This window comes from Burkholderia cepacia complex sp. TUM26381 (assembly GCF_057439935.1).
Genome location: NZ_CM172007.1, coordinates 2,564,896 through 3,012,001, shown reverse-complemented (window position 1 = coordinate 3,012,001; position 447,106 = coordinate 2,564,896). Strand labels below are relative to the sequence as shown.

Annotated in this window: 416 protein-coding genes, 1 tRNA gene, 4 pseudogenes and 2 riboswitches (1 of these 423 cut by a window edge); of the genes and pseudogenes, 251 read left to right on the top strand and 170 right to left on the bottom strand. The window is 67.1% G+C overall.

Annotation, left to right across the window (positions count from 1 at the left end; translation table 11 throughout):
* Nucleotides 1–113 precede the first annotated feature (113 nt).
* The 6 genes from ACWMMN_RS30265 (at nucleotide 114) to ACWMMN_RS30240 (ending at nucleotide 7,703) form a co-directional block, all read left to right on the top strand.
* Nucleotides 114–746 (top strand): glutathione S-transferase C-terminal domain-containing protein, encoded by a 633-nt coding sequence (locus ACWMMN_RS30265; protein ID WP_174993322.1) that lies wholly within the window; start codon nucleotides 114–116, stop codon nucleotides 744–746.
* Nucleotides 747–832: 86 nt separating this feature from the next.
* A complete protein-coding gene (locus ACWMMN_RS30260) occupies nucleotides 833–1,219 on the top strand; it encodes a hypothetical protein (protein ID WP_059237771.1) in 387 nt (128 codons plus the stop codon).
* Between the two features lie 91 nt (nucleotides 1,220–1,310).
* A complete protein-coding gene (locus ACWMMN_RS30255) occupies nucleotides 1,311–2,603 on the top strand; it encodes a TolC family protein (protein WP_486423559.1) in 1,293 nt (430 codons plus the stop codon).
* 11 nt (nucleotides 2,604–2,614) lie between these two features.
* Nucleotides 2,615–4,129, top strand: a complete 1,515-nt coding sequence (locus ACWMMN_RS30250) for an efflux RND transporter periplasmic adaptor subunit (RefSeq protein ID WP_486423558.1) — start codon at nucleotides 2,615–2,617, stop codon at nucleotides 4,127–4,129.
* Nucleotides 4,126–7,332, top strand: coding sequence for an efflux RND transporter permease subunit (locus ACWMMN_RS30245; protein ID WP_486423557.1), 3,207 nt, complete (start codon nucleotides 4,126–4,128; stop codon nucleotides 7,330–7,332). The genes ACWMMN_RS30250 and ACWMMN_RS30245 overlap by 4 nt, the downstream gene beginning before the upstream one ends.
* Nucleotides 7,329–7,703: a copper-binding protein gene (locus ACWMMN_RS30240; protein WP_486423556.1), complete on the top strand. Its 375-nt coding sequence runs from the start codon at nucleotides 7,329–7,331 to the stop codon at nucleotides 7,701–7,703. The genes ACWMMN_RS30245 and ACWMMN_RS30240 overlap by 4 nt, the downstream gene beginning before the upstream one ends.
* Before the next feature lie 106 nt (nucleotides 7,704–7,809).
* Here the strand turns inward: ACWMMN_RS30240 and ACWMMN_RS30235 are convergent, their stop codons facing one another.
* From ACWMMN_RS30235 to ACWMMN_RS30220, 4 genes are all read right to left on the bottom strand, one after another.
* Nucleotides 7,810–8,820 (bottom strand): sodium:calcium antiporter, encoded by a 1,011-nt coding sequence (locus tag ACWMMN_RS30235; protein WP_486423555.1) that lies wholly within the window; start codon nucleotides 8,818–8,820, stop codon nucleotides 7,810–7,812.
* 73 nt (nucleotides 8,821–8,893) lie between these two features.
* Nucleotides 8,894–9,070: riboswitch (yybP-ykoY riboswitch) on the bottom strand.
* A 150-nt stretch (nucleotides 9,071–9,220) separates the two neighbouring features.
* Nucleotides 9,221–10,639, bottom strand: coding sequence for a heavy metal sensor histidine kinase (locus ACWMMN_RS30230; RefSeq protein WP_486423554.1), 1,419 nt, complete (start codon nucleotides 10,637–10,639; stop codon nucleotides 9,221–9,223).
* The gene (locus ACWMMN_RS30225; RefSeq protein ID WP_486423553.1) at nucleotides 10,636–11,307 is read right to left on the bottom strand and encodes a heavy metal response regulator transcription factor; all 672 of its coding nucleotides are present in this window, start codon (nucleotides 11,305–11,307) and stop codon (nucleotides 10,636–10,638) included. Before ACWMMN_RS30225 ends, ACWMMN_RS30230 begins: the two co-directional genes overlap by 4 nt.
* 97 nt (nucleotides 11,308–11,404) lie before the next feature.
* Nucleotides 11,405–11,791 carry a hypothetical protein gene (locus tag ACWMMN_RS30220; protein WP_486423552.1) on the bottom strand — a complete coding sequence of 129 codons (387 nt, stop codon included), beginning with the start codon at nucleotides 11,789–11,791 and terminating at the stop codon, nucleotides 11,405–11,407.
* Nucleotides 11,792–12,066: 275 nt separating this feature from the next.
* Here ACWMMN_RS30220 and ACWMMN_RS30215 point away from each other — a divergent pair, with 275 nt between their 5' ends.
* From ACWMMN_RS30215 to ACWMMN_RS30175, 9 genes are all read left to right on the top strand, one after another.
* Nucleotides 12,067–12,339, top strand: a complete 273-nt coding sequence (locus ACWMMN_RS30215) for a hypothetical protein (RefSeq protein ID WP_342705673.1) — start codon at nucleotides 12,067–12,069, stop codon at nucleotides 12,337–12,339.
* Entirely contained in the window at nucleotides 12,336–13,838 is a 1,503-nt protein-coding gene (locus tag ACWMMN_RS30210; RefSeq protein WP_486423551.1) for a TolC family protein, read from the top strand. Before ACWMMN_RS30215 ends, ACWMMN_RS30210 begins: the two co-directional genes overlap by 4 nt.
* A 1-nt stretch (nucleotide 13,839) precedes the next feature.
* The gene (locus ACWMMN_RS30205; RefSeq protein ID WP_340625387.1) at nucleotides 13,840–15,135 is read left to right on the top strand and encodes a multicopper oxidase family protein; all 1,296 of its coding nucleotides are present in this window, start codon (nucleotides 13,840–13,842) and stop codon (nucleotides 15,133–15,135) included.
* Nucleotides 15,136–15,203: 68 nt separating this feature from the next.
* On the top strand, nucleotides 15,204–15,551 hold the full coding sequence (locus ACWMMN_RS30200) for a copper-binding protein (RefSeq protein ID WP_340625386.1): 348 nt from the start codon (nucleotides 15,204–15,206) through the stop codon (nucleotides 15,549–15,551).
* A 14-nt stretch (nucleotides 15,552–15,565) separates the two neighbouring features.
* Nucleotides 15,566–15,946, top strand: a complete 381-nt coding sequence (copC, locus tag ACWMMN_RS30195) for a copper homeostasis periplasmic binding protein CopC (protein ID WP_256086836.1) — start codon at nucleotides 15,566–15,568, stop codon at nucleotides 15,944–15,946.
* Entirely contained in the window at nucleotides 15,943–16,884 is a 942-nt protein-coding gene (locus ACWMMN_RS30190) for a copper resistance D family protein (protein WP_340625385.1), read from the top strand. The genes copC and ACWMMN_RS30190 overlap by 4 nt, the downstream gene beginning before the upstream one ends.
* 215 nt (nucleotides 16,885–17,099) lie before the next feature.
* The gene (locus tag ACWMMN_RS30185; protein WP_486423550.1) at nucleotides 17,100–18,914 is read left to right on the top strand and encodes an ExeM/NucH family extracellular endonuclease; all 1,815 of its coding nucleotides are present in this window, start codon (nucleotides 17,100–17,102) and stop codon (nucleotides 18,912–18,914) included.
* A 711-nt stretch (nucleotides 18,915–19,625) separates the two neighbouring features.
* The gene (locus ACWMMN_RS30180; RefSeq protein WP_174993335.1) at nucleotides 19,626–21,473 is read left to right on the top strand and encodes a S10 family serine carboxypeptidase-like protein; all 1,848 of its coding nucleotides are present in this window, start codon (nucleotides 19,626–19,628) and stop codon (nucleotides 21,471–21,473) included.
* A 43-nt stretch (nucleotides 21,474–21,516) separates the two neighbouring features.
* On the top strand, nucleotides 21,517–21,948 hold the full coding sequence (locus ACWMMN_RS30175; RefSeq protein ID WP_059237757.1) for a hypothetical protein: 432 nt from the start codon (nucleotides 21,517–21,519) through the stop codon (nucleotides 21,946–21,948).
* Nucleotides 21,949–22,013: 65 nt separating this feature from the next.
* Here the strand turns inward: ACWMMN_RS30175 and ACWMMN_RS30170 are convergent, their stop codons facing one another.
* Nucleotides 22,014–23,021, bottom strand: a complete 1,008-nt coding sequence (locus ACWMMN_RS30170; RefSeq protein WP_059237756.1) for a helix-turn-helix domain-containing protein — start codon at nucleotides 23,019–23,021, stop codon at nucleotides 22,014–22,016.
* A gap of 170 nt (nucleotides 23,022–23,191) precedes the next feature.
* Between ACWMMN_RS30170 and ACWMMN_RS30165 the strand changes: the two genes are divergently transcribed.
* From ACWMMN_RS30165 to glyA, 3 genes are all read left to right on the top strand, one after another.
* A complete protein-coding gene (locus tag ACWMMN_RS30165) occupies nucleotides 23,192–24,439 on the top strand; it encodes a D-arabinono-1,4-lactone oxidase (RefSeq protein ID WP_174993336.1) in 1,248 nt (415 codons plus the stop codon).
* 33 nt (nucleotides 24,440–24,472) lie between these two features.
* The gene (locus tag ACWMMN_RS30160; RefSeq protein ID WP_059237754.1) at nucleotides 24,473–25,252 is read left to right on the top strand and encodes an SDR family NAD(P)-dependent oxidoreductase; all 780 of its coding nucleotides are present in this window, start codon (nucleotides 24,473–24,475) and stop codon (nucleotides 25,250–25,252) included.
* Nucleotides 25,253–25,497: 245 nt separating this feature from the next.
* Nucleotides 25,498–26,745: a serine hydroxymethyltransferase gene (glyA, locus tag ACWMMN_RS30155; protein WP_486423549.1), complete on the top strand. Its 1,248-nt coding sequence runs from the start codon at nucleotides 25,498–25,500 to the stop codon at nucleotides 26,743–26,745.
* A gap of 118 nt (nucleotides 26,746–26,863) precedes the next feature.
* On the opposite strand, the gene ACWMMN_RS30150 is transcribed toward glyA, so the two are convergent.
* Nucleotides 26,864–28,396, bottom strand: coding sequence for an amino acid permease (locus tag ACWMMN_RS30150; protein ID WP_486423548.1), 1,533 nt, complete (start codon nucleotides 28,394–28,396; stop codon nucleotides 26,864–26,866).
* 264 nt (nucleotides 28,397–28,660) lie between these two features.
* The gene (locus ACWMMN_RS30145; RefSeq protein ID WP_059237751.1) at nucleotides 28,661–29,671 is read right to left on the bottom strand and encodes a GlxA family transcriptional regulator; all 1,011 of its coding nucleotides are present in this window, start codon (nucleotides 29,669–29,671) and stop codon (nucleotides 28,661–28,663) included.
* Between the two features lie 88 nt (nucleotides 29,672–29,759).
* Between ACWMMN_RS30145 and ACWMMN_RS30140 the strand changes: the two genes are divergently transcribed.
* The gene (locus ACWMMN_RS30140) at nucleotides 29,760–30,860 is read left to right on the top strand and encodes a DJ-1/PfpI family protein (protein WP_340625382.1); all 1,101 of its coding nucleotides are present in this window, start codon (nucleotides 29,760–29,762) and stop codon (nucleotides 30,858–30,860) included.
* Nucleotides 30,861–30,899: 39 nt separating this feature from the next.
* On the opposite strand, the gene ACWMMN_RS30135 is transcribed toward ACWMMN_RS30140, so the two are convergent.
* The 7 genes from ACWMMN_RS30135 to metC all read right to left on the bottom strand — a co-directional run bounded on the left by ACWMMN_RS30135 (nucleotide 30,900) and on the right by metC (nucleotide 37,833).
* Nucleotides 30,900–31,319: a hypothetical protein gene (locus ACWMMN_RS30135; protein WP_342705680.1), complete on the bottom strand. Its 420-nt coding sequence runs from the start codon at nucleotides 31,317–31,319 to the stop codon at nucleotides 30,900–30,902.
* A gap of 109 nt (nucleotides 31,320–31,428) precedes the next feature.
* Nucleotides 31,429–32,919 carry an aminotransferase class V-fold PLP-dependent enzyme gene (locus ACWMMN_RS30130; RefSeq protein WP_486423547.1) on the bottom strand — a complete coding sequence of 497 codons (1,491 nt, stop codon included), beginning with the start codon at nucleotides 32,917–32,919 and terminating at the stop codon, nucleotides 31,429–31,431.
* A 199-nt stretch (nucleotides 32,920–33,118) separates the two neighbouring features.
* Nucleotides 33,119–34,282, bottom strand: a complete 1,164-nt coding sequence (locus ACWMMN_RS30125; protein ID WP_174993342.1) for an NAD(P)/FAD-dependent oxidoreductase — start codon at nucleotides 34,280–34,282, stop codon at nucleotides 33,119–33,121.
* Between the two features lie 84 nt (nucleotides 34,283–34,366).
* On the bottom strand, nucleotides 34,367–35,125 hold the full coding sequence (locus tag ACWMMN_RS30120; RefSeq protein ID WP_059240829.1) for an amino acid ABC transporter ATP-binding protein: 759 nt from the start codon (nucleotides 35,123–35,125) through the stop codon (nucleotides 34,367–34,369).
* A gap of 8 nt (nucleotides 35,126–35,133) precedes the next feature.
* Nucleotides 35,134–35,784 carry an amino acid ABC transporter permease gene (locus tag ACWMMN_RS30115; protein WP_059237746.1) on the bottom strand — a complete coding sequence of 217 codons (651 nt, stop codon included), beginning with the start codon at nucleotides 35,782–35,784 and terminating at the stop codon, nucleotides 35,134–35,136.
* Nucleotides 35,785–35,787: 3 nt separating this feature from the next.
* Nucleotides 35,788–36,627 (bottom strand): ABC transporter substrate-binding protein, encoded by an 840-nt coding sequence (locus tag ACWMMN_RS30110; protein ID WP_059237745.1) that lies wholly within the window; start codon nucleotides 36,625–36,627, stop codon nucleotides 35,788–35,790.
* A gap of 42 nt (nucleotides 36,628–36,669) precedes the next feature.
* Entirely contained in the window at nucleotides 36,670–37,833 is a 1,164-nt protein-coding gene (gene metC, locus ACWMMN_RS30105) for a cystathionine beta-lyase (protein WP_059237744.1), read from the bottom strand.
* A 108-nt stretch (nucleotides 37,834–37,941) separates the two neighbouring features.
* Between metC and ACWMMN_RS30100 the strand changes: the two genes are divergently transcribed.
* Complete coding sequence (locus ACWMMN_RS30100) at nucleotides 37,942–38,901, top strand: LysR substrate-binding domain-containing protein (RefSeq protein WP_059237743.1); 960 nt, start codon at nucleotides 37,942–37,944, stop codon at nucleotides 38,899–38,901.
* A 108-nt stretch (nucleotides 38,902–39,009) separates the two neighbouring features.
* Here the strand turns inward: ACWMMN_RS30100 and ACWMMN_RS30095 are convergent, their stop codons facing one another.
* Nucleotides 39,010–39,993 carry an NADPH:quinone reductase gene (locus ACWMMN_RS30095; protein ID WP_486423546.1) on the bottom strand — a complete coding sequence of 328 codons (984 nt, stop codon included), beginning with the start codon at nucleotides 39,991–39,993 and terminating at the stop codon, nucleotides 39,010–39,012.
* Nucleotides 39,994–40,136: 143 nt separating this feature from the next.
* On the opposite strand from ACWMMN_RS30095, the gene ACWMMN_RS30090 reads away from it, so the two are divergent.
* On the top strand, nucleotides 40,137–40,472 hold the full coding sequence (locus ACWMMN_RS30090; RefSeq protein WP_486423545.1) for a winged helix-turn-helix transcriptional regulator: 336 nt from the start codon (nucleotides 40,137–40,139) through the stop codon (nucleotides 40,470–40,472).
* 76 nt (nucleotides 40,473–40,548) lie between these two features.
* Here ACWMMN_RS30090 and ACWMMN_RS30085 read toward each other — a convergent pair whose 3' ends face one another.
* Nucleotides 40,549–41,787: an MFS transporter gene (locus ACWMMN_RS30085; RefSeq protein WP_059237740.1), complete on the bottom strand. Its 1,239-nt coding sequence runs from the start codon at nucleotides 41,785–41,787 to the stop codon at nucleotides 40,549–40,551.
* Nucleotides 41,788–41,889: 102 nt separating this feature from the next.
* On the opposite strand from ACWMMN_RS30085, the gene ACWMMN_RS30080 reads away from it, so the two are divergent.
* The 14 genes from ACWMMN_RS30080 (at nucleotide 41,890) to ACWMMN_RS30015 (ending at nucleotide 55,639) form a co-directional block, all read left to right on the top strand.
* A complete protein-coding gene (locus ACWMMN_RS30080; RefSeq protein WP_342705684.1) occupies nucleotides 41,890–42,855 on the top strand; it encodes an AraC family transcriptional regulator in 966 nt (321 codons plus the stop codon).
* Nucleotides 42,856–43,254: 399 nt separating this feature from the next.
* Nucleotides 43,255–44,508 (top strand): MFS transporter, encoded by a 1,254-nt coding sequence (locus ACWMMN_RS30075; protein WP_059237738.1) that lies wholly within the window; start codon nucleotides 43,255–43,257, stop codon nucleotides 44,506–44,508.
* 174 nt (nucleotides 44,509–44,682) lie between these two features.
* Entirely contained in the window at nucleotides 44,683–45,612 is a 930-nt protein-coding gene (locus ACWMMN_RS30070) for a LysR family transcriptional regulator (protein ID WP_059237737.1), read from the top strand.
* Between the two features lie 115 nt (nucleotides 45,613–45,727).
* Nucleotides 45,728–46,222: a cupin domain-containing protein gene (locus tag ACWMMN_RS30065; RefSeq protein WP_059237736.1), complete on the top strand. Its 495-nt coding sequence runs from the start codon at nucleotides 45,728–45,730 to the stop codon at nucleotides 46,220–46,222.
* Nucleotides 46,223–46,259: 37 nt separating this feature from the next.
* A complete protein-coding gene (locus tag ACWMMN_RS30060; RefSeq protein ID WP_059237735.1) occupies nucleotides 46,260–47,279 on the top strand; it encodes a hypothetical protein in 1,020 nt (339 codons plus the stop codon).
* Between the two features lie 56 nt (nucleotides 47,280–47,335).
* Nucleotides 47,336–48,802, top strand: a complete 1,467-nt coding sequence (locus ACWMMN_RS30055) for an aldehyde dehydrogenase family protein (protein ID WP_486423544.1) — start codon at nucleotides 47,336–47,338, stop codon at nucleotides 48,800–48,802.
* 7 nt (nucleotides 48,803–48,809) lie between these two features.
* Nucleotides 48,810–49,877, top strand: coding sequence for a maleylacetate reductase (locus ACWMMN_RS30050; RefSeq protein WP_486423543.1), 1,068 nt, complete (start codon nucleotides 48,810–48,812; stop codon nucleotides 49,875–49,877).
* A 63-nt stretch (nucleotides 49,878–49,940) separates the two neighbouring features.
* Nucleotides 49,941–50,252 carry a YciI family protein gene (locus ACWMMN_RS30045; protein ID WP_059237732.1) on the top strand — a complete coding sequence of 104 codons (312 nt, stop codon included), beginning with the start codon at nucleotides 49,941–49,943 and terminating at the stop codon, nucleotides 50,250–50,252.
* Nucleotides 50,253–50,255: 3 nt separating this feature from the next.
* On the top strand, nucleotides 50,256–50,591 hold the full coding sequence (locus tag ACWMMN_RS30040) for a Rieske (2Fe-2S) protein (protein WP_059237731.1): 336 nt from the start codon (nucleotides 50,256–50,258) through the stop codon (nucleotides 50,589–50,591).
* A 197-nt stretch (nucleotides 50,592–50,788) separates the two neighbouring features.
* Nucleotides 50,789–51,877, top strand: coding sequence for a porin (locus tag ACWMMN_RS30035; protein ID WP_486424108.1), 1,089 nt, complete (start codon nucleotides 50,789–50,791; stop codon nucleotides 51,875–51,877).
* Between the two features lie 185 nt (nucleotides 51,878–52,062).
* Entirely contained in the window at nucleotides 52,063–52,878 is an 816-nt protein-coding gene (locus tag ACWMMN_RS30030; protein ID WP_340625375.1) for a MipA/OmpV family protein, read from the top strand.
* A gap of 8 nt (nucleotides 52,879–52,886) precedes the next feature.
* Nucleotides 52,887–53,561 (top strand): response regulator transcription factor, encoded by a 675-nt coding sequence (locus tag ACWMMN_RS30025; protein ID WP_059237729.1) that lies wholly within the window; start codon nucleotides 52,887–52,889, stop codon nucleotides 53,559–53,561.
* A 48-nt stretch (nucleotides 53,562–53,609) separates the two neighbouring features.
* Nucleotides 53,610–54,962, top strand: a complete 1,353-nt coding sequence (locus ACWMMN_RS30020; protein ID WP_059240828.1) for a sensor histidine kinase — start codon at nucleotides 53,610–53,612, stop codon at nucleotides 54,960–54,962.
* Between the two features lie 174 nt (nucleotides 54,963–55,136).
* Nucleotides 55,137–55,240: riboswitch (SAM-I-IV-variant riboswitch) on the top strand.
* Between the two features lie 42 nt (nucleotides 55,241–55,282).
* The gene (locus tag ACWMMN_RS30015) at nucleotides 55,283–55,639 is read left to right on the top strand and encodes a hypothetical protein (protein ID WP_155627230.1); all 357 of its coding nucleotides are present in this window, start codon (nucleotides 55,283–55,285) and stop codon (nucleotides 55,637–55,639) included.
* Nucleotides 55,640–55,696: 57 nt separating this feature from the next.
* On the opposite strand, the gene glmS is transcribed toward ACWMMN_RS30015, so the two are convergent.
* Complete coding sequence (gene glmS, locus ACWMMN_RS30010; protein WP_486423542.1) at nucleotides 55,697–57,526, bottom strand: glutamine--fructose-6-phosphate transaminase (isomerizing); 1,830 nt, start codon at nucleotides 57,524–57,526, stop codon at nucleotides 55,697–55,699.
* Between the two features lie 155 nt (nucleotides 57,527–57,681).
* Between glmS and ACWMMN_RS30005 the strand changes: the two genes are divergently transcribed.
* Nucleotides 57,682–58,173 carry an Lrp/AsnC family transcriptional regulator gene (locus tag ACWMMN_RS30005; RefSeq protein WP_059237721.1) on the top strand — a complete coding sequence of 164 codons (492 nt, stop codon included), beginning with the start codon at nucleotides 57,682–57,684 and terminating at the stop codon, nucleotides 58,171–58,173.
* Between the two features lie 24 nt (nucleotides 58,174–58,197).
* On the opposite strand, the gene panB is transcribed toward ACWMMN_RS30005, so the two are convergent.
* On the bottom strand, nucleotides 58,198–59,052 hold the full coding sequence (panB, locus tag ACWMMN_RS30000; protein ID WP_486423541.1) for a 3-methyl-2-oxobutanoate hydroxymethyltransferase: 855 nt from the start codon (nucleotides 59,050–59,052) through the stop codon (nucleotides 58,198–58,200).
* A gap of 77 nt (nucleotides 59,053–59,129) precedes the next feature.
* Here panB and ACWMMN_RS29995 point away from each other — a divergent pair, with 77 nt between their 5' ends.
* Nucleotides 59,130–59,948 carry an AraC family transcriptional regulator gene (locus ACWMMN_RS29995; protein ID WP_486423540.1) on the top strand — a complete coding sequence of 273 codons (819 nt, stop codon included), beginning with the start codon at nucleotides 59,130–59,132 and terminating at the stop codon, nucleotides 59,946–59,948.
* Between the two features lie 13 nt (nucleotides 59,949–59,961).
* Here the strand turns inward: ACWMMN_RS29995 and ACWMMN_RS29990 are convergent, their stop codons facing one another.
* Nucleotides 59,962–60,495 carry a methylated-DNA--[protein]-cysteine S-methyltransferase gene (locus tag ACWMMN_RS29990; RefSeq protein ID WP_256086813.1) on the bottom strand — a complete coding sequence of 178 codons (534 nt, stop codon included), beginning with the start codon at nucleotides 60,493–60,495 and terminating at the stop codon, nucleotides 59,962–59,964.
* Nucleotides 60,492–61,961 carry a bifunctional transcriptional activator/DNA repair enzyme AdaA gene (locus tag ACWMMN_RS29985; RefSeq protein ID WP_486423539.1) on the bottom strand — a complete coding sequence of 490 codons (1,470 nt, stop codon included), beginning with the start codon at nucleotides 61,959–61,961 and terminating at the stop codon, nucleotides 60,492–60,494. Before ACWMMN_RS29985 ends, ACWMMN_RS29990 begins: the two co-directional genes overlap by 4 nt.
* A 317-nt stretch (nucleotides 61,962–62,278) precedes the next feature.
* Between ACWMMN_RS29985 and ACWMMN_RS29980 the strand changes: the two genes are divergently transcribed.
* Nucleotides 62,279–63,571, top strand: coding sequence for an MFS transporter (locus tag ACWMMN_RS29980; protein WP_059237716.1), 1,293 nt, complete (start codon nucleotides 62,279–62,281; stop codon nucleotides 63,569–63,571).
* Between the two features lie 72 nt (nucleotides 63,572–63,643).
* Here the strand turns inward: ACWMMN_RS29980 and ACWMMN_RS29975 are convergent.
* A pseudogene (locus tag ACWMMN_RS29975) lies at nucleotides 63,644–64,747 on the bottom strand (LacI family DNA-binding transcriptional regulator).
* 71 nt (nucleotides 64,748–64,818) lie between these two features.
* On the opposite strand from ACWMMN_RS29975, the gene ACWMMN_RS29970 reads away from it, so the two are divergent.
* Nucleotides 64,819–65,655, top strand: a complete 837-nt coding sequence (locus tag ACWMMN_RS29970) for an NAD-dependent epimerase/dehydratase family protein (protein ID WP_059237714.1) — start codon at nucleotides 64,819–64,821, stop codon at nucleotides 65,653–65,655.
* Nucleotides 65,656–65,683: 28 nt separating this feature from the next.
* Here ACWMMN_RS29970 and ACWMMN_RS29965 read toward each other — a convergent pair whose 3' ends face one another.
* From ACWMMN_RS29965 to ACWMMN_RS29955, 3 genes are all read right to left on the bottom strand, one after another.
* Complete coding sequence (locus ACWMMN_RS29965) at nucleotides 65,684–66,004, bottom strand: DUF1330 domain-containing protein (protein WP_059240824.1); 321 nt, start codon at nucleotides 66,002–66,004, stop codon at nucleotides 65,684–65,686.
* A 156-nt stretch (nucleotides 66,005–66,160) separates the two neighbouring features.
* Nucleotides 66,161–66,856, bottom strand: a complete 696-nt coding sequence (locus ACWMMN_RS29960; RefSeq protein WP_340625373.1) for a hypothetical protein — start codon at nucleotides 66,854–66,856, stop codon at nucleotides 66,161–66,163.
* 107 nt (nucleotides 66,857–66,963) lie between these two features.
* A complete protein-coding gene (locus ACWMMN_RS29955; RefSeq protein ID WP_059237712.1) occupies nucleotides 66,964–67,422 on the bottom strand; it encodes a MerR family transcriptional regulator in 459 nt (152 codons plus the stop codon).
* A gap of 77 nt (nucleotides 67,423–67,499) precedes the next feature.
* Here ACWMMN_RS29955 and ACWMMN_RS29950 point away from each other — a divergent pair, with 77 nt between their 5' ends.
* Nucleotides 67,500–68,744, top strand: a complete 1,245-nt coding sequence (locus ACWMMN_RS29950; RefSeq protein WP_174993363.1) for an NADH:flavin oxidoreductase/NADH oxidase family protein — start codon at nucleotides 67,500–67,502, stop codon at nucleotides 68,742–68,744.
* A gap of 94 nt (nucleotides 68,745–68,838) precedes the next feature.
* Here the strand turns inward: ACWMMN_RS29950 and ACWMMN_RS29945 are convergent, their stop codons facing one another.
* From ACWMMN_RS29945 to ACWMMN_RS29925, 5 genes are all read right to left on the bottom strand, one after another.
* Nucleotides 68,839–70,956: a TonB-dependent receptor gene (locus ACWMMN_RS29945; RefSeq protein ID WP_486423538.1), complete on the bottom strand. Its 2,118-nt coding sequence runs from the start codon at nucleotides 70,954–70,956 to the stop codon at nucleotides 68,839–68,841.
* A gap of 41 nt (nucleotides 70,957–70,997) precedes the next feature.
* Nucleotides 70,998–72,467 (bottom strand): PepSY-associated TM helix domain-containing protein, encoded by a 1,470-nt coding sequence (locus tag ACWMMN_RS29940; RefSeq protein ID WP_174993365.1) that lies wholly within the window; start codon nucleotides 72,465–72,467, stop codon nucleotides 70,998–71,000.
* 242 nt (nucleotides 72,468–72,709) lie between these two features.
* Nucleotides 72,710–73,195 carry a hypothetical protein gene (locus ACWMMN_RS29935; protein ID WP_059237708.1) on the bottom strand — a complete coding sequence of 162 codons (486 nt, stop codon included), beginning with the start codon at nucleotides 73,193–73,195 and terminating at the stop codon, nucleotides 72,710–72,712.
* 84 nt (nucleotides 73,196–73,279) lie between these two features.
* Nucleotides 73,280–73,516: a hypothetical protein gene (locus ACWMMN_RS29930; RefSeq protein WP_174993367.1), complete on the bottom strand. Its 237-nt coding sequence runs from the start codon at nucleotides 73,514–73,516 to the stop codon at nucleotides 73,280–73,282.
* Between the two features lie 88 nt (nucleotides 73,517–73,604).
* Nucleotides 73,605–73,928 carry a hypothetical protein gene (locus ACWMMN_RS29925; protein WP_059237706.1) on the bottom strand — a complete coding sequence of 108 codons (324 nt, stop codon included), beginning with the start codon at nucleotides 73,926–73,928 and terminating at the stop codon, nucleotides 73,605–73,607.
* A gap of 592 nt (nucleotides 73,929–74,520) precedes the next feature.
* Here ACWMMN_RS29925 and ACWMMN_RS29920 point away from each other — a divergent pair.
* Genes ACWMMN_RS29920 through ACWMMN_RS29910 form a run of 3 tightly spaced genes read left to right on the top strand, consistent with a single transcriptional unit; the run spans nucleotide 74,521 to nucleotide 76,253 of the window.
* Complete coding sequence (locus tag ACWMMN_RS29920) at nucleotides 74,521–75,165, top strand: LysE family translocator (RefSeq protein ID WP_486423537.1); 645 nt, start codon at nucleotides 74,521–74,523, stop codon at nucleotides 75,163–75,165.
* 33 nt (nucleotides 75,166–75,198) lie between these two features.
* Complete coding sequence (locus ACWMMN_RS29915) at nucleotides 75,199–75,678, top strand: hypothetical protein (RefSeq protein ID WP_340625371.1); 480 nt, start codon at nucleotides 75,199–75,201, stop codon at nucleotides 75,676–75,678.
* Nucleotides 75,675–76,253 (top strand): hypothetical protein, encoded by a 579-nt coding sequence (locus ACWMMN_RS29910; protein ID WP_486423536.1) that lies wholly within the window; start codon nucleotides 75,675–75,677, stop codon nucleotides 76,251–76,253. Before ACWMMN_RS29915 ends, ACWMMN_RS29910 begins: the two co-directional genes overlap by 4 nt.
* Before the next feature lie 69 nt (nucleotides 76,254–76,322).
* Here the strand turns inward: ACWMMN_RS29910 and ACWMMN_RS29905 are convergent, their stop codons facing one another.
* Together ACWMMN_RS29905 and ACWMMN_RS29900 are read right to left on the bottom strand one after the other, a co-directional pair.
* Nucleotides 76,323–77,951, bottom strand: coding sequence for an NADP-dependent glyceraldehyde-3-phosphate dehydrogenase (locus ACWMMN_RS29905; protein ID WP_256086806.1), 1,629 nt, complete (start codon nucleotides 77,949–77,951; stop codon nucleotides 76,323–76,325).
* A 781-nt stretch (nucleotides 77,952–78,732) separates the two neighbouring features.
* Entirely contained in the window at nucleotides 78,733–78,894 is a 162-nt protein-coding gene (locus ACWMMN_RS29900) for a hypothetical protein (protein WP_486423535.1), read from the bottom strand.
* Here ACWMMN_RS29900 and ACWMMN_RS29895 point away from each other — a divergent pair.
* Entirely contained in the window at nucleotides 78,884–81,013 is a 2,130-nt protein-coding gene (locus tag ACWMMN_RS29895) for a TonB-dependent receptor (protein ID WP_174993371.1), read from the top strand. The two genes, ACWMMN_RS29900 and ACWMMN_RS29895, sit on opposite strands and share 11 nt — an antisense overlap.
* Before the next feature lie 29 nt (nucleotides 81,014–81,042).
* Nucleotides 81,043–81,552 carry a hypothetical protein gene (locus ACWMMN_RS29890; RefSeq protein WP_486423534.1) on the top strand — a complete coding sequence of 170 codons (510 nt, stop codon included), beginning with the start codon at nucleotides 81,043–81,045 and terminating at the stop codon, nucleotides 81,550–81,552.
* Nucleotides 81,553–81,571: 19 nt separating this feature from the next.
* Here ACWMMN_RS29890 and ACWMMN_RS29885 read toward each other — a convergent pair whose 3' ends face one another.
* Complete coding sequence (locus tag ACWMMN_RS29885; protein WP_174993372.1) at nucleotides 81,572–82,519, bottom strand: LysR family transcriptional regulator; 948 nt, start codon at nucleotides 82,517–82,519, stop codon at nucleotides 81,572–81,574.
* A gap of 225 nt (nucleotides 82,520–82,744) precedes the next feature.
* Between ACWMMN_RS29885 and ACWMMN_RS29880 the strand changes: the two genes are divergently transcribed.
* The gene (locus tag ACWMMN_RS29880; RefSeq protein WP_059237700.1) at nucleotides 82,745–83,773 is read left to right on the top strand and encodes a DUF1338 domain-containing protein; all 1,029 of its coding nucleotides are present in this window, start codon (nucleotides 82,745–82,747) and stop codon (nucleotides 83,771–83,773) included.
* A 343-nt stretch (nucleotides 83,774–84,116) separates the two neighbouring features.
* Here ACWMMN_RS29880 and ACWMMN_RS29875 read toward each other — a convergent pair whose 3' ends face one another.
* The 3 genes from ACWMMN_RS29875 to ACWMMN_RS29865 all read right to left on the bottom strand — a co-directional run bounded on the left by ACWMMN_RS29875 (nucleotide 84,117) and on the right by ACWMMN_RS29865 (nucleotide 84,953).
* Nucleotides 84,117–84,314: a CsbD family protein gene (locus ACWMMN_RS29875; RefSeq protein ID WP_048251752.1), complete on the bottom strand. Its 198-nt coding sequence runs from the start codon at nucleotides 84,312–84,314 to the stop codon at nucleotides 84,117–84,119.
* A 66-nt stretch (nucleotides 84,315–84,380) separates the two neighbouring features.
* Nucleotides 84,381–84,731: a BON domain-containing protein gene (locus tag ACWMMN_RS29870; protein ID WP_059237699.1), complete on the bottom strand. Its 351-nt coding sequence runs from the start codon at nucleotides 84,729–84,731 to the stop codon at nucleotides 84,381–84,383.
* A gap of 57 nt (nucleotides 84,732–84,788) precedes the next feature.
* Nucleotides 84,789–84,953, bottom strand: a complete 165-nt coding sequence (locus tag ACWMMN_RS29865) for a hypothetical protein (protein WP_174993373.1) — start codon at nucleotides 84,951–84,953, stop codon at nucleotides 84,789–84,791.
* A gap of 370 nt (nucleotides 84,954–85,323) precedes the next feature.
* Here ACWMMN_RS29865 and ACWMMN_RS29860 point away from each other — a divergent pair, with 370 nt between their 5' ends.
* The 4 genes from ACWMMN_RS29860 to ACWMMN_RS29845 all read left to right on the top strand — a co-directional run bounded on the left by ACWMMN_RS29860 (nucleotide 85,324) and on the right by ACWMMN_RS29845 (nucleotide 90,110).
* Nucleotides 85,324–86,856: a helix-turn-helix transcriptional regulator gene (locus ACWMMN_RS29860; RefSeq protein WP_059237698.1), complete on the top strand. Its 1,533-nt coding sequence runs from the start codon at nucleotides 85,324–85,326 to the stop codon at nucleotides 86,854–86,856.
* 153 nt (nucleotides 86,857–87,009) lie between these two features.
* Complete coding sequence (locus ACWMMN_RS29855; RefSeq protein ID WP_059237697.1) at nucleotides 87,010–87,201, top strand: CsbD family protein; 192 nt, start codon at nucleotides 87,010–87,012, stop codon at nucleotides 87,199–87,201.
* A 419-nt stretch (nucleotides 87,202–87,620) separates the two neighbouring features.
* Nucleotides 87,621–88,772: a branched-chain amino acid ABC transporter substrate-binding protein gene (locus tag ACWMMN_RS29850; RefSeq protein WP_059237696.1), complete on the top strand. Its 1,152-nt coding sequence runs from the start codon at nucleotides 87,621–87,623 to the stop codon at nucleotides 88,770–88,772.
* Nucleotides 88,773–88,937: 165 nt separating this feature from the next.
* Nucleotides 88,938–90,110, top strand: a complete 1,173-nt coding sequence (locus ACWMMN_RS29845) for an NAD(P)/FAD-dependent oxidoreductase (RefSeq protein WP_059237695.1) — start codon at nucleotides 88,938–88,940, stop codon at nucleotides 90,108–90,110.
* Nucleotides 90,111–90,207: 97 nt separating this feature from the next.
* Here the strand turns inward: ACWMMN_RS29845 and ACWMMN_RS29840 are convergent, their stop codons facing one another.
* Entirely contained in the window at nucleotides 90,208–91,389 is a 1,182-nt protein-coding gene (locus ACWMMN_RS29840) for a serine hydrolase domain-containing protein (protein ID WP_486423533.1), read from the bottom strand.
* A gap of 277 nt (nucleotides 91,390–91,666) precedes the next feature.
* On the opposite strand from ACWMMN_RS29840, the gene ACWMMN_RS29835 reads away from it, so the two are divergent.
* On the top strand, nucleotides 91,667–92,794 hold the full coding sequence (locus ACWMMN_RS29835; RefSeq protein WP_486423532.1) for an aminotransferase class V-fold PLP-dependent enzyme: 1,128 nt from the start codon (nucleotides 91,667–91,669) through the stop codon (nucleotides 92,792–92,794).
* Between the two features lie 309 nt (nucleotides 92,795–93,103).
* Here the strand turns inward: ACWMMN_RS29835 and ACWMMN_RS29830 are convergent, their stop codons facing one another.
* Nucleotides 93,104–93,562, bottom strand: a complete 459-nt coding sequence (locus ACWMMN_RS29830) for a GNAT family N-acetyltransferase (protein ID WP_486423531.1) — start codon at nucleotides 93,560–93,562, stop codon at nucleotides 93,104–93,106.
* 395 nt (nucleotides 93,563–93,957) lie between these two features.
* On the opposite strand from ACWMMN_RS29830, the gene ACWMMN_RS29825 reads away from it, so the two are divergent.
* Together ACWMMN_RS29825 and ACWMMN_RS29820 are read left to right on the top strand one after the other, a co-directional pair.
* Nucleotides 93,958–94,686: an AraC family ligand binding domain-containing protein gene (locus tag ACWMMN_RS29825; RefSeq protein ID WP_486424107.1), complete on the top strand. Its 729-nt coding sequence runs from the start codon at nucleotides 93,958–93,960 to the stop codon at nucleotides 94,684–94,686.
* A gap of 87 nt (nucleotides 94,687–94,773) precedes the next feature.
* Entirely contained in the window at nucleotides 94,774–95,688 is a 915-nt protein-coding gene (locus tag ACWMMN_RS29820; protein ID WP_486423530.1) for an alpha/beta hydrolase, read from the top strand.
* Between the two features lie 30 nt (nucleotides 95,689–95,718).
* On the opposite strand, the gene ACWMMN_RS29815 is transcribed toward ACWMMN_RS29820, so the two are convergent.
* Entirely contained in the window at nucleotides 95,719–96,408 is a 690-nt protein-coding gene (locus tag ACWMMN_RS29815) for a hypothetical protein (RefSeq protein WP_486423529.1), read from the bottom strand.
* A gap of 197 nt (nucleotides 96,409–96,605) precedes the next feature.
* On the opposite strand from ACWMMN_RS29815, the gene ACWMMN_RS29810 reads away from it, so the two are divergent.
* Complete coding sequence (locus ACWMMN_RS29810) at nucleotides 96,606–96,980, top strand: VOC family protein (protein ID WP_256086796.1); 375 nt, start codon at nucleotides 96,606–96,608, stop codon at nucleotides 96,978–96,980.
* A 163-nt stretch (nucleotides 96,981–97,143) separates the two neighbouring features.
* Here ACWMMN_RS29810 and ACWMMN_RS29805 read toward each other — a convergent pair whose 3' ends face one another.
* Nucleotides 97,144–97,713 carry a YdeI/OmpD-associated family protein gene (locus ACWMMN_RS29805; RefSeq protein WP_256087276.1) on the bottom strand — a complete coding sequence of 190 codons (570 nt, stop codon included), beginning with the start codon at nucleotides 97,711–97,713 and terminating at the stop codon, nucleotides 97,144–97,146.
* Nucleotides 97,714–97,986: 273 nt separating this feature from the next.
* Here ACWMMN_RS29805 and ACWMMN_RS29800 point away from each other — a divergent pair, with 273 nt between their 5' ends.
* Nucleotides 97,987–98,664, top strand: a complete 678-nt coding sequence (locus ACWMMN_RS29800; protein WP_059237689.1) for a hypothetical protein — start codon at nucleotides 97,987–97,989, stop codon at nucleotides 98,662–98,664.
* Between the two features lie 59 nt (nucleotides 98,665–98,723).
* On the opposite strand, the gene ACWMMN_RS29795 is transcribed toward ACWMMN_RS29800, so the two are convergent.
* Nucleotides 98,724–99,419, bottom strand: coding sequence for an alpha/beta hydrolase (locus ACWMMN_RS29795; protein ID WP_059237688.1), 696 nt, complete (start codon nucleotides 99,417–99,419; stop codon nucleotides 98,724–98,726).
* 252 nt (nucleotides 99,420–99,671) lie between these two features.
* Here ACWMMN_RS29795 and ACWMMN_RS29790 point away from each other — a divergent pair, with 252 nt between their 5' ends.
* Complete coding sequence (locus tag ACWMMN_RS29790; protein ID WP_174993380.1) at nucleotides 99,672–100,589, top strand: helix-turn-helix domain-containing protein; 918 nt, start codon at nucleotides 99,672–99,674, stop codon at nucleotides 100,587–100,589.
* 112 nt (nucleotides 100,590–100,701) lie between these two features.
* Here the strand turns inward: ACWMMN_RS29790 and ACWMMN_RS29785 are convergent, their stop codons facing one another.
* On the bottom strand, nucleotides 100,702–101,673 hold the full coding sequence (locus ACWMMN_RS29785; protein WP_486423528.1) for a LysR substrate-binding domain-containing protein: 972 nt from the start codon (nucleotides 101,671–101,673) through the stop codon (nucleotides 100,702–100,704).
* Between the two features lie 135 nt (nucleotides 101,674–101,808).
* On the opposite strand from ACWMMN_RS29785, the gene ACWMMN_RS29780 reads away from it, so the two are divergent.
* Nucleotides 101,809–104,109, top strand: coding sequence for an NADP-dependent malic enzyme (locus ACWMMN_RS29780; RefSeq protein ID WP_023475384.1), 2,301 nt, complete (start codon nucleotides 101,809–101,811; stop codon nucleotides 104,107–104,109).
* A 92-nt stretch (nucleotides 104,110–104,201) separates the two neighbouring features.
* Nucleotides 104,202–104,585: a hypothetical protein gene (locus ACWMMN_RS29775; RefSeq protein WP_059240818.1), complete on the top strand. Its 384-nt coding sequence runs from the start codon at nucleotides 104,202–104,204 to the stop codon at nucleotides 104,583–104,585.
* 12 nt (nucleotides 104,586–104,597) lie between these two features.
* On the opposite strand, the gene ACWMMN_RS29770 is transcribed toward ACWMMN_RS29775, so the two are convergent.
* Complete coding sequence (locus ACWMMN_RS29770) at nucleotides 104,598–105,008, bottom strand: GNAT family N-acetyltransferase (protein ID WP_340625359.1); 411 nt, start codon at nucleotides 105,006–105,008, stop codon at nucleotides 104,598–104,600.
* Between the two features lie 515 nt (nucleotides 105,009–105,523).
* Between ACWMMN_RS29770 and ACWMMN_RS29765 the strand changes: the two genes are divergently transcribed.
* The 9 genes from ACWMMN_RS29765 to ACWMMN_RS29725 all read left to right on the top strand — a co-directional run bounded on the left by ACWMMN_RS29765 (nucleotide 105,524) and on the right by ACWMMN_RS29725 (nucleotide 112,083).
* Nucleotides 105,524–105,808: a DUF6402 family protein gene (locus ACWMMN_RS29765; RefSeq protein ID WP_486423527.1), complete on the top strand. Its 285-nt coding sequence runs from the start codon at nucleotides 105,524–105,526 to the stop codon at nucleotides 105,806–105,808.
* An 11-nt stretch (nucleotides 105,809–105,819) separates the two neighbouring features.
* On the top strand, nucleotides 105,820–106,101 hold the full coding sequence (locus ACWMMN_RS29760; RefSeq protein WP_486423526.1) for a hypothetical protein: 282 nt from the start codon (nucleotides 105,820–105,822) through the stop codon (nucleotides 106,099–106,101).
* Nucleotides 106,098–106,463, top strand: a complete 366-nt coding sequence (locus tag ACWMMN_RS29755) for a hypothetical protein (RefSeq protein WP_486423525.1) — start codon at nucleotides 106,098–106,100, stop codon at nucleotides 106,461–106,463. Before ACWMMN_RS29760 ends, ACWMMN_RS29755 begins: the two co-directional genes overlap by 4 nt.
* 823 nt (nucleotides 106,464–107,286) lie before the next feature.
* Nucleotides 107,287–107,694, top strand: coding sequence for a hypothetical protein (locus ACWMMN_RS29750; protein WP_059237683.1), 408 nt, complete (start codon nucleotides 107,287–107,289; stop codon nucleotides 107,692–107,694).
* A gap of 47 nt (nucleotides 107,695–107,741) precedes the next feature.
* Nucleotides 107,742–108,299, top strand: coding sequence for a pyridoxamine 5'-phosphate oxidase family protein (locus ACWMMN_RS29745; RefSeq protein ID WP_174993384.1), 558 nt, complete (start codon nucleotides 107,742–107,744; stop codon nucleotides 108,297–108,299).
* Complete coding sequence (locus tag ACWMMN_RS29740; protein WP_059237681.1) at nucleotides 108,286–109,761, top strand: phytoene desaturase family protein; 1,476 nt, start codon at nucleotides 108,286–108,288, stop codon at nucleotides 109,759–109,761. Before ACWMMN_RS29745 ends, ACWMMN_RS29740 begins: the two co-directional genes overlap by 14 nt.
* 228 nt (nucleotides 109,762–109,989) lie before the next feature.
* Nucleotides 109,990–111,189, top strand: a complete 1,200-nt coding sequence (locus tag ACWMMN_RS29735; protein ID WP_174993386.1) for an aminotransferase-like domain-containing protein — start codon at nucleotides 109,990–109,992, stop codon at nucleotides 111,187–111,189.
* Nucleotides 111,190–111,201: 12 nt separating this feature from the next.
* Entirely contained in the window at nucleotides 111,202–111,393 is a 192-nt protein-coding gene (locus tag ACWMMN_RS29730) for a hypothetical protein (protein ID WP_174993387.1), read from the top strand.
* A gap of 99 nt (nucleotides 111,394–111,492) precedes the next feature.
* Complete coding sequence (locus tag ACWMMN_RS29725; RefSeq protein WP_059237678.1) at nucleotides 111,493–112,083, top strand: pyridoxamine 5'-phosphate oxidase family protein; 591 nt, start codon at nucleotides 111,493–111,495, stop codon at nucleotides 112,081–112,083.
* 34 nt (nucleotides 112,084–112,117) lie between these two features.
* Here ACWMMN_RS29725 and gcvA read toward each other — a convergent pair whose 3' ends face one another.
* A complete protein-coding gene (gcvA, locus tag ACWMMN_RS29720) occupies nucleotides 112,118–113,011 on the bottom strand; it encodes a transcriptional regulator GcvA (RefSeq protein ID WP_256086786.1) in 894 nt (297 codons plus the stop codon).
* A 134-nt stretch (nucleotides 113,012–113,145) separates the two neighbouring features.
* On the opposite strand from gcvA, the gene ACWMMN_RS29715 reads away from it, so the two are divergent.
* Both ACWMMN_RS29715 and ACWMMN_RS29710 read left to right on the top strand, forming a co-directional pair.
* Entirely contained in the window at nucleotides 113,146–113,850 is a 705-nt protein-coding gene (locus ACWMMN_RS29715; protein ID WP_256086785.1) for an SDR family oxidoreductase, read from the top strand.
* Between the two features lie 202 nt (nucleotides 113,851–114,052).
* Nucleotides 114,053–115,330: an epoxide hydrolase family protein gene (locus tag ACWMMN_RS29710; protein WP_486423524.1), complete on the top strand. Its 1,278-nt coding sequence runs from the start codon at nucleotides 114,053–114,055 to the stop codon at nucleotides 115,328–115,330.
* A 75-nt stretch (nucleotides 115,331–115,405) separates the two neighbouring features.
* Here ACWMMN_RS29710 and ACWMMN_RS29705 read toward each other — a convergent pair whose 3' ends face one another.
* The 3 genes from ACWMMN_RS29705 to ACWMMN_RS29695 all read right to left on the bottom strand — a co-directional run bounded on the left by ACWMMN_RS29705 (nucleotide 115,406) and on the right by ACWMMN_RS29695 (nucleotide 118,468).
* Nucleotides 115,406–115,747 carry an NIPSNAP family protein gene (locus tag ACWMMN_RS29705; protein ID WP_059237675.1) on the bottom strand — a complete coding sequence of 114 codons (342 nt, stop codon included), beginning with the start codon at nucleotides 115,745–115,747 and terminating at the stop codon, nucleotides 115,406–115,408.
* Between the two features lie 46 nt (nucleotides 115,748–115,793).
* Nucleotides 115,794–116,900: an alpha/beta fold hydrolase gene (locus ACWMMN_RS29700; protein ID WP_486423523.1), complete on the bottom strand. Its 1,107-nt coding sequence runs from the start codon at nucleotides 116,898–116,900 to the stop codon at nucleotides 115,794–115,796.
* 182 nt (nucleotides 116,901–117,082) lie between these two features.
* Nucleotides 117,083–118,468 (bottom strand): aminotransferase-like domain-containing protein, encoded by a 1,386-nt coding sequence (locus ACWMMN_RS29695; RefSeq protein ID WP_486423522.1) that lies wholly within the window; start codon nucleotides 118,466–118,468, stop codon nucleotides 117,083–117,085.
* Between the two features lie 163 nt (nucleotides 118,469–118,631).
* On the opposite strand from ACWMMN_RS29695, the gene ACWMMN_RS29690 reads away from it, so the two are divergent.
* The 13 genes from ACWMMN_RS29690 to ACWMMN_RS29630 all read left to right on the top strand — a co-directional run bounded on the left by ACWMMN_RS29690 (nucleotide 118,632) and on the right by ACWMMN_RS29630 (nucleotide 131,761).
* The gene (locus ACWMMN_RS29690; RefSeq protein WP_059237672.1) at nucleotides 118,632–119,918 is read left to right on the top strand and encodes a hydroxymethylglutaryl-CoA reductase, degradative; all 1,287 of its coding nucleotides are present in this window, start codon (nucleotides 118,632–118,634) and stop codon (nucleotides 119,916–119,918) included.
* Nucleotides 119,919–120,005: 87 nt separating this feature from the next.
* A complete protein-coding gene (locus ACWMMN_RS29685; protein WP_059237671.1) occupies nucleotides 120,006–120,503 on the top strand; it encodes a hypothetical protein in 498 nt (165 codons plus the stop codon).
* Complete coding sequence (locus tag ACWMMN_RS29680; RefSeq protein ID WP_486423521.1) at nucleotides 120,503–121,882, top strand: tripartite tricarboxylate transporter permease; 1,380 nt, start codon at nucleotides 120,503–120,505, stop codon at nucleotides 121,880–121,882. Before ACWMMN_RS29685 ends, ACWMMN_RS29680 begins: the two co-directional genes overlap by 1 nt.
* A gap of 258 nt (nucleotides 121,883–122,140) precedes the next feature.
* The gene (locus tag ACWMMN_RS29675) at nucleotides 122,141–123,184 is read left to right on the top strand and encodes an alpha/beta fold hydrolase (RefSeq protein ID WP_059237669.1); all 1,044 of its coding nucleotides are present in this window, start codon (nucleotides 122,141–122,143) and stop codon (nucleotides 123,182–123,184) included.
* Nucleotides 123,184–123,726 carry a cytochrome P460 family protein gene (locus ACWMMN_RS29670; RefSeq protein WP_174993392.1) on the top strand — a complete coding sequence of 181 codons (543 nt, stop codon included), beginning with the start codon at nucleotides 123,184–123,186 and terminating at the stop codon, nucleotides 123,724–123,726. Before ACWMMN_RS29675 ends, ACWMMN_RS29670 begins: the two co-directional genes overlap by 1 nt.
* A gap of 279 nt (nucleotides 123,727–124,005) precedes the next feature.
* Nucleotides 124,006–124,332 (top strand): DUF4148 domain-containing protein, encoded by a 327-nt coding sequence (locus ACWMMN_RS29665; RefSeq protein WP_059237667.1) that lies wholly within the window; start codon nucleotides 124,006–124,008, stop codon nucleotides 124,330–124,332.
* 88 nt (nucleotides 124,333–124,420) lie between these two features.
* Entirely contained in the window at nucleotides 124,421–125,212 is a 792-nt protein-coding gene (locus ACWMMN_RS29660; protein WP_174993393.1) for an alpha/beta fold hydrolase, read from the top strand.
* Nucleotides 125,213–125,288: 76 nt separating this feature from the next.
* The gene (locus tag ACWMMN_RS29655; protein WP_486423520.1) at nucleotides 125,289–126,689 is read left to right on the top strand and encodes an amidase family protein; all 1,401 of its coding nucleotides are present in this window, start codon (nucleotides 125,289–125,291) and stop codon (nucleotides 126,687–126,689) included.
* Between the two features lie 355 nt (nucleotides 126,690–127,044).
* Nucleotides 127,045–127,515, top strand: coding sequence for a rhodanese-like domain-containing protein (locus ACWMMN_RS29650; RefSeq protein ID WP_486423519.1), 471 nt, complete (start codon nucleotides 127,045–127,047; stop codon nucleotides 127,513–127,515).
* Nucleotides 127,516–127,547: 32 nt separating this feature from the next.
* On the top strand, nucleotides 127,548–128,486 hold the full coding sequence (gene epsC / locus ACWMMN_RS29645; protein ID WP_059237664.1) for a serine O-acetyltransferase EpsC: 939 nt from the start codon (nucleotides 127,548–127,550) through the stop codon (nucleotides 128,484–128,486).
* An 8-nt stretch (nucleotides 128,487–128,494) separates the two neighbouring features.
* A complete protein-coding gene (locus ACWMMN_RS29640) occupies nucleotides 128,495–128,716 on the top strand; it encodes a helix-turn-helix domain-containing protein (RefSeq protein WP_059237663.1) in 222 nt (73 codons plus the stop codon).
* A 137-nt stretch (nucleotides 128,717–128,853) separates the two neighbouring features.
* The gene (locus tag ACWMMN_RS29635; RefSeq protein WP_021156739.1) at nucleotides 128,854–129,786 is read left to right on the top strand and encodes a family 2A encapsulin nanocompartment shell protein; all 933 of its coding nucleotides are present in this window, start codon (nucleotides 128,854–128,856) and stop codon (nucleotides 129,784–129,786) included.
* On the top strand, nucleotides 129,761–131,761 hold the full coding sequence (locus ACWMMN_RS29630; RefSeq protein WP_342705720.1) for a family 2A encapsulin nanocompartment cargo protein cysteine desulfurase: 2,001 nt from the start codon (nucleotides 129,761–129,763) through the stop codon (nucleotides 131,759–131,761). The genes ACWMMN_RS29635 and ACWMMN_RS29630 overlap by 26 nt, the downstream gene beginning before the upstream one ends.
* A gap of 60 nt (nucleotides 131,762–131,821) precedes the next feature.
* On the opposite strand, the gene ACWMMN_RS29625 is transcribed toward ACWMMN_RS29630, so the two are convergent.
* From ACWMMN_RS29625 to ACWMMN_RS29590, 8 genes are all read right to left on the bottom strand, one after another.
* A complete protein-coding gene (locus ACWMMN_RS29625) occupies nucleotides 131,822–132,715 on the bottom strand; it encodes an amino acid kinase family protein (protein WP_059237661.1) in 894 nt (297 codons plus the stop codon).
* 48 nt (nucleotides 132,716–132,763) lie between these two features.
* A complete protein-coding gene (locus ACWMMN_RS29620) occupies nucleotides 132,764–133,285 on the bottom strand; it encodes a PTS sugar transporter subunit IIA (RefSeq protein ID WP_256086777.1) in 522 nt (173 codons plus the stop codon).
* Nucleotides 133,286–133,417: 132 nt separating this feature from the next.
* Nucleotides 133,418–133,636: a hypothetical protein gene (locus ACWMMN_RS29615; RefSeq protein ID WP_226196850.1), complete on the bottom strand. Its 219-nt coding sequence runs from the start codon at nucleotides 133,634–133,636 to the stop codon at nucleotides 133,418–133,420.
* A gap of 54 nt (nucleotides 133,637–133,690) precedes the next feature.
* Entirely contained in the window at nucleotides 133,691–134,062 is a 372-nt protein-coding gene (locus tag ACWMMN_RS29610; RefSeq protein ID WP_486423518.1) for a DUF6697 family protein, read from the bottom strand.
* A gap of 542 nt (nucleotides 134,063–134,604) precedes the next feature.
* Entirely contained in the window at nucleotides 134,605–135,219 is a 615-nt protein-coding gene (locus ACWMMN_RS29605) for a LysE family translocator (RefSeq protein ID WP_059237657.1), read from the bottom strand.
* Between the two features lie 168 nt (nucleotides 135,220–135,387).
* Nucleotides 135,388–137,028 carry a chaperonin GroEL gene (gene groL, locus ACWMMN_RS29600; protein WP_486423517.1) on the bottom strand — a complete coding sequence of 547 codons (1,641 nt, stop codon included), beginning with the start codon at nucleotides 137,026–137,028 and terminating at the stop codon, nucleotides 135,388–135,390.
* Between the two features lie 12 nt (nucleotides 137,029–137,040).
* The gene (locus tag ACWMMN_RS29595) at nucleotides 137,041–137,331 is read right to left on the bottom strand and encodes a co-chaperone GroES (protein ID WP_059237655.1); all 291 of its coding nucleotides are present in this window, start codon (nucleotides 137,329–137,331) and stop codon (nucleotides 137,041–137,043) included.
* 142 nt (nucleotides 137,332–137,473) lie between these two features.
* A complete protein-coding gene (locus tag ACWMMN_RS29590; protein WP_226196848.1) occupies nucleotides 137,474–138,757 on the bottom strand; it encodes a lipase family protein in 1,284 nt (427 codons plus the stop codon).
* Between the two features lie 373 nt (nucleotides 138,758–139,130).
* Between ACWMMN_RS29590 and ACWMMN_RS29585 the strand changes: the two genes are divergently transcribed.
* Together ACWMMN_RS29585 and ACWMMN_RS29580 are read left to right on the top strand one after the other, a co-directional pair.
* On the top strand, nucleotides 139,131–139,811 hold the full coding sequence (locus tag ACWMMN_RS29585) for a class II aldolase/adducin family protein (RefSeq protein ID WP_486423516.1): 681 nt from the start codon (nucleotides 139,131–139,133) through the stop codon (nucleotides 139,809–139,811).
* 120 nt (nucleotides 139,812–139,931) lie between these two features.
* Nucleotides 139,932–141,050: a sigma-54 interaction domain-containing protein gene (locus ACWMMN_RS29580; RefSeq protein ID WP_059237653.1), complete on the top strand. Its 1,119-nt coding sequence runs from the start codon at nucleotides 139,932–139,934 to the stop codon at nucleotides 141,048–141,050.
* Here ACWMMN_RS29580 and ACWMMN_RS29575 read toward each other — a convergent pair.
* Genes ACWMMN_RS29575 through ACWMMN_RS29560 form a run of 4 tightly spaced genes read right to left on the bottom strand, consistent with a single transcriptional unit; the run spans nucleotide 141,041 to nucleotide 144,881 of the window.
* Nucleotides 141,041–141,829, bottom strand: a complete 789-nt coding sequence (locus ACWMMN_RS29575) for an ABC transporter permease (RefSeq protein ID WP_486423515.1) — start codon at nucleotides 141,827–141,829, stop codon at nucleotides 141,041–141,043. The two genes, ACWMMN_RS29580 and ACWMMN_RS29575, sit on opposite strands and share 10 nt — an antisense overlap.
* 22 nt (nucleotides 141,830–141,851) lie before the next feature.
* Entirely contained in the window at nucleotides 141,852–142,667 is an 816-nt protein-coding gene (locus tag ACWMMN_RS29570) for an ABC transporter permease (protein WP_256086775.1), read from the bottom strand.
* Nucleotides 142,667–143,773, bottom strand: coding sequence for a PhnD/SsuA/transferrin family substrate-binding protein (locus tag ACWMMN_RS29565; RefSeq protein ID WP_486423514.1), 1,107 nt, complete (start codon nucleotides 143,771–143,773; stop codon nucleotides 142,667–142,669). Before ACWMMN_RS29565 ends, ACWMMN_RS29570 begins: the two co-directional genes overlap by 1 nt.
* 31 nt (nucleotides 143,774–143,804) lie before the next feature.
* The gene (locus ACWMMN_RS29560) at nucleotides 143,805–144,881 is read right to left on the bottom strand and encodes an ABC transporter substrate-binding protein (protein ID WP_256086773.1); all 1,077 of its coding nucleotides are present in this window, start codon (nucleotides 144,879–144,881) and stop codon (nucleotides 143,805–143,807) included.
* 440 nt (nucleotides 144,882–145,321) lie between these two features.
* Between ACWMMN_RS29560 and ACWMMN_RS29555 the strand changes: the two genes are divergently transcribed.
* The 8 genes from ACWMMN_RS29555 to ACWMMN_RS29520 all read left to right on the top strand — a co-directional run bounded on the left by ACWMMN_RS29555 (nucleotide 145,322) and on the right by ACWMMN_RS29520 (nucleotide 154,426).
* Nucleotides 145,322–146,494 carry an LLM class flavin-dependent oxidoreductase gene (locus ACWMMN_RS29555; protein ID WP_256086772.1) on the top strand — a complete coding sequence of 391 codons (1,173 nt, stop codon included), beginning with the start codon at nucleotides 145,322–145,324 and terminating at the stop codon, nucleotides 146,492–146,494.
* Between the two features lie 50 nt (nucleotides 146,495–146,544).
* A complete protein-coding gene (locus tag ACWMMN_RS29550; RefSeq protein ID WP_059237648.1) occupies nucleotides 146,545–147,591 on the top strand; it encodes an ABC transporter substrate-binding protein in 1,047 nt (348 codons plus the stop codon).
* A gap of 33 nt (nucleotides 147,592–147,624) precedes the next feature.
* A complete protein-coding gene (locus ACWMMN_RS29545; protein ID WP_340625334.1) occupies nucleotides 147,625–148,425 on the top strand; it encodes an energy transducer TonB in 801 nt (266 codons plus the stop codon).
* 41 nt (nucleotides 148,426–148,466) lie between these two features.
* Nucleotides 148,467–149,183: a MotA/TolQ/ExbB proton channel family protein gene (locus ACWMMN_RS29540; protein ID WP_486423513.1), complete on the top strand. Its 717-nt coding sequence runs from the start codon at nucleotides 148,467–148,469 to the stop codon at nucleotides 149,181–149,183.
* Entirely contained in the window at nucleotides 149,183–149,593 is a 411-nt protein-coding gene (locus tag ACWMMN_RS29535) for an ExbD/TolR family protein (protein WP_049036336.1), read from the top strand. The genes ACWMMN_RS29540 and ACWMMN_RS29535 overlap by 1 nt, the downstream gene beginning before the upstream one ends.
* A 34-nt stretch (nucleotides 149,594–149,627) precedes the next feature.
* Complete coding sequence (locus tag ACWMMN_RS29530) at nucleotides 149,628–150,704, top strand: ABC transporter substrate-binding protein (RefSeq protein WP_486423512.1); 1,077 nt, start codon at nucleotides 149,628–149,630, stop codon at nucleotides 150,702–150,704.
* A complete protein-coding gene (locus ACWMMN_RS29525) occupies nucleotides 150,701–151,918 on the top strand; it encodes an MFS transporter (RefSeq protein WP_486423511.1) in 1,218 nt (405 codons plus the stop codon). Before ACWMMN_RS29530 ends, ACWMMN_RS29525 begins: the two co-directional genes overlap by 4 nt.
* Nucleotides 151,919–152,110: 192 nt before the next feature.
* Nucleotides 152,111–154,426: a TonB-dependent receptor gene (locus ACWMMN_RS29520; RefSeq protein ID WP_486423510.1), complete on the top strand. Its 2,316-nt coding sequence runs from the start codon at nucleotides 152,111–152,113 to the stop codon at nucleotides 154,424–154,426.
* An 80-nt stretch (nucleotides 154,427–154,506) separates the two neighbouring features.
* On the opposite strand, the gene ACWMMN_RS29515 is transcribed toward ACWMMN_RS29520, so the two are convergent.
* Complete coding sequence (locus tag ACWMMN_RS29515) at nucleotides 154,507–155,466, bottom strand: LysR family transcriptional regulator (RefSeq protein ID WP_174992906.1); 960 nt, start codon at nucleotides 155,464–155,466, stop codon at nucleotides 154,507–154,509.
* Between the two features lie 184 nt (nucleotides 155,467–155,650).
* On the opposite strand from ACWMMN_RS29515, the gene ACWMMN_RS29510 reads away from it, so the two are divergent.
* From ACWMMN_RS29510 to ACWMMN_RS29500, 3 genes are read left to right on the top strand one after another with little or no spacing between them, the layout of a single operon-like run.
* The gene (locus ACWMMN_RS29510; protein ID WP_407045106.1) at nucleotides 155,651–156,772 is read left to right on the top strand and encodes a M20 aminoacylase family protein; all 1,122 of its coding nucleotides are present in this window, start codon (nucleotides 155,651–155,653) and stop codon (nucleotides 156,770–156,772) included.
* Between the two features lie 53 nt (nucleotides 156,773–156,825).
* On the top strand, nucleotides 156,826–157,614 hold the full coding sequence (locus ACWMMN_RS29505; protein WP_059237640.1) for an ABC transporter substrate-binding protein: 789 nt from the start codon (nucleotides 156,826–156,828) through the stop codon (nucleotides 157,612–157,614).
* 52 nt (nucleotides 157,615–157,666) lie between these two features.
* Nucleotides 157,667–158,851 (top strand): porin, encoded by a 1,185-nt coding sequence (locus tag ACWMMN_RS29500; RefSeq protein WP_486423509.1) that lies wholly within the window; start codon nucleotides 157,667–157,669, stop codon nucleotides 158,849–158,851.
* 47 nt (nucleotides 158,852–158,898) lie between these two features.
* Here the strand turns inward: ACWMMN_RS29500 and ACWMMN_RS29495 are convergent, their stop codons facing one another.
* Entirely contained in the window at nucleotides 158,899–159,918 is a 1,020-nt protein-coding gene (locus tag ACWMMN_RS29495) for a zinc-dependent alcohol dehydrogenase family protein (RefSeq protein WP_486423508.1), read from the bottom strand.
* A gap of 126 nt (nucleotides 159,919–160,044) precedes the next feature.
* Here ACWMMN_RS29495 and ACWMMN_RS29490 point away from each other — a divergent pair, with 126 nt between their 5' ends.
* The 18 genes from ACWMMN_RS29490 (at nucleotide 160,045) to ACWMMN_RS29405 (ending at nucleotide 179,299) form a co-directional block, all read left to right on the top strand.
* Nucleotides 160,045–160,998 carry a LysR family transcriptional regulator gene (locus ACWMMN_RS29490; protein WP_486423507.1) on the top strand — a complete coding sequence of 318 codons (954 nt, stop codon included), beginning with the start codon at nucleotides 160,045–160,047 and terminating at the stop codon, nucleotides 160,996–160,998.
* Between the two features lie 29 nt (nucleotides 160,999–161,027).
* Nucleotides 161,028–161,150, top strand: coding sequence for a hypothetical protein (locus tag ACWMMN_RS29485; RefSeq protein ID WP_256086763.1), 123 nt, complete (start codon nucleotides 161,028–161,030; stop codon nucleotides 161,148–161,150).
* A 70-nt stretch (nucleotides 161,151–161,220) separates the two neighbouring features.
* Nucleotides 161,221–162,114, top strand: a complete 894-nt coding sequence (locus tag ACWMMN_RS29480; protein WP_174992901.1) for a DMT family transporter — start codon at nucleotides 161,221–161,223, stop codon at nucleotides 162,112–162,114.
* A gap of 169 nt (nucleotides 162,115–162,283) precedes the next feature.
* Nucleotides 162,284–163,591, top strand: a complete 1,308-nt coding sequence (locus tag ACWMMN_RS29475; RefSeq protein WP_486423506.1) for an MFS transporter — start codon at nucleotides 162,284–162,286, stop codon at nucleotides 163,589–163,591.
* A 148-nt stretch (nucleotides 163,592–163,739) separates the two neighbouring features.
* Entirely contained in the window at nucleotides 163,740–164,459 is a 720-nt protein-coding gene (locus ACWMMN_RS29470; RefSeq protein WP_059237635.1) for an SDR family oxidoreductase, read from the top strand.
* A gap of 136 nt (nucleotides 164,460–164,595) precedes the next feature.
* A complete protein-coding gene (locus ACWMMN_RS29465; protein WP_256086760.1) occupies nucleotides 164,596–166,560 on the top strand; it encodes an arylsulfatase in 1,965 nt (654 codons plus the stop codon).
* Between the two features lie 16 nt (nucleotides 166,561–166,576).
* Nucleotides 166,577–167,626, top strand: coding sequence for a formylglycine-generating enzyme family protein (locus ACWMMN_RS29460; RefSeq protein ID WP_256086759.1), 1,050 nt, complete (start codon nucleotides 166,577–166,579; stop codon nucleotides 167,624–167,626).
* Nucleotides 167,623–168,435, top strand: a complete 813-nt coding sequence (locus ACWMMN_RS29455; RefSeq protein WP_256086758.1) for a MetQ/NlpA family lipoprotein — start codon at nucleotides 167,623–167,625, stop codon at nucleotides 168,433–168,435. Before ACWMMN_RS29460 ends, ACWMMN_RS29455 begins: the two co-directional genes overlap by 4 nt.
* Nucleotides 168,429–169,415, top strand: coding sequence for a flagellin N-methylase (locus ACWMMN_RS29450; RefSeq protein WP_486423505.1), 987 nt, complete (start codon nucleotides 168,429–168,431; stop codon nucleotides 169,413–169,415). Before ACWMMN_RS29455 ends, ACWMMN_RS29450 begins: the two co-directional genes overlap by 7 nt.
* Before the next feature lie 76 nt (nucleotides 169,416–169,491).
* Nucleotides 169,492–169,830: an antibiotic biosynthesis monooxygenase family protein gene (locus ACWMMN_RS29445; RefSeq protein ID WP_059237630.1), complete on the top strand. Its 339-nt coding sequence runs from the start codon at nucleotides 169,492–169,494 to the stop codon at nucleotides 169,828–169,830.
* A gap of 184 nt (nucleotides 169,831–170,014) precedes the next feature.
* The gene (locus ACWMMN_RS29440; protein ID WP_486423504.1) at nucleotides 170,015–171,700 is read left to right on the top strand and encodes a hypothetical protein; all 1,686 of its coding nucleotides are present in this window, start codon (nucleotides 170,015–170,017) and stop codon (nucleotides 171,698–171,700) included.
* A gap of 432 nt (nucleotides 171,701–172,132) precedes the next feature.
* Nucleotides 172,133–172,651, top strand: coding sequence for an Hcp family type VI secretion system effector (locus tag ACWMMN_RS29435; RefSeq protein WP_048021124.1), 519 nt, complete (start codon nucleotides 172,133–172,135; stop codon nucleotides 172,649–172,651).
* A gap of 92 nt (nucleotides 172,652–172,743) precedes the next feature.
* Nucleotides 172,744–173,598, top strand: coding sequence for a type VI secretion system tip protein VgrG (gene vgrG / locus ACWMMN_RS29430; RefSeq protein ID WP_486423503.1), 855 nt, complete (start codon nucleotides 172,744–172,746; stop codon nucleotides 173,596–173,598).
* Nucleotides 173,599–173,706: 108 nt separating this feature from the next.
* Nucleotides 173,707–176,397, top strand: coding sequence for a glycoside hydrolase family protein (locus ACWMMN_RS29425; RefSeq protein WP_486423502.1), 2,691 nt, complete (start codon nucleotides 173,707–173,709; stop codon nucleotides 176,395–176,397).
* 50 nt (nucleotides 176,398–176,447) lie between these two features.
* Nucleotides 176,448–177,272 carry a lysozyme inhibitor LprI family protein gene (locus ACWMMN_RS29420; protein WP_155627225.1) on the top strand — a complete coding sequence of 275 codons (825 nt, stop codon included), beginning with the start codon at nucleotides 176,448–176,450 and terminating at the stop codon, nucleotides 177,270–177,272.
* Between the two features lie 44 nt (nucleotides 177,273–177,316).
* Nucleotides 177,317–177,733 carry a bacteriophage T4 gp5 trimerisation domain-containing protein gene (locus ACWMMN_RS29415; RefSeq protein WP_486423501.1) on the top strand — a complete coding sequence of 139 codons (417 nt, stop codon included), beginning with the start codon at nucleotides 177,317–177,319 and terminating at the stop codon, nucleotides 177,731–177,733.
* A 16-nt stretch (nucleotides 177,734–177,749) separates the two neighbouring features.
* The gene (locus ACWMMN_RS29410) at nucleotides 177,750–178,736 is read left to right on the top strand and encodes a glycoside hydrolase family 19 protein (protein ID WP_155627224.1); all 987 of its coding nucleotides are present in this window, start codon (nucleotides 177,750–177,752) and stop codon (nucleotides 178,734–178,736) included.
* Entirely contained in the window at nucleotides 178,736–179,299 is a 564-nt protein-coding gene (locus ACWMMN_RS29405; protein ID WP_486423500.1) for a hypothetical protein, read from the top strand. The genes ACWMMN_RS29410 and ACWMMN_RS29405 overlap by 1 nt, the downstream gene beginning before the upstream one ends.
* Nucleotides 179,300–180,329: 1,030 nt before the next feature.
* Here ACWMMN_RS29405 and ACWMMN_RS29400 read toward each other — a convergent pair.
* A complete protein-coding gene (locus tag ACWMMN_RS29400; RefSeq protein WP_059237625.1) occupies nucleotides 180,330–181,262 on the bottom strand; it encodes a LysR family transcriptional regulator in 933 nt (310 codons plus the stop codon).
* Nucleotides 181,263–181,467: 205 nt separating this feature from the next.
* On the opposite strand from ACWMMN_RS29400, the gene ACWMMN_RS29395 reads away from it, so the two are divergent.
* From ACWMMN_RS29395 to pdeR, 4 genes are all read left to right on the top strand, one after another.
* Nucleotides 181,468–182,241 carry a putative hydro-lyase gene (locus tag ACWMMN_RS29395; protein ID WP_059237624.1) on the top strand — a complete coding sequence of 258 codons (774 nt, stop codon included), beginning with the start codon at nucleotides 181,468–181,470 and terminating at the stop codon, nucleotides 182,239–182,241.
* 82 nt (nucleotides 182,242–182,323) lie between these two features.
* On the top strand, nucleotides 182,324–183,622 hold the full coding sequence (locus ACWMMN_RS29390) for an MFS transporter (RefSeq protein WP_059237623.1): 1,299 nt from the start codon (nucleotides 182,324–182,326) through the stop codon (nucleotides 183,620–183,622).
* A 120-nt stretch (nucleotides 183,623–183,742) separates the two neighbouring features.
* Nucleotides 183,743–187,387 carry a hydantoinase B/oxoprolinase family protein gene (locus ACWMMN_RS29385; protein ID WP_486423499.1) on the top strand — a complete coding sequence of 1,215 codons (3,645 nt, stop codon included), beginning with the start codon at nucleotides 183,743–183,745 and terminating at the stop codon, nucleotides 187,385–187,387.
* A gap of 561 nt (nucleotides 187,388–187,948) precedes the next feature.
* On the top strand, nucleotides 187,949–189,952 hold the full coding sequence (pdeR, locus tag ACWMMN_RS29380) for a cyclic di-GMP phosphodiesterase (RefSeq protein WP_059237621.1): 2,004 nt from the start codon (nucleotides 187,949–187,951) through the stop codon (nucleotides 189,950–189,952).
* Between the two features lie 63 nt (nucleotides 189,953–190,015).
* Here the strand turns inward: pdeR and ACWMMN_RS29375 are convergent, their stop codons facing one another.
* Together ACWMMN_RS29375 and ACWMMN_RS29370 are read right to left on the bottom strand one after the other, a co-directional pair.
* Nucleotides 190,016–190,879, bottom strand: a complete 864-nt coding sequence (locus ACWMMN_RS29375) for a crotonase/enoyl-CoA hydratase family protein (RefSeq protein WP_059237620.1) — start codon at nucleotides 190,877–190,879, stop codon at nucleotides 190,016–190,018.
* 159 nt (nucleotides 190,880–191,038) lie between these two features.
* A complete protein-coding gene (locus ACWMMN_RS29370; RefSeq protein ID WP_486423498.1) occupies nucleotides 191,039–191,323 on the bottom strand; it encodes a hypothetical protein in 285 nt (94 codons plus the stop codon).
* A gap of 413 nt (nucleotides 191,324–191,736) precedes the next feature.
* On the opposite strand from ACWMMN_RS29370, the gene ACWMMN_RS29365 reads away from it, so the two are divergent.
* The 14 genes and pseudogenes from ACWMMN_RS29365 to ACWMMN_RS29300 all read left to right on the top strand — a co-directional run bounded on the left by ACWMMN_RS29365 (nucleotide 191,737) and on the right by ACWMMN_RS29300 (nucleotide 208,545).
* Nucleotides 191,737–192,459 (top strand): winged helix-turn-helix domain-containing protein, encoded by a 723-nt coding sequence (locus ACWMMN_RS29365; protein ID WP_059237619.1) that lies wholly within the window; start codon nucleotides 191,737–191,739, stop codon nucleotides 192,457–192,459.
* 22 nt (nucleotides 192,460–192,481) lie between these two features.
* Nucleotides 192,482–195,067: an ATP-binding protein gene (locus tag ACWMMN_RS29360; protein ID WP_226196979.1), complete on the top strand. Its 2,586-nt coding sequence runs from the start codon at nucleotides 192,482–192,484 to the stop codon at nucleotides 195,065–195,067.
* Nucleotides 195,068–195,224: 157 nt separating this feature from the next.
* Complete coding sequence (locus ACWMMN_RS29355; RefSeq protein WP_081051951.1) at nucleotides 195,225–196,502, top strand: ABC transporter substrate-binding protein; 1,278 nt, start codon at nucleotides 195,225–195,227, stop codon at nucleotides 196,500–196,502.
* 89 nt (nucleotides 196,503–196,591) lie between these two features.
* Entirely contained in the window at nucleotides 196,592–197,527 is a 936-nt protein-coding gene (locus ACWMMN_RS29350; protein WP_174992882.1) for a carbohydrate ABC transporter permease, read from the top strand.
* Between the two features lies 1 nt (nucleotide 197,528).
* Nucleotides 197,529–198,359: a carbohydrate ABC transporter permease gene (locus ACWMMN_RS29345; RefSeq protein WP_059237616.1), complete on the top strand. Its 831-nt coding sequence runs from the start codon at nucleotides 197,529–197,531 to the stop codon at nucleotides 198,357–198,359.
* Nucleotides 198,360–198,394: 35 nt separating this feature from the next.
* Entirely contained in the window at nucleotides 198,395–199,531 is a 1,137-nt protein-coding gene (locus tag ACWMMN_RS29340; protein ID WP_059237615.1) for an ABC transporter ATP-binding protein, read from the top strand.
* Nucleotides 199,532–199,629: 98 nt separating this feature from the next.
* Nucleotides 199,630–200,439: a ThuA domain-containing protein gene (locus ACWMMN_RS29335; RefSeq protein WP_059237614.1), complete on the top strand. Its 810-nt coding sequence runs from the start codon at nucleotides 199,630–199,632 to the stop codon at nucleotides 200,437–200,439.
* Entirely contained in the window at nucleotides 200,436–201,584 is a 1,149-nt protein-coding gene (locus tag ACWMMN_RS29330; RefSeq protein WP_174992880.1) for a Gfo/Idh/MocA family protein, read from the top strand. The genes ACWMMN_RS29335 and ACWMMN_RS29330 overlap by 4 nt, the downstream gene beginning before the upstream one ends.
* A 148-nt stretch (nucleotides 201,585–201,732) precedes the next feature.
* Nucleotides 201,733–203,151, top strand: coding sequence for a maltoporin (locus ACWMMN_RS29325; protein ID WP_226196981.1), 1,419 nt, complete (start codon nucleotides 201,733–201,735; stop codon nucleotides 203,149–203,151).
* Nucleotides 203,139–204,080: an aldo/keto reductase gene (locus tag ACWMMN_RS29320; protein WP_422674349.1), complete on the top strand. Its 942-nt coding sequence runs from the start codon at nucleotides 203,139–203,141 to the stop codon at nucleotides 204,078–204,080. The genes ACWMMN_RS29325 and ACWMMN_RS29320 overlap by 13 nt, the downstream gene beginning before the upstream one ends.
* Before the next feature lie 39 nt (nucleotides 204,081–204,119).
* Nucleotides 204,120–205,127 (top strand): annotated as a pseudogene (locus ACWMMN_RS29315) (glucokinase); the annotation flags it as partial.
* Between the two features lie 183 nt (nucleotides 205,128–205,310).
* Nucleotides 205,311–207,281, top strand: a complete 1,971-nt coding sequence (locus tag ACWMMN_RS29310) for an APC family permease (RefSeq protein WP_486423497.1) — start codon at nucleotides 205,311–205,313, stop codon at nucleotides 207,279–207,281.
* Between the two features lie 158 nt (nucleotides 207,282–207,439).
* Nucleotides 207,440–207,916 carry a DUF3617 domain-containing protein gene (locus ACWMMN_RS29305; protein WP_059237609.1) on the top strand — a complete coding sequence of 159 codons (477 nt, stop codon included), beginning with the start codon at nucleotides 207,440–207,442 and terminating at the stop codon, nucleotides 207,914–207,916.
* Nucleotides 207,917–208,224: 308 nt separating this feature from the next.
* Nucleotides 208,225–208,545, top strand: coding sequence for a DUF1840 domain-containing protein (locus tag ACWMMN_RS29300; protein WP_059240809.1), 321 nt, complete (start codon nucleotides 208,225–208,227; stop codon nucleotides 208,543–208,545).
* A 119-nt stretch (nucleotides 208,546–208,664) separates the two neighbouring features.
* Here ACWMMN_RS29300 and ACWMMN_RS29295 read toward each other — a convergent pair whose 3' ends face one another.
* The 3 genes from ACWMMN_RS29295 to ACWMMN_RS29285 form a co-directional block, all read right to left on the bottom strand.
* Nucleotides 208,665–208,823 carry a hypothetical protein gene (locus ACWMMN_RS29295; protein WP_174992876.1) on the bottom strand — a complete coding sequence of 53 codons (159 nt, stop codon included), beginning with the start codon at nucleotides 208,821–208,823 and terminating at the stop codon, nucleotides 208,665–208,667.
* A 45-nt stretch (nucleotides 208,824–208,868) separates the two neighbouring features.
* Nucleotides 208,869–209,144 (bottom strand): hypothetical protein, encoded by a 276-nt coding sequence (locus tag ACWMMN_RS29290; protein ID WP_486423496.1) that lies wholly within the window; start codon nucleotides 209,142–209,144, stop codon nucleotides 208,869–208,871.
* Nucleotides 209,145–209,220: 76 nt separating this feature from the next.
* Nucleotides 209,221–209,406, bottom strand: coding sequence for a hypothetical protein (locus ACWMMN_RS29285; protein WP_486423495.1), 186 nt, complete (start codon nucleotides 209,404–209,406; stop codon nucleotides 209,221–209,223).
* A gap of 366 nt (nucleotides 209,407–209,772) precedes the next feature.
* Between ACWMMN_RS29285 and ACWMMN_RS29280 the strand changes: the two genes are divergently transcribed.
* Together ACWMMN_RS29280 and ACWMMN_RS29275 are read left to right on the top strand one after the other, a co-directional pair.
* Nucleotides 209,773–211,662, top strand: coding sequence for a DUF3857 domain-containing transglutaminase family protein (locus ACWMMN_RS29280; RefSeq protein ID WP_486424106.1), 1,890 nt, complete (start codon nucleotides 209,773–209,775; stop codon nucleotides 211,660–211,662).
* 56 nt (nucleotides 211,663–211,718) lie between these two features.
* A complete protein-coding gene (locus tag ACWMMN_RS29275) occupies nucleotides 211,719–211,886 on the top strand; it encodes a hypothetical protein (RefSeq protein WP_174992874.1) in 168 nt (55 codons plus the stop codon).
* Nucleotides 211,887–211,956: 70 nt separating this feature from the next.
* Here the strand turns inward: ACWMMN_RS29275 and ACWMMN_RS29270 are convergent, their stop codons facing one another.
* Entirely contained in the window at nucleotides 211,957–213,006 is a 1,050-nt protein-coding gene (locus ACWMMN_RS29270; protein WP_256086748.1) for an AraC family transcriptional regulator, read from the bottom strand.
* Nucleotides 213,007–213,076: 70 nt separating this feature from the next.
* Here ACWMMN_RS29270 and ACWMMN_RS29265 point away from each other — a divergent pair, with 70 nt between their 5' ends.
* The gene (locus ACWMMN_RS29265) at nucleotides 213,077–214,288 is read left to right on the top strand and encodes an MFS transporter (protein ID WP_059237604.1); all 1,212 of its coding nucleotides are present in this window, start codon (nucleotides 213,077–213,079) and stop codon (nucleotides 214,286–214,288) included.
* A gap of 30 nt (nucleotides 214,289–214,318) precedes the next feature.
* On the opposite strand, the gene ACWMMN_RS29260 is transcribed toward ACWMMN_RS29265, so the two are convergent.
* The 4 genes from ACWMMN_RS29260 to ACWMMN_RS29245 all read right to left on the bottom strand — a co-directional run bounded on the left by ACWMMN_RS29260 (nucleotide 214,319) and on the right by ACWMMN_RS29245 (nucleotide 217,269).
* Nucleotides 214,319–215,164: a helix-turn-helix domain-containing protein gene (locus ACWMMN_RS29260; protein WP_486423494.1), complete on the bottom strand. Its 846-nt coding sequence runs from the start codon at nucleotides 215,162–215,164 to the stop codon at nucleotides 214,319–214,321.
* A gap of 48 nt (nucleotides 215,165–215,212) precedes the next feature.
* Nucleotides 215,213–215,770 carry a carboxymuconolactone decarboxylase family protein gene (locus ACWMMN_RS29255; protein ID WP_059237602.1) on the bottom strand — a complete coding sequence of 186 codons (558 nt, stop codon included), beginning with the start codon at nucleotides 215,768–215,770 and terminating at the stop codon, nucleotides 215,213–215,215.
* 134 nt (nucleotides 215,771–215,904) lie between these two features.
* On the bottom strand, nucleotides 215,905–216,666 hold the full coding sequence (locus ACWMMN_RS29250; RefSeq protein ID WP_059237601.1) for an isocitrate lyase/PEP mutase family protein: 762 nt from the start codon (nucleotides 216,664–216,666) through the stop codon (nucleotides 215,905–215,907).
* Nucleotides 216,667–216,801: 135 nt separating this feature from the next.
* Nucleotides 216,802–217,269 (bottom strand): MarR family winged helix-turn-helix transcriptional regulator, encoded by a 468-nt coding sequence (locus ACWMMN_RS29245; protein ID WP_059237600.1) that lies wholly within the window; start codon nucleotides 217,267–217,269, stop codon nucleotides 216,802–216,804.
* Between the two features lie 81 nt (nucleotides 217,270–217,350).
* On the opposite strand from ACWMMN_RS29245, the gene ACWMMN_RS29240 reads away from it, so the two are divergent.
* Together ACWMMN_RS29240 and ACWMMN_RS29235 are read left to right on the top strand one after the other, a co-directional pair.
* Nucleotides 217,351–217,719, top strand: a complete 369-nt coding sequence (locus tag ACWMMN_RS29240) for a YciI family protein (RefSeq protein ID WP_059237599.1) — start codon at nucleotides 217,351–217,353, stop codon at nucleotides 217,717–217,719.
* Between the two features lie 90 nt (nucleotides 217,720–217,809).
* Nucleotides 217,810–218,427 carry a glutathione S-transferase family protein gene (locus tag ACWMMN_RS29235; protein WP_174992871.1) on the top strand — a complete coding sequence of 206 codons (618 nt, stop codon included), beginning with the start codon at nucleotides 217,810–217,812 and terminating at the stop codon, nucleotides 218,425–218,427.
* 36 nt (nucleotides 218,428–218,463) lie between these two features.
* Here the strand turns inward: ACWMMN_RS29235 and ACWMMN_RS29230 are convergent, their stop codons facing one another.
* From ACWMMN_RS29230 to ACWMMN_RS29215, 4 genes are all read right to left on the bottom strand, one after another.
* Nucleotides 218,464–219,186, bottom strand: a complete 723-nt coding sequence (locus tag ACWMMN_RS29230) for an HAD family hydrolase (protein WP_174992870.1) — start codon at nucleotides 219,184–219,186, stop codon at nucleotides 218,464–218,466.
* A 23-nt stretch (nucleotides 219,187–219,209) separates the two neighbouring features.
* Nucleotides 219,210–220,181 (bottom strand): ornithine cyclodeaminase family protein, encoded by a 972-nt coding sequence (locus ACWMMN_RS29225; RefSeq protein ID WP_486423493.1) that lies wholly within the window; start codon nucleotides 220,179–220,181, stop codon nucleotides 219,210–219,212.
* Between the two features lie 108 nt (nucleotides 220,182–220,289).
* Nucleotides 220,290–221,420: a DSD1 family PLP-dependent enzyme gene (locus tag ACWMMN_RS29220; protein ID WP_486423492.1), complete on the bottom strand. Its 1,131-nt coding sequence runs from the start codon at nucleotides 221,418–221,420 to the stop codon at nucleotides 220,290–220,292.
* Nucleotides 221,421–221,549: 129 nt separating this feature from the next.
* Nucleotides 221,550–222,509 (bottom strand): LysR substrate-binding domain-containing protein, encoded by a 960-nt coding sequence (locus ACWMMN_RS29215; RefSeq protein ID WP_407045105.1) that lies wholly within the window; start codon nucleotides 222,507–222,509, stop codon nucleotides 221,550–221,552.
* A gap of 133 nt (nucleotides 222,510–222,642) precedes the next feature.
* Between ACWMMN_RS29215 and ACWMMN_RS29210 the strand changes: the two genes are divergently transcribed.
* The 3 genes from ACWMMN_RS29210 to ACWMMN_RS29200 all read left to right on the top strand — a co-directional run bounded on the left by ACWMMN_RS29210 (nucleotide 222,643) and on the right by ACWMMN_RS29200 (nucleotide 226,358).
* Complete coding sequence (locus ACWMMN_RS29210; protein ID WP_059237593.1) at nucleotides 222,643–223,518, top strand: LysR substrate-binding domain-containing protein; 876 nt, start codon at nucleotides 222,643–222,645, stop codon at nucleotides 223,516–223,518.
* A 243-nt stretch (nucleotides 223,519–223,761) separates the two neighbouring features.
* The gene (gene psrA, locus ACWMMN_RS29205; RefSeq protein ID WP_486423491.1) at nucleotides 223,762–224,898 is read left to right on the top strand and encodes an iron-containing alcohol dehydrogenase PsrA; all 1,137 of its coding nucleotides are present in this window, start codon (nucleotides 223,762–223,764) and stop codon (nucleotides 224,896–224,898) included.
* A 14-nt stretch (nucleotides 224,899–224,912) separates the two neighbouring features.
* Nucleotides 224,913–226,358 (top strand): MFS transporter, encoded by a 1,446-nt coding sequence (locus tag ACWMMN_RS29200; protein WP_340625307.1) that lies wholly within the window; start codon nucleotides 224,913–224,915, stop codon nucleotides 226,356–226,358.
* A 19-nt stretch (nucleotides 226,359–226,377) separates the two neighbouring features.
* Here ACWMMN_RS29200 and ACWMMN_RS29195 read toward each other — a convergent pair whose 3' ends face one another.
* On the bottom strand, nucleotides 226,378–227,292 hold the full coding sequence (locus ACWMMN_RS29195; protein WP_256086740.1) for an NAD(P)/FAD-dependent oxidoreductase: 915 nt from the start codon (nucleotides 227,290–227,292) through the stop codon (nucleotides 226,378–226,380).
* A 140-nt stretch (nucleotides 227,293–227,432) separates the two neighbouring features.
* Here ACWMMN_RS29195 and ACWMMN_RS29190 point away from each other — a divergent pair, with 140 nt between their 5' ends.
* From ACWMMN_RS29190 to ACWMMN_RS29175, 4 genes are all read left to right on the top strand, one after another.
* The gene (locus ACWMMN_RS29190; protein WP_174992863.1) at nucleotides 227,433–227,873 is read left to right on the top strand and encodes an RrF2 family transcriptional regulator; all 441 of its coding nucleotides are present in this window, start codon (nucleotides 227,433–227,435) and stop codon (nucleotides 227,871–227,873) included.
* Nucleotides 227,874–228,123: 250 nt separating this feature from the next.
* Nucleotides 228,124–228,714 carry a DUF2760 domain-containing protein gene (locus tag ACWMMN_RS29185; protein ID WP_256086739.1) on the top strand — a complete coding sequence of 197 codons (591 nt, stop codon included), beginning with the start codon at nucleotides 228,124–228,126 and terminating at the stop codon, nucleotides 228,712–228,714.
* Nucleotides 228,711–230,552, top strand: a complete 1,842-nt coding sequence (locus tag ACWMMN_RS29180; protein WP_059237589.1) for an Hsp70 family protein — start codon at nucleotides 228,711–228,713, stop codon at nucleotides 230,550–230,552. The genes ACWMMN_RS29185 and ACWMMN_RS29180 overlap by 4 nt, the downstream gene beginning before the upstream one ends.
* Nucleotides 230,553–230,557: 5 nt before the next feature.
* Complete coding sequence (locus ACWMMN_RS29175; protein WP_486423490.1) at nucleotides 230,558–233,302, top strand: Hsp70 family protein; 2,745 nt, start codon at nucleotides 230,558–230,560, stop codon at nucleotides 233,300–233,302.
* Nucleotides 233,303–233,387: 85 nt separating this feature from the next.
* Here ACWMMN_RS29175 and ctlX read toward each other — a convergent pair whose 3' ends face one another.
* Together ctlX and ACWMMN_RS29165 are read right to left on the bottom strand one after the other, a co-directional pair.
* Nucleotides 233,388–234,389: a citrulline utilization hydrolase CtlX gene (gene ctlX, locus ACWMMN_RS29170; RefSeq protein WP_486423489.1), complete on the bottom strand. Its 1,002-nt coding sequence runs from the start codon at nucleotides 234,387–234,389 to the stop codon at nucleotides 233,388–233,390.
* A gap of 59 nt (nucleotides 234,390–234,448) precedes the next feature.
* Nucleotides 234,449–235,528, bottom strand: coding sequence for an ornithine cyclodeaminase (locus ACWMMN_RS29165; RefSeq protein ID WP_059237586.1), 1,080 nt, complete (start codon nucleotides 235,526–235,528; stop codon nucleotides 234,449–234,451).
* Between the two features lie 295 nt (nucleotides 235,529–235,823).
* Between ACWMMN_RS29165 and ACWMMN_RS29160 the strand changes: the two genes are divergently transcribed.
* Nucleotides 235,824–236,255 carry an Lrp/AsnC family transcriptional regulator gene (locus tag ACWMMN_RS29160; RefSeq protein ID WP_059237585.1) on the top strand — a complete coding sequence of 144 codons (432 nt, stop codon included), beginning with the start codon at nucleotides 235,824–235,826 and terminating at the stop codon, nucleotides 236,253–236,255.
* A 35-nt stretch (nucleotides 236,256–236,290) separates the two neighbouring features.
* On the opposite strand, the gene ACWMMN_RS29155 is transcribed toward ACWMMN_RS29160, so the two are convergent.
* The 4 genes from ACWMMN_RS29155 to ACWMMN_RS29140 are packed head-to-tail and all read right to left on the bottom strand — an operon-like array spanning nucleotide 236,291 to nucleotide 239,890.
* Entirely contained in the window at nucleotides 236,291–236,884 is a 594-nt protein-coding gene (locus ACWMMN_RS29155; RefSeq protein WP_340625302.1) for a peroxidase-related enzyme, read from the bottom strand.
* Nucleotides 236,881–237,411 carry a CMD domain-containing protein gene (locus tag ACWMMN_RS29150; RefSeq protein WP_342705760.1) on the bottom strand — a complete coding sequence of 177 codons (531 nt, stop codon included), beginning with the start codon at nucleotides 237,409–237,411 and terminating at the stop codon, nucleotides 236,881–236,883. The genes ACWMMN_RS29155 and ACWMMN_RS29150 overlap by 4 nt, the downstream gene beginning before the upstream one ends.
* A 44-nt stretch (nucleotides 237,412–237,455) precedes the next feature.
* The gene (locus tag ACWMMN_RS29145) at nucleotides 237,456–238,880 is read right to left on the bottom strand and encodes an NAD(P)-binding domain-containing protein (protein ID WP_486423488.1); all 1,425 of its coding nucleotides are present in this window, start codon (nucleotides 238,878–238,880) and stop codon (nucleotides 237,456–237,458) included.
* On the bottom strand, nucleotides 238,877–239,890 hold the full coding sequence (locus tag ACWMMN_RS29140; protein ID WP_059237581.1) for a LysR family transcriptional regulator: 1,014 nt from the start codon (nucleotides 239,888–239,890) through the stop codon (nucleotides 238,877–238,879). The genes ACWMMN_RS29145 and ACWMMN_RS29140 overlap by 4 nt, the downstream gene beginning before the upstream one ends.
* 60 nt (nucleotides 239,891–239,950) lie before the next feature.
* Here ACWMMN_RS29140 and ACWMMN_RS29135 point away from each other — a divergent pair, with 60 nt between their 5' ends.
* Genes ACWMMN_RS29135 through ACWMMN_RS29115 form a run of 5 tightly spaced genes read left to right on the top strand, consistent with a single transcriptional unit; the run spans nucleotide 239,951 to nucleotide 244,920 of the window.
* Nucleotides 239,951–240,232, top strand: a complete 282-nt coding sequence (locus tag ACWMMN_RS29135) for a hypothetical protein (protein WP_340625299.1) — start codon at nucleotides 239,951–239,953, stop codon at nucleotides 240,230–240,232.
* A gap of 13 nt (nucleotides 240,233–240,245) precedes the next feature.
* Nucleotides 240,246–241,439: an ABC transporter substrate-binding protein gene (locus ACWMMN_RS29130; protein ID WP_059237580.1), complete on the top strand. Its 1,194-nt coding sequence runs from the start codon at nucleotides 240,246–240,248 to the stop codon at nucleotides 241,437–241,439.
* A 39-nt stretch (nucleotides 241,440–241,478) separates the two neighbouring features.
* The gene (locus ACWMMN_RS29125) at nucleotides 241,479–243,290 is read left to right on the top strand and encodes an ABC transporter permease (protein ID WP_486424105.1); all 1,812 of its coding nucleotides are present in this window, start codon (nucleotides 241,479–241,481) and stop codon (nucleotides 243,288–243,290) included.
* An 11-nt stretch (nucleotides 243,291–243,301) separates the two neighbouring features.
* Nucleotides 243,302–244,159, top strand: coding sequence for an ABC transporter ATP-binding protein (locus ACWMMN_RS29120; protein WP_340625297.1), 858 nt, complete (start codon nucleotides 243,302–243,304; stop codon nucleotides 244,157–244,159).
* The gene (locus ACWMMN_RS29115) at nucleotides 244,156–244,920 is read left to right on the top strand and encodes an ABC transporter ATP-binding protein (protein ID WP_486423487.1); all 765 of its coding nucleotides are present in this window, start codon (nucleotides 244,156–244,158) and stop codon (nucleotides 244,918–244,920) included. Before ACWMMN_RS29120 ends, ACWMMN_RS29115 begins: the two co-directional genes overlap by 4 nt.
* 14 nt (nucleotides 244,921–244,934) lie before the next feature.
* Here the strand turns inward: ACWMMN_RS29115 and ACWMMN_RS29110 are convergent, their stop codons facing one another.
* A complete protein-coding gene (locus ACWMMN_RS29110) occupies nucleotides 244,935–245,567 on the bottom strand; it encodes a DinB family protein (RefSeq protein WP_486424104.1) in 633 nt (210 codons plus the stop codon).
* Here ACWMMN_RS29110 and ACWMMN_RS29105 point away from each other — a divergent pair.
* Both ACWMMN_RS29105 and ACWMMN_RS29100 read left to right on the top strand, forming a co-directional pair.
* Nucleotides 245,566–246,210: a TetR/AcrR family transcriptional regulator gene (locus tag ACWMMN_RS29105; RefSeq protein WP_342705762.1), complete on the top strand. Its 645-nt coding sequence runs from the start codon at nucleotides 245,566–245,568 to the stop codon at nucleotides 246,208–246,210. The genes ACWMMN_RS29110 and ACWMMN_RS29105 overlap by 2 nt on opposite strands.
* An 86-nt stretch (nucleotides 246,211–246,296) precedes the next feature.
* Nucleotides 246,297–246,743 carry a hypothetical protein gene (locus ACWMMN_RS29100; RefSeq protein ID WP_174992852.1) on the top strand — a complete coding sequence of 149 codons (447 nt, stop codon included), beginning with the start codon at nucleotides 246,297–246,299 and terminating at the stop codon, nucleotides 246,741–246,743.
* 37 nt (nucleotides 246,744–246,780) lie between these two features.
* Here the strand turns inward: ACWMMN_RS29100 and ACWMMN_RS29095 are convergent, their stop codons facing one another.
* Both ACWMMN_RS29095 and ACWMMN_RS29090 read right to left on the bottom strand, forming a co-directional pair.
* A complete protein-coding gene (locus ACWMMN_RS29095; RefSeq protein ID WP_174992851.1) occupies nucleotides 246,781–248,202 on the bottom strand; it encodes a sensor histidine kinase in 1,422 nt (473 codons plus the stop codon).
* The gene (locus ACWMMN_RS29090) at nucleotides 248,189–248,854 is read right to left on the bottom strand and encodes a response regulator transcription factor (RefSeq protein WP_059237572.1); all 666 of its coding nucleotides are present in this window, start codon (nucleotides 248,852–248,854) and stop codon (nucleotides 248,189–248,191) included. Before ACWMMN_RS29090 ends, ACWMMN_RS29095 begins: the two co-directional genes overlap by 14 nt.
* Before the next feature lie 238 nt (nucleotides 248,855–249,092).
* On the opposite strand from ACWMMN_RS29090, the gene ACWMMN_RS29085 reads away from it, so the two are divergent.
* Nucleotides 249,093–250,109, top strand: coding sequence for an ABC transporter substrate-binding protein (locus ACWMMN_RS29085; RefSeq protein ID WP_059240806.1), 1,017 nt, complete (start codon nucleotides 249,093–249,095; stop codon nucleotides 250,107–250,109).
* 97 nt (nucleotides 250,110–250,206) lie between these two features.
* Nucleotides 250,207–251,517, top strand: coding sequence for an MFS transporter (locus ACWMMN_RS29080; protein WP_256086728.1), 1,311 nt, complete (start codon nucleotides 250,207–250,209; stop codon nucleotides 251,515–251,517).
* A 12-nt stretch (nucleotides 251,518–251,529) separates the two neighbouring features.
* Here the strand turns inward: ACWMMN_RS29080 and ACWMMN_RS29075 are convergent, their stop codons facing one another.
* Complete coding sequence (locus ACWMMN_RS29075) at nucleotides 251,530–252,210, bottom strand: hypothetical protein (RefSeq protein WP_342705766.1); 681 nt, start codon at nucleotides 252,208–252,210, stop codon at nucleotides 251,530–251,532.
* A gap of 516 nt (nucleotides 252,211–252,726) precedes the next feature.
* Between ACWMMN_RS29075 and ACWMMN_RS29070 the strand changes: the two genes are divergently transcribed.
* A complete protein-coding gene (locus ACWMMN_RS29070) occupies nucleotides 252,727–253,002 on the top strand; it encodes a YlcI/YnfO family protein (protein WP_059237569.1) in 276 nt (91 codons plus the stop codon).
* Nucleotides 252,999–253,298, top strand: coding sequence for a type II toxin-antitoxin system RelE/ParE family toxin (locus ACWMMN_RS29065; protein ID WP_174992848.1), 300 nt, complete (start codon nucleotides 252,999–253,001; stop codon nucleotides 253,296–253,298). Before ACWMMN_RS29070 ends, ACWMMN_RS29065 begins: the two co-directional genes overlap by 4 nt.
* A 47-nt stretch (nucleotides 253,299–253,345) precedes the next feature.
* Here ACWMMN_RS29065 and ACWMMN_RS29060 read toward each other — a convergent pair whose 3' ends face one another.
* Nucleotides 253,346–255,139 (bottom strand): MASE4 domain-containing protein, encoded by a 1,794-nt coding sequence (locus ACWMMN_RS29060; protein ID WP_486423486.1) that lies wholly within the window; start codon nucleotides 255,137–255,139, stop codon nucleotides 253,346–253,348.
* Entirely contained in the window at nucleotides 255,136–255,783 is a 648-nt protein-coding gene (locus ACWMMN_RS29055; protein ID WP_059237567.1) for a response regulator, read from the bottom strand. Before ACWMMN_RS29055 ends, ACWMMN_RS29060 begins: the two co-directional genes overlap by 4 nt.
* A 334-nt stretch (nucleotides 255,784–256,117) precedes the next feature.
* Between ACWMMN_RS29055 and ACWMMN_RS29050 the strand changes: the two genes are divergently transcribed.
* Both ACWMMN_RS29050 and ACWMMN_RS29045 read left to right on the top strand, forming a co-directional pair.
* Nucleotides 256,118–256,570 carry a hypothetical protein gene (locus ACWMMN_RS29050; RefSeq protein ID WP_059237566.1) on the top strand — a complete coding sequence of 151 codons (453 nt, stop codon included), beginning with the start codon at nucleotides 256,118–256,120 and terminating at the stop codon, nucleotides 256,568–256,570.
* A gap of 102 nt (nucleotides 256,571–256,672) precedes the next feature.
* On the top strand, nucleotides 256,673–258,691 hold the full coding sequence (locus ACWMMN_RS29045) for a VTT domain-containing protein (RefSeq protein ID WP_486423485.1): 2,019 nt from the start codon (nucleotides 256,673–256,675) through the stop codon (nucleotides 258,689–258,691).
* Between the two features lie 15 nt (nucleotides 258,692–258,706).
* On the opposite strand, the pseudogene ACWMMN_RS29040 reads toward ACWMMN_RS29045, so the two are convergent.
* The 4 genes and pseudogenes from ACWMMN_RS29040 to ACWMMN_RS29025 form a co-directional block, all read right to left on the bottom strand.
* A pseudogene (locus ACWMMN_RS29040) lies at nucleotides 258,707–258,823 on the bottom strand (helix-turn-helix domain-containing transcriptional regulator); the annotation flags it as partial.
* Nucleotides 258,824–258,997: 174 nt separating this feature from the next.
* Complete coding sequence (locus ACWMMN_RS29035) at nucleotides 258,998–259,552, bottom strand: arsenate reductase/protein-tyrosine-phosphatase family protein (RefSeq protein ID WP_059237564.1); 555 nt, start codon at nucleotides 259,550–259,552, stop codon at nucleotides 258,998–259,000.
* 175 nt (nucleotides 259,553–259,727) lie between these two features.
* Entirely contained in the window at nucleotides 259,728–262,172 is a 2,445-nt protein-coding gene (locus tag ACWMMN_RS29030; RefSeq protein ID WP_486423484.1) for a flavin-containing monooxygenase, read from the bottom strand.
* Nucleotides 262,159–263,874 (bottom strand): GMC family oxidoreductase, encoded by a 1,716-nt coding sequence (locus tag ACWMMN_RS29025; protein WP_486423483.1) that lies wholly within the window; start codon nucleotides 263,872–263,874, stop codon nucleotides 262,159–262,161. The genes ACWMMN_RS29030 and ACWMMN_RS29025 overlap by 14 nt, the downstream gene beginning before the upstream one ends.
* Before the next feature lie 263 nt (nucleotides 263,875–264,137).
* Here ACWMMN_RS29025 and ACWMMN_RS29020 point away from each other — a divergent pair, with 263 nt between their 5' ends.
* Both ACWMMN_RS29020 and ACWMMN_RS29015 read left to right on the top strand, forming a co-directional pair.
* Nucleotides 264,138–265,169: an AraC family transcriptional regulator gene (locus tag ACWMMN_RS29020; protein ID WP_059237562.1), complete on the top strand. Its 1,032-nt coding sequence runs from the start codon at nucleotides 264,138–264,140 to the stop codon at nucleotides 265,167–265,169.
* Between the two features lie 55 nt (nucleotides 265,170–265,224).
* On the top strand, nucleotides 265,225–265,734 hold the full coding sequence (locus ACWMMN_RS29015) for a GNAT family N-acetyltransferase (RefSeq protein ID WP_059237561.1): 510 nt from the start codon (nucleotides 265,225–265,227) through the stop codon (nucleotides 265,732–265,734).
* A 20-nt stretch (nucleotides 265,735–265,754) separates the two neighbouring features.
* Here the strand turns inward: ACWMMN_RS29015 and ACWMMN_RS29010 are convergent, their stop codons facing one another.
* Both ACWMMN_RS29010 and ACWMMN_RS29005 read right to left on the bottom strand, forming a co-directional pair.
* Nucleotides 265,755–266,708, bottom strand: coding sequence for a CgnE/CgnB domain-containing protein (locus ACWMMN_RS29010; RefSeq protein ID WP_059237560.1), 954 nt, complete (start codon nucleotides 266,706–266,708; stop codon nucleotides 265,755–265,757).
* Between the two features lie 58 nt (nucleotides 266,709–266,766).
* Nucleotides 266,767–266,889, bottom strand: a complete 123-nt coding sequence (locus tag ACWMMN_RS29005) for a hypothetical protein (protein ID WP_006479692.1) — start codon at nucleotides 266,887–266,889, stop codon at nucleotides 266,767–266,769.
* A 475-nt stretch (nucleotides 266,890–267,364) separates the two neighbouring features.
* On the opposite strand from ACWMMN_RS29005, the gene ACWMMN_RS29000 reads away from it, so the two are divergent.
* Nucleotides 267,365–268,615, top strand: coding sequence for a YbfB/YjiJ family MFS transporter (locus ACWMMN_RS29000; RefSeq protein WP_486423482.1), 1,251 nt, complete (start codon nucleotides 267,365–267,367; stop codon nucleotides 268,613–268,615).
* An 11-nt stretch (nucleotides 268,616–268,626) separates the two neighbouring features.
* Here the strand turns inward: ACWMMN_RS29000 and hpaC are convergent, their stop codons facing one another.
* Complete coding sequence (gene hpaC, locus ACWMMN_RS28995; protein ID WP_059240803.1) at nucleotides 268,627–269,172, bottom strand: 4-hydroxyphenylacetate 3-monooxygenase, reductase component; 546 nt, start codon at nucleotides 269,170–269,172, stop codon at nucleotides 268,627–268,629.
* A gap of 353 nt (nucleotides 269,173–269,525) precedes the next feature.
* Here hpaC and ACWMMN_RS28990 point away from each other — a divergent pair, with 353 nt between their 5' ends.
* Nucleotides 269,526–270,161, top strand: a complete 636-nt coding sequence (locus tag ACWMMN_RS28990) for a response regulator transcription factor (RefSeq protein WP_059237558.1) — start codon at nucleotides 269,526–269,528, stop codon at nucleotides 270,159–270,161.
* A 373-nt stretch (nucleotides 270,162–270,534) separates the two neighbouring features.
* Here ACWMMN_RS28990 and ACWMMN_RS28985 read toward each other — a convergent pair whose 3' ends face one another.
* Nucleotides 270,535–270,867 (bottom strand): hypothetical protein, encoded by a 333-nt coding sequence (locus tag ACWMMN_RS28985; RefSeq protein ID WP_059237557.1) that lies wholly within the window; start codon nucleotides 270,865–270,867, stop codon nucleotides 270,535–270,537.
* Nucleotides 270,868–271,845: 978 nt separating this feature from the next.
* On the opposite strand from ACWMMN_RS28985, the gene ACWMMN_RS28980 reads away from it, so the two are divergent.
* The 10 genes from ACWMMN_RS28980 (at nucleotide 271,846) to ACWMMN_RS28935 (ending at nucleotide 281,590) form a co-directional block, all read left to right on the top strand.
* Entirely contained in the window at nucleotides 271,846–273,972 is a 2,127-nt protein-coding gene (locus tag ACWMMN_RS28980) for a type VI secretion system Vgr family protein (protein ID WP_486423481.1), read from the top strand.
* Nucleotides 273,969–274,919, top strand: coding sequence for a DUF4123 domain-containing protein (locus tag ACWMMN_RS28975; protein ID WP_155627217.1), 951 nt, complete (start codon nucleotides 273,969–273,971; stop codon nucleotides 274,917–274,919). The genes ACWMMN_RS28980 and ACWMMN_RS28975 overlap by 4 nt, the downstream gene beginning before the upstream one ends.
* A complete protein-coding gene (locus ACWMMN_RS28970; protein WP_486423480.1) occupies nucleotides 274,912–277,371 on the top strand; it encodes a T6SS effector BTH_I2691 family protein in 2,460 nt (819 codons plus the stop codon). The genes ACWMMN_RS28975 and ACWMMN_RS28970 overlap by 8 nt, the downstream gene beginning before the upstream one ends.
* Nucleotides 277,349–277,915 (top strand): hypothetical protein, encoded by a 567-nt coding sequence (locus tag ACWMMN_RS28965; RefSeq protein ID WP_486423479.1) that lies wholly within the window; start codon nucleotides 277,349–277,351, stop codon nucleotides 277,913–277,915. Before ACWMMN_RS28970 ends, ACWMMN_RS28965 begins: the two co-directional genes overlap by 23 nt.
* A complete protein-coding gene (locus ACWMMN_RS28960; RefSeq protein WP_486423478.1) occupies nucleotides 277,872–278,774 on the top strand; it encodes a DUF6708 domain-containing protein in 903 nt (300 codons plus the stop codon). The genes ACWMMN_RS28965 and ACWMMN_RS28960 overlap by 44 nt, the downstream gene beginning before the upstream one ends.
* Before the next feature lie 4 nt (nucleotides 278,775–278,778).
* The gene (locus ACWMMN_RS28955; RefSeq protein WP_342705783.1) at nucleotides 278,779–279,633 is read left to right on the top strand and encodes a DUF6708 domain-containing protein; all 855 of its coding nucleotides are present in this window, start codon (nucleotides 278,779–278,781) and stop codon (nucleotides 279,631–279,633) included.
* 4 nt (nucleotides 279,634–279,637) lie between these two features.
* The gene (locus tag ACWMMN_RS28950) at nucleotides 279,638–280,513 is read left to right on the top strand and encodes a DUF6708 domain-containing protein (protein ID WP_342705784.1); all 876 of its coding nucleotides are present in this window, start codon (nucleotides 279,638–279,640) and stop codon (nucleotides 280,511–280,513) included.
* A gap of 261 nt (nucleotides 280,514–280,774) precedes the next feature.
* Nucleotides 280,775–281,032, top strand: a complete 258-nt coding sequence (locus ACWMMN_RS28945; RefSeq protein ID WP_059237552.1) for a PAAR domain-containing protein — start codon at nucleotides 280,775–280,777, stop codon at nucleotides 281,030–281,032.
* Between the two features lie 102 nt (nucleotides 281,033–281,134).
* Entirely contained in the window at nucleotides 281,135–281,371 is a 237-nt protein-coding gene (locus ACWMMN_RS28940) for a hypothetical protein (RefSeq protein WP_486423477.1), read from the top strand.
* The gene (locus tag ACWMMN_RS28935) at nucleotides 281,372–281,590 is read left to right on the top strand and encodes a hypothetical protein (protein ID WP_486423476.1); all 219 of its coding nucleotides are present in this window, start codon (nucleotides 281,372–281,374) and stop codon (nucleotides 281,588–281,590) included.
* 241 nt (nucleotides 281,591–281,831) lie between these two features.
* Here the strand turns inward: ACWMMN_RS28935 and ACWMMN_RS28930 are convergent, their stop codons facing one another.
* The 5 genes from ACWMMN_RS28930 to ACWMMN_RS28910 all read right to left on the bottom strand — a co-directional run bounded on the left by ACWMMN_RS28930 (nucleotide 281,832) and on the right by ACWMMN_RS28910 (nucleotide 285,992).
* On the bottom strand, nucleotides 281,832–282,575 hold the full coding sequence (locus ACWMMN_RS28930; RefSeq protein WP_486423475.1) for an SDR family NAD(P)-dependent oxidoreductase: 744 nt from the start codon (nucleotides 282,573–282,575) through the stop codon (nucleotides 281,832–281,834).
* Nucleotides 282,576–282,634: 59 nt separating this feature from the next.
* Nucleotides 282,635–283,759, bottom strand: coding sequence for an amidase (locus ACWMMN_RS28925; protein ID WP_486423474.1), 1,125 nt, complete (start codon nucleotides 283,757–283,759; stop codon nucleotides 282,635–282,637).
* Between the two features lie 31 nt (nucleotides 283,760–283,790).
* On the bottom strand, nucleotides 283,791–284,312 hold the full coding sequence (locus ACWMMN_RS28920; RefSeq protein ID WP_059237547.1) for a nuclear transport factor 2 family protein: 522 nt from the start codon (nucleotides 284,310–284,312) through the stop codon (nucleotides 283,791–283,793).
* Nucleotides 284,313–284,320: 8 nt separating this feature from the next.
* On the bottom strand, nucleotides 284,321–284,698 hold the full coding sequence (locus ACWMMN_RS28915; RefSeq protein ID WP_256086716.1) for a hypothetical protein: 378 nt from the start codon (nucleotides 284,696–284,698) through the stop codon (nucleotides 284,321–284,323).
* Nucleotides 284,699–284,798: 100 nt separating this feature from the next.
* Nucleotides 284,799–285,992 carry an acyl-CoA dehydrogenase family protein gene (locus ACWMMN_RS28910; protein ID WP_256086715.1) on the bottom strand — a complete coding sequence of 398 codons (1,194 nt, stop codon included), beginning with the start codon at nucleotides 285,990–285,992 and terminating at the stop codon, nucleotides 284,799–284,801.
* Between the two features lie 173 nt (nucleotides 285,993–286,165).
* Between ACWMMN_RS28910 and ACWMMN_RS28905 the strand changes: the two genes are divergently transcribed.
* Complete coding sequence (locus tag ACWMMN_RS28905; protein WP_059237545.1) at nucleotides 286,166–287,719, top strand: sensor histidine kinase; 1,554 nt, start codon at nucleotides 286,166–286,168, stop codon at nucleotides 287,717–287,719.
* 44 nt (nucleotides 287,720–287,763) lie between these two features.
* On the opposite strand, the gene ACWMMN_RS28900 is transcribed toward ACWMMN_RS28905, so the two are convergent.
* The 3 genes from ACWMMN_RS28900 to ACWMMN_RS28890 form a co-directional block, all read right to left on the bottom strand.
* A complete protein-coding gene (locus ACWMMN_RS28900; RefSeq protein WP_174992837.1) occupies nucleotides 287,764–288,150 on the bottom strand; it encodes a tautomerase family protein in 387 nt (128 codons plus the stop codon).
* Nucleotides 288,151–288,215: 65 nt separating this feature from the next.
* A complete protein-coding gene (locus ACWMMN_RS28895) occupies nucleotides 288,216–288,719 on the bottom strand; it encodes an aromatic-ring-hydroxylating dioxygenase subunit beta (RefSeq protein ID WP_059237543.1) in 504 nt (167 codons plus the stop codon).
* Nucleotides 288,716–289,999, bottom strand: a complete 1,284-nt coding sequence (locus ACWMMN_RS28890) for an aromatic ring-hydroxylating oxygenase subunit alpha (protein ID WP_174992836.1) — start codon at nucleotides 289,997–289,999, stop codon at nucleotides 288,716–288,718. Before ACWMMN_RS28890 ends, ACWMMN_RS28895 begins: the two co-directional genes overlap by 4 nt.
* Before the next feature lie 139 nt (nucleotides 290,000–290,138).
* Here ACWMMN_RS28890 and ACWMMN_RS28885 point away from each other — a divergent pair, with 139 nt between their 5' ends.
* Nucleotides 290,139–291,059 (top strand): LysR family transcriptional regulator, encoded by a 921-nt coding sequence (locus tag ACWMMN_RS28885; RefSeq protein WP_174992835.1) that lies wholly within the window; start codon nucleotides 290,139–290,141, stop codon nucleotides 291,057–291,059.
* Between the two features lie 25 nt (nucleotides 291,060–291,084).
* Here ACWMMN_RS28885 and ACWMMN_RS28880 read toward each other — a convergent pair whose 3' ends face one another.
* Together ACWMMN_RS28880 and ACWMMN_RS28875 are read right to left on the bottom strand one after the other, a co-directional pair.
* Nucleotides 291,085–292,074, bottom strand: coding sequence for a PDR/VanB family oxidoreductase (locus ACWMMN_RS28880; RefSeq protein ID WP_256086711.1), 990 nt, complete (start codon nucleotides 292,072–292,074; stop codon nucleotides 291,085–291,087).
* A gap of 150 nt (nucleotides 292,075–292,224) precedes the next feature.
* Nucleotides 292,225–293,622, bottom strand: coding sequence for a spinster family MFS transporter (locus ACWMMN_RS28875; protein WP_059237540.1), 1,398 nt, complete (start codon nucleotides 293,620–293,622; stop codon nucleotides 292,225–292,227).
* Between the two features lie 410 nt (nucleotides 293,623–294,032).
* On the opposite strand from ACWMMN_RS28875, the gene ACWMMN_RS28870 reads away from it, so the two are divergent.
* Complete coding sequence (locus ACWMMN_RS28870; protein WP_256086710.1) at nucleotides 294,033–295,151, top strand: porin; 1,119 nt, start codon at nucleotides 294,033–294,035, stop codon at nucleotides 295,149–295,151.
* Nucleotides 295,152–295,177: 26 nt separating this feature from the next.
* On the opposite strand, the gene ACWMMN_RS28865 is transcribed toward ACWMMN_RS28870, so the two are convergent.
* Together ACWMMN_RS28865 and ACWMMN_RS28860 are read right to left on the bottom strand one after the other, a co-directional pair.
* Nucleotides 295,178–296,215, bottom strand: a complete 1,038-nt coding sequence (locus tag ACWMMN_RS28865) for a LysR family transcriptional regulator (protein WP_486423473.1) — start codon at nucleotides 296,213–296,215, stop codon at nucleotides 295,178–295,180.
* Entirely contained in the window at nucleotides 296,212–297,186 is a 975-nt protein-coding gene (locus ACWMMN_RS28860; protein ID WP_486423472.1) for an AraC family transcriptional regulator, read from the bottom strand. The genes ACWMMN_RS28865 and ACWMMN_RS28860 overlap by 4 nt, the downstream gene beginning before the upstream one ends.
* 149 nt (nucleotides 297,187–297,335) lie before the next feature.
* Between ACWMMN_RS28860 and ACWMMN_RS28855 the strand changes: the two genes are divergently transcribed.
* Together ACWMMN_RS28855 and ACWMMN_RS28850 are read left to right on the top strand one after the other, a co-directional pair.
* Nucleotides 297,336–298,442 carry an NAD/NADP octopine/nopaline dehydrogenase family protein gene (locus ACWMMN_RS28855; RefSeq protein ID WP_486423471.1) on the top strand — a complete coding sequence of 369 codons (1,107 nt, stop codon included), beginning with the start codon at nucleotides 297,336–297,338 and terminating at the stop codon, nucleotides 298,440–298,442.
* Nucleotides 298,439–299,449 carry a 3-hydroxybutyryl-CoA dehydrogenase gene (locus ACWMMN_RS28850; protein WP_340625275.1) on the top strand — a complete coding sequence of 337 codons (1,011 nt, stop codon included), beginning with the start codon at nucleotides 298,439–298,441 and terminating at the stop codon, nucleotides 299,447–299,449. Before ACWMMN_RS28855 ends, ACWMMN_RS28850 begins: the two co-directional genes overlap by 4 nt.
* Before the next feature lie 11 nt (nucleotides 299,450–299,460).
* On the opposite strand, the gene ACWMMN_RS28845 is transcribed toward ACWMMN_RS28850, so the two are convergent.
* Nucleotides 299,461–300,798 carry an MFS transporter gene (locus ACWMMN_RS28845; RefSeq protein ID WP_486423470.1) on the bottom strand — a complete coding sequence of 446 codons (1,338 nt, stop codon included), beginning with the start codon at nucleotides 300,796–300,798 and terminating at the stop codon, nucleotides 299,461–299,463.
* Nucleotides 300,799–300,943: 145 nt separating this feature from the next.
* Nucleotides 300,944–301,834, bottom strand: coding sequence for a LysR family transcriptional regulator (locus tag ACWMMN_RS28840; RefSeq protein ID WP_059237534.1), 891 nt, complete (start codon nucleotides 301,832–301,834; stop codon nucleotides 300,944–300,946).
* Nucleotides 301,835–301,935: 101 nt separating this feature from the next.
* Here ACWMMN_RS28840 and ACWMMN_RS28835 point away from each other — a divergent pair.
* The 7 genes and pseudogenes from ACWMMN_RS28835 to ACWMMN_RS28805 all read left to right on the top strand — a co-directional run bounded on the left by ACWMMN_RS28835 (nucleotide 301,936) and on the right by ACWMMN_RS28805 (nucleotide 310,193).
* A pseudogene (locus tag ACWMMN_RS28835) lies at nucleotides 301,936–303,481 on the top strand (AMP-binding protein).
* 13 nt (nucleotides 303,482–303,494) lie between these two features.
* Entirely contained in the window at nucleotides 303,495–304,682 is a 1,188-nt protein-coding gene (locus ACWMMN_RS28830; protein ID WP_174992828.1) for an acyl-CoA dehydrogenase family protein, read from the top strand.
* Nucleotides 304,679–305,842 carry a CaiB/BaiF CoA transferase family protein gene (locus tag ACWMMN_RS28825; RefSeq protein WP_420874391.1) on the top strand — a complete coding sequence of 388 codons (1,164 nt, stop codon included), beginning with the start codon at nucleotides 304,679–304,681 and terminating at the stop codon, nucleotides 305,840–305,842. Before ACWMMN_RS28830 ends, ACWMMN_RS28825 begins: the two co-directional genes overlap by 4 nt.
* 44 nt (nucleotides 305,843–305,886) lie before the next feature.
* Nucleotides 305,887–307,185 carry an MFS transporter gene (locus tag ACWMMN_RS28820; protein WP_059237531.1) on the top strand — a complete coding sequence of 433 codons (1,299 nt, stop codon included), beginning with the start codon at nucleotides 305,887–305,889 and terminating at the stop codon, nucleotides 307,183–307,185.
* A 110-nt stretch (nucleotides 307,186–307,295) separates the two neighbouring features.
* Nucleotides 307,296–308,354, top strand: coding sequence for a porin (locus tag ACWMMN_RS28815; protein ID WP_059237530.1), 1,059 nt, complete (start codon nucleotides 307,296–307,298; stop codon nucleotides 308,352–308,354).
* Nucleotides 308,355–308,394: 40 nt separating this feature from the next.
* Complete coding sequence (locus ACWMMN_RS28810) at nucleotides 308,395–308,805, top strand: BON domain-containing protein (protein WP_256086705.1); 411 nt, start codon at nucleotides 308,395–308,397, stop codon at nucleotides 308,803–308,805.
* Between the two features lie 47 nt (nucleotides 308,806–308,852).
* Nucleotides 308,853–310,193, top strand: a complete 1,341-nt coding sequence (locus ACWMMN_RS28805) for a serine hydrolase domain-containing protein (protein WP_486423469.1) — start codon at nucleotides 308,853–308,855, stop codon at nucleotides 310,191–310,193.
* A 72-nt stretch (nucleotides 310,194–310,265) separates the two neighbouring features.
* Here ACWMMN_RS28805 and ACWMMN_RS28800 read toward each other — a convergent pair whose 3' ends face one another.
* From ACWMMN_RS28800 to ACWMMN_RS28770, 7 genes are read right to left on the bottom strand one after another with little or no spacing between them, the layout of a single operon-like run.
* Complete coding sequence (locus ACWMMN_RS28800) at nucleotides 310,266–311,312, bottom strand: ABC transporter substrate-binding protein (protein ID WP_256086704.1); 1,047 nt, start codon at nucleotides 311,310–311,312, stop codon at nucleotides 310,266–310,268.
* Entirely contained in the window at nucleotides 311,309–312,460 is a 1,152-nt protein-coding gene (locus tag ACWMMN_RS28795) for an NAD(P)/FAD-dependent oxidoreductase (RefSeq protein WP_059237527.1), read from the bottom strand. The genes ACWMMN_RS28800 and ACWMMN_RS28795 overlap by 4 nt, the downstream gene beginning before the upstream one ends.
* Complete coding sequence (locus tag ACWMMN_RS28790) at nucleotides 312,453–313,886, bottom strand: FAD/NAD(P)-dependent oxidoreductase (RefSeq protein WP_486423468.1); 1,434 nt, start codon at nucleotides 313,884–313,886, stop codon at nucleotides 312,453–312,455. The genes ACWMMN_RS28795 and ACWMMN_RS28790 overlap by 8 nt, the downstream gene beginning before the upstream one ends.
* A complete protein-coding gene (locus ACWMMN_RS28785; RefSeq protein ID WP_174992822.1) occupies nucleotides 313,883–314,230 on the bottom strand; it encodes a (2Fe-2S)-binding protein in 348 nt (115 codons plus the stop codon). Before ACWMMN_RS28785 ends, ACWMMN_RS28790 begins: the two co-directional genes overlap by 4 nt.
* Nucleotides 314,230–315,024 carry an ABC transporter permease gene (locus ACWMMN_RS28780; RefSeq protein WP_174992821.1) on the bottom strand — a complete coding sequence of 265 codons (795 nt, stop codon included), beginning with the start codon at nucleotides 315,022–315,024 and terminating at the stop codon, nucleotides 314,230–314,232. Before ACWMMN_RS28780 ends, ACWMMN_RS28785 begins: the two co-directional genes overlap by 1 nt.
* Entirely contained in the window at nucleotides 315,021–316,004 is a 984-nt protein-coding gene (locus tag ACWMMN_RS28775) for an ABC transporter permease (protein WP_342705798.1), read from the bottom strand. Before ACWMMN_RS28775 ends, ACWMMN_RS28780 begins: the two co-directional genes overlap by 4 nt.
* Nucleotides 316,005–317,087, bottom strand: coding sequence for an ABC transporter ATP-binding protein (locus ACWMMN_RS28770; protein WP_059237522.1), 1,083 nt, complete (start codon nucleotides 317,085–317,087; stop codon nucleotides 316,005–316,007).
* A 294-nt stretch (nucleotides 317,088–317,381) separates the two neighbouring features.
* Between ACWMMN_RS28770 and ACWMMN_RS28765 the strand changes: the two genes are divergently transcribed.
* The 5 genes from ACWMMN_RS28765 (at nucleotide 317,382) to ACWMMN_RS28745 (ending at nucleotide 322,995) form a co-directional block, all read left to right on the top strand.
* Nucleotides 317,382–318,278, top strand: a complete 897-nt coding sequence (locus ACWMMN_RS28765) for an IclR family transcriptional regulator (protein ID WP_486423467.1) — start codon at nucleotides 317,382–317,384, stop codon at nucleotides 318,276–318,278.
* Nucleotides 318,279–318,580: 302 nt separating this feature from the next.
* Entirely contained in the window at nucleotides 318,581–319,705 is a 1,125-nt protein-coding gene (locus ACWMMN_RS28760) for a porin (RefSeq protein ID WP_155627294.1), read from the top strand.
* A gap of 39 nt (nucleotides 319,706–319,744) precedes the next feature.
* Nucleotides 319,745–319,957 carry a DUF3311 domain-containing protein gene (locus ACWMMN_RS28755; RefSeq protein ID WP_059237520.1) on the top strand — a complete coding sequence of 71 codons (213 nt, stop codon included), beginning with the start codon at nucleotides 319,745–319,747 and terminating at the stop codon, nucleotides 319,955–319,957.
* Nucleotides 319,954–321,432, top strand: a complete 1,479-nt coding sequence (locus tag ACWMMN_RS28750; RefSeq protein ID WP_174992817.1) for a sodium:solute symporter family protein — start codon at nucleotides 319,954–319,956, stop codon at nucleotides 321,430–321,432. Before ACWMMN_RS28755 ends, ACWMMN_RS28750 begins: the two co-directional genes overlap by 4 nt.
* Before the next feature lie 102 nt (nucleotides 321,433–321,534).
* Nucleotides 321,535–322,995 carry an amidohydrolase family protein gene (locus ACWMMN_RS28745; RefSeq protein WP_059237518.1) on the top strand — a complete coding sequence of 487 codons (1,461 nt, stop codon included), beginning with the start codon at nucleotides 321,535–321,537 and terminating at the stop codon, nucleotides 322,993–322,995.
* A 140-nt stretch (nucleotides 322,996–323,135) separates the two neighbouring features.
* On the opposite strand, the gene ACWMMN_RS28740 is transcribed toward ACWMMN_RS28745, so the two are convergent.
* Nucleotides 323,136–324,221 carry a DUF1176 domain-containing protein gene (locus ACWMMN_RS28740; protein WP_486423466.1) on the bottom strand — a complete coding sequence of 362 codons (1,086 nt, stop codon included), beginning with the start codon at nucleotides 324,219–324,221 and terminating at the stop codon, nucleotides 323,136–323,138.
* Nucleotides 324,222–324,458: 237 nt separating this feature from the next.
* Between ACWMMN_RS28740 and ACWMMN_RS28735 the strand changes: the two genes are divergently transcribed.
* The 3 genes from ACWMMN_RS28735 to ACWMMN_RS28725 all read left to right on the top strand — a co-directional run bounded on the left by ACWMMN_RS28735 (nucleotide 324,459) and on the right by ACWMMN_RS28725 (nucleotide 326,820).
* Nucleotides 324,459–325,205, top strand: coding sequence for an SDR family oxidoreductase (locus tag ACWMMN_RS28735; protein ID WP_486423465.1), 747 nt, complete (start codon nucleotides 324,459–324,461; stop codon nucleotides 325,203–325,205).
* A gap of 153 nt (nucleotides 325,206–325,358) precedes the next feature.
* Nucleotides 325,359–326,213: a DJ-1/PfpI family protein gene (locus ACWMMN_RS28730; protein WP_342705981.1), complete on the top strand. Its 855-nt coding sequence runs from the start codon at nucleotides 325,359–325,361 to the stop codon at nucleotides 326,211–326,213.
* A gap of 124 nt (nucleotides 326,214–326,337) precedes the next feature.
* A complete protein-coding gene (locus tag ACWMMN_RS28725; protein WP_174992813.1) occupies nucleotides 326,338–326,820 on the top strand; it encodes a YybH family protein in 483 nt (160 codons plus the stop codon).
* Between the two features lie 90 nt (nucleotides 326,821–326,910).
* On the opposite strand, the gene ACWMMN_RS28720 is transcribed toward ACWMMN_RS28725, so the two are convergent.
* The 5 genes from ACWMMN_RS28720 to ACWMMN_RS28700 form a co-directional block, all read right to left on the bottom strand.
* Nucleotides 326,911–327,858, bottom strand: a complete 948-nt coding sequence (locus tag ACWMMN_RS28720) for a GlxA family transcriptional regulator (RefSeq protein ID WP_059237513.1) — start codon at nucleotides 327,856–327,858, stop codon at nucleotides 326,911–326,913.
* 326 nt (nucleotides 327,859–328,184) lie between these two features.
* On the bottom strand, nucleotides 328,185–328,478 hold the full coding sequence (locus ACWMMN_RS28715; protein WP_174992811.1) for a hypothetical protein: 294 nt from the start codon (nucleotides 328,476–328,478) through the stop codon (nucleotides 328,185–328,187).
* Nucleotides 328,479–328,813: 335 nt separating this feature from the next.
* Nucleotides 328,814–329,008, bottom strand: a complete 195-nt coding sequence (locus ACWMMN_RS28710; protein ID WP_217468154.1) for an antibiotic biosynthesis monooxygenase — start codon at nucleotides 329,006–329,008, stop codon at nucleotides 328,814–328,816.
* 263 nt (nucleotides 329,009–329,271) lie between these two features.
* Nucleotides 329,272–329,793: a GNAT family N-acetyltransferase gene (locus tag ACWMMN_RS28705; RefSeq protein ID WP_059237512.1), complete on the bottom strand. Its 522-nt coding sequence runs from the start codon at nucleotides 329,791–329,793 to the stop codon at nucleotides 329,272–329,274.
* A 73-nt stretch (nucleotides 329,794–329,866) separates the two neighbouring features.
* Nucleotides 329,867–330,610, bottom strand: coding sequence for an SDR family oxidoreductase (locus ACWMMN_RS28700; protein ID WP_059240795.1), 744 nt, complete (start codon nucleotides 330,608–330,610; stop codon nucleotides 329,867–329,869).
* Between the two features lie 302 nt (nucleotides 330,611–330,912).
* Here ACWMMN_RS28700 and ACWMMN_RS28695 point away from each other — a divergent pair, with 302 nt between their 5' ends.
* Nucleotides 330,913–331,299 carry a hypothetical protein gene (locus tag ACWMMN_RS28695; protein WP_059237511.1) on the top strand — a complete coding sequence of 129 codons (387 nt, stop codon included), beginning with the start codon at nucleotides 330,913–330,915 and terminating at the stop codon, nucleotides 331,297–331,299.
* Nucleotides 331,300–331,377: 78 nt separating this feature from the next.
* On the opposite strand, the gene ACWMMN_RS28690 is transcribed toward ACWMMN_RS28695, so the two are convergent.
* The 3 genes from ACWMMN_RS28690 to ACWMMN_RS28680 form a co-directional block, all read right to left on the bottom strand.
* Nucleotides 331,378–332,148 (bottom strand): ABC transporter substrate-binding protein, encoded by a 771-nt coding sequence (locus ACWMMN_RS28690; RefSeq protein ID WP_059240794.1) that lies wholly within the window; start codon nucleotides 332,146–332,148, stop codon nucleotides 331,378–331,380.
* A gap of 141 nt (nucleotides 332,149–332,289) precedes the next feature.
* Entirely contained in the window at nucleotides 332,290–333,519 is a 1,230-nt protein-coding gene (locus tag ACWMMN_RS28685; protein ID WP_486423464.1) for a cyanate transporter, read from the bottom strand.
* A gap of 183 nt (nucleotides 333,520–333,702) precedes the next feature.
* On the bottom strand, nucleotides 333,703–334,560 hold the full coding sequence (locus ACWMMN_RS28680) for a helix-turn-helix transcriptional regulator (RefSeq protein ID WP_486423463.1): 858 nt from the start codon (nucleotides 334,558–334,560) through the stop codon (nucleotides 333,703–333,705).
* A gap of 95 nt (nucleotides 334,561–334,655) precedes the next feature.
* On the opposite strand from ACWMMN_RS28680, the gene ACWMMN_RS28675 reads away from it, so the two are divergent.
* On the top strand, nucleotides 334,656–335,549 hold the full coding sequence (locus ACWMMN_RS28675) for an SDR family oxidoreductase (protein ID WP_486423462.1): 894 nt from the start codon (nucleotides 334,656–334,658) through the stop codon (nucleotides 335,547–335,549).
* 32 nt (nucleotides 335,550–335,581) lie between these two features.
* On the opposite strand, the gene ACWMMN_RS28670 is transcribed toward ACWMMN_RS28675, so the two are convergent.
* A complete protein-coding gene (locus tag ACWMMN_RS28670; RefSeq protein ID WP_174992806.1) occupies nucleotides 335,582–336,571 on the bottom strand; it encodes a zinc-dependent alcohol dehydrogenase family protein in 990 nt (329 codons plus the stop codon).
* Nucleotides 336,572–336,712: 141 nt separating this feature from the next.
* On the opposite strand from ACWMMN_RS28670, the gene ACWMMN_RS28665 reads away from it, so the two are divergent.
* Together ACWMMN_RS28665 and ACWMMN_RS28660 are read left to right on the top strand one after the other, a co-directional pair.
* Nucleotides 336,713–336,892, top strand: coding sequence for a hypothetical protein (locus ACWMMN_RS28665; protein ID WP_486423461.1), 180 nt, complete (start codon nucleotides 336,713–336,715; stop codon nucleotides 336,890–336,892).
* Between the two features lie 33 nt (nucleotides 336,893–336,925).
* Nucleotides 336,926–339,949, top strand: coding sequence for an amino acid adenylation domain-containing protein (locus ACWMMN_RS28660; RefSeq protein ID WP_486423460.1), 3,024 nt, complete (start codon nucleotides 336,926–336,928; stop codon nucleotides 339,947–339,949).
* Here ACWMMN_RS28660 and ACWMMN_RS28655 read toward each other — a convergent pair.
* The 4 genes from ACWMMN_RS28655 to ACWMMN_RS28640 all read right to left on the bottom strand — a co-directional run bounded on the left by ACWMMN_RS28655 (nucleotide 339,915) and on the right by ACWMMN_RS28640 (nucleotide 343,552).
* Nucleotides 339,915–340,817: a LysR family transcriptional regulator gene (locus ACWMMN_RS28655; protein WP_059237506.1), complete on the bottom strand. Its 903-nt coding sequence runs from the start codon at nucleotides 340,815–340,817 to the stop codon at nucleotides 339,915–339,917. The two genes, ACWMMN_RS28660 and ACWMMN_RS28655, sit on opposite strands and share 35 nt — an antisense overlap.
* 75 nt (nucleotides 340,818–340,892) lie before the next feature.
* Entirely contained in the window at nucleotides 340,893–342,269 is a 1,377-nt protein-coding gene (locus ACWMMN_RS28650) for an FAD-containing oxidoreductase (protein ID WP_059237505.1), read from the bottom strand.
* A 191-nt stretch (nucleotides 342,270–342,460) separates the two neighbouring features.
* A complete protein-coding gene (locus ACWMMN_RS28645; RefSeq protein WP_059237504.1) occupies nucleotides 342,461–343,039 on the bottom strand; it encodes a hypothetical protein in 579 nt (192 codons plus the stop codon).
* Between the two features lie 48 nt (nucleotides 343,040–343,087).
* Entirely contained in the window at nucleotides 343,088–343,552 is a 465-nt protein-coding gene (locus ACWMMN_RS28640; RefSeq protein ID WP_059237503.1) for a GNAT family N-acetyltransferase, read from the bottom strand.
* Nucleotides 343,553–343,703: 151 nt separating this feature from the next.
* On the opposite strand from ACWMMN_RS28640, the gene ACWMMN_RS28635 reads away from it, so the two are divergent.
* From ACWMMN_RS28635 to ACWMMN_RS28615, 5 genes are all read left to right on the top strand, one after another.
* The gene (locus ACWMMN_RS28635) at nucleotides 343,704–344,342 is read left to right on the top strand and encodes a LysE family translocator (protein ID WP_012493146.1); all 639 of its coding nucleotides are present in this window, start codon (nucleotides 343,704–343,706) and stop codon (nucleotides 344,340–344,342) included.
* A gap of 307 nt (nucleotides 344,343–344,649) precedes the next feature.
* A complete protein-coding gene (locus tag ACWMMN_RS28630) occupies nucleotides 344,650–345,441 on the top strand; it encodes a DUF3348 domain-containing protein (protein ID WP_059240792.1) in 792 nt (263 codons plus the stop codon).
* A gap of 10 nt (nucleotides 345,442–345,451) precedes the next feature.
* Nucleotides 345,452–348,499: a DUF802 domain-containing protein gene (locus tag ACWMMN_RS28625; protein ID WP_059237502.1), complete on the top strand. Its 3,048-nt coding sequence runs from the start codon at nucleotides 345,452–345,454 to the stop codon at nucleotides 348,497–348,499.
* A gap of 3 nt (nucleotides 348,500–348,502) precedes the next feature.
* The gene (locus tag ACWMMN_RS28620) at nucleotides 348,503–349,147 is read left to right on the top strand and encodes an OmpA family protein (protein WP_059237501.1); all 645 of its coding nucleotides are present in this window, start codon (nucleotides 348,503–348,505) and stop codon (nucleotides 349,145–349,147) included.
* On the top strand, nucleotides 349,144–349,770 hold the full coding sequence (locus ACWMMN_RS28615; protein ID WP_059237500.1) for a DUF2894 domain-containing protein: 627 nt from the start codon (nucleotides 349,144–349,146) through the stop codon (nucleotides 349,768–349,770). The genes ACWMMN_RS28620 and ACWMMN_RS28615 overlap by 4 nt, the downstream gene beginning before the upstream one ends.
* Before the next feature lie 34 nt (nucleotides 349,771–349,804).
* Here ACWMMN_RS28615 and ACWMMN_RS28610 read toward each other — a convergent pair whose 3' ends face one another.
* Together ACWMMN_RS28610 and ACWMMN_RS28605 are read right to left on the bottom strand one after the other, a co-directional pair.
* A complete protein-coding gene (locus tag ACWMMN_RS28610) occupies nucleotides 349,805–350,377 on the bottom strand; it encodes an NADPH-dependent FMN reductase (RefSeq protein WP_059237499.1) in 573 nt (190 codons plus the stop codon).
* A 56-nt stretch (nucleotides 350,378–350,433) separates the two neighbouring features.
* Nucleotides 350,434–351,102 carry a histone acetyltransferase gene (locus tag ACWMMN_RS28605; protein WP_226195926.1) on the bottom strand — a complete coding sequence of 223 codons (669 nt, stop codon included), beginning with the start codon at nucleotides 351,100–351,102 and terminating at the stop codon, nucleotides 350,434–350,436.
* A 668-nt stretch (nucleotides 351,103–351,770) separates the two neighbouring features.
* Here ACWMMN_RS28605 and cml point away from each other — a divergent pair.
* Nucleotides 351,771–352,964 carry a CmlA/FloR family chloramphenicol efflux MFS transporter gene (gene cml, locus ACWMMN_RS28600; protein WP_059237498.1) on the top strand — a complete coding sequence of 398 codons (1,194 nt, stop codon included), beginning with the start codon at nucleotides 351,771–351,773 and terminating at the stop codon, nucleotides 352,962–352,964.
* A gap of 63 nt (nucleotides 352,965–353,027) precedes the next feature.
* Here cml and ACWMMN_RS28595 read toward each other — a convergent pair whose 3' ends face one another.
* Together ACWMMN_RS28595 and ACWMMN_RS28590 are read right to left on the bottom strand one after the other, a co-directional pair.
* Complete coding sequence (locus ACWMMN_RS28595; protein ID WP_059237497.1) at nucleotides 353,028–354,311, bottom strand: isoprenylcysteine carboxylmethyltransferase family protein; 1,284 nt, start codon at nucleotides 354,309–354,311, stop codon at nucleotides 353,028–353,030.
* Nucleotides 354,312–354,438: 127 nt separating this feature from the next.
* A complete protein-coding gene (locus ACWMMN_RS28590; RefSeq protein WP_256086690.1) occupies nucleotides 354,439–356,832 on the bottom strand; it encodes a collagen-like triple helix repeat-containing protein in 2,394 nt (797 codons plus the stop codon).
* 360 nt (nucleotides 356,833–357,192) lie between these two features.
* On the opposite strand from ACWMMN_RS28590, the gene ACWMMN_RS28585 reads away from it, so the two are divergent.
* Nucleotides 357,193–357,591 (top strand): carboxymuconolactone decarboxylase family protein, encoded by a 399-nt coding sequence (locus ACWMMN_RS28585; RefSeq protein WP_059237495.1) that lies wholly within the window; start codon nucleotides 357,193–357,195, stop codon nucleotides 357,589–357,591.
* A gap of 57 nt (nucleotides 357,592–357,648) precedes the next feature.
* On the opposite strand, the gene ACWMMN_RS28580 is transcribed toward ACWMMN_RS28585, so the two are convergent.
* Genes ACWMMN_RS28580 through ACWMMN_RS28570 form a run of 3 tightly spaced genes read right to left on the bottom strand, consistent with a single transcriptional unit; the run spans nucleotide 357,649 to nucleotide 361,113 of the window.
* Nucleotides 357,649–358,632, bottom strand: coding sequence for an alpha/beta fold hydrolase (locus ACWMMN_RS28580; RefSeq protein ID WP_059237494.1), 984 nt, complete (start codon nucleotides 358,630–358,632; stop codon nucleotides 357,649–357,651).
* Between the two features lie 7 nt (nucleotides 358,633–358,639).
* The gene (locus ACWMMN_RS28575; RefSeq protein ID WP_486423459.1) at nucleotides 358,640–360,214 is read right to left on the bottom strand and encodes a flavin-containing monooxygenase; all 1,575 of its coding nucleotides are present in this window, start codon (nucleotides 360,212–360,214) and stop codon (nucleotides 358,640–358,642) included.
* Nucleotides 360,211–361,113, bottom strand: coding sequence for an SDR family NAD(P)-dependent oxidoreductase (locus ACWMMN_RS28570; protein ID WP_059237492.1), 903 nt, complete (start codon nucleotides 361,111–361,113; stop codon nucleotides 360,211–360,213). Before ACWMMN_RS28570 ends, ACWMMN_RS28575 begins: the two co-directional genes overlap by 4 nt.
* A 103-nt stretch (nucleotides 361,114–361,216) precedes the next feature.
* On the opposite strand from ACWMMN_RS28570, the gene ACWMMN_RS28565 reads away from it, so the two are divergent.
* Entirely contained in the window at nucleotides 361,217–361,858 is a 642-nt protein-coding gene (locus tag ACWMMN_RS28565; RefSeq protein WP_226195930.1) for a TetR/AcrR family transcriptional regulator, read from the top strand.
* A 309-nt stretch (nucleotides 361,859–362,167) separates the two neighbouring features.
* On the opposite strand, the gene ACWMMN_RS28560 is transcribed toward ACWMMN_RS28565, so the two are convergent.
* Nucleotides 362,168–362,431, bottom strand: a complete 264-nt coding sequence (locus ACWMMN_RS28560) for a fucose-binding lectin (RefSeq protein WP_059237490.1) — start codon at nucleotides 362,429–362,431, stop codon at nucleotides 362,168–362,170.
* Between the two features lie 230 nt (nucleotides 362,432–362,661).
* On the bottom strand, nucleotides 362,662–363,606 hold the full coding sequence (locus ACWMMN_RS28555; RefSeq protein ID WP_059237489.1) for a LysR family transcriptional regulator: 945 nt from the start codon (nucleotides 363,604–363,606) through the stop codon (nucleotides 362,662–362,664).
* Between the two features lie 127 nt (nucleotides 363,607–363,733).
* Between ACWMMN_RS28555 and ACWMMN_RS28550 the strand changes: the two genes are divergently transcribed.
* From ACWMMN_RS28550 to ACWMMN_RS28500, 11 genes are all read left to right on the top strand, one after another.
* On the top strand, nucleotides 363,734–364,378 hold the full coding sequence (locus tag ACWMMN_RS28550) for a glutathione S-transferase family protein (RefSeq protein ID WP_059237488.1): 645 nt from the start codon (nucleotides 363,734–363,736) through the stop codon (nucleotides 364,376–364,378).
* Nucleotides 364,379–364,413: 35 nt separating this feature from the next.
* Nucleotides 364,414–366,486 (top strand): pyridoxamine 5'-phosphate oxidase family protein, encoded by a 2,073-nt coding sequence (locus tag ACWMMN_RS28545; protein WP_340625249.1) that lies wholly within the window; start codon nucleotides 364,414–364,416, stop codon nucleotides 366,484–366,486.
* A 121-nt stretch (nucleotides 366,487–366,607) separates the two neighbouring features.
* A complete protein-coding gene (locus ACWMMN_RS28540; protein WP_006486164.1) occupies nucleotides 366,608–366,811 on the top strand; it encodes a DUF2970 domain-containing protein in 204 nt (67 codons plus the stop codon).
* A gap of 601 nt (nucleotides 366,812–367,412) precedes the next feature.
* Nucleotides 367,413–369,644, top strand: a complete 2,232-nt coding sequence (locus ACWMMN_RS28535) for a TonB-dependent siderophore receptor (RefSeq protein WP_486423458.1) — start codon at nucleotides 367,413–367,415, stop codon at nucleotides 369,642–369,644.
* Between the two features lie 59 nt (nucleotides 369,645–369,703).
* The gene (pnuC, locus tag ACWMMN_RS28530) at nucleotides 369,704–370,336 is read left to right on the top strand and encodes a nicotinamide riboside transporter PnuC (RefSeq protein ID WP_059237485.1); all 633 of its coding nucleotides are present in this window, start codon (nucleotides 369,704–369,706) and stop codon (nucleotides 370,334–370,336) included.
* Nucleotides 370,337–370,372: 36 nt separating this feature from the next.
* Nucleotides 370,373–371,563, top strand: coding sequence for a phosphotransferase enzyme family protein (locus ACWMMN_RS28525; protein WP_486423457.1), 1,191 nt, complete (start codon nucleotides 370,373–370,375; stop codon nucleotides 371,561–371,563).
* A 243-nt stretch (nucleotides 371,564–371,806) separates the two neighbouring features.
* Nucleotides 371,807–373,120 carry a TolC family protein gene (locus ACWMMN_RS28520; protein ID WP_486423456.1) on the top strand — a complete coding sequence of 438 codons (1,314 nt, stop codon included), beginning with the start codon at nucleotides 371,807–371,809 and terminating at the stop codon, nucleotides 373,118–373,120.
* A 26-nt stretch (nucleotides 373,121–373,146) separates the two neighbouring features.
* Nucleotides 373,147–374,616, top strand: coding sequence for an efflux RND transporter periplasmic adaptor subunit (locus tag ACWMMN_RS28515; protein WP_059237482.1), 1,470 nt, complete (start codon nucleotides 373,147–373,149; stop codon nucleotides 374,614–374,616).
* Nucleotides 374,617–374,741: 125 nt separating this feature from the next.
* On the top strand, nucleotides 374,742–377,954 hold the full coding sequence (locus tag ACWMMN_RS28510; RefSeq protein ID WP_059237481.1) for an efflux RND transporter permease subunit: 3,213 nt from the start codon (nucleotides 374,742–374,744) through the stop codon (nucleotides 377,952–377,954).
* On the top strand, nucleotides 377,954–378,637 hold the full coding sequence (gene irlR, locus ACWMMN_RS28505) for a heavy metal response regulator transcription factor IrlR (protein WP_006490455.1): 684 nt from the start codon (nucleotides 377,954–377,956) through the stop codon (nucleotides 378,635–378,637). The genes ACWMMN_RS28510 and irlR overlap by 1 nt, the downstream gene beginning before the upstream one ends.
* Nucleotides 378,634–380,070: a heavy metal sensor histidine kinase gene (locus tag ACWMMN_RS28500; protein ID WP_059237480.1), complete on the top strand. Its 1,437-nt coding sequence runs from the start codon at nucleotides 378,634–378,636 to the stop codon at nucleotides 380,068–380,070. The genes irlR and ACWMMN_RS28500 overlap by 4 nt, the downstream gene beginning before the upstream one ends.
* A 79-nt stretch (nucleotides 380,071–380,149) precedes the next feature.
* Here ACWMMN_RS28500 and ACWMMN_RS28495 read toward each other — a convergent pair whose 3' ends face one another.
* The gene (locus ACWMMN_RS28495) at nucleotides 380,150–380,437 is read right to left on the bottom strand and encodes a DUF4148 domain-containing protein (RefSeq protein ID WP_059237479.1); all 288 of its coding nucleotides are present in this window, start codon (nucleotides 380,435–380,437) and stop codon (nucleotides 380,150–380,152) included.
* A 140-nt stretch (nucleotides 380,438–380,577) separates the two neighbouring features.
* Between ACWMMN_RS28495 and ACWMMN_RS28490 the strand changes: the two genes are divergently transcribed.
* On the top strand, nucleotides 380,578–380,973 hold the full coding sequence (locus ACWMMN_RS28490) for a hypothetical protein (RefSeq protein WP_226195935.1): 396 nt from the start codon (nucleotides 380,578–380,580) through the stop codon (nucleotides 380,971–380,973).
* Between the two features lie 26 nt (nucleotides 380,974–380,999).
* On the opposite strand, the gene ACWMMN_RS28485 is transcribed toward ACWMMN_RS28490, so the two are convergent.
* Nucleotides 381,000–381,317, bottom strand: a complete 318-nt coding sequence (locus ACWMMN_RS28485) for a hypothetical protein (RefSeq protein ID WP_155627216.1) — start codon at nucleotides 381,315–381,317, stop codon at nucleotides 381,000–381,002.
* Between the two features lie 26 nt (nucleotides 381,318–381,343).
* Entirely contained in the window at nucleotides 381,344–382,504 is a 1,161-nt protein-coding gene (locus tag ACWMMN_RS28480) for a porin (RefSeq protein WP_059237477.1), read from the bottom strand.
* Nucleotides 382,505–382,820: 316 nt separating this feature from the next.
* Between ACWMMN_RS28480 and ACWMMN_RS28475 the strand changes: the two genes are divergently transcribed.
* Nucleotides 382,821–383,096 (top strand): DUF4148 domain-containing protein, encoded by a 276-nt coding sequence (locus tag ACWMMN_RS28475; RefSeq protein ID WP_059237476.1) that lies wholly within the window; start codon nucleotides 382,821–382,823, stop codon nucleotides 383,094–383,096.
* Between the two features lie 66 nt (nucleotides 383,097–383,162).
* Nucleotides 383,163–383,666, top strand: a complete 504-nt coding sequence (locus tag ACWMMN_RS28470; RefSeq protein WP_059237475.1) for a hypothetical protein — start codon at nucleotides 383,163–383,165, stop codon at nucleotides 383,664–383,666.
* 14 nt (nucleotides 383,667–383,680) lie between these two features.
* On the opposite strand, the gene ACWMMN_RS28465 is transcribed toward ACWMMN_RS28470, so the two are convergent.
* Entirely contained in the window at nucleotides 383,681–384,406 is a 726-nt protein-coding gene (locus tag ACWMMN_RS28465) for a ZIP family metal transporter (protein ID WP_486423455.1), read from the bottom strand.
* Between the two features lie 162 nt (nucleotides 384,407–384,568).
* On the bottom strand, nucleotides 384,569–385,864 hold the full coding sequence (locus tag ACWMMN_RS28460) for an O-acetylhomoserine aminocarboxypropyltransferase/cysteine synthase family protein (RefSeq protein ID WP_059237473.1): 1,296 nt from the start codon (nucleotides 385,862–385,864) through the stop codon (nucleotides 384,569–384,571).
* A 149-nt stretch (nucleotides 385,865–386,013) separates the two neighbouring features.
* Here ACWMMN_RS28460 and ACWMMN_RS28455 point away from each other — a divergent pair, with 149 nt between their 5' ends.
* Nucleotides 386,014–386,682 carry an O-methyltransferase gene (locus tag ACWMMN_RS28455; RefSeq protein ID WP_059237472.1) on the top strand — a complete coding sequence of 223 codons (669 nt, stop codon included), beginning with the start codon at nucleotides 386,014–386,016 and terminating at the stop codon, nucleotides 386,680–386,682.
* A gap of 9 nt (nucleotides 386,683–386,691) precedes the next feature.
* Here ACWMMN_RS28455 and ACWMMN_RS28450 read toward each other — a convergent pair whose 3' ends face one another.
* From ACWMMN_RS28450 to ACWMMN_RS28435, 4 genes are all read right to left on the bottom strand, one after another.
* Nucleotides 386,692–387,843 (bottom strand): DUF1176 domain-containing protein, encoded by a 1,152-nt coding sequence (locus ACWMMN_RS28450; protein WP_486423454.1) that lies wholly within the window; start codon nucleotides 387,841–387,843, stop codon nucleotides 386,692–386,694.
* Between the two features lie 293 nt (nucleotides 387,844–388,136).
* Nucleotides 388,137–389,360, bottom strand: coding sequence for an RtcB family protein (locus tag ACWMMN_RS28445; protein WP_256087270.1), 1,224 nt, complete (start codon nucleotides 389,358–389,360; stop codon nucleotides 388,137–388,139).
* Between the two features lie 60 nt (nucleotides 389,361–389,420).
* Nucleotides 389,421–390,560, bottom strand: coding sequence for a slipin family protein (locus ACWMMN_RS28440; RefSeq protein ID WP_059240790.1), 1,140 nt, complete (start codon nucleotides 390,558–390,560; stop codon nucleotides 389,421–389,423).
* 257 nt (nucleotides 390,561–390,817) lie between these two features.
* Nucleotides 390,818–390,890, bottom strand: a tRNA-Phe gene (locus ACWMMN_RS28435).
* 338 nt (nucleotides 390,891–391,228) lie between these two features.
* On the opposite strand from ACWMMN_RS28435, the gene rtcR reads away from it, so the two are divergent.
* Entirely contained in the window at nucleotides 391,229–392,866 is a 1,638-nt protein-coding gene (rtcR, locus tag ACWMMN_RS28430; protein WP_486423453.1) for an RNA repair transcriptional activator RtcR, read from the top strand.
* Nucleotides 392,867–393,031: 165 nt separating this feature from the next.
* On the opposite strand, the gene ACWMMN_RS28425 is transcribed toward rtcR, so the two are convergent.
* Nucleotides 393,032–393,607, bottom strand: a complete 576-nt coding sequence (locus tag ACWMMN_RS28425; RefSeq protein ID WP_059237469.1) for an AidA/PixA family protein — start codon at nucleotides 393,605–393,607, stop codon at nucleotides 393,032–393,034.
* A 276-nt stretch (nucleotides 393,608–393,883) separates the two neighbouring features.
* On the opposite strand from ACWMMN_RS28425, the gene ACWMMN_RS28420 reads away from it, so the two are divergent.
* Nucleotides 393,884–394,426, top strand: a complete 543-nt coding sequence (locus ACWMMN_RS28420) for a MarR family winged helix-turn-helix transcriptional regulator (RefSeq protein WP_059240789.1) — start codon at nucleotides 393,884–393,886, stop codon at nucleotides 394,424–394,426.
* A 45-nt stretch (nucleotides 394,427–394,471) separates the two neighbouring features.
* On the opposite strand, the gene ACWMMN_RS28415 is transcribed toward ACWMMN_RS28420, so the two are convergent.
* Nucleotides 394,472–395,683, bottom strand: coding sequence for an IscS subfamily cysteine desulfurase (locus ACWMMN_RS28415; protein WP_059237468.1), 1,212 nt, complete (start codon nucleotides 395,681–395,683; stop codon nucleotides 394,472–394,474).
* A 274-nt stretch (nucleotides 395,684–395,957) separates the two neighbouring features.
* Here ACWMMN_RS28415 and ACWMMN_RS28410 point away from each other — a divergent pair, with 274 nt between their 5' ends.
* From ACWMMN_RS28410 to ACWMMN_RS28395, 4 genes are all read left to right on the top strand, one after another.
* Nucleotides 395,958–396,485, top strand: coding sequence for a flavin reductase family protein (locus ACWMMN_RS28410; RefSeq protein ID WP_059240788.1), 528 nt, complete (start codon nucleotides 395,958–395,960; stop codon nucleotides 396,483–396,485).
* Between the two features lie 36 nt (nucleotides 396,486–396,521).
* Nucleotides 396,522–398,000, top strand: a complete 1,479-nt coding sequence (locus ACWMMN_RS28405) for a 4-hydroxyphenylacetate 3-hydroxylase family protein (RefSeq protein ID WP_059237467.1) — start codon at nucleotides 396,522–396,524, stop codon at nucleotides 397,998–398,000.
* 50 nt (nucleotides 398,001–398,050) lie between these two features.
* Nucleotides 398,051–398,437, top strand: a complete 387-nt coding sequence (locus tag ACWMMN_RS28400; protein ID WP_011356002.1) for a hypothetical protein — start codon at nucleotides 398,051–398,053, stop codon at nucleotides 398,435–398,437.
* Between the two features lie 71 nt (nucleotides 398,438–398,508).
* Nucleotides 398,509–399,198: a DUF2848 domain-containing protein gene (locus tag ACWMMN_RS28395; protein ID WP_059237466.1), complete on the top strand. Its 690-nt coding sequence runs from the start codon at nucleotides 398,509–398,511 to the stop codon at nucleotides 399,196–399,198.
* A gap of 21 nt (nucleotides 399,199–399,219) precedes the next feature.
* Here the strand turns inward: ACWMMN_RS28395 and ACWMMN_RS28390 are convergent, their stop codons facing one another.
* Nucleotides 399,220–399,969 carry a class I SAM-dependent methyltransferase gene (locus ACWMMN_RS28390; protein WP_486423452.1) on the bottom strand — a complete coding sequence of 250 codons (750 nt, stop codon included), beginning with the start codon at nucleotides 399,967–399,969 and terminating at the stop codon, nucleotides 399,220–399,222.
* 13 nt (nucleotides 399,970–399,982) lie between these two features.
* Nucleotides 399,983–400,609, bottom strand: coding sequence for a LysE family translocator (locus ACWMMN_RS28385; protein WP_059237464.1), 627 nt, complete (start codon nucleotides 400,607–400,609; stop codon nucleotides 399,983–399,985).
* A 170-nt stretch (nucleotides 400,610–400,779) separates the two neighbouring features.
* On the opposite strand from ACWMMN_RS28385, the gene ACWMMN_RS28380 reads away from it, so the two are divergent.
* The 3 genes from ACWMMN_RS28380 (at nucleotide 400,780) to ACWMMN_RS28370 (ending at nucleotide 403,289) form a co-directional block, all read left to right on the top strand.
* On the top strand, nucleotides 400,780–401,580 hold the full coding sequence (locus tag ACWMMN_RS28380) for an AraC family transcriptional regulator (RefSeq protein WP_059237463.1): 801 nt from the start codon (nucleotides 400,780–400,782) through the stop codon (nucleotides 401,578–401,580).
* 120 nt (nucleotides 401,581–401,700) lie between these two features.
* Nucleotides 401,701–402,120: an ATP--cob(I)alamin adenosyltransferase gene (locus ACWMMN_RS28375; protein ID WP_486423451.1), complete on the top strand. Its 420-nt coding sequence runs from the start codon at nucleotides 401,701–401,703 to the stop codon at nucleotides 402,118–402,120.
* A gap of 101 nt (nucleotides 402,121–402,221) precedes the next feature.
* On the top strand, nucleotides 402,222–403,289 hold the full coding sequence (locus ACWMMN_RS28370; protein ID WP_486423450.1) for a LysR family transcriptional regulator: 1,068 nt from the start codon (nucleotides 402,222–402,224) through the stop codon (nucleotides 403,287–403,289).
* 40 nt (nucleotides 403,290–403,329) lie between these two features.
* On the opposite strand, the gene ACWMMN_RS28365 is transcribed toward ACWMMN_RS28370, so the two are convergent.
* Entirely contained in the window at nucleotides 403,330–404,250 is a 921-nt protein-coding gene (locus ACWMMN_RS28365) for a LysR substrate-binding domain-containing protein (protein ID WP_486423449.1), read from the bottom strand.
* Between the two features lie 108 nt (nucleotides 404,251–404,358).
* Here ACWMMN_RS28365 and ACWMMN_RS28360 point away from each other — a divergent pair, with 108 nt between their 5' ends.
* Nucleotides 404,359–405,441 (top strand): tartrate dehydrogenase, encoded by a 1,083-nt coding sequence (locus ACWMMN_RS28360; RefSeq protein ID WP_486423448.1) that lies wholly within the window; start codon nucleotides 404,359–404,361, stop codon nucleotides 405,439–405,441.
* A gap of 202 nt (nucleotides 405,442–405,643) precedes the next feature.
* Nucleotides 405,644–406,954, top strand: coding sequence for an MFS transporter (locus tag ACWMMN_RS28355; protein WP_059237459.1), 1,311 nt, complete (start codon nucleotides 405,644–405,646; stop codon nucleotides 406,952–406,954).
* 80 nt (nucleotides 406,955–407,034) lie between these two features.
* Here ACWMMN_RS28355 and ACWMMN_RS28350 read toward each other — a convergent pair whose 3' ends face one another.
* Together ACWMMN_RS28350 and ACWMMN_RS28345 are read right to left on the bottom strand one after the other, a co-directional pair.
* On the bottom strand, nucleotides 407,035–407,829 hold the full coding sequence (locus ACWMMN_RS28350; RefSeq protein ID WP_486423447.1) for a polysaccharide lyase family 7 protein: 795 nt from the start codon (nucleotides 407,827–407,829) through the stop codon (nucleotides 407,035–407,037).
* A 350-nt stretch (nucleotides 407,830–408,179) separates the two neighbouring features.
* Complete coding sequence (locus tag ACWMMN_RS28345; protein WP_486423446.1) at nucleotides 408,180–408,677, bottom strand: shikimate kinase; 498 nt, start codon at nucleotides 408,675–408,677, stop codon at nucleotides 408,180–408,182.
* Between the two features lie 219 nt (nucleotides 408,678–408,896).
* Between ACWMMN_RS28345 and ACWMMN_RS28340 the strand changes: the two genes are divergently transcribed.
* Complete coding sequence (locus ACWMMN_RS28340) at nucleotides 408,897–409,550, top strand: Imm5 family immunity protein (RefSeq protein ID WP_486423445.1); 654 nt, start codon at nucleotides 408,897–408,899, stop codon at nucleotides 409,548–409,550.
* A gap of 69 nt (nucleotides 409,551–409,619) precedes the next feature.
* On the opposite strand, the gene argG is transcribed toward ACWMMN_RS28340, so the two are convergent.
* The 3 genes from argG to ACWMMN_RS28325 all read right to left on the bottom strand — a co-directional run bounded on the left by argG (nucleotide 409,620) and on the right by ACWMMN_RS28325 (nucleotide 414,232).
* Nucleotides 409,620–410,954, bottom strand: coding sequence for an argininosuccinate synthase (gene argG / locus ACWMMN_RS28335; RefSeq protein ID WP_031399031.1), 1,335 nt, complete (start codon nucleotides 410,952–410,954; stop codon nucleotides 409,620–409,622).
* A gap of 328 nt (nucleotides 410,955–411,282) precedes the next feature.
* Nucleotides 411,283–412,353: an FUSC family protein gene (locus ACWMMN_RS28330; RefSeq protein ID WP_256086671.1), complete on the bottom strand. Its 1,071-nt coding sequence runs from the start codon at nucleotides 412,351–412,353 to the stop codon at nucleotides 411,283–411,285.
* 346 nt (nucleotides 412,354–412,699) lie between these two features.
* The gene (locus tag ACWMMN_RS28325; RefSeq protein ID WP_059237454.1) at nucleotides 412,700–414,232 is read right to left on the bottom strand and encodes a sensor domain-containing diguanylate cyclase; all 1,533 of its coding nucleotides are present in this window, start codon (nucleotides 414,230–414,232) and stop codon (nucleotides 412,700–412,702) included.
* Between ACWMMN_RS28325 and ACWMMN_RS28320 the strand changes: the two genes are divergently transcribed.
* The 3 genes from ACWMMN_RS28320 (at nucleotide 414,171) to ACWMMN_RS28310 (ending at nucleotide 416,869) form a co-directional block, all read left to right on the top strand.
* Nucleotides 414,171–414,413 (top strand): hypothetical protein, encoded by a 243-nt coding sequence (locus tag ACWMMN_RS28320; RefSeq protein WP_174993056.1) that lies wholly within the window; start codon nucleotides 414,171–414,173, stop codon nucleotides 414,411–414,413. The two genes, ACWMMN_RS28325 and ACWMMN_RS28320, sit on opposite strands and share 62 nt — an antisense overlap.
* A 407-nt stretch (nucleotides 414,414–414,820) precedes the next feature.
* On the top strand, nucleotides 414,821–416,356 hold the full coding sequence (locus tag ACWMMN_RS28315) for an amino acid permease (RefSeq protein WP_059237453.1): 1,536 nt from the start codon (nucleotides 414,821–414,823) through the stop codon (nucleotides 416,354–416,356).
* A 267-nt stretch (nucleotides 416,357–416,623) separates the two neighbouring features.
* Complete coding sequence (locus ACWMMN_RS28310) at nucleotides 416,624–416,869, top strand: DUF3717 domain-containing protein (RefSeq protein WP_006482527.1); 246 nt, start codon at nucleotides 416,624–416,626, stop codon at nucleotides 416,867–416,869.
* Here ACWMMN_RS28310 and ACWMMN_RS28305 read toward each other — a convergent pair.
* The gene (locus tag ACWMMN_RS28305; protein ID WP_155627215.1) at nucleotides 416,851–417,033 is read right to left on the bottom strand and encodes a hypothetical protein; all 183 of its coding nucleotides are present in this window, start codon (nucleotides 417,031–417,033) and stop codon (nucleotides 416,851–416,853) included. The two genes, ACWMMN_RS28310 and ACWMMN_RS28305, sit on opposite strands and share 19 nt — an antisense overlap.
* Between ACWMMN_RS28305 and ACWMMN_RS28300 the strand changes: the two genes are divergently transcribed.
* Nucleotides 417,032–417,949 carry a LysR family transcriptional regulator gene (locus tag ACWMMN_RS28300; RefSeq protein ID WP_059237452.1) on the top strand — a complete coding sequence of 306 codons (918 nt, stop codon included), beginning with the start codon at nucleotides 417,032–417,034 and terminating at the stop codon, nucleotides 417,947–417,949. The two genes, ACWMMN_RS28305 and ACWMMN_RS28300, sit on opposite strands and share 2 nt — an antisense overlap.
* A gap of 109 nt (nucleotides 417,950–418,058) precedes the next feature.
* A complete protein-coding gene (locus ACWMMN_RS28295; protein WP_059237451.1) occupies nucleotides 418,059–418,856 on the top strand; it encodes an alpha/beta fold hydrolase in 798 nt (265 codons plus the stop codon).
* Nucleotides 418,857–418,891: 35 nt separating this feature from the next.
* On the opposite strand, the gene ACWMMN_RS28290 is transcribed toward ACWMMN_RS28295, so the two are convergent.
* From ACWMMN_RS28290 to ACWMMN_RS28280, 3 genes are all read right to left on the bottom strand, one after another.
* A complete protein-coding gene (locus ACWMMN_RS28290; protein ID WP_059237450.1) occupies nucleotides 418,892–419,245 on the bottom strand; it encodes a hypothetical protein in 354 nt (117 codons plus the stop codon).
* Between the two features lie 177 nt (nucleotides 419,246–419,422).
* A complete protein-coding gene (locus tag ACWMMN_RS28285; protein ID WP_256086668.1) occupies nucleotides 419,423–421,015 on the bottom strand; it encodes a PqiB family protein in 1,593 nt (530 codons plus the stop codon).
* Nucleotides 421,016–421,049: 34 nt separating this feature from the next.
* Nucleotides 421,050–421,712, bottom strand: a complete 663-nt coding sequence (locus ACWMMN_RS28280; protein WP_256086667.1) for a DUF3313 domain-containing protein — start codon at nucleotides 421,710–421,712, stop codon at nucleotides 421,050–421,052.
* 387 nt (nucleotides 421,713–422,099) lie between these two features.
* Here ACWMMN_RS28280 and ACWMMN_RS28275 point away from each other — a divergent pair, with 387 nt between their 5' ends.
* Nucleotides 422,100–422,714 (top strand): TetR/AcrR family transcriptional regulator, encoded by a 615-nt coding sequence (locus tag ACWMMN_RS28275; RefSeq protein WP_059237448.1) that lies wholly within the window; start codon nucleotides 422,100–422,102, stop codon nucleotides 422,712–422,714.
* Nucleotides 422,715–422,836: 122 nt separating this feature from the next.
* Here ACWMMN_RS28275 and ACWMMN_RS28270 read toward each other — a convergent pair whose 3' ends face one another.
* Entirely contained in the window at nucleotides 422,837–423,457 is a 621-nt protein-coding gene (locus tag ACWMMN_RS28270) for a TetR/AcrR family transcriptional regulator (RefSeq protein WP_174993073.1), read from the bottom strand.
* A gap of 92 nt (nucleotides 423,458–423,549) precedes the next feature.
* Between ACWMMN_RS28270 and ACWMMN_RS28265 the strand changes: the two genes are divergently transcribed.
* Nucleotides 423,550–424,791, top strand: coding sequence for a glycosyltransferase (locus tag ACWMMN_RS28265; protein ID WP_486423444.1), 1,242 nt, complete (start codon nucleotides 423,550–423,552; stop codon nucleotides 424,789–424,791).
* A gap of 15 nt (nucleotides 424,792–424,806) precedes the next feature.
* On the opposite strand, the gene hutC is transcribed toward ACWMMN_RS28265, so the two are convergent.
* From hutC to ACWMMN_RS28250, 3 genes are all read right to left on the bottom strand, one after another.
* A complete protein-coding gene (gene hutC, locus ACWMMN_RS28260) occupies nucleotides 424,807–425,502 on the bottom strand; it encodes a histidine utilization transcriptional repressor HutC (RefSeq protein ID WP_174993075.1) in 696 nt (231 codons plus the stop codon).
* A 182-nt stretch (nucleotides 425,503–425,684) separates the two neighbouring features.
* The gene (locus tag ACWMMN_RS28255) at nucleotides 425,685–426,812 is read right to left on the bottom strand and encodes a porin (protein WP_342705830.1); all 1,128 of its coding nucleotides are present in this window, start codon (nucleotides 426,810–426,812) and stop codon (nucleotides 425,685–425,687) included.
* Nucleotides 426,813–426,954: 142 nt separating this feature from the next.
* The gene (locus tag ACWMMN_RS28250; protein ID WP_081051941.1) at nucleotides 426,955–427,269 is read right to left on the bottom strand and encodes a hypothetical protein; all 315 of its coding nucleotides are present in this window, start codon (nucleotides 427,267–427,269) and stop codon (nucleotides 426,955–426,957) included.
* Between the two features lie 336 nt (nucleotides 427,270–427,605).
* Between ACWMMN_RS28250 and kdpF the strand changes: the two genes are divergently transcribed.
* The gene (gene kdpF / locus ACWMMN_RS28245; RefSeq protein WP_063623159.1) at nucleotides 427,606–427,686 is read left to right on the top strand and encodes a K(+)-transporting ATPase subunit F; all 81 of its coding nucleotides are present in this window, start codon (nucleotides 427,606–427,608) and stop codon (nucleotides 427,684–427,686) included.
* Here the strand turns inward: kdpF and ACWMMN_RS28240 are convergent.
* Entirely contained in the window at nucleotides 427,656–427,826 is a 171-nt protein-coding gene (locus ACWMMN_RS28240) for a hypothetical protein (protein ID WP_175845364.1), read from the bottom strand. The genes kdpF and ACWMMN_RS28240 overlap by 31 nt on opposite strands.
* Here ACWMMN_RS28240 and kdpA point away from each other — a divergent pair.
* The 9 genes from kdpA to ACWMMN_RS28195 all read left to right on the top strand — a co-directional run bounded on the left by kdpA (nucleotide 427,825) and on the right by ACWMMN_RS28195 (nucleotide 438,281).
* Nucleotides 427,825–429,528, top strand: coding sequence for a potassium-transporting ATPase subunit KdpA (gene kdpA, locus ACWMMN_RS28235; RefSeq protein ID WP_342705831.1), 1,704 nt, complete (start codon nucleotides 427,825–427,827; stop codon nucleotides 429,526–429,528). The two genes, ACWMMN_RS28240 and kdpA, sit on opposite strands and share 2 nt — an antisense overlap.
* A gap of 10 nt (nucleotides 429,529–429,538) precedes the next feature.
* Nucleotides 429,539–430,240 (top strand): potassium-transporting ATPase subunit KdpC, encoded by a 702-nt coding sequence (gene kdpC, locus ACWMMN_RS28230; RefSeq protein ID WP_486423443.1) that lies wholly within the window; start codon nucleotides 429,539–429,541, stop codon nucleotides 430,238–430,240.
* 56 nt (nucleotides 430,241–430,296) lie between these two features.
* A complete protein-coding gene (kdpB, locus tag ACWMMN_RS28225) occupies nucleotides 430,297–432,345 on the top strand; it encodes a potassium-transporting ATPase subunit KdpB (RefSeq protein WP_486424103.1) in 2,049 nt (682 codons plus the stop codon).
* 80 nt (nucleotides 432,346–432,425) lie between these two features.
* Nucleotides 432,426–434,111, top strand: a complete 1,686-nt coding sequence (locus ACWMMN_RS28220) for a DUF4118 domain-containing protein (protein WP_486423442.1) — start codon at nucleotides 432,426–432,428, stop codon at nucleotides 434,109–434,111.
* Nucleotides 434,108–434,842, top strand: coding sequence for a response regulator (locus ACWMMN_RS28215; protein WP_059237440.1), 735 nt, complete (start codon nucleotides 434,108–434,110; stop codon nucleotides 434,840–434,842). Before ACWMMN_RS28220 ends, ACWMMN_RS28215 begins: the two co-directional genes overlap by 4 nt.
* Before the next feature lie 290 nt (nucleotides 434,843–435,132).
* A complete protein-coding gene (locus ACWMMN_RS28210; RefSeq protein WP_059237439.1) occupies nucleotides 435,133–435,906 on the top strand; it encodes an ABC transporter substrate-binding protein in 774 nt (257 codons plus the stop codon).
* A gap of 174 nt (nucleotides 435,907–436,080) precedes the next feature.
* Nucleotides 436,081–436,770 (top strand): ABC transporter permease, encoded by a 690-nt coding sequence (locus ACWMMN_RS28205; protein WP_059237438.1) that lies wholly within the window; start codon nucleotides 436,081–436,083, stop codon nucleotides 436,768–436,770.
* Nucleotides 436,767–437,480: an ABC transporter permease gene (locus tag ACWMMN_RS28200; protein WP_059237437.1), complete on the top strand. Its 714-nt coding sequence runs from the start codon at nucleotides 436,767–436,769 to the stop codon at nucleotides 437,478–437,480. The genes ACWMMN_RS28205 and ACWMMN_RS28200 overlap by 4 nt, the downstream gene beginning before the upstream one ends.
* 33 nt (nucleotides 437,481–437,513) lie before the next feature.
* Nucleotides 437,514–438,281, top strand: coding sequence for an ABC transporter ATP-binding protein (locus tag ACWMMN_RS28195; protein ID WP_174993080.1), 768 nt, complete (start codon nucleotides 437,514–437,516; stop codon nucleotides 438,279–438,281).
* Between the two features lie 71 nt (nucleotides 438,282–438,352).
* On the opposite strand, the gene ACWMMN_RS28190 is transcribed toward ACWMMN_RS28195, so the two are convergent.
* Both ACWMMN_RS28190 and ACWMMN_RS28185 read right to left on the bottom strand, forming a co-directional pair.
* Nucleotides 438,353–440,674: a PA14 domain-containing protein gene (locus ACWMMN_RS28190; protein ID WP_256086660.1), complete on the bottom strand. Its 2,322-nt coding sequence runs from the start codon at nucleotides 440,672–440,674 to the stop codon at nucleotides 438,353–438,355.
* 392 nt (nucleotides 440,675–441,066) lie between these two features.
* Complete coding sequence (locus ACWMMN_RS28185) at nucleotides 441,067–442,107, bottom strand: LacI family DNA-binding transcriptional regulator (protein WP_059237434.1); 1,041 nt, start codon at nucleotides 442,105–442,107, stop codon at nucleotides 441,067–441,069.
* Nucleotides 442,108–442,424: 317 nt separating this feature from the next.
* Here ACWMMN_RS28185 and ACWMMN_RS28180 point away from each other — a divergent pair, with 317 nt between their 5' ends.
* The 4 genes from ACWMMN_RS28180 to ACWMMN_RS28165 all read left to right on the top strand — a co-directional run.
* A complete protein-coding gene (locus tag ACWMMN_RS28180) occupies nucleotides 442,425–443,342 on the top strand; it encodes an aldose 1-epimerase (RefSeq protein ID WP_059237433.1) in 918 nt (305 codons plus the stop codon).
* Between the two features lie 127 nt (nucleotides 443,343–443,469).
* Entirely contained in the window at nucleotides 443,470–444,498 is a 1,029-nt protein-coding gene (locus ACWMMN_RS28175; RefSeq protein WP_486423441.1) for an ABC transporter substrate-binding protein, read from the top strand.
* 50 nt (nucleotides 444,499–444,548) lie between these two features.
* Entirely contained in the window at nucleotides 444,549–446,105 is a 1,557-nt protein-coding gene (locus ACWMMN_RS28170) for a sugar ABC transporter ATP-binding protein (protein ID WP_486423440.1), read from the top strand.
* A gap of 33 nt (nucleotides 446,106–446,138) precedes the next feature.
* Nucleotides 446,139–447,106 carry the 5' portion of an ABC transporter permease gene (locus ACWMMN_RS28165; RefSeq protein ID WP_256086658.1) on the top strand. The gene runs 10 nt beyond the window's last position, so 968 of the gene's 978 nt are visible here — the first part of the coding sequence; the start codon lies at nucleotides 446,139–446,141; the stop codon falls past the right edge of the window.

The window sequence follows — 447,106 nt, the reverse complement described above, 5'->3', positions numbered from 1 at the left end:
TTTTTTGTGACTACGGCACAAACGACTGCCGTCTTCTCAGCCGTGTGCCGATGCGAGATATTAGCGCCCGCGTCGCGGCGCATCGATACATGGACCACTCACGAAGGAAACGCATGAAGCTCTATCACGCTCCCGGCAGCTGTTCACAGGCGATCTGCATCGTGCTGCGCGAAGGCGATATCGACGCGGAGATCGTCAAGGTCGACGCCCGCAAGCATGCCGTCGAAGACGGCCGCAACTTCTACGACGTGACCGAACTCGGCTACGTGCCGCTGCTCGAACTCGACGACGGCACGATGCTGCGCGAAGGGCCGGTGATCGCGCAGTATCTCGCGGACCAGCGCCCGGAAGCCGCGCTCGCACCGGCCTACGGTACGCTCGCGCGCTACCGGCTGATGGAATGGCTCAACTTCCTCGGCACCGAGATCCACAAGGGTTTCATCCCGCTGCTGTATGCCGTGCAGGCGGGGAAGTACGTCGAGCCCGTCCGGCAGAAACTCGACAGCCGCTTTGCATGGATCGACCGCCAGCTCGACGGCCGGACGTTCCTGGCGGGCGACACGTTCACGGTCGCCGATGCGTACCTGTTTGCGCTCACCGGCTGGGGCAAGGCCGACTGGATGCGCTCGGTGTACCACGCGGATATCGACCTGAGCCGGCATGCGCATCTGCGCGCGTGGTACGAGCGGGTGCGCGTGCGGCCGGCCGTGCAGGCCGTGCTGGCGGCGGACAATCTGCTGCGGTAATCCGCGGTGGCGGTCATGGAGACGGCGCGTCATTCCGCCGTATCGACGCACCGCCACGCAGCAATGGGCCGCGCTATAATCGCGCCATGAAATGGCTTCGGACTTTCATCCTGCTGCTGCTGTGCGCGGTGCTGCCCATCACTGGGCTGGCAGCCAGCGGCTTGACCGGTGAATGTCCGATGCAGCACACGATGTCGATGGATTCGGACACCGGCATGAACCTGGCCATGTCCACCGGCATGAGCGACTGCGATTCGATGCAGCCGTCATCCGCCGATCACGCGAAGGCCAAAGCCAAGGGCATGGCCTGCAAGGTGACGGCCCAATGCCAGTTCGGCAGTCTCTATCACCCGGCCGCCCGCGCCGACGTCAGCCGTCCCGCTGCATTCGCCAGCACGATCGTCTTCCACTACACGCAGTCCGTCCCGGTCCGCGACCCGAGCGGGTTGTGGCGCCCTCCACGCATCAGCTGATCCCGATCTGACCGGTTCACCGCCCACGCGGTGAGGTTCGTCCTGTGCGCAGGACGTGGAATCCCTTTGGGTTCCGACTTGGGGTTACACCATGTCATTCGATTTCAGCACGCCGCACACGCGGCGTGCGTGTCGGCGCGCGCCCGTGCTGTGGGCAGCGCTGCTGGTGGCGGGCGCCGTTCACGCGCAGCAGCCACCTTTCACGCTGGACGCCGCGCTGCAGGCCGCGACCGATCATTCCGCCTCGATGCAGGCCGCGCAGGCTGCCGTGCTCGCGCGTTCCGAAGCGGCCATCAAGGCCGGCCAGTTGCCGGACCCGATGCTCAAGGCCGGCATCGACAACCTGCCGATCAACGGCGGCCAGCGCTTCACTGTCGGCCAGGACTTCATGACGATGCGCCGTATCGGCATCGAACAGGAATGGGTGTCCGGCGACAAGCGGCGGCTGCGCACGGCACTCGCCAACGAGCAGGTCGGCCGCGAACGCGCGGGCTATCTCGCGCAGCTCGCCACCGTGCGTGAGCGGACCGCGACGGCATGGCTCGACGCCGTTTACGCGAAGCAGGCGCTCGCGCTGCAGCAGGCGCTGCTCGGTCACATGAATCACGAACTCGAGGCGACGCAGGCGTCGTATCGCGGCGCGAAGGCGAGTGCGAGCGATGTCGTGCAGGCGCGCGTGATGCTCGCGCAAACGCAGGATCAGGTGCTCAAGGCACAGCAGGCGTATCGCACCGCGCTCATCGCGCTGGCCCGCTGGACGGCCGTTCCGGTGGCCGACGTGACGGGGGCGCCGCCCGCGCCCGAATCGTTCGTGTCGTCGCTGCCGCCGGACGAACTGCGCCTGTCGCAGCCGGCGCTCGTCGCGGCGGCGGACGACATCGCGGTGGCCGAAGCCGACACGGCGGTCGCGAACAGCGAGCGCAGCCCGAACTGGACGTGGGAGATCGCGTACCAGCAGCGCGGCGGCGCGTATTCGAACATGGTGTCGGTCGGCGTCTCGATCCCGCTGCCGCTCAATCGCAAGAACCGCCAGAACCGCGACGTCGCCGAGAAGGCCGCACTCGAGACGAAGGCGCGCCTGATGTACGAGGACACGCTGCGTCAGGTGCAGGCCGATATCCGCACGCAATCCGACACGCTGGCGAGCGGCCGCGAACGCATCGCGAACCTGAGCGCCGCGCTGCTGCCGGCCGCCGACCAGCGCGTGCAGCTCGCGACGGCTGCGTACCGCGCCGGTACGGGGGCGCTCGCCGATACGTTCGCCGCGCGGCGCGCGCAACTCGACGCGCAGTTGCAGGTGCTCGATCTCAGGCGCGACGTATCGCAGACCTGGGCACAGCTCGAATATCAGGTCGTGCCGTCGGCGATGGCCGCCGCGCAGTGAAGGAGAACACCATGACCAAGCAATCACTGGCGCGCGCGGCGCTGATGGCGTTCGCCGGCGCGGCGCTTGCCGGGGCCGGCTATTTCGCGGGCGCCCGCCATGCGGCGGGCGGCGCCGAGATGGCCGCTGCTTCGCCAACGCGCATGCCGGACCGGCAGGCAACCCGCAAGGTGCTGTACTGGCACGATCCGATGGTGCCGAACCAGCACTTCGACAAACCGGGCAAATCGCCGTTCATGGACATGCAGTTGCAGCCCGTCTATGCGGACGAAGGCGGCAACGCAGCGGGCATCCGGATCGATCCGGGCCTGCAGCAGAACCTCGGCATCCGCTATGCGACCGTCCGCCGCCAGCAGACGGCGGCGGGCTTCGACGCGGTGGGCACCACGCAGTTCGACGAATCGCGCGCGGACGTCGTGCAGTCGCGCGTGACCGGCTATATCGACCGTCTGTACGCGCGTGCACCGATGCAGCGCATCGCGAAGGGCGCACCGGTCGCGTCGCTGTTCGTGCCCGACTGGCTTGCGCCGCAGGAGGAATATCTCGCGCTGAAGCGCGGCGGGATGGACGGCAGCCTGCTCGATGCGGCACGCGCGCGGATGCGGGCGCTGTCGATTCCGGACGGCATGATCGCCGCCCTCGATCGCACCGGCCGCGCGCAGACGCATGTCGTGCTTGCCGCGCCGGAAACGGGTGTCGTCAGCGAGCTGAACGTGCGCGACGGCGCGATGGTCGCGCCCGGTCAGACGCTCGCGAAGATCGCCGGGCTGTCGACGCTGTGGCTGATCGTGGAGGTGCCGGAAGCGCTCGCGCTGAACGTGCAGCCGGGGATGTCGGTCGATGCGACGTTCGCGGGCGATCCGGCGCGCCACTTCAGCGGACGCATTCGCGAAGTGCTGCCGGGCATCAGCACCGGCAGCCGCACGCTGCAGGCACGCGTGGAGATCGACAACGCATCGCTGAAGCTCACGCCCGGCATGCTGATGCGCGTGCGTGTCGCCGCGAAGGACACGGTGTCGCGCCTGCTCGTGCCGTCCGAGGCCGTGATCGCGACCGGCAAGCGCACGATCGTCATCGTGAAGAACGGCGACGGCCGGCTTCAACCGGTATCGGTCACGGCCGGCCGCGATGTCGGCGGCGACACCGAAGTGCTCGGCGGGTTGAACGAGGGCGACACGGTCGTCGCGTCGGGGCAGTTCCTGATCGATTCGGAAGCCAGCCTGAAAGGCGTGCTGCCGCGGCTGGAGCGCGCGACGGGGGCAAGCGCGGCCGCATCGTCCGTCGCGGCAACCGCGCCGGTCTATGAAACCACCGGCAAGGTCGAGAAGGTCACGGCCGATGACATCACGTTCTCGCATCAGCCTGTACCGGCGCTTGGCTGGGGCGCGATGACGATGGCGTTCGGCAAGCCGTCGGCCCGCGCGTTCTCGGACGTGAGGCCAGGCCAGACCGTACGATTCGCGTTCACGCAGACCGACGACGGCTACCGGCTGACGAAGATCGAGCCGCAGGGAGGCGAACGATGATCGCGCGCATCATTCTTTGGTCGGTCCGGAACCGCTTCCTCGTGCTGCTGGCCACCGTGCTGCTCGCCGCATGGGGCGTGCATTCGCTGCGACAGACGCCGCTCGATGCATTGCCCGACCTGTCGGACACGCAGGTGATCGTGAAGGCGTCGTATCCGGGCAAGGCGCCGCAGGTCGTCGAGGATCAGGTCACCTATCCGCTGACGACGACGCTGCTCGGCGTGCCGGGCGCGAAAACCGTGCGCGCGTACTCGTCGTTCGGCGACGCGTTCGTCTACGTGCTGTTCGACGACCACACCGATCCGTACTGGGCGCGTTCGCGCGTGCTCGAATACCTGAGCCAGGTGCAGAGCCGGCTGCCGGCCGGCGCGACCGTGTCGCTCGGGCCCGATGCGACCGGCGTGGGCTGGGTATACGAGTACGCGCTCGTCGATCGCACCGGCCATCACGATCTCGGCCAATTGCGCGCGCTCAACGACTGGTTCCTGAAGTTCGAGCTGAAGGCGGTGCCGGACGTCTCGGAAGTCGCGAGCATCGGCGGCATGGTGCGCCAGTACCAGGTCGTGCTCGATCCCGACAGGCTGCGCGCCTACGGCATCACGCAGGCGGCGGTCGCGGATGCGCTGCGTCAGGCCAATCAGGCATCCGGCGGGTCGGTCGTCGAGCTGGCCGAGTCGGAGTACATGGTGCGTTCGTCCGGCTACCTGCGCACGCTCGATGATTTCCGTCATGTCGTGCTGCGCACCGACGACGCGGGCACGCCGGTGCTGCTCGGCGACGTCGCGCGCATCCAGGTCGGCCCGGCGATGCGGCGCGGGATCGCCGAGTTGAACGGGCAGGGCGAGGTGGCGGGCGGCGTGGTCGTGATGCGCTCGGGCAAGAACGCATTGACGACGATCGATGCGGTGAAGGCGAAGCTCGCCGGCCTGAAGCGCTCGCTGCCGCCCGGCGTCGAGATCGTCACGACCTACGACCGTTCGCAACTGATCGAGCGCGCGGTCGGCAACCTGAAGGACAAGCTGATCGAGGAATTCGTCATCGTCGGGATCGTCTGCGCGGTGTTCCTGTTCCATCTGCGCAGCGCGTTCGTCGCGATCCTGTCGCTGCCGCTCGGCGTGCTGGCCGCGTTCATCGTGATGCGCTACCAGGGCGTGAACGCGAACCTGATGTCGCTCGGCGGGATCGCGATCGCGATCGGCGCGATGATCGACGCGGCGATCGTGATGATCGAGAACGCGCACAAGCATCTGGAAGCGTACGACCACGCGCATCCGGGCGAGCCGCTCACGGCCGCGCGCCGCTGGGCGCTCGTCGCGGCGTCGGCCGCGGAAGTCGGGCCCGCGCTGTTCTTCTCGCTGCTGATCATCACGCTGTCGTTCATCCCGGTGTTTTCGCTGGAAGGGCAGGAGGGCAAGCTGTTCGCGCCGCTGGCGTTCACCAAGACCTACACGATCGCGGCCGCCGCCGGATTGTCGGTGACGCTGGTGCCGGTGCTGATGGGCTATCTCGTGCGCGGCCGCATTCCGCACGAGCACGCGAATCCGATCAACCGCGTGCTGATTCGCCTGTACCGGCCGCTGCTCGAAGCGACGCTGCGGCGCCCGTGGTTCGCGATCGGCGTCGCGGTCGTCGCGCTCGCGCTGACAGCCGTGCCATTGTCGCGGCTCGGCGGCGAATTCATGCCGCCGCTCGACGAAGGCGACCTGCTGTACATGCCGACCGCGCTGCCGGGCATTTCTGCCGACAAGGCGAGCGCGCTGCTGCAGCAGACCGACCGGCTGATCAAGACCGTGCCCGAGGTCGACACGGTGTTCGGCAAGTCGGGCCGCGCCGATTCGGCCACCGACCCCGCGCCGCTCGAGATGTTCGAGACGACGATCCGGTTCAGGCCGCGCAGCGCATGGCGGCCCGGCATGACGCCCGAGAAGCTCGTCGACGAACTCGACCGGACGGTGAAGGTGCCGGGCCTGTCGAACGTGTGGGTGCCGCCGATCCGCAACCGGCTCGACATGCTGTCCACCGGGATCAAGACGCCGGTCGGCGTGAAGATTTCCGGGCCGGACCTCGCCGGCATCGATGCGATCGCGACGCAGGTCGAGGCGGCCGTGAAGCACGTGCCGGGCGTGACGTCCGCGCTTGCGGAACGGTTGAACGGCGGGCGCTACATCGACGTCGATATCGACCGGCTCGCGGCCGCGCGCTACGGCTTGTCGGTCGCCGATATCCAGTCGGTCGTGTCGTCGGCGGTCGGCGGCGACGATGTCGGCGAAGTGATCGCGGGGCGTGAGCGCTTCCCGATCAACATCCGCTATCCGCGCGAGATCCGCGATTCGCTCGAGAACCTGCGGCAACTGCCGGTCGTCACCGCGCGCGGCGCGCAGATCCGCCTCGGCGACGTCGCGCGCATCGACATCGCCGACGGGCCGCCGATGATCCGCAGCGAGAACGCGCGGCTGTCCGGCTATGTGTACGTCGATCTCCGCGGCGTCGACCTGAGCACGGCGGTCCGTGCGATGCAGCAGGCCGTCGCGCAACAGGTCGCATTGCCGCCCGGCTATTCGATCGCGTGGTCGGGGCAGTTCGAGTATCTCGAGCGCGCGGCGGCGACACTGCGCACCGTCGTGCCCGTCACGCTCGTCGTCATCTTCGTGCTGCTGTTCCTCACGTTCGATTCGGCGGCCGATGCGCTGCTGCTGATGTCGACGGTGCCGTTCGCGCTGATCGGCGGCTTCTGGCTCGTGTGGGTGCTGGGCCATGCGGTGTCCGTCGCGACGTCGGTTGGCTTCATCGCGCTGGCCGGTGTGGCCGCCGAATTCGGCGTCGTGATGCTGTTGTACCTGAAGGGCGCGCTGCAGCGCCGGCTCGATGCCGGCGCACCGCTGACCGATGCGGTGCTGCTCGACGCGATCCGCGAGGGCGCGGTGCTGCGCGTGCGGCCGAAGGCGATGACGGTCGCCGTCGTGCTCGCCGGCCTCGTGCCGATCATGGTCGGCCACGGCGCCGGTTCCGAAGTCATGCAGCGCATCGCCGCGCCGATGGTCGGCGGCATGGTCACGGCACCGCTGCTGTCGATGTTCGTCATTCCCGCCGCGTGGCTCCTGTTTCAGCGCCGTCGTGCACGAAGCGCGGGCCAGGTGCGGCATTCCGATGCAGTTCCTTCCGGCACGAACGTGCCATCCACCCCAACTGGAGAATTACGATGAAGATGAATCGATTGATCGCCACCGCTACCGCAACCGCCGTCGTCGCGCTCGGCGCTGTCGCCGTACCGGCGTTTGCCGCCGGCGAGATGTCGGGCATGGACATGTCGGGCATGACGATGTCGTCGGACGGTGCGGCCGAGTCGAATGCCGCGCTGACCGATGCCGAAGTGAAGAAGGTCGATGCCGCGAGCGGCAAGATCACGCTGAAGCACGGCGCGCTTGAAAACGTCGGGATGCCGGCGATGACGATGGCGTTCAAGGCGAAGGATGCGGCGATGCTCGCGCATGCGCATGCGGGCGACAAGGTCAAGGTGCGGATCGAGAAGGTCGATGGCACGCTGACGATCGTCAAGCTCGTCAAGGGCTCCTGATCGTCCGGAGCGGGCGTTGTTGCCGCCTGCGTCCCGCGCAGCGAAGCGCGCCGCGCCGACGTGTCCGTCGGCCGGCGCGCCCGTTCCTGGCGTCAGGGCATCAGCATCAACGCGTCAGCGTCAGGACCAGATACCCCGCATAACCCGCGCCGTTCGCGAGCAGCGCCCAGATCGCGAGCCCGCGCGTGCGCGCATTGAAGCGCAGCCACGCGGCCGCCGCGAGCGTGATGATCACGCCGGTCAGCACTTCGGGGCGCGGCTCCCACGGCGTCAGCATGATGCCGATTGCCGGCAGCAGCGTGCCCTGGAACACCATCGCGCCGGTGATGTTGCCGAACGCGAGCGTGTCCTTCTTGCGCCGGATCCACAGCACGCTGTTGACCTTCTCCGGCAACTCCGTCGCGATCGGCACGATGATCAGCGACAGCAGCAGCGCCGAGATGCCGAGCACGTGCGACACGCCTTCCACGCCGTGAATGAAGCCCTTCGCACCGGCGATCAGCAACGCGAGGCCGATCAGCAACTGCAGCGCGATCGTCGCCAGGTTGGTCGGCAGGCCGAGACGCGACAGGAACATCGCATGCGGCGCTTCGGTGCCGTGCCCGGCATCGACGAGCTGGGTCGATGCGCGGAACGTCATCACGACGTACATCACGTAGATGCCGACCAGCATCGCGGCGAGCAGTGCCCGCACGGCCCAGTTGTGATGCGGGACGAACATCGCGGCGGTGGCCAGCGAAAAGGCTGCGAGGAAGTAGTTCATGTCACGCACGAAGCCCGTGCGCTCCGGTGCGATCGTGCCGCGCAGCCCGCGCGAGCGGATCACGGCGAGCGTCATCAGGAACGTGGTGAGCGTCGCGAGCATCAGCGGCGCGCCGAGAATCGCGCCGACGCCGATTTCCTCGTTGACGGCCTGGTTCGCGGTGCCGCCGGCCAGTGCGAGCAGCGGCACCATCGTTTCGGGCAGCGCGGTGCCGACGGCCGCGAACAGCGAACCGGTAACGCCTTCGGAAATCTTCAGGCGTTCGCCGAGATGTTCGAGCGCATTGGTAAAGACCTCGGCCGCGATGAGGATGACGATCAGCATGAACGCCAGTTCGAGGAACATGAAGGTCATGCGGCACCTCCGCAGGCACGTGCGTAACGGGCGGGGGAGCGCGGGGAGAAGGTTGCGGGGAACATGGGGACTCCGTGGTCGGACGCTGACGAACCATGGCGCATCCGCCGACGTCCGACCAGGAACGACGCGATGCGCCTATGGTCTCGCCAAGCCGATCCGGCTGAACGCGCCACGGCCGCAGGCCGAGTGTGTTGACGCGTTCGCTTTCCGGGGGACGGAAAGCAGGCTACTCCCCAAAGACGAAGGGCAGTCTAGCCGAGCCGATTGCTTTCGGCAAGCTTGCGTGTGCATATCCCTGCATCGGATGAGGAAAGGCGCGTGCATGGCGGGCACGCTTGCCGCATCGGAAAGCAATCGGCATGGGGTGACGTCACGTGAACGTCGTGAATGAGAATCGCTAACCGGATTGCCCTTCCACGCTGCGCGGAAAGTAGAGCGCGAACGTCGTGCGCCCGTCGCGGCTCGCGACTTCGACCTTGCCGCGATGCAGTTCCATGATCGACTTCACGATCGCGAGCCCCAGCCCCGCATTGCGGGCCGCGCCGTGCCGCGACGAATCGATGCGGTAGAAGCGTTCGAAGATCCGCTCGACCTGTTCGGGCGGAATCGCGACGCCGCGATTCGTCACTTCGACGACTGCGAAATTCCCTTGCGTCGAAACGGCCAGCTCGATCGTCGACGCGGCTTCCGCGTGTTCGAGCGCATTCGACGCGAGGTTGCTCACAGCGCGCCGGAACAGCGTTGCGTCGGCGATGACCGGCGCTTCGCCCTGCACGTCGATGCGCACGCCCGCTTCGTCGGCCAGCGCCTGGAAATACGACGCGAGCCGGCGCAGTTCGCTGCCCGCGTCGAGCGCGGTGGCCTTCAGGTGCTGCCGCGCATTGTCGGTGCGCGCGAGAAACAGCATGTTCTCGATCATCCGCTGCAGCCGTTCGCATTCCTCGATGTTCGAATCGATCAGCGCTTCGTATTCCTCGGTCGAGCGCGCACGCGACAGCGTAATCTGCGACGAGCTGATCACGTTCGCGAGCGGCATGCGCATGTCGTGGGCGAGATCGGACGAGAACTGCGACAGCCGCACGAACGCGCGTTCGAGGCGGTCGAGCATGCGGTTGACCGACGTCGCGAGTTCACGCAGCTCGACGGGGCCGCCGCGCGCGTCGAGGCGCGCGTTCAGGTTGTGCGCCTCGATGCGCGACGTCTGCCGGCCGAGGCTCTCGACCGGGCGCAGGCCGCGCGACGCGACCGCATAGCCGAGTGCGCCGACCAGCAGCGCGCCGACGGCCGCCGCGAGCCAGATGTCGACACGATAGCTTTCGAGCAGCGAATGCCGGTCGGTCGCCGTGCGCGCGAGCGCGACCTGGATCGCTTCGCCGGACGGCAGCGTTTCGCGGGCGTACACGCAGCGCGACGTGCCGATGCCGGATGGCGAGCAGGTGAACGGGCCGGCGCTGCCACCGGCCGGATGCGATGCCGCGATGACGGAAGCGAGCGTGTTGCCGGCCTCGTCGGAATGCTCGACGAGCGGGTGGTTCTGCGCGTCGTAGATGCCGAGATAGACGCCCGGGTGCGACAGCAGCACTTCATGAAACACGGCCGGATCGGCGCGCAGCGCGGCCGTCGATCCGCTGGCATGCGAGAGTTGCAGGAACTGGTTGAGCTTGCCGGAGATCTCGATGTCGTCGCGCCGCGTGAGTTCTGCGGACAGCGAACGGTACAGATACGCGCCGGTCAGCGCGAACACGAGCGCGGCGACGACGGCGAACGCGACCGTCAGGCGCCGCAGCAGCGAATACGACGCCGGGCTCGCGGTCACGAGCGATCCTCGAGCACGTAGCCCATCCCGCGGATCGTGTGGATCAGCTTCTTCTCGTACGCGTTGTCGATCTTCGCGCGCAGGCGCTTGATCGCCGCATCGACGACATTCGTGTCGCTGTCGAAATTCATGTCCCAGATCTGCGACGTGATGAACGTGCGCGTCAGCACTTCGCCTTCGCGTTCCGCGAGCAACTGCAGCAGTGAGAATTCCTGCGCGGTCAGGTCGATGCGGGTGTCGGCGCGCCGCACGCGGCGCTTGAGCAGGTCGACCTCGAGATCGGCAACCTGCAGGAGCTCGCGCACGTTGCGCGGCGCGCGCAGCAGCAGCGAGCGGATGCGCGCGAGGAATTCGGCATACGCGAACGGCTTGAGCAGGTAATCGTCGGCGCCGAGTTCGAGCCCGGCGACCTTGTCCTCGATCGCCTCGCGCGCCGTGAGCAGCAGCACGGGTGTCTGCTTCTGCGCGCGCAGCCGCTTGAGTACCTCGAAACCGTCCAGCTCCGGCAGCATCACGTCGAGCACGACGAGGTCGAAATCCTCGTGCAGCGCGAGGAACAGCCCGTCCTTGCCGTTTTCCGCGATGTCGACCGTGTAGCTCGCCTCCATCAGCCCCTTCCGGAGGTACGAGGCCATCTTGGGTTCGTCTTCGACTATCAGTATCCGCATGGTAAGGCAGGCTGTCCGTGATTCCAGCCGGTCAGTGTAACGCCTGAGCTTACGGCGCCGCGCGTGCGCGAAGGATGACCGCCGGATGACGGGATTGTCACGGAGCGCGCACGCTGCGTAGCCCGCGTTTCATGAAAATCCGGTCATGTTTCGGCCATGTCGTCGTCACCGCGCCGGCGATAAGCTGCGGCCGTCGTGTCTCCGGAGCGCGCCATTGCGGCGCCGTGCCGGCCCATCCGGTCATTGCCTGCCTGATTCCGCATCCATGTCGTACTGGCGCAAATTCGTCCTCGTCGTGCTGCTGGCGCTGAGCCTGCCGATCCAGTCGTTCGCGGCCGTGTCGATGGCATGCGCGGGCGCTGGTGCGGTCGTGGCTACGCCGCACGCGGAAGGCGCGGCACGCGCCGATGATTCGGCCGCGCAGCATGCGATGCCGGGTGCGCACGGTGGCCAGCATGGGCATCAGCATGAGCACGTCGATCATGCGCGACATGCACAGCCGTGCCCGGCGTGCGGGTCGTGCTGCTTCGGCACCGGCATGGCGGATCTCCCTGCGGTGTCCGTTGCGTCGGGTATCGGTATCGCGATCGCCTCTTTCGCTCCGACGCCAGTCGTTGTGTCGTTCCTGACTGGCGGCATCGACAGGCCACCGCGCCGGCTTCTCGTCTAGACACGGCCCGCGGCCCGACCGGCCGCGATCTGCAATCCGCGCCGGCGGCGATATCGAATCCGCCGGACGACTCAAGACGAGACCTTTTCATGCGACTGATCACTGCGGCGCTGTTGAGCGCGGCGGCCTTCGTGCCGTCGCTCGCGCCTGCGCAAACCCCGCTGCCCGATCCGGCGGACGCCGCCGCGGCGGTGCCGGATGTCACCGTGACGTCCGCATTCGATGGCTACCGGCCGTATCGCGACGACGAAGGCCCGGGCTGGAAACAACTGAACCGGGACGTGACGGCGCGGCCCGCGAAGCCCGGCACGCCGCCGCGCAACGGCGGCGCCCATGCAACACACGGAGGGGCCGCGCAATGACGAACCTGGCGATATCGCCGAGGATCGGCGCGGCCGCGGTCGCGCTGGCGTTCCTCGCGGGCTGCACGACGTTTTCGAAGGACGGCGGATTCGATGCCGTGTCGTCCGCCGCATCGGAACGCATCGGGAAAGACGCGGTGGTCGTCAGGACCGACGCCGATCGCGAAGCCGTCGACAAGCGAACCAGGGAACTGCTTGCGAAACCGCTGTCGATGGACGACGCGGTGCAGGTCGCGCTGCTGAACAACCGCGGCCTGCAGGCGTCGTATGCCGAACTCGGGTTGTCGGAGGCCGACCTCGTGCAGGCCGGCCGGCTGCCGAACCCGCGCTTCGCGTTCAGCCGCACGCGCGCCGGCGATGGCGAGCTGACGCTTGGCCGCACGTTCTCGGCGAACGTGTTCGCGCTGCTGACGATGCCGCTCGCAACGAATATCGAACGCCGCCGCTTCGAGCAAACCAAGCTGGAAACGGCCGACGCGATGCTGAAGGTGGCGGCCGATGCGCGCCGCGCGTATGTCGAGGCCGTCGCCGCCGAACAGGCCGCGAACTACGCGCAACAGGTACGTGACGCCGCGAGCGCTGCCGCCGAACTCGCGCAGCGCATGCGGCAGGCCGGCAACTTCAGCCGCCTCGATTACGCACGCGAACAGGCGTTCCATGCCGACGCGGCCGCGCAGCACGCTAAGGCGCGCCAACAGGCCGTGGCCGCGCGCGAGAAGCTGACGCGCGCGCTGGGGCTGTGGGGCGAGCGCACGCAGTACGCGTTGCCCGAGCGCTTGCCCGACCTGCCAAAAGCGCGCCCGGACCTGCCCGGTCTCGAACGCTTCGCGATGAGCAACCGCTTCGACATCCAGGCCGCGAAGCTGCAGACGCAGGGCGTCGCATCGTCGCTCGGCCTGAGCAAGGCGACACGCTTCGTCAACGCGGTCGAGCTCGGCTACGTGAACAACTACGAGACCGGCAAGGGCCACGAGCACGGCTACGAGATCAGCGTGGAGATTCCGCTGTTCGACTGGGGCGGCGCGAAGGTCGCGCGCGCCGAGGCCATCTACATGCAGTCGGCGAACCGGCTCGCGAAGACGGCGATCGACGCGCGCTCGGAAGTGCGCGAATCGTACGCGGCGTATGTGACGAGCTACGACGTCGCGACGCACTATCGCGATGAAGTCGTGCCGCTGCGCAAGACGATCTCCGACGAACTGCTGCTGCGCTACAACGGGATGCTGGCGAGCGTGTTCGAGCTGCTGACCGATGCGCGCGAACAGGTCGGCGCGGTCAACGGCTACATCGATGCGCTGAAGGACTACTGGCTCGCCGAAACCGATCTGCAGATGGCCGTCGGCGGCCGGCTGCCGTCATCGGGCGCCGCGCCGCGCGCGACGAATGACACCGCCTCGGCACCCGAATCCCCATCCAGGGCCGACGCTGCTCCGCAGCCGGCTTCCACCCCCGCGGCGCAACCGGCGCCCGCGACGCAAACGCATCCGGAAGGTCATTGACATGGTGTCCCGTCGACAATTTCTCAGCGGCTCGGGCGCCGCGCTGCTCGGTGCGGCGATGGTCAGCAAGGCCGGCGCCGCGTCGCTGCCCGAAGCGCCCTCGATGGCGAAAACCGGCACGCAGCCGCCGCTCGTGCCGCCGAACGGCCGCCCGTACACGCCCGTCGCGACGCTGAACGGCTGGTCGCTGCCGTGGCGGATGAAGAACGGCTGGAAGGAATTCCACCTGACGGCCGAACCCGTCGTGCGCGAGATGGCGCCCGGCATGAACGCGAACCTGTGGGGCTACAACGGCCAGTCGCCGGGCCCGACGATCGAGGCCGTCGAAGGCGACAAGGTCCGCATCTTCGTGACCAACCGGCTGCCCGAGCACACGACGATCCACTGGCACGGGTTGCGGCTGCCGAACGGGATGGACGGCGTGGGCGGTCTCACGCAGCCGCACATTCCGCCCGGCAAGACCTTCGTCTACGAGTTCCAGCTCGAATCGCACGGCACGTTCATGTATCACCCGCACGCCGACGAGATGGTGCAGATGGCGATGGGGATGATGGGCATGTTCATCGTGCATCCGAAGGATCGCGGCACGATGCCGGTCGATCGCGACTTCGTGTTCCTGCTCGCCGCGTACGACATCGACCCGGGCAGCTACACGCCGCGCGTGAACGAGATGACCGACTTCAACATGTGGACGTTCAATTCGCGCGTGTTCCCGGGCATCGATCCGCTGCCGGTGCGCGCCGGCGACCGCGTGCGGATTCGTTTCGGCAACCTGACGATGACGAACCATCCGATCCACCTGCACGGCTACAGCTTCGAAGTCGCGGGCACCGATGGTGGCTGGATTCCGCCGGCGGCGCGCTGGCCGGAGGTGACGGCCGATGTCGCGGTGGGGCAGATGCGCGCGATCGAGTTCACCGCCGATCGTCCGGGCGACTGGGCGTTCCACTGCCACAAGTCGCACCACACGATGAATGCGATGGGCCACCAGGTGCCGAACCTGATCGGCGTGCCGCAGCAGGATCTCGCGAAGCGCATCGGCAAGCTCGTGCCCGACTACATGGCGATGGGCAGCACGGGCGGCGCGATGGGCGGGATGGAGATGCCGCTGCCGGACAACACGCTGCCGATGATGACGGGCACCGGCCCGTTCGGGCCGCTGGAGATGGGCGGCATGTTCACGGTCTGCAAGGTGCGGCAGGGGCTCGGCCGCAACGACTATCGCGATCCGGGCTGGTTCCGGCATCCGAAGGGCACCGTCGCCTACGAATACACCGGCGAATTGCCGGACGGTTGAGCAGCAGCACGCGGTGGCCGTACCGATGCGGCCGCCGGGTTTCATTCACTCACATGGGAGTCTTCACGATGAAGAAGGGACTGGTTTTGATGGCAACGGGTTGCGCGCTGGCGTTTTCCGCCGCGTCGTACGCAGCCGGCGACATGACCGGCATGGACATGAGCGGCGCCGCGAAGCAGGGCGCCGACGCGGCGCAGCGCATGTCGCACGGTGAAATCCGCAAGGTCGATACGGCCGCCGGCAAGCTGACGATCAAGCACGGCCCGCTGGAGAACCTCGGGATGGACGGGATGACGATGGCGTTCAAGGTGAAGGACCCGGCGATGCTGTCGCAGGTCAAGGCCGGCGACAAGATCGACTTCGTCGCCGAGGACGTGAATGGCGCGCTGACGGTCGTCGAACTGAAGAAGCCGTGACGCGGAGCGCGAACATGAAGATCACGAATCCCGGACGGTTGGCCGCGATCGTTGCGGCGGCCGCACTCGTTGCGGCCGTGCCGATCGCGGCGTCGGCACACGGCAAGCTGGAAAGCGCCGCACCGGCGACGGGCAGCACGGTCGACGTGGCGCCCGACGCCGTGCGGCTCACCTTCAACGAAGACCTCGAACCGGCATTCAGTTCGGTGAAGGTGTCGGACGCGAGCGGCAACGCCGTCACGCAGGACAAGGCGCAGGTCGATGCATCGAACCCGCGCGTGATGACGGTCGCGATGCCGAAGCTCGCGCCCGGTGCGTACACGGTGCAATGGGCTGCGATGACGGCCGATGCGCACCGCACGAAGGGCACCTATACCTTCAGGGTGAAGGGATGAACGACGGCATCGTCGGCCTGCTGCGGCTCGTGGCGGTGGCGCTCCAGAACGCCGGGTTCGCCGTCGTCGTCGGTGCGCTGCTCGGCAGCCACTGGCTCGCGCGCGGCGCGTCGGCATGGCAGCACGGCGTCGGGCGGCGGCTCGTCGCGACGCTGCGCATCGCGTCGGTCGTGTCGCTGCTCGCCAGCATCACCGCGTTCTGGGCGCACTGCGCACTGATGAGCGAAGTGTCGTTGCTCGACGCGGGGCCGGCCGTTTGCGCGATGCTCGCGGGCACGGGGTTCGGTCATGCCTGGCTGGCCGGCGCCGTGTTCATGCTCGTCGTCGTGCTGCTGTCGTGCGTCAGGCGCGCGGACGACACGCGGGTTCCGTTCGCGATGTGGGCTGCGCTCGCCTGCGTCGCGCTGGCGCGCAGCAACGGCGGGCATCCGGTGGACGCAGGCTGGTTCAGCGTGCCGGTGTGGATCGACTGGCTGCATCTGCTGGCGATCAGCGCGTGGGTCGGGCTCGTGCTCGTGACGGCGTTCGGCGTGATGCCGCGGCTCGCCGGCATGCCCGCGAGCGAACGCACGGCGGGCGCATCGTTCGTGCAGTCGCTGTCCGATGCATCGACGTATGCGCTGATCGTGCTGTTCGCGACCGGCGCGTACAACGGCTGGCGCGGCGTCGCCACGCCCGCCAACCTGCTCGCGTCGACGTACGGGCAGATCCTGCTGCTGAAGTTCGCGCTGGTGCTGATCGCGGCGGCGCTCGGCGGGCACAACCGCTTCTTCGGGATGCCGAAGCTGTTGGCCGCGCTGAAGGATCCGGTCGCCGCGATGCCGGCCCGTTCGTTGAAACGGTTCGGCGCAGTGTTGCGGATCGAGGCGGTCGTGCTCGGTGGCGTGCTGATGGTCGCGGCCGTGCTCGTGTCGAGTGCGTTGCCGGGGACGGTGTAGCGCGGCGGGCCATGCGCACAGGCACGCGGGGCAATCGTCGCGGGCACGAAGACGTTTTTCATCAGACGATTTCCCCGCATTTTCAGGCCCGAACGGGCGATCGGTGGCGATCGCAGCGTGATAACGACAATTACATCGACCTGTCTTTCGATTACCAAAAACTGTCATTGAGCGCCGCTAAGCTTTCGCCACCCTCACAACCGGGATTCCCTGTCATGCGCTCGACAATCCGCCTGTTTACCCCGCTATTGCTGCTCCCGACGCTCGCCGCGCCGGTCTTCGCCGCCACGGCCGCCCCCGTCAGCCCGAACTGCGGCGGCAGCACGACGCCGATCGCCGATATCCAGGGGCCTGGCGCGCCGTCGCCGCTCGCCGGCCAGAACGTGTCGATCGAAGCCGTCGTCACCGCCGATTTCGGCGGCACGGACGGCTTCGGCGGCTTCTTCGTCCAGCAGGCCGACGCGCAACGCCGCAACCAGCCGGGCGTGTCCGAAGGCCTGTTCGTCTATGCGCCGAAAGCGCGCGCGAAGGCCGGCGATCTCGTGCACGTGACGGGCAAGGTCGAGGAGAAATACGGGCAGACGCAACTGACGCTGTCGGGCGCGATCGCGGTGTGCGCGAACGGCCAGACCGTCACGCCCGCGACGCTCACGCTGCCGGTCGACAGCCCGAGCACGTTCGCCGCGTACGAAGGGATGCTCGTGCGCCTGCCGCAGACGCTGAACGTGACCGACAACTACGAGCTCGGCCGCTACGGCAGCGTGATGCTCAGCAACGGCCGCCTGCGCACGCCGACGAGCGTCGTGCCGCCCGCCCAGGCGCAGACGCAGATCGACGCGAACGCACGCAACCGCCTGATCCTCGACGACGGCTCGAACAAGCAGAACCCGGCAACCGTGCCGTACCCGGCGCCGGGCCTGTCGGCCGCGAACACGCTGCGTGCGGGCTACACCGTGCGCGACGTCGAAGGCGTGCTCGAGGTGCGTTACGGCGCATGGCGCGTGCAGCCGCTGCCCGGCGCGGCCGTACCGGCGTTCGACACGCGTCCGAACCCGCGCACGAACGCGCCGGCACGCGATCCGAAGTCGAACCTGCGCGTCGCGTCGTTCAACGTGCTGAACTACTTCAACGGCAACGGTCTCGGCGGCGGCTTCGACGATCCGAACAACCGCGGCGCGAAGAACTACCAGGAATTCCAGCGTCAGGAAGCGAAGATCGTCGGCGCGCTGAAGGCGCTCGACGCCGACGTGATCGGCCTGATGGAAGTCCAGAACAACGGCTACGGCGAACTGGGCGCGGTGCGCCAGCTCGCGGCGAAACTCGGCAACAACTGGCGCGTGGTCGATCCGGGCGTGTCGCGCCTCGGTGGCGATGCGATCGCGGTCGCGATGATCTACGACAGCCGCAAGGTCGAACCGGTCGGCCGCACGGCGACGCTCGCGATCGACGACAAGAACCGCCAGCCGCTCGCACAGTCGTTCCGGCTGATCAACGGCAACAAGCAGTCGCTGACGGTGGCCGTGAACCACCTGAAGTCGAAGAACTGCCCGGACGCCACGAACGACGATCTCGACCAGGGCGACGGCCAGGGCTGCTGGAACCCGACGCGCACGCGTGCGGCGGCGAAGGTGGCCGACTGGCTCGCAGGCAACCCGACGGGTGTCGCGGGCCAGGGCGTGCTGCTGATCGGCGACTTCAACAGCTACACGTACGAAGACCCGATCCGCACGCTCGAATCGCGCGGCTACCGCAACCTCGTCGCGCGCTGGATCGGCGCAAATGCGTACAGCTACGTGTACAACGGCGAAGCCGGCTATCTCGATCACGCGCTCGCGACGCTGCCGCTCGCGTCGCACGTGAAGGCCGTGCACGAATGGCACATCAACGCGGACGAGCCGCTCGCGCTGCAGTACACGCTCGCGTACAAGTCGGCCGAACAGCAGAAGACGTTCTACGCGCCGGATGCGTATCGTTCGTCGGATCACGATCCGGTGCTGATCGATATCGCGCTGCCGGGCGGCGGGAAGTAATCGCGGGCTGACGTGCCGTCACTGACGACGTGCGGCCCCGCCGCACGTCGTCGGCCCGCCCGGAAATGCCGGCCGGATATCGGGTAAATAATGCCGCCGATACCGGATTGAATTAACGAAATCGGTATTTTGTGGATGACGCGATGCGCATCGGCATCGCAATTGAAGAAAGGCCGAAGTGAATCGAATCCTGAAGTGACGGGTGAATGTCGCTATCCAGTCTTAATCGATTATGGATAATAAAAATGAAAGAAAAATCCTGTCGATCTGAAGGCTTTCGATGCGTAGTGCCAATACGGCAAAGGCTTGCGTGTTGTGCGAGAAAAGTAAAATATTTGGCGCCGCATTGCGGATAAAGCGCACCTTGCACGAATAATCCCGTTTTCTTTCAAATGCCAGACACTGGCGGCCCTTCGCATCATTGCGGGATTTTTAATATCGGAATGATCTTTGACAACGCGGCGCAGCACCGCCTATTTTTGTCATGTCGTAAATTTTGGTCATATAAAAGTTGTCCAAACTGCAGGGGGCGCGTCCGAGCACCATTCTCGCCAGCAGTTTGCTGTGTCTGTATCAAGTTCAGTCTCTGAGAAGTCCCATCCCCAACCGCCGACTGCCGACCGTGCAACGCGAGTGGCGGGTAGGCCTGCGCGTTTCGCGGGCGTTGGCGGCCTTTGTGAAGTGGTATCTGAACCAGCCACAAGGAAAGAGATGAAACCAGACAGGAGCAGTACCGGCAGCCGCCGTGTTTGTCACGGCCGGCTGGCCGGGCTAGGTGCATTGACCGTCATGACACTGGCGCTCGCGGCGTGCGGCGGCGACGATTCGTCGTCCGTCGGCGCGTCGAGCCTCGCGCAGGCCACGGCCAGCCAGCAAGCCAGCGCGCAAGCGGCCGGCAACCAGGCGCCGGCGGCCAACCAGCCTTACGTCGACCAGGTTGCGTACTCGATGAATGCGACCGACGGCCTCGCCGCGTCGCAGGTCTCCGAGAAAGCGGCCGTCATGCATTACCAGTGGAAGGGCGGCGGCACGACGGTCAACTACACGACGACCACCGGCCACCTGACCGCGCAGGATGCGAACGGCAATGCGGAAGCGTCGATGTCGTATGTCGCGTACACCGCGCCGAGCAAGAACGGCAAGCCGCGCCCTGTCACGTTCGTCTATAACGGCGGCCCCGGCTCGTCGTCGATCTGGCTGCGGCTCGGCTCGTTCGCGCCGACGCGGGTCGCTACGCCCGATCCGCTGTTCGGCACCAACTGGCCGAACTATCCGCTCGTCGACAACGCGGACAGCCTGATCGACACCACCGACCTCGTGTTCATCGACCCGCCCGGAACGGGGCTGTCGGAAGCCGTGTTGCCGAACACCAACCAGAAGTACTGGGGTTCGGATGCGGACGTGAACATCATGCGCGACTTCATCCAGCGCTACCTGAACGTCAACAGCCGCAGCACGTCGCCGATCTACCTGTACGGCGAATCGTACGGCACGCCGCGTACCGACATGCTGGCGCTCGCGCTCGAATCGGCCGGCGTGCACCTGACGGGCATCGTGCTGCAGTCGGCGATCCTGAACTACTTCGCGGATGCGGTGGAGGCGGTGGCGATCACGCAGTCGACGGAAGGGCTGCTGCTCGAAACCGATACGGTGGCCGGCTATCTGCCCGGCTACGCGGCGGTCGCGGCGTACTTCAACCAGGTCTCGCCGGCACCGGTGAACCCGGGGTTGTACGCACTGCAGACGGAACTGTTCACGACGCTGATCTACAACCAGCTGCAGAAGTACTCGCAGTCGTGGGTGTTGAGCCAGCTCGGCATTCCGGATGCGCTCGGCACGCCGGTGTTCCCGAGCGATGCGACGCTGAAGCTGTGGTCGATCCCGTCGAGCCTGACGCAACAGGCGCTGCGCGGCTACTTCAACGCGAATCCGTTCGGCACGAGCCTGCTGCCCGGCACGACGATCGGCCGGTATGACGGACGCGTGTCGTTGCCGAACTCCGATCCGCGGCTGCAGAACGACGGCGATCCGTCCGACATCCTGATTTCGCAGCCGTTCACGAACGCGCTCGCGACGCAGATGCCGGATTACCTCGGCTATACCGCCCCGAACGCGACGTACCTGCCGCTGAACGACAACATCATCGGCGTCTGGGACTTCTCGCACGACGGCCAGCCGATGCCCGACACGATCCCCGATCTGCTCGGTGCGCTGCAGCTGAACCCGAAGCTTCGCGTGCTCGCGGAGAACGGCTATCACGATCTCGCGACGCCGTTCTTCAACACCGAGAAGCAACTCGCGCGGCTGCAGACGGTGAAGGGCCTGAATCCGAAGCTGCAGGTGAACTTCTTCCAGGGCGGCCACATGATCTACCTGGACGACGTCGCCCGGCCGGAGATGAAGCGGGACCTGAAGACGTTCTACAAGGGCGCGCGGATTCCGACGGCGCTGACGCTGCACACGCTGCCGCCGCCGTGGCCGGATGAAAACCCGCCCAGCGTGCCGACCGGCAGCGTCCCGGGTGCGACGGCCGCGACGACGCTGGCGGCGGCCCCTTAAGCGACGGACTCCTTGTCAAAGGAACCCTCTATTCATCCATTGAATGCGAGTGATCATGTCCCTAATCAAATTGATGCGGCGTATGTCCCCGTTGATCGTGCTCGGAGCCGTGATGAGCAGTGCCTACGCGTTGCCGCCGCAGTCGGTGGCGCCGGTGAAGCTGCCGCACGGCGGGCGCGGTGTCGACGGTCCGTTCTTTCCGGCCACGCGGGCGGCGCCGGTGTTGCCGTCGACCGGCGCGGCGCTGCAGCAGCAGGCGCAGCAGCGCGTCGACGCACGGCTCGGCGGCAATACCGTGCTGAGCAACGGCGCGGCCGTGACGAAGGCGCAGGCGCAGAGCAGCGGGCTCGGTTTCGTGTCGAAGCACTTCGACGAGATCGATGCGAAGCACACCGGACGCGTGACGATGAGCGACGTACGGCAGTTCATCCAGCAGCGGCAGGTGCAGGCGCAGCAGGAACAGCAGGACGAGTGACGTAGCAGGCAGCGCGGTGGCCGGTGCGATATCCGTCGCATCGGCCACCGGATCGTGAGCGGGCCCTAGCCGGCCCGGTGCGCGGCGTAGCGTTTCGCCGTGGCCGACGGCAACTCGCCGAACATCGCGCGATAGTCCTGCGCGAAGCTGCTCAGGTGCCAGAAGCCCCACTTGGTGGCGGCGGACGTCACGGAATCGCCGAGCCGCAGTTCGCGGCGCACGTGATTCAGCCGCACGGCACGCAGATACGCAATCGGGTTGAGGTTCAACGTATCGTGGAACGCGTACTGCGCGGTACGCCGGCTGATGCCGAGCTGCACGCACAGTTCGGCGATCGACAGCGGGCAGGTCGACGCGTCCTGGAGCCGTTCCTGCACCGCGTTGACCAGCGACCAGTATTTCGTCGGGCGCGCGGCCTGCGCGCCAGCCTCCGGCGTGGCGGCCGTCATCGCTTCCGAGATCGCATACAGCACGGTGCGCTCGAGCAGTTCGATCCTCTCCTGCGTCGCCACGTCGTCGATGCGCAGGCATTTCGCCGCGGCGGCCAGCGTCTGGCGCAGCAGGTCGCGCAGATGGTCGGCCATCGCGGTCGCCATCGGGATCACCGGCGAATGGGTTTGCGCGCGCAGCGACGCGGCCACCGTGCGCATCGCTTCCGTCGACAGCTTCCCGGGCTCGATCTCGATATTCACGAGCACGTGCCGGTCGGGCGAATAGAACTCGAATTGCGGCTGGCTCGAGAACACGTGCAGGCTGTCGCGCCCGCTCTTCTCGCCGCACAGCCGCGCGTGGCCTTCCAGTTCCAGCGGCACGGCCACGGCGATCCGCTCCGACGGCACCGCGCCTTGCTGCAGGATGACCTTGTCGAGGTCTTCGACGAGCAGCTTGATGCCGCCCAGCGACATGATCGACGACGAGCCATGAAACAGCCCGCCGGAGATCTGCGTGTAGTTCATGTTCCAGCCGTCGAACGACCGCGCCTGTTCCTCCACGTCGGTGAACGCGCAGAACGCGACCGTGCGCGCAAACAGCGGGTCGCCGGAGAAATCGCTCGGGTGGGCAGGCGGCGTCATCGGGGGCGGGAAGGGGCGGGCCGGATCGATTCATTGTAGCCGCTCGCCCGGCCGGTCAAAAAGGCCGCAACCGGCACATGCTCGTAAATACCCTTGCTTGCCGAAATCCGATAGTGAAAAGCCTGTCGACGCCCTACCTTTGGCACAAAACCAACGCTGGAGCGACGTCGATGGAACTTCCCCGTGGCGGATTCTGGAGAAACTGGGTCGGCAACCAGTCGTGCGTGGCCGCGCACCTGGCATCGCCGACCAGCGAGGCCGAGATTGCGGAGCTGGTGCGCACCGCGACGCGCCAGGGCAAGCAGGTGCGCTGCTCGGGGTCGGGCCACTCGTTCACGCCTGTCGTGGCCACGAGCGGCTTGCTGCTGTCGCTGCAGGATTACCAGGGCATCGTCGATGTCGATCAGGCGCGCAAGCGCGTGACTGTGAAGGCCGGCACCAAGCTGAATGCGGTGACGCGCCACCTCAAGGAGGCCGGCCTGTCGCTCGTCAACCAGGGCGACATCGATTCGCAGGCGATCGCCGGTGCGCTCGCCACCGGCACGCACGGCACGGGGACGACGCTGAGCAACCTGTCGTCGCAGGTCGTCGGGATGCGCATCGTGCGCCCGGACGGCTCGATCATGGAAGTGAGCGACGGGAAGGACCTCGATCTGCTTCATGCGACGCAGGTGAATATCGGCATGTTCGGCGTGGTGTCGGAGATGACGCTGCAGGTGACCGATGCGTTCTGGCTGCACGACCGCGTGTGGCGCGAGGACTTCGAAGCGTTGATGGAGCAGTACGACGCGCTGGCGGCGACGCACCGGCATTTCGGCTTCTTCTGGTGCCCGACGCCCGCAAGCCGCGACCTGTACTGCCTGCCCGACACCACGAAGGTGTCGAACTCGAAGAAGGACTACGACGTGTGCGAGATCAAGGTGATGGATGTCACCGACGAACGCACGTTCCATGAAGGCGAGCACGAGAAGATCGCCTACAGCTCGGAGGTGTACGCGATCCACTACGTGCCGAACTTCCACGAGCTCGAATACGCGGTGCCCGCGCAACATGGCAAGGAAGCGCTGCGCCGCGTGCGCGACCTCATCCTCACGAAACACCGCGACTGCATCTTCCCGGTCGAATACCGCTTCACGAAGGGCGATCCGGCCTGGATCAGCCCGTTCCATCGGCAGGACAGCGTGACCATTTCATGCTCCGGCGGCCCGAACGGCGTCGACTACTGGCCGTTCCTGAAGGACGTCGACGACATCCTGCGCGACTACGACGCGCGTCCGCACTGGGGCAAGCTGCATTTCACGAACCGCGAAGACGTCGATCGCTGGTTCCCCAAAGCCGAAGCGTTCCGCGCGCTGCGCCGCAGCGTGGACCCCGAAGGCTGCTTCCTCAACGATCACCTTCGATCCCTGTTCAGCTGAGCATACCGAACGAACCAGACTGGAGAACGACACATGAATGTCAAGATTGACGGCCGCCTGGCCGGCAAGGTCGCCATCGTCAGCGGCGGCGCCGGCGGATGCGGCGGCGCGGCGTCCGAACTGTTCGCCGCGCAGGGCGCGAAGGTGGCGATCGTCGACCGCGACGGCGATGCGGCCGAAACGCTCGCCGCGCGGTTGCGCGATGCGGGCCTGCAGGCGATCGGCCTCGGCGCCGACGTGTCGAAGCAGGCGGAGGTCCAGAAGGCGGTCGATGCAGCGCGCAAGCAGTACGGCAACGCGGACATCCTGTTCAATCATGCAGGCACGCTGATCGTCAAACCGTTCCTCGACATCGAGGAATCCGAATGGGACTGGTTGATGGGCGTGAACGTCAAGAGCATGTTCCTGATGACGAAGGCCGTGCTGCCGCAGATGCTGGAGAAAGGGCGCGGCAGCATCGTCTGTACGTCGTCGATCTCGGCGGTATGCGCGACGCCGGGCGAAGTGCTGTACGACGCGACCAAGGGCGCGTGCCACATGTTCGCGCGGGCGATCGCGGTCGAGTACCGCGACCGCGGGATCCGGTGCAACGCGCTGGCCCCCGGGTTCATCCGCACCCCGCACGGGATGCGCGAACTGAAGGACCTGCAGGCGATGGGCGTCGATGCGACCGAAGCGGCGATCGCGGTTCAGCAGGGCCGGTTGTGCGAGCCGTCGGAAGTCGCGGCGGCCGCGTTGTTCCTCGCGTCCGACGAATCGAGTTTCGTCAACGGCACCCACCTGTTCGTCGACAACTGTTTTTCCGCCGTCTGAACGCGGCGGTTCGCAAGAAGCCGAACGGCGGGCGTCACGCCTGCCGCAGATCGGCCCGTCTCGTCGAAGGTTCCGCAGCGATGCGAACCTTCGATTTTTTTTGTCCGCACGGCGCGGGGTGCGTCCTAGCGGATTGTCGCAATCCTTCTATCTGAACGGTGGCGCGTCTGCTGGAATGCGAAGGCCGAATCACCCTGCAGCCGGCATCCCGCGGTCAGTCAATCACTCTCATTGGGTCCATCATCATGTTCAATCGCACCACCAGCACCGTTGCCAACGTCGATCCCGAAATCTTTGCAGCGATCGAGCAGGAAAACCGCCGCCAGGAAGATCACATCGAGCTGATCGCGTCGGAAAACTACACGAGCCCGGCCGTGATGGCCGCACAGGGCTCGCAGCTCACGAACAAGTACGCGGAAGGGTATCCGGGCAAGCGCTACTACGGCGGCTGCGAGTACGTCGACGTCGTCGAGCAACTGGCGATCGACCGCGTGAAGCAGCTGTTCGGCGCGGAAGCGGCGAACGTGCAGCCGAACTCGGGTTCGCAGGCGAACCAGGGCGTGTTCTTCGCGATGCTGAAGCCGGGCGACACGATCATGGGGATGAGCCTCGCGCACGGAGGTCACCTGACGCACGGCTCGCCGGTGAACATGTCGGGCAAGTGGTTCAACGTGGTGAGCTATGGCCTGAACGAGAACGAAGACATCGATTACGACGCCGCCGAGCAGATGGCGCAGGAACACAAGCCGAAGCTGATCGTCGCGGGCGCGTCGGCGTTCTCGCTGAAGATCGATTTCGAGCGTCTGGCGAAGATCGCGAAGTCGGTGGGCGCGTACCTGATGGTGGACATGGCGCACTACGCGGGCCTGATCGCAGCGGGCGTGTACCCGAACCCGGTGCCGCACGCGGACTTCGTGACGACGACGACGCACAAGAGCCTGCGCGGCCCGCGCGGCGGCGTGATCCTGATGAAGGCGGAATACGAGAAGCCGATCAACTCGGCGATCTTCCCGGGGATCCAGGGCGGCCCGCTGATGCACGTGATCGCGGCGAAGGCGGTGGCGTTCAAGGAAGCGCTGTCGCCGGAGTTCAAGTCGTACCAGGAGAAGGTGGTCGAGAACGCACGCGTGCTGGCTGAAACGCTGGTGAAGCGCGGTCTGCGGATCGTGTCGGGCCGTACGGAAAGCCACGTGATGCTGGTGGACCTGCGTGCGAAGCACATCACGGGCAAGGCAGCGGAAGCGGCGCTGGGCGCGGCGCACATCACGGTGAACAAGAACGCGATCCCGAACGATCCGGAAAAGCCGTTCGTGACGAGCGGCGTGCGCCTCGGTTCGCCGGCGATGACGACGCGTGGCTTCGGGGTGAAGGAGGCGGAGATCGTCGGCAACCTGATCGCGGACGTGCTCGAAGCCCCGGAAGATGCAGCGACGATCGAGCGCGTGCGCGCACAGGTCGCCGAGCTGACCAGGCGTTTCCCGGTCTACGGCTGACAGACGCGAGGGTCGACCGTCGCGGGGCGGTTGAATCCCGTCGTGACCCGTCGACATAAAAAAACCGACTCGCGGCATCGTGCCGGCGAGTCGGTTTTTGAGTTTGCCTGGAGACGCTTCAGACGGACGGATCGACGTTCGCCTCGAGTTCGCGGATGCGGTCGAGATTGCGCGTGTCCTTCAGCACCGGAGGCCCCGCGAACGTGTTGCGCACGCCGAAGCCGTACCAGATCACCATCAGCACCACGACGAAGCCGACCAGCACGTACAGCACCTTTTCGTTCGGCGGCTGGATGCCGACATACGCGAGCACACAGGCGCCGACCAGTGCGAGCAGCGCGCACGGCTTCGACCAGATCCCCAGCCGGAACGGGCCCTTGTCGGTCCACGAGCGGCCTTCGGCCAGCATCCCGGAGCCGATCGGCATCGCGTACGAGATGAACAGGAACACCGCGCTGCCGGCGCTCAGTACCGAGAACGCATCGCCATACAGCGTGACGACGATCGCGAGCACCGCACACGTCCAGATTGCGGGCCCGGGTGTCCGGTGGGCCGGGTTCACGCTGCGCAGCAGCTTCGACGCCGGCAGCCCGCCGTCGCGTGCGAATGCATACATCATCCGCGACGTCGACATGATCGCCGCGAGCCCGCACACGTAGTTGATGAAGAACATCGCGATTTCGAGGGTCACCCGCAGCGTCTTCGGAATCGGCGCGAGGATCGCTTCGAAGAAGCCGGTGCCCTGCTTCATGCTGGCAGTCAGGTCGGGCATCACCAGTACGAACGCGCACACCATCACGTAGCCGAACACCGCGGACCAGAACACCGACCCGATGATGCCGCGCGGCACGTTCCTGGCGGCGTCGTGCGTCTCTTCCGACGTATGCGCGGACGCGTCGAAGCCGGTGATCGTGTAGGTCACCAGCAGCAGGCCGGACAGGAACGCGATCGGGGTCGTCTGCTTCGGCCATGCGCCGCCGTCGACGCCGGTGAAGTTGGTGAAGGTGACCAGCCGGTGCGCGTCGAACGCGACGGGCGAGTAGTAGAGCAGCGACACCACCAGCGCGATCGTCACGACGAAGATCAGGTAGCCCGACAGGTCGGTGATCTTGCTCGCGATCTTGATGCCGCGCGCGTTCAGGATCGCCTGCGAGATCGTGATGACCGCGATGAACGCGGTTTGATGCCACCACGTCAGGCTGTCCGGACTGACGCCGAACATCGGCGCGATCAGCGTCTTGAAGAACGGATCGTAGGTGCCGAAATTGATCGCGGCGATCACGAAGATCAGGCCGATCAGGTTGAGCCACGCGGTCATCCACCCCCATTTCTTCCCGCCGAGGATCGCGCCCCAGTGATAGAGGCCGCCGGCCGTCGGAAACGCGGACGCGATTTGCGACATCGACACGGCGACGATCAGCGCAAACAGCGAGCCCAGCGGCCAGCCGAGGCCGATCGATGCGCCGCCGGCGGCGGAAAACGCGAGCTGGAACGCGGTAATGCCGCCCGACAGGATGCAGATCACCGAAAACGACACGGCGAAGTTCGAGAAACCGCTCATACGTCTCGACAGTTCCTGCGCATAGCCCATCTTGTGCAGCAGGCTCACGTCACTGTCGGTGCCTGAATCAGGCTGGAATCTTGCATCCATAGTCGCTCCGTCACGAATGTCCTGCGTGGCAGGACCGTCATCGCCGCCCGGGCCTCATGCCGCGACCCGCTCCTGGGATTCGTCGGCGGCACGCGATGCCGTGCTCGAACGGCCATCGCTTTCCATTCCGATGCGTGAACGGTATGAAATCAAATCTCCCGGCTCTATCAGATTTCGGCAACGTAGTGAAAATCCGGAGGCGTGCCCTGTTTCAGGGCAAGTCCGCCCGCATTTCATCCTGAACGCGGGATGAATCGGGGCGGCCTATTCCGTCTTCCGCTTGTCGCTTCGAGGTCCGAAGCGCGCGCGATAGTCGCGCGGCGTGGCGCCGACGCGTTTCGCGAAGGCACGCTGCAACGCGTCCACGCTGCCGAATCCCGAACGTTCCGCGATCCGTTCAAGCGGCCAGTCGGCCCGCTCCAGCAGTGCCTTCGCGCGCTCGACGCGCGCTGCAAGCACGTACTGCGCAGGCGACAGTCCGGTCTCCCTGAGGAAATTGCGCGCAAACGTCCGTTCGCTCATGTGCATGCGGGCGGCCAGTGCAGTGACGCCGAGGTCGCCGGCCGGATTGTCTGCGATGTCGGTGAGCAGCGCGCGCATGCGGGGTGTCGCACCGGCCTGGAGGTCGAGCCCGACGCTGAACTGCGCCTGTCCGCCGGGACGGTGCATGAACAGCACGAGTTCGCGCGCGACCGCAAGTGCGGTCGGTGCACCGCAGTCTGCCTCGACGAGTGCGAGGCACAGATCGATGCCGGCCGTCACGCCGGCCGATGTATGGAACGGCGGATCGCTCACGTAGATCGCGTCCGGTTCGATCCGCGCATCGGGGCAGCGCGCCTGTAGCGTCGCGCACTGGTTCCAGTGCGTGGTCGCGCGCTTGCCGTCCAGCCATCCGCCCGCGGCGAGCACGAACGCGCCCGTGCAGATGCTCGCGATTCGGCGCGTGTCCGCGATCCGCGTGCGCAACCACGGCAGCACGCCGGCTTCCGACGCGGCGTGTCGCAGCGCCGCTTCATTGCCGCCGGCAACGATGATCGTGTCGATCCGCCCCGGCAGTGCCGCGAGCGCGGCCGTGCCGGCGAGGCGCAGGCCCGCGTGCGTGACGAGGTCATTTCCGTGTTGCGTCGCGAGTGTGAGGCGGTACGGCACGGCATGGTCGGACAGGTAACGGTTCGCGACCGCGAACACTTCCATCGGGCCCGTGATATCGAGCGACTGGACGCCTTCGAAGCCGACGACAACGATGTCGCGTGCCGGGCAGGTTGACTGGGACATGGCGGAAAGTGCGGTGGAGTTGTCCTTGTGACCGCAAGCATGATCCTTGTAATTTTCCGGACGTGCAATCGACTGATGCGAGGGGACGATGCGGGTACGGAAGACAGGCGGGGCAGTGTTGTTCGTGTGCGGGCTGCTGGGCGCTTGGGGATCGGGGCGGCCGGTGCAGGTACTGGCAGAGGACACGCCTCCAGTCGCGCAAGCGTTGACGATGAGTGTGCCAAAGTCGGGCCGCACGCGGCCGCTCGTTGCAATCGTTGCAGACAACGCCGGAACTGAAACAACCGATTTCATCGTTCCGTACGCGATTCTGAAGGCGTCCGGTGCGGTCGACGTGGTCGCCGTGTCGGCCGACGAGGGCGAGGTCGAGCTGATGCCCGCGCTGCGCATGCTGGCAGACACCGCGTTCGACCGGTTTGACGCTACTGTTCCCGCGGGGGCGGATGTCGTGATCGTGCCTGCGATGCATCGTGCCGACCGGCCGGCGGTGCTGGCCTGGCTGCGCAAGCAGGCGGCTGCCGGCGCGACGATGGTGGCGATCTGCGATGGTGCCGAAGTCCTCGCGAACGCGGGCTTGCTGCGGCATCGCACGGCGACGTCCCACTGGTATTCGCGCGAACGACTGCGTCGCCGCTTTACCGATACGACGTGGGTTGATGATCGCCGCTACGTGATGGACGGTAACGTCATGACGACGACCGGCGTGTCGGCGTCGATTCCCGCTTCGCTGGCGTTGGTGAATGCGCTGGTCGGGCCGGCAGCGGCACGCGAGACGGCGCAGAGCGTCGGCGCGCAGGCATGGAGCGACGTTCACGCCGGTAGCCGATACGCGTTGACCACGCGTGCGGTGGCGATGGCGTTGACGAACCGCCTCGCGTTCTGGCGGCACGAGACGTTCGAACTCCCGGTCGAAAACGGGTTCGACGAGCTTCCCGTTGCGTTGACCGCCGATGCGTGGGCGCGGACCTGGCGCAGTGACGTCGTCGCGACGGCAGACGCGCGCGTGATCGAGTCGAGGCACGGGCTGCGCTTGCTGGCGCAGCCGGCGAATGACCGGCACGAGCACGTGGCGATGCCGGCCGGCCGCCATGGCGAATCGGTGCTTCCCGGTGTGCTCGGAGACATCGCGGCACGCTACGGCGACGCGACATCAGGTTGGGTCGCGCTGCAACTGGAGTATCCGAAGTAGCGGCTGTCGTGCGGGGAATGCTGACCATGCACGCCGCGCTTACTTTACTAACCCGGCGAGCTGGGGATCGGGATAGGGCAGGAGGTCCCGCGACTCGGTGGGCTCGGCCACCCATTTCTTACCGTTCCAGTGGAAATCGGCCTGCGTCTCCGACCCGTGGCCGTTCGAGCGGATTGCAACGGTGCAGGCCGCCTGGCCCGGGTAAGTCGGGTTTTTGGCGCCGATGCAGGACCCGAGAAATACCATGACGCCGCCGAGGCCGAACCGCTCCTGCATCGCGTAGGTCGCGTCGGCGTCCGAGAGCCGGTCAGGTACCGGCGTGGCGTCGCACGCGGCGATGCTCGCTGCAAGCGGCAGCGCGGTGGCCCGGCCGGCACGCTGCTTCTTGCACGGGCTGCCGGCGGAAGGTGCGTCAGTGTCGGCGCGCTTCCACGCGCGGAAATGTGACGGGCAGGGCATTCGTGTCTGGGGTGACGGACAGGACAACCATTGTGCCGGAACTCATCGTTGGCCTTGCCCGATCGCCGCCCGAGCGCGGCATCTTCGCGTTACGCGATGGTGTGCGGGTTCAGGCCGAGACCGGGGCCGTGCGCCGGGCGCACAAACGATTCCACAGCATGCCGGCCCGGTTGCCGCTTCCGCAATACGCGAGCACCGGCTTCTGCAGCGTGTCGACCAGTGCGCCGAACGCGTCGACTTCCGCGTCGCCGATGTGGTCGCGCTCGACCGGCAGGTAGCGTGCTTCGAGGCCCAGTTCGCGGGCTGCGGCGGCAATCTCGTCGAAGGCCGGCTGATCGACGCCTTCGCCGTCGGGCCGGTTGCAGATGACCGAGCGGAAGCCGGCATTGCGGATCGCCTTCAGGTCGGCCGGCGTGATCTGGCGCGACGCGGAGAACCCGTTCGCGGCGGTCGCGCGGCATTGCTCGATCGCCTGGCGGAAACACGCGATCGCGAAGTCGACGTCCTGCTCCGTCGTGAAGCGGCCGAAGCTAATGCGCACGGTGCGGCCGGCCGTTTCCGTATCGAGGCCGATCGCGGTCAGCACGTGCGACGGTGCGCCGCTGGTCGAGTTGCACGCGGAAGTCGACGACACGGCGAGCGCTTCGCCAAGCATGAACGGGAAGAAGCCCGGTGCGTTCACCGTCAGGCTCAGCGTGTGCGGGATGCGGCGCGCGGCGGCAGCGTTCTGCGTGACGTCGCCGAGCGCGGACAGCGCGCCGGTCAGGCGTGCGCCGAGCGCGGCGATCCGCGCGGCTTCGCCGTCGAGCTTTTCAGCGGCGAGTTCGCACGCGACGCCCATGCCGACGATCTGATGCGTCGCGAGCGTGCCCGAGCGCAACCCGCGCTCATGACCGCCGCCGTGAATCTGCGGTGCGATGCGATCGGCGATCTCGCGGCGGACGAACAGCGCGCCGATACCCTTGGGGCCGTAAACCTTGTGGGCCGACATCGACATCATGTCGATGCCGAGCGCGCGCACGTCGATCGGGGTCTTGCCGAGCGCCTGTGCGGCGTCGACGTGGAGCAGTGCGCCGGCGGCGTGCACGACGCGGGAAATGGCGCCGATATCGGTCAGCGTGCCGATCTCGTTGTTCACGAGCATCAGCGACACGAGGCCCGTATCGGGGCCGATCGCGGCCGCCACGGCGTCGGCGGTGATTTCGCCGTCGCGCGTGGGCGTCAGGAAAGTGACTTGCGTGCCGTGCTTCGACAGGTTCGCCATCGTGTCGAGGATGGCCTTGTGCTCGATGCGGCTCGTGATCAGGTGGCGCTTGTCGGTCGCGTTCTCGGCATAGCCCTTCAACGCGAGGTTGTTCGATTCGGTGGCGCCCGACGTCCAGACGATCTCGTCGGCATCCGCGCCGATCAGCGCGGCGACTTGCGCACGTGCGTGCTCGACCTTGTCTTTCGCCAGCCGGCCGGCGGCGTGCGAGCTCGATGCGGGGTTGCCGAAGATGCCGTCGAAGCCGAGGCAGGCCGTCATCGCTTCGATCACGCGCGGATCGGCGGGCGTCGTGGCGGCGTAGTCGAGGTAGTGCAGCGTGGTGGTGTCGCTCATGTCCGTCTCTTGCTCATTGCGTAATGAGAGAAATGATACGGGGGACAGGCGGGAAAAAGGATCCAAAGTTGGCTGGCGATTCAGCTTGATATGGAATAACGTTTTATTTGAATGTGGAATGGAGGAATTTGTTTCTCCGTGGGCTGGGCCGTGCACGGGCGGGTGCCGGCACGGCCGGGCAAACCGGCGGGTGGCGGGCTCACGCGTAGAAGCGTTGCGGGCGGAAGTCCTGAAGCTGCGCCGTTTCGATGCCGTCGAGCACTTCGATCGCGAACAGCTGGCCGATGGCCGGCGCGGACGTCATCCCGCTGTGCATCGCGGCAACGTGGACATTCCGGTACTGGCGGCCGCGGCCCATGATCGGATACTCGTCGCGGGGCATGACGCGATAGCCGAGCGTCATGGTGTCGAGTTCGATCCCGCGGGTCTGCGGCAGCACGCCGGTCACGCGTTCGAGCAGCTGCGCGCCGAGTTCGGGCGTCGGCGCCAGCGCGCCGGTGTCGCCGAAGTTCGACCCCGCCACGATGCGCCCGTCGGGATTCTGCTTGATGTCGAGGCCAGCCGGCATCAGCACCTGATGCACGAGCGGCGGCATCGGCTTGCTGTGGGCCAGGATGCCTTTCGACGTGCGGAGCGGAACGGGGATGCCCGCCTGTGCGCCGAGCCGCGTGGAGTCGTTGCCGGCCGCGATCACGACGTGGTCCGCGAAGAACGGCCCCTTGTCCGTCGTGACACCGATCGCGCGATCGCCCTTGAAATCGATCGTCGCGACGTTGGCCTTCGTCAGCGTGACACCGGCCCGGATGCCGGCCTGGACCAGCGCCAGCGTGGCGGCGACGGGGTCGAGCGTCCCGTCGAGGGTCGAATGCCAGCCCGCGCCGAAGTCGCCGGCGCGCACGCCGGGCACCAGCCGTTCGAGGTCGTCACGCGTGATGTTGCGGATCGGATAGCCCCACGGCTGATGCCGCGCGGTCGTGTAGTGGAGCGTGTCGATCTGCTGCGGGTCGGGGCCGCACCACGCGATGCCGCCGCCCCACTGAATCTGCAGCGACGGGCCGATTTCAAGCTGAAGGCGGCGCCATCCGAGGATGCCTTCGTAGTTCAGCGCGTAGTACGAGTAGGGCGTCTTGTTGTTCGCGTTGATCCACGCGAACGAGTTGCGCGTCGTGCCGGACGCCGGCGCGTCCTTCTCGATGAGCGCGACCTCCGCGCCGCGCGCCGCGAGGTGATACGCGATCGACGCGCCCATCACGCCGCTGCCGATCACGATCACGCGGTCTTTCGACTTCGCCGCCTGCACGATCTCGGGAAAAGCGCCGGCGAGCGGCACGGCAAGCACGGGGAAGAACTGCCGGCGGTTCATGAGCATCTCCTTGGTTCGATATGTTTCGCAAAACTAATGAAGTGAATGAAAGGAACGACCGGCCGGTGGCCGGTCGGGTGCGCGTCAGGTCTCGATGAGATTGAGGAACTGACGTACGCGCGGGTGGGTGCTGGCCGTGAAGAACGTATCGGGCGTCGTGTCTTCGACCACCACGCCGTTCTCCATGAACACCACGCGATCGGCGACGTCCTGCGCGAAGCGCACTTCGTGGGTGACGACGAGCATCGTCATCCCGTTGCCCGCGAGTTCCCGCATGACCGCGAGCACGTCTTCCCGCAAGGCCGGATCGAGCGCGGAAGTCGGTTCGTCGAACAGGATGACTTCCGGGTCCATCGCGAGGCCGCGTGCGATGGCCACGCGCTGCTTCTGGCCACCGGACAGCCGCGCGGGATATTCGCCGGCCTTGTGTGCGAGGCCCACGCGATCGAGCAGGTGCAGGCCGCGCTCGGCCGCCTCGCCCTTCCTCACGCCCTTGACGCTCACGAGCCCCTCGATGACGTTTTCCAGCGCGGTGCGATGAGGAAACAGGTTGAACGACTGGAACACCATCGCCGTGCGCTGGCGAATGGCCTTGATGCGTTTCTGCTCGTCGCGCGACAGCGCGGCGCCGCCGGTGCGCGCGATTTCGATGCCGCACACCGACACCGTGCCCGCATCGGGCAGTTCCAGAAAATTCAGCGAACGCAACAGCGTGGTCTTGCCGGAACCGGACGGCCCCATCAGCACGACGACTTCCCCGCGCGCGACGCGGAAGTCGACGCCCCGCAGCACGGCGTTGTCCCCGAACGACTTGGTCAGCCCCTGAACGACGATGGTATGCATGGTGGTCTTCATTGAAAGCGCCGCGACACCCGGCCTTCGAAAATCGTCTGGACGATCGTCAGCACCTGGTTGATGACCCAGTAGATCAGGCCGACCATCAGGAACATCTCGAGGTAGCGGAAAGTGGATGCGCCGACCTGGTCGGCCACGCGCGTGAGTTCGACGACGGTGATCGTGGACGCCAGCGACGTGTCCTTGATCAGCGCGATCATCCGGCTGCCGACGGGCGGAATCGCGATGCGCAGCCCTTGCGGCAGGATCACGCGCCACATCATCTTCCAGTAGTTCATGCCGAGCGAATGCGCGGCCTCCCACTGGCCGCGATCGACCGCATTGATCCCGGCGCGGAAGTTCTCGCTGAGGTACGCCGCGGAAAAGAGCGTGAGCGCCAGCAGGGCGGCGGGCACCGGGTCGAGCGTGATGCCGTAGCGCGGCAGGCCGAAGTAGATCAGCAGGATCTGCACCAGCAGCGGCGTGCCGCGAAAGATCGACACGTACGCGAACGCGACGCCGCGCAGGAACCGGATCGACGACACCCGCGCGAGTGCGACGGCGAGCCCCAGCGCCGACCCGAGCGCGAACGACGCGAGGCCGAGGAACACGGTCATCGTCACCGCGCTTTCGAGCAGCGGCAGCGACCGCACGAAGAGATCGAACATGCGTTACTCCTTCTGCGCTTTCGCCTTGGCGATGTTGCCGACCATGTCGTAAGTCGGGCCGACCCAGCGCTTCGCGAGCCGTTCGAGCGTGCCGTCGGCGGCCATGTCGTCGATTGCCTTGTCGACGGCGGCGAGGAGCGCCGGTTGTCCCTTCACGAGCGCCGGCGCGGAAAGCTGATAGATCAGCGGCTCGCCGACTTCCTTGACCGGCAGGTGATTCACGTTCGCGTATTTCATCCCGCCGAAGTGGGAGATGATGACGGCGTCGAGCCGCCCGCTGCCGAGATCGTTGAACACGAGCCCGCCGTTGTCGTATGCGCGGATGTCGGAATCCTTCAGGTGCGCGCGTGCCCATGCCTCGTTCGACGAGCCGGTGGTGACGCCGACGCGCTTGCCCTTGAGGTCGGCCTGCCCGTGGATGTCCGTGTTGTCGGTGCGCACGAAGATGCGGAAATCCTCGACGCCGTACGGCTTCGCGAAATCGACCTGCTTGCTGCGCTCGGTAGTGGGCGTCAGGTCGTTCATCACGAGATCGTACTTGCCGGCCTTGAGCCCCTCGACGAAGTTCTTGTACGCATCGGCGATGAACACGACCTGCTTCACGCCGATGCGCTTGCCGACTTCGCGCGCGACTTCGACGTCATAGCCGGCCGGCTGGTTGCGATCGTCCAGCAGGCTCCACGGCGGGCTGCTCTGCGTGTTCGCGACACGCAGCGTGCCGCTGGTGCGCGCGGCCGCGAGCAGGTCGGCAGCGCCGGCCTGGATGCTGGACAACGCCAGCGCGCCCGTGATGCCGAGCGTGACCAGGCATCTGGCCAACGCGCGTGTGGTCTGGTTTTTCATGGTGTCTCCTTGGGTGTCGGTTGGTCGCGCATGACCGTCGCGTTATGCGTCGCGGTTCCTGACGTCGGTGAACGCGGCGAGGCCGGTGCACAGATCGTCGATCAGCAGATCGGGGGATTCGAGCCCGATCGACAGGCGGACGATCGGCTCGTCGGTCAGCGGGAACGGGCGCTGTGCCTGCAGCGGCGCCGGGTAGTACGCGGCGAGGCTATGGACGCCGCCCCAGCTCGCGCCGATCGCGAAGTGGCGCAGCGCATCGAAGAACGCGGTGAACGCGGCTTCCGGTGCGGGTTCGAGCATCAGCGAGAACAGGCAGCCGTTGCCGGAGAAATCGCGCTTCCAGATCGCATGGCCCGCGTCGGACGGCAACGCCGGAAACAGCACCTTGCGAACGGCCGGATGGGATTCGAGCGCTTGCGCGACGCGCAGTGCCGCCGCGCTTTGCGCATCGAAGCGCACCTTGAGGGTTTCGAGGCCGCGCAGCACGAGGAAACAGTCGTCCGGGCTGGCCTGCTGGCCCAGGATGCTCTGCGTCTCGCGCAACGTCTCGTAGTGGCCGAAGTCGTTCATGCTGATCGCGCCGAGCAGCAGGTCGGAGTGACCGCCGAACAGCTTCGTGGCCGCTTCGACGCTCAGGTCCACGCCGTGTTCGAGCGGACGGAACGCGAGCGGGCTGGCCCACGTGTTGTCCATCATCGTCATGACGCGATGGCGGCGCGCGACTTCGACGATCGCGGGAAGGTCCGGCACTTCCATCGTCACCGTGCCCGGCGATTCCATGCAGATCATCCGCGTGTTCGGTTTCACGTACCGCTCGATCTCGGCGCCGATCGCCGGTTCGTACAGTTCGACTTCCACGTCGAACAGCGCGAGCCATTTCTGCGCGAAGGTCTTGAGCGCGCCGTAGCACGCGGCCGACACGAGCAGGTGATCGCCGCCGCGCACGAAGCCCATGACGGACGTCATCAGCGCGGCCTGCCCGGACGGCGCGAGCACGCAGTGCGCGCCGCCTTCGAGCGCGGCGATGCGGCGCTCCAGTTCGCGCGCCGTCGGCGTGCCGGTGATGCCGTAGCTGTAGCCGTCGGGCTGGCGTTCCTTGCGGCGGGCGAAATCGTCGAGCGAGTCGAACACGACGGTCGAGGCGCGCATGACCGCCGGCGACAGGCTGCGGAACGGTTGCGGGGGGAGCGGCGGGGTGGTGGTCATGATGCGGGTCGGTACTCCGTGGCTGGAAACTGGATGACGTGAAGTTTTACTTTCGCGCCGGTTTGCAGCAACATCGGAAATAATTAGGTTGATAAGCCGAGGTTATAGGTGGGCGTGCGCGATATCGAGGTGTTCCGGGCCGTGATGAACGCCGGCAGTACCAGCAAGGCGGCCGGCGTGCTGGAGATTTCGCAGCCGGCGGTGAGCCAGTCGATCCGGCGGCTGGAGAGCATGGCCGGGTTCCGGCTGTTCGAGCGCGTGCGCAGCCGTCTCGTGCCGACGCAGGAGGCCGTCGCGCTGATGCGCGACGTGGACCGCTACTTTCTCGGTTTCGAGGTGATCGAACACCGGATCCGCAGCCTGCGTTCGTACGGATTGGGGCGGCTCGCGATCGCGTCGCTGCCCGCGCTCGGCACCGGGTTCCTGCCGCGCGTGATCGCGTCGTTCGATGCGGCGGCGCGCGACGTGCAGATTTCGCTGCAGGTGATGAGCTCGCGCGAGGTACACGAGAAGGTGTCGGCCGGGCAGGTGGATTTCGGGTTGATGTCCGACGAGATGTCGATGGCCGGGCTGGAGCACTCGTCGTTCGTCAGCATGCCGGGCGTGGCCGTGATGAGTGCGCGTCACCCGCTCGCCGCCAAAAGCGTGATCAAGGCCGAGGATCTGTCGCAGGCGCCCTTCATCGCGCTGAACCCGGAGGACAGCACGCGATTGCGGCTCGAAACGCAGTTGCGCGGGCTCGGCGTCGTGTTGAAACCGCTGGTGGAAACGCCTTACTCGCATACCGTGTGCGAACTCGCGCTGGCCGGCGTGGGCGTGGGGTTCGCGCACCCGCTCGTGGCGCTCGATTTCGTGCCGCGCGGGCTGGTCGTCAGGCCGTTCGACGTCGATGTCGCGTTTACGGGCGTGCTGGTGTTTCGTCCGGGCACGCCGATGTCGGAGAACGCGCGGGTGTTTCTCCAGCACATGCGGATTCAGCTGGAGGCCGACCGGAATGCGCTGGTGGCGCTGTCCGGCAGGAAGGGGCGGGGGCGGGATGCGCGAGCGGCGACGGGCGGTGGGAGATGACCCGGCACCGGTGGGCCCGACGGCGACGGCGCGGGCTCGTCGAGCAAGCCATGCGAACGACTTGACGCACGTGTCGACGAGCGCCGGCGATGGCCGATCGAAGCCGAATCAGTTGTGTACCAGCACCTTGCCGATGACCTGGCCCGATTCCAGTGCTTCGTGTGCATCGATCACCTGGGTCAGTGGCACCTTCATGCCGATTCGGGGCGAGTAGGCGCCCGCTGCGACGCATGCGTCGATGTCGCGGATGGCAGCCTGCTTGGCTTCGCCCGGCACGTGATAGATATAGACGAAACGCAGTACGCAGCCGTGCATCATGGCCTTCAGCAGCGGAACCGGCAGCGCGTCCGTTGCACCGGCCGTTGCATAGGCGCTGATCACGCCGCCTTGCGACAAGCAGGCAAGATCAAAGTCGAGGTTGGATTTCAGGTCGACGTCGACGATACGGTCGACCCCGTGCCCGCCGGTTGCATCGAGAATGACGCGTACGCCATCCGCGGCGTGCCGGTCGATGACCAGATCCGCGCCGTTCGCTCGTGCGACGGCAGCCTGTTCGGCGTTCCTGACCGATGTCGCAACCCACGCGCCCGCCCATTTCGCCAGCAGGATCGCGGCGGTGCCGACGACGCCCGCGCCGCCGTGAACCAGTACCGGTCGCCCAGCCAGGCTGCCGTCGGCGAACAGGCAACGATGCGCCGTCAATGCCGGAATGCCGAGTGACGCGCCCACGTCGAACGACACATGGCCCGGCAGGCGAACCGCATGGCTTGACGGAACGACGACGTATTCGGCCGCCGTGCCGGCGGCGCGGCCGAATTGCGCCTCGTAGATCCAGACCCGCTCGCCGAGCCGGTCCGGCGATACGCCGGGGCCGACCGCATCGACGATGCCTGCGCCGTCCTGGTGAGGCGTGATGCGCGGGAAGGGCATCGCGGAGGAGAACCCGGCACGCGCTTTCATGTCGGTCGGATTCAGTCCGGAGACATGGACGCGGACGCGTACTTCGTTCGGCCCGGGCGCCTGCGTCGGCAATTCGCCGACGATCAGGACATCCCGGGCGGCACCCTGACGCTCGTAGAACACTGCTTTCATCTGTCTTGCTCCGATGGGTTTCCTGCAACTGGGGCATGCCGTGCGGTCTTGACCGCCGCCCGGAAAAATTCTGCGTTGCAGGGATATCGATGGCAAGTAAGTACGAGTTTGATATATAGGGTAAATTTTTATACTATTGGCCGATGGAGAAACCCAATACGAACGCATACCGTTGTACGGTAGCGGCAACGGTCGACGTCATCGGCGGAAAGTGGAAGCCGTTGATCATCTATTATCTGCTCAGGGGTACGAAGCGATTCGGCGCGCTTCGCACGGCCATCGGCGGCGTCACGCAACGATCGCTGACGTTGCAGCTTCGGGAGCTTGAAGCGCACGGCATCGTTTCCCGGGCGGTATTCGCGGAGGTCCCGCCCCGAGTGGAATATTCGTTGACGGACGTGGGGCGAACCCTCGCGCCCGTGCTCGACGCGATGAAAGACTGGGGCGACAGCTACGTTGCGCGGGGCGAGTCGCGGTAAGGGCATTCGGATCGGGGCGCGCCAGCTCCGGTGACGGGCGGCACGCGCCGGATCGGTGCGCGCGGCCGCCCGCCGGTCAAACATGCAGTGTCGGCAGTGCGCCGGATTGCGCGGCCGGCACGCCGACACGCAGAACGATCAACAGTGCCGCAAGCAGCATCACGATCCCGCCTGCGACGAACACGCCGGTGATGCCGCTGAAGCTGAACATCGCCCCGCCCGCGGCTGCGCCCGCCGCAATCGACGATTGCACCGATGCGACGACCATTCCGCCGGCGCTTTCCGCCTGATCGGGCACCGCGCGCGTCACCCAGTTCGACCACGCGACCGGCACGCCGCCGAACGCCATCCCCCAGAACGCGACCAGCAGTGCATGTCCGGCGACGGATGCCGGCAGCATCACCAGCGCGAATGCCGCGATGCCGACGAGGCAGGGCATCAGCGCCAGCGTGCCGCGCAGGCTGCGTTCCATCAGGAATCCGGTGATCAGCGTGCCGGCGAAATTCGCGATGCCGAACCCGAGCAGCATCAGCGCGAGCCCGTCCGGGCCGACACCCGCCGTGCTTTCCAGGAACGGCCGGATATACGTGAACAACGCGAAATGGCCCGTGTGCGCGAGTACGCAACCGAACATGCCAATCGCGACGCCCGGGCGCAGCAGCAACTGCAGCACCGTGTTCAGCCGCACGGTTCCGCGCGGCGCCATCCGCGGCAGCGTGAACCACTGGAACAGCAGCGTCGTCGCGCCGACCGCCGCCGCTGCGATGAACGCGCTGCGCCACCCGAACAGCCCGCCGAGATAGCTGCCCAGCGGCACGGCGACGACCGTGCCGACGGCAATGCCGCTGAAGACGATCGACAGCGCACGCGGCAGCAGCGCCGGCGGCACCAGACGCATCGCGACGGCCGCGGCCATGCTCCAGAAGCCGCCGAGCGCGATGCCGAGCAGGATCCGCATCGCCAGCAGCATCGCGAGGCTGGAAGACAGCGCCACCAGCAGGTTGGACGCGATCATCAGCGTGCTGAAACCGAGCAGCACCGTCCGCCGGTCGAGCCTGCGCGTCAGGCCCGGCACCAGCAAGCCGGCGAACAGCGCGACCACGGCCGTGACCGTGACCGCCTGGCCGGCCAGCGCTTCCGATACGTGCAATCCGGTCGCCATCGGCGTCAGCAGGCTGGCCGGCAGATACTCCGCGGTCAGCAGCCCGAACACGCCCATCGCCAGCGAGAACACGGCCGTCCATGCGGGCTCGGTCACGGCCGCGCTGCGACGACCGTCGTCGCCGGGTACGGCGCTGGAAACACATTCGCTCATGACAAGACATTCCTCGGAAAGTTGATTTCAGAGCGAGTCTAGGTGGGATGGTCAGGATGATCTATGATAGAAAGCCTTGAATTTTTACCTGAAACCCCGAAGATGACTTTGCCGGACCCGTTCGCGCTGTCGTCCGACCTGATCAGCGAGCTGCTGACCGGCATGCGCCTGCGTGGCGTCCAGTACCGCCGCATCGAGGCCGGGCCGGCGTTTGGCCTGGGCTTCGATACGCGGCCCGGGCACGCGTACTTCCACTTTCTCGCGGTCGGCTCCGCCGTACTGCGCACCGAAGACGGCACGCTGCACGAACTGTCGGCCGGCAACGCGCTGTTCCTGCCGCGCGGCGACGCGCACCAGCTCCTGTCCGGCACCGATCAGCCGGTCCGCGATATCGACACGTTCGACGCCGCTCCGCTGGGCGACACGGTGAGCGCCGTGAACGCGTGTCCCAGCAAGAGCATGACGCCCGGTGCGATCCTCTTCACCGGCTGCATGGCGTTCGATCTCGGCGGCATGCAGGCGCTCGGCCGGTTGATGCCGGGCGTAATGGTGGTCGATGCGAAGGGGAAGCGCTATCCGGGGCTCATGCCGATCCTCGCGTCGATGAAGCGCGAAATCTGCTCAGGGCGCATCGGCTTCGCCGGCGTCCTCGCGCGCCTCGCCGACGTGGTGGCGGCCATGCTTGTGCGCGGCTGGGTCGAATGCGGCTGCGACAACGCATCCGGCCTGGTGGCTGCATTGCGCGACCCCCGGCTGGCGCGGGCGATCCTGGCGCTGCATCGGCAGCCCGATCGGGTCTGGAGCGTGTCCGAACTGGCCGCCGAGTGCCATATCTCGCGCTCCGTGTTCGCGGAGCGTTTCCAGGCGACGATCGGCACGCCGCCGTTGCGTTATGCGACGGAGTTGCGAATGCGCGTGGCCAGCCAGTGGCTGAACCACGACCGGCTGCCGATCGAGACGGTGGCGCTGAAGCTCGGCTATGCGTCGCAAGCTGCGTTCAGTCGCGCGTTCAAGCGCGTGACGGGGGTGCCGCCGGGGGCCAGCCGGCAGGTTGTTCGGGGTACGTAGAAACCGTCGATGCCGTTGCGCCGGTCGAACCGGCTGCATCGTCCCTGCTCGCGAAGCAGAGCGCCGATGCGTCGATGTCTATGAGGGATTCCCCCGTAACACGCGAGTGGGCACGACGTCCACGTTGCGTGCACCCGCTCCACGCTGTCCCGCCGTCCGTTCCAGCCTACCCCTGCCGATTATTTGCGTTTCGCGAATGGCGCGTTCGCCGGTTGTTCCATACCCGATTCGCGGCCGTGCACCTATCGTGGTGGCGTCGGTCGAGTGAATTTGATTCGTCGAATCCGAAAGGCGGCCGGCACTTCCTCGCGATTCACGTCGCACACAAAAATCATCGGACCTGACCCATGCGCAGGCGCTCCGGCGCGCGCAGGCGAACCGGCGTCCACGGAGACGGACATGAAAGCAAACGAGTGGGATACCTCATACGAGTGGAAGGCGGTGACGCTGCTGGCGCTCGGTTTCGGGCTGGTCGGCCTCGACCGCTGGCTCATCGCGCCGCTGTTCCCGTCGATCATGAAGGACCTGAACCTGACCGCGCAGGACGTCGGCAACTGCATCGGCGTGCTCGGGCTGTCGTGGGGCATCTTTGCGGCGCTGATGGGCGGCATCTCCGACAAGGTCGGCCGCCGGAAGGTGCTGATTCCGGCGATCGTCGCGTTCTCGCTGTTGTCCGGTTTCTCGGGGCTCGCGGGCGGGCTGCTCGGCCTGATGGCGATTCGCGGGCTGATGGGCGTCGCGGAGGGTTCGTTCTGCCCGACGAGCTTCGCCGCGACGGCCGATGCGTCGCATCCGCGGCGGCGCGGGCTGAACCTCGGCCTGCAGCAGAGCGGCTTTGCGCTGTTCGGGCTCGCGCTGTCGCCGATCATCGCCACGCAGTTGCTCGGCTTCGTGTCATGGCGCTGGGTCTTTGCGCTCGTGGCCGTGCCCGGCCTGATTCTCGGCGCGATCATGTTCTTCGTGATCCGCGAGCCGAAGGTCGTGAAGGAGGTCGCGTCCGAACCGGCGCCCGCGTCGCTCGGCCATGTGCTCAAGAGCCGCAACATCCTCGTGGCAATGGCCGCGCTGTGCTGCGCGATGACCGGCGTCTTCGTGCTCGGCGCGCTGCTGCCGCTGTACCTGACCGATTACCTGTCGCTCGGCACGCAGAAGATGGGCCTCGTCGTCTCGGCGATCGGCTTCGGCGGTTTTCTCGGGCAGTTCGGGTTGCCGGGGCTTTCCGACCTGGTCGGCCGCCGCATCGCGAGCATCGTCGGGTTCGTGGGCACGGCCGTGATGCTCTACATCTTCCGTGGCCTCGGACCGCAGCCGCTCGCGCTGTTCGGCGTGCTGTTCGTCGCGTCGTTCTTCACGCTCGGGCTGGTGTCGCTGCTGTCCGGCCCGGTGGCGACCGAGGCCGCCCCCATCGGCCTCGTGTCGACGTCCATCGGCATGGTGGTCGGCGTAGGCGAGATCTTCGGCGGCGGCATTGCGCCGGCGATGGGCGGCTACGTTGCCGCACACTTTGGCATCCAGAACATTCTGTGGCTGCCGATGGGCTCGGTCCTGCTGGGAATCGTGGTCAGCCTGTTGCTGAAGGAAACCGCGCCGGCCGTGCTGCAGCGTCGCGCGGTCGTGCGGCCGGAACTGGTGGCCGGAGAGCAGTCGCGGTAATGCCGGCGCGGGCATACCGGCGCGGGCGTACCGGCGCGGGCGTACCGGCGAACGCCGGTACCGGTGCGCCCGGCAATTGACATCGATTTGGCGACACTGTGACGCCTTTCGCATGACACAGCCCGATACCCGCACAGGTAGACTGCCTGTTTCGCTGTCGAAAAAGGGCGCGGTATGGACCGGTTCCTGAGCATCGAAGCATTCGTGAGAGTGGCCGAGGCAAGCAGCTTCGCGGAGGCCGCGCGGCAACTGGGGGTGACGAGTTCCGTCGTGACGAATCGCATCCAGCAACTCGAGAAGTTCGTCAACGCGCCGCTGTTCCATCGCAGCACGCGCCACGTGCGGCTGTCCGAGGTGGGCGAGGCGTTCTATCGCGAGTGTGCGGAGGTGGTCGGGCGCGTCAACGAGCTGACGGACCAGATGCGCGAGCTTCGCGCGACGCCGACCGGGCGGCTGCGCATCCAGATACTGCCCGGGTTCGCGCTCGATCACTTCGGCGCGCCGCTCGCCGCATTCAATCAGCGCTACCCGGGCATCCAGCTGGACATCATCGTCAATGACCGTGTCGTGGACCCTGTCGAAGAAGGGTTCGACATTGCGTTCCAGATCTTCCCGCCGATTTCCGAATCGCTGATCGAGCGACGGCTGTTCACGGTCCGGCGCCTCTTTTGTGCGGCGCCCGCGTACGTCGACGCGCATGGTGCGCCACAACATCCACGCGATCTGCTGCAGCACACGACAGCGCTGTATTCGGGCTACCCGTCGCGCAACCGCTGGACGATGACGCGCGGCGACGAGGTGGTCGAAATGGAGCTGCCGGGCATGATTCGCTCGAACTCCGTTCACCTGCTGCGCGAATACGCGCTGACGGGCGGCGGTGTCGTCTGCTTGCCCACGCTCGTGGCGAGCGAAGCGCTCGTCGCGGGCCGCCTGGTGCCGATCCTCACCGACTATCAGCTCGCGCCGCTGAGCTTTGCCGCCGTCTATCCCGCAACGCAGCGACAGGCGTTGAAGGTGAAGGCCCTGGTCGAATTCCTCGCCGAATACATCGGCGACGAATCCCCGTGGGATCTCCCGCTGCTGGAGCGCGGCTGGGTGCGTTGAACCGCGCGGATTATTCGCGAAACGCAAATGCCGTAATCGCCATCCGTTGCCTTGTTGCTGCTGTCCCTTGCCCCTAGAGTTGAATCCAACAAGCGGTTCAACTCAGGAGACAGCAATGACCAGCACGGCATTCCACACCGTCTTCGGTTCGCTCGATGGCTATCGGAAGGGCGAGATCGAAATCACCAGCGGCAGCGCGCAGCACTACGCCTTCTCGAATGTCTTCGAGGTGGCGTCGAAGTCGGCCCCTTACGAAAAGGTCGTCGCCGGCAAGAATCTCGAATACGTGATCGAAGTGTTGAGGACCGACGGCCAGTCGCCGTGGTTCGCTTGCGCGCATGACGAGTTCACGATCCAGATGGACGGCGAAGTCCGGATCGAATTCATCAAGCTCGACAATCCGCCGGCATCGGGTCGCGGCACCGTGAGCGCCGGCACGCAACCGGCCGGCCGGAACATGGGGTACGTCGTATTGCGCCAGGGCCATCAGGCGCTGCTGCCGGCCGGCTGTGCGTATCGCTTCACCGCGAGCCGGCCGGGCGTCGCGCTCGTGCAGACCATCCTCGGCGAGCTGTCGGTCGAGAAGTGGGCCGAGATCTGCCTGCACTGACCTTCCGACCTCATTCGACTATCCCAGGAGACACGTCATGGCCACCCTCGAAACCCTCGACCCGTCCACGGGCTTTGCCGCCGATCTGGTGCGATCGACCGAAGCCGATGCCGTCACCGGCTACCGCCGCTTCCAGCTCGGCGAATTCGGGTTCCAGCGCGACGAATACTTCGTGAAGATCAGCTGGCCCGCGAAAGGCCAGACGCGTACGCATGCGATGCCAGCGGACGCATTCCTGCGCGCGATGATGCGCGACGTGGCGTGGGGCTTCTTCTACGGCTGGGTGAATTTCGATCACGTGTTCGGCACGCGCAATCACTACGGCAAGGTCGACATGTATGCAGGCACCTTCAACGGCATCCTGAAGGACGCCGGTGTCGATTACACCGAGACCTTCGAAACGCCGACGATCATGGCGACCTTCAAGGCAATGCTGCACGACTGGACCAACGAAGGCTTCGACCCGTTCGCGGCGCCGGAGGAAACGGGCACCGCATTCGGGCGCAAGCACGGCGAAAACGGCTCGGCGATCGAGCGCACGCGTATCGCGACGCGCCGCATGCCGGGCCTCGAAGGCGACTCGCCGCTGCGCGACGCGCTGCCGGTCAACCGTGCGTTCCTCGACGTCGCGCAGGACGAGCCGGAGGTGCACGTCGAACCGGGCTTCGAGGGCGAACTGCACGCGTTCAACCTGTTCAAGTACCTGTCGCGCTCGGACGTCACGTGGAATCCGTCGGTCACGTCGGTGTGCGGGCGCAGCCTGTTCTGCCCGACCACCGAGGAATTCATCCTGCCGGTGTTCCATGGCAACGACCGCGTCGAATGGTTCCTGCAACTGTCCGACGAAATCGTGTGGGACATCGGCGACAAGAACACCGGCGCGCCGCGCGCACGCATCACGATGCGCGCGGGCGACATCTGCGCGATGCCGGCCGACATCCGGCACCAGGGCTACTCGACGAAGCGATCGATGCTGCTCGTCTGGGAAAACGCGACGCCGAACCTGCCGCAACGCTACGAAAGCGGCGAGCTCGCGCCGTACCCGATCGCGTTCTGAGCCGCGTTTTTGCTACCGATTCAGCTTTCGCTTCCGCAATACACCGAGGACGATTCATGCAAACCCAACTCTTCATCGACGGGCGCTTCGTTGACGCCGTCGACCGCGGCACGATCGACGTGCTGAACCCGCACGACGGCTCCGTCATCACGAAGATCGCGGCGGCCACCGCGGCGGACGTCGATCTGGCCGTCGAAGCCGCGACGCGCGCCTTTCCCAAATGGTCGGCGATGCCGGCGGCCGAACGCGGCCGTCTGCTGCTGCGCCTGGCCGACGCGATCGAAGCCAACGCGGAGGCGCTGGCGCAGCTCGAATCGCTGGACACCGGCCACCCGATTCGCGATTCGCGGTCGCTCGACGTGCCGCGTACGGCCGCCTGCTTCCGCTATTTCGGCGGCATGGCCGACAAGCTGCAAGGCTCGGTGATTCCGGTCGAGACCGGTTTCCTGAATTACGTGCAGCGTGCACCGATCGGCGTCGTCGGCCAGATCGTGCCGTGGAATTTCCCGCTGATGTTCACGAGCTGGAAGATGGGCCCGGCACTCGCCGCTGGCAATACGGTGGTGCTCAAGCCGTCGGAAATCACGCCGCTGTCGACCTTGCGCATCGTCGAGCTGATGGCCGAAGTCGGGTTCCCTGCGGGCGTCGTCAATATCGTGCCCGGCTACGGGCATACGGCGGGCCAGCGGCTCGCCGAACATCCGGGCGTCGGCAAGATCGCGTTCACCGGTTCGACGGCGACCGGCCGCCGGGTCGTCGAAGCGTCGCAGGGCAACCTGAAGCGCGTGCAGCTGGAGCTGGGCGGCAAGGGCGCCAATATCGTGTTCGACGATGCGAATCTCGACGCGGCGATCAACGGCGCTGCGTGGGCGATCTTTCACAATCAGGGGCAGGCGTGCATCGCGGGTTCGCGGCTCGTGCTGCACGAACGCATCGCGGACGCGTTCCTCGAGCGGTTCGTCGCACTCGCGTCGTCGATCCGGATCGGCAATCCGCTCGATCCGAATACGGAAATGGGGCCGCTCACGTCGAAGCAGCACCTCGACCGCGTGCTGTCGTATGTCGACGTCGCGCGCGAGCAGGGTGGCCGCGTGCTGACGGGCGGCAGCGCGCCGCAGGATCCGGCGCTCGCCAATGGTTACTACGTGCGCCCGACGATCATCGAGGCCAGGAGCGCGGTCGATCGTGTTGCACAGGAAGAAGTGTTCGGCCCGTTCGTCACCGTGCTGCGCTTCGGCAGCGACGAGGAGGCGCTCGCGATTGCCAACGCAACGGAATACGGGCTCGGCAGCGGCCTCTGGACCCAGAATCTCTCGCGTGCGCACAAGATGGCGTCGCAGATCAACGCGGGCATGTGCTGGATCAACTGCTACAAGCGCGTCAATCCCGGCAGCCCGTTCGGCGGCGTCGGCAAGTCGGGCTACGGCCGCGAGATGGGTTTCGAGGCCATGCACGACTACACGGAAGCACGCTCGGTGTGGGTCAACGTCGACGGCAACGTGCCGCCGCATTTCAAGCGCTGAGGCTCTCATGGAGCGCTTTGTCTATCAGGGCACCCCTTCGCGCGTGGTATTCGACTGGGGGGCGCTCGACAAGTTGCCGGACGAACTGTCGACGCTCGGCGCCCGTCGCGCGCTCATCCTGTCCACGCCCGAACAGCGGCATCTCGCCGATCGCGTGAAGCGCGTGCTGGGCGAGCGTGCGGCCGGCGTATGCGCGCAGGCCGTCATGCACGTGCCGGTCGAAGTCGCGCGTGCCGCGCGCGAGATGGCGGCCGCGCTGGGCGCGGACTGCTGCATCGCGATCGGCGGCGGCTCGACGATCGGGCTGGGCAAGGCCATTGCGCTCGAATCGTCGCTGCCGATCCTGGCCGTGCCGACGACTTACGCGGGCTCGGAAATGACGCCGATCTACGGGATCACCGAAGGCCGGCTGAAGCGCACCGGGCGCGATGTGCGCGTGCTGCCGCGTACCGTGATTTACGACCCGTCGCTGACGTTGTCGCTGCCGCCGGGCATCTCGGCGGCGTCGGGCGTCAATGCGATGGCGCACGCGGTCGAGGCACTCTATGCGGAAGACGCGAACCCGGTGATCAGCTTGATGGCCGAAGAGTCGATTCGCGCGCTTGGCGAAGCGTTGCCCGCGGTGGTGCGCGATCCGGAGGATCGGACGATGCGCAGCCGCGCGCTGTATGGTGCGTGGCTTGCCGGGACCTGCCTCGGCGCGGTCGGCATGGCGTTGCACCACAAGCTTTGTCACACGCTCGGCGGCACGTTCAACCTGCCGCACGCGCAGACGCACGCGGCGATGTTGCCGCATACCGCACATTACAACCATGCCGCGGCGCCTGATGCACTACGCCGCGTTGCGCGGGCGCTGGGCGGGACCGATGCGGCCGACGCCGGCCCGCTGCTGTTCAGGCTGAACGAGCAGCTTGGCATCGCGCCGGCGCTCGCCGGAATCGGAATGCCTCGGGAAGGGCTCGGCGAAGCGGCCGACCTCGCGTGCAAGAACCCCTATGCCAATCCCCGGCCGATCGAACGCGCGGCGATTCGTGCGTTGCTTCAGGACGCATGGGACGGGCGCGCGCCGCATTGAGCGGCCGGATGCGCCAACGGAGAAAGACGTGATGAATGACCTCATCGACCGGAGCTGATCGTCATGGCTCGATTTTTCGCGGTGTTTGCGACGGACCAGCCCGGCATGCGCGACGTGCGCGACCGCGTGCGTCCGATTCACAGGACGTATCTGCGCTCGGCTGCCGAGCACGGCGTGTACGTGCGGCTCGGCGGGCCGACGCTCGACCCGCACGGCGACGCGATGAACGGAACGCTGCTCGTCGTCGAGGCGGACGACCTTCATGCGGTGATGCAGTTCGTCGGAAACGACCCGTATGTGAAGGAAGGGCTGTTCTCGCACGTGGAAGTGCGTCCGTGGGACTGGAGCCTCGGCAACCCCGAGCAACGGGTGTGAGCGATGGAAGCGAAACGACTCTGCCGCGTGTCCGAGGTGCCTGATGGCGGCGCGCGCGTGGTCGACGAAGCCTGCATCGGACGTCCCGTCATCGTGGTGCGGCGTGGCGAGCAAGTATGGGCGTATGTGAATCGGTGCCCGCATTTCTCCGTGCCGCTCGATTTCGTGCCGGGCGATGTTTCCTGCTATCGGTCGCAGGTGCTGATGTGTGCGCATCACAGCGCGCTGTTTCGCTTCGATGACGGCGTGTGTATCGACGGGCCCTGCACGGGGGCCGGACTGGAAACCGTCGCGGTCGAAGTGGATTCCACGGCTTGGGTCATCTATCGAGGCGCTTGATTCACGGGTTTGGATCCAGGCGGGTTTGAAGCCGGTTCTTGTGCGGATTGTCGTGTTTATAAATAAGTAAAACTAATCATATTTCCGATGTTGATGTAGCTGCCTGAATCCAGGCGATTTTTCACGAAGCAACAAGCGGGCAAGCGCCACCCAGTGTGGCGACGGACGCGTATTTCCATAAAAAAGACGGAGACAACATGAAACTCAGGTTTGGCGTATTCGCAGTTCTTGCCGTCGCGCAAGGCGCGTGGGCGCAGAGCAGTGTGACGATGTTCGGTCTGATCGACTCCGGCATCTCGTATGTCAGCAACGAGGGCGGCGGAAAGAACGTCAAGTTCGACGACGGCATCTACGCGCCCAATCTCTTCGGCTTTCGCGGTACCGAAGATCTCGGTGGCGGGTACCACGCAACATTCGCGCTCGTGAACCAGTTCTCGATGGCGAACGGCAGCATCGTCGGGACCGGAATTTTCGGGCGCAACGCCTACGTGGGCATCGATAGCGACCGGTTCGGCAGCATCACGCTGGGGAATCAATACGACTTCATGGTGGATTCGCTCTTTTCGAAGGGCAATGCAATTTCGCGAGGCATTTCCGGGCTGTACGGATTCCGGAACGGCCCGTTCCAACGTCTCGCGCTTCCCGACAACCCGACCGGCGCGTTCGACTGGGACCGCACCGCAGGCAGCAAGCCGATCGCGAACGCCGTCAAATACAGTTCGCCGACGGTCGCGGGCTTGTCCGGCGGCGTGATGTATGCGTTCGGCGGCGTGGCCGGTTCGGTCGGCGCGGACAACGCCGTCAGTGCCGGGGTGAACTATGAACTCGGGCCGTTCGGCGTGGGGGCGGCCTATACGAACGAGAAGTACGGCCCGGCGCCGGGCGTGCCGTCGACCAGCGTGCGCAACTGGGGCGTCGGGATGCACTACGACTTCGGTGTCGTTGCCGCAAAGGCCTTGATGACGACCGTGCACAACTCGTTCAACGATGCCGGCGTGTGGATGGCCGAAGCCGGCGGTCTGTGGCGGATCCGGCCGGATGTCGTTCTGGGCGCGAAATACATGTACATGAAGGGCAATGAAGCGGTGAGCAACAACCACGCGCATCAGATCAGCATGGGGCTTCAATACTTGTTGTCGAAGCGGACCATGGTGTACGTGTCGGCGGATTATCAGCGGGCGAACAGCGGCGCGAACGCGCAGGTGAATGGCGTGCTGGATCCGAACGGTGCTTCAAGTTCGGCGAGTCAGGCCGTGGCGCGGGTCGGGTTGCATACCGTGTTCTGACGGCGTGTCGCGCCGCGTTCTTCAAGCACGCAGGGCGACACATGCTCGCCCTGCGTCGATATTCCCCATCGCCGAAATTCTCCGCACAGTCCGCAACGCAACGATATTTTTCCTGGTAAGTGAGCGGTAAGTCGACTGGTCCTACAGTAGCCCCCGTTTCGATCGTCGACTCCAGGAAAATGATTGTGAAAACCACCTTCCACCGCGAACGTCCGTTGTTGCTGCTTGCCGCCTCATTCGCATTGTCGTCCGCTTCCGCCTGGGCCGACGAGAGTATGATCCCGCCCGATGCCGATCATTCGGGGCTGACCATACTCAATAACGCGACCAACGTGACGCATTGGGGATTGGGTGCCGGAGTCGGCATTGAGCCGTCGGTCTACCAGGGCGATAGCAGCCGCGTGCTGCCGTTTCCGCTGGTCTATTTCGACAACAAATGGGTCCAGGCCATCGGTACCACGGCCGACCTGAAAATCGGTAGCTGGAGCGGGGTCAGTGTCGCGCTGCGTGGCCAGTTCTCGATCTTCGACGGCTACAAGGGCTCGGACGCCCCGATCCTGAACGGCATGGAAAATCGCAAGGGCGCGTTCTGGTACGGGCCTGCTCTGTCATGGGGCACCGGGTTCGGCACGTTGTCGGGAACCTTCCTGTTCGGCGGAAACAAGGGCGAGCGCGCGAAAATCGGCTTCGAGAAGGCGTTTGCTTTCGGCCAATTCTCGGTTGCGCCGCATGTCGGCGTGGAATGGCTGAGCGACAAATACGTCGACTACTATTACGGCGTGCGACCATCGGAGGCGCGCGCCGGGCGCGCCGCCTACAGCGCGGGTTCGACCGTGAACGTGTCGGCCGGCACGCGTATCGACTACCGGCCGACGAAACAGCAGACGATCTTTGTGGACGTTAGCGTGTCGCGTCTCGGCGACGCCATCACCGACAGCCCGATCGTCGGAAGACGGTTCGTTCCCGAAGCCAGGGTCGGCTACATGTATCGGTTCAAGTGAGTGCGAGTATGCCAAGAGTGGCGATTGTCGAGGATCATGAGCGCCTCGCCGACCTGTTGTCCCAGGCGCTGGCCGCTGCGGGAATCGAATCCGACCGGTTCGGCAATGTAGGGGAAGCCACCTACGGTGTCGACCGGGCCGACTACGCGCTGCTGATCATCGACCGTGGCTTGCCCGACGGAGAGGGGCTGGCGTTCCTGCGGACGCTGCGCGCGGCAGGGCGCATGACGCCTTGCCTGATGCTGACGGCGCGCGACGCGCTGCACGACCGCATCGACGGGCTCGAAAGCGGGGCCGACGACTATGTGACCAAGCCGTTCGAAATGAGCGAGCTCGTCGCCCGCGTGCGCACGCTGATGCGGCGTCCGGCGTTGCTGACGACGCTCGTCGCGTCGTTCGCGGATGTGAGCGTGGACCCGCCCCAGCGCGCGATGCGCTGCGGCGACCGGACGGTGCTGCTTGCGCCGGCCGAGTTGCAGGTCATGCTGTGCCTGATCGAAGCCGCCGGCCGGACCGTCCGGCATTCGATACTCGAGCATGCCGCCTGGGGGCTCGGGGAGGCGGTCACGCCGAACGCGCTCGAGGTGACCGTGCACCGCTTGCGCAAGAAACTGGCTTCAATCGGTGCGACGATGCGGCTGACCAATATCCGCGGTGCCGGCTTCGCGCTGCGGGATGCATGACGATTCGCCGCGTCTCGCTCGTTGCTGCTTCAGGGTAAGAAACTGACCATGTTCCATCATTGGATTCGACGCCTGTCGACGCGTCTGTGGGTGACCAACGTCGTTGCGTTCGCCATCAGCCTGGCGCTGCTGGCCGCAGTTTCCGCGCATGTCCTCGATCGATATCCGGAGTTCTTCGGGCGGCGGCAGCAGATGGAGAGCATCCGTCATATCGAGGCGGGGTTGAGCTTCGACGCCGATGGGCGTCCGGTAGCGGTGCGATTGGGCGAGCGTCCGGCGCTGATGTTCCGGCTCTTGCCGACCGAGGTGAAGTATCGCGTGCTCGACGCGACGGGCAAGCTGTTGCTGGCCTCGGTGCCGTCGAGCGGCGATCGACCGTGGTTGACGGAAGATCTCGCGAAGGCGGCCGGCAAGGTGCTGCCCACCACGATCGACGGCAACGCGTATGCGATCGCCACGCAGCGCGGATCGAACGGGCGCGTCGTTTATTACGTGCAGGTGGCGCAAAGCAGGCAGCTCGTCGATGCGCTCATCATGTCGAGAATCGATCCGATACCGAAGACCGTCGCATATGTGCTCGTCATTGCAACCATCATCTTCGGGCTGACGTTGCCGCTGACGATCAGCCGCGTGCTGAAGCCGTTGCGGGAAGTATCGCGTGCCGCGAGGGGCATCGAGCCGCGCAACCTGAAGACGCGCTTGTCTTCGGACGGCATTCCCAGCGAGATCAAGCCGCTGATCGATGCGTTCAACGATGCGCTGACGCGGCTCGAGAACGGTTTCGCGGTTCAGCAGCAGTTTCTGGCCGACGCCGCGCATGAGCTGCAGACACCGCTCACGCTGGTCAGAGGCCAGATCGAGTTGCAGCCCGACATCCGGCAGAAGGCGCTTCTGCTTCGCGAGATCGACCTGATGGCGCGGCAGGTCAAGCAACTGCTGCATCTGGCCGAAGTCAGCGAAGCGCAGAACTTCTGCTTTGGCGACGTGAACGGCGCCGAAGTCGCGCGCGACGTCGTGAGCATGCTGGCCGGCAAGGCCGATGCGAAGCAGGTGAAGCTCCATATCGAAGCGCGCGACGCTGCGTCACCGATTCGGGCGGATGGCGGGGCGCTGTTCATCCTGCTCAAGAACATTCTCGAGAATGCGATTAATGCGTCGCCGTCGGACGGCGTTGTCGTGCTGACCGTTCTCGACAAGGCGATCCATATCGACGATGAAGGGCCGGGCATTCAGCGGGAGCATCTGCCGCGGCTCTTCGACCGATATTGGCGGGCGCCTGATTCGCGGTATGACGGTGCCGGTCTCGGGCTGGCCATCTGCAAGGAGATTGCCGTGGCCCATCAATGGAAACTGACGGTCGATGTGCTGGCGACGGGGACGCGGTTCAGTGTGTGGTTTTAGGCCGTGATGAAGGGATTCCGACCCTCATGCAAGGCGCGAAGGTCCGTGGGCTCCCCTGGTGCGAGGGCCGGAAGAGTGGACCTGTCCCGCTGAAGGGTTGCTTTTCACAGACCACTTGCCCGACGTCGTTTTTTCGATATAATGAATCAACGTTCGAAATGTCGAACGTGAGAAGTCAAGCATCCAGAGTCGGATTCTCCGACGCCAACCTGCCCTCCCGGGCAAGGTGGACGCCTCTGAGGCGATGCGGCCGATTTACGGCAACGAAACGGGAGCAGCATGGCTGGCACCGGTTCGGTAATCACTTATCCGGAGCAACCATGAGCCAAGTTTCCTCCGCTTCCCGCCCGGCAGTCTGTGAAGACTGGTCGCAATTCCTTCCCGGATTCACGTTGACGCATACCGTCCATCTCGTATCGAGACGGAATCCGGGCATCGTCTCGACCGCGGCGGCCGTACTCGAAGGGGAAACGGCGACGGTCGATCGTTGGGCCATCACGCGCTGTGGCGATGTTCTCGAGCAGAAGATCGTTCTCGGTGAAATGACCGAAAGGCAGGCGGTGCGATTGCGTGAGCGGCTTGCTGCGCTTGAAGGCGTGCTGCGCACGAAGGTGGAGCATCATTTCGTGCGGGCGGGGTCGGTTGCGTCCGAACATGCATCGGCGAGCGGGCGTTAGGCGAGGCGTTTGCGTTGTCGGTGTATCGGCTGAAAGCGGGGAGAGGAAACGCCCCCCTCACTCCACCGTCACCGACTTCGCCAGATTCCTCGGCTTGTCGATATCCGTTCCCCGCGCCAGCGCAGCGTGATACGCGAGCAGCTGCATCGGCACCGTATGCAAAATGGGCGACAACGGCCCGTAGTATTCATTGAGCCGAATCACCTCGATCCCCTCACTCGGCACCAACCCGCAGTCCACATCCGCGAACACGAACAGCCGTCCATTCCGCGCACTCACCTCGTGCATGTTCGACCGTAGCTTTTCAAGCAGCATGTCATTCGGCGCAACCGCAATCACCGGCATCTCGTTACTCACGAGCGCCAGCGGCCCATGCTTCAACTCGCCCGCCGGATAAGCCTCTGCATGAATATAGGAAATCTCCTTCATCTTCAGCGCGCCTTCCAGCGCGATCGGATAATGCATCCCGCGCCCGAGAAACAGCATGTTGTCGCGTCGTGCGAGCAACTCTGACCACGCCATGATCTGCGGCTCCAGCGCGAGCACTTTCGACATCGCATCGGGCAGATGCCGCAGCGCGCGCAGATGCGCTTTCTCCTCGTCGTCGCTCAACCGCCCGCGCACCTGCGCCAGTGACAAGGTCAGCAGAAACAACGCAACGAGCTGCGTCGTGAATGCCTTCGTCGAAGCGACCCCGATCTCGATCCCCGCACGCGTCACGAACTGCAGTGCGCATTCGCGCATCAACGCACTCGTCGCGACGTTGCAGATCGCGAGCGTATGCGTCATCCCGCTGCGTTTCGCGACATGCACCGCTCCGAGCACATCCGCCGTCTCGCCGCTCTGCGACACCGCGACAACCAGTGTGCGCGGATTCGGCACACCGTCGCGATAACGATACTCACTGGCAATCTCGACGCTCGCCGGCAGCTTCGCGATGCTCTCGATCCAGTACTTCGCGGTCAGCGCCGCGTGATAACTGCCGCCGCACGCGAGCAGCAGCACCGAATCGACGTCATTGAACACACGCCACGCACCGTCGCCGAACAGCTCGGGCATGATCGACGAAACATCGAGTAGCGTATCGGCCACGGCCTGCGGCTGTTCGAAGATCTCCTTTTGCATGTAGTAGCGGTACGACCCGAGATCGGCCGCGCCGCTATGCGCGGCGACGCGTTGCACCGCGCGCTCGACGCGCTGGCCGGCCGCATCGACGATCCAGTAACGATGCAGTTGAATGTCGGCGACGTCGCCGTTCTCGAGATACGCGATGCGATCGGTGATGCCCGACAGCGCAATCGCATCGGACGCCAGGAAATTTTCGCCTTCACCGACGCCCACCACGAGCGGCATCCCGTCGCGCGCGCCGACGATCCGGTGCGGCTCGTCGCGGCACATCACCGCGATCGCATAGCTTCCGCGCAGTCGCGCCACCGCATGCCGGACCGCATCGAACAGGTCGCCGTCGTACAGATGGTCGATCAAATGCGCGATTGCCTCGCTGTCGGTCTGGCTCGCGAATACATAACCGTGCGCCTGCAGCTCCGCGCGCAGTTGATCGCAGTTCTCGATGATGCCGTTGTGCGACAGCGCGATGCGCGCATTCGTGTCGCTCGGCGAGAAGTGCGGATGCGCGTTGAGCGTGACAGGCGCGCCATGCGTGGCCCAGCGCGTATGGGCGATCCCCGTGTAACCCGACAGCGCATGCTCGGCGATCTCGCGCTGCAGGTTGGCGACCCGATCGACGCTGCGGGCGCGCTCCAGCGCCCGGTCGCGGTAGACCACGACGCCGCACGAATCGTAGCCGCGGTATTCGAGCCGCTTCAGGCCGTCGACCAGGTTCGGCAGGATGTCCCGCTGGGCGACCGCCCCGACAATTCCACACATATCGCGCTCCGTAAATGTCCGTCTGGACCCGTGAGAGCGATGGTAGAACCTGTCAAATGGAATTAAATTTCAAAATTCAACGATGAATGAAACGTAAGGATGATCGCCTATCATGTTGAAATTAAATTTCACACCCTGACCGGAAGGAGCCGCCGATGGCCGGCATCACCCTCGACGATCTCGACCTGCGCATCCTCGCGATCCTGCAGGACGACGCGTCGGTGTCGAACCTGCAACTGGCCGAGCGCGCGCTGTCGTCGCCGCCTACCTGCATGCGCCGCGTGCGGCGGCTGACGGAAGCCGGCGTGATCCGCCGGCAGGTCGCGGTGCTCGACCCGGTCGCGATCGGCACGGCTGTCACCGCGCTGATCGAGATCAGCCTCGACCGGCAGACGGCGGAAGACTACGACGCGTTCGAAACGTACGTCTGTGCGGAGCCTGCCGTCACGCAGTGCTACCGCGTGTCGCCGGGGCCCGATTTCGTCGTGGTGGCCGATCTGGCCGACGTCGCCGAATACGACGAATTCGCACGGCGGCTGTTCACCGGCGCATCGAACGTCCGCAACGTGCGGACGTTCTTCTCGACGCATCGCGCGAAATTCGAAGCGAACGCGCGGGTCGCACATGCGATGCGCAAGCGCACGTGACGTAACCGCGTCGTTCGTCGCGCATCACGCGGCGGCGGTTGCGTCTGCGAGTTGCAGCGGCTTGCCGTACCCGAAGCAATGCGCGGGCTCCGGAAACACGCGCTCACGCACGTCGTGCGCGTACTGCCGGATCGCGTCGCGCATCACCGCATTCGCATCGGCATAGCGCTTCACGAAGCGCGGCGTGTACGCATCGAACGCGCCGATCATGTCCTCGGTCACGAGCACTTGCCCGTCGCATGCCGGCGACGCGCCGATGCCGATCGTCGGGATCGTCAGCGTGTCGGTCAGGTGGCGCGCCAGCGCTTCGGCGGTGCCTTCGATCACCACGCTGAACGCGCCGGCCTGCTCGGCCGCGCACGCGGCGTCGAACACCTGCGTAGCGGAACGCAGATCCATCCCCTGCGCGCGGAAGCCGCCCGTCGCGTTGGCCTGCTGCGGCATGAGGCCGACATGCGCCATCACCGGAATGCCGCGATCGGTCAGGAAGCGGATCGTGTCGGCCATCTCGGTACCGCCTTCGAGCTTCACGGCCTGCGCGCCGGTTTCGGCGAGCAGCCGCGCGGCGGAGCGATAGGCCTGCGCGGGCGATTCCTGGAACGTCGAGAACGGCAGGTCGACGACGACGCACGCCTGCGCGGCGCCGCGCACGACGGCCGCACCGTGTGCAATCATCATGTCGAGCGTGACACGCAGCGTATCGTGCATCCCGTACAGCACCATGCCGACGGAGTCGCCGACGATGATCACGTCGGCCACTTCATCGACGAGCTTCGCCATCGGCGCGGAATACGCGGTCAGCGACACGAGGCTGCCGATGCCTTTGGTCGAACGGATCGCGGTGACGGTCTTGCGGGTGGTGCGGGTGTGAGCGCTCATGAACGGAAGCCGTGTAAAAGAAGAGCCGCCACGGTAGCATCGCGTTCGTTCGTGCAATGACCTTCGGAGGACGTTTTATGTTGCTGGCGGGACAATCGGGTGACCCTTACGCGGTGCCGCCGATGGCGCGCCTGCCGAGGCCGCTGTACGTGCGCGCGTTCGGGATCCCCGGCAACGTGAGCGTCGACGCGCACAGCCATTCGTGGGCCCAGCTGATGTATGCGACGAGCGGCGTGCTCGAGGTGTCGACGCCGTCGGGCCGGCATCTGCTGCCGCCGCACTATGCGATGTGGATTCCGCCGCACGTGCCGCATGCGGTGTCGACGCGCGATTGCGTCGCGTTCCACAGCCTGTATCTCGACGCCGCGATCGCGCGCGACGACGTGAACGACGACTGCACGATCCTCTGCATGACGCCGCTGTTGCGCGAGCTGGTGATCGCGACGGGCGAGTTGCCGGTGAACTACGACGAGGCGGGGCCGGAGGGCGCACTCGTGTGCCTGATCGCCGACCGGATCGCACGGATGCAGCCGGCGCCGCTGACGGTGCCGCTGCCGCGCGATCCGCGCCTGCTGAAAATCGCGAGGGCATTGCATGCCGCGCCGGGCGATACGCGCAGTCTCGACGAATGGGGCCATCAGGTCGGCGCGACGCGGCGCACGCTGTCGCGGCTGTTCCGGCAGGATACGGGGCTGTCGTTCACCGAATGGCGGCAGGCTGTGCGGCTGATCGCGTCGCTGCCGCTGCTCGATGCGGGCGAGCCGATCGGCACGGTGGCCGCGCAACTGGGCTACGACTCGACGTCGTCGTTCATCGCGCTGTTCCAGGCAAAATTCCGCACGACGCCCGGCGCATATGCGAAGCGTGAAGCGCGCCGGCCGGTGTTGAGCGCGTGATGCGCATCACGTATCAGAATGCGAGCGCCTGCTGAACCGGATGATGGGCGCCGCGTGAGAACCCGGCGCCTTCGAGCGACAGCAGCGCACGCTTGCGGTCGATGCCGCCTGCGTAGCCGGTCAGGCTGCCCGACGCGCCAACCACGCGGTGGCACGGCACGATGATCGATACCGGATTGCGGCCGACCGCACCGCCGACGGCGCGCGCGCCGCTCATCGGCAACCCGACGCGTTCGGTGATGTCGCCGTACGACACGAGTTCGCCGAACGGAATCGCGAGCAGCTCCTTCCACACGCGTCGCTGAAACGCGGTGCCGCGCAGGTGGATCGGCACCGAAAACGTGTCGCGCGTGCCGGTGAAGTATTCGGCGATTTCTTCCGCGACCTTGCATGCGACCGGCGACCTCGCGAGCGCTTCGGCTTCGGTCACGATCGCCACCGGCGGAAAGTATTTCTGGCCGACGAAGTAGAGGCCCGTCAGCGCATCGTCCTCGATGCGCACGGCGATGTCGCCCAGCGGGCTCGGAATCAGGTGAGCGGGAGTCATCGCGCTGCATCTCCATGAAGTCGCCACACATGCAGTGCGGCATACGCGCGCCACGGCGCCCAGCGCGCCGCATGCGGCGCAGATGATGGCATGGTCGCGCGTTCGGTGCGTGCGGGAAGCCACGCATCGTCGGCGGGGAACGCATTCGGCCAGGCCATCGCACGCATCGCGACGTACTGCACCGCGCGTTCGTCGAAGCCGGGCATCGTGCGCAGCGCGGCGAGCGTTGGATCGAGCGGCGCCATGGGTTCGAGTGCGAGCGTGCCGTCGTCGATTGCGCGTGCGAGCGACACGATTGCCCGTGCCGTATCGCGCTTGATGCCGATGGTTTCGAGGGCCGAAGGCGGCAGGGCGGCCAGCGTTGCAGCGGACGGCAACGCGTGCGTGAGGCCCGGCGGCGCGCCTTCGACCGGGGCGCCGAAGCGTTCTGCAATGCGTGCCGGCGCCGGCGTACCCGCATCCGCCGCCGCCAGCTGTTCGCCTGCGAGGGCGCGAATCGCGATCTCGAGGCCATCGAACGCGCCGGGCACCCTCAGGCCCGGCGAGCCGCTCGCGAGATCGCCGAGATGCGCGTCGATCACGTCGGGCCGGCTGTCGAGATCGAACAGCCGCCGCACGCGGGCAAGCACGGCCGGGACGACCGGCGTCAGCGCGCGCGACACGGTGACGGCCAGCGCGAAGCGCTGCGGCACGTGTGCGACGGATAGCCAGCCCGTCACGCGGCCACCGTCGTTCCGGTCCGGCATGTCGACGACACGCGCATAACCCTGCGCATCGATCCGCTCGACGCCGTCGATCTGCCGCTGCGCCAGAAAGCGCATCAGGTCGTCCCACGCGAATGGCGGCCGGTACGGCAGCGGGAACGTCATGTCGCCGTCGGCCGATGCACCGGCGCCTTTGCGCAGCCGCAGCGGGTTGAGGCCATAGCGCTGGCGGAACAGGTCGTTGAAGCGCCGCACGCTGCCGAATCCGGCCGTCGACGCGACGACGGCCACCGGCAGCGCGGTATCGGTCAGCAGCCGCTTGGCCATCAGCAGCCGGTGCGTCTGCGCGAACTCGACCGGCGACACGCCGAATTGCGCGCCGAAGATCCGCCGCAGATGCCGCTCGGTCACGCCGACGCGCTGCGCGAGCGCGTCGACGGAATGTGCGTTCAGGAAACCGTCCTCGATCAGCGAGGCGGCTGCGTCGGCGAGATTGCCGGACAGGTCGAGCAGCCCGTGGCCGGGCGCGAGTTCGGGGCGGCAGCGCATGCAGGGCCGGAACCCGGCTTTCTCGGCGGCTGCGGCGGTCGGGTAGTAGCTGCAGTTCTGCGCCTTCGGCGGCTTCACCGGGCAAACGGGGCGGCAATACACACCGGTCGTCGCCACGCCGACGAAGAACCAGCCGTCGAAGCGGCGGTTCCGCGAAAGCAGGGCGTCGTAGCAGGTGTCGGGATCGAGGCGCATGCGACGACTGTAAACCATCCCCGCGCCGGATTCTGGCTGGAATCGGACATGTGAATGGGCGGCCGCACTCCCGCGCGCGTGTCGGGAAAATCCGGGAAAAACGGTTAATGCCAATCTGCGAAACAGTCGTCTCTTTTGCGGTGACCCATTTGAGATGACTCATCGAAATCCCCGAATGACAGGGCGCCGGCAGACGCCCTATCCTTTGAAAAACGTTTTCCAGATTGGTGGGTGAACCGACCCGTGCGTCAGCGCGGGCCGCCCACCCCGGCGCCGGTCGCCGGTCAACGAATACCGTGCGGCGCGACGGGCGCGGCCGCGCATCGGAGACATTCATGCAATCTGCCGTCGTCGGCGCCGTGCGCGCAGCCGCCAGCCGCTACCGCTGGACCGTCTGTGCGCTGCTGTTTTTCGCGACCGTCATCAACTACATGGACCGGCAGATCCTCGGCCTGCTCGCGCCGATGCTCCAGCACGACATCGGCTGGAGCCAGGTGCAGTACGGCCGCATCGTGATGGCGTTTTCCGCGTTCTATGCGCTCGGCCTGCTTGGCTTCGGGCGCATCGTCGACTGGCTCGGCACGCGCGTGTCGTACGCGGTGGCGATGCTGGTGTGGAGCATCGCCGCGATGCTGCATGCGGCAGTCGGCTCGGTGACGGGCTTCGCGTTCGTGCGTGCGCTGCTCGGGATCGGCGAGGGCGGCAATTTCCCGGCCGCGATCAAGACGACGGCCGAATGGTTTCCGCGCCGCGAACGCGCGCTCGCGACCGGCATCTTCAACTCGGGCGCGAACATCGGCGCGGTGTTCGCCCCGGCGATCATCCCGGCGATCGCGGTGGCCTACGGCTGGCGCGCAGCGTTCGTGATCATCGGCGCGATCGGCCTCGTGTGGCTCGCGGTGTGGCTCGTGCTCTATCGCCAGGCCGACACGCGTGCGCTCGCCGCGGAGTACGACGAGCCGCGCGACGAAGCCGAAGCGCTCGATGCCGCGAATGCGAACGCCGGCGCGCCGCGCTGGGGCGAGCTGATCCGCAAGCGCGAGACGTGGGCATTCCTGATCGGCAAGTTCCTGACCGATCCGGTGTGGTGGTTCTACCTGTTCTGGCTGCCGAAGTGGCTCAACGAGTCGCGCGGGATGGACATGCAGCACATCGGCCTGCCGCTCGTCTGCATCTACGCGCTGACGACGGTCGGCAGCATCGGCGGCGGCTGGCTGTCGTCGATGCTGCTGCGCGCAGGCTGGAGCGTGAACGGCGCGCGCAAGACGGCGATGCTGATCTGCGCATGCTGCGTGCTGCCGATCGCGTTCGTGTCGCAGGTGCAGAGCCTGTGGCCCGCGGTGCTGATCGTCGGCCTCGCCGCCGCCGCGCACCAGGGCTGGTCGGCGAACCTGTTCACGACGGCGTCCGACCTGTTCCCGCGCCGTGCGGTGGCGTCGGTGGTGGGCATCGGCGGGATGGCCGGCTCGATCGGCGGCGTGCTGTTCTCGGAAGTGATCGGCCAGGTGCTGCAGCGCACGGGCCACTACTGGGTGCTGTTCGCGATCGGCGCGTCGGCCTACCTGATCGCGCTGGCCGTGATGCACGTGCTCACGCCGAAGATGAAGCCCGCGAAACTCGACGCCTGATGGCGTCCCGGCAAACGAACGCGCCGCCCTCGGGCGGCGCGTTTTCTTTCGGCGCGCGCGGCGGGCGCGCGATCAGCCGGCCGATGCCGTCGATGCACGCATGATCAGCCGCGGCTCGAACGTCGAATAGCTCGCATCGGTGCGTCCCGCGAGCGCGTCGATCAGCTTCTGCATCGCGAGCTCGCCCATGTTCTCGCTCTGGATGTCGACGGTCGTCAGCGCGGGCGCCGCGTATTCGCCGTACGGCACGTTGTCGATGCCCGCGACCGACACGTCCTGCGGCAGCCGGAAGCCGAGCGATGCCGCTTCCTTCATGAAGCCGAGCGCGATCAGGTCGTTGTAGCAGATCACCGCTTGCGGACGCTGCGGCCCGAGCATCACGCGCGAGCATGCGCGCTCGCCGGCTTCGGCGGTCGGCGCATGCGCATCGTGCACGTCGAGCGTGAGCCCCGCTTCGGCGAGGCAGTCGCGCGCGCCCTGGATCCGCTCGTCGTTCACGCGCGCGGTGCCGAAGCCGAGATAGGCAATGCGCGTGTGGCCGAGATTGAGCAGGTGACGCGCGAGCATGTAGGTCGACAGCCGGTTGTCGATGCCGACGCTCGGAATCGGCAGGCCGGGGCTGCGACGCAGCAGCACGAGCGGCTTGTTGAGGTCGAGCATCCAGCCGGCTTCCTCGTCGGGCATCCGCGTGCTGACGATCAGGCCGTCGACGCGCTGCGCCAGCGCTTCGATCAGCGAGCGTTCGCGCGCCTGGCTCTCTTCGGTATCGACGAGCAGCAGCGTGTAGTCGTGCTGCAGCGCGACGCGGTTCGCGCCTTTCACCACGTTCGTGAAGTGCGGGTTGCTGATGTCGAGGATCACGAGGCCGATCGTGCGCGTGCGGCCGGTGATCATCGAACGCGCGAGCGGGTTCGAACGGTAACCGAGACGCTCGATCGATTCCTTGAGCCGCGCCTCGACGGTCGGCGAGAAGCGCTGCGTGCCGTTCACGTACTTCGATACCGTCGCGACCGACACGCCGGCTTCCGCAGCCACGTCGCGGATCGTCGGGGAAACTTTTTTCATCGGAAGGGTAACGTTTTCGTTCTATTACGCCGGATTGTGTCAGAAAAAGCCGGTGCGCGGCCAGCCGTCGATATCGGGAAAGTGCGGATGGCTGAGAACGGGTTCGACCATTGACGTTCGGCCGCACCACCGCGTATAGTTGGAAAACGTTTTCCGATTTTGGTCAGATTCAAGGAGATTCGATGAACGCCTCATCCACCGCCGCGCGCAAACCGTTCGGGCGCCTGCTGCTGACGGGCGCGGCCGGCAACCTGGGCCGCCAGTTGCGCGGCGCGCTCGCCGACTGGGCCGACGTCGTACGCGTCAGCGACATCGCGGCGCTGGACGACGCGGCCGCGCATGAAGAAATCCGCGTGGTCGACCTGGCCGATCGCCCGGCCGTGATGGCGCTCGTCGATGGCGTGGACGCGATCGTCCACCTCGGCGGCATTTCGGTCGATGCGCCGTTCGACGATCTGGTCGGCGCGAACATCACCGGCACGTACAACCTGTACGAAGCCGCGCGCAAGCACGGCGTGAAGCGTGTCGTGTTCGCAAGCTCGAACCATGCGATCGGTTTCCATCCGGTCACCGAAGTGCTCGACGCCGATTCGCCGCTGCGCCCCGACAGCCTGTACGGCGTGACGAAGTGCTTCGGCGAATCGCTGTCGCGCTATTACTTCGACCGCTTCGGGATCGAGACGGTGTGCCTGCGGATCGGCTCGTCGTTCGAAGTGCCGAAGAATCCGCGCATGCTCGTCACGTTCCTCAGCTATCGCGACTTCATCGAGCTGGTGCGCTGCTCGCTGCTGACGAACCGTGTCGGGCACGCGATCGTCTACGGCGCGTCGGACAACCCGGTGAAGTGGTGGGACAACACGAAGGCCGGCTTCCTCGGCTTCCGCCCGCGCGACAGCTCCGAGCAGTTCGCCGGGCTGTTCCCGGTGACGGCGCCGACCGCCGAGTACGACGATCCCGCGCAGCGGTTCCAGGGCGGCGGCTTCGTGGTCGGCGAGCCGATGGAGCGGAACGCGTCGTAAGCGTTGCCGGCCTCGCCGGCGTCGCGATTCAGCGCAGGACGTCCGTCGCCTTGTGCCGTTCGTCGACGCCGTCGATCAGGATCAGCGGGCCGCTCGCGTGCCGGGCGCGCAGCGGCTGGATCTGCCGGTACGCATCCGAGTCGTACCATGCGCGCGCCGTGTCGAGATCGGGAAACGCGATCGCGATCAGGTCGCCGCGCCACACGCCTTCGCGACCTTCCGGCCGCGCGCCGTGAATCGCGAAATGACCGTCATACGGCGCGAGCGTGCCGTCGATGCGTTCGAGGTACTCAACGATGTCGTCGCACATGTCGACGTCGTGCAGGTGGGCGATGGCATAGGCGGTCACGGCGGGCTCCTGGGCGTGCTGCGGTTCGTGAATCGATGGCGCCATGATCGCGGTGTGGGCGGCGCGCGTCGATTACCTGCGACGTAGGCAAATCCGGACAGTCGTGCCGCAGCGCACTTCAAGCGACCGGCACGCACCGTCGCCGCCCGCGCGCCGTCAATGCTTGCGGCACGCCGGATCGCTGTCGCGCCGTTCGGCGGCATCGCACCAGTCGCTCGGCCGCCACGCGTCGAACGCGACGGCCTTCGCCGCATCGGCGCGCGTGACGCGCACCGGGTCGGCTTTCAGCGCATCGCCATCCGGGTTCTCGTTGAATCGCCAGTTCCGGAACACTTCGCGATGGAACATCCACGTGCGATGCGCCGCCTCGTAGCGAAACGTCACGCGGTCGCGCCAGTGGTTACGGCCCGCGAATACGCCTTGTTCGACCGTGAACGTGCGAGGCTCGACCGTGAGCGCATTGTCGGCGACGCCATCGAGATACGGGTCGCCCATGCCGCCTTCGTCGGCTTTCATGATCACGGTGTCGTTGCGCGCCGCGAGCCGGTAGTGCCCGTCCTTGCCCTGCAGGAAGATCAGCAGCGGCCGCGGCGAAGGCGTACTCATCGAATCGCCGGGCTGATGCGCGACGACGACGTAACCGTTGCGGGTGCCGTCGGTCAGTCGCCCCGACGCGGCATCCAGCGCTTCGTAGCCGGCGGGCAACTGCGCGACGATGTCGGCCGGCAGATCGGGGGTGTCCGGGCAACGGATCGACGAATGCGTGTCGTCGCACGTCGCTGCAAAGGTGCTGCCGATGGCGCACGTCAGCAGCGCGGCGATGGAAAATCCTCGGATACGGGGGATCGTCATGCGGATAGGGCGGTCATGAGGGGGCGCAGCGGAAGCCGGCGCGCTTGCGTCGACGCGTCTCGCCACAGCGCGGGTTGATCGATCGATGGGGAACGCCGTGCAGTCAGTCACGCCCGCTTGCGCGCCGGCCGCACGACGGGCGCGGGTTCAAGCGGTTCGCTGGCCTGCTCGCACAGCCGGTCGAGCATCCGTTGCGCGGCGCCCGCGCAATCCTCGCCCGCCGGCTTGTTCTCGATTTCGTCGATCAGTGTTTCCAGATGCTGCCGGTTCTGTACGAGACGCCGCTCGAGCAGCGCGATTTCGTCGACCTTGTGCCGCAGCGCGACCAGCAGTTCGTCGCGCGGCCACGCGCCGAGATCGGGCGGCAGCACCGCGCGGATTTCGTCGAGCGCGAAGCCCGCGCGCTGCGCACGATCGATGATCGCGAGCCGCGTCAACGCTTCCGGCCCGTATTCCCGGTAGCCGTTCGCCTGGCGGCGGGCCGGTTCGAGCAGGCCGCTCGCTTCGTAGAAGCGGATGCGGGACGCCGCGAGGCCGCTCGCCTTAGCCAGTTCGCCGATTTTCATGATGTGCTCCAAAAGGGCTTGACCTTAAAGTTGACTTTAAAGTTATCGTTGGGCATCGTCAATCGAGGAAGTCCACCATGAATCTGTTTGCGCCGCTGACACTGCCCAACGGGGCGGTGATTCCGAACCGTCTGGCCAAGGCCGCGATGGAAGAGAACATGGCCGATGCGGACCACGCACCGTCCGACGCGTTGCTGCGCCTGTACCAGGCGTGGGCCGACGGCCAGGTCGGCCTGATCCTGACCGGCAACGTGATGGTGGACGGCCGTGCGATGACGGGGCCGAACGGCGTCGTGCTCGAAAACGACGCGCAGCTCGACCGCTTCCGCCGCTGGGCGCAAATCGCCCGCTCGGGCGGCGCGCACGTATGGATGCAGATCAACCATCCGGGGCGCCAGATGCAGGCCGCGCTCGGCCAGACGACGCTCGCGCCGTCGGCCGTGCCGCTCGCGCTCGGCGCGCTGTCGAAGCAGTTCCCGGTGCCGAAGGAGATGACGGAAGCCGATATTCGCGACGTGCAGCAGCGCTTTGTGCGCGCCGCGCAACTCGCGGAGCAAAGCGGCTTCACCGGTGTGCAGGTGCACGCGGCGCACGGCTATCTGCTGAGCCAGTTCCTGTCGCCGCTGACGAACCGCCGGCAGGACCGGTGGGGCGGCAGCGTCGAGAATCGCGCGCGCCTGCTGCTCGATATCGTGAAGGCGGTGCGTGCAACGGTGTCGCCGGAATTCGTCGTTGCGGTGAAGCTGAACTCGGCCGATTTCCAGCGCGGCGGCTTCAGCGCGGACGACGCGAAGCGTGTGGTCGAGCTGCTGAATCCGCTCGGCGTCGATCTCGTCGAGCTGTCGGGCGGCAGCTATGAAGTGCCGGCGATGCAGGGCGAAGCCCGCGACGGGCGCACGCTGGCGCGTGAAGCCTATTTCCTCGAATTCGCACGCGACATCACGGCCGTCGCGCGGATGCCGCTGATGGTCACGGGCGGGATCCGGCGTCGTGCGGTCGCCGAGCAGGTCGTGAACAGCGGCGTGGCGATGGTCGGCATCGCGACCGCGCTGTCGATCGACCCGAACCTGCCGCGCGACTGGCGCGCGGGCAAGGACAGCGCACCGGTGCTGCAGCCGATCCGCTGGAAGAACAAGGCGCTGGGCGCGCTGGCCAACATGGCCGTCGTCAAGTTCCAGCTCACGCGGCTCAGCGAAGGGCGGCGTACGCACCCGCAGGTGTCGCCGCTGCGTGCGCTGGTGCGGCAGCAACTGGTCGCGCAGTGCCAGACGCGCCGCTACCGGAAGTGGATGGCGGGGCGTGCGGCGGGCACGGGGGCGTGAGGTACGAAGGCGGGGTGGCGGCGGCGATGCCGGAGACCGACCGGCACGCCGCCGCGCCCGTGCCGGCCGGCACGTTGTGCGGCGGCATGCGCCGTCAGAACCGGTAGTTCGCCAGTACTTCGAACCGCCGGTCGTTGCCGAGCAGGTACTGCGTCTCGTTGTAGTACGCGGATTGCACGTAGCGGCGGTTGAACACGTTGTACGCGCGTGCGGTGATCGTCGTGTCCTTGCGCGGCTTCCACGCGAGGCCGAGATCGACGGTCGTGTACGACGGCATCACGAGCTGGTTCGCGGTGTCGGCGAAGCGCTTGCCGACGTACTTGACGCCCGCGATGCCCGTCCAGTCCGGCGCGAAGCGCCAGCTCACCCACAGGTTCGCGAGCCGCTGCGGCACCGACACCGGCACGTTGCCCGCGCGCGACACCGTCGTGCCGCCGGACGACTGCTGGAAGTCGTCGTACTTCGCGCGCAGGATCGACACGTTCGCGTCGACGCGCCAGTCCTTCGCGATCTCCGCACCGACCGTCGCCTCGAGCCCGCGCGACGATTGCTGGCCGACCTGGATCGACTGGTTCGGGTTCACCGGGTCGGCCGTCAGCAGGTTGCTCTTGACGATCCGGTACGCGGCGAGCGTCCATTCCGCCTTGCCGTCGAGGAACGACTGCTTCACGCCGATCTCGATCTGCTTGCCGGTCGCGAGCGTGAAGTTCGCCTTCGACGCATTCAGCGACAGCAGCGAGCTGACCGGATCGGCCGATACCGAGTACTGGCCATACACGGCGAGACCGGGCCGCACGTCGTACACGGTGCCGATGCGCCAGCCGGTGTTCGCGAACACCTTCGTGAACGCGCCGCCGTTCACGAGATCGTCGCGGTTCACGCTCGCGTGGTCGTAGCGCAACCCGCCGATCACCGACCAGCGCGGCGTGATCTCGAGCCGGTTCTCCGCGAACAGCGCGTACTGGTTCGACTGGCTGCGGTACTTCGGAACGGTGCCGGCCGTGTTGATGAAACTGCCCGGGTCGAAATTGAACGGATCGACCGTCGACGTGCCCGAGTACGGCGAGTTGTTGTCGTGCTGGAACGTCGTGTGGTTGAACTCGAAGCCGGTCGAGAACGTGTTGCGCATGCCGAGCAGCGCGCTGCTGACCGTGGCCGTCGTCACGTTGCCGTACTGTTCCTGGTCGTGGAAGATTTCCGTGTAGCTGCTGCGCCGGACCTGCGCGCTCGACGGCAGGTACGTGTAGTACTCGGCATCCTTCCAGTGACGGTTGCTCTTCATCCGGTACAGCGTGGTCGTCACGTTCAGGCTGTCGCTCGGCTGCCAGTTCGCCGATACGGTGGCCCAGCTGTCGCGAAACGCGATGTCGCTGTCGCCGACGTTGTAGTTCTTCTTGTCGAGTGCCCGATCGCGCGCGCCGTTCACGAGCGGCACGCCGAAATACTGCATCGGGTGCATGAAGCCCTGCGCGTACGACGCCGTGACGGTCAGGTCCGGCGTCACGTCGTAGCGCAGCGCGCCGGAGATCGACAGGTTGCGCGAGTCGCCGCGGTCGACCCAGTTCGACGAGCGGTTGCCGCTGATGTCGAAGCGGTACGACAGCTTGTCGTTGAGCGCGCCGCCGCTGCCGAACGCAGCCCGCGCCGTGCCCTCGGTGCCGCCGCCGACCTGCAGCTCGTTGCGGATCGGCGTGCGCGTCGGCTTCTTCGGCACGATGTTGACCACGCCGCCGATCGCGCCTTCGCCGTAGATCACCGACGCGGGGCCGCGCAGCACGTCGATATGGTCGACCGACCACGTGTCGAACGGGAACGTGACGCCGATCGCGCCGTACGGGCGTACGCCGTCGTAGAGCTGCGTGACCGACGATGCGCCGACGAAGCCGCGCGCACTCAGCTCCGAATTGCCGTTGCCGGGATGCGGCGACGCACTGATGCCGGCGGCGCGGCTCACCGCGTCGATGATCGAACTGTCGCCGCGCGTGTCGAGCGTCGCGCGGTTGATCTGCTCGACGCTCGCGGGCGTTTCGAGCGACGACAGGCCGAGATGGCTGCCGGTGTCGAGCGGCTGCGTGAGCGCGGGTGCCTTCTGCGCGTCGACGCGGATCGGGGCGAGCGTGGCGCTGGTGCGGTCGACGCCGCTTTCCTGTGCCTGCCCGGCCGGAGAAAAGGCCGCGAGCACGGCGGCGGGCAGCATCAATCTGAACTTCATCGTTTCGGTTTCCTTCGAATGGGTGGAAGCGCTTGCGTCGATTACGCTGCCGCGCGCGTCGCGCGGCCGAACAGCAGCCGGTCGAGCAACCAGACCGCGACGATCGTGATTCCCATCAGCGGGAAGACGATGCCGAGCAGCACGAGCCCGGCGATCCAGCCGCGCATCGGCGGCGTGCCGCGTTCGCGCGACGGTGCGCCCAGCTTTCCGGCCGGGCGGCGCTTCCACCACATCACGGTGCCCGTGACGGCCATCGCGGCCAGTCCGAGCGACAACACTGCGCAAATGATCTGGTTCGCGAGCCCGAAGTAACGGCCCATGTGCAGCGACGTGCCGTACGACACGGCCTGCGATACCGCGCCGTAGTCGTCGTAGCGGATGTCTTTCAATACCGCGCCGCTGTACTGGTCGACGTAGATCGTGCGTTCCGCTTTCGGGTCGGCCGGGAAGTACGACGCGGTGAACACGCCGTCCGCGCCGGACGGCAGCGCGAGCGTGTAGCCGCTCGTCACGCCCAGGCCGGCGACGGTCGCGATCGCGCGGGCCAGCGGCAACGGTGCGGGGGTCGGCGCCGACGGCGATTGCGGAACGGGCACGTTGCCGACCGCCCACGGCGTTTGCGGCAATGGCAGGTCGTCCATCACCATCCCCGGCATCGAATCGCCCGAATCGTGGTGATGGCCGGACGGTGCGGCGGCGTGCGCCGGCGCCTGCCCGGGCGTCGTGGCGGTGCCCGGTCGCGTCGAGCGCACCGATGAGCCGCCCCATGCGCCTTCCGGCGCGCCGAGGTTCACGGTCGCGGCGAGCGCCTTGAAGTTCTTGCCCCACGAGCCCGACCACGGCAGCCCCGTCAGGATGAACGCGACCGTGCCGGCCGCGAGCCAGATACCGGCTGTCGCGTGGAGGCTTTTCCACAGCGGCCGGCCGCGCAGCGACAGGTCGGGCCGCAGTGCGCGCCCGACGCGCTCGGCGCCGCGCGGCCACCACAGCGCGATGCCGGTGCCGATCATGACGAAGGTCCAGCAGGCGGCAAGCTCCATCAGCAGCTCGCCCGTCTTGCCGAGCAGCAGCTTGCGATGCAGCATCCGGTCGACCTGCATGAAGCGGTTGTCGACGCTCAGCGTGCCGAGCACGCCGCCGTCGTACGGGTTCACGTACACGCTCTCGCGGCTGCCGTCGCGCAGCCGGAAACCATACTCGGCGCTGCGGTCCGGCGCGGTGGACACTTGCACGGACACCGGCGTTGCACCGGCCGGCATCGCGGTGCGTGCGCGTGCGAGCAGCGTGTCGGCGTCGAGCCGCGGCGTCGCGCGCGGTTCGACGATCAGCCGGTGCGGATAGAGCAGCGGCTCGATCTGCGGCTGGAAGCAATAGAGCGTGCCCGTGATCGCGAGGATCACGAGGAACGGCATCACGAACAGGCCGGCATAGAAGTGCCAGCGCCAGAGCGTCCGGTAACCGGCGCTTGCGGAACGGGTGGGCGAGATTGCCCGATCGACGGTCGTCGACATGGTGTCAGCTCCTCGTGAGCGTCGAGCGGCGGGGCCGGCGCGGGCCCGCTGCCGTCAACGTGCGTCGCACCCGCATGCGTGCAGGGGCGCAACGGGCGGCGCGGCGTCATGCGCAAGCGATGCGCAACGCGGCGCCGCCCGCGCGATGCGGGCATGCGGATGAACGCGTGAATCAGGTCGTGTGAAACGAACGGCGTGAAGGCGCATGCACATTGACGTGCACGCGCCGCAAGGCGGAACGTTCAGCAGAACAGAGGAGGTGCGCGGGAGGGCGGGCGATCGTCGAATATCGATCGCACGAAAGGGATACTGTCGAAATGAATGCGGAACCGTCGCGGCGCCGCGGCGGGAAACAGCAGCACCAGCAGCACGAACGACGCGAGTGCGGTGAATAGCGCTGCACCGAAGGCGCAGAGGCTGTCGCCGTTTCCGGAGGACGCGGTCTTGTCGGCGTGCGCATCATGCTTGAGCGCATCGACGAGCGCCAACGCGTCGTTGGCCGGCGTGATCGGCGCGCTCGCATCGAAGCGGGCGGCCAGTGCGGCGCCGGTGACGATCAGCGGGCCGCGGCCCGAACACAGCACCACCGAGCCCGCCTCCGGACCATCCGGATCGAGCATCACGGCGCCCGACATCAGCGCGCGGGACAGCAGCGTCACGAGGAGGAATCCCCACAGCAGTTGTCGCGCGACGCCTGGCCGGAGCAGGAAGCGGCGAAGTGCGTTCATGGCGCGCGATTGTACCTCCGTTTGCGGGGAGGGGCCGTCGGGCAGCACGGGTGGGCGGTCAGGCCCGGCCGAAGCCGGCCACGTTCAGGGCCGGCGGGGCGTATCGGCGGAACCGGGCGCGATGTCGTGTTCGCCTTCGGCTTCGTCGCCGGCCAGCAGACCGGAGAGATCGGCCGGCGACAGTCGCCGCATCGTGCGTTCGACGTCGTGATCGTAGCGGCGATCGTTCGGGTCGAGATGTTTCTGTGCCTTGCGCCCGTACCGCTTCGCGAAGACGCAGAGTTCGCCGGCCAGTCGCGATGTCCGGTTCGCGATGCTCATGCGGCGAGATTACCGGGCATCCGCGCACATCGGGAATGAGCGGGTTTGCCGCACGTGCCGTTCGCCGCAGACGATGCGTCGTGCCGGCTCAGACCGGATACGCGTCGTCGACCTTCAGGTTCGCGAGCCGGAACAGCGTGCGCAGCGTCTGCGGATGAATGTCGCGGTGCGCGGCGAGCGACGTCAGCATGAAGTCGAGCACCTTCGCGTAGCGGAGCAGCACGAGGCAGCGGGCGAGATCGGGCGTGTGGCCGCGCATGTCTTCGGCGAGATTGACCATTTGCGTCGACAGCGTGCGGGCCATCTCGAGTTCCATCTGCTGTTTTTCGGTCCAGTCGGGCAGCGGCTGTTCGAGCACCTTCGCGAGAAAGAGCTGGAACGACGGATCGGACGAGTTGGGCAGCGCATTCATGAAGGGCCTCGTTGCATGTGCGGATCGTTCGGGCGGGTTCTTGGACGCGCCCGAGGGGGATTCCTGTCCGCGCGATGACCGGCGCGGCTTTTACCCGAATGGAATGCAGATTCCGTACCAGCGTCGTCAGACGATTGTTGAGTAATGTTGAGCAGTGATACGGCGCGGGTCGGCGAGTCCCGCCGGGACTGGATTGCGCAGTCGGTCGAGAAAGGTGTCTACGGACGGGAGGGCCGGGGCGTCGGGTGCCCAACGCGGCCCGACGAGGCGAAATGCTTCACGGATGTAACGTAACGCCGGCATCGGACGCGTCGTGCGTTTCTGCCGACGAACGGCCGGAACGACGCGTGCAGCGCGGTCTGGCCACGTCTGCCGTACGTTCGGCGGCGGAAGGCGGCGGCACGGGACGACTGCCGTTGCATCGCGGGAACCGGCGGCGAATGCGCCGGTTGTTTCAAAACAGAGACACGCTTGCGCGGGGCGACCTGGTTGCACGGCCGCTGAACTGGCCCAGCGAATTGCTGGCCAACTGTTCATGGGCAGACGGCGTGCGTTTGCCAACAATCTCCGGATCATCCCTGCGAGGTTCGACATGAGCGTCTCCACCTTCTTCTCGGCCAACCTGCTGCTGGCGTACACGGCGTATTTCATCGGCACGGCCAGCCCGGGGCCGAGCAATCTGGCAATCATGTCGGTCGCCGCGAACCAGGGCCGCAAAGCGGCGCTCGCGTTCGCGCTCGGTGTGATCTCCGGGTCGATGTTCTGGGCGACGGTGGCCGCGCTTGGCGTGTCGGCCGCGCTGCTCGCGTGGTCGAAGCTGCTGGTCGCGATCAAGGTCTTCGGCGGGTTGTACCTGTTGTGGCTCGCGTTCAAGTCGGGGCGCACGGCGCTGTCGGGGCCGGCGGCGGCATCGGCGAACGCGGCGAGCGAGCCGCGGCTGTCGCGCTTCTACGTGCGCGGCGCGATGCTGCATTTGACCAATCCGAAGGCGATCCTCGTATGGGTGTCGATCGTCGCGCTGTCGTCGAACGGTGCGGGCGCGTCGCACGGCGCCGTCGTGCCGGGCTGCCTCGCGATCGGCTGCGTGGTGTTCGGCGGCTATGCGCTCGTGTTCTCGATGGACGGTGCGCGCCGGTTGTACGTGCGCGGCCGCCACGCGATGGAGGCGTGTCTGGCCGTCGTGTTCGGCGTGGCGGGGATCAGGCTGCTGGTGACCAACGTCCAGGGCGTACGATAGGTCGATTCACAAGCGATTTCCGATGGGGGGAAGATGGGCCGCAACCTCGAAATCTGGCGTATCGCCATGGTGCTGGCGCCGACGAGCCTGCGTAGTCGAATCCATGCGTTTCCAGGCGATCGGTCGCGGGATGCCAACTGGACGCTGGAACAGCAGCAGGAATATATCGATGCGATCCTCCGCGACCGGTGGGTCGACACGCAAGTGTGGATGCGCACATCGGGAGACGACGGGTTTGCGCGTTTCGGGGTGGTTGACGGGATGCGGCGTCTCAGGACGATCTGGCAATTCGGAGATGGCACGTTGCCGCTATCAGGCTCGTGCGGCCCGATCGACGGCGAAGTCGTGGCAGGGATGCGATACGACGAACTGCCGGAAGCCGTTCGGGCGCGATTTCTGGCATACGAGTTTGCCGTGTTTTCATTCGACGGCGACGACGTCGTTGACGTGTTCGAGCGCGTCAATCGCGTGGCCGAGCCGCTCGGCGCAATTGAACACGGGAACATGACGTGAGTCGATTTCGCGCCATCGTGCCGGGCTTGCTGGGCGCGGGGCTGTCTGTTTGTCTGGCGTTCGGCTGTGCCGCTCGCGAGCCGGCGTTGCCTGACATATCCACCGCGCAGGCCCCCGTGCTGCGGGATCTCGCTGACATTCGCCTCGCGGTCCGCTCAATCGACTGCGACGACCTGAATCAGTGTTCGGTCGTGGCGCGAGGCGTCTACCAGGGCAGGACGGTCGGTCTCAAGGTCGTGTTCGGCGTGCGTGCCGGCACCGGCCGGGGAATTGCCTACCAGTCGATCGGCGGCGAGAGTGACGCGTTGCTGGACGCGATGGCAACACTCTACGGACAGCCACTGTCGTCGCCGCATTTTGCGGCGCGCGTGTACGGCGACATGATCGTGCTGAGCGGGGATCTTCGTCGCGTTCGTACGTCGCCGGTGCAGGCGAAGGTGTTTCTCTTCGCGAATGGCGCCGAATCGAGCAACGCCGAGCTGTACACGAACGTCGACGCAACGCGCGGCGTGCTCGAGATTCTTGAAAAGGACCCGAGCTACCGCCGGAATGTGCTGGCGGCGCTCGCACGGTAGGCGGGCAACCGCCGCGGCTTCGCCGAGGGCCTGGCGATCGGGCGGGCGCTGCGACACCCGCCGCGTGCGTCAGAAAATGAAGCCCGTGTTGATGAACTTCGAGTGGTGATCCGACACGATCGAATCGAGCAGCTGCTTGCTGCCGTCGGTCTGCTTCGCGGCGACCATCGAGCGGATCGAGAACGCGCGCAGCGCGTCGCTCACCGACAGTGTGCCTTCGGCCGAATCCTTGCGCCCCGCGAACGGGAACACGTCGGGCCCGCGCTGGCACTGGCAGTTGAGGTTCACGCGGCACACCTGGTTCACGAGCGGATCGACGAGCGCGCCGATCTGCGCCGGATCGGAACCGAAGATGCTGACCTGCTGGCCGTGATCCGACGTCGTCACGTAGTCGAGCGCGGTCTCGACGTCATCGAACGGCGCGACCGGAATGATCGGCCCGAATTGTTCCTCGCGGTACAGCTTCATCCCTTCGGACACCGGATACACGACGGCCGGGTAGAACAGCGTCTTGCTGAACTCGCCGCCCGAGTGATTGACGACCTGCGCGCCCTTGGCCTTTGCATCGTCGATCGCGTCCGTCATGTACGCCGTGCGATGCATGCCCGGAAGCGGCGTGATGCTGACGCCTTTCTCCCACGGCATGCCGATCTTCAGCTGTTCGAGCGCAGCGGTAAAGCGCTTCAGGAATTCGTCGACGATCGAGCGATGCACGAGCAGCATCTTCAGCGCGGTGCAGCGCTGGCCGTTGAACGACAGCGCGCCGAGCAGGCACTCCTTCACGGTCAGGTCGAGATCGGCGTCGGGCAGCACGATCGCCGCGTTCTTCGCGTCGAGGCCGAGGATCGCGCGCAGGCGGTGCGACTTCGGGTGCTGCTTCTTCAGGTGATCGGCCACCTTGCTCGACCCGATCAACGCGAGCACGTTGATCTTGCCCGACGCGAGCATGTGCGGCACGACCACCGCGCCCGGCGCGTAGATCGTGTTGATCACGCCCTTCGGGAACGCGTCGCGGAACGCTTCGAGCAGCGGCTCGAACAGCAGCGTGCCGTACTGGGGCGGCTTGAACACCACGGTGTTGCCCATCAGCAGCGCGGGGATCAGCGTTGCGAACGTCTCGTTCAGCGGATAGTTGTACGGGCCCATGCACAGCACGACGCCGAGCGGCGTGCGGCGGATCTGGCCGATCGTGCCTTCGGCGATCACGAAGCGCGAGTTCGCGTTGTCCAGTTCCTTCAGCGCGTCGATCGTCTGCGTCATGTACGTGACGGTGCGATCGAATTCCTTCTGCGAATCGGCGAGGCTCTTGCCGATTTCCCACATGATCAGGTTCACGACGAGTTCGCGTTGCGCGACCATCCGCTTGATGAAGTCCTGCATGCACGCGATGCGTTGCTCGACCTTCATCGTCGGCCACTCGCCACGGCCGGCATCGTATGCGCGCACCGCGGCGTCGAGCGCCGCGTCGCTTTCCGGTTCGCCCATCACCGGGTAGCTGCCGATCTCGACCTGCTCGACGCTGCCGTCCGCCTGTCGCACGCACACGGGCGACAGGACGGTCTTGGTCGCGCCATCCCACGGTCGCAACGCGCCGTCGACGAGCGACACGCGCTGGTGGATCGGGGCGGTGAGCCGGAATTCGGCGGGGATGTCCTGATAGGCGGGAAACAGCTGCTGCAAGGAGGCGGAATCGGGCATGACGGTCTCGTTTGACGGGGTGTCCGGGAGGGACGGGCGATGCGAATCCTGAGCTGAATGATCCTCGATCCTGAATCGGCATCATGACGCGCACGCGACTGCGCGTCACGCGGGACCCTGGCCGATTCAACGAATGGAACCAGTTCCATTAAAAAGGAACGCCGTCTCGAATGCAAGGATGGCCGAATGGCATCGCGCGAACCGTAAGTATTTGGAAAGACTGTTGACGAATGGCCGGTATAACGTGCCTGGTGCAACCGCAAACGTTTCACTTTGGCCGGATTGGGCGGATAATGGCGCAGCGCGGCGAAGAAAAAAATGAAGTGAGCCTGAGAGCAGACGTAGTGAAGAATAGAAGTAGGTCCGCCGCGTTGCCGATGCGAGGTCGGCTGCCCGGAGCGCCGGGTCGGGGTTGCCCGGTCCGGCGCGCACCGGACCTTTGAATCCGTTCCGCCTGCCCGCCCCGATCCTTCGTGATCCTCTCCAATCTCGTCCCTTCCGTTTCCCGGCTCCCGTATTCGATGTGATCGCCGCTACGCGATCCGGTCGATCCTGTTCTTTCATTTTCATTACGTTTCGGGCGCATTCATTCCGTCGAACAGAAAGGCATTCGTCAGGAATGCAGATCGCCATGTGCGCGCACGTTGCGGACAGGAGACACGTTAAAAATTAACTAAAAATACGAATCATTCTCGTTTATTATTTCGCCCGATTACGAACCATGACGGGATGTCACGGCTGGTTCATGCCGGGCGTGCCGGCCGGCATCCATCCGTGCCGGTCATTCGCCGGCCGGCATGCGCAACGGGCGATCCTCCGCGCGCGTCATCTCCTTCACGGAAAGGGCTTCACCCGCCGGTTCGTCGCGTGATTCGCGCATTGGCCGGGTGTGCTTTCGTTCGCCGCAATTCTTCACCACCTCTACGTTCACGATGAAACTCAACAAGAGCGCCTGCCATGCGCTTCTGATCGCCACGTCGCTGGCTGGCGCACGCACTTCGTTTGCACAGGCGAGCGAAGCCGCCGCGACCTTGCCCGCGATTTCCGTCAACGCGGCCGCCGAGCATGCGTCGTACGACGGCGGACACTCGCGTGCAGCGACCAAGACCGACATGTCGCTGATGGACGTGCCGCAGACGGTGAACGTCGTCCCGCACGCGGTGATCGAGGACCAGAACGCGACGTCGATGCAGGACGCGCTGCGCAACGTGCCGGGCGTCGGCTTCTCGGTCGGCGACGGCCAGCGCGACCAGATCACGATCCGCGGTTTCAACAGCATCACGGACCAGTACGTCGACGGCATTCGCGACGATGCGCTGTACTACCGCGACCTGTCGAACGTCGATCGCGTCGAGGTGCTGAAGGGGCCGGCGGCCGTACTGTACGGGCGTGGTTCGGCGGGCGGCATCGTGAACCGCGTGCTGAAGCGGCCGCTGGCGACCCCGGTGAACGACGTGGGCGTGACGCTCGGCACGCGCGGCGAGCGGCGCGGCGAATTCGACCTCGGCTGGAACGCGAACGATGCGGCGCGTTTTCGCGTCACCGGCGCGGCCGAGAACTCGAACAGCTTCCGCGACCAGTTCCAGCTCAACCGCCAGGCGATCGCGCCGTCCGCGCAGTTCAAGCTCGACAGCGACACGGTGCTGAACGTCGAATTCGACTACCTGCACGACCGCCGCACGTCCGACCAGGGCCTGCCCGCGTATCTCGGCCGGCCGGTCGACGTGCCGATCAACACGTATTACGGCTCGGCCGATGCGGCGAACAGCTCGTACAACGACATTTCCGCGAAGAGCGCGACGGTGTCGCTCGATCACCGCTTCAACGATTCGCTGTCGTTCCACGGCGCGATCCGCGCGTACGACTTCTCGCTCGAGCGCAAGAACTACGTGACGTACGAGCCGATCAAGACCGCCGCGCACCCGGTGGTCACGCTCGACCAGTCGACGCGCCAGCGCACCGATCACGGCATCGACGGCCTGTTCGAACTGACGCAGAAGACGTCGTTGTTCGGCATGCGCCACGAGCTGCTGTACGGGCTCGAACTGTCGCAGCAGCAGAAGTTCGACACGATCTACAGCGTGACGAAGGTCGCGACCTACGATCTCTTCAATCCGCAGCCGGTGATCCTGCCCGGCGTGCCGACCGGCGCGCGGGCGAAGACGAACGCATCGACGGTGGTCGGGCTCGCAGGCGTCTACGCACAGGACCTGATTTCGCTGACCGAACACTGGAAGGTGCTCGCCGGTTTGCGCTTCGACTACCTGAACCAGATCCGCCACGACTACACGTCGTCGAACGTCAACCTCGACCGCACCGATCATGCGTGGAGCCCGCGCGTCGGCCTGATCTACGAACCGCTCGACTGGCTGACGCTGTACGGTTCGTTCAGCCAGTCGTTCTCGCCGCTCGCCGACACGCTGATCAGTTCCGGCGCGTTCTCGAACGGCGCCGCGCTCGCGCCGCAGAAAACCACCGCGTATGAAGTCGGCTCGCGCTTCGACCTCGGCGGCAAGGCGACGGCCAGCGTTGCGCTGTTCGACATGCGCCAGACCAACCAGCAGATCGGCGATCCGGCGAATCCCGGCTATGCGCTGCCGATCGGCACGCAGCACGTGCGCGGGATGGAGCTCGGCTTCACCGGCGAGATCGCGCCCAGGTGGTCGGTGTATGCGGGTTACGCGTATATGAACGGCACGGTTGACGGTTCCGCGCAATCGACGGCGGCTGGCCTCGCGGTGTCGAGCAACACGCCGGGGCTGATGCCGCGCCACAGCGCGAACCTGTGGCTCAAGCGCGAGCTGCCGTACGGTTTTTATGCTGCGGCCGGCATGCAGTTCCAGTCGGCGCGCTATACGTCGGCGAGCGATCTCGTCACGCTGCCGTCGTTCACCGTGTTCAACCTGGGGGCCGGCTATCGCAGCAAGAAGGTCGACGTGACGCTCACGCTCGACAACCTGTTCGATCGCCGCTACTTCATCGCCGCGCACGGCAATGCGGACCTGTACAACATGCCCGGCGATCCGCGTACGCTGACTGCCACGGTGAAGTGGCATATGTAACGCCCGTCACGCACGCGCCGTGCGCGACAATGCGGGTCGTCGTCACGATGACCCGCACCGTGTTGCCCATGATCCGCCAAATGATTGATGTGTTGAGCATGACCGGCCGCGCCCGCGTGCCGGGTATCGTATTGTTGCTGGCGTGCGGCTCGGTCGTGGCCGCCGAGCCGGAATGCCATGCGGTGCATGTCGACCGGGCGATCACGCTGTCGGGCCGCTTCGCGGTCGATTACGACGACGATACGATCGGGCCGGACGTGTGGTTCGAAGAAGACGCTGCGTCGGCGAAGCGCTTGCCCGACCGCTCGCAACGCGCGGGCGTGATCGTTTTCACGAACCAGGAGGATGCGCGACGCGGACTGCGGCTGCCCGCCGCGCAGCCGCGCGGCGTGTGCCGGCTCGACGGGCGCGCGACGCTCGTGATCCGCGATCTGGATACGGCGTGCCCGGGGCTGGAAACGCCCGATAGTGCGCGGCTGGTGAAGGTCGTCACGGCTGGCCCGCCGGCGCGGCATGCATGCAACGCCACCGCCCCATGACGTTGGCGCGACAGCGCCGTTACTCGACGTCCTCGTCATCCTCCAGGCCGTCATCCTCCGCCGCGCCCTCCGGCGCCGCATACGCGCTCGCCTGCTCGAGCAGCCAGCCGCGAAACGATTCCAGCGGCTTGCTGTGGCTGAATTCCGTCGGATACACGAGGTAGTACGCCGAATCGCCGACGGTGGCCGCATCGCACGGCACGACGAGGCCGAGCTGCTGCAACTGTTCCTCGACGAAGAACTTCGGCACGAGCGCGACGCCGAGCCCGGCCGCGGCCGCGCTGATCAGCATCGTGTGCAGCTCGTAGCGCACGCCCTGCATCGTGCGGATGTCCTCGATGCCGTGCGCCTCGAACCATTGCGCCCACGCGCCGGGACGCGTCGTCGAGTGCAGCAGCGGATACGCGAGCAGATCCTCGACGCGCTCGACGGGCCCGTCGAGCAGCGCGGGCGAGCAGATCGGCACGACTTCCTCGCCGAACAGGTAGTCGGACGACGTGCCGGGCCAGGTCGGCTTGCCGTAGTGGATCGCGGCTTCGAAGTGGGTGTCCTCGAACGAAAACAGGTCGGTGCGGCTGCCCATGTTCACGCGCACGTCGGGCGTGCGGTCGTAGAAGCTCTTGATGCGCGGGATCAGCCAGTGCGACGCGAAGGTCGGCAACACCGCGAGTTCCAGGTAGCCGCCGCCGCTGCCGTGCGCGATGATCGACAGCGTGTCGCGGTCGAGCGTTTCCAGCGCGCGCCGCACCTGCGTGCCGTACAGCTTGCCGGCGCGCGTCAGCACGACGCGCTGCTTCACGCGGGCGAACAGCCGTACGCCGAGGCTCGCCTCGAGCGTCGCGATCTGGCGCGATACCGCGCTTTCGGTCAGGAACAGCTCCTTGGCCGCGTGCGTGAAGCTTTCGTGGCGCGCGGCGGCTTCGAAAGCCACGAGCGCGCCCATGTTGGGAATCTTGAATTTACGCATGATGCTCGATTTGTCTGACGAACGGGCCCGCGCCGAGTGGGGGCGGAAGGCAGGCGAGGAACGGCTAATAATTCCAAAAACTCATCACGTGTCAATTTAATCTCGCTTTACGCCCCACTGCAACCCTTTGAATAATGCTCCCCACGCAAGGTCAGGCGCCCGTGGGGCGGCCGGCCAACGAGTTGCCGGCACGTTTGCCGGCGGTCCCCCGAGACGAGAATCCTGATGCGCAATCCGAATATCGAGAGCTTGCTGACGAAGCTGCTGGGACAGGCGAAGACCGACGCCCTGTTCTCGACCCTGAACATGCCGGCCATCCTCGAAGAATGGGAAGACGGCGTCGTGACGCGCGCGGAAATCGCGCAGGCGATGAACATGGCGCTGTTCGAAGGGCTGCTCGAGCGTTCGGCGAACGGCCGCGTGTACACGGCCGAAGCGATCGAAAGCGGCGGCTCGGTCTATTTCGACCACGGCGCGCTGCGCACGGTGCGCTGGCCGAACACGGGCGCGCTGCCGCCGGGCGAAGCGGCGTTCACGCGCATCCTGCGTCCGCTCGGCTTCCGCCTGAACGGCCGTTACCCGCTCGACAAGCTCGGCATGACGGGCCGTGCGTATGCGCATGAAGATGCACCGGACGAAATCGCGCAGTTCTTCGTCAGCGAGCTGCATCCGGAACGTTTCTCGAAGGAATTCCAGCAGGCCGTGACGAACGTCGTCAGTTCGTCGCGCGATCCGCTGTCGCCGGCGGCCGTCGCGCTGCTGTGGGAAGTCGAGCGTGAGGGCTGGCTGTCGCTGGAAGCCGCGCACGCGCTGCTGCCCGAGATCGTCGGTGCGTTCGCGCGCCAGCACGACCTGCCGAACGAGCTCGACTACGAAACGCTGCTGATGGAATCGGCGGAAATGGCGTGGATCTCGACCGAAGGCAACGCGTTCAACCACGCGACCGACCGCGTCGCCGACGTGTTCAAGCTGTCGGACGACGAGAAGGCAAAGGGGCGGCCGATGAAGCCGGAAGTCGAGCGTTCGCGTTCGGGCCGCGTGTTCCAGACCGCGTATCGCGCGGATACCGTCGAGCGCGAGTTCCGTACGCGCGACGGCGGCACGGTGAAGCGCAACGTGCCGGGTTCGTTCTACGAGTTCATCACGCGCAAGCGCACGTTCGACCAGGGTGCGCGCCGCTGGGTGACCGACCTGCGCTTCGACGCAGGCAACGCGCAGGGCATCTTCAAGATGACGGCGAACGCGGCGAAGTAACGAAGCACCGCCATAGCCGTGACGAACCGGTCGGGCAGGGCGTGCAGGCGTCCTGCCCGATTTGCGTTTGACGGCCGCGATGCCGCGGAGCGCGCGTGCGTTCGAGCGGCAGCGGCGGAGCGCCGTGCCGCGGTCGATTGCGTCGCCGGGAGGATGAGGGTGCCGCGAAGGCGGCGGGCGCGTGCCGGGCGCCGCGCCGTCAGAAGACGTGCGTGATCAGATAGAACAGCACCAGCAGCCCGAACGGCACGCCGAGCAGCCAGGCGATCAGGTATTTGCCCATGTCGTCGTCCTGATGGCCGCGACGCCATCGGCGCCGCGGCGGGTGAAGTAGCCGGAGGCGTTACAGTTCGCGATCGAATTCCTTCAACTGCTTCTCGGCCGCGTCGCGGGCGATCCCGTAACGTTCCTGGATCTTCCCGGCCAGATAGTCGCGATTGCCTTCCGCGACCGCGAGATCGTCGTCGGTCAGCTTGCCCCACTTGGCCTTCAGCTTGCCGGTGAGCTGCTTCCACTGGCCCTTGATCTTGTCCTCGTTCATCGTGTGCTCCTGTGTCGTAACGGGAAAACTGCGGGAGTAGGCGCGCGGCAACCGCCGCGCGGTAAGTCAGGCCTTCGCCTTCAGGCCGGATGCGTCGACGTGCTTCACGCCCTTCACGGCGCGCGACACGGCGATCGCCTTCTTCACGGCGATCTTGGACGGCAGCACGCCCGTGAGCGTGACCACGCCGTCGACCGTCTTCACGCTGACGTCGGTGCTCTTCACGCCTTCGGTGGTCGCAAGCTCACCCTTCACCTTGGTCGTGATCCACGTGTCGGTGACGGGCTGGTTCGAATGGACCTGCGTGCCGTTGTCGGCCGAGGCGTCCTGCGCAACCGCGTTCGTGAGCGGTGCGGCGCCGAGCAGGAACGCCGCGCTGACGGCGAGCAGCGTCGAAAGATGCGGGGTCTTCTTCATGGATGGGTTCTCCGTCGGTTGGCGAGTCGAATGCGTAAAGGCGAACGGCGTCAGCCGTCACCGGACGATCGGCGTGTCGTAGCCGGGCTCGCGCGGCGGGATATCCGGGCGCGGCATGTCGGGCGGCAGCGGCACCGGCGGATCGGTGCCGGGCGGCGGTTCGGGCGGACTGTCCGGATGCGGTTCGGGCCGCGTCGGATCGGGTGTCTGGTGCAGCTTCATTCGGGCTTCTCCTCTGCGGTTGGGAAGGCAGCGCATGAGCGCCGATGCAGTACCAGCGTACCGATGCGAACGCGAGCGGACATCGCGCAAATTCACCTGATCGGCTAGTGCGTTTGCACGGGGGGCGGGAGGAGCGGGGGGATGCGTCAGTCGAGTGGCGCAAGTGGAAAGCGGGCCAGGCGGATGCGTCCGGGATCGGCGGGATGCCGCACGATGGCGTGCGGCGTGCGAATGTACTATGGCGGATAGTGCATTCGCGCCTGTCATGCGCCCGGGCGGCAAGCGATCATCGCCACACGCGCCGGCCGGCGCGTGTCGACGACGATACGACCGGGCCGGCGGCCAAGTTGACCACGCGGAAAACCATTCGATGAACGAACAGGTAAACGAACAGGTGCTCAAGTCGCATACCGACCGGCGCCAGCTGCACCAGATCATCGCGGGGCTCACCGAGGGCGTGATCCTGGTCGAGCCCGACCAGCGGATCGTCTGGGCGAACGAGGCCGCGCTCGCGATGCATGGCGTGACCGAACTGAAGGCGCTCGGCGCGGACGTCACCGCATACCGCGAGCGCTTCCGGCTGCGCTACCGGAACAACCATCCGGTGCGCGACGGCCACTATCCGATGGATCGCGTGATCGCCGGCGAGGAATTCAGCGACGTGACGGTCGAAGTCGAATCGGCCGCCGACGAGACGTTGAGCTGGGTGCACCGCATCCGCAGCCTCGTGCTGACGAACGCGGCCGGCGAACCCGATTGCCTCGCGCTCGTGCTGCACGACGCAACCGAATGGGCGAGCGCCGAGGAGCGCTTCGAGCGCACCTTCAACGCGAACCCGGCGCCGGCCGTGATCTGCCGGCTCGACGATTTGCGCTACGTGAAGGTCAACCAGGGCTTTCTCGACATGACGGGCCACGCGCGCGACGACGTGCTCGGCCGCTCGGTGTACGAAGTCGACGTGCTCGAACAGGCCGAGCGCCGCGAACTCGCGATCGAGCGGCTTGGCGAAGGCGCGACGATCCCGCAGATGGAAGCCGTGCTGAAACTCGCGGACGGCAGCACGAAGGCGGTGGTCGTTGCCGGGCAGCCGATCGACATGAACGACGAGGCGTGCATGCTGTTCACGTTCATGGATCTCGAGCCGCGCAAGCAGGCCGAGCGCGCGCTGAAGCAGAGCGAGGAACGCTTCGCGACCGCATTCCGGATGGCGCCGGTCGCGACCGCGATCGTCACGGCCGACCGCTTCGAGCTGCTCGACGTGAATGGCGCATTCGCGGCGATGACGGGTCACGCGCAGGACGACCTGCTCGGCAAGTCGGCGGACGAGATCGGGCTGTGGGCCGAGCGTGGCGCGTGGCTGCGCATCGAAGGCCGGCTTGCGCGCGACGGCAGCGTGCGCAACGCGGACGTGCAGATCCGCACGCGCGACGGCGACGTGCGCGATTGCGTCGTGTCGGCCGACCCGGTTGCGATTCACGGGCGCGACTGCCTGCTGGTCGCGCTGCTCGACATCAGCGACCGCAAGCGTACCGAGATGGAGCTCGTCTATGCGATCGAGACCGCGATGCAGGATGCATCGTGGTTCAGCCGCACGCTGATCGAGAAGCTCGCGAACGTGCGGCGCGCGAATGCGCCGGACGCGGGCGCGCAGCTGTCGGACCTGACCGCGCGCGAGCGCGACGTGTTCGACCTGCTGTGCCACGGTCTGGCCGACAAGGAGATTGCCGGCCGCCTCGGGCTCGCGCCGAACACCGTGCGCAATCACGTCGCGACGATCTACGCGAAGCTCGACGTGCACAGCCGCGGCGAGGCGATCGTCTGGGCGCGCGAGCGCGGAATCGTCGGCGCGGCCGAAGCGGGCGGCGCGCGCGGCACGAAGGGCGGCGCGAAGGGCAAGGACTGATACCGGAGGCCGCGGCCGTCGGTACGAATGCACCATGCCCGTTGGTGCATCCGCATCTGCCGCCCGCGGCGCTCGCTTGCGATCCTGTCCACTCGGCGGTGCGGCGCAGGCCGTCACATCGCCGGCTCTCTCCAACCATCGCAGGAGACGACCATGGACAGGAATCGCATCGAAGGCAAGCTCAAGCAGGTCAAGGGTTCGGTCAAGGAAGCGCTCGGCAAGGTGACGGGCGACCGCAAGACGGAAGCGGAAGGCCTGGCCGAACAGCAGGCCGGCAAGCTCCAGGAGAAGGCCGGCGAGGCGGCCGATGCGGTGCGCAAGCATACCGGCGCCGATCGGCACTGACCGATGATGCGGCGTTGCGGGCGCCGCGCAGGCCGGCCGGGCCATCGTCGCAACGATGATGCGCCATCGGCATGACCACGGCCGGCCTTTACCCAAGCGTGCCGCCGCCGTTTCCCACTGAACGATTCCACCCGCGGCCACCGTTGCGCGGGCCGCGGGTCGGCCGCGAACGCGGAACTTGATGATAAATCCTCACAACATAGTTCCGATATTTCGTTTGCTGCACCGGTATTGGCTACCCACAATCCATTCACCTCTTTCGCGACGAAAGGTTCTTCGGAGACGGAACCGCGGTGATCGGCCGGCCGGTTGGGCGCATTGAACGGCGCCCCGGCAGGCAACGACATCACCGGCGCGCCAGAGGTCGCCGACGCGCGGCAAGCGCGCGTTGCACCCCGACCCACAGAAGAAGGATTGCCATGACGTTCCGCATTCGTTCGCTTTCCGGCGCCGCATTGACCGCCGCGCTCCTCGCGTTCCAGACGGGCGCGGCCCACGCGCAGGAAACGGTTGTGAAGGTCGGCGTGGCCGGCCCGCTGACGGGCGGCGGCGCCGCGTACGGCAAGGACATCGAGAACGGCGTGCGCATGGCGGTCGACGAGGCGAATGCCGCGCACACGACGGTCGGCGGCAAGCCGGTGAAATTCGTCGTTGCGTCGCAGGACGACCAGAGCGATCCGCGCACCGGCGTGCAGGCCGCGCAGCAGCTTGCCGACGCGCAGGTGGCCGTCGTGATCGGCCACTTCAATTCCGGCACGACGCTGCCCGCGTCGAAGATCTACGCGAAGGCCGGGATTCCGATGATCACGCCGTCGGCGACCAATCCCGACATCACGCGCGCCGGGCTCGGCACCGTGTACCGCGTGATCGCCACCGACACGCAGAACGCGGGCAACGCCGGTGCGTACGCCGCGAGCGTGACGAAGGCGAAGCGCATCGCGATCATCGACGACCGCACCGCGTTCGGCCAGGGCGAAGCCGACGAATTCGAGAAGGCCGTGAAGGCGAACGGCGGCACGATCGTCGCGCGCGAATTCACGAACGACAAGGCGGTCGATTTCAGCGCGCAGCTCACGAAGATCAAGAGCACCAACGCCGATCTCGTGTTCTTCGGCGGCCTCGACGCGCAGGCGGCGATGCTCGTGAAGCGCATGCGCCAGCTCGGCATCCGCGCGCAGTTCCTCGCAGGCGGCGGCGTGATGAACGCGAACTTCATCAAGCTGGCCGGCAATGCGGCGGAAGGCGCTTCCGTGTGGGAATACGGGCAGCCGCTGTCGCGCCTCGCGAAGGGCAAGCAGTTCGAAACGAAATTCAAGCAGAAGTACGGCATCGACATGCTCGCGTATGCGCCGTTCGCGTACGACGCGACGTGGATCGCGATCAACGCGATGCAGAAGGCGAACTCGACGAAGCCGGCCGATTTCAACGGCGCGCTGAAGGGCACGCGCTACGACGGCATCACGGGCACGATCGCGTTCACGAACACGGGCGACCTGAAGAACCCGAGCTCGACGCTGTATGAAGTGAAGAACGCCGCGTGGCAGCCCGTCACGACGAAATCGGCGGACTGAACGCAACCCGCGCGAGCGGACTTTCGCGGCGATGCCGGACGTGCTGAAATAGCCGAAGCGATCGCCGGGGAAGTCTGCCCGCGCGACGCCGCGCGCGACGCGGCACGAACAACCTGCAGGCGCGGCCGGCTGGCTGCGCCCTTTTACGTGCAACTGGAGTCAGTCGTGAGTTCTCAAGTCGTCATCGTCGGCGGTGGTGTGATCGGCAGCTCGATCGCTTATTTCCTGCGCGCCACCGATCCCACGGTCGCCGTGACCGTCATCGAACGCGACCCCACCTATGCGCGATCGTCGTCGGCGCTGTCGGCCGCATCGATTCGCCAGCAGTTCTCGACACCGCTGTCGATCGAGATGTCGCTGTTCGGCATCGACTTCCTGCGCTCGATCGGCGAGCGGCTCGAAGTGGACGGCAACCGGCCGTCGATCGATCTGCACGAAGGCGGTTACCTGTTCCTCGCCACGCCGGCCGGCGATGCGACGCTGCGCGAGAATCATGCGCTGCAGACGAGCCTCGGCGCCGACATCCGGCTGATGGATGGCGATGCGCTGCGTGCGAAGTTTCCGTGGCTGAACGTCGACGATCTCGTGTCGGGCGCGTACGGCGTGAGCGGCGAAGGCTGGTTCGACGGCTATGGGCTCGTACAGGCACTGCGCAAGAAGGCGCAGGCGCTTGGCGCGCGATATGTGCCGGCCGACGTGAAGGACGTGGTGCGCGACGGCCGCAAGATCACGCATGTCGTGACGGGCGACGGCGAGCGTTACGCGTGCGACACGCTCGTCAACGCAGCGGGTGCATGGACGCGCACGCTGTCGGCGATGATGGGCATCGACATCCCCGTGTTTGCGCGGCGCCGCAGCATCTTCAACGTATCGTCGCCGGCGAAGCTCGCCGATTGTCCGCTGCTGATCGACCCGACCGGCGTGTACTTCCGGCCGGAGGGGCGCACGTATATTTGCGGTACGTCGCCGAGCCCGGATCGCGATCCGGACGATCTGCCGCTCGATGAAGTCGACCATGACCTGTTCGACGAGGTGATCTGGCCGACGCTCGCGAACCGCGTGCCGGAATTCGAGGCGCTGCGTGTCGAGAATTGCTGGTCCGGGTACTACGAGTACAACGTGTTCGACCACAACGCGATCATCGGCTACCACCCTGACCTCGACAACGTCGTGTTCGCGAACGGCTACAGCGGCCACGGGCTGCAGCAGGGGCCGGCGACGGGGCGTGGCGTCAGTGAACTCATTCTGGGCGGGCGTTATGACACGCTCGACCTGTCGTCGCTCGGCTGGGCGCGAGTGCTGGAAAACCGGCCGATCGTCGAAAAGAACGTCGTGTAGCGCGACGTAACCGCCCGGTAGCGGGGTGGGCGGGATTCTCCTTGTGTCTCAAACCCATTGGCCCGACGCTTGTCGGGCCTTTTTTTGTTTGCGCGGATCAGCCGGCGCCGTAGACGGCGTCGCGCAGATCGAGCGTGTACTGGCCGTTCATCCCTTCGTAGAGCGTATTCGACAGCGACACGACGGTCAGCCCGCGGGCGCGATCGACGAACCACGAATGACCGTAGACCCCGCCCCAGCGCCATGTGCCGACGGACTCCGGCGACGCGGCCGCCTGCGGGTCGTGCAATACCGAAAACCCGATCCCGAAGCCCGCACCCGGCAGGTCCGGCAATTCGAAGTCGCCGGTCTGTACGCGGCCCATCTCGGCGACCAGGTCGGCCGGCAGGATCGCGCCACCGCCCGCGCGCAGCGTATCCAGCACCGTCAGCACGTCGCCGGCGGTACCCACCATCCCCGCACCGCCCGATGCGAACGCGTGCGCATTGAGCGCGCGCGACGGCGAGTACGTGACGCCGACGAACCCTTCGTCGATGGGCACCGTCTCGTTCTCGGCGAGGCGGTGCGGCTGCGGCGTGTCGTTGACGTACGGCGTGGCCAGCCGCGCGGGATCGCGTGCGACGAAGGCCGTGTCGCGCGCACCGAGCGGACGCAATACGAGCGCGTCGATCGCGTCGGCGAGCGGCGTGCCGCAGACGGCCTCGATCAGCGCGCCGATGACGTCGATCGACAGCGAGTAGTTCCAGCCGGTGCCGGGCGCGAACTGCAGCGGGACGCTGGCGATCCGGCGCAGGTTTTCAGCGAGCGTGATCGCCGCGCCGTCCAGCCCGTCCGACACGCCTGCGCGCGCATAGGGGCCGTTCGCGTCGGTTTCGTTGAAGCGATAGTCGAGGCCGGCGGTATGCACGAGCAGCTGACGCACCGTGATCACCGGCACGCGGCCGTCGGGCAGCGCCGGACGGAACTCGGGCAGCCAGCGCGTGATGTCGTCGTCGAGCGACAGCTTGTGTTGCGCGACGAGCGCCATCGCGGCCGCCGAGACGATCGGCTTCGTGACCGACGCAAGCCGGAACAGCGTGTCCTCGCGCATCGGCGTGCGCGATTCGCGGTCCGCGAACCCGGCCGCGCGGCGGTAGACGAGTTCGCCGTCGCATGCGACCAGCACCACGGCGCCGACGAGGCGCTGCGTGTCGAGCTGGCGGGACAGGACCGCATCGATGCGCTCGGCGAGCGCAGGATCGGCGGGCGACTGCAGGGACGAAGCTGAAGAGGCGGTCATCGAAGATTCCGTCGTGAAGAGTCTGATCGACATGTTATGGGCTGCCTGCCGCATGCGTCGTTAACCCTTACACGAAACAGGGCTACGTGCGCGTCACGGGCCGGTACTGACGCGCATCGAACCGGATTGCGGACAAAATATGCCCCAATCGGCCTGCCGCGTTCGTTAGAATCTGCTTTCGTCGAGGAAATGACGCATTTGCACGGGTGCAGAGCAGTATCGAGTCGCAGGCGCTGCGCGCCCTGATTCCATCGTTCATCTTTCACCGGAGGCGAGCATGCCAGGTTTACTTCCCGATGTTGACCGCGAGGGACTCCTCGAATATTCGGTGGTGTACACCGATCGCTCGGTCAACCACATGTCGCAGCGCTTTCAGGGCGTCATGCGCGACATCTCCGCCACGCTGAAGAAAGTCTACAACGCGAAATCGGTCGTGATCGTTCCGGGCAGCGGGACGTTCGGCATGGAAGCCGTGGCGCGGCAGTTCGCGACGAACAAGAAGTGTCTCGTCATCCGCAACGGCTGGTTCAGCTTCCGCTGGTCGCAGATTTTCGACATGGGCAGCATTCCGTCCGAAACGACGGTGCTGAAGGCGCGCCCGGTCGAAGCAGGCCGGCAGGCTGCCTTTGCGCCGGCGCCGATCGACGCAGTGGTCGCCGCGATCAAGGAGAACAAGCCCGATCTGGTGTTTGCGCCGCATGTCGAGACGGCGTCTGGGATGATGCTGCCCGATGGGTATCTGCGCGCGGTGGCCGATGCCGTGCACGCGGTCGGCGGGATGTTCGTGCTGGATTGCATCGCGTCGGGGGCGGTTTGGGTCGACATGCAGGCTAGCGGCGTCGATATTCTGATCAGCGCGCCGCAGAAGGGGTGGAGCGCGTCGCCGTGCTGTGCGATGGTCATGCTGAGCCCGCTCGCGCGCGAGCGAATCGATGCGACAACCAGCACCAGCTTCGCGTGCGATCTGCGCAAGTGGCTGCAGATCATGGAAGCGTACGAGGGCGGCGGGTTCGCGTATCACGCGACGATGCCGACCGACAGCCTCACGACGCTGCGCGACGTGATGAAGGAAACCGAGGCGTACGGCTTCGACAAGGTGAAGGCCGAGCAGCTCGAACTTGGCGAACGCATTCGGACGCTGCTGGCGGAGAAGGGGTTCCGGAGCGTGGCGGCGGCGGGGTTCGAGGCGCCGGGGGTAGTGGTCAGCTATACGGACGATGACGGTATTCGAACCGGGAAGAAGTTTGCGGATGTCGGGTTGCAGATTGCGGCCGGCGTGCCGCTGCAATGCGACGAGCCGGAGGATTTCAAGACTTTCAGGCTCGGGCTGTTCGGTCTCGACAAGCTGCATGATGTCGATGGCGCGGTCAAGCGGTTCTCGGATGCGTTGAACCGGATTCTTTAAGGCGTGATTGCGGAGTAGGTGCGCACCGGATCGCTGGCGGGACGGTGCGCGCGTAATGTGTTGTCTTTGCAACCACTTTCGTTCCGTCACCCTTGAGCAACTCAACGAGCGGTGTCGAACCGCTCATTGCGCGTCCGGTTCTGGCTTGAAGAACCGTATCCCGAACACGTCTTGGGTTTCCTTCACCAGGATTGTTCGCCCGCAGTTCCCGCATGCAAGCAGAAGCTCAGACCGTCGAACGAGATCGGCGATCAAGCCATCCGCATTTCTTCCGGGCAGACGAGTAATGCGAGCCAACGGATGGACGCACTACCGCATCAGGCAATACAAGACATCCGGGCAGCCTTCCTCGTTTCTGCTTCCGTCGCTGTATGCAATGGCAACGAACCCGTGCTGCTCGTAAAACGCAGCAGCATCGCGGTTCATCTGGAACGTATAGAGCTGGAGCTTGCCGTCCGTCTGCGCTTTCACGGCTTCCAGGAGGGATGTGCCAATCCCTTGCCGTTTGAATTCGGGGCACACGTACAACTGATCGAGCCATGCCACGCCGTCGGTGACGGTGTGTGCGGCCATGCCGACGATGCGGTCATCGTTCACTGCAACGGTGACGTTTCCCGACGGGATCAGCATGTCGGCAATCCAGTCCCGGACCGCCGCTTCGGCGTGCGCGAGCGGCGCATAGGACGCCAGCGCAGTGCGCGACCGTAGAAAGACTTCGGCCACCTCTACGGCATCGGCTGTCGTTGCTCGACGCAAGATCAACGGCATGTATCCGCCACTCCGAGATCATCGAAAGAGGCACCACGATAGCAGCACGGAATCGAACTTCCAAGATCGCTGAAACTCGCGAGACCGGGCGCTGCGTGCAACGTATCGGGTTCGCGGTACGGAGAACTGGCGATGCGCGTTCGTTGTCGATTTGCTGCCTCGGTCCGAGGTTCCTGGACCCCGGCATTCCCGTATCATCTGTCCGGTTCGCCGGGACCGCATGACCTGACCGTCCCGCACAAACGAAAGGACGAGCGATGAAGGGCGAAGGGAACGGCCACGGTAAAGCGATCACGCCCAGCGCGACAGCCAACCCCAAGCGTGCCGGCATCTCGCATGCCCCGAAGAGCACCGACCCGCGCGACTACCAGAACGCGCCGGGTATCGCGGCAGTCATGCCGAAAGCGTTTCCCGACGGTTTCGTCGTCGCCGAACATCGACACCCGCGCGCGCAACTCGTCTACACGATGACGGGTATTGCCGAAGTCTTCGCGTGCCAGTCGATGTGGATGATCCCGCCGCATCGCGCACTGTGGATTCCGCCGGACCTTCCGCATGCGATGCGTGCACACGGCCTCCTCGAAATGCGAACCGCCTACGTCGACCCGCGCGCGTACCCGTCGGCCTACCCGAATCAACCGCGGCTGGTCGAGGTTTCGCCGCTGCTGCGCGAGTTGATCGTGCGCGCGTCGTCGCTCCCGATCGACGCTCATCCGGCCGGACGCGACGATCTCGTCATCCAGCTCATGCTGGCGGAAATCGAGTGGTCCCCCGAGCAGCCGCTGCGGCTTCCGTCCGGTCGGGACCGGCGCCTTGCCCGGATATGCGATGCAATCCTGTCGAATCCGGCCGATCAACGAACGCTGACGGAATGGGCCGATGAAGTCGGTGCGTCGAGCCGGACCTTGGCGCGGCTGTTCACCGCCGAAACCGGCTTGTCGTTCAGCCAGTGGCGGCAGCAGGCCCGAATCTCGGCTGCGCGTCCGTTGCTGGCATCAGGGTGCTCCGTGATCGCTGTCGCGGCCGAACTGGGCTACGAAACCACGAGTGCATTCTCGACCGTGTTTCGCCGGTTCACCGGCATGACGCCGAGCGCCTACGCGAAATTGTCCGATTCCGCGTAGCAAACGTCTCTCCGCAACACGCGGGGCGCGGCGTGCAGGCTTATCGTGTCGGTCATCGCTACCACCGACCGAACGAGGCAAGCCGACATGACGCGATCCGACATCGAATTTCCGTCCGAATCCACGACGCTGCGAGGCTGGTTCTACGCGCCGGCGCAGCGCACCGCCGATAGCAACACGTATCCCGCCATCGTGATGGCGCACGGCTTCTCGGCCGTGAAGGAACAGTACCTGGACCGCTATGCGGAGGCGTTCGCCGCGTGTGGCTTTGCCGTGCTGCTCTACGATCACAAGAACTTCGGCGCAAGCGACGGGCTGCCCCGTCAGGAAATCGACCCCGTGCAACAGAAGCGCGGCTATCGCGATGCGATCAGCTATCTGCTGACGCGTGCCGATGTCGACGCCGAACGCATCGGCATCTGGGGCACCAGCTACAGCGGCGGCCACGTGCTCGAAGTCGCCGCCATCGACCGGCGCGTCAAATGCGTGGTGTCGCAGGTGCCGACGATCAGCGGGCATCAATCGGGCTTGCGCCGCACGCGTTCCGATCGGGTGCCGGCGATGCTGGCTCGCTTCGATGAGGACCGCCGGCAGCGATTCGCGGGCGGTTCGCCGGCCATGCTGCCGGCCGTCAGCGTCGATCCCTTGGCCGCCTGTGCGATGGCCGGCTCGGATGCGTACCGGTTCTTCACCGAGTCCGCTGCGCAGTTTGCGCCGAACTGGCGAAATGAGGTGACGTTGCGCAGTGCCGAGATGTCCCGCGAGAACGAGCCGGGCCAGTACGTCGACCGCATCTCGCCGACACCGCTCCTGATGATCGTCGCCGACCAGGACGTGCTGACGCCCACCGACCTTTGCCTCAAGGCGTGGGAAAACGCACTGGAGCCGAAGCGCTTGCTTCAGATCAGGGGCGGGCATTTCACGCCGTATCTCGAGCACCTCGACGCAACCAGCCAGGCGGCGGCGGAGTGGTTCACGCAGCATCTGTGCGGCCCGCGTTGACCGGAGCCAACGGCGCCAGCCGATGCTTCGTCATATGAAGTAATAGCTGTAATACGGCATGAAATCTTCTTTCCAGTGACTCGGGCTAGACTGGTTTCGCCTTGTCCCCCCCAAGGTGTTGTGTGACCTCCGCTCGGCCCGCGCTTTTCGGCGTGGGCCAATTTTTTCGGGCGGGTGTCGCCGGCGGTCGAGCGATTGCCGGCCCGATCCGCATTGGAGGAAACGTAGCGTGACAGCCCATCCGATCACCCGAAATACCGGTTCGCTCGTGCGCTTCGTCGCATTCGGCGCCGCGGCGGCAACTGCCGCGATGTCCGTCGTGCCGGCTGCGTTCGCGCAAGCCAGCGCGGCCGTTACCAGCAGTGTTTTCGTACACCAGCCGTACGACACCGGCAACAGCGCGATCGACGACAATTTCCGGTACATCTCGCATCCGCCGATACGGCCGGTCGCGGCGAGCGAACCCGCGGTCGCGCGTGGCGCGCACCGGGGCCGTCGCGGACAAGCCGGCAGCACGAATGCAGCGGGTGCGTCGGGCGGCGGAGCGAGCAACAACACGGCGGCGATGCCGTTGCCGCAAATGCCGACGGCTGAAGCATCGAATGCGTCTGTTTCGCAATAGGCCTGCTTCTTCGAACTTTTCCAGACGGACGCAGTAGCTGACGATTGATGGCGCTCGGTCCCGCGCGCGTTCGTCGGGCCTCCTCCGAATCTTGACAACGCCGTGTCGTGCGGCGTGACCGCCCGGTGAGGGGTGAGCGGGATTCTCCTTGTGTCTCGCTCGTTGGCCCGACTCTGTCGGGCTTTTTTTGTTGGTGAGCCGAGAGGTGTACTGTCGCCGGCTGTGTGTGGCAACATCGCGGTGGTCTCGACATCACACCCGGGTGCAGGCCAGCCCATCTATCCGAGGGGATCTCATGTTTGACCACGTCAAATTCGGAGTCAGCGACTTTGCCGCCAGCAAGGCGTTTTTCCTCAAGGCGCTCGAACCGATTGGTGCCGTGACGGTGGACGACGGCGAGCCGTCTTACGGGATCGAGATCAGTACGCCCGCCAAGTCTTCGTTGTGTCTGTTCCAGACGGCCGAGAAACCGGCGCATCTCCACATCGCGTTCGTAGCGGACAATCGGCGGCAAGTCGATGCGTTCTATCGCGCGGCGCTGGAGGCCGGCGGGAAGGACAACGGCGCGCCCGGGCTGCGGCCGCATTATCACGCGAACTACTACGCGGCGTTCGTCATCGGTCCGGATGGACACAATATCGAGGTCGTGTGTCATCAGGCGGAGGGGTGACCCTTCGATGCGCGGCACCAGTAGACGAATGTCGGCGTGAGCTTCGGCAGGCGTTGGGCCACGCAGTGGGCGATGCAGAACGGGGGGGGGGGCGCCGCGATCGACCGGAGCGGACCTGTCGATGCCGGGAATAGGTGCGCCAGCGCTGTCGAGCGCTTCCTGTCTATGGATGGACGGTTTCGCCTCGATTCAGCATGTCGATGAATTCGCGGATCTTGCGCGCCCTTGTTTCCGGCTTCTTGGCATTCTGTATCCGAAACAGAATGGCATAGCGGTTACGGCTGTTTAGTGTTGCGAAGAACTTCCTGGCTCCCGGATTCGCGTCCAAGGCTGCTTGCAGGTCGTCCGGCACTATCGAGTTGCCGGCCGACGTATACGCCGCCTGCCAGCGCCCGTCCTTCCTGGCCTTCTCGATTTCGGTCATGCCGGGCGGGCGCATTCTGCCCGCGGCGATCAGCGCTTCAGCCCTCTCCTTGTTGAGTTTGGACCAGATGCTCTTTGTGGTGCGTGGGGTGAAGCGTTGCAACCAGTATTGCTCGCTCTCGGCCTTCTTCCGACCATCGATCCAGCCGTGGCAGAGGGCGCATTCCAACGCCTGTTGGTAGGTGACGGTTTGCTGCCCGGCGCCTTTTTTGGCCAGACGCAGCCACGCTCCGGTCGACGTGCTGCCGTGTTTCTCTAACCAGCTTTCCCATTCGGTCTGACCGGTCAATGTTAGAACGCATTCGGTCATGTCACTGTCCTGAATGGTGGCGTACATGTGCGGGGAGGGCGTCCGCAGTCTAACAGCGTTTATGCGGGCATCGACGTCCGTGGCGCGATCCAGGACCGCACGCTCGTGGCGCGATCCAGGACCGCACGCTCGATCGTCACTGGCCCGTCGGCTGGGTCGGGTTCCGCATCAGCCAGTCGGATGGGTAGCGTTGTCCGCCGCCACTGCCTGTTCGACAGGAATGATCGAATCATCGACAATCTCCGTCATTCAAAAAATGAGAGAGGGTGGTGTATGCGCTGGATCGGTAAAACGCTCGCGGTGAGCTTGGGCATGGCTGTCGTCGGTATCGCCTCCGTTCGGGCGGCATCCGCCGAATCCGCGTTCCCGCGCTTCACGCAGGCGGAAGGCAAGGTCGATAGCGATGGCCTCCCGCTGTCCGGCGTGAAGCTTTGCGTGCTCCCCGACCATGCGCCGTGCTTCGAGATGCCGCCGGTGCCGCTTCCCCATTCTTCGAAGGAGCTGTACCAGTTCGGTCTGGATCCACGGTCCGAACGGCTGCCGATCGCATCGGGTGGCTCGTGGGTGTTCTTCTCGGGGATGTTCTCGGGTGGCGGCAGCGGAATGCTGGAGCGCGTGGCGATCCTGCGTATCGGCGCGAACGGCAAGATCGAGAACCTGATGCCGCAAGTCACTCAAACGGAGTCTGCCGACCGCGCGATGTGGAAGCTGCCGGATGTTTCGCCGTATCCGCTGTTTGTCCGCGCGGACTTTGTCTGGGGCGACGACGAGGATCATTTCGGCAAGCACTTCTTCGACGTTGACGCGTGGGCGTTCGATCCCGCGACCAGTCAGTACAAGAAGCGCTTCTCCTACCGCACGACCAAGCGTTACAGCCGGGGCGACGGCTCGGATCGCGTGCTCGCCGCCGAGCGTGCGGAAATCCTGCGCCGCCTCGCGGCCAGCAAGTAGCTTGCGTGCCCCCGAAGCCCATCCGCCCGGGGGCATCGCACGACGGTCAATGCAGCATGTCAGCGGGTAGCGCTGGCCGCCGCTTCGTCGATCAGCGCGGCCACTTCCACAGGATGCGACGCGAGCGACGCGTGACTGGCCGGCAGTGTAATCACCTTGCGTGGATTCATTCTCGCGGACATGCGCCGTTGATTCTCCGGCGCGATCATCCGGTCGTCGCTGGAGACCTGATACCACGACGGCTTGACCTTCCACGCCGGCGACGTGATCGCGTCGCCGAAGGTGCTCGCCAGCGGGGCCTTTTGCGTGACGGCCATCACGAGCCCGTCGTCGTCGCCGAGGTCCTGGCAAAAGCTCTCGTGGAACGTGTCCGCCTTGACCCACAGATAGCCATCGCTGTCCGGCGCGAGGTTGGCTGCCGCGGCCGGCAGATGCTGCTGCGTGATTGCGCCGGGGCTTTCGCCGGCGTCCGGTGCGAAGGCGGCGATGTAGACAAGCCCCGCGACATTGTCCGCGTTGCCGGCCTCGGTAATGACGGCCCCGCCGTACGAATGTCCGACGAGCAGAACGGGGCCTTGAATCTGCGCGATCATTTTCCGGGTACGATCGACGTCATCGGCCAGCGACGTCAACGGAAGTTCGACTGCGCGAATCGACCGATGACCTTTTCGGCTCAGTTCGACAATGACCCTGGCCCAATGCGCGGCACCGCCCCAGAAGCCATGGACGAGCAAGATTGTCGGCGTGGTGTTCATCGAGATGCTCCTCAGTGTAGAGATCGAATGTTCGAATGTCTTTTGACGATTCGTGACATGCTGTGCGTTCGGACTGCTGATAATCGGCAAGCGCCCATCAGCCGGACCGATCGTTCGATGAATCGGGCGACGGGCGACGCCGGCTGAAATTATCGAATGGCGTATCCGTCGGATCTACGGCCAAAACGCCGAAGATTATGCCGAGACGCCACGAAGCGCGAGAAGTCTCATCCCATACCGCAAGGACGTTCGATGCATTCGCCAGATGTGTTCTCGGAGATTTATGCTCGTGCGCGCGTGCGCGGTCGAGTGAGCGTATTGACGTGTCCGGGCGTCGCGGCGCCGAGTGTGTTCGAAGGCAGTGACGTGTTCATCCATGCTGTCCAGCAGGGCACATGCAGGCTGGTGGTGAACGGAAGCGGGGAGGTCGTCGTACTGGCGTCCGGCGATGTGGTCGCGCTGATGAAAGGGCAGCCGCATCGTATCGACGCGCGGCCACACGCGGCGGCACCTGGAGATCCGCGCCCGGCCGGCGTGCGGATCGTGACCATCGCGTTCACGTTCGACGGCGTCGGCGGCGATATTCTCGCCCGTGGTTTGCCGGACGTGATGGCCGTGCGGGGATGCGAGCAAGCCGAAGCTGGTTCCGGACCGTCAACCCAATGGATCCCGACGACGATCGGCGCGATCGATCTCGAACTTCAGGCGCCGTCGGTGGGCAGCGAAGTCATGCTGTCGAAGACGGCGGAGCTGATGTTCATCTGGCTGATCCGGCGTCACATGGCAAGCGGCGATCCGGCCAGGCGCGGCTGGGCCGCTGCGCTGGGCGACCCCGCGGTGAATCGGGCGCTGTCGCTGTTGCATGCCGATCCCGGCTACGAATGGAGTGTTCCGGAGCTGGCCAGGCGGGTGGGGCAGTCGCGTTCCGCGTTTTCCCAGAAGTTCGTCGATGTCATGGGCGAGACACCCATGCGCTATCTCGTGAATTGGCGCATGGACCTTGCCGCGCACCTGCTTGCTTCGTCGACGCTGCGCATTTCGAAGATCGCCGAGCAAGCGGGATACGCGTCGCAGGCTGCGTTCGGGCGCGTGTTTCGGCGGCGTTACGGCATGTCGCCGTCGGACTATCGTGACACGTATGCGACGGAGTCCGGTCATGCCGGGCCGTGAACGCGGTCCGGCTATTCAGCCGGAATCGATGGTTCAGGCCAATGCCGGTTTTGCGGATGACAACGCGCTGTTCCGGTCGATCGCGTTGATTGGCCTTCAGCGCAAGATGCCCTTATCGCTGCGCTTCCCCGTACGTCTCCTTGCACACCCCGCGCAGCGCATCGACGAGCAGATCCCGCGCGGGTGAATGCGAATCGGCGGAGCGGGTGAACAGCGCAATCGGCGGAAGCGTCCACACGAGCGAGTAAGGCACGATCGCCACGCCCGCAATCCGCACCAGTTCTTCCGCGATATCGGCCGGCACGATCGACACGGCCTCATCACTCGACGCGATCATTTCGCCGATCAGCTTCGACGAGTAGCTTTCGACGATCGGCACGGGCGGCGCGATGCCGGCCGACAGGAACAGGTCGGCCACCTGTTCCCGCATCGGCGTATGCGGCGCGCCGAGAATCCAGTCGAGCGCGTGCAGCTTGTGCCAGTCCAGCGGCGTGCGCGCGAGCTTGGCCGCAAGACGCCGGCTCGCGATCATGCGCGGCTGCTGCTGGTACAGCACTTCGAACGAAACCGGCCCCAGATCGATCGCCGACGACGCGCGCCCGATCACGATATCGACGCTGTGATCCCTGAGCTGCAGCAGCAGCTGATCGCTGGTGCCTTCGTGAATCGTCACGGTCAGCCGTCGCTCCATCCGTGCCTGCAACCGCTTCAGCGCGGCCGACAGCATGTGCCCGGAGATGAACGGAATCACGCCGATGTGCAGATGGGCCGCATGCCCGGCGGCGACGGCCTCCATCTCGCGGGCGAGGTGATCGAGATCCTTGATCATCGCCTTCGCCCGCTCGAGCACGACCGCGCCGAGCGCGGTGGGCCGCATGCCGCGCGACGAGCGCTCGAACAGCGGCGTGCCGAACATGCTCTCCAGCTCGGACAGCGCGTTCGTCACGGCTGGCTGGCTGCTGGCCATGTGCTCGGCGACGCGCGTCAGCGACCCGTGCTGCTGGATCTGCAGCAACAGCACCAGATGCCGAATCTTCAGACGAGCGCCCAGCCGCCTGACCACGTCGTTTGCGTCAAAATTCATTGACTGGTCATGTATTCATCATGAAAAAGTGATGGACCGATATTAAAACAGAATCATCACGTTATGGTGGATCCCTAGAATCACCTTCATGGATCGCGCCGGGACTGGCCTGGCGCCCACGCCGGGACCCAAAACATGAAACAGACAGAGACACAGCAGCAGGCCGCGTTCGACTATCACGAGTTTCCGACCCCCGGGAAAATCTCGGTCGTGGCGAGCAAGCCGCTGGTGACTCAGCGCGATCTGGCGCTGGCCTATACGCCCGGCGTGGCGAGCGTGTGCGAGTCGATCGCCGCCGATCCGCTGCAGGCGCACCGTTTCACGAGCCGCGGCAACCTGGTGGGCGTGATCACGAACGGCACGGCGGTGCTCGGCCTGGGCAACATCGGCCCGCTCGCATCGAAGCCGGTCATGGAAGGCAAGGCTGTCCTGTTCAAGAAGTTCGCCGGGATCGACGTGTTCGACATCGAGATCAACGAGACCGATCCGGACAAGCTGGTCGACATCATCGCGGGCCTCGAACCCACGTTCGGCGGCATCAACCTCGAGGACATCAAGGCGCCGGAATGCTTCACGGTCGAACAGAAGCTGCGCGAACGCATGAAGATTCCCGTCTTCCACGACGATCAGCACGGCACGGCCATCACCGTTTCCGCCGCGTTCATCAACGGGCTGAAGGTCGTCGGGAAGTCCATCAAGGAAGTGAAGGTCGTGACGTCGGGCGCCGGCGCAGCCGCGCTGGCGTGCCTGGACCTGCTGGTCGACCTCGGGTTGCCGGTGGAAAACGTCTGGGTGACCGACATCGAAGGCGTCGTCTATCGCGGCCGCACCACGCTGATGGACCCGGCCAAGTCGCGCTTCGCGCAGGAAACCGATGCGCGCAAGCTTGCCGAGGTGATCGGCGGCGCGGATGTGTTCCTGGGGCTGTCGGTCGGCGGCATCCTCACGGCGGAAATGCTGAAGGCGATGGCGGCGCGTCCGCTGATTCTCGCGCTGGCCAACCCGACGCCGGAAATCTTCCCGGAACTGGCGCACGAGACGCGCGACGATGTCGTCATCGCGACGGGCCGCTCGGACTACCCGAACCAGGTCAACAACGTGCTGTGCTTTCCGTACATTTTCCGGGGCGCGCTGGATGTGGGGGCGACGACGATCACGCGCGAAATGGAAATCGCCGCGGTTCACGCGATCGCGGGGCTGGCCGAGGAAGAGCAGAACGAAGTCGTCGCGGCGGCCTATGGCGCGTACGACGTGTCGTTTGGCGCGCAATACCTGATTCCGAAGCCGTTCGACCCGCGCCTGATCGTGCGGATCGCGCCGGCCGTGGCCAAGGCGGCGATGGAAGGCGGCGTGGCGACGCGTCCGCTCGCGAATCTCGACGCGTATGTCGAGCAGCTGCAGCAGTTCGTTTACCACTCGGGCGCGTTCATGAAGCCGCTGTTCGCGACCGCGCGTCAGCTGGTGCGTGACGGCGGCAAGGCGCGGATCGTGTTCACCGAAGGTGAGGACGAGCGCGTGTTGCGTGCGGTGCAGGTGATCGTCGACGAGAAGCTCGCGCGTCCGATTCTGGTCGGGCGTCCGGAGGTGCTGCTGGCGCGCATCGAGCGATTCGGCCTGCGTCTGCGACTCGGTCAGGACGTCGAAGTGACCAATCCGGAATATGACGAGCGCTTCCCGCAGTACTGGACGAAGTATTGGGAACTGCGGTGCCGCGACGGCATTTCGAAGGAAATGGCGCGGGTGGAAATGCGCCGCCGCCTGACGCTGATCGGCGCGATGATGGTGCAGCTCGGCGATGCGGACGGGATGATTTGCGGAACGGTGGGCGAGTATCACAATCACCTGCGGTTCGTGGACGAAGTGATCGGCAAGAAGCCCGGCGCGTCGACCTACGCGGCGATGAACATCCTGCTGCTCGATCAGCGCACGGTCGCGCTGGTGGATACGCACGTCAACGACAACCCCGATGCGGAGCAGATCGCGGAGTTCACGATCGCGGCGGCGCGGCAGATGGAATGGCTGAACCTGACGCCGAAGGTTGCGCTGCTGTCGCGGTCGAATTTCGGGTCAGGGAGCGCGGCTTCGGGCGTGAAGATGCGCCGGGCGCTGGAGATCGTGCGGGAGCAGGCGCCGGATATCGAGGCCGATGGCGAGATGCATGGCGACTGTGCGCTGGATGAAGGGCTGCGTGCGAAGCTGCTGCCGATGTCGCCGTTGAAGGGGGCGGCGAATTTGCTGGTTTGTCCGAATGTGGATGCGGGGAATATCGCGTACAACCTGCTGAAGACCGAGGCGGGGAGCAATGTGGCGGTGGGGCCGTTCCTGCTGGGCGTCAATGCACCTGTGAACATCCTGACTTCCAGCGCGACCGTGCGGCGGATTGTGAATATGGCCGCGCTGACGGTGATCGAGGCTAATCGGGGTGTGGCGGGCTGATCGATTGGCGGGAGCGGGGCGGCAACGGCCGCCCCGCGTTTGTCGGCATTCGGCGTGTGCGACGATGTGCCATGACCAACATGAGAGATGGAATGACGACGACCTTCGACGAGGCGACAACGGCGGCGATCGCCGCGTTTGCCCAATTGGATCTCTACACGGCTGTACAGGCGATGCGCGCCGAGGCCGATTACGACCGCGAACTGGACCAGTGGATCTCGCGCTACATCGACGAGCATGACAGCGACGCGGACGATGCAGCGTACGACGCCTTGCACGCGCAGGCGCAGGCAAGCCCGGAATACGCGCAGTTCGTCGATGCGGTTCGCCGGGAAATCCTGGAATACTTCGGCGTGACCGACAATCAGCTGGACTGCATGGTCCTGCTGCGCGCTGACGACAGCGATGCGCTTTGGGCGGAAGTCAACCGGCAGCGGAGCGCGCTGGGAACCGGTGAGGTGCGCGGAGATCTCTGAGCATTGCCGGTGTCATTCAATGCGCAGAAACATGCCCGCTTTCTCGGGAGGCACCGACGGCTGGAAGCCGTAGCGCTCGTAGAACTTCGGCGTCCCGTGATCCGCCATCAGACTGACATAGGCGGTCGGCGGCGCATTCTCGTGGATGTAGCGCATGAGCGCTCGCATGATCAGATCGCCCACGCCTTTCTTCTGGTGAGCCGGCAATACTGCGATATCCACGATCTCGAAGAAACAGCCGCCGTCGCCGATCACCCTGCCGATTCCGACCGGAGCGCTCCCCCAGTACGCCACGACGCTGAAGAGGCCATTCTTCAAACCGAGCGTTGCGGCCTGCCCGGATTTTCGGCTCAATCCTGCAGCAAGGCGAGTCTCGATGTACGTGGATACTGACGGGACTTCTTGATGTATGACGTACCCCATGTGACCTCTCCAGGTTGGTCGTGTCGTCGATCGTTGAGTTCGGCTTGTGCGCGATGTTTCCGCCGTGTCTGGATGCGTACGCGCGCCGGCGAAGAAAAGCGGACTGGATCATGCGGGCCGCTCAGGTCACTTTATCAAGTTCTGGCGAATTCGCTGCCGGTTCCATCCTTGACGACGCTGGCGTGAACGCGCGGATTCTGTTGCGGCGGAATGGCAGTCAAGGTTCCGGCTGAACCACAGGCGAGGAAGTGCTCTCTGCGCCTGCCCGATACGCCTGGAAACAGTGACGGTCGCCTCAATGGCTCGACAAGACGACAATCGAGATCGAGATCGAGAACGCGAAGTTGGAGCGGCCAGAGACAAGGCCACCCATATCAATCGCCCCTTATTTGTTGTCCCAAGCTTCACGTCTTTCGTCTAATCGGACTCTTTTAACAGTTGTTTTAATTACTATTGCGGACGTACTTGAGCATCGATTATTTTGGCGCCGGTTCATTCAGAGGTGCTATCCATCCATGCCAGTTGTCAAAAAAGTCCCGTATTACCAGATGGAGCCGCGACTTTTATATTCCGGAAAGCATTGGAGATGTTACTCGGGCGTTGTCGGGTGTGTTCGCTTTCGGAAATTTCGGGCGAAGGATGTCTACTGGCCAGTGCATAACAAGACATACCGGCACTGGAGATCGGTGCGTAATCGTGGCGGTGACTTCATGGTCTACAGTAAGCCCAAACTCATCAAGCTGGACAAGCCGATCATTCTGAAAATTGACACCGTATCCAGGACCAATTCGGCCGAGTAATGAAAGCGACCATGACCATCCTCAAAGTGGCCTTGTCTGTGATCGCCATATACCTGGTTGTCGATATCGGGTGGCTGTTCTTGCCGCTCAACGTGAGGAACGGGATCATACTTGTCGCGGCCATGAATACGAAGCACGCGATCTTCGCCATCACGTCGATCCTCTTCGGGTTCTACCTGTACAGGCTTGTCAGAAATTTCAACCGGTTCAGCCGATCGAAGCGTGTCGGTCTGGCGATCGTCACGCTCGGTTTTTTGCGTTCGTCTACCTGGTCGGCTTTCGCGGGATCATGACTGACGATACCGATTGCCAGCGCTTCAACTACAACGTCAAGATGAACGGTGGTATCAAACAGGTCGACGGCACGACCTACATCGTGAATATCTGCGGAAGCGGTCGCCACGGAAGCGGCTTTTTCGCTGATCAAAATGAGCAGATCAAAATCGTCGTATCGGATGCTTACGGATCGACGTTGGCCACTCGGCTGTCTTTCGTTTTCTGGGGCGGGCGGCCGGGCTACGAGCCGATCACGTTCCGTGATGGCAAGTTGATCTACTTCGACGCATCGGATGAATACGACAGTGAAAGGTCGATCTCGATGCCGCCCACCACGCTCGATTGGGTCGCGGCGAGAATTCCAATTTGGCTTCGCTGAGAATGGTCCTGCTGCACGGGTGCTCGTCGCGTTGATGCGATGCGGCCCACGATTCTGGATTCGCGCGTGGGCCTCGAGTGATACTTCGCCGCGTTGCGGCGCATCAGAGCCTCTTGCGGCAACACGTAGATCGACGTCGTACCGGGCGACACGCGGCCGAACGTGCGCTGCGCGGCGTTCCTTGGCTGCCGCCGTTATCTGTCCGCGCATCGTCGACGACTTGCACTAGCGATTTAGTTGAGGAACGGCATGCGTGCCCGCATCCAATCAACAGTCGCGGAAGGGACGGACATCTTGCCCTCCCCAGTGTTGTCATAGAAGGTGATGCGATCGAGGCCGTACTCGAGCGCCATCTGGTACCTTCACGTCAACGACGTTACCCGAACGATCATGCCGAACGACAGCCGTTGGCGCTGCGAGAGTGGCCGGACCCCGATCCTGACCGGGGACGGTCGCCCCTATGCCCCTTTCAAGATCTGCCTGATGCGGCTCTAGCGACTGCGACGCAGTCGTTTCCCAAACGCGACTGACCGCCGGGACGATACCACCCTGGCCATCGCTGCGAACGCCGCGACTCACACGCACTGCCACCTCCAACAACTGTCACGACCTCAAGGCCCGTGAGGCTGCGCCACGTCCGATGAAACGGCATGCATCGAAACGCGAGCGAACATCGTCGACGCATGTTGCCAAAATAATGCACGACGTATACAGTTGCACAAAGTGCATAAAACGACGTTTCCTGCAGAGCCGACCGATACCGTGCCAGGCCGACGCCACGCGAAACCCTCGATGTTCAACACCCGCCATTGGAGCGACGTCAGTGCATCAAACGCTATCGACCTCACTCAGCGCGCTGTACGACCTCGGCTTCGCGTTGTTCCATTTGACCTTCTGGCGCTGGTTCAAGTGGCCGCGGTCTCTGGAGAGAAGCGGGCGACTCAATCAGGGCATTACCCAGACACTTAACGTGATGCTGAGTTACGTGTTCGTTGTCTACGCGGCATCGCTTGTCCTGGCTGCAACGCCAAGCCAGGGGCCGCTCGCGCTGGCAGGCAGCGGATTCTGGTTGCTGAGGGCGATTGCACAACCGGTGCTGTTTGCCAGAACGCGCCTGAGCTGGATCCTCGCGGCAGTGTTCGCGCTTGGCGCGGGTCTGCATGCCATCTCGTACGTTGATTCCGCGAAGGTGGGCGCCGACGCGTTGTCGTCCGCCAAACCGCTTTCGTGAAAGCGGCGTCAGCGTACTTTCGTTTGCCGGATCTTCCCGGTTCTAGAGTGTCTTCCGAAACGCTGTCCAACATCGCCATGAATGCCGACCAGCTCTTTCAACAAGCACGTGAAATCGTCAGCAACTGCACGCTCTGTTTTGTGTCTTCGAACGACGCGTCCGGTCAGATCAACTCCAGGGTCGTCGAAATCCTGGAAATCGGGAACGACCTCACGATTCGATTCATGACCGACTCGAGAACGCGTAAAGCGTTGGAGATTTGCCGGGGGAGTGCGATCAGCCTGTCCTTTCTCAGTATGGCCGACCGGGGATACGTGACGATCGGAACCGTTCCGGTCGTCTCCGCCGATACCGCGTTGAAGCAACGCATCTGGAAGGAGTCGCTGTTCACCTGGTTTCCGAACGGGCCGGATGATCCTTACGTGATCGCCGTCACCTGCGCGCCCGTCTGGGTTGAACTGTGGTCGCGCATGCGGGGGATTGCGCCCGATCCACTCGGCCTCAACTCGGTCCGGCTGATTCGAATGGATGGCAATTGGCATGCCCGTCACACGTTTCCCGACACACGCGAATCATGGCGTGAGGGATCGCATGACGCGCAATGACAAACAGCCCGCCGTCGTGATCGGTGCAGGCCTCGCCGGCCTGTCCGCTGCACTGCTGCTGGCACGCAACGACAGATCGGTCGTCGTCGTGGAAGCATCGGACGAAGCAGGTGGTTGCTGCTCCACCGCGACGAGCGACGGCTTCACGTTCAACAACGGCGCGATGTATGTCGCGGTGCCGTCGCTGATTCGCGCGTCTTTCCAGCGCCTCGGTCTCGACTTCGATCGCGACGTTCCGATGGTGGCCATCGAGCGACCTCACGTCACGCATCTGGAGAATGAAACGGCCGTTCATCTGTCCAGCGCCGATGCGTCCTATGTGGAAGGCGATCGGGCGGATTCGCGGACACGGCAACTGCGTGACGGCCTTGGCAGGCTCCAGCGGCAATGGGGGCCCGTCTACCGTACGCTGGTTGATGAAGTGCTGCCGCAGGAGCCTTCGCTCCTGCGGACGTTGAGCAAACTGTGGCGCTACCTGCCGCGCATGAGCGGGCACGCCAGTCGCCTGATCGAAGCGCACTTTGCCGACGCAGACCTGCAGGCGGCTGTTGCCTCGACGCTGCTCTATACCGGGCAAGCCCCCGATCGTCTTCCGGCCACGCAGATCATTGGCTTGATTGCGATGCTGGAAGAGGGGTTCCATCTACCCCGTGCAGGCATGGGCGCGATCAGTTCCGCGATGACGCGCGAACTGTCCAGACGGTCGGTGCCGATCCGGTTCGGTGCCCATGTCCGCGAAATCATCGTGGAGAACGGGGCCGCCCGGGGCATCGTGCTTGCCGACGGTGAGCGCATCTCGACAGATTGCGTCGTCGCGACGTGTTCGGGTTTCGACGTGGTGCGCCACCTGTTGCCCGACCATGCGGTGCCGCGGGGGCTGGCGCACAAGGCTCGCGCGGCACCGCTGTCGCATCGTGCGATCTCGATTCAGGTGGGCGGTTCGGGCGCGGTGCCGCCGCGCGCCTTCATCACCAATCGCGTTCCAGCGATGCGGCAGCAGGGGGCCTTGCACGCATCGACGCCTGGCGTGCCTCACTGGCTTGCCTATACCTGTCCGTCGCTGGTGTTGCCGGAGCTGGCGCCGAACGGCAAGACCGTGCTGGAGTTGTATGCGCCGGCGACGGGCATCCACGCCGCATCGGAATGGACAAGCGCGATGACAGAGGCTGCGGTCGGCGACTATCTCAATGCGCTACGGGCGCATCTTCCCGGCCTCTGCATCGAACGTGTCCGCGTCGCGGATCCGCAGGATTTCGCGAGCGGACGGCATTTGTACGAAGGGGCGCTCTACGGGATTGCGCCGGGCACGACGCCTGACAAGTTCTTTCCGCATCGGACAGGGCTGCGGGGCCTCTATCTGGGCGGACAAACGACATTCCCGGGGTATGGCGTACCCACGGCCATGCTTTCCGGGATCCAGGCTGCGGAAGCGGCCGTGCAGGACATGCGCGGGAATGCGTGAGCCTGGGAAGCGCTTGCCCGAAACATGCATCAAATCCGCATTCCGTGCCGCCCGCAGCCCCCCATTTGATGACCAAACCGCAAGACCTAGTGCATAGATATCGTTTGCCGAGCCCTTAATGACTATCGACAATCGTGGCTCGAATTCACCGCCGTGGCGCCAGAAGCGCCGCGGTGGCCGGCACTTGACGGCTATCCCGGCCGTCCGCGCCCTCCAGCCCACGACGACATGTACGCGTTCACTCCCTCATTCCAAAACCCCGCCGGCTCGCCGATCCGCGAGTTGTTCAAGTACCTGTCCGAACCGGGCATGATTTCCTTCGCGGGCGGCTATCCGGCCAGCGACTTGTTCGACGTCGACGGCCTGAACGCGGCGGCCGAACGTGCGTACGCGCAGCCCGTGCGCTGCCTGCAATACGGCCCGACCGACGGCCTCGCCGAACTGAAGCAGCAACTGATCGGGCTGATGGCGCGTCGCGGCGTCGCGTGCACACCGGCCGAACTGCTCGTCACGACCGGCTCGCAGCAAGGCCTCGACCTGCTGCTGCGCGTGATGGTGTCGCCCGGCGACGTCGTGCTGACCGAACAGCCGGCTTATCCGGCCACGCTGCAGGCGATGCGTCTGCAACAGGCGCGCATCGTGACGATTCCCGTCGACGGCGAAGGCCTCGACGTCGATCGCCTCGCGGCCCGGCTCGCGTCCGGCGCGATCGCGCAGCCGAAGCTGCTCTACACCGTCCCGACCTTCGCGAACCCGACCGGCGCGACGCTCACGCGCGAGCGCCGGCTGAAGCTGCTGCGTCTCGCGGTGCAATACCGTTTCCTGATCATCGAGGACGATCCGTACGGCGACCTGCGTTTCGCGGGCGAAGCCGTGCCGTCGATGCTCGCGCTGGCCGGGGAAGTGGACGGCGCGCGCGACTGGATCGTGCATTTCGCGAGCCTGTCGAAGATCGTCGCACCGGGGCTGCGCGTGGGCTGGACGATCGCGCCGGCCGAGATCACGCGGCGCTGCGTGATCGCGAAGCAGACGGTCGACCTGTGCAGCACACCGTGGACGCAGGCCACCGCCGCCGAATACCTGGCCGACGGCGCGCTCGAACGCCATCTGCCGCGCATCACGGCCGCGTACCAGCGCAAATGCGACGCGATGTGCGACGCGCTGCGCGACGGGTTCGGCGATGCGATCGAATTCCATCGTCCCGAAGGCGGGATGTTCGTGTGGGCGCGGATCGGCGCGGTGTCGTCGGACGTGCTGCTGCAACAGGCGATCGCCAACAAGATCGTGTTCGTGCCCGGCAAGGCGTTCTTCGCGGACAACGTCGACGCAGCGTCGCTGCGCCTGTCGTTCGCCGCGCCGGACGTCGATGCGATCCGGGAAGGCGTCGCGCGCCTCGTGCGCGCGTATGGTGCGGCGCTGGCCGCGTGAGGAGACATCAACGTGAATATCACCGTCAACGAAACGGCATCGATCGGCGCAGCGTCAGGCGCGGGCGACAAGCGGCCGGCCAAGCATCGCTCGTCGCAGATCAGCGCCGGGCCGCAGTATGTAGCCGACGTGCTCGGCCGCTTCGGCGCGGAGCCGGCGACCGATGCCGGCGACGCCGCGCCGGTCGTGCTCGGCTATAACTGAGCGGCACAAGCACGGCGGCTCGCGTCGCACGCGAGCCGTCGCTCGAACAAACGGGTAATCTTCCGCGATCGAAACACCGACGATCGCCGCCGCCTCCTCATGTCCGACCCGACTTCCGAATCGCTCGCGCAAGCGTATGACCGCGTCTGGTCCTGCCTCGAATCCGGCGTGAGCATGAACCGCTCGCCGTTCACGATGCTGCAGGCGGCCACGCTCGGCCTCGATGGCGCGCCGAAGGTGCGGACGATCGTATTGCGTCAGGTGAGCCGTGCCGATCGCGTGCTGTCGTTTCATACCGATGCGCGTTCGGAGAAAGTCGCCGAGTTACGCCGCGATCCGCGCATCTCGATCGTCGCGAACGATCTGGACGCGCTCGTGCAGATTCGCGCGGAAGGCGTTGCGTCGATCTGCGAAGACGAAGCGCAACGGCGTGCGATCTGGGAATCGAGCCGTCCGCATACGCTGCTGCTGTATCGCGCGCCGTTGCCGCCCGGCACGGTGATCGACTCACCGGAAGCAGCGCATCTCGACAGCACCGCGCCAACCGGCGACGGCTACGAAAATTTCTGCCTGATCCGCATGACGGTCACGCGCATCGACTGGCTCGAACTTGCGCGAGCAGGGCATCGTCGGGCGGTGTTCGACCTGTACGGCAAAAGCGGCTACGCAGCGCGCTGGATCGCCCCCTGACGCTGACGCAGCACGTTCGAGGCGCTCAAGCCGCTCAAGGCCGCCCGTCCGACGCCGCCTGCCCGGTCATCCACTCGCGCATCACCACAATCGCATCGTCGTCACGGCGCTCGGCCGGATACACGAGATAGAACCCCATCGACAGCGGAAACGCGAAATCGAACGGCTTGCACAGCCGCCCGGCGGCGAGGTCGCGCTCGACGAGCGGATCGGTTGCAAGCGCGATGCCCTGGCCGGCGACGGCCGCATCGATCGCGAGCGACGTCTGGTTGAAGCGCAGCCCCTTGTGCGGATCGATGTCGACCGGTTCGGGCATCGCTTCAAGGAACTCCGGCCACAAATCGTGCGCATCATGCAGCAGCACCTGACCGGCGAGCGCACGGGGTGAAGCCGGAGCGGCCAGCACGGCAGGGCTGCACACCGCACACACATCGAGCGGGAACAGCGCATGCGTGACGAGATGCTTGCCGAACGGCGGCTTGCCGTAGCGGATCGCGAGATCGACGCCGTCGTGGCGGAACGTCGCGATCTGCGGATCGGCGATCACGCGCACGTCGTAGTCGGGATGAGCGTCGGTGAAGTGCGCGAGCCGCGGGATCAGCCACTTCGACGCGAACGACGGCGTCGTGCTGATCGTCAGCGCCGCGCGCCGCTTCACGAGCTTGTCGGTCGCGTCGGCGATCGCGTGCAGCGCGCGCTGCACGTCGGAGAAATACGCGGCGCCGTCGTGCGTGAGCGCAAGGCCGCGCGGCAGGCGCTCGAACAGCTTCAGGCCGAGCACGTCCTCGAGGTGGCGCACCTGCTGCGCGACGGCGCCCTGCGTGACGCCGATCTCGTCGGCGGCGGCGCGGAAATTGAGGTGCCGTGCGGAGACTTCAAACGCACGAAGCGCATTCAGCGGCGGCAGGCGGGAAGGGCGTGGCGGCATCGTCAGGCTGTAGAAAAACTATCGGCTGGCGGCAGAAATACTGGTTCGACAGCTGGAATTGATGCGCCTACATTACCACCATGGCGCGCCGAATGGCGGCTGCGCGGCGGCAGAATCGGAACGAGGAGCAAATCGTGACTGTAGAAAAAGTGGCGTTGATCACGGCGGCGGGCAAGGGCATGGGCGCGGCGATCGCGCGCGAACTGGCGGCGACGGGCTATCGCGTCGCGCTGATGTCGCCGTCGGGCAGCGCGGTGGCGCTCGGCGAGGAACTGGGCGGCTTCGGCATCCAGGGCTCGGTGACGGAAGAAGCCGATATCGACAAGCTCGTGCAGGAAACGGTTGCGCGCTACGGCCGGATCGACGCCGTCGTGAACAACACCGGCCATCCGCCGAAGGGCGACCTGCTGGCGATCACCGACGACAACTGGCACGCGGGGCTCGACCTGATCCTGCTGAACGTGGTGCGCGTGATGCGCCGCGTGACGCCGGTCTTCCAGAAGCATGGCGGCGGCGCGGTGGTCAACATCTCGAGCTTCGCGGCGGACGCGCCCGAGCAGCCGATGCCGGTGTCGTCGGCGCTGCGTGCGGCGCTGAGCGCGTGGACGCGCCTGTACGCGGAACGCTATGCGGCCGAGAACATCCGGATGAACGCGGTGCTGCCGGGCTTCATCGACAGCTGGCCGGAAACGCCGGAGATCGTCGCGCGCATTCCGGCCGGCCGTTTCGGCAAGACGGGCGAGATCGCGAAGACGGTCGCGTTCCTGCTGTCGGACGGCGCGGGCTACATCACCGGCCAGAACATTCGCGTCGACGGCGCGATCGTCAAGGCGCTCTGAGCGTCGCAATCGACGAGCGAGCGGCGGCGCGGGCCGCTCGCGGTGCAAGGCTACAAACGCGTACAAATCAGACAAATCCGGGATACATCAGACCTTTCAAATGGGCGACGCCGCGTGACGAGGGCGCGCCGGACTGAAAGCCTGGGCGCGATCCCGCGCGCGGCATGTTCACTTTCCACTTCACGAAAGGAGATGCCGAACGATGTCTTCCACACCGTTTTCCCCGATGCGCCGCCACCTGCTGGCCACTTCCGTGGTTGCCGGGGTCTCGGCGATGCTGCCCACCGCGCTGCATGCCGCGACCGGCGCGAGCGGCATACGCCCGTTCACCGCGCACATTCCCGATGAAGCCGTGGCCGACCTGCGCCGCCGCATTGCGGCGACGCGCTGGCCGGGCCGCGAGACCGTCGCCGACGAATCGCAGGGCGTGCGGCTCGCGCGCATGCAGGCGTTGCTGCGCTACTGGGGCACCGACTACGACTGGCGCAAGGGCGAGGCGCGCCTGAACGGGTTCCCGATGTTCGTCACCGAGATCGACGGGCTCGACATTCATTTCATCCACGTGCGCTCGCGGCACGAGAACGCGATGCCGATGATCATGACGCACGGCTGGCCCGGTTCGATCTTCGAGCTGCTGAAGGCGATCGGCCCGCTGACCGACCCGACCGCGCACGGCGCGAGCGCGGACGATGCGTTCCATGTTGTCGTGCCGTCGCTGCCGGGCTTCGGTTTCTCGGGCCGTCCGACCAGGACGGGCTGGGGCTCCGATCACATCGCGCGTGCATGGGGCGAGCTGATGGCGCGGCTCGGCTATACGCGCTTCGTGTCGCAGGGCGGCGACTGCGGCTCGGTGATCTCGCACCGGATGGCGATGCAGCGCGTACAGGGCCTGGCCGGGATTCACGTGAACATGCCGGCGACGGTGCCGCCGGATATCGCGACGCTGCTCGCGACGGATTCGCCCGCGCCGGCTTCGCTGTCGCCGAACGAGAAGGCCGCGTACGAGAAACTCGCGACGTTCTATCGCGACAACTGCGGCTACTCGGCGATGATGGTCACGCGGCCGCAGACGGTCGGTTACGCGCTGGCGGATTCGCCGTCCGGGCAGGCGGCGTGGATGTACGACAAGATCTCGCAGTGGACGTACAGCGGTGGCGTGCCGGAGCGCTCGATTCCGCGCGACGAGATTCTCGACGACATCTCGCTGTACTGGCTGACGAACACCGCGACGTCGGCCGCGCAGATCTACTGGGAGGATCACTCGAACAACTTCAACGCGGTGGACATCTCGCTGCCGGCGGCGATTACGGTGTTCCCGGGGGAGATCTATCAAGCGCCGCGTAGCTGGGCCGAGCGCAGTTATCACAACCTGATCTACTTCAACGAAGTCGACAAGGGCGGGCACTTCGCGGCGTGGGAAGAGCCGGAGCTGTTTGCGCGTGAGGTGCGTGCCGGGTTCCGGCCGCTGCGGCGCGGGTAAGCGGGGGAATGGCGAACGCGGGCCGGTGGTTGTGCGGGCCGCGTTCGCCGTTATGCGCTCACGCGCGGCCGACCGTCACGACGGATTGAGCATGCGCAGGCTTTCGACGGCGTCGTCACCCATCCACAGCAACGTGTTGAGGTACGTCTCGATGTGCACGACGAGCGCCTGGCGTGGGCCTTCACGCCATTCCGTCGAGTTGTAGAACGCTGCCTGTTCCGTCTCCAGCGACTGGCGATCGGCATAGGCACGCACCAGACAGTAGCTCTCTTCTTCGTGATCGGAACGGCCGTAATACACGACGTCCATTCCGTGCGCACGGATCATGGGAGCGGCGAGCTGGTGCATGGCCTGATGAAATGCGTGCAAGGTTCCCGGCTTCAGGCGGTAGGTGCGAATTTCCAGCAACCGGTTCATGTTTCCTCTCCTTCGCGTTCCTCATGATCGGCCGCGCCGATCCGGATCACGCCGATTCGTGCCGATGCCGGCGCAGCACGCCGTCGAGCCACGCATCGATATCCTGGTGAACGAGGTCCCGGTCGTGATCGTTCAATATCTCGTGCCGGTCGCCCGGATAGAACCGGTAGGCCAGCGCCAGGTGCCCGTGGCGCATGTATCGGGTAATCAGCGACTGGATCGACAGCGTGTTTTCGCCGACCGGGTCGCGGGTTCCGGCGATCACCAGGATCGGCAGGTCCACCGGAATCCGCGATTCATGTTCGGGGATCCACAGGCTGTGGAAGCCTTCGAGCACCGAGTACAACATGCTGTTGGAAAACGGTTTGCCGCAGAGTTCGTCGTCGAGAAAGCGTTGTATCTCTGCCGGGTCCGCCGTCATCCATTCGCAGCCCGTCGACGGTTGCCCGTGAGCGACGAACGGGGCGTTGAATGCCTGCAGCACCGAGCCGAACAGCATCGCGGGATGGTTGCCTTCGGCGGAATGGGCCACGGCCTTGAGCTGGTCCAGCGTGTCGCCGTCGACGCCGGGCAATGCGCCCATCGTGCCGCACAGCACCGCGCCCGCAAGCAGGTTGCCGTGGTTCTGGATGTGCGATTGCGTGAGTGCGGAGCCCATGCTGTGGCCGAACGCGATCAACGGCAGGCCGGGATACTGCGTGCCGATCAAGCGGGACAACTGAGCAATGTCGGTCGTCATGTCGGACCAGGCGGTGAGCCCGGCCTGCCCGAGCGCCGCGACCCCGGCGGTGTGACCGTGCCCGCGCAGATCGAGCGCGAACACGACGCAGTTTCGCGCGGCCAGATGGCGGGCGAGCCCGTCGTAGCGGCCGCCATGTTCGCAGATTCCGTGCGTGATCTGCACCGCCGCTCGCGGTCCGTCGCTGGCCACCGGCATCCATTTCCGCAGAAAGATCCTGGTGCCGTCCACGTCCGACGTGAATGACGATTCTTCGTACCGGCAATCTATCGATGGGCTCATGTCGGGGCTCCGTTTGACGTTTTCGGGGGAGAGGCGATCGAGCGTATGCGTGTCGCGCGTTTTCACGATGAGCGCGACATGACGGTCCCGCTCGCGCAAAAACGAGCAGGACGGTTCGTCCCGGGCGAGCATATCAGGAACATCGGCCGAAAAATAACGAAGCAGTCGATTGATGAGCGTTGGTGGGTAATTGGCGTTGGATGCGGGTGTTTTACGTCGTGAGTCGTTGAATTTCCTGTCGGAGAAGACCCCCCGATGCGTCTGGTGATTCGCGTCTGTCCACGCGCGGCATGGGCGGGCCGTGCATCGCGGCGCTACGCAATCGCTTGCAACGCCTGCGCGAACCGCTTGTCCGCGAGATACGCAACGTTGAACCGGCAAAACCTCGATGGCCACTCGGCCTGCGGCGAAAACACCGCGCCCGGCGCGAGAATCACCCCGCGCTCCAGCATCGCCTGCGCGAGCTGCATCGAATCGGGCCAGCCGGGTAGCGCGGCCCACAGATACAGGTTCTGGTCACAGGGCCGATAGACCTCCGCGCCGAGACGGCCGAGCGCATCGAGCGCAGTGCCCGTGGCACGCCGCAGCTTCTCCTGAAGATGATTCGTATGCCGGAGAAAGTGGCCATCGCTGACGATTGCATCGAGCGTGCGCTCGCAGTATTCCGAGCTGCTGACGTGCGTCAGCATCTTCACGTCGGCGAGATCGCTGGCAAGCGCGGCATTGCAAGCAAGGAACCCGACACGCAACGCCGCCGACACCGATTTCGAGAAACTGCCGATATAGATGGTCCGGCGCAGCTGGTCGAGCGTCGCGATGCGCGTGAGCGAACGCGGCCGCAGGTCGGCGAGCGCATCGTCCTCGACGATGATCAGGTCGTGCGCATCGGCGAGCTGCAGGATGCGGTGCGCCTTGGCCGCGCTCGTATCGGTCGCGGTCGGGTTGTGCCCGACCGATTGCGTGAAGAACAGCTTCGGCCGGTACGCGGCGACAAGCTCGGCCAGCTTCGCGACGTCGGGGCCGTCGATCTCGCGCGGCACGCCGACGATGTTCGCGCCGCTCAGCTTCAGCTTGCCGAACAGCGGGTAGTAGCCGGGATCGTCGACGAGCACGGTGTCGCCGGGGCGCACGAAGTAGCGCAGCACGAGGTCCATCGCCTGGTTCGCGCCGTGCGTGAGCACGATCTGCGCGGGCGGCGCTTCGATCTCGTAGCCGGCGAGCTTCTGCTGCAGCGACTGGCGCAGCGGCAGGTAGCCGAAGCGGCTGCCGTAGCGGAACAGCGACGCCGCGCTCGTGCGCATGATGCGTTGCTGGTACTGGTTCAGCCGCGTTTCCTCGAGCCACTCGATCGGCGGGAAGCCTTCGCCGAGATTGAGCACGTCGGGCTTCACGTGCAGCTGCTCGCGCATCAGCCACACGATGTCCATCGCGCGGTTGAGCGAGCTTGGCTCGTCGATCTCGGGCGCGGCTGCCGCACGCCGCGTGACGAAGAAGCCCGAGCCGCGGCGCGGCTCGATCAGGCCGTCGGCCGCGAGCATCTCGAACGCGCTGATCACGGTGTTCTTCGAGCAGCCGGACGCCTCAGCGTATTCCCTGATCGAAGGCAGCTTCGCGCCGGCCGGCAACACACCTTCCTCGATCTGTCTGGCGAGATTGTCCGCCATCGCGCCAGACAGGCTGGCTCTTGCACGCTGTTTCATCGGAATGCTCCGTCGGGCCGGCCCGCTGTAATGGGTACGGTTGGGTGACTGTCTGCGCCTTCTGTACCTTTTCAATGGGTACAGCGTGACTATTATTCGGCTATCCGCTGCCCGCCGCAAGCGCCGACGGGCCACACCGCCACCCCGAAACAGCAGACCCATCATGTCCATCGATTCCGCCTTGCCCAACTTCCGCTCGCTCACGCCCGAGCAACGCCTGTCCCACCTGTCCCGCGCCGTCGGGCTCGACGATGCCGAGCATGCGCTGCTCGCGAAACCGGGCGCGCTGCCGCTCGACACCGCGAACGGGATGATCGAGAACGTGATCGGCACGTTCGAACTGCCGATGGCCGTGGCCGGCTACTTCCGGATCAACGACCGTGACGTGATCGTGCCGATGGCCGTCGAAGAGCCGTCGATCGTTGCGGCCGCATCGTATATGGCGAAGCTGTCCCGTGCGGCCGGCGGCTTCCGCACGTCGAGCAGCGGCCCGCTGATGCGTGCGCAGGTGCAGGTGATCGGCGTCGACGATCCGTACGGCGCGCGGCTCGCGATCCTGCGGCACGCGGCCGAACTGATCGCCCTCGCGAACAGCCGCGACAAGGTGCTCGTCGGCCTCGGTGGCGGCTGCCGCGACATCGAGGTCCATGTATTCCCCGACACGCCGCGCGGCGCGATGGTCGTCGCGCACCTGATCGTCGACGTGCGCGACGCGATGGGCGCGAACACGGTCAACACGATGGCCGAAACGGTTGCGACGCGCATCGAAGCCATTACGGGGGGCCAGGTACGGTTGCGGATACTGTCCAACCTCGCGGATCTCCGGCTGGCCCGGGCAGAGGTACGGTACTCGGCCGCCACGCTCGCGACCGATGCCTATTCGGGCGAAGACGTGATCGACCGCGTGATCGACGCGTACGTGTTCGCGGCAACCGACCCGTACCGCGCCGCGACACACAACAAGGGCATCATGAACGGCATCGATCCGGTCGTGGTCGCGACCGGCAACGACTGGCGCGCGGTCGAAGCCGGCGCGCATGCGTATGCGAGCCGCAGCGGCCGCTATACGTCGCTGACGACGTGGGAGAAGGCCGCCAACGGCGACCTCGTCGGCACGATCGAAATGCCGATGCCGGTCGGGCTCGTCGGCGGCGCGACGAAGACGCATCCGCTCGCGCGTCTCGCGTTGAAGATCATGAACGTGACGTCCGCGCAGGAACTCGGCGAAATTGCCGTGGCGGTCGGGCTTGCGCAGAATCTCGGTGCGCTGCGCGCGCTCGCGACCGAAGGCATCCAGCGCGGCCACATGGCGCTGCATGCGCGCAACATCGCCGTCGCAGCGGGTGCGACCGGTGCCGACATCGACCGGATCGCGCAGCAGATGGTCGCGGCGAACGACGTGCGCACCGACTTCGCGGTCGAGTTGCTCGCGGGCCGCAGCGGCGGCTGACGCGTAGACTGCACGCCGCGCAATCCACGCGGCGTGCAGCGCGCCACGCCGGCCAGACCGGCGACCTATCAATCCAGGAGGAGACACATGGAACAGACCGGTTCAAGCGCGGTCGCAACCGCGCCGCATCGCGCCCGGTCGTTGGCCGGCGCCGATGCGGCGGCCACGACGCTCGTCGAGGTGTGGGGCGATACCGTGGCGACGAAACATCTCGCGTGGTCGGTGTTGCTGGGCATTGCGATCAGCCTTGGCGCGTTCGAGATCGGCCGCGTGGTGCTCGCATCGTTCGTCCACGACGTGGCGATCGCGCGCGCATACGCGATGCTGATCGGCCTTGCCGGCTGCCTGCTGGCCGGTACGATCTGCGCGGTGCTGTTCAAGCCGAAACGCACGGTGATCGAACACGCGGCGGGCGGCGCCGAGCGTGACGCGGCACTGCGGCAGCTCGCCGAAGCATCGGGCGGGCTCGGCTCGACGAGCGACTTGTCGGCCAGCGCGCGCGCCGAGATGGAGGAACTCGGGCTGCTCGATCTCTTTGCGTCGTACGACGCATCGTCCGAGCGCGCACGCGCGGGAGGCCGCTGATGGACGCGCTGCTGCATGCGTTGCCGGCCACGTTCGCGATGGGGCTGCTTGGCGCGATCGTGTTCTCCGGCATCGGGCTGATCTCCGGCACCGACGAAACGACGACGATCGCGCCGCTCACCTTGCTCGTCGCACTGCTCGGCGTGCCGCCGGCCGGCGTCTTCACGTTTTTCCTCGCGGGCGCGGTGGCCAAGCACATCACGCATTCGATCCCGACTGCGCTGCTCGGCATTCCCGGCGACACGATGGCCGCGCCGCTGCTGCAGCAGGCGACGCTGCTGCGCGCGCTCGGCGTGCCGCACATCGCGCTGCGCAAGATGATCTCCGGTGCGATCGTCGCCGCGTTCGTCGCGCTGCCGCTCGCGGTGCTGTTCGCGTCGCTGCTCGCGCCGTTCGGCGCCGCGATCGCGAAGGCCGCGCCGTGGGTGTTCCTCGCGGCGGCCATCGGCATCGCGTACTTCTCGGCGGGGCGCTGGGCATCGGTGCTGCTGCTCGTGCCGTTCGTGATGCTGGTGGTCGGGCTGCAGGCGCTGACGGGCCATTACGGCGTGAAGCTGAGTGTCAGCTACTTCCTCGGGATCGCGATCGGGCCGCTGGTGGCCGACCTGTTCTCGATACTGTCGCCGGCCGAGCGGCGGCGCATGCGCCGCGACGGGCCGTCGACGTTCGTGCTCGCGCCCGACGTGAAAAGCTGGCGCGGCTATTTCCCGAATCCGCTGAAGGTGCTCGACCGCGAGCAGGTCGCGTGGACGGTCGGCACGGCCGCCGTGTCGAGCGCGACGTTCGTGTTCAGCCCGGTCGCGATGACGGTGCTGATGGGCGAGATCGTCGGCGCGCGCGTGCGCCATGCGTACCAGCGCCTGACGACGGTGATCGCCGCGCGTAACGGCGTGACGGAGGCGACCTACATCGCCGAGGCGCTGATTCCGCTGATCGCGTTCGGGCTGCCGCTGAGCCCGGTGGCGGCCGGCCCGGCCGCACCGCTGTTCAATGCGCCGCCGCGCTTCACGGTCGACGCGGCGAGCGGGCAGATCCACAACCTGCATACGCTGATGAGCTGGCCCGAGTTCCTCGGCTACGGGCTGCTGTCGATCCTGCTGGCCGCGCTGATCGCGTATCCGCTCGCGATGCACCACGCGCACCGCGCGGCGTCGTTCGTCGCACGCAAGCTGAGCCACGAAGCGATCATCGCGACCTTCGCGGGGCTGATCGTCGTGATCGGCGTGTGGGAGGGGCAACTGCTGGGGCTCGCCGTGATCGTGACGATCGGCCTGTTCGGCGGAATGCTGTCGCGCCTGTTCGCGTTCAACACGGGCGTGCAGTTCATGGGCTACTACGTCGCGGTGCTCAGCGTACCCGCGATCGCCAAGCTGTTCTGAAGAACCCGCATCCGGCAGCCGTGTGTGCCGCGCGGCTGCCCGGAAACGGGGCTTTTCATGCGATTTTTGAATCGCTGTGTGTCGTGTTCGCACACAGATACGTTGGGATACAAAACCTCCGGATGGTTCGGATATAAAGCCGGTGAAGCGATTCACACGGCGGCGCGGAGCCCTGCGCCGCCGCTGCGAACGGCGACACCTGAATGCCCGCACGTGCCGCGGGCGCCTTCCTTAGCGATCGACATTGGAGAACGAGTCATGCCTGATACCGTGAACACCCGCCGCCGCCTGATCCTGGGCTCGACGCTGGCGAGCCTGAGCCTTGCCGACCTCGGCTTCAGCGCGCTCGCGCACGCGCAGTCGGCGCCCGATGCACCGGCCGGGAAGCGCCCGGCCGGCGTCGCGTCGCTGGGCACGATCCACCAGATCGACGCGGGCGTGCTCAACGTCGGGTATGCGGACCTCGGGCCGAAGCAAGGCCCCGTCGTGTTCCTGCTGCACGGCTGGCCGTACGACATCTACAGCTACGCGGACGTCGCGCCGCTGCTCGTCAAGGCCGGCTATCGCGTGATCGTGCCGTACCTGCGCGGTTACGGCTCGACGACGTTCCGCTCGGCCGACACGGTGCGCAACGGCCAGCAGGCCGTGACGGCCGTCGACATCGTCGCGCTGATGGATGCGCTGAAGATCGACCGCGCGGTGTTCGGCGGCTACGACTGGGGCGCGCGCACGGCCGACATCATCGCGGCGCTGTGGCCGCAGCGCGTGAAGGCGCTGGTGTCGGTGAGCGGCTACCTGATCGGCAGCCAGGAGGCGAACCGCAAGCCGCTGCCGCCGCAGGCCGAATTCCAGTGGTGGTATCAGTTCTATTTCACGACCGAGCGCGGCGAACTCGGCTACGCGGCGAACCGCGACGCGTTCAACAAGCTGATCTGGCAACTCGCGTCGCCGAAGTGGCAGTTCTCCGACGAAACCTATGCACGCTCGGCCGCGTCGTTCCAGAATCCCGACCACGTGGCCGTCGTGATCCACAACTACCGCTGGCGCCTCGGGCTCGCGAAGGGCGAGGCGCAGTACGACGACATCGAGCGGCGTCTGGCGGCCGGGCCCGCGATCACGGTGCCGACGATCACGATGGAAGGCGATGCGAACGGCGCGCCGCATCCGGAGCCGGCCGCGTATGCGAAGCGGTTCACGGGCAAGTACCAGCACCGCACGATCACCGGCGGCATCGGCCACAACCTGCCGCAGGAAGCGCCGCAGGCGTTTGCCGATGCGATCCTGCAAGTGGAGCATCTGTGATGCGGGCTGGCATGGGTGTCTGGCGTCGCGGCGCGCGCCGTGCGCTCGTCGCGGGCGTGCTGCTGGGCGGCGCGCTGTCGGCGAGCGGTCCGGCCGCATTCGCGGAGCAGCCGAAGCCGGCTGCGGCCGCATCGCCGATCTACGGCGTGACGATCCCGCCCGGCTACCGGAAGTGGGAAATGGTTGCGCCGGCCGAAGAGGCCGCACCGCTCGACGAGCTGCGCGTGGTGCTCGGCAACCCCGTTGCGATCCGCGCGCTTGAACAGGCAACGCTGCCGTTTCCTGACGGCACGATCCTCGTGAAGCTCGCGTACAAGCGCAAGCAGTCCGACGAGTTCGCACCGGCGACGGTGCCCGGCCAGGCGACGACCGTGCAGGTGATGGTGAAGGACTCGCGTCGCTATGCATCGACGGGCGGCTGGGGCTTCGGGCGCTTCATCAACGGCGTGCCGGCCGATATCGGCCAGCATCAGACGTGCTTTGCGTGTCACCAGGCGCGGGTGAAGAACCACGACTACGTGTTCACGCGGCTTGCGCCGTGACGTGACATGGCCGTGCGAAGCGGATGGAGAGGCGTGCCCTGCGAGGCACGCCTTTTTTCATGGTGCGCGCGGCGGGGCGAAACGGATCGGCAAGCAGGTTTGTATCGCACTGTATCTGCGGCCGCTCCTGAAATACTGGCATGCAGAAAGCACCGGTTTCGGAAACATGCCGGATACGTGAGCGGGTTCTACTGTCGACATGCAGCAAACGTTCGGTGCCAGACGTCCGCACCGGATGCCAAGTGATCGATACCCCAACTTCGTTCCAGGAGAACTCTGATGAAAGCCGCTCGAATCCTCGCCGTTGCCGTCCTCGCCGTCGCTCCCGCCTTGTCGTTCGCCGATACCGGCCACAGCCTCACGCGTGCCGACGTGCGCGCCGAACTCGTCCGCCTCGAGCAGGCCGGCTACAACCCGGCGCGTAGCGAACCGCACTACCCGGAAGACATCGCTCACGCGTTGCAGGTGGCGCGTTCCGATCAGAACGGCCCGTCGAAGTCGCAAGGCGACACCGTGGCCGATGCGCCGACGCCTGCCGGCCATCGCGACGCGGCGCAATCGCGCGCTGCACGGAATGCCGCCGACGACCTGTACGCGCATTCGTAATCCGGTGCCGCGCCTGCTGCAGGCAGACGCGGCCGCCACTGCAGCACTTCATTTGAACAACAGACACGACAGAGAAAGGAGCATGACGATGGCCGGTTTGATGAAACGCGTTCTGGTATCCGCCGCGGTGATCGGCGGACTGTTCGGTGCGGTCGCGGCGCAGGCCGCGCCGAAGGAAGACCTGAAGGGCACGAACGTCGTGCTCGTGCACGGCGCATTCGCCGACGGTTCGAGCTGGAACCGCGTGATTCCGCTGCTCGAGGCGCGCGGGCTGCACGTGGTGTCGGTGCAGAATCCGCTGAGCTCGCTCGCCGACGACGCGGCCGCGACCAGGCGCACGATCGACGCGCAGAAGGGGCCGGTCGTGCTGGTCGGCCATTCGTGGGCCGGCGTCGTGATCAGCGATGCGGGCAACGACGACAAGGTGAAATCGCTCGTGTACGTCGCCGCGTTCGCGCCCGATAGCGGCCAGTCGATCGCCGACGTCACGCAGGGGCTGCCGGCGCCGTCGTGGGCCGGTGAGCTGCGCAAGGACGCGGGCGGTTTCGCGCGGTTGTCGGACAAGGCGATCGCGCAGGACTTCGCGCCGGACCTGCCGCCTGCGCAGCAGCGCATCGTTGCGGCGACCCAGGGGCCGTGGTATAGCGGTTGCATCTCGGAGAAGGTCGCGCAGGCCGCATGGCATGCGAAGCCGTCGACGTTCGTCGTCGCGACGCAGGACAGGATGATCGATCCGACGCTGCAGGAAACGATGGCGAAACGGATCGGTGCGACGGTCGCACGCGTGAACGGCAGCCATGTCGCGATGCTGAGCCAGCCGAAGGCCGTGGCCGACGCGATCATCGCTGCGGCCGAGCGCGCGAAGCAGGATACGCAGTGAGTGAACGGGGCGCCGCGTCTTCGTGAAGAAGCGCGGCGCCGTGTGGGATTGTGATGTCTTTCCACCAGGAGAAGTCATGACCGAACTCTGGCAACTGTCGGCCGCCGAACTGGCGAAACGTGTGCGGCATCGTGAAGTGTCCGCGCGCGACGTGGCGGACGCTGTGCTCGATCGTCTCGATGCCGTGAATCCGGCGATCAACGCGGTGGTCGAACACCGCCCCGACGACGTGCGGCGGCAGGCCGACGAAGTCGACCGCGCGATCGCGCGCGGCGACGATCCGGGCCCGCTCGCGGGCGTGCCCGTGACCGTGAAGATCAACATCGATCAGGCGGATTTTGCGACGACCAACGGTACGCGCTTGCAGGAAAACCTGATCGCGCACGCCGACAGCCCGGTGGTCGCCAACATCCGGAAGGCCGGCGGGATTCTGCTGGGCCGCACCAATTCGCCGACGTTCGCGCTTCGCTGGTTCACGTCGAATCTCGTGCACGGCCACACGCGCAATCCGCGCAATGCGTCGCTGACGCCGGGCGGATCGAGCGGCGGCGCGGCGGCCGCCGTGGCGGCCGGGATCGGCCCGCTTGCGGTCGGCACCGATATCGGCGGCTCGGTGCGTTACCCGGCTTCTGCGTGCGGCGTGCACGGGATCCGGCCGTCGCTCGGCCGCGTACCGGCGTTCAATGCATCGTCGCCCGAGCGTGCGATCGGTGCGCAACTGATGTCGACCGCTGGGCCGATCGCGCGCACGATCGACGACCTCTCGCTCGCGCTGCGTGCGTTCGCCGCGCCGGATACGCGTGACCCGTGGAACGTGGCCGTGCCGTTCGACGGGCGCGAGGAGCCGAAGCGTGCTGCGCTGTGTGTGCGTCCGGGGGGCTTGCAAGTCGTGCCTGAAGTGGAGGCTGCGTTGCGCGATGCCGCGCGCCGGTTGGTCGATGCGGGCTGGATCGTCGACGAGATCGACGATACGCCGCCGATGCGAGAGGCGGCGTTGTTGCAGGAACAGCTTTGGCTCGGAGACGGGTTCGATGCGTTGGCGAATTCGGTCGAGCAGGACGGCGATCCGGGCGCGGCGGCGGTGATTGCGGCCGTGCGCGGCAAGGTGCGCGACCTGCCGGCCGACGTGATCAGCCGTGCGCTGGTCCGGCGTACGACGTTGACGCGGCAATGGCGGCTGTTTCTCGACGAGTATCCGGTGTTGCTGTTGCCTGTTTCGTCGGAACTGCCGTTCCCGGACGATCTCGACCGCCAGGGGCCGGACGGCTTCGCGCGCGTGTGGGAAGCGCAACTCACGTTGCGTGCGCTACCCGCGATGGGGCTGCCGGGGCTGGCCGTCACGACGTCACTCGTGAACGGCGTGCCAGTGGGCGTGCAGGTAGTGGCTACGCATCATCGCGAGGATCTGTGTCTGCTCGCGGGGCGAGATATCGAAGCGCGTGGCGTGCCGATTGCGCCGGTCGATCCGCAGTCTTGATGATTTGACGGGGGCGTGCATCGGCGATGCGCGCGCCATCCGGTTCATTTCGGATTCCATGGCAACGCGGCCCGCGCCGCGTTGATCCGCTCCCTCCCATCCTTTCAAACTCCTTCGATGCAAGACATCGAACGGTCACCCTCCCGCATTTCCAGCCCGCCAGCGACCGCACACCGATAGCGCGCGTCTGCTATTGCATTCCCCGCGGCGCTGATTAGGAAATGAAATTTTATTGGTTCTGCTTCCCCGACCGCCCTCGCATAGTGGCGCTGACGGCTATAGACAGCACGCAAGCTGCGACGGCCGGATTCCCGGTGTTTTTGTTCATACGAATCTACGAAAACAAGGAAGTGTCATGACGGTTGGACTGGAAGAACGAACCGCTGCACAGCAGGCGCTCGAAGACGCGCGCGCGGCGGCAGCGGCGGCCGGCACGCCCTACGCGGGCGGCGTCGCGCCGCAAGCCGCGTGGGCGCTGTTCTCTGCTGGAGACGTATTGCTGGTGGACGTGCGTACTGCGGAAGAACGGAAATTCGTCGGCCACGTGCCGGAGTCGCTGCACGTACCGTGGGCGACCGGCACGAGCCTGACGCGCAATCCGCGCTTCGTGCGCGAACTGGAAGCGAAAACCGGCAAGGAGGCCGTCGTGCTGTTGCTGTGTCGCAGCGGCAATCGCTCGGCACAGGCGGCCGAGGCCGCGACGAAGGGGGGCTTCACGCAGGTATTCAACGTGCTCGAAGGGTTCGAGGGCGACCTCGACGAGCGGCAGCACCGCGGTAGCCAGAACGGTTGGCGCTTCCGCGGCCTGCCGTGGGCGCAGGACTGATTGATTCACGGCCGTTACGGGGAGAAAGCAGCATGGCCGCATTCGACATCGACGACATCGTTCAATCGCTGCAAAGCGTGCGCCGCGCATGGCGCGAGAAGCAGCGGCGCTCGCTCGAACCGGGCGGGCGCGACCTGCCGGCGCGCGAGGCGCTCGCGCAGATCGTCGGCGCGCTGAAGGGCGTGCTGTTCCCGATGCGGCTCGGGCCGCCCGACCTGCGCCAGGAGAGCGAGAACTTTCACGTGGCCCATGCGCTCGATGCGGCGCTGAACGCGCTGCTCGCGCAGGTGAAGCTGGAGTTGCGCTACGCGGCGCGGCAGCGCAGTGCCGAAGGGCAGGTCGATCACGTCGATGACGTTGCGTCGACGGCCGTGCAGGCGTTTGCCGCGCGCCTGCCCGAAATTCGCCGGCTGCTCGACAGCGACGTGCTGGCCGCATTCCACGGCGATCCGGCGGCCGGCAGCGTCGACGAAGTGCTGCTGTGCTACCCGGGCATCCTCGCGATGATCCACCACCGGCTCGCGCACGAGTTGTACGGGCTTGGCCTGCCGCTGCTCGCGCGGATCATCGCCGAGCAGGCGCATGCGGAAACGGGCATCGACATTCATCCGGGCGCGCGCATCGGCGCGGGCTTCTTCATCGACCACGGCACGGGCGTCGTGATCGGCGAAACGGCGATCATCGGCGAGCGCGTGCGCGTGTACCAGGCCGTCACGCTCGGCGCGAAGCGCTTCCCGCGCGATGCGGCCGGCCATCTGGAGAAAGGGCTCGCGCGCCATCCGATCGTCGAAGACGACGTCGTGATCTATGCAGGCGCGACGATTCTCGGCCGCGTGACGATCGGGCGCGGCGCGGTGATCGGCGGCAACGTGTGGCTCACGCAGGACGTGGCCGCCGGCGAAAACGTCACACAGGCCGTGCTGCGCAGCGAAGCGAACGCCGTGCCGCGCGCGGCGGCGCGTGTCGCCTAGGAGGCGCGATGAGCGACCTCATCCATCACTTCGGCGCCAACGTGCGCAAGCTGCGCGAAGCGCGCACGTGGTCGCAGGAGCAACTGGCCGAGCACGCGGGGCTGAACCGCTCGTATGTCGGCGAGATCGAGCGCGGCGAGGCGATCGCGTCGATCGTCACGGCCGACAAGATCGCACGCGCGTTCGACGTATCGATCTCGATGCTGCTGCCGGGCGTGTACGTCACCTGAGGTCGCGCCGCACCGTTTTCCCCTTCGGATGCACCGCCTGACGGCTATAGCATGTTGAGCCGGCAGGTGCGTGCTTCCGATAATCACCGAGCGTCATAAGCAATCCCGTTTTTCATCTTAAGAACCCGGAGCCACACATGTCGACCGTTGCAAGCGGCACGGCCGCGCTGAGCGATCACGCCGCCCGCCAACTAGCGAACGCTACCAAGACCGTCCCCCAGCTTTCCACGATCACGCCGCGCTGGCTGACCCATCTGCTGCAATGGGTACCGGTCGAGGCCGGCATCTATCGCCTGAACCAGGTGAAGAATCCGGAAGCCGTGCGCGCCGCCTGCACGCAGCTCGAAGACGAAAGCGTACTGCCGCAGACTTTCGTGCCGTACGAGGAACAGCCGCGCGAATACTTCCTGAATGCGGTCAGCACGGTGCTCGACGTGCATACGCGGATCTCCGATCTTTACAGCAGTCCTCATGACCAGATCAAGGAACAGCTGCGCCTGACGATCGAGACGATCAAGGAACTGCAGGAAAGCCAGCTGATCAACAACCCCGACTACGGGCTGCTCGCGAACGTGACCGACGACCAGCGGATCTTCCCGCTGACGGGCGCGCCGACGCCGGACGATCTCGACGAGCTGCTGACGAAGGTATGGAAGGAGCCGGCGTTCTTCCTCACGCACCCGCTCGCGATCGCCGCGTTCGGCCGCGAATGCACGCGGCGCGGCGTGCCGCCGCCGACGGTCAGCCTGTTCGGTTCGCAGTTCCTCACGTGGCGCGGCATTCCGCTGATTCCGTCGGACAAGGTGCCCGTTGCGGACGGCAAGACCAAGATCCTGCTGCTGCGCGTCGGCGACAAGCGCCAGGGCGTCGTCGGCCTGTATCAGCCAGGCGTCGCGGGCGAGCAGGGGCCGGGCCTGTCGGTGCGCTTCATGGGGATCAACAACCAGGCGATCGCGTCGTACCTGATCTCGCTGTATTGCTCGCTCGCGGTCCATTCGCCGGATGCGCTGGCTGTCCTCGATGACGTCGAAATCGCCAAGTTCCATGACTATCCCGACACCTACCGTTAATCCCGGCCTGGCCGACGGCCACGCGCATGCGCTGCCGCACGCGGTGCTGCCGGCAGGGTTGCCGGACCCGGCGACGCTCGCGCGGCTCGCGTCCGAGTTCTTCGCGACGCCACCCGGGCAGGCCACCGCGCCCGGGCTGTCGGCGGGCAGCGGTGCGGTCGGCGGCGTGCCGTCCGCGCTGCCCGCGGCCGCGCCGATCCTCGCGTCGGTCAGCAACCCGGTGCCGGGCGGCTCGCCGCTCGCGGGCCCGGGCGGGGCGGGTACCGGCGTGCCGGGGCTCGCGCTGCCGCAGGGCAAGGTGCCCGGCGCGAACCTCGCGCCGTCCGCGCCGACGCACGTGCTGTCGCTCGGCAACCGCGCCCCCGCGCTCGCGCCGCATGCGGCCGCGCAGAACGGGCTGCCCGACAACGCCGTGTCGATCGCGCCCGCGCTCGAACCGCGTGTCGGCGGCGCGGCGCTCGGCGTGCCGCCGGTGAATGCGGCCGCACCGGAAGGCGCGGCGAAGGCGTCGCCGTACTACTTCACCGACGGTTCGCTGCAGGGCTGGCAGGCGACGCCGCAGGACATCGTCGTGCCGTCGAACGGCCTCGCGTCGCCGGAAGCGTTCGGGTTGCCGGGCGATGATGCACTGCGCGACCTGCTCGCCGTGCATCGCGACGCGCCGGTGTCGCGCGCATCGGGCGGGGACGTGCCGCGCTACTTCATCGACGAGACGCACGCAGCCGAGCCGCAAGGTCAGTTGCATCGCGGTGCGCATCCGCCGTTCGACGTGAACGCGATCCGCCGCGACTTCCCGATCCTGCAGGAGCGTGTGAACGGCAAGCAGCTCGTCTGGTTCGACAACGCGGCGACGACGCACAAGCCGCAGGCCGTGATCGACCGCCTCGCGTATTTCTACGCACACGAGAACTCGAACATTCACCGCGCGGCACATGCGTTGGCCGGCCGCGCGACGGATGCGTACGAGCACGCACGGGAAACGGTGCAGCGCTTCATCGGCGCATCGTCGCCGGACGAGATCGTGTTCGTGCGCGGCACGACCGAAGCGATCAACCTGATCGCGAAGACGTGGGGCGCGCAGAACGTCGGCGAAGGCGACGAGATCGTCGTGTCGCATCTCGAGCATCACGCGAACATCGTGCCGTGGCAGCAACTCGCCGCGCAGAAGGGCGCGAAGCTGCGCGTGATTCCGGTCGACGATTCGGGGCAGGTGCTGCTCGACGAATACCGGAAGCTGCTGAACGACCGCACGAAGATCGTGTCCGTCACGCAGGTGTCGAATGCGCTCGGCACGGTCGTGCCGGTGAAGGAGATCGTCGATCTCGCGCATCGCGCGGGCGCGAAGGCGCTCGTCGACGGTGCGCAGTCGATCTCGCACATGCGCGTCGACGTGCAGGCGCTCGATGCGGATTTCTTCGTGTTCTCCGGGCACAAGATCTACGGGCCGACCGGGATCGGTGTGGTGTACGGCAAGCGCGCGATCCTCGACGACATGCCGCCTTGGCAGGGCGGCGGCAACATGATCGCGGACGTGACGTTCGAGCGCACGGTGTTCCAGCCGCCGCCGAACCGGTTCGAAGCCGGCACCGGCAATATCGCGGATGCGGTGGGGCTCGGCGCGGCGCTCGACTACGTGAGCCGTGTCGGCATCGAGAACATCGCGCGCTACGAGCACGACCTGCTTGCGTATGCGACGAGCGTGCTCGCGCCGGTACCGGGCGTACGGCTCGTCGGCACCGCGCGCGACAAGGCGAGCGTGCTGTCGTTCGTGCTGAAGGGCTATGAAACCGGGGAAGTCGGGCAGGCGCTGAACGAAGAGGGCATCGCGGTGCGCTCGGGGCATCACTGCGCGCAGCCGATCCTGCGGCGTTTCGGGCTCGAGGCCACGGTGCGGCCATCGCTTGCGTTCTACAACACGTGCGACGAGGTCGATGCGCTGGTACGTGTCGTGCGACGGCTGGCGACGCGACGCTAACGTTGTTGCCCGCTTGCGGCGGCCGTTGCCGGTCGCCGCAAGCGCTTTCCAGCTACCGGGTCAGAACCGCACGACCGGCTTCTTCTCGACGCTGAACCCGTCACGCAGCACGCACGCGGAATCGGCGAAGTAGCGGCGGGTTTCCGACAGCAGATCGGTGTTGCCGCGCCGGCAGAACACCACGCCCGATCCTTCCTCCGTCAGCAGTTCGTCGATCAGCGATTCGGGTTGCCCGATATCGGCGAGGTGGACGCTCTGCACGCCGTGCGCGAGCGCATCGAGCGCTTCCCGCACGCACGGCGCCGCACCGGCTGCCGGGTGTTCGGCGAGCCATTGTTCGAGTTCCGTGATGCCGTACAGCCCGGCGAGTTCGCCGAGTTCATGCAGCAAGGCGGTGTCGACCATCATCACCAGCGTGACCGCACCCGTGCGTTGCGCGAACAGGCTGCCGACGCGTTCCGGGCGCAGCAGGTGGTCGTGACCCGCGTCGTCCGGTGCGACCGGCATCACGACGGGCACAAGTCCGTGTTCCAGAAACGCGGTCAGCGCGGCGCCGTCGAACCGTGCGACTGCGCTCGTGTCGGTACGGTCGGGTTCCGCGCTGGCGACCAGCAGGCCACCGTCGTGACCGTCGATGCCGATTGCCTTTGCACCGTGACTGCCGATCAGGCGTACCAGTTCGTGATTGACGCTGGCCATCGCGGCGTGCGCGGTGTGAACCGATTGCGTTTCGGACGCGGCCGGTATGCCCTGGACGATGACCGGACGAACGCCGGTGAGCGCGAGCAGCGCGACATCTTGCGCGAAGGCCACGCGGGTGCGCGCCTCGTTCGCGGCGCCGCCGTCGACGATGACGACGGTCTGCCCGTGCAGGGCCTGCATGAACGGCAGCGAGCGGGCCAGGCCGGCGACGCGCCGTGACGTAAGGGTGGGACTTTCAGGGTCGGGGAACATGGGAATCCAGAAGGATGAAGGGAGTGCCTGCCGCCGCACGGCGCGGCATCAGTGCGTGCGTTGCATCAGCAGGTGAATCTCGTCGGGCCTTTGCGCATCGCGCGACGCTTGCCGAAACGGACGTTCGCTGAAACACCGTGCCGCGTCCGCGAGCAGTTCGAGGTGCGCGCGGTCGTCCGCTTGCGGCAGGACCAGCACGATGAATTCGCGCACGGGCTTGCGGTCCGGCGCGTTGAACGCGAACGGGTACAGCGCGCGAACGAACAGCGCGACGGCCGAGCCGAGCCCGTCGACCCGCGCATGCGGAATCGCGACGCCCTGGCCGAGGCCGGTCGAGCCGAGTTGTTCGCGCTTGATGAGTTCGGTCCTGATCCGTTCGGCGGACACCCCGCTGCTGCGCTCGATGTATCGCGCGACGAGGTCGAACAACTGGATTGCGCTTTCCACCGGCACGTCGAGCAGGATGTGCTCCGGCGGACAGGCGTCGGCCAGCCGGGTCGCGAGCGGCGTGCCGCCGTGTCGGTGGGGAAGGTCGGGTTGGCCGCCGACGGCGGCCTGCTGCGTTTGCATGCGGATCTCTCCGTGTCGGGATGACAAGGAAATCCTAGACAAAACCGCGTAAAGACGGTGTCAGAGACGTGGGGGCCGGGTATTAAAATGTCGTATCGATCGTCGATGGAACCGGGCCCGACACCGGTATCGTCAGGTACCTGACAGCACGAACGGCAGCGTCGTCAGCAGAAAGACCGAAATGCCGACCACCGGCGCGCCGAACGCGATCGCCGCGAACGCCACGGCGGCGCTGGTCAGCACGAGCGTTCTCGACACGCGGCGGTGCCGGTCGTGTGCGATCGTCCTGTCTTCGCGGATGGCATCGGTCCGCGTGCCGAGTACGTGTTTCCAGAACGTCAAGCCCAGCATGATTGCTCCTGTATGAAAGACGCCCGAGATACGGCGCGGGATGCGCCGTGCATGTCAGCTGCGTTTGAGCTTGAGCACGCGTGAAATCTGCGCGGCCGTGAAGCCGCTGTTGCGCACGTAAGGCGCGCAGTCGAGCGGCGCCGTGAGCGATTCGTTGACGACGTACTGGCCGACGAAGCGGTAGGCGTCCGTTGCCGTTTTGATTAACACCGGAATCGCATCGCGCTGCGCGGCGAGCGTTCCGCCGGCCGAGCGCGCGGACGCGCTGCCGTCGCAGAGGATTACGTCGGGCGCATGCGGGTTGAGGTCCGCGCGCAGGCAGGCGGCCACCACCTTGCCGTTCTTCGTCGGCAGGAATCCCTGCTTGCTGCCGCCGCAGGCGGTGTGAATGAATTCGCGTGTGTACTGTTTGTCGATCTCGAACATGACCGGTCTCCGGTAACGGAAATTTTCCTGGATGAAATCAGGCATGCAAAGTAAATGGGTCGGATCGGCGGATCGATGATGCGTCGTCGCACGGGATGTGCTGCGCACACACGCTCGAGCGCACGCGTCACGATGCGCGGTTATCGCATCGACGTCGTGTTCGGGCGTGCACGGGAATGACTACGGCGCGCACCGTCCGCCAGGCGGCAGGACGGTGGCTCGGGAAAGCGAGACACAGGCGTCCTGCCTGTCAGGCAGAGAAGCAACTCGGAGGGCGAGGACTTCGGATGCGCATGTCGCGTCTCGGTGGTGGATGGCGAACCCATTCTAGTGAACGTATTCGCGCGCGCAAGTAAAAAGGTCGTAAAGGTGCTTGGTCGCCCGTTACGCGCATGGCCACAGAGGTGCGCAGGTGCGGTGCGCAGCCGAACGCGCCATTCGCGCCACCGCTGCCCCACGGCCATTCGCCGCCGTCGACGATGGCGTGCATGGATGACGTGACGATGAGCGGCGAGGGTTCGACGGGGAGGGGGCGCAGCGGATCAGCGTCCGGCCAGCATCCGCCCGCCCACCCCGATCAGCAGCAGGCCGGCCGCCGTATCGAGCACTGCCTTGCGCCGGACCAGCAACCCACGCACCGAAGGATGCGACGCGAGCAGCGCCATCGCGCAATACCACGCGGCCGAGATCGAGATCGACAGGACGACGACCGTGAGATCGAGCCACGCCGGCGCACGGGCCGGCACCATCAGCGCGAAGATACTGCCGTAGAACGCGACGGATTTCGGGTTCGTCATGCTGACGGCGTAGCCCTTTTTCGCCGCCTTCCAGTCGGACGCAGCTGCCGGCGCGGAATCGGGCAACGGCTTGCGCGCCGTCACGATCATTTTCAGGCCGAGCCAGATCAGATAGGCGGCGCCGGCGAGCCGCAGCGCGGTGTGGACCCATGCGACGTGCGTCACGAGCAGGCTCAACCCGGCGATCGCGATCGCGGCCCAGGTACCGGACGCGGCGGCGAGGCCGAGCCCCGTCATCACGCCCGCGCGGCGCGACACGACGGCGGTCGACGTGACGATCACGAAGTTCGGGCCCGGGCTGGCGACGCTCAGCAGCAGGACGCCGGCGAGCGGAAGCAAGGTGTTGAGGGTGGTCGACATGGCGTGAGCGGCGGCGCGGGCGGACGGACTTTCATCTTACCCGAGCGCGGTAACGGCCACGCATACGGTCGATCCCAAGAAAAAACGCGTGACGACTTCCGTCGCCACGCGTTTCATGTTCCAGCAGGACCGCACGCACGCCGGCGAACCGGCGCGCACCGCCCATCATCAGAAATCGAACCCCGGCCCGCCCGCCCCCGGGCCGCCGGGCCCGGCAACCGGCGCCGCATCCTTCGGCGCTTCGAACACGGTCGCGTCGGTCGTCAGCAGCAGCCCCGCGACCGACGCCGCGTTCTGCAGTGCCGTGCGCGTCACCTTGGTCGGATCGAGCACGCCCGATTCGACGAGGTCGCCGTACTCGCCCGTCTGCGCGTTGTAGCCGAAGTTGCCCGCGCCTTCCGCGACCTTCGCGACGACGACGCTCGCTTCCTCGCCCGCATTCGTGACGATCTGGCGCAGCGGTTCCTCCAGCGCGCGCAGCACGATCTTGATGCCGGCGTCCTGATCGGCGTTCACACCTTTCAGTTCGCGGATGGCCTGCCGCACGCGGATCAGCGCGACGCCGCCGCCCGGCACGATGCCTTCCTCGACGGCCGCGCGCGTCGCGTGCAGCGCGTCGTCGACGCGATCCTTCTTCTCCTTCACTTCGATCTCGGTCGCACCGCCGACCTTGATCACCGCGACGCCGCCCGCGAGTTTCGCGACGCGTTCCTGCAGCTTTTCACGATCGTAATCCGATGTCGCTTCGTCGATCTGCACGCGGATCTGCTTCACGCGCGCTTCGATGTTCTTCGCATCGCCGGCGCCGTCGATCACGGTCGTGTTTTCCTTGCCGACCTCGATGCGCTTCGCCTGGCCAAGTTCGGCGAGCGTCGCCTTCTCGAGCGTCAGGCCCGTTTCCTCGGCGATCACCTGCCCGCCGGTGAGGATCGCGATGTCTTCGAGCAACGCCTTGCGGCGATCGCCGAAGCCCGGCGCCTTGACCGCGACGGTCTTCAGGATCCCGCGGATGTTGTTCACGACGAGCGTCGCGAGCGCTTCGCCTTCGACGTCTTCGGCGATGATCAGCAGCGGGCGGCCCGACTTCGCGACCTGTTCGAGCACCGGCAGCAGGTCGCGGATGTTCGAGATCTTCTTGTCGTGCAGCAGGATGTACGGGCTTTCGATCTCGGCGATCTGCTTGTCGGGATTGTTGATGAAGTACGGCGACAGGTAGCCGCGATCGAATTGCAGCCCCTCGACGACGTCGAGCTCGTCGGCGAGCGACTTGCCGTCCTCGACGGTGATCACGCCTTCCTTGCCGACGCGGTCGATCGCTTCGGCGATACGCTGGCCGATCGATTCCTCGCCGTTCGCGGAGATCGTCGCGACCTGCGCGATCTCCTTGCTCGTGGTGGTCGGCTTGCTGATCTTCTTCAGCTCGTCGACGGCCGCGGCAACGGCCTTGTCGATACCGCGCTTCAGGTCGAGCGGGTTGAGCCCGGCCGCCACGTATTTCTGGCCTTCGCGGACGATTGCCTGTGCGAGTACGGTGGCCGTCGTCGTGCCGTCGCCGGCGGCGTCGCTGGTGCGCGACGCGACTTCCTTCACGAGCTGCGCGCCGATGTTCTGCAGCTTGTCCGCGAGTTCGATTTCCTTCGCGACCGACACGCCGTCCTTCGTGACGACGGGTGCGCCGAAGCTGCGTTCGAGCACGACGTTACGGCCTTTCGGCCCGAGCGTGACCTTCACCGCGTTCGCGAGGATGTTCACGCCTTCGGTCAGCTTCGACCGTGCGATGTCGCTGAAAATGATTTCCTTGGCTGCCATGATTGCGCTCCGTTATTGATTGACGACCGCGACGATGTCTTCCTCGCGCAGCACGAGAAACTCGTGGCCGTCCACTTTGACGGCCTGGCCTGCGTATTTGCCGAACAGCACGCGCTCGCCGACCTGCAGGTCGGGCACGATGCGCTGGCCGTCCGCATCCTTGCGGCCCGGGCCGACGGCGATCACTTCACCCTGGTCGGGCTTTTCGGCGGCGCTGTCGGGGATCACGATGCCCGATGCGGTGGTGGTTTCCTGGTCGAGTCGCTTCACGATCACGCGGTCGTGCAAGGGGCGTAGGCTCATCTTTTCGTCCTGTGCTGATCTGTCGAATTTGGCTGGCACTCTTTAACAGAGAGTGCTGACGAGTATAAAAATGCGCGGCGACGCGATCCAATAACGGATTTGCACAAGCATTCGCGCCGTCGTGCAAAGCACCGGGAACCGGCTATTGCGACACGGCCTGCTGCGCGACCGGCGAGCAGACCGGGTGAATCGTCTCGCCGGCCAGCACGCGCTTCACGAACGGAATCGAATCGGCGAGCGATGCGTTGACGGTGCCGTTGTGCTCGCGGCCCGCATACAGGTGCGCCTCGACGGTCGTACCGGCCGCGCACGCATCCTTCGCGAGCGCGAGTTCGAGCGGCGCCAGCCCGTCGTCCGCGCCCGCGCCGATGAAAACGGGCGTGGCGATCTTCAGCGTCGGGTACGTCAGGTAGTCGTCCCACCATGCCTGCAGCCGTGCATCGCCGCTCGGTTTCACGGTGTTCGCGTGCGTGAGGTGTGCGAGTGCCGCGTCATCCTCGAGCGATGCGAGGCAGCCGATGCGCGCCTGTTCGAGGATCGGCAGCGCGCGCTCGGTCAGTACTTCATCGGCGCGCAGCGACGGGTCGATCTGCTGCGCGGACAGCACCGAATAGAACTGGTACGCGAGCGTCGGATCGACCCGCTCGGGATCGCGCCGGTATGCGGTGTCGAACTTCGGCAGCGACGCGAGCGTGGCGCGCGATGCGTTGTAGATCGTCCCGGTCGCGACGGTCGCGCGGATCGCGAGTTCGGGCGCATAGACGGGCGCGTAGCCAGCCGCTGCGAACACGGCCGAACCGCCTTGCGACTGACCGACGAGCACGACTTCGTTCGCGAGGCCCGGCACGCCGCCAAGCACCGCGCGCACGCTGTCGAGCAGCGTGTAGCTGTTCGAACGGTTGTTGAGCTGCGGATTCGGGCCGGGCGTGCCGAGCCCCTGGTAGTCGGTCGCGACCACCGCGAATCCTTGCTGAAGCCACGCGTTCAGGTAGCGCACGTCGCGATACGAGCGGCCGAACCACGACGGCGCGCAGATGTCGGCCATCCCGAACGTGCCGTGCGCCCACGCGACAATCGGCCAGCCGCCGGCCGGCGGCGTGCCGCGCGGCACGAACAGCGCGCCCGACACGGCAATCGGCGTATGGCCGCCGACGCCGTCGGTCGATGCATACAGGATGCGCAGTTGCCGGGCGGCGCTCGCGAGCCCGAGCGCCGCGGGCAGCGGTTCGGAACGCAGCAGCGCGCCGGGCGTGGCCGGAATGTCGCGATCCCACGTGTAGAACGCGGACACGCGGCCGTCGCCCTGCAGCGGATCGGGCACGGGAACATGGCCGGGAGACGCTGCGAGTGAAACGACGGAAGGCAAGGCGAGCGCCGATACGAGCAGCGTGCGTGCGGCGAGGCCGCGCAGGGGAAGAAGCGTCATGGTCGGATGAAGGTCGGTGAGATCGGATGCACCGTGCAGGACCGGCGCGGGTCGACCACGATGCAAGTTTTGAACCAGCGGGCTCGTTGCGCATACTGCGCGCGGTATCACGGGCGCGCGATCCATACCGGGACGAGCGCGCACGCGCGTCGGCTGCGCGTCGTGCAGCAATCCCGGTCGCCACATTGTTGCTCTTGCAACAGACACATGCACACAGACTGCACGGCGCGAGTCGCGCATCGCGTGCCCGCGCCGCACCGGCCGGTTTGCGGCGAGCGTTTGCCTGGCTGGCACGATTGCTGCTGATCCGGTGCCGTGCGTTGCGGTGTCGCGACGCAAGCTCATCCGTCCACCGATCAAGGAACCCGTCCTCATGTCCGTCACCCAAGCCATCGACAGCGGCGAACTCGTGGCATTCGTCGAGCGCGCCACGCGCGAATTCACGCAGGCCGCGCGCGTGCTGAAGGAAACGCGCACGCTATCCGCAACCAACACGTTCCAGGCGTTCCAGCGCGTGCCCGGCACGGAACTCGTCGTTGCGCTGTCGGCGCCGAGCCCGTGGGCCGCGTCGCAGGAGATCCAGCCCGTCGTCGTGACGCTCGACGGCGACGTGCTGCATGGCGACGCGCGCGCGGGCGGCAACGGCCCGCGCTACGCGGGCGTGTTCCGCGAGGCGCCGGAAGTCGACGTCGTGATTCACGTGCATGGCCCGTACCTCGGCGCGTGGGCGAGCGCGCATCGTCCGCTGCCGATCCGCTATGCACCGGCCGCCCGCTACACGCGTGCCCGCGAGATTCCGGTCTATGTCGACCGCCGCCCCGGCGAGCCGCGCTTCATCGTCGACACGATCCGGCGCGATCCCGACGTGCCGGCGATCATCGAGGCGAACGGCGGCGCGACGTTCTGGGGCAAGTCGATCCTCGACGTGTCGAAGTACATCCTGATCCTCGAGGAAGCCGCGTATTTCCAGGCGCTCGCAGAACCGCTCGGCGGCTCGCTCGACTTCGGGCCGGGTGCGCTCGAACAGCAATGGAAGATGACCGGCCGCGCATGATGCCGTGCGGCGGCCGGCGCAATCCGGCCGCCGTCATACCGATAGCTCGATGAATTGGTTCGTGGCCGGCGCGCGTCTTGCTATCGTCGAACCTTCCCCGTTCAACACGCCGGTCGTGCCATGGCCATCTTCAGCTTGCCGGACCCGACTTCGCACGCGATCACGATCCGCGCGAAGGCACTGACGTTCGACGATCCCAAATCGCGGGTGCTGCTCGAACGCATCCAGCTTGTCGCGCCGAGCGATGCGACGGTGCTCGTCACTGGAGAAAGCGGCACCGGCAAGGAGCTGATTGCGCGTCTCGTGCATTCGCTGAGCGAGCGCCATGACGGCCCGTTCGTCGCGGTCAACTGCGGCGCGTTCTCCGAGACGCTGATCGAGAGCGAGCTGTTCGGGCACGAGCGCGGCGCGTTTACCGGTGCGATCAACAGCCAGCCCGGCTGGTTCGAATCCGCGAATCGCGGCACGCTTTTTCTCGATGAAGTGGGCGACCTGCCGCTGTCCGCGCAGGTCAAGCTGCTGCGCGTGCTGCAGGAGCGCGAAGTGACGCCGGTCGGCTCGCGCAAGACCGTGAAGATCGACGTGCGGCTCGTCGCGGCGACCAACGTGAACCTCGAAGCCGCGGTGCGCGCGGGCAATTTCCGCGAGGACCTGTACTACCGGCTCAACGTCGTGAAACTGAGCCTGCTGCCGCTGCGCGAGCGGCCCGGCGACATCGCGCCGCTGATCGAGCATTTCATCGATACCTATGCGAAACGGCTGCGCGTGACCGCGCCGACGCTGACCGACGCCGCGCGCGCGCGGCTGCACGCACACGCGTGGCCCGGCAACATTCGCGAACTCGAGAACGTGATCCACCACGCGGTGCTGATCTGCGCGGGTGGCGCGATCGACGTCGGCGACCTGCAGTTCTCGGCGCTGTCGCTCGCGCCCGACACGGCCGACGCACCGGGCGCGGCTGCCGCACCGGCGCGCCGCGCACGCGATGTCGCCGAAGCGACCGATGCGCTCCGTCACGCGGTAATCGAGCTGCTGGATCTCGGCACGCCGTCGCTGTGGCAGCACATCGAGGACACCGTCTACCGCAGCGTGTTCGACTACAGCGATCATAACCAGCTGCGCATGTCGCGCCTGCTCGACCAGTCGCGCAACATCGTGCGCGCGCGGCTCGCGCAGCTCGGCATCCTGAAGCCACGCGACGCGGGCGACGCAGACGCACGGCTGCGCCGTCAGGCGTGATCGCGCCAGCGCAGCGCGCGCTGCGCGATCCGCTCGCATAACGCACTCATCCCGACGGCCAGCGCCGTCACACCCAAAACACAAACCAGCAGCACGTCGGCGCGCGCGCCGGCCTGCGCGTTCTGCATCAGGCTGCCGACCCCGGCTCCCGTGTTGAACAGCAGTTCGCTGCTGGTCGTGGTGATCCACGCGAACGGCACGGCCTGCAGCACGCCGGCGAACAGGTCGGGCAGCGCGCCCGGGATCAGCACGTCGCGCCACAGGCCGATGCGCGTCAGCCGGTACGACTGCGCAAGCTCGACATAGCGCGGATCGACGCGGCGCAGCCCGTCGAAGCTGGCGGTGGTCATCGGGTAGAACGCGGCAAGCGCAATGATGAACACCTTCGCGAATTCGCCGGTGCCGGCCCACAGGCTCAGCAGCGGAATCAACCCGAGCAGCGGCACGTAGCGCAGCGCCTGGAACGCCGGCTCGGCGAGCTTGCGCACAAGGGGCGAACGCGCCATCGCCGCACCGAACAGGAGCCCGAATGCGACGCCGAACCCGAGCCCGAGCGTCGTGCGGCGCGGGCTCGCGCCGAGATCGGTCGCGAGTTCGCCGCTGCGGGCGAGTTCGACGAGCGCCGCGCCGACCTGCTGCAGCGGCACGAATGCGTATTGATGGGCCGCGTCGCCGGACGACGCGACTTGCCATGCGGCAACCAGCAAGGCCGGCACGACGAGGCCGCGGGCGCGACGGCGCAGCGGGGCGAACGAGAAAGCGCGAGTAGCGAAGGTCATGCCGAAGCGTATCCAGTCAGGGTCAGCGCGAGGGTGTCTGCCAGCGCAACGCGTAGCGCTGCACGAGCGCGATCGATCGGTCGAGCGCGAAGCCGATCAGCCCGATCACCGCGACGTCGACGAGCACGACGTCGAGCCGCAGCATCTGCCGCGCAAGTTCCATCATCTGGCCGATCCCGCTGTCGGCGCTGAGCAGCTCGACCGCGACGAGCGCGAGCCACGCGCGCGCGAGCGCGATCCGCACGCCCGTCAGCAGCGGCGGCAACGCGGCCGGCAGCAGTACGTCGCGCAGCAGGGCGAAGCGGCCGAGCCCGTAGTGACGCGCCATCTCGACGAGATCGCGCGGCGCGTCGTGCACGCCCGTGTACGCGGCCAGCGCGACCGGGAAGAACACGGCCTTGCCGACGACGACGAGCTTCAGCGGCTCGTCGACGCCGATCAACAGGATCAGCAGCGGAATCAGCGTGAGCGTCGGCACCTGGCGCAACAGGTCGAACGTCGGTCGCAGATAGTCGGAGAACAACCGGCTGCGCGCGAGCAGGATGCCGAACGCGGCGCCGCCGGTTGCGCCGATCGCGAAACCGAGCACGAGGCGATGCAGCGTGATCAGCAGGTTGTCGCGCAACTCGCCGGTGTCGAGCAGCGTGCGCAGCGTCGCCGCGAGGCGCTCCGGCGGCACGACGAGCTGCGGCGGAAACCAGCGCTGCGCGCTCGCGAGCCACCACAGCGCGGCGCATGCGACGGGCGTGATCCACCACAGCGCGTGCTCGCCGAGCCGCGCGATGCCGGGCAGGCGGATCGCGCGCAAGCCGTCCGGTGCGAGGGCACGCGTCGGCATCAGCGGCTCGCGACGCGCGCGGCGTCGGCGCGCCAATAGCCGTCGAGGCCGAGCTGCTTGAGCGCGGTCGACACGAAAGCCGGCGCGAGCAGTGCGTTCACGTCGACCGGTGTGGACGTCAGGCCGGCCTGGCGGCTGTATGCGACGACGCCGCGGTAGTGGCCGGTCAACGCCGGCGTGAAGAGCGGTGTCCATTGCTCCTTCCACGGCGTCGATTCGTCCGCGTATTCGCGTCGCACGACGCTTTCGGGCTGACCCGATGCGCTCAGGATCTTCACGTACGCGTCGCGGTTCTGCGGTTGCGAGATCCAGTGCGCGGCGCGCACGTAGGCGGTCGCGACGAGCTGCGTGATGTCGGGGTAGCGCCGCACGAAATCGTCGGACGCCCACAGTTCCGCGCGCATTTTCCAGTCGTCGGGCGCGGTCTTGGTCGACCAGATGATCTTGCCGACCTGCTTGTCGACCAGCGAATACGCGTCGGACAGCGTGAAGAAGCCGTCGACGCGGCCGGCCGCGACGGCCGCCGCGCCGGCCTGCGGATCGAGGTTGTAGATCCTGAAGTCGGACAGCTTCAGCCCGTTCTCCGCGAGCAGCTTGCTGAACGTGACTTCCCACGGCCGGCCGCGATTGAGCGCGATGCGCTTGCCCTTCAGGTCGACGATCGATTTCGCGGTCGAGCCGGCCGGCACGACGAGATACGTATTGCTGCCGACGCCGCCCGGCACGATCAGGCGCGTGTGCGTACCCGACGCGTTGACGACGACCGACGGCAGGTCGCCGTAGCCCGCGAAATCGATGCTGCCGTTCGTGAATGCCTCGTTGACGAGCGTGCCGACCGCGGCGGTCGACACGGGCACCCATTGCAGCGTCACGTGCCGCGCGGCGAGCGCTTTCTCGAGCGACTTGTCGGCGTCGATCAGTGCGGACGCGCCCGCGTACTGCGTCTTGCCGCCGCTCGAATATGCGACGACGGCGATACGTACGACCTTCGGTGCACCGTCCGCATGCGCGGCCGGTGCCGCGAGCGATGCGACGGCCAGCGGCAGCGCGGCGAGCAGCGCGCGCAGCGGGCGGCCCAGCGAGGCGAGGGAGAGCGTGTGTTTCATGATGGTCCCGGACAGTGAACGGTAAAGGGGCTCACGCGCGTTTTTGCAGCGACAGCCGCAGCACGTCGGCGAGCGGCCGCGGGTCGATCCAGTCGGCGACGTCGAAGTCGGCCTCCAGGAAGCCGTGGTCGTGCAGGAACGTCTTGAACTCGTCGAGCGCGGTGACCGATGCGTCGTCGAGATTGACGCCGAGGTGGCGGTGCAGCTGGTTGCCGTACGCGGCGCGCACCCAGTCGATCGACGACGCGGTTTCGCCGGCCACGTAGTGCGCGGTTTCGTCGGGATGCGTGCTCGCCCATTCGCCGGCGGCGACCACGAGCTTCAGGAAGCCGGCGACGATGTCCGGATGGTTCGCGAGCACGTCCGCGTTCACGGTTAGCGGCCGCGGCGTGCCGTTGTTGTTGCGGATCGAGCGCTCCGGATGGAAGCCGATGTCGATCACGACGTGCGCGCCGATCAGCTGCGCGATCTCGAGGCCGGTCGAGCCCTTCACGTAGATCGCATCGACTTCGCCGCGCAGCAGCGCACCGGCTTCGGCCGCATACAGCGCGCGGCTCGAGAAGCCGTGCGGCGACGCGAACAGGTCCGCCGCGCGCGCGGGGCCGACGGCCTGCAGCGTGCGTGCGCGCACGTCGACGCACTCGACGTCGCGCGTGGTCAGTCCGTCGAGGCTCAGTGCGTTGACGAAGCCGCGCAGCGCCGATGCGCGAAAGATGTCGATGCGGTCGTCGGGGCGGCTCGGGATCGCGATCCGGCGTCCGCGCAACGCCTTCACGGAGCGGATGCCGGAGTCGGGCCGCGCGAGGATCAATTGCGATTCGTCGACCCACGACAGCCCGATCACGCGCGTGTTCGCGTCGTTCGAGCGCGCCCACATCGCCGGGATGCTGCCGCCCTGGCGGAACGATTGCGCGAGCGTGTGATCGCTGATCGACGACACGTCGTGCCGCGTGGCGCCGCGCGGCGAGCGGATCGCGACGCCGTCGGCCGACGTCTCGCCGTTGAGCCAGCCGAGATGCACGGCGATGCCGAGCGGCGTCGGCACGGGCGATCGGGCGTACCAGAACGTCTGCTGCCTGTCCGATGACGAATCGGGCCTGTCTGTCATGTGTGAGATTCCCCTGTCTGGGTAAGCATGGTCGATGCGCGGTGTCGCACGCGCGGGCCGTTCCACGTTGCAAGTTCCGGGCCAGTGAGCGGAAACGGCCGTGCGGCACGCGGCGCGGGCATCGCGTGCGTGGCATGGCGCAACGGCCGGTGCATCGCTTGTTGCGTGAGCAACAGTCGCGTCGGGTGCTGTTGCGCGTGCAGCACCGGTGCGGCACGTGCAGCAGCACGGCAACGGTTCGCGTTCGTGATGTCGGCAACGTCCGGCGGGGGGCCGTCGATCGCCGTCGACGCCCGGCCCGCAAGGCGTCGCGCGTGCTGGCAGGCGGCCCGGCCCGGGTGGCGGCGAGCGCGTTGGCACACCGCGTGCTTTACAGCACTGCATACGCGCGGCACGCCGGTGCCGCATGCAATCCGAACGGGCCGACAAGGAGAATCCCGATGGCTGTTGAATTTCTGTGGCGCCTGCCGATGCACGGCGACGGCCGGCGCGCACACGATCTGCATACGCGCGGCGAATGGAACCGCCAGCGCGCATTGCGCGTCGCGCCCAAAGTCGACGACGACGATTTCGGCTACATCGACTATCTGTCGCAGGTCGCCCGCGCGGCCGACATCGCCGGCTTCCACGGCGCGCTGATTCCGATCTTCCGTTTCACCGAGGAGCCGTGGGTCGTCGCGGCCGCGCTGGCCCGCGAAACGCGCCGGCTGCGGCTCCTGATCGCGTTGCAGCCGCATTTCGTGCATCCCGTCTATGCGGCGCAGATGGCGGCGAGCCTGCAGCGGATCAGCCGCGGCCGCGTCGAGTGGAACGTCGTCACGGGCGGCGGCGGCCCCGACCAGCGCGCGTACGGCGACTTCATCGATCACGACAGCCGCTATGCGCGCACCGACGAATTCCTCGACGTCGTGAAGGGCGTCGCGGCAGGCGAGCCGTTCACGTTCGATGGCCGTTTCTACCGCGTCGAAGGCGGTGGCCTGTTGCCGCCGCTGAGCGGGCAGAAGCCGCCGCGGCTCTATCTGGCCGGCGCCAGCGACGCGGCGCTCGCGGTCGCCGCGAAGCACGGCGACGTGCACCTGAGCTGGGGCGAGCCGCTCGCGAAGCAGAAAGAGGTGATCGACGCGGCGCGGCGCGCGCTCGACCGGCAGAACGCCGAGCGCGACCTGCGCTTCGGCATGCGCATCGACATCCTCGCGCGCGAGACCGAGGCGCAGGCGTGGGCCGAGTTGCGACAGATGTTCGCGACGGTGGGCGACACGACGCGCAACGGTTTCGGCGGGCGCGGCGAATCGTCGGAATCGGTCGGCGCGAAACGTCAGTTCGCGCTGCACCAGGGCAACACGCAGCACTTCGACGACCTGATCGTCGGCCCGAACCTGTGGGCCGGGATGTCGCAGATCCGCGGCGGCCCCGGCTGCGTGATCGTCGGCAGCCACGAGCAGGTGGCCGAGCGGCTCGCGGAATACGTGGAGATCGGCGTGTCGACGTTCATTCTCGCGAGCAATCCGCATCTCGAAGAAGCGTACCGCGTGGGCGAGGAGGTGCTGCCGCTCGTCGACGGCGCGCTGAACGCACGCGGCACGCAGGCAGCGCTGCGCGTGGCCGGCGCCTGAGCGCGGCGGCCTTACTCCACACGTCAACGACAACGACAAGGACACTCGCCATGACGACTCTCGCTGCGCAGGCCACGGCCTGCGACGCACTCTGGTACACGCGCTGCCCGGTGCCGACCGCGCTCGGCATCGCCGTGCATCGCGGCTGGTTCGACGAAGAGTTCGGGCCGGACGGCATCGTGCTGAACTCGCTGCAGGAGACGGCCGACGCCGACAAGCGCGAATCGCACTTCGATCACAGCCTGCCGCACTCGTTCCGGCAGGGCGGCAATATTCCCGCGCTGTGGGCGCGGGCACGCGGCGCCGATACGCGCGTGATCGGGCTGTCGTGGACCAACGAATTCCAGGCGATCGTCACGCTACCCGAACGCGGCATTCGTCGTGCGCGCGATCTGCGCGGCCGGCGGCTCGGGTTGCCGCGCCATCCGATCAGCATCGACTTCTGGCGGGCCGCCGCGCTGAAGGGCTTCCTCAGCGCGCTCGAACTGGAAGGGCTCGGCCACGGCGACGCCGAATGGGTCGACCTGCCCGACACCCGCGAGCGCCGCACCGGGCCCGCGTCATTCACGCGCGGCCCGCACGAGTACGGGCTCGAGATCGCGGCGCTCGTGCGCGGCGACGTCGACGCGGTGTTCGTGAAGGGCGTGGCCGGGCTGGAAACCGTGCACCTGATCGACGCGCAGGTCGTCATCGATCTCGGCGCGCATCCCGATCCGCTGGTGCGGATCGGCAATGGCACGCCGCGCACGCTGACCGTCGACCGCGCACTGATCGACGCGCGCCCCGATCTCGTGAGCCGCTTCCTGTCGGTCGTGGTCGGCGCGGGCGACTGGGCCGCGCGCCATCCGACGGAGACGGTCGCCTACATCGGCCGCGAAACGCGTGCGTCCGACGAATGGGTGCGCTACGCGTACGGCGCGGACGTGCACCGCCATCTGGAGACGGGGCTCGCGCCGACGTCGATCGACGGTCTGGTCGCGTTCAAGGATTTCCTCGTCGAATGGGGTTTTCTCGAACGTGATTTCGACGCGCGCGCGTGGATCGATCCGGCGCCGTTCACGCAGATCGACCGGCACCGCCATGCGTGGGTCGCGTAGCGCGCCGCGGCGCGTCATTGCAAGGAGTCGAACATGACAGGGCTGACGATCGAATACGGCGTGCCGCCGGCGCGCCGGCATGCGGCGCGTGCGGCGCCGCGCGCGGCGGCAGGCGCGCGACCTTCGCCGGTGGCGCCGTCTGCGCATGCGGACAAGCGGCCGGCACCGGCGAGCGGATGGCGCGGCGCGGGCGCGATTGCGCTGGCCGTCGCGGCGCTGCATGCGGGCGTCGCGCTGCTGGCCGCGCGCGCGCCCGCCGCACCGCCCGTGCAGCCACCGCGGCCGCTGCCGATGACGGTGGAACTGACGCGGCCGCCCGAGCCGCTGCCGCAGGCCGCGCACCCGCCGCCGCCGGTCGTGCCGCCGAAGCCGTTGAAGCAGGCGCCGACACCGGCGAAGCCACTGACGCCGCTGACGCCGCGCATGGCCGTTCCGCATCCGGCACCCGCGTTGTCCGCAGTGTCGCAGGCGTCGCGCGAAGCGGCGCCCGCGCCAACGGCGCCGGCCATCGCCGCTCCGGCACCGGCGCCTGCGCCCGCCGCACCTGCGCGCGAAACCGCACCGATCGGCGACGCGGCATACCTGCGCAACCCGGCGCCCGACTATCCGGCGTTCGCGCAGGACCAGGGCTGGGAAGGGCGCGTCGTGCTGCGCGTGCACGTGCTCGCGAACGGCACGCCCGATTCGGTCGACGTCCGCACGAGCAGCGGCCGCCGCTTGCTCGACAACGCAGCGATGGCCGCCGTGAAGCGCTGGACGTTCGTGCCCGCGAAGCGCGGCGACGAAGCCGTCGACGGCTGGGTCAACGTGCCGATCGATTTCAAGCTGGGCTGACCCGCCGGGCGGCCCGCCACATATCTCAAGGAACTCACATCATGAACGGTATTCCGACCACCTTCATCGTCCAGGGCGCGCTCTGGCTGCTCGTCGTCTTCTCCGTCGTCACGTGGACGCTGATCGTCGTGAAGGCGATCCAGAGCCTGCGGTCGAGCACGCGCAACCGGCGTTACGTCAGCGCGTTCTGGGCCGCGAACAGCTTCCACGACGCGGCCGCGCTCGACGGCGCGAACAGCCCGGTGGGCGAACTCGCCGCCGCGGGCTTCGACGCGCTGCGGCGTGCCGACGAGAGCAGCGCGCACGATCTCGAACACAGCTGGAGCCGCCACGACCTGCTCGAGCGCCATCTTCGGCAGCAGATCCACAACGCGCGCCGGCGCGAGGAAGCGGGGCTGGCCGTGCTCGCATCGATCGGCAGCACCGCACCGTTCGTCGGCCTGTTCGGCACCGTGTTCGGCATCATCCATGCGCTGACCGCGATCACGCACAGCGCGTCGGCGAGCATCGACGTCGTCGCCGGGCCGATCGGCGAGGCGCTCGTCGCGACCGGGATTGGCATCGCGGTCGCGGTGCCGGCCGTGCTCGCGTACAACTTCTTCGTGCGCCGCGTGAAAGCCGCATCGGCCGACCTCGATGCGTTCGCGACCGACTTCGTCACGCTCGCGCAGAAGGCCGGCTTCCGCGTGCCGGCCGCGCTGCCCGCTGCCGCACCGGCACGTCGCGCCGGCGACACCCGTCAGGAGGCGTTCGCATAATGGCCTTCTCGTCCTCCTCCGACAACGACGACGTGCTCAGCGAAATCAACATCACGCCGCTCGTCGACGTGATGCTCGTGCTGCTCGTCGCCTTCATCGTCACGGCGCCGCTGCTCAACAACGCGGTGCACGTGACTCTCCCGAACACCGTCGCCACCGCACCGGCCGACCGCAAGCCGAACGTGACCGTGAGTGTCGACGCGAAAGGCGTCGTGTATCTCGACAAGCGCGCGGTCGCGCTTGCCGCGGTGCCGGCCGAGCTGGCCGCGCTGAAAGCGGGCCGGCCCGACGTCGCGCTCGACCTGCAGGCCGACGAGCACGTGCCGTACGGCACCGTCGCGAAGCTGATGGCCGCGATCGAGCACGCGGGCATCACGCGGCTGTCGGTGCTCACCGCGCCGCGCGGCTGACGCGCCTTTCACGACTTCCTTTGCGAACGCATCCATGAGCACCACGGCTTCACACAACGTTCAGTCGATCTGGTACACGCGCTGTCCGGTGCCGACGCCGCTCGGCATCGCCGCGCATCTCGGCTGGCTCGACAGCGAATTCGCCGGCGACGGCATCACCGTGCGCGCGCTGCAGGAAAGCCAGCACGCGGCACTGCATCACGCGCACGTCGATCATTCGCTCGATAACGCGTTCCGGCAGGGCGGCAGCATTCCCGCGCTGTGGGCACGCGCGGCCGGCGCCGACACGCGCGTGGTCGCGCTGACCTGGGTCGACGAGGCACAGGCGATCGTCGCGCTGCCGGAAGCCGGCCTGACGCGGCCGAAGGACTTGCGCGGGCGCCGCATCGGCCTGCCGCGCCGCGACGGCGAGCGCATCGACATTTTCCGCGCGGCCGCGCTGCGCGGCTTCGTCAGCGCGCTGTCGCTCGACGGGCTCGGCCCCGGCGATGTCGAATGGATCGACGTCCCGGCGTCCAACCTGCGCGCGCCGGTGGCGACGCCCGTGACCCGCGACGCGGCGTTCAGCCACCCCGCGAGCCTGTCGAGCCGGCGGCTCTATGCGGCGGAAGCGGCCGCGCTCGTGCGCGGCGATGTCGACGCGATCTACGTGAAGGGCTCGCTCGGGCTGGAAACCGCGCACCTGATCGGCGCGCAGCCGGTCGTCGACATCGGCTTTCATCCCGATCCGCAGATCCGCATCAACAACGGTTCGCCGCGCCCGCTGACCGTCAATGCGTCGACGCTCGAACGCCACCCCGGCATCGTCAGCCGCTTCCTCGCGCGCGTGACCGACGTCGAGGGCTGGGCGCGCGAGCACGAGCAGGAAGTGCTCGGCTATCTCGGCCGCGAGACGGGGTCGGGCCATGACTGGCTGCGGCTTGCGTACGGTGCCGACGTGCATCTCCGGTTGCGCACGGATCTCGACGAAGCGTCGATCGCCGCACTCGACGATTTCAAGCGCTTCCTGGTCGACCGGCGATTCCTGCCTGCCGACTTCGACGTGCGCGCGTGGATCGACCGGCGCGCGCTCGACGGCATCGCGACGCTGTCACGCGACGCCGCGCGGTGAGCACGCCGGCACGCGTTGCCGACGCATGGCGGCGCGAGCGCTTCACCGGCGGCTTCATGCTGCTGGCGCTCGCGAGCGGCACGACGATCAGCATGGCGCAGCTCGCGACGACGCTGTATGCGCTCGCGCTCGGCGTCGACAGCGCGCGGCTCGGCATCATCGCCGCGATGGAGCCGCTCGGCATCGCGCTGATGACATTGCCGGCCGGGCTGCTGGTCGCGCGCTACGGCGCGCGGCGCGTGTACTTCGCCGCGAGCATGGGGCCGATGCTGCTCAATCTCGTCGTGCCGTTCACCGGCGCATGGCCGCTGATCGCGCTCACGCAGGCGCTGATCGGGCTGTGCATCCCGTTCCGGATCGTATCGATCAACGGTGTGTTCCTCGCGCGGCTCGCGCAGATCGGCCTCGCCCGCGCGGGCTGGTATCGCGCGGCCATGTCGGTCGGAACGGGCATGGCCGGGCCGTGGCTCGCGAGCTGGCTGATCGGCGCGCATGGCGCGGTCGCGACGTTCTGCGCCGCGTCGGCGAGCTTCGCGGGCATGGCGTGGTTCAGCCGGATGCTGCTCGGCGACGCGGAACCGCCGCCACGCGGCGCGCAAACCGAAACCGGCGGCCTGCGTGCGTTGCTCGCGCTCGCCTGGAGCCGCGACGTGCGCGAGCAACTTGCGCTGGAAGCGGTGAACAGTGCGACCCGCTCGCTCGCCGGCACCTTTACGGTCGTGCTCGCCATCCAGTATCTGGGGTTGTCGCAGTCGGGAGCCGTCGCGCTGCTGACCCTGCAGGGCGTCGTTGCGGTGATCGCGCTGTTCGGGCTCGGGCATGTCGCGCAGCGGATGACGGCGCGCCGTTGCCATGCATTCAGCCTCGCGGGCGGCGTGGCCGGGCTGCTCGCGCTCGGCCTCGCGCACGACGCGTGGATCGTCGGCGCAGGGCTCGCCGCGCTGTGCGCCGGATCGTCGCTGCTGCATCTCGTCAACATGCAGCATCTCGGCCGTCATCCGGCCGACAAGAGCCAGGTGTCGAGCCTCTACAACCTCGCGTCGATGACGGGTGCGTTCTGCGGACCGCTGGCCGGCAGCGCGCTCGTGCCGGTGGTCGGGTTGCCGGCGGTGTTTCTGTGCTGGCTGCCCGTCGTCGCGCTGGTTGCGTTCGCGCTGCGGTTCGCTCACGCGCGGCGCGGAGCGATACCGTCACTGCCTGCAAAGCTGTCCTGATGATTGTCGGTGCCGGTGTTGCGTGACAAGCAGTTTGCTTCGCTCCACAGATGCGCATGCAGCAACACCGGCACTGCATGCGTGCTGGAAGCCCCGTACGACGGGCCTCTCGATGCTGGCATCCGAATTGCAATAGAGAACCCGTGCGTAGCTCGCACGTGCGTTCAACCGATCAAACAGGATGACTCATCGATGTTCAGGAAAAAACTAATCGTCACCGCGCTGGGGGGACTGCTGACGGGCGGCACCGTATCGTTGCCGGCGTGGGCGGAGGACGGCGCGGCGACGGCGGGGGCGCCGGACGCGAAGCCGGCGCAACAGGCACCGGAAGCGGCGGTCACGGCCGCGCCGAAGGCAGCCCGTGCGAACCGCGGCGCGGCCGCGCGCGAAACGAACCTCGGCACGGTGACCGTGACGGCGCGCCGGCGCAAGGAGAGCATCCAGGACGTGCCGGTCGCGGTGAGCGCGCTGAGCGGCGATGCGATCAAGAACAACGAGCTGCGCGTCATCAACGACGTGACGAAGTACGTGCCGAACTTCACCGGGCAATCGACCGAAGGCCGCGAGCGGCCGCGCTGGTTCATGCGCGGGGTCGGCAGCAACGATCCGTCGGACCTGTCGCTGAGCCCGATCGGCGTGTACTTCGACGACGTGTACATCAACAGCGTGTTCGGGCAGGGCTTTCCGCTGTTCGACCTCGATCGCATCGAGGTGCTGCGCGGGCCGCAAGGCACGCTGTGGGGCAAGAATACCGTCGGCGGCGCGCTCAGCATCACGTCGCAGAAACCGACCTTCGACGTGAGCGGGTACGGCAAGCTCGGGCTCGGCCAGTACAACAGCCGGCTCGCGGAGGCCGCGATCGGCGGACCGATCGGCAAGAACGACGTGCTGGCCGCGCGCGTGTCGGTGTATCACGAGAATGCCGACAGCTTCTACACGAACACCGTGCAGCAGGGGCGCTTCGGCGGCTTCCACGACAACGCGGTGCGCTTCCAGGTGCTGGCCGTGCCGACGTCGGACACCGATTTCCTGTTCAACATCCACGGCCGCAACTACACGGGCGGCGGCAATGCGTGGCATGCGGAAGGCGCGGGGCGCGGCGGCGCGAACCAGTTCGGCTTCGTCGGGTCGAGCGATCCGTATACGGTGTCGCTCAATGCGCCGTCGAGCGATCACATCTCGTCGTGGGGCACGTCGCTGACCGCGCACTGGCGCATCAACCCGGCGGTGTCGCTGACGTCGATCACCGCGTTCGAAGGGCTGCACCGCTGGTACCAGGACGACGAGGACTACTCGCCGTTCGATGCGGCGCGTTCGCACGACCGCCTGTCGAGCCGCCAGTTCTCGCAGGAATTCCGGCTCGAATCGCCGCAAAGCGACCGGCTGAGCTGGCTCGTCGGCACGCACCTGTTCACCGAGCAACTGGCCGAGCAGGGCGCCGGCGGCGGGCTGCCGGGCTCGCCGTCGCCCGCGTACTACCATCTGACGGACCTCACGCAGCATACGCAGAGCGCAGCGATCTTCGGCAGCGTGAAGTACCGGTTCACCGACCGCTTCAACGTGACGGGCGGGCTGCGCTACACGATCGAGCGCAAGACCATCAACCTCACCGGGCTGCAGGATACCGGCAACGTGACGTTCAGCGATCCGAACAGCTGGTGGTCGCCGTCGTCGGTGTCGTCGCCGCTCGCGGTCAGCGCGCAGCAGAACCAGACGAACACGTGGCGCGCGCCGACCTGGGATCTCACGCCCGAATATGCGCTCAGCAACAACGTGCGTGCGTATTTCCGCTATGCGCGCGGCTTCCGTTCGGGCGGCTACAACGGCAACGCGTATACGCAGAGCACGGTGTCGACGGTATCGCCGGAGTACCTGACCGATTACGAAGTCGGCATCAAGAGCGAGTGGTTTGACAAGCGGCTGATCGTCAACGCGAGCGTGTTCCACTACGACTATCGCGACATCCAGGTGTTCGCGCTCGCGCCGAACCCGTTCGGCGGTCCGCCGGTGTCGACGCTGTCGAACGCGGGGCAGGGGCGTGCGGACGGCTTCGAACTGGAGCTGAAGGCGCAGCCCGTCAACAGCCTGTACCTGTTCGCGAACCTCGGGATGCTGAACACGCGCTACACGGAGTTCCGCTACGTGCCGACGGCGGTGGGCAACTCGTTCGCGCGTTCGCCGCATACGACGCTGAACGCGGGCTTCGACTATCGCGTGCCGGTTTCGTTCGGCACGCTGACGGCCGGTGGCGACGTGAACTACCGCAGCCGCGAGTACTTCAGCGCGACGCGGCAGACGATGCCGCAGCTGTGGCAGGGCGGCTATACGGTACTGAACGCGCATGTGTCGTACACGACGCCGGACCAGAAGTACATCGTGACGGGCTACGTGACGAACCTGACGAACAAGGTCTACAAGAAGCTCGAACTGCTGCCGTCATATGGCGCGTATCCGGTGCTGTACGGCGATCCGCGCACGGTCGGGATCACGCTGACCGCGAAGATCTGACGCGTGGTGCCTGCCGCGGCACCGGTGCGGGTGTGCCGGTGCCGCGGCGGGGGAGGTGAGCGGCCGGCGTCCCGCGGCCGTCAGATCAGCAGCGACACCGTCCTGAACAGCGCGAGATCCTCCTTGCGCGCGGATCGTGCATGCCGGCGGATCACCTGCAGCAGGCAGTCGATAAAGCAGCGCGCCGCGTCGCTCAGCGTGCTGCTGCGGCGCGTGACGATTCCGAGGTCGCGCGGTTCGAACGTTTCCTTCAGCGACAATGCGCGCATCCGTTCGCCGAACGGCGGCACGGCCGCGAGAATCGTCGGGCACCACGTGCACATGTCGGCCTGTTCGAGCATCGTCTGCAACATCGCGACCGACTGGGCACGAACGATGCGCCGTTCGTCGATCCGTGCGCCGTGGCGCGTGAACAGATAGTCGACGAGCGCGGCCTGCCCGTCGGCCGCGAAATTCAGCACCCAGTCGTTGTCGAGCAGGTCGTGGATCGACCGTGCGCGTTCAAGCGGGTGGCCGGCGCGCACCATGACCGACGTCTCGTAGCGCAGCATCGGTTCGCACGAAAATTCCTGCGTGCCGCCCGGCGGCACATGCCCGAGCGCGAAATCCATGCTGCCGTCGCGCAGCAGCGGCTGCGCGACGGCGATCAGCGCTTCGTGGAGTTCGAGGCGCACGTCGGGCATCCGCTCGCGAAACAGCAGAACCGCCTCCGCGAGGAACGTCACCGTGAGCCACGGCGTCACGCCGATGCTCAGCCGGCCCTCGACGCGGCCGCGCATGCGTTCGAGATCGCTTTGCGCATGTTCGAGCTGCTTCAGCACGAGTTTCGCGTGCGTGAGCAGCGTCTTGCCGTATTCGGTGAAGCCGATGCCTTCCGGCGCGCGCACGAGCAGCGGCAGCCGCTCGCTCGCTTCCAGTTCGCGCAGCGCGCGCGTGACGGCCGCCTGCGACAGCCCCAGCGTACGCGCCGCGCCGCGGATGCTCCCAGCCTCCGCGCTCGCGACGAGCGCCTGCAACTGATGCAGTTTCATCGTACTCATGGGGCGATACCCGACAACGAAAGGTTGTCATCATAACGAAACCGCGGCTGTTCGCCGGGATTTTCGCTGCATACGATTCGGCCACGATCGGTCATCCGGGCGATCGACCCGCGGAACGCATCGAGGAGAATCGGGGTTGGACCATGAAAACATTCCGTCGGAAATGGCGGCCATCGAGACGGAGATGATTGCGCTGCGCCACCGGCTGCACGCCCATCCCGAACTCGGCTTCGAGGAACATGCGACGAGCGAGCTCGTGGCCGAATGCCTGACAACGTGGGGTTATCGGGTGACGCGCGGGCTCGGCGGCACGGGCGTGGTCGGCACACTGACGCGCGGCACCGGGAAGCGGCTCGGGTTGCGCGCGGACATGGACGCGCTGCCGATTCGCGAGACCACCGGGCTGCCGCATGCGAGCCGGCGCGACGGCGTGATGCACGCGTGCGGCCACGATGGTCATACGGCGATGCTGCTCGCGGCGGCCCGCTGCCTGGCGGAACGCGCGTGTTTCTCGGGCACGCTGAACGTGATTTTCCAGCCGGCCGAAGAAGGGCTCGGCGGCGCGAAGCGGATGATCGACGACGGTCTGTTCACGCTGTTCCCGTGCGACGCCGTGTTCGCGATGCACAACGTGCCGGGCTTGCCGGCCGGCGTGCTCGGCTTCTGCGACGGCCCGGCGATGGCATCGGCCGACGAGGTGCACGTGCGCGTGATCGGACGCGGCGGGCATGGCGCCGCGCCCCACACGACGATCGATCCGGTGGTGGTGTGTGCGTCGATCGTGATGGCGTTGCAGACGGTCGTGTCGCGCAACGTGAATCCGCAGGAACTGGCGATCGTCTCGGCCGGCTCGATCCATGCGGGCACCGCATCGAACGTGATCCCGCCGCATGCGGAGCTCGAACTCAGCGTGCGCGCGTTGTCGCCGGACGTGCGCGCGCTGCTCGAGCGGCGCATCCGCGCGATCGTGCAGGGGCAGGCCGCGAGCTACGGCGCGACAGTCGAGATCGACTATCGGTACGGCTATCCGGTGCTCGTCAATCATGCGGCGGAAACGGCCTTTGCGCGCGACGTGGCCCGCGAGTGGGGCGGCGACGCGGCGCTGATTCCGCATCTGCGGCCGATCGCGGCGAGCGAGGACTTCGCATTCATGCTCGAGGCGTGCCCGGGCAGCTACCTGTCGATCGGCAATGGCGACGGTGCAGCCGGATGCGGGCTGCATCACCCGGGTTACGACTTCAACGATGCGTGCCTGGCGACCGGCGCGAGCTACTGGATCGCGCTTGCGGAGCGATACCTCGCGTGATGCGATTGCCCGGTTTGGGGTCACGGTTCACGATTTACACAAGGAGACAGGCAATGAAACAGTGGAAGTTGATGGCGGCGCTCGCGGTGGCGCTGGCGGCAGGGACGGCGCATGCCGGCGACTGGACGGGCAGGGAGATCCGCCTCGCGGTCGATCCGACTTACCCGCCGCTCGAATACAAGCTGCCCGACGGCAGGCTGACGGGCTTCGGGATCGACATCACGAATGCGTTGTGCGCGGAACTGCACGCGCGCTGCGTGTGGGTCGAGTCGAGCTTCGACGGGATGATTCCGGGGCTGCTCGCGCGCAAGTTCGACGTGATCGCGTCGTCGATGACGATCACGCCGAAGCGGATGCAGCAGATCGCGTTCACGAACCGGATCTCGAACGCGCCGGCGCGACTGGTCGTGCACAAGGGGTCGCCGCTGCTGCCGAGCGCCGAGTCGCTGAAGGGCAAGCGCGTGGGGGTCGAGCAGGGTTCCGCGCAGGCCGACTACGCGGTCGCGAACTGGCAGCCGGCCGGCGTGCAGATCGTGTCGTACCAGAACCAGGATCAGGTGTACGCCGATCTCGTGACGGGGCGGCTCGACGCGGCGTTCCAGGCATCGATCGCGGCCAGCGACGGGTTCCTGAAGAAGCCGCAGGGCAAGGACTTCACGTTCGCCGGCGCACCGATCGACGACGTGAAGTACTTCGGGCAGGGCGACGGCCTCGGGTTGCGCAAGCAGGACAACGACCTGCGCGACGCATTCAACCAGGCGCTCGCAACGATTCTCGCGAACGGCACGTACCAGCGAATCAACCGCAAGTATTTCGACTTCGATATCTACGGCGGGAAGTAAGCGGCCGCGCACGCAATGTGCGCGATCGGCCATAAATAAATAAGGAATACGGATGAACTGGAGATTGATTCTTGTCGCGATTCCGGCGCTGTGCGCAGCGCCCGCGTTCGCGCAAAGCAGTGTCACGCTTTACGGCCTCGTCGATGCCGGCATCGACTATACGAGCAACGTCGGCGGCCATGGCGCGTGGCAGATGGCAAGCGGCTTCGCTCAGGGCAGCCGCTGGGGGCTGAAGGGTACCGAGGACCTGGGCGGCGGCTACAGCGCGCTGTTCCAGATCGAGAACGGCTTCAACGTGAACAACGGCACGCTCGCACAGGGCGGCCGCATGTTCGGGCGTCAGGCCTACGTCGGGCTCGGCAGCACGCGCTTCGGCACGCTGACGCTCGGCCGGCAATACGATTCGGTCGTCGACTATCTTGCGCCGACGACCGCGAACGGGAGCTGGGGCGTCTATCCGTTCTCGCACCCGCTCGACAACGACAACACCGGCAATACGTTCCGCGTGAACAACACGGTCAAGTACGCGAGCCCGGACTTCTCCGGCTTCTCGTTCGGCGGCACCTACAGCTTCAGCAACGACACGGGTTTCGCGAACAACCGTGTATGGAGCGTCGGCGCGCAGTACGAGCAGGGCGGCCTGCTCGTCGGCGCGGCGTTCCTGAACGCGAACAACCCGGGTGCGACGTCGGGCGGGGCGATCGCCGGTTCGGGGTCGGTCGGCGCCGACGCGAATTTCGCGTCGGCACGACTGCGGATCTTCGGGGCGGGCATCAACTACACCGCGGGGCCCGCGACGGTCGGATTCGCGTACACGAACAGCAACGTCACGCGGCCGACCGCGAACGTCGGCTACCTGTTCGGCGACGAGACGATCGAACCGGTGACGGGGCCGCTCGCGGGCGGCACGGTCACGGCGATCAAGTATCAGAACTTCGAAGTGAACGGCAAGTACCAGTTCACGCCTGCATTCTTCGTCGGCGCGCAATACGTGTACACGACGGTGCGCTACGACGCGACGACGGGCGCCGCGAAGCCGAAGATCCATTCGATCGGGTTGATGGCCGACTACAACCTGTCGAAACGCACGGACGTGTACCTGATGGGCGCGTACCAGCGGATTGCCGGCGACGCGACCGGTTCGTCGCTCGATCAGGCGTATATCCCCGGCGCGGCCGATCTGTCGTCGAACGCGAAGCAACTGATGGTGCATGCGGGGATCCGGCACCGCTTCTGACGGACCCCGGCCGGAAGGCGGCGGAGGCGGCCCGCCGCCTCTTTCGATTACTGCGCGACGCGAATCACGACCTTCCCGAAATGCTGCCCCGACTGCAGGTACGCATACGCCTGCGGCGCTTCGTCGAAGCCGAACACGCGATCGATCACCGGCTTGAGCCGCTTCGCATCGACGAGCCGCACGACGTCGTCGAGCATCGCGCGGCTGCCGACCATGAACCCGTGCAACTGGCGGACGCCGCCGATCAGCGACAGCAGCCCGAGTTCCGGCCCGCCGAAGCTGCTGAGGCCGCCGATCACCGACACGATGCCGCCCATCTTCGTCGCGGCGACCGAGCGCGGCAGCGTGTCGCGGCCGCCCACTTCGACGACCAGGTCCGCGCCCACGCCGTCGGTGAGCCGCAGCACTTCGTGTTGCCACTCGGGCGTGGCGTGATAGTTGATCGTTGCGTCCGCACCGAGTGCGCGGGCGCGTTCGAGCTTCGCGTCGCTCGACGATGTCACGATCGTGCGCAACCCGGCCGCATGCGCGAGTTGCAGCGCGATGATCGAGACGCCGCCCGTGCCGAGCAGGACGACGGTCGCGCCCGGCCCCAGCCCGCCGTCGACGAACAGCGCGTTCCATGCGGTGATGCCCGCGCACGACAGCGTCGCCGCTTCGTCATAGTCGAGATGTGCGGGAATCGCGACCAGCGCGGCTTCGTCGGACACGAAGCGTTCGGCCAGCACACCGTCGAAATGCGAGCCGGCCGACCCCGAGACTTTGTGCGGCGTGGCCGGCCCGTCGATCCAGTGCGGGAAATACGTGTTGATCACGCGATCGCCGGGCTTGAAGCGCGTGACATCGCGGCCGGTTTCGACGACTTCGCCGGCGCCGTCGGCGACCGGGATCAACGCTTCCGTACCGATGCCGAGATAGTCGCCGCGCGCGAACATCAGGTCGCGATAGTTGAGGGCGGCCGAGTGGATCTTCACAACGACGTCGGTCGGCCCGACCGGGCGCGGCGTCGCGTCGATGCGCCGAAGCCCGGCAATGCCGTCGCCCGGTTTAACTTGCCATGCATGCATGTCCGCTCCTTTTCGAGATAGTCCGGACTATCATAGTGTTGCGCAGGGGGACGCATTGGCGAGAATTCGGCCAACGATTGTCGCCGGTGTGGACACAAACCTGTCATCCCAACGGAGCGGAGTTGCATGGACGAACGGCTGAGAGGCGTCGCCGAATTTGTCGACGTGGTGGAATCGGGCAGCTTCGCGGCGGCGGCGTTGCGCCTCGGCATCACGCGTTCGGCCGTCGCGAAGATCGTCGCACGGCTCGAACAACGTCTCGGCGCGCGCCTCCTGCAGCGCACCACGCGCCAGCTCGGCCTGACCGACGAAGGGCTCGTCTATTACGAGCAGTGCCGGCGGCTGCTGGCCGAACTCGGCGAGACCGAGGCCGCGCTCGACGCGGGGCGCCGCGAGCCGGCCGGGCGCGTGCGGATCAGCGTACCCGTGCTGTTCGGGCGGCAATGCGTGGCGCCCGTCGTGCGGCGCCTCGTCGAGCGGCATCCGCGGCTCGAAATCGACGTGTCGTTCAGCGATCGCGTGGCCGACCTCGTGAACGACGGTTTCGACATTGCAGTGCGCATCGGCGCGCTGGCCGATACGAGCGCGCTCGTCGGCCGGAAGCTGGGCGTGCAGCGCATGGGCATCTGTGCATCGCCCGCGTATCTGGACCGTCATGGGCGGCCGTCGGGGCTCGATGCGCTTGCGTCGCACGTCGGCATTGCATACTCGCGCGCCGGGCAGCCGACGCCGTGGCGGATCATCGGTACGGACGGCGCGGTTCACGACCATCGCACGGCCGGCCGCCTGCGGTTCGACGACCTGCAGGCGATCGCCGATGCGGCCGCCGCCGGTGCGGGCCTCGCGTGGTTGCCGTGCTGGCTGATGGCGCCCTACGTCCGTGACGGCCGTCTCGCGCTGGTGATGGACAGCGACAGCGTGTCGGGCGCCGAGGTGTACGTGGTGCGGCCGGCCTCGCGTCATGTGCCATCGAAGGTGCGCGTGGTCATCGACGCGCTGGTCGACGAGATTCCGTCCATACTGGCGTCCGATGACGCCGATGGCGAGCGCGTGCCGCAGCGCAGCGCTCACGCTCCGTAGCGACGCGGCACGTTCGGTTGACGCGGCGTATGATCACCCGCACAACGCACTGGCGGGGGCAGGCTGTCATGAACAGGAAGCTGCAGGTCGCGATCGTCATCGGCATCGTCGCGACCGTGATCAACGTCGCGTATCACCTGATCCGTCGATGATGCGCCGGCCCGCACGCTATCCCGGCACGAAAGCGGCGGACGCTCACGCGGCGCCGCGAGGCGAGCGCGCATGACCGCGATCGGCACCCCGATGGCCACACGCCAACCCGGCTGGCTGCGCATCGCGCCTGCACTGTTCCTGCTGCTGTGGGCCAGCGGCTTCGTGTTCCTGAAGCTCGGCCTGCGCTATGCCGATCCGCTCACGTTCCTCGCGCTGCGCTATGCATGCGTGGTCGCGCTGCTCGCCGGCCCGTTCCTGTGGCTGCGTCCGCCGTTGCCGCGTACGCGGCGCGAATGGCGCAACCTCGTCGTTGTCGGCCTGTTGCTGCAGGCCGGCTATTTCGCGTTCACGTACCTGAGCCTGAAGCTCGGCATGTCGGCCGGCGCCGTCGCGCTCGTCACATCGCAGCAGCCGATCCTCGTCGGTCTGCTCGCGCCGATGATCGCCGGCGAACGCGTCGGCGCGCTGCGCTGGCTCGGGCTCGCGCTCGGCGCCGCGGGCGCGGTGCTGGTGATCCTCGCGCGCTCGTCGGTCGATATCGCTTCGCCGTGGGCGCTGGCCTTCGCACTGCTTGCACTCGCCTGCATCACCGGCGGCACGCTGTGGGAGAAGCGCTTCGGCACCGACGTGCATCCGGTCACCGCGAACCTCGTGCAGTACGCGGTCGGCCTCGCCGTTACCGCGCCGCTCGCGTTCGCGCTCGAACCGATGCACGTGGAATGGACGGCCGGCCTCGCCGGTTCGCTTGCCTACCTCGTCATCTGCAATTCGCTGATCGCGATCTCGCTGCTGCTCGCGATGGTGCGATACGGCGAGGCGTCGCGCGTGTCGGCGCTGTTCTTCCTGATTCCGCCCGCGACCGCGCTGATCGCGCTGGCGGTGCTCGGCGAGACGATCGGTGCGCTCGCCTGGCCGGGCATGGCGCTTGCCGCGGCCGGGCTGTTTCTCGTGATGCGCTACTGAGCGACGGGCCTCGTTCGCGTCTCATATATCGAGAAGGCGTCCCGATAATTGACGCGAATTTCACGCGGCTTCTAGACTGGCCTGCATGACGCCGCGCCTCACGCGGCGCGACGATGCCGCGCACCGTGCGCGCATCCGCACCGTCCCGCGAGACGATGGAGACATGCCGATGACCGCTGCCGCCCCGCAGTTGCATGCCGCGACGATGCGGCGCCTGAACCTGCGCCTGATTCCGTTCCTGATGCTGCTGTATCTCGTCGCATACATCGACCGGTCGAACATCTCGGTCGCGGCGTTGCAGATGAACGCCGACCTCGGCCTCAGCGCCGAAATGTACGGGCTCGGCGCGGGGCTGTTCTACGTGACGTACATCCTGTTCGAAGTCCCGAGCAACCTGTTCCTCGCACGCGTCGGTGCGCGCCGCTGGATCGCGCGGATCATGATCACGTGGGGCATCGTCGCGGCCGCGATGAGCGCCGTTCATACGCCGGGGCAGCTGTACGCGATGCGGCTGCTGCTCGGCGCGGCGGAAGCGGGCTTCACGCCGGGCATCATCTACTACCTGTCCGCGTGGTATCCGCAGAGCGATCGGGCGCGCGCGATGTCGTTCTTCTACATCGGCGCGACGCTCGCGTCGGTGATCGGGCTGCCGCTGTCCGGTGCGCTGCTGAACCTGAACGGCGTGCTGGGCCTCGAAGGCTGGCGCTGGCTGTTCCTGCTCGAAGGCGTGCCCGCGCTGCTGCTCGGCTTCGTCGTGCTGCGCCGCCTGCCGGACACGCCCGCGCATGCGCGCTGGCTGCCGGCCGACGAGCGCGCTTGGCTCGAGGCGACGCTGCGCGACAGCGCACCGCGCGAGCACCTGTCGCACGGCGTCGCGCTGCGGCGTGCGTTCGGCGACGGCAAGGTGTGGGCGCTCGCCGCGTTCTGGCTGCTGCAGGCGTTCGGCACGATCGGGCTCACGCTGTTCCTGCCGCTGCTCGTGAAGAGCCTGTCCGGGCAATCGAGCTTTGCGGTCGGCAGCCTGTCCGCGCTGCCGTTCCTGTTCGCGTGCGTCGCGATGTATCTGAACGGCCGGCATTCGGATCTCGGCGGCGAGCGCGCGCGCCATCTCGGCGTGCCGATGCTGCTGGCCGGCGCGCTGCTGGTCGCGGCGATCTACGCGCCGGTGTTGCCGGTCGCGTATGCGCTGCTCGTGCTCGCGGTCGGCTTCAACTGGGCCGCGACACCGGTGTTCTGGGCCGTGACGACCGAATACGTGTCGGGCCTCACGGCCGCCGCGTCGATCGCGCTGATCAATGCGGTCGCGAACATCGCGGGGCTCGCGCTGCCGCCGGTGATGGGGCGCATCAAGGACGTTACGCATTCGTACGATCTCGCGCTGCTGCTCGTCGCGGTCGCGTTGCTGGCCGGCGGCGTGCTGGCGTTGCGGATCGCGTCGCGGCGCGCGATGCCGGTCGCGGCGGGGCGGGCCGGCTGATCGACTGGCGTGTGCGTGAGGTCGACGGGTAGCCGGCGGCGACCGTACGCGTTTTGCGACGCTGCGGCACAATCGGGCGGAGCACGCGCGCGCCGGGTGACCACCGGTGCGTCGCGCCGTTTCCGGACTCCTCGTCAAAGGCACGCCCATGTCATCCCGCACTTTCCTCGTTACCGGCGCATCGCGCGGCATCGGCCTCGCGACCAGCGCCACGCTCGCTCGACGCGGCCATCGCGTCATCGGTCTTGCGCGGCATGCGCAGGGCATCGACTTCCCCGGCGAATTGCTTGCATGCGATCTGGCCGACATCGAACAGACGGCGGCGGTACTCGCGCAGATCGGCGAACGTCACGACGTCGACGGCATCGTCAACAACGCGGGCATCGTGTTGCCGCAGCCGCTCGGGAAGATCGATTTCCAGTCGCTGCAGACCGTGTTCGATCTCAACGTGCGGGCCGCGATCCAGGTCACGCAGCACTTTGCCGATGCGATGAAGGCGCGTGGCTACGGACGCATCGTCAACATCTGCAGCCGAGCGATTTTCGGCAGCCTCGATCGCACCGCGTATTCGGCCGCGAAGAACGCGCTCGTCGGTTGCACGCGCACGTGGGCGCTCGAACTGGCCGAGCATGGCGTGACCGTCAACGCGGTTGCGCCGGGCCCGATCGAGACGGAACTGTTCCGCCAGACGCGGCCGGTCGGCAGCGAAGCCGAGCGCAAGGTGCTCGCGACGATTCCCGCGCGCCGGCTCGGCACAGCCGGCGACGTTGCAGCCGCGATCGCGTTCTTCCTGTCCGACGAAGCCGGCTTCGTCACGGGGCAGGTGCTGTCGGTGGACGGCGGCGGCAGCCTCGGCGGGCGCAGCTGACGCATGGCGGCGCGGGGCGTGCCGGGCGCCGCGCATCGCATATTCCCGCACCCCGTTAGCATGTGACGAATCCGACTTTGGGCGCCGCGCGGGCGACGCTAAGATCGCCGATCCCTTAGATCGAGCGTCAACAATAATGAAAAAGTCCGCTGCGCCGTTGCATGCTTTCCGTTTCCGTGTCGTCTGCGCCGCGATCGCCGGCGCGGTGTCGCTGGCGTCGTGCGGCGGCGTCGACAGCGATGCACCGCCGCCCCAGGCCGACGCCACGCCGACCCCGACCCAGGCCGCGAAGCGCCCGAACATCCTGTACATCATGGCCGACGATCTCGGCTACTCCGACATTCATGCATTCGGCGGCGAGATCAACACGCCGAACCTCGACGCGCTCGTCGCATCGGGCCGCATCCTGTCGAACCACCACACGGGCACGGTCTGCGCGATCACGCGCGCGATGCTGGTGTCCGGCACCGATCACCATCTGGTCGGCGAAGGCACGATGGGCGTGCCGACCGACGAACGGCGCGGGCTGCCCGGCTACGAGGGCTACCTGAACGATCGCGCGCTGTCGTTCGCGCAACTGCTGAAGGACGCGGGCTACCACACGTATATCGCGGGCAAGTGGCACATCGGCTCGGGGATCGTCGGCAGCGCGACGGGCAGCGGGCAGACGCCGGACCAGTGGGGCTTCGAGCGCAGCTACGTGCTGCTCGGCGGCGCAGCGTCGAACCACTACGCGCACGAGCCGGCCGGCTCGTCGAACTACACGGAAGACGGCCGCTACGTTCAACCTGGCCAGCCCGGGCAGCCGGGTGGCGCGGGCGGCAGCCCGGCCGTGTTCTATTCGACCGATTTCTATACGCAGAAGCTGATCTCGTACATCGATGCGAACCAGCGCGACGGCAAGCCGTTCTTCGCGTACGCGGCGTACACGTCGCCGCACTGGCCGCTGCAGGTGCCCGACCCCTGGCTGCACAAGTACGCGGGCGTCTATGACGCCGGCTATGACGCGATCCGCAATGCGCGGATCGCGCGACAGAAGGCGCTCGGCCTGATTCCCGCCGACTTCAAGCCGTTCGACGGCCTGCCCGAGACGACGGCCGCATCGCCCGCGACCGCGAACAACGGCAGCGCAGCCGCGAAGTACATCAGCGCCGTGCATTCGGCCGCGGACGGCTACAGCGACTATGGCACTGGCAAGGTCGACAAGCTGTGGGCGAGCCTGTCGCCGGCCGAGCGCAAGGCGCAGGCGCGTTACATGGAGATCTACGCGGGGATGGTCGAGAACCTCGACTACAACATCGGCCTGCTGATCCAGCACCTGAAGGACATCGGCGAATACGACAACACGTTCATCATGTTCCAGTCGGACAACGGCGCGGAAGGCTGGCCGATCGACGGCGGCGCGGACCCGACAGCAACCGACACCGCGAACGCGCAGGACCCGGTCTATTCGGCGCTCGGCACCGACAACGGCAAGCAGAACGCACAGCGCCTGCAGTACGGGCTGCGCTGGGCCGAAGTGAGCGCATCGCCGTTCCGGCTGACGAAGGGCTATTCGGCCGAAGGCGGCGTGTCGACGCCGACGATCGTGCGGCTGCCGGGCCAGTCGCAGCAGTTGCCGACGCTGCGCGCGTTCACGCACGTGACCGACAACACGGCGACGTTCCTCGCGGTCGCGGGCGTCACACCGCCGTCGCAGCCGGCACCGCCGCTCGTCAACACGCTGACGGGCGTCGACCAGAACAAGGGCAAGGTGATCTACAACAACCGCTACGTGTATCCGGTCACGGGGCAGTCGCTGCTGCCGGTGCTTACGGGCTCGGCAACGGGTGAGGTGCATACGGCGCCGTTCGGCGACGAAGCGTACGGCCGCGCATACCTGCGCAGCGCCGACGGCCGCTGGAAGGCGTTGTGGACCGAGCCGCCGCTCGGGCCGCTCGACGGTCACTGGCAACTGTACGACCTCGCGTCGGATCGCGGCGAGACGACCGACGTGTCCGCGCAGAACCCGTCGGTGATCGGCACGCTCGTCAACCAGTGGAAGGCCTACATGAGCAACGTCGGCGGCGTCGAGCCGCTGCGTCCGCGCGGCTACTACTGATACCGGGGACGACACGATGCGGTTCCGCTTCTGGACGACCGGCGCGGCGCTGGCCGCCACGCTGTTCGCCGCCGCGTTCGCGGTGGGCTATGCGAATTCGGCGGCGCCGGCTGGCGGCGCGTTCGACGACTTGAATCACGGCCGCGCGCTTGCGCCGCTCGGGTCGGAACGGCAGTGCGAGCGTTACTCGGGGCTGCCGGCGAAATGGCGCGACGACCCGCAGGCCGGGATGGTGCACCTGCGCGGCGGCGCGTTCGTGTTCGGCAGCACGCGCGGTTATGCGGACGAGCGTCCGGTCGGCGACGGCCGCGCGCGCGTCGGCGGCTTCTGGATCGACCAGACCGACGTGACGATCGCGCAGTTCGCCGCGTTCGTGCAGGCGACCGGCTACGTGACCGAGGCCGAGCGGCAGGGCGGCGCGGCGGTGTTCCATGTGCCGACGCGCGACGAGATGAATGCGCGCGACCTCGCGTGGTGGTCGTGGGTGAAGGGCGCGTCGTGGCGTCATCCGCGCGGGCCGGGCAGCGACGTGGAAGGGCGCGGCAACCTGCCCGTCACGCTCGTCACGCAGCGCGATGCGCTCGCCTATGCGCGCTGGCTCGGCCGCGATCTGCCGTCCGAAGCCGAATGGGAATACGCGGGCAAGGCCGGCCGCGACGATGCGTCGCTCGATGCGGCGCCGCGCGACGCGCAGGGCAAGCCGGCCGCGAACTACTGGCAGGGTGCGTTTCCGGTGCTCGACACGGCCGAGGACGGACATGCGGGGCTCGCACCTGTCGGCTGCTACGCGGCGAACGGCTTCCGGCTCTACGACATGATCGGCAATGCATGGGAATGGACGAAGGACGCGTACACGGGCCCGCATCAGTCGCACACGAACGGCGACACGGCGGCCGTCGCGCCGCCGACGCGCCGGCACGATACGCCGATGGTCATCAAGGGCGGCTCGTTCCTGTGCTCGCGCGATTACTGCGTGCGCTATCGCGCGTCGTCGCGCGAACAGCAGGAAGCCGATCTCGGTGCGTCGCATATCGGTTTTCGCACGATTCTGAGGGATGCATCATGACGAAGGGCTTCGTGCGATTCGTTTCCGCGTGGTTGCTGGCCGCGTGCGGCGTCGTGCATCAGGGCGCGGCCGTTGCGGCCGAAACCGCTGCACCGGCGGTGCGCGTCGGCGTCACGCGCGGCGTGCATGCGCAGATCCTGGACGAAGTGAAACGCGTCGCCGCTGCGCGAGGATTGGGTGTCGATGTCGTCGAATTCGACGATGCATCGCGCATCGACACGGCGCTGGCCGATGGCCGGATCGATGCGGCCAGCTTCGAGGATGCCCAGCAGCTGGCCGCGACGCGCACGCAGAAGCGCTACGCGCTGACCGAAGTCGCGCCGACCGTCACGTTGCCGATGGCGTTCTATTCGCGCAAGCTGAAAAGCCTGAACGAACTGCAACCGGGTGCGACGGTGGCGCTTCCCGCCGATCCGCGCGGGATGGCGCGTGCGCTCGTGCTGCTGCAGAACGACACGCTGGTGACGCTGCGCGAAAAAGCCGGTCTGCATGCGACGCTGCGCGATGTGACCGGCAACCGGCTCGGGCTGAAGCTCGTCGCGCTGCGCCGCGATCGTCTGTACGCGGCGCTCGACACGGCTGCATTCGTCGCGATCGACAGCGACGACGCGGCGCGCGCCGGGCTGCAACCCGCGCGCGACAGCATCAGCCTCGAGGATGCGCGCTCGCCGTATGCGAACGTGCTGACGGTGCGCAACGCCGATCGCGCGAAGCCGTGGGTCGCGCAGCTCGTTGCCGCGTATCACTCGGACGACGTCGCGCGCTTCATCCTCACGCGCTACCAGGATTCGGTGCGGCGGCCGTGGTAGAGACCTACCTGCTTGCGTGCAACGCATGCGGACGCTGCTGCAACAGCCCGCCGGCGCTGTCGTTGCGCGAACTGTTCCGGCATCGGCATCGCTTCGTCGGCGCGCTGACGATCCGCCGCGTGCCGAGGCGGCGGATCGGCGAGCGCTGGCGTGCGGGCGGCCGCGAGCATGGGCTCGATGCGGATGACGTCGCGGCGTCCGATGCGCTGGCCGACCGGCTGTTCCATCGCATCGGCGGCGCGCATGGCGAATGGGTCGCGCTGACGCTGCAGGGCTACGACTATCCGTCGCTCGGCCGTTGCGCGGCGCTGGCCGACGACGGCCGCTGCAGCGTGCATGCGAACAAGCCGTCGATCTGCGGCGCGGTGCCGCTCGATCCGCTGCTGCCGGACCGGTTGCAGTCGCGTGTGCTCGCCGCGCGGCGCGACGACGCGGCGTGGCTGGGCGCGAACTGCATCGTCGATGCGGGCGCGGCACAGTCCTCCGTCGAGTCTTCCTTTCCGATTCCGCTGGTAACGGCCGGGCAGGTCGCAGACCGCGCGGCGCTCGACGCACATCGCGACGCACTCGTGTTCGAGCGCGCGGTGTGGCGCGATGCCGTGTTCACCTCGTTGACCGATGGCGGGCAGGATGGGCGTCATGCGCTGTCGCGGCTTGCGCCAGGCGGCTACCTGACCGTGTCGATCGTGCCCGTCCTGCTGACGGTTGCATCGGTTTCCGCGCATTGCCGCGCGCTGTGCATCGACTTCATCGACGCGCAGCGTGCATTGATCGGCGCAAACATCGAAGCGGCACTCGCGCGCCGACGTGCCGACGACCGGCCAGCGACGCATGAGTTGCGCGGCTTCGCGCAGGCGCTCGAACGGGCGCGACGGGCGCTGGCGGCCATGCCGTCGCCCGCCGCCGGCGTGTGTGACGATGCACGAAGGATCGACGCGTGGCTCGACGACCGTCTCGCCACCGATCCGCTCGCCGCGTAGCCGCTGCGCGACGATCTCGGCATGCCGCGGGTGCCTTACACTTGGCGCTCTTTCAACCGTCTCCCATGGAGCGTGCATGTACGCGTCGACCTTCATTTTCCGTGCCGGGCAGTACGACGACGAGTTCCACCGGCTCGACCGGCAGATCGCCGACATGGCGCGTGCGACGCCCGGCTATCTTGGCGAGGAAACGTGGGAGAACGCCGAAGCGGGGCTGATCCAGAACGTTTACTACTGGGAATCCGAAGCTGCGCTTCAGCAGTTGATGCAGCATCCGGCGCATCTCGAAGCGAAAGCAAAGCAGGCACGCTGGCTGGACGGCTATCGCGTCGTGATTTCGAAGGTACTGCGCGAGTATGGCGACGGCAAGCTGACGCAGCCGCAGGCAGGACAATCCGCGTCGCCGGCTGTCTGATTCATTTCTTTCGCATTACATATAAATAACAAGCGAAGATTCCGACGCGCCCGCATTCGTCTGCGGGTTTCGGCGGCATCGCGTGCAATCAATTTTTCATCAAGCATGGCTAAGGTGGCGGGGCTTCACGTCGTCAGTCTGTCCACAACAACATCCCCACTCGATGTCGTACGGAGCCTTGTCCATGCCGAATGTCGCCTTGTCCGCGAAGCGCCGCCGCACGTTGCGCGATCGAACTGTTCCCGCCGTTGCACTCACGCTGATTGCCGCCAGCCTCGGTGCGCAGGCTGCCCCGACTGACGGCGGCGAAAGCCGCTTCGTACCGGGTTTCCTGGTGCTCAGCCGCAGCGTGTACGACAACGTGTCCGCCAACGTGCAGCCCGGCGCGATCCTGCCGCCGAACTGCGCGAAGACCACCGGCGGTTGCGGCGCGGCTTCCGGCGCGCCGAACGACGGCACCTATCCGTACGTGTGGAACAACGATCGTTACGACGGCAGCTTCGGCATCACGTCGCGCATCTTCCTCGACCAGATCACGCCGGCAGGCGGCACCGTCGGCACGCTCGAAGTGCCGAACAGCCTGCAGAAAGGCTTCGCGCACGACCAGATGGTGACGAGCTTCAGCTCGAAGTCGGAACTCGGCCTGCACCTGTCGGCCGACGGCAATTACCTGACGTTCATGGGTTACGTCGCACCGGTCAACACGATCGACGTGTCGAACTCGAACACGCCGATCGCCGTCGATACGACGAACCCGGACGGGCAGACCTTCTACCGCGCGATCGCGCGCGTCGATCGTCACGGCCACTTCCGCTTCACCGAGACGAATGCGTACAGCGGCAACAATGGCCGCGCGGCGATCCTGAACAACCGCGACGGCCGCGAGATCTACTACACGTCGGGCAATGCCGGAAACGGTGCGAATCCGCAACCGGACAACGTGATCCTCGGCGCGGGCGCGCAGCTGATCGACGGCGCGAAGCATCGCGAAGCGCAGCAGGACCCGGGCGTGCCGACGCCGCTCGCGAGCTTCTCGGTCACGGAACTCGGCGCGAAGGCCGACAAGATCGGCAAGGACGACAACTTCCGCGGCATCGCGGTGCACGACAACGTCGTGTACTACACGAAGGGCAGCGGCGGCAACGGCGTGAACACCGTGTACTTCGTCGATACGACCGGCGCGGCATGCCCGTCTGGCGTCGGCGTGCCGTCGCCGAAGGCCGTGCTGCCGACGGCGCCGCTCGCAGTGAACGCCGCGACGTTGCAGACGACCGGCCTGCCGAACAACATGTGCGTGCTGGCCGGCTTCCCGGCCACGCCGAACAAGACCGCGACGACGCTGTCCTACCCGTTCGGGATGTGGTTCGCCGATGCGAACACGCTGTACGTCGCAGACGAAGGCGACGGCTACACGGGGGGCGCGGACCTGTACACGCATGCGGCCGCGCAGACGGGCGCCGGCCTGCAGAAGTGGGTGTACGACGCGGGCGCGAAGCAGTGGAAGCTCGCGTACACGCTGCAGAACGGGCTGGACCTCGGCAAGCCGTATTCGGTGGCCGGCTATCCGGTCGGCAACAACGCGGCGACGGGGTTGCCGTGGGCGCCGGCGACGGCCGGCCTGCGCAACCTGACGGGGCGCGTCGAGCGTGACGGTACGGTCACGATCTGGGCGATCACGGCGACGGTCAGCGGCAACGGCGATGTCGGCGCCGATCCGAACCGGCTGGTCGCGGTGCGCGACGTGCTGCGCAACACGAGCGCGACGACGGCTGCCACCGAGAAGTTCGCGGTGCTGCGGACGGCGAAGTTTGCGGAAGTGCTGCGCGGCATCTCGTTCGCGCCGGGCACGGAACCGGGCCGGTCGCACTGACGCGGGTGATGCCCGGCTGACGCACGCGGCGTGCGCACCAGCGAACCCACGAAAAAATGCCCCGAAGGCCGGATGGTCTTCGGGGCATTTTTTTGTACTCCTGCGACGTATGTGTTCGCGATTGCTTTGATGATCGGGCCATTCGTGGCCCGGTCGGGCCAAAAGTGGCCCGGTAAATTTCTTTTACTTTCAAACGATTGGTTTTGAGCGGGCCACGAATGGCCCGATTTCCCCTCGAAAAAAACGATTTTCGCGGTTGCGCTTTCCTCGTCGCTTGCCTGAAATACCGGGCATTGCCGCTAACGTGCTGATATTAATGGACTAAATCGCGACTTGAGATAGTTGGCACGGGCATTGCCTTACCTAGTCCGTCATCACCGATGGCAACACGGTCAGAGGGCCGTGTCGGTTCCAACAACAAGGACTGCATCCATGCCGACTCCCGCTTATATCAGCATTCAGGGCAAGACCCAAGGCAACATCACGCAAGGCGCCTTCACCGCCGACTCGGTAGGCAACGTCTATCAGGAAGGTCACGAAGACCAGATCCTGGTCCAGGAAGTCGAACACTTGATCGCCACCCCGACCGACCCGCAGAGCGGCCAGCCGTCGGGCCAGCGTGTGCACAAGCCGTTCACCTTCACCTCGCCGCTCAACAAGGCCACGCCGCTGCTGTATCAGGCGCTGGCCTCCGGTGAAATGCTCCCCGAAGTGGAAGTGAAGTGGTACCGCACTTCGACCGAGGGCAAGCAGGAGCACTTCTTCACCACCAAGCTCGAAGACGCCACCATCGTCAACATCAACACGGTGCTGCCGCATGCGCAGGACGCGACCAAGGCCGAGTACACCCAACTGGTCAAGGTTGCCATGGCTTATCGCAAGATCACCTGGACCCACGCCATCGCCGGCACCGAAGCCTCGGACGATTGGCGCAAGCCCCAGGAAGCCTGAGCCTGGTCCACTCCGTGCGACTGGCGCGAGCGCTGGTTGCTCACTTCAGCATGTAGATCGCCAGCCCGGTAACGGGCTGGTAAGGAATGCTCATGGTTGATCGAACCGACCTGCGTTTTACCTTCGCCGCTGGCGATGAATCGTTCGAAGTGGTGGAGTTCACGCTGCATGAGGGGTTGTCCGAGACCTTTTTGTTGCAGGTGGAACTGGCTAGCGCGAATCCCGCCATCGACTTCGGTCAGGTGCTCGACTGCAATGGCCTGCTCACGATCTGGCAGGGCGGCGCACCCGTGCGTTACGTGCACGGCGCGGTGTCAAGTTTCGTGCAAGGTGACACGGGCTTTCGACGTACCCGGTATTCCGCGGTCGTCGAGCCGCGCCTGGCGCGACTGAAGCTGTCCTCCGACTGGCGCATCTTCCAGACGTTGAGCGTTCCGGAGATTGCGCAGGCCGTGCTCAAGGCGCATCACCAGACGCTGGATTACGAGCAGCGCGTCACCGCCGAGCATCTGGCACGCGAATACTGCGTGCAGGCCGGCGACACCGATTACGATTTCATCGAACGCATCCTGCGCGAGGAGGGCTTTTTCTACGCCTTCCAGCACAAGGCCGACGGCCACCGCCTGATCCACTGCGATCGCCTCTTTATCTTTGGCCGGCAGCAGGGCGAGCCGGTGCTGTACAACCCGGCACCTGGCGGCGACCTGCCGCAGCCGTGCCTGCGCACACACGGTGGATATCGGCGGGCATCTAACGCAGCGCGTGCAGGGCCGTGCCGAACTGGAGGCGGGGCAAGCCATTCGGCATCGCACCAAGGTTGTCGAGTTGCAAGCCGGCGAGGTAATCCGCCTGCGTGGCCCCGGCGGCACGATCACGCTGGATGGCAGCGGCGTGGAGATCGAGGCCATCGCCATCCGCGTGAAGGGCCCAATGGTCCAGGATCGTAAGGGTGCTGGGCACGCGCTTTCGCTATCTGGCGATTCGGTATTCGGTGATCCGCCGGATGACGCTTTCTACCTGACCTTCTCGGGCGATGCCTAAGCACGCGGAATTTTATGGCTAACTACAAATACCCCTTCAAGGACAAGGCCGGAAAGGACGTGGTCGACGCCGATGTCTACTACAGCGCGCTCGGCATGGCCAGCGGCGGCTATTACGTGTTCGGACCGTCGGGCGTACATAGCGGCATTCACTATGAGTCGGCGATGGCCAACCTACTGTCCCTCGACGAGGGCATCGGCGCCATGACCAAAGGCGAGGTGGTCGCCTACCGGATCAATCGCGACTACCCCACCTCCCCCGTAGGGGGCAACGTGCCGACGACCGCCGAATCCACCTCGGCCGCCTTTAGTACCGGCTTTGTTCTGACACGGCATACGTTGGAATACCCGACCGGCAATAAGCTCACGTATTTCTGCTTGGCAATGCACCTGCGTTCGTTTGGCGAATACGAACGCATGGGGAGTGTGGTCAAGCGCCCCGCGTACTGGCCGGCCAAGATCTGTCGCGTCAAAGAAACCGCCAAAGAGAAACAAACTGTACCGAAAGGGGCCACCGATCAGCCGGTCATCGGTTTGAGCGTGCGTGCAAAACCTTCGTTCGCCAAAGACTCGCCCGTCCTTGGCTACCTGCCACACGGTGCTCGCTTCACGGTACTCCAGCGCGACAAACAGTGGGTCAAGATTAAGCGCGTGATCGAGAAAGCGATCGTGCCGCCATCGACCGCGCAGACGGAGGTGCCTGCCACCGCGCATAGCGGATGGGTCTCGATGAGCTGGCTGGAAGCACTAGGCCAGGCGCCGGAGGACTTTGATGTTGTGGTTACGCCAGCGAGCCCGCCGGCGGTCAAAGCTGGCGAACTATTGGGCCACATGGGTGAGTACCGGCGAGTACAGGATCCGGGGCAGAGCCGCAAGCTGATGCACCACGAGATCATCGTCGGCCCGGAACTGCGCGCGTTTCTGGAAAAGAGTCGCGCTGCTGCGGCAAAGGCCACGCCTCAGCAGAAAACGCTGCTGCGGGTGGCGCCAGATACCCAGTTGCATAACCCGGTACTCGCACCACCGCAGGCTGGTTTGTTGCCGGTGAATACCATTGTCGCGCTGGATGGTACGCCGCCTGACGATGCGCTGTACGTCAAGGTCAAGCCTATGGGGGCGATGCAGTGGATCGACCGCAAAGCCAAGTTGCCGACGGGTGCCAAGGAGGCCAATCTGTTCCGTCTCAACGATGGGGCCGTGTACGCGGCAGCGGAAATTGTTCGCGTGCCGCGGCAGGGGACGGTCGGTCAACCTGGAGCTACGCGCTTCCGCGGGGTTTTCGTCGAGGCTATTAGTCAGACGCCCGTTTGGATCACCAAAGACACGTACGCCACGCTGGTCGGTATCCAAGGACGTAAATTGCTGACGGCCGATCTGCCGCAAGGGTGGGGAAGTTTTCCACTGACGTTCGCAGCCAACGGCCCCAAGAACGGTGTGCAGCCGCAGCATGTGTCGCGGCTCATGATGCAGCAATCGAGACCGGACAGACAAATCCCCACGGAACTACCCAAGGTGTTTGCCCTGGATGAAGCGGGTAACGGCTGGTGGCAGGTGCAACTGAAAACCAGTGGCACCACCGCCATCGGCTGGGTAGGCGAAGTGGGCCATGCTGGTGTTTCCCTGCACTCGCCGCATGAGTGGGTGGACTTCAAACTGATTGAGTCCAAGCCAACCACGGCCGCCTACGGCAGCTATTTTGCCGACTTCAAGCAGATGGAGGAGTTTCAGCGCGGGCGATTGGGATTGAAGGACGCCGATCTCGACGTGCCGCTGCGCGAAGTGCGAGCGCTGCTCGATGCCGATCACGACGGTCAGCTCACCTTGGCCGAAGTGAAGGCAGCTCAACGCGATCACGACACCATCCGCCAACTATCGCGTGTGATCCTGCGCTATCCGAGTGAGTGGAAGGCAGACAAGAAGGCGTGGGATGCCTACGATGCGCTGATTCCCCCGTCATCTAAGACGGCTTGGGAGGCGGAGAAAGCGCGTATCGCACAGTTAGTGTGGTGGGATCAAGTGGCAGGAAAAGTAAAGGGCTTTCCGGTTAAGCCGTTTGTCTTCCACATCCATCCCGTCGCCATGGCCTGCAGTTTCTCTGGATATGCGGCAAGTCGCTTGTCGCGGAAAGGTTTTTGGTTCATCTACTCGCAAGAGGCACGCGAAAACGTTTCGAATGTACTGCATTGGCCAGGTGGCGACAGTGGCGTGACTCTCGGACCTGGATATGACATGGGGGAAAGAAGTGCCCCGAGCATTCGAGGGCAAATGCTAAAGATTGGACTCTCCGAAGCCGTGGCTACCGGAATTTCAGGTGCAGCAGGTTTGACAGGTGCTGCGGCAAAGAAGTTTGCCTCGGAAAACAAAGGCCTGGTTCGGCTTGATCGCCAGCAAGAAGCGGAGTTGCTGCGTGTCGTCGTACCCGCATATGAAAAAATAGTGATAAGAGATATAGATCGGGTTCTCACTCAGAACGAGTTCGATGCGCTCACTTCATTTGCTTACAATCCTGCCGGTCGGTGGCGTAGTCTGGCGACACTGATTAATGCGGGGGATCTTAGCTCTGCCGTGAGAAAGATAAGGGAAGGGGCGTCGTCGGGTGGAGTGGTGCTAGGTGGTCTGGTGAAGCGGCGGGAAGATGAAGTTAATCTTCTGATCGATGGTCGTTACGAATTTCAAGGTGAGGCCATTTCGATTCCATATTTTTGATCAATATTGCATCTTGAAAAATCAAGGCATTTATAAAGCAAGGGTGGAGTGTGAGTAAGGTGCTCGTGGTCTTTCTATTTTTTATATCGCTACCAGTGGTGCGTGCGGGTGAGTTGCCTGGAGGGTTGATTGGGAAATGGGAGGTTGTTGAGATTCATGTGAACAAAAACTTTGGTGGGAGAGTGAATTACGGATGGGATGATCCGAGGCTTAAGTGGAGATTGTTTAACTTCAGTAGTATCGAGATATCCAATAATACACCAGAAGATGAGACGAATTGCGTGACTCCCGAGATTTCGCCGGAGGACGTGAATTTTGACGATTTCCTAAGGGTGTATCTCGGCGGATACGGAAAGAGTTCGTCAAGATCTCCGACCAAAGACTATGAACTTGGCGTGGCCGGAAACACGAACGTGCAAGTGATGCATGTGCTTTGCGGACAAAAGCATTGGAATGGCTTGCTTGGTGGTATTTACGACAACGATCGAGACAACAACGGTTCGTGGTTGCTTATGATGAGCAAACAGCGGGTGTTGCTAAGCTGGTACGACGAGACGATCTTGGTGCTCTCTAAGATCGCGTCAGGTGCCAAGCCCTCGCCCTCCTTTGCTTGCTCAAAGGCCACGCTCCCTACAGAGTGGGCTATTTGCGGGTCGTTTGAATTGGCGGGATTCGACAAGAGCGTCGATTCCGCTTATCGCGTGGCGTTGCGGGACGCGCAGCAGTCTTCGGAAAGTATTGTCGACATTCAGCGCCAGCAGCGCGCTTGGCTCAAAGAGCGTAACCGTTGTGGAAGTAATTCAAACTGCATCCAAGCGGCAATGAAGAAACAACTAGACTGGTATCGGGCCGCGTATTTAATGGAGAGTCGCTGACGATCATGAATGACGACGCGCGTTGCATTACCATTAGAGTCTGCATGCTTTGCTTCCTGCAAATCGGAGCGGTAGAGGCGGCGGAACCAAATTGCGTACACGAGCAAGTCACCAGCGGTCAGGACCGACGCCACGACATCGGGCAGGACGACTTCCTGAGCGTCGGCCGCAACCACACGATCCACACCGGTAAGGACCGAACCGAGGAAGTCGGCAACCATCGCCGCGACAAGACGGCTGCCGATCACACGGTGGATATCGGTGGGCGTCTAACGCAGCGCGTGCAGGGCCGTGCCGAACTGGAGGCGGGGCAAGCCATTCGCCAACGCACCAAGGTTGTCGAGTTGCACGCCGGCGAGGTAATCCGCCTGCGCGGCTCCGGCGGCACGATCACGCTGGACGACGGCGGCGTCACTCTCGACGCCGTGGTGATTCGGCTCAAGGGCCCGCTGATACGCTAAAGCGCAGGCGGGCGAAATGCGCGAGCGCTTGAGTTACTGCGTGGTCAAGATGCCCAGCGAATGGGCACGGGACGATTTCGACAAGCGCTGGAACTGGCTAAAAGGCATCGAAGGAGAGAGCGCCGTTGCAAACATTGTGTTTCCGATGTGCCTGGGCGATCCGGCGTATGAAAGGCTTAAGCGCCATCACCAGGCCTTAGCGTTTTGGGAAGATGCGGTGGAGAAAGGGCTGACGCTCGAGAAGGAGCATTATCATTTTCATCTGCTGCAGTTTGTTGAGGCGTTCAAGATCTGCGGATGGCTGAGTGAGGATGAGTTAAGGCGTGTATATCCAAGCACATATGAAAGAATAACTGATGGCGGGTCTGATGAGGTCGCGCCACGAGCGCTATCTGACAGTCGAAGAGAAAAATACAGAAAACACATTAATAGAGTAATTCGAAAATACTTGGTCATCCAAAACATGAAGAGAATGTCTCATTTCTTTGGTCAGGGTGCGGAAGAGTCGAGAACTCTAACTTGGATGAACGAGCAACGCACAGAGGCGAGTTGCAATCAACTATACGGAGGAAAACTTGGCAATGATCTCCCGGGAGACGGTTATAGGTATAGAGGTCGCGGCCTAAAACAGCTAACGGGTAAATATAACTACTCCGAATACTGGGTATATAGAGGGTGGATTGATCGACGTTCATTTACTGCTAACTGGTGGGCTCCTCATCATCCAAATGCCAATAGGCCAGTTATAGATGGTCCTGCACCTGATTACATTCTCAGTGACGATTTTACGACAATCGATGCGGGAGGGTGGTATTGGGAGGCAACGCCTAATCGTGGTGCGCCACATAATGGGAGCACTATAAATGTTCTTGCGGATAATAACGTAATGGACACGGCGGCCGTGCGGACGATAACTGTTAAAATTAATGGTGCGGCTGGGGCTATAAATAATCGTGTATATCACACGCTTCGAATCCATGAAATATTCGGTGACACTCTGTGATGAGAAAATTATTTGCGGCTGTAATTTCAATTTTACTCGCAACTCAGTATGCCTTTTCGGAGGAGGGCCGGGCGATTATTTTGCGAGGCGTAAAGTTTTCCTATCCGTCGGATTTTTATTTTGGGAGTCCAGTGCTGATAAATAAAAATGATTATGATGTAGTTGAGATAAGGAGGAAGGTTAAATCTCCGTTCCCTGTGGATAATCTAGAGCTGTGTTCTCTAGGGCTGGTGAGGTGCTCGGAGGTAACTGGTCAATATGTGATCGAGGAGTTGGGGCGACGAGTTATTTTGGGTGGATATGCTGATGAGGTTTATATTTCAAAAACTAATGGTTGGACATTGTATGAAAGTTATCCTCTGTGCCAAAATCCGGGGGTGGGTGGAAAGATTAATGGATTGGCCGGGCAGTGCTATAAGTCTGTGCTTAACAACGGCGAGAAGGTTGTTGTCATTGGGGGGTTTCTTGGAGATGCAAGTTCATGTAGACCTGACAAGATCTGCTGGAAGAGGCAAGTCATTCGATTTAGATTAATCCAGGATTCCGTTTATAAAGAAAATTAAGGATGGCTCATCTTCCTTGGTCGGTACTGCCTGTGGGCCACACCTAAGAAACACTCATCGTCACGCTGAGCGAATTGTGCGGGGCTATCACACTTGCCACGCACGGCACCAGCGGTACGCTGCGGGGCAGAACGGACGAAGTTGAAGGGGCCTACAACCTCTACAAGACTCTAACGGATATGGTCACTGCGCGCCTGCTCGGCGATCTGCTGGTAGCGGCGGACAACGGCAACTGTGGGAAACAACGTAAGTTTTACCAGGAGCCATCGCAAGTCTCTCTGAGTGCCGGCTAGAGTCCTCGGGGGCAACTAGCAGTTCGAAGGCGTACGGGGAAAGCGCCGATGATGGTTAAACAGACAACATCTGCAAGGACATCATGGAGGGATCGTGACTATCTTCGTGCGACGAAGCGTGCTTATCGCTGTACTGTTTTGGGTCTCCACAGCGACTGCGGGGGAGGTCTATCGCACCGTAGAGGATAAAGAACTGACTGGTCGAAGCCCCGATCTGACTCGGGTAATCATTAGTCATAGGTCGTTTTCTGTCTACAAATCCTTGGGTTGTCGTTTAATAGGCGAGCGAATCGATTTGGATGGCAGGGGCAAGGTATTTCTATTCACCACGGAAGATGCGTGTGGGTGGGGTTCCGCCCTTGGCCCTATTTGGATTGTGCGTGTGGGAAATGATCATGTTGGCAAGGTGGTTTTGGATGCCAGAGGCTACTCTGTTGTAGGTAAATCAGGGTCCTCGCGTGGGATGCTCAATATAGAAGTTCAAAGTGGCAATGCGGCGTTTATAGCAACCCAAAGCTACCGTTTTGATGGTGTGCGATACAGAGCCGTCGGTTCACGACGAGGCGCGGGGGCACCGGATGGTGTTGTTGATTGACAAAAAAGCATCGTGCTCTTTGCCGACAAAATGACGGATAGGTTCAGGCGACCGGATCGGGAAATAAAGCTGCGCCCGTCCGCGGCACCAGCGAGACATACTGTCAGGAAACCGAACAATGTAGATCGGTGCGACCCACGCCTCAAAGCGCTTCAACCAACCTCCGCGTACTCTTCTCGCAATACTCATGACACGCCGCCCGCGCGGCGATCGACGCGCCGTGCACGAACCTTGGCGCATCCGCGCGCCGCGACATCGACACGACGATCGACGGCGGCGACGGCTGCAGCGGCAGCTCGACAACCTCACCGCTTTCAATCAGCGCATCGACGAACAGCACCGGAATCGCGGCGACGCCGAAACCGTCGCGCACCAGCTGTACGATCACCGAGATCGACGGCGAGCCGGTGATGCGCGTCTCCGACAGCGGCACGCCGTGCGCGTGCGCGAGCGTGCGCACGATGTCTTCGAGTGCGCGATGGGGCGCGGTGCCGCGCCCGTAGGTGAGGATCGGCTGGCGCAGTACCTGCCGCGCGAGGCCCGTGCGCGTGTTCGGCAGCAGCCCGGTCCGGGCGATCCAGCGCACCGGGTAGTTCGCGAGCGCATCGCACACGACCGACGCCTCGTCGCTGCCTTCCACGCGGATGATCAGGTCGAGTTCACCGGCCATCAGCCGGCGCTGCAGCACGACGCTGACGTCGACGGTCAGGTCGATTTCCAGTTGCGGATAGTCGGCCGCCAGCCGCCGCATATAGTGCGGCAGCCAGCTGTGCACGACGGTCTCGATCACGCCGAGCCGCAGCTTGCCGCGTAGCGCGCTTTCGCCGGACGCGGCAGCCTGCAGCTCCTGCGTCGCCTCGACCACGGCTTTCGCGTAGCCGAGCAGGTACTCGCCGTTCGGCGTGAGCCGGAATTCACGGCTGTCGCGATCGACGAGTACCGTCTGCAGTTCGTCCTCGAGCGCCTTCAGGCGCTGCGAGATCGCGGCTGGCGTCGCGTGCAGCGCCGCCGCGGTCGTGCGGAAGTTGCGCAGCTTCGCGAGCGTGACGAAGGTTTCGAGAAAACGCGTGTTCATGGCGGTCGGACAAAGGGTCGATGCGCAGCTTGCCGGTGAGGAAAAGTGAACGAGACCGGGGAAAACCCCAAGATCCGTTAAGAAATTCTATACAAGAGATGCAAAAAAACTCGTTGGCGACAAAATTTTTTCTTTTCTATTCTTCGCCGTATCCGATGACACGCCACCGTCATCCCGACGCCACCCCGATCTGCGACCGAACATCATGACGCCTTCCGAATTCCGCCAGTCCGTGCGCCACGGTGCGTTCCGCGGCCCGACCGCCGGCCACTGCGGCCCGTTTGCGCAAGCGAACCTTGCGATCCTGCCCGACGCGGCCGCGCACGATTTCCTGCGCTTTTGCCAGGCGAACCCGAAGGCATGCCCGCTGCTGGGCGTCGGCGAACCGGGCGCGTTCCGGATCGACGCGCTCGGCGAGGATCTCGACATCCGCACTGACGTGCCGAGCTACAACGTCTACCGCGACGGCCGGTTGACCGAGCGCGTCGAGTCGCTGGAAGCGCTGTGGCGCGACGACTTCGTCGTATTCGCGATCGGCTGCTCGTTCTCGTTCGAGGACATGCTCGCCCGCGAGGGGATCGGCCTGCGCCACGTCGAGGAGGGCCGCAACGTGCCGATGTACCGCACGTCGATCCCGAACCGTCGCGCGGGGATCTTCGGCGGCCAGCTGGTCGTGTCGATGCGGCCGATGCGCGGCGCCGACGCGATCCGCGCGGTGCAGATCACGAGCCGGTTCCCGGGCGTGCACGGCGCGCCGATCCATATCGGCCACCCGCAGGAACTCGGCATCGCGGACCTGAACGCACCCGAATTCGGCGACGCGGTGACGATCCGTGACGGCGAGCTGCCGGTGTTCTGGGCGTGCGGCGTGACGCCGCAAACCGCGCTGATGGACGCGAAGCTGCCGATCGCGATCGCGCATACGCCCGGCCACATGCTGATGACCGACATCACAAACGCGTCGCTGGCCGTATTCTGAAATCCGGGCCGGCAGAAAGACACGCATGACACACCGCACGCACGATCGCCATTCGAACGCGCATAACGACAGGAGTACCACCATGGAAAGCAAGACCCTCGCGGCGCCCGCCGCGGAGCCCGCGAGCCCCGAGCGCAGCGGCCTGTTCTCGTGGTACGCCGATGCGCAGCCGCGCGAGCGCCGCGCGTTCTGGAGCTGCAAGGTCGGCTACATGCTCGACGGGATGGACACGCAGATGCTGTCGTTCGTGATCCCGACGCTCGTCGCGACCTGGGGCATCTCGCTCGCGGACGCCGGCTTCATCGGCACGATCACGCTGCTCGCGTCGGCGCTCGGCGGCTGGATCGCCGGCATCCTGTCCGACCGGATCGGCCGCGTGCGCACGCTGCAGCTCACGGTGCTGTGGTTTGCGGTGTTCACCGCGCTGTGCGGGCTGGCGCAGAACTATCACCAGCTGCTCGCGGCACGCGCGCTGATGGGCTTCGGCTTCGGCGGCGAATGGACGGCCGGCGCCGTGCTGATCGGCGAAGTGATCCGCGCACGCGATCGCGGCAAGGCGGTCGGCCTCGTGCAGTCGGGCTGGGCGATCGGCTGGGGGCTGTGCGCATTGCTGTATGCGCTGCTGTTCTCGGTGCTGCCGGCCGAGCAGGCGTGGCGCGCGCTGTTCCTCGTCGGGCTCGCGCCGGCACTGCTGGTCGTCGCGATCCGCCGCTACGTGAAGGAGCCGGACGTCTACGAGAAGGAGAAGGCCGCGCAGGCGAAGGTGGCCGATGCGCCGCGCCTGACCGAGATTTTCGCGCCGAAGCTGATCACGACGACGCTGCGCGCGGCGCTGCTGACGACGGGCGCACAAGGCGGCTACTACGCGATCACGACGTGGCTGCCGACCTTCCTGAAGACCGAGCGTCACCTCACGGTGATGGGCACCGGCGGCTATCTCGCGATGATCATCTTCGGCTCGTGGGTCGGCTACCTGACGAGCGCGTACCTGACCGATCGCCTGGGCCGCAAGCCGAACTTCATCCTGTTCGCGGTCGGCTCGATGGTGATTGCGTTCGCGTACACGTCGCTGAACCTGACCAACGCGTCGATGCTGTGGCTCGGCTTCCCGCTCGGCTTCTTCGCATCGGGCATCTTCTCGGGGATGGGCGCGTTTCTCACCGAACTGTTCCCGACCCGCGTGCGCGGTTCCGGCCAGGGCTTCTGCTACAACGTGGGCCGCGCGATCGGTGCGCTGTTCCCGTTCCTGATCGGCGCGCTGTCCAAGCAGTACGGGCTCGGCACGAGTATCGGCATCTTCGCGGTCGCCGCATACGGCGTGGTGATCGTCGCCGCGCTGACGCTGCCCGAGACCCGCGGCCGCGAACTCGACGCCGCGTAAGCGGCGGGGCGGCCCGCCCTTCGTTTTCCTTCCCCTTTCATCGACACCGTGACACGGCGCGCGACGCGCGCCGTGCGGCGGCGTTCGTCCCTCGATTCAACGACGCATCGACCCGACATCATGACTGACCGACACCTTTCCCCCGTTCCCTCCGACGCCGCGCGCTGGCAATTCTGGATCGACCGCGGCGGCACCTTCACCGACATCGTCGCGCGCCGGCCCGACGGTACGCTCGTCACGCACAAGCTGCTGTCGGAGAACCTCGAGCAGTACCGCGATGCGGCCGTGGCCGGCATCCGCCACCTGCTCGGCCTCGCGGCAGGCGAGCCGATCACGCCCGCGCACGTCGACATGGTGAAGATGGGCACGACGGTCGCGACCAACGCGCTGCTCGAACGCAAGGGCGAACGCACCGCGCTCGCGACGACGCACGGCTTTCGCGACGTGCTGCGCATCGCATACCAGAACCGGCCGCGCCTGTTCGATCTCGACATCGTGCTGCCCGACGCGCTGTACGAAACCGTCGTCGAGATCGACGAGCGCGTCGGCGCGCATGGCGACGTCGTCGTGCCGCTCGATCTTCAGGGAGCCGAAGCGTCGCTGCGCCGCGTGTTCGACAGCGGTGTGCGTGCGCTCGCGATCGTGCTGATCCACGGCTACCGCTACACCGCGCACGAACGCGCGCTGGCGGAGCTGGCGCGCCGCATCGGCTTCACGCAGGTGTCGGTGTCGCACGAGGTGTCGCCGTTGATGAAGATGGTGTCGCGCGGCGATACGACCGTCGTCGATGCGTACCTGTCGCCGATCCTGCGTCGCTACGTCGAGCAGGTCGCGCACGAGATGCCGGGCGTGAACCTGCAGTTCATGCAGAGCAGCGGCGGGCTGACGCGCGCCGATGCGTTCCAGGGCAAGGACGCGATCCTGTCCGGCCCGGCCGGCGGCATCGTCGGGATGGTGCGCGCCGCGCGCGCGGCCGGCTTCGGCCAGGTGATCGGCTTCGACATGGGCGGCACGTCGACCGACGTGTCGCACTACAACGGCGAGTTCGAGCGCGAGTTCGAGACGCAGGTGGCCGGTGTACGGATGCGCGCGCCGATGATGAGCATCCACACGGTCGCCGCAGGCGGCGGCTCGGTGCTCGGCTTCGACGGCGCGCGGTTGCGCGTCGGGCCCGAATCGGCCGGCGCGAACCCGGGGCCGGCCGCGTACCGGCGCGGCGGCCCGCTGACGGTTACCGACTGCAACGTGATGCTCGGCAAGATCCAGCCCGATCATTTCCCGCGCGTGTTCGGCCCGCATGCGAACGAACCGCTCGACCGCGACGGCGTGGTCGCGAAGTTCGCGGCGCTCGCCGACGAGATCCATGCGGCGACCGGGCGGCGCGAGACGCCCGAGGCGCTGGCCGAAGGTTTCCTGGAGATCGCGATCGGCAGCATGGCGAACGCGATCAAGAAGATTTCCGTGCAGCGCGGCCACGACGTGTCGCGTTACGTGTTGACGACGTTTGGCGGCGCGGGCGGCCAGCACGCCTGTGGCGTGGCGGACGCGCTCGGGATGACGCAGGTGTTCGCGCATCCGCTCGCGGGCGTGCTGTCCGCGTACGGGATGGGCCTGGCCGACCAGACCGCGATGCGCGAGCGCGCGGTCGAGGCCGTGCTGTCCGGCGCATCGTTGCCGGCGCTGAACGCGGCGCTCGACCGGCTGGCCGACGAAGCCGTCGGCGCGCTGCTCGAACAGGGCGTGCCGCCGGAGCGGATCGCGACCGAGCGGCGCGTACACCTGCGCTACCAGGGCACCGATTCGGCACTCGACGTGCCGGCCGGCAGCGTCGACGCGATGCAGCAGGCGTTCGAGGCCGCCTACCGGCAGCGCTACGCGTTCCTGATGCCCGGCACGCCGCTCGTCGCCGAACTTGCGTCGGTCGAGGCGATCGGGCGCTCGGACGCACCGGTCGACATTGCGCCGCTGGCGCCGCGCGGGGCGGGTGAGGGCGCGACGCCGCGCGCCGATTCCGCGGTGCGCTTCTATTCCGGCGGCCAATGGCACGACGCGGCGCTGTACGTGCGCGACACGCTGCTCGCCGGCGACGCGATCGACGGCCCGGCGATCGTCGCGGAGAAGAACGGCACGACCGTCGTCGAGCCCGGCTGGCGTGCTGAAATGACCGCGCAGGGCAACCTCGTGCTGACGCGCACGACGCCGCTGCCGACGCGCCGCTCGCTCGGCACCGATGCCGACCCGGTGCGGCTCGAGATCTTCAACAACCTGTTCATGTCGATCGCCGAGCAGATGGGGCTGCGGCTGCAGAACACCGCGTACTCGGTGAACATCAAGGAGCGGCTCGACTTCTCGTGCGCGATCTTCGACGGCGACGGCAACCTGATCGCGAACGCGCCGCACATGCCCGTGCACCTCGGCTCGATGGGCGAGAGCATCCGCACGGTGATCGAGCGCAACCGCGACCGGATGCGCGACGGCGACGTGTTCATGCTGAACGACCCGTATCACGGCGGCACGCACCTGCCGGACGTGACGGTCATCACGCCGGTATTTGCCGACGGCTCGGACACGCCGCTGTTCTACGTCGGCTCGCGCGGCCACCACGCGGACATCGGCGGGACGACGCCGGGCTCGATGCCGCCCGATTCGACGCATATCGACGAGGAAGGCGTGCTGATCGACAACTGGCAGCTCGTGTCGGCCGGCGTGCTGCGCGACGCCGACACGCGCGCGCTACTCGCGTCGGGCCGCTACCCGGCGCGCAACGTCGAGCAGAACATGGCCGACCTGCGCGCGCAGGTCGCCGCGAACCAGAAGGGCGTCGACGAGCTGCGCCGGATGGTCGCGCAGTTCGGCCGCGACGTCGTGCTCGCGTTCATGGGGCACGTGCAGGACAACGCCGAAGAAGCCGTGCGGCGCGTGATCGGCGCGCTGCAGGACGGCGCGTACCGTTACCCGCTCGACAACGGCGCGGAGATTCGCGTCGCGATCCGCGTCGACCGCGCGGCGCGGTGTGCGGAAATCGATTTCACCGGCACGTCCGCGCAGCTCGACAACAATTTCAACGCGCCGAAGGCCGTCTGCATGGCCGCCGTGCTGTACGTGTTCCGCACGCTGGTCGGCGACGACATCCCGCTGAACGCCGGCTGCCTGAAGCCGCTGACGGTGATCGTGCCGGCCCGCTCGATGCTGAACCCCGAGTATCCGGCGGCCGTCGTGTCGGGCAACGTCGAGACGTCGTCCGCCATCACCAACGCGCTGTACGGCGCGCTCGGCTGCGTCGCATCGAGCCAGGGAACGATGAATAACTTCACATTCGGTAACGAGAAGGTCCAGTACTACGAGACGATCGCGGGCGGCAGCGGCGCGGGCGACGGTTTCGCGGGCGTCGGCGCGGTGCAGACGCACATGACGAACTCGCGGCTGACCGATCCGGAGGTGCTCGAATGGCGCTACCCGGTGCGGCTCGATTCGCACCGGATCCGTGCCGGGTCGGGCGGCGGCGGCCGCTGGCGCGGCGGCGACGGCGCGGTGCGGCGGATCCGCTTCCTCGAGCCGATGACCGCGTCGATCCTGTCGAACAACCGGATCCATGCGCCGTTCGGCGCGGCGGGCGGCGGCGCCGGCGCGCTCGGCCGCAACACGATCGAGCGGGCGGACGGCACGGTCGAGGCGCTCGACCATATCGGCCGCGCGCAGATGGCGCCGGGCGACGTGTTCGTCGTCGAAACGCCGGGCGGCGGCGGCTACGGCGTGGCCGGCTGATCCGAGCCCCCGGCGCGGATGCCCGCGCCGGGGGCTGAAAACATTGCAACGGACTGGGGAATAAAACCACGCATTCACGCGCAAACGGAATCAAAAATGGCCGAAAACCGGATCGCCGGAAAGCGATCCGACCCTGCCGGAACGGTGCGGAAGCGGTCGAATCCCGATATATCGGATCCGACCGGAAACGCCCGCCCGGCGGGGCTTTCGGTCAATCTCGCCGGCCCCGTTCCGCACTGCCGCAACCGATGTTTCGCACGCCGCCAATCATGAAAAATCCGGCTTGCCAATCGAGTCCCGATTCCTTGACACTCTGCTCTAAATGTGAGTGCCAATCCTCATCGTCATTTGATAAGATGGCTCTCATCATTCGTTAGGCAGAACCTGCGCGCATCACGCGCGAACGCCGGGTCGCATTAGCTGGAAACAAGTACGAGACGAGGACCGCTGTCACGGCAATCGCGGCTGCCCTGCCGGGAACGCGCACTGCGCGGCCCGGGGAGGCGGTCGGCCAACTCGCCTCCGTCTACACTGTGCGTTTTTTCTGGATCGGGGCGCTCCATGGATGACGAAAACGATAGCGCGGTGCTCGAGGCGCACGTCGGTACGCGCAGCCCCTGCTGGCGCCTCGGCAGCGACAGCAATGCGCTCGAGCTGGCCGCCGTGCGCGGCCTGACCAACGTCGCCGTCGCGCTGACGGGCGAGCAGGCCGCGCGCATCCGTGCGCTGACGGGCGTCACGTCGCATCTCGTGCTCGAGATCGCGCTGTTCGGCAATCCGGTCAGCCTCCATCTCGTCGGCAAGAAGCTCAACACGACCGACTGGGCCGGCACGGCGTCGGCCTATTCCGATACGGTGTCCGTCGCGGGCGATCTCGCGCACGGGCTCGCGTTCGCCGAGCAGGTCGTGTCCGAAGTGAATTCGCTCGTCGTGATCCTCGACCGCAACGGGATGGTCCAGCGCTTCAACCGCCTGTGCGAGGAAGTGACGGGCAAGCGCGAGGTCGACGTGATCGGCCGCAGCGCCTTCGAGCTGTTCATGAGCCCCGAGCAGGGCGCGCAGTCGCGCACCAACATCACGGGCTTTTTCGCGAGCAACCAGTCGTACGCGGTCGAGCGCTACATCAATACGGTCAACGGGCCGCGTCTGTTCCAGTTCCGCAACAAGTTCGTGCAGAGCGGCAGCGGCATCGAAGAGCAGTTCCTGATCTGCTCGGGCATCGACATCACCGAGGAGCGCACCGCGCAGCAGCGGCTCACCGAGCTGGCGAACACCGACGTGCTCACCGGGCTGCCGAACCGCCATGCGATCAGCGAGCAGATCCGCGCGGCGATCGACGCGGAGAGCCCCGACACGCGCGGCCAGGTCGGCATCCTGTTCCTCGACCTCGACAACTTCAAGCGCGTGAACGATCACTACGGGCACATCACCGGCGACCGCCTGCTGCAGGATGTGTCGTCGATCATCAGCGGCTGCCTGCCGTCCGGCGCGACGCTCGCGCGGCTCGGCGGCGACGAGTTCCTCGTGCTGTTCGAGCACGGCACGCGTCCGCTGCTCGAAGCGACCGCGCAGATCATCCTCGAGCGGCTGCGCACGCCGATCCACCTCGGGCTGATGGAGGTGTACACGAGCTGCTCGATCGGCATTGCGATGCATCCGCAGCACGGCGATTCGCTCGAGACGCTGATCCGCAGCGCCGACACCGCGATGTACGTCGCGAAGGAAGAAGGCAAGCATACGTACCGCGTGTTCTCGCTGGAGATGAACCAGAAGGTCGCGAAGTACATGTGGCTCGACACGAACCTGCGCAAGGCGCTCGAGGAAGAGCAGTTCGTGCTGCACTACCAGCCGGTCGTCGATATCGCGACGGGCGACGTGCACGGCGTCGAGGCGCTGATCCGCTGGCAGTCGCCCGATCGCGGGCTCGTCGCGCCGATCGAGTTCATCCGCTTTGCGGAGGAGTCGGGGCTGATCGCGCCGCTCGGGCGCTGGGTGATGCGTACCGCGGCCGCGCAGGCCGCAGCGTGGAAGGCGAAGGGGCTCGGCATCCGGATCGCAGTGAACGTGTCTGCGCGGCAGTTGCAGGACATGAACATCGTGCACCAGTTCGCGTCGATTCTCGACGGTGCGGGGCTCAAGCCCGGCCTGCTCGACATCGAGCTGACCGAGAGCTGCTTCATCGAGGACGAGGAATCGGCGATCGGGCTGATGCGGCAGTTTCGCCAGCTCGGCGCGGAGATCCATCTCGACGATTTCGGCACCGGCTATTCGTCGCTGTCGCAGCTGTCGCGCCTGCCGCTCGATGCGATCAAGCTCGACCGCACCTTCATCACCGGCATCGACCGCAATCCGCGCTCGCAGGCGCTGGTGCGCTCGGTCGTGTCGCTTGCGAAGGCGCTGAATTTCGCGGTGATCGCCGAAGGCGTCGAAACGCATGCGGAAGCCGATTTCCTCAAGCAGCTCGACGTCGATCACGCGCAGGGCTACTACTTCGCGCGGCCGATGCCGGCGCAGGCATTCGAGGCATGGCTCGCGGAGACGAGGAAGCTCAGGCTGATCGCCTGAGCATCGTTCGCCTGAGCGTCGTTCATGAAGGGGCGCCGCCCGCAAGCGGCGGCGCCCGTCGCGTTACACCGTGCGCAGCTTCGACACGCGCCGGTTCTGCAGCATCACGAGGCGTTCCATGTACGCGAGATCCTTCGGCTCGATCGTGAACGCCGCATGCACCCATGCTTCCGTGATGTCCATCAGCTCGGAGCGCGTCAGCTGGAACACCCGCTCGCGCGCGCGCAGCATCGCGCGCACGCCGTTCAGCTTCGGCTTCATCACGTCGATGAAGGTGCGCGTCGCGAGATACGCGTCACCCGCGTCGAACGTCTGGTCGACCAGGCCGCGATCCTCGTACCACTCGGCGGCGTGCGCTTCACCGGTCGCGATCAGTTGCTCCGCAATGCCCCGATCGGCCTTGCGTGCGACGAGCGAATAGCCACCCATGCCGGGGAACAGGTTGAACGCGATCTCGGGGAACCCGAGCTTCACGCCCTTCTGCGCGAGCATGTAGTGATGCGCGAGCGCGGCCTCGAAACCACCGCCGAGCGCGCTGCCCTCGACCATCGCGATCGAGATCGCCCCGGTGCCGAAGCCCGTGTAGATCTCGTACACGCCGTCGATGCACGAGCGCGCGTAGGCCATCAACTGGTCACGCCGGCCGCTGCGGATCGCGTCGACGAAGAAGCTCAGGTCGCCGCCGACGTTGAACAGCTCGGGGACGAGCGAGCCCGTCACCCAGAAGTCGAACGTGAGGCCCGAGTCGCGTGCGACGCGCGCGAGATGGATGATGTCGGTAACGAGTTGTTGGTTAAAGCACGGCCGCGGCTCCGATCGCAGCATCATCCACATGACATTACGGCCCTCTTCGTAAAAGGCAGTCAGTTGCGACAGTTCGCCGGCTTCGTAAAACGGGCGGCACGCCGGATGGGATTGGAGTTGCATGGTATGTCCTCGTGAGATGTGGTTTTTGAAGACCGCCGCGCCCGGTGCCCTGCGGGGAATCGGGGTGCCCGCAGGGCGCCGGGGGCGAGGCATCGCCATTGTTGCGCGCACAAACTCGACGGATGTGTTGAGTGGGTCACCCGATCGCGCCGTCGGCGATCACGCGGCGGCGGGAAAGCCGGTTTCAGGCGGATTTGGCGCGGGACGGGCGTGACTTGGCGGGCTGCGAAGGTATTTCGCGTGTGAATCTATTTCGGGGCGGCCGGCAGCGACGGCGATGCAGAACGATCGTCGCTGCAACGGAAACCGGATGGCCGCGATCGCGGGGCGCGGCACCGTGACGTTGCACACGGCGCGGGCGATCGTGATCGGGGCATCGGCAACGAGACGTCGAATTCGTTCGTCATGCAGATCGATTGGCGAAATCGTCGTGGATCGATGCATGCGTCGGGCGTGCGTGACGTGCCGGTGGCCCGATCGGGTTCGGGCACGGGTCGCAGTACGGCCAGCGCACCCGGTGCAACGGCGTGGCATTCCGTACCGTCGGCTCGTCCGTCCGGGCCGCAATTCGGGCAGGGTATTCACCGATCGCGGCGCGGTTGCATCGAAATTTTTCGACGTTAGAATCCCGCGCGCGTCCTGATTGTGCCGCGCGAAGGCGCGCGCGGCGCCCCGCCCATCCTCATGTCGATGCGCGTTCACGGGAACTTGCCAGGATCGGCCCGGATCGGCCACCATTCGCTTCCGGCCCGACTGCGTCATCCCGCCGCGGTCCGGCCACATACCGACAGAAATGCCAGCTTGCACCGCGCGGCCGACCGAATCGGCGCGCGCGACCGGCTTGGAGGAGAACACCCATGTCAGAAAAACATCGGATCCTGGTGCTGGACGACGATCCGGAAGTGCGCGTCTGGCTGAAGAGCGTGCTGGAAGAGGCCGGATTCGACGTGTCGGCCGTCGACAGCGCGGCCCGGATGCAGCAGCAGCTCGCGGCCGCGCCGCACGCGCTCGTGATTCTCGACCTGAAGCTGCGCGGCGAGGACGGCCTGACGGTCGCCCGCGAGCTGCGGCGCCGGTCCGACGTATCGATCATCATGATCAGCGGCCTGGGCGACGAGACGGATCGGGTGCTCGGCCTCGAGACCGCGGCCGACGATTTCGTCACGAAACCGTTCTCCGGGCGCGAGCTGATCGCGCGGGTGCGCGCCCAGCTGCGGCGCACGATCGAGCTGTCGATGCCGCGCCCCGCGTCGAACGGCGGCGGCCCGCGCTACTGCTTCGACGGCTGGACGCTGGACCTGGCCGCGCGCACGCTGACGCACAACGGCGGCCCGTGCGCGCTGACGCAGGGCGAATTCGAGCTGCTCGCGGCGATGGTGCAGCAGCCGTCGCGAGTCTGGTCGCGCGACCAGTTGCTCGAACATACGCGCGGCTTCGGCATCGACGTGTACGACCGGACGATCGACGTGCTGATCCTGCGCCTGCGCCGCAAGATCGAGCCGAACCCCGAGCAGCCCACCTATATCCGCACGCAGCGTGGCATCGGCTACGTGTTCGCGGTGCCCGTCGTGCGCGTGTGATGCGATGCGCACGACGGTGAGGATGTTGCCGCCCTGGAGTGTCCGGGCCAAGCTGACCGCGACGTTTCTGCTGCTGTTCGGCATCACGCTCGCGGTCGTGGTGGTCGGCGTGCTCGGCATGCGCGCGAACCAGAACGCGCTCGACGAATACGAGGCGAACGTCGTGCCCGAGATCGCCCGCGCGCTCGAGCTGTCGGACAAGGTCGCACAACTCGCCGCGGTCGCGCCGAGCATGATGCTGACCGATTCGCCGGACCTGCTGCACAACGACACCGAGCTGATGCGCGGCCTGCTCGGCGATATCCGGCGGCTGTCGCCGGGCTTCGGCAAACAGCCGGGCCCCGCCGCGAAGGCGGGCGAGCAGCTCGCGGTGATCGACGATCTCGACGCGATCGACCAGGATCTCGCCCGGCTGCTGATCGTGTCGGGCCGGCAGCGACAGCTCAAGGAGGAGTTGAGCGCCCTGCGCCTCGCGAACGACCGCATCGGCGACGGCATCGCGCGCGACAAGAGCGTGATCGCGCAGCAGGCGCCGACGCTGCTCGAGATCTGGGCCCGTACGGCCGGTGCGCTGCAGGCGGCCAACGCGGCGGAGCTCGGCAGCGCGGAAAGCGACAACGAGGCACTGTGGCTGCGCGTGCGCGAACGCGCCGAAGACCGCCGCCAGCCGGTGCTTGCCGAGGCGCTGCAGCAACTCGACGGCGGCGCGCGCAGCGTGTTCGCGGTGCGCCGCGAGTTTCTGTCGAGCGAAGCGCAGACGGGTTATCTCGTCACGCTCCTGCGCGGCCACGCGGATCACCTGAGCGGCAAGTCGGCGCGCTACGTCGAGCGCTTGCGGCAGATCGCCAGCGAGCGCAGCGACAAGGTGCGCAAGGTCGCGGTCTCCAGCCAGTCGGGCCTGTTGCTGCTGGCCGTCGCGGGCGTCGTGGTGGCGTTGCTCGGCGTCGCGTATGCGAGCCGCATCCTGCACAAGCTGCAGGCGATGACGCGCGTGATGGCGCGACTCGCGAAAGGGATCACGTCCGACCGGATGCCGTCGACGCACCGGCCGGACGAGATCGGCGAGCTGGCGCGCGCGTTCGAGGTGTTCCGCACCAACCTGATCGAGAAGGAGCAACTGACCCACGGGCTCGAGTCGCAGCGCCGCCTGCAGGAGTCGGTGCTCAACTCGATGAACGACGGGGTGTCGGTTCACGACACGCACGGCAGCCTGATCGCGTGGAATCCGACCTTCGCGACGCTGCTCGGGATCGACCCGGGCACGCTGTACGCGGGCCTGTCGCTCGCGATGCTGCGGCAGGCCATGCATCAGCCCGCGCGCTGGCGCCAGGTGTCGCGCGAGACCGCGACCCGCACATCCGACGGCGCGCGCATCGCCGCGTCGGCCGAACTGCACCTGCGCGACCAGCGGACCCTCGAATTCCACTGCCAGCCGCTTCCGGACGGCGGCTGGGTGGCGGTCTGCCGCGACCTGACGAGCCGGCGTGCGGTCGAGGCCGAGTTGCGTCAGGCGCAGAAGATGGACGTGCTCGGCCAGTTGACGGGCGGCGTCGCGCACGATTTCAACAACTTCCTGGTCGCGATACTCGGCAACCTCGAACTGCTGCTGCCGCGGCTCGACGGCCAGCAGGATGCGCAGACGATGGCCGAGCGGGCGCGCCGCGCGGCCGAACGCGCGTCGCGGCTCACGCGGCGGCTGCTCGCGTTCGCGCGGCGCCAGCCGCTGCAGGCCGAACGCGTGTCGGTCAGGGCGATGCTCGCGGAGATGCTCGATCTCGTCGAATACTCGGCGGGCCAGCGGGTGGCCGTCGTGCTGGAGCCGGCCACCGACGCGATGTGGGTGAACGTCGACCGCGGCCAGCTCGAGAACGCCGTCCTCAACCTGGCGCTCAACAGCGCCGCCGCGATGCCGGACGGCGGGACGCTGGCACTGGCCGCGCGCCGCGCACCGGCTTCCGACGGTGCGTCCGCGCCGCACGCGATCGTGCTGAGCGTCACCGACACGGGTTGCGGGATCGCCCCGGTGCTGCTCGACAAGGTAATCGAGCCGTTTTTCACGACCAAGGCGGCCGGCGAGGGGAGTGGGCTCGGGCTCAGCAGCGTCTACGGCTTCGTGCGCCAGAGCGGCGGCGATCTGCGCATCCACAGCGAGGTCGGCCAGGGCACGCGCGTGGAGCTGTGGCTGCCCGAGAGCGCGCCGCCCGAACGGCGCGCCGCGCCGGCCGTCACGGTGGCCGCGCCCGTTACCGGGCAGGCCGGTGCCCGTGTGCTCGTGGTCGACGATGATCCGGAGGTGCGCGACACGGCGCTCAGCCAGTTCGCGGCGCTCGGCGCGCGGGCCGACGCAGTGGCGACCGGCGACGCGGCATTGCGCTGGCTGGCCGAGCACGGCCCCGTCACGCTCGTGCTGTCGGACATCTCGCTCGGCGCGGGCGGCAGCGGCATCGCGTTCGCGGCGCGGCTCGCCGAGCGCTGGCCGGCGCAGCGCGTCGCGCTCACCTCGGGCCTGCCGCCCGAGATTCATCAGACCCATCCCGACTGGCGCGCCGACCTGCCGTTCGTGCCGAAGCCGTTCGATCTGGCGGCGCTCGCCGCGCTGCTGGGCTGACGCGCGACGGCGATTGTTTCGATTGTTAATGGCGCGGCGCGTTTCCGAAATTTTCGATTAACCGGACTGGAGTCTCATAGACCCACGGCACCCGGCGACGCGCTTGCGACACCGCGGCGCACGATTCGAACGATTCGAAAAAAACTGGAGACACCGAATGATGAAGCTCAAGGCAGGTTTGCTGACGATGGCGCTCGCGATGACGGCCGCCACGGCCGCCAGCGCCGGTGCGGCGACGCTGCGGATCGCATGCGGCGCAGCCGGCGTCGACCAGGACATTTGCCAGGTCTCGGCGAAGCGGTGGGCCGAGAAGACCGGCAACGAGGTCGAGTTCATCAGCATGCCCAATAACTCGAGCGAAACGCTGGCGCTCTATCAGCAACTGCTCGGCGGCGGCTCCGACAAGATCGACGTGATGCAGATCGACACGGTCTGGCCGGGCATCCTCGCGAACCACCTGATCGACCTGAAGCCGTACAGCAAGGGGCTGGAAAGCCAGTCGTTCCCGAGCATCGTCGCGAACGATACGGTGAACGGCAAGCTGGTCGCGATGCCGTGGTTCATCGATACGGGGCTGCTTTACTACCGCAAGGACCTGCTCGACAAGTACCGCGTGAAAGTGCCCGCCACGTGGGAGGAACTCGATGCCACCGCGCGCAAGATCCAGTCGGGCGAGCGCGCCGCCGGCAACGAGAAGGTCTGGGGCTACGTGTGGCAAGGGCGCGCATACGAAGGGCTGACCTGCGATGCGCTCGAATGGGTCAGCAGCTACAACGGCGGCACGGTGGTCGACGACAAGGGCCGCGTGACGATCGACAACCCGGGTGCGATCAAGGCGCTCGAGCAGTCGGCGAAATGGGTCGGCACGATCAGCCCGAAGGCCGTGCTGAACTACGGCGAGGAGGAAGCCCGCGGCGTGTTCCAGGCCGGCAACGCGGTGTTCATGCGCAACTGGCCGTACGCATGGGCGATCGCGAATCGCGCGGGCAGCCCTATCAAGGGCAAGGTCGGCATCGCGCCGCTGCCGAAGGGCGGCGCCGACGGCCGCCCGGCCGCCGCGCTGGGCGGATGGCAGCTCGCCGTGTCGCGCTACTCGCCGAACCCGAAACTGGCCGCCGATCTCGTGATGTACATGGCGAGCGCGGACGTGCAGAAGCTGCGGGCGATCCAGGGGTCGTACAACCCGACGATGCCGGCGCTCTACCGGGACAAGGACATCCTGCAGGCCAACCCGTTCATGGCCGATCTGCTGCCGACCTTCAGCACGGCGGTCGCGCGGCCGTCGACCGTGACCGGCGCGAAGTACAACCAGGTCAGCAACCAGTTCTGGAATGCCGCGCACGACGTGCTCGCCGGTAGCGACACCGCGGCGGGCGCGCTCGCGCGGCTCGCCGCCACGCTCAACCGGCTCGCGCCGGGCGGCAGCTGGCACTGAGCGCCGCGGCGCGCGATTGATCGATCGGGCCGGCTTCCGCAGGGCGCCGGCCTGACAGGAGACATCGAATGAGAACCGGAAGCATCGAAATGAGTAGCACTCCTGCATTCGTGCAGGCACCCGTGCGGGCCCGGGCCGGGCTTGCCCGCGCACGCCGGCGCCAGGCGTGGCTGCTGGTGGCGCCCGCGTTGCTCACGCTGGCGGCCATTGCCGGCTGGCCGTTGCTGCGCACGGCGTGGTTCAGCCTGACCGACGCGCAACTGTCCGACCTGTCGCAGCGTCATTTCGTCGGCCTCGACAACTATCTCGGCGCAGCGGGCGTGCTGCGCGACCCGGCGTGGTGGCAGGCCGTCGGCAATACCGTGCTGTTCGCCGTCGTGTCGGTCGTGCTCGAGACGGCCACCGGCCTCGGCGTCGCGCTGCTGCTGGACGTGCCGTCGCGGCTGCGGACGCTGCTGCGCGCGGCCGTGCTCGTGCCGTGGGCGATCCCGACCGTCGTGTCGGCGAAGATCTGGAGCTGGATGCTCAACGACCAGTTCGGGATCGTCAATGCGATGCTGATGTCGATCGGCGCGATCCAGGAGCCGCTCGCTTTTACCGCCGATGCGCGCCTCGTCTTCCCGACCATCGTGCTCGTCGATGTGTGGAAGACCACACCGTTCATGGCGCTGCTGATGCTCGCCGCGCTGCAGACCGTGCCGCGCGATTGCTACGAGGCCGCGCGTGTCGACGGCGTGCCGCGCTGGCGCGTGTTCCGCTCGGTGACGCTGCCGCTGATCCTGCCGGGCGTGCTGGTCGCGATGATTTTCCGCTCGCTCGACGCGTTGCGCGTGTTCGACCTGATCTATGTGATGACGTCGAACAGCCGGATCACGAAAAGCATGTCGATCTATGTGCGCGAACAGCTGATCGATTTCCAGCAGGTCGGGTTCGGGTCGGCGTCGGCGATGTTGCTGTTCGTCACGATCGTGCTGTTCACCATCGGCTACATGGCGGTCAGCCGCCGCCGGATGCAGGAGGCTTGACGTGAAGAAGCATCCGCTCGATATCGCGATTCACGGGCTGCTGTCGGCGCTCGTGCTGGTGATCGCGCTGTTCCCGTTCGTCTACATGATCGGTACGTCGATCAAGCATGGCGATGCACTGTTCGACACGTCGCTGTTCCCGGCGAGCCCGTCGCTCGACAACTATCGCCAGTTGTTTCGCGACCAGCCGTTCGGCGCGTACCTGCTGAATTCGGCGCTCGTCGCGGGCGGGGCGGTCGCGCTGTCGCTCGCCGTGTCGGTGCTCGCCGCGTATGCGCTCGGCCGCGTGTCGTTCCGCGGGCGCGGCGTGCTGATGATGTGCATTCTCGGCGTGTCGATGTTTCCGCAGGTCGCGATCCTGTCGGGCCTGTTCGAGCTGGTCCGCTCGCTTGGCCTGTACGACCACCTCGGCGCGCTCGTACTGTCCGACCTGATCTTCACGCTGCCGTTCACGATCTGGATTCTCGTCACGTTCATGCGCGAGTTGCCACGCGAGCTGGAGGAGGCGGCGCTCGTCGACGGCGTCGGCGTGTTCACGCTGATCTTCCGGATCTTCATGCCGCTGCTGCGGCCGGCACTGGCCGCGACGTCGCTGCTCGCGTTCGTGTCGGCCTGGAACGAGTTCCTGTTCGCGCTGACCTTCATGATCTCGTCGAGCCAGCGCACGGTGCCCGTCGCGATCACGATGATCTCGGGCGCGAGCAGCTACGAGTTGCCGTGGGGAACCATCATGGCCGCGTCGGTCATCGTCACCGTGCCGCTCGTGCTGCTGGTGCTGGTGTTTCAGCGGCAAATCGTCTCCGGCCTGACTGCCGGTGCGGTCAAGGGTTGACGCGTCTCGGCCCGAACAGGATCAAGAGGGAAAACATGAGTCAGATCAAGTTGAGCGGTCTTCGCAAGCAGTTCGGCACGACCCCCATCCTCAGCGACGTGAATCTCACGGTCGAGCCGGGCGAGTTCTGCGTCTTCATCGGCCCGTCGGGCTGCGGCAAGTCCACGTTGCTGCGGATCGTCGCCGGTCTCGAGGAACAGAGCGCGGGCGACGTATGGATCGACGGCCGCTGCGTCAACACGTTTGCGCCCGCGCAGCGCGACATCGCGATGGTGTTCCAGAGCTATGCGCTCTATCCGCACATGTCCGTCTACGAAAACATGGCCTTCGGCCTGCGTCACCTGCGCTTGCCGAAAGACGAGATCGACCGGCGGGTGCGGCTCGCTTCCGAATCGCTGCGCCTCGGCGAGCTGCTCGAACGCAAGCCCGGCGCACTGTCCGGCGGCCAGCGGCAGCGCGTCGCGATCGGCCGGGCGATCGTCCGCAAGCCGAAAGTGTTCCTGTTTGACGAGCCGCTGTCGAACCTCGATGCGGCGCTGCGCGTGAAGACGCGTGTCGAGATCGCGAAGCTGCACCGCAGCCTCGACAGCACCAGCATGATCTACGTGACGCACGACCAGGTCGAGGCGATGACGCTCGCCGACAAGATCGTGCTGCTGCGGCCGCTCGAAGGGCGCAGCGGGATCGCCAGCGTCGCGCAGATCGGCACGCCGCTCGACCTGTATCACCGTCCGGCGAGCCAGTTCGTCGCCGGATTCATCGGCTCGCCCGCGATGAACTTCCTGCCGGCAAGCGTCGCGGCGGCCGGCAGCGGCGAGGTTCGCGTGCTGGTCCGCGGCCATCCGCTCGGCGCCGACGTGTCCGGCGACGGCCTCGAGACGGGCGCCGGCGTGACCCTCGGCATCCGCCCCGAACACGTACGGGTCGGTACCGGCGCCGTGGCGGGTCAGGTCGCGCACGTCGAGCAGATGGGCGAACACACCTATCTGTATCTCGACACGCCGCTGTGCGACCAGCCGATCGTCGCGAAGACCGATGCCGCCGGCGCGCGGGTCGGCGAGCGCCTGCGCGTCGATCTGCCGGCCGCCGCGTCGCATCTGTTTCATCCGGACGGACGCGCGGCGGTACGCACGCCGCGCGAGCCTGCCGCACCGGCGCTCGCGATCGCCTGAGCGGCGCGCGGCACCCGGAACATCCGGCCACAGGTTTCAGGCGGTCAGGGCGCATGGCCGCTGTCGAATTGGCGCCAAATCATCGATAAAGGATAGTCATGCTAAATAAAAAACTTTCAGTGATCGTATGGAACGAGTTCGAGCACGAACGGGAGAACGCGGGTGTGCGCGCGATCTATCCCGACGGCCTGCACCGGGTGATCGCCAGCGCGCTTGCCGAGACGCCGGCGCTCGGCCACGGTGCATTGCCGCTCGAGATCGGCACCGCGACGCTCGACGAGCCCGAGCACGGCCTCAGCGAAGCGCGGCTTGCCGCGTGCGACGTGCTGATCTGGTGGGGGCACAAGGCGCACGCGAAAGTCTCCGACGAGATCGTCGAGCGCGTGCAGCGCCGCGTGCTCGAAGGGATGGGCCTGATCGTGCTGCATTCCGGGCACTTCTCGAAGATCTTCCGCCGCCTGCTCGGCACGAACTGCTCGCTGAAGTGGCGCGAGGCAGCGGAGAAGGAACGGCTGTGGGTCGTCGAGCCGTCGCATCCGATCGCGGCCGGGCTCGGCGAGTACTTCGAGCTGCAGCACGAGGAAATGTACGGCGAGCGTTTCGACATCCCGCAGCCGGACAGCACCGTGTTCATCTCGTGGTTCGAGGGCGGCGAGGTGTTCCGTTCGGGCTGCTGCTGGGAGCGCGGTCACGGCCGGATCTTCTATTTCCGCCCCGGGCACGAAGCCTACCCGACCTATCACGACCGCAACGTGCAGCGTGTGATCGCGAACGCGGTGCAGTGGGCCGCGCCGCGCGTGAACCTGGCCGACCGCTGCCCGAACTCGCCGCCGCTCGAGACGCTCAGCGAGAAGAGCGGGCAATTCGCGCACGTCGGTATCCAGCAGACCGCCGGAGACCTCGCATGAACGACGACTACAAGGTGGAACTGCCGGAAGCGGCGGCGATTGCGCGCGGCCGTCGCCTGCGCGTGGGCGTGATCGGGCTCGGGATCGGCCGCAAGCATATCGAAGGCTGGCGCGAGCATCCCGATGTCGACGTGGTTGCGATTGCCGACCCCGATGCGAAGCGGCTCGCGAAGGTCGGCGACGCGCTCGGCATCGATGCGCGCTACGCGTCGGCCGACGCGATGTTCGCGGCGGAGAAACTGGACGTCGTCAGCGTGTGCACGCCGAACAAGTTCCATCGCGAGCTGACGCTCGCCGCGTTCGACGCCGGCTGCCACGTGCTGTGCGAGAAACCGATGGCGATGAACGCGGACGAGGGGCGTGACATGCTGATCGCCGCGCATCGCGCCGGCAAGCGGCTGATGATCAATTTCTCGTACCGCTTCAGCGCGCAGTCGCGCGCGCTGAAGGCGCAGGTCGACAGCGGCCTGTTCGGCGATTTCTATTTCGGGCGCACGGTCTGGCATCGCCGGCGCGGGATGCCCGGATTCGGCGGCTGGTTCGGCACGAAGGCGCTGGCGGGCGGCGGGCCGCTGATCGATCTCGGCGTGCATCGTCTCGATCTCGCGCTGTGGCTGATGGGCTATCCGAAACCCGTGTGGGTGATGGGCAGCACCTACGATCCGATCGCGCGCGAACTGGCGGCGCGTGCGGGCAAGACGTTCGACGTCGAGGATCTCGCCGCCGCGCTGATCCGTTTCGACAACGGCGCGACGCTCGCGCTCGAGGCATCGTGGGCGACCAACATCCAGGAAGCGGAGCTGATGGAAACGCGTCTGCTCGGCACGCGTGCGGGGCTGCTGCAGAAGAACCTGAACGAGGGCTACACGTTCGACGCGCACGTGTTCATCGAGCAGAACGGCGCGCAGTTCGACATGCGGCTGAATCCGCCCGCGGAGGGCGCGCATTCCGCGATGTACGACTACGCGGAAGCGATCCTGTGCGACGTCCCGCATCCCGCCCCCGGTGAAGAAGGTCTGATCGTGATGGAAATTCTCGACGCGATCTATGCGAGCGCGGCCGCGGGCGAGCCGATCCGCATTCACGCGCCGGGACCGGCGGCCGTCGACGCGTCGCCGGTAGTGGACCTCGACGTCGCGGGCTGACGTCGCGGGTTGGATTCGTACCGGGCCGGCGCGCGGAGCGTCCGCCACGCCGGCCCGTCGGCAGCATGACGGACGACGCAGCACATACACCTATTCGATGACGCCGCGCATCGCACGCGACGCACTGACAACGTTTGGAGACACGTTCATGATCGACGAAGCAGGCCGCGTCGCGCGCGGCCCGGCACGCACCCCGTTCAGGCTCACGCGGCTCGCCGCCGCTTTCTCGCTCGCGGTCGCATCGGCCGCGCTGCACGCGGCGCCGGATCCGGCGACGACCCTCGCCGCGGACAGCGCACCGGGCGGCCTCTCGCAGGCCACCGGCGTCGTACCGGCCGACACGAGCCCCGCCAACGTGGCGACGCCGACGCCGTCGTCGGCCTGGAACCAGCTGACGCCGTGGACGCAGTTTCACGGCTACCTGCGGGCCGGTGTCGGGACCAGCGACAGCCATTCGCAGGCCTGCTTCCAGTTGCCGGGTGCGCAGAGCAAATACCGGCTCGGCAACGAATGCCAGGTTTACAGCGAGCTGGAGATCGACCAGACGCTGTACAAGTTCTCGAACGGCATGCAGCTGTCGGCGGTGGGGATGGCGAGCCTCGTCAACGATCTCGATCGCGCGCCGACCTTCAATGGCGATCACGGCCGCGTGCGCCTGCCGCAGTCGTACGTGCAGCTCACGAACCTTCCGGGGCTCGACGACATGCGGATCTGGTTCGGGCGCATCTACTACCGGCGCAACGACGTCCACATGAACGACTTCTATTACTGGAACCCGAGCGGCCTCGGCGCGGGCATCGAGAACGTGCCGATCGGCGGCGGCCTGAAGCTCAGCTATGCGTTGTTCCGCGAGGATTACATCGACCAGCCCAACTACGCGACGCGCCACGACCTGCAGCTGTCGGGCGTACGCCCGAACCCCGGCGGCGAACTGCAGTTCGGGCTGTCGTACATCCCGGCCCGCGCGCCGGTGCTGAACACGAGCGGCGTGCTGCAGGACGCGCACGGCGGCTGGTCGTTCACGGTTCAGCACATACAGACCAACCTGCTCGGCGGCAAGAACAAGCTCGCGTTCCAGTACGGCGTCGGTCCGGGCACGGGCCTGGGCTACACGGGAACGCTGACCAACGACAACCGCTACAAGAGTGTCCGCGTACTCGACGCGTTCGACTGGCAGGCCACGCGCGACTTCAGCGGACAGGTGGTCGGCATCTACCAGCGCGACATCGCGCCGTCGGGCGGGTCGCAGACCTGGATATCGATGGGCGTGCGGCCGGTATACGCGTTCACGCAGCACATCAAGCTGCAGGGCGACCTCGGGCACGATCGCGTAACGCCGTCCGGCGGCCCGACGCGCACGCTGCTGAAGGCGAGCGTCGCGCTGACGCTTGCGATGGACCGCTCGTTCTGGTCGCGGCCGGAATTCCGCGTGTTCTACACGTATGCGCGCTGGAACCAGGCCGCGCAGGATGCGGCGGCGCCCGGCGATCCGCTGTCGACGACGGGCATCTTCGGCACGTCGCGCACGGGCTCGACCGTCGGCGCGCAAGTCGAATGGTGGTGGTGAGCGCGATGACGGAACGCTGTACGACGATATCGATGGGGGCCGATGCCGTGCCGTTCTCGCGCATCGTGTTCGGGATGTGGCGGATCGGTGACTGGGCGTTGTCGGTCCGCGCGCGACGTGAGCTGATCGAGGCGGCGCTGGAACTCGGCGTGACGAGCTTCGACCATGCGGACATCTATGGCGACTACATGGCCGAGGGCCTGTTCGGCGACGTGCTGGCCGATGCGCCGCACTTGCGCGAACGGATGCAGATCATCACGAAGTGCGGGATCCGGCTCGTGTCCGCGCGTCGGCCCGCGCACGGCATCAAGCACTACGACACGCGCGCCGCGCATGTCGTCGCGTCGGTCGAGCAGTCGCTGCGCGCGCTGCGTACCGACCGGCTCGATCTGTTGCTGCTGCATCGTCCCGATCCGCTGATGGATGCCGACGAAGTCGCCGCGACCTTCGCCGCGCTTCGGCGGGACGGCAAGGTGAGGGCGTTCGGGGTATCGAACTTTACGCCGGCGCAGGCTGCGTTGCTGCAGGACCGCATGGCGGCGCACGGCATGTCGCTCGCGACGAACCAGGTCGAATGCTCGCTACTGCATCTCGCGCCGCTCGACGACGGCACGTTCGACCAGGCGCAGCGCTGGCGCTGTCCCCCGATGCTGTGGTCGCCGCTCGCGGGCGGACGGCTGCTGACGGAGGCGTCGCCTGCCGCGACGCGGGTGCGCGAGCGCGCGGCGCGGATCGGCGATGCGCTCGGCGTACCCGCGACGACGGTGCTGTTCGCGTGGCTGCTCGCGCTGCCGTGCCGGCCGCTGCCGATCGTCGGGTCGAGCCGGATCGCGGCGCTGCGCGAAGCGGTAGCGGCGACCGGCATCGCGCTCGGGCGCGAGCACTGGTTCGAACTGCTGGACGCGGCGCGCGGCGTGGAGGTGCCATGACCGTTGCGATCGACACACGATGACAATTCGGGAGATGGGATGAGCGTAGCAACCCTCAACGGGGACCCGGTCGCGCCGCGCGGCGTGCGCGCCGGCGAACCCCGCTTGCTGGCGGACATCGGCGGCACGCATGCGCGCTTCGCGCTGGAGACCGCGCTCGGCGGAATCGGCGACGTGCGCGTCTATCGATGCAGCGCCCATGCCGGCATGGACGATGCGGTGCGCGCGTTCCTGCGCGACATGGGCGGCGCACGGGTGCGGAACGCGGCGATCGCGATCGCCAATCCCGTGGACGGCGACATGGTCAGCATGACCAATCATGACTGGCGCTTCTCGATCGACGCGACGCGCCGCGCGCTCGGATTCGACACGCTGCATGTCTTCAACGACTTCGCGGCGCTGGCGATGGCCGTGCCGCATCTGCCAGCGGGACAACGGCGGCAGGTCGGCGGCGGGCACGCGGCGCCCGCGGGTACGATCGGCGTGCTCGGCGCGGGAACGGGGCTGGGCGTCTCGGCGCTCGTGCGCGCGGGCGATGGATGGGTGCCGTTGTCCGGCGAGGGCGGGCATGTGTCGTTCGCGCCCGCCGATGCACGCGAGGCCGACGTGCTGCAGTACGCGCGGGCGCGCTGGCCGCACGTGTCGTTCGAGCGGCTGGTCGCGGGGCCCGGCATCGCGGTGATTCACGCGGCGCTCGCTGCGCGCGATGGCTGCGACGCGCCACGGGCCGACGCAGCCGATACGGCCGCGATCATCGATCGCGCGCTCGCCGGCGACGCACGCTGCATGGCGACCCTGGATTGCTTCTGCGGGATGCTCGGCACGTTCGCGGGCAATCTGGCGCTGACGCTCGGCGCGACCGGCGGCATCCATATCGGCGGGGGCGTCGTGCCGCGCCTCGGGGTATTGTTCGATGCATCGCCATTTCGAGCCCGCTTCGAGGCGAAGGGCCGCTTTGCCGGTTATCTTGCGAAGATTCCGACCTTCGTGATCACCGCGCCGCATCCGGCCTTCGTCGGCGTGTCGCGCCTGCTCGCCCGCGCGTTGGGCGAGGCCGGCTGACGCGAGTCCGGCTCGCAGGGTTGTATTGCGACTGTCTGCAACGCGTCGGCATGTTGAAAGCAACCCCGCGCGCGACGCGCCCTATGGAATACGCCGACTGGAAGTTGTCCCGGAACTCATTTAGTTTTAGAGGAGTGTCGCCGAGGCGTCGTGCGTTCCGGAGGAATCGTGACCGCATTCCAGAAGGTGTGGCAGTTGCTCGTCGGAAAGCCGCTCGACCCGCTCGATCCGCGCACGAGGCATGCGATCGCCGTCACGCCGCTGCTCGCCTGGGTCGGGCTCGGCGCCGACGGGCTGTCGTCGTCGTGCTACGGCCCGGAGGAGGCGTTTCTCGCGCTCGGCCAGCACCACGCGCTCGCGCTGTTCCTCGCCCTCGCGACGGCGGCGACCGTGTTCATCATCGCGCTCGGCTACAACCAGGTGATCGAGCTGTTCCCGACCGGCGGCGGCGGCTACCGGGTCGCGACGTCGCTGCTCGGGTCGAAGCCGGGGCTGGTATCGGGCGCGGCGCTGCTGGTCGACTACGTGCTGACCGTCGCGACGTCGCTCGCGAGCGGTGTCGATGCGTTCTTCAGCCTGCTGCCGGTCAGCGCGCAGGCGTTCAAGCTCACGACCGAGATCGTGCTGATCCTGATGATGACGGGGCTCAATTTCCGCGGGATGCGCGAATCGATCATGGTGCTGCTGCCGATCTTCATCGGCTTCGTGATCCTGCACTTCGGGCTGATCGTGTACGGCGTCGCCGTGCACGGCGGCAGCCTCGCGATGGTGGTGCCCGATGCGGTGCACGAAGCGCACGGCATGTCGCAGTCGCTCGGCCTGTTCGTGCTGCTCGCGTTGCTGATGCGCGCGTTCTCGCTCGGCGGCGGCACGTATACCGGCCTCGAGGCCGTGTCGAACAACGTGAACATGCTCGCCGATCCGCGCGTGCCGAACGGCAAGGTGACGATGTGGTACATGTCGACGTCGCTCGCGTTCACGGCCGGCGGCATCATCCTGCTGTACATGCTGTGGCACGCGAAGCCCGTCGACGGCGAGACGCTCAACGCAGTCGTGTTCGGCAGCGTGATCGACCATCTTGGGCTCGGCTCGGCGTTCGCGCGCCACGCATTGCTCGCGGCCGTGCTCGCGTTCGAGGCCGGGCTGCTGCTGGTCGGCGCGCAGACGGGCTTCCTCGACGGCCCGGCCGTGCTGTCGAACATGGCGTCGGATTCGTGGGTGCCGCGCCATTTCCGCGACCTGTCGGGGCGCCTCGTGCGGCAGAACGGCATCATCGTCGTCGGGCTGTCGAGCCTGCTGATCCTCTTGTGGACGCACGGCAACGTCGACGTGCTCGTCGTGCTGTACAGCATCAACGTGTTCCTCACGTTCAGCATGTCGCTGCTCGGGCTGTGCACGTACTGGTGGCATCATCGCAGCCAGCAGGGCTGGTTCAAGCACTTCTTCCTGTCGGCGCTCGGGCTGAGCGTGACGGCCACCGTGCTCGTCATCACGCTGATCGAGAAGTTCACGGCGGGCGGCTGGCTCACGGTGCTCGTGACGAGCGCGGTGATCGCGCTGTGCTTCATGATCAACCGCCACTATGCGTATACGCGTGCGCAGCTCGCGAAGGAAGATGCGTTGTTCTCCGGCAAGCCGCCCGAAGTCGACGAGGCGACCGCGCCGGGCAAGCCCGATCCGTCGCAACCGACGGCCGTGCTGCTGGTCGGCAAGCATCGCGGCGCGAGCATGCACGCGCTGCTGTGGGTCAACCGGCTGTTTCCCGGGCACTTCCGCAACGTGATCTTCCTCGCGGTCGGCGAGGTCGATGCGAAGGCATACGACGGGCACGAACATCTCGAACGGCTGCGTCACTCGATCACCGAAGCGCTGGACTACTACGTCGCGCACTGCCGTCGCAGCGGCATCGCGGCCGACTACCGGATCGCGTTCGGCACGAACCCCGTCGTCGAGTTCATGAACCTCGCGTCGTCGACGCTCGACGAGTACCCGAACGCCGTGTGCTTCGCGAGCAAGCTGATCTTCCGGCGCGTGAATTTCCTCACGGCCTGGCTGCACAACCAGACGCCCGTCGAGCTGCAGGCACGCCTGCACGTCGAGGGCAAGCAGATGGTGTTGTTGCCGATGAACGTCGGGTAGCGGGCGCGTGAAACGGCTCCTCCGGTCGATGAAAACGATTCAATCTGACGTGTCGCGTCAGATCGTAAGCAATAGGAAACAATGCTCCGGTTTCGCCGGAAAGATTTGATAAGATTCGCGCGCTTCGAATCAACAACAAATCCTTTCCGGGAGACTTCATGACGATCGTCGCCACGACTGCCACCCGTTTCCTGCGCCACGGCCCGCACGCGTTGTCCGCCGCCGTGCTCGCCGGCTTCGCCATCTCGTCCCTTGCGCAGACCGTATCGCCGGGCATCTGGCACGACGACACCGAGTACACGCTGAACGGCAAGCCGTTGCCGCAAGGCACCGATCCGATGCCGGACCAGTGCCTGAGCGACGCGGACGCGAAGAACCTGCGCAAGACGATGGCCGCCCGCCTGCAGCGCGATAACGTCCGCTGCACGATCACGAACTGGGACTACGCGGGCACGACGCTGAAGGTCGCACTGTCCTGCGCGAACGAACAGGGGCGCGGCAACGGCACGGTGACGGGCGCCGTCACGCCGACGAGCTACGACCTGAAGGGGCAATTGCACGGGCAGCACGCGCAGGCCGGCGCGTACACGCTCGCGTGGACGTGGCGCGGCAAGCGCGTGGGCGACTGCAAGTAACGGAGCGAAGCGGCGCGCATCGCATGGCGCGTGCCGTACCCATCGGTGAACCTGCCGCAAGATTGCAGGCATTCAGGGTCCGTATGCTTGAATACATCACAATGTGATATAAAATCAAGGCAGGCCTTCGCGTCATCCAGCCTCCACGCCACACACGAATCCGGCCGCGCGACGCGCATCGTGCGGGGCGAACGTCCGGTTCAGAAGAACGGGCGGCGCTCACGCGCAGCGGGATGGCCACGGGGCCTCGCCGCGACCGGCGGCACGATGCGCCGTACGGTTCGCGGCCACGACAAGGGGAAATGACGATGCTGATCACGTTTCGCTCTTCCGCCGCACCCGACATCGTGATGTTGCGCGATCTGGCGCAGTATCTGCTCGGGCTGGTCGGCAAGGGGCTCGACGTCCGTGGCGTGATTTCCACCGACGAACTGCCTGGGGCGATCGCACGGCTCGAACAGGCCATCAGGGACGATGCGGCGCGCGAACGCGCACACGAGCATTCGACGCAGGCGCTGCGCGACGACGTGTCGCCGCATGCGGGCGGGCTCGCGCAGCGCGCGTGGCCGCTGCTGGACATGATGCGTGCGGCCCGCGAACAGGGCCGGCACGTGATGTGGGGCGTGTAGGCGCGCAGCGCGCGTGCCGCCTGCGGTACCGGACCTCCGCTGGAAGGCCGGCGGCTTCGTGTCGAAAGACGCGTGTGCCGTCGGCCGATTTTTTTTGCGTGGCGGGATCGCCGGCGCGATTACGAATGATGATGCGTATGCGAGCGCGACGAGCGCCGCGCGGACCTGTGCAGCAATCTGTCGCGCGTGCGGTCGCGGCCGCGTTGGGCCGCGAAGAACAGCACCGCGAACACGAGGACCGCGAGCAGCACGAGGGTCTGGACGATACCGTTTTCCATGTCGCCTCCGGGCAGGATGGGGGACGAGGGATGCGCAACCGGCCGTCAGCCGGCGGGCGTGCAGGCGCCGGCGAGCTGCGCGTCGATGAAGCGCTTGGCCAGCGCGATCGAAATCCGGAGCGCGTCCGAGTCGTTGCGAAACACGTGATGCTTCGGATCGAGCAGATGCGTTTCGTGACAGCCGCGCGCATCGCGCCAGTACACAACGGCGAGCGGCTGGTACAGCGCGCCGAGCTCGAGCCCTTCGCCGGCCATCGGGTCGACGAGCGCAACCGCGCGGATCGCGCACTGGCGATAGGTCAGGCAGAGCGGCGACGCCATGACGGTCTCCGCGCCGGGCGCCGGCCGTTCCGACCCCGCGTGGTGCGTGATCGGACGAATGGGCGCCGGGGCGTGGTCACGTGAGCATCGGCATCGCTTCGATCAGCACGATGCCGAGCAGCGCGCCGAGTGCGGCGCCGATCAGTTTCGGGTGCCACCGTTCGAGATGCAGCGCCGTCAGCAGCGCGCCGAACAGGATCACGCCCAGCAGCGCGAACGCGATCACGAGGTACCCGATTTCGAAATCGTTGTTGATCAGCATGATGTCTCCTTCCCATGTCGGCGGGTCGCGTTTGGCTGTGCTTCGCCTGCGCAGCCGACGTCGTACGCCGGATGTTCCTGAATCGATTATATATCACGACATGATACAAATGCCGCTCGTACGCGGAAGCGGTTGTCGGGCGGCGATATTCGGGGGCCGAGCGGCGTGGAGTGTCGCCGTGTCCGGCCGGATGCGGCGCGTGACGGCTTCCGGCCGGACGGCTTGACGCTCGGCGGCACGTCACCCACACTGGGTCGCACGACGGGCAGGCGGCGCGGGGCCTGTCATGTGCGCGTCACGTGTGGCATGTCCCCGCACCGGTGCGTGGCCCAGGCGTCCAGCCGCGAACGCGCGGAGAGCTTCGACGTGGTGCATTTTTCTTCCCGATGGACTGGCTGCCTGCTGATCTGCGCGGTTGCATTTGGCGCGGGAGCGGCTGTGGCCGATACGCGCGACACCGGCAGCGACGCGCCCGTCACGGTCGTCAGCGATGTCCACGAATTCGTGATCCAGCACGACGGTTCGCTCGACGAGCACGACGATTCGACGCTGCGCGCGAACAACGCGAGCGGTATCGATGCAATCGCGCAGCGCTACGTGTGGTTCGACAAGAACCTCGAGAAGGTGGACCTGCTCGCCGCCGAGACGATCGACCGCGACGGTGTCGCGCATCCGGTCGACGCGGGCGGCATCCGCGACGTGCAGGAGCCGCGCTCGGCCGGCGCGCCGACGTTCCAGGACGGGCTGTTGCGCACCGTCGTATTTCCCGGCGTCGAAGCCGGGTCGAGCACGCGCGTGGCGTTCCGCAAGACCCGCACGAAGCCGGTCAACCGCGGCTACTTCGGCTACACGGTCGAGCCGTCGCGCGAGCCGGTCGACAGCCAGCGGCTGATCTTCGACGTGCCGGCCGACATGCCGCTGTACGCGGATGCGCGCGGCTACGTCGCGCTGCCGCCGGTCACCGCGAACGGCCGCACACGCTACGCGTTCGACTACCGGCACGGCCCGTACGACCGCATCGAGAGCGGCGCGGTCGGCTACCCGACCTACGGCGACCGGCTCGTCGTGTCGACGCTGCCCGACTACGCGGCGTTCGCCGCGCGCTACCGCAACGCGGCCGTCGATCCGGCCGCGGACGATCCGGCCGTCGAGCGGCTGGCGCGCGCACTCACCGCGGGCGTTGCCGATCCGCGCGACAAGGCGCGCATCCTGTACGACTGGGTGCAGGCGAACATTCGCTACGTCGGGTTGTTTCTCGGTGAAACGGCCGCCGCGCCGCATCGCGTGACGGACATCCTGCGCAACCGCTACGGCGACTGCAAGGATCATGTCGCGTTGTTCGGCGCGCTGCTCGCGGCGGTCGGCATCCGCAGCGAGCCGGTGCTGCTCAATCTCGGGTCCGTCTACACGCTGCCGTCGGTGCCCGGCTACGGCGGCGGTGCGATCAATCACGCGATCATGTGGCTGCCCGATCTCGCGCTCTACGCGGACACGACGACGGCCGGCATCGCGTTCGGTTATCTGCCGCCGATCGTGATGGACCGTCCCGCGCTGCTCGTCGACACGGGCGTACTGTCGCGCACGCCGGCCACGCAGCCGCGCGGGCGCATCGCGCGGGTCGAGATCGATGCCGCCGGGCCGGGGGCCACGCGTTTTCATGCGTACATCGAGGACGACGGCTGGACGGCCGAACTCGAACGCAACCTGTTTCGCCGCGCGACGCCCGACCTCATCGCGCAGCTCGCGAACAACCGTCTGCGGCAAAGCGGCTTGCGCGGCCGCGCGCAACTGTCGACCAGCGACCGGCACGTGACCGACGGGCCATTCGACGTGACGATGTCGGGCACGCTCGACCATTTCGTGTGGCCCGACGGCACGACCGCGTTACCCGCGCTGTCGAGCCTGACGGGCGGCATCGCGACGCAGGTTGAAGGCTGGCTGGCCGAACCCGTGCGCACGCAGCCGTGGGGCTGCATCGGCGGCACGTTCGACGAAACCGGCGAGATCGCGCTGCCGGCCGACGTCGCGGTGACCGACCTGCCGGCCGATACGGCCGTGCACGACCGCTTCGTCGACTTCACGTCGCATTACGTTTTCGACGACGCCGCGCGTGTCGTGCAGGTCACGCGGCGGATGACGGCGAATTTCGGCCGCCAGGTGTGTACGCCGGACGAATTCACGGCGCTGCGCGCGTCGCTCGAGCGCATCGAACGCGACACGCAGGCGCAGATCGTCGTGCGGGCGAAAGGGCGCTGAACGGGCAGGGGAAGTGAGCGCATCGATGCGATCGGTCGACGCGCAGGAGGGACATCATGACGGAACGGGATCACGAGATCGCCGATCTCTCGAAGGAATTGCTGGGCCGGATCGTGCAAGGCACCGTGGCGAGCGGCGCGGTCGTCGATGCGGAGCACTGCGCGGCGCTTGCCGTGCAGTGCGCGACGGCGCTGGTCGACCGGCTGGAAGCGCGCAGCGGCTGAGCGCTGCCATCGTGCGTGGCGGTGACTTGAGCGACGCCTGGCGGCCGTCGCGAGCCTCACGCGCGACGCATTATGCTTCGACGCGCACCTCGCCGTCCGCGCGCACCGCACCCGGCGGCTTGCCGACCACGCGCTTGAACGCACGGCTGAACGCGGCCAGCGAGCCGTAGCCGAGCCGGTACGCGACGGCTTCGATCGTCTCGCGGTCGCGCGCGATCCACTGCGCGGCGAGCCGCATCCGCAGCTCGGTCAGGTAGCGTACGGGCGTCATCCCGGTCGCCGCGAGAAACCGTTCGGCGAACACCGAGCGCGACACGCCCGCTTCGGTCGCGAGTTCCGCGACGCTCCAGTTGCGACCGGGGTCGCGATGCAGCGCGACGATCGCGCGGCCGAGCTTCGGCTCGCGCAGCGCCTGCACCCAGCCCGTCGCGTCGCCGCATCCGCACTCGACCCAGCCGCGCACGATGAACGCTGCGACCACATCCGCGAGCCGCGCGAGAATGCCCGCGAAGCCCGCGCGCGCCGTGCATGCTTCGCGCTCCATCGCGTCGAGCATCGGGCGGATTTCCGGGTAGCGCGCGAGCAGCGTGCCCACATGCATGAACTCGGGCATCGTGCCGACCAGCGGCTGCATGCCGCCGAGATCGAGTTCCATGCACGCGCTGAAGATCAGCGCATCGCCGGCGCCCGGCTCGGTCGTCGCGCAACGGGCCGGCGACGCACCGGCCGATGCCACCGACGCGACCGTATCGCAGATCTTCGCGACCTCGAAGCCGTTGAGTTCGTGGCACGGCGCATCCGCGTCCGACACCAGCGCGTGCACGCGGCCGTGCGGCAGCAGGATCGCGTCGCCGGCCTCGAGCCGCATCGTCTCGCCCGACGCATCGCGCAGCAGCACGGGCCCGCGCACGACGAAATGGAACTGCGCGCGGCCCGTCACATGGCCGAAATTCAGCCCGAACGGCCGCGCGACCTGGATGCGGCGGTACTGCACGCCGCTCAGGCGCATCCCCAGCAGCAGCTCGCTGATGAGGTCGTGCACATCGGGAATCGGGGGCAGAAGAGGCTCGGACATATCGAGATTCGGACGTTCGATCAATAAGCACGGATTGTATGTCATAGACCGTCCTGACGTGGTTCCTTACGATACGCCCTCATCAGTACTTTCCCTAACCGACACGGAACCACGCATGAATCCCGGAATCTCCTCGGCCGCCTCGACGGCGGCCCCCCGCGAACCGGCCTGGGGCGCGGTATTCGCGATGGCGCTCGGCGTGTTCGGGCTCGTCACGGCCGAATTCCTGCCGGCGAGCCTGCTGACGCCGATGGCCGACAGCCTCGGCGTGACCGAAGGCGTGGCCGGGCAGGCCGTCACGGCCACCGCGACGGTCGCGCTCGTCACGAGCCTGCTGATCTCGGCGCTGACGCGCACGATCGACCGGCGGCGCGTGCTGCTCGTGTTCTCGGTGCTGCTCGTCGCGTCGAACCTGGCGGTCGCGTTCGCGCCGAACCTGACGACGCTGCTGATCGGGCGCGTCGTGCTCGGCATCGCGCTCGGCGGCTTCTGGACGATGGCGACGGCCACCGCGATGCGGCTCGTGCCGACGTCGATGGTGCCGCGCGCGCTGTCGATCATCTTCAGCGGCGTGGCGGTCGCGACGATCGCGTCCGCGCCGATGGGCAGCTACTTCGGCCACCTGATCGGCTGGCGCAACGTGTTCCTGATCGCGGCCGCGCTCGGCGGCCTCTCGTTCGTGTCGCAGATCCTCACGCTGCCGTCGATGCCGCCGAGCGGCACGACGCGGCTGCGTACGCTGATCGACGTGCTGCGCCGGCCGACCGTCGGCCTCGGGATGTTCGCGACGATCCTCGTGTTCACCGGGCATTTCGCGTTCTTCACGTATCTGCGGCCGTTCCTCGAACAGGTGGCAGGTGTCGGCGTGAACGGGCTGTCGGCGATCCTGCTCGGCTACGGCATCGCGAACTTCGTCGGCACGTCGCTGGCCGGCCGCGTGCTCGAACACCGACTGCGGCCGATGCTGATCGGCATGCCCGCGTTGATGGTCGTGCTCGGCATCGCGCTCGTCGCGCTCGGCCGTGCGCCGATGATCGACGCGGTGCTCGTCGCGTTGTGGGGGATGGCGTTCGGCGGCGTGCCGGTCGCGTGGTCGACGTGGGTCACGCGTACCGTGCCCGACGAGGCCGAGAGCGCGGGCGGGCTGATCGTCGCGGCCATCCAGCTCGCGATCGCGACGGGGGCGGCGGCCGGTGGCGTCGTGTTCGACGCGAACGGCGCGGCCGGCGTGTTCGTCGGCGCGGCCGTCGTGCTGGCGGTCGCGGTCGCGACGATCGTGACCGGCGTGCCGAAGCGCGTCGGCGTGGTGTCCGCGCTGGCGGAATGACGGATGCCGGCGGGCCGCCCGGCCCGCCGCTCAACGTACCGGCACGTGCGCGTCGAGCAGTTGCCGGTGACGCGCTTCGGTCGCGTCGTCGGCCGGAAACATGCACTCCATGCGCAGTTCCTGCGCAGCCGCGCTTTGCGGCGTACCGACCGTCGTGATCAACGAGAAGTAACGCAGCTCGACGCCTTCGTGGATAAAGCCGATCGGGATGACCGGCAGCGACGGCGCGGCGGCCGGCGCCGGCGGCGTGTTCCAGTCGCGCGGCGCATCGGGGCTGGCGAGCAGGTCGTCGAGCAACTGCCGGGTTTCGTCGTCGAGCACGCGGCCGACCGATTCGCGATGCACGCGCTGCAGCAGGCTGCGCGACACGGTGCCCCAGTCGGCCACGAACGGCCGCATGCCGTGCGGATCGAACATCAGGCGCAGCAGGTTGCGCGGGCCTTCGCGCGCAGCCATGTCGATGAAGCAGCCGAAAAAGCGCGGCGCCGCATCGTTGGTCATCAGCACGTTCCAGTGGCGGTCCATCACGATCGCCGGAAACGGCTCGTGCTGCCGTACGACGCGTTCGAGCGCGCGGATCACGCCATGCATCTCCTGCGCATCCCACGGCGCTTCCGAATACACCGGCGCATAGCCGGCCGCGAGCAGCAGCGCGTTGCGCTCGCGCAGCGGCACGTCCAGCGCCTGCGCGAGCGTCAGCAGCGTGTCGCGGCCCGGCACGCTGCGTCCGCTTTCGATGAAGCTGATCTGGCGCTGCGAGATGCCCGCGTCGAGCGACAGGTCGAGCTGGCTCACGCCGCGCACGTCGCGCCAGTAGCGCAGCAACTGGCCCAGTTCGTGCGGCGGCGTGTCCGGATCGCGGCGGCTGGCGTTCATCGGGGGGGGCTGATCGTTCCGTGATCGACGCGAACGACTATATCGGACTCACGCGGCATGCGCATGCCACGCGAATGCGTCGAACGGCGCTTCGAGCGCGGGCTGCGCGACGCTGCCGACGTAGTTCGTGATCGTCGACGCGGCGACGACGGCGATCACTTCCAGCAACTGCCCGGCACTGAATCCCGCGTCGAGAAACGACTGCCGGTCGGCGTCGGCCAGGTGGCCGCGCGTGTCGATCAGCGCGCGCGCCGTGGCCGACAGCGCGGCCAGTTTCGCGTCGACGGGCAGATCGCCGCGCCGGATCGCATCGACGTCGGCGGGCGCCACCCCCTGTTTCAGCGCGAGCGCGGTATGGAACGCGACCGGCCATTCGCTTGCGTTCGTCACCGCGTTGGTGAGCAGCAGCGTCTGGATCTGCGGCTCGGTGAGGCTGCTGGCATGCACGCGCTCGAACAGGCCGATGAAGCCGTTGATCAGCACCGGCGACGCGGCCATGGCTGCCGCGATGTTCGGGACGATGCCGAAGGTGTGCTGGAGCTGCCGGAGGACAGGCTTCGATTCGGCCGGCGCGGAATCGATCGTATGAAGCGGATAGGCGGACATGATGTTCCCGGGCGAGGAGCGCCGCCGGAATGGCGGCGCGACACCCGAAGCGTAAGAGCGTGCGTGTCGTGCGCCAATTACATGCAATGTAATCGTTCGATGCACACCCGGCGCGCGATCGCTCCGCGAATCCGCTAGCCGCCTTGCTTGACCATCGAAGCCAGCGTCTTCATCGCCTGCAGATACGGATAGGGCCCGTGGCTGATGCGCGCCACGCCGTATTCCGCGAAGTCGGCGAGCGTCGGCGTTTCCGCGACGCGCATCACGTTCACGGGCAGCGGCGACGCGGCCGTCAGCGCGCGAATGAGCGCCGGCGAGCGAAGGCCCGGCACGAACAGGCCGTCGGCCCCGGCTGCCGCATACGCACGTGCGCGCGCCAGCGTCGCGTCGAGCAGGCGTTCGTCGTGCGTATCGGCCGCTGCCTTGAAGAACACGTCGGTGCGCGCATTGATGAAGTAGTCGGCACCCGCACGATCGGCCGCCTGCCGTGCCGCGGCGATCCGGGCTGCCGCTGCTTCGGTGTCACGCAATTCGCCCGTTGCCGGAACACTGTCTTCGAGGTTGCAGCCGATCGCGCCGGCCTGGATGCTCAGCGTGATCGTGTCGCCGACATCGTCCGGCCGCTCGCCGTACCCGCTTTCGAGATCGACGGTGACGGGCAGGTCCGTTGCGCGCGTGATCCGTTCGAGCACCTCCATCATCAGCGCGCGCGGCATCTGCTCGCCGTCGACGAAACCGTTGGCCACCGCGACCGACCAGCTGCCGGTTGCCAGTGCGACGGCGCCCGCGTCGGCGACCGTGCGCGCACTGCCGGCATCCCACACGTTGAACAGCGCCAGCGGCTGGCCCGCGCGGTGTAGCGACCGGAAATACGCGCCTTTCTCGTTGCTGCTCATGCTCGCTCCTCCTTGTGAAGACCGGATTGGTTGTCGTGCCGAGCGATATTGCCACCGAATCGGGCGCCGTGAGGCATTCGTACGATGACAACTGACAAGGAATGGCAGGAGACCGGCAACCGGTCGCGCGCCGGTTCAGTCGCGTGCCGCCGGATCGACCGATAGCGCACGCAACTGGCCGCGCAACTGATCGACTTCGCCCGGTGCGAACGGGCGCTCGATGTCGGCATGGGTCTGTTGCCACAGCGGGAACGCGTCGGCCAGCAGGTCGTGGCCGGCCGGCGTCAGTTCGAGCAGGCGGCTGCGCCGGTCGTCCGGGTCCTGGATGATCGTCACGAGGCCGCGCCGCTCGAGCGGTTTGAGCGCGGCGGTGAGCGTGGTGCGGTCCATCGCGAGCAGCGACGCGACCGATTTCATCGGGGCCGGTTGAGGCCGGTTCAGCGACATCAGCAGCGAGAACTGGCCGTTGGTGAGGTCGAGCGGGCGCAGTGCATCGTCGAAGATGCGCGCAAGATTGCGCGCCGCGCGCTGCATGTGCAGGCACAGGCAGCAATCGCGCACCATCAGCGTCGTTTCGAAAGGAAGCGTTTCTTTTCGTGCCATGTTGCAATTGTGTTGATATCAACCTATCTTGTCAAGGTCGAGGCGCGGCAGCCCGCCGCGCCCGTCATCGGAGGAGAAGGCATGAGTGCTCAACAGCAGTTGTATCTCGCCGTATTTCTCGGGACCAAGGATAGTCCGGCCATGAAGGCGTGGGTGGCGCTTCCGGAGGAGGCGCGGCGCACGCGCGAGCGGGACGGCATTGCCGCATGGCATGCGTGGGTCGACCGTCATCGCGACGCGATCGTCGAGATGGGCGGGCCGCTCGGCAAGACCAAGACCATCGACGCGGGCGGCATCAAGGACACGGCCAACGCGCTGAGCGGCTTTACGGTCGTGCGCGCGGCGTCGCACGAGGCGGCCGCCGCGCTGTTCGAAGGCCATCCGCATTTCACGCTGTTCCCGGGCGTGGCGATCGACGTGATGCCGGTGCTGGCGATTCCCGGCGCGTGAGCGACCCGTCGTGCCGGGCGCCGCGCGTCGCGTCGATGCGCCGTGGCCGGCAGGCGGATATTTTCCCGACATTCTGGATGGAGATTGGCGATGAAGCTTTACGGATTTGCCGGCACGCGTTCGCAACGCGCGCTGTGGGGGCTGAAGGAACTGGATGCGGACTTCGAATTCGTGTCGGTCAACCTGCTCGAGGGCGAGCACCGGCGGCCCGAGTTCCTGCGCCTCAACCCGGCCGGCAAGGTGCCCGTGCTGGTGGACGGCGACCTCGTGATTCCCGAGTCGGCCGCAATCGTGCTGTACCTCGCGGACAAGTACCCGGAAAAAGGGCTGCTGCCCACCGACCCGGCGCTGCGTGCGGAGGCCTACCGGTGGGTCATGTTCGCGGTGACGGAGCTCGAGCAGCCGCTGTGGCGGATCACGCGGCATTCGTTCATCTATCCGCCGGAGAAGCGCTCGCCGGCCGATATCGAGCTGGCGCGCGAGGATTTCACGACGATGGCCGCGATCCTCGACAAGCATCTCGAAGGGCGCGACTTCATCGTCGGCGATTCGCTGACGGTGGCCGATTGCGTGACGGTCTACCTGATCGACTGGGCGAGCGAATGCCACCTGATCGAACCGTTCCCGCAACTGCGCGCGTATCTCGAGCGGCTGTATGCGCGGCCGAAGGCGCCGCAGCGGATCGCGGACGCACGCAAGGCGGCGTGACGGCGCGATGCGGGCATGCGCCGCACCCGGTTGCGGTCACGACACGTCGTCGGGGCCGCCGAGTGCGCGACACAGCATCGACAGGTCGCGCAGTGTGAGGTGCGGCGTCGCGGCCTGCTGCGGGGTGGGTTCCGTTGCCGGCCGCGGGTCGCGAACGACCCATGCGGCCTGAAGCCCCGCATTCAGCGCACCGACGATATCGAGGTGGAAGTCGTCGCCGACGTGCAGCAGTTCGGCCGGACGCACGCCGAGTGCGTCCGCCGCCGCATGGAAGATCTCGGGTTCCGGCTTCGCGAAGCCGAATGCGCGCGCGCTGAGCGTCGTGCGGAAGAATTCGCCGCCGCCGGTCAGCCGGAGATCCGCGTTGCCGTTGGTCACGGCAATCAACGGAAAACGGGCGCTCAACCACGCGAGTGCTGGCAATGCGTCTTCATAGAATTCGACGCGGTTCCGCGCGGCATAGAACACGTCGTACGCGGCGTCGGTCAACGCGACATCTTCGTTCGCGCGCGCCAGCGCCAGCTGGATCGAGCCGATTCTCATCGCGCGAAAATCGCCGGCGAGGTCCGGGCGCAGCCGTTCGTATTCCTCACGGAGCTCGCTCAATGCCTGTTGCGTGGGCAGCACACGCCCGGTATTGGGTGCGCGCTCGATCAACCATGCGCGCAGCAGCGCCTCGGCTCGTATGACGGAAGGCCCGAACGGCCACAGGGTGTCGTCGAGATCGAACGAGACGGCGGAAACTTTGGCGAGACGCATGGCGGTTGAAAGAGGAGGGTTGCTTACCAGGGCCACGGAACGGAGGTTCCGGTGCCGTTGTCGAGGGCGTGCCGATACAGGAAGCGTGCGACGGTCAGGTCCTGAAGCGCGAGACCCGTCATGTCGAACACGGTGATGTCGTGCGCGGCACGGTCGACCGACACCGCACCGGCGAGGATGTCACCGATTTCCGTGCGCGGCAAATCCGGCGCCCACTGGCACTCGCCGATGCTGCGCGCCTGGTCGTGATCGTCCACGAAAATGCGCGCGCGTTCCAGCACGCCGGCCGGCAGCTCGCGCTTGCCTGCGGTATCGGCGCCCACGCAGGTCAGATGGGTGCCCGGCTGAACCGCGGCCGCGTCGAACAACGCACCGCCGCCGGGTGTTGCCGTGATGACCACGTCGCTGTTGGCCACCGTGTCGTTCCGGTCGCGCGCCACGCTGATCGTGCATCGCTCCAGGAAGGCCGATTCGAACTCCGGGTCCGGCTCGCCGCTGACGTTCACGTACCGCACCGTGCACCGCTGCGGCAGCAGGCTCAGCGCGTAGTCGAGCTGGACGCGCGCCTGCACGCCCGTGCCGAACACGCAGATCCGCGTGCTGTCGGGGCGGGCGAGCTGTTGCAGCCCGAGGCCGCCGGCTGCGCCGGTCCGCGCGGTGGTGATCGCGTTGCCGTCCATGATGCACAGCGGGCGGCCCGTCGCCGGATCGAACAGTGCGACGGTGGCCTGATGCGGCTCGCCGCCGACGCGCCGGTTGCCCGGCCAGAACCCGGCCGCCTTGAAACCGAGCAGATCCTGGCCGGCGACGTCGCCCGACTTGATGCCGAACACGCCGCCGGTGTGCAGCTTCTCGCGCACCACCGGGAATACGCGTCCGGCCCGCCGACTGTGCAGCACGAAGGCTTCGCGGACCGCCGTCATGACTTCTCCGGCCTGAAGGGCGGGCGCGACGGCATCGCGGTCGAGAAGCAGGAGTCGGGCGTCTGTCGGCATGGTCGGGAGCGCCTTTTCGGCGCAAGACGAATCGAAGGTGTTTAAATTTTGTCCAGATTTGGATAAATAGTCAATCCGTGGCGGAGCGGCGTGGACCCCGGGCGTCGCTCACCAGCCGTAGAAGCGCGGCCACGTTTGTGCGGCGCCGTCTTCGCCGATGGCCTGGTATTCGGGATGTTGCGCGCCGGTCGCGCACGCATGATTCGGCAGGATGCGCAGGCGCGTGCCGATCGGAAACCGTTGCGCGATGCCGGTGTCCGGCGAGCCCGTGCGCGATACGATCCCGTGCTCCTGGTTGGCCGCGCTCATCACGTAGTCGCCGAGCACGTCGCCGGCTTCGGCGCAGACCTGCCCGTAGCCGAAATCGTGCGCCTGGCGCTGCGTGCCGCGGTCGCGGCTCATCGCCATCCAGCCTGCATCGACGATCGCCCAGCCTTTCTCTTCCTGATGGCCGATCACGGTGGTCAGCACCGACAGTGCGATATCGGACAGTCCGCATACGCCGATGTTGTGCATCACCAGGTCGAACATCACATACACGCCGGCGCGCACCTCGGTCACGCCGTCGAGGCGTTGCGCCGACAGCGCGGTGGGCGTCGAGCCGATGCTCACGACCGGGCAGGGCAGCCCGGCGGCTCTCAGGCGCTCCGCGGCCCGCACGGTGCGGCTGCGCTCCTGTTCGGCGACCGCCGCCAGCGCGTCGGGCGTGTCGAATTCGTAGCTGGAGCCCGCATGGGCCAGCACCCCGCCGAGCACCATCCCGCCGTCGACCAGTGCGCGGCCGACGTCGATCAGCAGGTCGGCTGCGGGCGGGATGCCCGAGCGGTGGCCGTCGACGTCGACCTCGATCCACACGTCGAAGCGTTCGCCGTGCTCGCGCCCGAACGCGGCGATCGCGTGCGCGGCCTGCAGGCTGTCGGCGACGATCTTCAGGTCGCAGCCTTGCCGGCGCAACGCAAGCGCCTGGCCGAGCTTGGCGGGCACCATGCCGACCGCATAGACGATGTCGCGTACGCCGCCCGCGAAGAACTGCTCGGCTTCCTTGAGCGTCGACACCGTGATGCCCGGTGCGCCCGCCGCGATCTGCGCATCGACGACGTGCCGGCATTTGGTGGTTTTGACGTGCGGCCGGAACGTGACGCCGAACGTGTCCAGATGCGCCTGCATGCGTGCGATGTTGCGATGCATGCGGCCGACATCGATCAACGCGGCCGGGGTGTTGAGGGTTTGAAGGTCCACGATGGGTTCGATTGCGAGGTTGCCGATGCGGACACTGTAGGACGATTGGCATGCACCGTGTTTAACGCGGGACTAATCCATCATTAAATGCGACTTAATCAAGCGGACCTCGCGGACGCGTGGCGCGACTCATGCGTTGGCACGCCACGGCGGCGGATCGAGAAACTGCCGCGCGGCTTCGAGAAAGACCCGCTGGCGCGCCGAACGGCCGGTGCGCGACGGCAACAGCGCCGTCACCGGCGCGGACGGCAGGTGCCAGCCGGGCAGCAGCCGGACGAGCTTGCCGTTCGCGAGTAGCGGCGCGACGTCCCACTCCGAGCGTTCGACGATGCCGAGCCCGGCCAGCGCCCATTCGGTGATGACGGTGCCGTCGTTCGACGACAGCGCGCCGGAAACGCGAATGACGGCGGACCGCCGCGACTCGCCCTTGACGTCACCATCGGGCGAGAAACGCCAGCGCGGAATGTCCTCGTCGTTTTCGCGCAGGCACAGGCAGTCGTATCGCGCGAGGTCGGACGGATGATTCAGGTCCTTGATGCGGCGCGCATAAGCCGGGCTCGCACACAGGAAACGCTCGTTGGGCGCGAGCGGATAGCCGATCCACGACGACGACCTGAGGCTGCCGACATGGACGACCACGTCGGCTCCCGGCGCGCTGGTCAGCGGGCTCTCCGACAGGTGCAGCGAGATTTCGAGCTTCGGGTGCGCGCGCTGCACATCGCGCACGATCCGCGCGACGTACTGGCGGCCGAAGCCGAGCGGAGCGACGACGCGCAGCGTGCCCTGCACGTCGCCGTGATCGCCCGCGATGCTGACCGGCAGCGCCTCCACGCGCTCGAGAATGCCGACGGCCTCCTGGTAGAGCCGCTGCCCTTCGTCGGTCAGCGCAATCCCTTTCGGCTGCCGCACCGCGAGCCGCGCGTTCAGGCGCGCTTCCATCCGCTGCAGGCGAATCGTGACCGCGGGCGGCGTGAGGTCGAGCAGGCGCGCGGCAGCGGCCAGTGAGCGCGACGCGCCGATCGCGCGGACGAGCCGCAGGTCGTCGAGATCGAGCATTTCATGTCTCTTAATGCTGGGGGCGTCGGTCATTAAACCGCATATCACGCGGCGAAGCCATCGACGCGGCGGGACCGCGCTTGTCACATTCGGCCGATACATTGAATTTCCCGATGCCGTCCGGCATTCGGCACGAATTTTCCGATCGATTGACCGACCGTCCGTCATGACCCTCACCCAGCTTCGCAGCTTCATCGCCGTCGTCCAGCACGGCGGCTTCACCGCGGCCGCCCGTGCGCTGTCCACCAGCCAGACGACGATCACGTCGCAGATCCAGACCCTCGAACACGAACACGGCGTCGAGCTGTTCCACCGGCGCGGCCGGCGCGTCGAACTGTCGGCGGTCGGCCTCGAATTCCTGCCGATCGCGCGCCGCATCTGCAGCGACGAGAGCGACGCGGCCGCGCTGCTGCGCGACAGCGGTGCGTTGCAGCGCGGCTCGCTGAGGATCGGCGCGGTCGGCCCGTTCCACGTGACGGAGATGATCGAGGCGTATCACGCGATTCATCCGCGCCTGCACCTGTCGGTCGCGCTCGGCAATTCGGAAACCGTGCTGCGCGATCTCGACCAGTACGTGTGCGACGTCGGCGTGGTGGCGCGTGCGTTCGAGGACGCGCGCTACTTCACGCAGCGCTATGCGAGCTTTCCGGTGATCGCGTTCGTGCGCGCGACCCATCCGTTCGCGACGCGCGACGCGATCACGCTGCGCGAACTGGCCGGCGAGCCGCTGCTGATGCGCGAACCGGGCTCGACGACGCGCCGCGCGCTCGAAGACGCGATGGAGACGGCCGGCCTGACGCCGCGCATCGCGATGGACATCGGCAGCCGCGAGGCGTTGCGCGAGGCCGTCGCGCGCGGGCTCGGCGTCGGCACCGTGTCGAAGGCCGAGTACGTGCCCGACGAGCGGCTGCGGCCGCTGCGCATCGACGGCGATCCGGTCGAAACCCATATCCACGTGTGCTGCCTGAGCGAGCGGCGCGACAGCCGGCTGGTCGCGTCGTTTTTCGAGGCGGTCGCGCGGTGCCGGCCGCTCGACGCGTGACAGCGGATCGTCCGGTGCCGGCCCGCGGCGGCGATCGATCGAAAATTTCGGTCGATCCATCGTCGATCACCGGGATTTTCGATCATGAACGCGTCATCGCGGATGCCTAACCTGCTGCTCAACCCCATTCCATCCAGGGACGAGCATGAACTTCGCTGCAGATTGGCCTTCCCGCATGATTCGTCATGCAGATTATTGGGCCGTGCACGTGCACGGCACGCCGTGTCGCGCGGGAGCGGCGGCATGAGCGACTGGCGCTTTCACAATCCCGTCCGGATCCGCTTCGGCGTCGACGCGCTGGCGGATCTGAACGAGGCGCTCGCCGGGCGCAGCTACGCGATCGTCACGTATCCCGACGCGGTGTTCGCGCGGATCGCCGACCGTGTCGAAGCACAGCTCGGGCCGGCGCTCACGCGGATCGACTGCGTCGAGGCGAACCCGTCGGTGTCGATGCTGCGTCGCGCGTGCGACCGGCTCGCCGCATTGCCCGGCAAGCCGGACGTGCTGATCGCGCTCGGCGGCGGCTCGGTGATCGATTCGGCGAAAGTGCTGGCCGCCGAACACGGCGACTTCGACCGTGTGCTGCGCATCCTGTCCGGCGGCGCCGGCAATGACGATACCGCGCGGCCTGCGCTGCCGATCGTCGCGATCCCGACCACGGCCGGCACCGGCAGTGAAGTGACGCACTGGGCGACCGTCTGGGATCCGCACAACGCGCGCAAGCTGTCGCTGTCGCGGCCCGATCTCTATCCGGAAACGGTGATCGTCGATCCGCGGCTGATGGTCGGCCTGCCGATGCAGCCGACGCTCGCGAGCGGCCTCGACGCGCTGTCGCACGCGCTCGAAAGCATCTGGAACATCCATGCGAACCCGGTGACACGCGGCCTCGCCGTGCAGGCGGCGCGCGAACTGATACGCGGCCTCGGCCGCGTGAATGCGCATCCCGACGATCTCGACGCGCGCAGCGACATGGCGCTGGGCGCGCTGCGTGCGGGGCTCGCGTTCTCGAACACGCATACCGCGCTCGCCCACAACATTTCCTACGCGATCACGCTGACGCGCGGCGTCGCGCACGGCATCGCGTGCTCGTTCTGCCTGCCGGCCGTGATGCAGGCGGCGCTCGGCGTCGACGCCGCGTGCGACGCCGCGCTGCGCGAGATCTTCGGCGATACGGCGACGGCGCCCGCGCAGCTCGGCGCGTTGCTCGACGCGCTCGGCGTCGCGAGCCACCCGGCCGCGTACGGGATCGGCGCGCACGAATGGGCGCAGATCGTGGATCACGCATTCGACGGCGCACGCGGGCGCAACTTCATCGGCACGCGCGCACGCTTTCCGCATTTCGACTTCAGCCCGGAGCAGCCCGAGCGGGCGCTTCACTGACGAGGACTTCCATCATGACACCGTCTCACCCGATCGAAACCGACGCGCTCACGCGTCTCGACAACCTGCCGTGGACACGCTTTCACACGCTGATGCTGGTCGCGCTCGGCGTCGGCTGGGCGCTGGATTCGTTCGAAACCAACATCATCGGCAGCGTGTTCGGCGTGCTCAAGTCGCACTGGCACCTGAGCGCCGCGCAGGGCTCGCTCGCGGTCAGCATCTGGGTGTTCGGGATGCTCGTCGGCGCAATCGCGTTCGGCTATCTCGCCGACCGCTACGGCCGCAAGCGCCTGTTTCTCGCGACGCTGCTCTGGTACGCGTTGTTCAGCGTCGCGACCGTGCTGTCGTGGAACTACGATGCGTTCCTGTTCTTCCGCGCGATGACGGCGCTGGCCGTCGGCGGCGAATATTCGGCGGTGACCGCGACGATGGGCGAGTTCATCCCGAAACGCCATCGCGGCCGCACCGACGCGCTGATCCTGTCGGGCTTCCCGGTCGGTGCGTTGCTGTCGGCGGCCGTGTCGTATCTCGTGCTGAACCAGTTGCCGGCCGAGTGGGCATGGCGCGTGGGCTTCGGCCTCGGCACGACGATGGCGCTGGTGTTCTTCTGGATTCGCCGCGTGATTCCGGAGTCGCCGCGCTGGCTGATCCAGCAGGGGCGCGTGGCGGAAGCCGAAGCGATCGTCGCGCAGATCGTCGAGCGCGAGGCACGCGATCCGCGGGTGCAGAACGATCGCGCGCAGCTGACGAAACGTTATACGCCGACCCGTTTCGCGCACCAGGCGCCCGCGTTCTGGCGCAACGTCGGCGAGCTGTTCGGCGCGTACCGCGCGCGCTGCGCGCTGGCCGGGGCGCTGAACTTCTCGCAGGCGGCCGTCGTGTACGGCGTGCTGTCGCTGATGGCGCTCGTGATCCTGCCGTACATGAAGGTACCGTCGACCGACATGCCGGTCTACTACATGATCGGCAACGCCGCGGCGCTCGCGGGCGGTATCGTCGCGGCGCTGCTCGTCGAGGCGTGGGGGCGGCGCGCGTCGCTGTTCGCGAGCTACACGTTCACCGTCGCGGCGATCGTGTTCATCTACGCGATGCATGCGCTGCCCGGCATGGTGCTCGGCTACTGCCTGATCCAGTTCGGCGTCACATGGGCGTACATCTCGGGCTATGTCGTGTCGTCCGAGATCCTGCCGACGCGGATTCGCGCGACGGGGCTCGGGGTGTCGGTCGCGATCGGCCGGCTCGGCGCGGTGATCGCGCCGCTGATGCTGACGAACGTCTACGCGATGTCCGGCGCGCCGTCGGCCGCGCTGATCGTGCTGCTCGTGCTCGCGTTGCCGGGCCCGCTCGCGGCCGGCCTGTGGTGGATCAACGGGCGCGAGACGCGGCGGATTTCGCTCGAGGCGTGCAGCGCGGAAGCCGACGCGCAGCCGGCGGTGGACGCCGCGCCGCGCATCGCGTGACTCCCGGCTGCCTGCCAGCCTACGCGTGCAGCCCGAAAATCAGCGACCGGTGTGCGCCCACGCCGGCCGCGACGCCCGATGCCGATGCGAACGTCGCGTTGGTCATCAGGCTCGACGCGTCGCCGGCCGCATACACGCCGGCGACGCTCGTCTGCTTCCACGTATCGACGCGAATCGCGGTGCCGAGCGGCCCTTCGTCGAACGCGCAGCCGAGCTGCTGCGCGAGGTCGCTGGCCATGTCGGTGCGCGCGCCGATGAACAGCGCCTCGACCGGCACGACTTGACCGTCGGCGAGCCGCAGTGCGTCGATACGCGGTGCATCGCCGAGGATCTCGACGACCGGCGAGCGCGCGATGCGCACGCCGCGCGCGGCGAGCAGCGCGGCTTCTTCGTCGTTTTCCTCGACGACGCCCTGCGTGAACCACGTCGTCGGGCCCCAGTCCGGAATCAGGATCGCCTGATGGACCGAGAGCGGATGGGTGGCGAGCACGCCGAGCCGCTGGCCGCTTACTTCGTATCCATGGCAGTACGGACAATGCAGCACGCTGACACCCCAGCGTTCGGCGAGCCCCGGCAGCGCGGGCAGCTCGTCGCGGATGCCGGTCGCGAGGATCAGCCGGTCGGCGCTCGCGCGGCCGCCGTCGGCCAGCGTCACGTGAAAGCGGCCGTTCGCATCGCGTTCGGCCGTGCGCGCCTCGCCTTCGATCAACTGCACCGTCGGATACGCGGCGAGCTGCGCGGTCGCTTCCACGACGATCTGCGCGGGCGGCTTGCCGTCCTGTCCGAAGAAACCGTGCGCGTGTTCGGCAAAGCGGTTGCGCGGCCGGCCTGCGTCGATCACGAGCACGCGACGGCGTGCCCGTGCCAGCTGCATCGCGGCCGACAGTCCTGCAAAGCTGCCGCCGACCACGATCACTTCATGATGGGTATCCATGTATCCACTCCTTTCTGAACCTGCGTGAATGACACACGTGCTCCGCTGGCGGCCAACTCATGAAACACGAGAAGTTGCATGATAGGGCGATGGTATCATTCATGCAACTTCAGAAGTTTCGAGAGAGGGGAGTGCCGCCCGTGAGAACCGACAGCCGTTTGTCGCGCATGCTGCATGCGCTGATCCACATGGACCAGGCCGACGGCCCGCTGACGTCGGAGACGATCGCGACGATGCTGTGCACGAATCCGGTCGTCGTGCGGCGCTTGCTCGGCGGCCTGCGCGATGGCGGCTACGTGCAGTCGGAGAAAGGGCACGGCGGTGGCTGGGCGTTGAGCGTCGCGCTCGACGACATCACGCTGCTCGACGTCTATCGCGCGGTGGGCGAGCCGCCGCTGTTTTCCGACCTGGTGCCGGAGGACGAGCCCGAATGCCTGGTCGAACAGGCCGTCAACGCACATCTGTCGGCCACGCTGAAGGATGCCGAAGCATCGCTGCTGGCGCGCTTCGGCGAAGTCACGCTCGGCATGCTGTCGCGCGATTTCGAGGCGAAGGCGGCCCGGCTGCGCCAGCCGCGCTGACGCATCGCAGCATCGCGGTCGCTCGCGCCTGACGTGCGATCCGGCGCGGCTGAAACTGCCGTGCCGCGATGTTCTGTCCCCCAACTTCTGCCCGGTTCGCCCGCCACAGGGCAAAATACGGGTTTTCCGCACCCGCGAGGGCGCGACCGAATCACGCGCCGGGCGGCGGCAGTGCGCAATCCGCACGCCGCCGCCCGGCGCCCAGGCAAGATCGCTCGCCATGTCGCGAGCCCACAGGAGTCCAGACCCCATGCCCGAATCCAACCTGTCCTTCTTCGGCCGGCTGTCGCTGGCCGTCGGCACGTTCTTCTCCGTGCTCGGCAACCGCGAGTTCGCGGCCGGCGTGCTGCGCGTCCGCGATGGCGCCCCGGCGCCGGTCGCGCCGACCCCGGCCCCGGCTGCCGTGCCGGTTGCACCGGCGCCCGCACCCGTGAAGGCGCCGGCGCCCGAGCTGCGCGAAGCGAGCCCGCAGGCTGCGCTGCAACTGCTCGGTCTGCTGCAGCGCGATGCGCGCTTCATCGATTTCGTCGAGGAAGACATCGCCGGCTACGCGGACGCCGACATCGGTGCCGCCGCTCGCCTCGTGCACGACGGCTGCCGCGCTGCGCTGCGCGAACACTTCACGATCGTGCCGGTGCGCGATGAAGCGGAAGGCAGCCGCGTGACGCTGCCGGCCGGCTTCGACGCGACGGCTGTGCGCGTGACGGGCAACGTGGTCGGCTCGGCGCCGTTCACGGGCACGGTCAGCCATCGCGGCTGGCGTGTGGCCGACGTGCGCCTGCCGAAGCTGACGGGCAGCCACGACGCTTCGGTGGTCGCACCGGCGGAGGTGGAACTGTGAGCGATCCGCGCTATTCGATCGGTATCGACCTCGGGACGACCCACTGCGCGCTGTCGTATGTCGACAGCAGCGCAAGCGACGGCGAAAAGATCACGCAGCAAGTGCTGCCGATCGCGCAGCTGACCGCGCCCGGCGCGCTGGAATCGCGCGACCTGCTGCCGTCGTTCCTCTATCTGCCGCATGAAAGCGAACTGACGCAGGGCGACCTGACGCTGCCGTGGACGGCATCGCGCGCCTTCGCGGTTGGCGAAATGGCACGCACGCGCGGCGCCGGCACGCCGATCCGCCTCGTGTCGAGCGCGAAGAGCTGGCTGTGCCACCCCGGCGTCGACCGCCGCGCGGCGATCCTGCCGAGCGATGCGCCGCCGGAGGTGTCGCGCGTGTCGCCGCTGGAAAGCTCGATTCGCTACCTGACGCACCTGCGCGAAGCGTGGGACCACGCGCATCCCGACGCGCCGTTCGCCGACCAGGACGTAACGGTCACGATCCCCGCGTCGTTCGATCCGGCCGCGCGCGAACTGACGGCCGAGGCGGCACGCGCCGCCGGCTACTCGCGGATGACGCTGCTCGAGGAGCCGCAGGCCGCGCTGTACAGCTGGATCCAGAAGAGCCAGGGCGGCTGGCGCAAGCAGGTGCAGGTCGGCGACCTGATCCTGTGCGTCGACGTCGGCGGCGGCACGACCGACCTGTCGCTGATCGCGGTGGTCGAGCGCGACGGCAATCTCGAACTGCATCGCGTGGCCGTTGGCGAGCACATCCTGCTCGGCGGCGACAACATGGACCTCGCGCTCGCGCACGTGGTCGCACGCAAGCTCGCGCAGCAGGGCACCCAAGCCGATCCGTGGCAACTGCGCGCGCTCACGTACGCGTGCCGCGCCGCGAAGGAAACGCTGCTGTCCGACCCGTCAGCCGATGCGGTGCCGCTCGTCGTGCCGAGCCGCGGCTCGAAGCTGATCGGCGGCTCGATCCGCACGGAGCTCACGCGCGCCGAACTCACGCAGACGATCCTCGAAGGCTTCTTCCCGCAGGTCGATGCCGCTGCGCGCCCGGTGAGCCGCGCGCGGGTCGGCCTGACGCAGCTCGGCCTGCCGTATGCGCAGGACGCGGGCATCACGCGCCATCTCGCGGCGTTCCTCGGCCGCCAGGTCGCGGCGCTCGACTCGCTCGAAGGCGTGCAGCGCACGCTGCCGCAGGGCGCGACGTTCCTGCATCCGACCGCCGTGCTGTTCAACGGCGGCGTGTTCAAGTCGACGCTGCTCACGCAGCGCGTGCTCGATACGCTCAACAGCTGGCTGGCCGCCGAAGGCGCGCCGCCCGCGCGCCTGCTCGAAGGCGCCGATCTCGACCTCGCGGTCGCGCGCGGCGCGGCGTACTACGGCTTTGTGAAGCGCGGCCGCGGCGTGCGCATTCGTGGCGGCACGGCGCGTGCGTACTACGTCGCGATCGAGTCGGCGATGCCCGCGGTGCCGGGGCTCGAACCGCCGGTGCAGGCGCTGTGCGTCGCGCCGTTCGGGATGGAGGAAGGCTCCGACGCGGCGCTGCCGCCGCAGGAGTTCGGCCTCGTCGTCGGCGAACCGGTGCAGTTCCGCTTCTTCGGTTCGTCGGTGCGCCGCCAGGATCAGGTCGGCACGCTGCTCGACTACTGGTCGCCGGAAGAGCTGCAGGAACTGGAAGAAATCCAGGCGACGCTGCCCGCCGAAGGGCGCACGGTCGGCGAAGTCGTGCCCGTGAAGCTGCATGCGCGCGTGACCGAAGCCGGCACGCTCGAACTCGAGGCGATCCCGAGCGGCACGAACGAGCGCTGGAAGGTCGAGTTCGACGTGCGCGGCGCCGCCTGAGCGCGATGAAGCGTTATACGGTCGGCATCGACCTCGGCACGAGCAATACGGTCGTCGCGTACGTCGAGGCCGGTTCCGACGCGATCCGCGTATTCGACGTCGAGCAACTGGTCGGCCCCGGCGCGGTGGCCGCGCAGCCGCTGCTGCCGTCGGTGCGCTATCACCCGGCGGCCGGCGAATTGCCGCCGGACGCGTTGCGGCTGCCGTGGGCGGCCGATGCGAAGGCGAACGCCGCCGGTGTGCCGCCGGCCGTGATCGGCCGCTATGCGCGCACGCTCGGCGCGCAGGTGCCGGGCCGGCTCGTGTCGAGCGCGAAGAGCTGGCTGTCGCACGCAGCGGTCGACCGGCTCGCGGCGATCCTGCCGTGGGGCGCGGCCGACGGCGTCGACAAGGTGTCGCCGGTCGATGCGAGCGCAAGCTATCTCGCGCATGTGCGCGATGCGTGGAACGCGCGCTTTCTCGATGCGCCGCTCGCGCAGCAGGACGTGATCCTGACGGTGCCCGCGTCGTTCGACGACGGCGCGCGCGCGTTGACGATCGAGGCCGCGCGGCGCGCGAAGCTGCCCGCGCTGCGGCTGCTGGAAGAGCCGCAGGCCGCGTTCTACGACTGGTTGTACGGTCAGCGCGACACGCTGCGCGATACGTTTGCCGCCGCGCGGCGCGTGCTGATCTGCGACGTCGGCGGCGGCACGACCGACCTCACGCTCGTCGATGTCGCGCCAGGCGACGACGGCGAGCCGGCGTTTACACGCGTCGGCGTCGGCAATCACCTGATGCTCGGCGGCGACAACATGGACCTCGCGCTTGCGCGCCTGGTCGAAACGCGGCTGACCGAGCCCGGCACGCGGTTGTCGGCCGCGAGCCTGTCGCAGCTCGTCGAGCGCTGCCGCGCGGCGAAGGAGCGGCTGCTCGGCGACGACGCGCCGGCGTCCGTCACCGTCACGCTGCTCGGCGCGGGCAGCAAGCTCGTCGGCGGCGCGCGCTCGGCCGAACTGACGCGGCAGGAAGTCGAGCAGATCGTCGTCGACGGTTTCTTTCCGCAGGTCGAAGCCGGCGAGCTGCCGCGCCGTGCGCGCGCGGCGATCGTCGAATTCGGGCTGCCGTATGCGAGCGACGCGGCCGTCACGCGGCACGTCGCCGCATTCCTGAACCGTCATGCGGAAGGCCCGCTGCCCGACACGCTGCTGCTCAACGGCGGCGTGTTCCGCGCGGGCGCGCTCGCCGGCCGTCTCGCGCAGACGCTCGGCGCGTGGCGCGGCGCGCCGCTCGACGTGTTGCACAACGCGCATCCGGATGTGGCCGTCGCGCGTGGTGCCGTCGCATACGGGCTCGCGCGAGCCGGGCATGCGCCCCGTATCGGCGGCGGCTCCGCGCGCAGCTATTTCCTTGTGCTCGACGACGGTGCGGCCGATTCGGCCGCGCGCGGCGTCTGCCTGCTGCCGCGCGGTACGGAAGAGGGCCGCGAGATCCGGCTCGACGATCGCACGTTCGCGTTGCAGCTCGGACAGCCGGTGCGTTTCCACCTCGTGTCGACGGTGGCCGAGACGAAGTATCAACCCGGCGATCTCGTCGATCTCGACGGCGGCGATTTCGTGCGGCTGCCGCCGATCGCGACGGTCGTCGACGCAAAGGCGGGCAGCGACGCACGCGAAACGCCGGTGAAGCTCACCGCGTCGCTGACGGAGGTCGGCACGCTCGAAATGCACTGCATCGCGACCGACGACGCGGCGCGCCGCTGGCGGCTCGAATTCCAGTTGCGCGGCGATGCGCCGGTGCAAGGCGACGATGCCGGGCCCGCGCGGCATCCGCGGCTCGACCAGGCGATCGAGCTGATCGAGCGCTCGTTCGGCAGCAAGGCCGCGGACGTGACGCCGAAGGACACGCGCCGGTTACGCGTACAACTTGAGCACGTGCTCGGCGCGCGCGAAGCGTGGGATGTGGCGCTCGCGCGCGAACTGTTCGACGCGTTGCTCGCGCGCGCACGGCGCCGACGCCGCTCGGCCGATCACGAACGCGCGTGGCTGAACCTTGCCGGATATTGCCTGCGTCCGGGTTTCGGTCATCCGCTCGATGCATGGCGCATCGAGCAGCTGTGGCCGCTGTTCGACGACGGGATTCAATACGTGACCGACGGACAGGTGTGGTCCGAGTGGTGGACGCTGTGGCGGCGCGTGGCCGGCGGCCTCGACGACGATGCGCAGACGCAGGTGCGTGACGCGATCGCGTTCCTCGAACCGTCGGACGACAAGCGCCGCAAGCTGCCGTTCGATCCGGGCAAGGTCGGCCCGGCCGACATGACACGGCTGTCCGCGTCGCTCGAACGGTTGCCGGTCGAGCGCAAGGTCGAACTGGCCGAGCGCCTGATCGCGCAACTGCAGAAGCCGGCCGAGCGTGCGCTTTGCGCGTGGGCGCTCGGGCGGATCGGTGCGCGCCGGCCGTTCTACGGCAGCGCGCACAGTGTCGTGCCGGCGGAAGTGGCCAATGGCTGGCTCGATGCGCTGTTCGCGCTCGACTGGAAACAGGTCGAGCCGGCCGCGTTCGCGGCCGCACAGATTGCGCGGATGACCGGCGATCGTTCGCGCGATTTGCCCGACGCTATGCGCGAGGCGGTCATCAAGCGCCTGTCGGCTGCGAATGCATCGTCGGCCTGGATCGACATGGTGCGTGAAGCGATCGCATTCGACGAAGCCGATACGGTGCGCGTGTTCGGCGAGACATTGCCGGCCGGATTGAAGCTGCTGGCCGTTTGAACGGCGTGCAGGATGCTTCGGCCTCGTTCGCAGGTCGAAGCATCCGGTTGCATCGGCGGTAACGTGAGGCCGATGCGCTTTCCCTTCAGGCGTGCGATTCCGCTTCGCGTTGCCGGTCCACTGCTTCGATTTCCGGCGCATCGTGCGCCGCATGACGCCGCGCGAGATGAATCCCCGCGAGCATGCAGCGCACCGACCCGCCGGCCAGTTCGATCGTCGGCACGTCGAGCGGTAGCAGCCGCGCGGAGCGTTCGATCACCGTTCGCTGGTCGCGCGTGAGGCAATCGAACGCACGTCGCGACAGCGCGAGCACGCGGCCATCCTTGCCCGACAGTTCCAGCGTATTGCCGGCGAAATTCTCGATTTGCGATTGATCGAGCGCGATCACCGCGCGTCCCGTTTCGGTCAGGCGTTGTGCGATTTCGCCGCGGCGCCGGCTGTCGGCGATCAGGTCGAGGCCGACCATCGCGAATTCGGTCGCGACGCTCATCATCACGTTCGTGTGATAAATCGGCCGCCCGCTCGCATCGGCGGTATCGAAGCAGATCGGCTCGAAATTGAAGTTCGTGCAGAAGCGTTCGAGCGCGACCGGATCGGCGCGGCGCGAACGCGCCGTGTACGCGATCCGTGCGACGTGGTCGAGCACCATCGCGCCGGTGCCTTCGAGAAACACGTCGTCGTATTCGAGCCCCGAGTAGTCGATCACGTCCTGCACGCGATACTCGGCCTTCAGCATCTCGATCACGTCCGCGCGCCGCTCGCGGCGGCGGTTTGGGCTGTACATCGGAAACAGCGCGACATGGCCGCCCGGATGCGTCGAGAACCAGTTGTTCGGGAACACGGAGTCGGGCGTGTCGCGCTCGCCGTGGTCGTCGAACACGTGCACGCGCACGCCCGCGTCGGCAAGCGTCTGCGCGGCGGCCGTGACTTCGTCGCGCGCGGCGGCCGATACCGACGGTGTGTCGCCCGCGCCGCCGCCGGCCGTGCGCTGGAACGCATTGTCGGCCGCGGTCTGCGGGTTCGGCAGGAAGCGGTGCGGCCGGATCATCACGACGGCGGCCGGCGCCTGGATCGATACGAGATTCATGAAAGGCAGGAGCGAAGGGCAGGAAAACGGGCGGCGCACGGGCCGCCCGCGGATGACGGTCAGCGCGCGAACGCGGCGACGGCTTCGGTCACGAACGCAGCGTGACCCTGCGCGATCGCAGCGGGGTCGTCGATCAGCGCGAACAGGTTCTTCGGATCGACGGCCGGCGGAATCAGCGCGATCTCGACGCCCGCGTTGTGCTGCTGCGCGAGCGCGTACAGGTAGCGCAGCGCCGAGTAATCCTCGAGCGCGAAGCCGACCGAATCGAACACGGTGACTTCATCCGCGCGTTCGCGGCCGGTCGTCTCGCGTTGCAGCACGCGCCACAGTTCGGTGACGGGGAAGTCGGCCGGCATCTGCTGGATCTCGCCTTCGATGCGCGACTGCGGCTCGAATTCGACGAACACGCGGCCTGCGTGCAGCACGCCCGCTTCGAGCTCGGTCTTGCCGGGGCAATCGCCGCCGACGGCGTTCAGGTGCATGCCGGGCTCGATCATGTCGGCCGTGACGATGGTCGCGTACGCCTTGTCGGCGGTGACGGTCGTCACGATGTCGGCGCCGCGCACGGCGTCGGCGGTCGATGCCGCGCGCACGACGCGCAACGCCGGATACGCGGCGAGGTTCTGCACGAGCTTGTCGGTCGCGAGCGGATCGACGTCGAATACGCGGATTTCGTCGATGCCGAGCAGCGTGTGGAACGCGATCGCCTGGAATTCGCTCTGCGCGCCGTTGCCGATCAGCGCCATCTTGCGCGAATCGGGCCGCGCCAGCAGCTGGGCGGCGAGCACCGACGTGGCGGCCGTGCGCAGCGCGGTGGTGAGCGTGAGTTCGGCGAGCAGCAGCGGGTAGCCGGTATCGACTTCGGCGAGCGCGCCGAACGCCATCACCGTGTGCATGCCGCGCGCCGCGTTGACGGGGTGGCCGTTCACGTACTTGAACGCGAACAGCGACGCGTTCGCGACGGGCATCAGCTCGATCACGCCGTCGCGCGAATGGCAGGCGACGCGCGGCGACTTGTCGAAATCGGCCCAGTGCAGGTAATCGGCGCGCAGCGTGTCGACGAGTTCGCGCAGGAACGTCGTCACGCCGGTCCTGGCGATCAGGCGGGCGGTGGCGGGAACGTCGAGGAAGCGGGTCATCGGTCTGTCTCCATATTCAGTGCCGGTACGGGTGTCCTGGCGTTCTGGTCGACCGGGCGGGGCTTCGGCGCGCGTCCGGGCTTCCTGGAAAAGCCTCGGCGCGGCGTGGTCGGCCGGTCGATGGAGTCATTATTTCCGTGAGTCGAGCCAACAAAAAGACAGCAAAAGTGGCAGATTTCTCGATAGACTTGGCAAATTGCCAGCCCATTCCGGCAATGTGTCCGGTTTGCGCTGGTCGGAATGCGCAGTCTCCGGCACGCTGGCGGCCGGCTCACGCTCAACTGGAAGCCCGTTCATGATCACGCTCGACGACGTCGACCGTCAGCTCATCGCACTGCTGCGCGACAACGCGCGACTGCCCGTCGTCGCGCTGGCGAAAGCATTGCGCGTCGCGCGTGCGACCGTGCAGAACCGGCTGACGCGGCTGGAGAAAAACGGCGTGATCGTCGGTTATACGGTGCGGCTCAAGCCGGCGGCGGAACGCCACCGGATCCGCGCGCTGATGTCGATCGCGGTGCAGGGCAATCGCGGCGCGGAGGTGGTGAAGGTGCTGCGCGGGCATCCGAACGTCGCGTCGATCCACAGCACGAACGGGCGCTGGGATCTCGTCGCCGAGCTGCATGCCGATTCGCTCGAGCACTTCGATCGCGTGCTCGGTGCGATCCGGCTGATCGACGGGATCGCGAATACCGAGACGAGTATCTTGCTGTCGACGCACAAGGCGTAACGCGGGCGGGGCCCGCAGCCCGTCTTTCCGTGCAGTCAGGCGCTGGCCGCCGGTTCCGGAAACACCGGTTCGCCCAGTGTCAGCATCAGCCGGTTCGCCCACGCGAAGATCGCAACCGCGTGCGACAGGTCGAGAATCTCTTCGTGCGTCAGCCCTTCGGCTTCGAGCGCCGCGATGGCGCGTTCGTCGATCGCGTCGGGGCGTTCGGTCAATGCGATCGCATAACGGACGATCGCGCGTTCGCGCGTCGTCGTGCCGGCCGTCGCCGGATCGTCGAACACCTGCTCGATCGCATCGGTGCGTTTCGCGAGTTGCGCGAAGCGCTGCGCATGCACCGACGCGCAATACACGCAGCCATTCACGCGCGATACGGCCGTGCTGGCCAGTTCGCGCTCGGCGCGTGAGAGTCCGCCGGGACCGTACATGATCGCGTTGAACACGCCCGAGCGTTGTCGCAGGATCTCGGGCAGATGGACGAGCAGCAGGTAGTAGTCGGACGTCTTCGCCTGCGGGTGGCTCGCTTCGAGCACCGCAAGCTGATCGGGCGTCGCCGCATCGAGCGAGACCGTGTCGAGCCAGGCGCGCCAGCCGAGCGTGTCGGACGTGAAGCCGTGGGTTGCCGTCGTCATGCAGCCTCCCTGGTCTTGCGTGCCTGAAGCGCACGGGCGGCAACGGCGACGCGCAACTGATAGGCGACGAACGCCACGAGCTGCGACAGCGCGACGATCGCGGGCGTCGTGAGGCCGGCCGACTTCAGCGCGTCGAGATCGGATGCGCGCGCATCGACAGGGGAGAGCGCCAGGCGCTTCGCGTGCGCGAGGATCGCGCCAACGCGTTGCGGCAGTGCGTCGAACGCGTCGGCATCGGCCTGTTCGATGTCGCCGGCCGAGCCGCCCGCGTCGAGCAGCCGGGCGCGATAGGTGTCGGCCAGCGCGGATGCATTCGACTTCCGCGCGACGTACCTTGCCGCATGCAGCCGCTCGACCAGCGAAAGATCGGGCAATGCGGGATCGAACAACGCGGCTTCGCTCAACTGCGTATGCAGCAGCACCTTGGCGCGTGCACGGCGCAGCGCGGCGACGGCGTCGCCGTCGCGCAGGCCCGCGACCGCGTCGATCGTATCCGGCACGGCGGCCGGCGTGATGGAATCAGTCATCGTTTCGTTTTTCCTTCTTCGTCGGTGTGATCGATGGCGCGCGGTCACGCATCGGCGTCGCGCCATTCGTCGCCTTGCAGTTCGGCATTCGCGTAAGCAACGAGCGCGTCGTAGTGGCGGTCGCGGTCGGCGTCGAACAGCCGGCTCGCGATACCGCGCGCCAGCCGCTTCGCGCCCGCGCTGATCGCCGGAATATCACCGGACAGCTTGCCGTGGCTCAGGCTCGCCGCATGGTTGAAGCAATGGATACGCGTGACGGCCGGGCATGCCCCGCGCTCGCGCTCCTGGAACGCGAACGCGGGGCCGAGGTCGGGTGACTCGGCAAGCTCGTCGAGCCGCAGATCCGGTTCCGGTCGATAGCGATCCTTCCAGCGCCGCACGTGCGCGCCGAACGATGCGAATTCCGCGCGCGTCGTCCAGTCCGAATGAAAGCCGGTCGCGAAAATCAGGAAGTCCACCGTGTAACGTCCGCGCGGCGTCGTCACATCGAGGCCGCCCGCGTGGCCGGCAAGCGTCTCGATCGGGCTGCCCGCATGAAAATGCGCATGCGCGTGGCGCGATACGCGCAGCACGCTGTCGCGCGGCGGCGGCGTTTGCGACGTCAGCGCGTAGTGCATGAAGCGCCACTTCGTCGCGTCGTCGAGATCGGCATAGCCGTACACGAGCCCCGGGCTGCCGATGCCGGTCAGCTTGTTGATGCGCGGGATGTCCGCGCGGCGGAAGAACAGGTCGACGCGCGCGGCGCCCGCTTCGAGTGCGGTGCCCGCGTTGTCGAATGCGGACGCGCTCGCACCGACTACGCCAACGCGCTTGCCTGCGAGCGCCGCAAAGTCGATCGGCTCGGATGAATGGGCCCAGCGCGTGCGCGGTGCGCGTTGCGCGACGGGCGGTACATACGGGCCACCGAGACCGTCACGGCCGGTCGCGAGCACGACGTGCCGCGCGAGCAGCGTCTGCGCCTCGCCGTTGCCGCGCACGTCGAGCGCGAGCAGGCCGTCGTCGCGCGGGCGCAGCGCGACGAGCGTCGTGTCGTTGCGCACCTGCAGGTCGAGCACGCGCCGATACCAGCGCAGGTAGTCCATCCATTGCGTGCGCGGAATCTTGTAGAGCGCGTCCCACGCGTCGCGGCCGAATTGCGCTTCGAACCACGCGCGGAACGTCAGCGCGGGCAGGCCGAGCGCGGGGCCGGCAAGTTGTTTCGGGGAACGCAGCGTTTCCATCCGCGCGAACGTGACCCACGGGCCTTCATAACCGGCCGGCGCGCGGTCGATCACGCACTGGTTGTCGATGCCGAGCAGGCGCAGTTCGGCGGATGCCGCGAGCCCCGCCATGCCGCCGCCGACGATCGCGACGTCGAGCACGCGTGCGCCGTCCGCTTCGCGCGGCGGCACCCACGACGGCGCGGGCAGGTCGAGCCAGCGCAGATCCTGCGCGAGCCGTGCTTCGAGTGCGTCGAGCGGTGTCGTCACGCGGCCTCCGGTCGTGTGCGGCGCGCACGTGCGGCGCGTGGCGGGCGTGCCGCCCGCTCGCTGCGCAGCCGGTCGCCGCGCAGCAGCGCATCGTGCGCGGCGGCGTCGTGAAAGATCACGTCGTCGAGCAGTGCGCGCGTCGTGCGATGCAGCGCGTCGAGCAGCGCATCGACGGCGGCCGTGCGCGGCTTGCCCGCCGGGGTTGCGACGCCGAATGCGAACGGGATGTCGACGTCGAGCGGGCGTGCGACGACGCCGTCCACCGGCAGCGCGACGCCCGTCGCCGGATCGACGATGCCGATTCCGATGCCCGCGCGCGCGGCCATCACCGCATTCAGCGACGCATTGGTTTCGATGAACACGCGCGCATCGACGCGCGCGGCGGCGAACGCCGCGTCGATCCGCTGGCGCAGCCGGTGCCGGTTCGCGACCGTCACGATGCGACGGCGTGCGAGATCGCGCAGCGCGATACACGGCTTCGCAGCGAGCGGATCGCCGGCGGGCAGCACGGCGACGCAAGGGGTCTGCGCGATCCAGTGCACGTCGAGCCCGGCATGCGCCATCGGCAGCGTGACGACGCCGACGTCCGCCGTGCCGGCCAGCACTTCGTGCACGACATGCTCGGCCGATTCGCTGCGCAACTGGTAATGCGGCGCGTGTGCGTCGTCGGGTAGCGCGGCGAGCGCGGCCGGCACGAGCGTGGCCGCGAGCGACGGCGTTGCCGCGATGCGCACGGGTTCGGCCGTTTCGTTGCCGAGCGCGCGTGCCCGCGCCTCGATCGCGCGCAGGCCGACCAGCGAGCGCTCGACTTCCTCGTACAGCAGGAACGCGCGCCGTGTCGGTGTGACGCGCGGGCCGTGCCGGTCGAACAGCGCGTAGCCGAGATCGGCTTCCAGCTCCTGGATCTGCCGCGTGACGGCCGGCTGCGAGCGGCCGAGCAATTCGCCCGCGCCGGTCACGCTGCCGGCCGACATGACCGCGGAAAAGGCTTCGAGTTGATGCAGCTCCATGACGCGTTCCGATGATGCAATTTGTGCATTGTAGGAGTGTGAGCATGCGTGATTCATATAATGATTTTTGCTATCGACAGCGTGAAAACTGCGAAGCGTGTGATTGCTGCGGTGGCCGGTTGCACACGCATGCGCACCGAATGTGTGGGGCGACTCGAAGGAAACACCCATCGAATCAACGCGATGCGACGTATGTCGATGCAGCGTGCAAAGCGGGTCGAACGGATGACCGTTCGCGTATGTGATCCGCTTCGCGTCGCACGCGATATCGATATGCGCAAAACTTCGTTGGATCGTCCTGAACCGGATGGTTACATGCCCTCACTCTTTTCGACCGATTGAAGCTGGGGGACGCATGAACGTTTCGGGGAACGACACACGCGGCGCATGGCGGCGCGTACTGGGCACGGTGGCGGCGCTCGCTGCCGCATGGAGTTTGTCGGCCGGCGGCGCGCTCGCGGCGGGCGTGTCGGGCGAGCCGGTGGTGGTCGGCGTGAGCGGGCCGCTGACGGGACAGGACGCGCAATACGGCGAACAATGGAAGCGCGGCTTCGATCTCGCGCTCGACGAGATCAACGGCAGCGGCGGCATTCACGGCCGGCCGCTCGCGATCGACTTCCAGGACAGCCGCAGCGACCCGCGTCAGGCAGTGGCGATCGCGCAGAAGTTCGTCGCCGATCCGCGCATCGCGATCGAGCTGGGTGACTTCTCGAGCGCGACGTCGATGGCCGCGTCGCCGATCTATCAGCGCGGCCAGCTGGTGCAGTTCGGCTTTACGAATTCGCATCCGGATTTCACGAAGGGCGGCGACTATCTGTGGAGCACCGCGCTGAGCCAGGCCGAAGAACAGCCGTTGCTCGCACGCTATGCGGTGAAGGAACTCGGCTTCAAGCGGATCGCGGTGCTGTACCTGAACACCGACTGGGGCCGCACCAGCAAGGACATCTTCGCGAAGGCGGTCGCCGGGCTCGGCGCGCAGGTCGTCGCGGCCGAGGGCTACCAGCCGGCCGAGAAGGATTTCCGCTCGACGCTCGTGCGGATCGGCGCGTCGAAGCCCGATTCGATCGTGCTGATCTCGTACTACGCGGACGGCGCGCAGATCGTGCGGCAGGCGCGCACGTCGGGCGTCACGCTGCCGATCGCGGCGGTCGGCTCCGTGTATTCGCCGAAGTTTCTCGAGCTGGGCGGCACGGCCGTCGAAGGCGTCTACACGGAATCGAACTTCTTCCCGGCCGAGCCGCGCCCCGAGGTGCAGGCGTTCGTGCAGCGCTATCGCGCGAAATTCCATGCCGATCCCGATTCGTTCGTCGCGCGTGCGTACGACGCGCTGATCCTGTCGGCGGAAGTGCTGCGCCGCTACGGCACGACGCGCCAGGCCGCGCACGACGGCTTCGCGAAGGTCGGCGACGTGCCGAGCGTGATCTTCGGCAAGGTGCGCTTCGATCCGCAGACACGCCGTGTTGCAGGCGCGCGCACCGTGTACCTGGTCGTGAAGCAGGGGCAGTGGGCGCTGTGGGATGGCGCGAAGCCGCAGCTCGCGGCGCGCTGAACCCGACATGAACCGCATGCAAGTGACGGACGCATCGTGATGGCTTCCTGGCTCGACTACACGCTCAACGGCCTCATCGTCGGCAACATCTACGCGCTGCTCGCGGTCGGGCTCGCGCTGATCTTCGGCGTGTCGCACCTGATCAACTTCGCGCATGGCTCGGTCTACATGGTCGGCGCGTTCATCGGCTGGCTGTGCCTGACGCGCTTCGGGCTGCCGCTGCCGGTCGCACTGGCGGCGGTCGTCGCCGGCTGCGGCGCGCTCGGCGTCGCGATCGAGCGGATCGGGCTGCGGCCGCTGCGCCATGCGGCGCGCATCGCGCCGCTGCTCGCGACGATCGGCATCAGCTTCATCCTCGACCAGCTCGCGCAGCTCGCATTCGGCGCGGACCCGCGCGCGGTGCCGACGCCGCTGCCCGACTGGCACGTGCGGATCGCCGGCGCGACGCTCGGCTCGCTCGACCTGCTGATCGCGGGCATCGGTATCGCGGCGGCCGCGCTGCTGTACGGCTTCCTGCGTTTCACGCGGCTCGGCCAGGCCGTGCGCGCGACCGCGCAGGATCGCGATGCGGCGCTGCAGATGGGCGTCGACGTCGATCGTGTGAACCAGACCGTATTCGCGATCGCATGCGCGCTCGGCGGCGTGAGCGGGCTGCTGGTCGGCATGTACTACAACAGCATCGATCCGGCGATGGGTTTCCAGGCGACGCTGAAGGGCGTTGTCGCGCTGCTGATCGGCGGGCTCGGCAACGTGCCGGGCGCGATCGCCGGCAGCCTGCTGCTCGGCCTCGTCGAAAGCTACGGCGTCGCGCTGTTCGGCACGAGCTATCGCGACCTGTTCGCATTCGGGCTGCTGATCGTGTTCCTCGTGTGGCGGCCGAACGGCCTGTTCAGCGCGAACCGCGCGCTGCCGCCCGAGCCGATGACGGGCACGTTCCTCGCGGCCGCGAAAGCCGTGCGCGTGCCGCGTCCGGTGCTCGTCGCGCTGATCGCGCTGGCGGCCGTGCTGCCGTGGCTCGGCGCGTCGCCCTATGTGCTGCAGACGCTGACCAACGCGTGGCTGTACGGGCTGCTCGCGCTGAGCCTCACGCTCGTCGCGGGCACGGTCGGGCAGATTTCGCTCGGCCATGCCGCACTGCTCGTGATCGGCGCGTATGCGTCGGCGTTGCTGTCGTCGGATCTCGGCTGGCCGCCGGCCGTGACGATCCCGTGTGCGGGCGTCATCACGGCTGTGCTCGGCACGCTGCTCGTGTATCCGGCATTCCGGCTGCGCGGGCACTATGTATCGATCGCGACGCTCGGCATCGGTGAAGTGGTGAGCCTCGTGATCCTGAACTGGGACGGCTTGACGCGCGGCCCGCTCGGCATCACCGGCATCGCGCCGCTGCCGTGGGCGACGACCGCGCGCGCCGTGTACTGGTTCACGTTCGCGGTGCTCGCCGGGTTTGCGCTCGTGCAAGCGCGGCTGCTGCGCTCGCATCTGGGTCGCACGCTGCGCGCGGTGCGCGAGGACGATGTCGCCGCGCGGGCGCACGGCATCGCGCCGAACCGTTACAAGGCGATCGCGTTCGCGGTCGGCGGTGTCGCGGCCGGCGTGAGCGGCGGCATTGCCGCGCACCTGTACAGCTACATCAATCACCAGACCTTCGATTCGCAGGTATCGATCCTCGCGCTGACGATGGTGATCCTCGGCGGGCTCGGCAACGTGCCCGGCAGCATCGCGGGCGCGATCGCGCTGATCGGGCTGCCCGAACTGTTCCGCTGGGCGGCCGACTACCGGATGCTGATCTACGGCCTCGTGCTGCTGCTGCTCGTGCGGTTCCGGCCGCAGGGCCTGCTCGGTACGGTGTAAGAGGGAATGCGATGACGACCCCCCAACCCTTGCTCGACGTGCAGGGCCTGACGCGCCGCTTCGACGGCGTGACCGCACTCGACGACGCGAGCCTGACGCTCGCCGACGGCGAGCTGCTGAGCGTGATCGGGCCGAACGGCGCCGGCAAGTCGACACTGTTCAACCTGATCGCGGGCGCCGACCGGCCCGATGCGGGCCGCGTGACGTTCGACGGCCGCGACATCACGGGCACGGCGCCCGAACGGCTGGCGGCGCTCGGTATTGCGCGCACGTTCCAGCACGGCCGCGTGTTCGGCAACCTGAGCGTGCTCGACAACGTGCTGATCGGCGCGCATGCGCGGCTGCGGGCGGCGCGGCCCGGCTGGCCCGCGCTGGGCGCGGCGGCCGAGGTGCTGCGTGCGCTCGTGCGGCCCGCGTCGGTACGGCGCGAGGAGGCCGCATTGCGCGAAGAAGCGCGCGCGATCGTCGCGGGGTTCGGCGAACGGCTCACGCCGCGCATCGATCATCCGGCACACAGCCTGTCGTATGCGAACCGGCGGCGCGTGGAGATCGGCCGCGCGCTCGCGCTGCATCCGCGCCTGCTGTTGCTCGACGAACCGACGGCCGGGATGAACGAGACGGAAACGGCCGAGATGTTGCAGCTGATCCAGTCGCTGAAGGCGCGTGGCCTGACGATCCTGCTGATCGAGCACAAGCTCGAACTCGTGATGCGCGTGTCCGACCGCGTGATGGTGCTCGACAACGGCGTGAAGATCGCCGAAGGTGCGCCGCGCGACGTGCGGCACGATCCGCGCGTGATCGAAGCCTATCTCGGCCGCCGCCATGCGGGCGGCGCGCCGGCCGATCGTCCCGCGCAGGCCGCAGCATGACCCTGCTTTCTTCCCGATCCGATACGACGATGACCGACGCGCTGCTGAAACTCGAACACCTCGACACGTACTACGGGCCCGTGCAGGTGCATTTCGACGTGAACTTCGCCGTCGGCCGCGGGCAGATCGTCAGCCTGCTCGGTGGCAACGCGAGCGGCAAGTCGACGACGATGAAGCTGATTCTCGGGTTGATGCGGCCGCGCCGCGGCGTCGTGCGTTTCGACGGCGACGACGTGACGACGCTCGCGACGCCGCAGCGCGTGCGGCGCGGGATCGCGGCCGTGCCCGAGGCGCGGCGGCTGTTCGGCGACATGAGCGTGCGCGAAAACCTGCTGATGGGGGCTTACACGCGTGGCGATCGCGCGGCCGTGGCCGAGGATGTCGAGCGCGTGCTCGACCTGTTTCCGCGGGTACGCGAGCGCTTGACGCAGCGCGCGGGCACGCTGTCGGGCGGCGAGCAGCAGATGCTCGCAATGGCGCGTGCGCTGATGGCGCGGCCGAAGCTGATCTGCATGGACGAGCCGACGATGGGGCTGTCGCCGCTTTACGTCGACAAGGTGCTCGAACTGATCGACGCGATCAACAAGCAGGGCGTGACGGTGTTCATGGTCGAGCAGAACGCGAGCCTTGCGCTCGAGATCGCGCATTACGGGTACGTGCTGCAGACGGGGCGCGTCGTGCTCGAAGGGCCCGCGAAAGCGCTGCTCGACGACGAGCGCGTGCGCGATGCGTACCTGGGCGGGGAGGCGGTGGCGGCGTAGCGGGCGTACCGCCTTCATCGCCCGGCATTCGCCGGTTTCGCGTCGTCGATCCGGCGTTGACGCCTGCGCCCGGGCTCTGTCCGGTGCAGGTGAACGGCGTAGGTGTCCCACGGGAGCCTGATATCCTGCGCCGAGCGCGCGGCCGCCTGGATCATCAGTCTGCCGACTTCGCCGCGATGGTAGCCGCCGTGCGTGACGACATGGGTCAGCATCTCTTCGCGCGTCATGGCGCCGTTGTCGCCGTCGGTGAAGGCGAACGGAATCGACTCGGACAGCATGTCGGGCGTAGCGGTCTCGACATAGTCGAGGTACCAGCGATCGAGCGCGGCAAATGCCGCGCGCAGCGCATCGGGTTCGGGCGTTTCAGGCGTGTTGTCGGACGCGAACCCATGACGCTCGCCGCTCAGGTGCGCGGCAAAAATCCGGTTCACGACGAGGCAATGATTCATCAGCCGCAGCGCGAGATGGCGCGTGTCCGCGTGCTGCACCGGGTCGAGCGCCGACACGGCCTCGAGCATTTCGTCATGGGCCCATGCCTGGTAGCGCAGCATGCGGGACAGGAGTGCGTTCGCGCTCATGGTCGTTTCCTTGTCGGTTTCACGTAATATGTGAGCTTCGCCACCATTATTTTCAGTCGGAGTCCGCATGTCCACTCGCGTTTCCGGGGCGGCCGCCGCGATGCGGAAAGCCCCGCGCCAGGCCCGCTCGCGCGCGACGGTGGACGTGATCGTGACGGCCGGGGCTCGCGTTCTGGACCGGCACGGTTGGGCGGGATTCACGACCAACGAGGTCGCGCAGGTCGCCGGCGTGGGCATCGGCTCCGTGTATCAGTATTTCCCGAACAAGCTCGCGTTGGTCGATGCGATCCGGCGTCGCCATTTCGACGACGTGCTCGCCGTGCTGCAGCGCGCGCATGACCGCCGGGCGAGCGCCGGGCGCCGGCTCGAAGGCCTGATCGGCGATCTGATCGCCGCGCACTGCGATTACCCCGCGCTGCACCGGGTGCTGCTCGATCTTCCCGATCCGGGCGGTGCGAAGGATGCTTACGACACGTTCCAGAAGGAATATTTGCGCCGGTATGCGCTGATCGTTGCCGCGTGCCGCGGGCGTGCACCGGTCAAGGCCGACACGTTGACCGCGCAGGTGCTGTCGTCTGCGCTCGAAGGCGTCGTGCACAACGCGGCCCGGCGCGGGCTGCTGACGGATCCGAAACTGAAGCGCGAGCTCGTCGGGCTGGCGCGCCGTTACGTCGAAGATCCATGTGCTGCGACCACGAATGCGCGTTCATGAGCGGCGCGGGAAAATCATCACGGATACCGAAATTCAGGGTAGATTGACGGTCTCCTGATCTCGAACGCCACGGGGGCTGCCGCGTCATGTTGACCTACTCCATCCAGAAAGTCGGCTACGATTTCAATCAGCTCGATCAGCAAGGCGCGACCGACTATGCGTCGTTCGTTCATGCCTTCGATGCGTTCCCGTGGGCGGCCCAGCACGTTGAATGGAACGAGACGCAGGACGGCCCGTTTCCGGCGCTCGTGCTGCAGCAGGCCGACGATCAGCGCGAGCTGTGGGTGACTGCATTGAGCGACGCGCATTCGGACGGCTTCCAGCTGAATGCGCTGTCCATGCGGATGAAGAAGGGTCTCTTCGGGATCGGGAAGGGCAAGCTGGAGCAGCACGTCGACACGATCGACGTCGACGCGCGCGCGGATGTCGATACGTTGTGCCGGTTGTTCTGCGATCGCCGGTACGACGAACTGGACGAGCTGGTGGCGCGGCATGCGGAGCGCAACCGGTTCGACGACGGCAACGACGACTGAGCGTCGGCTGCGCGTGGCACGGCACTGATTCGACGGCTTATGCCTTTTTCGCGTCGGTTCCCGCTGCGCGCGGGAACGTCAGCACCACCGAAAACCCGCCCGCATCGGGAAACGCGAACCCCACGCGCCCGCCGTGCGCCTTCATCACTTCCTGCACGATCGCCAGCCCGAGGCCCGACCCCGTGCGCCGCTCGCTGCCGTCCGGCGCGATCCGCACGAACGGTTGCAGTGCTGCTTCCCAATGCTCGCGCGGGATCCCGCGGCCGTTGTCGGTCACCGTCATCGTGACCGCGCCGTCGGCATTGCCCGTGGTTGCGACCGACACGACGATGTCGTCCGCATGACCGTGCAGCAGCGCGTTGTGCAGCACGTTCGACAGCGCTTCCTGCAGGCTGATCGCGTCGCCGTCGATCCATGCCAGCGACGCATCGCTCGCGAACGCAACGGCCACGTCGCGCTCGCCCGCGAGCGGAATCGTGCGGCCCAGCACCTCCTTCGCGAGCGCGACGAGTTCGACGGGTTGCAGCGGCACGACCTCGGTGCGATGAATCACCATCGCATGATTGAGCAACTGCCCGGTGAGCCGGCCGACGTCCGACGACGTCGCGCGCAGCGCATCGAGCCGCGCCGCGTGACGCGCGGGATCGGATTCGCCGTCGAGCAGCTCGATCTGCGCGTCGAGCCGCGCAAGCGGCGTGCGCATCTGGTGCGCGGCGTCGGCGATGAAGCGCTGCATCGCGTTGATGCGTTCGGCGAGGCGGCGCATCAGCCCGTTGATCGACCCGATGATCGCGTCGATCTCGCTCGGCGTATCGACGGCCACCGGCCGCAGGTCGGCCGGATCGCGCGAGGCGATGATCGTGCCGATCTGCGCGAGCGGGCGCAGGCCGCGCCGGATCGCGAGACCGCTTGCGCCGATCGCGAGCACGCTCATCAGCAGGATCAGCGTCCACACCTTGATGCTCATGTCGTTCGTGAGCTGCTGGCGCGCGTGGGTGGTTTGCGCAACCGTCACGAGCGCCCAGCCCGGCGTGCTTTCCTCGGGCATGTAGCGTGCGATCGTCGCGGTGCGGATGCGGTGCCCCTGGTAGACGCCATTCGCGAATGCGGGGCCCTGTTTCGCGGCGGCGAGCGTCGCGGGGCTCGCGAGATCGTTGTAGCCGGCCACGACGATGCCGCGCGAATCGACGACCTTGTAATAGACGAGGTCGTAGCGCGACAGCGTCGACAGTGCGGCGACGGGCGGATTCAGCGCGAGTACGCCGCCCTGTACGTAGAGATTCTCCGCGACCTGGATCGATGCGCCTGCCAGCAACTGGTCGTAGGCGCGTTCGGCCGCGACGCCCGCGTAGTAGCGCGCGATCGCCGCGAGCGCGAGCGCGCCGGTCGCGACGACCAGCGCGATGAAAAGCAGCGTCCGCCCGAACAGCGTCTTCGGGAACCAGTCAATGCGCGGCAATCTGATACCCCATCCCGCGTGCGGTGCGGATCTCGACCGAGCTGCCCTGCAGCTTCTTGCGCACGCGCGTCACGTATTGCTCGACCGCGTTCGCGGTCGGCTCGTTGCCGAAGCTGAACAGCTGGTTCAGCAGTTCGTCCTTCGAGAAGATGCGCTGCGGCCGGCTCGCGAGGATTTCGAGCAGCGCGAACTCCTGGCGCGACAGCGACAGCGGCTGGCCGTCGAGCTCCGCCAGGCGGCTGCTGCGGTCGATCACGAGGCCGCCGAGCGTCAGCACGTCGTTCGCATGGCCGCTGTTGCGGCGCAGGAGCGCCTGCACGCGCGCGTCGAATTCGCGATAGTCGAACGGCTTCACGAGGTAGTCGTCGGCGCCGAGGCCGAGGCCGCTCACGCGGTCGTCGATCGCCGAGCGCGCGGTGACGAGCAGCACGGGCGTCGTGCTGCCCGACGCGCGCAGGTGGCGCAAGACCGTGAAGCCGTCCATGCCGGGCAGGTTCGCATCGAGCACGACGAGGTCGAAGCGCTCGACGCGCAGCAGTCCGTTCGCGGTCGCGCCGTCGGTTTCGAGATCGGCCGCGTGGCCGAGCCGCGCCAGGCGGCTGCGGATCGCCGCGCCGATTTCGGCATCGTCCTCCACGACGAGAATGCGCATGGTGCCGTTTTGCAGGTAGGTGGATTAGGGGTTTTCCCGGGGCCGGGATGTCAGCATTTTCTCAGACTCGGTCGATAACCTGTGTCGAGCCGGAAGCAGCAGGCAAGGACGGCATTAATACCAGAAATATTCAAGGAGACGGCAACATGCAGCATGTCACGGGAGCGACGAACGTGCGACGCCGCGCGACGGCGGCCTTCGCGTGGCCGTGCACCGTCCGTCGCACGGCGGGGCGCGCATGACCGCGTCGCCGCGGCGCCGCGCGCTGATCGCCGCCGGGCTCGGCGTGCTCGCCGCACCGTCGCTCGTGCGGGCGAAGCCGCGCACGGTCCGGATTTCCAAAGGCTATGGCGTGCTGTACCTGCCGCTGCTCGTGATGGAGAAGCAGCGGCTGTTCGAGCAACACGCGGCGCGCCACGGCGTGCGCGACGTCGCGGTCGACTGGGTGCTGCTCGACGGCGGCAACTCCGTCAACGACGCGATGATGGCCGGCACGCTCGATTTCGCAGGCGCCGGCGCACCGGGTTTCATCGAGCTGTGGGCGCGGGCGCGCGGCATTCCGAATGTCGAGGTGATCGGCATCAGCGGGCTGTCGACCACGTCGCTGTCGCTGAATGCGAACCGTCCGGGCCTCATGTCGTTGCGCGACTTCACGCCGTCCGACCGGATCGCGGTGCCGGGCATCCGCACGTCGCTGTCGGCGGTCGTGCTGCAGATGGTCGCGGGCCGGCAACTCGGCCCGAAGCATTTCGCGCAGCTCGATTCGATCACCGTGAACCTCCCGCATCCGCAGGCGATGCAGGCGCTGATCCGCCGCGAGAACGGCGTGACCGCGCACTTCACGTCGCCGCCGTTCTCGACGCTCGAGTTGCGGCAGCCGGGCATTCACCGCGTCGTGAGCTCGGTCGACGTGCTCGGCCCGATGACGCTCGACGTCGTGTTCGCGCCGAAGCGGCTCGTCGATACGGAGCCCGCGCTGGCCGTCGCGTTTCTCGGCGCGCTCGACGAAGCGAACCGCCTGATCGCGCAGGACCCGCGCGCGGCGGCCGCGCTGTATGCGGCGTCGTCGGGCGTCGGCGTGTCGCACGACGACGTGATGCGGATGCTCGCCGCACCCGACACGCGCTTCTCGGTGCTGCCGAACCAGCTGATGGACTACGTCGAATTCCTGTACCTCGCCGGCACGATCAAGGCGAAGCCACGTGCGTGGCACGAGATGTTCGCGCCGATGCTCGACGACTACCGGTCGGGCTGAGCGCGGCCGCTCCGTCAACGAGACATCCTGCGCCCGCGCACGCTGCGCGCGGCGCCGGTTCAACCGATACGCAACCGATTCACGCAAGGAGCCTGAAGTGAACGCTACCGACACCCTGGACCCCGCGTCCGCCGAAGAACAGCGCATCATGTCGAAGATGGCGCGGCGCCTGCTGCCCATCCTCGTCGTGATGTTCCTGATCGCGTTCATCGACCGGCAGAACGTCGGTTTCGCGAAACTGCAGATGGTGCACAGCCTCGGGATGACGGAGGCCGCCTTCGGGCTCGCGTCGTCGCTGTTCTTCATCGGCTACCTGCTGTTCGAGGTGCCGAGCACGCTCGCGCTGCATCGCTACGGCGCGCGCGTGTGGCTCGCGCGGATCATGCTGACGTGGGGCCTCATCACGGTGGTGATGGGCTTCACGACGTCGATGCCCGCGTTCTGCTCGCTGCGCTTCCTGCTCGGCATCGCCGAGGCCGGCTTCTATCCGGGCGTGATCTACTACCTGACGCTGTGGTTTCCGCAGAGCTACCGCGCGAAGGTGCTCGGCATCTTCACGCTCGGCAGCGCGCTCGCGAACATGCTCGGCTCGCTGGTCGGCGGCGTGCTGCTGAGCCTGAACGGCGTGTGGGGCCTCGCGGGCTGGCAATGGGTATTCATTGCGACAGGCATTCCGGCCGTGATCGTCGCGGTCGTCGTGTTCCGCGTGCTGCCGGCATCGTTCCGCGAAGCGCCGTTCCTCGACGAGCGCGAGAAGCAGATCGTCGCGGCCGCGCTGGAGCGCGAGAAGCCGGCGCAGGCCGAACACGGTCAGCCGTGGAAGGCGCTGCTCGATCCGCGCGTGATGCTGTTCGCGGCCACCTACATGCTGATGTCGACGTCGCTGTACGGCGTCACGTACTGGCTGCCGACGCTCGTGAAATCGTTCGGCGTGTCGAGCAGCATGAACGGCTTCCTGAGCATGCTGCCGTGGGCGCTCGCGGTGCTGCTGCTGCTGTGGCTGCCGGCGAAGCTGCGCCGCGCGAAGAGCATCCTGCGCACGATCGCGATCGTCGCGGCGCTTGGCGCGCTCGGCTTCCTGCTGAGCCTCGTGTTGCCGTCGACGCCGCTGCGCTTCATCGCGCTCGTGCTCGGCGGTGCATGCATCCCGCTGCTGTATCCGTGCTTCTGGTCGATGCCGCCGCGTTACTTCACCGGCGCACGGGCGGCGGCGAGCGTCGCGGCGATCAACTCGATCGGCAACCTCGGCGGCTTCTTCAGCCAGAACCTGATGCCGTTCGCGGGCAAGGTGACGGGCAGCGCGTTCGGGCCGATGATCGTGCCGATCGTGTGCCTCGCGTTGCTCGGGATCGGCGCGCTGGTCGCGTGGACGCGGTCGGAGCGGGGGATGGTCGCGGCGCGGGTGTGAGGACGGGCGGCGCTACCGCTTCATCACCTGGTTCCCGACGACCGCGAAATTGGCCGACGCGTGCGTGTTCGACAGCAGGTATTTGAGCGCGTGGATGTCCGGCGCGGTCGTCGTGAAGCGGTTGTCGCCGTCGAAGATGAAATCCCACGTGATGATGCTGCGGCTGCCGCCGGGGTTGTCCACGCGGATTGCCTGCAGCGATGCAAGCGGATACGCGCGTTCGTGCCAGTCGAACAGGTGTCGCACGTAGAGGTGATCCGGCGTCACGATCTCGTAGCGACGCAGGAACGGCGTCGCGACGACGAGCACGGCGACGGTGAAGACCAGCAAAGAGCGCGCCCCGCGCCACAGGACGGCCCGTGCCGACGGGCGGCCGCGCACCATGACGCGGTATCGCGCGCAGGTCGTCGGTACGATGATCGCAACGCCCAGCCACCAGGCGATCGCGATGAACCCGAGCGGCACGTTCATGAACGGCACCGAATAGGCGCCGACGAAGCTGGTCGGAAAATCCGTGAGCCGGGCGGTCGATACGAACCCGAGCCCGATGTAGCTGCCGGCCGGATGCGGAATGAACAGGATCTTCGTCAGCGCCTGCAGCGCGAGCAGGGTGGGCCAGCACAGCAGCGATACCGCAAGCCAGCCGACCACGACGATGAAGAAGGAAAGGACGTAGTTGCGGAGGGTTTTCATCGTGGCGATGGGGTGGAATCCGGTTGGCCGGTGCAATGGAACGGCCGATGTCGAGGGCCGCGACGAATTGTAGCGTCGCGCCAGGGTCGGTACGAATCCTGTTGCCACGGGATGATGGCAAGCGCGAAGTGTCGGGTAGCGAATGAATCGTGGTTGCCGGACCGGTGAACATGTCGAAGCTGCAAACGTTCAGGCGGAACACGAGCGCATGTTGAAAGTGGCAGGTGTGACGAAGGCGGTCGACTAAGCCATCGCGCCCCGGCGTTTTCCATCGCCTGCGGCATTCACCCGGCCTACCTCCGCGAACCCCATTCCCGCCATGCGCGACCGCCGCCGGCGCATGCGTCAGCGGAATCTCGACCTCGACCGTCGTGCCTTCGCCGAGCGTCGTCGCGATCCGCAGCGTGCCGCCCGCCGGATGGCGGTTCCGGATAAGTTGGTTAGGCCGAATGGCCGACTGCCCGCGAAAAAGCGGGTGTGCTACCATGCATTACATATGTAATACATGGGTGTGCGATGAAAACCGCGACCATGCCGGCGCTGCGTGTCGATCCGCAATTGCGGGAGGCGGCAGAGTCGGTCCTCGAGGAAAACGAGACCTTGTCCGCGTTCATGGAGTCGGCGCTGCGCGATGGTATTGCGCGCCGCCGCCTGCAGCGCGAGTTTGTGACCCGTGGCCTCGCATCGCGCGACGAGGCGCGTCGTACCGGTGAATACGTCGATGCCGCCGACGTGCAGGCCGAACTCGAGGGCATGCTGAAGGCTGCGCGTGCAACGAAGGCGGCCGGTTGATCTATCAGGTCCGATATACGCGTGCGGCGCGTGAAGATCCGGTCCGGATGTATCGATACCTGCTCGAACGTGATGTGGATGCTGCGGCGCGCGCCGCGGACGCGATCGAACACGGTATCGCCATGCTGCGAATGTTTCCGTTCACATGCCGCAAGATCGACGATGGAAATCCGTTTTTGCGCGAGCTGATCGTGTCCTTCGGCACATCGGGCTATGTCCTGCTGTTCGAGATCGAAGCGGCCGAGCAAGTCACGATTCTCGCCGTACGTCATCAACGGGAAGATGACTACCACTGATGCGTGATCGACGCGGCAGCCGGCATTCGCCGATATTGCCGCTTCGGTCAGCGATCGATCCGCACTCCCCCATTCCCGCCATGCGCGACCGCCACCGGCGCATGCGTCAGCGGAATCTCGACCTCGACCGTCGTGCCTTCGCCGAGCGTCGTCGCGATCCGCAGCGTGCCGCCGACCAGATACGCGCGCTCGCGCAATCCCACCAGCCCGAACGAACCTGACTTGCGCGGCACGGCAGGATCGAATCCCGCGCCGTCGTCGCGGATCGTCAGCGCGATCTCATCGCCGCCGTACAGGAGTTCGACGCTCGCATGCGACGCGGCCGCGTGCCGTGCGATGTTGGCCAGCGCTTCCTGCGCGATGCGGAACACGGCCGTCGCATACGGCTCGTCGAGTTGCAGCTCGGCCGGCTCGACGTGCAGCGAGCACGCAATCCCGTGACGGTGCCGGAAATCTTCCACGAGCCATTGCATCGCCGCGGCGAAGCCGAGGTCATCCAGCATCAGCGGGCGCAGGTCGGACGCGATGCGCCGCGTCGCGGCCACCGCGCCGCGCGCCAGCGTATGCATCGCCGCGATCTTGCGTGCGAGCTGCGCGTCGTCCTGCGGTACGCGGTCGATCAGCCATTCGAGATCGTTCTTCAGCGTCGCGAGCGTCTGCGCGAGTTCGTCGTGCAGTTCGCGCGCGATGCGGCGCTGCTCGGCTTCGCGTGCGCTGGCGCTGATCGCGGCAATCTCGCGCAATTCTTCGCGCGAGGCCTGCAGCGCCCGCTCCGCGCGCACGCGCTCCTCGACTTCGCGCCGCAGGTCGCGGTTCGACGCGCTCAGTTGCGCGGTGCGCGCGGCGACGCGCTGTTCGAGCCGTTCGTTCGCATCGTTCAGCTGCGCGCTCTTCTGCACGACGAGCAGATGCTGGTAACGTGCGCCGGCCAGCGCGCGCACCGTCTGCGCATGCAGCCGGCCGTTCTCGAACAGCATTGCGAACAGCACGACGCCGGACGCGACGAGACCGTATGCGCGCCCTGCGTAGAAGCCGAGATCGTAGCGGCCGTGATTCAGCATCGACGACAGCGCGATGTCGAACAGCCACGCGACGAGCACCGTCATCACCCACAGGTCGAGCACGGAATGGCGGCGCCGCTGCCACCACATCAGCATCAGCGCGATCAGGTTCAGCCCCCAGACGACCGTGATCGCGTTCGTCATCGTCGCGGCCATCCGGTTGCCGTTCATGATGCGCGGCAGCAGGTCGTGGCCGGCGGTCGCGAGCAGCGCGAGCGCGACCGTCGCGGCGACCGCCGACGCGATGCAGAACACCACCGGAATCGCCGCACGGCGCTGCGGGGTCGGGATCGGGCGTGCGCGCGACGTCGCGCGCAGCAGCGCATAGGCGGAAACCGCCAGCGGAAAGCCGCCATGCCAGAACAGGTACAGCCATGCGGTGGTCTGGTCGCCGGCGCCGAGCAGGCCCTTCGGCGCGAACAGGCCGGGAAAGGTCAGCATGTGCGTGCCGGCCATGAAGCCCGTGAACAGGTAGCCGCCCGCGAGCACGAGCAGCGGCTTCTGGCGCAGGATCGCGTACTGGCCGAGCAGCAGGCCGGCCGTCACCATGTCGTTGACGACGATCGCCGACTGGTACACCGGAATGAATGCCCAGCCGGGCGCGAGCGGCATGCCCGCGAACGGCGCGAGCACGGCGAAGATCGCGGCCGACACGAGCACGGTCGCGAGCGCGAACCGCCGTTCGCGCCGGCCTGGCGGCAGCGACGACATGAACAGGCGCGACGCGTCGGGATCGTCGTCGTCCGGCGGCGCGGGCGGGAAGGGGAAGGCGGTCGTCATGCGTCGTCGGAGCCGGGGTCGAGGTCGTGGCGCACCGCATAGCGGACCAGTGCGGCTTCGTGCGGCAATTCCATTTTCTCGAGGATCCGAGTCTTGTACGTGCTGACCGTCTTCGCGCTCAGCGCGAGTTCGGACGCGATCTGCGTGACGGTCTGGCCCGCGACGATGCGGCGCATCACGTCGAGCTCGCGGGTGGACAGCCGTTCGTGCGGCAAGGTCTGAGCCGGCGCACGCAACGTGCGCGCGAGGCTTTCGGCCGCGGACGGGCTCACGTACACGCCGCCCGCCGCAACCTTGCCGACGGCCTCGACGAGCTCGGCCGTCGCGCTGTCCTTCGTCAGGTAGCCGGTGGCGCCGGCCTTGAACGCACGCGCCGCGTATTGCGCCTCGGCGTGCATCGTCAGCACGAGCGTGCGCAGCGACGGCGCATGGCGCTTGACCAGGCGGATCAGCTCGATGCCGGTCGGCGCGGGCATCGAGAGGTCGAGCAGCAGCACGTCGGCAGCGGCGCGTTCGGCCAGCGCGAGCGTGGCCGAGCCGTCGCTCGCCTCGCCGACGATCTCGAAACCGCCGGCCATTTCCAGGATGTAACGCAGTCCGTCCCGCATGACTGCGTGATCGTCAGCCAGAATTACCCTGATCATCTAGCGACCCTCTTCGGGATGACGCCGCGAACTGCTTGTCAGGTTGTCGCCGCGGCCGTTCTTCTGACCAATATATTCCGTCGGACCCAAAAACGGTACTCATCCGGGAAATTTTCGAGATAGCTTGGAGCCGAATGTGTACTGAAACGAAATAATCAGCCGGAAAGGGTACGATGCGAAGCACTTGCGGATCAGGGTATTCCCGGGTGACTGCTGCGCAATGGGCGGGCCGGCACGGCGTCACGGGAACCGCTCCGCGAACCGTCCTGATTCGGGACTAAACTGGTGCCCGATGCCAATGCACTCGCCACGCCACCCGCCGAGGAGCCCCGCGATGATCGACCTTGCCGATATCCTGCCGTCCGCCCTGCCTGCTGCGATCGCATGGGCCGATGCGGAGGCGGCGCGCGGGATCGCGCAGGGCGCGCCGCTGACGCCGGCGCAGGCCGACGACGCGCGCACGGTGGGCGTTGCGCGGCCGGAGCGGGTCCGCCTCGTGATCGTCGACCGCATGCCGTTTCCCGAGACCTCCACACTGGCCGCGATTGCCCGCGACACGGGGCTGCTGTCGCCGGGGACGATCGGCCTCACGCTCGGTCATGCGGTGTACGTGCTGCGCGGGCAGGACACGCGCCGCCTGCTGACCCACGAATTCCGTCACGTGCATCAATACGAGGCCGCCGGCTCGATCGGCGCGTTTCTCGCGCGCTATCTGCAGGAGATCGCGACGGTCGGCTACCACGACGCGCCGCTCGAGGCCGACGCGCGGCAGCACGAGTTCGATTGACCGTTCACGCCGGCGCGACCGCGCGCACCTCGCCATGACCGTTCCCCATGCCCTCGCCGACCCGGTGTTCGTCCGCCGGATCGTTTCGCCACGGTGCGTGCCATGAGCGACACGATCCACGCGTGGATCGGGACGATCGGCGCGCATCCGCTGCTCGTGCTGGCGATCGTGTTCGTGACGGCGTGCGCCGAGGCGATCGCGCTGATCGGCACGGTCGTGCCGGCCGGCGCCGTGATGTTCGCGGCCGGTGCGCTGATCGGCGCGGGCGCACTCGACGGGTGGACCGCGATCGGCGTCGCGGCCGTCGGCGCGGTGATCGGCGACGGGATCAGCTACGAGCTCGGACGGCATTACCGCGGGATGATCCGCAATGTGTGGGCACGCTTCGGCTATGCGAACGCGTACGCGCGCGGCGAGGAGTTCGTGCTGCGTCACGGGATGAAGAGCATCGTGCTCGCGCGCTTCCTTGCGCCGGTGCGTGCGGTCGTGCCGGTGGTCGTCGGCTGTGCGACGCTGCCGCGCCGGTCGTTCTATCCGGTCAACGTCGTGTCGGCCCTCGTATGGGCGCCCGTGCACGTCGCACCTGGCATCTTGTTCGGCGCGTCGGCCGCGCTGGCCGCGGCGATCAGCGTGCGGGTCGTCGCGATCCTGCTGGTCGTCGCCGCGCTGGTCGCGCTCGTGTGGATCGGCGTACGCGTCGCGCTGCGGCGCGGCTGGCCGTTGTTGCGCAGCGTGCTCGTCGAAGCCGTGCACGCATGCGCACACCGCTGGCCGCGCTTCGGTGCGCGGCTGCACGATGCGATCGCGTACTTGCGTGGCCTGCCGGGCGCCGTGCCCGTGCTCGCGCTGCTGTTCGTCGGCTGCGTGTGGCTGTTCGCGGGCATCGTGCAGGACGTCGTCGCGAACGATCCGCTGATGCATGCGGACATCGCGTTGTTTGCGTTCCTGCAGAACCTGCGTACGCCGCCCGTCGATGCCGCGATGAGTGCGCTTGCCGTGCTGCACGGGCACGATACGGGGTTGATCGTCGCGGCCGCGTTTCTGGTCTGGCTGATGATCCATCGCTGCTGGCTGAATGCCGCGTGGTGGCTTGCGACGGTCGGCGTCGCCGTCGTGCTGGTGCCGGCGTTCGGCGCGGGCGTACCGGGCGCGACGCCCGCGAGCCTGCCGCCCGGCGCGCTGCACGTGCCGCTGCCCGATGCCGACGCCGCGTTCGCGATCCTCGCGAGCAGCGGCCTCGGCTGGGTGCTCACGCGCGACCGGCCAGCACGGTGGCGCATTCCGGTCGTGACGGCGGTCGTGCTGTGGATCGTGCTTGGCGGGTTCGCGCGGCTGTACGTCGGCGATACCTGGTTGTCGGGCCTGCTCGGCGGCTGGAGCCTCGGGCTGGCCTGGTTCGCGTTGCTTGCCGGCGCCTATGCGTACTGGCGTGTGCGCGAGCAGGTGCAGCCGCGGGGCGCGCTCGTCGCGGTGGTGGTCGTGCTCGCGACGGCCGGGGTATGGACGGTGCCCGCGCAATGGCAGCTCGATCGCGCGTCGCGCCCGCATGTCGGCGACGTGGTCGCGATGACCGTCGACCAGTGGCTGCGCGGCGGATGGCAGCGCGTGCCGACGCGGCGCACCGAGATCGGCGGCGACCGCGAGGAGTATCTGCCGCTGCAATGGAGCGCGACGTCGGACACGCTCGACCGGCATCTCGCGCAGGCCGGCTGGCAGCGCGCGACGCCGTGGTCGCCGGCCACCGCGCTGCGCTGGCTGCCGCCGCAGGCGCCGGCCGACGCGCTGCCCGTGCTGCCGCGCTATACGCATGGCGAAAGCACGCGGCGCGTGTTCGTCCGCGCCGATCCGGCCCATCCGGAAAGCCGCTTCGTACTGCGGCTGTGGCGTTATCCGTACGTGCTGCAGGACGCGCTCGGCATGCGGCCGCTGTGGTACGGCGCGCTGTATCGCGAGACGCTACACCGGCCGGCCCGGCTGATGACGATCGTGCGCACGACGACGATCGACGATGCGGCGGCGATCGCGCAGGCGCTGGCGGTCGAGCCGACGATCGAGCATCCGCCGGCGGGGATGGCGGCCGCGCCCGCCGAGATGCTGCTCGTGTGGATGGTCAGGCCGTGAGCGGGACGGTGCCGCTCAAGCGCGTGCGGGCTGCGCGGGGACGACGGACAGGCGCAGGCCGACGGTCTTGAGCACCGCCAGCAGGGTTTTCAGCGTTGGGTTGCCGTTCGGGGATGGCGTGCGATACCGCGATTTCCCGGCCAACGGTCATTCTTTCATCCGGTACGAGGCGTGGCGATTCGGCCGAATGGCCGGTGTCGATGGCGCGATGACGGGGCAAGCGCCGTCGAGGACGGATGGGCGGGAGTAGCGGCAAGCCGCCGGCGCCAGCGCATTGCGCGTCCGGCGGCCGACAGGCTTCCCGCGTTACTGCTTCGCCGGCGCGATCGTCGCGACCTTGTCGAGCGCGGCCGGAATGTACGTGTCGAGCTGCGCGGTCACCGACTCGTAGAAGTCGATCGGCTTGCCCCAAGCATCGGGCACGTCGAGGTGCTTCCCGGACGCATACTCGGCGAGCGTGAAGACCTTGCCGGCGGCCGACGGATAGAGCGCGAGCACCTTCTCCTTGTGCTTGTCGGTCATCGTCAGGATCACGTCGGAATGCTTGACGTCGTTCGCGTTCAACTGCACCGAGCGGTGCGCGGACGTGTCGATGCCGCGCCGCTTCATCAGGATCACACCGTTCTCTTCCGGCTTTTCGTCATACGGATCTTCGTCGACCGCGCGCGAGATCACCGCGATGTGCGCATGGCGCTGCGCGATCAGCTGGCCGGCAATCGCTTCGGCCATCACGCTGCGCCCGGTGTTGCCCGTGTCGACGAATGCGACCTTCTTCGGTTCGTCGGCGAACGCCGACGTCGCGCACTGGATGCCGACGCAGCAGAGCAGCGCAAGCGCGTTGAGGGTGTGCCTTCTTTTCATGATGTGTCCGCCAGAGTGGGGTGGTTGTCACCCCGGCGGCACGCCGGGGCTTGCGGGGATCATGACGGCCGCGCGCGACGGAAAAAAATAAACGGCCGGTTTTTGCAAGACGGTGTCGCTTCGCCGCAAGCCGCCGCGGCGACCGGCCATGTGCCGACCGCCGGGCACGCCCGTTTCAGCGTCCAGCCGTCGCGGCGACGCGTTGCGATGCAAACCCAGCGAGCGTGCGCAACGCATCCCGCGCCGAGCGCAGGTAAAACGCCTGCAGATGAAACACGTGCCAGCGCGCGGCATGAATCTCCAGCCGGCACGGCACGCCGCATGCGTGCGCATGATCGGCGAGCCGCTGCGCATCGGACAGCAGCACCTCCTGGTCGCCGGCCTGGATCAGCATCGGCGGCAGGCCGCGCAGGTCGGTGTCGAGCGGGCCGCGCGCGGCGGCCGAGCCGGCGCCGTGATACCAGCGCAGCCCCTGTTCGAGCCAGCCGCGCCGGATCATCGGATCGTCGTGGCGGCGCGAGGCCAGCGTCGCGCCGCCGAGCGCCGGGTCGGTCACGGGCGAGATCAGCAGCAGCGCGGCGGCGGCCGGTTCGCCGCGCGCACGCAGCGCAATGGCCAGCGCGCCGCCGGCCGAGTCGCCGGCGATCACGATCCGGTGCGGCGCATATCCCTGCGCGCGCATCGCGTCGTACACGGCCAGCGCATCGTCGAGCGCGGCCGGGCTCGGGTGCTCGGGCGCGAGCCGGTAATCGGGCACCCACACCGGCAGGCCGGCATCGTTCGCGAGCCGCGTCGTCACGCCGCGATGCGTATGCGGCCCGCCGAGACAGAACGCACCGCCGTGCAGATACAGGATCGCGCCGCCGGTATCGCCGCGCTTCGGCGCGACGACTTCGACCGGCACGTGGCACGCGGACGTGCGGTAGCGCAGCGTGCCGCCCGCGCCGGGCATCAGCGGCGACAGCAGCGCGACGACACGGCGCTGCGTGCGCGCGCCGAACGGCGGCCCGATCAGCGGCCGGAACGCGACGCGCAGGAAGCCGCGCAGCGAAGCCGCCGCGAGCGCCTCCAGCCGGCTGGCCGGCGGCGCGACCACCGTGCCGTGCACCGGCGCGGCCGGCCCGGGCAGCGGATGCGCGAAGCGGTACGCGGACATGCCGGTGAAGCGCGTGATCCAGCGGTAGGTCAGCGTGAAGCCCGGCCAGTTCGTGCTGTTGTGCCCGGATGCATCGACGTACCAGCTCTTGCAGCCGCTCCACACCGAACCGGCGAGCCGCTGCTGCACGTGCGCGTTGAAGCGCCGGTAGCGGCGTGCGTCGACGTCGATCTCGCGCGCACCGTTGCGCCGCATCGCTCGCACGCAGCGCATCACGTGCGCGATCTGGCTTTCGAGCATGTAGACGATCGAGTTGTGACCGAGGTTGGTGTTCGGGCCGTACAGCATGAAGAAATTCGGAAAGCCGGGCACGGTGAGCCCGAGATACGCCTGCGCGCCGCGTCGCCACACGTCGTTCAGGTCGAGCCCGTCGCGGCCCGCGATGCGCATCGGCGACAGGAACTCAGTGGCCGCGAACCCCGTGCCGTAGACGATTGCGTCGACCGGATGATGGACGCCGTCGACGGTCTCGATCCCGTCCTCCGTCACGCGCCGGATCCGCTGCGTGACGAGCGCGACGTTGTCGCGGCTCATCGTCGCGAGGTACTCGCTCGACAGCAGGAGGCGCTTGCAGCCGATGGGGTAGTCGGGCGTGAGCTGTGCGCGCAGTGCGGGGTCCGGCACGTCGCGCGCGAGCAGCTTGCGGAACGGCCGGGCGACCGCCACTTTCATCAGTCCGTGCAGGCGCGTGAACGCGATCGCACGCGATTCGTAGCGCATGTAGATCGAAGCGCGATGCAGTTTCATCGCCCACGGCATCTGTCGAAACAGCGCCTTCTCCCACGGACGATACGCGCGGTCGGGGCGCGGTATCACGTAGGCCGGCGATCGCTGGAACACGGTCAGGTGCTGCACGCTGCCGGCGATCGCCGGGACGAACTGGATCGCCGATGCGCCGGTACCGACCACGGCCACGCGCTTGCCGGCGAGCGAATAGTCGTGATCCCAGTGCGCGGAGTGGAATGCGCGGCCGCGAAACGTGTCGATGCCGCGCAGGTCGGGCAGCGCAGGACGGCTCAACTGGCCGGTGCCGCTGACGAGCAGCGCGGCGCTCAGCGTCGTGCCGTCGCCGAGCGTGACGTGCCACAGCGCGCGGGCTTCGTCGTAGCGCGCATGGTCGACGTCGGCGCCGAAGCGCAGGTAGCGCGCGAGGCCGTACTTGCGTGCGCAATGCTGCAGGTACGCGTGGATTTCCGGTTGCGGCGCGAACATGCGCGACCAGGCCGGATTCGGCTCGAACGAAAACGAGTACAGGTGCGAGGGGACGTCGCACGCGGCGCCCGGGTAGCGGTTGTCGCGCCATACGCCGCCGACGTCGTGCGAGCGTTCGACGATCACGAAATCGTGGATGCCGGCGCGTTGCAGCGCGACGGCCATGCCGATGCCGGCGAAGCCGGCACCGATGACGATCGCTGCCAGCGGTGCGGCGGAGTCGGCGGAACGGGAAGGATCAGGCGACAGCATGGCGGGGTTCCTCAGGCTGGACGGCTTCGCGCGTGGCGCACGCGGAAAGAGCGGCATCGCGATCCGTCGACGGACCGACGGCTTCATCGTGCGACCGCGCGGGCACACGGCTCACGCCGCGCATCAGGTCGACGGCCTTCTCGGCGATCATGATCGTCGGCGCGTTGGTATTGCCGCCGATCAGCGTCGGCATCACCGACGCATCGACGATGCGCAGCCCCTGCAGGCCGCGCACGCGCAGTTGAGGATCGACGACGGCCCATTCGTCGCGGCCCATCCGGCAGGTGCCGACCGGGTGATACACGGTGTCGGTGCGCCGCCGCAGCACGTCGCGGATCTCGTCGTCGGTCGTCACGTTCGCGGTGAACAGGTCGCGCGTGATCCAGCTCGCGAGCGCCGGCGCTTCCATCAGCCGGCGCGTGATGCGGAAGCCCGCGACCATGTCGTCGACGTCGCGCGGATCGTCGAAGAACGCGGGATCGATGCGCGGCGCCGCGAGCGGATCGGCGCTGTTCAGCGTGACCGAACCGCGGCTGCGCGGCCGCAGCAGGCACACGTGGCACGACAGTCCGTGGCCGGCATGCAGCTTGCGCGCATGGTCGTCGACGAGCGCGACGACGAAATGCAGCTGGATGTCCGGCGCGGCGAGATCGGCGCGCGTCTTCAGGAAACCGCCGCCTTCCGCGAAATTCGACGTCAGCATCCCGCGCCGTTCGCGGCGAAAGCGCGCGAACTCGCGCAGCATCCGCAGGCCGCCGCGTGCGGATACGCCCATCGTGTCGACGCTGCGCGTGCGATAGCCGAAGATGAAATCCGGATGATCCTGCAGGTTGCGGCCGACGCCGGGCAAGTCGGCCTGCACCGCGATGCCGAGCTGCTGGAGTGCGCGGCCGGGGCCGACGCCCGACAGCATCAGCAACTGCGGCGTCTGCAGCGCGCCGGCCGCAAGCACGACTTCACGCCGTGCGTGCAGCGTGCGGACTTCGCCGTGCTGGCGGACTTCGACGCCGCTCGCGCGCGTGCCGTCGAACAGGATGCGCAGCACCTGCGCGTGCGTTTCGACCGTCAGGTTGTCGCGACGGCCGAGATGCGGCAGCAGGTACGCGCGCGCCGCGCTCCATCGTTCGCCGTGCTTCTGCGTGACCTGGTAGATCCCGATGCCTTCCTGCTGCGCGCCGTTGAAATCGTCGGTGAGCGGCAGGCCGGCCTGTTGCGCGGCTGCCAGGTAGCGCGCATGGAACGGGTTGCCGGTGCGCAGGTCGCTGACCCACAGCGGGCCGTCGCGACCGTGCCACGCATCGTCGAAGCGCTCGTTGTGCTCGCTCAGGCGGAAGTACGGCAGCACGTCGTCGTACGCCCAGCCTTCGTTGCCGAGCGCGGCCCAGCCGTCGTAGTCGACGCGATGGCCACGGATGTAGACCATTGCGTTGATCGCCGACGATCCGCCGAGCGTCCTGCCGCGCGGCTGGTAGCCGATGCGGCCGCCGAGCCCCGGCTGCGGCACCGTGTCGAACGCCCAGTTGTTCAGGCGGGTCGGCATCATCGCCACCGCGCCGGTCGGCACGTTGACGACCGCGCTGTCGCCGCGGCCGCCGGCCTCGAGCACGCACACGGTCACGGCCGGATCCTCGGTCAGGCGCCCCGCGACGACGCAGCCGCCCGATCCGCCGCCGACGACGATGTAGTCGAAAGTCTTGCTCATGGAATCGTCTCCTTGCTTCGGTAGTCGATGGATCAGGCGAGGCGCGCCGGCATGCGGGCGCAGGCGGCGCGGCGGTGTGCGAAGCGGGCGGCGGGATCGGTCGGGCGACGCGGTCGCATGGTGTCTCCTCCTGGGGCGTTGGGGTCGTTCGGGCGACGACTGGATGACGCCGATGGTGCGGGCCGCATGGGAAAACACCAATGCTGCTTGGGGACAATTGTTTTAGTATTTGGGCCAAATCGGCGCTTCGAGGGTTTCTCCGCATGAGCTTCTGGGATTTCACCCGGAGTCCGGCCAGCGCCCGGCTGCTGGTCGATTTCGGCGACGAACGCGGCGTGCCGCACACGACGCTGCTGGCCGGTACGGGCCTCGCGGATGCGCAACTCGACGATCCTAAAGTCGAGGTGACGGCCGCGCAGGAACTGCGGCTGACCGGCAACCTGCTGCGCGCGCTCGGCCGTGCGCAGGGCCTCGGGTTCGAGGTCGGCCTGCGCTATCACTTCTCCGCGTACGGCGTGTGGGGCTACGGGCTGATCGCGAGCGCGACCGGGCGCGACGCGCTTGCGCTGGCGATGCGCTTCCTGCCGCTCACGTACGCGTACACCGTCATCACGTACCGCGAGGCGCCCGATACCGGCGTGCTCAACTTCGGCGCGCCGGAACTCGACGGCGACCTGAGCCGGTTCCTCGTCGAGCGCGACATGACGGCCGCGGCCGTGCTGCTGCAGGAAATCGCCAGCGGCGATTTCACGTTGTCGCACTTCACGCTGCAGGCCGCGCGCTCGACGTCGCTTGTCGTGCCGCGCATCGCCGGCATCGAGCCGGCGTTCTCGGCGCGCGCGAACAGCCTCGCGTTCGACCGCGGGTTTCTCGACCGGCCGCTGCCGCATGCGAATCCGCTGACGGTATCGATGTGCGAACAGATGTGCGGGCAGCTCGTCGAAGCGCGGCGCGCGCGCGTGGGCACGTCGGAGATGGTGCGCCAGTACCTGGGCTCGACGCCCGGCAGCGCGCCGTTCTCGCTCGACGACATGGCGCGGCTGATGAACACGAGCCCGCGCACGCTCAAGCGCCGGCTGCAGGAGGAAGGGACGACGTTTCGTACGCTGCTTGCGCAGGCGCGTGGCGCGATGGCCGAGACGCTGCTCGGCGACGCGCGGCTGTCGCTCGCGGAAGTGGCCGAGCGGCTCGGTTTCAGCGATCTGTCGAGTTTTTCGCAGGCGTTCAAGCGCTGGTACGGCGTGCCGCCGGGCGCGTATCGCTGCGCGGCGCTGCGAGCGGGCAATCGTCAATGAATCGCGGTACGATCGGCTGCTTGCCTGTCGACATCGCCAACACGAGAGAACCTGCATGATCACGATTCGCCCGATGACCGAGGACGATTTCCCGCGCTTCTGGCCGACCTATCGCGCCATCGTCGCTGCTCAGGAAACCTATGCATTCGATTCCGCGCCGACAGAGGAAGCGGCGCGCGCATTGTGGCTCGGCGCGCCGCTTTGCACGTGGATTGCCGAGGAGGATGGCGTCGTGCTCGGTTCGTACTACCTGAAGGCGAACGCGGCGGGGCCTGGCAAGCACGTAAGCAACTGCGGCTACATGGTGAGCGAGGCCGCGCGCGGACGCGGCGTCGCGCGCCTGATGTGCGAACACTCGCAGCAGGTCGCGCGCGAGCGCGGCTTCCTCGCGATGCAGTTCAACTCGGTGGTCGCGACGAACGAGGTCGCGGTCGCGCTGTGGCAGAAGCTGGGATTCGAGATCGTCGGCCGGCTGCCGCGCGCATACCGTCACGCGCGGCTCGGGTTCGTCGACTGCCTCGTGATGTTCAAGTGGCTCGGCGACCCGCCTGCCGCCGAAGCCTGAGCACGCAACCCGCTACCTCGTCAGACGGTGAACGCGCCGTCGAACACGATCCGCTCGTCGAGCGCGAGCGTGCCGCGCGCGAAGATCAGGTCGAGGTGGTGGCTGCCGTTTTCGCCGCCGCCGAGCCCGAGATGCAGGCCGGGGTGGCGTTCCTCGAACCCGGCGTTGCGGCCGTACAGCCCGCGGATGCCGAGGTTCGTGCCGATGCCGAATTCCTCGATGCGCCGGTGATTCGCGTGCCGGTCGAGATAAGTCGTGAAATCGCGCCGGAAGCCCGCGTCGTCGGTGTCGAAATCGACGATCGTGCTGTGTTCGACCTGCAGCGTCGCGAGCCGCTCGGCCACCTTGTACTTGATCGCGAACGGCACGGTGCCGAGAAACGTGCCGCTGAACACGACCGAGCCGTTCAGGTCGGTCACGTGCGTCGCGATCTCGCCGGGCACGACGTCGAGATTGCCCATGCCGTCCACGCTCGTCCATTTCTGGTCCGGCGCGAGCGAGCCCGTCAGCGTGTTGCCGGCTTCGTCGATGAAGCGGATCTGCGATGCGTGCCTGGCCGCGTCGATCAGCCGGCCGTTGCGTGCGGCAATGTCGTCGAGCGATTCGGCGAACGCCTCGTCGAGATGCGGGCCGTAATCCTTGAACAGGACCGACTTGCTCCAGTGCTCGACGATCGCGGGGCGGATCGCGGCGAGGAACGGCGGCCCGCTCGGCGACGGGGCCGGCAGGCACGACGAGTCGTACAGCAGCACGAACAGGTCGGCTTCATTGAGCGCGGCGGCGATGTCGGCCGGCGCGGTGCTTTCGAGGCAGAGGGTCGTGGCGTCGAGCGATTCGGGCAGGGCGGAAAAGGCGCGCAACGCGATATCGCGGTTGCGGGTGTCATGGCCGACCAGCAGTTTTCCCGACTCGCCGCGTGCCAGCTTGTCGCGCAGTGCGGGGTGAAACCCGAGCGCGCGGTGCAGGTTCAGCATGCGTATCTCCGGAAGCGGCGGAAGGGCCGAAGCCCTTCCGCGAGAACGGGTGGCCCGCTCAGACCGGCCAGAGCGCGGTGCCGAACGGCACCACGGCATCCTCGACCATCATGTCGACGGCCTCGGGGTGCGTGTCTTCCTGCATCCAGTCAAGCAATTCGATCTGCTGGGTTTCCTGCATGTCAATTCTCCTGTGGTGAACATGAGTGATTCAACATGAAATCGCCGGAAAAAATATTCCCGCTCCTCGTTCAGCATTTTGTGAATGCCGGACAAGTGGCGTCGATATTAGTCTGACGAATTTACGAATGCAATGCGTTGCAAGGTTTTTAGCCGGGACGTGCTAAACACGGGCGTTTCTTCGTGGTCGATGCAGAAAATCCGCCGATAAATCGAATAACGGGGCCGACCTGATTTTTCAATTATCGGGATCGATACCGTTTAAAACCATTCGGTGAATTTTTCCAATATGACATGCAATGACATCGATTATTTCGAATCGCGTGATTCGAAAAAGAGGACCGCGCGCGCCCATCGCACGCCGGCCCGCGTGCGGCGGCGCCCCCGGTTTTCTGGCACCATCTGACGATCTTGCGCGACGGCTGAAGCCGCGCGCGCCGTCATCAGGACGGCATGACAACGATGGAGACAACCCGATGCGCGCAGCGCCGCAACCGGAACACGCCGGCCCCTCGCGGCCGGACGCCGGCGCAACCGACCCCGACCGCGTGGCCGCGTGGCGGCTCGCGATCGGTCTGTCGCTCGGCAGCGCGATCGCGCTCGGCCTCGCGCGCTTTTCGTATGCGTTGCTGCTGCCGCCGATGAAGGCCGATCTCGGCTGGACATTCGCGCAGGCCGGCGCGCTGAACACCGCGAACGCGGCCGGCTACCTGATCGGCGCGCTCGCGTTTCCGTGGCTGTCGCGGCGCTGGCGCGCGGGCACGCTGCTGGCGGCCGGCTGCGCGCTGACCGCGGTGCTGATGGCCGCGTGCGGGCTCGCGTCGGGCATGCACGTGCTGCTCGTGCAGCGGCTGGCAACGGGGGTCGGCAGCGCGCTGATCTTCATCAGCGGCGGCGTGCTGGCCGCGCGGCTTGCGTCGGCATCGCCGCGCGATGCGGGGCTGCTGCTCGGCCTCTACTACGGCGGCACGGGGTGGGGCATCGTCGCGTCGTCGCTGCTCGTGCCGGCCACGCTCACGCACGGCGTGCACGGCTGGCAGCCGGCATGGTTCGCGCTTGCGGTCGCATGCGTGCTGTTTTCGGTGGTGGCCGTGTCGGCCGCGCGCCGCATCGAGCATGGGCATGCGGCACCGGCCAGGCCGCGCGACGGCACGCCGCCGGCCGCGACCGCGAGCCCGGCCCGTTTCGCGCTCGCGCTGGCCGGCTACGGCCTGTTCGGTGTCGGCTATATCGGCTACATGACGTTCATCGTCGCGCTGCTGCGCGGCGCGGGCATGAGCGGCACGGTGGTCGCGGCGTTCTACGTGATGCTCGGTGTCGCGACCGTCGTGTCGGCGCGGTTGTGGTCGGGGCTGCTCGACCGGATGCGCGGCGGCCAGGCGCTTGCCGTGCTCAATGCGCTGCTCGGCATCGCGACGTTGATGCCCGCGATGTTCGTGCATCCGGCCGCCGCGTTTGCATCGGGCGTGCTGTTCGGAGCGACGTTCCTGTCGGCGGTGGCCTCGACGACGGCCTTCGTGCGGCACAACCTGCCGCCCGACGGCTGGGCGAAAGGGATCAGCGCGTTCACCACGGTGTTTGCATTCGGCCAGATCGCCGGGCCGGTCGCGATCGGCTGGGTGTCGGACAGCGCGGGGCTCGCGCGCGGGCTCGTGTATTCGGCGCTGACGCTGTTTGCGGGCGCGGCGCTTGCGGCCGGGCAGCGCGCCTTGCGCCCGCCCGCTTGATCACGCGAACGTCACCGCACGCATGCCGTGCGCGATACGCGATGAAACGCGCGGCTGAAGTAGATGAGGCTGTCGCCGTCGTCGCGCACGCGGATCGACGTCGCCTCGATGAACATCACCGAATGCGAGCCGACTTCCTTCATCTCGGCGATCGTGCCCTGCAGGCTCGCGAGCGCGTCGCGCAGCACGGGCACGTCCTGCTCACCCTGATCCCATACGGGCAGATCGAAGCGCCGCTCCATCGGCAGATCGGTGAGCCCTGCGAAGTGCCGTGCGAGCAGTTCGTGCTCGGCCGGCAGCACGTTGATGCAGACATGGCGGTTGCGTTCGAAGGTCGCGTGCATCGCGCTCGACCGGTTCATGCACACGAGCAGCGTCGGCGGCGTATCGGTGACCGAGCACACGGCGCTCGCGGTGATTCCGCAGCGGCCGTGCGGCCCGGCGGTGGTAATCACGTTGACGGCCGCGCCGAGGTGGGCCATCGCCTGGCGGAAGGCCTTCTGCGCGTCGGTCGGTTCGACGCGCGCCGGTCGATGGATATCGGTGGTGGAAGACATGGGCGCTCCTGATTGGACGAAAGCGGCGATCGCGCAGCGCTGCCGGAGCAGCGCCGGATCGCCGACGATGACCCAAGCGTACGTCGCGAAAATGCGGCCGACCATTCGCACGATTGACGATGAAGATGGCATTCTCGCCAACGTGTCTAAAGGTTCTACCTAGATGCGCGCCGCATCGCCCGAAAAAAACCGCGATTACGCGTTCGTGCGGCACGTGAAGGGGTTTCCAGCGGGTTTTCGGCTCGTTATGATGTGCCGCACACCCCCAGCGAACGACGCACGCGGCACGCCGGACACCGGCCTCTCGCGCAGCGCGTGCGATACCCATACCGATATTCAGCGAGACACCCGCGATGACGACGTCACCCGCACCGATCGTATACATCGTCGACGATGACAGCGGCATGCGCACGTCGCTCGCGTGGTTGCTCGAATCGGTCGGCATCGCGTCCGAAGGGTTCGCGAACGCCGCCGATTTTCTCGCACGCTTCGACGTGAACCTGCCCGCGTGCCTCGTGCTCGACGTGCGGATGCCGGAGAAAAGCGGTTTCGACGTGCAGGCCGAACTGAATGCGCGCGGCGCGACGCTGCCGGTGATCTTCGTCAGCGGGCACGGTGACATTCCGATGTCGGTGCGCGCATTGCAGAACGGTGCGATCGATTTCGTCGAGAAGCCGTACAACTCGCAGCAGATGCTCGAACGGGTGCAGCGCGCGCTGCGGCTCGCGCAGCAGCGGCATGCGGTGAGCCAGCGCCACCGCGAGCTGCGCCAGCGGCTCGATGCGCTGACGGCGCGCGAGAAGGAAGTGCTGCGCGGCGTCGTGGACGGCAAGGGCAGCAAGCAGATCGCGTCGGACCTGTCGATCAGCGTGAAGACCGTCGACGTGCATCGCGCGAGCATCAAGGAGAAGCTCGGCGCGACGTCGATCGCCGCGCTCGTGCGCGACGTGATGGTCGTGTGGGGCGACGACGGGCAGTCGTCGCGATAGCGGTCGGCATGCACGCGACCGCTAGCTAGCAGTACGACCAGACAACGGTCTCGGTCCGTTTCGCGCGATTCTGCAATCGCTTTTGACCTGGTCGCATTTCGACCCCTACTACTTCGATAACCTCCATAAGTTGGATCGATCTGCGGCGATGCGAAATCTCGAACACCTGCGGTAGCTGCAGGAGATTCGTGACGCCAAGATCAAAGCTGATCGCGAACGACGGACCGCCCAGGAGGCAGTCCGTCAGCAGCCTACCGTTTCATTGGAACAACTACGTGGCGAGTATCTCGGCCTGCTCGCCAATAAAACATGACGACAGCAGCGTGGTTACGCGCTGGAACGCATCCTCGCCGAGTTGTCCCGTCTCTCTCGCCTAGAAACGACGGAGGCGTTCCGCGTCAATGGAGAGCAGGTCGATGGCGCAGTGAAGTTCGACGGAGATCTCCCAGTGCGTAACGCAGTCCACCGCGTTGATGTCGTAGACACCGCGCCGGCCATGCAGGTTGTCTTGATGCAGGCTGTCGATGCCGATGAAGCCCGGGCGGTTCGCCTGTGTAGGCGCCCGCCGCACGGCGATTGCTGCGGCCTTGTACTCACTGCGCATCTTGGGGTGAACCCTATGGCGAGCCAGGTAGGCAGGCGCGCGGCGCAGGTTGTACCGATGCGACGAGGACAAGTGCTGCAGCCGCACAGCGCTCGTCGCCATAGACCTGATACATGCGCCGCAGCACGGCCGCAATGGCCGGCCCCGAAAGCCTGCCGTACTCGCGCGACTTCGGCCGGCGCATCCAGATCAGCGTCGGTATAACGCCGTGCAAAGGCGTTCGACGGCGCGCCTTGGGGCCGAACCAGCTGCTCGCGGCTCAGCCAGCGCAGCACCATCCGGTTCACGTGCGCGCGACTGAAACCGCTGAAGCGGCGCAGGTAGTGCAACACCAGCCCGCGATTGGCGCGCTTGAGCCGGCGATAGTGCAGCCGGCCCGGCACCGAGGCGATCCACGACCAGCGCGCGCGGGCATCGGTTGCGGGCACAAATTCCGGCGTCTCGGTTCCGTCGAGTATGCCGCGCACCTGTTCGATGGTGCGAATTCTTGTTTCATTCAAATCGATGATCATCCATAGATCATCAACCATCCCGATTAGCCTGCCGCTCATTGGCAGTCAATCGCTGGCCCGGCCCGCTTCAGCCCAGGCTCATCAGCGCGTGCAAACGCATCGGAAATCGACCCTTCAGGATCATGTTCCGTTGGACGGCGCTCGTTTCGTATGGCAATCAATTTTCAGATTCGTCCCATAGACGCGAGTGTCGCAGTGGCTGACCATCGCTAGTTGACGTCCATCACGCGCTGCCAGGCGCCATCGACAACTCTCGAAGGATAGCGATCGCGTTGCTCACTGACGCGAGACGGACTGGAGGATCGCTCTACTGAACGTGTCCAGATGGAACAGCGTGCCGACTGACCCGCAAGACGATGAGCACAAATCGCACGGAAAAAGAAGAGTGTTCCTATATCGCGAATACGAACAGTTGTTCCGCAGGGAAAGGTAGGAAATCCATCGGTGCTCCCTGCGATGAGCCGGGTTGGCGGCGGTGCCGAGCTGGTTTGTGCGGTGGACGTTCACTCGCCACCGCCTATCCGTCGACGCATGACGAGATAGGCTTGTCTTGGCAGGGAGCTTAACTATGCCCACGCAATCCGACCTGCGCTTTACTTTTACTGCTGGAGACGAACCGTTTGAGGTCGTCGAATTCACGTTGCGCGAAGGCTTGTCCGAGACCTTCCACCTGGAGGTGGAACTGGCCAGCGCGAATCCCGCTATCGACTTCGGCCAGGTGCTCGACCGCAATGGCCTGCTCACGATCTGGCAGAGTGGCGTGCCAGTGCGTTACGTGCACGGTGCGGTGTCGAGTTTCGTGCAAGGCGATACAGGGTTTCGACGCACTCGCTATTCTGCCGTGATCGAGCCGCGCCTGGCGCGCCTGAAGCTCTCGTCAGACTGGCGCATCTTCCAGACGTTGAGCGTGCCTGACATAGCGACGGCCGTGCTCAAAGCGCATAGCCAGACGCTGGACTACGAGCAGCGCGTGACCGCCGAGCACCTCGCGCGCGAGTATTGCGTGCAGGCGGGCGATACCGACTACGACTTCATCGAACGCATCTTGCGCGAAGAGGGCTTCTTCTACGCCTTCCAGCACAAGGCCGACGGTCACCGGCTGATTCACTGCGACCGCCTCTTTATCTACGGTCGCCAGCAAGGCGAGCCGGTGCTGTACAACCCGACGCCCGGTGGTGACCGTCCGCAGCCCAGCTTGCGCACGTTTGCCTATACGGAGAATGTGCGCACCGCGCGCCAGGTGCAGCGCGACTACACCTTCAAGAGCCCGCGCTACCCGCACGAGTACCCGCGTGAGGGCACCGATCTCGGTCACCAAGGCCGCGGCTACGCCCGCTACGACTACCCGGGGCGTTATAAGCATGAACCCAGCGGCAAGGCTTTCACGCAAGACCGCCTGCGCGGCCACCGCCGCGACGCGCGTATCGCGCTGGTCAGCGGCGACGATGCGCGCCTGCAGTCGGGCTTCGCCTTCGACCTCACTGGTCACCCGCGCGAGGACATGAATCGAGGCTGGCGTCCGGTCAGCATCGTCCATCACGGTAAGCAATACACGAGTCAGGCAGAGGAGAGCGCCGATGCGCAGCAAGGCACGCAATATCGCTACGACGCGGTGCTGGTGCCGGACGATGCCGAGTGGCGCGCTGAGCCACTGCCGCGCCCGCGCATCGACGGCCCGCAGCCGGCGACCGTGGTGGGCCCCGAAGGCGAAGAGATCTACACCGACGAATTCGGCCGGGTGAAGGTGCAGTTCCCATGGGATCGCGAGGGCAAGCACGACGAGCACAGCTCGTGCTGGATCCAGGTTGCGCAGAACTGGGCCGGCGCGACGTGGGGGCACATGGCCATCCCGCGCATCGGGCAGGAAGTCATCGTGGTCAACCTGGATGGCGATCCGGACCAGCCTCTCATCATCGGGCGGGCATACAACCGCCTGCAGTTGCCGCCGTACGAACTGCCGCGGCACAAGACGCGGATGACGATCAAAAGTCAGACGCACAAGGGCGAGGGCTACAACGAACTGCGCTTCGAGGACGAGGCGGGTCAGGAGGAGATCTACGTCCACGCGCAGCGCGATCAGAACATCCACGTCAACCACGACGAAACCACCTTCGTGGGCAACGACCGCAGCGAGCAGGTCGAGCACGACGAAACGATCGCCATCGGCAACGATCGCAAAGAAACCGTGGGCCACGATGAGCAAGTCACCATCGGTCAGGACCGTCGCCACGACATCGGGCAGGACGACTTCCTGGGCATCGGACGCAACCACACCATCCACACCGGCAAGGACCGCATCGAAGAGGTCGGCAATCACCGCCGCGACACGACGGCTGCCGATCACACGGTGGACATCGGCGGGCATCAGACGCAGCGCGTGCAAGGGCGTGCCGAACTGGAGGCGGGGCAGGCCATTCGCCAACGCACCAAGATCTATGAAATCCGGGCCGCCGAGGTTCTCGAAGTCAAAGGCCCAGGTGGCACCGTGCGCATCGATGGCGGCGGGATCACGCTGGAAGGCGTGACGATTCGTACCAAGGGGCCGATCACTCAGCAGACCGGGGGAGCGAGTAATCCCTTCGCCATCACGAGCGCACCGGCGGCCGGCAAGCCACTTGATCGGCAGTGCGGCCGTCGCCCGGATGGCACCTGCCCACTCGCCGATTGCACGTGTTTGGGAGGTCGAGCGAAATGATCGATCTACCTGTGTCGCCGTTGCTCACATGGCAGCTCCAAGACCTTCCTGCCGATGCATTGCCCGATAGCGCCTACCGCCATCTTCTGCTGATGACCGTGCCCTTGCAGAACTCGGTCTACCGCCCACCTCCGCAGGAGGGGGAGTGGCAGCCGGCCTACGCACCCGGTGCACTGGATCTGGTCCAGGCATGGGACCCGTTTCCGCATCGCGCCTGGCTTTGGCAGCGCGGTTCGCTCGACGATATCTACGACCAGGGCCCCTTGTTGGTGGATGCGACCGCTCAGCCCGCGCTGATGCAGCACGCGCTGTCGGAATGGGCGCCCATTGGCGGTGCCGTGGTCATCGGCGCCGAAGCCGATCTGGATACACTCGCCACCCATCTCAGCAGCCTCGTGCAGATAGACTTGCCGGACCAAAGTCAGGCGAATCTCGACATCCAGCCTCACCACCTTTTAGCGTGGCTTGATGCCCTCGACGAGGATCAGCGCAACGTATGGCTCGGTCCCATGACCAGTCTGTTATGGCGTACCCACTGGGGGCCGGTCCAGGCATGGATGCGCCTGGATCGCACGGCCGCGCCCAGCCGTGATGGCAACGACGCGCCGTTCACCTTGCGGTCGCACGAATGGGCCCGCTTCGATGCAAACACCCGCGAGCACTTCCTGCTCAGCCGCAGCTACGACGTCCAGGCGCTGCCGCAGCACGTGCATCGCTCCCTTGGCGATATCCGACAATGGGTAGCCCAACTGCTGGAGGTCGGTGCCCAGCTCTACATCAGCGACGACGAGGTGGCGACACGTTACGTCGACCTGATGGCGCGCCATCCCTGGTTGCTCCAAGACAGACAAGCCGTCGCCATCCTCAACGACCTCACCGAATCCCCGCAGGCGCGGGTGCGCCAGCTCACCGCCTTGACGAACATCAGGGAGTCCTCTCGTGACTAAGCCCACTGCCGGCGGTTCGTCCTCGGCCCCTTCGTGCAGCTCGCGGGTGCCCATCCTGCCGATTCGCTATGCCGTTGTGCCGCGCAACGACAAAGAGCCGCTCTATCGCTATGCCGATGCCGGTTTCACCCTGGAAAAGGAATTCAAGCCGCTCAAACGCTCGGCATACACCTTGCGTGCCCTGCGGCCGGGCTACGTCTATGTGTTCATGAAAGGGGCGAAGGGCGAACAACTGGTCATCCACGAATACGATGGCGAAGGGCACTACAAGGAACTCAAGTACCGCAGCCTCGAGCAGTACCACCGCAAGGATCGCTACAAAACCGGCGACAGCATGGGTTGGGTCTGGGCCGACACCTGCCAGGACACCGCCGAAGAAGTCTGGATCAGCTACAGCCCGCACCTGTGGACCAACGCCATGACTACCAAGGTCTCGTCCGACCTGGCCGTGCGCCAGCGCCACATGCGCCGACTTGACATGGCCGAACTCACCTCGGGACAGAAGTCACCTTCGCGCCAGCCACATGTGCTGCCCGCCAGCGCGCTGAGCGAGTGGGTGGAAGACTGCAAGCCCAAGAGCAAGCGCCGCGACCTGAACTGGAGCAGCCACGCCAGCAAGGACGACCTGCCCATCAGCACCTTCGTGGCGCAGGGACAGCACTATCGCTTCACCCAGCCGCGGGTGCCCGTGGTGGTCGCGCTCAACGACGCCGAGGGTACCAGTCTGGATCTTGGGTTGTCCGTCGCCGCCTATCAGCATCAACTGCGCGACATTCTGCCGACGCAGCAGCCCCAAGGCGCCACGGGGCAGGGCAAGGATCAGCCCCAAGCGCCCAGCGTGCCCGCCTGCTTCCGCCTGGATGTGGAAAAACTCAGTGCACAAAGCAAGGACTTCCACGAAAAGAACCTGATCGCCTCGCTGCTGGAGCAAACGCTTCGGGCCATGTACCCCGCCAACAAGCCCAAGCTGGACGACTTGGTCAAGCTGCGCGAGGAGCATCAAAGCAAGCAGGTGGGTGGCAAGCGCCGGGCGACGCCCGCTGAACTGCGTTACCAGGTGCTCACCGACAAGGGCGTATCGCCCATCGGCCATCGCCTGGACGATCGCATCGATACCACACGGTACTTCGCATTCGTGGCCCAACGCGACGAGCGCGAAAAGGTATTGCGCACGCACCTGGGCACCGCGCTCGAAGCCTGCGACGACCACGACCAATGGCTGGCTACCGCAGAACCACGCCACCGCGACGAGCCCGCCAGCTTGGCGGCCGCTTTGGCCGCCTACGACCGTGACGAGAAGTCGTCCGCCCTGGGTCTGGAAATCACCTTGGCCCTGATGCTCCATCCCATGAGCCAGCCTCTGCCGGGTACAGATGACCAGGATGCGCGCTTCAGGCGGTTGAGCGCTTGGCTAGACCAGCGCGACAGTCCCCTCTATCTTGCGCTTGCCCCTTACAACCCGCTCAAGGACAAGGCCGATGCAGTCGGCGTGCTCCTGAGCGGCGCCAACTACGTCATCGAAGATTTGGCAGGGCGCTTCCCGGCTGCCGCTGGCATCACCGATCTCACTGCCGAAGTGGTGACCACCGTGACGCTCAAGCGCCTGCAGGGCAAGACCCGCTGGGACGCCAGCCGCAACCTGCGTCAGCAGGTGTTGGCCGCCGCTGGCGAAGCCAATGCCGAGAAGGCCCTGGGCCTGCTTGCTGCACGCTATGGCATCACCAAGTCGAAGCCGCTCGAAGACCCCCTCAGCAAAGAGGTGGACAAGTTCGTGAAGTCCGGCATGGCCGACTTCGAAGAGGTCAAGCGAGTGCGAGTCAAGGGCAGCCGCACTGTCACGGTAGAGGAGACGTTAATCAAGCGGGTACGCCCAAACCTGGCGTCGCTGAGGACCACGGCCGCCGGTGGTGGCGTGAACGTCGCCATGCTCTGCTTCAACGTTATTGCCCTCAAGGCTGTTTACGCGCAACTGCGCGATGATCCGTCCTTCGAATACGCTGCGGGTTTCGCTTCCGCCGTCCTGGGCGTGAGCGGTGCGCTGGTGTCCGTAGGCGTCAGCGCGCGCTCCGGCTATAAGATCCTCGCGCTACGCTATTCCGTCAGCGCGCCCGGCATGGCATTTGGCAACGGCGTTACAAATTTCGTGACCAGCAAGCTGTTTAGTCGGCTGTTGGGGTATCCGGCGATGTTAGCGGGGTTTGCGTCTGATGCAGCTAAGGTTAAAAGACAATCCGAAAACGGGGACGACGTAGCCGCTGCCTACACCGCAGGAGGTGGATTTTTAGCTTTGGTTGGTAGCGCTGCGATTTTGGAGGGCGGCTTGGCAATTGCAGGTCCCGACAGCCGTAGTTCCGGTCGCAGGCTGGGCAGCAACTGCGATTGTGCTGGCGGGGGCAATCGTTCTTGCCGGCGGGGTTTGGCTCCACTCCTTGGCAGATGCACGCCGCCATAGCCCCCTCGAACTCTGGGCAGCACGTGGCACCTTTGGTACGCACAACAACGATGGTGAAAAACGCGACACCGATGTGCTGGGCAAAGATGGGAAGCTGTTGCCGTTTCCTGGTGGCGTCGAGGAAGAAATTAAGGCTTGGTACACCGCATATTACGCCCCTGTGCTGCTGACTCAGAAAGACGCGGAGGCCATCGGGCTCAAGGGCATCGATAGTACCTGGCACCGCAACCTGTTGCAGTGGTCTTACCCGAACTGGGGCAGGATCGCAACAAACCAGGTGCCGCCAACTACGACCACCGTGGAATTCACAGTCCTGCTGCGTGGCTACGTCATGGGGCAAAGCCATTGGTCCGATAGGTTGGAGCAAGGTAACAGCGGCGTGGCTGGTAACCCGACTTGTTACGACACACCCAGCGGCTTGGTCCTGCATTACAAAAAGGAAGTGAGGGAGGTCGACCGGATGGCCTTGATTATCGACTACAAACCCAATCAAGGTCTGGATGAAAGCGCGCAGGCAAAAGAGCAATTTCAATTGGAGCGATGAACCGATGTCGATGGAGTGGCGATTTTTTCATCAGCAGCGAACCGGCGTGCCACCGGCTATTCGCGATCAGTTGGTCAGCGTTGAACGGAATGTTCTCTGCCTGAGGAATCCGACGGCGGCAGACTCGGTGTTTACGGCCAAGATGTATATCTCCATGACACTTATTTTTGTTTTTGTCACCACATTCTTGGTTTTTCGTGAGGAACGAGTTAATGCCTTCCTGTTGTTGCTTTATTCGATATTCATGATATTTCCTGCCTTAATTGGTATTTTTGTTTGGTTTCGCATCTTATTCATCAAGCGGCTATCCAACTTCTACTTTAACCGCAAGACGCGCAAGGTCTACTACCAGCGCAACAAGACCCTGATCGTATTCGACTGGGCACAGACCGAAGGTGCCGAATTCGTACGTAACGAGTTCGGTGGTCGCTCCTTCAGCACGAATTTCGCGTTGGCCTTCGGCCCGCGGCCAGAGCCCGGTGACGAGCAGGAACGAATTGTTCTGTGGGTCGACAGCAATGCACCCAACGACCCGGACCCGCGCTACATCGCCCAGGTGTGGGAGTACATCTGCCAGTTCATGGAGAAGGGCTCCGACCAGTTGCCGCCGCCGGGCGAACCCAACTGGTGGTACGTGCCACTGCACCGCATCTGCCTCACCCCGGCCGAAGCGTGGTACCACTACGCGCCATGGCGTACCGGCGAGCCGGGCGAGCGACAGGGTAAGAAGAACCGGCTGCTGCCGATGTGGCTGATTCTGTTCCCCTACAACCTGTTCTCCGCCCTGTGCTGGTACGTGGTATGCCGTCTCTTCAACGTGCGCAGCGCACCGCCGCCGGCAGAAGCCTTGGAGCGTTGAACCGATGGCGATGACATGGCGATTTTCCCGACAAGCGCGAACCAGTGTGGCGCCGGCCATCCGCGATCAGTTGGTCAGCGTTGACCGAGATGTGCTGTGTTTGCGGAATCCGTGGGCGGCAGATTCAGTATTCACATCTAAAATGTATGCATCCCTTAACATTCCGATGTTCGGTTATTTGTGCTGGTTGCTAATAGGGCGAGAAAGGTTCGGGGTACTTTTCTGGACCATTTTGGCTTGCACCATTGGATTTGGTTTATTTGCAATCTTGCTGTCTGGGTACCGCATATTCTTTATCAAGCGGCTATCCAACTTCTACTTTAACCGCAAGACGCGCAAGGTCTACTACCAGCGCAACAAGACCCTGATCGTATTCGACTGGGCACAGACCGAAGGTGCTGAATTTGTGCGTAACGAGTTCGGTGGTCGCTCCTTCAGCACGAATTTCGCGTTGGCCTTCGGCCCGCGGCCAGCGCCCGGTGACGAGCAGGAGCGAATTGTTCTGTGGGTCGACAGCAATGCACCCAACGACCCGGACCCGCGCTACATCGCCCAGGTGTGGGAATACATCTGCCAGTTCATGGAGAAGGGCCCTGATCAGCTACCGCTGCCCGGCGAACCCAACTGGTGGTATGTGCCGCTGCACCGCATCTGCTTGACACCGGCCGAAGCCTGGCGCCACTACGCGCCATGGCTCACAGGTGAGCCGGGCGAGCGGCAGGGTAAGAAGAACTGGCTGTTGCCCATGTGGCTGATCCTGTTCCCCTACAACCTGTTCTCCGCCTTGTGCTGGTACGTGGTGTGCCGTGTGTTCAACGTGCGCAGCGCACCGCCGCCGGCAGAAGCCTTGGAGCGTTGAACCGATGGCGATGACATGGCGATTTTCCCGACAAGCGCGAACCAGTGTGGCGCCGGCCATCCGCGATCAGTTGGTCAGTGTTGATCGGAATGTCTTGTGTCTGCGTAACGCATGGGTAGCGGACTCGGTGTTCATGGGGAAGATGTATACGGCAGGTAATACCATTATGTTCGTATTTCTGGTTTATATGTTTTTTCAATTGCCAATAAATTCACCTCAATTACCTGGCTTCGATCTCTTAATCTGGACGTACATCGTAGGCTCGGCCGTATTTCTAAGTTTCTTCGCCGCTCTAACGTGGTGCCGAATATTCTTCATCAAGCGGCTATCCAACTTCTACTTTAACCGCAAGACGCGCAAGGTCTACTACCAGCGCAACAAGACCCTGATCGTATTCGACTGGGCACAGACCGAAGGTGCCGAATTCGTACGTAACGAGTTCGGTGGTCGCTCCTTCAGCACGAATTTCGCGTTGGCCTTCGGCCCGCGGCCAGCGCCCGGTGACGAGCAGGAACGAATTGTTCTGTGGGTCGACAGCAATGCACCCAACGACCCGGACCCGCGCTACATCGCCCAAGTGTGGGAGTACATCTGCCAGTTCATGGAGAAGGGCCCCGACCAGTTGCCGCCGCCGGGCGAACCCAACTGGTGGTACGTGCCACTGCACCGCATCTGCCTCACCCCGGCCGAAGCGTGGTGCCACTACGCGCCATGGCGTACCGGCGAGCCGGGCGAGCGACAGGGTAAGAAGAACTGGCTGCTGCCGATGTGGCTGATTCTGTTCCCCTACAACCTGTTCTCCGCCCTGTGCTGGTACGTGGTATGCCGTCTCTTCAACGTGCGCAGCGCCCCACCACCGGCGGAAGCACTGACGCAGTGAGCGTCAACGTGCTGCGCGGGATGAGACAACGCGGTCATCCTGATTGGAATCCACCATCACCCCATCGGTCTCCAAGCGGCCGACTCACTATGTTCAGGAGTGCGCTGGCATGAATAGCTGCAGCCCCAAAGCGACGACCCATGAAGTCGATGATCGACCTAACGTAGTCGGCTTTGGCGATCGGCATCTTTGCTGGTATTCGCCTGTTCGCCAGTAAGCGTGAAGAGAGTCAGTCGTAGTCCACATCAAAAGGAGCTTGATATGCGCCCTGTCGTACTTGTCGGTCATCGACACAGCTGTCCCATCCACGGTGAGGGCACCGTCGTGAGCGGCGCATCGTCTGCCACCGTTGGCGGTCGTGCCGTAGCGCGTGTGACTGATCGCATCAGTTGTGGCGCCGTCATCGAATCCGGCTCGCCTGGCACCAGCATCGAGGGGCAACCCGTGGCGCGCCAGGGCGACACCACGAGCCATGGCGGTACCTTGATCGAAGGCGAAGAGGGCTGGACGGTGGAGTGACTGCCACCGGCAACGCAGTCATGGCAAGAGATTGCCTTGCCGTGATCGAAGTCTCTCGAAGAATGACGAATCGCCCTGCGGTGATGCAGGCAAGGAGACGCAATGAAAAACGATGATAAGCCATCGGTGGGAATGACGCAGTCTGGTGCCGACGGCCCGAAGGACGACCACACCGGCGGCGCCAGCTTTCTGCGTATCAGATTTCCGGAGGGCAACTCCGTGTTCGAAGGTCTGAATAGCCTGCAGGTGCTCGTGTCTGAGTCGGGCAGCATGAGCGGGAACATCCGAGAAATCGGTCGGGTGGAGATCCGTGATTTGAGTCAAGTCATGCGCCAGTAAATGGTGGAGACGCTCGAAACCATCTCGCATATCGTGCATTTTGTGGTCGGTGCGGTGATGAGTTACCTGCATTTGCGCAACGGACTTGGTCTATTCATCGAGGGCCACAACCTGGCATTGAAGACGTCTGCGGATGGCGTCGTTCCCGTGCTTGGGGCCACTTCGGTGGTCGGTGAAAACGTCAACCGCTCACCGCCATCACCTCCGGTCGCATCCTGATGCCCACGGCATGAAGGACGCACAAAAGTAGAGGCAAGATCAAGGTCCGCGCGTTAGCGCTTGCCGAGGGCGGCGAGCGTGTGCTGATGCAACGGGAGCAGAGATGGAATTCGAGTTCTATGCCACGGAGGCAACGTGGATCCGGGAAGGTAAGGTAGGCATTCTTAGTTTTTTCGATAGCGCCCCCATATGCGTCGCGCGCGGCACCGGTCGGCACCGCGCAATCGGCGCATACCGCCGCTCAGCGCATGTACAACCCGCCGTTGATGTCCCAGCACGCGCCGTTCGCGAAGTGCGCGTCGCCCGACGCGAGCAATACGGCTGCATCCGCCACGAATGCGGCCGACCCGAGCTTGCCGCCCGGCAGGCTTGCCAGCACCTGGCGCAGTTTTTCTGGCGCTACGCTTTCGTACACGATCGGCAGGTCGAGCGGGCCCGGCGAGATCGCGTTGACGGTCACGCCCTGCGCGGCGAGATCGCGTGCAAACACTTTGGTCAGCGTCAGCGTGCCGCCTTTCGCGGCCGCGTAGTGCGCACCCGTCGCCGAGCCGCCGTTCTGGCCGGCGAGCGATGCGATGTTGACGATGCGGCCCGCGCCGCGTTCCGTGAAATACTGGCCGAACACCTGGCAGCCGAACAGCACGCTGCGCAGGTTCACGTCGATCACCTGGTCGAACTGCTCGGCCGTGATCTCCATCGCCGGCACGACCTTCGACGCGCCCGCGTTGTTGACGAGCACGTCGATCGTGCCCCAGCGTGCGACGAGCGCATCGCGCGCGGCTTCGAAATCGCGTTTCGACGTGACGTCGAGCGGCAGCGCGATCGTGCGTTCGCCGCTCGGGTCGAGGTCGCGCGCATGCGCGCGAATGGCGTCGGCGGCGATATCGGCCAGTGCGACGCGGTAGCCGGCTGCGTGAAAGCGTTCGGCGATGACGGTGCCGAGCCCGCGCGCGGCGCCGGTGACGAGGACGACTCGATCTGACATGGTGCGTGATTCCCTGGTTTGCGGGCGCACGCCGGTTGAAGCGGCGCCCGCATCGTGGTTCAGGCGGCGAGTGCCGCTTCGAAGTGCGCTGCGATCGCGCAGACCTGTTCGTCCGCGCCCTTGCGCCCGACGATCTGGAGCCCGGCTTTCAGCGGCGAACCTGCTATCGGCAGCGGCAGGCTGAGCGCCGGATGGCCGCTCAGGTTGAACGGGCGGATCAGCGACGACATCGCGATGACCGACACGCCGTCGCGTGCCTGCCGCAGCGTGATCGGCAGCGCGGGCAGCGTCGGCAGCACCAGCACGTCCGCGTGTTCGAGCGCCGCATCGACCTGCGCGGTGAAGCGTGCGCGGATGGCCTCGGCTTCCGCGCGTGCCGCAGGTGTCGTCGTCGCGGCCGTGCGCAGGCGCGCATCGAGATCGGCGCCGAGCTGGCCGGTTTCGACCAGATGGCCGAACGCGCGCGACGTTTCCGCGTTGATGACGGTGAGCCCTGCCGCGAACGAAGCCCGCATATCGTCGAGCGTGACCTGCTGCGAGTACAGGCCCGACGCGCGGACGGCCGCCTCGAGCGCGGCAGCGATCGCCGGATCGGCTTCGACCGCGATTTGCGCAACCGTGCAGCCCGCCACGGAGGCCGCGGCCTGTGCGCGATCGAAGCCCGGCGCGATGGCGGCCATCACCGCGACGAGCGTGCGGATATCGCGTGCAAACGGCCCGACGCAATCGAGCGTCGTGTCGGCGGGCGCGACGCCGCGCCGCGACACGCGGCCGAAGGTCGGCTTCAGCCCGGCCACGCCGCAGCACGCGGCCGGCCCGCGAATCGAGCCGCCCGTGTCGGTGCCGAGCGCCGCATCGACGGCGCCGAGCCCGACGAGCGACGCGGAGCCGCTCGACGAGCCGCCGGGAATGCGCGTGGCGTCCTGCGGGTTGACCGGCGTGCCCGTGTAGTCGTTGATGCCCGTCATGCCGAACGCGAGTTCATGCATGTTCGCCTTGCCGGCGATCTGCCAGCCGGCGTCGAGCAACAGGCGGACCACATCGGCGTGTTGTGCGGCCGGCGGCGCATCGGCGAGCGCGCGGCTTGCGGCGCGGGTCGGATGGCCCGCGATGTCGATCGTGTCCTTGATCGCGATCGTGGGGCCGGGGCCGCCGAGCGTGAAGGTGTCGATGAAGCCTGTCATGGTCGGTATCGTGAGAAAGCGGTGGAGTGCATCAGGACCGGGGCGCGGCGGCGAGCGGCCACGGGCCGTCGAGCACGCGCTCGGTGCGGAAATGGCGGATCAGCCACGCAGCGCCGTGGGCGGCCGGCGCGAAATCGATGGTCAGCCGCGCGGCGATCAGGTCGGCCGACCCGTCTGCATAGCGCGACGCTTGCAGCATGATCCAGCGGCCGCGCGCGCTCGCGTTGCCGGCGCCGATCTCGATCGACTCCGATGTCAGGAAATGCAGGTTCGCCGAGAAATGCGGATCGGGCGGCAGGTAGCGGCCGAGCATCGCGACGATTGCGGCCGTGCCCTCGAGCCGGCCGAACTTCTGCGCGTACTGCGGGCCGATGCCTTCCCACACGGCGTCGGCGGTGAACAGTTCGGCGAGCGATGGCCCGTCGCCCGCGTCTTCGGGCACGTCGCACAGCGCCATGTAGCGCGTGATCGTCGCACGCACCGCGCGCTCGGCGTCGAGTGCGGCCATACGCTGCGCGAGCGCGTCGATCAGGCCCGGTGACAGGTCGGTCATCGCACGCCTCACGCCGCGGGCTTCGCGACCGGCGGCACGGTCAGCGCGCGGCCGACGCGTGCTTCGATCTTGCCGTAGCGCCACAGGTTGTATTCGCCGACGGGCGTCGTGCGATACAGGTTGCACACGGCGACCGTCGTGTCGAAATCGGCGACGTCGGCCATGATGTAGAACGTCCACGGCGCGCCGTCGGCCTGGCCGACCACGAGGCGGTCGTCGTCCATCACGCCGAGCACGCGCACACCGGGCATCGCTTCGACGGCCGCGAGCATCGCGCCGTACGCCTGCCACACTTCGCCGATCTTCTCGCGCGGCAGGTCGAAGAAGTTCTGCGACACGCCGCAGCAGAACAGGACGCGCAGCGGCAGCGGATTCGAATCGGACATATCGGGTTCTCCAGAGGAATCGGTGGGGCGCATGAAGCGGCCGGCGACGGTGCTTCGGCATGGGCTTCATGCGCGTTAAAAATCGTTCGGGCGACGCAGGTTATAGATAGCCGGGAAACGGCGTGACACCGGTGAACACCGCGCCGGCGCCGTCGAAGTTGCCTTCGCCGAGAAACGCGTGCTGCGTGACGACCATCGCGTCGCGCAGCAGCCGCTGCAGCGGGTGCGTGCGATAGATCGCCGCCGTGCCGCCGAGGCGGTACGCGCGTTCGACGACGCTCGCGCCTTCGCGTGCGATCTGCGTCGCGGCGAGCCGCAGCAGGCTGACCTGTTCGGGCGTCACCGGGTTGCCGGCGAGGATCGATTGCCACACGGTGTCGGTCGCGTCGTAGAAGAACGCGCGCGCCGAGCGCAGTTGCGCCTCGGCCTTCGCGAGCTCGATGCGGTAGTACGCGCGATCGGCGAGACGCGGCGCGCCGGTCGTCGTCTGCCGGCCGCCGGACATCCGGTTCACGACATCGAGCGCGGCGCGCGCGAGGCCGAGATTGACGACGGCCAGCACCTGCGCGGCATACGCAACGGTCGGGTAGCGGTACAGCGGCTCGTCGACGGTCGGCTCGCCGCCGCGCACGAAGGTCCACGCTTCGGGCACGAAGCGGTCGTTCACGCGCAAGTCATGGCTGCCGGTACCCTGCATGCCGACCACGCTCCAGTTCTCGACGATCTCGACATCGGCCGCACGGAACACGGCCGTGCGCGGCTTGTTCGGCGCCGCATCCTGCGCGCCCGGCACGGCAATGCCGACGCCGAGCCAGTCGGCACCCTTGCAGCCGCTCGCGAATTTCCACGTGCCGTTCACGCGCCAGCCGCCCGGCGCGGCCTGCGCCGGCTGCACCGGGAACAGGCCGCCCGCGAATACCTGGTCCGGGCCGCTCGCGTACAGCTCGGCCTGGGTCTCGAGCGGCAGCGCGGCGAGATAGACGTTCGCGGAGCCGAAGCTCGCGACCCATGCGGCCGAGCCGTCGGCAGTCGCGATCCGCTCGATCATGTCGAGGAACGCGGTCGGCGCGAGCGCGTCGCCGCCGAAGCGGCGCGGCGTGCCCGCGCGATAGATGCCGGCCTGCCTGAACAGCGCGATCACGTCGCGCGGCACGTGTGACAGGCGGTCGAATTCTTCGCGGCGCGCGGCGACGGTTTCGATCGCCGCGTCGAGCGGCGACAACTGCTCGGCCTCGCTGCCTGCCACGGGCGGCGATGACGGCGCGGGTTCGATGGCGAGGGCGGCTTGCGGCATGGTTGTCTCCTGGGCGAATAAGGGTTCGGATGCGGGGCGGCATGCGTGCCGTGCGGGTTGCGGACAGGCAGCACGACGATGCAACCAGTCTAGAAACGCCGAAAACACGCAGCAATTGGTGCGTTGGGCCGCGCGACTGGTGACGTTCCGTGCCGGCCTAAAGAAATCTTCAGATGCGATCGGCGCGCGCCGGTGCTATGTTGGGTTTCCGGCTGCGCGACGCCGCGCGCCTTCACCCGAATCCGATCATGAGTTTCCCCGACGAAGACGATTTCCACCGGCTGCTCGACGCGCTGACGACCTGCGTGCTGCTGCACGACGCGCAGACGAAGGCGATCGTGTGGGCGAATCGCGCCGCGTGCATCGCGCTCGGCTTTTCCGTCGAGGAATTGCTGCCGCTGAAGGCGCCGGACATGACGCGCCCCGAACCGAAGTACCGGCGCGAGATCGCGGTGAGCGCATGGGATCGCGCACTCGTCGACGGGCCGCAGGTGTACGAGTGGTGCTATCGATCGCGTACGGGCGTCGACATGCTGTCCGAGGCCACCGCGACCTACGTGCCGCTGCGCGGGCACGACGTCGTGATGGTGCAGTTCCGCGACATCAGCGCGGAAGAGGCGGTCCGCCAGCAATTGCGCCGCTACGAGGCGCGGCTGCGCGAATTCATGCAGGATCTCGACGAAGGCATCGCGGTCGTGACGCCGCACGGCGGCGTGCAGTTCATCAGCGAGTCGGGGCGCCGCGTGCTCGGGCTTGCGGCCGACGAAGCGCTCGGCGAGGTGCTCGACTACTGCTCCGAGGCCGATCGCGACCGCCTTGTCGCACAACTGCGCGATGCGCCGTCGGCGTACCCGTCCGCGCCGCAGCGCTACCGGATCGTGCGGCGCGACGGCTCGTCGTGCTGGCTGCGCATCCTGTGCCGGCAGGTCGAGATCGAAGGCGATCTCGACGGGCTGCTCGTGCAGTTCCGCGACGTGAGCGACGAAGTCGCGATCGAGGACGCGCGCCGCGCCGAAGCGCGCCTGCTCGAACACGCGGGCCGCTACAACGCGATGGGCGAGATGGCGAGCGTGATCGCGCACGAGCTGAGCCAGCCGCTCGCGGCCGTGCGCAATTTCATCGAAGGTGCGGTGCGGCGGCTGAACGGCAACGGCGCCGTCGACGACGCGATCTGGGGGCTGCGCAGCGCGGACCGGCAGGCCGAGCATGCGGCGCTGATCATCAAGAGCGTGCGCGAGTTCATCGTGAAGCGCGAGCCGGCCGTCGCGGTCGCCGACCTGCGCGACATCCTCGCGGACGTCGCGTACTTCATCGAGCTGCGTGCGAAGGAAGCCGGCGTGACGGTCGCGATCGTGCAGGCCGGCCTGCCGCTGCCGATCCGCTGCGAGCGCGTGCTGATCGGGCAGGTGATCCTGAATCTCGCATTCAATGCGATCGAGGCGTTCGCCAGTTGCGAGCGCATGCCGCGCACGCTGACGCTCGGTACGGCGAACGTGGCCGGGCATGCCGAACTGCGTGCGATCGATAACGGTCCGGGTATTGCGGAAGATGCGCACGACCGGCTGTTCGACGGTTTCTCGTCGTCGAAGGCCGGCGGCAACGGGATCGGGTTGTCGCTGTGCAAGAGCATCGTCACGCGCCACGGCGGGCGGATCGCCGCGAGCCCGGCCGACGGCGGCGGGCTCGACTGCCGCGTGACGCTGCCGCTCGCCGGCACGCACGCGTAGCCGCTGCGTCGCGTCACGGCCGGGCGGCGACGCGCGGCGCACGATCAGCGCCCCAGCGCCCGCGCGGTCTGGCCGCCGATGCCGAAGTCGGTGTTCGGAATGTCCTTGATGATCACGCGTGTCGCCTGCAGCGGCGCGTCGAGCACGTTCGCGCCCGCACTGGACAGCGCGGCGATCAGCGCGCGTTTCTGTGCGTCGGTGCGGCCGGCGATCAGGATCGCGACGATCACCGGCAGCGACGGCGGCGCGCCGTCCGCGGCACTGCGGCCGCCGAGGCCGATATGCGTCGCGGGCAGTTCGGTGAGCAGTACGCGAACGGATTCGACCGGTGCGCCGATCGCGTCGACGGTCGCACCGGTCAGCCTGGCGATCAGCTCGGCCTTGCGCGCGTCGTCATGGCCGGCCGGCAGGAAAACTTCGAGTGTGGGCATGGTGGTCCGGAAAGGTGAAGGTTGCCGGCTCACCTTTGCGCGTGCAGCGGTGAACCGGCCACGGCTTACAGCAGGAAGCCGATCGCGCTGAGTGCTTCGGTCGAGTCGATCAGGCGCACGACCTTCCCGGCGATCCGCATCTCGCCTTCGGCATCGACGTGCAGCTTGTGCGTGACGTCGGCCGCGAACAGCGTCGCGACGCCGCGCTTGTACGCGACGACGACCTGCGCCGATTTCAGCTCGACGGTGCCGGCGCTGCTGCTTTCCAGCGTGAAGCGCGACACGGTGCGCACCGTGCGCGCCGCGTCGGTCGCCGACGCCGAGTAACCGGACACCATCCGCTGTACGCGTTTCTCGCGCATGTCCTGGTCGTCGAACACGTAGTTCAGCGTCGCCGCGAAATCGGTCGTGTCGGGGTCGATCGGCACCACGTAGTGGCCGGCCGGATCCCACAGGTCGAGCCAGGCGCGGTAGTCGCGGCGGTCGAGCATCTCGGCTTCGCGCCACACGAATTCGACCGCGCGGGCGAAGGTCTGCTCGGAAAAGAGGGCGTTGCGGTCGTCCATCATTGTTGCTCCATCATCTTGCGCCATTGCTGATACGCCTCGCGCATGCCGGTCTCGTCGGTCGCATGCGCGGTCTTTTCGCCGTTTGCGGCGGTCGTCTCGCGGTTCAGCCCGCGATTGACGAGGATCGGCACGTCGGGGCCCGCGTGCGCGCCGCGCTGCACGCGCTCCCAGGCTTCCGCGTCGTCGGGGCTGCCGAAGCCGAACGGGCCCTGGAAATGCTCGTGGATGCGCAGCCGCTCGCGGTTCGCTTCGTCGGGGCCGCCGTCCATCGCGAGCGCGACGTGGCGGATCTCGGTTTCGTTCGCGGCGATCGGCCGCAGCACGCGGAAGAACGCCATCGACAGCGCGAGGTTCGGGAACAGGTTCAGGTTGAAGCCGACGCCCATCAGCGAGCGCACGATGCGGCGCACGGCCTCCGGCGAATGGCGCTCGGCGAGCTTCGCCGCGAGCGGCGCGAAGCGCTCGGGCAGCGGCGCGCCGTCGTCTTCGTCGAGGTCGATCAGCTCGGGCATCAACACCGCGAGGCTGTGACCGTTGCCGAGCCCGCGACAGAACGCATCCTCGCTCGTCATGAAGCTGGTGATCGCGGCGGCCGTCTCGTCGTCGATCGACTTCATCCACGACTTGTGCACGACCGGGAAGTGGTAGAGGTCGGTCGTGTTCTCGAGCTGGATCTTCCAGTTGCCCTTGAACTTGAACTTGTGTTCGCCGTTCGCCTTAATCGGGTAGCCGGCGCCCTGTTTCATGAACAGGTCGATCCACGGCTTCGCGCCGCCGAGGAAATCCTCGAGCGATTCGATGTCGTCGTTGAAGCTCGCGAAGATCAGCCCCTGGTACACGCCGGCGCGCAGCTTCACGAGCGGCAGGTCGCGTTTCTCGCACACGCCTTCATAACCGTCGCCGTACGGCAGCGCGCGCAGCGTGCCATCGAGTGCATACGACCAGCTGTGATACGGGCACGTGAAACCCTTCGCGTTGCCCTTGTGAGATTCGCACACGGTCGCGCCGCGATGGCGGCAGCGGTTCTGCAGCACGTTGATCTCGCCGGTCTTGTCGCGCACGACGATCACCGGCTGGCGGCCGATCGTCGTCGTGATGAAGTCGCCCGGGTTCGGCAGTTCGCTCTCGTGCGCGACCCAGATCCAGGTGCGGTAGAAGATGCGGTCGAGCTCGGCCTCGAACAGCGCGGGATCGTGATACATCGCGGGCGCGATGCGGTCGGGCTGCGCGAGACCGTGCAACGCGCGGGTGTCGATCGTCTGGTAGGAAATGTCGCTCATCGTCGTCGTGGGGAAAGAGTCGCGAAATCGGGCCGCGTCATGCGCGGTATCGAGTACCCAGTCTCGTCTCATGCTATATATCCGTCAAATTGATCTAAAATTAGCCAGTCAATAAATACGGCAAATAATGGAGGCAACGATGACGTCGGTCGATCATCTCGATCTGAACCTGTTGCGCGTATTCCAGGCGATCGTCGAAGAGCGCAGCCTGACGAAGGCCGGCGAGCGGCTCGCGCTGTCGCAGCCGGCCGTCAGCTATTCGCTCGGCCGGTTGCGCACGCTGTTCGACGATCCGCTGTTCGTGCGCACGCGCGCGGGCATGCAGCCGACGCCGGTCGCGCTCGAGCTCGCGGGGATCGTCGGCAAGGCGCTCGACATGGTGCGCGTGGCGCTGCGCTACGCGGAGCGCTTCGATCCGGCCACCAGCACGCGCACGTTCAGGGTGTCGCTGTCGGATGCGGGCGAGATGGCGTACCTGCCGGCGATCTGCCAGGCGCTGCGCGAGCGCGCGCCGCGCGTGACGCTGAGCGTGCAGCCGCTGCCGGTGGAGGAGATCGAGGAGGCGTTGCGTGCGAGCCGGCTGGATTTCGCGATCGGCAACCTGCCGGAACTGATGCCGCGCACGCGCCACCAGGTGCTGTTCGAGGAAACCTACGTGTGCATGACGGGCCGCCGGCGCGGGCTGCCGGCCGGCGCTGTGTTGAGTCTCGAGCAGTTCGTGCGCGCCGCGCACGTGAACGTGAAGTCGGTCGAGCACAGCCATCACGCGCTCGACGACGCATTGCGCGCGCAGGGCGTGGGCCGCAACATCGCGCTGGAAGTACCGCATTTCGTTGCGCTGCCGAGCGTGCTGTCGGTCACCGATCTCTATGCGACGCTGCCGAAGCGGCTCGCGCAGATCCTGAACCGCGACAACGCATTCCGCCTCTATGACCTGCCCGTCACGTTGCCGCCCGCACCGGTGACGATGCACTGGCACGAGCATTTCCACGAGGACGAAGGCAATGCGTGGATGCGCGCGCTGCTTGCCGAGATCGTCGAGCGTTTCGACGACGCGTGACGGCAGCCGGCGCGCGCCGGCCGCTTCAGAGATCGAGCACCAGCACCGCCGAACGCGAGCGCGACACGCAGCAGCAGATCACCGTGTTGCTCGCGCGTTCGGCCTTGCTGAGGCAGTGGTCGCGATGATCGGGCTCGCCGTCGATGACAGGCACCATGCACGTGCCGCACACGCCTTCGCCGCACGACGTATCGACTTCGATGCCGATCCGCGCGAGCGCGTCGACGATCGACGTGTCGGGCGCGACGCGCACCGTTTGCCCGCTGCGCTGCAGCCGCACTTCGAAGCCGTCGGCCGGGCCGGTGCCGGCTTCGGCGTGGCCCGCATCGGCGGAGACGGGTTCTGCAGCGAAGCGTTCGAGGTGAATCGCGTCTTCAGGCACACACGTCGCGGCGGCCGCGACGACCGCATCCATGAACGGCCCCGGGCCGCACGTGTAGACATGCGCTTGCGCATCGATCGACGCGACGCAGCGGCCGAGTTCGGCCGCGAGCGCATCGGGCTCGACGCCGTAGTGGAACGTGACGTGCGACGCGAACGGCTCGGCCGATAGTGCGTCGACAAAGGCGGCGTGCTCGCGGCTGCGTGCGAAATAGTGCAGTTGATAACGCGCGCCACGCTTGTGCAGCGCGTACGCCATCGACAGCAGCGGCGTGATGCCGATGCCGGCCGCGATCAGCACGTGCTCGCTCGCGTCATCCGTCAGACGAAACAGGTTGCGTGGCGTGCCGATCGACAGCTCTGCGCCGACGGCCACGTCGTCGTGCAGTGAACGCGAGCCGCCGCGCGACTGCGCTTCCTTCTTCACCGCGAACAGGTAGCTGCCGCGCTCGTCGGGGTTGCCGCACAGCGAGTATTGCCGCGTGATGCCGGACGGCGCGGTGACGTCGATATGGGCGCCCGGTTCGTACGCATCGAACGGCCGGCCGTCGATGCGCGAAACCCGGAAACAGCGGATGTCCTGCGCCGCGTCGATCAGCGCGTCGATCCGGACCTGGTGGCGGTTCGCTTGCATGGGAAATTCCGTGGGGTAGGAGGAAAGCGGCGCGGCAGAGCCCGCGCCGTCATGCGATCGAGAATAGGGAGGGGCGTCGCATAAATCAAATCGATTAAAAAGCGATGCCTGAATCAGTCGGATGGATAATGCTTGGGCCGCCGTCGGTGCTCAACGCGCGGCGATCGCGTCGCCCGCACCGGCGGCCAGCGGTGCCGCTGCCGATGCGTGACCGCGTTCGCGATCGAGGCTGCGGCGATAGTGCCGGCAACCGGCGGCGAGCAGCAGCGCGGCGAGCGTGGCCGCCGCGACGTTGACGATCGACATCGAATGGCCGACCGCGGCCGGTGTGCCGAACACGCGATCGGTGAACAGCGCGACGACGGTCGTGCCGATCCCGAGCGCGATCAGGTTCGACACGAGCAGGAACAGCGCGGAGATCTGCGCGCGCATCTGGTTCGGCGCGAGCGTCTGCATCGCGGCGGTCGACGTCGGCATCGGGAACGACGCGAAGAACATCGCGACGACCAGCACGGCCAGCGACGCGGGCAGGCTGTCGAGCTGCGTGAAGAGCGTCGCGGGAATCACCATGCATGCGGCGCCGATCGCACCGGCGCGCATCGGCGCATCGGCCCGGCCGCGCCGCAGCAGCCAGTCGTTGAGCCAGCCGCCGCAGAACACGCCGGCCGTATTCGCGACCAGCAGCACGATGCCGAGCGTGTAGCCGGCTTCGACGGCCGTCATCCCGAAGCGGCGGATATAGAACGCGGGCGTCCAGCTCAGCAGGCAGTACAGCGTCATCGCGTAGAACGAGAAACCGAGGTAGTGGCACGAGAAGGTCGCGCGATGCGTGCCGACGAAACGCAGCGAATCGCGCATCGACACGCGCCGCACGGCGCCCGAGCGATCCTGCGCGAGCCCCTTGCGCTGCGGGTCGCGCACGGTCGCGGCGAACAGCAGTGCAACCAGGATCCCCGGCAGCCCGACGATCAGGAACGTGACCTGCCACGCGTGCACCTGCCCGACGACCGGCAGCGTGAACGCGCTCGCATGCTTGAGCAGCGCGATCACGTAGCCGCCGATCAGGAACGCGACGCCGCCGCCGATGAACGAGCCGAGCGAATACACGGCGATCGCGCGCCCGAGCTTCTCCTTCGGGAAGTAGTCGGCAAGCATCGAATACGCGCCGGGCGACAGCGCGGCTTCGCCGACCCCCACGCCCATCCGCGCAATGAACATCTGCACGAAATGCTGGCTGAGCCCGCACGCGGCTGTCGCGACGCTCCACAGTGCGATGCCGATCGAGATGATGCGCGGGCGCGCATAGCGGTCGGCGAGATACGCGACCGGCAGCCCCATCACCGCGTAGAACAGCGAGAACGCGAAGCCGTTCAGCAGGCTGAACTGCGTGTCGGACAGGTGCAGGTCACGCTTGATCGGTTCGATCATCAGCACGAGGACCTGGCGGTCGACGAACGAAAAGACGTACGCGAGCATGCAGATGACGACGACATACCATTCGTACGTATAGCGCTTGCCGTCGGCAGCGCGGGCCGTGGATGCGGACATGCGGATTCTCCAGGAGCGGGCGGTGGAAATGCGCGGCAGCGGCCTTGCGGGCCGGGCGCCGTCGCGGCGCGAAAGCGTGCGGGTGACACGATCGGAGACGCAGCGTAGTCGGCCAAATTCGGCCGCCATAGCCGGAGTGACAGCGGCGCCACACGGACATTTACCGACCCGGATAAAGAAAACACCGAGACCGTGCGCGCGCACCGCCGCGCAGCACGCGTGCGGCGGGGCGCGCGCGCCTCATGCGGCGCATCTATAAGCGTTATAGAGCGCATTGCGTCGACGTCCGAAATTGTCGTTCCTAGACTCGGCCCGTTTTTTATCGGCAGCGTTGGCCCCCTGTGGCGAACGCGCTTCACACCACGCGGCGCGACGCCGAACGGCGCCGGCACTTCTACGGGACGACGAACATGAACCAACCGAACGGGCGGGCCGACCGGCTTGCCGTACCGCTTGTCGCGCTGCTTGCGTGCATCGCACTGCCGGCGGCCGCGCAATCGAGCGTGACGCTCTACGGCCGCATCGACACCGCGATCGAATACGCGAACGCCGGGCCGAACCACGTGACGCGCATGGGCAGCGGCAACCTGTGGGCGTCGCAGTGGGGGTTGAAGGGCGTCGAGGATCTCGGCGGCGGCTACGCGACGATCTTCAAGCTCGAGGACGGCTTCAACGCGGGCAGCGGTGCGCTGTCGAACAGCAGCGCGCTGTTCGGCCGCGAAGCGTGGGTCGGCATTACGGGGCCGTTCGGCGGCGTGCAGTTCGGCGAGCTCTACACGATCGTGCATACGACGCTCGTCACGTACAGCCTGCCGGGCCTCGGCGCGGGGCTCGCATGGGGCAACGCGACCAACAACTTCGTCGGGCCGGCGTTCCTGCGCGTGCGCAACTCGATGCGCTACACGTCGCCGCGCTACGCGGGCTTCCTGCTGCGCGCGATGGCCGCGCGCGGCACCAACGGCGCGGCCGGACAGCCGGCGACGCTCGGCGATACGTATGGCGCGGGCATCAACTACGTGCGCGGCGGCCTGTCGGTCGACGTCGACTACATGCAGCAGAAGTTCAGCCCGGTGGCGGCGTCCGCGCTCGGCGACACGAGCCCGGCCGCAAACGGCAACTACACGCTCGGCGCGATCTCGTACGACTTCAACGTGGTGAAGGTCGCCGCGCTGTACATGCGCCATCGCGGCGGCCCCGACGTCGCGACCGCGATCGACAGCCAGAGCGCGTATCCGCACAGCGACATCGTGGAGCTGAGCGCGACGGTGCCGATCGGGCGCGCGTCGCTGCTGCTGAGCGTCGGTCACTACCGGAAGATCGCGGACAGCGACGGCAACGCCGATTCGTACGGCATCCGCTTCGACTATCCGCTGTCGAAGCGCACGGTGCTGTACACGGGCGCCGCGATGGTGCGCAACGGCGCGCATGCGCGCTTCGTCGTCAACGGCGCGGCGGGCGGCGGCGTCGCGGTCGCCAAGCCGGGCGCGACCGCGAGCTCGATCGTCGCGGGCATCCTCACGTCGTTCTAGGTGTGTCGGCGGGCCCGCTTGCGCCGCTACGCGCAGGCGGGCGGCTGCGGTGCGAGCCATGCGTCGAACGGCGCCTGCTCGCCGATATTGAACAGTTCGAGCAGCAGCGCGCGCAGCCAGCGGTGGCCGGGGTCCGCGTCGAAGCGCCGGTGCCAGTACGCATTGACGGCCCATTCGCAGGCGCCCGCGATCTCGTACAGCACGCACGGCTGCCGCGCGGCGAACGTGATCGCGATCGTCTCCGGCAGGATCAGCGCGTAGTCGCCGTCCTGCAGCAACGCGGGCACCACCATGAAATCGGGCAGCGCCGCGCGCACGCGCGGCATCAGTTCGTGCCGTTCGAGCAGTTGCATCGACTGCGGATGCGACGTGACCGCGACGAAGCGCAGGGCGTCGGGTGCCGCGCCGTCGAGCACGAAATCGTCGGGCAAGCCGACGCGCTGGGCGGTGCGGCGCGGCATCAACAGCACGCAACGTTCGTGCAGCAGTGCGGTGCGCTGGAAGTGGCTCGATGCATCGGCGAAATGCCCGAGCGCGAAATCGATGCGCCCCGATTCGAGCGCGACGTTGAGCTGGCATTCGTCGACGTGCAGCGTCTCGATCACCGCACCCGGCGCGCGCCGGTCGAACGCGGCGAGCAGCGTCGGCAGGAATGCGCTCGCCGCGAAATCGCTCATGTGCAGGCGGAACACGCGCTGCGTGCTGTCGGGCGTGAAGCGCGAGCCTTCGTCGAGCACGTCCTGCAGGATCGCAAGCGCCTTGTCGACCGAGATCGCGAGCCGCTGCGCACGCGGCGTCGGCTCCACGCCGGTGCCGGTGCGCACGAACAGCGCGTCGCGGAACATCAGCCGCAGCCGGCCGAGCGCGTGGCTGACGGACGGCTGCGTGACGCCGAGCCGCAACGCCGCGCGGCCGACGTGCCGCTCCTCGTAGACCGCGCGAAACGTCTTCAACAGGTTGAGATCGAGATCCTGCACGCGCAGGCCGTCGGATGAGTCGGCCTCCTTCGTTGAAGGTTCGGGGCGGGCCGGGGCCGCGGGGCGGCCGGTTGCGGGGTGCGTCATCGTGTCTGCCTCGCGGTGACGGAAGGCGCGTGGCCGTAACGCCGCGCATATGCCTTCGCGAAATGGCCGAAGCCGTGGATGCCGTGCGCGATCAGCACGTCGGTCACGCTGTGCGCGTCGCCGCGTTGCAGCGCCGCGTGCACCGCGGCGAGCCGGCGCTCGCGCACGTACGCGGCCGGCGTGGTGTGCAGGAACGCGCGGAACGCGTGCTGCAGCGTGCGCGGCGCGACACCCGCGACCGTTGCGAGCGCGGCGAGCGCGAGCGGTTCGCCGAGATGCGCATCGACGTGGTCGCACGCGCGGCGCACGTGCGCCGGCAAGGGCGGCGTGCCGCGTGCGAGCGCGTCGCTGTACGCGTGCGGCAGGTGCGTGAGCAGCAGCGACATCAGCCACGCGCTGAGGTCCGCGCCGAACACCGGCGAGGCCGTGCCGATGCCCGGCTGCGCGCCGAGGCGGCACAGGTATTCGAAGGTCGGCAGCACGAACGCGGAGCCCGCGCCTGCGCCGCCGGCTGCGAGATCGAACTGCAGCGGCCGCGTGAGTGTCGCCTGCAGCATGTCCTGCAGCTTGCGTTCGAGCGCGCCGCGTTCGAGCCGCAGTACGAGGTTGCGGCAATCGTGGCTCGTGCGCAGGCGGCTCGCGAGCGCGGGCGACGACACGGTCAGCTCGCCGGGGCCTGCGCATGCGACGACGCTGCCGGCCTGAAGCTCGCATGCACCCGCGAGCGTCAGCCTGAACAGGAAGTGATCGGCATCGTCGCCGAAATCGATGCGCGTTTCGCGGCCGTAGCAGAGTTCGAGCAGCGCGCCGTGGTGCAGCGGCACTTCGTACAGCTCCGCATGAAACGGATCGCGGCCGTGAGCGGCCATCCGGTGCGGCCCGAGCCGGTGTGCGACCGCGCGTTCGACTTCGTCGGGCGCCTGCAGCGTGCCGAGCCGGTTCGGCGCATGGCGGGAAAGGGCGATGTCCATTGATAGGCCTCGTAGCGGATGCAGGGGCGCGGCGCCATGCGCCGCGCCGCGATTGCGTTGCGCGAACGGGCGTGTCGTTGCGCGTTTTGAAGCGACGCGGCGAGGGCAGCCGCGTAGTCTCGGAAACACTCAATCACCGGGAGAAAACGATGAAGGCATGTGTTCTGGGCGGCGGCCACGGCTGCCATGCGGCGGCGATCGACCTGCTCGAAAAGGGCCATGACGTGACGTGGTGGCGGCGCGACCGCGAGCCGCACGCGCGCCTGCGCGAGCTGGGCGTGTTGAACGTGACCGACTGTCGCGGCAAGCGGACGGTGCCGCTCGGCGACGCGCCCGGCGCGATCCGCCTGACCGACGATCTCGCGGCCGCGCTGCGCGGCGCGCAGCTCGTCGTGGTGCCGCTGCCGGCCACGTCGCACGATGCGCTCGCCGCGCAGGTTGCGCCGCTGCTGGAGGACGGGCAGGTCGTGTTCCTGCCGCCCGGCACGTTCGGCAGCATCGTGTTCGCGCGTGCGGCGGCCGACGCCGGCAACCGTTCGCGTGTCGCGTTCGCCGAAACGGGCACGCTGCCGTACCTCGTGCGCAAGCATGGCGACAACGAGGTCGTGATCAGCGCATACGCGACGCGGTTGCCGACCGGCGTGTTTCCGGCGAGCGCGGCCGGCTGGGCGTTCGACGTGCTGCGCGCGGGCTATCCGTCGGTCGAGCCGGTCGAGGATGCGTTGTCCGGCGCGCTGATGAACGCGGGCCCGGTGATCCATCCGCCGCTGATCCTGATGAACGCGGGGCCGCTCGAACACTTCGATGCGTGGGATATCCATCACGAAGGCACGCAACCGTCGATCCGCCGCGTGACGAATGCGCTCGACGCCGAACGCATCGCGGTGCGCGAAGCGCTTGGCTACCGTGCGCCGCATTTCCCGCTCGCCGATCACTACGCGACCGAAGGCGACGAGTGGATGTACGGGCGCGGCGCGCACGGCAAGCTGACCGATAGCGGCGACTGGCGCGAGAAGATCGATCTGCGTACGCATCGCTACATGCTCGAAGACACCCGGCTCGGGCTGTCGTTCATCGTGTCGTGCGGGCGCTGGGCCGGCGTGCCGACGCCGGTCGCGCAGGGGCTGCTGAGCATCGCGAGCGTGGTCGCGGTGCGCGAGCTGTATGCGGAAGGGCGCACGCTGGAGCGGCTCGGGCTGGCGGCGCTGTCGAAGGATGCGCTGCGCGCGCTGCTCGACGCGGGGTACTCGGCATGAAGGCGGCCGCCGATGTGACGCGCATTCATGTGCTCGGTGCGGGACGCATGGGGCAGGGGATCGCACTCGTGTTCGCGTTTGCGGGCCTCGACGTGACGCTGATCGACTTCAAGCCGCGCGACGCGGCCGGCTGGCAGGCATTCGACGCGCGGACCCGTGACGAGATGGTACGGCCGCTGCACGCGCAGATCGCGCTCGGCCGCATTGATGCCGCGCAGGCCGACGCTGTCGTCGCACGCATCGCGCTCGTCTCGTACGGCGGCGCGGCAGACGCGGTGCGCGACGCCGACATCGTGTTCGAAGCGCTGCCCGAAGTGCTCGATGCGAAAGCCGGGGCGCTGCGCTGGCTTGGCGAACACGTCGATGCGCGCGCCACCATCGCGTCGACCACGTCGACGTTCGTCGTCACCGAGCTGCAGCGTCATGTCACGCACCCCGAGCGGATGCTGAACGCGCACTGGCTGAATCCCGCGCTGCTGATGCCGCTCGTCGAGATCAGCCGTAGCGCTGCGACGGATCAAGCCATCGTCGACGCACTCGCCGCGTTGCTCGAACGCGTCGGCAAGCAGCCGGTGATCTGCGGGCCGGCGCCCGGCTATATCGTGCCGCGCATCCAGGCGCTCGCGATGAACGAAGCCGCGCGGATGGTCGAGGAGGGCGTCGCAAGCGCCGAGGATATCGACACGGCGATCCGTACTGGCTTCGGGCCGCGCTTCGCGGTGCTCGGGCTGCTCGAATTCATCGACTGGGGCGGTTGCGACATCCTGTACTACGCGTCGACGTACCTGGCCGGCGAGATCGGCCCGCGCTTCGCACCGGCCGCGAGCGTCGTACGCAACATGGAAGCCGGCCGCGACGGCGTGCGCACGGGCACCGGCTTCCATGACTATGCGGACGTCGACGTGCCCGCGTACATGCGACAGCGGCTCGGCGAATTCGCGCGGCTGCTCGATCACCTGGGGCTTGCACCGGCGTTCGACAGCGCGCGGCACGCCGCCGGGCGCTGACCGTCGCCCGGTCATGCGGCGTCGCCGCGCGAACCGTTGGCGTGCGTGGTGCGCGTCTCGCGCATCACGCACAGCGTGGCGACCGTGACGAGGCCGAGCGCGACGAGGAACAGCGACACGGGCCACGACGCGTGATAGCGCGCGAGCAGCGCGGTCGCGATCAGCGGCGACATCCCGCCCGCGAAGATCGATGCGACTTCGTGCCCGAGCGCGACGCCCGAGTAGCGCACCTCGGTGCTGAACAGCTCGCCGACGAGCGCGGGCAGCGTGCCGATCATCGCGCCGTGGCTGACGGCCGTGCCGACCGTCAGCGCGAGCCACACGAGCGGCGTCACGCGCGTATCGAGCAGCCAGAAGAACGGAAACGCACAGGCGACGAGGCTCAGCGCGCCGATCAGGTACACGGGCTTGCGGCCGATCCGGTCGGACAGCCTGCCCCAGGCGAGCATCGCGCCCATCTCGACGATCATCGCGATCATCACGCCGGTCAGCATCACGCCGTTCGGAATGCCGACGTACTTGCCGTAGACGAGCGAGAACGCAAGGAAGATGTACGCGCCGCCGTTCTCGGCCACGCGCAGCCCCATCGCGAGCAGGATTTCCTTCGGGTGACGGCGGATGCACTCGACGATCGGCAGATGCGCATGCTTGCCTCGCTTGCCGGCCTGCTCGAAGTCGCGGCTTTCCGGCAGGTGGCGGCGGATATAAATGCCGATCGCGAAGATGACGATGCTCGCGAGGAACGGCAGCCGCCAGCCCCACGTGCGGAACGCGTCGTCCGGCAGCGCCTGCGCGGCGAGGAACGCGGCCGACGACAGCACGAAGCCGCCGCCCACGCCGAGCTGGCTCCAGGCGGCGTAATAGCCGCGCTGCTCGGGCGGCGCGTTCTCGCTGATCATCAGCACGCCGCCGCCCCATTCGCCGCCGGATGCGACGCCCTGCAGCAGGCGCAGCACGACGAGCGCCGCCGGCGCCCACAGGCCGACCTGCGCGTAGGTCGGCAGCAGGCCGATTGCGAAGGTCGACGCGCCCATGATCAGCAGGGTCCACACGAGCGACGCCTTGCGCCCGTAGCGATCGCCGACGTGGCCGAACACGATCCCGCCGAGCGGCCGCGCGACGAAGCCGAGCGCGAATGCCGCGAACGCGGCGAGGCTGCCCGCGAGCGGCGAGGCCCCGGGCGGAAAGAACACGTGGCCGAACACCAGCGCCGCGGCCGTGCCGTACACGAAAAAGTCATACCACTCCATCGCGTTGCCGGCGACGGAAGCGATGACGATCCGGCGCAGTTGCCGGTCGGCGAGCGGCCGGGCGGCGCTCGGGGATTGCACGGTGTCGGTCGGGTACATGGCGGACTCTGAAGGGGGAGGCGGGCACGCGCCGTCTGTGCGGCACTGCGGGCTAGTGTTGTCGGCACCGCCTTCCCGGTCAAATCCGCAGAAAAAGGGGAGTGTCATCACTCCCGCAAATGATGGTCGCGGCAGGTGCGGGCGGCTATTTCACGCGCGCCTGCAGCAGCGCGACGATGCGTTGCACCAGCGGCGGCAGGTACGCGCCCGCCCGATGCATCGCGGCGATGCGCCGTCCGAGGTCGAGTTCGCCGGGCAGCAGGTCGAGCGCGCGCAGTCCGTTGAGCTGATCGAGCGCCTCGGTCCCGCCGACGCACAGCAGCGGCGTGCCGCGCAGCAGGTGCAGCAGCGACGTGCTGCCGAAATCCGTTTCGACTCGCAGGCGTGGGCCGGGCAGGCCGCGCGCGCGGAACGCGTCGTCGATCTGGCGCCGCACGGGCAGCGTCGTTTCGGGCAGCAGCCATTCCTGGTCGACGAGATCGGCGAGCGTGAGGCTGCGCTTGCGCTGCAGCGGATGCGCTTCGTCGGCGAGCACCGACAGGCGGTCGCTGAACAGCTCGACGCGCACGAGCGTCGCGTCGGGCTGAATCGGCGCGGGCGCCACGACGAGATCGAGCTCGCCGGCCGCGAGCAGATCGAGCAACTCGCGCGCGAGCCGGCAGCGCAGCCGCAGCTTCGCGGCCGGCCGTTCGCCGATCAGTTGCCGGCACGCGCCGAGCACCAGCGCGGTCGGCACGGTCGGCGAGTAGCCGATCCGCACGACGCCCTGCTCGCCGCCGCGGATCGCGCGCATCTCCTGCATCGCATCGTCGAATTCGAGCGCGATCCGCTGCGCGCGCGCGACGAACCGCGCACCGGCCGGCGTCGGCGTCATGCCGCTCGCGGTTCGCTCGAACAGCGTCACGCCGACCTGCGTCTCCAGCCGCTGCATGGCCTTGGTGAGCGCCGGCTGCGACAGGCCCAACGCGTCGGCAGCCTTGCCGACGCTGCCGTGCCGTTCGACGGCCAGCAGGTATTCCAGATCGCGCGTATCCATCAGGGAATTCCAATGAGTTATGACTTTATAGCCAATGATGCATTGTGGTGATGCCTGTGCATCTTACAGACTGGCGGCATTGTTCGACCAGGAGAATTCGCTTGAGCTTCGCCTACTTCCTGCGGCGCGCGGCCCGTTACTGGGGCGACCAGCCCGCCGTGCTGCATCGCGACCGCGCCGTCACGTACCGCCAGCTCGACGAGCGTTCGACCCGCCTCGCGAATGCGCTGCGCGGGCTGGGTTTCGCGCCCGGCGAGCGGATTGCCGTGCAGGCCCGCAACACCATCGAACTCGTCGAGATCGAGTGCGCGCTGTACAAGGCCGGCCTCGTGAAGGCCGCGCTGAATCCGCGCTTCACGGCGGCCGAGGCGCGTCGGCAACTGCACGCCCGTCGCGTTCATCGGCGGCCGCGGCTATACGCATTACACACCGGACTCGCCGGGCTTCGCGTCGGTGGAGCGGTTCGTGTCGATCGACGGCGTGACCGAAGGCTACCTCGATTACGAAACGCTGCTCGCGCAGGGCAGCAGCGCGACGCCCGACTACGCGCCGGCCATCGACGATCTCGCGGTGCTGCATTTCTCGTCCGGCTCGACGGGGCGCATCAAGGCCGCGATGCAGAGCTACGGCAACCGGCTCGCGTCGCTGCGCAAGATCGTGCTGGGCATGGACCGCCCCGCGCAGCCCGGCGACCGGCTCGCGCTGATCGGCCCGATCACGCACGCGTCGGGCATGCTGATGCAGCCGTACCTGTTCTGCGGCGCGACGCTCGTGCTGTTCGACGCATTCGAGCCCGCGCGCTTTCTCGCCGACGTGGCGCGGTTGCGCATCACGCACGCGTTCATGGTGCCGGCGATGATCAACATGGTGCTGAACGAGCCGGACCTCGTGCACGCCGACCTGCGCAGCCTGAAGGTGCTGGGCTACGGCGCGGCGCCGATGGCGCCGGCGCGCATCGAGGAGGCGTGGTCGCGCATCGGCCCGGTGCTGTCGCAGGGCTATGGCGCCAGCGAGTCGACGTCGGGCGTCACGCGTCTCAGCATCGCGGATCATGCATACGCGCTGCTGTCCGATCATGCGCGGCTCGCGTCGTGCGGCCGGCCGCTCGGCGAGACGGAGGTGCGTGTCGTCGACGCGAACGGGCGCGAAGTCGACGGCGACGCGATCGGCGAGATCGTGATTCGCGGCGCGGACGTGTTCCAGGGGTACTGGAACGCGCCGGAGCTGACGCGCGAGGTACTGGTCGACGGCTGGCTGCATACGGGCGATCTCGCGCGCACCGACGACGAAGGCTTCATCTACCTCGTCGACCGCAAGAACGACATGATCATTTCGGGCGGCTTCAACGTGTACCCGACGGAAGTCGAGGCGACGCTGTACCGGCACGCGGACGTGCTCGAGGCGTGCGTGGTGGGCGTGCCCGACGAAAAGTGGGGCGAGGCCGTGAAGGCCGTCGTCGTGCTGAAACCCGGCCGCGACGCGCAGGCCGCCGATCTTGTCGCGCATTGCCGCGCGCTGCTCGCCGACTACAAGCTGCCGCGCGCCGTCGATTTCGTCGCGGAGCTGCCGAAGAACGCCAGCGGCAAGATCGCCCGCAAGCTCGTACGCGAGCAGTACTGGCACGGCGTCGCGCGCCGCGTCAACTGAAGGAGACACCACCATGTTCGATCATCTGCAACGCCCCGAATTCGTCGCGCTGCGCGCGGCCGTGCTGCGCTTCGTCGACGACGAACTGCGCCCGATCGAGCGCGAGCTGCGGCTCGACTCGGAAGACGTGTGGCCGCGCGACGTATTGCGCCGCGTATGGCAACGCTCGGCCGCGCTCGGCTTCTACACCGCGAGCCTGCCCGTCGAGATCGGCGGACAGGGGCTGTCGATCGCCGAGGTGTGCGCGCTGAAGGCCGACCTGGCCGCATGCGGCGCGGCCCTCGCGCCGCACGTGCTCGGCGAACTCGGCGGGCCGCCGCGCATCGGCAACATGCTGAAGTACGCGACGCCCGCGCAACTCGAACGCTATTTCAAACCGGTGATGCGCGGCGAGAAGTCGACGTGCTTCGCGCTGACCGAGCCGCACTCGGGCTCGGACGCGATGAGCATCCGCACGACGGCGGTCGAGGACGGCGATTCGCTCGTCATCAACGGCTCGAAGCACTACATCAGCGGCGCGCCGTTCGCCGATTTCGCGATCGTGATGTGCGTGACCGATGCGACCACGACGCCGCCGCAGATCACCGCCGTGCTCGTCGATCTCGACCTGCCCGGCGTGAGCGTCGAGCACGAGTACGTGCCGATGTCGGGCCAGCACATCGACGCGGACATCCGTTTCGTCGACGTGCGCGTGCCGCGCGAGAACGTGTTCGGCGGCGTCGGCAACGGCTTCCGGCTCGGCATGTCGCGCATCAACGTGAACCGGCTGCTGCATTGCCCGACGATGCTCGGTCTCGCGATGGCCGCGTATCGTGCGTCGCTCGATCATGCGCGCACGCGCCGGCAGTTCGGCGGGCCGATCGCGCGCTTCCAGGCGATCCAGCACATGCTCGCCGACATGGCCGCCGCGCTGTGGGCGTGCGAAAGCATGATCGCGCACACGGCCGCGCTGGCCGAAGCGGGCGCGGACCTGCGAATGACGGCATCGGCGTGCAAGCTGTACGTGTCGGAGCGCTGCTTCGAGGTGGCGGACAAGGCGGTGCAGATTCACGGCAACGTCGGCGTGACGCGCGGCCACCCGGTCGAGCAGACGTTCCGCAAGCTGCGGATGTTCCGGATCCTGACCGGCACGAGCGAAATCCAGCGCAACGCGATCGCGAAGGCGATTCTCGAACCGTCCGGCGCGGGGCGCGAAGCATGACGGCTCGCGATGACATGGAAGGCGCATGCGACCTGCCCGACGCGTGGCCGGCCGGCGACGACCACGCGCCCGCCTGGTCGTGCCTGCGCGGCGTGCGGATCATCGACGCCGGGCAGTTGCTGCCGGGGCCGCATGCGTGCGCGCTGCTGCGCCAGCTCGGCGCCGACGTGATCAAGGTCGAGCCGCCGGGCGGCGACACGTTGCGGCAGTTCGGCGCCGACACGTTCGCGCAGTTCAACCGCGGCAAGCGCTCGATCGTGCTCGATCTGAAGACGCCCGACGGCCGCGCGCGCTTTCTCGATCTCGTGCGCGATGCCGATGCGGTGGTCGAAGGTAACCGGCCGGGCGCGATGGCGCGGCTCGGGCTCGATTACGCGGCGCTGGCCCGTGCGAACCCGCGCGTCGTGCTGTGTTCGATCACCGGCTACGGGCAGGACGGCCCGTATGCGAATCGCCCCGGCCACGACCTGAACTTTCTGGCCGATGCCGGCTACTGGTCGGTGCCCGCGCAACTGCATGACGCCGTTGCACGGCCGCGCGTGCGGCTCGCCGATCATGCGGCCGCCATGCATGCGGCGCTCGCGCTCGCGGTTGCCGTGATGAGCGCACGCGCGAACGGGGCCGGCCAGCACCTCGACGTGTCGATCCACGACGCGATGTTCGCGTGGACCGCCCCGGCCGCGTGGGCACTGCGCACGGGCCGCGATACGCCCGACACCGCACGCTGGGTGATGCCCGACAACGACCTGTTCGAAACCGCAGACGGGCGGCACATCGTGCTCGCGACGTTCGAGGACAAGTTCTGGGCCGCGTTCGCCGATGCGCTCGGCGATGCGTATCCGGCGCTGCGCGACCCGCGCTATGCGCAGCGCGCGGGCCGGCAGGCGCATCGACACGAACTCGGCGCGTTGCTGCGCGCGACGTTCGAGACCCGCACGCTGGACGGCTGGATGCGCGTGCTCGGCGCGCTCGGTTTGCCGGTGTCGCGCGTGCCGGTGGCCGGCGAGGTATTCGACGACCCGCACGTGCGGGCACGCGGCGTCGCGCGCGAAGTGGCGGCAGACCACACGCTCGCGGTGCGCTTCCCGGTGAAGTTCTCGCTCGGCTTGCCGGACGGCGATGACCATGTGCCGGCACCCGGCGAGCACGGTGGCGGGTAGCGCGACGCACCCGGCCGCCCACGACAACGAAACAGGAGACAGCCATGACGAATGGCGCGCAATACCGCCCCGGACGGGCGTGGTCCATCGCGACGATGCTCGCGTTGATGATGCTGGTGAATTTTCTCGACAAGGTCGTGCTCGGCCTCGTGTCGGTGCCGATGATGCGCGACCTGCATCTGAGCCCGACGCAGTTCGGCGTGATCGGCGGCAGCCTCAACTGGCTGTTCGCGGTCGCGGCGGTCGCGGGCGGCATCGCCGCGAACCGCTGGCCCGCGAAATGGCTGCTGTTCGCGATGGCGGCCGCGTGGGCGCTGCTGCAACTGCCGATGCTCGTCGCAAGCTCGATCTGGGTCGTCATCGCGTGCCGCGTGCTGCTCGGCATCGGCGAAGGGCCCGCGTCGCCGGTCGCGACGCACGCGATCTACAAGTGGTTTCCCGATACGCGGCGCAATCTCCCCGTCGCGCTGCTGCACCAGGGCAGCGCGCTCGGCCTGCTGATCGCGGGGCTCTCGATCCCGGTCATCACGTCGCACTGGGGCTGGCGCGCGAATTTCGCGGTGCTGGCGCTGCTCGGGGTGGTGTGGTGCATTGCGTGGGCCGTGGTCGGCGAGGAGGGCACGCTGTCGCGGGCGCCACGCACGGCCGGCGGCGACCGCGTGCCGTACGGGCGGCTGCTGACCGACCGCACGGTGCTCGGCAACTTCCTCGGCCACTTCGCGGCGAACTGGATTCTCGCGATGACGCTCACGTGGATGCCGACCTACCTGCAGCTCGGGCTCGGCTTCGGGCCGCACGAGGCCGGCCGGATGTTCGCGCTGTTCGTCGCGGTCACGTCGCCGCTCAGCCTCGCGCTCGCGTGGCTGTCGCAAACGCTGCTCGCACGCGGGATGCCGTCGCGGCACGGGCGTGGCACGTTCATCGCGGTTACGCTCGCGATCGCCGGCGCGATGCTGGCCCTGCTGCCGGTACCGGAGATGCCGCGCGCGGCGAAGCTCGTGCTGCTGACGCTCGGCAGCGGGCTGACGCTGACGATGTACTCGATCGGCCCCGCGATGCTCGCCGAAGTGACGCCGGATGCGCAACGCGGCGGCGTGCTCGCACTCAGCAACGGCTTCGCATCGCTCGCAGGCCTCGGCGCGCCGGTCATTACCGGGATGCTGATCGAGGGGGCCGGCGCGTCGGTCGCGCACGGCTTCGAACAGGCCAGCATCGTATGCGGCGTCGTGCTGATCGCCTGCGGCGCGCTCGGCGCCTGGTGCCTCGATCCGCAGCGCTCGCTGCGGCGCCTCGCCGGTGACGCGGAACACGCCGCGCCGCCGGTCGGCGCGTGCGGCCGCTAGCACCGCGCATCGCGTCACATCGCTTTCGGCGTGCGGCCTGCTTGCCGGGCGGCGCCTTTCGACGGTAGCAGCACCACGATACGCCGCGCGACGACGCGGCAGGAGGAGACATGAAGAAAATGATCGCGGCGGCGCTGGTCGGCGCGCTGTGCGGGAGCGCGCATGCGCAGTCGAGCGTGACGCTGTTCGGCCGGATCGGCGGCGGCGTGCGCTGGGTCAACGGGCTGCCGGGCGGCAGCCAGGTCGGCTTCAACAACAACATCATCGCGGGCAACGAGTTCGGCATTCGCGGCCGGGAGGATCTCGGCAACGGGCTGAAGGCGCTGTTCGTGCTCGACGGCGCATTCAACAGCGGCACCGGCGCGATGAAGACGTCCGGCACGCTGTTCTCGCAGGCCGCGTATGTCGGCCTCACCGGCGATTTCGGCCGCGTGACGCTCGGCCGCCAGTTCAACGTCGCGGAGGATCTCGGCATCGCGCTCGATCCGCTCGGCGGGCGCGGGCAGTCGCTCGCGGTCGAGCCGGGCGTGCTGTTCGACGGCAACTTCTTCACGCTCGATTCGCGCTTCAACAACATGGTCAAGTATCTGGGGCAGGTGGGCGGGCTGCGGTTCGGCGCGAACTATTCGCCCGGCGGCGTCGCGGGCAGCGCGCATGCGGGCACCAGCTATTCGACGGCCGCGATGTACACGTATTCGGACCTGATGGGCGGCGTGTCGTATGCGAAGACGTACAGCCCGGACGGCTCGCAATCCGCGCAGACGATCCAGGCGGGCGGCACGCTGCAACTCGGCCGCGCGCGCTTCTACCTGAGCTATGCGTCGCTGAACGTGCGGGCGAACAAGGCCGGTGCGCCGTCGCGGCGCGACGACATCCCGTCGTTCGGCGTCGTCGTGCAGCCGCTGCCTTCGCTGCAGCTGAGCGCGGCCGCGTTCTACGACCGCGCGCGCAACCTCGGCAACGTGTCGGGCGCGGACGGCCACAAGCTGACGACCTATGCGATCGCCGAGTACTTCCTGTCGAAGCGCACCGAGCTGTATGTCGAAGTCGACCGCAACGGGATGACCGGCGCCTACATGCGTGACCCGGCGACGATCGCGGCATTGAACTTGCGGCGCGGCGCGAGTGCGACGACCGGTGTGTCGATCGGGCTGATGACGCAGTTCTGAGGTTTTCCTATCAACGGCTTTCAAGGAGCGTGATCCGATCATGCGTACTTCATTCCGACTGGCTACAGCGCTGCTGATGGCAGCGTGCTGGAGCATCACCGCCTGCGCGCAACCCGATGCCGCGAGTGCGGCGGCTCCCTCTTCCGCGGCTCCGGCGGCTCCGGTGGCGCAGGAATCCGCACAAGCGCAAGCGCCGGCACCGGCCGGCCTGTCGCCGTCGCAACGCAAGGCGGCCGATCGCAAGCTGAAGCGTCGCGTCAGCACGGCGTTGGCCCGTACGAAAAACCTGAACGTGACGCGCATCCTCGTGCGCGTACGCGACGGCAGCGTGACGCTGTCGGGCTCGGTCATGGATACGTCGCAGGTGGCGCTTGCGGCGATGGTCGCGCGGGGCGTCGACGGCGTAACGTCGGTGTCGAACCTGTTGCGTATCGACGGCCAGCAGCCGTAATGTCCGGGCGCATCGCCCGATTCTTTTCCACTACGAGGCATGACTCGATGCGAATTCATCGACGCATTACAGCGACCCGACGCAGCCGCCGGCTTGCCGGCACTTTCATGCTGGCGGGCGGGCTCGCGCTCGCCGCGACCGCTGCACCGGCCGCGCCGACCCATGGCGCGGCGCCTGCGGGCATGATGCAGGGCTTCCCGCCACCGGCCGACCAGCTCGTCAACAAGCAAAACGCGTTCACGCCGGCCAGCCTGCGCTGGGCGTTGAGCAACACGCGGCTGCTCGCGCCGACGGCCGGCATCCGGCACGCGGCTGCGCCGATGCCGCTGCCCGAGCAGCCGGCGCCCGGTCTCGACGCGCTGCCCCTGACGATCGGCGGCGAAACGCTGACGCTCGACGCGTATTTGCGCGCGACGCATACCGACGGCTTCATCGTGCTGCAGCGTGGCCGGATCGTCTACGAGCGCTATTTCGACGGATTCCGGCCCGACCAGACGCACGCATGGGCGTCGATGACGAAATCGGTGACGGGGCTGCTCGCCGCGCAGATGATCGAATCCGGCGTGCTCGACGCAGGCGCGCCGTTGTCGCGCACGGTGACGGAGCTGGCCGACACGCCGTTCGGCAGTGCAACGCTGCAGCAGAACCTCGACATGGAAGTGCCGACTGCCTATACGCCGGGTATCCCGCCCGATCTCGGCCTGTTCGGCGCGGTCGGGCTGGTGCCGCACCGCGAAGGCGCGCCTGCCAGCATCGTCGAGTTCCTGCGGACCGTGCAGCGCGTGCCGGAGGTGGCGCCGGGCAGCATGTGGTTCTACCAGAACGGCTCGCCGGAAGCCGTCGCGTGGGCGATGCAGCGCGCGACGGGGCAGTCGTGGAGCGCGCTGGTCGAGCGGTGGCTGTGGCGCGATTTCGCGGAAGACGATGCATACGTCGCCGTGGACCGCAACGCGATGGCGATGGCGAGCGGCGGGCTGTATACGACGCTGCGCGATGCCGCGCGCTTCGCGGAACGCGTGCGCACCGGGCTCGGCGGTGCGCCGGGCACGCTGCCCGCCGCGACGATTCGCGCCGCGCTGCAGCCAGCGCACAACGCGGCGCTGTTCGCGAAGGGCAACGTCGTGCCCGGCAAGGACGGTTATGCGTATCGTGACTACTGGTATCAGGTGAACGACGGCGACGGCTCGTTCGCGGCGGCGGGGCGCTTCGGCCAGTCGATCCTCGTCGATCCGAAGTCCGCGCTGACGATCGTCAAGTTCTCGTCGTCGCCGGACTTCGCGCCGCGTGCGCTCGATGCGCACGGCGACGCCGCCCGGCCGCGCGCCGCGCTCGAACGCGGCGACGCGCTGAGCACGGTTGCGCGCGCGCTCGCCGAGCGGTTGCGGTAACGTACCCGCAGCACCCGTACCCGCACCCGCACCCGCACCCGTGCCCGTGCCCGTGCCCGTGCCCGTGCGGGATCAGCGCTCGATCTGCCGGTTCCAGCGCGTATCCCACTGCGCGCGGCGCGCGTTGATCGCGGTCCAGTCGACCACCGTCACCTTGCGCACGAGATCGTCGACGTTGCCGAGGCTCTGCTGCATCGCCGCGGGCATCTTCGCGAGCCGGTTGGTCGGGATCTGCTTGCCGGCCTCGGCGGCCTTCGACTGAGCGGGCGCCGACAGCAGGAACTGCGCGAGCTTTTGCGCGAGCTGCGGATCGGGATTGTTCGCGACCACGCACAGGTCGACGAGCAGCAGCACGGGGCCTTCCTTCGGGTTCGCATACGCGACGGGGATGCCCTTGTCCTGCAGGTCGCCGACACCCGTGGGCGTGAGCGGGAACAGGCCGGCCTCGCCGGTCTGCACCATCTCCGAGATCTTCGCCGAGTTCGGGATGTACTCGACGACGTTCGGCCCGACCGTGCTCGCCCACTTGCTGAAGCCGGGCTCGACGTTCTGCTCGTTGCCGCCGAGCAGCCGGTTGATCGCGAGGAAGCCGTGCAGCCCGAACGTGCTGCTCGACGCCGACTGGAACACGACCTTGCCCTTGTATTTCGGATCGGCGAAATCCATCCACGACGTCGGCGGCGTCCAGCCTTTCTCGGCGAACAGCTTCTTGTTGTATGCGATGCCGGTCATCCCGAGCTGCACGCCCGCGCCGATGTCGTCCTTCATCCGCGCGAACGGGTACAGCTCCTTCAGCACCGGCGTATCGTCGAGCTTCTGGCACACGCCGAGGCTGACCGCGCGCGCCATCACGCCGTCGTCGAGGAACGCGACGTGGATCTGCGGCTTGTTGCGGTTCGCGAGCAGCTTCGCGAGCACGTCCGACGACGTGCCGGGCACGACGACCACCTTCACGTTGTTCGCTTTCTCGAAGTCGGGCAGCACCTGGCTCGTGTACGCCTTCTCCATCGGGCCGCCGTTCATGCCGACGTAGATCGTCTTCGTTTGCGCGAACGCGGGCGCGCCGGCGCCTGCGATGCAGAGCGCGGCGGCCGCCGCGATCGTTCCGAGCAGTTTCATCGTTGGGTCTCCTCTTGACGGAAAGGGGCGGCCGGCACAGCTTCGCGGACGAAGCGGCCGATCGAGAATGCATCGAGTGGCGTGGCGGTTTCGCCGGTCGTGACGAGATCGGCGAGCACGTCGCCGACACCCGGCGCGAGCAGGAATCCGCCGCCGGAAAAGCCGAACGCATGCAGCAGGCGCGGCGTCGTGCGGCTCGTGCCGATGATCGGGTTGTGGTCGGGCGTGCAGCCTTCGACGCCGCTCCACGTGCGGATCAGCAGCGCATCGCGCAGCGCGGGCAGCAGCGCGCACGCGTCGCGCATCACCGCGCGCGTCGTATCGACCGACGGCTGGCCGAATTCGCCGTCGCCGCGGCCGCGCCCGCCGCCGATCACGCAGTTGCCGCGCGCAACCTGCCGCGCATACACGCCGCCGCCGTAGACGCCGAGGTTGTGCGCGATGAACGGCGGCAGCGGTTCGGTCACCCACATGTTCGGATAGATCGGCTCCATCGGCACGGCTTCGCCGAAGCGCCCGGCGATCGTGTTCGCCCACGCGCCGGCCGAGTTGATCAGCCACGTCGCGGTGCAGGCGCGGCCGCCTGACTGAACGTGAAAGTGCGTGCCGTCGTGGTGAACGTCGTCGACGGGCGTGTGCTCGAACACGTCCGCGCCCGCCGCGCGGGCCGCGCGCGCGAACGCGGGCGACACGAGGCGCGGGTTGGCGTGACCGTCGGTCTCGCACAGCGAGCCGCCGAGCGCCGCGCGGCCGAGCCACGGATAGCGGCGCCGGAACGCATCGCCGCGCATCACCTGTAGCGGCAAGCCGTGTTCGCCGGCGAGCGCGGCGTAGGCGTCGAGCGCGTCGAGATCGGCGTCGCTGCGCGCGAGCCGAAGGTGGCCCGACACGACGAATTCGCCGTCGATGCCGATCAGTTCGGGCAGGCGGTCCCAGATGCGCCGCGCACGCAGCGCGAGCGGCAATTGCTCGGCCGGCCGGCCCTGGCAGCGCACGCCGCCGTAGTTCACGCCGCTCGCCTGCGCGCCGCAGTCGCGCCGCTCGAACAGCCCGACGCGCAAGCCGCGTCGCGTCAGCGCGAGTGCCGCCGACGCACCGACGAGGCCGCCGCCAACGATCGCGACGTCGTAATGCCGGATCTCACTCATCGCGCGCCTCGTCGGGAATCGTCGCGACATCGTCGCCCGCGAGCGCGGCCGAGATCGGGAACGGCTTCACGGGCGGTTGCGCACGCAACCGGCCGGCATCGGCGAGCGGACGGCCGGTTGCGGCGGCCAGCACGAGCGCGGCGGCGTCGCCGCACATGCGGCCCTGGCAGCGGCCCATTCCGACGCGCGTCAGCGCTTTCAGCCGGTTCAGCTCGGTCGCGGCACCGTCGCGGACACAGCGACGCAGCGTGCCCGCGTCGATCTCCTCGCAGCGGCACACGATCGTGTCGTCGGGGCAGCGCGCGGCCTGCTCGACCGGCGGCGCGAACGCCGCTTCGAGGCCCGCGCGGAAGGCGCCGACGCGCGCGAGCGTGCGTTCGAGCGCCGCCGCATCGGGTTTGCCGGATGGCGCGGGCGACGCGATGCCGGCGTCGTCGAGCAACGCGAGCGCTGCCCGCCGGCCCGACGCTTCGGCCGCGTCGGCGCCCGCGATGCCCGCGCCGTCGCCTGCGACGTAAAGGCCGCGCACCGACGTGCGGCCGGCCGCGTCGCGCTCGGGCAGCCACGTGCGATTGAGCGGGTCGAACCCGAACCGGCAGCCGGCGAGATCGGCGAGCTGCGTTTCGGAGCGCAGGCCGAAGCCGAGGCCGAGCGCGTCGCAGTCGAGCAGGCGCGGCCGTGCGTCGTCACCGGCAGCGCGCCATGCGATCCCGGTGACGTGCTGGTCGCCGAGCACGTGCTCGAGCGTGACGCCCGTTTCGATTGCGACGCCATGGGTGCGCAGCCAGCCGATGTAGTAGAGCCCCTTCGCGAAGGTCGACGGCATGCGCAGCAGCGCGGGCGCGGCGGCGGCCTGGCGGCGCAGCGGGCTCGTGTCGAGCACGGCCGCGACCTGCGCGCCGGCCTTCGCATACTGGTAGGCGACGAGGTAAAGCAGCGGGCCCGTGCCCGCGAACACGATGCGCCGGCCGATGGCGCAGCCCTGCGCCTTCAGCGCGACCTGCGCGCCGCCGAGCGTATAGACGCCCGCGAGCGTCCAGCCCGGCACGGGCAGCATGCGGTCGGTCGCGCCGCTCGCGATGATCAGGTGCGAGTACGGCACCGTCACTTCGCGGCCGTCCTGCAGCGTATCGACGCGGCCTGCGCCGCATGACCACGCGAGCGTGTTCGGCCGGTAGTCGACATGCGGCAGCAGCGCGGCCATCGTCCGGTGCACGGCGTCGGCCTTCGCGGCCTCGAAGCCGTACAGCGTGCGCTTGCCGCGCGCGAACGCGCCGTCGGCCGGCGGTTGCCGGTAGATCTGTCCGCCCCAGCGCGCGTTCTCGTCGATCACGACGGGGCGCAGCCCCGCGTCGACCAGCGCTTCGGCCGCGCGTACGCCGGCCGGGCCCGCGCCGACGATCGCCGGTTGCAGTCCGGTGCTCATGACGCGTCTCCGGTCGTCGTCGGCCGGGCGGCCGTGAGAATCCGCATGCCTTCGGCGATCGCTGTCGTGCATGCGCGCAGGCGTGCACCGGCCTCGGTGCGCACCCAGCAGTCCTGGCACGCGCCGATCAGGCAGAAGCCCGCGCGCGGCTGGCCGCTGAATTCGCTCACGCGCACGCGGCGCTGCGCGACGAGAATCGCGGTGAGCACGGTGTCGCCGGCGAGCGCCTGCGCCGGGTGGCCGTCGAGCGTGAACGCGACGACGGCGCGTTCGCGTTCGGCGACGCGCACGAACTGCGCGCCGTCGTTCGCGATGCCGGTGGAGCGGGAAGCGGAAGTCGTCATCAGTGTTGGCCGATCAGGATGCGGTTCAGGCCGTACACGCGATCGAGCAGCAGCATCGCGCCGGCGGTGATGAAGATGACGAGCGCCGACACCGACGCCATCATCGGGTCGATCGATTCGGTCGCGTACATGTACATGCGCACCGGCAGCGTGACCGTCTGCGGCGACGTGACGAAGATCGACATCGTCAGTTCGTCGAAGCTGTTGATGAACGCGAGCAGCCAGCCGCCCGTGATGCCGGGCACGATCATCGGCAGCGTGATGCGGCGGAAGGTGGTCCACGGGTCCGCGCCGAGCGAGCACGCAGCCTGCTCGATGCTGCGATCGAGGCCCGCGACGGACGCGAGCACGAGCCGCATCACGAACGGCGTGATGACGATCATGTGCGCGAGCACGAGCCACGCGAACGAGCCGGTGGCGCCGATCAGCGCGAAGAAGCGCAGCAGCGCGATGCCGAGCACGAGGCCGGGAATCACGAGCGGCGACAGCAGCAGCCCGTTCAGGAACGCGCGGCCGGGAAACGTCGCGCGGCCGATGGCGAGGCCCGCCGGCAGCGCGATCGCGAGCGACAGCGTCGCCGACGCGAACGCGAGCTTCACGCTGTTGAAGAACGCGGTGACGAAGTCGGGGTAGTCGAGGATCGCGCGGAACCAGCGCAGCGACAGCCCGTGGGTCGGCAGCGTCAGCGTTTCGTCGGGCGTGAACGCGACGAGCACGACGATCACGAGCGGCGCGAGCACGAACAGGATCACGAGCGTGTGGAAGGCGAGGGCAAAGGGGCCGTTCTTTCTCATCGCGATGCGCCTCCGAGGCTGCGTGCGTAGCGGCGTTCGAGCACGCGGTAATAGGTGAGCATCACGACGAGGTTCGCGACCAGCAGCAGCACCGCGATCGTCGCGCCGAGCGGCCAGTTCAGCGAACCGAGGAATTCGTCGTAGACGGCCGTGGCCGCGACCTTCAGCCGGCGTCCGCCGAGCAGGCCCGGAATCGCGAACGCGCTCGCCGACAGCCCGAACACCATCAGGCTGCCCGACAGCACGCCCGGCATCAGCTGCGGCAGCACGATGCGGCGCAGCGTCGTGAACGGCGATGCGCCGAGCGACAGCGCGGCATGCTCGGTCTGCGGATCGAGCCGCTGCAGCGCGGTCCACACGGGGATCACCATGAACGGCAGCATCACGTGCACCAGCGCGATCACGATCGCGAAGGTCGTGTATTCGAGCTTGTACGGCCCGAGGCCGGCGAGCCCGAGCGCCTGGTTCACGAGCCCGCTCGTGTTCAGCAGCATGCTCCAGCCGAATGCGCGCACGACGACCGACACCAGCAGCGGCGCGAGGATCGCGAGCAGGAACAGCGAGCGCCACGGGTCGCGCATTTTCGACAGCACGTACGCTTCCGGCGTGCCGATCGCGACGCAGATCGCGGTCGTCAGCGCGGCGATACCGAACGTGCGCGCGAAGATCGTGTGGAAGTACGACGAGCCGAGCACTTCCGCGTAGTTGCCGAACTGGAACGCGGCGATCGGGCCGGTGGCCGGGTCGAAGCGGTAGAACGTCAGCATGAACGTCATCGCGAGCGGCACGAGCACGAGCGCGGCGAACAGCGCGAACGCGGGCGCGCACATCAGCCACAGCGGCGCATGGGCGCGCCACGTCGCGCGCATCGGGTGCGCGGCGGCGGCGCGTGCCGGCACGGCATCGGCGGACACCGCAGCCGGCTGCGCGAGCGCGGCCGGCGCGCCGTCGGCCGGGAGCGGGCGGGTAGGCTGTCCCATTCAGGCCTCCCGGCGCATCACGCGCACCGCGTCGCTGTGCCAGTCGATCCCGACCGGCGCCCCTTCCGCGAGCGGCTCCGCCCCTTCGTTCTGGCAGCACACGAGCACTTCGCCGAGCGCGCTGTCGACGCGGTACAGCCACTGGCTGCCGAGGAAGAAGCGGCTCGTGACGGTCGCGGCGAAGCGGCCCGCATCGGGCGCGCACAGCCGCAGCTTTTCCGGACGGATGCAGACCGACACCGCATCGCCGACGCACACGTCGCGCTCGCGCGGCGGCAGGTGCGCGGTACGGCCCGTCTCGGCGAGGTCGTGCCCGAGGTCGATGCGGATCGCGTCGCCGTCGTGCGCGACGACCGTGCCGGGCAGCAGGTTCGCCTTGCCGATGAACTGCGACACGAAGCGGTTTTCCGGGCGCTCGTACGCACGGTACGGCGTATCGGTCTGCGTGATGCGGCCGGCTTCCATCACGACCACGCGGTCGCTGATCGACAACGCTTCCGACTGATCGTGCGTGACCATGATCGTCGTCGTGCCGATCTTGCGCTGGATCGCGCGCAGCTCGAACTGCATGTCCTCGCGCAGCTTCGCGTCGAGGTTCGACATCGGTTCGTCGAGCAGCAGCACCGGCGGCTCGATCACGACCGCGCGCGCGATCGCGACGCGCTGCCGCTGGCCGCCCGACAGCTCGCGCGGGAAGCGGTGCGCGAGCGCGTCGAGACGCACGAGCGCGAGGGCCGCGCGGATGCGCTCGGCGCGCTCGGTCTTGTCGACGCCGCGCATGTCGAGGCCGAAGCCGACGTTCTCGGCGACGCTCATGTGCGGAAACAGGGCATAGCTCTGGAACACGATGCCGAGCCCGCGCCGGTTCGGCTTCAGGTGCGTGATGTCCTGCCCGTCGAGCGCGATGCGGCCGCGCGTGACGTCGACGAAGCCCGCGATCATCTGCAGCGTGGTGGTCTTGCCGCAGCCGGACGGCCCGAGCAGCGACACGAATTCGCCTTGTTCGACCGACAGGTTGACGTCGGCGACGGCGGTGAGCTCGCCGAAGGTTTTCGTCAGATCCGTAAGCGTGAGAAACGACATGGGAAGCTCCGGGTTCGCACACCGCGTGGCCGGTGTACCGATGTGGCGGACTCTAGCCAGCCATATTTCGGAGCGTCAATTTCGAATTCTGCTCAACGGGAGGAATTTTGGAAAAATTCCGGTGAACGGAACGGACGGAGGAATCGCGTGCAAATCGTTCCGTTGGATGAAGGGTGTTCAGGCCGCGAAACGGCCGCGTCAATCCCGTGCACACCCGGATGCCCGCGAGATTTCGGCCGGACGACAATGGCGGTGACCGTATTCCGTTCAGCGAAATCATCGAGGAGAGCCGGCATGCAGGAACCCCATTCGACCGGAACGTCGCCGGCCGCACGCGCGCCGCGCGCGGGCGAGGACGCCGCCGATGCGACCGATGCGGCTGGCGCACCGGGCACCGGCATGCTGCAGCGCGCGTTCGCGATCCTGCGCGCACTGGCCGGCATGCAGCAGGACGGCGTGCGCGTCACGCATCTCGCGAAGGCCGTCGGCCTCACGCAGGGCACCGCACACCGGATCCTGCAATCGCTGATCGCCGAAGGGATGGTCGAGCAGGACGAGCAGTCGAAGCTGTACCGGCTGAGTGTCGATTTCTTCGCGCTTGCCGCGCAGGCCGGCAACCCGAGCAGCATGCGCACGCTGTGCCGTCCCGCGCTGCTGCGGCTGTGCGCAAGCCTCGGCGAGACGATCTTCCTGCTGGTGAAGAGCGGCTTCGACGCCGTGTGTCTCGACCTGTGCGAAGGGCCGTTCCCGATCCGCTCGTTTACTGGGGACATCGGCGGGCGCATCGCGCTCGGCGTCGGGCAGGGCAGCCTCGCGATCCTCGCGTTCCTGCCCGAAGCCGAGCGCGAGGAAGTGATCCGCTTCAACGTGCCGCGCATCCGCGGTTACGGCGTGCTCGACGAGGTGTACCTGCGCACCGAGATCGAACGCGTGCGGCAGCTCGGCTACGCGGGACGCAACAGCGGCGTGCTCGACGGGATGGCCGGCGTCGCGGTGCCGATCCTCGATCGCACCGGTTATCCGGTCGGCGCATTGAGTGTCGGCACGCTCGCGTCGCGCCTCGGCGACGACCGGATGCCAATGGTCGTCGAGTTGCTGCGGCGCCAGGCCGACGCGATCGGGCCAAGCACCAACCCGTTCGACGCCGCGTTGCGGCGGCCGATGCACGGGCTATCAGGGAAAACCGTATAGCGGCGTCGCGCGTCGCCATTTCGTCAGCTTGCTTACGCAAGTCATTCACGTCAGATCAAAACGCACCGCGTCCAGCCGGCCTGCGTGCTTTCGTTTCTCTTGCGGGGTCGCTTGACCCCCGCGCATTTTCCCCTTCATCGCCCTCATTCGATTTTCAACTGATGGCCAGTTGAACATTTCATTTCTTGATGCGGTTACGGCTGGATACCATCCAGCCAAGCTTAGACAAGCCGACCGGCGCGTATGGGCAGGATCAATAAAACACAACATCGATGAGCAGGTTTGGAGAGGAGATGATGGAGATGGTGCGAATGATGGGTGGGAAGACGGGCGCCGCACTGGGCGCCGCGGTCGCAATGCTGTTCGCCGGCGCCGCGCACGCGCAGTCGACGGTGACGCTGTACGGGATCGTCGATGCGGGCGTGACTTATACGAACAACGCGAAGGGCCACTCGCTGTGGCAGTTCACGGGCGGCAACGAGTCGGGCCCGCGCTGGGGCTTGATCGGGTCCGAGGATCTCGGCGGCGGCCTGAAGGCGAACTTCAGGCTCGAAAACGGCTTCAACGTCGCGAACGGCGCGCTCGGGCAGGGCGGCCGGATGTTCGGCCGGTCGGCATGGGTCGGCCTGAGCGGCGCGAACTGGGGCGCGGTGACGCTCGGCCGCCAGTACAACTCGACGCAGGACATCCTCGGTTCGCTGCAGATGAGCAGCTTCCTCGCGCAGTACTCGACGCACCCGTTCGACAACGACGACATCAACAACACGTTCCGCACCAACAACGCGGTCAAGTACATCTCGCCGACGATCGCCGGCCTGCAGGCGAACCTGATGTACGGGTTCTCGAACTCGACCGGCTTCGCGAACGACAACACCTGGAGCGCGGGCGTCACGTACGTGAACGGGCCGCTCAACGCGGGCGCTGCCTACACGCGCGTGAACCATCCGGCGAGCAGCGCGACGGGCGCCGTCGCGTCGGACAATTATTTTCCCGCGTCGGCATCGGTGTTCGGCGCCGGCCTGTCGAGCGCGGTGCGCCAGCAGATCTGGGGTGCGGGCGCCAGCTACGCAATCGGGCCGGCGACGCTCGGCCTGCTGTATACGGGCTCGAATTTCGGGCAGGCGACGGGCGGCGCGCTGCGCTTCAACAACTACGAAGGCAGCCTGCGCTACATGATCACGCCCGCACTGATGGCGGCCGGCGGCTACACGTATACGAAGGTCGCGCGCAGCGGCGACAGCGGACACTATCAGCAGGTGTCGGCCGGCGTGCAGTACCTGCTGTCCAAGCGCACTGACTTGTACGTGAACGGCTTCTACCAGAAGGCGTCGTCGTCGGTGGGCAACGCGTGGATCGAGGGCGCCGACGGCCCGTCGTCGACGACGTCGCAAGTGGCGGTGGTGGCCGGTATCCGCACGAAGTTCTGATGTCCTGACGCGTTCGCGCGTCTTCCGGAGGAGACTCACATGAAATTCAAACTGTTGCTGGCGGCGCTGCCGTTCGTCGGGATGTATGCAGGCGGCTCGCTCGCCGAGGCACGTCCGCTGCTGTTCGGGCTGCCGTTCCTGCTCGTCTGGAACCTGATCTGGATGGCGGCGACTGCCGTGATCCTCGCGATCCTGTTCCATCTCGACGAGCGCGACGCGGACCGCAACGGCCGCACGGGAGACGCGCGATGAACGCTTCGATCATCATCATCGCGGCGTTCGCCGTATTCGCGCTGGCGATCGGCGTGATGGCGCGCCGCGGCCGCAAGCTCACGCTCGAACAGTGGGCGGTCGGCGGGCGCGGCTTCGGCTCGTTGCTCACGTTCCTGCTGATGGCCGGCGAGGCGTTCTCGACGTTCTCGTTCCTCGGCGCGAGCGGCTGGACCTACAGCAAGGGCGTGCCGGCGTTCTACATCCTGTCGTACGGCTGCCTCGCGTTCGTGATCGGCTACTGGATGCTGCCGGCGATCTGGCGCTACGCGAAGGAGCGCGGCCTCGTGTCGTTCGCCGATTACTTCGCGTCGAAGTACGACAGCCGCGCGATCGGCGTGCTGGTGTCGATCGTCGCGGTGTTCGCGATGGTGTCGCTGCTGATGATCCAGCTGCGCGGGCTCGGCGTGATCGTGTCGGAGATGTCGTACGGGCTGATTCCGCAATCGGCCGCGATCTGGATCGCCGCGACGCTGATGGCCGTGTACATGGTCGTGTCGGGCATTCACGGCTCGGCGAGCATCGCGATCTTCAAGGACGTGCTGATCCTCGCGATCGCGATCTTCCTCGGCCTGTACCTGCCGATGCATTACTACGGCGGCCTCGGCGAGATGTTCGCGAAGATCGATGCCGCGCATCCCGAACTGCTGCGCATGCCCGAGCACGGCTTCAACCTGAGCTGGTACAACTCGACGATCCTGCTCACGTCGCTCGGCTACTACCTGTATCCGCACGGCTTCACCGCGATCTACGTCGCGAAGGACGAGCGCGCGCTGCGCCGCAACGTGATCCTGATGCCGCTGTACCAGGTGCTGATCGCGTTCCTGTTCCTCGTCGGCTTCGCGGCCGTGATGACGGTGCACGGGCTCGAAGGCGCGCAGACCGATCTTGCGCTGCTGCGCCTCGTGAAGCAGACGTTCCCCGCATGGTTCGTCGGCGTCGTCGGCGGCACGGGCCTGCTGACCGCGCTGGTGCCGGGCTCGCTGATCATGCTGAACGCATCGACGACGATCGCGCGCAACATCTATCGCGAAGGCTTCGCGCCGAATGCGACCGACCGCGAAGTGACGCGCGTTGCGCGGATCGCGCTGCCGATCTTCACGCTGGTGGTCGTCTACTTCGTGCTGCGCGGCGGCGCAACCTTCGTGACGCTCGCGATCTTCTCGTCGAGCCTGCTCACGCAGCTCGTGCCGATGCTCGCATCGAGCTTCCTGAAGCGGCCGTTCGGCACGCGCGAGGGCGCGTTCGCGGGCATCGTCGCCGGTGCGATCGTGATCGCGATGACCAACTACTACGGCGTGACGCTCGCGTCGCTGTTCCCCGGCGCGTCGAGCACGTTCACGTCGATCAACCCCGGGCTCGTCGCGCTCGCCGTGAACGCGGTGGTGTTCATCGCGATCAGCACGGTGCAGCGCAAGCTGAAGGCCCGTGTCGCGGCGCCGGTGCGCTCCGCGTGACAGTTGCTTCGCCGTTTCGCGGTCAGGCCGCCGGGCAGCCGCCCGGCGGCCTGGCCGTTTGACGGCGCCCCGCTCAATCGAACGACAACAGGACTACACGTCATGACGACCGAAGACAAGCGCGTAGCGATCGACATGCTGATCGCGAACGGCTGCGTGATCACGATGGACCCGCAGCGGCGCGTGATCGAGAACGGCGCGGTTGCCGTGGAGGGCGATCGCATCGTCGCCGTCGGCAGCACCGAAGAACTGCAGGCGCGCTACCGTGCGACGCGCACGATCGACGCACGCCGCAAGGCCGTGCTGCCGGGCCTGATCGATGCGCATGCGCACGCGGGCCACGCGATGCTGCGCACGATTGGCGGCGCGGACGGCGATGCATGGTCGGCCGCGGCCGAGACGATCTACACGCGCGCATCGGACGAGGCATTCTGGGAAACCGAATCGCATCTCGCCGCGCTCGAACGGCTGAAGGCCGGCGTGACGACCGGCGTGTCGCTGCTCGGCGGCGGCAATTCGATCATGCGCGTCGACGATCCGGTCTATGCGCGACGCCATTGCGACGCAGTCGTGCGCACCGGTACGCGCTCGATCGTCGCGGTCGGCCCGTCGCGTCCGCCCGCGCCGCGCGCGTACACGCGCCACACGCCGGACGGCAGCGAGACGCGGGACATCGGTTTCGACACGATGTACGACGTGTGCGAGCGCATCGTCGACGAATGCCACGGCGATGCCGACGGCCGGATCCGGATCGCGCTGACGCTGCCCGTGTACGGTCCCGAGCACGACCCGGAACTTGCGCAGTACGAGCGCGACTTCCGCGACCAGGCCGCGCGCTACGGTGCGCTTGCGCGCGGGCGCGGGCTGACGTTCACGCAGGATGGCCACCGCGCGGGCACGCTCGCGTTCGCGCATCGCGAGCTGGGGCTGCTCGGGCCGACGTCGTTCATGTCGCACAGCATCGACCTGACCGACGACGACATCGCGGCATGCGTGGAGACGGGCACCGCGATCATCCACAACCCGAGCGCGATCATGTCGATCATCGGGCGCTGCCCGGTGCCCGAGCTGATCGACGCGGGCGTGACGGTGGCGATCGCGTCGGACGGCGCGGCGCCCGATCGCGGCTACGACATGTTCCGCCACATGTGGCAGTGCATGCACTATCACCGTCGGCATTTCCGTGATCCGGACGTGCTGCCGCACGGCAAGGTGCTGGAGATGGTGACGATCGATGCGGCGAAGGCGCTGTCGGTCGATCACGAAATCGGTTCGCTCGAAACCGGCAAGCTCGCGGACATCATTCTCGTCGACCTGTTCCGGCCGCACATGATGCCGATGAACATGCCCGTGTATCGCGTGACGTGCTTCGCGAACGCGGCCGACGTGTGCATGACGATGGTCGGCGGCAGGGTGCTGATGGAGGACCGTCGCGTGCTGTCGGTGGATGAAGGCGAGATTCTCGAGCGCGTGAACGAAGTTGCGGAAACGATGATCGAGCGCAGCGGCTTGCGTCATCTGCTCGACGAGCCGAAGACGCTGTGGGGGCGCAGCCACTACTGAGCGGTCACGCCGGCGCGGCTGGCGTATCGCCGGATCCGGCATGCGGCGGCCGCAGCGCAATCGGGCGGCCGTAGGTCGATACGGGGCCGGTCTGGCGGTCGCCAGTTCGGCCGCGCCCGTCATCGAAGGCGATTACTGCCTTACTTCTTTCGCGACCGGTAGAGGGTGGGCCAGTCACCCGGCGCAACGCCGCCACACGTTTCTTGCCGGGCTGCAGACGACATCTGAAACGCGTGGCCATCCCAGATCCATTCGGTCCGAAAGCCGCAATCGGCCAGCCCGCGCCCTTTGCCGAAAGTCGACAGGGTGCCGGTAGCCGGATCAAAGTTCGGTTCGAACAGCAACGCGTCCGAAGTGCCCTCCGCAGCATCGTTCAGCTTGACGGGCTCCGGTGCGCCGCCACCCGTGCGCGGGGCGACGAACACGTTCGACGATCCCTGGTACGCGCCTTGAATGCAGGGAAGGAAAACCAGCGCCTTGCGTGCGTCGAGGGCATACGCGGCTTCTTCGAGATGCGTTGACGCATTCTCTTCGCAGCTGCTGGCGTCCCGGACACGTTTCGTGCGCGCGATCAGGTTCTGTTCCTCCTGCCCGGATAGCCGCGAAGTGATCTTCCGTGTCGGTACGAGCGGCAGCGACGGTGCGAGCGGGACTTGGGAGGCGGGTGCAGGGCCTTTGCGGATCAATGCGGTCACACCGCCGATACGTCCCTGCCGGTCATCGATGCGCAAGAGGGCGGCGACCATGCCGTCGAGGGGAACATAGGCGCTTGCATCCGAGCCGACCTGAAGCTTCGTGCCGTTGCGAAGTCGTGACACGAATGCGGCGATGGCCGCAGGCTGCGTGACCGACAAAGTCGCCAGGTTGTTGGCAAGGTCGGTGTTCACGTTCCAGGCCGACGCGTCCAGCCGCAGCGGCACCCCGTCAACACGCAGCTCATCCGGATCGATACTCGCGTTGGTTTCGATATAGAGACGTGCTTCGAGCGAGCCGTTTGGCCCGGCCGCGCGAATGAAGCGCAAGTCTGCGCGGGCTTCGCCGCCGCTCGCGAAACCCTTCGCCTCGCAGGTCAGTCCGTTGTCGCAGGCGACCAGCCACGATTTGTAGGTGTCGTAGCTCGGTGAGTTGCCTTCCCGAGGCGGCGTTGCGACGGCGACGAGCGGGACAGTTGCGATCGCGATAAAAGCCATGAATGCGGCGCGTGCCTTGATGGAACGAGTGCTCATGTCCTGCTGCGGAGTTGAGGATGAAGCGCATCGTAACGCAAGTGGCGTACCGGAGATGAAGCAGGTCGATGCGGCGTCCGTTCGAATCGGGTGGCGTTTTTCGAGGGTTATACGACCTTTGAGCCATTTGCCTCACGCTCCATACTTCAGTGGCAGATCAAGCCGGGACAGCGCACAAACGCGATTGCGTTGTGAACGTTCGGCCTGATCCATTCACGACATGAAAAGGAACGGAAGATGAGGCTCAAGAACAAGTCAGCGTTGATTACGGGGGGCACGAGCGGCATCGGCCTCGCAACGGCGAAGCTGTTCATCGCAGAGGGCGCCCGGGTAGCGGTTACCGGCCGCGACGAGGCCGTGTTCGAGCATGTGAAGGCCGAGCTTGGCGAGAACGCGATCGTCCTCAAGGGCGACGTCCGTTCGCTCGAGAACATGCGGGCGATTGCCGCCGAGGTCAACGCGAAATTCGGCGGCCTGGATATCGTGTTCGCCAATGCGGGCTGGGCATTCCCGTCCGCGGTCAACGACATCGACGACGCACTTTATGGCGAGATCATGGACATCAACGTCAAGGGCGTGGTGTTCACGCTGCAGGCGGTGCTGCCGGACTTGCGGGAAGGTTCGTCCGTGATCCTCAATACCTCGTTCGTCGCGCAGACCGGCAAGCATGGCATCTCGTTGACCGCGGCCGCGAAGGCTGCCGTGCGATCGCTCGCGCGCAGCTGGTCCTACGAGTTTCTCGACCGGAAGATCCGCTTCAACGCGATCGCCCCCGGTGCGATCGACACGCCGCTGCTCTCCCGGTGGGGCATGCCCGACGAATGGGTGCGCGACCGCAAGGCCGAGTTCGCCGAAGCGATTCCGGTGGGCCGCATGGGCAAGGCCGAGGACATCGCCAACGCGGCCCTCTATCTCGCCAGTGACGAATCCTCCTATGTCGTCGGCACCGAACTGGTCGTCGACGGCGGAGCGTCGCAGCTTTAAGCCGGCAGTTCATGCATCCGGAGCCCGGCACGTCGTCGCGGCTCGTCCACATCCCGACTTCACGTCCGCCATGCCTTTCGTCGTGGCGGTGGTTCAATCCGGCCCGGCCTGGTTGCGCTCGCAGAGGGGGCCGAAGTGCAAGGAGAAATCATCTTGACCGACAGTAGCGATAACCACGCATCCGCCACGCCACTCACCCGGGCAGGTCGTTCGCGCCGCGACATGCTCAAGCTTGGAAGCGTCGCCACGCTCGGCGCCATGCTGGGCGGCGGGGCCTTGCTCGGGCACGCGACGCCCGCGCTTGCGCAGGCAGGCAGCGATGCCATGCTTGCCCCGAACGACCCCCTCGATATTCTGATCGTCAATTACGACGGGGGGACGCTGCTCGACTTTGCCGGCCCGAGCGAGATTTTCCACCGGTTGCCGAATACGCACGTTCGTTACGCGAGCCTCAATGGTGGCAACGTGACGCTCGAATTCGGCGTCGTGTATGGCAATACCGAACGGTTGGCCGATATCGAGAAGACCGACGTGATTCTCGTTCCCGGCGGATCGGATCTGAGCGTGCCGATGCAACCGGCGTACCAGGCGCAGATCCGGCGCCTGGCACAAAGCGCGAAACACGTGACGTCGGTGTGCAACGGATCGCTCGTGCTCGCCGCGACGGGCGTGCTCAAGGGCAAGCGCAGCGCCTGTCACTGGGCGTTCGTCAACAAGCTGTCCGAATATGGCGCCATTCCCGTTCCGGATCGCTTCGTCGAAGACGACAACGGCCGCTTCATGAGCGGCGGCGGCGTGACGGCGGGCATCGACTTCGCGCTTCGCGTGGCAGCGAAACTGCGCGGCCAACAGGCCGCCGAGTTCACGCAACTCGTGATCGAATACGATCCCGCTCCGCCGTTCCATTCCGGTCATCCGAGGGATGCGCGGCCGGAAGTGATCGCGATGGTCGACAAGGAACTGCCCGGCGCATCCAGGGGGCTCGCACGAATCCCCGGCGTGCGCTGAACGTCTGCAGCCCACGTGTGCGAGGCCATCCGCCGGCCTCGATGAAGGCCGCCGGCGACGCTGCCTGTGCCGCCTGCCCGCTCGGGCACCCGCTTCAATTCAAGCCACAACCGGAAATCACTCGATGCAACAGATCCGTCTTTGTACTGCCGCGCTTGCGGCCTGCGTGTCCTTTTTCGCCTTCACGGCGCCGGCTGTTGCCGGCGGTTCGCAACGTCCGCCCGAAGCGGCCATCAAGGCCGAAAACGCGCGATGGGCCGATGCCTTTGCGCGCGGGGATTATGAGGCGCTCGGCCGACTCTATACCGACGACGGCGCGCTCTTGCCGCTCGGCGGCGACAAGGTCACGGGGCGCCGTGCGATCACCGAGTACTTCGCCAACGGGTATGCCGGATCGAAACCCGGCACCGTATCGTTCAGCAATTACGAGTTTTACGGTAATGACCGGGAAGTGACGGAGGTATCGGATGCGGAGGTGCGCGATCACGATGGAAAGCGCCTGATCCGCGCGAAGCAGATTCTCGTCTTTCTGAAACAGGACGGCGCGTGGAAACTGCATCGCGACATGTGGAACGATTACGCGCCCGTCAAGACCGGCGGCCAATGAGCGTCCGGCGGCACGGCGCGTCACTGGCCCACGCGCCAATAGTCCGTTAGCGGGACGTCGACCAGGCAGCACGCCGATCGTCGAGGGCGATCAGCGTGCTGGGTTCGATCTGCTCTCGCGCCGAATCGCCTGCGGCGGGTGCCCATGCAGTTTGATGAAGGCCCGCCGCATCCGCTCCGGATCGGTGAACCCCACCGCCAGCGCAATCTGTTCGATCGGTTCGCTGCCACCCTGCAGCCGCAGCCTCGCGGCTTCGACGCGCAAGCGTTCGACCGCCTTCGCAGGCGTTTCGCCGGTTTCCCGGCGAAAGGCGCGTCCGAACTGTCGCACGCTCAATCGTGCGGCATCCGCGAGTCGTTCGACCGGCAACGCTTCCGCCAGATGTTCCCTCGCAAAATTCAGCGCGATGCGGATGCGATCCGATTCCGGTTCCATCTGCGACATCGCGGAGAATTGCGACTGCCCGCCGGGTCGACGATACGGCACGACCAGAAGCCGGGAGACGGCGCGCGCAATTTCCGCCCCCAGGTCTTTTTCGATGATGCCGAGCGCCAGGTCGATTCCGGAGGCGATGCCTGCCGATGTCCAGACGCGGCCATCCACGACATAGATACTGTCGCCGTCGACTTTGATGCGAGGGAAGCGCGACTGCATCAGCGCAGCGTATCGCCAGTGCGTCGCTGCTCTCAGTCCGTCCAGCGAGCCGGTTTCCGCGAGCAGGAACGCTCCCGTACACACGCTGGCGACCCGTGAGGCCCTGGCGGCCAGTTTTCGGGCAGCGGCGACGTTTTCCGGTGTCTGCATCGGCTCGATATCACCGCCCACGAAAACGACCGTGTCGAACGTGCGCCTTCCCATTGGCTTCGTGTCGATCGAAAGGCCGGTATTGCCGGGAATCGGGCCGCCGGATTGCGAGATGACATGAAGGTCATAGGGCGTATGGCCGGCAGCCGTGGTTACCTGATTAAAGGCCGACAGTGGCCCGCCAAGGTCAAGCGCATCGTAGCCACGGCAAACGAAGAATCCAATTCGATGCATGACAGGGCAGATACCGGAAACTCGGGAAGGCGTATTTTAGCGAGAACCCTCAAATCGTGTCATTCAGCCTGAAACGAGGGAAATACGTCGTTGACATCGCAATCGGTTCCCGCGCAGCCGGCAAGTTGCGACGCGCAGTAAACGCGAAACGCCCCGTCGTTTGCCGGCGGGGCGCGGTTGTCATGCAGCGGCGAAGGTCAGCGACGGTAGATGTATTCGAGGTCGGTCGATTCCCCGACTTGCCTGAAACCAGCCTTTTCGTAGGACGCGATGGCCTTCGCGTTGCCCGACTGGCAAACGAAAGATGAGCATGATTTACCCAATCCTCAAGGCGGGTTTTTTCCTAATGCGTCCATCAAGGCGATGACGGGATAGATGAAACCCGCGGCCAACACCGTGATCATTGAATGCCACCACGGAGAAAGTTTTTCGAGGCGAGCAACGCCGACGACGCTCAAGAGCGCAGAGACGGCGCCAGCACACGCGAGAAGCCAGAATGGAAATTCTTTTGGAACCGTGAACGCTGAAAAGAAGAACGTCAAGGCAACTGGCGCGGACACCATCAGAAGCAGGAGATCGGCCACCAGGAAGAAAATTTTCCACCGTTTCAGTCGCGACATGATTGTCCTGGTGCTGTACTCGGTTTCCGGCGGGTGCCCACGCTGAAATTCAGTCGCTATGGGCAGTCTGCGTATGCTGACAGTGATGGTTCGCCAAAACAATATCGCATCGATTGGAGGCGCCAGTGCCGCGCTCGTGGGCGAACGCGGACAAATGTATGGTGCGCGCCGGAAACCCGCGATGCACCTTTTTTTCGCCTACGCGACGCCGTCTGGCGCCAGCCGCAGGACCGTCGCGGATGCAACCCTGAACGCCGGGCTCCGTGCATCGTTGGCGACGATGTGGGGCGTCACTTCGTGAGCGGCCAGCGCGTCAGCCGATGCGCTGCGCTCGATCAGCACAACCTGTCTTCATCGCCGACGACGGGATGACGGTCGTATTGAAGACAACCGGGTTCGGCCCGAACGACGGACGCCAGGTGCTCATACGCGGCGATCTGTTCGTGACGCTTTCCGGGCACGATCCGGCGCGAGATGATGAGCAGCACCTCGTTTTTGTTGTTCCGGTTTTGACGATCGACTTCGTTCATGGCGACTCCTGGCTGATGTGATTCCGACAAGAAGCGGGGTGCCGTAAACGCAAAGAGCCCCGTCGCTTGCCGGCGGGGCGCTGGTGACATGCAACTGCGAAGACTACCGCGCGCGCGTTCCCGACGCCCCCCCAGTGCCGATGGTTGTCGTTGTCGTGACGGTTACGAGGGAAACCGGATCGGGCGGCATGGGTTCAAGGTACCGCGATCGACGGGGACACGTCGATTCACGTCGATTGCAGCGGATTCCCCTATCCGTGAAATTAGCGACGGTAGATGTATTCGAGGTCAGTCGATTCCCCGACCTTGAAATCATACGTGCCGACCTGCCTGAAGCCGGCCTTCTCGTAGAACGCGATGGCCTTCGCGTTGCCGGACCACACGCCTAGCCATACCGGACCGGGGCGTTCGTCGGACAGATAAGCCAGCGCGGCATCGAACAACGTGCGTCCGGCACCGGTTCCCTGCGTACCTCGTCGAAGGTAGATCTGATGGATCTCGCCCGAACCGTCCGCCACTTCCGGATGCGGGAGCTTGCACGGCCCCGCGTGTGCATAGCCGACCAGCGTACCGTCGTCGTCTTCGGCGACCCACGTGCGGCACTGTGGGTCGACGAGCTGTTCGCTGACCGTTTCAACCGAGTAGCTGCGTGCCTCGTACGCGGCAAGATCGTTCGGCGGATAGTTGATGCCGAAGCCGTCCTGCAGAAAGGTTTCGCGAAACGTATCGCGCTTCAAGTCGGCAAGCGGGGCTGCATCGGCCAGTGTCGCAACGCGGATCAACATCGGGGGTTTCTCGCTTCGGTGGTCGGGCAGACAGTGTATCGCGAGCGACATCCGGCCGGCGCGTCGTTACCCGCTAGCCGCCGATCGTTGCCGTCGGGCGCACGACGATCTCGTTCACGTCGACATCGGCGGGCTGCGCGATCGCATACGCAATGGCTGCCGCGATCGCTTCCGGTTCGAGCGCAATGCTGCGGTACTTCGCCATCAGGTCGGCGGCGGTCGGGTCCGTGATCGTGTCGGCCAGTTCGGACGTCACGACACCGGGGCAGATGCTCGTGACGCGCAGCTTGTCGTTCTCCTGCCGCAAGCCATCGGAAATTGCGCGCACCGCATACTTCGTCGCGCAATAGACGGCGGCCGTCGGCGATACCCGCAACCCGCCGATCGACGATACGTTGATGATCTGCCCGAAACCCTGGCGATTCATCACCGGCAGTGCGGCTGCGATGCCGTACAGCACGCCCTTGATGTTGACGTCGACCATCCGGTCCCACTCGTCGACTTTCAGCGACGCCATCGGCGAAAGCGGCATGACGCCTGCGTTGTTGACGATGACGTCGATATGGCCATACTCGGCGAGCGCGGCTTCGACGAACGCGACGTTGTCGTCGCGCTTCGTGACGTCGAGCGCGCGCCACGAAGCGGTGCCGCCCTGGGTGCGAATGTTGCCGGCCAGGTCCGCAAGACGCTCGGTGCGGCGTGCGCCGAGCATCAGGCGCGCACCGCGCTCGCCCAGATAGCGGGCGGTGGCTTCGCCGATCCCGCTGCTTGCGCCGGTGATCAGGACCACTTTCTGTTCGATGTTGTGGCTCGTCATGTTCATTCCTCGGTTCACGGTGAAGAGACGTCAGCATCGCGCGGAAGGGGGCGCCGGCGTTATCCTGCGAGTCCGCATTTCTTGCACGATTCTCCGAGAATGCATGGGGCACGAACGGGAATGCGCTTCCCGGATCAGGAAAGGAAGGCGCCGATATTGCAGTGCAGCGAAAGGGGTGGGTGCGCGCCTGGCCCGGCCATCGTGACGAACTGGAATTCCGGTGCGTCAATCATGCGGATGCCGATGGTTGAGAGCCGGCGGACATGCTAGGATTTCCGTCAAACAACTTCGGAGACGCTGCGATGCCGTTCATCTGCGAAAACGTCGAATGTCGCGCCGTGCTGGCTCGCGGGCAAGTCAAGCCCCATCAGGACGACGCGGGGTGGTGCTTCCACTGCCCGGACTGCAAGGCCAGGAACGAGTTGATGAATCTCGGCGTCGTCGGCGGGGCGGTCGAGCTGGTTCAGCCGGAGCGCGCCAGCCCGCCGCACAAGGTCGTCGCGACGGCCCGGCCGCTGGACGATGGCCGATACGCGGCGCAGTTGAGCGTTCAGCGGGCGCTCGCCGTGAAGGGGACATACGCGGCCGAAGAGCACTGGGATCAGCTCGGCGTCTTCGGCGATGCACAGGAAGCGGTCGCGCATGCGCGGTCGTTCGCAACGGATTTGCTGCAACGCGCGGTGGCCTAGCCGGCCGTTTTCCGTACACGAAGAAGGGGCGTCGCGCAGGAATGCGCGACGCCCTTTTGCGTCTTCTGCCCGTGTTCGTCAGTTGTAAATGTCGAACGCGAAGTACTTCTTCGCGATTCGCTGATACGTGCCGTCCTGAATCAGGCTCGCGAGTGCCTGGTTGATCTGCGTGCGCAGCGCGTCGTCGTCCTTGCGCATGCCGATCGCCGAACCCACACCGAGCGTCTTGGGATCATGCAGCGCCGGCCCCGCAAATTCGAAATTCGCACCCTTCGCGGTCTTCAGGAAGCCGAGATCGGCCTGCACCGACGACTGCAACGACGCGTCGAGCCGGCCCGACAGCAAATCCTGATACACGAGATCCTGCGTCTGGTACGTGCGGACGATCACACCCTTCGGTTCCCAGTAGGTGCGCGCATAGGTTTCCTGCGTCGTCCCCTGTTCGACGCCGACACTCTTCCCCTGCAGCGACTCGGGCGTCGGCTGCAGGTTCGCACCGCGCCGCGCGACGAGGCGCGGCGGCACGTTGTTGATCTTGTCGGTGAACGCGATCTGCGCGAGGCGCTTCTCGGTCACGCTCATCGACGACAGCACGCCGTCGAACTTGCGTGCCTTCAACGCCGGGATCATCCCGTCGAACGCGTTCTCGACCCACACGCAGCGCACCTTCATCCGCTCGCAGATCGCATTGCCGAGATCGATGTCGAAGCCGACGAGCTTGCCGTCGGGCGCGAGCGATTCGAACGGCGCGTAGCTGGGATCGACGCCGAGGCGCAGCACCGCCGGGTCTTTCGCGGCGGCGGCGCCTGCCGCCAGCGCGAGCGCGGCGGCCAGAACGAGCTTTTTCATGATTGTCTCCATTACCGGTTGATGTTGTTTGTCGTGAAGCGGGGAAGCGGCCATTGGGCGTGACGGCCCGCGCCCGGCCATGCGCGGGCGGCGGGGCGGTCGCAGGAGAAGGCCGGCGGCCGCCCGGATTCGAAGGGGGTTTTAGCGGGCGGCGCCGGCGATGCGCGCCATGCTGTTCCGGTAGCCGGCGGGCGAGAACACGGCGTTCAGCGCGGCCGTCGACGCGATCACGCCGAGATGCATCCACCACGCGATCGCGAAGCCGCCGCCCGCGTCGCGCAGCCAGCCGATCAACCAGGGGCTCGCTGCGACGGTCAGGAAGCCGATGCCCTGCACGAACGCGGCCAGTGCGCCGGCAAGTCGTGCATCGGGCAGGTGGTCGAGCGTGACGATCAGGCTCATCGAGAAGAAGCCGCCCAGCCCGAGGCCGACACTCGCGACCCACAGCCACGGCGCGAGCGCGGGCAGCGTCGCGAATCCGATGAAGCCGACCGCCTGCAGCGCCTGCGTGAGCCACAGCACGGCGCGACGGTCGGCCGATCGCTTCGCGAGCATCGGCATCGCCAGTGCACCGGTGGCCTGGAACAGCGCCATCCACGCGAGCAGGTTGCCGCTCGCCTGCGGGCTCATGCCCACGCTGCGGTAGAACGCCGGCAGCCACGCGACGAGGCTCGCATAGCCGCTGTTGCTGAGGCCGAAGAACAGCGCGAGCTGCCATGCGCGCGGGATGCGGACGAACGCGGTGATCGACGCCGACGCGGCCGTCGCTTGCACGGTGTCGCGCGGTGCTTTCGCGCGCCACAGCGCGAGCGTGACGAGGGCGGGCACCGCCCATACGGCGAGCGCGAGATGCCAGCCGCCGTGCGCGGCGAGCCACGGGCTTGCCATCGCGCCGAATGCGCCGCCGCCGACGAGCGCCGCCGAGTAGAGGCCCATCGCGAGCGGCAACCGGTCGACGAACCAGCGTTTCGCAAGGCCCGGCACGAGCGCCTGGATTACCGCGACACCCGCGCCGGCGGCGATGGCGGTCGCGATCAGCCCCGCGCTGCCGTGCGTCCACAGGCGCGCCGTGCAGCCGGCGGCGATCAGCGCGAGCGCGGCGCTCAGCGCACGCTGCTCGCCGAAGCGCCGCGCGAGCCCGACGCCGGCCCCGGCGACGACCCCCATCAGCACGAACGGCAGCGTGGTCAGCAGCGCGGCCGCGCGAAACCCGAGGCCCGTGTCGGCGCGTACGACGTCGAGCACGGGGCCGAACGCGGTCAGGAACGGGCGCAGGTTGAGGCCGGCCAGTACCAGCAGCGCGAGTGCGCCATAGGACACGGAAGCCGCGTGCGGGCGGTGGACGGCTTGCGCGGTGCCGGGGTCGGTCATCGGGATGCTCCAGGGAGGGGCCGGTGGCCCTGTGATGCGATGCCGAAAGGGTAAGCGCGCGCTACGCCAGGTGAAAATTAAATATTCGACTGGGAATCAGTGCGGATTGCGATGGGGTGAAGGCAGCCGAAGGGGCCGGATGGGAAGGCCGGCGAGGCGGGCGGCGGCGCCCGCCGCGTGCGGTCATGCAGCCGGCGCCTGCCGCGCACCGGCCTGGTCGCGCGCTGCGACGAGCGCCCGGATGCGCGCGCGGTCGGCCGGCGTCGCCGGCGTGAAGATCACGAGGCTCAGGTCGGGGCGGCCGGTGACCGAGAACGCCGAATAGTCGAACGCGATCCGGCCGGCCTGCGGATGGCGGATTTCTTTCGTACTTTCGTCATGCGAATGGATGTCGTGGTTGCGCCACATCGTGTCGAATTCGGCGCTCGTCGCGCGCATCTCGTCGACGAACGCCTGCACGGCCTGCGTCGCGCCAATGCGCGCGACGTCCGCACGAAACGCGCCGACCGCGAACCGCGCGACGCGCTCCCAGTTCGGCTGCGCATCGCGCACGCCCGCGTCGACGAAGATCAGCCGCAGGATGTTGCGCGCGGCGGGGGGCAGCGTCGCGTAGTCGGTCAGCGTGGCGGCCGCCGCGTCGTTCCAGGCGACGACGTCCCACGTCGCCGAGCGCACGATCGCGGGGCTCGCGTCGAGCGAATCGAGCACGTGCTGCAGGCGCGGCGTTACACCGGCCGGCGCGCGATAGCGCACGTCGGGCGGATGGCCGACGCCGATCAGGAACAGATGTTCGCGTTCGGCTTCGTTCAGCATCAGTGCGCGGGCGAGCCGGTCGAGCACATCGGCCGACGGTGCGCCGCCGCGCCCCTGTTCGAGCCACGTGTACCACGCGGCGCTCACATGCGCGCGCTGCGCGACTTCCTCGCGCCGCAGGCCCGGCGTGCGGCGGCGGGTGGCCGGCAGCCCGAGCGCGGCCGGGTCGAGTTTCTCGCGGCGGTCCCTCAGGTACGCGCCGAGCAGGTTGTCGGGGGCGTCAGCCATATCCTGTTAGTTCGTTTACCGGTAAACCGTCACGACTTCACCGCGAGCGGCCATCGACAGATAGTAAGCCTCCATTTCATCCGGAGGTACTGAACATGCGTGTCTTTGTTACGGGAGCGTCGGGATTCGTCGGCTCGGCCGTCGTCGCCGAACTGGTTGCCGCCGGGCACTCGGTGCTCGGGCTCGCGCGGTCCGAAGCGGCGGCCGCGTCGGTGGCCGCCGCAGGCGCCGACGTGCATCGCGGGTCGCTGGAAGATCTCGACAGCCTGACGCGTGGCGCCGAAGCCGCCGACGCGGTGATCCACACGGGATTCAATCACGACTTCTCGCGCTTCGCGCAGAACTGCGAACTCGATCGCCGTGCGATCGAGACGGTTGGCGCGGTACTCGCGGGTTCGGCGCGGCCGCTGGTCGTCACGTCGGGGCTGGCGCTCGTCGCGCCGGGCCGCGAGGCGACGGAAGACGATTCGCACGTGCCGGTGTCGCCGGCCTATCCGCGTGCGTCCGAAGCGGCCGCGGTCGCGCTGGAAGCGCGCGGCGTGCATGCGTCGGTCGTACGCTTGCCGCCGTCCGTACACGGCGACGGCGATCACGGCTTCGTCCCGTGGCTGATTGCATTCGCGAGGGAGAAGGGGGCTTCGGCGGTCGTCGGTGACGGCGGCAATCGCTGGCCGGCCGTGCACCGGCTCGACGCGGCGCGTGTGTACCGGCTCGCGATCGAACGCGGGACGGGCGGCGCGCGCTATCACGCGGTCGACGATACCGGTGTGCGGTTTCGCGAGATCGCGGACGTGATCGGCCGGCGGCTGAACGTACCGGTCGTCACGAAGTCGCCGGCGGAGGCCGGCGAGCATTTCGGCTGGTTCGCGATGTTTGCCGGGATGGATGCGCCGGCCACCAGCGAGCGCACGCGCGCATTGCTCGACTGGGTGCCGACGCAGCCGCGGCTGCTGGCCGACATCGATCGGCCGCGGTATTTCGAAAGCTGAGCGGGCGGCGGGCAGCGCCCGCCGCGCACGGCTCAGACCGTGACGACGATCTTGCCGACCTGCGCACCGGCTTCCATGTAGCGGTGCGCGTCGGCGATGTCGTCGAACGCGAACGTGCGGTCGATCAGCGGCTTCAGCGCGCCGGCCGCGAGCCCATCGACGATGAAGCGCTTCGCGCGCTCGAGCCGTTGCGCGTCGCCGGTGATCTCGAACAGCTCGTAGCCGCGCAGCGTCAGGTGGCGCGCGAGCAGATCCATCACCGGCACCGGGATGTCGCGCGTATCGAGTGCGCCGTACTGGAAGAACGTGCCGTTCGTGGCCAGCGCGCGCAGCAGGTTCGCCGCATCGGGGCCGCCGACCGGATCGAACACGAGGCGTGCGCCGGTGCCGCCGGTGATCTCCGCCACTTGCTGCGGCAGGTCGGCCGGGCTGCCGGCGATCACGTGCTTCGCGCCCGCGTCGAGCAACGCCTGACGCTTCGATTCGCCACGCGTCAGCGCGATCGGCACCGCGCCGATGTGGTTCGCGACCTGGATCGCCGCCTGCCCGACGCTGCTCGACGCGGCGCCGATCAACACCGCATCGCCGCGCTTCAGTCCGCCGAGTTCGATCAGCGCGCCGTAGGCCGTGACGAACATCATCCACGTCGCGGCGGCTTCCTCGAACGACAGGCTGTCCGGATGCCTGACCACGGCGTGCGCGGGCACGTTGACCACCTCGCCGTACATCCCGTAGTCGGCAAACGAGAACGCCGGTACGACGCTCACCGCGTCGCCTTCGGCGAATGCCGTCACGTTGCGGCCGACTGCCGCGACCACGCCCGACGCCTCGTAGCCGAGCGACGCCGGAAAGCGCGGCATGAACGTGTATTCGCCGCTGCGGAACATGACTTCCGCGCGATTGAGGCCGATCGCCTTCACGCGCAGCTGAATCTCGTCGGGGCCTGGCGCGGGCACGTCGATGGTGTCGATCTGCAGGACGTCGGGGCCGCCGATGCGGTGGAAACGAACGATGCGGGACATGGATTGCTCCTTCGGTGAACGGGTGTCGATGAAGAAGCATCGTAGGCGGGTGTCCGCGCCGGATAAACGTGCGCCGGGATCATTGATTGTTATTTGACGAATAACAATGGATGCCAACGTATGTGTGGCCGTCGATGTCCGATGGACTACGCTGGTTGGGCGACCGGCGCCGCGATACCCGGCACGTCGTCGAATGCTGCTTCAAATGCATCAAACATCGCCATCGTTTCGCTGTGCGTGATGACGCGGTTCGTGACCGACCAAGTTGCCTGTGTGCCGTTCACCAGTGAATTGCGTTTTATGCGTGCCACTCTATATTGAGATCTGCGCCTGTCGATATGAGGAATAAAAAGGATGACTACTCAATCGAACGTGATCGAAATATTCCGGACTCAGGCGAAGCGTGACGGGGACGCGTCAGCCGTGGTTTCGGAGCATGAATGCCTGAGTTACCGGGAACTGGACCTTCGGAGCGATGCGGTGGCGCGTGCATTGCGGGCGCGAGGCATCGCAAGCGGCGACCTCGTGCCGATCGAGGCGGCGCGGAACGCGGCGTTCATTGTCGGCATCCTCGGCATCCTGAAGGCGGGCGCAACCTATGTGCCGATCGACGAACGCTATCCCGACGCCCGCAAACATCACATCCTGCGGCAATGCAATGCCGCGCTGGTATTGACGGCCCGTACGGCGCCGCGCGATGCGGCAGCGCCGTTCGCGAGCGTGGCGGACCTGTCCGCGTGGCGGCCGGATCGCGACGATGCACGCGCAACGCAACATGCCGATGCGCAGGGCGGCGCGATCTACGTGATCTTCACGTCCGGCTCCACCGGTGCGCCGAAGGGCGTGATCGTCGAACATGCCGCCGTGTCGGCGCTCGTCGATTGGCACAACGTACGTTTCGCGATGAACGGTGCAAGCCGTACGACGCTGATGGCCGGCCTCGGCTTCGATGTATCGCAGTGGGAAATCTGGTCGGCCCTTTGCGCGGGCGCGACGTTGTGTCTGCCGGACGACGAAACGCGTGTGGACGCCGACGCGCTCGTCGGCTTCTTCACCCGCCACCGGATCACGCATGCGTACGTGCCCACCGTGATGGTGGCTGACGTGGTCGGTGTCGGCCAGCCTGCGGACCTGAAGCTGAAGTACCTGTTTACGGCCGGTGAAAAGCTCGGCCCGATCGATACCGGCAGGATCGCTTACACGGTGATCGATTACTACGGGCCGACCGAAGCGACGATCTTCGCGACTTGCCAGGTCGTGCCGAGCGCGGCGCTCGGCCGTCCGGAGTCGATCGGGCGGCCCGTCGGCGCGACGGAGATCCTGATCCTGAACGACGCACGGGACGCTGTAACGGGGAGCGACGTCGGCGAGATCTGCATCGGCGGGCCGGGCCTGGCCCGCGGCTACCTGGGCAACCCGGCGCTGACCCGCGAGAAATTCCGTCCGCACCCGCGGCAGCCCGGCCGGATCATCTATCGCACGGGCGATCTCGGGCGCTGGCTGGACGACGGCTCGATCCAGTTCCTCGGGCGCCTGGACGATCAGGTCAAGATTCGCGGCAATCTGGTCGAGCTGAGCGAAGTTCACGCTGCGCTTGTCCGGTCCGGCGAAGTGCGCAGGGCCGTGGTGCTGGCATTGCCCGGCGCGGCCGGAGCCGGGATGGAGCTTGTCGCGTTCGTCGTGCCGCGCGATCCCGCCGTGCCGGATGCGCGTATCGTCGATGCACTCAAGGCCAGCGTCCGGCAAACCCTGCCCGATTACATGTGGCCCGTCGGTCACGTGCTGCTGGACGGCATGCCGGTGACGGCGAACGGCAAGACCGACCGGGCCGCGCTCGAACTTCGATACCGCGAAGCACAGCGCAGCCGGACGGAGCCGGCGCTGTATTCCGCCGTCGAGCGGATCGTCGCGGATGCATTCGTCGCGTTGACCGGCCACGCGTCCTTTCGCAAGACCGATGGTTTCTTCGATATAGGCGGCAACTCGCTGCTGACCGCGAAGCTCGCGAGGGCGTTGTCGGACGCGGCGGGGACGAAGATGCTGATCCGGGACGTCTACGAGCACCAATCGGTGGAGGCGCTTGCACGCGAAATCGAGCGACGTGCCGCCAGCGCGGCGCGCGCGATCGAACGCGAGCCGGTTTATGCGCTGGAGAACGATATCCGCGTGCCGGACGAAGCGGATTTCAGCGGAGCGTTCGACGAGGCGCTGCTCGCGTGTCCGTGCACGATCCTGCTGACGGGCGCCACGGGATTCGTCGGCGTCCACTTGCTGGCCGAACTGCTCGCGACGACGTCGGCGGCCGTGCATTGTCTGGTGCGCGCGAAGGATGCGGCAGCGGGGCGGGCGCGGATCGATGAAAAGCTGCGCGCGTACGACGTGAACCTCGGGCCAGGCGAGCGTTCGCGCATCCGCGTGTGGGCGGGCGACGTCACGCAAGCGCGCTTCGGCATGAACGAGCACGACTACGCGGCGCTGGCGGACGGGATCGACCTCGTTTACCACTCGGCCAGCGCGGTCAATTTCATCCAGCCGTATTCGTACATGAAGCGGATCAACGTGGACGGCCTGGCCCGGATCCTCGCATTTGCCGGATGCCGGCGAACCAAGGCGCTGATCCTGCTGTCGACGATCTCGGTGTACAGCTGGGGCCATCGTGTCACCGGCAAGACCATGATGACCGAGGCGGACGACATCGATCAGAACCTGCCGGCGGTGCTCGAGGACATCGGCTATACGCGCAGCAAGTGGGTGATGGAGAAAATGGCCGGCCTGGCTGCGCTGCGCGGCCTGCCGCTGATGACCTTCCGGCTCGGCTACGCGACGTTTCACGGCGAGACCGGCGTGAGCGCGGACTATCAATGGTGGGGGCGGCTGGTCAGGACGTGCATCGCGCGCGGCACCGTGCCCGACCTGCACGACCTGCGCGAAGGGCTGACGAGCGTCGACTACATGACGAAAGCGCTCGCGCGGATTTCGCGCAATCCGGCGGCGCTGGGGCGGAAGTTCAACCTGATCAATTCGCCCGAGTCCGACCTGACGCTGAAGGCGTTTTTCTCGAGGCTCGAACGATACTTCGACCTGCGGTTCAGGGTCGTTCCGTACCGCGAATGGCTCGATGCATGGAAGACGGATATCGACGCACCGCTGTATCCGCTGTTGAGCCTGTTCGACGACAACATTCGCGATGGCCTGAGCACGGTCGAGCTGTATCAGAACAATTACGTGTGGGACTGTCGCAACGTGATCGCGTTTCTGGAAGGCAGCGGCATCGAGCAGCCGGCATTTTCCCGCGAACAGCTGGCGCGGTACATGGAGCGGTCGATCGGTTATCGGGTCGCGGCTAGGCCGGGTAACGCCGCGCGAACAGGTCGGTGAGCCAGTCGATGAAGGCGCGCACCTTGTCCGACAGGTGCGCGCGGTTCGGGTACAGCACCGACACCGGCTTCGGCACGGCCGGCACGCCGGGCAGCAGTTCGATCAGCAGGCCCGCGTCGATGCTCGGCTGCAGCGCGGGCCGCAGCGCATGCACGATGCCGAGGCCCGCGAGCCCGCAGGACAGCAGCGCTTCCGAGTTGTCCGTGAGCAGGCTGCTCGTGAGCTTCACCGCGACGGTTTCGCCGTGCGGGCGAAACGTCCACTCGAGCACGCGGCGATTGCTGCCGGTGAAGAAGTTGACCGCGCGATGCGTACGCAGGTCGTCCAGCGTGCGCGGCAAGCCGTGCCGCGAAACATAGGCAGGCGACGCGCACGTGACCATCGGCACCGCGCCGACCGTGCGCGCGACCATGCTCGAATCCTTGAGCGTGCCGACCCGCACGACGCAGTCGATGCCTTCGCCGATCAGGTCGACCGGCTGGTCGCTTGCCCCGAGCACGAGTTCGATCTGCGGATAGCGCTGCTGAAAGTCGGGCAGCGCGGGAATCACGACCGTCTTCGCCAGCGCCAGCGCGATGTCGATCCGCAACCGGCCCTTCGGCACCGCCCGCTGTTTGGGGAATGACGCGAACGCATCGTCGATGCTGCCGAGCAGCTGCACGCAGCGCGCATGAAACGCTTCGCCTTCCGCCGTCACGCTGACGCGCCGCGTGCTGCGGTTCAGCAGCCGCACGCCGAGCGCCTGTTCGAGCTGCTGCACGGCTTTCGTGACGGCCGGCCGATGCAACTGCAGTGCGTCGGCGGCCTGCGTGAAGTTGCCGCGCTCGACGATCTGTACGTAGATCTGCATCGCTTGCAGGCGGTCCATGGCGTTCCCGGGTGTCGTGGCGAGCGGCCATCTTCGCACACCGTCCGACACCCGTGCGCAGCCGCCCGCCGCGCATCACGCGACCGGATGCAGGTCCTGCAGCAGCGTCGGCACGAGTTCCGACACGGTCGGGTGGATATGCATCGCGCGGCTGATCGTCGTGTACGGCGCGCCGGCGGCCATCACGTCGAGCATGCCGTGCACGACTTCGTCGCCGGTCACGCCGAGGATCGACGCGCCGAGGATCGCGTGGCTGTCCGCATCGACGATCACCTTCATGAAGCCCTGGCTTTCGCCTTTCTCGACCGCTCGCCCCACGCGCGTCATCGGGCGCGTGCCGACCAGCAGCCGGCGGCCGGTCTGTTTCGCTTCCGCGAGCGTCATGCCGACGCGGCCGAGCGGCGGGTCGATGTACATCGCGTAGGCCGTGATGCGGTCGGACACCTTGCGCGGATCGTCGTCGAGCAGGTTCGCCGCGACGATCTCGTAGTCGTTGTACGCGGTGTGCGTGAACGCGCCGCGTCCGTTGCAGTCGCCGAGCGCCCAGATGCCGGGCACGTTCGTGCGCAGCTGCTCGTCGACGGCGATGTAGCCGCGCGCGTCGGTTGCGACGCCCGCCCGGTCGAGCCCGAGATCGTCGGTGTTCGGCACGCGGCCGACCGCGAGCAGCAGGTGCGAGCCCGCGACCTCGCGGCCGCCGCCCGCGCAGTCGAGGCCGACCACGACACCGTTGCCGTCGCGCCGTGCGCTCAGGCAGTTCGCGTCGAGCTGCACGTCGATCCCTTCGTTCTCGAGAATCTCGCGCACGGCCTGCGACACGTCCTCGTCCTCGCGGCGGATCAGGCGCGCGCCTTTCTCGACGATCGTGACCTTCGATCCGAAGCGGCGGTACATCTGGCCGAATTCGAGTCCGACATAGCTGCCGCCGACGATCACGAGATGGTCCGGCAGGAAGTCGACGTCCATCATCGTCGAATTGGTCAGGTACGGCACCGAGTCGAGGCCGGGCATCGCGGGTACCTGTGCGCGGCCGCCGACGTTGACGAAGATGCGTTCGGCTTCGAGCAGTTCATCGCCCACGCGCACCGCGTCGGCGCGCTCGAATCGGGCGTGACCCTGAAACACGGTCGTGTTCGCGAGGCCGCGCACCCATTGCTCGACGCCGTGGTTCGAGCGGCCGGCAACCTGGTCCTTGCGTGCCTTCACGGCTTTCATGTCGACGGTGACGGGGCCCACCGACACGCCGTATTCGCCGGCGCGCCGTGCGAGCTGCGCGGCGTACGCGCTCGCGATCAGCGTCTTGGTCGGGATGCAGCCGGTGTTCACGCAGGTGCCGCCGAAACGGCCGCGCTCGACGATCGCGACTTTCAGGCCGGCGGCGGCGAGCCGCGCGGCGAGCGGCGGCCCGGCCTGGCCCGTGCCGATGACGATCGCGTCGAAGTGTTGCGTCATGACGTCCTCCTGGGCGGATGCAGCGAGGAAAGGGGCAGGCGCGAACCGCGTGCCGTGCCCGCGGTCGCCGAGGGGCGACGAGCGCCTATGGTAGACCTGTTGGCGCGGCGTCGCGAGAGGCGGGCGGGCGATGGCCGCCGCATGGAAACCACGGCGCTGCCGACGGCATCGATGCGTGCCGCGCGCGGCGGCTAGTCCTTGCGTTTCCACTGCCCGAACGACACCGGCTGGTGCGCGTCGGCGCGCGTGACGGTGACGTGGTCGGGCTTGTCGTCGATCGGGAACGATTCGGTGACGATCTGGTTCGAGAACAGCCAGCCGTGCGTGCGCGGGTCGTAGCGGAACGTGATGTAGTCGGTCCAGTGCTGCCCGCACGCGACGAAGTTCTGCACCGTGAAATAGCGGCCCTTCACCGCAAGGCCGTTGTCGGCGGCATCGTCGGGATCGAACGGATCGCACTGGCCGCCTTCGTTCGCGCGCAGCACCACCTGGTCGTTGCGCGCGGCGAGCCGGTAGGTGCGGTCGGCCTGCTCCTCGTAGATCAGCAGCGGGCGCGGCGACGGTTGTTCGCGCGTATCGTCCGCGCGATGCGCGACGACGAGAAAACTGTGCCGCCCGTTGTCGAGCGCCGGCCCGGCTTTCGCGAGCAGCGGCTGGTAGCCGGGTGGCAGTTGCGTGGCGATCGACTTCGGCAGGTCGTCGGCGCGGGCGGCGGCAGGCAGCGCCGCGAGCAACGGGAGCAGCAGGGTAGCGAGGCGGAGAACGCGCATGGCGGGAGGTCCGGTCGAAAGGAGGAAAGGGTTGCTGGCCGCGGGCGGTTACAGATCGCGCCCGAGAAATTCGGTGCCCGGCACCGGATTGAACGCGACGGGCGGTGCGGGCGTAAAACCGAGCGACGCATACAGTTGCCGTGCGGCGACGAACTCCGGAAGCACGTCGAGGCACATGCGCGCGTAGCCGGCCGCCTTCGCGTCGCGTAGCAGCCGTTCGACGAGCTGGCGGCCGACATTCAGCCCGCGCGCCTCGGGGCGTACGTACACACGCTTCATCTCGCACGCCGTATCGTCGATTTCGCGAAACGCCGCGCAGCCGACCACGCGCTCGCCGTGCCACGCGAGCAGCAGCAACCCGCGCGGCGCCGCGTATTTGCCGGGCAGCGCGGCGATTTCCGGCTCGTAGTCCTGGAATTCGAGGCTGACGGTCGGGCTCGCGATGTACTCGCGGAAGATCGCTTCGACGGCTGCGGCGTCGTCGGGGTAGCAGGCGGCGCGGATTTCGATCATGGCGGCGGGGCGGGATGACGGGAAAAAGGGTCAGCATAGCAGCGCGCGGCCGCTTTCGGCCACGTGCGAAGCGTGCCAGAATCAGCGGCTCGACCGTCGGAAACGACACGCCGGCGCCGGCGAATCGGCGCCGCTGACCAAGGAGACTTCGATGACTGCATCGGCTGCCGTACTCGCCATCCTGGCTGCGCTGTTTCTCGGTGCGATGATTCCGGGCCCGAGCTTCGTGCTGGTTGCCCGCAATTCGATCGGGCTGTCGCGCCGCGACGGGCTCGCCACCGCGCTGGGCATGGGCATCGGCGGCATCGTGTTCGGCGGCGTCGCGCTGGCCGGGCTCTACACGCTGCTGCAGGCCGTCGAATGGCTCTATGTGGGCCTCAAGGTCGCGGGCGGCGCATACCTGATCTACATGGCGTCGAAGATCTGGCGCGGCGCCGACCGGCCGATCGCGATGGACGACCCGCAGGCGATGGCGGGCGGCAGCGCGCGCAAGTCGTTCCTGACGGGCCTCACGACCCAGCTCAGCAACCCGAAGACGGCGATCTGGTACGGCAGCATTTTCGCGGCGCTGCTCCCGCAGCATCCGCCGCTGTGGTGTTACCTCGTGCTGCCGCCGCTGGTGTTCGCCGTCGAATTCGGCTGGTACACGCTCGTCGCGCTGTGCTTCTCGACGCGCCGGCCGCGCGAGCTTTACCTGCGCGCCAAGAAGTGGGTCGACCGCATCGCGGCCGGTGCGATCACGCTGCTCGGGCTGCGGCTGATCCTGAACGCGCCGAAGGCGGGGATCTGACCGCCTCGTTCCTGACCTGACACGCATCGTACGGCGGCCAGCCATCCCCGGGCTGGCCGCCGGCGCGAACCGGCCGGGCCGCCGCCCGATCGCGCAGCGGGGTTCCGCAAACGCGTTGCTTCCTCATGACGCGGCCGCTCGCCGAGCTGCCGCCAGCCCTGTTCCCGACTCCCCGCCACCGCCTCGAGCCTTGCGCGACGGGCGTTCGCGTGTGTCGCACGACGCGCCGGACGGCGTCGCGCGCCCGATTCTGGCGGCCGACCTCCCGGCGACGTGTAAACTGCTGCCTTTTTTGACGGTTTGCAGCATGGTGCAAGCACCTCCGCGCCCGGCGCTGAGCGGTCCGACACTCGTCCGGCTGCTCGCGCGCCTGGCCGATGCCGACGTCGCGGAATCCCGGCAGACGCTGTCCGACCGGCTGAGCCAGTGGCTCGGCTGGACCGACGCGATCACGCTGTCGTCCGCGCTGACTGCGAGCCCGCCGGGCGTCGCGGCCGGCGTGCGCGGCTACGATGCGGAACGCGACTGCACACGCGTGCGGCACGACCTCGCGCAGGCGATCACGGCCACCAACCGGCCGCGCGCGCGGCGCCGGCCCGGCGACCTGCCGCCGCCGGCCGCCGATACGGCCGATTTCGCGGACTTCCGCCAGCGTTATCTGACCCTCCAACAGGATATGGAGACGGCGATCGGCCAGTTGCGCGGCCGCCTGCGGGTCGCGCTCGCCGCGCGCTCGTCCGGGATGGCGCGGCTCGCGACGCTCGACACGATCATGGAGCGCGTGCTCGGCGCGCGCGAGCGCAGCCTGCTGTCGGCCGTGCCCGCGCTGCTCGGCACGCGGTTCGGGCGGTTGCGCGACGCGGAGCGGCAGGCGCTGGCCGATGCCGAATCCGCCGCCGCGGCAGCCGCCGCCGACCCGGCCGATCCGGCTGACGATCGCGCGGCGGCCGACACTACGACCGTCGCGACCGTCGCGGCCATCGTGCCCGGCACATGGCTCGATACGTTTCGCGACGAGATGCAAAGCATCCTGCTTGCCGAACTCGAAGTCCGGTTTCAAACGGTAGACGGGCTGCTCGCGGCCCTTCGCACCTGCTAATCAACACGCTATGTCCAGAATTCGCCTTGATCTCGTTGTCTTCGTCGCCGGTCTGCTCGCAGTGGGCTGGATCGGTGTCGGCTATATCGCGTCGAACCCGCTGGCGTCGGCCGTCACGCTGCTGATCGGCGCGTGCTACGTCGCCGGCGCGTGGGAGCTGCTGCGCTACCGGCAGGCGACCGCCACGCTGTCGCGCGCGGTGGCCGGCCTGACCGAGCCGCCCGCGACGCTCGACACATGGCTCGACACCCTGCACCCGGGCCTGCGCGGCGCGGTGCGCGCCCGTGTCGAAGGCGCACGCGTCGCGCTGCCCGGCCCGGCGCTCACGCCTTACCTCGTCGGCCTGCTGGTGCTGCTCGGCATGCTCGGTACGCTGCTCGGGATGGTCGTCACGCTGAAGGGCACCGGCGCCGCACTCGAAAGCGCGACCGATCTCGATGCGATCCGCGCGTCGCTGATCGCGCCGGTGAAGGGGCTCGGGTTCGCGTTCGGCACGTCGATCGCCGGTGTCGCGACGTCCGCGATGCTCGGGCTGCTGTCCGCGCTCGTGCGCCGCGAGCGGATCGATGCGGCCCAGCAGCTCGACGCGAAGATCGCGACGACGCTGCGCGTGCATTCGTCCGCGCATCAGCGCGACGAATCGTTCCGGCTGCTGCAGCGCCAGGCCGACGTGATGCCGGCGCTGGTTGACCGGCTGCAGACGATGATGACGACGCTCGAGGCGCGCAGCGTTGCGCTGCACGACCGTCAGCTTGAAAGCCAGCAGGCGTTTTTCGACCGGACCGAGCGCGCGTATGCGGGGCTCGCGTCGAACGTCGGCGACGCGCTGAAGGAAAGCGCCGCCGAAAGCGCACGGGTGGCCGGTGCAGCGCTGCAGCCGGTCGTCGCCGCGACGATGACGGGGCTCGCGCAGGAGATGGCCGCGCTGCGCGACACCGTGACCGGCGCCGTGCAGCGTCAGCTCGACGGGCTGACGGCAGGCTTCGAGAAGACCACCGGCAACGTGACGGCCGTCTGGAACCGCGCGATCGACGAACAACGTCAGGCGGGCGACGCCGTCGCGCAGCGACTGCAGACGACGCTCGGCCAGTTCACCGACACCTTCGCGCAGCGTTCGACGGACCTGCTCGACGGCGTCGCGACGCGTCTCGAATCGACCGAAGGCCGGCTGTCGGATGCGTGGCGCGATGCGCTGGCGCGTCAGGAGCAGGTCGGCGAGGCGCTCGCGGGCCAGCACGCGCGGGCGTTGGGTGAAGCCGCCGCGACGTTCGAGCGCCATTCGGGCGCGACGCTCGCCGCGATGCGCGAGTCGCACGCGGGGCTGCAGACCGATCTGGCGGTGCGCGACGAACAGCGCCTCACGGCGTGGAACGACTCGCTGGCCGCGATGGCCGCGAAGCTGGGCGACGAATGGCAGCGCGCGGGTGTGCATAGCGCGGGCCGTCAGCAGGAAATCTGCGATGCGCTTGCCCAGACGACGCGTGATCTCACCACGCAGGCTTCGACGTTCGAACAACGTTCGAGCGATCTGCTGTCGACGATTCGCGAGTCGCATACGGGCCTGCAAGCGCAGCTTGCCGCACGCGACGACGAACGTTTGTCGGCATGGAACGACTCGCTGGCCGCGATGGCCACGAAGCTGGGTGACGAATGGCAGCGCGCGGGCGTGCATAGCGCGGGCCGCCAGCAGGAAATCTGCGACGCGCTCGCCCAAACGACGCGCGACCTCACCACGCAGGCTTCGACGTTCGAACAGCGCTCGACCGATCTGCTGTCGACGATCCGCGATTCGCATACGGGCCTGCAATCGCAGCTCGCGGCACGCGACGAAGAACGTCTGTCGGCATGGAACGACTCGCTGGCCGCGATGGCCGCGAAGCTCGGCGACGAATGGCAGCGCGCGGGTGTGCACAGCGCCGGCCGTCAGCAGGAAATCTGCGACGCGCTCGCCCAGACGACGCGCGACCTCACCACGCAGGCGTCGACGTTCGAACAACGCTCGAACGACCTGCTGTCGACGATCCGCGATTCGCATACGGGCCTGCAATCGCAGCTCGCCGCACGCGATGAAGCGCGCCTGTCGGCATGGAACGACTCGCTGGCCGCGATGGCCGCGAAGCTCGGCGACGAATGGCAGCGCGCGGGTGTGCACAGCGCCGGCCGTCAGCAGGAAATCTGCGACGCGCTCGCCCAGACGACGCGCGATCTGACCACGCAAGCTGCAACGTTCGAACAACGCTCGAACGACTTGCTGTCGACGATTCGCGACTCGCATGCCGGCCTGCAGACGCAACTGGCCGCACGCGACGAAGCCCGCCTGTCCGCATGGAACGATTCGCTCGCCGCGATGGCGGCCGCGCTGCGCGACGAATGGGCGCAGACGAGCGCGCAGGCCGCGACGCGCCAGCAGGACATCTGCGACACGCTGACCCGCACCGCGAACGACATCACCGCGCAGGCGCAAGTGCACGCGAGCGACACGATCAACGAAATCGCACGCCTCGTGCAGGCTGCGTCGGAAGCACCGAAGGCCGCGGCCGACGTCGTCGCCGAACTGCGCCAGCGCCTGTCCGACAGCATGGTGCGCGACACCGCGACGCTCGAGGAGCGCAGCCGCCTGCTCGCGACGCTCGAAACGCTGCTCGGCGCGGTCAACCACGCGTCGACCGAACAGCGCACCGCGATCGACGCGCTCGTCAGCACGTCGGCCGATCTGCTCGATCGCGTCGGCGCGCGCTTCAACGACACCGTCGATGCCGAAACGCGCAAGCTTGACTCGGTGGCCGCGCAGGTCACGGCCGGCGCCGTCGAAGTGGCGAGCCTCGGCGATGCGTTCGGGATGGCCGTACAGGTATTCGGCGAATCGAACGACAAGCTGCTGACCCATCTGCAGCGCATCGAGGCCGCGCTCGAGAAATCGCTCGCGCGCAGTGACGAGCAGCTCGAGTACTACGTCGCGCAGGCGCGCGAGGTGATCGACCTGAGCGTGATGTCGCAGAAGCAGATCGTCGAAGACCTGCAGCATCTCGCCGGCCGGCGGGCACCCGTCGGAGCGTAACGCATGCACGACGAAATCGACGGCGGCGCGGAATCGGCGCCGGTATGGCCCGCGTTCGCCGACCTGATGTCGGTGTTGCTCGGCGCGTTCGTGCTGATCCTCGTCGGCGTGATCGGCATGCAGCTTCAGTTGACGTCGAAGCTCGAGGAAGCCGTGCGTGCGCGCCAGCTCGAGGCGCAGCAGCGCAAGTCGCTCGAACAGGCGCTCGCCGGGCCGCTCGCGGCCGGCCGCGTGACGCTCGTGAACGGGCGCATCGGCATCAGCGGCAACGTGCTGTTTGCGCTGAACTCCGATCAGTTGCAGCCGGCGGGCCGCGACCTGCTGAAGACGCTGGCTGTACCGCTGGCCACGTACCTGAAGACGCGCGACGAGATCCTGATGATCAGCGGCTTCGCCGACGACCAGCAGGTGCATGCCGGCAACCGCCTGTTCGCGGACAACTGGGAGCTGTCGGCCAAGCGCGCGTTGACGGTCACGCGCGCGCTGATCGACGCCGGCGTACCGGCGGCGTCGGTGTTCGCGGCTGCGTTCGGCTCCGAGCAGCCGGTCAGCTCGAACGCGGACGATGAAGGCCGCGCGAAGAACCGCCGCGTGGAGATCGCGCCGGTGCCGCGCAAGTCGGCATCGAACGGAGGGAAGGCGAAGTGACGGGCGACGCGACGCACGTGCGCGCAACGCTCGACGCATGGCGCGAGCAGGGCGCCGACCAGCTCGATCCCGTGCGCTTTCACCGGATCGACGCGCTCGAACGGCGCGCGGCCGCGCTCGAGGGCGGCGCGCGCGCGTTGCTCGACGCGCGGCTGGCGACGTTGCTCGACGGTTTTGCCGAGGTCGTTGCGCGGGCCGGTGAAGCCGGCCCCATGCGCGACGCGCTGGCTGCCGTGACGGCGGCGCCCGCACATGGCGGGCTCGCGGCGCTCGTCGAAGGGCTGGCTCGCGATGCGCAGGCCGACCGGCGCGGGCTCGATCCCGAACTGGTCGACTACTTCCGCGCGATGTGGTCGAAAGTCCGCACGGAACAGCAGTACCGGCAATCGCTCGACCAGGTGCCGCGCAACGCGGGGCCGCTCAATTCGAACAGTCTCGTGCACCGGTCGCTTGCGACGATGCGCGAGTTGTCGCCTGAATACCTGCAGCAGTTCCTGTCCTATGTCGATGCGCTCGCGTGGCTCGAGGATCTCGCCGGCGGCGGCGCGCAGCCCGAGAAGGAAGCGCCGCGCGCAAAGGCGGCCAAGCCGGCGAAGAAGGTGACGCGCGCCAAGGCGCGATAACGCGATGCCGCACGCGTTCGGGCGTGCGGGTTGCCTATCGGCCCGGCGGCGTGGCGTCGATTGCCGCGCGCAGCGCGTGCAACGCGTCGGCGAGCGCCGACGCGAACGGCGGATGCGCGGCGATGCCGGCCGCGTCGAGCTGGCTCCCGAGAACCGGCAGCGTGATCGACGCGGGTTCGACGATGCGCGCCGACATCACCGACAGCGTTTCCCGCAGCGCCGCGTCCGCATGGGTCGCGCGCGGTGACGCATTCAGCACCGCGACCGGTTTGTACACGACCGCTTCGCATCCCACGACCCAGTCCAGCGCGTTCTTCATCACGCCCGTTACGCCGTGTGCGTATTCCGGGCTGGCGATCAGCATGCCGTCGGCTGCGTTCAGGCGGTCGATCAGGTCGCGCACCGCAGCAGGCGACGGATATTCGGCATCGGGATTGAACAACGGGAATTCGCCGAGACGATCGAAGCGCGTGACATGCATGCCGTGCGGGGCGACGCGTGCGGCCGCATCGAGCAGTGCGGCGTTGTACGATTGCGCGCGGAGGCTGCCGCACAGCGCGACGATGTCGATGCGGCGGTCGGCGTCGGGTCGGGGATCGGTGGTCATCGAGGGGCGTTTCGGTTGGCGCGCAATGCGCAGCCGCGTCGCGCGGATCCGACGGATTATCGCATCGGCGGCCGGGCGTCGTCGTGTCCGTTGCCGATGCTTGCGTCCCGGCGTGTCGCGTTTAATACCATCGCGGGATCGCACCGAACCGGTTCCGTATCGCTCATGCCGGCCGCTCGCGCGAATTCCGTCATCGTCCATCCATTCCCGAGCAACAGCCGCCGCGTATGCAGCGCACCGTGCACGTCGTCGGCGACGACATCGCCGAGATAGTGCAGCGCACGGCCCGCGACATCGACGAAGCCGTGCCGGTAATCCTGCGCGAGCGCCGTCCACAACTGCGCGGCACCGACCGACTGGCGCGCGCCGCTGAGCAGGCACAGGCCCGCGTCGAGCCCCCAGCGGTACAGCGTCGTCGCGACGCCTTTGCGTTGCGCCGAGCCGCGCAGCCGCGTGTGCGGCGCGCGCAGGTAGCGGTCGGCGCGGCGCGGGATCTCGGGCAGCCGGTTGAACACCGTGTAGCCGGCGAGCTGGCGCGCGGCCGGATCTTCGACGTACAGGAAGTATTCGCCATCCGCTTCGCGGTGGCGGACGATCAGGCCCGAGCGGCCGAGCGCGACGGCCGGCAGGCCGTGCAGGCGATGGCCCGGCTGGTGGAGGCGTTCATGAAGGAGGTCGAGTTCGTCGTCGATGTCGTGCTGGGAATGCTGTACGTCGATACGCATGGCAAAGGCCGCCCGTCGCGGGCGGTTCGGGAAAGAGGTTCATCGCAAATGGGAAACGAATGGGTGCGGCCCCCGGGCTCGGCGCAGCGAGCCGGGGCCGCGAATCAGCTGGGGATGTGCTGGAAACCGGCGGCGATCGCGGCGAGGCCCGCGATGCAGAGTGCGAACAGGATCAGGACTTTGTGGATCACGCCTCTTTCCTCATGAATGCGCGGCGCCGGCGGGCGGCATCGCGGAGACGGTGAGCGGCGGGCACGGCCCGCACGGCCGTCGTGCGGAACGACGGTCGGGTGTCGGCGCGACGGATCGTGCGCGGACGGCCAGCACCCTACGCGAGGTGCCGGGGGGCGGCAATCGGGCAGGCGGAGAAAAGCGACGAAAAGAGGAGAATCGCGGTGTTTCGCGACAATTGGCCGCAAGGGGGCGTGAGCCGATGCCGTGCGAGAGGCTGCGGATGGTCGTGGCCGCGTTGCGCGTTCGCGCCGCGAAATCGCATACACTGCACGGCTAACGACCCCCACAAGGATCTGATCATGGGAGCGGGCCCGTCCACGGATCGCTGAGCCGCAGCAACCTTCTTCACCCGGTTGTTGCGGCGATCTCCTCTCGTCACTGACTCAGCAGGCAGATTGCCGCCGGATTTCCTTTGTCCGAGCGGAAGCCTTGTCATGCCTGATCAATCTGCGCCCGCATGGGCCTACTCGTTGCCGTCGGCCCTGCTGCTGATGGCCCCCTTCGATCTCCTCGCGTCGCTGGCCATGGACGTGTATCTGCCGGTGGTTCCGGAGATGCCGTCGGCGTTGCATGCGTCGCCCGCGATGGTTCAGTTGACGCTAAGCGTCTACATGGTCGTGCTTGGCGTGGGCCAGTTGATGTTCGGCCCGTTGTCGGATCGTGTCGGACGGCGGCCGGTCCTGCTGGGCGGCGCGCTGCTGTTCTCGGCGGCCTCGCTGGCGCTCGCGATGGCAAGCAGCGGTGACGTATTCGTTGCGCTGCGTCTGCTGCAGGCGCTGGGTGCGTCCGCCGTCCTCGTGGCTACCTTCGCGACGGTGCGCGACGTCTACGCCGGCCGGCCGGAAGGCAGCACCCTCTACAGTCAGTTCGGCGCGATCCTGGCGTTCGTGCCGGCGCTCGGGCCGATGCTCGGTGCAGGCATTGCGCACGGTTTCGGATGGCGCGCGATCTTCGTGACGCTCGGTCTGGCCGGATGTCTGGCACTCGGCCGCGCGTGGTCGCGCTGGCATGAAACGCGACCGCCGGTGAAGAGCAGGCCACGACTGCCGGTGGCGTCGATCATGCGCAACCAGTCGTTCCGGGTCCATGCGCTCGGTTTCGGCACTGCAATGGGTGCCTTTTTCGTGTTCTTCTCGATCGCGCCGCGTGTGCTCATCGGTCGTGCCGGTTTTTCCCGCACCGAATTCAGTGCGGCATTTGCCACCGTCGCGATCGTGATGATCATCGCCGCGCGCTTTGCGCGATGGTTCGTGCCGCGCTGGGGCATTCCGGGCTGCTTCGTCCGCGGCGCCGGCGTCATGATGACGGGGGCCATCGTCCTGGCGGCCTGCACCGTCGCGATGGCGCCGTCATTCGTCGCGTTCGTGATGCCGATGTGGATCGTCGCGGTCGGCATCGTTCTCATGTCGTCGGTGACGGCGAACGGTGCGCTTCGGGATTTCGACGATGCCGCGGGAACCGCGGTCGCGCTGTATTACTGTGTTCAGAGCCTGATCGTCGGCGGGGCCGGCACGTTTGCGACCTTGGTACTGCCGGGCGATACGCCGTGGCCGTTGGCGGGATTTTGCTTCGTCATGCCGGCGGCATGCGTCGTCGCGATTTCCATGTTGAAGCGCCGATGCGGATGAGCCGGCGGCGTGCGCGTTGGCGGCCGGGCCGACGCGTGGCCGGCCCGGCACGGAGTCGCCGGGTCACGCCGCCTGCCGCCCTCCGAACGCGTGCCGGATTCGCGCGAACAGCCCGTGCTGCGCGATCCATTCGGCATAGGCGCGATAGTCGGGATCGCGCATCAGGTGACGTTCTTCCGTCTTCGCGCGCGTGTAGTAGATCAGGTTGACCGCGACGAGCCCGGCGCAGTGCATGAGCCCGATCTGCCAGCCGAGCGGCTCGACGAACGGCACCGACACCATCCAGTACGACAGGTTCTTCGTGATGTACGCCGGATGCTTGGTGAAGCGGTACGGGCCCGACGTGATGATCCCGCGGTTGGTGAGGTTCGAGAAACGCAGCCCGAACGAGATCGTGCACAGCGCGTAGGTCAGCAGCAGCAGGATGATCGCCGCGCCCCAGATCACGCGCAGCGTCGGCGCCGACAGCAGCCAGTTGTCCCAGAACACCGAGCCTTCGTAGCGGATGTAGTTGTTCGAGATCAGCGACCAGAACGGCTGGTAGCAGATCAGCGCGGCCACCCAGCCGAGCGTCGTCGGCTCGACGGTGCGCACGTGGCTGTCGAGGATGCGGAACGTGCACAGGTAGCCGACGGTGCCGAACATCAGATCCATCGTGAACGACAGGTCGTACATGAACACGAAGGTCGAGATCGTCATCGGCGCGTGCATCGCGTTCGCGAGCGACGCGCTCAGGTGATCGGCGTCCTTCGACAGATACACGGTCATCAGCGGCAGGAAGAATGCCTTCACGCCCCAGCCGGCCAGCATCTCGCGCACCGGTTTCCAGCTCGCGGGCTGCTCGCGGCGGAACAGGAAGCGGCCCCACAGCAGGTACGCGTCGTCGGTCTCGCGCTGGTGGCGGTCCATCCACGCGAAGTAGAACGGCGCGGCGACGATCACGTACGGCGCGAGCGAGCGCAGCAGCGACCAGAACGGCAAGTAGAACGCGCCGTGGTATTCGGGCAGCAGCCAGTAGATGACGCCGATGCCCGCGTAGATCGACGTCAGCGCGCCGAGCCGCGTCGTGACGCGCGCGATGCCCAGGGGCCGGACGGCCTGGCGCGACAGCCCGGCACTCGGGCGCAGGTAGACGCGCGAGATGAAGAGTTCGTGCAGCGCGATCGTGCCGATGATCGCGAGGCTGGCGATGACCGCGCGCGTGGCTGCATCGAGCGTCGGATGGTCGCGCGTGACCCACAGCGCAAAGAGCCCGGCCGTGATGCCGAGCAGGCCGGCCCGGAAGGGCGTGGCGGAACGGGGTGGGCGGTCCTGGGCCGCGACGATGCCGTCGAGCGTGGAATTCATGGTTGGATCCTCGTAGGGATGAGGGCCGGCGTCCCCGCTTGGCGGGTGACGCCGGCCGTCGGCCGGGCTTTGTATGGATGCGCGCCCGGCCATTGGCCTGTCGTTCTGGTTCGTGATGCGTTAAGGCTTACTTCTTGGTGCCGCCGCCCAGCAGACCGCCGAGCAGGTTGGTCACCGGCGACAGCAGGTTGCCGGCACCGCCTGCGGCGCCGCCGCTCGAGCCGCCCGTCAGGCCGGCTGCGACGGTGCCGCTGCCGGCCGGCGTGGTCACCGTGCCGGCTGCTGCGCCGGGGCTGACCGTGCCGGTGGCGCCGGCCGAGCCGGCCGGCGTCGTCAAGGCACCCGTGAGCGCACCGACCGGGCCGCTCGTCAGCACGCCGCCGAGCGAGCCGGTCACGTTGCCGCCCGGCGTCGTGACGGTGCCGGTGAGGCTGGCGCCGAGCGGCGTCAGCGAGTTGACGAGGTTGGTGACCGGCGCCAGCAGGCCGCCGATGCCCGCGCCACCGGTGCCGCTGGTGCCGCCGGTACCGCTCGTCCCGCCCGTGCCGCTCGACCCGATGCCGCCGAGCGCGCCCGTCAGCGAGCCGAGCAGGCCCGTGACGGGGCCGAGCGGCCCGCCGCTGCTCGTGCCGCTGGTGCCGCCCGAACCGCTCGAGCTGCCGCCGCCGAGCGCGCCCGTCAGCGTGCCGAGCAGGCCCGTGATCGGGGCGAGCGGGTTGCTGCCGCCGGTGCCGCTGCTGGAGCTGCCCGCGTTGTTGTCGTGGACGAGGCCGCCGGCCGACGTCACCGTGTTGCCGAGCTGCGTCACGACGCCGCCGAGTCCCGCGCCGACCGGGTTGTCGGTTGCGCCGCCGACCTTCGAGCCCGCGAGCGCGAGACCGTTGCCGAGCGTGCTCAGCAGGCCGTTGAGCGGCGTGCCGAGCAGCGTGACGCCACCGAGCGTCTGCGTGGCGCCCGGCGTCGCGACACCGCCGGTCAGCGTATTCGTGATCGGGTTGATCAGCTTGCCGACCTGCGTCTCGAGCTGCTGGACCGGCGCGCTGTTCAGCGCCGTGTTGAGACCCGACGCGGTCGAATTGACGGCGCCGCCGACGGTATTGACGAGATCGCCGACGAGCGTCGTGACCGGGGACAGCGGCGACAGCGGGCCGGAGCCGAGGCTCTTCACCGCGTTGCCGAGGTTGTTGACCGCGCCGCCGGCGCCGGTCAGCAGGCCGGTGGTCGACGTCAGCGTCGGTCCGAGCGGGTTCGCCGACACGCCGATCGAGCCGAGGCCGGCCGCGACGCCATTGCCGAGCGACTGCACGCCGTTGCCGAGGCTCGTGACAGCGTTGCCGACGCTGGTGGCCGTCGTCGGGTTCGTGCCGGGGATCTGCACGCCGCCGATCTGACCGCCGCCGTTCGCGACCGTCGTGCCGAGCGCCGTCACGAGGTTGCCGGATTTCTGGAGGACATTGCCGAGGGGGGTGACGCCGGTGCCGGAGGTACCCGAGGTACCGGAAGTGCCCGACGTGCCGGAGGTACCCGAGGTACCGGAAGTGCCCGACGTGCCGGAAGTGCCCGAGGTGCCGGAAGTGCCCGAGGTGCCGGAAGTGCCCGACGTGCCGGAAGTGCCCGAGGTGCCGGAGGTGCCCGAGGTGCCGGAGGTGCCGGAGGTGCCCGACGTGCCGGAGGTGCCCGACGTACCGGAAGTGCCCGACGTACCGGAAGTACCCGACGTGCCGGAAGTGCCCGAGGTGCCGGAAGTACCCGAGGTGCCGGAAGTACCCGAGGTGCCGGAAGTACCCGAGGTGCCGGAAGTACCCGACGTACCGGAGGTGCCCGACGTGCCGGAAGTACCCGAGGTACCGGAAGTACCCGACGTGCCGGAAGTACCCGAGGTGCCGGAAGTACCCGAGGTGCCGGAAGTGCCCGACGTACCGGAAGTACCCGAGGTACCGGAAGTCCCCGAGGTACCGGAAGTGCCCGACGTACCGGAGGTGCCCGACGTACCGGAAGTCCCCGAGGTACCGGAAGTACCCGACGTGCCGGAAGTACCCGAGGTGCCGGAAGTACCCGAGGTGCCGGAAGTGCCCGACGTACCGGAAGTACCCGAGGTACCGGAAGTCCCCGAGGTACCGGAAGTGCCCGACGTACCGGAAGTGCCCGACGTACCGGAAGTGCCCGACGTACCGGAAGTCCCCGAGGTACCGGAAGTACCTGAGGTGCCGGAAGTACCCGACGTACCGGAAGTACCCGACGTGCCGGAAGTACCCGAGGTACCGGAAGTACCCGAGGTGCCTGAAGTACCCGAGGTACCGGAAGTACCCGACGTACCGGAAGTCCCCGAACTACCGCCACCCGACGTCCCCGACGAACCGCCGCCGGACGTACCGGACGTCCCCGAAGTGCCACCCGTCCCGGACGTGCTCGGTTTGATCGTCGGCGGGGTCGTCGGTCCATCGACCGAGCCGCAGCCGTACAGCGCGAGCAGTGACGAGACGGCCATCGTTACCGTCGTCTTTTTGAAGAGTTTGTGCATGTTGGCCTCGACATTGGAAGTGTGTCGAAGCCTTCACTGCAAATTCCGCGCCACGACAGGTTTCGAGAAACGGTGTCGTGCTTTGTTGCGGGAATCGGGAATATCGGCGCGATTTAAACGGAGTAATGGCGGATTCGCGCGACGGGCACGTCCGGTGCGCCTGCGTGTCCGTTGCGATGTTCCCGTAAGCCGACGTAACGTGCGGCGCGATGTTACGTAGCGTTCGACATCGCGTTGCGCGGGCAGGGGCGAACCGAGGGCCGCATCTTTGACGAAACGCGGCGGCCCGATGAACATGGCGCGAAATCCCCCGGCCGCCGGTGGCGTTGAAGCGGCCACGACTCCAACCAGGACACCGACATGAGCGAACAGGACAGGGAATACGGCAAGGCGCGGCGGATCGACGTGATGGGCGAGGCGTTCGTCGAGCGCGCGATGCGCGATCTCGACGGATTTTCGCGTCCGTTGCAGAACTGGCTGAACGAACATGCGTGGGGCAGCACGTGGCAGCGGGGCGGGATCGACCTGAAGACGCGCAGCCTGTGCACGTGCGCGATGCTGGCGGCGCTCGGCCGCAGCACGGAATTGAAGGGGCACATTCGCGGTGCGCTCAACAACGGCGCGAGCCTCGTCGAAATCCGCGAGGTGTTGCTGCACAGCGCGCTGTACGCGGGGGCGCCGGCCGCGGTCGAGGCGTTCCGGACCGCGCGCGAGGTGATATCGGATCTCGGGCTGTCGCTACCCGACGACGAAGCCTGATTCCGCCGCGGTGCCGGCGGCACGGCACGGAATCAGGCCCGGTTTCGCTGCCGCGGCTTACGCGATGCGTGCCGCCGGTGCGGCTGCTTCGACCGGCGCGGCGGCGACTTCGAGCAGCCAGTCGGCCGTCGCATCGGGAATCGTGACCGGCAGCATGTGCCCGCCCTCGACCACTTTCAGCCGCACGCGCGCCGATTTCTTCGCGAGCGCTTCGCCGTGCTCGCGCCAGTTCAGGATCGGATCGGCGCGGCCGTACAGCACGTCGACCGGCAGCGCGAGGTCCGCGTAGCGGCGTTCCATCGCGGGCAGGTCGACGGGCGCCGACAGCAGGTCCGTCGCCGTTGCGTAGAACACGTGCGGGCGCATCCCGAGCAGGCCGCCGCCCTTGACCGGGAAGTCGCGCGGCACGTCTTCCGGCGCGAACACCTGGCGCACCGCCTTGCGGCCGGTCAGGATCGTCAGCGGGATCGCGAAGGTCCACGACACGAAGCGGCGCACGAGCGGCGACGGCAGCATCAGCGGCCGGAACGGCGCGGGCGGCTCGGTTTGCTCGTGCGACAGCGGGGCGATCAGCGCGAGCCGGCTCACGCGGTCCGCATGGTTGAGGCCGACCGCCAGCGCGATCGCGCCGCCGAGCGAATGGCCGACCAGCACGGGCTTGTCGAGCCGCAGCGCGTCGATGAACGCGGCGACCGTGCGGGCCTGCGCGTACACGTTCGCCTGCGAACCCGCGCCGCGCAGCGAGCGGCCGGCGCCCGGACGGTCGATGATGATCACGCGATGCCGTTGCGCGAGACGTGCAAGCGGCAGGTACGCGAAGTTGCGCAACTGCCCCGCGAGCCCGTGGACGAACACGATCGGCGGGCCGTCGCCGTATTCGACGTAGTGGATGCGGTCGCCGCCGATGTCCACGAAGCGGCCTTCGGGCGGAAACCCGCGCGTCACGCGCCGGGCCACGTAACCGGTAAACAGCGCGAGCGCGGCGAGCACCGCCACGACGCCGAGCAGTACGTTCTGGATCAGATGGAGCACAGGGGTCATGTCGGCCTCAACGGGTTTCGAGTGCGGGTTCGGCGACCGGCGCGGTGGCGGCCGGGCCGGTTTTTGCGCGGCGTTCGAAATGCATCGCCGAATCGGCGAGCGCGCTGAACTTCAGCGAGGCAAGATCGCGCACGTAGTTCTGGTGGAATTTCCACGGCTTGTGATGGCCCTGCTTCGGCAGGATGCCGGCCGCGCGCTGGATGTAGCCCGAGCTCAGGTTGACGGCCGGCACGTCGCCGAGTTCGCCGGCGCCGAGCCGCGGCACGCACGTGTCGTAGTCGTTCGCGCGCATGTGGTTGAGCAGTCGGCACACGTAGCGCGCGATCAGTTCGGCCTTCAGCGTCCACGACGCGTTCGTGTAGCCGAACGACGACGCGAGATTCGGCACGTCGCTGTACATCATCCCCTTGTACGACACGGTCTCCGGCAGGTCGACCACGCGGCCGTCGACGGTGACGCGCGCGCCGCCGAGCATCTTCACTTTGAGCCCGGTCGCGGTGACGATCACGTCCGCGTCGAGCTGCTGGCCGCTCTTGAGCTTGAGGCCGGTCGGCGTGAAGCGCTCGATCTCGTCGGTGACGATCGACGCGCGGCCCGCGCGGATCGACTTGAACAGGTCGCCGTTCGGCACGAGGCACACGCGCTGGTCCCACGGCATGTAGCGCGGCGTCAGGTGCTTCGCGACGTCGAAGTCGGGGCCGAGCTGCTTGCTGGCCGCGCGGATGATGAACTTCTTCGTCTGGTCGGGCTTGCGGCGCGACACGTTGTACAGGTAAATCGTCAGCAGCACGTTCTTCACGCGCACGAGCCGGTGCGCGAGCCGCGACGGCAGCACGCGGCGCAATGCATTCGCGATCTTGTCGCGGGCGGGCAGCGACACGATGTAGGTCGGCGAACGTTGCAGCATCGTCACGTGCTGTGCGTCGGCCGCCATCGACGGCACGAGCGTGACGGCCGTCGCGCCGCTGCCGATCACGACGACCCGCCGGTTCGCGTACGACAGGTCCTTCGGCCAGTGCTGCGGATGCACGAGGTTGCCCTCGAACGTGTCCAGGCCGGGCCAGTCGGGCCGGTAGCCGGCGTCGTAGTCGTAGTAGCCGCTGCACATGAACAGGAAGCGGCAGGTGGTCACGAGCGTGTCGGTCGTGCCGCCCTGCGTGCGCTCGATGCGCACCGTCCAGCGTGCACGGTTCGAATCCCAGTCGGCCGCGACGACCTTCTGGCCGTAGCGGATCGTCTTGTCGATGCCGTACGTGCGCGCGGTGTCGCGGATGTAGTCGAGGATCGTCTGGCCGTCGGAAATCGCCTTGTCGCTGTGCCACGGGCGGAAGCTGTAGCCGAGCGTAAACATGTCGGAATCCGAACGGACGCCCGGATAGCGGAACAGATCCCAGGTGCCGCCGATCGCTTCGCGCGCTTCGACGATCGCGACGCTCGCATGCGGGCAGCGCTGCTTCAGGTGATACGCGGCGCCGATGCCGGACAGGCCGGCGCCGACGATCAGCACGTCGAGGTCGTTGCTGTCGCGGCGGGCGCCGGGGGCGGGCGGCGCATCGCGCCGGTCGGTCGTCGTCGAGGTCATGCGGGGTCCTTGGTCGGCGTGGTCGGGAGCGCGGCCGGGGCATGCGCGCGGTCGAGGTTGCGTGCGCGGGCGCGGCGCACGTGGCGCAGCATCAGCCACTGGTAACCGGCGCCGAGCAGGCGCGCGATCCGGTCGAGCCGGCGCGCGTCGGCGCCGACGAGCACGCGGCGCGCATTGCGCTCGACGCCCGCGAGGATCTGCCGCGCGGCGTCGTCGGCCGTCGTTGCATTGATCAGACGGTTCGCCTGGCGGCGATGGGTCGCTTCGTCCTGGCCCGTCAGTGCGTGAATGCTGGTATCGACGCGGCCCGCGTCGACGATGCTGGTCGCGACGCCGCCCGGATGCACGCAGGTCGCGCTCACCGGCGCGCCGTCGAGCTCGAGTTCCATCCGCAGCGCTTCGGTGAAGCCGCGCACCGCGAACTTGGTTGCGTTGTATGCGCTTTGCGTCGGCATCGCGACGAGGCCGAACAGGCTCGACGTGTTGACGATGTGACCGTCGCCGGACGCGCGCAGGTGCGGCAGGAACGCCTGCGTGCCGTGCACGACGCCCCAGAAGTTGATACCGACGATCCATTCGAGATCGGCGAGGCGCGCGGTCTCGGCGCTGGCGGCCAGCGACACGCCCGCGTTGTTGAAGATCAGGTTGACCTTGCCGTGCCCGGCGCGGACGAAATCGGCCCACGCGAACACCGCATCGCGGTCGGCGACGTCGAGCCGCCGCGTGCTCACCCGCACGCCGTGCTGCGCGCATGCGGCCGCCGTGCCGGCGAGCCCGGTTTCGTTGACGTCGGCGAGCGCGACCTCGCAGCCGCGCCGCGCGAGCTCGACCGCGAGGCTGCGGCCCATGCCCGAACCGGCGCCCGTGATCGCGGCGACCTTCCCGGAAAACCCCTTCATTCGTCGTTCCTCCCGTTCCGCTTGCGCTGCACCGGCGGCGCGCCTATTGTGGTGTTGGTCGTCACCACTTTAGTTTTCGGGTGTCCTGATGTCAAATAGCGGAATGGAGAAAGCACTCGAAACGGAAAAAAGGGGCCGGTCGTATGGCGGCGTGGCGCCCGAGGTACGGGCCGCCGAGCGGCGCGACGCGTTGATCCGCGCGGCGACGCGCGTGTTCGGCACGGTCGGGTTCCGCAAGGCGACCGTGCGGTCGATCTGCCAGGAAGCGAAGCTGAACGATCGCTATTTCTATGCGGCGTTCGACAGCACCGAGGATCTGCTGCGCTGCACCTACCTGCATCACGCGCAGCAATTGCATGACGCGGTCGCGCAGGCGGTGGCCGAGCGCGGCGGCGATCTGTACGAGAGCGTCGACGTCGGGCTTGCCGCGTTCTTCGGGTTCCTGCGCGACCCGTGCGCGGCCCGTGTGCTGCTGCTCGAGGTGATGGGCGTGAGCGCGGACACCGACATGACGTACCAGCGCATGCTGATCGACTTCGGCAAGCTGATCATGGCGATCGGCGCGCCGCATGAAGCGGCGACGCCCGCGGAGCGCACCGAGCAGCGGCTGATCGGGCTCGCGCTCGTCGGCGCGATGACGAACGTCGGCGCGGCGTGGCTGCTCACCGAATATCGCGATCCGGAGGCGCAGATGATCGCGAGTTGCCGGCGGGTGCTGCTGGGGACGTTGCGGGAAATCGGGTAGGCCGGATGGTATTGCGCCATTCCCGTAATGCCCCGGCAATGGCAGGCTGAAAATGAAAAAACAGGATAACCGCACGGTGCCCGGGGCGCCGTGTTGTCATTGCATGCGATTTAATCGTCTTTTTAATAAATAAAAATGAGATTGGGTGACGAATTGTGATCGGGTTTAAAAATATCGCTGTATTAATCTTTCTCCATGCGCCATTGATTGATGGCGGGATGCGATGGCAATTAAAAAACGGCGCAATGTGAAACGGCTCGCATTGCGCCGATCGTGGCGCTCAACCCTCGGCGCCCCAGGCACGTTCGATCAGGAACCCGTGTATCCGCCCCGGGTCCAGCCGTCGCCATCCCAGCAATACTCGGTCGTCGTCCCGCCGCTGGTCGCGTACACGCGGATGTGGATTGCGCTTCCGACCAGCCAGCATGTCGCGGACACGTTGTCGCCTGCCTGGTTGAACGCACCCGTGTACCAGTTCTGGCCGTCGTAGCAGCGTTCGGTGATCTTGTTGCCGTTGGCCGTGTAGACGCGGATCGACGGCGTGCTTCCCCATGAAATTGCGGCGGTTTGCATTTTCAGACTCCTTTGTTGAATAAAGTGGAGTATTGAGGCATTTCGGTAAACGCAAATCAGCGTATTACCGGGAATAAGATTAGTAGAAAAAATGGAAAGGCAATGCCTAATTTTCGGAAATAAAAGAGGGTATATTCGATCCGAATCGGAAAGCCGCGAGAAAGGAATTTGGAGGTAATTGAAGCGCACGGATTGCCGCAGCGTCGTCCGGCATGACCGGCAATCCGGGTTCAGCCGGTCGTGCGTTTCGCACGCACCGGTGCCCCCGGCGGCGTCTCCCCGATCCGCCCCTTCATCGCATCGATGAACGCCCGCACCTTCGGCGATGGCAGCCGCGTCGACGGATACACCGCGTGAATCCCGGCCGGCGCCGTGCGCCACCCCGGCAGCAGCCGTACGAGCCGGCCGGCTGCGACGTCGTCCGCGGTCGAGAAATCCGTCAGCAGCCCGAAGCCGCCGCCCGCGAGCACGATCGCGCGGCACGCGGTCGCGGTGTTCGACACGACCGGCGCGACGCAGCGCACCGCCGCATGGGCGCCGTCCATGTTGCCGAGTTCGAGCGTGTGCGGGCGCGACAGCGTCGACAGCATCACGAACGGCAGTCCGGCGAGCGCATCCGGATCGCGCGGCAGCCCGTACCGCGCGACGAACGCAGGGCTTGCCACCAGCCATTTCTCGTACGTGCCGAGCTGTACCGCGCGGTAGTTCGAATCGGCGAGGCGGCCGATCCGGATCGCGACGTCGAGGTTGTCCGCGACGAGATCGACGACGCGGTCGTTCGCCACCAGTTCGACATCGAGCTCCGGATGCCGGTCGCGCAACGCGACGACGGCCGGCGCGACGACCAGCGCACCGTAGTCGATCGGCACGCTCGCGCGCAGCGTGCCGCGCAGCGGCCCGGCATCGGACGACACCGCGTCGAGCGCGGTTTCGGTCGCGCGCACGATGTCGCGGCACGCGTCGTAGAACACGCGGCCCGCATCGGTCACGCTCAGTCGCCGGGTCGTGCGCACCAGCAGGTTCGCGCCGACCTCCGATTCGAGGCGCTGCATGTGCGTGCTGACGACCGTCTTCGCGAGGCCGAGCCGCTCGGCCGCGGCCGTCAGCGAGCCGGCATCGACCACCGCAACGAAGATCGCCAGCCGGTTCAGGTTCACGTCGCGCAGGTCGGCCATCGTCGATTGTCCTATGAAAGCGGATAATGTTTCCACGATTATCCGTCTTCTGGCGATGAACGGCGAGCGCTACGCTGGAGCCGTTCGTCGCCGACTCCCGGCGGCGCGAGATTCCGGAGTGTTTTCCATGTCTGCCGCCCGCAAGCCTGCCTCGCCGATCCGCGTCTATTCGTTCCTGCTCTCGGGGCATGCGCACCGTGTCCGGCTGTTCCTGTCGCTGCTCGGGCTGCCGTCCGAGACCATCGACGTCGATCTCGCGGCCGGCGCGCAACGCGAACCGGCGTTCCTCGCGCTCAATCCGTTCGGGCAGGTGCCCGTGATCGACGATGGCGGCACCGTGATCGCCGATTCGAACGCGATTCTCGTGTACCTCGCGAAGCGCTACGGCGACGCGCACTGGCTGCCCGGCGACCCGGTCGGCGCGGCGGCCGTGCAGCGCTGGCTGTCGTACGCGGCCGGCCCGATCGCGTCGGGCCCGGCGGCCGCGCGGCTCGTGACCGTGTTCGGGGCGCCGCTCGACCCGGAGGCGGCCAAGCGCACGGCCGCGAAGGTGCTCGACGTGATCGATCGCGAACTGGCCGGCAAGCCGTTCGCGGCCGGCGCGCAGCCGACGATCGCGGACATCGCCGCGTACACGTACATCGCGCACGCACCGGAAGGCGGCGTGTCGCTCGAACCGTATCCGCACGTCCGGGCGTGGCTGGCCCGCGTCGAGGCGCTGCCGGGCTTCGTCGGCATGCCGACGACGCGCGCGGGCCTGCTCGCCGCGTAACGCCCCCCACAACCGCGCCTGTCCAGGAGAACGCGATGAACGCGCCGACCGCCGTCATACCGGGCTGGGAACTCGATACCGCGCCGTTTCACGCGGGCGAACTCGCCGTGCAGCAGCGCGCGGGCGTGAGCGAGGCCGCAGGCGCGGCCGGCCGGCGCGGGATCCGGCGCTTCATGCCGGACCAGCACCGGACGTTCTTCGCGCAACTGCCGTTCTTCGTGCTCGGCGGCGTCGATGCGCACGGGCAGCCGTGGGCGACGCTGCGCGCCGGCGCGCCGGGCTTCGTCACGTCGCCGGATGCACGCACGCTGCGCATCGCGGCGCGTGCGCTGCCGGGCGATCCGCTGGCCGGCGCGTGGCAGCCGGGCGCGGCGCTCGGCGGGCTCGGGATCGAATTCGATACGCGGCGGCGCAATCGCGTGAACGGCGTCGTGCGCGCGATCGATGGCGATGCGCTGACGATCGCGGTCGAGCAGAGCTTCGGCAACTGCGCGAAGTACATTCAGGGTCGCAAGCCGGCCTTCGTCGCGCGGGCCGTCGATGCATCCGTCGCGCCCGACGTGTCCGACGCGTTGAGCGAGGCGGATCGGGCGCTGCTCGCGCAGGCCGACACGTTCTTCGTCGCGAGTGCGAACACGTCGGCGGATGCGGGCGCCGCGCGCGGCGCGGACGTATCGCATCGCGGCGGGATGCCGGGCTTCGTGCGCGTCGACGATGCGCATACGCTGACGACGCCCGATTTCAGCGGCAACCGCTTCTTCAACACGCTCGGCAACCTGCAGCACGATCCGCGCGCGGGGTTGCTGTTCGTCGATTTCGACAGCGGCGACCTGCTGTATGTCGCCGCGCACGCGGAAATCGTGTGGGACGGGCCGCTCGTCGCGTCGTTCGACGGCGCGCAGCGCGTCGTGCGCTTCCATGTGCGGGAAGTGCGGCGCGTGCGTGCGGTGCTGCCGTTCCGGTGGTCGGCGGTCGAGCGCGCGCCGCAGTTCGTGGCGACGGCGGCGGCTTCGGAGGGCGTGGCGGGGGCTGCCCCTGCGGCGCCTGCGGCCGCACCTGCATCGGCACCCGAATCGGCACCCGCATGGCGGCCGCTGCGCATTGCGAAGATCGTCGACGAAGCGCGCGCGATCCGGTCGTTCCATTTCGAACTGGCGGACGGCGGCGCGTTGCCCGCCTATGAAGCCGGGCAGCACCTGACGCTGCGCATCGCGCTGCCGGGCAGCGATGCGCCGGCGATTCGCAGCTACACGCTGTCCGGCGCGCCGGGCGGCGCGCAGTACCGGATCAGCGTGAAGCGCGAAGGACGCGCATCGGCGTGGCTGCACGATCACGCGCAGGCGGGCATGACGCTCGACGCGCAGATGCCGCGCGGCCGCTTCACGTTCGATCTCGCGAGCCCGCGGCCGGCCGTGCTCGTGTCGGCCGGCATCGGCATCACGCCGATGGTCGCGATGCTGCACCGTGCGCTGGCCGACGACACACCGTCGCGCCGCGTCGTGTTCGTGCACGGCGCGCGCGAAGCGGCCGACCGGCCGTTCGCGGCGCAACTGGCGCACCTCGCGGCCACCGATCCACGCGTGTCGCTTCACTGGTTCGACAGTCATCCCGGCGAAGGCTCGGCAGCGCGGGCCGGCCGCATCGACATCGCGCAACTGAAGCGGATCCTGTCGTTCGACGACTACGACTTCTACCTGTGCGGGCCGGCGGCGTTCATGCGCGACCTGTACGACGGGCTGCGCGCGCTGAACGTGGCGGACGAGCGCATCCGCTTCGAGGCGTTCGGGCCGTCGAGCGTCGCACGCAGTACGACCCGCGCGTCAGCGACGCCGGCGGCGGCAAGCGTGCCGGTCGTGTTCCGGCGCACGGCGCGCGAAGCCGCGTGGACGCCCGCCGACGGCACGCTGCTCGAATTCGCGGAAGGGCAGCGCGTGGCCGTGCCGTCCGAATGCCGCTCCGGTTCGTGCGGCACGTGCGCGACGCGCGTGCTGTCCGGTTCGGTCGACTACGAGCAAACGCCCGATGCAGCGGTCGAACCCGGCTGCGCGCTGCTGTGCGTCGCGCGGCCCGCGGCAGGGGCCACGGAGCCGCTCGTGCTCGACCGCTGACGCCCCTGCGACATGCCGCCGCAGACGGCCTGCTGCGCGAAAAGCGCGCGCAACTGCTTCTTTTTTCGGATGCCGGTCGGATCGACGATAGCGTCAACCGATTCGATGAAAGGAGCCCATCATGAAACTGCTCGGCATGGTCCGCCTGGTCCTGTGGAGTTTCTTCGGCGTGCGCAACAGCAAGGCGCACGCGACCGATCTCGCGAACGCCAACTTCACGTTGCTGCCGTTCGTGGCGATCCTGCTCGCGCTGCTGGTCGGCGCGGTGATCTACGGCGTCGTGCATCTGGTCGTCGATCCGACCGTGACGATGCAGGGGTTCTGAGCGGCCCGGAAACCGCGAGCGGACGATATCGCCTGCTCGCGGTTTCCGTCGCTTGACCGGCGCGGGATCGCGCCGATCGTCGACGTTGCGTCGCATGACGGGCGGCGCGGCCGGATCGTCGCCGTTGCCGTGCCGCCCGAAGCGCTTTTCCCCGTTCCCGCCTTTCCCGCCCCCCGTTCCGCCGGATTCCACGGTCAATGCGCCCGCCCGGGGTAAAATGCGCGCCACGCCGCGATGTCGCGCGCGACGGGCAGGCCGCCGTTCCGACGAGAACGGCCGGCGCAAGGCCCGCCGCCCGCACCGGGGCGTTCGAAGCGTCCCCCGCATGACACGACCGCGCGATGCCGCCGGCCGCCCGCCAGTTCCCGACGAAGCCGTCGACAGCTGCGTCGGTGCCCGGCGCGTCACCTGAATCCGATGTCCCATCCTGCGTCTTCCTGACCGGCCGGCACGCGCGCGTGCCGAATCGTCCGATTCGCCTGATGAAAATCGTGTCGACGCATGTGTCCGGAGGAAGGGGCGGATGTATCCGCGGGAGCACGCTTCGCAGCTTCGTAACGGGTTTCGACAAGGTCGAGTGGCGAGTTTTCCATCCAGAACAATGACGGTGAATAGAACAACAGCGTTGCCCGCACGGCGGCGGCGCACGAAGGTCGGGCTCGGAGTCGGCCTCGGCATCACGCTTTTCGCGGCGCAGGCCGCCGCGGCACCCGGCGACGCGCCCGCACCGGACGCCGGCGCGGCCGGCAGCGCGACGCTGCCTGCCATCACGGTGAGCGGCGAGCGCGGCAGCACGCTGCGCGCGCGCGAAGCCTCGGTCGCGGGGCTGGACGACGCGCCGCTGCGCGACACGCCGGCGTCGGTGAACGTCATCACGCGCGCGCTGATCGACGACCAGCAGGCGAAGCGGCTGAGCGACGTCGTGCGCAACGACGCATCGGTCGTCAACGACTACGCGCCGGTCGGCTATTTCGAAGGCTTCGCGATCCGCGGCTTTCCGGTCGATCTCGCGAGCGCGATCCGGATCGACGGGCTGACGGTGTCCGGCGAGCAGAACGTGCCGCTCGAGAACAAGGAGCGCGTCGAGATCCTGAAGGGGCTCGCGGGTATCGACAGCGGCGTCGTCGCACCCGGCGGCGTGATCAACTTCGTGACCAAGCGCTCCGCGAACGTCGCGAGCGTGACGGGCGGCGTCGACAGCCGCGGCTCGACGTCGGCGGCCGTCGATCTCGGCCGCCGCTTCGGCCCCGACAATCAGTTCGGCTTCCGGATCAATGCCGCGAAGGAGAACCTGCACTCCTACATCGACGGCACCAACGGGCGGCGCACGTTCGGCTCGATCGCCGCCGACTGGGACATCAGCCCGCGCGCGAGCCTGCAGCTCAACGCCGAATTCCAGCAGTGGATCCAGCGCTCGGCGCCCGGCTACCAGCTGCTCGGCGGCACCGTCGTGCCGTCGGTCAAGACGACGTCGAAGGCGCTCGGCACGCAGCCGTGGGCGAAACCGGTGACGACCGACGCGCTGAACCTGAACGCGCGCTTCGACTACCAGTTCAACGACGACTGGAAGGCCTACCTCGCCGCCGGCCGCAGCCGCACGATGATCGACGACAACAGCGCGTTCGCGTACGGCTGTTCTTACGCGGCGAGCTGCACGGCCGGCGCGACGTCGCCGTTCTTCTTCGGCGCGAACGGCGACTACGACGTCTACGACTTCCGCAGCCCCGGCGAATACCGGCGCAACGACGACCTGCGCGCGGTCGCGACCGGCAAGTTCGCGACGGGGCCGCTGCGGCACGAGCTGACGCTCGGCGTGAGCGTGCAGCGGCGCGTCGTGCACATGGCCGACGCGGTGTACGACTACGTGGGCAGCGAGAACGTCTACGGGCCCGACGTGACCTTCTCGCCGTCGCCGAATTCGCCGGGGCCGTCGTATCCGCGCCTCGACGCGTGGCAATACGGCGTGTTCGGGCTCGACCGCATCAGCATCGGCGAACACTGGCAGGTGCTCGCGGGCGGCAAGGAGGTGCTGCTGCGCCAGCGCAGCTGGAGCAGCCTCGACGGCGACACGGCGCGCACCGACCGCTCGGTGTTCCTGCCGCAGGTCGCGCTCGTCTACAAGCCGGTGAACGTGCTGTCGCTGTATGCGTCGTACAGCAAGGCGCTGTCGCTCGGCGACCAGGCGCCGGTACGCGCGACCAACGCGTATGCGTTCCTGCCGCCCGTCGAATCGCACCAGTTCGAGGTCGGCGCGAAATACGACTGGCTTGACCGGCTGAGCCTCACGGCCGCCGTGTTCTCGATCAGCAAGCCGTTCCAGTTCGCCGACCCGGATCCGTCGGGCACGTCCTATACGTTCGTGCAGCGCGGCACGCAGCGGCACCAGGGGATCGAGCTCGGCGCGGCCGGCCGCCTGACCGGGCGGCTGGGGCTGACGGCCAGCGTCGCGGCGATTCGCGCTCGTGCGGTCGATTCGGGGTCGCCGACCTACGAAGGGCACCAGATCATCAACGTGCCGGCGTTGCGTGCGTCGCTGTATGCGGACTACGCGGTGCCGGGCGTCGCGGGCCTGAACGTGCTCGGCGGCGTCGAGTACAGCGCGGCGCGCAATGCGAACGAAGAAGGCACCGCGCGCGTGCCGTCGTGGTTCGTGTTCAATCTCGGCGCGCGCTATACGACGAAGATCGGCGGCCATCGCACGGTGCTGCGCGTGTCGGTCGACAACCTGTTCAACAAGTTCTACTGGCGCGACGCGGGCGAGCAGCAGGGCGATGCTTACCTGTTCCCGGGGGCGCCGCGCACCGCGCGCGTGTCGTTGACTTATGATTTCTGACCGTCCGGAACCGGCCGCGTGATGCGCCGCCCCGGCAGCTAACCAGGAGAGCACAGACGATGTCCCCACTCGAAATCGCCGGCGTGATCGTCAGCGCGCTCGCGATCTGGCTGACCGCGAAGCGCCGCATGCTGTGCTGGCCGGTCGGGCTCGCGTCGGTCGCGCTGTACGGCTGGATCTTCTTCGATGCGAAGCTGTATTCGGACATGCTGCTGCAAGGCGCATTCGCGGTGCTGCAGGTGTACGGCTGGCAGCGCTGGCTCGCGCAGCGCGCGAGCGAGGCCGACGGCGGCGCGGCGCCGGCCGGCGACGTCGCGCCCGTCACCGGCGTGCGGCCGCTCAAGATGCTGCCCGACCTGATCGCGGCGGTCATCGGCAGCGCGCTGCTCGGCGGCATGATGGCGCGCTGGACCGATGCGGCGCTGCCGTTCGTCGATGCGTCGCTGACCGCGTTCAGCCTCGTCGCGCAATACTGGACCGCGCGGCGCTACATCGCGTCGTGGGGGCTGTGGATCGTCGTGAACGTCGTGTACGTCGGGATGTTCGTGTTCAAGGAACTGTATCTGACGGCCGGACTCTATGCGCTGTTCATCGGGCTGGCTGTCGTCGGCTGGCGCGACTGGAGCCGCACGGCCGCTGCGTTGCGCGCGGCAGCCGGCGGCGCACTGGCGTCGGGCGGCGGCGCACGCTGATTCACGCACGGATTCAACGACGGAGCAACATCGGTCATGTCATTCCCACTCGAGCCGGACGGCCCCCTGTCGCGTGACGTCGCGCCGCCGCAATTCGGCGTCGACGGCGAGCAGGCCGAACGCGACTGGCCGCTGATGACGTACGACGAGGTGGCGGCCGTACTCGCGCGGATCGACGGCGCGGGCGAGCCGGCGCGGCTCACGTGGCACAGCCCGCGGCAGTTCGCGGCGGCCGTGCTCGTGCGGATGGCGGACGGGCGCGGGCTGTTCGTCAAGCGTCATCACGTGAGCCTGCGCGATGTCGCGGGGCTCGAGGAAGAGCATCGTTTCATCGCGCATCTGCGCGAACGCGGCATCCCCGTGGTGGACGTGCTGGCCGATCGCAACGGCGCGACCGCGTTTGCGTCCGGCGACTGGACCTACGAGGTGCACGTGCTCGCGCCCGGCGTCGACCCGTATCGTGGCGTGATGTCGTGGCAGCCGTTCACGCATCCTTCGCACGCGTACGCGGCCGGCCGCGCGCTGGCCGAACTGCATCGCGCGTCGGCCGGTTACGACGCACCCGCGCGGCCCGTCCGCACGCTGCTGTCGAGTTTTCGCGTGCTGTCGTCCGCCGATCTGGCGGGCGCGCTCGAACGCTGGGTCGATGCGCAGCCGCTGCTCGTGCGCGCGCTCGGATCGCGCGACTGGCGCGGCGACGTGGCCGACGCGATCGGCCCGTATCACGCGCGCCTCGTGCCGCTGCTGCCGGCGTTGCCGCCGCTGTGGACGCATGGCGACTGGCATGCGTCGAACCTGCTGTGGACGGGGGCGGAACCCGGCGCGCAGGTGCGCACCGTGCTCGATTTCGGCTTGTCGGATCGCACGTGCGCGGTGATGGACCTCGCGCTTGCGATCGAGCGCAATACGGTCGACTGGATGGCGCCGGCCGATGCGCGGCGCATCGAATACGAACAGATCGACGCGCTGCTCGACGGCTACGAATCGCTGGAACCGCTGAGCGACGACGCGTACGCGGCGCTGGTCGCGTTGCTGCCGATCGTGCATACGGAGTTCGCGCTGTCGGAAGTCGCGTATTTCGGCTGCATCATCGATGCGCCGGCGATCGTCGACATCGCGTACGACGGCTACCTGATCGGGCACGCGCGCTGGTTCGGCGAACGCGACGGGCGGCAACTGCTCGACTGGCTCGTGCAACGCAGGCGCGCGAAGCAACGCATCACCTGATTCACGCGAGGGGGCGTGCGGCCTGCGCGTGTCGAATCCCCGGCCCTCTGCAGTCTTTCGTGCGGCCGTCGCGCCGCACGCGCACCGAATCCTCCCGATCGTCAAAGCGGGGCGCCGTCCCCGCAGGGCATTGCACGTCTGCGTGCGATTGCGCCCGACATGACGGAAATATCATCTTCGCCTCATGTTCGCACTGCGGCCCGACCGTAGCATCGGTCGCAAACCGTTACCGCAGAACCGAACATGCTCAAGCTCTCTCTCGCCGTGGCCGTCGCCTTCGCGATGGCCGCGACGGCTTATGCGCAGCCGTCGCTGTCGCCGGGGCCGGCCCCGGCTGCAGCAGGCAGCGCAACGCCGACCGGCGCACCGCCATCCGGTGCGCTTTCCCCCCCGTCATTGACGCTTCCCGATGCGCTCGCGGTTGCGGCCCGGAACAATCCGGCGCTGCGTGGCGCACGCGCGGACGTTGACGCGTCGGCCGGCGCGCTGATGCAGGCCGGTGCCCGCCCCAATCCCGAGGTGTCGTTCCTGCAGGAAGGCTTCAGCCGCGCCGAACGCACGTCGACCGCGCTGATCAACCAGACCATCGAGCTGGGCGGCAAGCGTCGCGCGCGGCTCGACGTCGCGTCGTACGGCCGCGAGTCGGCCAGCGCGTCGCTCGACGAGCAGGGCGCCGTCGTGCGCGCCGACGTGATCGCCGCGTTCTACGGCTTGCTCGCCGCGCAGCGGCAGCTTCAGGTGACCGAGGAATCGGCCGCGATCGCCGCGCGCTCCGCGGATCTTGCGGGGCGCCGCGCGCAGGCCGGCAAGGTGTCGCCGGTCGAGGCGACCAAGGCGCAGGTGGCGGCGGCCGGTGTGCAGATCGAAGTCGTAACCGCGCGCGGCCGGGTCGAGGTTGCGCGCGAGAAGCTGAACGCGGTGATGGGCGAAGCGCGCGGCGACCGGCTCGCGGTGCAGGGCGACCTGGAAGCCGTGCCGCCGGTCGAGCCGCTGTCCGCGCTGACCGCGCAGCTCGACGATTCGCCGCTCGCGCGGGTCGCTCGCGCCGAGATGCTGCGCTCGAACGCGGCCGTGTCGCTCGAGCGTGCGCGGCGCATTCCGGACGTGACGGTCAGCGCGGGCGTGAAGCGCGTGACGACCGGCGGCGTCCCCGACAACCAGGCCGTGGTCGGCGTATCGATCCCGATTCCGCTGTTCAACACGAACCGGGGCGCGCTGCTCGAGGCGACGCACAAGGCCGAGCGCGCGAACGCCGATCTCGATCGCGAACGCACGCGCCTGCGGCTGGCGCTCACGCAGGCCTACGCGAACTTCGAGGCCGCCGAGCAGGAAGCGCAGCGGCTGAAGTCGGACATCCTGCCGGCCGCGCGCCTCGCGCTCGATGCCATGTCGCGCGGCTACGAACTCGGGAAGTTCAGCTTCCTCGACGTGCTCGACGCGCAGCGCACGCTGTTCCAGGGGCAGTCGCAATACGTGCGCGCGCTCGCGGACGCCCATTCGGCCCGCGCCGATATCGGCCGGCTCGTCGGCACGCCGCTCGCGGCCGTCGCGCAATAAGCGCCCCTCTTACCTGAAGGATCATCATGTCACGCAGCAGAATCTTCGTTATTGCGGCGGCCGTGCTCGGCGGCGCAGGGATCGTGATCGGCGCGCTCGCCGTCACGCGGGGCGGCGGCGGCACGTCGGCGCCAGCGGGTGCCGAAGCCGCGCAACCCGCCGATGGCGCCGGGGCGCGCGGGGGCGTCGTGCTCAAGCGCGGCAAGCTGTCCGTCGAGATCGTGATGACGGAAAAGCCCGGCGACGCACGGCTCGTCGTCTATCCGTTCGTCGACGGCAAGCCTGCGACCAAGGCCGTGACCGTGTCCGGCACGCTGGTGCGGTACGACCGCACCCACGAACCGTTGCGTTTCGACGCGGCAGGCCAGAAGTTCGTGTCCGCGCAGTCGATCGCGAAGCCGCACGTGTTCGACGCGACGATCGACGTGAAGGCCGGCAACGACGCCGCGTCGTTCCCGTTCGCGCGCGCCGACGGCGCGATCGCGCTGACCGACGCCCAACTGGCGACGTCGAAGATCGCGCTCGCGAAGGCCGGCCCTGCGCAGATCGCGACGCCGTTCCAGCTGCCGGGCGAGATCAAGTTCAACGAGGACCGCACCGCGCACGTGGTGCCGCGCGTGGCCGGCATCGTCGAGCAGGTGTCGGTATCGCTCGGGCAGAACATCGCGAAGGGGCAGGTGCTGGCCGTGATCGCGAGCACCGATCTGGCCGACCGCCGCAGCGAACTGCTGACGGCCGAGCGCCGGCTGTCGGGCGCGCGGGCGACTTACGAGCGCGAACGCACGCTGTGGAAGGAGCGCATCTCGGCCGAGCAGGACTACCAGCAGGCACAGGTGCAGCTGCGCGAGGCCGAGATCGCCGTGCAGAACGCGCGGCAGAAGCTCGCCGCGCTGAACGCGCCGGTCGGCGCGGGCGCGCTGAACCGCTACGAGCTGCGCGCGCCGTTCGCGGGCACGGTCGTCGAGAAACATGCGACGCCCGGCGAGGCGATCGCCGCCGACGCGAGCATGTTCGTGATTTCCGACCTGTCGACCGTGTGGGCCGAGATGGCCGTACCCGCGCAGCGGTTGAACGACGTGCGCGTCGGCCGCGACGCGACCGTCAGTGCGACCGCGTTCGAATCGCGTTCGAGCGGCCCGATCGCGTACGTCGGCTCGTTGCTCGGCGAACAGACGCGCACCGCACCGGCGCGCGTCGTGCTGCCGAACCCGGACGGCGTGTGGCGCCCGGGGATGTTCGTGAACGTATCCGTCGACGCGGGCAAGCAGGGCGTGCCGCTGGCGGTGGCAAGCGACGCGCTGCAGGACGTCGACGGCGCGCCTTCCGTGTTCGTGCGTTCGCCGAAGGGGTTCGTCGCGCAGGCGGTCGAAACGGGGCGGCGCGACGAGCGCGCGACCGAAGTGCTGAAGGGGCTCAAGCCGGGCCAGGAATATGCGGCGTCGAACAGCTTCGTGCTGAAGGCGGAACTCGGCAAGGGGAGCGCGGAACATGAATGAGCGCGACGTGTGCGCCGTTGCCCGGCTCGCGGCCCGGTATGCGGCCCGCTTTCCGGCTCGCCGTGTGACCGGCCGGGCGGCCCGTCCGGTGCGGCCGACCGTTCCCCGTTTCAAGGAATCCCGACATGTTTGAGCGCCTGATCCGCTTTGCGATTGCGCACCGCTGGCTCGTGATGCTGGCGATCGCGGCCGTGGCCGCGCTGGGCGTGTTCAGCTACCAGCGGCTGCCGATCGACGCGGTGCCCGACATCACGAACGTGCAGGTCCAGATCAATACGTCCGCGCCGGGCTATTCGCCGCTCGAAGCCGAACAGCGCATCACCTATCCGGTCGAGACCGTGATGGCCGGGCTGCCGGGCCTCGAGCAGACGCGCTCGATTTCGCGCTACGGGCTGTCGCAAGTCACCGTGATCTTCAAGGACGGCACCGACATCTACTTCGCGCGGCAGCTCGTCAACGAACGCATCCAGGAAGCGAAGGACAAGCTGCCCGCCGGCATCGCGCCCGCGATGGGGCCGACGTCGACGGGCCTCGGCGAGATCTACCTGTGGACCGTCGAGGCCGATGCCAACGCACGCAAGCCCGACGGCACGCGTTATACGGCGGCCGACCTGCGCGAGCTGCAGGACTGGGTCGTCCGGCCGCAACTCCGCAACGTGCGCGGCGTGACCGAGGTCAACTCGATCGGCGGCTACGTGAAGGAATACCGCGTCGCGCCGAACCCGGCAAAGCTGATGTCGTACGGGCTGACGCTCGCCGACGTCGTGCGCGCGCTGGAGCGCAACAACGACAACGTCGGCGCCGGTTACATCGAAAAGCGCGGCGAGCAGTATCTCGTGCGGGTGCCGGGCCAGGCGCGCACCGTCGACGACATCGCGAACATCGTGCTGACCAACGTCGGCGGCGTGCCGGTGCGGATGAAGGACGTCGGCGCGGTCGACATCGGCCGCGAACTGCGCACGGGCGCCGCGACGTCGAACGGCGAGGAAGTCGTGCTCGGCACGGTCTTCATGCTGATGGGCGAGAACAGCCGGACGGTGTCGAAGGCCGTCGCCGCGAAGATGGAGGACGTGAACCGCACGCTGCCGGCCGGCGTGAAGGCGATTCCCGTGTACGACCGCACGGTGCTCGTCGAGAAGGCCGTCGCGACGGTGAAGAAGAACCTGCTCGAAGGCGCGATCCTCGTGATCGCGGTGTTGTTCCTGTTCCTCGGCAACATCCGCGCCGCGCTGATCACCGCGCTGGTGATTCCGCTGTCGATGCTGATGACCTTCACCGGCATGGTCAATGCGAAGGTAAGCGCGAACCTGATGAGCCTGGGCGCGCTCGACTTCGGGATCATCGTCGACGGCGCGGTGGTGATCGTCGAGAACTGCGTGCGGCGGCTCGCGCATGCGCAGGCGGCGGCCGGACGGCCGCTCACGCGCGACGAGCGTTTTGCCGAAGTGTTCGGCGCATCGCAGGAAGCGCGGCGCGCGCTGATCTTCGGGCAACTGATCATCATGGTCGTGTACCTGCCGATCTTTGCGCTGACCGGCGTCGAGGGCAAGATGTTCCACCCGATGGCGATTACCGTCGTGATGGCGCTCGCGGCCGCGATGGTGCTGACCGTCACGTTCATTCCGGCGGCCGTCGCGCTGTTCATCGGCGAGCGTGTCGAGGAGAAGGAGAACCGGCTGATGGGCTGGGCGCGGCGCGCGTACGAACCCGTGCTTGCCGCGTTCATGACGCGCCCGGCGCGCGTGATGATCGGCGCGGGCGCGATCGTGCTGGTCACGCTCGGGCTGGCGACGCGGCTCGGCAGCGAGTTCATCCCGAGCCTGAACGAAGGCGATCTGGCCGTCTCCGCGCTGCGGATTCCCGGCACGAGCCTGTCGCAGTCGGTGGAGATGCAGAAGTCGATCGAGAAGACGCTGAAGGCGCGCTTCCCCGAGATCGAGCGCGTATTCGCGCGCACCGGCACGGCCGAGATCGCGGCCGACCCGATGCCGCCGAACCTGTCGGACGGCTACATCATGCTGAAGCCGGCCGACCGGTGGCCCGACCCGAAGAAGCCGCGCGACCAGCTCGTGCGCGAGATCGAGGAAGCGCTCGCCGAGCTGCCGGGCAACGCGTACGAGTTTTCGCAGCCGATCCAGCTGCGGTTCAACGAGCTGATCTCGGGCGTGCGCAGCGACGTCGCGGTGAAGATCTTCGGCGATGACATGGCCGTGCTGAACCAGACCGGCGAGCAGATCGCGGCCGCGCTGCAGAAGGTGCCGGGCGCATCGGAGGTGAAGGTCGAGCAGACCACGGGCCTGCCGGTGCTGACCGTCAACCTCGATCGCGACAAGCTCGCGCGCTATGGCGTGAGCGTGGCCGACCTGCAGGACTCGGTGGCCGCGGCCGTCGGCGGGCAGAAGGCCGGCACGCTGTTCCAGGGCGACCGCCGGTTCGACATCGTCGTGCGGCTGCCCGACGAGCTGCGCTCGGACATCGAGGCGATCAAGCGGCTGCCGATCGCGCTGCCCGCGCCGGCCGCCGGCGCCAGCGCGCCGCTCGCCGCGGCCCCGTACGTGCCGCTGGCTGAACTCGCGACGATCGATGTCGCGCCGGGCCCGAACCAGATCAGCCGCGAGGACGGCAAGCGGCGCGTCGTCGTCAGCGCGAACGTGCGCGGCCGCGACGTCGGCTCGTTCGTCGCCGATGCGCGCGAGCAGCTGCAGCAGGACGTGCGCGTGCCGGCCGGCTACTGGGTGTCGTGGGGCGGGCAGTTCGAGCAGCTGCAAAGCGCGAGCGAGCGCCTGAAGCTCGTCGTGCCGCTCGCGCTGTTCATGGTGTTCGTGCTGCTGTTCGTGATGTTCAACAACGTGAAGGACGGGCTGCTCGTGTTCACCGGCATTCCGTTCGCGCTGAGCGGCGGCGTCGTGTCGCTGTGGCTGCGCGGGATTCCGCTGTCGATCACCGCGGCGGTCGGCTTCATCGCGCTGTCGGGCGTGGCCGTGCTCAACGGTCTCGTGATGATCTCGTTCATCCGCAACCTGCGCGACGAAGGGATGCCGCTCGACGCTGCCGTACACGACGGCGCGCTCACGCGGCTGCGGCCGGTGCTGATGACCGCGCTCGTCGCGTCGCTCGGCTTCCTGCCGATGGCGTTCGCGACCGGCACCGGCGCCGAGGTGCAGCGTCCGCTGGCGACGGTCGTGATCGGCGGTATCCTGTCGTCCACGGCGCTGACGTTGCTGGTGCTGCCGGTGCTGTACCGTGTCAGCCATGCGGTGTCGTGGCGTGCGGCGTTCCGCGGCGGCCTCGGCGCCGGTCTGCTGCGCCGGCTGGGTTTCTTCAAGGGTAATGCGTGATGCGAATTCTGATTGTCGAAGATGAACCGAAGACGGGCGCGTACCTGCGCAAGGGCCTCACCGAGGCCGGCTATGTCGTCGACTGGGTCGAGGACGGCATCACGGGCCAGCACCAGGCGGAGACCGAGGAATACGACCTGCTCGTGCTCGACGTGATGCTGCCCGGCCAGGATGGCTGGACGCTGCTGCAGAACCTGCGGCGCAGCAAGTCGACGCCCGTGCTGTTCCTCACCGCGCGCGATGACGTCGGCGATCGCGTGAAGGGGCTCGAGCTCGGCGCCGACGACTATCTCGCGAAGCCGTTCGACTTCGTCGAGCTGACCGCGCGCATCAAGTCGATCCTGCGGCGCGGCCAGCCGCGCGACTCGAACACGCTGCGCGTGGCCGATCTCGAACTCGACCTGACGCGCCGCAAGGCCACGCGGCAGGGCGACACGATCCTGCTGACCGCGAAGGAATTCGCGCTGCTGTGGCTGCTGATGCGCCGCGAAGGCGAGATCCTGCCGCGCGCGACGATCGCGTCGCAGGTGTGGGACATGAACTTCAACAGCGACACGAACGTCGTCGATTCGGCGATCCGGCGGCTGCGCTCGAAGATCGACGATGCGTACGAACCGAAACTGATCCACACGGTGCGTGGCATGGGCTACGTGCTCGAAGCGCGCGGCGGCGCGGCTGCATGATCGCGCGCCTGCTGCCGCGCACGCTGCGTGGACGCCTGACCGCGCTGATCATCCTGTCGACGTCGGTGATCCTCGCGTCGAGCGGTGTTGCGCTGTACGAAGCGCTGAGCAACCGTGTCGAGACGACGGCGGCCGAGCAGATGGCCGGCATTTCCGCCGCACTGGGCGCGCACCTGGCCGAAGCGCGTAGCACGGCCGACGTCGCGCGCAACACCGACATCTGGATCGACCAGCTGCATGGTCATCCGAACATGGATCTCGCGATCTTCGATGCCACGGGCATGCGCCTCGTCGGTACGCCCGGCTTCCGCCCGTATGCGCCGCTGATGTCGCTGGATGCCGGGCGCGTGCCGGTCGGCGTCGCGCCGCCTGGCGCGCGGCACCAGTATCTGGTGACGAATGTGCCGCTGGCCGGCGCCGGTATGGGGGCGGGCGGGCCCGTGGTGCGCGTCGCGGTGCAGTACGACCGCAGCGCCGACGTGCTGCTGCTGCGCACGCATGCCTATACGATCGTCGTGATCGAGGTATTCGGCGTGGTGCTCGCGGCTGCGATCGCGTACGGCATCGCGGCGCTCGGGCTGAGCCCGCTGCGGCGGTTTGCGGCGCGTGCCGAGCAGATGTCGACGAGCCGGCTGGCGCATCCGCTGCCGGAACTCGATACGTCCGGCGAGCTGAAGGAACTCGAACATGCGTTCAACGGGATGCTCGCGCGGCTGAACGAATCGTTCACGCGGCTGAGCCAGTTCTCGTCGAATCTCGCGCACGACATGCGCACGCCGCTCACGAACCTGCAGGCGGCCGCGCAGGTCGTGCTGTCGCAGCCGCGCAGCGCGGAGGAATACCGGAACGTGATCGAGTCGAGCATCGACGAATACCAGCGGTTGTCGCGGATGATCGAGGACATGCTGTTTCTCGCGCGCTCGGAGCAGGCCGGCACGTCAATCGGCGTGCGGCGCCTGAATGCGGCGCAGGAGGCGGAGCGGGTGGCCGGCTACTACGAGCCGCTGGCGGAGGACGAGGGCGTGACGGTGAAGGTGGACGGCCACGCGTGGGTCGATGCGGATCTGACGCTGTACCAGCGCGCGCTGAGCAACCTGCTGTCCAATGCGCTGACCTATGCGCCGCGCGGCAGTGTCGTGACGATCGACTGCGTCGAGCAGGGCGGCGCGACGACGATCGCCGTGTCGGATACGGGGCCCGGCATCGCCGCGGAGCATGTCGGGCGGATTTTCGAGCGCTTCTACCGCGTCGATCCGTCGCGGCACAATTCGGCGTCGGGCACGGGGCTCGGCCTCGCGATCGTCCGGTCGATCATGGACAATCACGGCGGCGAATGCGGCGTCGACAGCGATCCCGGCCGCCGCACGACGTTCTGGCTGCGCTTTCCGCGCCGGCCGGCCGAGCCGGACCGGCCGGCGGCCATCCGCACTTGACAGCGCGGGCGGTGACGCCCGCGCGTTCGCCGCGATGCGGCCACGCGCGGCGCGCTTTCCGCGATCGTGTGGCCGGGCATCATTGCCGCGCGGTCAGGTTGTCGTGGTTGTCGGTTTGCGGCTTCTTCTCGCCGCCATGCACCGAAATCCCGTGAAGCTCCTTGTTGCGCGCGACGATCTCGCCGGTCGGCGGGTATTGCGTCTTGCTCGTCGGCACGACACCGTCGTGCTGCGCCTGCTTCAGCTCGTTGACGACCTGCGTGCGGCTCTTGCCCTGCGTTTGCGTTTCCGCGAACGCGGCCTGCGTGGCCATGCCGAGCGACAGCGTGGCGGTGACGAACAGTGCTGCGAGTTTTGCCGTTTTCATCGAGTGCTCTCCTTGATCAGGCCGCCGGGTGGCGAACCATGGACCCAGTATGCGAAAGCAGCCGTGCGTCATCGTGATCGCGAGATGAAAAAACCGTCAGATTGCGCAAGCCGGTAGCGCGCCGTTGAGACACGACCGACATGACGCAACCGTCATGTTCGCGTCATGGGCGCGATGGGCGGGCAGGGGAACATGAAGTCTGCCATTGGCCGACAGGGCCGACGGCATTCGCGCCGTTCGCGACAGCAGCATGGAAAGCGGGCGGCCCCGTTCAGACTTTCATCCCGGACCGAAAAGTGGATCGTCCCGCCATCCGTTTAGCCTTGATCGCAGTCCTGATCGTCCCGTTGTTCGCGGGCTGTGCATCGACACGTTCCGGCACCCCGGCGGCCGCGCCCGCCGCGGCGCGCAAGACGGTGCCGGCCGACCTCATGCCCGGCGAGCAGATCGACTATGCCGGCCACCGCTGCGGCAATCCGAACCTGTACGTGAAAACGCATACGTGCCTGTTTCCGCAACGCATCGGCACGCCGTGATCGCGTCGCGGGCGGTCAGTCGGCGCTCAGTGTCCGCATTCCCGGCGATGATCGTCCAGCAGGTGCCGGATCGTGCGGGTCGACGGATCGCTCGCGTGCAGGCTTTCATCCAGTGTCGCGAGCGTGATGAGCGCCTTCCACAGCGCCCAGCCGCGTCCGCGCGCCCAGGTGCCGGCTCGCGACGCAAAAAAAGGCCCGGCACTCGACGAGCCCGGGCCTAACGCGTGATCGTGCCGTGCGGCATCGACCCGCTGCGTGGGTGGGAACGGGCGTGGCCCGTTACCGTTCCGATCGTAGCGGCGAGACGCATCGTGAACCTGATCGGAACATGAAATTTTCGTCACGCGGTGCGCATGGGCGGCGGCCGCGCTCAGAACCGGTGACGCAACCCGAGATTGACGATGCCCTGCGTGCGCGTGCCGCCATAGCCATACGAACCGATCGACGCCTGCGCCGTTTGCGTGCCGCCATCGAGCGTGCGCTGTTCCCCGTTCGCACGTTGCCACGCACCGACCGCATAGAGATCGGTGCGCTTCGACAGCACATAGTCGGCGCCGGCGGACACCTGATGGTAGGTCGCGCTCGTATCGCCGCGGGCACGCGTGTAGCTGTAGCCCAGGCCGACGAGCAGGCTGGGCGTCGCCTGGTAATTGAAGAAGCCGCGCGCGGTGTCGTACTTCTGCGTGCTGCGGAACGCGGACATCGCATCGGCCTTGTACAGCGCATTGCTGTAGTCGATGCCGACCGCGAACGGCGCGAAGTTGTAGCGCAATGCACCGCGCGCGATGCCGATCGATTTCGCGGAGATGTAGCCGCCATTGACCAGCGAACCGTCGAACGTGCCGTCGGAGGTGCCGTTCCAGCCGGTCCGGATGCCGTTGGCGAGCGATGACCGGTTGGCCGCGTAGTAGTAGCCGCCCGCGACATCGACCGGGCCGTTGCTGTATGAAAGGCCGGCCGACCAGGTTTGCCCGGCGCCGCTCTTGCCGGCCACACCGCCGAGCGCATACATGCCGACGAACTGGAATCCGCCGATCACGGGCGACGTGTACTTCACCGCGTTGTCGGTTCGCGACGAGGTGTCGTAGTTGTCGACGTCGCCGGGCGTTGCGTACACGCTGCCGAAGTAGAAGTCGCCGGTGACGGGCCACGCGACATCGGCGAGCGCATCGTACTGGCGACCGAGCGTCAGCGTGCCCCAGCGCGCGCTTTCGAGGCCGACGAACGCCTGCCGCCCGAACATCCGGTTGCCTTGCCCGAGCGCGCCGGTGTTCGGGTTGAAGCCGTTTTCCAGCGTGAAGACCGCTTTCAGGCCGCCCCCGAGATCTTCCGCGCCTTTCACGCCGAAGCGGTTGCCGAGCAGATTGCCGTTGCCGAGGCCAACGAGATTCTTGCCGTCCGCATTGGCGTTCCATACATACGTGAGCGACGTATCGAACAGGCCGTAGAGCGTGACTTCCGTCGCGTGAGCCGCGTGGGTGGCTGCGAGCAGCGTGCCCGACATCATGACGAGCCGAACTGGAGTTTTCATGGTGTGCCCCTGAGGTTCAAGAAGATCGTTTCGTGCATCGCATCGATTCCGATGCCGAGCCTTGTGGCGGCAGGCCGAAATATCGCGATCGCGCTGGCGATTCTGGAAAGCGTTCGAATCGTGGAGGTGAGGGACAAATGAGAAAAATGTCATCGCGGTGTCATGAGCGACGAAAAATACGCAAAACTTCGTTCGCACTGCGATGCAGGAGATGTTGGGCCGGTGACAAAACCGTCATGCGGCGATCACGATTCCGCACCGCCCCCGGATCACAGTGAAGGCTCCTGTCACGCCTCTCCCGCAAGGAGCAAACACCATGAACATTCCGCGCCCGATGATCGCCGTCGCCGTTGCCGCACTGTCGATTTCCGCCTTCTCGCAGGCCGTGTCGGCGCAGCCGAAGAGTCGTCAGGAGGTGATTCAGGAATTGGTGCGCGCGCGCCACGACGGCGTGATTCCGAGCCCGAATCACGACTACCCGGCGAGCCCGGCCACCGTCGCGCGCAATCAGGAAATCCATCGTTCGACGGTGCATCGTGGCGAGAAAGCGCCAATGGTCGATGCACACGACAACCGCTTCGCGGTGCTTTGATCAATCATTCTCGGTCGGCCGGGCTGAAGCCCGCCGGCCGGATTCAATCATGCAGAGGAGCGTGTCATGCGCGATATCGCGAAGGGAATCGTGCTGGCGGCGTGCCTGATGTCGAGCGCCGCGATGGCGGCCGGCTGGCCGGAGCGGGCGCTGTCGCACGCGCCGGCACACGACGTCGGCCAGCGTGCGAACGAGCGGATGCGCTGCGAATTGGCGGCCGTGCCGGCGGGCGCATGGACCGCGACGTTTTCGCGCGGACAGTGCGAGGTCGACAACGGCCGGCTGACGTTCGTGCCGGCCGATGCGGGAAGCGAGCCGGCCACGGCGGAGAGACGGATCGTGCTCGGTGACGTCCGCACCGCGTCGCATCAGTCGCGCAAGCTCAAGGAACAACTGCAGCTGACGACGCGCGACGAAGTGATCGCGCTGAACGTGCTGACCGACGACGGCAGCCGCAAGTCGCGCGAACATGCGATCGACCTGTGGACCGCACTGCGCAACGAGGGCGTCACGCCCGTGAACGGCACGCGTATCGTCGAGACGTATCCGACGGGCGCGACGACGTGGTAGCCGGAGCGTACGGCTTATCCTGCCTTCACTGATCCTTCGATCAGGAAGAACACGATGAAGCCGATGAAGAACGCCGCCGTCGCGAACGGCGTTTCGGGCACCTCGTGCGCTTCGACCAGCAGTTCTTCGGTCACGAGGTACAGCAGCGCGACGGTGCCGAACCCCAGCAATGCGGCGTAGATGTTGGCCGGCAGGCCGGCAAACGCCGCGTTGCCGGCCACGGCCGCGATGCTCAGCAGCGCCGCGAGCCCGACCGGCACGACGATCGACAGCATCCGGCCGATGCCTGCGGCGGCAAGCGCCGCGCTGACCGACAGCGCGAGGAACAGCACTTCGAGCGTCAGCGCGACGGTCAGGATGATGCCGCTTTCGTCGCTCGCGGAAAATGCGATGCCGAGCACCAGGCCGTCGACGACGAGGTCGATCGCGGTGACGATGATCAGGCTCACGGGCAAGCGCGCTTCCTCGTAGCGCGTCTCGATCGCGCCCGACAGCGCGCGGATCGCGAGCATCAGCGCGATGCCGAGCACGAACCCGACGACGACCGGAAACAGCGCATGCGCGCGGTCCTGCGGCAGCAGCTCGAGCGCCGCGGCGGCGAACACGATGCCGCCGGTGAAATGCTGGATGACGCTCGACGTTTTCGGGCCGGGCGCGCGCCACGCGGCCGCGAGGGCGCCGAAACAGGCCGCCAGCACGGGCGGTAACGTGAGCAGTGCAAGCTTCGCGGTCGGTGTCATGAGGCGTCTCGGCGGTGGGCGTGCCGCAGCGCAGGCTGCGTTGCACGATCGTACGCGCCGGGCGTCGCCCCGGCATCAACCGGGGATTGAACACCTTGAAGCCGCTTCAAGGTCAAGATGTTTGATGCGGGACGCGCCGGCGAGCCGGCGCGTCCGTTCCGGTCAAAGCTGCGCGAGCGCCTGGTCGAGATCGGCGAGCAGGTCGTCGATATGCTCGATGCCGATCGACAGCCGTACCGTTTCCTCCTTCACGCCGGCTTTTGCGAGCTCGGCTGGCGACAGCTGACGGTGCGTCGTCGATGCCGGGTGCGTCGCGAGCGACTTCGTATCGCCAATGTTGACGAGCCGCGTGAACAGCATCAGCGCGTCCTGGAACTTCGCCCCGCCGTCGCGGCCGCCCTTCACGCCGAACGTCAGGATGCCCGGCGCGCGGCCCGACAGGTAGCGTGCGACGAGCGGATGGTCGGGATGGTCGGGCAGGCCCGCGTAGTTCACCCATTCAACGTGCTCGTGGCGCGCGAGATGCTGCGCGATCTTCAGCGCGTTGTCGCTGATCCGTTCGACGCGCAGCGCCAGCGTCTCGATGCCCTGCAGGATCTGGAACGCGTTGAACGGCGAGATCGCCGCGCCCATGTTGCGCAGCGGCACCACGCGCGCGCGGCCGATATACGCGGCCGGCCCGAACGCTTCCGTATAGACGACGCCGTGATAGCTGACGTCCGGCTCGTTCAGCCGCTTGAAGCGGTCCGCGTGTTCGGCCCACGGGAATTTGCCCGAATCGACGATCGCGCCGCCGAGGCTCGTGCCGTGCCCGCCGAGATACTTCGTCAGCGAGTGCACGACGATGTCCGCGCCGTGCTCGAACGGGCGCAGCAGGTAGGGCGACGGCACCGTGTTGTCGACGATCAGCGGGATGCCGTGGCGATGCGCGACTTCCGCGAGCGCGGCGATGTCGGTGACGTTGCCGAGCGGGTTGCCGACCGATTCCGCGAAGATCGCCTTCGTGCGTGCATCGATCAGCGGTTCGAACGACGCGGGGTCGCGTGGATCGGCGAAGCGCGTGGTGATCCCGTATTGCGGCAGCGTATGCGCGAACAGGTTGTAGGTGCCGCCGTACAGCGAACTCGCGGACACGATGTTGTCGCCGGCTTCGGCGATCGTCTGGATCGCGTACGTGACGGCGGATTGGCCCGAGGCAAGCGCGAGCGCGCCGATGCCGCCCTCGAGTGCGGCGATCCGCTGCTCGAGCACGTCCGTCGTCGGGTTCATGATCCGCGTGTAGATGTTGCCCTGGACCTTCAGGTCGAACAGGTCGGCGCCGTGCTGCGTATCGTCGAATGCGTACGCAACGGTCTGGTAGATCGGAACGGCGACCGCGCGCGTGGTCGGGTCGGGACGATAGCCGCCGTGCACGGCGATGGTTTCGAGACGCCAGTTCGAATTGGCCTGATCGGTCATGGGTGCTCCGTTTGTTGTTGTGAAGGTCGAGGGGTCCTGCCGTCCGGCGATTATAGGAGCACGCGCGCTGCTGTCCTTAGAACGAATGGTTTGTTGCTTATGGAGGCGCGGCGCATAGAATGCGTTTTTCCGCAGACGAAAGGTGCGCGATGGATCAGGATCAGTGGAATCAGGTGGATGCGTATTTTTCCGCGACGCTCGTGCCGTCCGACGACGCGCTCGACGCGGCGCTGGCGGCAAGCGACGCGGCCGGGCTGCCCGCGATCAACGTCGCGCCGAACCAGGGCAAGCTGCTGCAGTTGCTCGCGACGATCCGCGGCGCGCGCCGCATCCTCGAGGTCGGCACGCTCGGCGGCTACAGCACGATCTGGCTCGCGCGCGCATTGCCGCCCGGCGGCTCGCTCGTGACGCTCGAACTGAATCCCGGCCATGCGAAGGTTGCGACGCAGAACATTGCGCGCGCCGGGTTCGCGGACGTCGTGTCGGTGGTGGTCGGCAGCGCGAAGGACAGCCTTGCGCGGCTCGTCGACGCCGGTGAGGCGCCGTTCGATTTCATCTTCATCGATGCGGACAAGGACAACAACGCGATCTATCTCGACGCTGCGCTGAAGCTGTCGCGGCCCGGCACGGTGATCGTCGTCGACAACGTCGTGCGGCGCGGGCGCGTGGCCGATCCGGACAATCGCGAGCCCGACGTGGTCGGCGTGCGCGACGGGTTCGCGCGCCTCGTCGCCGAGCCGGCGCTCACGACGACGGCCGTGCAGACGGTCGGTCAGAAGGGCTGGGACGGGTTCTCGATCTCGATCGTCGGCGCGTGACCTGATGCGTCAGTGCGCGCTAGCAGCCGCGTCGGCGCGGCGATACAGGCGCGGCCACTGGTCCTGGAACAGGCCGTTGCAGGTGCCGTGTGTCGCGATGTCGTCGAGCAGGAAGCGCCGGCCGTCGAAGATCCACGATGCGGTCGAACCGCAATCGCCGGCACTGCGCAACCGGACCTTGCTCGACAGCATCGCGCTGGCCGGATCGTAGCCGGCCTCGGTCAGTTCATTCGGGAACGACGGCGAATCGAGGCCCGCGTTCGCGTTTTCGCCGAAGTTCATCGCCGTCGGCGCGTACGGTGCGGTGCGGCGGATGCGATACCACAGGTCGGTGTGGTTATACATGCTGCTGGTCTGGCACGGGATCGCGACGAGTGCCTCGTCGGCGGAGATCGCCACGGCCGTCGATGCCTTGCGGCGATCGCTTGCCGACATTTCGTCTTCGACATCGGCCGCGCATTGCTTCACGTCGGCGCCGAATTTCGCGAGCACCGCGTCGACGAGCGGACGCTGTTCTGCCGCCGACAGGTTCGCGGCGGGCGGCGGCGCCGGCGTGACGGCGGGGGGCAATGCGGGCGCGGCCGGCACCGACGACGCAGGCCTGGTGCCGGGGCGCAGCAGCGCCGTGACCGTGCCGACGCGGCCCTGCGTATCGTCGATCAGCAGCAGCGCGGCATTCAACCCCGACAACGGCGTACGCGCGCTGTGTGCCGACGCCGGATCGCCGAAGCTCAGCAGTTGCGCATTGCGCGATGCAGAAAGCCAGGCGGCCACCGTTGCCGGATCGTTCGTGCGGATCCGCAGCGGGTGCGCTTCGTCATCGGTCTTGTCGCCGAATGCATGCCATTGGGCCGGGGCGGCATCGAACGGGCGGCCGTCAACGCGTGCGGTACGCAGGTCCAGCGGCGCCGACGCGTAGAGATCGAGCGACGGTTGCGCATCGGGGCCGGCATCGCGCGTCACGCGCAGGATGACGGCGGGGCGTGCATCGTCGATATCGTCCGTGTGGCTCTCGGCCACGCAGCGATTGCCGTTGTCGCAGACGACCGACCAGCTCTTGAAATCGCGCTCGATCGGCGGCCGCGCGAGCGGGCGGGCCTGTGCGGCGATCGGGGAAGCGGCGAGGAGGACGACAAGGGCAAGCGAAAAGCGGTGCGGCATGACGGTTCGTATCGACGGTGAAAGGGCGGGCGGAAGATGCCGGACTGCAAGCGCATCGTCGGCAAGCGGTGCAGGTCGAGTGCAGCGGCGCGAACGGCATCAAGTATACCGCTGCAACGGGCGGCGCTTGATGCGACGGCCCGTAACGTGCGGGTACGCGCGTTGCCGGCCGCGCAGCGACAGCTGCAAATGGACCAACGGCGCGATGCCCGAAAGCACCGCGCCGTTTGCTTTTCATCGACAGTCGATGGCATCGCGCGGGAACGTGTCGCGCATCGACACGCCGCACCGCGCTATCCCTTCACGCACACCACCTGGCGCAGCGTGTGCACCACTTCGACGAGGCTGCGCTGGGCCGCCATCACCGCGTCGATGTCCTTGTAGGCCATCGGGATTTCGTCGACGACGCCCGCGTCCTTCCGGCATTCGACACCCTGCGTGGCCCTGGCCTGGTCGTCGGCCGTGAAGCGCCGCTTCGCTTCGGTGCGGCTCATCGTCCGGCCTGCGCCGTGGCTGCACGAGCAGAAGCTTTCCGGGTTGCCGAGCCCGCGCACGATGAAGCTCTTCGCGCCCATCGAGCCCGGAATGATCCCCAGTTGCCCCTTCTGAGCGGACACCGCACCCTTGCGCGTCACGAGCACGTCTTCGCCGAAGTGGCGTTCGCGCTGCACGTAGTTGTGGTGGCAGTTCACCGCGTGCTCGTCGACCGCGAAAGGCTTCGCGATCACGCCGCGTGCCGCGGCAATCACCGCGTCCATCATCGCCTGCCGGTTGCGCCGCGCGTAGTCCTGCGCCCAGCCGACCGCTTCGACGTAATCGTCGAAGTGCCGGCTGCCTTCGGTGAAATACGCGAGGTTGCGGTCCGGCAGGTTCGCGATGTGCTGACGCATGTCGGCCTGCGCGAGTTCGATGAACAGGCTGCCGATCGCGTTGCCGACGCCGCGCGAGCCGCTGTGCAGCATGAACCACACGTGGTCCGCTTCGTCGACGCACACTTCGATGAAATGGTTGCCGGTGCCGAGCGTGCCGAGATGCGCGTAGTGGTTCGTCTTTTCCAGCTTCGGATACTTGTCGACGATCCGCTTGAAGCCCGGTTGCAGCGACTTCCACGATTCGGTCACGGCGGCCGGCGTGCGGTCGCCCCACGCGCCCGGATCGCGGCGGCCCGGCGCACGGCCGTGCGGCACGGCGCGTTCGATCGCGCTGCGCAGCCCCGCGAGCGAGTCCGGCAGATCGGACGCGGTCAGCGTCGTGCGCGCGGCCATCATCCCGCAGCCGATGTCGACGCCGACTGCGGCCGGGATGATCGCGCCCTTCGTCGGAATCACGCTGCCGATCGTCGAACCCTTGCCGAGGTGGACGTCCGGCATCACCGCGATGTGGCTGAAGACGAACGGCATCTGCGCGGTGTTGCGCAGCTGCGCGCGCGCTTCGTCCTCGACGGCGACACCCTGCGTCCACATCTTCACCGGCTTGCCGCCCGCCAGTTCCATCACCTGATAACCCATGTCATTCATTTGCTTCACCATTCATTCCGTTATCCGGCGCGGCACACGTGTGCCGCGCCGTGTCCTGCATTACGTGCCCTTGATGCTGACGAGTCCGTTCAGCACCTGGTCGAGACCGCCGAACACCGAGATGCGGTCGATCCGTTCCGCGACGCGCTCGAGCGTTTCCAGCTCCTTGAGCCGCAGCGCGGTCGGGTTTTCTTCCATCACCTTCGCGGTGTTCAGCAGCGAACGCGTGGCCGCCGTTTCCTCGCGGCGGCGAATCACGTTCGCCTGCGCGGATTTCTCCGCTTCGACCACCTGCGCGAGGATCGCCTTCATGTCGCCCGGCAGCACGATATCCTTCACGCCGACGCTGCGCACGTCCACGCCCGAATCGCCGAGACGGGCGCGCACCTGCGCGATCACGACCTCGTCGATCGACTGCTTGTCCTCCAGCAGCTCGTCGAGCGAGCGCGTGCCGACCGCCGACCGCAGCGCGAACTGCAGCTCGCGATACAGGTGCTCGACCGGCTTCTGCAGCCGGCCGAACGCATGCAGCACGTCCGCATAGCACCACGTCGCCGACAGGTTCAGCCGCAGCGCAACCTTGTCGCGCGTCAGGATTTCCTGTCCGCCGACTTCGATCGCCTGCAGGCGCAGGTCGACGAGTTCGACCGCGATGTCGCGGTTGAAGCGCCAGAACGCCGAGGTACCCGCGTCCAGCAACCGCTCGATCTTGCCGTCGATCTTCAGCACGCCGACGTGGTACGCCGGCACCTGCGCCAGCAGCACGCCCGTCAGGCCCGCCACGCCGCGCGCACGCAGCGCCGGTTGAGCGATGCGCTTCACGAGCGCGGCCGGCAGCATGCTGTGCTGCGCGAGGTCGACGCGTTCGAGGCGATGCTCGGCCAGGCCGCGCCAGTACAGCCGGCGCGTGCCGGGCGCCAGGATTTCGACGAGCACGTCGTCTTCATAGCGCAGGCCCGCTTCATCGTCGGCGAGATCCATCGCGACGAAGTACTGCGCGAGCACGTCCGGTGCGTCGTGACGCAGGTAGTCGGCCAGCGCCGCGTCGGCGAGCGGCGCATCGAGACGCGCGGTCTGCACCGACAGGCGCTTGAGCGGATCGAAGGCCTTGAACACGCCCGGTTCCAGCACCTTGACGAAATCGCCTTCGCTCATCAGCAGCGCGCGCTCGTTCTTTTTCACTACATGTCGCTTCCACATATTTTTGTCCTTTTTTTCAATGACCGCCGGGTGACGCGCATCGTGCGAATCGGGGTGCGACGCAATCGGGCGGGCGGCGCGCTGGCCGGCGTCGAAGCCCACGGTGACGCATCCTGCATCGCGTCGTCGTGCGCATTCGCGCGGGCCGTGCGGCCGCCCGGCCGATCGCGCGGAACCGCAACCGGTCCGACGCGCGGCGGGCCTGTCGGCCCGCACCGGCGGGTACTGCTTTCATCACAAGACTGTCCTTGCGGACAGTGTTCGAGCGGGATTCGAACCCGCCACCGGCCGGCTTTCGCCGGCTGCTCCACCTGGCTGAGCTTCCGAACAATGGGCGCTCCGGGATTCGAACCCGGACGAGGCATCCTGGCGCGCGCCCCTTTTGCCTTCATCTGTCCATGGCGGCATGCGCTGCCGCGACGAACGAGGTTCGGCGGCGGCGCACCAGCAGGGCTTTGGAACCCTGGCTCGAGGGCCAGCGGGACATCCGGCGTGTTCTATTTAGCGAGGAGCGTGCCAGCGGTTGTGTTTGCGCTCGGGATATTTTTTAATTCATTGAAAATAAAGGAGTTTTATTTGATGGGCTGCGTTGGGTGTCGATGCCTCGCGTCTCGCTTCGTCATGAAATTCCGATACAATCTGATCGTTTTTTATCCCATGAGATAAGCATGCGAAAGACCGTTGCCATCGGTTTCCTCGGTACCGTGCTCGACCAGGGCGACCGCACCGCGCGCCGCTACCCGAAGTGGCGGCCGACGATTTCGCTGTGCGAGCATCCCGACCTGCCGATCGACCGGCTCGAACTGCTGTATCCGCAGGAGTACGTGCGTCTCGCCAGTCACGTGCGGGACGATCTCGTGCAGTTGTCGCCGCATACCGACGTGCGGCTTACGCCCGTCACGCTCCACGATCCATGGGATTTCGAGAAGGTCTACGCGACGCTGCACGACTTCGCGCGCGCGTATCCGTTCGACCTCGAGCACGAGGACTACCTGATCCACATCACGACCGGCACGCACGTCGCGCAGATCTGCTGGTTCCTGCTGGCGGAAGCGCGCTACCTGCCCGCGCGCCTCGTGCAGACGGGGCCGCCGCAGCGCACCGACGAAGGGCCGAGCGGGCCGGGCACGATATCGGTGATCGATCTCGACCTGTCGCGCTACAACCGGATCGCGCAGCGTTTCACGCGCGAGCGCGATGAAACGGTGTCGTTCCTGAAGGCCGGCATCGCGACACGCAACGCGCGCTTCAATGCGCTGATCGAACAGCTGGAGCGCGTGGCCGTGCGTTCGCGCGCGCCGATGCTGCTGGTCGGGCCGACGGGCGCCGGCAAGTCGTTTCTCGCGAAACGCGTGTACGAGCTGAAACGCGGCCGCCATCGGCTCGCGGGGCCGTTCATCGAGATCAATTGCGCGACGCTGCGCGGCGACGCGGCGATGTCGACGCTGTTCGGTCACGTGAAAGGCGCGTTCACGGGCGCGCAGTCGGCACGCGCGGGGCTGCTGCGCGCCGCGGACGGCGGGCTGCTGTTTCTCGACGAAATCGGCGAGCTCGGGCTCGACGAGCAGGCCATGCTGCTGAAGGCGATCGAGGAGAAACGCTTCCTGCCGGTCGGCGCGGACGTCGAGGCGACCAGCGATTTCGAGCTGATTGCAGGTACGCACCGCGACCTGCGGCAGATGGTGGCGGCCGGCACGTTCCGCGAGGATCTCTATGCGCGGATCAATCTCTGGACCTACGAATTGCCAGGGCTGGCCGAGCGCCGCGAGGACATCGAGCCGAACCTCGAATTCGAACTCGACCGCTTTGGCCGCGAGCAGGGCGAGCAGGTGCGATTCAACGTGGAGGCGAAGCGGCGCTATCTCGCGTTCGCGGCGTCACCGCGCGCGGCGTGGGCCGGCAACTTCCGAGAACTGTCGGCCTCGGTCACGCGGATGGCGACGCTGGCCGATGCGGGGCGGATTACCGAGGAACTCGCCGAGCAGGAGGTCGAGCGGCTGACGCGCACGTGGTCGCCGCCGGGCGGCGCGGGCGGGTCGGAACCGTGCGTCGACGCGGTGTTCGGTACGCGTGCGGCGGAACTCGACCTGTTCGACCGTGTGCAGCTCGAACGCGTGCTCGACGTGTGCCGCACGTCGGCGAGCCTGTCGGAAGCCGGGCGCACGCTGTTTGCGGTGTCGCGGCAGAGCAAGCGGCAACCGAACGATGCGGACCGCCTGCGCAAGTATCTTGCGCGGTTCGGGCTGGATTGGGAGGCGGTGAGGCAGGTGCTCGACCGGGGTGTTCCGTCGGCCGGCGGGCGTTAGCGGCGTTACTTCGCAAGCCGTCGGAGCGGCCGGCACGAGCGGCCTGCGGCCAGCCGCCGGTCAGGGCGGCTGGCCGCAGGGGACCTTCTTGCTAAAAAAGGGGCTGCTTCATCCGCGGGGGCGATTGGTGAGGCATCATCGCCCCCGCGTCGGTCGGAGATCGCTTCAGGCGAGGCAGGTCACTTCCGGATCCCACTTGTAGTATCCGGATTTTGCATAATCGATCTCCCCGGTCCTGCGGTCGACCTCCATTGCGTAGAAGGTCACGATGTATTGATCGGTACCGTAACCGACAACGGAAGCGCTGACGCGGTTGTCCAGGAAATTCTTGAGATCGTAGGGTTCCTTCTTGTCGATGTTGTACGCAAGATAGGATCCCGGAACATCGTTCGGCGGGCCCTGGAACTTGAGGACTTTGGAGGCGCCGTTCGGCTCGACCGCAACCAGCGCTCCCGCGTGATTGACGTTCCCGCTGAACGAGAGGCCGCGCCAGCGAACCGTGTCGCCGCTCAAGCCGTAGATCGAGATGTCCGGCGTCGCGTTCGTCGAAGGCTTCACATACTCCTCGGGTGCAACCATGTACGCATACTTCACCGAGGCGGGCCCGTGAGGGAGCCAGATGGCGGTCTGAGGCGTCTTGTTACCCACGGGTTTGAAGTCGTGCAGAATCAGCTCGACGTCGAACAGCGTGACGATCTCGATGGTCGCCGGTGCGCCGGCCAGAATTTCGCGGTGTCCCATGATTCGCTCCGAAGAGAAATGATGTGCCAAGTGAGGGCGCCTGCGGCGCCAGCGTCCCTTTCAGGTCGATAGTCTTCTTCCTGGAAGAATCCGAATCGGGTGAAGGGGTGCTGGCAGCGTAGGCGTAATGGGCACGCGAATCGATTACACGCGATTACAGTTCGGCGGGGCAATGGCCGCCGCAGTCCGCGGCGGCCCGGCCGGGAGCGCATGTGCCTTTGCCGTATAATTTCGTTTCAAAGCTAAATTCGCATGACTGCACGGAGCGTCGACGTCATGGCCAAGCAGCAAGAGGAGTCCGTTCTGACCATTACCCACCCGGCCTGCCTGATCGACGGCACGGACACGGAATTCCGCCACCTGATCAACGGGCTGCTGCCGTTCGCGGCCCGCCTGCTGTCGGTGCGCGACGGCTTCGGCTCGATTGCCGGGCTCACCGGCATCCAGTATTCGTTGCTCGTATCGGTCGCGCACCTGTCCCACGACGACGTCGTGACCGTCAACCGCCTGGCGGACCACCTGCACCTGAGCGGCGCGTTCGTGACGATCGAGACCGGCAAGCTCAAGAAGCTCGGCCTGATCGACAAGCGCGCGGACCCGGACGACAAGCGCAAGATGCGGCTCACGGTCACGCCGGCCGGTACGAAGCTGCTGAAGGCGCTGGCGCCGACCCAGCAGCGTATCAACAACGTGCTGTTCGAGGGCGTGACCAAGACCGAATTCAAGGTGCTGTGCTCGGTGATCGACCGCCTTGTCACCAACGGAGATCGCGCGACGCTCGACCTCGCGCACATGATCGCACGCCAGGAAAAAGGCTGACGCACGCCGGCCGCAGGCCGGCGCGACGTCGCGGCGCACGCTCGCTCAGTGCGCGGCCCACTCGATCGTATCGAGATCGACCCCTTCCAGATGCATGTCCCACAGCGGGCTCAGCGCGCGCAGCTTGCCGACGGTGTCGCACACCTGAGCAATCACGCTGTCCACTTCGGCTTCGGTCGTGAAGCGGCCGAGCGTGAAGCGGATCGAGCTGTGTGCGAGTTCGTCGCTGCGGCCGAGCGCACGCAGCACGTACGACGGCTCCAGCGACGCCGACGTACACGCGGAACCTGACGACACCGCGACGCCCTTGATCCCCATGATCAGCGATTCGCCTTCGACGAAGTTGAAGCTGACGTTCAGGTTGTGCGGAATCCGGTGCGCCAGATCGCCGTTCACGTACACCTCGTCGAGCGTCGACAGGCCGGCGAGCAGCCGGTCGCGCAATGCACCGACGCGGCGGCTTTCTTCCCCCATCTCTTCCTTCGCAAGCCGAAACGCTTCGCCCATGCCGACGATCTGATGCGTCGGCAGGGTGCCCGAACGCATGCCGCGCTCGTGGCCGCCGCCGTGCATCTGCGCTTCGATGCGCACGCGCGGCTTGCGGCGTACGTACAGCGCGCCGATCCCCTTCGGGCCATACACCTTGTGCGCGGTCACCGTCAGCAGGTCGACATTCAGCGCATTCACGTCCACCGGAATCTTGCCGGCCGCCTGCACGGCGTCGCAGTGGAACACGATGCCGCGCGCGCGGCACAGCGCGCCGATGTCGGCCACCGGCTGGATCACGCCCGTTTCGTTGTTCGCGAGCATCACCGATACCAGGATCGTGTCGGCGCGCAGCACCTGCTGCAACGCATCGAGATCGACCAGGCCGTCCTCCCGCACGTCGAGGTACGTGACGTCGAAGCCCTGGCGCTCGAGTTCGCGGCACGTATCGAGCACGGCCTTGTGCTCCGTCTTCACCGTGACGAAGTGTTTGCCGCGGCCCTGGTAGAAGTGCGCGGCGCCCTTGATCGCCAGGTTGTTGCCTTCGGTAGCGCCGGACGTCCACACGATTTCGCGCGGGTCGGCGCCGAGCAGCGCGGCAACGTGCGCGCGCGCTTCCTCGACGGCTTGCTCGGCGTCCCAGCCATAGCTGTGGCTGCGCGAAGCCGGGTTGCCGAACTGCTCGTGCAGGAACGGCACCATCTTGTCGACCACGCGCGGATCGACGGGCGTCGTCGCGCTGTAGTCCATGTAGATCGGACGGGATTGCATCGAAAAGGCTCCGGAAAGCTGTGTCTCTCGCGGGTCGCGAAAGCCGGGGAATACGGTTGGCGCAGTGTACGTGGACATTCGCGGGCGCCACGCAACATCCATCACGCCAGTAGGGTTGTCTTTCAAATAAAGCTTTTAAGGTCAGGGTTTACGACAACTTGAATCCGTCTTTGTGTTTACATTTAATAAAAGCTAAATAACAAAGCTAAATAACGGTGCTTTGTTGGGCTGGATTCCGCAGCGGAATCCGGCGATGCAACCCAAGGAGGAAGAGATGAGCGAGAACCATGCCGGAACCGGCGCGGGCGCCGACGAGCAGCGGTGCTTTCGCACCGCGCTGTCGATGTTCGCGACGGGCGTCGCGGTGATTACTGCACCGCGCAAAGAGAGGGTGCCGGTCGGCATCACGGTCGCGTCGTTCAATTCGGTGTCGCTGAACCCGCCGCTGATCCTGTTCTCGGTCGACCGCCGCAGCCTGAGCCTCGGCGATCTGGCCGGTGCGGACGGTTACGCGGTCAACGTGCTCGACGAGACGCAGCAGCACCTGTCGAACTGCTTCGCGAAGACGAACGGCGACAAGTGGGGCTGGCGCGCCGGCGCGGCGGACGACGACGGCGCGGTGCTGCTGCCCGATGCGCTCGCGACCTTCGAATGCGCGCCCTATGCGCAATACGACGGCGGCGACCACGTGATCTTCGTCGGCCGCGTGACGCGGCACCGCGTGCGCTCGGAAGGGCGCCCGCTGATCTTCTTCGGCGGCCGCTATCGCACGCTCGACGGCGCGCATGCGCCGTCCGTGTGAACGCGACCCACGATTCATTCCACCCAGGAGGACATCATGATCAAGAACGGGACTCAGCACATCGCGTCGTTGCGCGACGGGCGGCAGGTCTACCTGAACGGCCAGCCGGTCGGCGATGTGACCGCGCACGCGGCATTCCGCAATTCGATCCGCAGCTACGCAAGCCTGTACGACTACCAGGCACGCGACGAGAACGTCGAGAAGATGACGTTCGTGTCGCCCGACACGGGCAACCGCGTCAGCCGGATCTGGCAACTGCCGACGTCCTATGACGAACTCGTCGAACGCCGTGCCGCGCTGGAAGCGTGGTCGGAGTTGCATTACGGCTTCATGGGCCGCTCGCCCGATCACGTCGCGTCATGCCTGTCGGGCATGGTCATGGGCGTCGAGGTGTTCGAGCAATACGACCCGGCGCGTGCGGGTGCGCTGCGCGACTACTACCGCTATGCGCGGGACAACGACCTGTTCCTGACCTACGTGATCGTGAATCCGCAGGCGAACCAGTCGAAGCCGGCGCACGAACAGGAAGACAAGTACCTCGCGGTCGGCATCGTCGATCAGGATGCCGAAGGCATCACGGTGCGCGGCGCGAAGATGCTCGCGACGAGCGGGATCATGGCGAACGAGGTGTTCTGCAGCTGCATCCAGCCGCTGCGCGAAGGCGACGAGATGTACGCGCTGTCGTTCGCGGTGCCGATGAACGCGAAGGGCATGAAGATCATGTCGCGCAAGTCGTACGAGGAAAACGCGACGTCGGTGTTCGACAACCCGCTGTCGAGCCGCTTCGACGAGAACGATGCGGTGCTGTACTTCGACGACGTGAAGGTGCCGTGGGAGCGGATCTTCGTCGCGGGCAATACGGCGATGTGCGCGAAGCAGTTCCATGCGACGCCTGCACACGTGTACCAGAACTATCAATGCCAGGTACGCCTGATGACGAAGCTGCGCTTCCTCGTCGGGCTCGGCCTGAAGATCTCCGAGGTCAACGGCACGAACACGTTCCCGCAGGTGCGCGAGACGCTGGGGCAGCTCGCGGCCGAAGCGTCGATGGTCGAGGCGTGGGTCTACGGGATGGAGGCGAAGGGCACCGTCGTCAACGGCTTCTACGTGCCCGACCGCAACATGCTGTACGGCTCGCAGGTCGTCACGCAGCAGCTGTATTCGAAGGTGCTCAACACGCTGCGCGAGCTCGCCGGTGGCGGCATGATCATGCTGCCGTCCAGCGTGCGCGATTTCGAGAACCCCGACCTGCTGCGCATCATCGAGAAGACGCAGAAGTCGCCGGTGTGCTCGTCGGAGGATCGCGTGAAGTTCTTCAAGCTCGCATGGGACGCCGTCGGCTCCGAATTCGCGTCGCGCCACAACCAGTACGAACTGTTCTACGCCGGCGCATCGTTCGTCACCAAGGGCCATGCGTACCGCACGTACGACTGGCAGCGCGCGTCGCATCTCGTCGATTCGATGCTCGGCAGCTACTCGCTGAGCCAGGAACTGTCGACGCCGCGCGCTGCCTGACGCGTCCCGTCGCGCCCGATTTCACCCGCTATCGCATTCAGGAGAGACAGATGGCCATCAACAAGCTTCACGACGAATTTCATACGCTGGACATGCAGCGCGACTGGCGGCTGCCGGAAGGCTATGACCCGGCATCCGGCGCGCAGGAACTGATCCTGTCCGGTGCGCTCGACACCGAGCGCAAGCGCGGCAGCCGCACGCGCCTGCTGCGCCTGCCGGCCGGACTGCATACGAAGAAGCCGTTCGTGCACGACTACTGGGAAGAAGTCTTTCTCGTCGAAGGCGACCTGACCGTCGGCAACGACGAGCACGGCAACGGCGGCACGCCGTTCAAGGGCTACACGTACGCGGTGCGGCCGCCCGGCGCATGGCACGGCCCGTTCAAGTCGAACGGCGGCTGCGTGCTGCTCGAGATCCACTACTACGATCCGGCGTAAGCCGGCCGGTCAATGACACACGGCGGGCGGCGGCACGTCGCGCGTGCGCTGCCCGCCACCAGGAGCATTCGATGAAAACCATCACGTTCGCGATCGACGGTCGCGACGGCCGCACCGAGCGCGCGATCGCGATCGACACGCTCGTGATCGCGGGCTGGACCGGCCGTGACACGGTCGCCATGGAGAAGCATATCCGCGAACTCGAAGCGCTCGGCGTCAAGCGCCCGGCGACGACACCGGTGTTCTACCGTGTCGCGGCCGATCGCCTCGATCCGTCGCCTGCGATCCAGGTCTCGGGCGGGCAGAGCAGCGGCGAAGCCGAATTCGTGCTGGTGCGCGACGGCGGCGAAACCTTCGTCGGCATCGCGTCCGACCATACCGACCGCGAGGTCGAGACGTACGGGATCACCGTATCGAAGCAGATGTGCGGGAAGCCGTGCGCGAACACGTTGTGGAAGTTCGACGACGTGGCCGGCCACTGGGATCAGCTCGTGCTGCGCGCATATGCGACGATCGACGGCGAGCGCGTGTTGTATCAGGAAGGCAAGGTGACGGCGATGCGCACGCCGGACGATCTGCTCGCGCAGTTTGCGCGCCACGATGGCCGCTTCGAGGATGGCACGGCGATGCTGTGCGGGACGCTGGCCGCGATCGGCGGCATTCGGCCGGCCGAGCGGTTCGAGGTCGAGCTGGAAGATCCGGTGCTGGGCCGCACGATCCGGCATACGTATGCGGTGGATACGCTGCCTGTCGCGGGCTGACGCAGCCGACGCCCGCGCAACTCAGGCGCGGCAGATCGCGATGATCTCCGCGCTGGTCGCTTCGTCGAACGGGGCATGCTGCCAGTCGCCGCACCAGTCGGCCGATGCGAAACCGGCTGCGGCCACGCGTACCCGCAGTTCGGGTTGCGCGATGAAGCGCAGCCGGCTCGTGTTCGTCAGCAGCGTATCGTCGCGGCCGAAGCGGTAGCACGTGTCGAACGTCACGATCGCGTTGTCGATCGCGCGCACCGCGTGATGGAGAACCACGCTGCCGACGTCGCGCGATTCGACACTGCGTGCCGAATGCGCGGGCGTCCACGCACGCCACGGCTCGACGCGCGGATTGCGGGTGTCGAACAGGAAGCGGCCGCCGTCGACGAGCACGCGTCGCACGCCATGCAGCGTCGCGTCGATGTCGTCGTCGGTCAGCAGGCACTGGAACGCATGCCCGGTCATCACGACCGTATCGAACGGCGCGCCGGGCGGCAGGCTGCCGAGTCCGGCTGCGAGCCAGCGCACGGCGCCGGCGCCCGGCTGGCGTCGTGCGTAGTCGATCATCGCCGGTGCCGGATCGATCGCGACGACGTCGTGGCCGGCCGCCGCGAGCCGGCGCGCGAACGTGCCGGTGCCGCAGCCGAGATCGAGGATGCGTTGCGGAGCGGCGCCGATCGCGGCGGCATAGAACGCGAAGTCCCGATCGCCCGCGTTGAACAGGTCGTAGAGCGCGACGAGGCGCGGATCGGTGTAGAGGGTTTCGCCGTCGGGCGTCATGCGGCCGCGGGTATCAGCGCTGCTGCACGGCCACGCGCAGCCCGAGCGCAATGAAGATCGAGCCGATGATCTTGCCCTGCCAGCGCGTGAGCCACGTGAGCCGCTTCACGATGCGGCCGAGCGGGCGGATCGAGCACGCGATCAGCGTCGTGTAGAGCGAGCTGAGCACGACGAAGATCAGCCCGAGCACCGCGAACTGCACGAACGTCGAGCCGCGCTCCGGATGCACGAACTGCGGCATGAACGCGAGGAAGAACAGCGCGGTCTTCGGATTCAGCACTTCGGCGGGAATGGCCTGCAGGTAGGCCTTGAGCGGCGTGACGGGCGACACTTGCGGCAGCGACGGATCGGACGCCTTCTCCAGCAGCGCGCGCACGCCGAGATAGATCAGGTACGCGGCGCCGACCAGCTTCACGACGTTGAACGCGAGCGCCGACGTCATCAGCAGCGCGGACAGCCCGACGGCCGCGAACAGCGTGTGCACGAAGTCGCCGCTCGCGACGCCGAGGCCGGTGAGGATGCCGGTCTTGCGCCCGCCCTGCACGGTGCGGCTCAGCACGAGCAGCACGGCGGGGCCGGGGATCAGGAACAGGCCCAGAACGACGGCCGTGAAGGTGGTCAGCGTGGTCAGGTCGAACATGGCGGCTCCGGCGGGGTGGCGCAGCGGTAGGGGATCGGGGCATTGTATTCGGTTCGGCGCGCGGCCGCAGACGCCCCGTCGAACGGCCCGGCTGCGCCGCTGCCTTTCTGGTATAAGCACGAAAGGACGCGCGGTGCCGGTGTCCGTCCTTTTCCACCTCCTGTCGTTCCATGCGCGAGCTTCCACCGACTACCGATCCCGCCGCGGACGCCGACGTCTATCACGTGCCGCGTCCGCTCGTCGTGTTCGGCGGCTCGGTCGTCGAGCCCGAATGGCGGCTGGAGCGGCACAGTCATCGCCAGGCGCAGTTGCTCTACACGCTGAGCGGCGTCATCTATTGCGAGATCGACGGCGGCGTATGGAGCGCGCCGCCGCAATGTACGGTCTGGATTCCGGGCGACGTGCCGCATGCGGCGCGCGGCTCGGCCGGCGCGACTTTCTACGCGGTGCTGGTCGAACCCGATGCGGCGCTCGACCTGCCGAGGCACTGCTGCACGCTGGCCATGTCGCCGCTGCTGCGCGAACTGCTGCTGAAGGCGGCGAGCTTCCCGAACCTGTACGACGTCGACGGGCCGCAAGGGCGGCTGGTGGCGACGCTGCTAGACGAACTCGTCGCGGCGCCGGTCGAGGATCTATACCTGCCGATGCCGGCCGACCGCCGGCTGCGCAAGCTGATCGATCATCTGCTCGACGATCCGGCCGACAAGTCGCCGCTGCCCGAACTCGCACGGCGCGCGGGCATCAGCGAGCGCAGCCTCACACGGCTCGCGACGAAGGAACTCGGGATGAGCCTCGGCGACTGGCGCCGGCGGCTGCACGTCGCGCTGTCGCTGCGGATGCTGACGACCGGCCGCCGCGTGCACCAGATCGCGATCGACCTCGGTTACGAGAGCGCGAGCAGCTTCGTCACGATGTTCCGCAAGGCGACCGGCAAGCCGCCGACGCAATTCCTGACCGACCGGCAACGCTGAGCGGCCGGGCCGTGCGCCCGTGCACGGTTGGCCGGATTGAGAAAGCAGTTGGCCGGGATGAGAAATGACGCATGGAGTGTCGATCCATAAAATGAGAACCATTCTCATCTGGAGGCCGACATGCAAATCACCACGACTGAGTTCCCGTTCGTCTGGCTGCGTTACAGCGGCGCGACCCATACCGATCCCGCTCGCCTGATTGCCGAACTCGACGCGTTGCTGGCGCGCCGCGAACGCTTCGTTCTTCTGACCGACGATGCGCCGTCCGGCGACGATCGCGCCGACAACGATCACGAGATGCGCAAGCAGCTCGCGAAGTGGAGCAAGGCCAATCGCGCGCAGTCGCGCGAATGGATTCCCGCGATGATCGCGATCGAGCCCGACGCGGCGCGGCGCGCGGCGCTTGATGCGTTCTCGGGCACGTTCGAGAAGGTCTGGGGTTACCCGCTGAACGCGGCGGTGAGCCGCGACGACGCGCTGGCGCTCGCGCAACGGCTGCTGGCCGAACCCGCGCGCAGCATCGCGGCGGCGAACGCCTGACCCGGCGGCCGCGCCGTTCGCGCGGCTTTCGTCGACATCGACACGCAGGCACGGTGCGCACGCGCGCGCCGCGGCATGTCGCAATCACGCAGGGGTGACCGGTGGACAATCCGATCCGCGCGATGCGCATCTTCACGCGCATCGTCGAAATGAAGAGCTTTACACGCGCGGCGCTGGCGCTCGGCATCTCGCGCGCCACCGCAACGCGGACCGTGCAGGAACTCGAAGCGGCGCTCGGTACGCCGCTGCTGGTGCGCACGACGCGCGCGCTGCGGACGACGTCCGAAGGCGATGCGTATTACCGGCGCTGCGTCAGCATCACGGCGGACGTCGACGAACTCGAAGCCAGCATTCGCGGTGCCGCGCGGCATCCGAGCGGGCCGCTGCGCGTCGAGGTGCCGGCGTCGGTGGCCGGCGCGATCGTGCTGCCGGCGCTCGACGCATTTCATGCGCGGCATCCCGATCTCGTGCTGATGCTGGGCGTGGCCGGGCGCGCGGGCGATCGCGACGCCGACGCGATCGACTGCGGCATCCGGCTGGGCGCGCTGCCCGATTCGTCGCTCGTCGCGCGCCGGCTCGGCACGCTCGAACGCGTGACGTGCGCGAGCCCCGCGTATCTCGACCGCTTCGGCGTTCCGCGCACGCTCGACGCGCTCTCGGCACACCGTGCGGTCAGCGGCGTGCTGGTGACCGGCCAGCGTGCGGCCGAACTCGATTTCATTGTGGACGATGCCGTGCGCAAGGTCCGGCTCGACAGCATCGTCAGCGTCGATGACGAACAGGCGTATCTGGCGTGCGGCGAGCACGGCCTCGGGCTGATCCAGCCGACGCGCGTCGCCGCCCAGCCGCTGATCGATGCGGGACGGCTGCAGGAAGTGCTGCCGCGCTGGCAACCCGATGCGGTCGCCGTGTCGGCTGTCTACGTAAAGCGCCCGCATGTGTCGCCCGGCGTGCGCGCGTTCGTCGACTGGATCGCCGAGCGTTTCGTGCAGGCCGTGCACGAGCACGAGGGGCGGGTGGCAGCGGGGGCCGTGGGGTGGCGGCCGGCGCCGGATGCGCGCGTTGCGCACGCGCCGGAAAGCGGCGCGACCGGGCGCGACGGTACGCGCGCGGCGTTCGAAACGACCGCCGGCCCGCTCGAACAGGCTGCGCTGGCCGCGGTGAACTGAGCCTGCCTTTCACGCCCGGCGCGAAAGGGCGGCCGCCGCGTCACGCGCCTTTCAGGCGCCCGAGTTCTTCCGCCAGAAAATCGACGAACGCGCGAATCCGCGTGGACATCTGGTGACGCTGCGCATACACCGCATAGATATCGGCGCTCGGCGTTTCGTGATCGGGCAGCACGACGACGAGACGCCCGTCGGCGAGATAGTCGCGCAGGTCCCATTCCGCACGCATCAGGATCCCGTGCCCGTCGAGCGCCCACTTCACCGCGATCTCGCCGTCGTTCGTTGTCAGGTTGCCGTTGATCCGCACGGCTTCCGTGCGACGCGCCGCGCCGCGTCCGCTCGTCAGGCGCCAGACGCCGTAACCCTCGTCGCCTTGCCGGATGCCGATGCAGTTGTGCCGCGCCAGGTCGTGCGGCGTGCCGGGCACGCCGTGCCGCGCGAGATACGCGGGCGCCGCGCACATCAGTCGGCGGTTCGGCGCAAGCCGCCGCGCGACGACGCGCGTATCCGGCGGCTCGCCGAAGCGGATGCACACGTCGAACGCGTCGTCGGTGAGCGGCGGCGGCATCACCGACAGCTGCAATTGCACCGTCACTTCCGGATAGCGCGCGACGAAGCGCGAGATCGCGGGGCCGATATGGCTGCGCCCGAACCCGAGCGTCGCATTCACGCGCAGCAGCCCTTTCGGCCGCTGTTTCGCGCTGCCGAGCAGCTCGCCGAGTTCGTCCATCTGGTCGAGGATCCGGCGCGCGTAGTCGAGATAAACGTCGCCTTCGGGCGTCAGCATCATCCGCCGCGTCGTGCGGTTGACGAGCGTGACGCCCGCGCGCCGCTCCATCTGCGTGAGCCGCTTGCTGACGGCCGCGGCGGTCAGCCCGAGTTCGCGCGCGGCCGCGCTCAGGCTGCCCGACGCGGCCAGCGTCGAGAAGAAGCCGAGATCGGCCGGCTGGACGGTATCCGCCATGGCGGGATTCATGAATTCAAGTTAAAGATGCTTTGAGTATAGCCCCGGTTTCTACACTGCTGGTTCGGTAAAGTGCATTCACGCTCACGATCAATCGAGGATCTCCGCATGAAGACCTACCGTATCGCAACGATTCCCGGCGACGGCATCGGCAAGGAAGTGGTGCCGGCCGGCAAGCAGGTGCTGGAAGCGCTGGCCCGCGGCAGCGACCGCTTTGCCTTCGAGTTCGAGGATTTCGACTGGGGCGCCGACTACTACCGCCAGCACGGCGCGATGATGCCGGCCGACGGTCTCGACGCGCTGCGCGGCAAGGACGCGATCCTGTTCGGCTCGGCGGGCGATCCCGACGTACCCGACCACGTGACGTTGTGGGGGCTGCGCCTGAAGATCTGCCAGGGCTTCGACCAGTACGCGAACGTGCGCCCGACGCGCATCCTGCCGGGCATCGATGCGCCGCTGAAGCGCTGCGGGCCGGACGATCTGAACTGGGTGATCGTCCGCGAGAATTCCGAAGGCGAATACGCGGGCGTTGGCGGCCGCGTGCACCAGGGCCATCCGATCGAGGCCGCGACCGACGTGTCGATCCTCACGCGCGCCGGCGTCGAACGGATCATGCGGTTTGCGTTCCGGCTCGCGCAGTCGCGTCCGCGCAAGCTGCTCACCGTGATCACGAAGAGCAACGCGCAGCGGCACGCGATGGTGATGTGGGACGAGATCGCGAAGCAGGTCGCGCACGAATTCCCCGACGTGACGTGGGACAAGGAGCTCGTCGATGCGGCGACCGCGCGCATGGTCAACCGCCCGGCGTCGCTCGACACGATCGTCGCGACCAACCTGCACGCGGACATCCTCAGCGATCTCGCCGCCGCGCTGGCCGGCAGCCTCGGCATCGCGCCGACCGGCAACATCGATCCCGAGCGCCGCTATCCGTCGATGTTCGAGCCGATCCACGGCTCCGCATTCGACATCATGGGCAAGGGGCTCGCGAATCCGGTCGGCACGTTCTGGTCGGTCGTGATGCTGCTCGAGCATCTCGGCGAAACGGCCGCGGCCGCGCGCGTGATGCAGGCGATCGAGGCCGTGACGGCCGACCCGTCGCTGCATACGCGCGATCTCGGCGGCAGCGCGACGACCGCGCAGGTGACGGCGGCTGTTTGCGAGCGCGTTGCGCACGCGGCGGTCGCAGCCTGACGACGCGGCGGGCGGCGGGCGGCGGGCGGCGGGCGGCGCGCAAGCGTCAAGCGGTAATCGGCGCACCGCCCGTTCATCGCCCCGGATTTTCCTGCCCGAGACTCGCGCATCCGACGCGAGCCGGGCGCCGGCCGCCCGCGTCATCGCGGTGCCGGCGAGCATTCACAGACAGAGCACGGCTCGACCTCGAAGGAGGAGACACATGCAAGCGGATCTGGAAACCCGTGTCGCGCGGAAACTGATGTGGCGCATCATTCCGTTCGTGATGCTGCTTTACTTCGTCAGCTTTCTCGATCGCGTCAACGTCGGCTTCGCCGCGATGACGATGAACAAGGCGATCGGCCTGTCGCCGACCGCGTTCGGGTTCGGCGGCGGCCTGTTCTTCATCGGCTACTTCCTGTTCGAAGTGCCGTCCAACCTGATCCTCCACCGCGTCGGCGCGCGCATCTGGATCGCGCGCGTGATGATCACGTGGGGGATCGTGTCGGCCGTGTCCGCCTTCGCGGCGGGGCCGACGAGCTTCTACGTGCTGCGCTTCCTGCTCGGCATGGCCGAAGCCGGATTCTTCCCCGGCATCATCCTGTACCTGAGCCTGTGGTTCCCCGCGAAGCAGCGCGCGGTGGCCGCCGCGTGGTTCATGGCGGCCGCGCCCATCTCGACCGCGATCGGCTCGCCGCTGTCGGGCGCGATCATGCAGATGCCGCCGATGTTCGGGCTCGCCGACTGGCAGATGCTGTACGTCGTCGAAGCGCTGCCGGCGGTCGTACTCGGCTTCGTCGTGCTGAAGTGCCTGACCGATTCGCCGTCGAAGGCCGCGTGGCTGCGCGCCGACGAACGCGACTGGCTGATCGCGAAGCTCAAGGCCGAAGCGGACGCGCGCCATACGCACGCCGGGCACACGGCTGGCGCGTGGCAGGCGCTGCGCGATCCGCGCGTGCTGGCGCTCGCGCTGATCTACTTCGGCACGTCGGCGGGGCTCTACACGCTCGGCCTGTGGGCGCCGCTGATGGTCAAGCAGTTCGGCTTCACCGCGCTGCAGACGGGCCTGCTGACCGGTATCCCGAGCATCGCCGCCGTCGTCGCGATGATCGTGTGGGCGCGGCATTCGGATCGCACCGGCGAGCGCACGTGGCACGTCGTGATTCCGTGCGTGCTCGCATGCATCGGTTTCGTGTTCGCGGGGCAGGCGAGCACCGCGCTGCTGACCGTGCTTGCGCTGGTCGTCGTCAACATCGGGATCAGTGCCGCGAAAGCGCCGTTGTGGGCGATGCCGAGCGCGTTCCTGTCCGGCGCGGGGGCGGCGGCAGGCATTGCAATGATCAACTCGATCGGCAATCTCGGCGGGTTCGTCGGGCCGTTCGCGATCGGCTGGCTGAAGCATGTGACGGGCGGGTATGCGGCAGGGCTCTACGTGGTGGCCGGCACGCTCGCGGTGTCGGCGGTCGTCACGCTGATGCTGAGCCGCAAGCGTGCGCGGGAAGCGGTCGTGCCGGGCGTGCGGCATCACTCGTAAGCGCGGGATGTGTGCAAAAAGCCGGGCGGGTGCGCGTTGCGTACCCGCCCGGCTTCATGCGTCGGGACGCGCGTTCACCTTCAGCTGTGCGTGAGCGTCAGCGCATAGAACTTCACGACGGTGCCGGGCGTCGTCAGCGGCGTGCCGGACACGGCCGTCTGGTCGTAGTCGCCCGCCTTGAAGTAGAAACTTTCGCCGTCGAAGCTCGAATCCATCGTGAAGGTCCTGGTCGTGCCGTTCGCGGTGACGGTGATCGTCGTACCGCTCAGGCTCATCGCGTAGCTGAACTTCTTGCCGACGCCGACCGTCGTGATCGGCGTGGTCGTCGACTTGCCGCCCTGGTTGGTGCTTTCGAGCAGCAGCTGTACGACGCCGCCGGACGTGAATTGCAGTTCGCACAGCGGCTTGCTCGGGCCGGTGCCCTGGAAGATCTGGCCGATCGTCGTGTGATCGGGCACCTGCGTGACGGCCACCGTCGCATTCAGCCGGTTGGTGCCGGAGTTTGGCCAGATCGCGTTCTCGCGCAGTTCCGTGCGCGGATGCAGCGAGCCGGACGTGGTCCAGCCCTGCGTCGGATCCATCATCACCATCGAGCCGTCGCTGCCGTCCGTGTAGAAATACGTCGGGTTCACGTAGCCGCCCGCGAGCGACGAGCCGCTCACGGTGTCGACCTTGCCGGACGAGCCGGTCGGCAACTGCAGCGTGAACGGCGCGAGGTTGAAGTTCGAGCCGGGCGGATTCGACGGACTGAGCGCCATCGCGGTGGCCTGCTGGCGCGCGGCGGCGGCCGGGCTGGCCGGGTCGTCACCGCCGCAGGCGGAAAGGAACGCAACGGACAGAACGGCGACGACGCACGGGATGATCCTGTTCTTCATGGTGTCTCTCTCTGATGGTCCGTGGCTGGGCGCCACGTTGTGGATAACGTTTTCCTGTTTGGGCGTGAGATTGCCGCGAGGGCGATCGGCTGCCGGTAGAAAGCACTCCAAAATACAGAAAGCAGATATGGCTCGAAGACAGCTGGATAAACTGGAATAAAAAGCGGGAAAGCTGAAATTTATGATGCTTGCGATCGGCTTTCTGAATGGTTTTGTCAACCGATCGGAGCCGATGCTATCAAGAAGATCAGAAGGAGTAAACGTTTTCCTTTCAAGGCTGTCGAGGCCGTTTGATGCCGGGATGCGCCGAGCGCGATCCGCGTATCGGCACCGGGATGTGCGCGCAGGCGCTACGCCGCCGTCGCCGCGAGCTGACGCCCGATGCGTGCCGCACACGCTTCGGGCGTCGCACCGGACGTATCCAGCACCATCTGGCTGAACGGCCGCGACGCATCGCCTTCGCGATACATCTCGGCGATCCGGTTGCGCTCCCAGTCCGTCAGCACGCGCGCGCCGCGATTCGACGCCGCGATTGCTTCGGGCGGCGCGAGCGTGACGACGAACAACCGCGCATCACGCGCGTCGCAGGCGGCGCGCAGCCGTTCGTGTTCCGCTTCGCCGATCGGATAGGCAATGACCAGATGGCGTTCGCGCGCGTCCGTGATCTGCGTGACGAGACGTGCGAGCGCGATCGCCCACTGCACGTCGAACGGCGCATCTTCAGGGGCATCGTGATCGTCGCCGTCGATGAAGCGCGCATCGGGCAGCACGCGTGCGAGTGCGAGGCCGATCGTCGTCTTGCCGCTGTTGATCGGGCCGTTCAGGTGGATGACGGTCAGGGTGGTCATGAGCCAACGAAGAAATCGAACGACTCGCAGCTTGCCACGACCGGCGCAGCGGTGCAGTGCCGAACGGCGCCGGTGACGGCGATGGATCAGCGCGCGTTTGGTCAGTAAGATGCGTGTCGCGCTGGGTGGGCCGGGTGCGGGAATTCGCACGGGTGCCGTTCAAATCGGGTGCCCCGAAAGTGAAGTGCGCCCTATGTTCCTTATTGTGAATCTGCATAGATGACGAATATTCCGCAAGAGTTGGCAGATGCGTTGTCGGTGTCGCTGTCGGCAATTACGGCTGACGGGGAGCTTCCGGCTGCCGTGCGCAGGGAGCTACTTCGGTTGATCGAGACGTTGTCGTCTGCCGAACATGGCGATGCCGGATACTTGCGCCGCGTGCGGTTGGCGATGCTGTGTGCCGAAGAGGCGATCGATTGGCTGAATCCGTACGCGAACGTGCTGACGGCGGCACGGACCATTCTGGCGAACGGCGCCGACGCGCTGGCCGGAAAATATGACCTGGTCTGTCTGGAAAGAGACAACGGCGCGTACCACACCCGGGTCATCGATCTGTTTGAACACGGCGAAGCGGCGTTTGTCCCGGTTTATGCCGGCATGACCGTTTTCGCGGCGATCAATACGATCTTGTACGACACGAATTTCGATGCGGTCGGCGAAAACGAAAAAAACGTGTGCCCGGACGATTGGGATGTCGGTTATTACGGGGCGCTGGCGCTTTCGGGCAGTGCAGTGTGGGAGGACAAGGGAGGTGATGCAAGTCGCCGATTGTATTGGCGATGGTATCTGGAGAAGGCAGTCCCTCGGGCGTGGGACGTTCTCGCGCCGTTGCCGTTCAAACGGGTGCAGGCGAACCCGGGGCAGAGCGTCTGATTGGTGATCGAGTCGGCCGCTCACGGGGCGTGTCGGAAATCGACCGGCCCGCGAGCGGCGTCAAGCGACTTACTTGTCGTCGCCCTTGATCTGCGGCAGCGCCGACGTTTCACCCGGCGTCAGCAGCCCGACTTGCGAGTACACGCGCAGCTTGTCGCGCGTATCGGTGATGTCAAGGTTGCGCATCGTCAGCTGGCCGATCCGGTCGCGCGGCGAGAACGTCGATGCAACCTTCTCCATCGACAGGCGTTCCGGCTGGTACGTGAGGTTCGGCGACTTCGTGCTCAGGATCGAGTAGTCGTTGCCGCGGCGCAGTTCGATCTTCACTTCACCGGTGATCGCGCGTGCGACCCAGCGTTGCGCGGTTTCGCGCAGCATGATCGCCTGCGGGTCGAACCAGCGGCCCTGGTACAGCAGGCGGCCGAGGCGGCGACCGTTCTCGCGGTACTGCTCGATCGTGTCTTCGTTATGGATGCCGGTGACGAGACGCTCGTATGCGATGTACAGCAGCGCGAGGCCCGGGGCTTCGTAGATGCCGCGGCTCTTCGCCTCGATGATGCGGTTCTCGATCTGGTCGCTCATGCCGAGGCCGTGGCGGCCGCCGATGCGGTTCGCTTCCAGCAGCAGCTCGACCGGGTCGGTGAACTCGACGCCGTTCAGCGCGACCGGCTGGCCGGCTTCGAAGCGCACCGTCACTTCTTCGGCGGCGATCTTCACGTCGTCGCGCCAGAACGCGACGCCCATGATCGGGTTCACGATCTTGATGCCGCTTTCGAGGCTTTCCAGATCCTTCGCTTCGTGCGTCGCGCCGAGCAGGTTCGAATCGGTCGAATATGCCTTCTCGGCCGACATCTTGTACGCGAAGCCCGCCTGGTTCATGAATTCGGACATTTCGGCACGGCCGCCGAGCTCGTCGATGAACGTCTGGTCGAGCCACGGCTTGTAGATCTTCAGATCCGGGTTCACGAGCAGGCCGTAGCGGTAGAAGCGCTCGATGTCGTTGCCCTTGTACGTGCTGCCGTCGCCCCAGATGTTGACGCCGTCTTCCTTCATCGCGGCGACGAGCATCGTGCCCGTCACGGCGCGGCCGATCGGCGTCGTGTTGAAGTACGTGACGCCGGCCGTCGTGATGTGGAACGCGCCGCTTTGCAGCGCTGCGATGCCTTCGGCGACGAGCTGCGCGCGGCAGTCGATCAGGCGGGCGCCGGCTGCGCCGTATTCGATCGCGCGTTTCGGGATCGCGTCGTAATCGTCTTCGTCGGGCTGGCCGAGGTTCGCCGTGTATGCGTACGGGACGGCGCCCTTCAGTTTCATCCAGTGCAGCGCAGCGCTGGTGTCCAGGCCGCCGGAGAAGGCGATACCGACCTTCTGGCCGGTCGGGAGGCTTTCGAGAATCGTGCTCATAGGAATAACCGTGGATTGAAGCCGGTGGGATCGTATTTCGCGGAATATGCGAGTATCGGCTGTCCGGGAAGTTGGGGCAAGGGCTGATTTTCGTGCGGAATCGTCGTCCGGCCCGTCGGGCGGGCCTGGCGAGCGGTTAACCAGGCGGAGAAAGCGATGCGGAAAGGCGCGAAACCGCGGCCGAAACGGGCCTGGACGAGTGCGGTCGCGGGCCGGGTTTGCGGGGCCGGATCGACCGCCGGGCGGGGCGGCGGCCGTCAGGCGGCCGGCTTGCTGCGCCGAAAGGAATATGAAAGACGGCCATTGAAACCCGGAATCCGTCAGCGCCTCAGATATTCCACGACTGTGCGGTATCCAGCAGCTTCTCGCGCAACTGATCGACTTCGCCGGCCAGCTTGGCCGTGATCGACACGTACCCGGACAACTGCGGCGGCGGCGCGTCGTGCGGCGGATCGACGGGCCGGCGGCGCGGGGCGAGCCGGCTCGGCGTGCCGAACTTGAGCGCGCGGCTCGCGCCGACCAGCGTGTCGCGGATGCGCCGGTTCACGGCCTTCATCTCGACGCGCATGTATTCGCGGGCCGCCACGTCGTCGCGGGCCGGCACCGCGCTCGACAGGATCTCCAGGTAGCCGATGCACAGGCGCAGGCTGCGCTGGATCGCCTCGAGTTGCGTCATCGACGTCTCGCATTCCTTCGATACCGACGGCATCAGCGAGCGCAACTGCACGAGCAGCGCGCTCAGCGCGGCCATTTCCTTCAGGTGTGCGTCGTCGCTCACGTGGCGGTCGCCCGCGAGCCGGGCATGCACGGCCGCGCACGCGCGCAGCGCGTCGGCGAGCTTGTAGCGCCACGAGTAGGTCGCGTAGAGCGGCAGCGCGAACGAGAATGCCAGCGCGATCGCGATGCCGGCCAGCACGTTCACCGCGCGCCACAGGCCGTCGACGATCTCGTTGTCGCCGTGCCCGGCGACGATCACCATTGTGATCGCCGACAGCAGCGCGATGTAGCCGGCCTTGCCGATCGCGTGATACGCGCAGAAGCCGCACGCGACGGCCATCAGCAGGTAGATCGCGACGGGCGCATGCACGACGGAATACAGCAGGATCAGCCCGAGCCCCGCGAGCGCACCGATCGACGTGCCGAGCGCGCGCTCGGCCGCCTTCTTGCGGATGTTGCCGTGGTGCTGCAGCCCGCCGACGACGATCAGCACGGTGATCGTCGACCACTCGCCGTGCGGCACGTGCAGGCCGGTGGACAGCGCGATCGACACGAGAATCGCAAGCGCGACGCGCGCCGCATGGATCAGCTTCGCGTGCCGGTAGCGGCGGTACGGGTCGAGCAGCGGGCGCAGCGCGTTGCGCAGCAGGGGCGGCAGCCGGGTAGGAAGCGGGGTGGTCATGACGGAGCTGGGTTGGCCGGAACGCGCATGGTGGCCTGCGCGGGCCTGCGCCGCGCCGCATGCGCAGCAGACGTCACGCTAACCGAACGCGCGCGGGCTGTCCACGGCGCTACGCTGAGCTGCCGAGCTGCCGAGCTGCCGAGCTGCCGAGCTGCCGAGCTGCCGAGCTGCCGAGCTGCCGAGCTGCCGAGCCGGCGGGCAGACGGGCAGACGGGCAGACGGGCAGACGGGCAGACGGGCAGACGGGCAGACGGGCAGACGGGCAGGAGACGGGTAGGCGGGTAGGCGGGCAGACAGGCAGGCAAGCAGTCAGGCGGCACAATCCGACGCGTGACGTGACGTCAGGTCACGCGTCGGCCGTGGTCGGCAGCGCGTCCAGTACGCGGTTGCGGCCGCCGGACTTCGCGCGGTACAGCGCTTCGTCGGCGCGCCGCAGCAGCGTTGCGGCGTTCATCCGGCCGTCGGCCGTGGTTGCCGTGCCGATGCTGGCCGTGACGCGGCCGTACGGGCTCTTCACGTGCTCGATGCCGAGCCCCGCGATGGCGCGCCGGATGCCTTCGGCGACGGTGGCCGCGCCTTGCGCGTCGGTGTCGGGCAGCGTGACGACGAATTCCTCGCCGCCGTAGCGCGCGACGTGATCGCCGTCGCGGCGCAGGCAGCGTGACGCGGATTGCGCGACCCGGCGCAGCACGTCGTCACCGGCCGGGTGGCCGTAGTAGTCGTTGAATGCCTTGAAGTGGTCGACGTCGACGAACAGCACGGACAGCGGGCGGCCGCTGCGCGACGCCCGCTGTGCCTCCTTCGCGAGCACCGTGTCGAACGTGCCGCGGTTGTCGAGGCCCGTCAGCGAATCGGTGTGCGCGAGCCGGTACAGCTTCGATTCGGCGATCTGCCGGCGCTTCAGCTCGCGCGACAGCGCGAGCGAGCCCCACGCGATGAACCCGGTGAACAGGCCCATCAGCACGATGGTCCAGAACGCGCGGTGGTGCCACGACGCGTAGATGTCGATCTCGGCGGGCGCGACGTCGACGATCAGCGGCAGGCCGGCGAGATGCTTGTAAACATAGATGCGCCGGACGCCGTCGATCGCGCCGACACCGGTCAGCTCGCCGTGGCGGCTGCGCAGCGAATCGATGAACAGCGGCGAGTCGTGCAGGTCGAGGCCGACCATGTGCGTGTCGTACGGCAGGCGCGACACGAGCGTGCCGTTGTCTTCGACGATCGCCGCGCTGCCGTGCGTGCCGACCGCGAGGCCGTCGAGCAGCGCGCGGAAGTAGTCGATGCTGAGCGTACCGACGACGATGCCGCCGAACGTGCCGTCGGGCCGGTTGATCCGGCGGCTCAGCGCGATCGTCAGCGCGCCGCCGCGCAGCCGGGATGCGTACGGCCGGCTGATGTAGAGGCCTGGTGCGAGCCGGTCGCGGTGCACGGCGAAATAGTCGCGGTCGGCGAAATTGCCCTGCCGCGCGGGCGACGCGCTCGAATCGATCACGATATTGCCGTGCGGATCCATCACGAAAATCGAACCGAGATACTCGCCGGTCGCCGCGCGGTCGAACAGCAGCCGATGGCGCTGGCGCGGCGGCAACGTCATCAGTTCCGGATCGGCCACGCCGTCGACGACGTTTTGCAGCGACAAATCGTAGAGCTCGATATTGCGTGCGATATCGCGTTCGATCAGCAGCATCAGGTTGCGCGCATTTTCGACCGCATGGTCATACGCGTCGCGCCGTGCCTCGATTAATAGCGACGTGGAAAGTCCCCAACTGAACATCAGCAGGACGATGCCCGCAACGAGCACGCCGCGGGGCGACAGAATGCGTGCCACGATCGACGCGGTATGGCGGCGCAGCGTGGCGGGCAGCGGGAGTGACTTCATCCTCGGGCGTGGCGGGCGGCGGATATTCGCGTCGTTGGCGGTTCCGCGCGCTGATTATTTCGAATTAACCCGCATTATCTCGCGAATTCCGGACTTTCGCGTGCGCATGCAAAACATGCATGCGGATACGGCGATTCGAAACGGTTACGCATCATTACTGCATTGCGCGCGGGTGATTTGATTTGAATCAATTATCAGTGTCGGTCTTTTTGTCTGATTAATGGTGCGCCGATCGGTCGATTTTGCGTATTGGTGAAGTATTTGGCGGATCGGGACAGGATTGCGCGCTGACCGGCCACGACGAGAAAACCAAATAACCCCGAATTAACCAAGGTTTTTGCGCCGGCATGCGGTCGCGGCCATGTCGATGCAGCCAACTCCTTGATTCTGCGAAATCTCCCGCGCGGCGGCGGGCGTGCCGACCTGCGCTGTCCCCGCGGCGAATCAGGTAGAATCCGCGCTTCGCCGCAGGCGCCCGCCGCGCAACGCGTATCGGGGCCGCATCGATTGCATCGCAGGACGCGCACCGCGCTCCGATCCCGCATGCGCCGGCAACGGATGCCGGCCCGCTCAACGTTCGTCTCGTTTATGTCCGCAATTCCGAATTCCGACCCACCCGGTTCGTCCGCGAACCCCCCCAAGCTTCATCGCGCGCTGAAGGCGCGCCACCTGACGATGATCGCCATCGGCGGCTCGATCGGTACGGGCCTGTTCGTCGCGTCCGGCGCGTCGATCTCGCAGGCCGGCCCCGGCGGCGCGATGGTCGCTTACATGCTGATCGGCCTGATGGTCTACTTCCTGATGACGAGCTTAGGCGAGATGGCCGCGTTCATGCCGGTGTCGGGTTCGTTCGCGACCTACGGCGCGAAATACGTGGACGAAGGCTTCGGCTTCGCGCTCGGCTGGAACTACTGGTACAACTGGGCCGTGACGATCGCGGTGGAGCTCGTCGCCGCGCAGCTCGTGATGCATTACTGGTTTCCGGACGTGCCGGGCGTGTGGTGGAGCGCGGCTTTCCTCGGCGTGATGTTCCTGCTCAATGCGCTCACCGTGCGCGGTTTCGGTGAAGCCGAATACTGGTTCGCGCTGATCAAGGTCGTCACCGTCGTCGCGTTCATCGGCGTCGGCTTGCTGATGATCTTCGGCATTCTGAAGGGCGCGCCGAGCAACGGCTGGGGCAACCTGACGATCGGCGACGCGCCGTTCGCGGGCGGCCTGCCGGCGTTGATGGGCGTCGCGATGATCGCGGGCTTCTCGTTCCAGGGCACCGAGCTGATCGGCGTCGCGGCCGGCGAATCGGAAAACCCGCGCACGACGATCCCGCGCGCGGTGCGTCAGGTGTTCTGGCGGATCCTGCTGTTCTACGTGTTCGCGATCTTCGTGATCGGCGTGCTGATTCCCTACACCGACCCGAACCTGCTGAAGACGGACGTGACCGACATCGGCGTGAGCCCGTTCACACTCGTGTTCCGCCACGCAGGCCTCGCGTTCGCGGCCGGCGTGATGAACGCGGTGATCCTGACGGCCGTGCTGTCGGCCGGCAACTCGGGCATGTATGCGTCCACGCGGATGCTCTATACCCTCGCGACCGAAGGCCGCGCGCCGAAGATATTCGCGAAGCTGTCGTCGGGCGGCGTGCCGCGCAATGCGCTGTACGCGACCACCGCGGTCGGCGCGCTGTGCTTCTTCACGTCGCTGTACGGCGACAAGACCGTCTACCTGTGGCTGCTGAACACGTCGGGGATGACGGGCTTCATCGCCTGGCTCGGCATTGCGGTCAGCCATTACCGGTTCCGCAAGGGTTACGTGAAGCAGGGTTATTCGCTCGACCAGCTGCCGTACCAGTCGAAGTGGTTCCCGTTCGGACCGCTGTTCGCGTTCGTGCTGTGCCTCGTGATCGCGCTCGGCCAGGACTACCAGGCGTTCCTCGCGAACCGGATCGACTGGGCCGGCGTGGCCGCGACCTATGTCGGCATTCCGCTGTTCCTCGTGGTGTGGCTCGGCTTCCGGTTCCTGAAGAAGAGCCGCTTCGTGCGCTACGAAGACATGGAAATCGCACCGTGGATCGCCGCGAGCCGCGGCGCGCAGCGGCAGCCGGTGGCGAACCGCGAAACCGCGGGTTGACGCGGGCGCGGCAGGCTGCCGCGCGACGGTCGACGAAACAACGGGAAGCCGCGCGCTTCCCGTTTTTTTTGCCCGGCTTTTGCCTGCACGGGGTCAAAGCCGGTTATATTGCCCGACCCTACCGGGCCACGGCCCGGCCGGCGCGACAGGCGCAGCGCGGATCGGCATCCGGCGTGCGCGGCGCGCGACGGCCGGCGACATGTCCGGCGTTTTCATCGTTCCATCCGGGCCGGCACGGCCCGCGGAGCGCGCAACCCAGAGGAATCCATGAGCGCATCACCCGCCGAGCGGAAGGCCGGACCCGTTTCCATCGTGCGAATCGAAGCCGCGATCAACGCGTGGCGCGAAGTGTACCCGCCGGCGCCGGACGGCGAGGACGGCTACGCGCTGGACGCCGGCAGCAACTGCCTCGCCGAGCTGTACGGCACGATGATCTGCTACCAGCTGCCGGACGTGCCGCTCGACTCGCTGAGCCATGAGCAGCGCGACGCGCTCTACGCGACCGAGGGGTGACGCGCGGTCGCGATGCCGCCGCGCTGCGGCGGCGATGAAACGACGGGAAGCTCGCGGGCTTCCCGTTTTGCTTTACGCGGCGCGATGTGCGCCGCCTGCGGTATCGTGACGACATCATCCGGCCGCGGTTTGCGCCGGATCGCTGTCCGGGAGGCATCGAACATGGAGTTGAGACACCTCCGCTACTTCGTCGCGGTGGCCGAAGAGCGGAATTTCACGCGGGCGGCGGAACGGCTGCATATCGCACAGCCGCCGCTGAGCCGGCAGATCCAGCAGCTCGAGGAGGCGCTCGGCGTGCCGCTGTTCGAGCGCAACGCGCGGCCGCTGAAGCTGACCGACGCGGGGCGCTTCTTCTATTCGCATGCGGTGCAGCTGCTTGCGCAGACGACCGAACTCGAATCGATGACGAAGCGGGTCGGCAAGATCGAGCGCAGCATGTCGGTCGGCTTCGTCGGTTCGACGCTGTACGGGATGCTGCCGAAGATCATCCGGCGCTTTCGCAGCGAATATCCGGCCGTCGAGCTGAGCCTGCACGAGATGTCGACGATGGACCAGATCAAGGCGCTGAAGGAAGGACGCATCGACGTCGGGTTCGGGCGCATCCGTCACGAGGATCCGAGCGTGCGGCGCGTCGTGCTGCGGGAGGAGCGGATGATCGTCGCGCTGCCGGTCGGCCATGTGCTCGACAGCGCGAAGCCCGTGCTGTCGCTGCACGATCTCGTCAACGACACGCTGATCATCTTCCCGAAGGCGCCGCGCCCGAGCTACGCGGACCAGGTGCTCGCGGCCTTCCACGATCGTGCGTTGCAGCCGCGCAGGATCTACGAGACGCGCGAACTGCAGATCGCGCTCGGCCTGGTTGCGATGGGTGAGGGCGTGTCGGTCGTGCCGCACAGCGTGTACGGGCTGAAGCGCGACGACATCAGCTACAAGCCGCTCGACGATCCGAACCTCGTGTCGCCGATCATCATGAGCATGCGGATGCTCGACGAATCGGAGGACATCCGCGCGATGCAGGCGCTGATCTACCGGCTATACGACGAAGCGCAGATGGAGTACCTGCCGCCGCAGCCCGAATGAACGCGCGGGCCGTAGGGGCTTGCTTGACGCTGCGCGCGCCGGCAGGCCACCATGTCCCGATTCGATGCGGCCGCCTGTGTGCGGCCGCTTTCACGCAGACGACCGACACATGACCGATATCGTGACCGAGGAGACAACCGTCGGGACGCCGCAAGGACGTCTCTTTGCGAAACGCTGGCGTGCGCGTGCGGCGCACGACGCGACAGCGCCCATCGTGCTGCTGCACGATTCGCTCGGCTGCGTCGATCTGTGGCGCGACTTTCCCGAGCAACTCGCGCGTGCCACGCAGCGCGACGTGATTGCATACGACCGCCTCGGCTTCGGCCGCTCGGATCGTCATCCGGGGAAGCTCGGCACGACGTTCGTGCGCGACGAGGCCGATCATGCGTTCGCTGCGGTGCTCGAACAACTGCGCGTCGATACGTTCGTCGTGTTCGGGCACAGCGTCGGCGGCGGGATGGCGGTGGGCTGTGCGGCCGCCTATCCGGATCGCTGTCGCGCACTCGTGACGGTTGCTGCGCAGGCGTTCGTCGAGGATCGCACGCTGGCCGGCATTCGCGATGCAGGACAGCAGTTCGATGAGCCGGGGCAACTCGGGCGGCTTGCGCGCTATCACGGCGACAAGGCCGAATGGGTGCTGCGCGCCTGGGTCGACACGTGGCTGTCGCCGGCGTTCAGCGACTGGAATCTTGATGACGAGCTGCCGCGCGTGCAATGCGCGACGCTCGCGATTCACGGCGAAGACGACGAATACGGGTCCGACGTGCATCCGAAGCGGATCGCCGCGCGCGTCGCGGGGCCGTCGTCGTTCCTGCTGCTCGCCCAATGCGGGCACATGCCGCACCGCGAGCGGACGGACGACGTGCTGGCCGCCATCGCGACGTGCGTGCGCGACGCGGGCGCCTGAGCGCCCGGCAACCGGCGGGCAGGGCCCGCCCGCCGTCAGAACGACAGCTGGATCGCGAGATCGAGCGCGAGCACCGCGATCGAGCAGCCGATGCCGAGCATGACGTTCGGCAGCCGGTGCTCGAAGTCGCGATTGTCGCGGCGCATCGCGGCGCCGAGCAGGAAGATCGCCTCGACGACGATCTGTAACCCGACGAACAGCAGCATCAGCAGATACTCGTAGCCCATCTGCTTGAACGCGGCGAATTGCATCCCGTGATCGCGGATCCACTGGCCGACGCGCAACAGTTCGTACACGAACAGCAAGGCGGGGAACAGGTAACTGATGAAGTAAGTCGGCGCGGTGGCGTGCCGTAGTTCGAGGTGGAAGTGCTGATGCGTGGTAGCCATCACAACCCTCCTTGCAACGCATGATTGCGGTCGCGACGGCGGCGCGATCACGTGCGAACGAAGGGATTACCCGATGCACAGTGCGCCGCCGTACGTCATCAGCATACTGCTGCGCGGGAAATTTGGCATGCGGTGCGTGCGTTCGTCGTAATAATGTGTGTGCGTCGCGCGACGCATTTACCGCGCCGTACGTGCCGGATGCGGTACGTGATCCGGCCGCGTGACGCCTGAACCGTTCGGCAGCAACCATTCCGGATGTTGTTCCAGATCGTCTGCCAATACGCGCAGTGCGCTCGATGTACGCGCAAATTGCGTCAGCGTGCGGCGGACGTTCGATGCGTTCGCACCCTCTTGTCGAAGCATGGTCTGCGCAGTCATGAATGCCCCACGTGCGGTGCGCAGCGCATCGCGCGTTTGCGGCGCGAGTTCGGTATCGAGTCGTGCGAACAGCGCATCGGTGTTCATGAGCGCGGCGTTCAGGTGCGCGCCCATCCGGTCGAGCGGCAATCGGGAAACCGTACCGACGATGTCGGCAATCTGGTCGCGCAGCACGTCGAGCGTGCCGGGCACGGTCGGGAGTGCAATCGGTTCGCGGGTCGTGTCGACCGATGCAGGCGGCGCGTGCGGGAACATGTCGAGCGCGACATACGACCGGTTCGCAATCGGATTGCCGATGCGCAACTGGCCGCGCAAACCGCGTGCGACGAGCGTGCGCAGCAATGCCCTGCCGGCGTCGGTGTCGCCGTTGCCGAGCACGTCGCGATAGCGCTGCCCGAGACGATCGGGGTAGAGCGCCATCGTCACGCGCATCGTGACGTCGCCGCGTGCGGCGTTGTATTCGGTGCCGACGGCCGTCACGTTGCCGAGTTCGATACCGCGAAAATCCACCGGCGCACCGACCGCGAGGCCGCGCAGCGAGCGGTCGAAACGCATCACCACCGGCGCGGCCGGTGCATTCGGCGTGCGCATCGCGTCGATTTCGTTGTCGGCGACGCGAAAGCGTGTGCCTTCCGGTGCTGCGATGGTCGATGCGCGTCCGGGCGGTGACCCGAACGCGAGCGCGCCGGCGAGCAGCGCGGCAATCGACGGCGTGTCGAGTTGCATGCCGCCTGCGTCGAGCCGCAGGCCGAGGCCACCGGCCTGCCACCAGCGCGTATCGACATCGACGTGGCGATCGAACGGCGCGGCGATGAATACGTCGATCGATACGCCGTGTCCGTCTGCATCGAGCGCATGGCCGGTCACCTGGCCGACGCGTGCGCGCCGGTGGTAGACCGGCGAACCGGTTGCGACCGAGCCGAGCGAGGTCGCGCGCAGCGTGTAATGCCGGCCGCCGTCCTCGGTCACGGGCGGCGCATCGAGCCCGGTGAAACGCGTGCGCGGTTCGTGCGAACGGCCGAGGGTGGCCGCGAGGTATGAACCGGACAGCACCGAGTCGAGACCCGACAGGCCACCGGGCCCGATGCGCGGCCGCACGATCCAGAAGCGCGTGTCCGCCACCGCCAGTGCGCGCGCGTCGGTGTCCAGCCGGACATTGATCACGACACCCGGCTGTCCGCGCGCTGCACGAACGCGCGTGACGCGACCGATTTCGACGTTGCGCAGCCGCAGCGTCGATCGGCCGGCTTCGAGTCCGTCGGCGGTCGCGAATGCGATCGTGATCGTCGGGCCGCGGCTGCCGAGCAGCGACGCACCCCATGCGAGACAGCACGCAGCGGCCGCGAGCGGAACGAGCCAGAAGATCGCCGCCCGCGGCCACCCCGCACGCATCTGTGCGACACGTGCCAACGTACGCCGGCAGGCTTCAGTCGAATTGTGCGACGAGCGCATCGGCACCCTTGTCGATGCCGGTCCTTGCCGCGCTGAGCGCGCCGAAACTCGCGCCGATGTTCATCGCATTCGGATACTGCTTCGTCACGTATGCGTTGATCAACCGGTTCGTCGACGCGTCGCGGATCTCGACCGCGTAGATGACCGAACCCGTGAACGCGCCTTCGCGGCCGCGGATCGCCTGCACGCCGTTGTACACGTTGCCTGCGAGATCGAAATGCGCGAAGGCGCCGGCAAACGTCGTCGTCGTGACGGCGCCCGTCAGCGTCAGCTTTACGCGCAGCGTGTCGGGGCCCGGCGTGCTCGTCAGCTCGAAGCGCTTGCCGAGCTTCTTCGCGAACGTGTCGCTCATGTACGTGGCGAGCGTCGACTTGTCCTGGTCGGTCAGGTTGCCGAATTGATGATCGGTGCCGCGATAGATCGCGACCGGGTCGAGGATCAGCTTCCGGTAGGGGCGCCAGTCCGCCGGCAGCGCGTAGCGATAGGGCACGCGGCCCGACTTGTCCTGCGGATCGCTGCGCAGGTACGGCGACGATTCGATGCCGCTGTAGCGGACAGGCTGGACGCCGGCGCATCCGGCGAGTGCGACGCAAAGCGCGGCATTGAGCAGGTGGTTGGGCTTGATCGATCGGTTCATCTGACTCTCCGGGTCGGGATTCGCGCCGGTGGAGCCGGTGCGAAGGGTCGTGCAACAGGGCGGCATCGCCGCTCGGGTTTATGAAAAAACCAACCAGACGGTTTGTTTGTGGGGCGCAATAACCGCATGAAGATCGGGGACGACAGGCCATCCGGTAGCAGTCATCGGCCGGAAAGCCAGGCTGCAGATGGCGCTCGCGTCGCACCATGCCGTGCGCGACGTGCCCGTCATCCGGCCGGGGCCGATGCGGGAGCCGATCGTAGCACCGCCATTTCCGGATGTAAACCGACCAGGCGGTTTGTTTGTGATAGACTCCGCGCACTTCTTTCATGCGATCGCAACGGTACGCCGCGGTCGCATGGCCTCACTCCATACCGGGGACAGTTCATGGATAACCCGACGCGTTCCGAGCGAACGCGCACTGCCGCGATCCAGGCGGCGCTCGCGATTCTCGAGCGCGACGGTCCGGGCAAGCTCACGTTCGATGCGATTTCGCGCGAAAGCGGGATCAGCAAGGGCGGCCTGATGCATCAGTTCCGCACGAAAGGCGACGTGCTGAACGCGCTGATGGAACATCAGCAGGACACCTACCAACGCTTCCAGCGCGACTATCTGGCCGCGCGCGATCCGCGCGAAGCGCAGCCGACGCTGTCCGCGCAGATCGCGACGATGCGTGAAGTGATCGACCAGCAGCCGTCGGCGGCGCTCGCGATCATGGCGGCGCTCGTCGAGGATCCCGCGCCGTTGCAGAAGGTGCGGGAAACCGATGCCGAGAACGTGAAGCGGATGGCGGCCGAATCGGGCGATCCCGATCTCGCGCTGCTGCGATGGAAGGCCGCATGGGGGCTCGCGCTATCGGCGATGTTCGGGCTGTGTCCGCTGTCGGACGACGAGCGCGCCAGGCTGTTCGACCGGCTGCTCGACGAGACGCAATGGCCGTCGGGCGGTGACGCTGCCGCGCAACGCGGTGCGCGGGCGGCGAACGCGACACCGAAAAAATGAAGCGTGCGTGGGTGACATGCGGCGCGGCGGTCGCCCGTTTCGGGCGCTCGCTGCTCGCGGTCGTGCTCGGGCGCTTGTAAGCGTACGAGCGTGTGACTGCCTGAGGTGAACGCGGGCGTTGCTCAGCGCTTCGCTTCCGCGCCTTCGATGAACAGCTTCGCGACCGACTGGAACTCCCGTTTCAGCGACAACCCCGGCACGGTCAGCCAGCGCAGCATCGCCGCGAGATACAGGTGATGGAACCAGGTGGCGAGCTGATCCGCCTGCAGCGTGCCGTTCAGTTCGCCGGCCTGTTGCCCCGCGACGATCAGTTGCTGCCACACCAGCGCGATGTCGCTGCCGTTCTGTCCACTCCTGTCCGGTTCGACTGCACCGATGCTCATGAGCCGGTGCCGCAGGTACGCGAGCAGGTACGCGGGATGCTGTTCGCACCATGCGGCCGACGCGTCGAGCACGCAGCCGATGCGCGACGCGAAGGTCTTGCGCCGCGCGACGTCGTGCTGCAGATGTGCGAGATCGCGCGCGAGTTCGCCTTCGAGCCAGTGCGCGAGCACGGCTTCCTTCGTCGGAAAGTGGTTGTACAGCGTGCGCTTCGCGACATCGGCCTCGGCGGCGATCTGCTCCATCGTGACGGCCTCGTAGCCGTGCGCATCGAACAGGCGCGCAGCGGTGGCGGCGAGATGCGCGAGCATCTGGATGCGTTTGCGTGCACGGCGGCCCGGATCGTCGGTCTGAATCGTCATGGCGGGGGATTGGCTGAAAATGTACGAATTGCATTAGTATACGACGTGCATTTTTGAGAATCCACCTGCTTCCGTCGTGCGAGGAGTCGTGCATGAAGTTCGTCATTGCCACCTATGGCACCGAAGGCGACACGCGTCCGCTCGCGGCGCTGGGCCGCGCGCTGCTGGACGCCGGCCACGACACCCGGTTGCTTGCCGACGCGGCGACGCTCGGGGCCGCTGCCGCGCTCGGCGTGCCGTCGGCACCGTTGTCCGGCGACATCCGCCGCGCGATCGCGCCGGACGGCGCGCTGGCCGATGCGGTGCGCGGGCGTGGTGGCTTCACCGACACGTCGAAGGCGCTCGCGGCGATCGCGAATGCGAACACGGCGGCGTGGATGCGCGAAGTCGCGGATGCGTCGGCCGGTTGCGACGCGATCCTCGTGTCGGGGCTTGCGTCGTTCGTCGGGCTGTCGGTCGCCGAGTATCGCGGTGTACCTGCGATCGGCACCGGCATGATTCCGATCACGCCGACCGCCGGATTCGCGTCGCCGTTCCTGCCGCCGGGAAAGTTGCCGCGCTGGCTGAATCGCGCGAGCCACCGGTTCGTGAATGCGCTGTTGTGGCAGGCGTTCAGGAAGTCGACGAACGTGGCGCGCGGCAGCGTGTGCGGGTTGCCGCCGCGCAAGCATGTGTGGACCGATCATCCAATGCTTTATGGTGTGTCGCCGGCGCTGCTGTCCGGCCCGGTCGACTGGCCGGAGAATGTGCAGGCATGCGGCCAGTGGCGGATCGATGCGCGTGCATGGGCGCCGCCGCCCGAGCTGTCGGCGTTTCTCGAAGCGGGCGATCCGCCCGTGTACATCGGATTCGGCAGCATGGCCGGCTTCGACCGGGTAGCCATGGTCGACGCGCTGACCGATGCGCTCGCCGGCCGGCGCGCACTGTTCTATCCGGGCTGGAGCGGTATCGACGCGTCGATGCTGCCGGCACAGGTTCGCGTGATCGGTGACACGCCGCACGACTGGCTGTTCCCGCGCGTATCGATGGCGATTCATCACGGCGGGTCGGGCACCACGCATTCGGCTGCGCGGGCCGGCATTCCGTCGGTCGTCGTGCCGTTCGCGGGCGATCAGTTCTTCTGGGCGAACCGGTTGCAGCGACTGGGTGTCGCCGATGCACCCGTGGCGGGGCGGCGTATGGAGGCTGCAGTGTTGGCGCGTGCCATCGCGTTTGCTGATCGCAGCGAGACGAAGGCGCGTGCGACGGAACTCGGCACGCGCATCGCGCAGGAGGACGGTTTGACGCTGGCCGTCAGCGCGATCGAGCGATGGGGGCGCGCCGCCGCGCGGTGAACCCGCGCATCGGCATCAGAAATGCCCGGTGAACCGGTAACGGCTGCCCGGGTGCCACAGATTGGCGACCGACGCGACCATCCCCTGCGACCACGTGCGCCGATGCAGCAGCAGGCACGGCTCGCGGTCGTCCATCGTCAGGTGGCGGCGCGTTTCGGCGTCGGGCATCGCGGCCTCGATCCGGTATTCGACGCGCTGCAGCGGCGCGACGCGCGTCAGGTACTGGTTCGGCGTCGTCGTCGTGAAGTCCTGCAACGCATATTCGGGCGCGCAGGCCGGATTGACCCAGCGTTCCTCGAGCTGCACCGGCGTGTCGTTCTCGAAATGCAGCACGCGCGAATGGAAGATCGGGCTGCCGGTGTCGAGCCGCAGTTCGTCGGCGAGCTTCGCATCGGCGACGGCCGCGCCGACCTGCAGCACCTGCGCGCGGTAGCCGTGGCCGCGCGCGGCGACTTCGTCCGAGATGCTGCGGATCGCGACGAGCGTCGATTCGTACTTCGGCGATGCGACATACGTGCCCGAGCCGCGCGTGCGCGTGAGCACCTGTTCGGCCGTCAGTTCGCGCAGCGCGCGGTTGACGGTCATCCGCGCGACGTTGAATTCGCGCGCGAGTTCGTTCTCCGACGGCACCTGGTCGCCTTCCGCCCACTCGCCGGCATGAATGCGGGCGAGGATGAAGTCCTTGATTTCCTGATAGATCGGTGTGGTCATGGGATCGCGATTCCAGAGTCGGCGGCGGCCCGCTGCCGAATGCCGATCCGGCGCGCGCCCGGCGCCGAGTGTACCGGTTTCGCGGGCGAGCGGGCCCGGATTCCCCGAATGATCCCTGTTCGGCCGGCGCGCGTCCATGCGGGATTGCACAGAGCGGCCGGCCTGCGACGGCCGGCGCGCGGTCAGAACCGATGCCGGATGCCGACCGTCGCGACCACCTGCGTGTTCGTCGACGAAGCCGCGAGCCCCGTCACGTTCGCGAACCCGAGCGTCGCGCCGGACGGCACGCCGAACTGGTGCTGGTACACGGTTTCCGCATACACGTCGGTGCGTTTGCTCAGTGCGTAGCCGGCCATCAGCGTCACCTGATGCCATTTCGGCCGGTGGCTGCCGGCTGCGTCGTCGTAGCGGCCGTCGGTGAACGTGTAGGCGCCCGCGAGCGAGACGGCCGGCGTCAGCGCATAGCGTGCGTTGACCTCGTAGTTGTCGAAGCGCAGCGCATTCAGCGCGCCGGGCAGCGACGAGGCGGCCGTTTCGTCGAACATCGAATGCGTCCACAGCGCGCCGACCGTCAGCCGGTCGAATGCGTAGCTGCCGCCGGCGCCCATCACGCGCTGGCGCACGGCCGGGAAGTTCGGCGCGTCGTTGGTCGACAGCGCACCGCCGGCCGTCAGCCCGCCGCGGTTGAGCTGCAGGTACGCGGCGCCGAGGCTGACCGGCCCGTTCGCATACGACACGCCCGCGCTGTACGCGCGGTTGTTTGCGAAGCCGCCGGCCGCGTTGCTGAACCCGTACAGGCCGCCGAACTGCCAGCCGGCGAGCGTCGGGCTCGTGTATTTCACCGCGTTGTCGATGTAGAACGAATCGTCGATGTTGTCGTTGTCGAACGGATGCGACGCGAGGTTGTTGCCGTCGCCGTTGTTCGCCATCGCGAGCGGGCCGAGATAGTCGACCACCGCGTCGTACTGGCGGCCGAGCGTCAGCGCGCCGTAGCGGTCGCTCTGCAGGCCGACGTACGCACGGCGGCCGAACATCGTGTTCTTGTAGGACTGCGTGCCGTTGTTCAGGTTGAAACCGTTCTCGAGGCGGAACAGCGCATGCAGGCCGCCGCCGAGATCCTCGTTGCCGCTCAGGCCGAAGACCGTATTCGACAGCAGGCCGCTGCCTTGCTGCCACGCGCTTTTACCCGACTGGTTGTTCGTATAGGCGATACCGGCATCCAGCATCCCGTAGAGCGTGACGCTGCTTTGCGCGTGCGCGGCGGCGCCGAAGAAGGCGAGGGAGAGGGTACCGACGACTGCTTTTTTCATTGCGTGTGCTTCCTGGAAAGGCCCGTTGCGACGGGAACGACGATTCGCCGCGCGTGTCTGTGCGGGCACGCGCGTTCGAATCGATGAAAGGGGGCGCGTGTGACGCGTGTCACGTGTCACGCGCGGCGGCGGTGAACGCCGGCTAGTGCTGCAGCAGGCGGATCGTGCCGAATTCGGCGGCCGGCAGCAGGCGGAGGATCGACAGGATCGCGGGCGATGCTTGCGACCGCGCGACTTCGAGCTCGATGCATGCGCGCCCGGTACGGTTGTCGATCGCGGCCGTGTAGAAATTGAGCGCGGCGCCGACGGCCTGATGCAGCCGGCGGCGCACGGCCGCGAGGTTGTCCGATTCGACACGGATCGACAGCAGCACGAGTTCGTCTGCAGGGAGCCTGCGCCGCGAGCGGACGGGCGGCAGATCGCGTGAAGCAGCGGATTCGGTTCTGGTCGGTTTCATGCTTTCATCCCCCGGCACGCATCGAGCTCCGCACCGCGGAAAGCTCGTCTTGGACATGGCGCCCAGTTTAAGAATCGCGGTGGCGATACGGTGTATAGACTCGCACCGGCCCTGAAAAGAATGCATAAAAACGCGCGCCGGCCGGTTGCCGTCTTTACAGCTTTTTTATTCCCTGCAAGGAAATTGAACACCGCTTTGATACGCGGATTTCTACACTGTCGCATCCCATCCGCCAGATGAGCATGGGGGCGTCATCCGGGCCTGCGCCGATACGGCAGGGCCCGCTGCGCCGACGGTCGCGCGGCGTTGCCGCGCATACGAAAAAAGGGGAAAGCCATGTTGTGGATCACCGGCGCGTTGTCGCTCGCGCTCTTTATCTATCTGTTTCATGCATTGATCAAGCCCGAGCGGTATTGATCGGCGCGATTCAACAGGAATTCGAAAATATCGGTGAATGTCATGAGCGATCTGCTTTTCATTTTTTTCACGCTCGCGTTCTTTGCATTGACGGCCGGTTTCATCACCGGCCTCGACCGGATCTGAGCGAGCGTCGACATGTTCAACAATCTCATTCAATTCGCGATCGTTCTCGCGATCATGCTGGCGCTGGTGCCCGTCGTCGGGAAATGGCTCGCGCACGCCTTCACGAGCCCGCGCCACGCGTGGGTCGAACGCCGTACCTATGCGCTGCTTGGCGTGAACCCCGACGAAGCGATGTCGTGGCAGCGCTACGGGATGGTGCTGCTGCTCAGTAACGCCGGGATGATGCTGCTCGGCTACCTGCTGCTGCGCATCCAGGACGTGCTGCCGTTCGATGCGCTGCAGCGCGCGTCGCAAAGCCCCGACCTCGCGTTCAACACGGCCGCGTCGTTCATCACGAACACGAACTGGCAGGCGTATGCGGGCGAGAGCAGCCTGTCGAACGTCTCGCAGATGGCCGTCATCACGTTCCTGATGGTGGTCAGCGCGGCGACCGGCGTCGCGGCCGCGGGCGGCTTCATCCGCGGGCTGAGCCGCAAGAGCGCGGCGGACATCGGCAACTACTGGGTCGACTTCACGCGCGTGACCTATCGCGTGCTGCTGCCGCTCAGTTTCGCGATGGCGCTGGTGTACGTATGGCAGGGCATGCCGCAGACGCTCGCCGCCGACGCGTGGGCGACCACGCTCGAAGGCGCGCGCCAGCAGATCGTGATGGGGCCCGTCGCGAGCCTCGAATCGATCAAGCACATCGGCACGAACGGCGGCGGCTTCTTCAGCATGAACGCCGCTCATCCGTTCGAGAACCCGACGCCGCTCACGAACACGCTGCACATGCTGTCGATGCTGCTGATCCCGTCCGCGCTGACCTATACGCTCGGCACGATGATCAGCCGGCGCCGCCAGGGCTGGGTGCTCCTCGGCGCATTCGTCGTGATGTTCGTCGGCTTCCTCGCCGTGATCTATTCGGCCGAGCAGCACGGCAATCCGCTGCTCACCGGGCTCGGCGTCGATCAGCAGATGAGCGCCGCGCAGCCGGGCGGCAACATGGAAGGCAAGGAAATGCGCTTCGGCATCGCGCAGACGAGCCTGTTCGCAACCGTCACGACGGCGGCGACCACCGGTTCGGTCGACGCGATGCACGACTCGCTGACGCCGCTCGGCGGCCTCGTGCCGATCGCGCAGATGATGCTGAACAACGTGTTCGGCGGCGACGGCGTCGGGCTGATCAACCTGTTCACGTTCGCGATCCTCACGGTGTTCCTCGTCGGGATGATGATCGGCCGCACGCCGGAATTCCTCGGCAAGAAGATCGAGGCGCGCGAGATGAAGTTCGTGATGCTCGCGGTGCTCGCGCACCCGTTCAGCATCCTCGGCTTCACCGCGCTGGCCGCGATGCTGCACTCGACGATGGATAGCCTCGCGAACCTCGGCCCGCACGGCTTTAGCGAGGTGCTGTACGCGTACACGTCGGGCACGGCCAACAACGGCTCCGCGTTCGCAGGGCTGAACGCGAACACGCCGTTCTTCAACACGACGATCGGCTTCGCGATGCTGATCGGCCGCTACCTGACGCTGCTGCCGATGCTCGCGGTCGCGGGCAGCCTCGCCGCGAAGAAGGGCGTACCGGAAAGCGCGGGCACGCTGTCGACGTCGACGGGCCTGTTCGCCGGCCTGCTGGTGTTCGTGATCCTGGTGGTCGGCGGTCTCACGTTCCTGCCCGCGCTCGCGCTCGGCCCGGTCGTCGAGCACCTGCTGATGTCGGGCGGCCAACTGTTCTGAGGGAAACATCATGATTCAAGGCAATCGCCAGGCAGCGGCCGCCGCCGCGCCGGCACCCGGTTCTTCGTTCGGCGCGGCGACGCGCGGCCTCGTGCGGCCCGTGATCGCATCGTCGGTGCTGTTCATGCTCGTGACGGGCCTCGCATATCCGCTGCTCACCACGGGCGTCGCGAACGTGCTGTTTCCGGCGCAGGCGCGCGGCAGCCTCGTGCAGCAGAACGGCACGACGATCGGCTCGGCAGTCATCGGGCAGCAATTCACGCGAGCCGGCTACTTCCATGCGCGGCCGAGCGCGACGGTCGGCACCGATCCGGCCGATCCGTCGAAGACGGTCGACCAGCCGTACAACGCGGCCGGCAGCGGCGCCAGCAACCAGGGCGCGACCAGCAAGAAGCTGCTCGCCGACATCGCGCAGCGCGTGCGTGCGTACCGGCAGGAGAACTCGCTCGCCGACGGTACGCCGGTACCGGCGGACGCCGTCACCGCGTCCGCGTCCGGGCTCGATCCCGAGATCTCGGTCGCGAACGCGCGGCTGCAGGCGGCGCGCGTTGCCCATGCGCGCGGCGTCGATGCCGCGCAGGTCGCGACGCTGGTCGACCGCATCGCCTCGCCGCGCCAGCTCGGCGTGCTCGGCGAACCGCGCGTGCGCGTGCTCGACCTGAACCTCGCGCTCGACCGCGCGTTCGGCCACGCGGCCGGCGCGAAGCAATAGCAGGAACCACGGAGTCACTCATGTCCCATATCGAAACCCCGATCAACCCGGCGGCCATGCCGGTCGGCGCCGTGCCGCCGATGCGCTGGACGGCCGTGGTGCGCGAAGCGTTCCGCAAGCTCGCGCCGCAGGTGCAGTTGAAGAACCCGGTGATGTTCGTCGTCTATCTCGGCAGCATCGTCACGACCGTGCTGTGGCTGCAGGCGCTGACTGGCACCGCCGACGCGCCGGCCGGCTTCATCTTCGCGGTCGCGTGCTGGCTGTGGTTCACCGTGCTGTTCGCGAACGCGGCCGAGGCGCTGGCCGAAGGGCGCGGCAAGGCGCAGGCCGATGCGCTGCGCGCGGCGCGCAAGCGCGTGTACGCGAAGGTGCTCGACGAGCCGAAGCAATTCGGCAGCACGAGCCATCGCGTGCCGAGCGATGAGCTCGCGGCCGGCAGCATCGTGCTCGTCGAGGCGGGCGACACGATTCCGGCCGACGGCGAAGTGATCGACGGCGTTGCCTCGGTCGACGAGTCGGCGATTACCGGCGAATCCGCGCCGGTGATCCGCGAGTCGGGCGGCGATTTCTCGTCGGTGACGGGCGGCACGCGCGTGCTGTCCGACTGGATCATCGTGAAGATCACCGCGCAACCGGGCGAAGCGTTCCTCGACCGGATGATCGCGATGGTCGAAGGCGCGAAGCGCGGCAAGACGCCGAACGAAGTGGCGCTGACGATCCTGCTCGTCGCGCTGACGATCATCTTCCTGCTCGTGTGCGTGACGCTGCTGCCGTTCTCGCAGTTCAGCGTGCTGCTGAACGCATCGGGCTCGGCCGTGAGCCTGACCGTGCTGATCGCGCTGCTCGTGTGCCTGATCCCGACGACGATTGGCGCGCTGCTGTCGGCGATCGGCATCGCGGGGATGAGCCGCATGATGCGCGCGAACGTGCTCGCGACGTCGGGCCGTGCGATCGAGGCGGCCGGCGACGTCGACGTGCTGCTGCTCGACAAGACCGGTACGATCACGCTCGGCAACCGCGAGGCCGTGCAGTTCCGGCCGGCGCCGGGCGTGGACGAACGTGCGCTGGCCGAAGCCGCGCAGCTGTCGTCGCTCGCCGACGAGACGCCCGAGGGGCGCTCGATCGTCGCGCTCGCGAAGCAGCGCTTCTCGCTGGACGTGTCGGCGGCCGACGGCAGCATCGCGGTGCCGTTCAGCGCACGCACGCGGATGAGCGGCCTCGATATCGGCGAACGCCAGGTGCGCAAGGGCGCGGCGTCCGCGATCCGCGCGCATGTCGATGCGCTCGGCGGCGTGTTTCCGCAAACGGTCGAGACGGCCGTCAACGACATCGCACGGCGCGGCGGCACGCCGCTCGTCGTCGCCGACGGCTCCACGGTGCTCGGCGCGATCGAGCTGAAGGACATCGTCAAGCACGGGATCGGCGCGCGCTTCGCCGAGCTGCGCAAGGTCGGCGTGAAGACGGTGATGATCACCGGCGACAACCGCCTGACCGCGGCCGCGATCGCGGCGGAAGCCGGCGTCGACGACTACCTGGCCGAAGCGACGCCCGAAGACAAGCTGCGGCTGATCCGCGAGCACCAGGCGAAGGGCCATCTTGTCGCGATGACGGGCGACGGCACCAACGACGCGCCGGCGCTCGCGCAGGCCGATGTGGCCGTCGCGATGCACAGCGGCACGCAGGCGGCGAAGGAGGCGGCCAACATGGTCGACCTCGACAGCAACCCGACGAAGCTGATGCAGGTGGTCGAGGTCGGCAAGCAGATGATCATGACGCGGGGCGCGCTGACCACGTTCAGCGTCGCGAACGATCTCGCGAAGTATTTCGCGATCATCCCGGCCGCGTTCGTCGCGACGTATCCGGCGCTCGGCGCGTTGAACGTGATGGGCCTGCACAGCCCGACGTCGGCGATTCTGTCGGCGGTGATCTTCAACGCGCTGATCATCGTCGCGCTGATTCCGCTGGCGCTGAAAGGCGTGAAGTACCGCGCGGAGCCGGCCGAAAAGCTGCTGGGGCGCAACCTGCTGATCTACGGGGTGGGCGGGATCGTCGCACCGTTCATCGGCATCAAGCTGATCGACATGCTGCTGACGCCGTTTATCTGACCGAACGCGCCGTCGCGGCCCCGCTCACGCCTTCGCGGCGTGCGCGGGGCCGTTCGGCGTTTCAATTGCCGGAAGCGATCATGGATGTGAATGTGGACGTGAACGAAGCGAATCGACGGGCGAGGGCGCCGCTGGAAACCGGTGCGGGCCGCGATCGCTGGCGCAGCGTGCTGCGCGCATGCGCGGCGATGGCCGACCGCATCGCGGGCGCCGGGCCCGACACGCAGCCCGCGCTGGCGGTGCGCGAGGCGCATCCGCGCACGCATGTCTGGGTGTCGCAGTACGTGGTGCCGCTGCTGCTGGCCACGCTCGTCTGCGCGCTCGCGACGCTCGCGGCAAGCGCGCTGCTGCGCGTGTTCGACCTGTCGAACGTCGTGATGCTGTTCCTGATGACCGTCGTGCTGATCGCGCTGCGGCTCGGCCGGCTGGCCGGTGCATGGGCCGCGTTCGTCTGCGTCGGCTGCTTCGACTTCTTCTTCGTCGAGCCGCGGCTGTCGTTCGCGGTGTCCGATACGCAGTACGTGTTCACGTTCGCGCTGATGCTGGCCGTCGCGCTCGCGATCGGCCAGCTCGCGGCCCGCCTGCGCGCGGAGGCACGCGCCGCGCGGGCGAACGAGAAACGCTCGGCCGCACTCGCGCGCGTCGCGCACGATCTGTCGGCCGCGATCGAGACCGAGCAGATCGCATCGATCTGCACCGGCACGATCGCGCCGCTGCTCGGCGTCCGCGTCGCGCTCGTGCTGCCCGATGCGGACGATCGCCTGATGCCCGCGCAGCACGCACGGTTCGTCGAAGTGCCGACTGCACGCTGGGTCTTCGAGAACGCACGCGCTGCCGGTTGCGGGATGCCGCCGTTCGAACGCGCGGCCGCGCAATACCTGCCGCTGAAGGCGCCGATGCGCGTCCGCGGCGTGCTCGTGCTGTTCGGCGATGCGCAGCCGGTGCCGACCGACCCCGACGATCGCCGCCTGATCGATGCATTGTGCTCGTCGATCGCGATGGCACTGGAACGCGTGCACTACGTCGGCGTCGCGCAGCACACGCTGGTCCGGATCGAAGGCGAACGGTTGCGCAATGCGCTGCTGGCCGCCGTGTCGCACGACCTGAAGACGCCGCTCACCGCGATCCGCGGGCTCGCCGAGACGCTGGAGAAGCCGGAGCGTCTGGCGGAAGGGCAGCCGGCCGCGCTTGCGCACGGTATCCGCAACCAGGCCGAGGCGTTGCACGGGCTCGTCGTGAACCTGCTCGATCTCGCGCGCATGCAGAGCGAAGGCGTGCGGCTCAATCGCGAGTGGCACATGCTCGACGAGATCGTCGGCAGCGCGCTCGCGCATTCGGCCGGCGTGCTGGCCGGCCGCGACGTGAGCGCCGACTTGCCGGCCGACCTGCCGCTGATCGACGTCGACGCGCTGCTGATCGAGCGCGTGCTGATGAACCTGCTCGACAACGCGGCGAAATACGCGGGCGCGGAGGCGGCGGTGTCGGTGCGCGCACGCGTGTTCGGCGAAACGCTGTACGTGTTCGTCGAGGACGACGGGCCCGGTTTCATCGCGCGCAACACCGAGCCGCTGTTCGAACCGTTCGAGCGCGAACGCAAGGAATCGTCGATCAGCGGCGTGGGGCTCGGGCTCGCGCTGTGCCGCAGCATCGTCAACGCGCACGGCGGCTCGATCCGCGCGGTGCCGCTCGATCCGCACGGCGCGCGGTTCGAGATTCGTCTGCCGTTGGGCGCGCCGCCCGACATCGAACACGAGAGCCGGACATGATCAGATCGCGCGTACTTATCGTCGAAGACGAATCGGACATTCGCCGCTTCGTGCGGATGGCGCTGGAACAGGAAGGGCTCGACACCTGCGAGGCGTCGACGGCCCGCGAGGCGCGGATGTATGCGTCGAGCAGCAAGCCCGATCTCGTGATCGTCGATCTCGGGCTGCCGGACGACGACGGCAAGACCTTCATCCGTGAATTGCGCGAGTGGTCGACGGTGCCCGTGATCGTGCTGTCGGCGCGCCAGCAGGAGGTGGAGAAGGTCGCGGCGCTCGACGCGGGCGCTGACGATTACCTGCCCAAGCCGTTCGGCGTGCCCGAACTGCTCGCACGGGCGCGCGCGCAGCTGCGGCGCGCGGCGTTCGTGTCGGCCGACGGGCAATCGTCGTCGATCGTGCGGTTCGGCGACGTGACGGTCGATCTCGGCAAGCACGAAGTCGCTCGGAGCGGCGAGCCCGTCCACCTGACGCGCCTCGAATTCCGGCTGCTCGCGGCGCTGATCCGCGCGCGCGGCGGCGTGGTCGCGGCGCGGCAGCTGCTGGCCGAGGTCTGGGGCATTCACGACGCGGATCGCGCGCACTACGTGCGCGTGTACATGACGAACCTGCGGCAGAAGCTCGAACCGGTACCCGCGCGGCCGCGGCACCTGCTGACGGAGCTGCAGTTCGGGTACCGGCTGGTCGGTCTGGAAACGGTCGGGATGGCGGACGGGCCGCGCGGTGCGGCGTAGCCACGTCTAGACAAGTGAAAGCCGGCTCGTGGCGGTGCGAGTACGTATGGAGAAAGCTGTTGTTTAGCTTTTCGTAATTCGTAGTTAATTGAAATTAAAGGAAAAGCGCCGTTGGTGAAACAATCCGCCGACAACTAGTGATAAACACGGATTGCTGGCGTACCTCCTGAAAAGGCAAAGTTGTATGTACAACTTCGAGTGTCGCCGGAAGGGCGATCCCCGGGTTGGAAGGGTTCACGGCGGCGCCGCCCGACGGGATCCCTGCCCAGTTCGCCTTTGACAGGAACGCCATGAAGAAACTCGCGCTCAGTATTGCCCTTGCCTGCATCGCGGTCGGTGCCCACGCCAAGGATTGGTCGACGATCCGGTTCGGCGTCGACGCCAGCTACCCGCCGTTCGAATCGAAGGACGCAAGCGGCAAGGTCGTCGGCTTCGACGTCGATCTCGGCAACGAGATCTGCGCGCGCCTGAAGGCGAAATGCGTGTGGATCGAGAACGACTTCGACGGGATGATCCCGGCGCTGAAGGCGAAGAAGTTCGACGGCGTGCTGTCGTCGATGTCGATGACACCGGCGCGCGCCGAGCAGATCGCGTTCTCCGACAAGCTGTTCAATACGCCGACGCGCCTCGTCACGAAGAAGGGCGCGAACCTGCAGCCGACGGCCGATTCGCTGAAGGGCAAGTCGGTCGGCGTCGAGCAGGGTACGATCCAGGAAACTTACGCGAAGGCCTACTGGGCGCCGAAGGGCGTGCAGGTCGTGCCTTACCAGAACCAGGACGGCGTGTACCAGGACCTGATGTCGGGCCGCCTCGATGCGGCGCTGCAGGACGCGGTGCAGGCCGACATCGGCTTCCTGAAGACGCCGCGCGGCGCGAACTTCGAATTCGCCGGCAAGGACATCGACGATCCGAAGACGCTCGGCAACGGCGCCGGCATCGGCCTGCGCAAGGACGACGCCGACCTGAAGGCGAAGATCGACCATGCGATCGCCGACATCATCAAGGACGGCACGTACAAGAAGCTCGAGAAGAAGTACTTCGCGTTCGACGTCTACGGCGGCTGACCAAGCATGCGGCGCGCTCCGGCTGTGGCGCGCGCCGCGCCTGTCGTGGGTGCAACCCGCATCGCGTGACGTGTCCGACTTGATGAGCAGGGTGCATCAGGTTGTGCGCAGATATCGTTTGATGCGCGGCTAATGGCTATTGACAATCCAGCCACCTCGTTCTGGATCCCTCATATGATCTTCCAAGGATTTGGCCCGCTGCTGTGGGCCGGCACGGTCGAGACCGTGAAGCTCGCGGTGCTGTCGCTCGCCGCGTCGCTCGTGCTGGGCCTCATCGGCGCGAGCGCGAAACTGTCGACGAACCGCATGCTCAAGTCGATCGGCACCTTCTACACGACGCTGATCCGCGCGGTGCCGGACCTCGTGCTGATGCTGCTGCTGTTCTACGGGATCCAGATCCTGCTGAACAATTTCACCGACATGCTCGGCTGGGACCAGATCGACATCGATCCGTTCGTGGCGGGCGTCATCACGCTCGGCTTCATCTACGGCGCGTACTTCACCGAGACGTTCCGCGGCGCGTTCCTCGCGGTGCCGCGCGGCCAGCTCGAAGCTGGCTTCGCGTACGGGATGAGCGGCTGGCGCGTGTTCCGCCGCATCCTGTTCCCGCAAATGATGCGCTTCGCGCTGCCCGGCATCGGCAACAACTGGCAGGTGCTCGTGAAGGCCACCGCGCTCGTGTCGATCATCGGCCTCGCCGACGTCGTGAAGGCGTCGCAGGACGCAGGCAAGAGCACGCTCGATTTCTTCTTCTTCACGCTGGCTGCGGGCGCGATCTACCTCGCGATCACGACGGTGTCCAACGTCGTGCTGCATCACCTCGAGAAGCGTTATTCCGTCGGTGTCCGGAGGCTCGCACTGTGATCGAACTCGTCAGCCAGTACTGGCAAAGCTATCTCTATACCGACGGCTACCGCTTCAGCGGCCTCGCGATCACGCTGTGGCTGCTGGTCGTGTCGATCGCGCTCGGTTTCGCGCTCGCCGTGCCGCTCGCGATTGCGCGCGCGTCGTCGAACCGCTGGATCTCGGGCCCCGTCTGGCTCTATACGTACGTGTTCCGCGGCACGCCGCTCTACGTGCAACTGCTGATGTGCTACACGGGCATCTACAGCCTGCAGGTCGTGCACGATCACGTGCTGCTCGACACGTTCTTCCGCAACGCGATGAACTGCACGCTGCTCGCATTCGTGCTGAACGAGTGCGCATATGCGACGGAGATCTTCGCCGGTGCGATCAAGGCGACGTCGGCCGGCGAAATCGAAGCCGGGATGGCCTACGGGATGTCGCGCTTCAAGCTCTATACGCGCATCATCCTGCCGTCCGCGCTGCGCCGCTCGCTGCCGAGCTACAGCAACGAAGTGATCCTGATGCTGCATGCGACGACGCTCGCGTTCACCGCGACCGTGCCCGACATCCTGAAGGTCACGCGCGACGTCAATTCGGCGACGTACATGTCGTTCCAGGCCTACGGCATCGCCGCCGTGCTGTACGCCGCCGTCGTGTTCACGCTCATCTGGGCGTTCCGCAAGCTCGAGACGCGCTGGCTCGCGTACCTCTCGCCGCGCAGCCATTAACGCATCCGCAAGATTCGCAAGGAAGGACCCAGCATGTACAAGCTTACCGTTGACAACCTGCACAAGAAGTTCGGCGACAACGAGGTGTTGAAGGGCGTGTCGATGAAGGCGAAGGCCGGCGACGTGATCAGCATCATCGGCTCGAGCGGCTCCGGCAAGAGCACGTTCCTGCGCTGCATCAACTTCCTCGAGCAGCCGTGCTCGGGGCAGATCACGATCGGCAGCGAACCGATCCAGACCACGCGTGACCGCAACGGCGCGCTGCGCGTGGCCGACCAGAAGCAGCTGCAGCGGATGCGCACGAAGCTGTCGATGGTGTTCCAGCACTTCAACCTGTGGGCGCACATGACGGTGCTCGAGAACGTGATCGAGGCGCCGATGGCCGTGCTCGGGATCGGCAAGGATGAAGCGGTCGCACGCGCGCGCAAGTATCTGGAGAAGGTCGGCCTCGCGTCGCGCGTCGAAGGCATGTATCCGGCGCACCTGTCGGGCGGCCAGCAGCAGCGCGTCGCGATCGCGCGTGCGCTCGCGATGGAGCCGGAAGTGATGCTGTTCGACGAGCCGACGTCGGCACTCGATCCGGAACTGGTGGGCGAAGTGCTGAAGGTGATGCAGAAGCTGGCCGAGGAAGGCCGCACGATGGTCGTCGTCACGCACGAGATGGGCTTCGCGCGCAACGTGTCGAATCACGTGATCTTCCTGCATCAGGGCAAGATCGAGGAGGAAGGGAATCCGCAGGAGATTCTCGTGAATCCGAAGAGCGAACGGCTCGGGCAATTCCTGTCGGGGCGGTTGAAGTAACCACGCGTGCGGGTTTTGCGTCGACGCCCGTGATGCCGTTGCGGCTTCACGGGCGCTGATGCGAACAACGCCTACTGTTGCGCAAGCGCATCCGTCAAAGGCCGCTGCGCGACACGCACGAGATTGTCGCGGCCCGCACCCGGGCTCGACCATTGCAGGTGCATGCTGGCCGGCCCGCTCGCATGCACGTACTCCACGCGGATCGGCACGTTCCGCTTCTGCGCGAGGTGGATCCGGCCCTTCGCGGTCGCGAGCCCCGGCTGTTCCTTGTCGATCACTTTGCGGCCGTCGATCCACACGCGCGCGACGTTGTCGCTCGTCACGCTGAACGTGTAGTTGTCGGCTTTCGGAATATCGAGCGCGCCGGTCCAGCGGATCGCATAGTTCGTCGCATTCATCCCCTTCGACGCGTCAGGCGAATCGGTGCCGCGCTCGGTATTCAGGTCGAAATCCACCAGCGGCGTGATCGACGAGAACACCGGCGTCGTGAACGTCGTGTCGTTGTAGTACGTCGCGTTCAGCACGCGCAGCCGCGAGCTGAATGCGCTCGCGAGCGCCTGCACCTCGGCCGTGCTCCACGGGTGGCCGTCGGGGTAGAGCGTGCCCTGGAACGGCGTCGCCGGCTCGACGGTCGCCGGTGCGGACGCCGTCTGCCCCCAGTGGAAGCGCGTATTCGTGCGGCCGATCATCAGTTCCCACACGAGGAAGCCCGTCTTGCCGCCGTAGGTGGATGCAATGCCGGCCATCGTCTGGCCCGCCTGGCCGCCCGGCCAGCCGCGCTGCAGCGTTTCCGAATTCAGGCTGTCGAGCAGGCTCGGCGGCAGCGAATAGTCGGGCGTCGTCGCATTGAGCGCATACGGGTGGAAGGCATGGAAGTCGGAGAAGTAGTCGCCTTCCGGCTCCTGCACGTTCGGCGAATTGATCGGCTGCGTCGCGCCCGCGTTCAGGATCGCGATGCGCGCGTCGTTCATCATCAGCGCGCGCGTCGGCTGCAGCGTGCCGTTGCCGCTGCAGCCGGGCTCGTTCATCGGTTCCCAGTACAGGATGCGCGGATCGTTGCGGTGCGCGGACACGAAATCGGCGATGTAGTGCTGCAGATCCTGCTTGTACGTGGTCGGCGCGCCGGCCGCGACCGGTTGCAGGTACTGCTGCTCGACCGACTGCCCGGGCGATTGCACCCAGCGGCTGTTGTGCACGCCGAAGATTGGCGCAGGTTGCGGACCGTATGCGGGATCGACGTGCCAGCAGTCGTCGTAGAAGATCGGCGCAACCTTCAGCCCGTGGCGCGCGGCGATCCCGAGCAGGCTGTCGAACTTCGCGAGGAACGCGTCGCGATCGTTGACCCAGTTCAGGTAGTGCAGGTACACGGTGATCGTGTTCATCCCGTACGTCTGCGCGTAGTCGAGCTCGCGGTCGACGATCGCCGGATCGTAGTTCTGCCAGAAATCGATCGCGTTGACGGCATTCCACGGGTTGTACACCGCGCCGACCACACGCGAGAAATCGTAGGTCTTCGGTGCGACGTCCGGAAAGCGGCTGACGGTCACGTTGCTGAACGCGACGCTCGCACCGAAGCGGCGCAGCCCGAATGCACCCGCGCGCAGCGCGGTCGTCAGGCCGCTCGTTGCGTCGTTGATGCTGATCACCTGCGTGCCGTCGACATACACCTCGATTGCGTTGTTGCGCGTGACGACTTTCAGGTGATGCGTGCTGCCCGGCACGACCGCGGGCGCCGGATAGTCGATGAAATCGGTCCAGTTGTTCTGCTCGCGGCCGACCTGCACCACGTGGCGCACCGCATCGAGCCCGATGTAGTAGCCCGTCAGCGCGTCGGTGCCGACTGTCGGGTTCGTCACGTGCACGATGAAGCCCGCGTTCGCGGTATTGGCGCCCGGTGCCGGTGCGCCGATCGTGACGTCCGCTTCGTACGATGCGTGGCCGTACGCCGGATGCTGCGCGTTCGTGACGAGCTTCGCGCCGTCCGTGCTCGTGCCGTCGATCCGGATCGTGTTGGTGCCGCCGCTCGTCCAGGCCGGGCCGTACGTATCGAAATCGGCGAGCGTCAGCGTTTGCGTGTCGGTTGCCACGGGCGGTGCCGGCGGTGCGTAGGGCGGCACGCCGCGCGACGACACGCGTAGCGCGGGCGTCGGCCCGGGCAGGCCGAGCGTGACGAGCTGGTTCGGGAAATGCGACGGGCCGCCGTGCCCCATGTTCATGAAGTCGCTGGATGCAGCGGCGTTGGCGGCAGCGGCGCTGTCGCTCGATGCGGCATCGATGGACGCACGCGCGGCGAGTGCCGATGCGGACGGGGCGGACGAATCATCGCCGCCGCACGATGCAAGCAGCACGACGACCGCCAGCGCGGCGGGCTTGAGACGAGACGTGATAGTCATTCTGGACTCCGTATGAATGAGGAGAAGCGGACGACTGGTGACTCGATGCGGATGCAGCGGTGTCCGGACAGGATGCGTCGCGGAACGGTAGGCGTGTGGTGTGCGGACGGGCGGAGCGGGCAGCGCGGCGGGTTCGCGCGCATTCGCTTCCGGTCACCGTCTCGTCGTGTTGCTGTGTCGCGGCTCGGGGTTCTGCCCGATGCCGACGCAAGTATAGAAATGCTTTGAAATTATTACTAATAATTTGGTGATGGTGTTTACCCTGAAGCTGGCGGGGGCCAAGGGCAAGCGGGACGGGAAGGGCGGCGCGGTATGCGCGCGGCAAGGCGCGCGGGCGGCAAACGTGCCGCGCCTTGGGGTGTTCGGCGGGAAGGCGAAGGCCGGCGGGGTACTTACGCGCTGGCCGATTGCGCGGCCGTCTCGACGGTGCGCACCGATCCGCGCTCGACCAGCGGCCCGTCGAGCTTGATCGCGCGGCGGCGCACGGGCATCCCGACCGCGCGGTTCTGCTCTTCCTGCAGCAGGATCTCGACCGCCCAGCGGCCGAGCTCGTAGTTCGGCAGCACGATCGTCGACAGCGGCGGGTGCGTGTGCCGCGCGATTTCCTGGTCGTCGTAGCCGAGCACCGACACGTCGTCGGGCACGCGCATCCCGAGATGCTTGACGGCTTCGATCGCGCCGATCGCCATCAGGTCGTTCGCGCAGAAGATTGCGGTGGGCGGGTGCGGCTCGCGCAGCAGCGACAGCGTCTGCTCGAAGCCCGTATCGGAACCCCAGTCGCCGTCGCGCACGAGCTCCGGTGCGAACGGGATGTCGGCCGTCGCGAGCGCGGTGCGATAGCCCTTCAGGCGATCCTTCGCGGCGTCCTGCCACGGTTCGCCGTTCACGTAGCCAATGCGCCGGTGGCCCGCGCGCAGCAGGTATTCGGTGGCCGCATGCCCGCCCGCGACTTCGGCCGGCACGATCGACGACAGCCCGCTGTCCGTCGTATAGCAGTTGAGCAGCACGGCCGGCACGCGCAGCAGCTCGGCCGGCAGCGTGACCTTGCGCGTATAGACGGTCGCATAGACGACGCCGAGCAGGTTCGGCATCGCGAGCACCGCGTCGAGCACCTGGCGTTCGATGTCGACGTTGCCGTGCGTCGAGTACACGGCGAGCAGCTTGCCGTTCGCATAGGCCGCGTCGCGTGCGCCGTCGATGTTGACGACCGGGTGCGGGCTCGTCGAGATTTCGTCGGCGAGATAGACGATCAGGTCGCGTTCGCCGCTGTGCGTCATCGCCACTTCGCGCGGCAGGAAGCGGTAGCCGAGCTCGTGCGCGGTCTTCAGCACCTTCTCGCGCGTGGCATCGGAGAATTTGGTGCCCGCCGCGTTGTTCAGCACGAGGGAGACGGTGGATTGCGACACGCCGGCAAGCTTGGCGATGTCGGTCATCGTGGGGCGACGTTGAGTAGAGCGTTTCACGGTAGGAGCGTGGTCCGGCCTCGGCAGGATGATGGGCAAATAAAATCGGTAATGAACAGCGGGTCGGATCAATCTGCCCCGACGGTAACATCGGCCATTCGGGCCGGCAATCAAGCTTTACGCGTGCCTGGCCCGGAGTCCTCGATGCCCAGATAATAATATCAACAAATATTATTGACCACGTGTGCCGCGTCGTGCCATCCTTTGCCGCACATGCCCGCGGCCGGATGCTGCACGCCGGCGGCGGGATCGTCAGCTTCATCCCGGGATGATCGATGCCGATGGGAATGCCCCGCCACGCCGACCTGATCGAACTCGCCAGCGGCTCGACCCGCGTGTGCGTCGCGCCGCACACCGGCGGATCGATCGCCGCGTACTACGAAGCAGGGCCCGACGGCCCGCAGCACTGGTTCCGGCCGACCACCGGCGCGGCGCTCGCGAGCGGCGATCCGCTCCGTTTCGCGAGCTTCCCGCTGTTTCCGTATTGCAACCGCATCCGCGACGCGAAGTTCGAATTCGACGGCCGCACGATCGACCTGTCCGGCCCGGACGATACGTATCGTCATGCGCTGCACGGTCATGGCTGGCGGCGCCCGTGGGCGGTCGAACGGTGCGGCGAAGCGCAGGTCGATTTGCGCTTCGAGCATCGTCCCGAGCCCGGCCGCCCGGGCGACTGGCCATTCCATTACGAGGCGCGCCAATCGATCCGGCTCGACGGCGGCGTGCTGTCGATCACGCTGTTCGCGCGCAATCTCGGCGCATTGCCGATGCCGTTCGGCATGGGCCATCACCCGTATTACCTGCGCACGCCGCACACCGTCGTGAAAGCGCACGTCGACGCGATGTGGCACGCCGATGCGGACGTGCTGCCGGTTCGCGTCGGCGATCATCCGGCCGTCGGCGCGCTGCGAAACGGGATGCCGGCCGACGCATTCGATCTCGACAACAATTTCGTCGGCTGGTCGCGCGAAGCGGCGGTGATCTGGCCGGAGCGCGGCCGGCAGGTCGTGCTGCGGGCTGAGCGGCCATTCGACCAGCTCGTCGTGTATGCGCCGGCCGGCGCCGACGCGCTGTGCGTCGAACCCGTCACGAACACGACGGACAGCTTCAATGCAAAGGAATCCGCATCGCTCGTCGGCGGCTGCGTGCTGGCGCCGGGCGAGTCGCTGCAGGCGATGTTGCAATGGACGCCGGGCCCCGCCTGACGGGTTCGGCGGTACGGGATTATCCCGAGTCGGGCAGGCGATAATATCGAGTAATAATATTAATTCGTGACGCCGAAGCCAACCGTGTGTGCCACGGTGTGCGGGCCGATCACAATACCTGGAGACGATGATGCCGAGCCGTGCAAAGCTGCAACGTATCGTGGTGACGATGGGGGTGACGCTCGGATGCGTCGCGATCGCGCATGCGCAGGACAATGCGCAGAAGGTCGGGTCCAGCTCCGCGCAGACCTGCACGAATCCGAAGCCGGGCAGCATGAAGCTGACCGATCTCGTGGTCGGTTTCTCGCAGTCGGAGAACGAGCAGAACCCGTTCCGCGCGACCGAAACCGCGTCGGTGCGTGCCGCGGCGAAGGCGGCCGGCGTCAAGCGGCTGCTGTATACGAATGCGAACGCGAACCAGGCGAAGCAGGTCGCCGATATCGAAAGCATGATCAACCAGGGCGCGCAGGCGCTGATCGTCGCACCGAACGATTCGACCGGCCTGCAGCCCGCGCTGGCGCAAGCGCGCGCGAAGGGCATCCCGGTCGTCACGATCGACCGGCAGACGGCCGGCACGCCGTGCCAGGATTTCATCACGTTCCTCGGCTCCGATTTCTTCCGGCAAGGGCAGCGCGCCGCGCAGGCGCTCGCCGATGCGACCGGCGGCAAAGCGGCGATCGCCGAGATCCAGGGCGGCTACGGCAATACCGTCGAGAGCCAGCGTACCGATGGTTTCGCCGACGGCCTGAAGAAATTCCCGAACATGAAGATCGTCGCGTCGCAGACCGCGAACTGGTCGGCCACCGAAGCGCAGAAGGTGATGGAGCAGGTGCTGCTCGCGCATCCCGACGTGACCGCCGTCTACGCGCAGGCCGACACGATGGCGCTCGGCGCGATGACCGCGTTGCGCCAGGCCGGCAAGCAGCGCGGCGTGACGGTCGTGTCGATCGACGGCACGAAGGACTTCGTCACCGCGATCGCGAACGGCTCGGCCGCGGCGAGCGTCGAGACCAATCCGCGCTTCGGCCCGCTCGCGTTCAAGTCGCTCGAGGCGTGGTTCGCCGGCAAGCCGGTCGCGCAGAAGCAGATCATGGACGACGCGCTGTACGACAAGGCGAACGCCAAGCATTCGCTCGAAGCGAACCTCGTCTACTGACCGGCTGGCAACCGCTCGGCAACCGCTCACACGCGAACGCGAGGCGCGCGATGGATGCAACGCTTCCCGCCGGACCCGGCGCAGACGATGGCGCCGGCGGCAAACCCGTCGTGCTCGAGACGCACGGCGTCGGCAAGACGTTCGGCGTCGTGCGTGCGCTCAATGGTGTGTCGCTGACGTTGCGCGCGGGCGAGGTGCACGGGCTGATGGGCGAGAACGGTGCCGGCAAGTCGACGCTGATCAAGATCCTCACCGGCTTTCATCAGCCCGATGCGGGCGCGATTCGCGTCGATGGCGCGCCCGTGTCGTTCGACAGCCCGCGTGCCGCGCAGCGCGCGGGCATCTGCGCGGTCTACCAGGAAATCAACCTGATCCCCGAACGCAGCGTGGCCGAGAACATCTTTCTCGGTCACGAGCCGCGCCGTTTCGGCCCGTGGATCGACCGCCGCGCGATGCTGGCGCGCACGCGCGAAATCGTCGAGCGCTACGGGCTCGACGTCGATCCGGCCGACAAGGTCGGTTCGCTCGGGCTCGGCCAGCAGCAGATGGTGTCGATCGCGCGCGGCGTGTCGCTCGGCGCGCGCGTGCTGATTCTCGACGAGCCGACTTCGGCGCTGAGCGGTGCGGAAGTGGAAGTGCTGTTCGGTGTCGTCGATCAGTTGCGTGCAACCGGCATCGCGATCGTGCTCGTGAGCCATCGTCTGTCCGAGTGCTACCGGATGTGCGACCGGCTCACCGTGCTGCGCGACGGCGCGGTGGTGCGCAGCGATACACCCGGGCGGCTGCCGCGCATGGCGCTGATTTCGGCGATGCTCGGCCGCGAGGTCGGTGCGCACGGCCCGCGTGAACAGGCGGAAGCCGCCGCCGCCGATCCGACGCAGGAGCCGGCGCTCGCCGTCGATCAGTTGCGCTGGGGCACGCGCCTGCGCGACGTGTCGTTCCGTGTCGCGCCGAAGGAAATCGTCGGGCTCGCGGGCTTGCTCGGCGCGGGCCGCACCGAAACGTTCAAGGCCGTGTTCGGCGCGCAACCGCCGGATGGCGGCGCGGTGCGCGTCGGTGGCCAGGCGCTGAACGGCGCGGACCCGGCGCGTGCGATTCGCGCGGGGCTCGCGTTCCTGTCCGAGGATCGCCGCTCGGAAGGCATTTTTTCGAAGCTGTCGGTGCGCGAGAACATCGTCGTGTGCGTGCTGCCGCGCATCGCGCGCTTCGGCTTCATCTCCGTGCGCAAGCAGGAGGCGCTCGTCGAGCGCTACATCCGCGAGCTGGGCATCAAGACGTCGCATGCAGACGCGCCGATCTCGACGCTGTCCGGCGGCAACCAGCAGAAGGCGCTGATCGCGCGCTGCCTGTCGACCGAGCCGTCGGTGCTGCTGCTCGACGATCCGACGCGCGGCATCGACGTCGGCGCGAAGGCGGAAGTGCACGATCTCGTCAAACGGCTTGCCGATGAAGGGCTCGCCGTCGTCGCGACGTCGTCGGAGATGGAAGAACTGCTCGAGCTGGCCGACCGGCTCGTGATCCTGCATGAAGGCGCGACGAGCGGCGAGCTGTCGACACGCGGCGCGAGCCCCGACGACGTGACCGCGTTGCTCGCGAACCAGGCGTAGTACGCCGGATATCGACCTGAGGATGAGGAAAGCGTGAACCTTGCCAACCTGATGAGCGAACCGGACCAGGCACGCCGCACGTCGCGCCGCTCGCTGTTCGCGCAGGCGCGTGATCACAGCGTGTATCTCGCGTTCGTCGCGCTCGCGGTTTTCAACCTGATCGTGACGCCGGGATTCTCGAATCCGCTTGCCGCACGCAGTTTGCTGTTCCAGGCCGCGCCGATCGTGCTGATCGCGCTTGGGCAGAACCTCGCGATCGCGACGCGCGGGATCGACTTGTCGGTGGGCTCGGTGATGGCGCTGTCGAGCGCGATCATCGCCGTGTGTCTGCCGTATGGAACGGGCGCAGCGTTTGCGGCGGCGATCGCAATCGGGCTCGCGGTCGGTTTCTTCAACGGCGGGCTCGTCGCGCGGCTCGGCATCGATCCGCTGATTTCCGGGCTAGCGTTGCTGGTTGCCGCGCGGGGGCTTGCACAGGCGTTGCTCGGTGGTTCGCGCGTGAGCCTGCCGCCTTCCGATGCGTTCGATTTCATCGGCATCGGCACGTTTCTCGGGCTGCCGGTCGTGATGCTGATCGCGCTGGTGTGCGCGGCCATCGTGTTCTTCGTCGTGCGCAACACGACGTTCGGCTGCTACACGATCCTCGTCGGCGCGAGCCGCGATGCCGCGCATCTTGCCGGGGTGCCGGTGCGCCGCACGCTGCTCGCGGTTTATGCGGCGAGCGGGGCGCTGGCCGGGCTCGCCGGCCTGTTCGCGACCGCGCGGCTCGGGGCGGGCGATCCGAACTATGTCGGCGTGAATTTCGAACTCGACGCGATTGCCGCATCGGTGATCGGCGGCACGCCGCTGTCCGGCGGGCGCGTGTCGATCGTCGGCACCGTGTTCGGCGTGCTGCTGCTGCAACTGCTCGATGCCAGCTTCATCATGAACAACATCAGCTACACGTATGCACAGATCCTGAAGGCCGCGTTCATCCTCGGCGCGTTGTACCTGCAGCGCTC

Excerpts from the sequence above, each read along its gene's own strand:
- ACWMMN_RS30265 (WP_174993322.1), top strand. The coding sequence starts at position 114 with ATGAAGCTCTATCACGCTCCCGGCAGCTGTTCACAGGCGATCTGCATC.
- ACWMMN_RS30260 (WP_059237771.1), top strand. The coding sequence starts at position 833 with ATGAAATGGCTTCGGACTTTCATCCTGCTGCTGCTGTGCGCGGTGCTG.
- ACWMMN_RS30255 (WP_486423559.1), top strand. The coding sequence starts at position 1,311 with ATGTCATTCGATTTCAGCACGCCGCACACGCGGCGTGCGTGTCGGCGC.
- ACWMMN_RS30250 (WP_486423558.1), top strand. The coding sequence starts at position 2,615 with ATGACCAAGCAATCACTGGCGCGCGCGGCGCTGATGGCGTTCGCCGGC.
- ACWMMN_RS30245 (WP_486423557.1), top strand. The coding sequence starts at position 4,126 with ATGATCGCGCGCATCATTCTTTGGTCGGTCCGGAACCGCTTCCTCGTG.
- ACWMMN_RS30240 (WP_486423556.1), top strand. The coding sequence starts at position 7,329 with ATGAAGATGAATCGATTGATCGCCACCGCTACCGCAACCGCCGTCGTC.
- ACWMMN_RS30235 (WP_486423555.1), bottom strand. The coding sequence starts at position 8,820 with ATGACCTTCATGTTCCTCGAACTGGCGTTCATGCTGATCGTCATCCTC.
- ACWMMN_RS30225 (WP_486423553.1), bottom strand. The coding sequence starts at position 11,307 with ATGCGGATACTGATAGTCGAAGACGAACCCAAGATGGCCTCGTACCTC.
- ACWMMN_RS30220 (WP_486423552.1), bottom strand. The coding sequence starts at position 11,791 with ATGATCGACGTGCTCATGCTGATGCCCATGCTGGCCACCGTGCGCACC.
- ACWMMN_RS30215 (WP_342705673.1), top strand. The coding sequence starts at position 12,067 with ATGCGACTGATCACTGCGGCGCTGTTGAGCGCGGCGGCCTTCGTGCCG.
- ACWMMN_RS30210 (WP_486423551.1), top strand. The coding sequence starts at position 12,336 with ATGACGAACCTGGCGATATCGCCGAGGATCGGCGCGGCCGCGGTCGCG.
- ACWMMN_RS30205 (WP_340625387.1), top strand. The coding sequence starts at position 13,840 with ATGGTGTCCCGTCGACAATTTCTCAGCGGCTCGGGCGCCGCGCTGCTC.
- ACWMMN_RS30200 (WP_340625386.1), top strand. The coding sequence starts at position 15,204 with ATGAAGAAGGGACTGGTTTTGATGGCAACGGGTTGCGCGCTGGCGTTT.
- copC (WP_256086836.1), top strand. The coding sequence starts at position 15,566 with ATGAAGATCACGAATCCCGGACGGTTGGCCGCGATCGTTGCGGCGGCC.
- ACWMMN_RS30190 (WP_340625385.1), top strand. The coding sequence starts at position 15,943 with ATGAACGACGGCATCGTCGGCCTGCTGCGGCTCGTGGCGGTGGCGCTC.
- ACWMMN_RS30185 (WP_486423550.1), top strand. The coding sequence starts at position 17,100 with ATGCGCTCGACAATCCGCCTGTTTACCCCGCTATTGCTGCTCCCGACG.
- ACWMMN_RS30180 (WP_174993335.1), top strand. The coding sequence starts at position 19,626 with ATGAAACCAGACAGGAGCAGTACCGGCAGCCGCCGTGTTTGTCACGGC.
- ACWMMN_RS30175 (WP_059237757.1), top strand. The coding sequence starts at position 21,517 with ATGCGAGTGATCATGTCCCTAATCAAATTGATGCGGCGTATGTCCCCG.
- ACWMMN_RS30170 (WP_059237756.1), bottom strand. The coding sequence starts at position 23,021 with ATGACGCCGCCTGCCCACCCGAGCGATTTCTCCGGCGACCCGCTGTTT.
- ACWMMN_RS30165 (WP_174993336.1), top strand. The coding sequence starts at position 23,192 with ATGGAACTTCCCCGTGGCGGATTCTGGAGAAACTGGGTCGGCAACCAG.
- ACWMMN_RS30160 (WP_059237754.1), top strand. The coding sequence starts at position 24,473 with ATGAATGTCAAGATTGACGGCCGCCTGGCCGGCAAGGTCGCCATCGTC.
- glyA (WP_486423549.1), top strand. The coding sequence starts at position 25,498 with ATGTTCAATCGCACCACCAGCACCGTTGCCAACGTCGATCCCGAAATC.
- ACWMMN_RS30150 (WP_486423548.1), bottom strand. The coding sequence starts at position 28,396 with ATGGATGCAAGATTCCAGCCTGATTCAGGCACCGACAGTGACGTGAGC.
- ACWMMN_RS30145 (WP_059237751.1), bottom strand. The coding sequence starts at position 29,671 with ATGTCCCAGTCAACCTGCCCGGCACGCGACATCGTTGTCGTCGGCTTC.
- ACWMMN_RS30140 (WP_340625382.1), top strand. The coding sequence starts at position 29,760 with ATGCGGGTACGGAAGACAGGCGGGGCAGTGTTGTTCGTGTGCGGGCTG.
- ACWMMN_RS30135 (WP_342705680.1), bottom strand. The coding sequence starts at position 31,319 with ATGCCCTGCCCGTCACATTTCCGCGCGTGGAAGCGCGCCGACACTGAC.
- ACWMMN_RS30130 (WP_486423547.1), bottom strand. The coding sequence starts at position 32,919 with ATGAGCGACACCACCACGCTGCACTACCTCGACTACGCCGCCACGACG.
- ACWMMN_RS30125 (WP_174993342.1), bottom strand. The coding sequence starts at position 34,282 with ATGAACCGCCGGCAGTTCTTCCCCGTGCTTGCCGTGCCGCTCGCCGGC.
- ACWMMN_RS30120 (WP_059240829.1), bottom strand. The coding sequence starts at position 35,125 with ATGCATACCATCGTCGTTCAGGGGCTGACCAAGTCGTTCGGGGACAAC.
- ACWMMN_RS30115 (WP_059237746.1), bottom strand. The coding sequence starts at position 35,784 with ATGTTCGATCTCTTCGTGCGGTCGCTGCCGCTGCTCGAAAGCGCGGTG.
- ACWMMN_RS30110 (WP_059237745.1), bottom strand. The coding sequence starts at position 36,627 with ATGAAAAACCAGACCACACGCGCGTTGGCCAGATGCCTGGTCACGCTC.
- metC (WP_059237744.1), bottom strand. The coding sequence starts at position 37,833 with ATGACCACCACCCCGCCGCTCCCCCCGCAACCGTTCCGCAGCCTGTCG.
- ACWMMN_RS30095 (WP_486423546.1), bottom strand. The coding sequence starts at position 39,993 with ATGAAAGCAGTGTTCTACGAGCGTCAGGGTGCCGCCCGGGATGTCCTG.
- ACWMMN_RS30090 (WP_486423545.1), top strand. The coding sequence starts at position 40,137 with ATGGAGAAACCCAATACGAACGCATACCGTTGTACGGTAGCGGCAACG.
- ACWMMN_RS30085 (WP_059237740.1), bottom strand. The coding sequence starts at position 41,787 with ATGAGCGAATGTGTTTCCAGCGCCGTACCCGGCGACGACGGTCGTCGC.
- ACWMMN_RS30080 (WP_342705684.1), top strand. The coding sequence starts at position 41,890 with ATGACTTTGCCGGACCCGTTCGCGCTGTCGTCCGACCTGATCAGCGAG.
- ACWMMN_RS30075 (WP_059237738.1), top strand. The coding sequence starts at position 43,255 with ATGAAAGCAAACGAGTGGGATACCTCATACGAGTGGAAGGCGGTGACG.
- ACWMMN_RS30070 (WP_059237737.1), top strand. The coding sequence starts at position 44,683 with ATGGACCGGTTCCTGAGCATCGAAGCATTCGTGAGAGTGGCCGAGGCA.
- ACWMMN_RS30065 (WP_059237736.1), top strand. The coding sequence starts at position 45,728 with ATGACCAGCACGGCATTCCACACCGTCTTCGGTTCGCTCGATGGCTAT.
- ACWMMN_RS30060 (WP_059237735.1), top strand. The coding sequence starts at position 46,260 with ATGGCCACCCTCGAAACCCTCGACCCGTCCACGGGCTTTGCCGCCGAT.
- ACWMMN_RS30055 (WP_486423544.1), top strand. The coding sequence starts at position 47,336 with ATGCAAACCCAACTCTTCATCGACGGGCGCTTCGTTGACGCCGTCGAC.
- ACWMMN_RS30050 (WP_486423543.1), top strand. The coding sequence starts at position 48,810 with ATGGAGCGCTTTGTCTATCAGGGCACCCCTTCGCGCGTGGTATTCGAC.
- ACWMMN_RS30045 (WP_059237732.1), top strand. The coding sequence starts at position 49,941 with ATGGCTCGATTTTTCGCGGTGTTTGCGACGGACCAGCCCGGCATGCGC.
- ACWMMN_RS30040 (WP_059237731.1), top strand. The coding sequence starts at position 50,256 with ATGGAAGCGAAACGACTCTGCCGCGTGTCCGAGGTGCCTGATGGCGGC.
- ACWMMN_RS30035 (WP_486424108.1), top strand. The coding sequence starts at position 50,789 with ATGAAACTCAGGTTTGGCGTATTCGCAGTTCTTGCCGTCGCGCAAGGC.
- ACWMMN_RS30025 (WP_059237729.1), top strand. The coding sequence starts at position 52,887 with ATGCCAAGAGTGGCGATTGTCGAGGATCATGAGCGCCTCGCCGACCTG.
- ACWMMN_RS30020 (WP_059240828.1), top strand. The coding sequence starts at position 53,610 with ATGTTCCATCATTGGATTCGACGCCTGTCGACGCGTCTGTGGGTGACC.
- ACWMMN_RS30015 (WP_155627230.1), top strand. The coding sequence starts at position 55,283 with ATGAGCCAAGTTTCCTCCGCTTCCCGCCCGGCAGTCTGTGAAGACTGG.
- glmS (WP_486423542.1), bottom strand. The coding sequence starts at position 57,526 with ATGTGTGGAATTGTCGGGGCGGTCGCCCAGCGGGACATCCTGCCGAAC.
- ACWMMN_RS30005 (WP_059237721.1), top strand. The coding sequence starts at position 57,682 with ATGGCCGGCATCACCCTCGACGATCTCGACCTGCGCATCCTCGCGATC.
- panB (WP_486423541.1), bottom strand. The coding sequence starts at position 59,052 with ATGAGCGCTCACACCCGCACCACCCGCAAGACCGTCACCGCGATCCGT.
- ACWMMN_RS29995 (WP_486423540.1), top strand. The coding sequence starts at position 59,130 with ATGTTGCTGGCGGGACAATCGGGTGACCCTTACGCGGTGCCGCCGATG.
- ACWMMN_RS29990 (WP_256086813.1), bottom strand. The coding sequence starts at position 60,495 with ATGACTCCCGCTCACCTGATTCCGAGCCCGCTGGGCGACATCGCCGTG.
- ACWMMN_RS29985 (WP_486423539.1), bottom strand. The coding sequence starts at position 61,961 with ATGGTTTACAGTCGTCGCATGCGCCTCGATCCCGACACCTGCTACGAC.
- ACWMMN_RS29980 (WP_059237716.1), top strand. The coding sequence starts at position 62,279 with ATGCAATCTGCCGTCGTCGGCGCCGTGCGCGCAGCCGCCAGCCGCTAC.
- ACWMMN_RS29970 (WP_059237714.1), top strand. The coding sequence starts at position 64,819 with ATGAACGCCTCATCCACCGCCGCGCGCAAACCGTTCGGGCGCCTGCTG.
- ACWMMN_RS29960 (WP_340625373.1), bottom strand. The coding sequence starts at position 66,856 with ATGACGATCCCCCGTATCCGAGGATTTTCCATCGCCGCGCTGCTGACG.
- ACWMMN_RS29955 (WP_059237712.1), bottom strand. The coding sequence starts at position 67,422 with ATGAAAATCGGCGAACTGGCTAAGGCGAGCGGCCTCGCGGCGTCCCGC.
- ACWMMN_RS29950 (WP_174993363.1), top strand. The coding sequence starts at position 67,500 with ATGAATCTGTTTGCGCCGCTGACACTGCCCAACGGGGCGGTGATTCCG.
- ACWMMN_RS29945 (WP_486423538.1), bottom strand. The coding sequence starts at position 70,956 with ATGAAGTTCAGATTGATGCTGCCCGCCGCCGTGCTCGCGGCCTTTTCT.
- ACWMMN_RS29940 (WP_174993365.1), bottom strand. The coding sequence starts at position 72,467 with ATGTCGACGACCGTCGATCGGGCAATCTCGCCCACCCGTTCCGCAAGC.
- ACWMMN_RS29935 (WP_059237708.1), bottom strand. The coding sequence starts at position 73,195 with ATGAACGCACTTCGCCGCTTCCTGCTCCGGCCAGGCGTCGCGCGACAA.
- ACWMMN_RS29930 (WP_174993367.1), bottom strand. The coding sequence starts at position 73,516 with ATGAGCATCGCGAACCGGACATCGCGACTGGCCGGCGAACTCTGCGTC.
- ACWMMN_RS29925 (WP_059237706.1), bottom strand. The coding sequence starts at position 73,928 with ATGAATGCGCTGCCCAACTCGTCCGATCCGTCGTTCCAGCTCTTTCTC.
- ACWMMN_RS29920 (WP_486423537.1), top strand. The coding sequence starts at position 74,521 with ATGAGCGTCTCCACCTTCTTCTCGGCCAACCTGCTGCTGGCGTACACG.
- ACWMMN_RS29915 (WP_340625371.1), top strand. The coding sequence starts at position 75,199 with ATGGGCCGCAACCTCGAAATCTGGCGTATCGCCATGGTGCTGGCGCCG.
- ACWMMN_RS29905 (WP_256086806.1), bottom strand. The coding sequence starts at position 77,951 with ATGCCCGATTCCGCCTCCTTGCAGCAGCTGTTTCCCGCCTATCAGGAC.
- ACWMMN_RS29895 (WP_174993371.1), top strand. The coding sequence starts at position 78,884 with ATGAAACTCAACAAGAGCGCCTGCCATGCGCTTCTGATCGCCACGTCG.
- ACWMMN_RS29890 (WP_486423534.1), top strand. The coding sequence starts at position 81,043 with ATGCGGGTCGTCGTCACGATGACCCGCACCGTGTTGCCCATGATCCGC.
- ACWMMN_RS29885 (WP_174993372.1), bottom strand. The coding sequence starts at position 82,519 with ATGCGTAAATTCAAGATTCCCAACATGGGCGCGCTCGTGGCTTTCGAA.
- ACWMMN_RS29880 (WP_059237700.1), top strand. The coding sequence starts at position 82,745 with ATGCGCAATCCGAATATCGAGAGCTTGCTGACGAAGCTGCTGGGACAG.
- ACWMMN_RS29875 (WP_048251752.1), bottom strand. The coding sequence starts at position 84,314 with ATGAACGAGGACAAGATCAAGGGCCAGTGGAAGCAGCTCACCGGCAAG.
- ACWMMN_RS29870 (WP_059237699.1), bottom strand. The coding sequence starts at position 84,731 with ATGAAGAAGACCCCGCATCTTTCGACGCTGCTCGCCGTCAGCGCGGCG.
- ACWMMN_RS29865 (WP_174993373.1), bottom strand. The coding sequence starts at position 84,953 with ATGAAGCTGCACCAGACACCCGATCCGACGCGGCCCGAACCGCATCCG.
- ACWMMN_RS29860 (WP_059237698.1), top strand. The coding sequence starts at position 85,324 with ATGAACGAACAGGTAAACGAACAGGTGCTCAAGTCGCATACCGACCGG.
- ACWMMN_RS29855 (WP_059237697.1), top strand. The coding sequence starts at position 87,010 with ATGGACAGGAATCGCATCGAAGGCAAGCTCAAGCAGGTCAAGGGTTCG.
- ACWMMN_RS29850 (WP_059237696.1), top strand. The coding sequence starts at position 87,621 with ATGACGTTCCGCATTCGTTCGCTTTCCGGCGCCGCATTGACCGCCGCG.
- ACWMMN_RS29840 (WP_486423533.1), bottom strand. The coding sequence starts at position 91,389 with ATGACCGCCTCTTCAGCTTCGTCCCTGCAGTCGCCCGCCGATCCTGCG.
- ACWMMN_RS29835 (WP_486423532.1), top strand. The coding sequence starts at position 91,667 with ATGCCAGGTTTACTTCCCGATGTTGACCGCGAGGGACTCCTCGAATAT.
- ACWMMN_RS29830 (WP_486423531.1), bottom strand. The coding sequence starts at position 93,562 with ATGCCGTTGATCTTGCGTCGAGCAACGACAGCCGATGCCGTAGAGGTG.
- ACWMMN_RS29825 (WP_486424107.1), top strand. The coding sequence starts at position 93,958 with ATGCCGAAAGCGTTTCCCGACGGTTTCGTCGTCGCCGAACATCGACAC.
- ACWMMN_RS29820 (WP_486423530.1), top strand. The coding sequence starts at position 94,774 with ATGACGCGATCCGACATCGAATTTCCGTCCGAATCCACGACGCTGCGA.
- ACWMMN_RS29810 (WP_256086796.1), top strand. The coding sequence starts at position 96,606 with ATGTTTGACCACGTCAAATTCGGAGTCAGCGACTTTGCCGCCAGCAAG.
- ACWMMN_RS29805 (WP_256087276.1), bottom strand. The coding sequence starts at position 97,713 with ATGACCGAATGCGTTCTAACATTGACCGGTCAGACCGAATGGGAAAGC.
- ACWMMN_RS29800 (WP_059237689.1), top strand. The coding sequence starts at position 97,987 with ATGCGCTGGATCGGTAAAACGCTCGCGGTGAGCTTGGGCATGGCTGTC.
- ACWMMN_RS29795 (WP_059237688.1), bottom strand. The coding sequence starts at position 99,419 with ATGAACACCACGCCGACAATCTTGCTCGTCCATGGCTTCTGGGGCGGT.
- ACWMMN_RS29790 (WP_174993380.1), top strand. The coding sequence starts at position 99,672 with ATGCATTCGCCAGATGTGTTCTCGGAGATTTATGCTCGTGCGCGCGTG.
- ACWMMN_RS29785 (WP_486423528.1), bottom strand. The coding sequence starts at position 101,673 with ATGAATTTTGACGCAAACGACGTGGTCAGGCGGCTGGGCGCTCGTCTG.
- ACWMMN_RS29780 (WP_023475384.1), top strand. The coding sequence starts at position 101,809 with ATGAAACAGACAGAGACACAGCAGCAGGCCGCGTTCGACTATCACGAG.
- ACWMMN_RS29775 (WP_059240818.1), top strand. The coding sequence starts at position 104,202 with ATGACGACGACCTTCGACGAGGCGACAACGGCGGCGATCGCCGCGTTT.
- ACWMMN_RS29770 (WP_340625359.1), bottom strand. The coding sequence starts at position 105,008 with ATGGGGTACGTCATACATCAAGAAGTCCCGTCAGTATCCACGTACATC.
- ACWMMN_RS29765 (WP_486423527.1), top strand. The coding sequence starts at position 105,524 with ATGCCAGTTGTCAAAAAAGTCCCGTATTACCAGATGGAGCCGCGACTT.
- ACWMMN_RS29760 (WP_486423526.1), top strand. The coding sequence starts at position 105,820 with ATGACCATCCTCAAAGTGGCCTTGTCTGTGATCGCCATATACCTGGTT.
- ACWMMN_RS29755 (WP_486423525.1), top strand. The coding sequence starts at position 106,098 with ATGACTGACGATACCGATTGCCAGCGCTTCAACTACAACGTCAAGATG.
- ACWMMN_RS29740 (WP_059237681.1), top strand. The coding sequence starts at position 108,286 with ATGACGCGCAATGACAAACAGCCCGCCGTCGTGATCGGTGCAGGCCTC.
- ACWMMN_RS29735 (WP_174993386.1), top strand. The coding sequence starts at position 109,990 with ATGTACGCGTTCACTCCCTCATTCCAAAACCCCGCCGGCTCGCCGATC.
- ACWMMN_RS29725 (WP_059237678.1), top strand. The coding sequence starts at position 111,493 with ATGTCCGACCCGACTTCCGAATCGCTCGCGCAAGCGTATGACCGCGTC.
- gcvA (WP_256086786.1), bottom strand. The coding sequence starts at position 113,011 with ATGCCGCCACGCCCTTCCCGCCTGCCGCCGCTGAATGCGCTTCGTGCG.
- ACWMMN_RS29710 (WP_486423524.1), top strand. The coding sequence starts at position 114,053 with ATGTCTTCCACACCGTTTTCCCCGATGCGCCGCCACCTGCTGGCCACT.
- ACWMMN_RS29705 (WP_059237675.1), bottom strand. The coding sequence starts at position 115,747 with ATGAACCGGTTGCTGGAAATTCGCACCTACCGCCTGAAGCCGGGAACC.
- ACWMMN_RS29700 (WP_486423523.1), bottom strand. The coding sequence starts at position 116,900 with ATGCTCGCCCGGGACGAACCGTCCTGCTCGTTTTTGCGCGAGCGGGAC.
- ACWMMN_RS29695 (WP_486423522.1), bottom strand. The coding sequence starts at position 118,468 with ATGAAACAGCGTGCAAGAGCCAGCCTGTCTGGCGCGATGGCGGACAAT.
- ACWMMN_RS29690 (WP_059237672.1), top strand. The coding sequence starts at position 118,632 with ATGTCCATCGATTCCGCCTTGCCCAACTTCCGCTCGCTCACGCCCGAG.
- ACWMMN_RS29685 (WP_059237671.1), top strand. The coding sequence starts at position 120,006 with ATGGAACAGACCGGTTCAAGCGCGGTCGCAACCGCGCCGCATCGCGCC.
- ACWMMN_RS29680 (WP_486423521.1), top strand. The coding sequence starts at position 120,503 with ATGGACGCGCTGCTGCATGCGTTGCCGGCCACGTTCGCGATGGGGCTG.
- ACWMMN_RS29675 (WP_059237669.1), top strand. The coding sequence starts at position 122,141 with ATGCCTGATACCGTGAACACCCGCCGCCGCCTGATCCTGGGCTCGACG.
- ACWMMN_RS29670 (WP_174993392.1), top strand. The coding sequence starts at position 123,184 with ATGCGGGCTGGCATGGGTGTCTGGCGTCGCGGCGCGCGCCGTGCGCTC.
- ACWMMN_RS29665 (WP_059237667.1), top strand. The coding sequence starts at position 124,006 with ATGAAAGCCGCTCGAATCCTCGCCGTTGCCGTCCTCGCCGTCGCTCCC.
- ACWMMN_RS29660 (WP_174993393.1), top strand. The coding sequence starts at position 124,421 with ATGGCCGGTTTGATGAAACGCGTTCTGGTATCCGCCGCGGTGATCGGC.
- ACWMMN_RS29655 (WP_486423520.1), top strand. The coding sequence starts at position 125,289 with ATGACCGAACTCTGGCAACTGTCGGCCGCCGAACTGGCGAAACGTGTG.
- ACWMMN_RS29650 (WP_486423519.1), top strand. The coding sequence starts at position 127,045 with ATGACGGTTGGACTGGAAGAACGAACCGCTGCACAGCAGGCGCTCGAA.
- epsC (WP_059237664.1), top strand. The coding sequence starts at position 127,548 with ATGGCCGCATTCGACATCGACGACATCGTTCAATCGCTGCAAAGCGTG.
- ACWMMN_RS29640 (WP_059237663.1), top strand. The coding sequence starts at position 128,495 with ATGAGCGACCTCATCCATCACTTCGGCGCCAACGTGCGCAAGCTGCGC.
- ACWMMN_RS29635 (WP_021156739.1), top strand. The coding sequence starts at position 128,854 with ATGTCGACCGTTGCAAGCGGCACGGCCGCGCTGAGCGATCACGCCGCC.
- ACWMMN_RS29630 (WP_342705720.1), top strand. The coding sequence starts at position 129,761 with ATGACTATCCCGACACCTACCGTTAATCCCGGCCTGGCCGACGGCCAC.
- ACWMMN_RS29625 (WP_059237661.1), bottom strand. The coding sequence starts at position 132,715 with ATGTTCCCCGACCCTGAAAGTCCCACCCTTACGTCACGGCGCGTCGCC.
- ACWMMN_RS29620 (WP_256086777.1), bottom strand. The coding sequence starts at position 133,285 with ATGCAAACGCAGCAGGCCGCCGTCGGCGGCCAACCCGACCTTCCCCAC.
- ACWMMN_RS29615 (WP_226196850.1), bottom strand. The coding sequence starts at position 133,636 with ATGCTGGGCTTGACGTTCTGGAAACACGTACTCGGCACGCGGACCGAT.
- ACWMMN_RS29610 (WP_486423518.1), bottom strand. The coding sequence starts at position 134,062 with ATGTTCGAGATCGACAAACAGTACACACGCGAATTCATTCACACCGCC.
- ACWMMN_RS29605 (WP_059237657.1), bottom strand. The coding sequence starts at position 135,219 with ATGTCGACCACCCTCAACACCTTGCTTCCGCTCGCCGGCGTCCTGCTG.
- groL (WP_486423517.1), bottom strand. The coding sequence starts at position 137,028 with ATGGCAGCCAAGGAAATCATTTTCAGCGACATCGCACGGTCGAAGCTG.
- ACWMMN_RS29595 (WP_059237655.1), bottom strand. The coding sequence starts at position 137,331 with ATGAGCCTACGCCCCTTGCACGACCGCGTGATCGTGAAGCGACTCGAC.
- ACWMMN_RS29590 (WP_226196848.1), bottom strand. The coding sequence starts at position 138,757 with ATGACGCTTCTTCCCCTGCGCGGCCTCGCCGCACGCACGCTGCTCGTA.
- ACWMMN_RS29585 (WP_486423516.1), top strand. The coding sequence starts at position 139,131 with ATGTCCGTCACCCAAGCCATCGACAGCGGCGAACTCGTGGCATTCGTC.
- ACWMMN_RS29580 (WP_059237653.1), top strand. The coding sequence starts at position 139,932 with ATGGCCATCTTCAGCTTGCCGGACCCGACTTCGCACGCGATCACGATC.
- ACWMMN_RS29575 (WP_486423515.1), bottom strand. The coding sequence starts at position 141,829 with ATGACCTTCGCTACTCGCGCTTTCTCGTTCGCCCCGCTGCGCCGTCGC.
- ACWMMN_RS29570 (WP_256086775.1), bottom strand. The coding sequence starts at position 142,667 with ATGCCGACGCGTGCCCTCGCACCGGACGGCTTGCGCGCGATCCGCCTG.
- ACWMMN_RS29565 (WP_486423514.1), bottom strand. The coding sequence starts at position 143,773 with ATGAAACACACGCTCTCCCTCGCCTCGCTGGGCCGCCCGCTGCGCGCG.
- ACWMMN_RS29560 (WP_256086773.1), bottom strand. The coding sequence starts at position 144,881 with ATGACAGACAGGCCCGATTCGTCATCGGACAGGCAGCAGACGTTCTGG.
- ACWMMN_RS29555 (WP_256086772.1), top strand. The coding sequence starts at position 145,322 with ATGGCTGTTGAATTTCTGTGGCGCCTGCCGATGCACGGCGACGGCCGG.
- ACWMMN_RS29550 (WP_059237648.1), top strand. The coding sequence starts at position 146,545 with ATGACGACTCTCGCTGCGCAGGCCACGGCCTGCGACGCACTCTGGTAC.
- ACWMMN_RS29545 (WP_340625334.1), top strand. The coding sequence starts at position 147,625 with ATGACAGGGCTGACGATCGAATACGGCGTGCCGCCGGCGCGCCGGCAT.
- ACWMMN_RS29540 (WP_486423513.1), top strand. The coding sequence starts at position 148,467 with ATGAACGGTATTCCGACCACCTTCATCGTCCAGGGCGCGCTCTGGCTG.
- ACWMMN_RS29535 (WP_049036336.1), top strand. The coding sequence starts at position 149,183 with ATGGCCTTCTCGTCCTCCTCCGACAACGACGACGTGCTCAGCGAAATC.
- ACWMMN_RS29530 (WP_486423512.1), top strand. The coding sequence starts at position 149,628 with ATGAGCACCACGGCTTCACACAACGTTCAGTCGATCTGGTACACGCGC.
- ACWMMN_RS29520 (WP_486423510.1), top strand. The coding sequence starts at position 152,111 with ATGTTCAGGAAAAAACTAATCGTCACCGCGCTGGGGGGACTGCTGACG.
- ACWMMN_RS29515 (WP_174992906.1), bottom strand. The coding sequence starts at position 155,466 with ATGAGTACGATGAAACTGCATCAGTTGCAGGCGCTCGTCGCGAGCGCG.
- ACWMMN_RS29510 (WP_407045106.1), top strand. The coding sequence starts at position 155,651 with ATGATTGCGCTGCGCCACCGGCTGCACGCCCATCCCGAACTCGGCTTC.
- ACWMMN_RS29505 (WP_059237640.1), top strand. The coding sequence starts at position 156,826 with ATGAAACAGTGGAAGTTGATGGCGGCGCTCGCGGTGGCGCTGGCGGCA.
- ACWMMN_RS29500 (WP_486423509.1), top strand. The coding sequence starts at position 157,667 with ATGAACTGGAGATTGATTCTTGTCGCGATTCCGGCGCTGTGCGCAGCG.
- ACWMMN_RS29495 (WP_486423508.1), bottom strand. The coding sequence starts at position 159,918 with ATGCATGCATGGCAAGTTAAACCGGGCGACGGCATTGCCGGGCTTCGG.
- ACWMMN_RS29490 (WP_486423507.1), top strand. The coding sequence starts at position 160,045 with ATGGACGAACGGCTGAGAGGCGTCGCCGAATTTGTCGACGTGGTGGAA.
- ACWMMN_RS29485 (WP_256086763.1), top strand. The coding sequence starts at position 161,028 with ATGATCACCCGCACAACGCACTGGCGGGGGCAGGCTGTCATGAACAGG.
- ACWMMN_RS29480 (WP_174992901.1), top strand. The coding sequence starts at position 161,221 with ATGACCGCGATCGGCACCCCGATGGCCACACGCCAACCCGGCTGGCTG.
- ACWMMN_RS29475 (WP_486423506.1), top strand. The coding sequence starts at position 162,284 with ATGACCGCTGCCGCCCCGCAGTTGCATGCCGCGACGATGCGGCGCCTG.
- ACWMMN_RS29470 (WP_059237635.1), top strand. The coding sequence starts at position 163,740 with ATGTCATCCCGCACTTTCCTCGTTACCGGCGCATCGCGCGGCATCGGC.
- ACWMMN_RS29465 (WP_256086760.1), top strand. The coding sequence starts at position 164,596 with ATGAAAAAGTCCGCTGCGCCGTTGCATGCTTTCCGTTTCCGTGTCGTC.
- ACWMMN_RS29460 (WP_256086759.1), top strand. The coding sequence starts at position 166,577 with ATGCGGTTCCGCTTCTGGACGACCGGCGCGGCGCTGGCCGCCACGCTG.
- ACWMMN_RS29455 (WP_256086758.1), top strand. The coding sequence starts at position 167,623 with ATGACGAAGGGCTTCGTGCGATTCGTTTCCGCGTGGTTGCTGGCCGCG.
- ACWMMN_RS29445 (WP_059237630.1), top strand. The coding sequence starts at position 169,492 with ATGTACGCGTCGACCTTCATTTTCCGTGCCGGGCAGTACGACGACGAG.
- ACWMMN_RS29440 (WP_486423504.1), top strand. The coding sequence starts at position 170,015 with ATGCCGAATGTCGCCTTGTCCGCGAAGCGCCGCCGCACGTTGCGCGAT.
- ACWMMN_RS29435 (WP_048021124.1), top strand. The coding sequence starts at position 172,133 with ATGCCGACTCCCGCTTATATCAGCATTCAGGGCAAGACCCAAGGCAAC.
- vgrG (WP_486423503.1), top strand. The coding sequence starts at position 172,744 with ATGGTTGATCGAACCGACCTGCGTTTTACCTTCGCCGCTGGCGATGAA.
- ACWMMN_RS29425 (WP_486423502.1), top strand. The coding sequence starts at position 173,707 with ATGGCTAACTACAAATACCCCTTCAAGGACAAGGCCGGAAAGGACGTG.
- ACWMMN_RS29415 (WP_486423501.1), top strand. The coding sequence starts at position 177,317 with ATGCTTTGCTTCCTGCAAATCGGAGCGGTAGAGGCGGCGGAACCAAAT.
- ACWMMN_RS29410 (WP_155627224.1), top strand. The coding sequence starts at position 177,750 with ATGCGCGAGCGCTTGAGTTACTGCGTGGTCAAGATGCCCAGCGAATGG.
- ACWMMN_RS29405 (WP_486423500.1), top strand. The coding sequence starts at position 178,736 with ATGAGAAAATTATTTGCGGCTGTAATTTCAATTTTACTCGCAACTCAG.
- ACWMMN_RS29400 (WP_059237625.1), bottom strand. The coding sequence starts at position 181,262 with ATGAACACGCGTTTTCTCGAAACCTTCGTCACGCTCGCGAAGCTGCGC.
- ACWMMN_RS29395 (WP_059237624.1), top strand. The coding sequence starts at position 181,468 with ATGACGCCTTCCGAATTCCGCCAGTCCGTGCGCCACGGTGCGTTCCGC.
- ACWMMN_RS29390 (WP_059237623.1), top strand. The coding sequence starts at position 182,324 with ATGGAAAGCAAGACCCTCGCGGCGCCCGCCGCGGAGCCCGCGAGCCCC.
- ACWMMN_RS29385 (WP_486423499.1), top strand. The coding sequence starts at position 183,743 with ATGACTGACCGACACCTTTCCCCCGTTCCCTCCGACGCCGCGCGCTGG.
- pdeR (WP_059237621.1), top strand. The coding sequence starts at position 187,949 with ATGGATGACGAAAACGATAGCGCGGTGCTCGAGGCGCACGTCGGTACG.
- ACWMMN_RS29375 (WP_059237620.1), bottom strand. The coding sequence starts at position 190,879 with ATGCAACTCCAATCCCATCCGGCGTGCCGCCCGTTTTACGAAGCCGGC.
- ACWMMN_RS29370 (WP_486423498.1), bottom strand. The coding sequence starts at position 191,323 with ATGCATCGATCCACGACGATTTCGCCAATCGATCTGCATGACGAACGA.
- ACWMMN_RS29365 (WP_059237619.1), top strand. The coding sequence starts at position 191,737 with ATGTCAGAAAAACATCGGATCCTGGTGCTGGACGACGATCCGGAAGTG.
- ACWMMN_RS29360 (WP_226196979.1), top strand. The coding sequence starts at position 192,482 with ATGTTGCCGCCCTGGAGTGTCCGGGCCAAGCTGACCGCGACGTTTCTG.
- ACWMMN_RS29355 (WP_081051951.1), top strand. The coding sequence starts at position 195,225 with ATGATGAAGCTCAAGGCAGGTTTGCTGACGATGGCGCTCGCGATGACG.
- ACWMMN_RS29350 (WP_174992882.1), top strand. The coding sequence starts at position 196,592 with ATGAGTAGCACTCCTGCATTCGTGCAGGCACCCGTGCGGGCCCGGGCC.
- ACWMMN_RS29340 (WP_059237615.1), top strand. The coding sequence starts at position 198,395 with ATGAGTCAGATCAAGTTGAGCGGTCTTCGCAAGCAGTTCGGCACGACC.
- ACWMMN_RS29335 (WP_059237614.1), top strand. The coding sequence starts at position 199,630 with ATGCTAAATAAAAAACTTTCAGTGATCGTATGGAACGAGTTCGAGCAC.
- ACWMMN_RS29330 (WP_174992880.1), top strand. The coding sequence starts at position 200,436 with ATGAACGACGACTACAAGGTGGAACTGCCGGAAGCGGCGGCGATTGCG.
- ACWMMN_RS29325 (WP_226196981.1), top strand. The coding sequence starts at position 201,733 with ATGATCGACGAAGCAGGCCGCGTCGCGCGCGGCCCGGCACGCACCCCG.
- ACWMMN_RS29320 (WP_422674349.1), top strand. The coding sequence starts at position 203,139 with ATGGTGGTGGTGAGCGCGATGACGGAACGCTGTACGACGATATCGATG.
- ACWMMN_RS29305 (WP_059237609.1), top strand. The coding sequence starts at position 207,440 with ATGACGATCGTCGCCACGACTGCCACCCGTTTCCTGCGCCACGGCCCG.
- ACWMMN_RS29300 (WP_059240809.1), top strand. The coding sequence starts at position 208,225 with ATGCTGATCACGTTTCGCTCTTCCGCCGCACCCGACATCGTGATGTTG.
- ACWMMN_RS29295 (WP_174992876.1), bottom strand. The coding sequence starts at position 208,823 with ATGGAAAACGGTATCGTCCAGACCCTCGTGCTGCTCGCGGTCCTCGTG.
- ACWMMN_RS29290 (WP_486423496.1), bottom strand. The coding sequence starts at position 209,144 with ATGGCGTCGCCGCTCTGCCTGACCTATCGCCAGTGCGCGATCCGCGCG.
- ACWMMN_RS29285 (WP_486423495.1), bottom strand. The coding sequence starts at position 209,406 with ATGCTGATCAACAACGATTTCGAAATCGGGTACCTCGTGATCGCGTTC.
- ACWMMN_RS29275 (WP_174992874.1), top strand. The coding sequence starts at position 211,719 with ATGACGGAACGGGATCACGAGATCGCCGATCTCTCGAAGGAATTGCTG.
- ACWMMN_RS29270 (WP_256086748.1), bottom strand. The coding sequence starts at position 213,006 with ATGACATACAATCCGTGCTTATTGATCGAACGTCCGAATCTCGATATG.
- ACWMMN_RS29265 (WP_059237604.1), top strand. The coding sequence starts at position 213,077 with ATGAATCCCGGAATCTCCTCGGCCGCCTCGACGGCGGCCCCCCGCGAA.
- ACWMMN_RS29260 (WP_486423494.1), bottom strand. The coding sequence starts at position 215,164 with ATGAACGCCAGCCGCCGCGATCCGGACACGCCGCCGCACGAACTGGGC.
- ACWMMN_RS29255 (WP_059237602.1), bottom strand. The coding sequence starts at position 215,770 with ATGTCCGCCTATCCGCTTCATACGATCGATTCCGCGCCGGCCGAATCG.
- ACWMMN_RS29250 (WP_059237601.1), bottom strand. The coding sequence starts at position 216,666 with ATGAGCAGCAACGAGAAAGGCGCGTATTTCCGGTCGCTACACCGCGCG.
- ACWMMN_RS29245 (WP_059237600.1), bottom strand. The coding sequence starts at position 217,269 with ATGGCACGAAAAGAAACGCTTCCTTTCGAAACGACGCTGATGGTGCGC.
- ACWMMN_RS29240 (WP_059237599.1), top strand. The coding sequence starts at position 217,351 with ATGAGTGCTCAACAGCAGTTGTATCTCGCCGTATTTCTCGGGACCAAG.
- ACWMMN_RS29235 (WP_174992871.1), top strand. The coding sequence starts at position 217,810 with ATGAAGCTTTACGGATTTGCCGGCACGCGTTCGCAACGCGCGCTGTGG.
- ACWMMN_RS29230 (WP_174992870.1), bottom strand. The coding sequence starts at position 219,186 with ATGCGTCTCGCCAAAGTTTCCGCCGTCTCGTTCGATCTCGACGACACC.
- ACWMMN_RS29225 (WP_486423493.1), bottom strand. The coding sequence starts at position 220,181 with ATGCCGACAGACGCCCGACTCCTGCTTCTCGACCGCGATGCCGTCGCG.
- ACWMMN_RS29215 (WP_407045105.1), bottom strand. The coding sequence starts at position 222,509 with ATGACCGACGCCCCCAGCATTAAGAGACATGAAATGCTCGATCTCGAC.
- ACWMMN_RS29210 (WP_059237593.1), top strand. The coding sequence starts at position 222,643 with ATGACCCTCACCCAGCTTCGCAGCTTCATCGCCGTCGTCCAGCACGGC.
- psrA (WP_486423491.1), top strand. The coding sequence starts at position 223,762 with ATGAGCGACTGGCGCTTTCACAATCCCGTCCGGATCCGCTTCGGCGTC.
- ACWMMN_RS29200 (WP_340625307.1), top strand. The coding sequence starts at position 224,913 with ATGACACCGTCTCACCCGATCGAAACCGACGCGCTCACGCGTCTCGAC.
- ACWMMN_RS29195 (WP_256086740.1), bottom strand. The coding sequence starts at position 227,292 with ATGGATACCCATCATGAAGTGATCGTGGTCGGCGGCAGCTTTGCAGGA.
- ACWMMN_RS29185 (WP_256086739.1), top strand. The coding sequence starts at position 228,124 with ATGCCCGAATCCAACCTGTCCTTCTTCGGCCGGCTGTCGCTGGCCGTC.
- ACWMMN_RS29175 (WP_486423490.1), top strand. The coding sequence starts at position 230,558 with ATGAAGCGTTATACGGTCGGCATCGACCTCGGCACGAGCAATACGGTC.
- ctlX (WP_486423489.1), bottom strand. The coding sequence starts at position 234,389 with ATGAATCTCGTATCGATCCAGGCGCCGGCCGCCGTCGTGATGATCCGG.
- ACWMMN_RS29165 (WP_059237586.1), bottom strand. The coding sequence starts at position 235,528 with ATGACCCGCTTCCTCGACGTTCCCGCCACCGCCCGCCTGATCGCCAGG.
- ACWMMN_RS29160 (WP_059237585.1), top strand. The coding sequence starts at position 235,824 with ATGATCACGCTCGACGACGTCGACCGTCAGCTCATCGCACTGCTGCGC.
- ACWMMN_RS29155 (WP_340625302.1), bottom strand. The coding sequence starts at position 236,884 with ATGACGACGGCAACCCACGGCTTCACGTCCGACACGCTCGGCTGGCGC.
- ACWMMN_RS29150 (WP_342705760.1), bottom strand. The coding sequence starts at position 237,411 with ATGACTGATTCCATCACGCCGGCCGCCGTGCCGGATACGATCGACGCG.
- ACWMMN_RS29140 (WP_059237581.1), bottom strand. The coding sequence starts at position 239,890 with ATGGAGCTGCATCAACTCGAAGCCTTTTCCGCGGTCATGTCGGCCGGC.
- ACWMMN_RS29135 (WP_340625299.1), top strand. The coding sequence starts at position 239,951 with ATGATTTTTGCTATCGACAGCGTGAAAACTGCGAAGCGTGTGATTGCT.
- ACWMMN_RS29130 (WP_059237580.1), top strand. The coding sequence starts at position 240,246 with ATGAACGTTTCGGGGAACGACACACGCGGCGCATGGCGGCGCGTACTG.
- ACWMMN_RS29125 (WP_486424105.1), top strand. The coding sequence starts at position 241,479 with ATGGCTTCCTGGCTCGACTACACGCTCAACGGCCTCATCGTCGGCAAC.
- ACWMMN_RS29120 (WP_340625297.1), top strand. The coding sequence starts at position 243,302 with ATGACGACCCCCCAACCCTTGCTCGACGTGCAGGGCCTGACGCGCCGC.
- ACWMMN_RS29115 (WP_486423487.1), top strand. The coding sequence starts at position 244,156 with ATGACCCTGCTTTCTTCCCGATCCGATACGACGATGACCGACGCGCTG.
- ACWMMN_RS29105 (WP_342705762.1), top strand. The coding sequence starts at position 245,566 with ATGTCCACTCGCGTTTCCGGGGCGGCCGCCGCGATGCGGAAAGCCCCG.
- ACWMMN_RS29110 (WP_486424104.1), bottom strand. The coding sequence starts at position 245,567 with ATGCGGACTCCGACTGAAAATAATGGTGGCGAAGCTCACATATTACGT.
- ACWMMN_RS29100 (WP_174992852.1), top strand. The coding sequence starts at position 246,297 with ATGTTGACCTACTCCATCCAGAAAGTCGGCTACGATTTCAATCAGCTC.
- ACWMMN_RS29090 (WP_059237572.1), bottom strand. The coding sequence starts at position 248,854 with ATGCGCATTCTCGTCGTGGAGGACGATGCCGAAATCGGCGCGGCGATC.
- ACWMMN_RS29085 (WP_059240806.1), top strand. The coding sequence starts at position 249,093 with ATGACCGCGTCGCCGCGGCGCCGCGCGCTGATCGCCGCCGGGCTCGGC.
- ACWMMN_RS29075 (WP_342705766.1), bottom strand. The coding sequence starts at position 252,210 with ATGAAAACCCTCCGCAACTACGTCCTTTCCTTCTTCATCGTCGTGGTC.
- ACWMMN_RS29070 (WP_059237569.1), top strand. The coding sequence starts at position 252,727 with ATGAAAACCGCGACCATGCCGGCGCTGCGTGTCGATCCGCAATTGCGG.
- ACWMMN_RS29060 (WP_486423486.1), bottom strand. The coding sequence starts at position 255,139 with ATGACGACCGCCTTCCCCTTCCCGCCCGCGCCGCCGGACGACGACGAT.
- ACWMMN_RS29055 (WP_059237567.1), bottom strand. The coding sequence starts at position 255,783 with ATGATCAGGGTAATTCTGGCTGACGATCACGCAGTCATGCGGGACGGA.
- ACWMMN_RS29050 (WP_059237566.1), top strand. The coding sequence starts at position 256,118 with ATGATCGACCTTGCCGATATCCTGCCGTCCGCCCTGCCTGCTGCGATC.
- ACWMMN_RS29045 (WP_486423485.1), top strand. The coding sequence starts at position 256,673 with ATGAGCGACACGATCCACGCGTGGATCGGGACGATCGGCGCGCATCCG.
- ACWMMN_RS29035 (WP_059237564.1), bottom strand. The coding sequence starts at position 259,552 with ATGAAAAGAAGGCACACCCTCAACGCGCTTGCGCTGCTCTGCTGCGTC.
- ACWMMN_RS29030 (WP_486423484.1), bottom strand. The coding sequence starts at position 262,172 with ATGCTGTCGCCTGATCCTTCCCGTTCCGCCGACTCCGCCGCACCGCTG.
- ACWMMN_RS29025 (WP_486423483.1), bottom strand. The coding sequence starts at position 263,874 with ATGAGCAAGACTTTCGACTACATCGTCGTCGGCGGCGGATCGGGCGGC.
- ACWMMN_RS29020 (WP_059237562.1), top strand. The coding sequence starts at position 264,138 with ATGAGCTTCTGGGATTTCACCCGGAGTCCGGCCAGCGCCCGGCTGCTG.
- ACWMMN_RS29015 (WP_059237561.1), top strand. The coding sequence starts at position 265,225 with ATGATCACGATTCGCCCGATGACCGAGGACGATTTCCCGCGCTTCTGG.
- ACWMMN_RS29010 (WP_059237560.1), bottom strand. The coding sequence starts at position 266,708 with ATGCTGAACCTGCACCGCGCGCTCGGGTTTCACCCCGCACTGCGCGAC.
- ACWMMN_RS29005 (WP_006479692.1), bottom strand. The coding sequence starts at position 266,889 with ATGCAGGAAACCCAGCAGATCGAATTGCTTGACTGGATGCAGGAAGAC.
- ACWMMN_RS29000 (WP_486423482.1), top strand. The coding sequence starts at position 267,365 with ATGCGCGCAGCGCCGCAACCGGAACACGCCGGCCCCTCGCGGCCGGAC.
- hpaC (WP_059240803.1), bottom strand. The coding sequence starts at position 269,172 with ATGTCTTCCACCACCGATATCCATCGACCGGCGCGCGTCGAACCGACC.
- ACWMMN_RS28990 (WP_059237558.1), top strand. The coding sequence starts at position 269,526 with ATGACGACGTCACCCGCACCGATCGTATACATCGTCGACGATGACAGC.
- ACWMMN_RS28985 (WP_059237557.1), bottom strand. The coding sequence starts at position 270,867 with ATGGCGACGAGCGCTGTGCGGCTGCAGCACTTGTCCTCGTCGCATCGG.
- ACWMMN_RS28980 (WP_486423481.1), top strand. The coding sequence starts at position 271,846 with ATGCCCACGCAATCCGACCTGCGCTTTACTTTTACTGCTGGAGACGAA.
- ACWMMN_RS28975 (WP_155627217.1), top strand. The coding sequence starts at position 273,969 with ATGATCGATCTACCTGTGTCGCCGTTGCTCACATGGCAGCTCCAAGAC.
- ACWMMN_RS28960 (WP_486423478.1), top strand. The coding sequence starts at position 277,872 with ATGAAAGCGCGCAGGCAAAAGAGCAATTTCAATTGGAGCGATGAACCG.
- ACWMMN_RS28955 (WP_342705783.1), top strand. The coding sequence starts at position 278,779 with ATGGCGATGACATGGCGATTTTCCCGACAAGCGCGAACCAGTGTGGCG.
- ACWMMN_RS28950 (WP_342705784.1), top strand. The coding sequence starts at position 279,638 with ATGGCGATGACATGGCGATTTTCCCGACAAGCGCGAACCAGTGTGGCG.
- ACWMMN_RS28945 (WP_059237552.1), top strand. The coding sequence starts at position 280,775 with ATGCGCCCTGTCGTACTTGTCGGTCATCGACACAGCTGTCCCATCCAC.
- ACWMMN_RS28940 (WP_486423477.1), top strand. The coding sequence starts at position 281,135 with ATGAAAAACGATGATAAGCCATCGGTGGGAATGACGCAGTCTGGTGCC.
- ACWMMN_RS28935 (WP_486423476.1), top strand. The coding sequence starts at position 281,372 with ATGGTGGAGACGCTCGAAACCATCTCGCATATCGTGCATTTTGTGGTC.
- ACWMMN_RS28930 (WP_486423475.1), bottom strand. The coding sequence starts at position 282,575 with ATGTCAGATCGAGTCGTCCTCGTCACCGGCGCCGCGCGCGGGCTCGGC.
- ACWMMN_RS28925 (WP_486423474.1), bottom strand. The coding sequence starts at position 283,759 with ATGACAGGCTTCATCGACACCTTCACGCTCGGCGGCCCCGGCCCCACG.
- ACWMMN_RS28920 (WP_059237547.1), bottom strand. The coding sequence starts at position 284,312 with ATGACCGACCTGTCACCGGGCCTGATCGACGCGCTCGCGCAGCGTATG.
- ACWMMN_RS28915 (WP_256086716.1), bottom strand. The coding sequence starts at position 284,698 with ATGTCCGATTCGAATCCGCTGCCGCTGCGCGTCCTGTTCTGCTGCGGC.
- ACWMMN_RS28910 (WP_256086715.1), bottom strand. The coding sequence starts at position 285,992 with ATGCCGCAAGCCGCCCTCGCCATCGAACCCGCGCCGTCATCGCCGCCC.
- ACWMMN_RS28905 (WP_059237545.1), top strand. The coding sequence starts at position 286,166 with ATGCGATCGGCGCGCGCCGGTGCTATGTTGGGTTTCCGGCTGCGCGAC.
- ACWMMN_RS28900 (WP_174992837.1), bottom strand. The coding sequence starts at position 288,150 with ATGCCCACACTCGAAGTTTTCCTGCCGGCCGGCCATGACGACGCGCGC.
- ACWMMN_RS28895 (WP_059237543.1), bottom strand. The coding sequence starts at position 288,719 with ATGATGGACGACCGCAACGCCCTCTTTTCCGAGCAGACCTTCGCCCGC.
- ACWMMN_RS28890 (WP_174992836.1), bottom strand. The coding sequence starts at position 289,999 with ATGAGCGACATTTCCTACCAGACGATCGACACCCGCGCGTTGCACGGT.
- ACWMMN_RS28885 (WP_174992835.1), top strand. The coding sequence starts at position 290,139 with ATGACGTCGGTCGATCATCTCGATCTGAACCTGTTGCGCGTATTCCAG.
- ACWMMN_RS28880 (WP_256086711.1), bottom strand. The coding sequence starts at position 292,074 with ATGCAAGCGAACCGCCACCAGGTCCGGATCGACGCGCTGATCGACGCG.
- ACWMMN_RS28875 (WP_059237540.1), bottom strand. The coding sequence starts at position 293,622 with ATGTCCGCATCCACGGCCCGCGCTGCCGACGGCAAGCGCTATACGTAC.
- ACWMMN_RS28870 (WP_256086710.1), top strand. The coding sequence starts at position 294,033 with ATGAACCAACCGAACGGGCGGGCCGACCGGCTTGCCGTACCGCTTGTC.
- ACWMMN_RS28865 (WP_486423473.1), bottom strand. The coding sequence starts at position 296,215 with ATGACGCACCCCGCAACCGGCCGCCCCGCGGCCCCGGCCCGCCCCGAA.
- ACWMMN_RS28860 (WP_486423472.1), bottom strand. The coding sequence starts at position 297,186 with ATGGACATCGCCCTTTCCCGCCATGCGCCGAACCGGCTCGGCACGCTG.
- ACWMMN_RS28855 (WP_486423471.1), top strand. The coding sequence starts at position 297,336 with ATGAAGGCATGTGTTCTGGGCGGCGGCCACGGCTGCCATGCGGCGGCG.
- ACWMMN_RS28850 (WP_340625275.1), top strand. The coding sequence starts at position 298,439 with ATGAAGGCGGCCGCCGATGTGACGCGCATTCATGTGCTCGGTGCGGGA.
- ACWMMN_RS28845 (WP_486423470.1), bottom strand. The coding sequence starts at position 300,798 with ATGTACCCGACCGACACCGTGCAATCCCCGAGCGCCGCCCGGCCGCTC.
- ACWMMN_RS28840 (WP_059237534.1), bottom strand. The coding sequence starts at position 301,834 with ATGGATACGCGCGATCTGGAATACCTGCTGGCCGTCGAACGGCACGGC.
- ACWMMN_RS28830 (WP_174992828.1), top strand. The coding sequence starts at position 303,495 with ATGTTCGATCATCTGCAACGCCCCGAATTCGTCGCGCTGCGCGCGGCC.
- ACWMMN_RS28825 (WP_420874391.1), top strand. The coding sequence starts at position 304,679 with ATGACGGCTCGCGATGACATGGAAGGCGCATGCGACCTGCCCGACGCG.
- ACWMMN_RS28820 (WP_059237531.1), top strand. The coding sequence starts at position 305,887 with ATGACGAATGGCGCGCAATACCGCCCCGGACGGGCGTGGTCCATCGCG.
- ACWMMN_RS28815 (WP_059237530.1), top strand. The coding sequence starts at position 307,296 with ATGAAGAAAATGATCGCGGCGGCGCTGGTCGGCGCGCTGTGCGGGAGC.
- ACWMMN_RS28810 (WP_256086705.1), top strand. The coding sequence starts at position 308,395 with ATGCGTACTTCATTCCGACTGGCTACAGCGCTGCTGATGGCAGCGTGC.
- ACWMMN_RS28805 (WP_486423469.1), top strand. The coding sequence starts at position 308,853 with ATGCGAATTCATCGACGCATTACAGCGACCCGACGCAGCCGCCGGCTT.
- ACWMMN_RS28800 (WP_256086704.1), bottom strand. The coding sequence starts at position 311,312 with ATGAAACTGCTCGGAACGATCGCGGCGGCCGCCGCGCTCTGCATCGCA.
- ACWMMN_RS28795 (WP_059237527.1), bottom strand. The coding sequence starts at position 312,460 with ATGAGTGAGATCCGGCATTACGACGTCGCGATCGTTGGCGGCGGCCTC.
- ACWMMN_RS28790 (WP_486423468.1), bottom strand. The coding sequence starts at position 313,886 with ATGAGCACCGGACTGCAACCGGCGATCGTCGGCGCGGGCCCGGCCGGC.
- ACWMMN_RS28785 (WP_174992822.1), bottom strand. The coding sequence starts at position 314,230 with ATGACGACTTCCGCTTCCCGCTCCACCGGCATCGCGAACGACGGCGCG.
- ACWMMN_RS28780 (WP_174992821.1), bottom strand. The coding sequence starts at position 315,024 with ATGAGAAAGAACGGCCCCTTTGCCCTCGCCTTCCACACGCTCGTGATC.
- ACWMMN_RS28775 (WP_342705798.1), bottom strand. The coding sequence starts at position 316,004 with ATGGGACAGCCTACCCGCCCGCTCCCGGCCGACGGCGCGCCGGCCGCG.
- ACWMMN_RS28770 (WP_059237522.1), bottom strand. The coding sequence starts at position 317,087 with ATGTCGTTTCTCACGCTTACGGATCTGACGAAAACCTTCGGCGAGCTC.
- ACWMMN_RS28765 (WP_486423467.1), top strand. The coding sequence starts at position 317,382 with ATGCAGGAACCCCATTCGACCGGAACGTCGCCGGCCGCACGCGCGCCG.
- ACWMMN_RS28760 (WP_155627294.1), top strand. The coding sequence starts at position 318,581 with ATGGTGCGAATGATGGGTGGGAAGACGGGCGCCGCACTGGGCGCCGCG.
- ACWMMN_RS28755 (WP_059237520.1), top strand. The coding sequence starts at position 319,745 with ATGAAATTCAAACTGTTGCTGGCGGCGCTGCCGTTCGTCGGGATGTAT.
- ACWMMN_RS28750 (WP_174992817.1), top strand. The coding sequence starts at position 319,954 with ATGAACGCTTCGATCATCATCATCGCGGCGTTCGCCGTATTCGCGCTG.
- ACWMMN_RS28745 (WP_059237518.1), top strand. The coding sequence starts at position 321,535 with ATGACGACCGAAGACAAGCGCGTAGCGATCGACATGCTGATCGCGAAC.
- ACWMMN_RS28740 (WP_486423466.1), bottom strand. The coding sequence starts at position 324,221 with ATGAGCACTCGTTCCATCAAGGCACGCGCCGCATTCATGGCTTTTATC.
- ACWMMN_RS28735 (WP_486423465.1), top strand. The coding sequence starts at position 324,459 with ATGAGGCTCAAGAACAAGTCAGCGTTGATTACGGGGGGCACGAGCGGC.
- ACWMMN_RS28725 (WP_174992813.1), top strand. The coding sequence starts at position 326,338 with ATGCAACAGATCCGTCTTTGTACTGCCGCGCTTGCGGCCTGCGTGTCC.
- ACWMMN_RS28720 (WP_059237513.1), bottom strand. The coding sequence starts at position 327,858 with ATGCATCGAATTGGATTCTTCGTTTGCCGTGGCTACGATGCGCTTGAC.
- ACWMMN_RS28715 (WP_174992811.1), bottom strand. The coding sequence starts at position 328,478 with ATGTCGCGACTGAAACGGTGGAAAATTTTCTTCCTGGTGGCCGATCTC.
- ACWMMN_RS28710 (WP_217468154.1), bottom strand. The coding sequence starts at position 329,008 with ATGAACGAAGTCGATCGTCAAAACCGGAACAACAAAAACGAGGTGCTG.
- ACWMMN_RS28705 (WP_059237512.1), bottom strand. The coding sequence starts at position 329,793 with ATGTTGATCCGCGTTGCGACACTGGCCGATGCAGCCCCGCTTGCCGAC.
- ACWMMN_RS28700 (WP_059240795.1), bottom strand. The coding sequence starts at position 330,610 with ATGACGAGCCACAACATCGAACAGAAAGTGGTCCTGATCACCGGCGCA.
- ACWMMN_RS28695 (WP_059237511.1), top strand. The coding sequence starts at position 330,913 with ATGCCGTTCATCTGCGAAAACGTCGAATGTCGCGCCGTGCTGGCTCGC.
- ACWMMN_RS28690 (WP_059240794.1), bottom strand. The coding sequence starts at position 332,148 with ATGAAAAAGCTCGTTCTGGCCGCCGCGCTCGCGCTGGCGGCAGGCGCC.
- ACWMMN_RS28685 (WP_486423464.1), bottom strand. The coding sequence starts at position 333,519 with ATGACCGACCCCGGCACCGCGCAAGCCGTCCACCGCCCGCACGCGGCT.
- ACWMMN_RS28680 (WP_486423463.1), bottom strand. The coding sequence starts at position 334,560 with ATGGCTGACGCCCCCGACAACCTGCTCGGCGCGTACCTGAGGGACCGC.
- ACWMMN_RS28675 (WP_486423462.1), top strand. The coding sequence starts at position 334,656 with ATGCGTGTCTTTGTTACGGGAGCGTCGGGATTCGTCGGCTCGGCCGTC.
- ACWMMN_RS28670 (WP_174992806.1), bottom strand. The coding sequence starts at position 336,571 with ATGTCCCGCATCGTTCGTTTCCACCGCATCGGCGGCCCCGACGTCCTG.
- ACWMMN_RS28665 (WP_486423461.1), top strand. The coding sequence starts at position 336,713 with ATGGACTACGCTGGTTGGGCGACCGGCGCCGCGATACCCGGCACGTCG.
- ACWMMN_RS28660 (WP_486423460.1), top strand. The coding sequence starts at position 336,926 with ATGACTACTCAATCGAACGTGATCGAAATATTCCGGACTCAGGCGAAG.
- ACWMMN_RS28655 (WP_059237506.1), bottom strand. The coding sequence starts at position 340,817 with ATGGACCGCCTGCAAGCGATGCAGATCTACGTACAGATCGTCGAGCGC.
- ACWMMN_RS28650 (WP_059237505.1), bottom strand. The coding sequence starts at position 342,269 with ATGACGCAACACTTCGACGCGATCGTCATCGGCACGGGCCAGGCCGGG.
- ACWMMN_RS28645 (WP_059237504.1), bottom strand. The coding sequence starts at position 343,039 with ATGCGCGTTCTCCGCCTCGCTACCCTGCTGCTCCCGTTGCTCGCGGCG.
- ACWMMN_RS28640 (WP_059237503.1), bottom strand. The coding sequence starts at position 343,552 with ATGATCGAAATCCGCGCCGCCTGCTACCCCGACGACGCCGCAGCCGTC.
- ACWMMN_RS28635 (WP_012493146.1), top strand. The coding sequence starts at position 343,704 with ATGACTGCATCGGCTGCCGTACTCGCCATCCTGGCTGCGCTGTTTCTC.
- ACWMMN_RS28630 (WP_059240792.1), top strand. The coding sequence starts at position 344,650 with ATGGTGCAAGCACCTCCGCGCCCGGCGCTGAGCGGTCCGACACTCGTC.
- ACWMMN_RS28625 (WP_059237502.1), top strand. The coding sequence starts at position 345,452 with ATGTCCAGAATTCGCCTTGATCTCGTTGTCTTCGTCGCCGGTCTGCTC.
- ACWMMN_RS28620 (WP_059237501.1), top strand. The coding sequence starts at position 348,503 with ATGCACGACGAAATCGACGGCGGCGCGGAATCGGCGCCGGTATGGCCC.
- ACWMMN_RS28610 (WP_059237499.1), bottom strand. The coding sequence starts at position 350,377 with ATGACCACCGATCCCCGACCCGACGCCGACCGCCGCATCGACATCGTC.
- ACWMMN_RS28605 (WP_226195926.1), bottom strand. The coding sequence starts at position 351,102 with ATGCGTATCGACGTACAGCATTCCCAGCACGACATCGACGACGAACTC.
- cml (WP_059237498.1), top strand. The coding sequence starts at position 351,771 with ATGCCTGATCAATCTGCGCCCGCATGGGCCTACTCGTTGCCGTCGGCC.
- ACWMMN_RS28595 (WP_059237497.1), bottom strand. The coding sequence starts at position 354,311 with ATGAATTCCACGCTCGACGGCATCGTCGCGGCCCAGGACCGCCCACCC.
- ACWMMN_RS28590 (WP_256086690.1), bottom strand. The coding sequence starts at position 356,832 with ATGCACAAACTCTTCAAAAAGACGACGGTAACGATGGCCGTCTCGTCA.
- ACWMMN_RS28585 (WP_059237495.1), top strand. The coding sequence starts at position 357,193 with ATGAGCGAACAGGACAGGGAATACGGCAAGGCGCGGCGGATCGACGTG.
- ACWMMN_RS28580 (WP_059237494.1), bottom strand. The coding sequence starts at position 358,632 with ATGACCCCTGTGCTCCATCTGATCCAGAACGTACTGCTCGGCGTCGTG.
- ACWMMN_RS28575 (WP_486423459.1), bottom strand. The coding sequence starts at position 360,214 with ATGACCTCGACGACGACCGACCGGCGCGATGCGCCGCCCGCCCCCGGC.
- ACWMMN_RS28570 (WP_059237492.1), bottom strand. The coding sequence starts at position 361,113 with ATGAAGGGGTTTTCCGGGAAGGTCGCCGCGATCACGGGCGCCGGTTCG.
- ACWMMN_RS28565 (WP_226195930.1), top strand. The coding sequence starts at position 361,217 with ATGGAGAAAGCACTCGAAACGGAAAAAAGGGGCCGGTCGTATGGCGGC.
- ACWMMN_RS28560 (WP_059237490.1), bottom strand. The coding sequence starts at position 362,431 with ATGCAAACCGCCGCAATTTCATGGGGAAGCACGCCGTCGATCCGCGTC.
- ACWMMN_RS28555 (WP_059237489.1), bottom strand. The coding sequence starts at position 363,606 with ATGGCCGACCTGCGCGACGTGAACCTGAACCGGCTGGCGATCTTCGTT.
- ACWMMN_RS28550 (WP_059237488.1), top strand. The coding sequence starts at position 363,734 with ATGTCTGCCGCCCGCAAGCCTGCCTCGCCGATCCGCGTCTATTCGTTC.
- ACWMMN_RS28545 (WP_340625249.1), top strand. The coding sequence starts at position 364,414 with ATGAACGCGCCGACCGCCGTCATACCGGGCTGGGAACTCGATACCGCG.
- ACWMMN_RS28540 (WP_006486164.1), top strand. The coding sequence starts at position 366,608 with ATGAAACTGCTCGGCATGGTCCGCCTGGTCCTGTGGAGTTTCTTCGGC.
- ACWMMN_RS28535 (WP_486423458.1), top strand. The coding sequence starts at position 367,413 with ATGACGGTGAATAGAACAACAGCGTTGCCCGCACGGCGGCGGCGCACG.
- pnuC (WP_059237485.1), top strand. The coding sequence starts at position 369,704 with ATGTCCCCACTCGAAATCGCCGGCGTGATCGTCAGCGCGCTCGCGATC.
- ACWMMN_RS28525 (WP_486423457.1), top strand. The coding sequence starts at position 370,373 with ATGTCATTCCCACTCGAGCCGGACGGCCCCCTGTCGCGTGACGTCGCG.
- ACWMMN_RS28520 (WP_486423456.1), top strand. The coding sequence starts at position 371,807 with ATGCTCAAGCTCTCTCTCGCCGTGGCCGTCGCCTTCGCGATGGCCGCG.
- ACWMMN_RS28515 (WP_059237482.1), top strand. The coding sequence starts at position 373,147 with ATGTCACGCAGCAGAATCTTCGTTATTGCGGCGGCCGTGCTCGGCGGC.
- ACWMMN_RS28510 (WP_059237481.1), top strand. The coding sequence starts at position 374,742 with ATGTTTGAGCGCCTGATCCGCTTTGCGATTGCGCACCGCTGGCTCGTG.
- irlR (WP_006490455.1), top strand. The coding sequence starts at position 377,954 with ATGCGAATTCTGATTGTCGAAGATGAACCGAAGACGGGCGCGTACCTG.
- ACWMMN_RS28500 (WP_059237480.1), top strand. The coding sequence starts at position 378,634 with ATGATCGCGCGCCTGCTGCCGCGCACGCTGCGTGGACGCCTGACCGCG.
- ACWMMN_RS28495 (WP_059237479.1), bottom strand. The coding sequence starts at position 380,437 with ATGAAAACGGCAAAACTCGCAGCACTGTTCGTCACCGCCACGCTGTCG.
- ACWMMN_RS28490 (WP_226195935.1), top strand. The coding sequence starts at position 380,578 with ATGACGCAACCGTCATGTTCGCGTCATGGGCGCGATGGGCGGGCAGGG.
- ACWMMN_RS28480 (WP_059237477.1), bottom strand. The coding sequence starts at position 382,504 with ATGAAAACTCCAGTTCGGCTCGTCATGATGTCGGGCACGCTGCTCGCA.
- ACWMMN_RS28475 (WP_059237476.1), top strand. The coding sequence starts at position 382,821 with ATGAACATTCCGCGCCCGATGATCGCCGTCGCCGTTGCCGCACTGTCG.
- ACWMMN_RS28470 (WP_059237475.1), top strand. The coding sequence starts at position 383,163 with ATGCGCGATATCGCGAAGGGAATCGTGCTGGCGGCGTGCCTGATGTCG.
- ACWMMN_RS28465 (WP_486423455.1), bottom strand. The coding sequence starts at position 384,406 with ATGACACCGACCGCGAAGCTTGCACTGCTCACGTTACCGCCCGTGCTG.
- ACWMMN_RS28460 (WP_059237473.1), bottom strand. The coding sequence starts at position 385,864 with ATGACCGATCAGGCCAATTCGAACTGGCGTCTCGAAACCATCGCCGTG.
- ACWMMN_RS28455 (WP_059237472.1), top strand. The coding sequence starts at position 386,014 with ATGGATCAGGATCAGTGGAATCAGGTGGATGCGTATTTTTCCGCGACG.
- ACWMMN_RS28450 (WP_486423454.1), bottom strand. The coding sequence starts at position 387,843 with ATGCCGCACCGCTTTTCGCTTGCCCTTGTCGTCCTCCTCGCCGCTTCC.
- ACWMMN_RS28445 (WP_256087270.1), bottom strand. The coding sequence starts at position 389,360 with ATGAATGACATGGGTTATCAGGTGATGGAACTGGCGGGCGGCAAGCCG.
- ACWMMN_RS28440 (WP_059240790.1), bottom strand. The coding sequence starts at position 390,560 with ATGTGGAAGCGACATGTAGTGAAAAAGAACGAGCGCGCGCTGCTGATG.
- rtcR (WP_486423453.1), top strand. The coding sequence starts at position 391,229 with ATGCGAAAGACCGTTGCCATCGGTTTCCTCGGTACCGTGCTCGACCAG.
- ACWMMN_RS28425 (WP_059237469.1), bottom strand. The coding sequence starts at position 393,607 with ATGGGACACCGCGAAATTCTGGCCGGCGCACCGGCGACCATCGAGATC.
- ACWMMN_RS28420 (WP_059240789.1), top strand. The coding sequence starts at position 393,884 with ATGGCCAAGCAGCAAGAGGAGTCCGTTCTGACCATTACCCACCCGGCC.
- ACWMMN_RS28415 (WP_059237468.1), bottom strand. The coding sequence starts at position 395,683 with ATGCAATCCCGTCCGATCTACATGGACTACAGCGCGACGACGCCCGTC.
- ACWMMN_RS28410 (WP_059240788.1), top strand. The coding sequence starts at position 395,958 with ATGAGCGAGAACCATGCCGGAACCGGCGCGGGCGCCGACGAGCAGCGG.
- ACWMMN_RS28405 (WP_059237467.1), top strand. The coding sequence starts at position 396,522 with ATGATCAAGAACGGGACTCAGCACATCGCGTCGTTGCGCGACGGGCGG.
- ACWMMN_RS28400 (WP_011356002.1), top strand. The coding sequence starts at position 398,051 with ATGGCCATCAACAAGCTTCACGACGAATTTCATACGCTGGACATGCAG.
- ACWMMN_RS28395 (WP_059237466.1), top strand. The coding sequence starts at position 398,509 with ATGAAAACCATCACGTTCGCGATCGACGGTCGCGACGGCCGCACCGAG.
- ACWMMN_RS28390 (WP_486423452.1), bottom strand. The coding sequence starts at position 399,969 with ATGACGCCCGACGGCGAAACCCTCTACACCGATCCGCGCCTCGTCGCG.
- ACWMMN_RS28385 (WP_059237464.1), bottom strand. The coding sequence starts at position 400,609 with ATGTTCGACCTGACCACGCTGACCACCTTCACGGCCGTCGTTCTGGGC.
- ACWMMN_RS28380 (WP_059237463.1), top strand. The coding sequence starts at position 400,780 with ATGCGCGAGCTTCCACCGACTACCGATCCCGCCGCGGACGCCGACGTC.
- ACWMMN_RS28375 (WP_486423451.1), top strand. The coding sequence starts at position 401,701 with ATGCAAATCACCACGACTGAGTTCCCGTTCGTCTGGCTGCGTTACAGC.
- ACWMMN_RS28365 (WP_486423449.1), bottom strand. The coding sequence starts at position 404,250 with ATGGCGGATACCGTCCAGCCGGCCGATCTCGGCTTCTTCTCGACGCTG.
- ACWMMN_RS28360 (WP_486423448.1), top strand. The coding sequence starts at position 404,359 with ATGAAGACCTACCGTATCGCAACGATTCCCGGCGACGGCATCGGCAAG.
- ACWMMN_RS28355 (WP_059237459.1), top strand. The coding sequence starts at position 405,644 with ATGCAAGCGGATCTGGAAACCCGTGTCGCGCGGAAACTGATGTGGCGC.
- ACWMMN_RS28350 (WP_486423447.1), bottom strand. The coding sequence starts at position 407,829 with ATGAAGAACAGGATCATCCCGTGCGTCGTCGCCGTTCTGTCCGTTGCG.
- ACWMMN_RS28345 (WP_486423446.1), bottom strand. The coding sequence starts at position 408,677 with ATGACCACCCTGACCGTCATCCACCTGAACGGCCCGATCAACAGCGGC.
- ACWMMN_RS28340 (WP_486423445.1), top strand. The coding sequence starts at position 408,897 with ATGACGAATATTCCGCAAGAGTTGGCAGATGCGTTGTCGGTGTCGCTG.
- argG (WP_031399031.1), bottom strand. The coding sequence starts at position 410,954 with ATGAGCACGATTCTCGAAAGCCTCCCGACCGGCCAGAAGGTCGGTATC.
- ACWMMN_RS28330 (WP_256086671.1), bottom strand. The coding sequence starts at position 412,353 with ATGACCACCCCGCTTCCTACCCGGCTGCCGCCCCTGCTGCGCAACGCG.
- ACWMMN_RS28320 (WP_174993056.1), top strand. The coding sequence starts at position 414,171 with ATGCGTGCCACGATCGACGCGGTATGGCGGCGCAGCGTGGCGGGCAGC.
- ACWMMN_RS28325 (WP_059237454.1), bottom strand. The coding sequence starts at position 414,232 with ATGAAGTCACTCCCGCTGCCCGCCACGCTGCGCCGCCATACCGCGTCG.
- ACWMMN_RS28315 (WP_059237453.1), top strand. The coding sequence starts at position 414,821 with ATGTCCGCAATTCCGAATTCCGACCCACCCGGTTCGTCCGCGAACCCC.
- ACWMMN_RS28310 (WP_006482527.1), top strand. The coding sequence starts at position 416,624 with ATGAGCGCATCACCCGCCGAGCGGAAGGCCGGACCCGTTTCCATCGTG.
- ACWMMN_RS28300 (WP_059237452.1), top strand. The coding sequence starts at position 417,032 with ATGGAGTTGAGACACCTCCGCTACTTCGTCGCGGTGGCCGAAGAGCGG.
- ACWMMN_RS28305 (WP_155627215.1), bottom strand. The coding sequence starts at position 417,033 with ATGTTCGATGCCTCCCGGACAGCGATCCGGCGCAAACCGCGGCCGGAT.
- ACWMMN_RS28295 (WP_059237451.1), top strand. The coding sequence starts at position 418,059 with ATGACCGATATCGTGACCGAGGAGACAACCGTCGGGACGCCGCAAGGA.
- ACWMMN_RS28290 (WP_059237450.1), bottom strand. The coding sequence starts at position 419,245 with ATGGCTACCACGCATCAGCACTTCCACCTCGAACTACGGCACGCCACC.
- ACWMMN_RS28285 (WP_256086668.1), bottom strand. The coding sequence starts at position 421,015 with ATGCGTGCGGGGTGGCCGCGGGCGGCGATCTTCTGGCTCGTTCCGCTC.
- ACWMMN_RS28280 (WP_256086667.1), bottom strand. The coding sequence starts at position 421,712 with ATGAACCGATCGATCAAGCCCAACCACCTGCTCAATGCCGCGCTTTGC.
- ACWMMN_RS28275 (WP_059237448.1), top strand. The coding sequence starts at position 422,100 with ATGGATAACCCGACGCGTTCCGAGCGAACGCGCACTGCCGCGATCCAG.
- ACWMMN_RS28270 (WP_174993073.1), bottom strand. The coding sequence starts at position 423,457 with ATGACGATTCAGACCGACGATCCGGGCCGCCGTGCACGCAAACGCATC.
- ACWMMN_RS28265 (WP_486423444.1), top strand. The coding sequence starts at position 423,550 with ATGAAGTTCGTCATTGCCACCTATGGCACCGAAGGCGACACGCGTCCG.
- hutC (WP_174993075.1), bottom strand. The coding sequence starts at position 425,502 with ATGACCACACCGATCTATCAGGAAATCAAGGACTTCATCCTCGCCCGC.
- ACWMMN_RS28255 (WP_342705830.1), bottom strand. The coding sequence starts at position 426,812 with ATGAAAAAAGCAGTCGTCGGTACCCTCTCCCTCGCCTTCTTCGGCGCC.
- ACWMMN_RS28250 (WP_081051941.1), bottom strand. The coding sequence starts at position 427,269 with ATGAAACCGACCAGAACCGAATCCGCTGCTTCACGCGATCTGCCGCCC.
- kdpF (WP_063623159.1), top strand. The coding sequence starts at position 427,606 with ATGTTGTGGATCACCGGCGCGTTGTCGCTCGCGCTCTTTATCTATCTG.
- kdpA (WP_342705831.1), top strand. The coding sequence starts at position 427,825 with ATGTTCAACAATCTCATTCAATTCGCGATCGTTCTCGCGATCATGCTG.
- ACWMMN_RS28240 (WP_175845364.1), bottom strand. The coding sequence starts at position 427,826 with ATGTCGACGCTCGCTCAGATCCGGTCGAGGCCGGTGATGAAACCGGCC.
- kdpC (WP_486423443.1), top strand. The coding sequence starts at position 429,539 with ATGATTCAAGGCAATCGCCAGGCAGCGGCCGCCGCCGCGCCGGCACCC.
- kdpB (WP_486424103.1), top strand. The coding sequence starts at position 430,297 with ATGCCGGTCGGCGCCGTGCCGCCGATGCGCTGGACGGCCGTGGTGCGC.
- ACWMMN_RS28220 (WP_486423442.1), top strand. The coding sequence starts at position 432,426 with ATGGATGTGAATGTGGACGTGAACGAAGCGAATCGACGGGCGAGGGCG.
- ACWMMN_RS28215 (WP_059237440.1), top strand. The coding sequence starts at position 434,108 with ATGATCAGATCGCGCGTACTTATCGTCGAAGACGAATCGGACATTCGC.
- ACWMMN_RS28210 (WP_059237439.1), top strand. The coding sequence starts at position 435,133 with ATGAAGAAACTCGCGCTCAGTATTGCCCTTGCCTGCATCGCGGTCGGT.
- ACWMMN_RS28205 (WP_059237438.1), top strand. The coding sequence starts at position 436,081 with ATGATCTTCCAAGGATTTGGCCCGCTGCTGTGGGCCGGCACGGTCGAG.
- ACWMMN_RS28195 (WP_174993080.1), top strand. The coding sequence starts at position 437,514 with ATGTACAAGCTTACCGTTGACAACCTGCACAAGAAGTTCGGCGACAAC.
- ACWMMN_RS28190 (WP_256086660.1), bottom strand. The coding sequence starts at position 440,674 with ATGACTATCACGTCTCGTCTCAAGCCCGCCGCGCTGGCGGTCGTCGTG.
- ACWMMN_RS28185 (WP_059237434.1), bottom strand. The coding sequence starts at position 442,107 with ATGACCGACATCGCCAAGCTTGCCGGCGTGTCGCAATCCACCGTCTCC.
- ACWMMN_RS28180 (WP_059237433.1), top strand. The coding sequence starts at position 442,425 with ATGCCCCGCCACGCCGACCTGATCGAACTCGCCAGCGGCTCGACCCGC.
- ACWMMN_RS28175 (WP_486423441.1), top strand. The coding sequence starts at position 443,470 with ATGATGCCGAGCCGTGCAAAGCTGCAACGTATCGTGGTGACGATGGGG.
- ACWMMN_RS28170 (WP_486423440.1), top strand. The coding sequence starts at position 444,549 with ATGGATGCAACGCTTCCCGCCGGACCCGGCGCAGACGATGGCGCCGGC.